The organism is Antrihabitans stalagmiti, assembly GCF_016482825.1.
GTDB classification, from domain to species: Bacteria; Actinomycetota; Actinomycetes; order Mycobacteriales; family Mycobacteriaceae; genus Antrihabitans; species Antrihabitans stalagmiti.
The window spans coordinates 171114-632486 of record NZ_JAEMNV010000002.1 but is presented as its reverse complement, the minus strand read 5'-3'; the positions used below and the strand labels follow the sequence as shown (position 1 = coordinate 632486).

Here is a 461373-nt window from a genome sequence, read left to right as displayed (position 1 = left end):
GAACAAGGCAAAGCGCCTTCGTCCGTACGCCGAGAAGATCGTGACCCACGCCAAGTCGGGCACGCTCGCGCATCGTCGCGAGGTGCTCAAGGTGATCCGCAACAAGGATGTCGTACACACCTTGTTCGCCGAGATCGGTCCGTCGTTCGCGGATCGTGAAGGTGGATACACCCGCATCATCAAGACCGTTCCCCGCAAGGGCGACAACGCGCCGATGGCGATCATCGAGCTCGTTCGCGAGAAGACGGCATCCAACGAGGCAAGCCGCGCAACCCGCGCAGCCGCTTCGAAGAAGAAGTCGGCCGAGCAGGCTGCAAGTGCAGAACCCGCGAACGTCGTTGCGGCCGTCGAGGCCGACGCGACCGACGCGGAGGTTGCCAACGCAGACGCTGTTGCAGCAGGCGTGACCGACGAGTCGTCTGCTGTCGCAGCGACCGACGCCACTCCAGAGGGCAGCCATGCGCCTCTCGAGGACGGTTCCGAGCCGGAAGGTTTCCCGATCAAGGGCAACGCCGACTCGAAGCTGTACCACCTGCCAGGAACGCGCTTCTTCAACTCGACTGTTGCGGAGATCTGGTTCGCAACCGCCGAGGCTGCCGAAGCCGCCGGCTACCAGTTGCCGCCGTCGCAGCGGGAAAAGGCCGACGAGGCCTGAGTTGTCTCTCACCGATCAGCCCGTCGTTCCCGTTGGGGACGGCGGGCTGACTCCGTTACTACCGTCGACGCGTATTCGTCTCGATGTGTCCTACGACGGTACCGATTTCAAGGGCTGGGCTCGTCAGCCCGGACTGCGGACCGTGTGCGGTGTGCTCGAGGAGTCGCTGAGCACTGTCTTGCGGCAGCCGATCGTGTTGACCGTGGCAGGCCGGACCGATGCGGGCGTCCATGCCGAGGGCCAGGTGGCGCACGTCGATGTCGTCGACCCGCCTACCGACCTCGACAAGCTGGTCCATCGGATGTCCAAGTTTCTTCCCGCCGACGTGCGGATCAAACGAATCAGCTTGGCGCCCAAGGATTTCGATGCCCGGTTCTCGGCGATCCGGCGCCACTACGTCTACCGACTCACTACTGCCGCCTACGGTGTCGATCCGCTCGAGTCCCGCAGCGTCGTCGCCTGGCGTCGCGGCTTGGACGTCGGCGCGATGCAGGCAGCATCCGATCGTCTGCTCGGCCTGCACGATTTTGCCGCGTTCTGCAAGCGTCGTGAGGGTGCGACGACCGTGCGTGAGTTGCAGCGTTTCGATTGGGTCGAGCGGGGCGACCGACTGGACGCCTACGTCAGCGCGGATGCGTTCTGCTGGTCGATGGTCCGCAGCCTGGTCGGTGCCGTGCTGTTCGTCGGTGAAGGCAAGCGCACTGTGCAGTGGGTAGGAGAACTCGTCGACGAGCGCGATCGTTCGCCGATGATCACCGTGGCTCCTGCACGTGGTTTGAGCCTTGTCGCCGTCGACTATCCCGAACCGGAGGGTCTCGCCGCTCGCAATCTGGCCACGCGCGAAATGCGGGCACCGCTATCGGAGGCAACCGGGTGCTGTGGGGACTGACGCTGAGGTCCGCCCGATCCACGTCCGGGCTTTCCTACGCTACTTGCGTCACGCTAGTGTTCAATAATCACCTTGCCGATCTTCCACCCTCGCAAGATTCGGTAAGGCGGCCTTGTATGCGTCGGTACCGTACTTTCACGTGCACATCGGGCCCTCATAATGGTGGGAAGTGAGCTGAGATGGGGAGAACTACCGAGTCGCGACCGAAATGGTGGAACCTCGAGCAATGGAGTCTCCGCTGGAAGGTGACTGCTGTCGTCGCAGTTCCGCTGGCCGCCGCCATGATTCTCGGCGCGATCCGCGTGGTGTCCGACTTCGACGAAGCCGCTGAACTACAGACCGCCGCCGATCGCGTCGCCGCAGTTCCGCTGATCGTGGATCTCTCCGTCGCCGTCACCGTGCTCGCCGGCCAACAGACTGTCGGCCAGGCCCCGCCGGAACGAATCACCGAATTACAGGATGCAATCGGCCGCACGAACGAAGCTCTTGCCGAGGACAATCTGGATTCCGATGTTGCCGACGCACTTCGCGCGATGGTCGGTGCCGGTGACAGGCTGGTCGAGCTCGGCAAGGGTTCGCCGCTGCAGATTCCGAAGATTCAAGCCGCACGCGACGACAGTTCGGTCGCTGCGGTGCAAGCGGTCGAGCAGATCGTCGAGCCGATTCAGGACGCCGACGTCATTGCGGCGAAGGCCAAATTGCTGGATTCCTGGGCAGCGGGCCGGAAGCTGTTCGAATGGACGATCGCCGGTGCCCGGGCACTGATCAACTCGGCTGACGTCGGTCTAGGCGTCGCTGCAGCGTCCGGTGGTGTCTACACCACGCTCGACACCCTCGACAATTCCTATCCCGAAGCCGCAGACCGGATTGCGAAGCTGCGCGCCAACGCCGATGTGGCGGATGCAGCTGTCGCCGAATTTCGCACGACGCGAGATGCTGCGGCCGCGACGGCAAAGCTCACCCCCGTGCTGCTGGACAGCCGCGAGATCTACGTCGGCATGTACAAGGAGTCGGCCGCGGAGATCAGCTCGATCGTGAACGATCGCGCGGAGGCCGCGCGGTCGGCGACGATCCGCAACGGCATCATCGTTCTCGCCTTCCTGCTTGCTGCGTTGGTGCTCGCCGTGTTGGTAGCACGCTCGCTCATCGTCCCGATCCGTCGGCTGCGGACCGGCACCCTGAAGGTCGCGCACAGTGACCTCGCCAACGAGATCGACAGAATCAACACGGGCGAACACATCGACGACATCGCTGTAGAGCCGGTCCCGGTACGGACAACCGAGGAATTCGGTCAGCTGGCTCGCGCAGTCGACGACATGCACAACCAGGCTCTGCGCCTCGCCGGTGAGCAGGCTCGGCTGCGTCTGCAGGTCAACGACATGTTCGAGACGATGGCCCGACGCAGCAAGTCGCTGATCGATCGGCAGCTCGGCATGATCGAGGCGCTCGAGTACGACGAGAAGGATCCGAGTCGGCTCGACAGCCTCTTCCGGCTCGACCACCTCGCCGCGAGAATGCGTCGCAACAGTGACAACCTCCTCGTTCTTGCAGGTACGCGGACGCGCAAGACCGAAACGGGGACCGTCCAGCTCGGCGACATCCTCCGCGCCTCGATGTCGGAGGTCGAGGACTATCAACGGGTGAAGCTCGGCGCTGCTCCCGACGGTGCTGTCAGTGCCGCCGCGGCGACCGATATCGTGCACCTCTTCGCCGAATTGCTCGAAAACGCACTGCGCGCGTCGCCGCCGGAGCAGGACGTCGTGCTCGGCTACGGCAGATCCGTCGACGGTGGATTGCTGGTCGAGATCGCGGACCACGGGATCGGCATTCCGCCGGACAAGTTGGCGGCCATCAACGAGCGGCTGGCGTCGGCTGCGACGGTGACCGTCGAGACGACCCGTCGAATGGGTCTGTTCGTGGTCGGTCGGCTGGCGGAACGCTACGGCGTCACTGTCCGTCTGCGCGCGACCGAGGAAGGCGAGCGCAACGCCGGTGTCACCGCGAGCGTCCATCTGCCGTCGGCTCTGGTGGCGCCCGCACCGTCCAGCATTCGCCAGCCGACGGGTCGCCGCGATGACCGTCCGGTGCAGAGTGCCAATCCCGTCGGGGAGCTGCAACAGCCTGCGCAAGAAGGCATGTCTACCGGTCTGCCGCGCCGTACTCCGGGCAGCACCGCGCTGCCGAGTGGACCGCCGCACCCGGCTGCGCAGCCGCAGCGTGACGCACCGCAGCGTGAGCTACCGCAACAACCGTTGCCGACGCGGTCGCAGCCGAGCGGTCTGCCGCAACGTGGCGCACCCGGCCTTCCGACCCGGAGACCTGCCGGAGATATCCCGCCGGCCCCGTCGCCCGCATTCGGCGCCGAGCCCGCTGCCCGACCTCAGCAACCCACGTCCCCGTCGTTGCCGACCCGGCGACCGAGTGCGGTTCCGCCGCCGACAGCTGCCGAGCCGACCGCAGCGCCACTGCCGGTCCGGGGGGAGCAGCAGGTCCGCCCCGAGCAGCCGGTTCGCGCCGAGCAGTCGTCGCCACCGGTGTCCTACGACACCGGCAGCCATCGCAGTCAGGAACCCGCAGAACCGGCGGAGACAGCCGAATCGGAACGGCGCCATCGTTATCGGTCCGCTCGGACGGCGTCGTTCTTCCAGTCACGCCTCGAGGAATCGCAGCAGGCCCCCGAGGCCGATACGCCGATCTTCGCCGACATGGTGTCTGCGTGGCTGACAGAATCGAACGCGCCGGAGTGGTCCGCGCCGCGGGACTGGAACTCACCTGCCGACGAGGGCTGGTCGGCCGCGGACCGTGCGGTGGCCGCAGGCGTCGAGTCGCGAACCGATTCCGGATTGCCCATGCGCCAGCCCGGTGACCGACTCGTCCCAGGCGCGCTGTCATCGGCTGCTGGTAAGCCGCGGCGACGAGCACGAGACCCGGAGACTGTCCGCGAGAGTCTGAATCGGCACCAACGTGGTGTTCGAGACGGACGTGCGGTTCGCACGACAAACACTGATCGCACCGAAGGAGAACGATGAACGCCGGTTACGAACAAGGGGACGGTCGTTCGCTCGACTGGTTGGTGTCCAATTTCGCGCACGAAGTACCCGGCGTCTCGCATGCGGTCCTTGTGTCCACCGATGGACTGTTGATGGCGGCGAGTGACCATCTGCCGCAGGATCGGGCCGAACAGTTGTCGGCGGTGACGTCGGGTCTCGCGAGTTTGTCGGTCGGAGCGTCGAATTTGTTCGACGGCGGCGGCGTCCTGCAGTCGGTCGTCGAGATGCAGCGCGGATACCTGTTGCTGATGAACGTCGGCGACGGTTCGATTCTGTCCGTGCTCACCGGACCGTCCTGCGATATCGGACAGGTCGGTTACGAGATGGCGATCCTCGTCGATCGAGTCGGCGAAGCCGTGCAGGCCAGTCCTCGCGTCAACTTGGGTTCATGATGGACGAGGTGCACGATGGCCGATCACAGCAGCGATGATTCCGGTACCGAACCGAGCCTGGTTCGGCCGTACTCGCTGACGTCCGGAAGGACCCGACCTGCCGTCGAATTGGCTATCGAGGCGCTCATCCAGGCATTGCCGGAGGCCGGAAACAGGCACTGGGAGTTGGGCGACATCGAGGCGACGATCTTTGCGTTGAGCAAGCAATCGCCGTCGGTCGCCGAGATCGCCGCACGGGTCGGCGTACCTATCGGCGTGGCGCGTGTGCTTGTAGCCGACCTCGTCGAGAGTGGACATGTGCAGATACTCGCCACGCTCGGTGAAGATTCGAGCGTCGACGAGCGTCGCGAACTGATCGAAAGGGTGCTCAGTGGACTACACAAGATCTGATCCGCCTGCTCCCCGTCGGTCCAGTCGGGCAACCTCGACGAAGATCGTCGTCGCAGGCGGATTCGGTGTCGGCAAGACAACTCTCGTCGGCGCGGTCTCGGAGATAGTGCCGCTGCGGACCGAAGCTCTCGTTACGAATGCGAGCGCCGAGGTGGACAACCTGTCGGCGACGCCCAACAAGACGACGACGACTGTTGCGATGGACTTCGGCCGTATCACCCTGTCCGAGGACTTGGTGTTGTACCTGTTCGGCACACCTGGTCAGAACCGATTCTGGTTCATGTGGGACGACCTCATCCGTGGCGCGATCGGTGCCGTCGTCCTGATCGATACGCGCAGACTGGAAGACAGTTTTGCCGCGGTCGACTTCTTCGAAGCGCGCAGTCTGCCGTTCCTCGTGGCGATCAACGAGTTCGACGGTGCGCCGTCGTATCCGTCGGAAGACATCCGTCAAGCGCTTGCGATATCTGCCGATGTGCCGATCATGTCGATCGACGCGCGGGTGCGGGATTCGGCGAAGCAGGCGTTGATCGCCTTGACGCAGTTCGCATTGCAACGGCTGAGTCAGCCGACCCGCTGAGCCGGCCTTGCTACATGGCAGCTTCGTCCAGATCCATGATGGCGCTGTCGATGTCGCTGAGAATCGCCCGGGTCGCGGTGAGTTCAGGTAGTACGTTGCGCGCGAAGAACTGCGCAACGGCGATCTTTCCCTCGTAGAACGACGTGTCCGCCGCTGACGGCTGACCGTCGAGGGCTGCGACGGCAATTTCTGCGTGGTGCAGCAACTGCCAGCCGATGAGCAGGTCGCCGACGGCAAGCAGGAACCGGACCGAGCCGAGGCCGACGCGATACAGCTCGGTCGGGCGTTGCTGGGCACCCATGAGGTAGCCGGTGAGCGTTGCCGCGATCGTCTGAACGTCTTCCAGTGCGGTTGCGAGCAGCGCGCGGTCGCCCTTGAAGCGGTCGTCGGCGGACTCCTTGCCTATGAACTCGGTGATCTGGCCGGCGATGTGGCCGAGTGCGACGCCACGATCACGCGCGATCTTGCGGAAGTAGAAGTCCTGCGCCTGAATTGCGGTCGTGCCCTCGTAGAGACTGTCGATCTTCGAGTCGCGAATGTACTGCTCGATCGGGTAGTCCTGCAGGTATCCGGACCCGCCGAGGGTTTGCAGCGACTCGGCGAGATAGCGGTAGGCGCGTTCGGAGCCGACACCCTTGACGACGGGCAGCAGCAGGTCGTTGACGCGGTATGCGACGTCCTCGTCGGCGCCGGAGACGAGTTGGGCGAGGTCGAGGTTCTGATGGGCCGCGGTGTAGAGGTACACAGCGCGCAGGCCTTCGGTGTAGGCCTTCTGCATCATCAGCGAACGGCGGACATCCGGGTGCGCGATGATCGTGACCTTGGGTGCGGTCTTGTCGGCGATCTGGGTGAGGTCGGAACCTTGCACCCGCTGCTTCGCGTATTCGAGGGCATTGAGGTAGCCGGTCGACAGCGTCGCAATAGCTTTGGTGCCCACCAGCATTCGGGCGTATTCGATGACGTCGAACATCTGCGCGATGCCGTCGTGCACGTCGCCGACAAGCCAGCCGACCGCAGGGACGTCGTGCCCACCGAAGGTGAGCTCGCACGTCGCTGAACCTTTCAGGCCCATCTTGTGTTCGACGTTGGTCACGAAAACGCCGTTGCGTTCGAGTAGGTCGCCGGTTGTCTTGTCGAAATGGAACTTCGGGACGAAGAACAGGCTGAGGCCCTTGGTGCCGGGCCCGGCACCTTCAGGACGGGCGAGGACCAGATGGAAGATGTTCTCGTAAAGGTCGCCGGAGTCACCCGAGGTGATGAACCGCTTCACGCCCTCGAGATGCCAGGAACCGTCACCCTGGTCGATCGCTTTCGTCCGGCCGGCGCCGACGTCGGAACCCGCGTCCGGTTCGGTGAGCACCATCGTGGCGCCCCAGTTGCGGTCGGCAGCGAGCACGGCCCACTTCTTCTGCTCGGGGGTCGCGTTGCGGAAGAAGATGTTGGCCAGCGTTGCGCCGGCCCAGTACACGTGTGCGGCAGGGTTCGCGCCGAGGAACATCTCGACCATCGCCCAGTACAGCGCTTTCGGTGCAGGTGTGCCGCCGACTTCCGGTTCGAGCCCGAGGCGATCCCAGCCACCTTCGAAAGCCTTCCGAAGCGACTTGGTCAACGACTCAGGCAGGGTGACCTCGTGTGTCTCGGGGTCGAAGGTCGGCGGATTGCGGTCGGCATCGGCGAAGGAGTCTGCATAGGGCCCCTCTGCCAGGCGTCGCACCTCGTCGAGAATGTCGCGTGCTGTTGCCACGTCGAGATCACCGTAGGCACCGGTCTCGAGCACTCTCTGAATCTGCAGTGCCTCGAACAGGTTGAATTCCAGATCGCGGACATTGCTCTTGTAGTGGCCCAATTGAAACTGCTCCTCGAGACGACGATTGAACGAGCGACGGCAACGTTTGTGAGACGGCGATCACTTCCGAAGCTCCAGCATGCAGGAAAATCCTGATACTCACAATCACATGTACATCGACGGTAGATGTGTCAACCAGAGGGTGCGTCGACCGAGCCCGAACCTGCTCCTCGTCGCGGCTCAGGTCGCCGCATAGCCTCGAGGTATGAGCATCCTGCTGATCTCGGGCAGTACCCGCGCGTCCTCGACGAATACAGCGGCGCTGCGGACTGTCGCGCAGCTCGCCGACGACGCACATCTCTACGAGGGGCTGGCGGGATTGCCGGCGTTCAATCCCGACGACGACGGCGACATTGTGCCGGAACCTGTTGCCGCGCTTCGTCATGCGATCGAAGGATCGGATGCCGTACTGATCTGCACGCCCGAGTACGCCGGATCCATGCCTGGCAGCATCAAAAATCTGCTCGATTGGCTGGTCGGTTCCACCGTGATGACCGACAAGCCGACCGCGTGGATTCACGTCGCCGCGCCCGGTCGTGGCGACGGAGCACACGACCAACTGCGGACCGTACTGACCTACATCCAGGCAAGCGTTGTCGAGGCCGCATGCATTCGTATGCCGGTCTCGCGAACGGACGTCGGTGACGACGGACTGCTGTCGTCCGCCGACCTCAGGGCGCAACTGGCAGCTGCGCTCGCGGCCATGTAGCTCGGCTCCGCCGACACGCTGCGGCGCCTACGCCGACCTGGTCAGCTCGATCAGCTTGCGGACCGATCCGGCGAACTGCTCGATCGAGACCTGCGGGGTCGCGTTGTCACGGCGGCTCCGCAACAGCCACGACGTCAGATGCTCGACCAATTCGCGGATTTCCAGCAATGCCTGCGCGCGTTGTCCCTCATCGACCTCGCGTTGCACGCAATCGAGCCACACCGCGTCGAGATCGAGGATCCCGCGTACGGCGGCGTACGCCAGTGCCACCTGGGCTGTGCTGACCCCGAGCCGTTCCTGCATCCGGAAGATCGTGCCCGGACCGACTCGGTTGAGCAGTTCGTCGGCGATCGCGGTGGCAACGATCTCGCGCCGCAGCGGGTGGGCCGCGATCAGATCGGGTGCCGCTTCGGCGACGGGTGTCGGGAAGTAGGCCGTCAACCGGTCGGCGAACAGTTCGTCGTCGGGGACGGTCGAGGCGAGCAGTTCCTGCGACACCAGGTTCTTCGACTGGGCGAGCAAGATTGCAATCTCCGGTCGGGTGAGCCCGCGACCCGATTCGGCCCGTTTCTTCAATTCCGCCTTCGACGGCAGTCCCTCGACGGTCGGGTCGATGCCACCCTCAGCGGTCAGGTTGCCGATCAGACGGATGTGCCGTTCCAAGAGGTAGCTTGCCTGTGCCGCCGCGAGGCTGATCGCGAGAATCTGATTGGAACTGTCCTCGAGTACCCGCCGCGCGACGTCGTCGGAGACCCCTTCGAGCAGAGCATTGCGGCTCGCCTTCGTAAACGCGCCCGACCGCACTCCGGTATCGAGGGCGATCTTGAGGTTGACCTCCAGATCGGAGGTTGCGACGCCGGCGGCGTTGTCGATGAAGTCGGCATTGATGCGGCCGCCACCGAGTGCGTAGTCGACCCGCGCCTGCTGGGTGAGGCCGAGGTTGCCGCCCTCACCGATTACGCCACAACGCAATTCGGCTGCGCTGACCCGTACGCGATCGTTTGCCGGGTCCTGTGCGTCGATATCGGATTCGGTCGCCGCGCGGATGTAGGTGCCGATGCCGCCGTTCCACAGCAGGTCGACCGGAGCACGCAGGAGCGCCCGGATCAACTCGTCCGGACTGCACTGCGAAGCAGTGATCCCGAGTCGCGTACGGACCTCGTCGGTCAGGACGATCGACTTGGCCGAGCGCGAGAACACGCCACCGCCGCTCGAGATCTTGGCTGCGTCGTAGTCGCCCCACGAGGAGGTCGGCAGCGCGAACAACCGCATCCGCTCGCCGAAGGACACTTCGGCATCGGGGTTCGGGTCGAGGAAGATGTGCCGATGGTCGAACGCACCGACCAGGTTGATCTTGCGCGACAACAACATTCCGTTGCCGAACACGTCTCCGGACATATCACCGATGCCGACGACCGTGAAGTCGTCGGTATCGACGTTGCGTCCTGACTCCGCGAAATGTCTGCGGACCGAGAGCCAGGCGCCGCGGGCGGTGATGCCCATGGCCTTGTGGTCGTAACCCGCGGACCCGCCCGACGCGAATCCGTCGCCGAGCCAGAAGTTGTATTCGGCGGCAATCGAATTGGCGAGGTCGGAGAACTTCGCAGTGCCCTTGTCAGCGGCGACGACGAGGTAGGCATCGTCGCCGTCGCGGCACACGGTGTCGCGAGGATGAACGACCGAGCCGTCGACGATGTTGTCGGTCACGTCGAGCAGGCCCTGAATGAAGACGCGGTAGCCGTCGGCCGCCGACGTGTCCGCTGACCTGAGGACGAACGCACCCTTGGCACCCATCGGCACGATGGGAGCGTTCTTGACCGACTGGGTCTTCATCAACCCGAGAACTTCGGTGCGGTAGTCGTCTGCCCGATCCGACCACCGCAGACCGCCGCGGGCGACCGCACCGCTACGCAGGTGGACGCCTTCCACGATGTCGGAGTGGACGAAGATCTCGCGGTACGGGACGACCGCGTCACGGGCTGTCAGCTGTGCCGAGTCGATCTTGAAGGAGGCGTACGACTTCGGTCGACCTGCGGCATCGGTCTGAAACCAGTTGGTGCGCAACACGGACAGGACGAATGCCGCAAGGGCGCGACGGATTCTGTCCTCGTCGAGAGTTGCCGCCTGCTCGACCAGGGTCGCCACGGCCGACCGTGCAACGGAGTCGTCCGTCAATGCGGTCGCTGGATCCAACCTGGCATGGAACAGGGCGATGATCGCCCTGACGAATTCAGGATTTCGGACCAGGGATTCGATGACGTACGCCTGCGAAAGCCCCAGCTTCGTCTGTTCGAGGAAACGGCATGCCGCACGGACGAGAAGAGCGTCACGCCAACCGATTCCGGCTGTGGCAACGAGTCGAGCGTACTGGTCGATGCGCCACCGGCCGGCCGCGCTTGCGGCGCAGGCGTCGGCGATGAGGTCGAGGACCGGTGCGGGCACGGTGAGGATGCCGAAGTCGAATTCGTGTGCCTGACCCGTCTCCGACGTGGTCTCCAGCTTTCGATGTGCAGCGAGCCGCAGTCCGAAACTCTCGAACATCGCGCATACGTCGGCAAGCAGCATCGGTTCGCCCGGCCACACGAACACCGCGCGGGTGCCGAAACTGTCTGTGGTGAACCACATCTGCGGTGCGATGCCTGCGAGGGCGGCGGCGATCCGCTCGTCGTCGCGAGTGGCGAGCGCGGTCGAGGTCCCGAGGGAGGTCATGACTTTCTTCTCGATTCTTGTGTTTCTGTAATAGCAGTGACTTCTACGAATGCGGGTTACTGGAAGGCGATGTACTTGATTTCGAGATATTCCTCGATGCCTTCGCTGCCGCTTTCGCGTCCGATCCCGGACTCTTTGACGCCGCCGAACGGTGCGGCCACGTCGGAGATGATGCCGCGGTTCACGCCGACCATCCCTGACTCCAAGGCTTCGGCGACGCGGAAGGCGCGGTCGAGGTCTTTCGTGTAGATGTATGCGGCCAAACCGAATTCGGTGTTGTTGGCTGCTGCGATACCTTCGTCTTCGCCGTCGAATCCGGTGATCGCGGCCACCGGCCCGAATACTTCTTCGGCCAGGATGCGGGCATCGGCGGTGACGTCGGCCAACACCGTCGGCTCGTAGAAGTAACCTTCGCCTGCGCCGTTGTTGCCACCGGTGGTGACGACGGCGCCCTTCTCGGCTGCGTCGCGGACCAGGTCTGCGACCGACGACCGCTGCTTCTCGGTGATCAGCGGACCGACCTGCGTGCCCTCGAGATGGCCAGGCCCGACCTTCAGCGCCTGCATACGTGCGGTCAGCTTCGCTGTGAACTCCGTGCGTACCGCGTTGTCCACGTGGATACGGTTCGCAGCCGTGCACGCTTCGCCGGTGTTGCGCATCTTCGCGGCCATCGCACCGTCCACCGCAGCGTCGAGGTCGGCGTCGTCGAATACGACGAAGGGAGCGTTGCCGCCCAACTCCATCGACGTCCGCAACACCCGCGTAGCTGCTTGTGCGAGAAGAACTTTGCCGACTCCGGTCGATCCGGTGAACGTGATTTTCCGCAAGCGGGCATCGTCGAACATCGGATCGGTGAGTGCGGCGGCCTGCGACGTCGGCAGGATCGAGAGCACACCTGCAGGCAATCCCGCGTCGGCGAACACCTGACCGAGCAGGAGCATCGTCAGCGGGGTCTCCGCTGCCGGCTTGACCACCATCGTGCAGCCGGCTGCGAACGCAGGCGCGATCTTGCGGGTCCCCATGGCGAGCGGGAAGTTCCACGGCGTGATCGCGAGCGTCGGCCCGACCGGCTGCTTGGTGACGAGGATCCGGCCGTTGCCCGAAGGAGACGGGGTGTACCTGCCGTTGATCCGCACCGCTTCTTCGGAGAACCACCGCAGGAATTCGCCGCCGTAGTTCACTTCGCCCTGCGCCTCGGCGAGGGGCTTGCCCATCTCCAGCGTCATCAACAGCGCGAAATCGTCGCGCCGCTCGATGACGAGTTCCCATGCCTTGCGCAGGATCTCGGCACGCTCGCGGGCTGGTGTCGCCGCCCAGGAGCCCTGCGCGGCTGCGGCAGCGTCCATTGCCCGAGCGCCGTCCTCGGGGGAGGCGTCGGCGACCTCGACGAGGACCTCGCCGGTTGCGGGGTTGTGAACTGCGAACGTCCGACCATTGCTGGCTGGGACCTGTTCGCCTCCGATCCACAGTCCGGTCGGGACGGTAGCGAGCAGTGCGGCGATGTCTTGCATGGTGTTCGGTCTCCTCGAGTTCTTGGTGCAGCTACGCCGACAGCGTGCGAACAGCCTGTTCGATGACGGTCAGGGCTTCGTCGAGCAGTTCGTCGCTGATGACGAGTGGGGGGAGCAATCGGACGACGTTGCCGTGGGTGCCACACGTCAGCAGTACGACACCCTGCTTGAAGGCTTCTGCCGCAACAGCTTTGGTGATGGCTGCGTCGGGATCGGTCGTGCCTGGCGTGACCAGCTCGATGGCGAGCATCGCGCCCCGGCCGCGGACGTCGCCGATGACGCCGGTCTCGTCGGCGAGCGCCTGTAGGCGCGGCTTCACGATCGCTTCGATCTCGCGTGCCCGGGCAGGCAGATCGAGTTCGACCATCGTGTCCAGCGTGGCGAGTGCCGCTGCACAGGCAACGGGGTTGCCGCCGTAGGTGCCGCCGAGGCCACCTGCGTGTACCGAATCGAGCAGGTCGGCGCGGCCGGTGATGGCGGCGAGGGGCATACCGCCCGCGATGCCCTTTGCCATCGTGATGATGTCGGGAACGATGCCCTCGTCATCACTTGCGAACCACGCGCCGGTCCGAGCGAAACCGGTCTGGACCTCGTCGGCGATGAAGACGACGTTGTTTGCCTTGCACCAATCGACAAGTGTCGGAAGGAAACCGGCGGCAGGAACGACGAATCCGCCTTCGCCCTGGATCGGTTCGATGATGACGGCCGCGACGGTGTCGGCGCCGATCTGCTTCTCGATCTGTGTGATGACCGTCTTGGCTGCCTGCTCGCCGGTGAGGCCGGCGGCATCCCGGAACGGATAGGACGTCGGCATCCGGTAGATCTCGGGTGCGAACGGTCCGAAGTTCGACTTGTACGGCATCGACTTCGCGGTCAGAGCCATCGTCAGGTTGGTGCGACCGTGGTAGGCGTGGTCGAACGCGACGACTGCGGTCTTGCCGGTCGCCAAGCGTGCGACCTTGATCGCGTTCTCGACCGCTTCGGCACCGGAATTGAAGAGGACGGTGCGCTTCTCGTGGTCTCCGGGGGTCATGGCGTTGAGCCGCTCGGCGACGGCGACGTACCCCTCGTAGGGCGTCACCATGAAGCAGGTGTGGGTGAAGTGAGCGGCCTGCTCGGCGACAGCTGCGGCAACCGCTGCGTTGGACGCGCCGACACCGGTGACTGCGATACCCGACCCGAGATCGATCAGCGAGTTACCGTCGATGTCGACGATGACGCCGCCGTCGGCGTCCGCCGCGTACACCGGCACGGACGAACCGACACCGGCAGCAACAGCACCCTTCCTGCGTGCGGCCAACTCGACCGAACGTGGGCCCGGCAGGGCGGTGACGATGTTGCGTTTCTGTGCCAGTCGATAGGTGAACTCGGTCATCGATAGCTCCCGTCTGAGGTGTTTGTCTTGCTACCGAGTCTTTGCGGAACGGGGCCGGCGCACCAGCGCCATTTCGTCGTTTGCGGCTGCCTGAGGACGCCATTTCGGCAGGTGTGAGGCGGCAGTGGCGCAACCCACACTTGTAACCACAAGAACGCCCCGACCAGCAGGAGATGCCCATCATGACCGAAGCCACTCGTCGTTCCGTTGCACCGCGGAAGCGGACGAGCACGGCAACGCAGGCCACGTCCACGCCTACATCGGCAGTCGTCGAAGCGCCCGTCGCCGTAGCCGAGGTCGGCATCGTGGACACAGCGCCCGAGACACGCGAAGTCAGCGTCGCGACTGACGCCGCATTCGCGTCGTCGCCGTCGGCAGCGCCGAAGCGTCGACCGCTGCGCAACGTGTCCGAGGTCCGGCACTTCTTCCGCACCAACGATGTCCCGGTGTACTTCATCGGCGCGACGCCCTTCAACCTGCTCGGCATCGATCGGTGGGTCCGCAACTTCTCCTACATCACCTACTACGACGCCTGGGACGGCGTGCATCCCCGTGTCTTCACCCCGACGCACAAGCCCTACCAGGAGTTCGAGAGCGGCGAAGAGATCAACAACTGGCTGCTGAAGAACCCGGAGGTCCGCGCGTACATGAGCCGCGGCATCCCGCGTGGTGTCCGGCCGAAGATCGCGATGGTGTTCTTCAACGAGGAGACCGAGGGCATCTGCGCCGAGCTCGGCTACGACCTGATCCTGCCGCCGGCGAGCCTGCGTGAGCACCTCGACTCGAAGATCGTCACGACTCGACTCGGCAACGAAGCGGGTGCGCCGAGTGTGCCGAACGTGCTGACCCGCGTTGCGGACTGGGACGAACTGCAAGCCGAAGCGGAGGAGGCCGGCCTCGGCGCGGAACTCGTCGTCCAGACGCCGTACGGCGACTCGGGCAAGACGACGTTCTTCATTTCGTCGGAGGCGGATTGGCGCAAGCACAGCGCCGACATCATCGGCCAGGACGTCAAGATCATGCGACGGATCAACAATCGTCCCGTCGCGGTCGAGGCTGTCCTGACCCGCTGCGGCACCGTCGTCGGACCGTTTATGACGGAACTGACCGGCTACTCGAAGCTGACTCCCTACCAGGGCGGTTGGTGTGGCAACGAGATGCACCGTGACGTGTTGAACTCCGAACGCCGTTCCAAAGCAACGGAATTGGTGCGTCGTCTCGGTGATCGGCTGAGCGACGAGGGTTACCGTGGCTTCTTCGAGATCGACGTTCTCGTCGACACCGACACCGACGAGGTCTACCTCGGCGAACTCAACCCGCGCATCAGCGGCGCCTCGGCGATCACCAACGTGACCGCCGGTGCCTACGCCGACGTGCCGCTGTTCCTGTTCCACCTGCTCGAGTACATGGATGTCGATTTCGATCTCGACGTCGACGAGATCAACGAGCGGTGGGAGGAACTGGCGTCCGCCGACGTGTGGAGCCAGATGATCATCAAGGAGACGTCGAACGTCGTCGAGCGGTTGGAGACGACGCCGCGCACGGGTCAGTACTCCCTCGACGACAACGGCGCGCTCGTCTTCCGTCGCGCGGCGCTGGACTGGCATCAACTGCAGGACGAGTCCGAAGCGTTCTTCCTGCGGATCTACGGGAACGGCGACTATCGGTGGAAAGGCGCTGACCTCGGAGTGCTCGTCACGAAGGGCAGGCTGCAGATCGATTCGGCACAGGGCGGATCCGCGTTGACGATCCGCGCGCGTCATCTCATCGACTCGGTGCGTGCGCACTACTCCGGTACGCCGCTGGCAGAACCGTCTGCCGTGAAGGAGACGGTCGGGTTCAAATCTCTATGATGAGGCGATCGCGTCGCAACGAGGCGGAACGAGACAAACGAACAGGAGTCCCCGTGATCGGCGGTGATCCGGGGCGCGTCCCGGTCGGCGTGACCCTCGACAACTGGCAATCGTCGTCGCAGCTGCATTGGACCTTCCAGCACGTCGCGGACTTCCTTCCAACCGCAGTCATCTCGCGTGGCGGCGGTCCGGTGGCGAAGTTGCCGGTGGCCGGGTCCGTGTCGGCTGCGGACCTCAACGATGTCGCGACGACCCGTTCCGACGGCATGCCGACCACGGTCGGCGATGTGATGGGAACGACGGCGACCGACGGCTGGGCCGTCGCGCATCGGGGCACCCTGCTCGTCGAGGAGTACTTCGGCGGCATGGTTCCCGAGACGTCGCATCTGCTGATGTCGGTCAGCAAGTCGTTGGTCGCGGCGGTTGTCGGTGCTTTACGTGATTCGGGTGCGATCGATGTCGACGCACTGCTGACCGCGTACGTCCCCGTGCTGGCCAACTCCGGTTATGCCGGTGCGACGGTCCGAAATCTGCTCGATATGCGTTCCGGCATCACGTTTTCCGAGAACTACCTCGATCCGCTTGCCGAGGTGCGGCTGTTGGAGGAAGCGATCGGCTGGGCTCCGCGAGTGCACCCTGATGTCCCGTCGACGATGTACGACTTCCTGCTCACGTTGCCGCAGAAGTCGATTCACGGTGGCGCGTTCGAATACCGCTCGTGCGAAACGGATGTGCTCGGCTGGATCTGCGAGGCGGCAAGCGGAATTCGGATGCCGGAGTTGATGTCGCAACTCGTGTGGAGCAAGATCGGCGCTCGCCACGATGCGACCATCGGCATCGATTCGACCGGCGCGGGCATGTTCGACGGCGGGATCAATGCAACGCTGACCGACCTGATCCGGTTCGGGAGTCTGTATCTGCGCGACGGGGTTTCGCTGACCGGCGAGCAGGTGTTTTCTGCCGGTTGGCTCGCCGACACCGTCGACGGCGGGTTCGATTCCCGTGAGGCGTTCGCCAACAGCCCCGACGATCTGCGGATGCCGGGCGGCATGTATCGCAACCAGTGCTGGTTCCCGTACGAGGGCAACAATGTGTTGCTGTGCTTGGGAATTCACGGACAGATGATCTACGTCAACCGGTCGGCGGGTGTCGTCGCAGCCAAGTTGTCGAGTTGGCCGGTGCCGCAGGATGCGCAGATGTTGTTCTCGACGATTCGGGCCTTCGACGCGGTCTCGGCAGCGTTGAACGCGTCGACTGCATAGCTGTACAGGCGGAATCGAGAGATTCTGCCTGTACTTCCATGCACTCGATGCGTCAGGTGAGTGTGCCCGCTTCGAGCTCGTCGAGGTAGAGAAAGTTCGGCGCCTGCACGCCTGCTTCGGTACGAATACGGACCAGTTCTGGCGATTCGAAGAAGGCGCGTGCCGCCGCCAAGGATGTCCATTTCGAGAAGTGCACGATGTTTGTCGCATTCGAACTATCCGCCAGCACTTGATAACTCAGCTCGCCTGCGTCTCGCCGGATTGTTGCTGCGGCGTCGAACACGGACTTCCACGCGTCGTAGTTTTCGACCTCGTGAACGATCAACACATAGGGCAATAGGGCCTTCGGCCTCGTGAGTCCTTTCGGAGGGCCCGACCACCAAAAGGACTCACGAGGCGCGAAGCGCCCTACAGGAATTCCGCCGCCCGATCCGCGAGGTCGAGGACCGGCTGCGGCACAATTCCGAGCACAACGGTGACGATTGCGCTCACTCCGATGACGGCGGTCGTCAGGACGCTCGGTACGACGATGGTCGGTGGATCGCTCGGCGGTTCGGAGAAGAACATCAGCACGATCACACGGACGTAGAAGAATGCGGCGATCGCGCTGCAGATGACGCCGACGATGACGAGCGGCGCCGCGCCACCTTCGGCAGCGGCAGAGAACACCGCGAACTTGCTGACGAACCCACTCGTCAACGGGATGCCCGCAAAGGCGAGCAGGAACATCGCGAAGGTGATGCCAAGCAGCGGTGAGCGCCTACCGAGTCCTGCCCACCGCGACATGTCGGTCGCTTCGACGGAGTCGGGGAGGTTGTCGCGAACGAGGCTGACCACCGCGAACGCGCCGACCGTGCTGAACCCGTACGCGAGCAGATAGAACATCGACGACGCGAGTCCGGTTTTGTTCAGCGCGACCAGCCCGGTGAGGATGAAGCCGGTGTGCGCGACGGACGAGTACGCGAGCATCCGCTTCACGTCGGTTTGTGTCACGGCCAGAATCGCGCCGAACGCCATTGTGAGGATGGCGACGCCCCACAGCATCGGTCGCCAGTCGTCGTGCAGATCCGGCAACGCGACGTAGAAGATTCGCAGCAGCGCACCGAACGCCGCGATCTTCGTCGCTGCTGCCATAAATGCCGTCACCGGCGTCGGGGCACCCTGATACACGTCGGGGATCCACGAATGGAACGGCACGGCACCGACTTTGAACAGCAGCCCGACGGCGACCAATGCGGTGCCGATCAGCACCAGACCGCGACTGCCCTCGTCCGCAGCAATGGCGTCTGCGATACCCGACAGCCGGACGGTCCCTGCGTAGCCGTAGAGCAGCGCGACGCCGTAGAGGAAGAACGCCGACGAGAACGCGCCGAGCAGGAAGTACTTCATCGCCGCTTCTTGCGACATCAGCCGCCGTCGACGCGCCAACGCGCAGAGCAGATACAGCGGCAGTGAAAACACTTCGAGTGCGACGAACATCGTCAGCAAGTCGTTCGACGCGGGGAACAGGAGCATCCCACCGACCGCGAACATGGTGAGCGGGAAGACTTCGGTCAGGGTGGCGCCAGCCTTGGTTGCCTCCAACTCCGCGACACTGCCGGGCACCGCCGAAGCCTGAGAGGTGAAGGCGTCTGCCGACTTCGGTTCGCCGTGTGCGTCGACGGCAATATCGACCTTGCGTTCGGCCATGAACACGATCGCGAGCACCGATACAAGCAGAATCGTGCCCTGCAGGAACAGCGTCGGACCGTCGACCGCGACGGCTCCCAGCACCGCGTCGGCGTGAGTGCCTGCGAGCAGTACAACGGCGACGAACGCGGCAATCAAGCCACCGAGACTGAGCACGAGATGCAGACCGTAGCGGACGCGATTCGGCAGGAACGCCTCGACGAGAACTCCGACGATCGCAACGCCGAACACGATCAGCATCGGCGACAGTCGGCCGTACTCGATATCCGGCGCTGGCAGTGCCGAACTGGCAAGCACCGTCTCGACGGGACTCATTTGTGCGTACCTCCGTCGGTGACAGCCACGGTGGGTGCCGGATCTTGTTTGTCGATGGTGACGAGGATGTGGCCGACAGCCGGATCGACGACGTCCAAGATGGGCTTGGGGTACACGCCGAGCACGATCAATGCGACGAGAAGCGGTGTGACGACGACCAATTCGCGTGGAACGAGGTCGCGGATCTTCTCGTTGTCCGCGGCGGCGGGTCCGGTCATCACCCGCTGATACAGCCACAGAATGTAGATCGCGGCGAGAACCAGTGCGCTGGTGGCGATCACGGCCGCGACGGGGTAGCGCGTGTAGGTGCCGATCAGCACGAGGAACTCACTGATGAACGGGGCAAGGCCGGGCAGCGACAGCGTCGCGAGACCTGCGACGAGGAATGTTCCAGCGAGCACGGGAGCGACCTTCTGGACGCCACCGTAGGCCGCGATGGCACGAGTTCCCCTGCGCGAGACCAGGAATCCGGCAACGAGGAACAGTGCCGCTGTCGAGAGGCCGTGGTTGACCATGTAGAGCGTCGAACCTGTCTGGCCCTGGCTTGTCATCGCGAAGATGCCGAGAATGATGAACCCGAAGTGCGAAATCGAGGTGTACGCGATCAAGCGCATCACGTCGGTCTGGCCGATCGCGAGAACAGCGCCGTAGACGATACCGATCACCGCGAGCGTGACGATGTACGGCGCGAAGGTGGACGACGCCTCCGGGAACAGCTGCAGGCAGTACCTCAGCATCGCGAACGTGCCGACCTTGTCGACGATCGCCATCATCAAAACCGCTGTAGCGGGCGTGGATTCGACCGCCGCATTCGGCAGCCACGTGTGGAACGGCCACAGTGGCGCCTTGACTGCGAAGGCGAACATAAACCCGAGGAACAGTGCATTCAGGAGCGCCGGATCTGCGCCGAGCTCACCGGCCGAGGCCGCTGCGACGATGGCACGGAAATCGAAGGTGCCCGCCGAGAACACGTCACCCTGTCGCGCGGTGACGGCATACAGACCGATCACCGCGGCGAGCATGATGAGCCCGCCGACGAGGTTGTACAGCAAGAACTTCACCGCCGCCGCCGACCGCTTCGCACCGCCGAACCCACCGATGAGGAAGTACATCGGGATCAGCATCGCCTCGAAGAAGACGTAGAACAGCAGCACGTCGAGTGCGACGAACGAGACGATCACCATCGCTTCGACGAGCAGGAACAGCGCGAAGTAGGTGTTGGTTTCGCGTCGAGCGCGGTCGTCGGCGTCGTGCCAACCGGCGATCAGAAGCAACGGAACGAGGACCGCGGTCAGAAGCACCAACGCGAGCGCGATGCCGTCGAGGCCGAGGATGTAGCCGGCACCGAACGCCGGAATCCACTCGTGCGACTCGACGAACTGGTATTGCTCACCGCCACTGTCGAATTGGACCGCGACGGCAATCGCGAGGACGAGCACGACAAGTGCGGCTCCCAGCGCCGTCGCCTTCGCGGGTTGCTGCGAACGCGTCGGCAAGATCATCACGATGCCTGCGGCGACGAGCGGCACCAGCCACAGCGCTGTCAACCACGGGAAGTTGTCCATGCTCACCACACCCTCGTCGCGAGCATCGCGGCGACGACAAGTGCCGCGCCACCGAACATGGCCAGTGCGTAGGAGCGCACGAATCCGGTTTGCAGCTGTCTGAATCGCGCGGATGCCCCACCGACCATCGCAGCCAGACCGTCGACGGCACCGTCGACTCCGCGACCGTCGAGGAACACCAGCGACCTCGTCACTTGCTTGCCCGGCCGCATCAACGCGGCCTCGTTGAGCGCGTCGCCGTAAAGGTCTCGTCGCGCAGCCAGCGTCAGCGCGGACACGTCGTCGGGTGCAACGGTCGGAACGTCCTTCGTCGCGTACGCGCGATAGGCGACGCCGACTCCGGCGAGGACGACTGCAAGGGTCATGGCGGTCGTCACCCAGACCGGGATCGTCGGTTCGACGTGATGCGACCCGACGACGGGTTCGAGCCAATGGACAAGCGACGAGCCGATGGCGAGCAGACCACCGGCACCGACCGACCCGACCGCAAGAATGATCATCGGTGCGGTCATCGTCGACGGCGACTCGTGCGGATGAACGTCCTTGTGCCAGCGCCGCTTACCGAAGAAGGTCAGCAGCATCACTCGCGTCATGTAGAACGCGGTGAGTCCGGCGCCGAGCAACGCCGCGGCACCGAGGATGATGCCTTTCGCGCCACCGGCATCGAAAGCGACTTCGATGATCTTGTCCTTCGAGAAGAAGCCTGCGAACGGTGGTAGACCGATGATCGCGAGATAGCCGAGGCCGAACGTGACGAACGTGATGGGCATCAGTGTGCGCAGCCCGCCGTAGCGTCGCATGTCGGTCTCGTCGTTCATCCCGTGCATCACCGAACCGGCACCGAGGAACAGGCCGGCTTTGAAGAAGCCGTGGGTGAGCAGGTGCATGATCGCAAACGCGTAGCCCGCGGGACCGAGGCCTGCGGCGAGCACCATGTAGCCGATCTGGCTCATGGTCGACGCGGCGAGCGCTTTCTTGATGTCGTCTTTCGCGCAGCCGATGACGGCGCCGAACAGCAGGGTCACGGCACCGACGATCACAACGGCCAGTTGCGCATTCGGCGCGAGATCGAAGATCGAATTGGAACGTGTGATCAAGTAGACGCCTGCGGTGACCATCGTGGCCGCGTGGATGAGGGCCGAGACCGGCGTCGGACCTTCCATCGCGTCGCCGAGCCAGGACTGCAGCGGCACCTGCGCGGACTTACCGCACGCGGCGAGGAGCAGCATGAACCCGATTGCCGTCAAGACACCTTCGCTCGCACCCTCAGCGCTACCGAAGACGTCGGCGAATTCGACGGACCCGAAGGTTGCGAACATGATCATCATCGCGACGGCCAACCCGATGTCGCCGACGCGGTTGACGACGAACGCCTTCTTGGCCGCCGTCGCTGCCGAGGGCTTGTGCTGCCAGAAACCGATCAGCAGGTACGACGCGAGACCGACGCCCTCCCACCCGACGTAGAGGCCGAGGAAGTTGTCCGCGAGCACCAGCAGCAGCATCGCAGCGAGGAACAGATTGAGGTAGGCGAAGAACCGTCGCCGCTCGGGGTCGTGCTGCATGTACCCGATCGAGTAGATGTGGATCAGCGATCCGACCCCCGTGATCAGCAATACGAAGCACATCGACAGTTGGTCGAGTTGCAGACCGAAGTCGACCTGCAAACCACCAGCGGGTACCCAGCTGAAAATGTGTTGGTGCTCGAGCCGGTCCGCTGCATCACGACCCGCCATACCGACGAACAGCACGATCGCTACGACGAACGACGCCAATGCCGTTGCGGTACCGAGCAAATGGCCCCACGCATTGCTGCGCTTACCGGCCAGCAGCAGTACGACGGCGCCCAGCAACGGCAGGACCGGCAGCAGCCAGACCGTGTTCAATGCTCGGCTCCTTTACGTTTCATTTTCGTCAATGCTTCAGCAGGTTCGCGTCGTCGACCGAGGCCGACCGGCGGGCACGGAAAATGGTGACGATGATCGCGAGTCCGACAACCACTTCGGCCGCGGCCACGACCATCGTGAAGAACGCGAAGATCTGCCCGTCGAGGTTGCCGTGCATACGCGCAAAGGTCACGAAGGCGAGGTTCGTCGCATTGAGCATCAACTCGATGCACATGAACACCACGATGGCGTTGCGGCGCAACAGAACTCCGGCACCGCCGATCGTGAAGAGCAGTGCGGACAGATAGAGGTAGTTGTCGGGGTTCACCGCGTACCGTCCTCGCCTGACGGAGTGTCCGGGCGCTCGGGGATGTCGAGCAGCGTCCCGTCACCTGCCCGACCGTGATGGGCGAGGATGCGACTGATCGATTGCTGCGCGTAGGAACCGTCCGGCAACGTCGCGAGCATGTCGACGGCGTTGTGGCGTGCATAGACGCCGGGGGTCGGCAGCGGGGTCGGTCGGCCGCCGTGCAGAAACCGTTCCTCCGACAGCGTGCGCTGACCTTTGCGCGCCGTGAATCGCTCGCGATGTGCAAGCACCATCGCCCCGATGGTCGCGGTGATCAGCAGGGCACCGGTCAGTTCGAAGGCCCACACGTATTCGATGAAGATGAGCTCGGCAAGGCCTTCGACATTGCCCGCAGCGTTGGCCGCGTCGAGTCCGGCGTAACCGCCGACGGAGGCGTTGCCGATGCCTGCGATGAGCAGGATCCCGAAGCCGAGGCCTGCTGCGATCGCCGCGATCCGCTGCCCCTTCAACGTCTCGACGAGGGAGTCGGACGAGTCGACGCCGACGAGCATCAGCACGAAAAGGAACAGCATCATCACCGCGCCGGTGTAGACGACGATCTGCACTACACCGAGAAACGCAGCGTCCTGGGCGATGTAGAAGAACGCCAGAATGATCATCGTCATCGCGAGAAAAATGGCGGAGTAGACGGCTTTGCTCGCGCCGACGACGCCGAGCGCGCCGATCACGGCGATCGTGCCGAGAATCCAGAACTGCACCCCTTCGCCCGTCGAGGTCCGGGTGATCTGGTCCGCCGCGAGCATGGCGTCGGGGGTGATCATGGCTTCTCCTCGGCCGCGACCACGTTGCCGCGGTAGTAGTCCTCCGCGGTTTTGCCGTCCGCCATCGGGTGCGGCGCTTCTTCCATGCCCGGTTCGAGTGGCGCGAGCAAACGGTCCTTGGTGTAGATGAGGTCGGCCCTGTTGTCGTCGGCGAGTTCGTAGTCGTTGGTCATGGTCAGCGCCCGCGTCGGGCACGCCTCGATGCACAGACCGCAGCCGATGCAGCGCAGATAGTTGATCTGATAGACGCTGCCGTAGCGCTCGCCCGGCGAGAACCGTTCGGTGTCGGTGTTGTCGGCCCCTTCGACATAGATGGCATCGGCAGGGCAGGCCCAGGCGCAGAGTTCGCAGCCGATGCACTTCTCCAGACCGTCCGGATGGCGGTTGAGTTGATGCCTGCCGTGGTAGCGAGGAGCGGTCGGGGTCTTCACCTCCGGATAGAACTCGGTGTTCGGCTTCTTGAACATCGTCGAGAACGTGACACCGAAACCTGCTACGGGGCCGAGGAATTCAGGCATCGCTACCCTCCTGGTCGGTTGGTGCGCTGACCGATGCAACCGGCCTGCGGGTGAAGGTCGGCATCGTCTGTCCTGGCATCGGCGGGACGGGAAAGCCCCCGGCGAGCGGGTCGAACGGCTTGGTCGCTGTCGACCGATCCGGTGGTTCGTGCTTGGCCTCGGCGCGATGGCGCACCGTGTTCCATACGAAGTACGCGACGACCGCTGCGACGACGATCCCCGCCGTGACGAGGACGATGGACTGGTACTCGTAGCCTTCGTTGCGGAACGCGCGGACCGTCGCGACGACCATCACCCAGCCGAGGGAGATGGGAATCAGGACCTTCCACCCGAGGTTCATGAACTGGTCGTAGCGCAGGCGGGGGAGCGTGCCGCGCAGCCAGACGAAGAAGAACAGGAAACCCCAGACCTTCATCGTGAACCACAGGAACGGCCACCAACCGGTGTTCGCGCCGTCCCAGATGCTGAGCGGCCATGGTGCCCGCCAACCACCGAAGAACAGGGTCGTCGCCAACGCCGAGACCGTCGCCATGTTCACGTACTCGGCCAGCATGAACATCGCGAACTTCAACGACGAGTACTCGGTGTGGAAGCCGCCGACCAGTTCGCCCTCGGCTTCGGGCAGATCGAAAGGCGCACGGTTCGTTTCGCCGACCATCGACACCAGATAGATCAGAAACGACGGCAGTAGCAGGAAGACGTACCAGGTCTTTTCCTGGGCGCCAACGATTCCCGAGGTTGCCATCGTGCCCGCATAGAGGAAGACCGCCGCGAACGACAACGCCATCGCGATCTCGTAGGAGATCACCTGCGCGGTCGAGCGCAGACCGCCGAGCAGCGGGTAGGTCGAGCCGGATGCCCAGCCGGCCAACACGATTCCATAGACGCCGATCGACGTGACCGCAAGGATGTACAGGACGGCGACAGGTAGATCGGTGAGTTGCAGTGCGGTCCGGTGCCCGAAGACGGAGACTTCCGGCCCGAACGGAATGACCGCGAATGCCATAAACGCAGGCGCTGCAGCAATTACGGGCGCAAGCAGGTAGACCGGCTTGTCGACACCGGCAGGGATCAGTCCCTCTTTCAACGCCATCTTGATGCCGTCGGCGAGGCTCTGCAACATCCCCCACGGCCCGACGCGGTTGGGCCCGACACGCATCTGCATCCACGCGACAACTTTGCGTTCTGCATACACCGCGACGAGCGGTGTCAGCATCAGGAAGACGAACACGGCGAGTGCCTTGGCGACGACGAGCCACCAGGGGTCGTGGCCGAAAAGCGTTGGGTCGTAGCCGGCGCCGAGGGTCATGACGCGGCCTCCTCGCTCGCGGCGCGGATACCGACGAGGCTGCCGACCGCGGTTGCCAACTCTCTGTGCACCGCCGAGCCAGGTGAATTCTGCGGAAGCCACACGACACGGTCGGGGAGTTCGGTGACGGCCAACGGCAACGTGATCGCGCCGAGTGCCGAGCTGACCGTGACGAGCTCGCCGTCCGTGACACCGATTTCGGCCGCAGTCGTCGCCGACAGCCGAACGACGGGTGTACGCGCGGTCCCGGCGAGGTTCGGTTCGCCGTCCTGGAGTCGGCCCGAGTCGATGAGCATGCGCCAGGTTGCCAGCACGGCCTGTCCGGAACTGGGAGCCGCGGTCGAGCCGGCGTCGACTGCCGGACCCTCGGGATGGCCGCCGACCCACGCGCCCAATTGCGCGATCTCGTTCCGCGCGGCGGCCGCATCGGGCAGGGCCAGGTCTATGCCCATCTCGTCGGCAAGGGCGTGCAGCACTCGTTGATCCGGCATGGCTTCGGAGTTGCGTATCGCGGTATCGAACGGCCGCGCGCGGCCCTCCCAGTCGACGAACGTGCCCGGCTTTTCCACGACCGGAGCGACGGGGAACACGACGTCCGCTAGGTCGGTCACCGCGCTGTGGCGGAGTTCGAGGCTCACCACGAAGCTTGCGGCTTCGAGGGCCGCGGTGGCGGCATGTGGATCGGGGAGGTCGTCGAGTTCGACGCCGCCGATCACCAGAGCGCCCAGTGTTTTGGCCGCTGCCAACATTCCCGCGGTGTCGCGGCCCTGTGTTGTCGGAATGGTTGCGTGCCAGACGGATTCGACGTCGTGACGCGCATCGGCGTCGTCGATCGGTCGCCCGCCGGGCAGGAGATGGGGGAGCGCGCCCGCTTCCAGTGCGCCACGTTCGCCTGCTCGACGAGGAATCCAGGCCAGTCGTGCGCCTGTTTGCTCGGCGAGTTTCAGGGCCGCCGACAACCCGCCGCCGATCGCGCCGAGACGCTCGCCGACCAGGACGATCGAACCGGGCTCGCGCAGGGCTTCGCCGATCTCACCGTCGGCAAGTTCTGCAATAGCTACGCCTTCGGATCCGGGAATGCAGGCAACGAGGGTGCCGTTCATTTTCGTCAATCCGTCGCTGGCGTACGGCGCGATCGAGTACACCTGCAATCCTTTTGCGCGCGCGGCCTTTCGCAGACGCAGGTAGACGATCGGCGATTCTTCCTCCGGCTCGAATCCGACGAGGAGGACGGTTTTCGCTTGCTCGAGATCCGCGTAGGTGACGGTAGGGGCGTTCGACTGACTGCCTGCCATCCCCATAACTCGGCCCGCCACCCGTGCCGCCAAGAACTGGGCCTCTTCGGCCGAATGGTCGCGGTTGCGGAAGTCGATATCGTTGGTGCCCAACGCAATCCTGGCGAACTTGGAATACGCGTAGGCGTCTTCCCAGGTCGCTCGTCCGCCGACCAGCACGCCGACGTTGGCGTGGGCCGCCATCAAACCACGCGCCGCGGTTGTCAACGCCTCGGGCCACGACGCGGGTTGCAGCGTGCCGTCCGCGTCACGAACCAGTGGCGTGGTGATGCGGTCGCGCTCGGTCGCGTAGGCGAATGCCCATCGGCCCTTGTCGCAGTTCCACTCGTCGTTGACCGCAGGGTCGTCGCCCGCCATTCGCCGGAGAACTTTGCCACGTCGGTGGTCGGTGCGTTGCGCACATCCACTCGCACAGTGTTCGCAGACACTCGGGCTGGAGACGAGATCGAAAGGGCGAGCACGGAATCGGTAGGCGGTACTCGTCAACGCACCGACCGGACAGATCTGCACCGTATTGCCGGAGAAGTAGGACTCGAACGGCTCGTTAGCGTAGATGCCGACCTGCTGGTCTGCGCCGCGTTCCAGTAATTCGATGAACGGGTCGCCCGCGATCTGCTGCGAGAAGCGCGTGCACCTGGCGCATTGCACACAGCGTTCGCGGTCGAGCAGTACCTCCGTCGACAACGGAATCGGCTTGGGGAACGTCCGTTTCGTCTCGCCGAACCTCGATTCGACTCTGCCCGTGGACATTGCCTGGTTCTGCAACGGACACTCGCCGCCCTTGTCGCATACCGGGCAGTCGAGCGGATGGTTGATGAGCAGCAGCTCCATCACGCCCCGCTGTGCCTTCTCTGCAACGGGAGACGTGTACTGACTATGGACGACCATCCCCTCTGTGACGGTCGTCGTACAGGATGCGAGCGGCTTGCGCTGGCCTTCCACATCGACGAGGCACTGTCGGCAGGCACCGACCGGCTCGAGCAGAGGGTGGTCGCAGAAGCGGGGAATCTGGATGCCGATCAACTCCGCCGCGCGGATGACGAGCGTCCCCTTCGGCACGCTCACCTCGACGCCGTCGATGGTGAGGGTGAGCAGCGCCTCCTGCGCGACGCGTGTCCCTTCGACCTGATCCGTCATGCCGGCACTCCTGCGAACAGCGTCGCGAGCTGCGGGTCGAACGGACAACCGTCGCGTTCGAAATGCGCGAGGTATTCGTCGCGAAAGTACTTGATAGAGGACAGGATCGGACTCGCTGCGCCGTCGCCGAGAGCGCAGAACGACTTGCCGAAGATGCTGTCCGAGATGTCGAGTAGCTTCTCCACGTCCGTCTCGTTCCCTCCGCCTTGCTCCAGCCTCCGCAGGATCTGCACGAGCCAGTACGTGCCCTCACGGCACGGCGTGCACTTGCCGCAGGATTCGTGCGCGTAGAACTCGGTCCAGCGCAGCACCGCGCGCACCACACAGGTGGTCTCGTCGAAAATCTGCAACGCCTTGGTGCCGAGCATCGAACCTGCAGCGCCGACGCCCTCGTAGTCGAGCGGTACATCGAGGTGCGCGTCGGTGAACATCGGCGTCGACGAACCGCCCGGAGTCCAGAACTTCAGCTTGTGACCCGCGCGCACACCACCGGCGTACTCCAGCAGCTCACGAAGTGTGATGCCGAGCGGCGCTTCGTACTGACCGGGTTTGGTCACGTGGCCGGACAACGAATACAGCGTGAAGCCAGGCGACTTCTCGCTGCCCATCGAACGGAACCATTCGACGCCGTTGCGGATGATCGGCGGCACGCTTGCAATGGATTCGACGTTGTTGACGACGGTCGGGCAGGCGTACAGCCCGGCAACCGCGGGAAACGGCGGGCGCAGTCGCGGCTGCCCGCGACGACCTTCCAGCGAATCGAGCAGCGCCGTCTCTTCGCCGCAGATGTAGGCGCCCGCTCCTGCGTGCACGATCAGTTCCAAGTCGTAGCCGCTGCCGAGGATGTTCTTCCCCAAGTAGCCGGCCGCGTACGCCTCTGCGACGGCCGCCTGCAGACGCCGAAGCACGGGAACGACCTCGCCGCGGAGGTAGATGAACGCATGGCTGGATCGAATTGCGTACGCGGCGATGATGACACCCTCGACGAGAGCGTGCGGAGTGGCGAGCATCAGCGGAATGTCTTTGCACGTACCAGGTTCCGACTCGTCGGCGTTCACAACCAGATAGTGCGGTTTGCCGTCGCCCTGTGGGATGAACGACCACTTCATACCCGTCGGGAAGCCGGCACCGCCGCGGCCACGCAGCCCTGCGTCCTTGACGGTCGAAATGACCTCGTCCGGTGCCATCTGCAGCGCCGTGGCAAGCGCGTCGTAGCCGTCATGACGCCGATAGGTATCGAGCGTCCACGACTCCGGATCGTCCCAGTAGCGACTCAACACCGGAGTAAGCGGCATGTCACTCACCTCCCTTCGACGACTTCGGTGGCACCGTCGCCGAGGGCGCAGGTGCGGGCATCTCCCGCGCCGAATCCTTGGCGAGGGTCTCGGCGTCCGGGTGAGTGGCGCTCGAGTTCGCCGACGCACTCGAAGGTGGTGCAGCCATACCCAACTCACGCGCGACACGAAGACCGACCGTTGTCGGTTCACCGCCACTGCCGCCGGCTGCAAGTGCACCCGGCCGTTCGTCCGGGAAGCCTGCGAGGATGCGGGCGGTCTCGCGGAACGTACACAACGGCGCACCGCGAGTCGGTGTGACCTGCTCGCCGGAACGCAACGAATCCACGAGGGTCCGCGCCGACTCGGGCGTCTGATTGTCGAAGAACTCCCAATTCACCATCACAACCGGAGCGAAATCGCACGCCGCGTTGCATTCGATGTGTTCGAGCGTGACCTTCCCGTCCGGGGTGGTCCCGCCGTGCTCGACACCGAGATGCTCTTCCAGTGCAGCGAGGATCGCATCGCCACCCATGATGGCGCACAACGTATTCGTGCACACCCCGACGTGATAATCGCCAGTCGCCGCGCGGCGGTACATCGAATAGAACGTCGCGACCGCCGTCACCTCGGCGCCCGTGAGACCGAGCAACGCACTGCAGAAATCGATACCCGCAGGGGAGATGTAACCATCCTCCGCCTGCACAAGATGCAACAGCGACAGCAGCGCCGAACGCGAATTCGGATAGCGCGCAACAACTGTCGCGGCATCCGCGGACAGGCGATCAAGCACGTCGGCCGGATAGTCGGCCCGCGCACCCGGCCGGACCAACTGCCCCTTCTCGCTCGGACGCGGCCCGAACTGAATGAAGACAGGTTCGGATGGGCCAGCTTCGAAGGTTGTCATCGGTCGACACCGCCCATCACAGGATCGATACTCGCAACTGCCGCAATAACATCGGCGACCATGCCGCCCTCACACATCGCGGCAACAGCCTGCAGATTGGTAAACGACGGATCGCGGTAGTGCACCCGAAACGGACGAGTACTGCCATCGCTCACCATATGGACACCGAGCTCGCCACGCGGCGACTCCACAGCCACGTACACCTGCCCCGCAGGCACCCGGAAACCCTCCGTCACCAACTTGAAATGGTGAATCAAGCCCTCCATCGACGAGTTCATGATCGAGCGGACATGCTCCTTCGAGTTGCCCTGGCCGTCGTCACCGATAGTGAGATCGGCGGGCCACGCAAACTTCTTGTCCTCGATCATCACCGGCCCCGGCTGCAGCCGGTCCAAGCACTGCTCGACGATCTTCAGCGACTCGCCCATTTCCTTGACCCGGATCAAATACCGCCCGTAACAATCACTTCCGGCATCGGTCACCACGTCGAATTCGTAATTCTCGTACCCGCAATACGGCTGCGTCTTCCGAAGGTCGTGCGGCAACCCCGTCGACCGCAACACCGGACCCGTGACGCCAAGCGCCATACAACCCGTCAAATCCAGATACCCGATCCCGACAGTGCGCGCCCGCCAAATCGGATTCTCGTTCAACAACAACTCGAGATCGTGCAACCGCTTCGGCATCAACTCCAACAGATCCCGAATCTTGCCAACCGCATCCGACGGCAAATCCTGCACCAACCCACCCGGCCGCACATACGCATGATTCATCCGCAGACCCGTGATGTTCTCGAAAATCTCGAGAATCAACTCACGCTCCCGGAAACCGAACAACATCGCCGTCAACGCACCGAGCTCCATGCCGCCCGTCGCAAGAGCCACGAGATGCGACGAAATACGATTCAACTCCATCAACATCACACGAATCACGTTGGCCCGCTCCGGAACCTGATCCGTGATGTCGAGCAACTTCTCCACACCGAGGCAATACGCCGTCTCGTTGAAAAACGGCGACAAATAATCCATCCGCGTCACGAACGTGACACCCTGCGTCCAATTTCGGAACTCGAGATTCTTCTCGATCCCCGTATGCAAATAACCTATGCCACAACGAATCTCGGTGACCGTCTCACCCTCGATCTCCAAGATCAACCGCAACACCCCATGCGTCGACGGATGCTGCGGACCCATATTCACGACAATGCGCTCATCACCCGTCTGACCGACCGACGAGACGATATCGTCCCAATCCTGACCCGTAACCGTGTAATTGCCAGTGCCACCAGGCTTCACATTCGAATCAACCATCAGCGGTACGACCTCCGCTCATCAGGCGGCGGAATCTGAGCGCCCTTGTACTCCACCGGAATACCACCCAACGGATAATCCTTCCGCTGCGGATGACCAACCCAATCATCAGGCATCTCGATCCGCGTCAACGACGGATGCCCATCGAACACAATTCCAAAGAAGTCGTACGTCTCACGCTCGTGCCAATCCACCGTCGGATACACCGAAAACAACGACGGCACATGCGGATCCGAATCCGCCACCGACACCTCGACCCGAACCCGACGATTATGCGTAATCGACATCAACGCATACACCGCATGCAACTCACGACCCACATCCGCCGGGTAATGCACCCCACTCACCCCCAAACACAACTCGAACCGCAAATCCGGCTCATCCCGCAACCGCTGCGCCACCTCCGGCAAAAACTCCCGCCGCACATGCAACGTCAACTCACCCCGAAACACCACGACCAACTCCACCGCATCCTCGAACCGCACACCCACATCCGACAACGCAGCCGACAAACTATCCGCCACCTCATCGAAATACCCACCGAACGGACGAGACGCACCAGCCGCCAACACAACCGGACGAACCAAACGCCCATACCCCGACGTATCGCCGGTCCCAATAGCTCCAAACATGCCGGTGTGAGATTGGCTCGCTCCGCGCTGTGTTGTCTGGCTCGCTCCGCTCGCTGGCGCCGATTGGGCTTCGTCGCGTGAGCTTCCCTCCTCACTCACTCGCTTCGCTCCTGTGTTGGATTGGCTCGCTTCGCTCGCCGGCGCCGATTGGGCCTTGTCGCGTGAGCTTCCCTCCTCACTCACTCGCTTCGCTCCCTCGTTCGTCAGTCCAGCTCACGCGGCCCAATCGGCGCGGATCTGCTGGTTTGGTCATTTCAGGAGGCCCTTCATTGCGAAGGTCGGGGTCGAGGCCAGCGCCGCCTTCTCCGCCTCCCTCACCGCCTCTTCTCTGTTCACTCCGAGGGGCATCTGCTGGATCTTCTCGTGCAGCTTCAAAATCGCATTCAGCAACATCTCCGGTCTCGGCGGACAACCCGGCAAATAAATATCCACCGGCACCACGTGGTCGACACCCTGGACGATCGCGTAGTTGTTGAACATCCCTCCCGACGACGCGCACACACCCATCGCGAGCACCCACTTCGGCTCCGCCATCTGGTCGTAGACCTGCCGCAGCACCGGCGCCATCTTCTGGCTCACCCGGCCCGCCACGATCATCAGATCCGCCTGCCGCGGCGACGCCCGAAACGCCTCCATGCCGAATCGTGCGATATCGAATTTTCCGGCACCCGTCGCCATCATCTCGATCGCGCAGCACGCAAGCCCGAACGTCACAGGCCACAACGAGCCCTTACGCGCGAAACCCGCCAACCCCTCGACAGTGCTCAGCAGAAAACCACTCGGCAGATTCTCTTCGAGACCCATGTCGACTTCTCTCCCTGACTCCTAGATCGGCCTTGCAACAGCCCGAGCGACCCACGCAGCTAGTCCCAACTGAGACCACCTCGCCGCCACTCGTACGCATACGCCACCGAGACGTTGAAAATGAACAAGCCCATCGCGAACAGACCGAAGAAGCCGAGCGCATCGAAGTGCACAGCCCACGGATACAGAAAGACGATCTCGATATCGAAAATGATGAAAAGCATTGCGGTCAAGTAATATTTGACCGGATAGCGACCGAAACCCATCGGCTGAGCAGCAGGCTCGATGCCGCACTCGTACGCCTCTAATTTGGCGCGGTTGTACCGCTTCGGACCAACGATGAGAGCCATGATCACCGAAAAACCGGCAAACCCCACGGCAATTGCGCCGAGGACCAGAATCGGAACGTAGGCGTTCATTGCAGACACCGCCCGTCGGACGACGCCAGGAAAGACCGGACGGTCGTTCTTCGGGTGTACGCAGAGAAAATTGCCGGGTGACTACCTAGTCCGAAATGCCAGACTCGGCCCATACGGCGCTCCTGCTCCGACGCTGTTCGAGCAAACTCCTCATGGCCCGAAAACTTCTCGCGCCCTGTCTATGTGAGCTATCACACAGCCTAGCGTTGATCCCCGTCAGCGCGTGTTCGTTTACCTAAACTATCGACTTTCGGGTGGGTCGCAGCAGCCCGACCACCGCACCTGCGAGCCTGATCGGATCGATCGGATGCGGAACCGCTGCCTCGGCCCGCGACCACGACGCAAGCCAGGCATCATCGGCTCTACCAGTCAGAACGAGGATCGGCGGGCAGTTGTCGATCTCGTCTTTGAGTTGCTTCGCGATCCCCATGCCGCCGACTGGGACGGCCTCGCCATCGAGAATCGCAAGGTCGATTCCACCCGCATCCATGTTGGCTATGACGACGGCGGCAGTTGCCACTTCGATGTATTCGAGTTGTGGAACGTCGGGGTGCGGGCGCTTTCCGAGTGCGCGCATCACCTGTTGGCGGGTGCTGGAATCGTCGCTGTAAACGAGGATCCGCACCCGCGCCGAGGTGTCGGTTTCAGCGGTCGAGTCGGTCACATCAGCGATGCTACCGGCGATGTGACGGCCGTCACGATCGCGTACCGTTTGCGGCGTGATCGAACTGAAGGAATTGCTGACGAAGGCGACGAATTCCCTCTCCGCTGGGCGAGCATTCGGTCCGGCCTACGAGAAGGACGACGTGCTCGTGATCCCCGTCGCGTGGATTGCCGGTGGCGGTGGCGCGGGTGGTGGCGGATCCGACCCAGCCGCGACCGAAGAAGCCACGTCATCGGGCGAGGGCGCCGGCGCAGGCTTCGGTGGAGTGGTGTGGCCGCTCGGCGTCTACGCGGTGCACGACGGCGACGTCCGGTGGATTCCGGCTATCGACGTGACACGAATCGTCATGCTGGTCGCGGGCGTTGCCCATGTTGCGTTCGCGCTTCGGCAGCGCCGATCCGCGAAAGGGCTTTCACAGTAGTAATTTCCGCATCCCGCTGCACGTCGCCAATGGGTTACCGACCTCACATACCTGATCAGGTATGTGAGGTTCGGAATCGGCGAGCGAGGTGGCGGCGGATGCAATGACCAGCACCCCAAGAATCAGCACTGCTTCGGCAACGATTCCCGCGGCCATTGCAGTCGCCATAAGTCCGTCGAGTGCGACCATCGGCGTGTGGCCGGTCGCGTTCGAATGCTGATGTCCGCCAAGCGAACCGCTCGGGCTCGTTGCCATCATCGCAACGTGCAGTCCGATCATCCCGACTCCGCCGAGGGCCGCTCGCCGCCACACCTGCGGTGTCCCATCGCGCCACAGATGTAGGCCACAATGCAGGCACCAGCCTGCCATCGCGCCGAGAAGCACTGCTGCGAAGAATGATTCGCCGAGATAGAGCACGGCAAGCACAAGGTGCGCACCCGCCCCCACTATCGTGAGGGCGGCAGCGACACGGCTGAACACCGAACTCACCGGACGACGGCACTCGGTTGATGCTGGGTGATGCAATGGATTCCGCCACCGCGCGCGAACAGTGCACGTGCGTCGACCGTCACCACCTTTCGCCCCGGGTAGACGTCCGAGAGAATCCCGGCAGCGACGTCGTCGTTCGGATCGCCGAAGCTGCAGGCGATCACGCCGCCGTTGACGACGAGGTGGTTGATGTAGCTGTAGTCGACGTAGCCCTCTTCGTCACGCAATTCTTTCGGTGCCGGCACTCGCACGATGTCCCACTCGTTGCCCGCTGCGTCGGTCGACGCGGCGAGTGTGTCCGCAATGTGGTGTCCACGTGCGTGATCGGGATGGCTGGCGTCCAGTTGGTCGTGGACGAGAACCACGCCGGGTGACGGGATCGCGGCGACGATGTCCACGTGCCCGCGGGTTCCGAACCGTTCCTGGTCGCGCGCCAATCCGTACGGTAGCCAGATCACCTTCTTCGCGCCGATCGTGCGTGCCAACTCGGCCTCGACGTCGGCCTTGGACAGGTTCGGGTTGCGGCCGGGATCGAGCTGAACCGTCTCGGTGACCAAAACGGTCCCGGCCCCGTCGACCTGAATTCCACCGCCCTCGTTGACGAGTGGGGACGTGATCGCAACAGCACCGGACGCCTCGGTGACGAACGCGCCGATCTTCGAGTCGAGATCCCACTGCGCCCAATCCTGCGCGCCCCACCCGTTGAACACCCAGTCGACGGCGCCGCGCGTGGAAACTGTGCCGTCGTCCGACAAAACGAACGTCGGTCCGATGTCGCGCATCCACGCGTCGTTGAGTGGCGCCTCGATCGTGTCGACGCTGCTCGACAGATAGCGGGCGGCGAAATCGACCTCTGCCGGATCGACGACAACGGTCACCGGTTCGAACTCCGCGATCGCGTGTGCGACTGCGGCCCAGGTGCTTCGGGCCTCGTGCTGCTCCTCGGCCGTGTCGCCGAGTGAGTAGCCCGTCGACGGGAACGCCATCCAGGTGCGGTCGTGTGGTTCGCCTTCGGCAGGCATCCGCCAGTTCATGACTGCGCGCCGATCGGTGCGTCGGTGTCGACGGGTGCGGTGAGCGCGGCGTAGGTGTCGGGGCGCCGAGTCATCAGGAACGGGAACAGCGTCAGCCAATCCTTTCGCTGTGCCAGGTCGAGATCTGCTACCAGTACGGCAGATTCGTCACGGGGTGCCTGAACGAGGATGCGGCCGTAGGGATCCGAGATGAACGACGAGCCGTAGAAGGTGATCAGCCCTTCGGAACCATGGCGGTTGGGCGCGACCATAAACGTGCCGTTGGCGATCCCGTTGCCGACGATCACCTGCTGCCAGAGCGGCTGACTGTCGAAGTCGGGATGGTCGGGTTCGGACCCGATAGCCGTTGGATAGACCAGGATCTCCGCGCCTGCGAGCGAGTACATCCGGGCGACCTCGGGGAACCATTCGTCCCAGCAGGTCGGCATGCCGATCCTGGCACCGTCGAGTTGAGCGGGGGTGTGCACGGGGTACGCGTCGGTCGCAGGACCACCACGGAAGTAGGTGTCCTCGTAGTATCCCGCGGTCACCGGGATGTGCAGCTTCCTAGTGCGCGCCAACAGTTCTCCGGTGGGGGAGACGAGAATCGCCGTGTTGAAGCCGAGGCCGTCCTCGGCATCGGCACGCTCGTAGAGCGAGGTGTGGACGACGATGTTGTGCGTCGCCGCGGCTTTCGCTGCGAAGGTGAACGTGGGGCCGGTCAGCAGATCCTCGGCAGTCGCGCTGGCGTTCGGGCCACCCGGGACGTCGGCCGGGTAGCGGCTCAAGGTGATCTCGGAGAGGAAGACCACCTTCGCGCCCAGCTTCGCAGCCTCGCCGATCGCGTCGGTCAATTCGGCCGCGAGCAGCTCGGCATCGTCGTGCCAGAGGTGCTGTACGACGCCGACTCGCAATGGCACCCGGTCGGTCTCCGTCACGCGAGTGAGGGACGCGGGCGGGGTCAGGGCGGTGATGGTCTGCATGGTGTGTTCCTTGGACGATCCGGGTGTCGGATAAAACGAATGTGATTCGTTAAGTATGGTGTGCGAAGGCTCACAACGCAAGACCCAACCTTGAACGACCTGGAGGTTTCCGATGCCGCGGCCATCGCAGCCGATACTCTCGGCGGGCATCATCACCGACGCCGCATTGCGGGCGGTGGACAGCACTGGCGACTTCACGATGCCGGGCATCGCCGCGAAGCTCAGCGTGCGCCCGTCTTCGCTGTACAACCACGTCAGTGGCCGAGCCGAGATCATCGAGCTGATGCGATCGCGCGCGATGGCCGAGATCACGGTGGCGAGCGAGGAAGACGAGAATTGGAGCGACACCGTCGCGCGCCTGGCACGGGAGTACCGCCGCAGCTACGCCAAACATCCGCGTCTCATTCCGATCCTCACGTCGCAGACCGTCAGAACCGGCGTTGCCTTCGCGATGTACAACGCACTGGCACAAGCGTTTTCCGACGGCGGCTTCGCGCCGGCGCAGGTGCTGGCGGCCATCACTACGCTCGACAGCTTCGTCCTCGGATCCGCACTGGATCTCGCGGCGCCCGAAGAGGTGTGGGCTGACGTGCCCGATGCCAACGACGCGATGCGCGCGGCATTGGCGACCTCGACACCGAACCCTGAACGTGCGGATGCCGCCTTCGAATTCGGGCTCCGAACGCTCGTCGCGGGCTGGCTTGCGCAGTCGTGCGAGGCCGGCTGACCCTTACCGCTTGGCCACCGACTCCGGGGCAACATCTTCCACCAGCGGCGGCGTGTCGCGGGTCAGCGTCCGACCGAGGAAGAAGTCGGGGCTGCGGAACCGCATCACGACCATCAGAACTGCACCGAGCAACAGGATGCCGAAGCCCATGTAGAACACAAGGCCGATGCCGCCGATCTCTGCGCCGCTGCCGTTCTCGGGATCCATGCTCTCGCGAACCGAGATGACGAACACCGAGCCGAGCATGATGCCGCCGAGCAGCGGGAACAAGAACTTGAACACGATGTTGCGAGCGCTGGTGAACAACTCCCTGCGGAAGAACCAGACACACGCGAAGGCGGTGATCCCGTAGTACCAGCAGATCATGATGCCAAGTGCCGCAATGGTATCGAGCAACGTGCGCTCGGAAAGCAGCGTGACGAGGGTGTAGAAGGTCGCGGTGACGACACCGGCGACGATGGTGCTGAACGTCGGGACCAGGAAGCGGGGACTGACCTCGGCGAACTTCTTCGGGAAGGCACCATAGGCACCCATGGCAAGCATCGTCCGTGCCGCAGGCAGGAACGTCGTCTGCAGGCTTGCGACCGACGACGCGAGCACGGCGAGGAACAACAGCGGACCCGCCCAACGACCGAGCACCGGATCCGCCAGCGCACCGAAGACGTTGTCGGCGTTCTCCTCGTTACCGAGCCCGAGGTCGGTTTCGCCAACACCGGCGTACATCATCACGGCGACCGCGATCAGCAAGTAGGTCAACAGGATCGACAGCACGCACAGCAGTCCTGCACGGCCGGGCACCTTCTTCGGGTCCTTCGATTCCTCGCCCAGCGTGAGACAGGTGTCCCAGCCCCAGAACGCGAAGATCGATCCGGTCACGCCGATCACGAAGGCGCTCAGTGCAAGTCCGGTGAACGGATTGAACCAGTCGAGATCGAAGCTCAGGTCCGCCGGTGCATCACCGATTCCGACGTGGACGAACGCCGTGACCGCGAAGGCGAGCAGGATGATCATCTGGAATCCGACGAGGATGTACTGGACGCGTTCGCTCGTGGTGATGCCGCGGCTCGCAACCAGCGTCGCAATCGCGATGAACACCAACGTGGTTGCGATGTTGATGCCCTTGTTGTCGGCAAGGTCCGCGATATCGGTGTTGTCGAAGATACGAGCGAAGAACAGGTAGAAGAACTCCACGGCGATCGCCGCGAGGTTGGACAGCACGATGATCGTCGCCATCACCATGCCCCAACCGCACATCCAGCCGATGTAGGAGCCGAATGCCTTGGTGGACCACGTGAACGACGCACCGCAGTCGGGTGCACGGGAATTCAGCTCACGATAGGCATAGGCGGTGAGGAACATCGGAATGAATCCCGCGATCAGGATCGCAGGCATCTTCAGACCGACCGCCGCGACGATCAAGCCGATGCTTGCCGTCAGGGTGTAACCGGGGGCAACCGACGAAATTCCAAGCACGGCACCGGAAAAGGTGCCGATCTTGCCAGGCGCGAGACCTTTGGAAACGAGGCCCTCCGCCGCAGGCGCCGCTGTAGGTGTGGTCGAACCGCTGTTGTCGATCATTTGAGCTCCTCTTTCGGAACCACGACCATCGGGACCTGCAGGACGCGCAGCATCTTCGCCGCGGTGGAGCCGAGGAACAGGCGGCGGGGTTGAGCGAGTCGGCTGGAGCCGACCATGATCAGGTCACCGTCGTGCCATTCGAGCTTGTTGACGGCTGCCTCGACCGTCGGACCGTCTGTGATGACCGATGTCACCGGGAAGTCCTCCGGCAGGTAGGACTTCGCGATCTTGAGGTTCTCGTGTGCGTGCACCACGGCGCGCTCGCGGAAGGTATCGGCGGTGTCGTCGCTGCGACGGACCCCTTCGAGGGGGTCCAACGCGATCAACGACACCAGTCGAAGCGGGGTGCCGCTCGCCTCACTGGCTTGCAGCGCGGTGTCGAGCAGTAGGTCGGCACCCGGCCGACTGCCGATCGCACACGTGACCTCGCGGATACCCGCAACTTTCGAATGCCGTTCCCCGCGCGGGGCGAGGGCGAGTGGCACGTTCGCCGAGTGCAGTAGATCGCTTGTCACCGAACCGATCGAGTGGCGGCCGATCAGTCCGTCACCGGCAGCACCGACCACGATCGCAGCGGCCTCGATCTTGTTCGCCTCTTCGAGCAGGCCTTCGGCGAACGACTCGTTGAAGATGAGGTGCGACGTCGCCTCGATGCCGTCCGGCACCGACTCCACCGCAGCTGCGAGCCATTTGTGTGCTTGCTCGGCGAGCATGTCGTCGTAGCTGGCGTTGGATTGAATGAGTTCCGCCAGCGGTCTGTCTGGTGGCAGCACCATGCAGATATCCAACGCGGCGTTCAGAGTTCGGGCCAGCCGGACACCGAGCGCGAGTCCGTCTTCGCCGCTGGGGGTGGCGAGATAAGCGACTACTAACCTCATGAGCTTTTCGATTCTGCAGCAGGGTTGAGGGGTAGGAGTGAAGGTGAACGGCGTCAGGTGTCAGTGGTGGTGGTGATGGTCACCGTCCGGCCCCTCTGCATGGCAGGCCTTCGGAGGCGTCGGGGCGACGTCTATCGATGGATTGCGATCGAAGAAGCCGACGGGCTTGAGCCAGAAGTTCACCGTGTCGACCGGCATGATGGGCCAGTCTTCGGGTCGGGTGATGTGATGGATCCCGAATACGTACCAGAGCACCACGTCGGTGTTCTCGATCGAGCGGTTGGCTTCGGTCCACTCGGGCAGACCGTGGTCGACCTTGCTCTGATTCACGAATTCGCCTGCGGGCCAACGTTCGTCGGGTGAGTTCGGCGTAACCCACAGGGTGTGCTCGATCGCACGGCAGCGCGCGAGGACCGGAGACTGCGGGTCGAACATGGCTGGTATCGCGGCGCCGGGGACCAACTTGTACGCAGGTGAGGTACCGATGCCGTTCTTGGTGTTGTCGTTGACGACCTTCCAGGCCCGCTGGCTGTTCCAGTCGAAGTCCTGTTTTCCTTCGGCTTCGGTCCGCAGGGGAGTGTTCTTCTGCCGCAGCGACAATCCGTACGGATTGTCCGGACCCATCGGCACGATTTCGGTTTCCGTTGCGTACACGGTGTTTTCGGTGCCGTCGACGTCGAGATCCATCCGTGCGACCAGGAAGTGCTGGTGGTACGGCGCGTAGGTGCGGTTGTCGACCAGCGTGCCGTGCGGATGTGTGCCACCTTCGTCGAAATGGCTGACGACCATGATTCCTGTTGCGCGGACCTCACATTCGATGTTGCCGTCCTGATAGAAGCGCCAGTACGTGAGGTACTCGTAGTTCGCGACGGTGACGTGGAACGAGACGGTGAGCCGGCGCATCCGCCGCACCTCGGCACCGGCGTGGTGGTCGACGTGCTTCCACAGGACCGCGTTGTCCTCCTCGTGAATGCAGATCGCGTTCTTGATCGTGTACGGCTCACCCTTGCTGTTGTGCAGTACGGCGTCGAGGTAGCGAATCTCGCCGAGGCAGTCGCAGCCGAGTTCGAGCGAAGTGGTCATGAAGCCGATGCCCCACTCGCCGATGTCGAAAGCTGTTCTGCGGTAGTGGTCGTCGCAGTGGTCACGGTAGGGGACCATCATCTCGGCGAACGAGAGTCGGTTGGCAATCGGCCGAACCCGGCCGTTGTCGTTGTAGGAAATCGCGTGCAGGGTCATACCTTCGCGGTAGTTGAACCCGACGCGTAGCGACCAGTTCTGCCACTCGAGCTTGTTCCCCTCCAGCGTGAACGACGGACCTTCGGGTTGGGTGATTTCCAGCGGCTGCAACGGTTCCCGGGTACTGGCATTGCGAATTCGTTCGGGGATGTGGCGGGGAACGTACTCGCCCATGATCTCCGGCTTGTCGACGGTGAACGTGTCTTCTATCTCGAGCAGTTCCATGGTGTTGACGTCGATGACGCAGTGGAATCCGTTGACCGGACCCGCGTAGGGGTTGGCACCGTCGGCAGCCTTCACCCAGGTGTCGGACCAGCCGAGTCTGCGGCCCTTGTACTTCTCCGGCATGACGACGTCGCCGTAGGTCCAGGTGTCCATGAACACCATGCTCATGTCGGTGACGCCACGCTTCGCCAGTGCCGCGATAACATCGGGGTGATTGCGTAGAGCTTCGTCGCACTCGACCCATTCGTCGACCGTGAAGTTGGCCTGTTCACCAGGAATGTGATTCCACTCGAGTACCGAACCGCTGGTGAGCGAAACGAGCGCCTTGTAGGTCTTGTTCTCGGCGCGTTCGAAGCAGACGACGACGGCTCGGCGGTCCGGCACGGTGCTGTCGCGATCGAACGCTGCAACATCGGCTTTCGGCGGTTCAACGAGTTCGATCGAGGCATAGCGCCATCCGGGACCGACGCCATGCGCATCGTTGAGCAGACTTGCTGTCCTGCTGAACTCCTCGGATGTAAGTGGATCGAGCGGATGGAATGTGTCTGCCACGGGAGGCTCCCTGCCGGAGAAGTGTTGTGCGAATGGATATTCGAAAGGTCGAGCTTTCGTCAGTCGTGCGAGCTCATGACGTGCTTGAGTCGGGTGTAGTCCTCGACACCGTATGCCGAAAGGTCTTTGCCGTAGCCGGAATACTTGAAGCCGCCGTGTGGCATTTCTGCCACGAGCGGGATATGGCAGTTGATCCACACGCAGCCGAAATCGAGTGCGCGCGTGAGCCGCTCGGCAGTCGCGTGGTCCTTGGTCCAGACACTCGACGCGAGACCGAACCGAACGTCGTTCGCGTACTCGATCGCCTGCGCCTCGTCGGTGAAGGGTTGGACCGTCAACACCGGTCCGAACGTCTCCTCCTGGACGATGTCGTCCTTCTGCTCGACACCGGTGATGATGGTCGGCTCGAAGAAGAAACCCTTGTCGCGCGCGCGTTTTCCGCCGGTGACGATGGTGGCGTGCGCTGGGATCGCGCCGACCTTCTTGGTGACTTCGGTGAAGTGGTTGATGTTGTTGAGCGGGCCGTAGAACGAGTCGGGGTCGTCGGGTAGTCCGGGCTGCAACGTCTTCGACTTCTCGACGAGTGCGTCGACGAGCTGATCGTGAATCGATTCGTGAACGAGCACACGGGTGGCCGCGGTGCAGTCCTGGCCGCCGTTGAAGAACGCGGCCTCCGCGATTCCGCTTGCGGCCTTGGCGATGTCGGCGTCGGCGAAGACAACGGCTGGTGCCTTGCCGCCGAGTTCGAGGTGCGCGCGCTTGAGTTGCTGTGCGGCAGAGACGGCGACGGCGATGCCTGCGCGGACGGAGCCGGTGATCGACACAAGACCGAGTGCCGGATGGCCGACGAGCGCGGCGCCCGTGCCGCCGTTGCCGAGCACGACGTTGAAGACCCCGTCGGGGAGGATTCCCTTCGTGAGTCTCGCGAGCACGAGTGTGCTTTCGGGTGTGGTGTCACTGGGTTTGAGAACGATCGTGTTGCCCGCTGCCAGCGCTGGACCGATCTTCCAGATGGCCATCATAAACGGGTAGTTCCACGGAGTGACCTGGCCGACGATGCCTATCGGTTCGCGGCGAACGTAGGAGGTGAAGCCCTCCATGTATTCGCCAGCCGACTTGCCCTCGACGATCCGCGCAGCGCCGGCGAAGAAGCGGACCTGGTCCGCGCTGACGGCGATCTCTTCTGCCGCGATCACGGACTTCGGCTGACCGGTATTGCGGCACTGAGCTTCTACCAGTTCGTCGGTGTGCGCGTCGATCGCATCGGCGAGTTTGAGCAACGCCTTCTGGCGCTCGTTCGGAGTCGTTCGGCTCCAGGACTCGAAGGCCCGCTGCGCGGCGTCGACCGCTGCTTTCACGTCGGCTTCGTTCGATATCGGAGCGCGCCCGACGACGGACTCGTCGACGGGGTTGATCAGGTCGAGGGTTTCGGTGGCGGTTGAGGCCACAAATTCGCCGTTGATGTAGTTCTCGAGCACAGCGGTCGGCATGATGCACCGTTCATCTCGCAGGGACGTGTTGTTGTCTGGAACCGTTCTGGACTCAGTGTGCTCTGTGTCACTTACATGATCACTTGACAAGATGGACAAACTTTCAATCGATCTTCGACAATATGTACACTTCGGATGGTGAACGTTCCTGTCGCCTGGGTGCTCGGCCAGTCCGATCTTGCGCTGGCACTCAAAGGCGGTTCGGCAGGTGTCGAACGCGAGATAAACCTGGCGCTCGCGACCGAACTGCCCAACCCGTTCCGCTGGCTGTCCGGCGGAGAGTTGTTGCTCACCACTGGAATTCGATTGGCCGACACCTCCGAGGAGCGCGTTGCCTACCTCCGCGGACTCGACGCGTGCAACGTCGCGGCGGTCGGGTTCGGGACCGGTCTGACCCACCCGACCGTCCCAGACGATCTGGTGCGGGCAGCCGATGAGATAGGCCTGCCGCTGTTCGAGGTGCCGCTACGGACGCCGTTCGCGGCAGTGGTGAAGCGGGTGACCGCGCGCCTTGCCGAGCAGCAGTACGACGCGGTGTTGCGGGCCTCGCGCGCGCAGCCGCGGATGACCCGTGCGGTGGTGTTCGGCGGCGCGCAAGCCATCGTTCGGGAACTGGCGCGATCGTTGGCGTCGAAGGTGCTTGTGCTCGACCCGTCGGGCCGGGTTGTCGAGAGCCATCCGAAGTCGCTGGATGCGGCGTTGCTCGCCGAGATCAAGGAGGCGCTCGCGAGCGATACCTCGACGGCGTCGAGCAGTGTGTCGCTGGACAAGACGGGCGCCGCGATCACACATCAGCGCATCAGCGTCGGCAGTGACGACCACGGCGACTTGGTTGTGGTGAGCAAATTGCCGCTCAGCCACATCGATCAAATCCTGCTCGGGCATGCCAACTCGTTGCTCGCGCTCGATTTCGAGAAGCCTGCCAGGCTGCAGGCAGCGCAGAACAAACTGAACAGCCACGCGCTCGGTCTGCTGCTGAGCACCGAAGCCGACCTTGCCCCAGCGTGGGTCCAACTTGCGGCGGCGGCAGACTCGCGCAACAACATTCGGGTTCTCGCTGCGTCGTGCGAGACCGCGTCGGCGACAAAAGTCGTTGCTGCGGCTCTGGAGGAGGCGATGAACCGCGCGGGACACTCGTTGTTCATGCAATCCCACGACCGGCAGGTGATCGTGGTGCTGCCGGGTAGCGAGGATGCCACGTTTGCCCGGCGGGTGTCGACGGGAATCGCGAGTTCGGTGCGCAAATTGATCAGGGTCGGGGTCAGCGGTGTTCATCCCGTCGACCAGGTCGTCGCTGCGGTCGACAACGCCAAGCTTGCGGCGTCCGCGGCCGAACGCGGTGGACTACCGCTGGAGTTCTCTGCTCTGACGGGGCAGGCCCTGCTGTCGTTCGATGCGAGTCGGCGCATCCTCAACGCGGTCGCTGACACGATGCTGACGCCCGTCGAGGACTACGACCGCAGCAACGGCACCGAACTGCTGGCGTCGCTGCGCGCCTTCCTCGAGGCCAACGGGCACTGGGAATCCGCCGCCGCAGCAACAGGAGTCCATCGGCACACATTGCGCAAACGCATCTCGCAGACCGAGGCGCTGCTCGGCTGCAATCTCGACATCGCGCGCGTGCGGGCCGAGTTGCTGCTCGCGATCATGGCGAGAGGGAGCTGAACCGGCGTCGCAATTCCTCCCGCTTGCCGTGTCGGCAGGTGCACAATCGGTGACGTGGCCGAATACTCTGTCAATACAGCTGCGGTGGCGCACGCCGAGCGGCTGATCGATGCGCGGCAATACGTTCTCGAAAGCGACTGGGGCGAAGTTCAGCCGAATGCCAAGGCGCAGAACGACTTTCTCGAATCGCACTCGTGGGACGATTACGCCGAATGGCATCTCGGCCTCACCGAAGGCGCGACCGAGGAGACCAAAGCGCGCTACGCGTTCGTGTTCGGTGACTTCCGCAGAGTGCACCGCACGGCGTTGATCGCGTGCGTGTACCGAGCAGCCGAATGGCGGCACAAAGACGTCGAACTCGCGGCGCACGAGCTACTGCAGCGACTGGACAAGATCAGCGGGGCTTGACGCGGCCGGCCTGGTAGCTGGGTAGGCGTGGGTACTATTCGAGCAATCGTAGATGCAGATGTCGGTTGGAGGTCGAATGGCGGTGTCTGGACACAAGGATCGTGATCCCGATCCGTCCACAGCTGTCGGCCTACGAATCCGTGCCGTACGCAAGGCGCAACGGATGACGATCGAATCTCTCGCCGAGGCAAGCGGACTCACCAAGAGCTTCCTGTCGAAGGTCGAGCGAGGCAAGTCGACTGCGTCGGTCGCTGCATTGCTCAGAATCAGCGAAGCGCTCACGATTCCGCTGTCGAATCTGTTCGAGACTTCCGCGACGCGCAGTGTCGTACGCGCGGGGGAGTATCCGGCGATCGGGTTCGGCGGTCACGACATCGCCGAGTTCCTGCTGACGCCGCAATCCGAACGGCGTGTTCAGGTACTGCTGTCCAAGATCGAACCCGGCGGAGGTAGCGGCGCAGAACCGTATCCGCTACCCGGTGAGGTCGAGTTCGTGTTCGTTGTCGGTGGTCGTCTGGAGGTCAGCTTCTCCGACGGTGTCGTCGTACTCGGTCAGGGTGATGCGCTGACCTTCGATCCAGCATCGCCGCGCGCGTTCTCGGTGCCGAAGGGCGAACCGATGACGACCGTGCTGTGGATGATCTGCCCGGCGCTGCCACATTCGGGATACCGGGCCTAGGCCCGATTGGCCGCCAGTATCGAAATCAGTTCGTACGCAACGTGTGACGCCGCGACGCCGGTGATCTCCGCGTGGTCGTACACGGGTGCGACCTCGACGATGTCGGCACCGACGACGTTGAGACCCTTCAGGCCGCGCAACGTGTTGAGCAGTTCGCGACTCGTCAATCCGCCGGCCTCGGGGGTTCCGGTGCCGGGGGCATGGGCCGGATCGAGGACGTCGATGTCGATCGAGACGTAGACGGGTCCGTCGCCGAGGCGCGCGCGCATCCGATCGACCGCGCCGCGAACCCCGTCGACCTCGTAGTCGTCGGCCCGGACGATCTGGAATCCGAGCGCGGTGTCGTCCTCCAGATCCGCCGCGGAGTACAGCGGTCCGCGAATGCCCATGTGCTGGCAGTGTTCGAGGTCGAGCAGGCCTTCTTCGCTCGCACGACGGAACGGAGTGCCGTGGGTGTAGGGCGCGCCGAAGTAGGTGTCCCAGGTGTCGAGGTGAGCATCGAAGTGCAACACCGAGATCGGGCCGTGCATCCGGTGCAGTGTGCGCAGTAGTGGAAGTGCGATCGTGTGGTCGCCGCCGAGCGTTACGAGCGTCGATCCGTCGGCCTGCAGCGCCTCGGACTCGCTGGCGATCGTCGAGATCGCCTCGTTCAGATCGAACGGATTGACCGCGATATCGCCTGCGTCGGCGACCTGCTGAACGCCGAACGGGTGGACGTCCTGCGCTGGGTTGTACGGCCGCAGCAGTTTCGACGATGCACGAATGTGGCTCGGACCGAAGCGCGCACCCGGTCGATAGCTGACGCCCGAGTCGAAGGGAATGCCGACGACGAGAACGTCAGGGCGCGAAACTTCGTCGGCGCGGGGGAGTCGCGCGAAGGTCTCGGGTCCGCAGTAGCGAGGAACTCGCGATGCATCGACCGGACCGATGAAGTTGCGTTGCTGGTCGGCTGACATGGTGCCACCCTTTCGATGGTCGGTGCGCGTGAAGTTGTGCATTAGTCAACTCTTGTGTCCTGGATGTGGCAAGGCTTTTCGCGCAGGTCGTCCCTACTCGTGAGTAGTTTCAGACCTCCGTGTGGCCTCATAGGACACAAGGGTTGACAGGAGGTGTCGTAGGCTCTCAAGATAGACGTCAATCACATCGTGACCGGCCTGATCGTCGCTATCGACGGTCGAAAGCAGGGAGTAAGTGCGTCCATCACCCGCCCATCGTCGACGGGCAGCGCAGTGATGCGCGCGGCCCTGTATCAGGGGCCCGACGCGCCCGGCGACGTCGAGGCAAATGTTGCAGCGATTGCCGCCGCCGCGGCCCGAGCTGCTGCGGCCGGCGCCGACATTCTGGTGACACCGGAGATGTCGGCCACCGGCTATAACATCGGCGAACTGTCCGCCCAACGAGCCGAACCCGCCGACGGACCCATGTTCGACGCTATCGCCGAGATCGCCCGAAAGCATTCCATCGCAATCGTTTACGGCTATCCGGAGACTGTCGAGGCAGGCAACTACAACACGGTCGCCGTTGTCGGTCCCGATGGAGCGCTCGTAGCGCGGCATCGCAAGACCCATCTCTACGGCGACCTCGACCGCGGGCTGTTCGTCCAGGGTGACACCTTGGTCACGCAGTTTCGGCTGGGTGATCTCACCTGCGGGCTCGCGATCTGTTACGACATCGAATTCCCCGAGGTGGCGCGTGCTCATGCCGACGCCGGAACCGATGTGTTGCTTGTACCAACGGGTTTGATGGCGCCGTTCGAGGTCGTCAGCCGGATCCTGGTGCCTGCCCGGGCCTACGAGAACCAATTGTTCGTCGCCTACGTCAACCGGTGCGATGTCGAGAACGAACTCAGCTACTGCGGGCTCAGTTGCGCGATCAGCCCGGACGGCGCCGACCTGGTGCGCGCCGACGCCGCCGAGGAATTGCTGATTGCCGAATTCGACCCCGCCGCACTGACATCGGGGCGCACCATCAATACGCATCTGCCCGATCGGCGGAGCGACCTGTACGGACCTCTCGCGTCATCGCGCGGGCACGATGAAACTAGGAGCAACGGATGACCATCCCGATCGGACCAGAGGGCTTACACGACAACAGCGAGTTGCCGCCCCTCACGATGTTCGGGCCGGACTTCCCGTTTGCCTACGACGACTACGTGAAGAACCCGGCGGGCATCGGCTCGGTGCCTCAGGAGGCGTTCGGCACCCGGGTCGCTGTGATCGGCGGTGGGTTGTCGGGAACGCTCGTCGCGCGCGAATTGCTGCGAATGGGACTGCGTCCCGTGCTGTACGAGGCGGATCAGATCGGCGGCCGGATGCGGTCGGTCGAGTTCGAGGGCCACCCCGGCGTCACTGCCGAGATGGGATCGATGCGCTTCCCACCGTCGTCGACGACCCTGTTTCACTACCTCGACGAAATGGGTCTGTCGACGACTCCGTTTCCGAACCCACTTGCCGACGCGACGTCGAGCACCGTCGTCGACCTCAAGGGCGACAAGCACTTTGCCAGGACCATCGACGACCTCCCCGACATCTATCGTGAAGTTGCCGACGCGTGGGCCCGGACCCTCGACGAGCATGCCGAAGCGCAGGCGCTCACAGACGCGATCCGTAAGCGCGATGTGCCTGCGATCAAGGCGATCTGGGGCGATCTCGTCAAGCGCTACGACGACGTCACGTTCTACGGATTCCTCTGCCAGTCCGACGCATTCGCTCGTTTCGCGCTCCGCGAGATCTTCGGTCAGGTCGGGTTCGGTACCGGCGGCTGGGACACCGACTTCCCGAACTCGATACTCGAAATCCTGCGGGTGACCTGTACCGCGGCCGACGACCATCACCGCGGTATCGACGGTGGCTCGCAACAACTTCCGGTGCGGCTGTGGAGCACTCCCGTCGAGGGTGCCGCACATTGGCCTGCCGGTACGTCGGTGCAGTCGCTGCACGACGGCGGTGTGCCGCGCCCGCGCGTCATGGATCTGCGACGGACCCACCCGGACAACTTCACCGTCACCGACAAGTCCGGACGGATCGACACGTTCCCGTCGGTCGTGTTCACAGGCCAGGGCTGGATGTTGCTCAACACGATCCGGTCCGACGAGCGCCTTATTCCGATCGACCACTGGACGGCCATCGAGCGCACCCACTACATGGGATCGTCCAAGGTGTTCGTGCTCGTCGATCGGCCGTTCTGGAAGGACATCGATCCGGAAACCGGCCGCGAGGTGATGAGCATGACGCTCACCGACCGGATGAATCGTGGCACCTACCTGCTCGATTTCGGCGACGACAAGCCAGGGCTCATCTGCCTGTCGTACACGTGGGCGGACGATTCGTTGAAGCTGCTGCCACTCGATGCGACCGAGCGGATGGATCTGATGCTGAAGTCGCTCGCGGAGATCTATCCGAACGTCGACATCCGCAGCCACGTCATCGCCTCACCGGTGACGTTGTCGTGGGAGACCGAGCGCGATTTCATGGGAGCGTTCAAGGCGAATCTGCCTGGGCACTACCGCTATCAGCAGCGCCTCTACGGGCACTTCATGCAAGATCGGCTACCGCCCGAGTTCCGTGGGTTCTTCATGGCGGGCGACGACGTGTCGTGGACCGCGGGGTGGGCCGAAGGTGCCGTGCAGACGGCGTTGAACGCGGTGTGGGGAGTGATGAACCACTTCGGTGGGCGTACCCCGGAAGGTAATCCGGGCCCCGGCGACGTGTACGACGACATCGCGCCGATCGAGTTGGAACCGTGACAGCGACTGACGTGGCCGATGTCGTTGTGGTCGGCGCGGGCGTCATCGGATTGACGTCGGCGCTTGCGTTGGCGCAGTCGGGTTTGCGAGTCGCCGTCGTCGCCGACAGGTTGCCCGCCGATACGGTGTCCGCGATCGCCGCCGCGATCTGGGAGCCCTACGACGCGTATCCGAAGGACCTCGTCCTGCGCTGGTCGGTGGAATCGCTCGCCAGGTTCACCGAGTTGGCGGCCGATCCCGACACGGGCGTCGCGCAGCGGGAAGGCGTTGTGCTGCAACGGGTGCCGGGTCGGACGGCATGGTGGGCCGGGGATGTGGTGGCTGCCCGTGCTGCGCGGCCCGACGAACTCGTCGACGGCGCCGTCTCCGGTGAGGTCTGCACTGTTCCGGTGATCGTGATGCCGATCTATCTCGAATGGCTGTTGGCCTCCTGCGTCCGCGAGGGTGTCGTGTTCGAGTGGCGATCGCTGAAGTCGTTGGACGACGTCGGGCATGGGGATTGCCCGATCGTCGTCGCAGCAGGCCTTGTGGCAGGCGAACTGACCGGCGACACCCGCTTGGTACCTGTACGCGGCCAGATCGTTCGCGTCGCCAATCCCGGGCTGACGCGGTGGTATATCGACGAGGACAACGCGCGGGGGTGCACGTACGTGATTCCGCGCGCCGACGACGTGATCTGCGGCGGCACGAACGAACCCGGGGTGACGGATCGGACGCCGGATTCCGCTGTTGCGCAGTCGATTCTGGCTGCCGCAAGCAAGCTCGAACCGAGGCTCGTCGACGCTGCCGTCCTTGCCGACGTGGTTGGACTGCGTCCCGGTCGTGATGAGGTCCGTCTCGACGTCGGTGAGCATGCAGGGCGTCGTGTGGTGCACAGCTACGGGCACGGCGGCGCCGGTGTCACTACGTCGTGGGGTGTTGCTGGAGACGTCGTTCGGCTTGTCTCCGAGGGTCGTGCCGGAGTTACCGAACGGTAGGTTCGCGCGGCGAATTCGCCTCGTAACACACCGCTTTGGGAATTTTACGAGTTTCTTTCCCGAGCCCATTGTGTCGCGGGACACAAGCGTGCATCCTTAGGACACTTAGGTTTCATCAGGGCAAAATCCGAGGAGTACGGCGATGTCGTCGCTATTACAACAAGCACTGCGCCGCAAGCCGGTCCAACTGATACAGGACGAGACCGGTGCCGATACAGGCAAGGGTGATCTTGCCAGGACCATCGGACTCGCGCAGCTGTCGATGTTCGGTATCGGTGCCACGATCGGCACCGGCATCTTCATCATCCTGTCGCAGGCCGTCCCCGTCGCCGGACCCGCGACGCTGATCTCGTTCGTGGTGGCGGGCATCGTGGCAGGTCTTACCGCCATCTGTTACGCCGAACTCGCCGGCGCGGTCCCCGTCTCGGGCTCGTCGTATTCCTACACTTACGCGACGCTCGGCGAGATGCCCGCAATCGCGGTCGGGGCGTGCTTGTTGCTGGAGTACGGCGTCTCGGCGGCAGCCGTATCGGTCGGTTGGTCGCAGTACCTCAACCAGCTGCTCGACAATCTGTTCAGCATCCGCATTCCCGACGCTCTGTCGCAGGCGCCGGAGCAGGGCGGCATCATCAATCTCCCCGCCGTCGTTCTCGTCTGCCTCTGCGGTGTCCTGCTTGTCCGCGGTGCGAGCGAGTCGGCCAAGATCAACGCGATCATGGTCGGCATCAAGCTCGGCATCCTCGCTCTGTTCGTCGTCGTCGGCATCGCAGGCTGGAACACCGATCACTTCGCCGACTTCGCTCCGTTCGGATTCAGCGGCATCATGTCGGCCGCCGGCATCATCTTCTTCTCCTACATCGGTCTCGACGCCGTCTCCACCGCCGGTGAAGAAGTCAAGAATCCGCGCCGCAACCTGCCGTTGGCAATCCTGATCTCGCTCGTCGCCGTCACCGGCGTCTATATCGCGGTGGTCGCCGTCGCAATCGGTGCGCAGCCTGCAGATCAGTTCCAGGACCAGGAAGCGGGACTCGCCGCGATCCTCGAAAACGTCACGGGCTCGTCGTGGCCGGGAACAGTCTTGGCCGCTGGTGCCGTCGTCTCGATCTTCAGCGTCACCCTCGTCGTGATCTACGGTCAGACCCGCATCCTGTTCGCGATGTCGCGCGACGGGATGATCCCGAAGGTGTTCCACAAGGTCAATCCGCGGACGCTGACCCCGATTCCCAACACGATCATCGTGTGTGCGGTGATCGGTGTGCTCGCCGGCTTCATCCCGATCAACTTCCTTGCCGAGATGACGAGCATCGGCACTCTCGTCGCATTCCTTGTGGTGTCGATCGGCGTGATGGTGCTGCGGCGTATTGCACCCGATCTCAAACGGAGCTTCAAGGTACCCGGCTATCCGGTGACGCCCATCTTGTCGATCATCGGTTGCATCTGGATCATCAAAGATCTTCGCCCCGTGACCATCTACGTGTTCCTCGTCTGGGTGGCGATCGCGCTCGGGTGGTATCTCGCGTACGGCAGGTCGCATTCCTACCTCGACAAGGCGGATGCCGCAGGGACGAACGCGAAGGACGAGCTATGACGCTGATCGTCGGCTACTCGCCGGATGGCAAGAGCAAGGCCATCATTCATTTGGCCGCCATGCTCGCGCGGTCGGCCGGTGAGGATGTCGTTGTCTGCTCGGTGACTCCCGCGGCGCCGCTGCCGAGTGCTGCGCGTGTCGACGAGGAGTACCGGCGCTACGCGCACGGTGAGGCGAGTGCGGCGCTGGACGCTGCGCGAAAGATCATGCCTGCCGATATCGAAGCCGAATACGTTGTGCACGACGCACGTTCGACATCGTCCGGCCTGCTCGAGCTGTCGCAGGAGCGGTCGGCGTCCATGATCGTGCTCGGTTCGTCGTCGGCGGGTGTGTTCGGACACGTCGCGCTCGGCAGCGTCACGTCCCGGCTGCTCTACAGCTCGCATGTGCCTGTTGCGTTGGCACCACGAGGATTTCGGGTCCGCGGCGCGGCGAGGGTCGAGCGGGTGACCGCGGCATACAACGGGTCGCCCGATCAGGACGAGATGGTGCTGGCCGCGGCAGCAGTTGCCGCACGGGTCGGTGCGACCTTGCGGCTCGCGGCGTTCGCCGTGCGTGGCCCGACGCCGTACTCGACGAGTCTCGGGTCCGAGGGGGACTCGCCCGTCGTATCGGAATGGGCGGAGGCCGTGCAACGTGACTCCGATGCGGCGTTGCGCAGGGTAGCTGCGCTGCCCGAGGTGCCCGACACGGCGGAATCCGTTGTGGGACATGGCAGAACCTGGGCAGAAGCGCTCGACGACGTGGACTGGGTCGACGGCGATGTGCTGACGATCGGGTCAAGCAAGTCGGGCCCGATCAAGCTGGTGTTCCTCGGCTCGCGCGCCGCGAAGATAGTGCGGCATTCGCCGGTCCCGGTGGTCGTCGTTCCGAGATAGGGCGCTTCGCGCCTCGTGAGTCCTTTCGGAGGGTCCGCCCTCCGAAAGGACTCACGAGCGGCGTAGCCGCCTAGGCGTTTCCGGCGTACCAGGAAATGAACTCGTAGGCGAGATGTGACGCTGCGACACTGGTGATTTCGGCATGGTCGTAGGCCGGCGCGACCTCGACGACGTCGGCGCCGACTAGGTTCAGCTTCCGCAGACCGCGCAGGATTTCGAGGAGTTCACGGCTCGTCATACCGCCGGCCTCGGGAGTTCCTGTACCCGGCGCATGTGCGGGGTCGAGGACGTCGATGTCGATCGAGACATACAGCGGTCGGTTGCCGATGCGGTCGCGCAATGCGTCGACGATCTCGTCGACGCCGCGACGGAACACGTCGGCGGAGGTGTAGATGCCGAACCCGAACCTGCGGTCGTCCTCGAGGTCCTTCTTGCCGTACAGCGGTCCGCGGGTGCCGACGTGCGCGAGTGCTTCCGTGTCGACGATGCCTTCTTCGACTGCGCGACGGAAAGGTGTGCCGTGGGTGTACTCGGCGCCGAAGTAGGTGTCCCAGGTGTCGAGGTGAGCGTCGAAGTGCAGCAACGCAACCGGTCCGTGGACCGACGCTACCGACCGCAGCAGTGGCAGTGCGATGGTGTGATCGCCGCCGATGCAGACGAGCTTCGTGTTGTCTTGGGCGAATACCCCGGACGCGCCTTCGAGGGTCTCGATGGCTTCGTTGATGTTGAACGGATTGAGCGCGACGTCGCCGGCATCGGCGACCTGCAGCGCTGCGAACGGCGACACGTCGACGGCCGGGTTGTACGGCCGCAGTAGACGACTGGCCTCCCGAATGGCAGACGGACCGAACCGTGCGCCGGGACGGTAGGACACACCACTGTCGAACGGGACGCCGAGGACCGCGACGTCGGTCTTGCCGATCTCGGCAAGCGTTGGTAGCCGGGCGAACGTTGCGGGACCGCAGAACCGAGGTACCAACGACGAGTCGACGGGGCCTACGCGGCCGCCCTCGGTGATCCTCGGAACCTCGTACGATGCACGGCTGTTGGTCATGCTTGCTTCCGCCTTCTTGCCACTCGACAGTGTGAAATCTCTTACAGCAGACACTAGCATGTATTTAAATCAGTTGATATATTTAAAGACGAAAAGCTTTCCAGCTCAGTTACAACGCCTGCAAGGAGATCCGCACATGACCGCATCGACGCTCGAAACCGTGAAGACCGAGGCGGAGCTTCGACGCGAGCTAGCGGCGGTCTACCGGCTGCTCGCGCACTTCAAGATGACCGACCTCATCTTCACCCATGTGTCGGTTCGGATCCCGGGGCCTGAGCATCACTTCCTGATCAACCCGTACGGGCTGCTGTTCGAAGAGATCACGGCCTCCAACCTCGTCAAGATCGGTCTCGACGGTGAACTTGTCGAGCCGTCCGAATATCGTGTCAACCCTGCGGGATTCGTCATTCACGGCGCCATCCACGAGGCACGCGAGGACGCCCACTGCGTATTGCACACCCATACCAAAGCGGGCTGTGCTGTTGCCGCGCAGGAAGCGGGTTTGCTTCCGCTGAACCAGATTTCGATGGAGTTCTACAACCGGGTCGCCTACCACGACTACGAGGGCATCGCACTCAACACCGCCGAGCGGGAACGCCTCGTCGCGGACCTCGGCACCCACCCAGCTCTGATCCTGCGCAACCACGGAATGCTGACCGTCGGTACAACACCGTCGGAGGCATTCCTTCGAATGTTCTACCTGGAGAAGGCATGCGACATTCAGATCGCCGCGCAGGCCGGCGGTGAACTGCGGGTGCCGAGCCACGAGATCGCCGAGTACACCGCCAAGCAGTTCGCAGGTGAGGTGACCGACGACTTCACCGACGATCATGCCTACGACATGGCATGGGCGGCACTGCTGCGGCTGCTCGATCGCACGCAGCCCGACTACAAGGACTGATGCTGTGTGATTCCTCCCGGATTCCGGGAGGAATCACACTTTTTTCGTTAACCCACAACGCCTTTAGGGGTACGTCCCTCTAGTACGGTGAGCAAGTTTTCCGCCGATTGACGGGCTAGCCGCGACGCGACGTCGGGGGAGTACCACGCAGCATGTGGGGTGATGACGAGGTTGGGGATCGCCAGAACGGGATCGCCGGGGTCCGGCGGCTCGGTCGGCAGCACATCTATTGCGGCCCCAGCCAACTGCCCGTCACGAAGAGCAGCGCCGAGTGCGTCGTGATCGATCAATCCGCCTCGCGAGACGTTGATCAGGTAAGAACCGCGTCGCATCCGTTCCAGCGCAGCTGCATCGACGATTCCGGCCGTGTCGTCCGTCAGCGGAACATGCAGGCTCAGGACGTCGGAACGCTGTAGCAGCTCGTCCCATTCGACGACCTCCACCCACTCGGGAACTCGGCCGGCCAACGATCGTCCACTCGCAAGTACCGTCATCCCGAGCGCGTGGGCACGCAGCGCAAACGCATGGCCGATGAGCCCGAACCCGAACAGCCCCAACACAGTTCCCGCGATTCGTCGCGGTGGCGCTGCCACCACATCCCAGTCGCCCCGGTGGACAGCGGCGTCCAGCTTCGCCGTCGAACGTAACAGGCCCACGGTGAGTGCCAGGGCATGGTCGGCGACCTCGTCGGTGCAATAGTCGACCGCCCGCGTCACGCGAATCCCGCGCCCGACGGCGGCGTCGACCGGTAGGTGGTCGTAGCCTGCCGACGTAGCTGCGAGCAGGCGAAGGTCGGGCAGAGCCGCAAGGTGCCGATCGTCGAGGCCGACCGTCTCCGGACCGACCAACAGAGCGACGACGCCCGGGCCGGAGGGGATTTCGGTCGCGGCGACAACCTCGACGTCGAGTCCGCCGACCTCGAGTGCCGCGGACAGGTCGGCGGCGGGTATGAAGCTGTCGAGAACAACGACGCTTTGACGCATGGAAGTCCGATCAGGTTGGGACGGTTGCACGCTGCAACGCGGTGTCGACAATGCGGGCGACCGCGTCCTTTGCTCCGATCGCCCTCATCGCGACCGGGTCCAGGATCGATTGCATCGCCAAACCGTCTGTGAGAGCTACGAGTTGGATGGTGACGGTGTCTGCGTCGACGTCGTCGGTCAGTGCGCCCTCCACCTGCGCAGCGCGCACGGTTTCGCCGACGACGTCACGCCATCGCGTCATAAATCCTGCGATTTCGGTGCGTGCAGACTCCGCTGCTGCACCTTCGGCGTAGAAGAACAGGAACACCCGCGTCATCGCGAGCCTGCGCTTGTCGAGCGGCAGCACGCTTGCGGTGATCCTGCGCAGCTTTTCGATCGACTCGACGTCGGGTGCGTCGAGTATCGAACGGTAGAGCTCGCCCTGGGTGTCGGCAGCGCGACGCAGTGCCGCGAGTAGCAGATCGTGCCGAGAGTTGAAGTAGTGGTTCAAGACTCCGGTCGACCAACCGCTTTCCTCGGCAACGGCGCGGGTTGTCACAGCACCGATGCCGTCCCGGGCGATGAGCGCCAGGACGGCATCGGCGAGTGCCAGTCTGCGCTCGTCGTGATCGACGATCTTCGGCACTGTCTACCTCCACTTGTGGACTGGGCGGCTACGCCGCTCGTGAGTCCTTTCGGAGGTCAGGCCCTCCGAAAGGACTCACGAGGCCGTAGGCCCTCAGGCTATCGGGGAGAGCTCACGTTCCGGCTCGGACTCCGCTTTGCCCGACGAGCGGGCGATCCAGATCGCCATCACATGTGCCGGGGTGGGCTTGGTCAAGAGGCTGACCGCGACGAACACGATCGCTGCACTGATCAGGCCGACGTACACCGGTTCGTTGGCAAGCACATCGCCGACGACCCACATCGTGACCAGTGTCCCGATCGTGCCGACCGCCATTGCGGCCATCGCGCCCGCGCCGGTTGCGCGCTTCCAGAGCAGGCCGCCCAGGATCGGTACCAGCAATCCGCCGACGAGGATGTCGTAGGCGATGGTGAGTGCGGAGACGATGTCGTTGATCAGCGCGGCGAGGACGATGCTGACGAGTCCGATCGCGATCACGTAGAGGCGGTTGCCGCGCACATCGGCTTCGGGGTCGCTGGTGTCGAGTTCGGGACGGGTGCGACCGAACATCTTGGCTAGCAGCGGCAGAACATCTTGGCGCGCAACGGTTGCCGTTGCGATCAGGGCGCCGGATGCGGTGGACATCATGGCGGCGACTGCGGCGGCGAGGACGACTCCGCTGAGGCCGATGGGCAGTACGTGCAGGGCGACGTCGGCGTAGACGTCGTCACTGGATCCGATGTTCGGGATCAATGCCGACGCTGCGAGGCCGATCAGTGCGCCTGCCACGCCGTAGAGCAGGCAGTAGACACCGGCTGCGACGCCACCCCACCGGGCGACCTCGGGGGACTTGGCCGTGAAGACGCGCTGCCAGATGTCCTGTCCGATGAGCAGGCCGAGTGTGTAGACGACGAAGAAGGTGATGATCGTTCCGGTGCCGATGGTGCCGAGGCTGAACGCGGAATCACCGACGCGCTCCTTGATGCCGTCGTAGCCGCCTGCCTTGGACCAGGTGAACGGGAGCAACAGGAAGAAGATGCCGATGGTCTTGATGACGAACTGGACGACGTCGGTGAGCGTGATCGACCACATGCCGCCCATTGCCGAATACGCGACGACGATCAGACCGCCGAGGATGACCGACAGTGTGCGATCGAAACCGAAGAGGACGTTGAAGATCGTGGCGTACGCGATCGTCGAGGTGACGGTGAGCATCAGCGTGTAGGCCATCATGACGATGCCGGATGCGCCCGTGGCGTCGATTCCGTAGCGCAACTTGAGCATTCCCGAGACCGTGTAGACCTTGAGACGCTGAATGCGTGACGCGAACAGCACGCTCAACAGCAGGACGCCGGACGCGATCGCGACGACCAACCACATGCCGGAGATGCCGTACTTGTAGCCGAGGCCGACGCCACCGACCGTGGACGCTCCGCCGATGACGACTGCGGCCATCGTCGAGGTGTACAGGACGCCACCGAGGCGCCGGCCCGCGACGAGGTATTCGCTCGAGTTGCTGGCTCTGCGTTTGCCCCACCAGCCGAAGATCAACATTGCGGCTAGGTAGATCAAGATGATCGAGATGTCCATGGTGGTCCTCCGGTAGATCGCTCGCTAGTGATTAAGACCATAGGAGACAATTGCCGTGTTTTAAATCACGTGATATAAATAATCACATCAGATTTTTCTGATGTATCGCCCTCGAACCCTGCCGACGGGAACGCCATGCGGAACTCGCTGCCCGATCTCAAACTGCTGCAGATCTTCGACGGTGTGGTGCGGCATCAGGGCTTCGCGCCCGCGCAGCAGGAGCTCGGCCTCTCGGCATCCGCGATCAGCACATACATGAGCCAGCTCGAACGTCAGCTCGGCATCGTGCTGTGTCATCGCGGGCGAAGCGGGTTCAGCCTGACCAGCAAGGGCGAGCTCTACCACGCGGAATGCCTGCGCATTCTCGGCGAACTCGAAGGTTTCGCTCGGTACGGCACTGCACTGCAGGGCGAGCTCCGCGGCACTTTGACCATCGGCGTTCTCGATTCGACCGTCACCGACTCGACGCTGCCTCTTGCCGACGTCATCGGCGAATTCAGCAGGGAACATCCCGGCGTCTACCTCGACCTGAAGATCCAGACGCCCCACGAACTGCAGGTCGGCGTGCTCGACGACCGCATCGACGTCGCGATCGGCGCTTTCGCATCGCCCATGAACGGGCTGCTGTCGCATGCGTTGCATCGTGAACAGCACTGGCTCTACTGCAGCGACAAGCATCCGCTCTTCGACAACAAACGCATCCCGCCGGACGTGATCACCCAGCAACGAATGGTGACGCGCGGCTATTGGAGCGAGGCCGAACTCGCCCGCCAGGGCTTCACACAACGGTCGGCGACGGTCGAGAACATGGAAGCGCAGCTGATGCTCGTGCTGTCGGGCGGCTATATCGGCTACCTCCCCGAGCACTACGCGAACTACTGGGTCGACCGCGATCGTCTACGCCCGCTGCTGCCCGCGTCGTTCGGCTACCAAGCGCCCTTCTCGCTTATCTACCGACGCGGCCGCGCGCGGGAACCGCTGGTCCTGACGTTCCGGGAGCTCGTCCGAACGAGTGTCGACGGATAGTTGCAGTGCTATAGCCATCCAAGATCACCGCTCGCTCCGAACCCCAGATGCGCCCGGTCAGCTAACTGGTCGCAAATGCGAAGGAACGAGCTGATGGGTGAACAGGACGAGGCGTTCTTCAGTTGGACCGCGCGGCGAGTAGTGCTTGCACCGTTGGATGCCGCAGTACCCGACCGGTGCGTGCTCGACGTCCGGATGATGCTCGGGGACCGCGACGCCCGCCTGATCACGCGCGTCGACCCGACCGACGATCTGGACTACACCGCACTCTTCGTAGGCCGTGTTGCAGGCACCCACGATGTTCCGATCCGTGTGGTCGAGGACGAGACGCTGCTCCTCGTCGGCAGCCACAGCTCCAGTCCAGCCGAAATCCTGGTTTGTGCAGGCGACGTGCCGGACCTCGGCGGCCACCTCACTGCGTCGCAGGTCGACCGGGATCTGCAACTCGGCGGACCCGTCAGCGAACTCGTTCGGATGTCGCGCGCTGCCTCGGTTCTGCTCGACTGGTGCGAATCGGGACAGCCGATGGTCGAACCGTCTCGCGGTATGGAACCATCGGGTAGTCGGCGCAGTCCAGGGATCGTCCGAACGCTCCGGTGTGGGCTCCGACGCAAGCCGAGAACCCGAGTCGTGTTGAACCAGAAGGGGTAACGATGATTTTCATCGTCGTGAAGTTCAAGACGAAGCCGGATTGGGCAGATCGTTGGCTCGACCTGGTCGCCGAATTCACAGCTGCAACGCGGTCCGAGCCGGGAAACCTGTGGTTCGAATGGTCGCAAAGTGTCGACGATCCAACCGAATTCGTCCTTGTCGAAGCATTCGTCGACGGTGACGCCGGTGGTGCACACGTGCAGAGCGCACATTTCGCGGCGGCGATGACGCAACTCCCGCCCGCGCTCGAATCGACGCCGAAGATCATCAGCCAGACGATCGATGCAACGGGATGGTCCGAGATGGGCGAGATGTCGGTGTGACCGGTCCCGGCAGGCTTCGACTCGAAGTCATCATCGGCAGCGTCAGAGCAGGACGGAAAGGCCCGAAGGTCGCCGAGTGGTTTCTGCGGCAGACAAGCGAGGCAACCGAATTCGACGTCGGTGTGCTCGATCTCGCAACAGTCGACCTACCCGATAGCCTCGTGGTCGATTCCAATGTCGAAGCCTTCCGGCAACGCCTCGACGCCGCGGACGCCTTCGTCGTCGTCACACCCGAGTACAACCACGGCTACCCGGGTGCGTTGAAGACCGCGTTCGACAACGCGAAATTCGAATGGCGAGCCAAGCCGGTCGGTTTCGTGTCCTACGGCGGAATGTCCGGCGGTCTGCGCGCGACCGAGCAACTACGCCTCGTTGTTGCCGAATTGCACATGGTGTCGATCCGCGACACCGTCAGCCTGCATCAGGTCCGTAAGGCCTTCGATGCGGACGGAGAACTCATCGACGGTGCCGCGTTCGACGCAGCTGCCCGGTTGCTCGCGCAATTGGCTTGGTGGGCAACGATGTTGCGTGCCGCTCGAACGGTGGAGCCCTACCCGGGCTGATTCGCGAAATGCGTCGTGCGTGGCCTTCCGATGAATGCGGTCTCGCGGGCGATCGAAACCAGGGACAGTTCGACACTTGTGCTGCCGGTCTCGAGTACAACCACCGAACCGCTGCTCCCTGGCTGAACGATGAGAACGTCGGCATCGGTGTCCGGCAGCCCACGACGATGATCGGCCAGATAGATCGTGGTCACGCCGGCGTGTGGAGCGGGCGCGACGTCGCCGTCCACGACGGTCGCTGTGTAGCCGGCGTTGGAGTGATTCGGCTCGCCCGCGATCGACAGCCGGTCTGGGTTGGCTATCGCCCCGACGAGGTTCTCCCAGGCATGTGGTCGGTCTGTGCGGACGAGCACACTCGCCCCGACCGCGAGCGCGCGGAACACGAGCTGCTGCGCAAGATAGAGCTCTCCCGCGACGTGCACGGTCGAGATGCCGGAACCGACGACCCGCGTCGCGACGCCCTGACCTTGGCTGTCCGACCCGATCAGCTGCCCACATCCCGACGACGGAAGATGCAGCCTGTCGACGTCCTCGACAGGGAACTCCGCGACGTCGATGGCATCGTCGAGACCGGAGACGGCGATCGGCAGATGCGACAGCAGACCCTCGCGATGGCGGCCGTTCATCGACACCGAGCCGCGGAACCTGACCTGGTCTCCGAGTGCGCGCGAGGTCAGTCGCCAGCCCGCGCCGACCGCAACAGTCCCAGGGGCCGAGCCGGGCCGTAGCCGGACGGCGACCGTTGTGCCTCGCGACGGAGTGACCCACAGCTTTGCCAGCAGGTCGGAGCCGAGTCGGTTCGGATCGATCGCGGAACCGATGTTGACGTCCGATCCCACACGCGCGAACTTCCAACTGTCCCGCAAGGCCGCAGGATCAGCTCCCGCCGTCACCTTCAGCACCGCTTCCCGAATCTCCGGAGCGGTGAGTATGCGTGATCGGCAGCCCGCGTCGTCGAGTGCGCGAACGATTCGCTGCGTCGCCGTTGTCACTGCGCGTGATGCGCCTTCGGTTCCCCCGCCGCGTCGTGCGACAGCAGCTGCGCTCTTCTCCGCGTCGAGCCTGACCGCCAACCACACATTGCGAACGGCGACGGCGGGTAGTGGGCCGATCAGCTGCTCGTACACCCCGCCCGCCGGTGTTCCCGATCTGGTGCGGTGGCCGTGGCTGATCACGTCGATACCGTCGAGGGTGATGTCGTGTTGCGAAAGGCATTGGGCCAGTTCGGAAATGGGAAGCCGATGGGTCGAGACGAAGGCGTCCTTCGTGATCGTCGTCAGTCCACCTCGCTGCGGAAGGACCGCAACGACGGCGACGACCTTCGTGCCGTCCCAATAGAGCCCGAGTGATCGGCCGGACGGAGCTCGATAGTCGACGGTCCGGCCGATCGTGCAATCGGCGCCGATCATCCGCCGCCCCAGTGTCGACGCCCACTGCACCAACGAGCGGCCCGCGACGCGAACGAGCAGAACCGCGGTTACCCCCACCGCCACTGCGATCGCATACAGAATCGGCGTTCCGAACGGCACCGTGAGCACGCCGACAACTAGGCCGACACCCTGTGCGACGAGAAGATCGCCGAGTCCGACCTTGCCGAGAAATGGACCTGGTACGGCCCCCGATAGATCCAACATTGCTCCCCCGAGGAGTTCGTATCGGTGCTGACGACCGGTATGGAGACGGGCGCCGTCAGCACAACGCTGCGAACATGCTTTGGCGAAACTGTACTGTGTCACGCGAAGGTGGGGACGGCTCGGGGGAGGAAAGATGCCGGCACAGCCGACTACGCGTCTGCAGGTCAGCGGCTATAGATTTTTGGTTCGGCGGATGGAGCACGCACTCGTCCGCCGTGATGTTCGGATGTTGGGCGATCCGATGCGCTCCCAAACCAGGGCGATGGTGGTGGGTGCAATCGTCACGACGATCGGTCTCGCTGCGTGTCTTGTGCTTGCACTGATCCGACCGCAGGACAAGATCGCCGACAACAAGATCATCGTCGGGAAAGATTCCGGAGCGATGTTCGTCGTCATCGACGACACTGTGCATCCCGTTCTCAATCTCGCGTCCGCGCGGCTGATCTCCGGCGAGCCGGCCAAGCCCGCAATCGTGAAGGAAGCAGAGCTCGGCAAGAAGCCACGCGGACCGCTGGTCGGCATCCCCGGCGCGCCGTCGGCCCTTCCTTTCGATTCCGATGCCGCTGGCCGGGCCTGGACCGTATGCGATTCGATCGCATCGGACGGGTCGAGTTCGATCACGACATCGGTGCTGATCGGCGACCCGGAGCTGGGCGACAAGAGCGCTGACCTCGCACCTGGAGATGCACTGCTGCTGCGAGCCGCAAACGTCACCTATCTGGTCTACGACGGTAAGCGCGCCCGGATCGATCCGGCCGATCGTGCCGTCGTCGCAGCACTCGCACTGGATGGTGCGACCCCGAGACCGGTCAGCCCGGGCTTGCTCAACGCGATACCCGAGGTCGACGAGATCGCGCCGCCGATGATCGACGGCGCGGGCGGTGTGCCGAACTACCCTTTTCCGGTAGCCAAGGTCGGCGCCGTCGTCCAGTCCGCGCGCAGCGAGGGCAATCAGTACTACGTCGTCCTGCGCGACGGTCTACAGGCGATCGGGTCGGCGACGAAAGACCTTATCCGCTATACGGATTCACAGGGTATGGCCGATATCGAGAAGATCGCACCCGACAAGATCACCGCTGCGCCGCAGGTCGCGAGCCTCGACGTCGCAAGCTTCCCGGACGCTGCCCGCGGCATCGCCGACATCGGAGAAACTCCCGTCACCTGTTTGTCGTGGCAACCGATCACAAGTTCCGACGACGAGGCATCGGCCGCGGAGATCACTGTGCTGACCGGTCGCGGACTTCCGATGTCCGACGACGCGAGGCTCGTCGAGCTCGCCCAAGCCGATGGGTCGGGCGACAAGGCCGATGCCGTCTACGTCAGACCCGGTGCAGGGGCGTTCGTCCAGACGACGGGTATCGCTGCGGACAGCCAACGTAGGGACAGTAAGTTCTACGTCGCTGACACCGGCGTTCGATATGGCATTGTCGACGACGATGCGGCCAAGGCGCTCGGCTTCACTCGTCCGGAGTCCGCTCCGTGGCCGATCGTGGCCCTGCTGGCGCCGGGCCCTGCGCTAGGCAAGGAGGAAGCGCTGCTTGCTCACGACGGCGTTGCTCCGGATCCGGCACCAGCGTTGGTGTCCGACAAGTGAAGTCGCCTACGGATCGGGAACGACGCGAGGATCGCGAGCACAAGCACACCACCGATTGCCGCGGCGCCGATCAGCGCGATGTTTCGTGGACGATCGTCGCGAGGTGCTGCGGCACCCGGTAGCGGCAAAGCCTTCGCCGCCATGGTCGGACGGGCAACGGTGTTCGTTCCGCCGTCGGCGGTCACGGCCGCATACGGATCGATGACGCCGAACCCCACCAGGGGATTCCACCCTTCCGCAGGCGCGTGCGCGGTTGCCTTCAGCCGATCGATCACCTGCCGTGCGGACAGTTGTGGAAATCTCGCCCGGACGAGAGCGGCTGTTCCGCTCACGTACGGAACGGCAAAGCTGGTCCCGCGCAACACACCTTGGCGGCCTTTGTCGTCGATCGTGCCGGTTGTCAGGCCGGAACGTCGCGGGTCGAGGGACGTGATGTTCTCGCCGGGCGCTGCGACGTCGAGCCACGGACCGGCGACCGTGAATTGCGATGGCGCGCCGTTCGAGTCGACCGATCCGACGGCGATGACGTAGTCGTCGTACCAGGCCGGCGACACGATCGTCGAGACCTGGTCCCACGGGTCTGCCGTCGGACGTAGCGGATCGAGGCCGGGATTGCTCGCGCAGTTCTCGTCGGTGTTGCCCGCTGCTGCGACGATCACGACGTCCTTGGCCACCGCGGCGTACTCCACTGCGGCGCCGAGTACGCGATCGTCCAAACTTCCGGTTGCGCAGGCTACTTCGGAAATATTGATCACTCGCGCGCCCATGTCGGCGGCGCGAACCACGGCCGCGGCAAGAGTGCGGATGTCGCCGTATCCGTCGGCGGTCTGGCCTTCGCGTTGCTGTTCGGCTCGACCGGCAACTTGAAACGCCCTGCTGGACTGCCGAATCGACAGAATCGTTGCCTCGGGCGCGACACCGACGAAGCCCTGACCGTCGACGGCGGCCGCGGCGATGATTCCTGCGACGACGGTTCCGTGAACGTCGCAGTCGTCGGTGCCGTCCGTCGTGCCCACGTAGTCGCCGCCGGGGACGAGGCCGGGCAGACGCGGATGACGTGCGACGCCGGTATCGATGACCGCGACCAGTTGACCTGCGCCCCTGGTGAATTGCCACGCGGAGGTGAAGCCGAGATCGCGCTGGCCGACGGGTACCGTCGGCCCGTCGCCGCCGGGTGCGGTTTCAGCGCAGCGCAACTTCTGCTCGGTCTTCTCGAACGGTGCCGGCGTCGCTCCGGACGGCAACCGGCCGGGGTCGATCGGTGGCGGTCGGTTGGCGGCGGCGGAACCCTGGCCGAGTGACGCAGAGAGCGCGAGCAGCGCTGCGACCGCGATCGGTCGCCACGCGCGGCTCATATTCCGCGCAACAGCGCGAACAGACCAGCGACCCAGCACACCAGCGGCAGAACTGCAGCGACACAGGCATATTCGAGGAGTTCCACGGATCGGCGCACGGGTGGCGAGAACGTCCGCACCGGAGCGAGGATGCCGAGCACCAGCGCGGCGACGGCCAAGGCCATCGCCGCGCCGAAGATCGCCAGCGGCGCGTCGACCGATACTGCTGCATCGATCAGTAGCGCAACGAGAATCGTTGCGCCGCCGGCGATCAGGGCACTCGCCTGCTCGGCGCTGGCGTAGGTGCGTCCCCGGAACATCAGGACCGCGGCGCACACGAGAGCCAATGCCGTTCCTTGCCAATAGATGTCGTCGACGCCGGCGATGTCGGTCGCGAGTAGCGCGCCACCGATCGTGACGAGACTTGTCGCTCCGATCAGCCCTGACAGATAGCGACGAGCCCGCTCCGTCTTCGCGGTGAGCGCGGCGAACGTCGGCAACGCCTGATCGTCGGAAGGGTCGTCCTCGGCCGGATCGACCGAGGTCCCCGGCGCGGGAACGTTGGGTAGCGGCAGCTTGGCCAGCAGCATGGAAACCCTTGGTGCAAATGCCAATCCGATGAGCGCCGCGGCGGCAGCGACCGCACCGACCGTGCGAAGCGAGGCATCGGTCGTGAGCGCAACGAGCGCAGCGGGTGCAACGAAGGCTGCCGCGACGGCGACGCCGGTGAAGAGCGTCAGGCCGACGCCGCCCACCCGAAGTGCCAATACGGCAATCGCGCCGACCAGCGTTGCGCCGAGCAAGACGTGCGCCGACGAGGTTTCGCCCGGCACGAACAGCACGCCGGCAGCGAAAGCGGTCGGCAGCGAACACCCGGCCAACACCAGGGCGCTCTGCGCGTCGAAGTAGATCCGCGCAGTCACCGTGCCTGCGATCAGCAGCAACAGCGAGGCGAAAAGGGCGCACACACCGCCGATCACGTCCTCTTCGCCCGCACCGGACCACAGCAAAGCAAAACAGCCGACGATTGTCGCGACGGCGGCGAGAACCGATCCGAGCAGTCGTGCGCTCGTGTTGGTCCATCGGTTGTAGCGGTCGGCGTCGACCATCGCGACGTTGTACATGATGTCGTCGAAGAGCGGCGTTGGAGCGGCGGCGGCTGGGCTCTCCAGCAGCAGCAGGTCACCGTCTCGGATCCCGTGTTCGCTCAGGCTCAGCGTGGACGACAGCGGTGGTTGACCGACTTTCGCGAGCACCCATTCCTGCGGTCCGTCGGCATCTTGCGCCGATGCGACGGGTGGATCGACGTCGCCGGTGTTGGCATGAGTGCTGATCATGTCGACGATCCCGGGGATCAGCAGGGCCAGCGAGACGTCGGCAGGCACGGCGAGGTCTACCTGAGTACGTCGCGCCAGGATCGTCAGTCGGCACAGGTCGGGCGCGCGCACCCGCGCAGAGTTGGTCTCGTGTGCGGGTTCGCTGATACGCGCAGCAGTCATGATGGTCCCCCCTGGCCATGAGTGTGCTCCGACGAACTGTACGACATGTCGGAGCAGCCCTTTACTATTAGCCCGGCAGCCTCACCGGGGACAGGGGCTCGTTCGGGGTCTTGTTGCCGATGATGCAGCACGGGGTGATCGAAATCGGGGGGAGTTCTCTATGAGTACGGTGCGGTTCCAACGCAGAACTCGGCGTGAAGTGCCGAGGGCTCCTGGCGGTGAAGTTGCCCTGCAGCCACCACCGGAAATCCCACGCGTCACCCCGGGCAACCTGATGATGAAGCTGCTTCCGGTCGTGATGGTCGTCGCAATGGTCGGCATGATGGCGTTGCTCTTCACCTCGGGAGGCATCGGGTCCAACCCGTACAGCCTGCTCTTTCCGGTCATGATGTTGTTCTCGATGGTCGGTATGTTCGCAGGTCAGGGTGGTCGCGGTGGGGGAGCAAAGACCGCGGAGGCCAACGAGGATCGCAAGGATTACCTGCGCTACCTCGAACAGCTTCGACGAGACGTCTACGAGACCGGCGACGCGCAACGCATCGCGCTCACCTGGAGTCATCCCGATCCGCAGCTGCTCTGGACTCTTGCGGGCTCGTCGCGCATGTGGGAGCGACGGGTGACCGATGCCGACTACTGCCACGCTCGCGTCGGCCGTGGCAGCCAGCGCCTCGCCACGCGACTTGTTGCGCCCGAGACCGGTCCCGTCGAAGAGCTGGAACCCGTCGCCGCTGTCTCGCTGCGCCGCTTCGTGCGAGCCCATTCTGTTGTTCCCGACCTACCTACCGCTGTCTCGCTCCGCGGGTTCGCGTCCATCGCTCTCGACGGTGACCGTGACGCTGCTCGGGCGATGGTGCGGTCCATGCTTGCCCAGCTCTGCACCTTCCACAGCCCGGATCAACTGCAGGTGGCGGTCGTGTGCGGCCCGGACACCGCGCGCGAGTGGGAATGGGTGAAATGGCTGCCGCATTCGCAACATCCCGATGCGGTCGACGGTGTCGGAAGTCAGCGGATGGTCTACGGCTCGATCATCGAACTGAACGCCGCGATCGGCTCGCAACTCGTGCTGCGCAGTAAGTTCTCGCGCAGTGCGCCGCCGCAGGCAGGGGTCGCGCAGATCGTCGTCGTTGTCGACGGCGGGTTGCTCGAATCCGACGTCGAGACCGACCACATCGTCGACGGCGGCGTCGATTCGGTCACCGTGATCGATCTCAGTGCATACGCACCGCGGCTTGCCGCAACGCGCGGGCTGCAACTTGTCGTCGAAAACGGCACGATCGGAGCGCGCAGCGGAGCTGGGATCGAGCCGTTCGCAGCCGTCGATCAGCTGAGCGCAGAGCAAGCTCAAACCGTCGCCCGGCGCCTTGCGCCCTACCGCGCACCGTCGCGACGAGCCGACACAGCGGAGGAGGGTGAGTCGATCTCGTCGTGGAGTCAGCTCCTCGGTCTCGGCGATGTCGGCCTGCTCAATCCGAATCACGCGTGGCGCACCCGCAGCGGCCGAGACCGGTTGCGAGTTCCGATCGGCGTCGCTGCAGACGGCACCGCGGTCGAGCTCGACCTCAAAGAGGCCGCCGAGAACGGGATGGGTCCGCACGGGTTGTGCATCGGCGCAACAGGTTCCGGTAAGTCGGAGTTTCTGCGAACGTTGGTCGTCGGGTTGATCGCCACACATTCACCCGACCAGCTGAACCTGGTTCTCGTCGACTTCAAGGGCGGCGCGACCTTCCTCGGCCTCGACAGCGCGCCGCATGTCGCGGCCGTCATCACCAACCTCGAAGAGGAATCCGCGCTCGTCGATCGGATGAAGGACGCGCTTGCGGGTGAGATGAACAGGCGGCAGGAGTTACTGCGGTCGGCGGGCAACTTCGCGAACGTTTCCGATTACGAGAAGGCTCGTGCGGCAGGCGCTGATCTCGATCCGCTGCCTGCCTTGTTCGTCGTGATCGACGAGTTCTCCGAATTGCTTTCCCAGCAGCCGGAGTTTGCCGATCTGTTCGTCGCGATCGGGCGACTCGGCCGGTCGCTGCACATGCATCTCTTGCTTGCGAGTCAACGTCTCGACGAGGGCAAGCTCCGCGGACTCGACAGCCACCTTTCCTACCGCATCGGCTTGAAGACCTTCTCCGCCAACGAATCCCGTACCGTGCTCGGCGTACCGGACGCCTATCACCTGCCTGCGAATCCGGGTGCGGGTTACCTGCGTTCGGACGCATCGGAGATCGTCAGATTCCAGGGTGCGTACGTGTCCGGTACCTACATCGGGCGGGGCACACGTGAATCCGCCGTGCAGGGGCCTGGCTCGGTCGACGTCGAGTCGAGGGTCTTCACCGCCGCTCCGGTCGCCGCGCTGCAGGTCGAACCGAGTGCCGCACCGGTACTGCAAGCAGAGCCCGTCGACGACGGCGACGGCCCGACGGTGTTGCAGACGGTCGTCGACCGGGTTCGCGGTAGGGGCACACCCGCACACGAGATCTGGCTACCGCCACTCGACGAGCCAGCGACGTTGGATCAGCTGATTCCGCGGTCGGTACTGGTCGAGCCGACACCGCGGCAGGCAACGTTGCGCACTCCGATCGGACTCATCGACCGGCCGTTCGACCAGCGGCGCGATCCGCTGATTGTCGACCTGTCCGGCGCCAAGGGGCATGTGGCCATCGTCGGCGGTCCGCAGTCGGGCAAGTCGACCGCGCTTCGGTCGTTGATCGTGTCGATGGCGATGACACACTCCGCGGAGCAGGTGCAGTTCTACTGTCTCGATTTCGGAGGCGGCACACTGGCCGGTCTGGACGGTTTGCCCCATGTCGGCTCGGTGGCGAACCGGCTCGACGAGGACAGGGTGCGTCGAACCGTTGCCGAGATGTCGACGTTGGTACGTCAGCGCGAAAAACGCTTCCGGCAACTCGGCGTCGAGTCGATGGCGGAGTTCCGTCGACTGCGTGCCGCCGAACCCGCTCACGCCGCTGGGGTTGCGGGTGTGGCCGACGATCCCTTCGGAGATGCCTTTCTCGTCATCGACGGCTACGGCAGCATCCGCCAAGATTTCGAACCGCTCGAGCAGCAGATCACCAATCTCGCAGTTCAGGGCCTGTCCTACGGCGTGCACGTCGTGCTCTCCGCCGCGCGGTGGGGCGAAGTCAGGCCGGCGTTGAAGGATCAGTTGGGTACGCGCATCGAATTGCGACTCGGCGATCCTGCCGACTCCGAACTCGGCCGCCGGATCGGACTTCTGGTTCCCGAAGGTCGACCTGGCCGTGGCATCACGCGGGATTCGTTGCATCTGTTGACCGCGCTGCCGCGAGTGGACGGCATCGGCGACGCGAACGATCTTCGTTCCGGCGTCGCGGACGCGGTCTCCGCCATCGCGGCGGCAACGACGAGCAGGCATGCTCCGCCGGTGCGGATGCTGCCAGATCGCCTCACCAGAGCCGAACTCGTCCACGCGACGTCGGGTTGGCCCGACTACAACGACCCCGCGACGAAGTGCCTGCAGGTGCCGATCGGCCTCGACGAAGCCGAACTTGCGCCGGTCTTCGTCAACTTCGCCGAGCAGACGCACTTCATGATCTTCGGCGATATCGAGTGCGGCAAGACGGCGTTGCTGCGGGGTATCTGCGAGGGGTTGATCGCGTCCAACACCCCCGAGCAGGTCAAGATCGTCATCGGCGACACCCGACGAACGATGTTGGGAGCCTTCGAGTCGAGCCATATCGGTGGATACGCGCCGGTGGTGTCGACGCTGGCGCAGATGATGGTCGAACTCGCCGCCATCCTGGCGCGTCGCATGCCGCCCCAGGACGTCAATCAGCAGCAACTCCGCGATCGCTCGTGGTGGTCGGGGCCGGAGATCTACGTCGTGATCGACGACTACGACCTGGTCTCGACCTCGTCGGGCAATCCGTTGACGCCCCTGCTCGAATATCTTCCGCTGGCAAAGGATCTCGGCTTTCATCTCGTGATCGCGCGACGGTCCGGCGGGGCCGCCCGCGCCCTGTACGAACCGGTGATCGCGCGGATGCGAGACGTGTCGACCGGCGGCCTGGTGATGAGTGGCAGTCGTGACGAAGGCAATCTGATCGGCGCCGTTCGGCCGAGCGAGATGCCGCCCGGCCGCGGCACTCTCGTGACCCGTGCCGGTAGTGGACTGATTCAGACAGCTTGGATGCCGCCGCTGTGACCGCCCACGTCGCGCTCCACCTGACCGACTCGCGTGTGTGGGTTCGGTACGGCCGGGAGGAGTGGGACGGACCGGTCGCGATGGACGATGCAGCGCAGGTGCAGATGGCACCCGCCTGGTTCGTCGACAGCGGCTACTGCGCAACACCCGACCGCGCTGTCCCGATTGCGGAGTCACTCGGACGAATTCTGCGTGACGCGATCGGCGAGGTCGGCTGCCGACCACCAGCGGAGCTGGTCGTCGCGACCTATCCGACGAACTGGGGAACTGCTCGTCTGAACGTGCTTGCGACAGCGGTGCGTTCGTTCGCGAACGAGGCGGAGTTCGTTCCGATCGCGGTCGCAGCCGCGCGGGCAGCAGCCGCTCGTGCAAAGCGAGCACAGAACGCGAACACAGTCGTACTCGAGATCGGTGCCATGACGACCGTGGCGAGCTGCGTGGGACAGGTGTCGGAGCACGGTCGCGTCGTTGCCTGTGAGCTGATCACCGACATCGGACTCGCCGCCTGCAGCGTCCGTCGTGACGAACTGGTCGAGGTGGTCGACACCGTGATCGGATCGCGGCGGGTGGACGCTCTTGTGATCGTCGGCGACCTGGTCGCCACGGATATCGACGCCCTCACCGACGCGCTGTCCAGTCGAACCCCTGTCGAATTCTTGGCAGCGCGGGATCTCGTTCGCCATGTGGGTCGCCCGACTGTGAGCGAGCGGCAGGTCGCTCGGCCAGAGCCCGTTCGCAACATCGACTGGGTCGCTGCCGCGCCGGCAGACCGCGCTGCGGCTAGTGGGTCGCCTCGTTCGGCACGTCGGGTCCGAATGTTGGCAGCCGCGGCGTTGGTCGCGGTGGTCGCCGTCGGTGCGGGAGTCGCGTTCGCGGCGTCGCGAGAAGACCGGCACCTCGACACCGCGGATCCGGCCGCCACGCCGACCACGGATACCGATGTCGGCGAACTCACGCTCGGCAGGATCCGTGTGACGATCCCCGACGGCTGGCGAATTCAATCATCCGAGCCTCAGCAGCCCGGCCAGCTGCCGCGCCTGGAAATTGTGCCGATCGCTGGCCCGGAGCGACGAATCACAGTCACTCAGTACGTAATTCGCTCCGACCTCGATTTGGAGGGGATTGCGAACGTGCTGCGGCGAAAGGTCGACGAAAGCCCGAACGAGGCAAATTACGAGGGCATCGAGGCGGACGTCGTGTTCGCGGGGCGACACGGTGTCACGTTCCGCGAGAACCCCGATGGGCGTTCGCAAGTCAGGTGGCACGTGATGGTGGATCGGGATACGCAGGTCGGTGTCGGCTGCCAGGGGTTGTTCGGTGAGTGGGATGCCCTGTCGAGTGACTGTGAGCGAGTTGTCAGCAGCGTCGTGATCTCGCCGTGAAAGGGCGATTTCCCAGTTTTCGAACAGATGGAACCGATTGGACACGATCGACGTCCAACCAGATGTAGGGCACGAATCGGCAGTCCAGCGGGGGGTGCCGACCCGGACGGTATGACAAGGAGTTCGTGATGGCAGGTGTGATTACCGATGTCGGCGCGATGGAAGCAGCGGCAGGACATGTCGAGACGGTCAACGGGCAGATGCAGCGATACATCGCCGATGTCAGGGCGCAGGCCGAGTCCTCCGGCGCAGCGTGGAAGGGCGACGCTGGCACCGCGTTCCGCCTCTTGATGACGCAGTACGACGAGGCCTCGGTGAAGATCCAGCGGAGCCTGCAGACCATCGCCGATCGGATTCGCGAGAACGGCAAGGGCTACGACGTAGCCGAGCAGGCGAACCAGGAGCAGATCCACAGCACCGGAGCTTCTTCGCAGCTGCTCGACATCAAAGCCTGACGTCCACACCTACACGCCAAAGGAGTTATACCGAAATGCTGGATTACAAATTCGGTGAGATCGATGCCATGTCGGACAGCTTGCGTTCGCGGTCGGTGGCACTCAACGAAACTCACGACGAGCTGAAGGGCTACGTCGCTGCGCTTGCCGCTACCTGGGAAGGGCAAGCGCAGGCTAACTATCAGTCGGTGCAGCGCGATTGGGATCAAGCGCATCAGCAGCTGGTCGAGGTGCTCAACAAGATCGCGACCGTCGTCCGCGACGGCAACTCGGGTATGCAGGCAACAGAGGGTCGCGAAGCCATGAAGTGGGCCTGACGGTCCGCATGAGTGAGCACGGCGCCCGGCAGCTGGATCCGCTGCCGGGCGCATCGCTGTCTCGGTAGCCGATGGCTATGGCCGCCACCGGATGTCGGCGGATCCAGGTATCCGAGTGCTCCTGCGCCTGCGAACTCTGCTGGTTGTCGACGTCGACCAACTCGGTCGTGGGTATCGGTCGGCCTCGGAACCACCCGGGGGCAATGCGGGCCGAGTAGCATCGCCGAAATGCGAGGGGATCTCAATCAGACACTGATAGACACCGATGTCTGGACCGACGATCTGGTGGTCCAGGCAGGGATTCCGATCGTCGACGTACCGTTCGTGACGGTGGGCAGCGGGATCGGCTCGTTCGTCACCTTCGACACGCTGCGGATCTACGGCGTTCCGGCCGAGGCGATGGCAGTTCTTGGACCCCAGCAGGTGCCGTGGTCGAGCTATGAGTATCTGACCAAGGTGTCGCAGATCCCGCGGGCCGAACGGCTACGTTCGGACTCGCAGTCGATGCCGGACAATATTTGGGGATTTCCGTCCTACGCGGTGCGGGAAGCGTTGTCGGCGAACAGTGTCGGCGGTTTCTTCAAGCCGCTGACCCAAGTGTTCCTCGAGCCGATTTTTGCCGACTACTACACGCCGCGCGCGGGGCAGGCGTTCGAGTCGATGGAGAAGGAATTCCACCGGGTCGGGTACGGGCAGTCGCTGCGCAACGGCATCGTTCGTATGATTCGCCGGCGCGTCGGCGGCGGATACTTCACCATCCTCACACCACCCGCGGGTTCGGCACCGACCAAACGAATCGCGTTCCGCAGCTTGTACGTTCACGTCGCGATCGGATATCCGGGGCTGAAGTTGCTAGACGATCTGCAGGAGTACCGCGAGAAGTACCGCGACCCGACGCGTGTCGTCAACGCCTACGAGCCGCACGAGCACATGTATCAGGCGCTGCAACGTCGCCCCGGGACCGTGATGATCAGGGGGAGCGGCATCGTCGCGTCACGGGTGCTGCAGCGGCTGATCGACGATCGTGACCGTCTCGGACTGCAGACCAACATTCTGCATCTGTTCCGCACCTACGTGAACGCGCCGCATGGACCGAGTGTGTTCAAACGTCGAAAAGGTAAGGACGGCTGGGCCTATCAGGGGTTCAACTACCCGAAGTCGGTGTGGGGTGGTCAGCTGAAGGCGAAGATGCGGAACCTGGAGGGTGAGGAACGCGCCCGCGCATACAAGGAGATGGGCGGCACGAACACGCCGGTCCGCAAGAATTGGCAGGAGCAGTTGCGCCGTGGCCGCGCGCAAGGCTGGTACCAGGTGATGGCAGGGACCGCCCGCGACTTGCGTCCCGCCCCGAACGGGCAGGGTGTCATCTCGACGATCGTGCCGGACCCGCAGGCGCCGTTGCCGTTTCCGCCTCCGACGCAGCCGTTCGATACGCCGGTCGACTATGTCGTGGACTGCACCGGCCTGGAAGCCGACATCCGGGAGCACCGCGTGCTCGCTGATCTTCTCGATCATTCGGGTGCGGGTCGAAATCCGGTCGGGCGCCTCGACGTTGCGCGGACCTTCGAACTCGTCGGGACGCGAAGCGGCACCGGCCGCATCTACGCGTCGGGTACAGCGACGCTCGGCGGGTATTTTCCCGGTGTGGATACGTTCCTGGGACTGCAGATCGCCGCGCAGGAAATCGCGGACGACCTCGCAGCCAACGGTTTCGTCAATCGAATGGGACCGCTGCGGTCGACCCATCAATGGTGGCTGTGGGCCAGAAACAAGAGGATCTGAGGCAATGCTGCCAACCCTGAACGGACGCATTCAAACTCGCGTCCTCGGCCTCGGAATCATCGGCTTCTTCGTCGCAATGCTCATTACCCCGATCCTGCCGACGGGCGACCTCGGCATAGGGCAGGCCTACCGGGTGACGCTGAGCGTCTTGCTCACCGTGGTTCTGGTCGGCGTCCTGTGGGAACTGCTGTACCACTTTCTGATGCAGTTCCGGTGGGAGAAAGACTGGCCGACGCTGTTCGGACTGCTCACCATGATCAACGAGGGCATTCTCGTTTGGCTACTCGTTCGCTACACGACGATCGTGGTTCCGGAACATCTACGGCCGTCGTTGACAGCCTTTCTGATCCAGTTCATCGTCACCTGGCTCGTGTTCTGGATAATCGTGAACGGACCGATGCGACTTGTCTTCCATCGGTGGCGGTTCTCTGGAGGAAGGTTCCTGTGAGTACAGGGCAGGTCGAAATTGTCCCGGGTCGGCATCTTGTTGCGTCGACGGCGGGAGTCGTTGTCGTCGTTGCACATCGCGACTCGTCGGCACTGACCGCAGGCTCCTCTGCGGCGCAGACCTGGCAGGCCCTGCACGATCTGGTGCAGCAAGCAGCGTCCATGGACGCGCGTAAACCCGGTCGCGCATTTGCCAGGCTCGCGACGAGATGGGTTGTGGACCAGGACGACGACGTCGAGTTCGGAGTGCTGTCGCCTGCGGGCAACGGACTTGCCGTGTTTTTGCACGGGGGCGTCACGGTCGTGGTCGGTACCGGTAGCGGCGAGCAGGAAACGATCCGCGGGAACGACGCGGCATTCACCGTCGACCGCATCGTCGATGCGCCGACCATCGCAGGCATCTTCGTCGACGAATCCGGCACGCCACCCACACTTCCCGTCGAGCGTGGGATCAGTGCGCTGACCGAGGGCGTCGCGCCCGGTGTCGGTGCTGTGCTGTGGCTGACCGAGCCGACGACGGAAACGAAGCGGCCACCGGGTTTGCTGAAGCGGATTCTCCGGCCGGATCCTGCCGACGACCTGCCCGACACCGCGATGATGTCGAAGGTCGATGCGTTGGCGGACGACGACCTGCCGAGTACAGCGATGATGCCGAAGTTCGATCCGTTCGCCGATGACGACGACGATGACGACGACGACACAGAAGGCACAAACGACCCGCAGGACGACCACGCGCACGGTCATGGTCACGTCCACCCGGAACCGGCGACGGTGCCACGGCTGCCAAGTGCGCCCGAGCCGGGGCTTGCAGAGACGGTTGTGCCTGCCCGGGTCAACGCGCTGTTGAAACCACCCGCTCTCTCGGCACGTATCGACATAACCGACGAACCGGAGCCGCGCAGGCAACCGCTGCCGGACGGCAGTACAAGCAGGCGAGACAGGTCGCGGGAACAGACCGAGCTCGGCGTCGTCGGCGTCAAGGTCCGCGGATTCAAGTGCGCGCGAGCACATCTCAACGATCCCCGCGTTGCGTTCTGCCGGGTTTGCGGTCTGCGCATGGATCAGTTGACCGGAATTCTGACCGAAGACACCCGGCCACCGCTCGGCTTGTTGGTCGTCGACGACGGCACCACGTTCATCCTCGACGGTGATTGCGTGCTCGGCCGCGAGCCGGAGACGTCGGATGCGGCGCGGGCGGGGTTCACTCCGATTCGGCTGTCCGACTCCTCGGGTGGGATGTCGAGGGCGCACGCCGAGTTCCGCCTGATCGAGTGGGACGTCGCCATAGTCGACCGCGGTTCGACGAACGGCACACATGTCCGCGTCGCAGGTGCTTTGGATTGGCACCGACTGCCACCGCGGCAGCCGTTTCTGCTTACGCCTGGATCGGAAGTGATGATCGGCGGACGGACCGTGACGTTCGATTCGCCGCACGGTCAGTTGTAAAGCTGCTGATCAGAGGCGTTGCGCGCGGCGCGCGGCACTGTTCGCCCGGCGACGCTGAGGTCAGCTATGCGAAGATGGTCGGCAATACTTGTCGAAGTAGGTAACAACCGGAGGGGTCCGACATGGGGGAAGTAGTCGACGTCAAGCCGCAGCAACTGGCGCGCGCCGCGAATCAGCTGGATGCGGCAGGAGACAGGTTGCAGGACATCATCTCGGATTTGCGTAGTTCGCTGGCAGGCGAAGGCGCTGCTTGGGGTGACGACAAGATCGGCAGCGCGTTCGCGGACGGTGAGAGTGGTTATGTGTCTGCGGCGGACCATCTGGACGAGGGTTTGACGAACAAAGCCGCTCTTGTTCAGGAATACGGCAAAGGTATGTCGGATACCGCCGAGTTGTTCGCCAACACCGACGACTCGGCGACGCAAACTTTCCGCTGATTCGTAGGTTGGTACTTTCGCGTAGGTGGCGTTGGGTGATGCCGCCTCGACAGGGGGACGCTGCAGTATGACCACTCCGCCGAGCGGTACTCCCGACGACGAGTTCATGAAAGCGTTTCGGGAGAGCTTCGAGAAGACCAACGACGACCCGGATATCGGGTTCTCGCTTGTCCATCACGACACTCCGCCACCTCCACCTGCCGCGTCCGCGCAAGCCGATGCCGAGGTTCGGGCGACGGCGAAAGAACTGTCGCACCAGATCGCCCGCGAGCTTGCTGCAGTGGGTCCCGCAGGATGGGAACGACTCGACGCGGTGTTCGCGCTCACGACGACAGGTGAGGTCGTCCAGGTTTTCTACACCGTCGACGGCGCGTCGGTTCGGGTCAATCCGCCTGCAACGGCGCTCGCAGCAGCGCGCCAGCACAGAGATGTCTCGTCGAAGCTCGGTGACGGCCCGTGGTGGCGAATGCTGCTGGAATTGACCAATACCGGCGCGATCAAGGTCGAGTACGACTACGGCGACGAGCCGTTTCCCGAAGACCAACTGTTCACACCCGAGACCTATCTGGCGGACCTCCAGCAGTACCCGCGTCGACGGCTTCCCGTGTGGCTCGCGGCATACGTCGGACACCAGGGTCGGCAGCTTCGTACACCGCAGCAGGCGGCCGAGCAGGCGCGAGCAGATCGTGCGGCAAACGTCCACGGTGTTGTGTCGGTCGACGACTTCCCTGCTTTTCCTCAGATGTGGGCGCGGTGGGCAACGATTTCGGCAGCCTTTGTTGCGATCAGGTCCGAGTGGGGTCCTCGCGTTCTGCCCTCGCTCGGCTGGTTCGAAGGCAAGGATCGCACAGGTTCGACGCTGTACGTTCTGCCCGGCGGTCGGGCTGTCATCTCGGGTGGTGTGTGGGATCCACCGGCGCTCGACGCGACTTACAACGACGGCGCTCCGATGCCGAAATTCTATGCGGGCGCACCTGATTGGATTGCCAACCCTGTTCTCAACACCAGGGCGGGCAACGGACTGCTCTCGTTCTGCTACTGGTGGGACGGTGGACGCTGGTATCGCGGCGAGTCGCCGCCGGCGAAGGACTTCCCATCGGCAGTCCCCGGCGTGTGGACCGCTGATCTGGTGAACGACATTGTGGCGCGGCTCATTTCGGCCGACCCGAGTCCGGAATTGAAGGGTGCGGTCGCCAACCTGCTTTCGGCTGCCGAAGCCGGCGTCGTCACGCGAGGCACGCTGACGAATGTCTTCCGCGAGGACGAGTTCGACGTCGACGGTGCGATGTATCAACTGTCGATCGCCGGCGTTGTCGCAGTGCTGCCGGAGCCCCTGTCGCAAGCCGACGCGATCACCCGGGTCCGCACGTTCATTCTCAATTCCGGCATGGACACAAGCAACTACCCACTCGAACAGCTTAGGGCGCAACGGATTACGGTCGGCTGGATGGTGTACGTCCCGACCCGGCCGGACGAGATCTCGATCGGCCGCGCGATCTTCTACATCGCGGATGACGGCCATATCGAGAGGTCGTCTTCGTCTGTAGCGCCCAGCGTCTTCGCCGCAGGCTTCGAACAGCGATACCAGCAGCGCATCGGCTCACGAGAATAGGCACGCGGTGCGGTCGTTGTGGTTCATACCCCATGAGAATCGGTGGATTCCTGCCGAAGAGTCGACGGGTTATCGGGGTGGGTGGGTGTCGACGGTCCATCCGTTGAGTTCGAAGCAGGGTGCAGCTGTTGCGGCGAGGGGGAGGCGGCGTGCTCGGGAACTGGTCTCTCTGGTCGAGGGGATGGGTTTCGTCTCGGGAATAACCGGCTCTTCGGCTCGGGACCTGGAGCGTTGGTCGTACGGGAACGCTGCCGGCGAAGGTTCGAATCCTTTCGATAGATCACCGTCGAATGGGTTGAGCCACTTGATTTTCTGTCACTGGACGTACCCGGACAGTGGCGTTGGGGCGGCCGATATTCTTGCTCGATTCGCGGCGATGCCGGCTGATGTTGTTGCGAGGACTGGTGGCAGCATCGTCGGATTTGCGGGCGGTTTGCAAGAAACGTTGCTTGTTCGGGACGACCGCAGCGGGCCGTGCACCGCTGAATTGTCGTTGTCCAGTGGGCGTGCGTATTTCGTGCGGTGGCGTTCTCGCGGGCTGCTGACCGACGAAGACATTCGCGCAAAGTTCGGCTTCAAGGTCCGCGAATTTCCCGTTCACGGAATAAGCGATGCGGCTATCTCGGAGGATGAGGCCGTCGCTCGTGTGCGGTTGTACTTCATTGGCGCGGGCGTGGATGTGTCTGGCGTCGAGTATGCGGCGCGGCGTAGTGATCAAGGGTGGGTTGTGTCGATATCTGTTGGCGCTCTTGACTCTTCACGGCAGGTGTTCATCGGTGACGACGGTGTGATCGGGGAATCGCGATGATGCTTCCGTTCACGTTGCGGATCGGTTGAGGGGGAGGACGCTGTGCGGTCGTCATGGTTCTTACCCCACGGGAATCGGTGGATTCCTGCCGAGGAGTCGACGGGCTATCGGGGTGGGTGGGTTTCGACACTGCATCCGCTCAGCTTGAAGCAGGCGAAAGCTGTTGCAGCGCACAATGCTCGACGCGCCAGGGAGTTGGTGTCTCTGTTGGAAGGCGCGGGGTTCGTGCCGCGGGAAGGCGGGGGCAGCAAGGAGTATTGGTCGGGAGGCAACGCCGTGGGCGAGGGTAAGAATTTGTTTGATCGCCGGCCCTCGAACGGCTTTTCGCATGTAATCGTTTCGTATTGGAGTTACACGGGTGCACTGACCCGGGCGACGGATCTTCTTGCAACGTTCGAGGCCATGCCTGCCGATGTGGTCAGCGCAATTGATCCGACCTATGTGTCTTTTGCCGGAGAGCCAGACGCTTCCCTGCTTATCGAAGATTCCGCGGGTGGCTCGTGTTCCGCGGTGTTGGCTGTCGATAGCGGCAAGCCGTATTTCGTTCAGTGGTGGGGGCGCGGAATGTTAGTAGACGAGGAAGTAGAGGATCGACTGGGTTTCCACCGGCGTATTTGGCCTACTCACGCCGTTTCGCGCCGGGGTATGTCGGAGGATGAAGCGATCTCACGGGTTCGTCTGTATCTAGTCGGCGCGGGCGTGGATGTATCCGCCATCGATTTTGCGGCACGGCGCGTGGAGTCGGGATGGACTGTGTCGTCGAATGGCGACGGCGGTCGCATCCCAGCAGTGCTTATTGGCGACGACGGCGTTATTCAGGCCGTCTCTGATCGAGAAACGTAGAGGAAATCTGATGTCGAACGAGGCTGCGAAAGAAGAACTTGCTGAGCTTCTAAGTTTCGTTGAGAAGCAAATGCACGACGTGACTGCGGCGCAGCAGAAGCGCGCGCGACTAACTGCGAGGGCGTCTGCGGAAGATAAGCGCGTGATGGTTACCGTCAATGCAGAGGGCGTCGTGATCGAAACCGAGTTCGCCTCCGATGTCGACGATTTGAGTTACGACGAAATCGCCGCTGCCGTTACGCGTGCTGCTCAAGAGGCCGCGCGGGAGGTCGCGCGTTTGAGCCAAGAGCTGTTGGAACCACTTGCGGCGCAGCGGGCTCGATTGCCGAGCCTGTCCGAGGTAGTGCCGGGTATGCCTGACCTGCGCGATTTAGCTCCGAAGCCTCCTGTTGTCTCGACGGCGCCACCGGGATCACGCGATCGAGAGGCCGCTGTCGACGACAGCGCGATGGAGTTCACCGATGTGGAAGAGATCGACCACACCGGCCGCGCAGGCAAGGGGCCAGGTATCACCGACTCCAGTTGGTAACCTCCCTCGGGACTGGGGTGGGAGTTCGTCGCGTGTCGTTCTGTAGGTCGAAGGGGGGTGTGGCATGGGCATCGAGATTCCGGGTTACCTGCAATGGGTTTCCTACGCTGCAGGGTCGGAGTGGCCGCAAGGCGATGAGACCGCCATGTTTCGAATCGCCGAACACTGGATTCAAGCAGCCGAGCGTTTGCAGGAGCTTGTTCCTGACCTGGCGACCGCAAAACAGAACACCCGAGAATCGATTACCAGTGACGGTGCAACACAAATAGATCAGGAACTCGAAAAGCTCCTGAACGGTGAGCATTCACTCGACAAAATCGCAGAATATATGGGTCTGATATCAGAATCGGTCAGTGAGACCGGAACGCAGATCGAGTACACCAAGATTCAAATTCTGACCACACTTGCTCTTCTGGCTGCTGAAATTATTTGGGCGCTTGCAACTGTTTATGGTTCGCCCTCCATTCCTGTATTTCAGGCTGCCGCACAGGTCGCGGTGCGGACGGTTGTCCGCCGATTATTGAGTCATATCGCAGAGAGTGCAGGCAAACGAGCGCTTATCAAGACGCTGGAATTCCTTATCAAGCATATCGCCTTGGACACCATTATCGGTGTCGGCCAAGAAGTTGGAATCCAGGCGTACCAGAAGGAAGTAGGACATCGCGACAACATCGATTGGGGTCAAGTCGGCGTCACAGCGGCGTCATCGGCGGCGGGGGCGCTCGCCGCGGCGCCAGTCGGCGCGGGATTGGGTCGTCTGGCACCGCGTGCGACGGCTCCAGGTCGGGTGGCGCAAGGTGCGATCAACGGTGCGCTCGCGGGAGCGGCCGGGGGTCTTGGTGGCTGGCTCGGTGCCGCGGTGCTCACGCAAGACTTCACCTTCGATCCTCTGAGTGTCGTCGGTGGCTCGATCAGCGGCGCGCTCCCGGGTGCTGCACATGGTTTGGGCCAGCGCAGTGAGGCGCCAGGTCAGACCCCGCCGGGACGCAGCACGCCTCCACCCGGCGGCAACGACGGTACCGGCGATTCGTCCAACGGTGCCAACTCGAACAATGGTGCCCACTCGACCGATGGTGCCAACTCGAACAACGGTGCCAACTCGAACAGCAGCGCAAATTCGAACAACGGCGCTGATTCCGGCAATCCTCGTGCCTCGGAATCTCAGCAACCGGCCGGCCGTCAAGATCCGAATGTCAATGCGGCACAACAAGACAGCGCCGCGCCGCAGAATCAGTCGAGCGAACGCCCGCCCGCCGATACTCAGCAGCAACCGAGTCAGCAGAGTGACACTCAGACACGGGATAAATCCGACAACGCACAACCACGGGATACCGAAGCCAACCCGGCGCCACACGAGAGCCCGAATCCGAATCCGAGCAACCCTGCGCCGGACGCGTCCCATGGTGCACAGTCGCACGATCCACAATCTCAAAACACACAGCCGCAAGCGCAATCGCCACGCGAAACCTCCGAAACGAACACTCAACCGCAACACTCGCCGCAGTCCGATAGACCGGTAGCGCCCACCAACCGTGACGCGAATACAGCAGCACCGGTGCATGATTCGTCGTCGACGCGGCTTGGCACCGAGGTCGAGCAGGTCAATCCAGCTCCACAGCAAACGTCCGACCCTCTGGCAACAGCGCCACCGGTGGCGAATGCTGCACAGCCGGTGCAAGCGGGCGCGGACGTGCGCCCCACAGTCCCGCCGCAGGCACCACCACCTCAAACTGCTCCTCCCGCGCAAACATCCACACCTGCACGTGCGGATTCGCCGACACAGACACCGGCCACGGAGGCCAGGCCGAGCACCCCCGATCGGCCCGTAGCTGGGCCTGCGCCCACACGTCCGGCCGGTGCAGACGGCATTCAGGCGACACCGCACGCCCGCGCAGCCGACGCGGAAGCGCGGTCCGATCGTGATGCAAGCGATCCCGACGGCACACAGTCGCGCGACCCGTCAGAGGGTGTGCTATTCCTCCCCACGTCCGATAGTGGCTCGCCGCAACAACGTTCGGGCGATCGCCCATCCTCGAGAATCGGAGCGCGGCCGCCCGAGACATCGGGTGGGCCCGGTGACCGCAGTGGTCCTGCTGATCGCAACGGTCCTGGCGATCGCAATCCGCCCGACGGTCCGGACCGGGCCTCGAGTGACGATGGCCGCGATCGTCCTGATGACAACAGTCGCGAACAGCCCAGTCGCGTCCTCCCCGAAGATTCACCGGTCACCGATCGCGAGCGGCAACAAGCGCACGATGCGCTGTCCCGCCTGTCGCCCGACGCCGACCCGAATCGTTTGCAGCACGGCTCACACCCCGATGATGTTGTCGCACATGCCCGGGAGCGAGCGCAGGCGAACGCGCAATGGTGGCACTCGCTCGATTCGACTCAACAAGCTGCTGTCGTTCGGGCGCATCCGCACCAGGTCGGCAATGCCGATGGCGTGCCCGCGCACGTTCGCGATCAGGCGAACAGACTGTCGATCACTCGAGACCTCAATGCGTTGCGATCACAGGTCCCCGAAGGGCGATTCGGGCGTTGGCTGGATACGCACACGAACCGGGCGCTCAGCTCGGATCAGTATCGGCAACTGCGGAATCTCGAGTCGACTGTCGACCAGCTCACGACCGCAGACGAGCAGAGAAACTTGGTCGAGGCCCGCAGTAACGGCGAGCCGATCGATCTGCATGTCATCTCGTACGACTCGACAACCTTCAACGGCGACGGACGCGCAGTAGTCAGTTTCGGCAACATCGATACAGCAAGTTCGGTTTCGTGGCACGTTCCGGGAATCACGACGACCGTACAAAGCCTCAACACGAACCTCAACAATGCTCTCGGCCACTATCGGTCCACAACCCAGGAGGGTGGGACATCGGTCGCGTCGATTGCCTGGATCGGTTACGACGCACCCAGCGGCCGTGCGATTCTGCCCCAGACACTGACGCCGGCCTTCGCGGATGCGGGTGGAGCGCTTCTCGCACGAGACATCGCGGCCTTCAACGAGACTCGCAACTTCAACGCTGAGCGTGGCGGTCCTGATATTCCGACCAACCACATCTTCGGTCACAGCTACGGGTCGACGACTACGAGCTACGCGGCGTCGAACGGCCGGTTGGCAACGGAGGTCGGGACGATCACCTTGCTCGGATCGCCGGGCGCTGGTCCGGTGCTCCACGCCTCCGAGTACGGCATCGGCACCGACAATGTGTTCATTGCGAGTTCGTCACGCGATCCAGTGACATTCTTCGGAGCCAATACGCCGGGTGAGCCAGGACGGTTTGCCCATCGTGGGCTTGGAGTCGACCCGTCGATCGAAGCGTTCGGCGCGCAACGTATAGCTGCGCAGCTACCAGGGGAAGGCCTGGTTGCATTGAGCGGCGTCAGTTCGCACACGCAGTACTACAACTACGTCGACGGCGGAGATCCACGCATTCGGCCGGCAGAGGACGGCACTCTACGTTCGGAGTCGCTCGCCAACTTCGGACGTATCGCTGCTGATAATGCTGACTCCGTCACCCTCGAACAGCATCGCCCAGGAATCGAAGATCCGAGTCTTCGTCAGAGATATTTAAGCTCCTCGGTGAATGATCCGGCGGCCGGTCGAGCGCCGGCCATCGACACTGGTCCGGCGACGCGTCCGCACGAGAGCCCTGACGCAACTAACACCGCTGATGGCAGCCACACCCGGGATTCGGGAGCGAATGACGCTACTTCGCAACGCGATCGAGCAGACGACACCCAGCAGGTTCGCGATCGTGCCGACGACCCGCAACAGTCGACCGATCGCGCGAACGACCCATCGCAACCCACTCGCGATGTTCGACCCAACAACGCTTCCGACCAGCGTGATCCGTGGTGTGCGCCCGATGCGGTGGATGCGCTCAACAATTTGCATGGCCGCGAGGTTGGTACGCCGATCTCACGCGAATCGACACCAGAGGGCGTGACGGCCGACGACTTGGAATCTGCAGTCGGTGGCCTAATGCGGAGGGCAGACAGTCTCGACGACCTCGCGCAGCAGTTGTCGGCGGCCGACAACGGTTCTTCTGCCGTCGTCGTCGAGGACTATCGCGGTCCCGTCGACTCGGACGGCGTAGGCGCGCATGCATTCTTGATGTACAACGACAACGGCACCATCATGGTTCAAGACGGGCCACCGGGAACTCCGCCACATCGGTACGAGGATCACGTCGCGTCGACGAATGTTCGGGGCGTGTATGGGATTTCATTGGACTCCAGTGGCGTTCCGATACACCCGACGCGGACTGGCACCGATGGAACACCCACGCGCGGCGACCGCAACACTGGCCCGGATTCGAGAATCGGCAGAGATCAGAGCGAGTCGAATCCGCCGCCCGCCCGACAATTCGATTCCGGTGAGCAGTCCGATCCGGGACGACAAGCGCCAGTGGAAAATGCCCGTGAGTCGCAGCGTACGACGGACGACGCGCAGGGTTCGCGTAGATCGATCGACGATCCGCAGAGTCTGCGAAGGACCACGGAAGCTGCCCAAACGCCACGGCAGAACCAAGTCCCCGCTCCCGAAGGTTCAACTACGACGCGGCCGGCGGACACGGTTCCGACGAATGCGTCGACCCGCCCGCAGGATTTGTCTCCTGCCGTGGATCGAGCCGCCGACACGACGCAGCGCGCCGATGCACAAGACCGAACGAACCAGCAGAATTCGTCGGACAATGCGCGTAGCGAGCGGGAAAAGTTCGAGAACAACGACGACAAGCCGCAGCGAAAGCGCCCGCAGCCGGAACGCCTGCAACCAGAGAACTTGACGACGGACCCGCCTGCCCAGTTCCTCGACAATTCCAGACTGGCGACACAGGATGAGATCAGGCGTTTTTCGTCGCAGGACAATGTGCATCCACTTCCTCAACTCGGCGACGGTATCCGCACCGTAACGGAGGATGGAACTGTCATCACGAGGTATCCCGACGGCTCTGAGCTACGAGAATGGCCGCCGAGGATGGTGACGTATCCAACCAAGGATGGCGGCGTCACCGAAGTATTCCGAAACGAATCGGTACTTGTACAGGTGCAGACCGACGGCTCGCCGATTACATACGCCAGGTCGCAAGTTGGCGAGAATGTCGTACGCAATGTGTTGCGCGATGGGCTCGTACAGGAGACGCGAATCCGCGTCAACGAAGACCTCGTGGCGAAATATGGAATTGATGAAGCCGGTGAACAAGTTCCCGGCCATAATGTTGATCGGACGCACGATTCTGCCGAGGAAAAGGCGGTCGGTCACGTAGGTAAGCGCGTCTACATGAGTGGCGATTCCGGCGGTCATGCTTCGGCATATCGGTTCACGCTGGATCAAGGGTATCGGAACCTATTTCCGCAGGATGGCAACTTTAATGTCAGTGGTTACAAGGCTTTCGAGAATATGCTGTCGAATTGGGGGTCGAGGGCCGGAGCTGCAGGCGATGTAGGAGTCGTCTTTCAATATCCAGATGGTAACTTAAATCGACCGGAACAGGTGGATGCGCGCTATGCGCTTCTGTATAATGAAGTTGCTGTGGCCGAAGACATGGAAATGTTCGATAATTCGCCGAATCAAAAATTTAATAGTCCGGACTTGGACGACCTCTACAGGAGAGCATCTCGATGAGTATGGAAATGCTGGGCGGTCAGAACTCGATGGTGATGGATGCAGGGAATTACCTGAGGGAAATTACCGTTGCTCGCGTGGGCGACGAATGGGATTCGGCCTCTTCGTTGTTCGTCGCTGGAGATCGAACAAAGAACATGACTCGAATATTGTATCCGACCCCGACGACCTGGCGAGTATATCCAGGCGACCTGATGGATAAATATCACGAAGATAAAAAATTGCAAGAATTTTTTGAGGGCCTGCGCAACTTGATGCAATCAGACTCCGGCCGATTGTGGTACGGCTGCATTCTGTCTGTGATCCGCGAACCATACGATGTGGTGGTCCGATTCGAATATGACCCAGCCAGAGCGGCAGCTCTGTTCGCGTTCGACGTCAACGCGATTGATTCCTTCACCGATCGTGCCGAGCGTTTGCGTGTGCAGCGTTAGTTGCTTTGATTTGAAGCACGTGGCCTTGGTGGGACCCATGCTCGGAGGGGAGTTGTAATGGCTGAGTCGAGATCTGGATTCGACCGTTTGGCGAGCTTTGCCGAGCGCTGGGGCGGGTTTGCAGCGCCAGTTGGTGCAGATAGGTTCGTCGAGTTCGAAGCCTCGTTCGGTTTTACGTTTCCAGAGGATCTGGCCTGGCTGTACGGACTTGGCGATGGTGGGCCGATGGCTGGGGATGTGTGGCTGCGCTTGGACGACGTCTTCGTGATCAAGGCGAAGTGGGATCGCGATCTGGCATCTGTCGGTGATCCTTGTGTCCTGGATTATGGGATCGTTTCGGTGGATGGGCGGGTGCAGGCATCGTTCTGGCGGCGTGGCTGGATCCCGTTCGTAAGTAGTAATGGGATGTTGGCTGGGCTTGCAGTCGATTGCGATCCCGGACCAGGCGGTCGCGTAGGTCAGGTGATTACCTTCGGAGACCAGGATGATACGAAGTACGTTGTCGCAGAATCTGTTCCGACGTTGATCGATGCCGTTGCCGGGCTGGTCGACAAGTACGGCGACGCTGCAGTAGATCCGCACGACGGATACCCCCTTGTGGTCGATGGGGACTCTGTTCCGTTGCGGTCGGCGTTGAGGCGGTACGGGTAGGCGTCGCGCGGTTTGTCTGTCTGTACCGATGCGAACCGTTCGGGTGGTTCGGCCCTCGCACGGCTGTTTTCCGTCATCGGGCGATATTGTTTCGGTGCAGATGACGGGGTGTAACTCAGGGGGAACTGCTGGACGGTGGGGGGCGCGCGCGTTGTTTGCGGCCAGTGATTGCTCTGTTCGCGGCTGGCTGTTCGCCGGCGATTGAGGGTGCCGCCGACGGATAACTCGGCGCGGTTGTCGAGTGTGGTGGGTCCGGAGGGGACCGCTGTGGTGCCGGGGAAAGAGTCTCCGGTGCGTGACGATGAGTTGTTCGATCCGTGTACGTTGCCGGATTCGATTCCAGCTTCGGTCGGTTTAGATCCGGTGACGGAAGCATGCAGTTCGATCCACCGGTTCCGAGATGGACGTCTTGCAGTTGGATCCAGACGAAGTCGAGTGGCGGCATCTCGGGGTCAGTTTTGTTGAGCGCGTACATATTTGAAGAGTTGCTAGACAATCCGACGAAAGGACCTTTGCGCCGACCACGGTGGGTGGGCGACCTGCGGCGTATTTCACGGATGGAGTCTTGCCGGATCCGAGTACCTGCAAAATCGCGTGGAGAACGCAGACCGGCGTGGTGATTGTAAGAATTTCTCAGGCGGCGCTGGTGGAGTTGCGCGTTGATCCGTGTCCCCAGGTCCAGCAATGGGCCGAGTCGATTTCTCCGCTCATGCCTCTGTAATCCCAATCCTGCTGCCAACCGGCGAGTAAGCCGTCGGTCCCTACTGCATCTCGTATTTCGGTTTGTCTTCCTTGATACGCCGCACGAGTTTTGCGACGCGTTCGTTCGCGGCGTTCTCGAATCCCTTCGCATCTACAGCTACCGCGACGGGGTGGTCCCGCGGTTCTACGAGGTAGCGGCCGTCGTCCGCGACGTCACGCCAGCGCATGAGATAACCGGACCGCTCCCGGAGCCAGTGCATGGATTCGCCTGGGAGAACTTCGAATTCACCGAACTGTGTCGATTTCGCCCGTAGGAATCGGGCCGACTTTTGCTCGGGAGACTCGGCGAAGCTGTCACGAACGGCGGATTGCCCGTGGCTGTAGTCGAGGTCGCGTCCCTGACCGCGCATGATCGGAACCTCGCCCATCGATCCTTTCGACACCTGGGGGAGCTTGTCGATGACGCTTCTGGCGAGGCCGACGACTGACGTCTCCGTTATCTCGATGTCGCCGCCTTCTTCGAACTTCGAGCCCGGCGCCTGGCTGAGTACGTACGCCCTGTTTTCCCGCCGGACACCGTATATGCGTCGGGCAGCGCTCAGGTTGTTCTCGTTGTGCTCGTCCCAGCCAATTGCTGCAATTTTGATGTCAGGTCGCGAAACAGTCTGTATGGCGTCCACCGATTCCCGCGTCAGCCTCGGCTGCAGCTCCTCCAGAATCTGTTCTTTCTGGCGGATGTAGTCCTTGAGTAGTGGAGGGGTGTTCGTGCAAACGATTGGAAACGGCAGGGTGTCGTTTCCGGATATTTCCCACAAGACGAGAAATTCCATCGGCTTTATACGCCAAGTGTTCGCCACTACTTCTCCACGACGGGTCGGACTGCGGCAGGGGCGTCACCGATCGCTTCTTCGAGGTGTTCCTTGCTGTCGAGATACTTGGCCCTCTTGTGCTCTTTATCGGAGTCGGAACCTGCACCTCGTGCACCTGCACCCATGGCGCCGGGCGAGCCGGGTTGGCCCGCTATCGGCCCTGCGGCACGCATGGCGGTCGCAGCATTGACCGCGGTCGCGCGTGGAAACTTCGACGCTTGCGCGAGGGACTTTGCGGGGTCCAACTTGGCCGGTCCGCCAGCTTTCGGCCCACCGGCACCTCCCGGTCCGCCTGATTTCACGCCGCTCGGCGTTGTAGCCTTCGCCGCCGTTTTGGCTGGCGTGGTGGCGGTCGGCTTGGGACCGACTGGCGCGACAGGTTTCGTCGCGTCCTTCGCAGCATTCTTTGCCGCGTCGGTGAGGCCGGTCAACCCGCTGGTCAAGTTGCTCAGCGGGCTGGTTAGCGAGTCGGTCAACGAGGAAGGATCTGGGGTCGTCAATTCAGGAAGGTCGGTGGGTGCCGTTAGCGAACTGGGCGACGGGCCTCCCGAGGGTCCGCCGCTGGGCCCTCCTGTCGGGCCGCCACCCGGACCACCCGGCGAGACGGGGGCGGGCGCAGTTGATGTCACCGCTTGGGCAACACGGAAAACCGGCATGTCTTCATTCGATTTGCGACCGCCCGGAACGAACACGTCGTTCATAACTTTGTTCGCATGGTCTTTGAATTCTTGCTCGTTCCGTCGCTGGGCTTCGGCGTTGGAATAGAAGTCACTCCCGACCCATCCGACGATGGCATCCCCGGTGGTTAGGCCGCCGCTTTTGTCGGGAATCTGTTTCCTCGTCTGTTCCAAGACACTGTCTGCGACGTAGTTCAAGTTATTCGCAATTGCTTGCAGGACTGGAGGAACTTCCTTCAACTGCTCTGAGTACGCTTGAGTCGCGGCTAGCGCCGCACCGCCACCGCCTGACTCCCATGAGCTTTGAATATCGTATTTGACGGTGTTGTTGAAGGTGTTGATTGCCGCGGTCAAGCTGGCTATTGGCACATTCCATGCAGATGCCAGATCTGTAATTTGATTAGTTCGAATCGAATCGCGGTAGTCTATAAGGCTCTGATGGTCACGGTTGAAATGCTCCCAAGCGATACCGTCTGCCTCGGTGTCTACCGCGATGTCACCGTTGGGACGAGCGTCTTTGTTTAGTGGATCCACCTCGGAGAGTGTTCTCTGACCGGGCAGAATAGCATTGATTGCCGAGCCGAGCGGCGTGCCGTCGATAAAATTGGCTACCGATTCCCCGACATCTCCCATGATTGACTCCTTGAATGGATGGGCCACAAATTTCGTCACGTCGATGGCGAGGAATGTGGTTACGCGTGCTATCCAAATATGTGGCGCGCCTAGTTTGCAAATTAACTGTTTGATAGATCGCGTCGACGGGGAAGCGCTTCGCTGGCAGTTCACCGGCCTTAAGAATCTGACGGATATTTTTCGTTGAACGCGCTTAGAGCGTCGGCTGAGCCTTCCTCCGTCTGTAGGTACGCGCGGCCGGACTCGATGAAGGTCTGTTTCATCTCATTGACTATTTCGATGTGATTTTCCAAGGTCTTGTCGAGAGACCTGTCACCGCCCGTAGCGCGGTGCTGAAATCGAGTAGCTAGTTCAGCCGCATTGGCAACGCCATTACCGAACCCCTTGACCGAGCCTAAAGTGCCAATCTGATTCTGTATGGAAATCAGTTGATCGATAATTGCCTGGCATTCACTCGCGCATCGATCAGCTACGCCAGAATCGAGAGTAATATCGCCCGCTTGTGCAGACTCTGTGAAACCACTAAATGCTGAACTATCCTCAGCCATCTCGAATCCCTCCCTCTGTCTGTATTGTCCGCGCAACCGCGCTCATATATACCTAGGCTGGAATATAAGGAAACACTGTCTCAGCCCACCGCTGCACGAGCGGGCAAGGCTCTTCGCGAGGTCCCTTCGACACCCAATTTGCGGTTGAGTCCACGATTACTGACCCGGTCGATGTTCCCCACGCGAGTTTGCAGCGAATTGGGTCGTCCTCACCCTTTTCAGCAAAGTAGGTCGCATCGTGACCCCCGACTTTCGTTGGCGCAAACCTATCTTTTGTAGGGTTGTCCAGTAGTTCTTGAAACGTGTATGCAGTGACCAGGATCGTGACACCGAACCTCGCGTTTGCTCCGGTCTGCGACCAAAGACAGGACTTCCATCTAGAGAGCCCATTCGGAAAGACCGGCCTTTTTATCGCCGTCGCCAACCCAAAGTCGTCCGTGACGGTGTCCGGAATCGTGCACGGATCGAACAGTTCGTCGTCCGTGATCGGCGAGTCGTCGCCCGGCACAGTCGCAGTACCCGCAGCGCCGGTGATCTGAGCAACCTTGTCGCCGGTCGCATCGCCGGCCATCGGCTTGGAGCAGGCCATCAGAACAATGAGCGCGACGACGACAGATCCGAGAGACACCCCCGCAGAGACTCTCATAGTCGCGGCGCGACGCCGCGCAACATTCTCACCCCGCGTCAAATCGGAACCCTCCCCGTCCGTTGCATTCCCCATGCTCAGTGCTGCGTCGCGAGTTCCCGACCGCAGCGCACCGTCCACGGGGCATCGTACCAAGACGGCGATGTCGACGACGGGTCGTAGGCGCCGGGTTCGGTGTTGCCCGCATCTCGTCCAGATCAGGTCGGTGTCATCGAGCGATTGTCGCCTGACCGCGAACACTTCTTCTACCCGATCTGGCCCGGGAACAGGGCGCGAACGAGATGCAGCGCGATGGCCATAGTCGCCGACCGAAAGTTGTCTGACGAATTGGACACCACGATAAAAGTGGTGTCGTGCAGTGGTAGACGGAACATGGCCGACGATCCACCGACCAGCGCGCCATTGTGGCCGACCAAATCATTGAGAGTCATTATGCCGAGCCCGTACCCCAAGTTCATCGAGTGGCCATGAAACCTGTTGCTGCGTAGACGTTCTTGTTGCAGCTCACAGGACAGCAGGGTGCTGGTGGTCAGTTCGCGGCTCCAGGCGATCAGGTCGTCGATCGTCGACGTCATCGCGCCAGCGGTCCACACGACTGCCGGATTCACATTGTCGACAACGCGCAATGGTCGCGCCGGGTCGGGGTCAGGCGCATAGCCAACTGGGTGGGGAGCGGGGACGGTCTGCTCGGTGGGAAAGTTGGTCCGCGACAGCCCCGGAACGTTTGCCACCACCTCGGTGTTGATCACGTCGGCGGCCGGAAGACCTGTGACCGCTTCGAGAATCACACCGAGCAGTGCAAAGTTGCTGTGGCAGTACACGGTTCGAGTTCCGGGTTCGAAATCGGGCGGGTGCCTTCTCATGATCTCGACGGACTCTGCGGGCGTCCACGGCATCGCGGGATCGAGCTCGAACGCGGCCCTGGCTTCGGGGTCGGAAGGGTAGTCGAATACGCCGGACGTCATGCTCAGCAGGTTTCGCACCGTGATCCGCGAACCGTTGGGGATGCCGGGAACGAACTGATCGAGCACATCGTCGAGGTGGAGCTGGCCTCTGTCCACCAGTCTCAGAATCGCTGTTGCGGTGAAGGTCTTGGTGAGACTCGCGATCCGAAAGTGATCGTCGAGCCGAAATGGGCTCTTGGTTGCGATATCGGCGAAACCGAAAGCCTTCGACCAGGTTTGATTGGCGATCGTGACAGATATTCCGAGCCCGGGTAGCCCTGATCTGATGAACTGCGCGCCGGCGAGGTAATTCAATGTCTCGCGAGTGAGGTCGTCAAGAGACACATCGGAGTGGACGACGTGAGCCGAGGTGTAGGCGCTGGTCGTGTCACCCATGCCGGCTCGAAACGATAATGCATGGCCGCAAGTCGGTTTCGATTGTTCGCCGGCTCATGCGGGGATGTGTGGGTAGACCGCCTCCGCCCAGTCCGTCACGATTCTGCACGCGTCGACGCGCCTCCCCTCAGAGGCTTAGTCGGCAATGACCGAGACCAGCACTGATCCAGTCGCTGTGCCCCACGCGAGCTTGCACTCCTTCGGGTCAGCGCTGCGCTTCTCGGCGAAGAACGTCGCTTCACGACCAGCAACCGTTGTTCCGACAAATCTGTCTTTGGTCGGATTTCTAGCAGTTCTTGGTACGTGTAAGCAGTAATCAAGATCCCAGTACCGTACAGACCACCGTCGTGACTCTGAATCCATCGACACGATGTCCACCGGTGCAACGGCGGAACGAATGTGGGTATGCCCACTGGATCTAAGTCGAACTGGATCTTAACCGAATCCGGAATTGTGCACGGATCGAAGAGTTCTTCGTCGGTGATGGGGGAGGCATCGCCGGGGACGGTTGCTGTTCCCGCTGCTCCGGTGATTTGAGAGATTTTGTCGCCCTTCGGTTCTCCGGTCATTGGCTTGGAGCAGGCCAGTAGGACGAGATTAACGCGGAGGCTTTATTCGTCGTGGCGCGAATTGTGCTTGTGCAGCCTGTATTCACTGGCATCCCCCTGATCGACACGAGTTCACGAAGGAATGTGCGGGTAGACCGCTTCTGCCCAACGCTGAACGAGTGGGCGTGGTTCTTCGCGTGGTCCTTCTCGCACCACGAATGCGGTTGTGTCGACTATGACGGCACCTGTCGATGTACCCCAAGCGAGTTTGCAACGATTGGGGTCGTCTTCACCCTTTTCTGCGAAGTAGGTTGCGGCGTGACCTCCTTCGACTGTCGTCGGCACGAACCTGTCTTTGGTTGGATTGTCGAGGAGTTCTTGGAAGGTATACGCGGTGACCAGGATCGAGACGCCAAAGCGTGCGTTTGCTCCGGTTTGCGACCAGACGCAGGATCTCCATCGCGGCAATGGTGTCGGAAAGCCGTTCCTTTTTATCGCAGTGGCTAGGCCGAAGGCGTTCGTGACGTCATCTGGAATTGTGCACGGATCGAAGAGTTCTTCGTCGGTGATGGGGGAGGCATCGCCGGGGACGGTTGCTGTCCCCGCTGCTCCGGTGATCTGAGAAACTCTGTCGCCCTTCGGTTCTCCGGTCATCGGTGGGGAGCAGGCCAGTAATACGACGGCCGCGACTAGGACCGCTCCGAAGGACATCCAGGCCGAGGTGGTTTTTGTTGTAGTGAAAGCTGCGCGTGTGCGGACGGTATTCATTGGCATCCCCCAGATCGGTACGACATCACGAAGGAATGTGCGGGTAGACCGCTTCTGCCCAGCGCTGTACGAGTGGGCACGGTTCTTCACGGGAGCCACTCTGGACGGAGTACGAAGTCGCATCGAGAAGGACTGTGCCGGTAGAAGTTCCCCAAGCAATTTTGCATCGAAGCGGGTCGTCCTCGCCCTTCTCGGCAAAATACGTTGCATCGTGTCTGCCGACTTTGGTGGGAACGAATCGATCTTTGGTTGGATTGGCGAGAAGCTCCTGAAATGTATACGCAGTCGTCAGAATGCCCACGGCAAATCTCGCTTCGAACCCCATTTGACTCCACAAGCACGACTTCCAGCGGGTTAGCGGTGGATTGAAGACAGACTCTTCGAACGCAGTAGCCAAACCGAACTCGTCGGTCACCTCATCTGGAATCGTGCACGGATCGAAGAGTTCTTCGTCGGTGATGGGTGAGGCATCGCCAGGGACGGTTGCTGTCCCCGCCGCACCGGTGATTTGAGAGACTTTGTCGCCCTTCGCTTCTCCGGCTATCGGTGTGGAGCATGCCATCAAGACGACGGAAGCGACCACCACCGATCCGAAGGAAGTCCACGCCGAAAGCTTCCTGCCCGTCGCCATCCTCATCGGCCCGGTACGAAGGTGACGACGATCTGCGTCAAGCCTGCTTCGCGGAGTGCGCGTTCGCCCGCCGCGGCGGCGGCTTCCTCTGCGAAGACCCAGCGGATCGGCGCGCTCCCCGCAGCCTGGACTTGGTCGCGTCCACGCTTGACGAGCTGTTGCGTTCCCGGCCAGTTCGGGTCCAGCGCACCGTCGGGTCCGATGTGCGAACCGAAGCCTGCGCCCTGGACCTGTAGCAGTGTGCCGTCGGCAGCCCGACCGTCGAACGGAACGCCGTTGACGACGTAGCCGAAATCGGAAGGCCGACCGGTGTTTTGCTCGTGATAGCGACGATTGTCCGGACCGTTCTTTGCTGGCTGCTGTCGCCAGGTGCCGGGCCCGCGCAGCTCGTCGGGGGACGTGTCGCGCTTCTTCTGGCCGTCGACGATGTTGATGATCGCCTGAATGTCGGTCTCGGCGTAGGCGTGTGCAGTCACCTTTGCCCAGGCCTCGAGATTGTGTCGTTGCTCTGGATCGGCGAAGTAGGACGCATTGCAGAAGACGGACACCTGGCCATTGGCCGGCATCGTCGTATTTTCGTCACACGACTTGGTCGGAACGCCGTCTACGTTGAAATCCGTGCGCACATGCACGTTGATCGTCGACCTGTCGGCGCCTGTCAACGTATTGGTGACGACCGTCAATATCGAGCAGGATGTGTTGTTGCAGTTACCAAGTGAGGTGTTGGAATCCATCGAGAAGCTCATTGCAGCATCGGCGGCGTTCACAAGATCGCGCGTCACCTGCTCGATGAATTGGTACAGCCGCTCGACCTCGGCAGCATCGACAGGGTCGATCTCCGCGTCGATGTTGCCGCCCTTGGCATTCGGCGAATTGACCGGACCTTTCACACGGTTCGGAATCGAGCCCGCGCCGCCGACGTAGGTGGCGAACGGCCCGACCGACACCTCCGTGCCTTCGGGTGTCGATTCGCTTGCCGCGGTCGAACTGGTGAGCGGTTGCCGAGCGTTCGGCAACGCGTCGGGCCCGGCGACCACATCCCCGGCTGTGCGATCTTGCAGACCCTGGATCGACCACGCGAGGTTGGACGGCGCGAGCACGTTGCTCAGATCGACGCCGAAGAAGTCGTCCTGCAGGCGTGTCCACTTGTCGGTGAATTCGCCCGTGTAGTCGGTCGTGAGGATGCTGAACCAGAAGTCGTTGCTGGCTTTGACCAGGGTGTCGCCGTTGATGGTCACGATCTCGGCGGGGATGCCTTCCAGGACGATCGTGCCGTGCATGGTGCCCGAATTCGACACCGTCAGGTCTTCGAAATCGATCGGCGGCAGATCCTCGGTCGGCGTAAACGTGCCGGAATACTGTGCGCCTTCTGCCTGCGCCAATGCGAATGTCGCTTCGTTGAGTTCGGCCTGCGCCACCAACTCGGGAATCGGGTATGCAGTGCCCTTCGTGCTGCTCGGATTGGCCGTCACCCACACCCCGAGAAGCACTAGCAAAATCGCCACGGCGATTCCACCGAGAATTGGCACGCGTTTCATTGTTTTCCCCCGTATGGTGCGCTGATCAGCGGCCCGTTCTCCGACCGGGCGGCGCCTATTCGTTGCAGGCAATATAACGTGAACTCCATTGTCGCCCGAGAAGTTGGCACCTGTCGTACCCCTTCGCTAGACTCCGGCAGAGCTAGATACCGGGGTGGGGTCGAACGGGGGATCATGTCGACAGCTGTATCGAAGAGTGGTGCCATCTCGCTGCGCACCACCGAGCAGGGGCTGCCCATTTCCGTGGCAATCGAGCGGTCGGAGCTGCGTCGAGATCCGGTCGCGCTCGCCCAGGAGATCCTTCGGCTGTGTAAGCAATCTGCCAACAGGGCGGGGCTGCTGCGCAGAGAAGAGCTGGTCAGCGCTGGGATTGCCAAGGATGTGCTCGATCAGATGGGTTTGCCGAAGCCCGAGGATGTTGCCCTGGACGAAGCCGTCGACGAATGGGAAAACGACGTCGAGCCGCAGAGCTGGATGAGGTCGGTATGAGTGCAGCGATGGACGCGCTGGAAGACCGCGCTCGACGCCAACTCGACAGAATGCGCGAGCTCAACGAGCAGCTTGCAGTGATTCGAGTCCGCGAGACCTCGCCCGATGGCCAGATAACCGCAGAAGTCGATGGCCTCGGCACGTTGTTGGACCTCGAATTCACCCACGCAATATCCAAACTGTCACCCAAAGATTTCGAGACCTTGCTGGTTGCCACTGCGGGAATGGCCGCCCAGCGAGCGTTTGCACGACGCGCACAATTAGTTGAAAGTTTCAATGAAGAAGCTGCCGACCTGATCGCCAGCTCGCAACTGCATTAAGGTGTGTTCTCGGTCGTAGCAAGGGGATTTTAAGTCGACCGAAAGCGCAGCTCGGTACGTTCCAGTCAATCGCACTTCACCTGCATGGGGGTTCAAAATGAGTGACGTCGCAGCAGTACCGGACGCAATCCGCGCCTACGGCGATGTATCGGCCGGGATGGCCGCCGCGGTCGTCACCGCAGGCACGATCGACACCACCGCCACGGTAGCTGCCATGGTTCCGGTCTTCGGGCTCATCGGACAGGACTTCCTGGCGGCCTTCGCGGTCGCTCAAGGCAACCACATCTTCTCCATCGGGCAACTGGCTGCGGTGCACGCAGGAACAGCAGCCGCTGCCATCACAGGCGCCGCCGAGTACGAGACCGTCGATACCGCGGCAGGCGCCACGTTCGACTCCATAGGCAAGGGCGTATGACCCACAGCCTCTTCGGCGAGCCCGGCAGCTTCACGCCGGCTCCCGTGGATCAGGCTGCGCTGGATCTCATTCGTAACAGCCCAGTCGGACCGATGCTCGACATGCCGGTCAACGACATCCTCGGGAACCTCGGTCTGCCGCCGCTGCCGCAACTTCCCCCAATGCCACCCATGCCGGGCCTGCCGCCGCTGCCCGTCATCGACCTGACCTTGCTGTTGAAGCCGCTGACCGACCTGCTCGGCAGCTTCGGAACCGGCCAACTCGACGCCAGCGGGTTCGACCCGTCGCAGATTTTCACCGGCATCTCCAAAGCCCTCGACACGTCGATCTCCGTCGGTTCGGCAGGATTGCAAGCGCTCGACAAAGTGTGGTCGAGTTCGGCTTCGTTGGCGGCAGTCGCCAAAGGCACTGAAGCACAGGCAAATACCGCTGCGGTATCGACGCAGGGTGTCAACACGTCGATCAACATCCAGACCGCAGCGGCGATCGTCGCGCACGGAGTGGCACTGCTGCAGGCGATCATCGCGAAATTCATCGGCGTCGTCGTCGCAACCGGACCCTTCCTGGTTACGCCGCCCGGGCAAGCCGTCGTGCTGGCCGCCGCGACTGAAAGTCTCGCCGAAGGCACCATCGTCGTCGCCGAGACCCGCGCGCAGCTCTTCGGCCCGACCGGTGCCATGACCGCCAACGGTCAGCAGGTGCCGATCACCAACGCGCCCACCGGAACTTCGCCGTTCGCCATCGCATCCACGATCCTCGACAGTGTCGGCAAACCCGTCAGCTCGCTGGCCTCGACCGGACTGGACCAGGCCTCGACAGCCATCAAGTCTGCTCTGGCGCAACCGAAACCGGTCAGTCCAGCCGACCCGGCCAAGGCCGCCAACACAGCTGCAGCGATGAAACCAGGCGGCAAGTCGCCCGGCGGCCCCGGCGGCCCTGGTCTCGGATCGCCCGGTGTTCCGGCAACACCGCTGACACCGTGGAACAACGCCAAAACCGTGAGCGCAGGTCTGATGAACGCGAACGCGCCAGTCGGTCCGTCCGCGCCAGTACGTACTGCAGCCGAATTCGTCGGCGGCACCGGCGGCGGCATGATGCCGATGGGCGCTGCGGGTGCTGCCGCAGGCATGCAGCGTGGCGCGGAATCAGTTGGCGACGAAGGCATTCGCGGATACCTCGTCACCAGCGAACACGGCGACGAAGTTGTCGGCGAGATCGAAGGCATGGCACCGCCGGTAGTGGGCGAAGCCGAAAGTCGGGCCACCGAAGAAGTTCCCGATCGCGAACTAACCCTGTGAAGCACGGCGCGGGGGGATCGTCCGAAATGTCACACACCAAAGGGAGGGGCACGAAATGACCGGAATCGATTTCGACTCGGCTGCAACGCTCAAGTCGGCGCAACGGCTCGACGCAATGGCCGACAACCTCGAAGAGGGGCTTCGCAACAACAAGGACGCACTCGACGTGCTGCCCGCAGGCACCGACGAAGTGTCCGTGCGCGCAGCCGGCTCGTTCAACGAGGTCGCAGCATCGTTCGTCACCGCCATGAGCGACGGTGTTCTCGAATTGCGCAAGCTCGCAGCGGTATTGCGCACCCAAACCCACGGCCTCAACAAGGCCGAGGACGACAGCGCAGCCGCACTGGGCCCGAGGGTCTAGCGAGCACACGATGACTGAGCCCACCGGCGTCGGATTCACGGGTGTTATCTGGGAAGCCAGAGCAACCGAGCGTTTGGCGCACGACCTGACCGACGGCCCCGGGGCAATCCCGCTGGCCGACGCCGGCGCGGCCTACGCACGACTGGCCGCAGGGCTCGCCGAAAGTGCACTCGAATACCCACAGATCGTCGCGGCGATACAGCAGGCGTGGCAATCGAACGAAAGTGCAAACGCTGCAGCACAAATCGCCAAGTTTCAACAGTGGCTCGCAGACGCGGCCGCCGCAGCGGGAGCCAATGCGGTCAAAGCAGAGGCGCAAGCAGCCGCGCACCAGATTGCTCGTCTCGCCATGCCGAGTGCAGCGGAAGTCTCGCTCACCAAGGCCGCGAAAGACGGCATCGAAAAAGCGGGCGCTGCACTCGGTGCTCCGCTCGTTGCGGCGGCCGCAAAGGTCGAAGCCGATCAGCAGCAAGCCAAGGATCGTGCGTCGCGGGTTATGGAAACCTACGAAAAGGCCACCGAACCACTCTCCACCGCATGGGACCAGGCAAAGCCTCCGCAGATCGCGACGAGCGTCGCGCTCGACGCAGAACGAGCCGCGGAGCAGGCACCTACACCGAAACTCGATGCCGGCAACCTGCCGGGTGGCTTCTCCGGCGGCTTGCCGCTCGGGTTCCCGATCGCGATGGCGCGGCAGCAGACCAAGTTCTACGCCAACACCATCTCGCAATCCGCCGCGAAGCCGACAACGATCGTCACACCGGCGGCGACACCCATCGACACCGTTGCGCCGATGACACCGATGGCGCCGGGGATGGCAGCGGCTGCAGCCAACAACTGCAACGACGAGCACCACGCGAAGCCGACTCGCGCCGGTGCAGCGGAAGAGTCGAGCGGGGTCAACCTGCCAGAAGGTTGGCTCGGACTCGCGGAGCACACCGAGACGGCAACCGATCAACAGTCCGCAGACATCGACGAAGGTGTGTTCGCGGTCGGTTCCGTCACGGCGTCGCCTGCAGTGCTTGGGGAGGCGGCAGATCGATGACGATTTCCGAAACAGACCGCGCTGCAGCGACTCTCGACGAAGACCAGCTGCTGACTCTTGCCGGCAAGCTGAACATCGAGACGCTGCCCCTTGCACTCGACATTCGCAACCGGCACGAATCGCTCGCGAAGTTGCGAGCCGCACGCGATCACGCAACGAAGCGACTCGTCGAATTCGGCTACCTCGACGACGAAGGCGAAGTAGAGGACGACACCGCCGTGGCGCTCTACACACTCGCGCAGCCCGACAGTCAGATTGCGATGCGGTACTACACCGAATCGGGTGTTGTTCGAGTGTGCTTGGCCCGCAGAGGGTTCCAACACGCGGTAGCGACCAAATCCGACGACGGCATAGTCGTCCGCACAACATGGGCCGACGAAGACGGTCCTTCATTGGCTAAACCGTTCGTCGCCGCCCTCGCAACAATGGAGGCGGCCAACATTGCGAGTTTCAGCGCGCCCTCTCGAACGCTGCAGGAACGGCTCGATCCCGGTAGCGCGTCCAGCGACTATTCGCAAACGTTCTACGGATTGGGAATGGCCGAACGCGACGCCGTCGAATTCGGCCTGGCGATGGCGCAATGCCACGCCAAAGCTGAAATCGTCGCCTATTCTCACCACGACGGAATCACGACACAATCTTCCGGGGCAATCGCGATCTACGACACCGCAAAAGGTCGAATCGTCGCAAGCCCTGGTATATCTCCAGATCGCGAGGTCTGGTCCACATTTGCGCCGGGCACCGATTTCCGGATCGCGCAGGCAATGCTTGCGTTGGTCGAATCGCTGCCGGGGGGAAGGTGGATGCCATAGTTCTGTGGCGGGGAACAAATCGTGCTGGCAACGGCTCGGTTGTTGGAAAATGTCAAACACCACAAGTTGGCGCACGCGTCAATGACCGAATAATCGGAGGCAAGAAATGACGATCAATTTCGATGCGGCAACCGCGCGGAGCGGCGCCAGCGACATCGAGTCGGCGATTTCGCACATCAAGAAGACGATCAACGACATCACGTCGGCAGCGAACTCCGTCAGCTGGACCGGACCCGCCTTCACCGCATTCAACTCTGCTGCGGCCGAGTGGGAAGCAGAAGGCACCCGCCTGAACCAGGTTCTCAACGAGATGCAGGAAACCCTCACGGGTGGTGTCACGTCGCTCGGCAACACCGAAGAAGACAGCACCGCAGCCTTCCGCGTCTAACTCACCCCCGCACTCGAAAGGAATCTCATCATGGAGTTCAGCTACAACAAAGCCTCGATCGAAGCACTCGTTGCCGACCTGGCAGGCTTCCGCACCACCCTCACCTCGCAGGCCGACGAGGTCGGCGCCGCAGCAAAGGGCAAGATCGCCTCCGGGTTCGACACCCCCGAAGGTCTCACCGCATTCCTGCAGGTGCAGCAGAAGTGGGACACCGAGTTCTCCGACACACTCGTCATCCTGAACAAGCTCACCACCGCAGCGGGCGATGCGCTTACCAACGTGCTCGGCGCAGATCAGAACGTGCGCAAGGCATTCGGCGTCTAACCACGCTCGAAACGCAGATTCGGTCAGCACGATCGAACGAAAGGCCCCGTCCGGATGGACGGGGCCTTCTCGTGTCGAGCCGGAGACCTACACGCGCACCGGGCCGCGCTCACCAACATCGAGTGACCCACCGATATAGCGCATCTCGTCCGGGGTAGCGACCATCGTCGTCGCGACCGTACCCATATCGGTACGGACGCTCACCTGACTTGCCGCATAGCGAGCCTGCACCAACGTCACGTCCGCCTCCAAGAACCGCGTATCAGTACCCGGCGGATTGAGCCGCATGATCGTCGCATCCGAAACATGCCCCGACACATCGACACCGTCGTACACGACAACAGTCGCTGATTGCGCAGTGCCAGCCTGTTGAGACGCCGCATTCCACGTCGCCAGGTGCAAGGCCTCCGGAGAGTCGACTCTCGTCACCATCGACCGCCACGCCTCGTGCCGATTGGTGTGCACAAGTACGTTGGCGCCCAACGCGATTGCACGAAGAATCACCTGCTGGGCCAGATGCAGATTGCCGATCAACTCGACTCGACGGATTCGTGAACCGACGAGCGGAACAGCGACGCCGCGTCCGTACTGATCGGCACCGATCAGCTGGCCACATCCTGCCGCGGGCAACGCGAGTCCGGCCAGCGCCTCCGGTGGGCCGAAGTGCTCACGGGCGCCCGCCTGCTCCTCGTGGCCGCCGGTTGGCAGGCTGCTGAGCAACGCCTGGTGCTGCTTACCGTGCAATGGGCTCAGCCCATCGATCGGTACACCTTCGATCTCGCCCATCGTGTCGAAACGGACGTATGCACTCACCGCGATCTCGCCGTCGACGTGGCCGCGACGCAGACGCAGCGTGAGCGTTGTCGCGAGACTCGACATCGTCCAGATTTTGGTCAGACCCTGCGCGTCAAGCAGATCGACGCCAACTTCGAAACTCGTCATCCGGAACTCGCCGAACTCGTTGTCGCGCCACGTCTCCTCGACATCGTCGAGTGGGACACCGCCCGTGACCTGCTGTAACGCGTCGTTCATTTCGGCTGCTGACAGAACGGAGACCTGCAGGCCACGCTCGGCCAACCGATTGGCAATACGTCGTGCCGCGACGATCGCGGTCTTGAGCGCGCCGACCGATCCACCGCCGCGACGTTGTACAGCGGCAGCATTGGCGAGGGGATCGAGGCGCAGTACCAGCCACACCGTCCGCTGCGCGGTGGCCGGCAGCGGACCGAGGATCTGGTCGTAGATCCGCGCCACTTCGCTGTTGCTGTGTGCGCGAGAACCGTTGCTGATGACGTCGATCGAGTCGAGTGTGATGTCGAACTGGGTAAGACAGCGCGCGATTTCGGGTAGCGGGATCACTTCGTCGGTGATCAACGATCCGGGGCTGAGGAGTGTCATCGTCTGGGGGCGTGCCTCGATGCGCAACGTGACGATCAATTTGGAGCCGTCCCACCGCAGACCGTAGCGGCCGCCTTCGGGCAGTGGCACATCGAACGGCTGACCGCCGGGGTCGCGAGATTCTCGCCGCGACCTGTACCAGGCGAACCGGACCGGCCTCACAATCGCCCCCACCAAGGTGACGCCGTGTAGCCGGACGAGACCGACCGCCAAGACAACCACCGCGATACCAGCTGCTACCAGCGCGCTCGCACCGAAGAACACTGCGATCAACGCGGCGACGATCGCAACGATCGTCACAACAACGACGACGCGTAGCGGAAACAGTCGCTGAAGCCAGAATTCAGTAGAACGAAGCGTTGCCTGAGTCGGATCATTCGAATGAGCGCCCACAGTCCCCCTGCCCAATCCGTCGTGCAGATGTAGTAATTGGTTACGGTACCCTGCTGGGAGCATCGGAATTCGGGGGAGGTGTCGTGGCTTCACAGCTGACCACCAAAGCTCAGGTCAACGGCTATAGGTTTTTGCTGCGCCGCCTGGAGCACGCATTGGTACGTCGCGACGTTCGTATGTTGCACGATCCGATGCGGTCGCAAATGCGTTCGCTATCGGTCGGTCTGGTCCTGGGAATTCTCGGTCTGGCAGGCTGCGCGATTCTCGCGTTTCTGCGTCCGCAGGGCTCGATCGGGGACGCCGAAATTGTTTACGGTAAGGACAGCGGCGCGCTGTATGTGGTGACCGGGAAACAAATTCATCCCGTTCTGAATCTTGCCTCGGCACGTTTGATCACCTCGAGTTCCGAAAAGCCGACTTCGGTAAAAGATTCCAAGATCAATACGTTGCCTCGTGGCATGACGATAGGCATTCCGGGTGCGCCGCAAGCGTTGCCAGGATCGAATTCAGGTGCCATGTCCACGTGGACGGTCTGCGAGACGGTCAAGCTGTCCGAATCCGGTAGTGCTGCGAAATCGTCAGGCGTCACGACGACCGTCTTCTCGACGGATCCGGTACTCGGCGAGGGCTCACGGGCACTCGACGACAAGGAAGCCTTGTTGGCGCGACGCGGCGACAAGACCTATCTGCTCTACGGCGGAAACCGCGCCGAGATCGACACGGCCAACACTTCGATCGCCCGTACGCTCGAACTGTCGGGCATGGTGCCACGACCGATCGGTACCGGGTTGCTCAATTCGACGGTCGAGGTGCCACCGATCACGGCGCCGAAGATTCCCGACGCCGGGCAGCCCACCCAGTTTCGATTTTCCGGGGCCCAAATCGGTTCCGTCATCAAGGTTTCCGGGTTGGACGAGACCGACCTTTACGTCGTGCTGAAGGACGGCATTCAAAAGATCTCGCCGTTCACCGCGAGCGTCATCAGAAACTCTGACTCCCAGGGCATGACCGACGTCGTGGCCGTGACACCCGACGCGATCAATGGTGTCGCACAGGTGAATTCGCTTCCCGTCGACCACTTCCCGCGCGAGATCCCGACGGTCGTCACCGCTGAGAGCGATCCCGTCGGCTGCGTCGCATGGTCGCGCTCGACCGACGATCCCGAAGCGAAACTCACCATGCTGGCCGGCCGGAAAGAGCCGTTGTCCAAGTCCATGACACCACTCGAGATGGTCACCTCCGACGGCACAGGCGACCGCATCGACTACACCTACATTCCGCAGAACTCCGGCGAGTTCGTCCAGGTCACGGGTATCGAGCCCGACAGCACTCGACGGGAGAGCGTCTTCTATGTCGCCGACACCGGAGTGCGATACGGCATAGGTAGCCCCGAAGACGCGAAGACGCTCGGCCTTGGTGACAAGCCGCTGTTGGCGCCGTACCCGATCGTCTCGTTGCTGGTACCAGGGCCGACGTTGTCGAAATCGAACGCCTTGGTCGGGCACGACGGTGTGACGCCAGATCCTTTCGGCGTGGACGTGACGATCGAGGAAATTGGCACCAAGTAGAGCCGCGGAGCGGATCAGATCCGCTTCGCGTTGCCGCCTTCGGTGCGTATCTTCGTCGCACGGTTCTGGGTGGTGGCCACAATCGGCGCGTGCCGGACCGTCTGTGCGACCTCGACCCGGTTGTCTTCGGCAGCGCAGATCGACGCGAGCGCAGCAGCGTCTTCGGTCACGAAGTTGTACTCGCGCTTGATCATTGGGCGGTGCTCAGCATTCCGAGTACGCTCTCCAACGCGTTGCGCATGTCGACGGCCTCGATGCGCATCAGCGTGTGCTCGTCGAGTGTGGTGAGATCGATCGAATCGTCTGCGGTGAGCCTGTATTCGCGCTCTTCCTCCGCAGTCTCGACGACGTTACGGATGAAGCGACCGTTGCCTGCGAGGTCGATGCCACGCCTCGGTGCCCCACTTTGGTCGATTCGTTCCTGCGCGTACAACGGACGGCAGGCCTCGATGAGCAACGCGAGCGCGTCGTCAGATATATCCGAATCACGGGCCGTCGCTATGACTTTGCCGATCTGGCCTAGCTCCTCGGGAGCATAGGAGTCGAACCGGACGCGTTTCGCGAAACGCGACGCAAGACCGTCGTTGGCTGCGAGAAAACGATCGATCTCGCCGTCGTAACCAGCGATGATGACAACAAGACGGTCGCGGTCGTTCTCCATCCGTGCCAACAGGGTGTCGACCGCTTCACGACCGAACGCGTCGCCGCCGGACAGGCCGGTTTGAATGAGGGTGTATGCCTCGTCGATGAACAGCACGCCGTCCATCGCAGAATCGATCAGCTTGGCCGTCTTGATCGCGGTACTGCCAAGATGCTGGCCGACGAAGTCCTGCCGCTTCACCTCGACCACGTTGTCGGTCTTGAGCAGGCCGAGGCCGCAGTAGATCTTCGCGACCACGCGCGCGATCGTGGTCTTGCCGGTGCCGGGCGGCCCGGTGAAGGCGAGGTGCAAGCTGCGTGGACTGCTCGCCATTCCTTTGTCCGCGCGGACCTTGGCAAGCGTCGCCGAGGACTGCAACTTGGCAACCTGAGTCTTGACGCTTTCGAGGCCGATCTGCCGATCGAGTTCGGCACGCGCAGCAGCGAGAATCTCCGCGGCCTTTTCGCCGAGATCCTGACGATCGAGATCGTCCTGCGACGGCGTCGACGCCGGATCCCAGCGATCGGTACGTGCCTCGATCAGTTCCTTGGTGGTGACGACGAGCCGGAACTTCGGGTCGCGCAACGCTTTTGCGTTCGCCTCGAAGTTCGGCTCCTGAGAATACAACTGCTCGAACACCGAACGCGCGTCGTCTTCGTGGCCAGTCTCGCGAAGGGAAAGACCGCGACAGAACATCGCGTCGATGCGGGCCGAAGACAGTGGGCCCGCCTCCGCCAATTCCAGACGTCGGATGGCCTCGCCGAACAAGCCGAGCTGCGCGCACGCGGACCCGACCATCACATGCGCGCCGGTTGCCAAGTATTCGTCGTCCCACTCGGCAGAGCCGGCGAGATTCGACATGACGTCGGGCCAGCGTTGGGTCGTGAAATGCAACACACCGCGCACATAGGCGCAAATGCGGTCTTCCGCTTCACGATCGACACTCTGTACCGCGCCGGAGACACGATGATGAGCGAGCTCGTTCAACAGCTGCTCGGCTTCGTCGTATTCGCGTTCGGAGATCAGCTGCGCTGCCTGCGCCAGCCAGATCTGCGTGAAATCGGTCAACGGATAGTCGATGTAGAGCCCGGGGGAGAACCGGCCGCCGAGTTCACCTCGCTGCAGGCCCAAGCGGCGCTGCTCACGGAATAGGGTTGTCCGGCTCGTCTTGTGCAGGTTGAACAGCACTTCGCTGGTGACCTCGCCCGTCGCGGCGCGGCCGAGCCAGGCGTCGCACATCCCCGGATCCCACTCTGTCGCACGCAGAAACGCGAGTTTGGCGTAGGTGAGATCGCGCGGCGATTCCTGGCCGTCGATGGTCAGGCCCAGCGACAACACGCCTGCATCGAAGGCGCGTTGCGCTTGGCGAATGTCGGTCATCGAATAGTCCCCCCGGAGCCCCATACGTTGAGTTCCTGGGTAGCTTACCCAGCTTCAGCCGTCGCCGACGTCGACCGGGGAGGTGGTTCGGGTACCTCACACCCGTTGCCGAACCGAGGCGGAGAACGGCAGTCGGCTATATTTCTTGGTGTCTTCATCGAGGGGCTGTCGTATTCATCGGCAATGAAGCAATTTGGGGGTTGGGCTGTCGTGATGCCGCAAGTAGAGCCATCGGGTAGCGAACTCGGCGCAATTTCCGAGCCGGAACTGAGCCGGGTTTCCATTCTCGGCGGTAATACCCAGCTCGATATCGGCTTGCCGTCGTCCGTACCGATCGCCGTGTTCATGCCCGGTCTCGTGAGCCTCATCGAGTCGCGAAATCCAGACCTGTCAGAGCACGACGACGGCGTCGACGAGAAAGCTCAGCATTGGACGCTGGCACGGCTGGGCCAGGATGCCATCGCGCCCAACAAGACGCTGACCGACGCCGAAGTGTTCGACGGCGAACTCCTAGTTCTTCGCCCCGTCGCTGCCAAAGAAACGCCTGCGTTGTTCGACGACGTCATCGACGCGGTATCGCAGTTGAGCGCCAGCGCATTCCGGAGTTGGTCCCCGTCCTCGGCACGGTGGATGGGCTTCTTCGCCTCTGTGCTCGCTGTCGTCAGTGCTGGTGTCCTGCTCGGAACCGCAAAGTCGCAGAACGCCGGCGCTGCAGCGGCGGGTATCGCGTTGCTAGTCGCGATCGGCGCATTGATCGCCGCGACGATCGCCGCGCGCATGTACGCGGCGCCCCTCACCTCGACGGTCCTGTCGTTGTGTTCGGTGATTCTGATCTTCGTCGGCATCACACTGGTCGTGCCGAACGGAATCGGCAGTGCACACTTACTTTTGGGATTCACAGCAACCTTGCTCGCGGCGATTGTCGCCTATCGCATCACCGGTGTCGGCGCGACGATGGTCGCCGCGACGGCCACAGTCTCGGTGTTCGGCGCAATCGCGTCGTTCGTCGTCATGGTCGAAGGACCGGCGCTGCGCGGTGTCGGCGCTGCGATGATCGCCGTTGCGGTGCTGGTCATTTCGATGGCCCCTCGACTCGCGATCGCGTTGGCGCGGCTCCCGCTGCCGCCGGTCCCGACCGCCGGTGGCGCCATCGATCCACTCGATCACGAACAGCGTCCAACCGTTGAAGGTATCGGGGCGATCGGTGCAACCGCACTGCCGTCCGCCTCGAAGCTCGTGCACCGCGCACGTACCGCGAATCAGTTTCAGTCGGGCATCGTGATCGGTGCGATGCTCAACGTCGTCCTCGGCGCCGTCTTGGCCGCCGACCCGTTCGGTGTGTCTAGGTGGCAAGGCGTCACGTTGGCTGTCATCGCGGCCATCATCCTGTGCCTGCGAGGCCGGTCGTTCGCGGACCTCACGCAGGCGAGCACTCTCATCGGTGGCGGCTGCGTCGCGTTCGTCGCGCTGATCCTCGCGCTCACGCTCGGTGACCGACTCGACCTCGTACCCGCGGCGGTGCTCCTGCTCGTCTTTGCAACTGCCGCGATGCTTTTCGGTGTAGCCGCTCCGACTGCGGACGTCTCGCCAGTAGTCCGTCGCTTCGGCGAGATAACCGAATACATCTTGATCGCGATGATCGTCCCGCTGATGTTCTGGATCATGGACCTCTATTCGGTCATGCGGAACCTATGAGTCAGCGGTCGACCCGGCTGCGTCGAGCAGGCGGTCCGGCACGATTGGCGACAGTCGTGCTGCTCGTCGGCGTCAGCCAGTTGGCTTCGCCCGCAGGTGCTCAGGCCGTCGAACCACCGGTCATCGACCCGGGGGCCTTCGTCGCGGACGCGAAGGTCGGTCCGCTCGATGTCACCGAGAAGAAGACCTTCTGCGCGGAACCAGTGCTGTCCGGCGGAACCGACGTGAGTGAGCCTCCGCCAGGGCATCGACTCGTCGACATCTCCGCTGCCTGGCAGTTCAGTCGCGGCGCGGGCCAGAAGGTCGCTGTCATCGATACGGGGGTCAACAAGCACCCGCGCCTGCCCGGTCTACAGCCGGGCGGGGACTACGTCGCGTCGGACTCCGACGGCACCGTCGACTGCGACGGGCACGGCACCCTGGTCGCCGGCATCATCGCCGCGACCCCGAGTCCGGCAGACGGTTTCTCCGGCGTAGCACCAGAGGCCCAGATCCTCGCGATTCGCCAGTACAGCGCGGCTTACGAACCGAAAGACACGCAGAAGCCGATCCCCGGTGTGCTCGCGAGCGCAGGGTACGGAAACGCGCAAACCATGGCGTCGGCCGTAGTTCGAGCTGTCGAACTCGGCGCGACGGTGATCAACATTTCCGAAGTCGCGTGTGGCACGGCCGGTGCAGATCTGGGCGACGCCGCGTTGGGAGCAGCGGTGAAGTTCGCGTACGACCGTAACGTCGTCGTTGTCGCAGCGGCAGGCAACGTCGACAGCGACACCGCCTGTAAAGACCAGAATCCGCCGCCGCTCGGGTCCTTCGCCGGGGATCCCGATTGGCTGACAGTGCGGACAGTTGCCACACCCGCGTGGTTCTCGCCCTACGTCCTGTCGGTTGCCTCCGTCACCAAAGACGGCATGCCCGCGCCCTATTCGCTGAGCGGGCCGTGGGTTGGGATCGCAGCACCCGGTGAGGACGTCATCTCCCTCGACAGCAAACCCGGCGGAGTCGGCTTGATCAACGCTCAGCAGGGCGAGGGTGGTTCCACGGGTCCCTACTTCGGTACAAGCTTCGCCGCGCCCTATGTCTCCGGCCTCGCAGCGCTGGTCCGTTCGCGCTTCCCTGCGCTCGACGCGCAGCAGGTGATGGACCGCATCACGCGGACCGCGCATGGGCCCGGCGCAGGCAGGGACAACCAGATCGGAGCGGGTGTCATCGATCCGTTGGCCGCCCTCACCGCAGCCATTCCCGAAGAACCGGTGAGTGTCGGCGCCGACGACTCGCTCCAGATCGCAGCACCGGATTCCGGTCCATACGTCGATCCACGACCGAGACAGTGGGCCACGATCGGATCGCTGATCTGCCTCGGACTACTCGTCCTCGGCGTCGCGATCTCCATACCGTTCCGGCGTGAAGGAAAGCTCACCGAGGACACCGACTATTGACGGAGCTCGACGCTGATCAGTTGGTATGTCCAGATGAACGTCCGAAGATTTCGACCGAAAGACTCGACCGCGCGGGGGGCGACGAATGGCTACAGAGGGATTCGTTCGAAGGCCACGTATAGCGCCGCCTCGAGCACCCGGTGGCGAAGTCAACCTGAATCCGCCGCCGGAGATACCACGCCCGATTCCGGGCGGGCTGATGATGAAGTTGCTTCCCGTCGTGATGATCGTGGCGGTCGTCGGCATGATGGCGTTGTTCTTCTCGTCGGGGCGGCAAGCCTTCTCCAATCCGATCACGCTGATGTTCCCGATGATGATGCTGATGTCGATGGTCGGCATGTTCGCCGGCGGCGGCCGTGGCGGAGGGAAGAAGGCAGGCGAGCTCAACGAGGAACGCAAGGACTACTTCCGCTACCTCGACCAGGAACGTAAAGACGTTCGACGGACCGGCAAAGCGCAGCGGTCCGCACTCGAATGGAGTCACCCCGAACCCGCCGATCTGCAGTCGCTCATCGGTAGCAGGCGAATGTGGGAACGCCGGCCGAACGATCCCGATTTCGGTCACGTGCGACTCGGCGTCGGTAGTCACCGACTAGCGACCAGGCTCGCTCGTCCGGAGACCGGACCACTCGAAGACCTCGAGCCGGTGTCCACGGTTGCCCTGCGGCGTTTCGTTCGGACCCACTCGGTAGTGCACGGCCTACCGACCGCGATCTCGCTGCGTGCGTTTCCTGCGATCAACATCGAAGGTTCGCGCGATGCAGCGCGTATGTTGATGCGCTCGATGCTGATGGAACTGTGCACCTTTCACGGTCCCGACCACGTGTTGGTCGGCATCGTCACGGGTGATCCCGACAGCGAAGCGTGGTCATGGGCGAAGTGGTTGCCGCAGCTGCAGCACCCGAGTGCGCGCGACGGTATCGGGTCGGCGCGCATGCTGTACCAGTCGCTGAGCGAGTTCGAAGAGGCGATGTCGGCCGAACTGCTCGAGCGTGGGCGTTATTCACGAACTGCACCACCGACGCAGGGGAGGGTCCACCTCGTTGTTGTCATCGACGACGGATTTGTCAGTGGTACAGAGCGTTTGATCAGCGACGCCGGTCTGGATTCGGTGACGGTCATCGACCTCACGGCTCCGCAGACCGGACTGGCCGTCCGTCGCGGTTTGCAGCTCGTCATCGACGGCGACATGATCGCCGCTCGCAGTGCGTCCGGCATCGAGAAGTTCGCGACAGTGGACACGGTGACCGTTCCCGAGGCCGAATGCTTCGCGCGCGACATCGCGCGATTCCGCGTCGCGACCGCAGCGCAGATCGTCAGTCTCGGACACGTCAGCAAGACCGACCCCGGCCTGATGTCGTTGCTGCGCATCACCGATGCGGCACAGATCGAGCCGTCGATGGTGTGGCGGCCACGCAGTGCCCGTGAGCGCCTGCGTGTTCCGATCGGCGTAACCCCCGACGGGACGCCCGTCGAGATCGACATCAAGGAGTCCGCCGAGAACGGCATGGGTCCGCACGGCCTCTGCATCGGTGCGACGGGTTCGGGTAAATCGGAATTCCTCCGTACCCTCATTCTGTCGATGGCCACAACGCACTCACCCGATTCGTTGAACCTCGTGCTCGTCGACTTCAAGGGTGGCGCAACGTTTCTCGGGATGGACTCACTGCCGCACGTCGCTGCGGTGATCACCAACCTCGAAGAAGAGCTCTCGATGGTCGACCGCATGAAGGACGCACTGTCCGGTGAGATGAACCGGAGGCAGGAGCTGCTGCGGTCGGCAGGCAACTTCGCCAACGTCACCGACTACGAGCGTGCTCGCGCGAGTGGAGCTCCACTCGATCCACTGCCCGCACTGTTCATCGTCGTCGACGAGTTCTCCGAGCTGCTGTCCCAAAAGCCGGACTTCGCCGACCTTTTCGTCGCAATCGGCCGTCTCGGTCGCTCGCTGCACGTGCACTTGCTATTGGCATCGCAGCGTTTGGAGGAAGGCAAACTTCGCGGCCTCGACAGTCATCTCTCGTACCGAATCGGTCTGCGTACCTTCTCCGCATCGGAATCCCGTGCAGTACTTGGTATTCCGGATGCCTATCACTTGCCGAGTGTGCCCGGATCGGCGTACTTGAAGAGCGACGCGGCAGATCCCCTGCGCTTCAACGCAAGCTACGTATCCGGACCTTACGTCTCGCCGCGCGGATCGACTCGCGTCGGTGGGCGCTCTGTCGGCGGTGTGGAACCGACGTTTTTCACCGCCCAGCCTGTCGCGCAGCAGAATCCACATCGGCCAGCACCTGTCGACGACCTGCCGAGCTTCGAAGAACTGCTGAACGGCGGCCCGAGCGAACCGGAGGTGCTGGAAGGGCGGAATCCGTCAACGCTGCTCGACGTGGTGGTCCAGCGGCTCACCGGGCACGGTCGAGCAGCGCACGAGGTCTGGCTGCCACCGCTAGACGAATCACCGACGGTCGACATGTTGTTGCCCGACCCGGACTGGCAATCCGAGGTCAACGTGCACGGCCAGCTGTGGATGCCGATCGGCGTGATCGACAAGCCGTACGAGCAACGCCGCGACGTTCTGACGATCGAAGTGTCCGGCGCGAAAGGCAACGTTGCCGTCGTCGGCGGTCCGCAGTCGGGTAAGTCGACGGCGCTCCGCACGATGATCATGGCCGCGGCTGCTACGCACACCCCGGAACAGGTTCAGTTCTACTGCTTGGACTTCGGTGGCGGCACGCTCGCCCCGATGGCTGGAATACCGCACGTGGGTTCGGTTGCCAGCCGACTGGAAAGCGACCGGGTTCGACGCACGGTCGCCGAGGTGACGACGCTCATGCGGCAGCGAGAGGAACGTTTCCGCGAACTCGGTGTCGAATCGATGCGCGACTTCCGGCGTCGCAAAGCAACTTTGGCGATGCTCGCACCGCAGGATCGAATCAACGATCCGATTGCCAGCGATCCGTTCGGCGACGTCTTCCTCGTCATCGACGGCTGGCCGGTGATCCGCAGCGAGTTCGAATCGCTCGAGCCGCAGATCAATGCCATTGCCAGCCAGGGGCTTTCGTACGGCATTCACGTCATGGTTTCGGCGTCGCGCTGGGCGGAGATTCGGCCGGCGGTCAAAGACCTCATCGGCACCAGACTGGAACTACGGCTCGGTGACCCGACGGATTCGGAAATGGGTCGTAAGGCAGCGGTGCTCGTCCCAGTCGGTCGTCCCGGCCGCGGTCTCACACCCGAGCAGCTGCACATGCTGATGGCACTGCCCAGGCTCGACTCCGATTCGACGGCGGACACTCTGTCCGAGGGCATCACCGATGCGAAGGAAAAACTGATCGCGCTGTACGAGGGGCGATCGGCTCCTGCGGTGCGGATGTTGCCACTGCAGATCCCACGCGAAGACGTCATGGCAACAGCACGTCGGGCAGGCATCGAACTAACGTCGACACGTGTGGTCATCGGACTCGGCGAGGCCGAACTCGAACCGATGGTTCTCGACTTCGGAGCGCAGCCGCACTTCCTCGCATTCGCCGATGTGGAGTGTGGCAAAACAACATTGCTGCGCAATATCGTCGCCGGCGTGACCGAGAACGGTCGCCCAGAAGACGGCAAGGTAGTGCTGCTCGACTACCGCCGCACGATGCTCGGCACCGTTCCCGACGAATATCTCGCCGGGTACGCGACGTCGTCGCAGACCGCAGGCGGACTGATCCAGGGTGTTGCCAATTACATGAAGGAGCGGCTGCCCGGCGCCGATGTCACCCAGCAGGAGCTTCGCGATCGCAGTTGGTGGAGCGGTCCGGAAATCTTCGTCATCGTCGACGATTACGACATGGTCGCCACCGGTGCAAGCAATCCGCTGCAGCCGCTGCTCGAGTACCTACCGCAGGCTCGCGACATCGGCCTCCACCTCGTTGTCACCCGCCGCTCCGGCGGCGCAGCGCGGGCACTGTTCGATCCGATACTCGGCAGGATGAAGGAACTGTCCGTCGACTCGATGATCATGAGTGGCCCACGCGACGAGGGTGTACTGCTCGGCAATGTCCGACCCTCGAAGATGCCACCCGGTCGCGGCACGTTCATATCGCGAAGCAGGGACCAGGAGTTGGTTCAGGTTTCGTATCTGCCGCCGCTGTAGACCTGGCAATCGTGAAGAGTCGCACCCCCTGCGGGGCGTGCGACTCTTCACGATCTACGAACGGGGCGGTTGCTGCCGATCGAAATCGTCGGAGATGGTCGCCGCGATTTCGACGAACGATCGGCTCGTCGCCTTGTGAAGACTTGCCAAATCTACTTCGGCACCCTCTGCCAAATGATCGTCGAACTGCATCACGTGGACCGCGCGGCACCTCGCGAGAAAGTGCTGGCTCAGTTGCTGGATATCGACGTTCGGCGCACCCGGGCGAGCCGAATTGAGGACGACCACAGCGTTTCTCACCAGATTGTCGTACCCGTGCAGGGTCAGCCAGTCCAGCGTTGCTGAGGCACTGCGCGCGCCGTCGATCGCGGTCGAGCTGACCAGGACCAACGTGTGGGTCAAGTCCAATACCCCGGACATCGCCGAGTGCATCAGTCCGGTACCGCAATCGGTCAGGATGATGTTGTAGAAGCGATGCAGAATCTTGGTGACGCCGCGATAGTCCTCCTCGCTGAAGGCTTCCGACTTTGCTGGATCCCGTTCACTCGCAAGAACTTCCAGCCTGCTCGGCGCCTGCGACGTATGCGCGCGAACATCGGAGTACCGGAAGATCGACGGATCTTGGAGAAGATCGCGGACGGTCGATCGTGTCTGCAGTGGAACACGCTGTGCCAACGTGCCGAAGTCGGGATTGGCGTCCACGGCGATCACTCTGTCGCCGCGCAGTGACGCGAACGTCGAGCCGAGCCCGATCGTCGTTGTGGTCTTGCCGACGCCGCCTTTGAGCGATAACACAGCAATTCGGTAGTCGCCGCGGACAGGCTGCCTGATCCGGTCCACGAGTGCGCGGTAATACAGGTCGTCCGATGAATGGCTCGGGTTGATCGCACCGCCCGACATCTGGTGCAGCGCTCGTCGCCACCCGGCGTGTGACTGCCTTCTGGCGGTCCGAAGCATCCGGACCTCGTCGATCGACGGCGCTTGTTGCGGCGCGCTGTTGTACATCCCGGGCGCCGGCCTGCCGTACTGCTGCGGCGGCTGCTGATAGTTCGGTGGCGCTGACCATTGCTGGTTCTGCGGTTGCTGCTGTGATGCCGCAGGAGGTGGCGCCCATTGTTGGGGTTGCTGGGGCGGCGGCGGCGACCATTGCTGCGTGCGTTGGAGCTCCGGTGGCGGTGGTTGCTGCGCGAAAGGTGGCTGCTGCGGAGCCTGCGGAAGCTGTTGCGGCGGGGGAGCCCACTGCGGCTGAGGCGGCGCAGCGGTGTTCGGCGGCGCCGATGGAACCGCAGGCTCGACCGCTCGAATATCGGCCTCGGGCGCCGCCAACGCGTGACGTGGGCGTTGCTCGAGTGGTGCGTTGTGCGGTTCTGCGGGCGCGACGGGTACGGGTACGGGTGGCGATGGCGACAGCGACGGTAGGCTATCGGGCATCGATTGGGGCGGTGGGCTAGGTGCTGCGGCCGCGCGACCGTACACGAACGGACCGGCTTGCTGCTGCGCAGACGTGGGTGCCTGTTCGGGAACGCGTGGTGCGCCCATCTCGTTGCTCTGGGCGGCTTCGGGTTGCGGTATCTGTCGATACGCCGGTGGCTGCAACTCTTGGCCGGACGGTCCTTGCAGGTCAGAAGCGTAGCGACCGCCAGTCGCTTGCGGTTCGTCGAACGAGGAGAACGTTCCAACCGGCAGCGGATCGTCGCCCGCGTCATCGTGTGCCACTGGCGTCAACCATGGCGGCAGCACCGGCAGATCTCTCTTGTCGCTGCTCAAATCTCCCCCCAACCGTCGACAATAGATCCATACGACTCGAGTCAGTTTACGCGGAACGGGCGCGTCGTTCGCACGTCGACCGCCGATGGGACGCCCTGAGACCCCTGCGGCAGGCCCGAAAAGTTGACCAACGGGCACAATCGATGTCATGCCTAGTGATGCCTCGACGTCGACGCCGACCCTCGCCGTCATCGGGGGCAGTGGGTTCTACGATTTTTTCGGTGCCGGCGCGCGTGAAGTGGTGGTCGAGACGCCGTACGGGCCGCCGAGTGCGCCGATCACGATCGGTCGGGTAGCGGAACGCGCCGTCGCCTTTCTGCCGAGGCATGGTCGGTCGCACGAGTACGCACCGCACACTGTCCCGTATCGGGCGAACCTGTGGGCATTGCGGTCGTTGGGCGTGCGTCGGATCTTTGGGCCGTGTGCGGTCGGCAGCCTGACCCCCGACCTCGGTCCGGGCAGCATCGTTGTTCCCGATCAACTCGTGGACCGCACCTCGGGCAGGCCCCAGACCTTCTTCGACAAGGGCGCTGTCCATGTCTCGTTCGCCGATCCCTATTGCGCGGAATTACGTTCTGCGCTTGCGCAACCCGGCGTCGGCGACGGTGCAACCATGGTGGTCGTCGAGGGTCCGCGATTCTCCACACGTGCCGAAAGCCGTTGGTTCGCTGCTCAGGGTTGGGAACTGGTGAACATGACCGGCCATCCCGAGGCGGTCCTCGCCCGCGAACTCGAAATGTGTTACGCCGCTGTGGCATTGGTGACCGACCTCGATGCCGGCGTCGAGGTGGGAGGCGGCGTCCACGCTACCGACGTCTTCGCGGAGTTCGAGCGCAACATCGGCCCGTTCAAGCAACTTCTCGCCGACGCGATCGCACGTGTCGAGGGCGACGACACGTGCGCGCAATGTCGAGTACACGATGGTGTCGTCCTTCCGTTCGAACTGCCGTGATGCGGATACTGCTGACCGGCGCCGCCGGATTCATCGGAGCTCACGTGGCGACGGAGTTGCGTGCCGCGCAGCACGAGGTGATCGAGGTCGATGCGCTGCTGCCGTCCGCCCATCCGGCGGGAAGCGCCCCGGATGGGTTGCATCGCATCGATGTTCGCGACGCCGATGGTCTCGCCGAGGTACTGGTCGGCGTCGACGTGGTGTGTCATCAGGCGGCTGTGGTCGGCTCCGGCATCGGACCCGACGATGCGCCCGCCTACGCAAGTCACAACGACTTCGGCACGGCGGTGTTACTCGCCGCGATGCATCGGGCAGGGTGTGCGCGACTCGTACTGGCCTCGTCGATGGTCGTGTACGGCGAAGGTCGGTACCGGTGTGACACGTGCGGAATTGTCGACCCGCTACCACGAACGCCAGACGATCTCGACGCAGGTCGCTTCGACAACAGGTGTCCGATCTCGGGGGATGCGACCAGTTGGGAACTGGTGCCGGAGGACGCTGCTCTGCGTCCCCGAAGCACCTATGCCGCAAGCAAAGTGGCGCAGGAGCACTACGCTTCGGCGTGGGCTGCGGCGACCGGTGGCAGCGTGACGGCATTGCGCTATCACAACGTCTACGGCGACCTGATGCCCTCGGACACACCGTATTCCGGCGTAGCGGCGATGTTTCGGTCGTCGGTCGCCGCGGGAAGGGCACCCGCCGTCTTCGAAGACGGAGCGCAAACGCGTGATTTCGTGCACGTCCACGATGTCGCTGTAGCGAACCGGCTTGCGATCGAAGCAGCACTCAGCGGGTTCGATGCGCTGAATGTGTGTTCGGGACAACCCATTACGATCGGCACGGTTGCCGACATCCTGGCAAAGACCAAAGCCGGACCCGCCCCCGTCGTGACGGGGCAGTACCGTCCCGGCGACGTGCGGCACGTGGTTGCCGACCCCGCGCGCGCCTACGACCGGCTCGGTTTTCGTGCGACAACTCGTCCTGCCGATGGGCTCGCCGCCTTCGCCGATGCACCGTTGCGAGCGCGTGCGGCCGAGTCGATCCCTTCGGTGTAACTGCGGAGCAGGGTGACTACGACGCAGGCTCCTATCGCGTCGCGATATGTGCGTCGACGATCGCGGTGATCTCTTCGCGGACACTGACTTCGGACCCGCCGAGCCGGTCGATGACACGTGCGGCCGCGACGATCGCGTCGCCTTCGGGTGCCGACCACTCGGTCGCGGACACCACCTCGACGGAGGTGTCCAACGACTCGAGCGGTTCGAGGGCATAGGTGAGTTTGCGGCGCGCCTTCGACCCGGCGTCGGTCGCGATAGCCGTCAACGCCGTTCGGCTGTTCGTCGCGGCGCGGGTTGCGACAAGGACGGCTCGTCTGCCGTCGGCCGATCCGTCGTCGCGCACGAATGCCGTGCCGTTCGAAACGGCCACTGCCGCTTCGCTACCCGACACGAACCAGATCTGCGGCAGTTCCGACGACATCACCAACACGGTCGTGCGATCGAGTGCGTCGAAGGCCTCCTTGTTCCGCCGGGTCCACTCGGCGCTGAGGACGACGACCTCTGCCTCCGATGTTGTGAGCTGGCGAAGAAGATCGGTGCCGGGAGCCGAGCTGAACCTGCACAGCACGCGTACCCGCGCGCCGCCGACACTGGTACGTGCCGCGAAGGTTTCGAGTTCCTCGACGGCCTGAGCCATCCCGGCGAGGTCGGGTAGTCCGGCACCGATCTCCAGCCCCGAGTTGTCGGCTGCAGGCAGGAATCGGGAGATCAGAATCTCGGCGTGACGGCCTGCTGCGGCAGCGTTGGCGAGGTGCAGCATCCGTTCGGTCGTGACGCCGGGCGGACCGTCGACGACGACCAGCACCCGGTAGAGCTGCTCGTCGCCGAGAGCAGCCTTCGCGGCGGCTTCGATGTCTCGCTGAATAGCTTTCTCCGGATATGCGATTCGCAGTAGCGGTTCCGCGAGCGCGGTCGTCACCAGAGCCATGATCACCATCATCGTGAACAGTTCGGTGTCGAGGACGCCGAGTTCCTTGCCGATCGACAGGATCACCAATTCGGTGAGCCCGCGGGTGTTCATCAGAATCGCGATCGCGGAACTTTGCTGCCCAGGCATGCGCTGGGACCGGGCGCCGACGTAGGCGCCGATGAACTTGCCACCGATCGCTACGGCGAGGATCAGCAGCAGTTGCCACGCAGCGCCCGCGGTCAGCCCGACGATGTTCACGCCGAATCCGGTGACGACGAAGAAGATCGGCAGCAAAAGCAGGACGCTGATCTGTTCGAGCTTTTCGAGCACTTCCCGCGTCATCTCGTGCGCGTTGTCGCGCGGCATGATGGCGCCGAAGACGAAGGCACCGAAGATCGCGTGGATGCCGATCTCCTCGGTGATCCATGCGGACAGGAGTACTCCGACGAGGACGACTGCCAACATGTCGGGAGTGACCCGGCCTGCCTTGTTGTACCAATCGACAAGGCGGGCGAGGAGCGGGCGGACAACGCCGAACATGACGGCGGCGAACAACGCAGACAGGGCGACGATGCGGACGACCTCGAAGGGGCTGCCGCCCTTGACGATCGCGACGACGAAAGCCAGCAGCGTCCACGCGAGTATGTCGTCGATCGCTGCCGAGGCCAGAGCAAGCACGCCGACCGTGGTGCGGTGCATCTTGCGATCGGCGAGGATGCGCGCAAGGACGGGGAATGCGGTGATCGACATGGCGACGCCCATGAAGAGGGCGAGCGCGAGCAGAGAGACCTCTTGGGTCTTGTCGTCTTCGAGCGTCACGGTGTCGTGCAGCGGATGCAGCAGCAGCGTTGCCGCGGCGCCGAGCGCGAACGGCACGACGATCGATGCGATCGAGATGCTGCCCGCGGTTCGCTCGCGACCACGTATCAGTTTGACGTCGAGTTCGAGACCCACGATGAACATGAACAAGACCAAGCCGAGCTGGGCAAGTATCTTGAGTGAGGGAACGACGTCAGGGGGAAAGAGGTGGGTGTCGAGATTGCCGGGCAGTGCGCCGAGCAGACTCGGTCCGAGCGCGATGCCGGCAACGATCTCGCCGACCACAGCCGGTTGGCGTACGGCGCGGGCAAGTCGGCCGAAGAGTCTGGCGATCACGATGATCACCGAGACATCCAGAAGTACGTAACCGAAAATCTCCGCCGCGCTATGTTCCACGCACAAGAGTTCACCATGACGAGCGTTCCGAATCCATTCCAGGCTTCCGGTTCTCGACGGAAATCCGGACCCATACACGATCCGAGGTATCGCTAATGCCGGTCGACGCGGCAATACCAGCAGCAATTGCGGACTATCGCATTCTCGGGTTGCTCGGCGAGGGCAACCACGGCCGCTTCTATCTCGCGGAAGCGCCTGAGCGGCTTGGCCTTTCGGACGGCCGCGTGGCGCTGAAGGTCTTCGCGGGCCAAGTGAGCGAGGACGCCTACCGCCGTGGCGTTCGTGAACTGCGCGCCTTTGCCGCGGTGCGCTCGCCCTACCTCGTCCGAATCTACGACGCTGTCCTCGAAGACAACTTCCTCTACGCGATGGAGTACTTCCCACTCGGCTCGCTGGCCGCGCCGACACACCAGCTGACTCGTGATCAGATTCTGCGCGCACTCGTCGACGCCTCTCGAGCTGTGCACGAACTGCACGAGGCAGGCATGGTGCACGGCGATATCAAGCCCGGCAACGTGATGGTCGACGAAAACGGCGGCAAGCTCTCCGACCTCGGTTTGGTGCGGGTACTCAACTCGTCGAACACGGTGACGAGCATGGCGCCTGCGACCTCGGTCGAGTACCTCGATCCCGGCCTGCTCTACGGCGATACGCCGTCGCGGGCATCGGATATCTGGGCGATCGGCGCAACCCTCAATCGTGCGCTCAGCGGCGAAGGGCTTTACGGCGAACTTCCTGTCGGGCAGCCGATGCTCGCGATCCGCGCTGTGCATTCCGGCAAGTCCCGAATCTCGGCGAAGCTACGTCCTGAGGAAGCCGAGTTCGTTGCGTCCTGTCTGGCCAAGCCGGGCATGCGGCCGCGAACCGCCGCCGAAGTTGCGGATCGAATTGCGGCACTGATCCGCTGAGGGCGGGCTGTTCGACCTCAGCTACGCGTACCGCCCGCACGCCTCTTCGCCGCCGAGTACGCCGGTACGAAATGCGTCGACACGTGAGAATCCGCTCGGTACCGTGTCGCCGTTGACATCGCTGGCGGCAATGCCGTCGGTCAGCAGCCCCGAGACAGCTTCGTCGAGATCTCCCGGCGACAGCCGGAACGTGTCTGCGGTTGGATTGTCGGTCGGTGATCCAAGGACAGCCGTCACGTGTCCTGACAGGCAGGCCGCACGCAGGGCCGTTTTCGGGTCGGTGAGCGAGTCACCGTCTTCCTTCTGCTTCGCGAGTGTGTAGCGAGAGGCGAAGACGACGTAGGCGTTGTAATCACCGGTGACCGTGACGGGCAAGCCGAGGCCGTCGCCGGAGTCCATCGTCATCGGCGTTCCGCGCTTCTTCAGTGACGGCAGGTCGACGCCCAACGTGTTCGACTCCGGGCAGTAGGACACCGGGTCGGTAGCCTTCGCATCCGAGCAGCCGATATCGGAGCCGGAGAAATCGACTTCGGGAGTCGTCGCGACCGGCAGAATCAATTCCAGTGCCTTGGTGAAGGATTCGAGAGTGTCCTCGGTCGGAGGTAGCTCGCCGGACTCGTCCTGCTCGAACATCTGCGGCAGATCTTCACGACGCATCTCCAGCTCGCTGAGGTCGATCTTTCCGCAAGCCGATGGTCCGTCGGTGAAGCCGATCTGAACGGCGGTCACCCGTTCGAACGCCGAACCGTGCACAGCCGAGCGAGAGTTCGGATCGCTGTCACGAATCGAAACAGTCGCAGCGAGAACGGAGTTCAAGCCGTCGGAGGTGTTCATCGTGAAATGTGCCGCACGACCTTCAGCGACATGGCGCATGAAGGCGCCACCGAAGCAGTCCGCCTGTTGCTCGGCGACGATGATTTCGTCGCGCCTGTTGCCGACCAGGTTGGCCTGGTCCTGGATCGCATGACCGTACTCGTGGGCAAGCACCATCACGACGGCAATATCGGAGAACTGCTCCTCGATCGCGGGCAGCAATACCCCTCTGTCCCAGGCGATCTTGCGATCGAGCGGGCAATAGGCTGCGTTCGCAACGCCTCTCGTCGATTCTTCGCAGAACTCCTCGCGGTTGTTGCGATCGCTCGCGTCCCAGGAGAGGTAGCCGTCCACCGGCTCGAACTGGTCGCCGAAGTACTTGGGGTACTCCTCTTTCCAATAAGCTTCGATGTCTTCGAGCGCGCTGAGCGCCAGCGTGTCGATGGCGCCGTCGTCGGCGTTGTCGGCAGTGAGCGTCGGTGCGGGCGCGCCGGGCCTGAGTCCGTTCGGGCCCGATGTCGTCGGAAGCCCCGCAACGCGGAACGGGTCCGCGTAGATGGAGACGGGGGTTCCGTCGAGTGTGCTTGCGCAGCTCACGACGACCGCGGCGGTGAGGCCGAGCAGCGCGCATCTGATGGAGCGACCGAGGTTCACGGGAAGGGAGTTTATGTTAACCAGTCGTGTTCTGTCAGGGGTGCGCGGCGGCGGCATCGAATAGGATCCGCAACTATGAGTACACCCGCGATTGCCACCATCACGATCCGCGTCGACGGCGTGGACCGGGTGTGCGATTCGCGCAAGGCGGTGACCATCGGCCGTGCGCCGGAAGTCACAGTGTTCGTGGACAATCCGCTCGTATCGCGGGTCCACGCGGTGTTGACCTGGCAGGGCGGCTGGGTGCTGACCGACCGTGGGAGTACCAACGGAGTCTTCGTCGACTCGCATCGTCTGACGCAACCGCTTCGGATCGATCGGCCCATCCAGATTCGGCTCGGTGACGCGACGACCGGACCGCTGATCGCTCTGGTTCCGCATGCGCCGGGTGCCGGACGTCGGCCGACGCCGCAACCGCCGCAGCCGCACGTGCAGATGACGATGCGGGCAAGTACACAGGCGTTGCCGCCGGTTCGGCAATCTCGAACCGATCTGCCGGTCAGCCTGCCGAGTCGCATCCCGGCGGGCGGTCTCACGATCGGGCGGACCGCGGAGAACTCGATCGTCGTCGACGACGTGCTGGCATCTCGGCGCCACGCACGGCTCGTATCGACACCTCAGGGTCTCGGGATCGAAGACGTCGGCAGCGTCAACGGCACCTTCGTCAACGGCGCCAGAACGCAGAGAGCCATTCTGCGCGAAGGCGATACGGTCACCATCGGCAACATCGACTTCGTCGTCGACGGTGGCACCCTCCGGCAACGCGCGCGGGGCGCCGCCGAATCGGGTCTGGGTCTGCACGGACTCGGATTCGTCGTCGAAGGAAACAAGCAACTGCTCGTCGACGTATCGATGTCGGCGGCGCCGGGATCGCTAACGGCCATGATCGGCCCGTCCGGCGCAGGAAAGTCGACGCTGGCGAAGATCATCGCCGGGATCAATCGCCCGTCGGGTGGTGTCGTCAACTTCGAAGGCCGGAATCTGCACGCCGAATACGAAGCGCTGCGCAGTCGCATCGGCATGGTGCCGCAGGACGACGTGCTGCACCGCCAACTCACCGTTCGACAGGCGTTGCGATACGCCGCGGAGTTGCGGTTGCCGCCGGACACGACCTCCGACGACCGAGCGCGTGTGATCGACGGCGTCCTGCGTGAACTCTCGCTCACCGAGCACGCGGACACACGCGTCGATCGGCTGTCCGGTGGACAACGCAAACGAGCATCGGTCGCACTCGAACTGCTGACCAGTCCGTCACTGCTGATCTTGGACGAACCGACATCGGGCCTCGACCCTGCACTCGACCGGCAGGTCATGGTGATGCTGCGCCAACTCGCCGATGCGGGTCGCGTCGTTCTCGTTGTCACCCACTCGCTGACCCACCTCGATATGTGCGACCAGGTTCTGCTGCTGGCGCCCGGTGGGAAGACGGCCTACTGCGGACATCCGAAAGGGGTCGGCGCTGCGCTCGGTAGCTCGGACTGGGCCGAGATCTTCACCAGGGTCACCAACGATCCGGATGGAGTGTTCGCGGCCTACCGCGCGCGGAACCCGCATCTGACCCCACCGCCACCGCCGCGGTACGGCCCGCCGGGACAACCCGCGCACACCAGTACGAGCAAACAGATCTCGACGGTGGTGCGACGCCAGTTCCGGCTGATCCTTGCCGACCGTGGCTATCTCGCATTTCTGGTGGTCATGCCGTTCGTTCTCGGTGTGTTGTCGCTGGTCGTTCCCGGAAAGAACGGCTTCACCCGATCCGACCCCGAAACGTTGACCGAACCTCAGCAGATCATGACGCTGCTGATTCTCGGCGCGTGCTTCATGGGCTCAGCCCTGTCGGTGCGTGACCTGGTCGGCGAACGCACGATCTATCAGCGCGAGCGTGCGGTCGGATTGCTGCCCTCGGCATACCTTTTCGCGAAGATCATCGTGTTCTGTATCGCCGCGTTCGTGCAATCGATCGTTCTCGTCGGCATCGTGCTCGCCGGTAAGAAGGCGCCCGGCCCCGGATCGGTTCTTCCGTCCGGAAGCCTCGAATTGTTCATCGACATCGCGTTGACCGCCTGCTGCTGTGTGATGGTCGGCCTGCTGCTGTCCGCGCTGGCCCGCTCGAGCGAGCAGGTCATGCCGTTGCTCGTCGTGACGATCATGGCTCAACTGGTGATGTGCGGCGGTCTGATTCCTGTGACCGGTCGCGTTGTGCTCGATCAGTTGTCGTGGCTGTTCCCGGCGCGCTGGGGCTTCGCTGCAGGCGCGTCGACGATCGACTTGAAGAACCTGCAGATCGATCCGAGCAAGACGCTCCCGGATGGCTCGACCGTGTCGGTGGCTAAGCCGGATTCGTTGTGGGAGCACGGTGCCGGGATCTGGTTCCTCGACGTGTGGATGCTCGTTGTGCTCGGCTGTCTGCTTGCGGCTCTCACCTTGGCGCGATTGAAAGCGAAATCGTGACGGCAAGCGTCAGCCGTTCTTGCCGAACTTCTCTGCAGCTGCCTTCCACACCGCCGTCGCGTCGGCAGTGTCGAGATCCCCGGAATTGGTGAAAACCAGTACCAACGCAAGAGAATTGGCGCGCCCGACGACCGTGAGACCGGACGTCGTCTGCTGCCCTCGAGTACGTACCTCGGAGAAGCCGATCACCTCGTCGAAGCCGGCCTGTTCCAGGGCTGACGTCCGCGCGAGAATCGACTTGGCCCGACCCGAGGACGTCTCGAATTCTGTTTGCGCGCAAGCGGACAGATACTGCGTCAGGTCGTCGGTCTGCGCTGGATTGCTGGCGTGAACGGACACCGTGAACGCTTGGCCGTTCGGCCCCGACCCCTGCGCGCCGGTCCAGCGGGAGCCACCGTAGATCACGTCGTCGGCGGCGCGGGTGCTCGTTGCGTCCACAGCACAGTCCTTCGGCGAGATGTCGCGAATGTCGGCGTGCCGGTCCTCGCGCGTCGGTTGCCTTGCGGCGTCGACGATTTCCCAGTTGTCGAACACCGGTAGCGGAAGATCGAGCTGATCGATCAACCGTTCGCGATAGGGCCCGTCGGGTGCCTGACTCGCCGTTCCAGGGATCGGCGCGGACGTGCAACCGCAGGCAACGGCGGCAAGAGCCAACGCACCGGCCGTGAGGACGGTTGCGCGGGTCGGAGCAGGTCGATGCATCGAGTCCTCGATCGCGGACGGGTACGGGTGCGGAATCGGCTGCCGCAACTATAGGTCGACGCCGTCGGTATTCGTCGTAACAGTCGGGGTGTGCATGGTCCTGCTCGATCGGGCAAGATACGGAGCGGGGTAGCCCTTCGATCAGGGTGTCGGGGAAACAGGGGGAACTTTGTCCGAAAGCGTTGGCGCGGTCCATCTCGGGTGGGATGTAGTCACCGTCGCCGCAGGCGGTGGCGGTAAACCCACTACCTTGCTCATGGTCGACGGACAGGCGACACCCACTGCACAACTGCTGGCCGATGCGTCAGGACAACTGCACACCAGCGGTGTCGATGGCGGCCGAAGCGATATCGGCCCTGCGATCGCCGATGTGCGCGACATCCTCGGGCACAGCCGCATCGTCGTTGCGGGTGCGACCTGGCCCGTCGACGCGGTGTTCGGCGCCCGGTTCCACAATCCCGTCGCGGCAATACGGGCTTACCTCGGCGGCACCCCCGATGTGCTCGCGTTGCCGTACCCCGACAGCTGGTCCGAGCAGTTGGTCGACTCCTACGCCGAGGTCGTCGAATCGATCGGTATTGCCGTCGAACCGATCCCCGAATCGGTAGCCCTCGCAGGCTACGTCCGCGAACGAGCGATCGTGGACAACGAGATCGGTGCAACCATCGTCTATTCGGACGGTCGGTCGCTGCTGGTCGTCGCCGTACACGCAGACGGGGCGCGCCCGACCGCATCCGTCGATGTAACTCTTCCTCGCGACGCGCACAACGACTCGCGCGCAGCCGATTCCGTTGTCGAGGACGTAGTTGCCGCTGCGCGGGACATCGACGCCGATTCGCGGCAAATCGTGCTGATCGGCAACATCGTCGACAACGAACGGCTCCGGTTCGCATTCCAGAATCACTTCGGTCGGCGCCTCGTCGTTGCCGCGGAACCGTTGCACGCCATCGCAATCGGTGCCGCCGCGCTGGTCGCCGGGGCGAGTGAAGAGAGCGAGGAGAGGATCGGCCCGCCCGCGAACGACGACCTCACAGTTCGGCACGCCGTTGTGATGCCGGAACCGTCGCGTGCCTTCGGCGCACCGTCGCCCGCCGACCATGGTGCGACCGTTCGCCACGTCGCGGCGTCGCATCGTCAGCCGAGCATGTGGGACGACAGCGGTCCGGCGCGGCTGGTCGAACCGGTAGTCAACGGAGTGCGCGCGCATGCGATCACGTTAATCCTCGCCGGTGCTGCCCTGGTTGCCCTGATCGTGGCGTTTCTGGCGTTCCGCTGGTTCACCGAACCCGAACCGCTGTCTGCCGAGGACACGCGCGCGGCAGTTGTTGCCGCGATGCTGCCGTCCGACGAATTCGACGGTATGACCGCCAGAGAAATCGAGGACGGCATCGTCGCTGTCACAACCGGCACCGAACTCACGTCGATGGCCTGCGGATCGATACCGCTCACCGCCAAGGAAGCGACCGGCGCGCGAGCGTCCGCCGAGCAGTCGTTCGAGGCGCCGCAGAACAGCCCCGCTGACGGCGACGGCTACCGCGCGGGCGACGCACTCTCACTGCGCGCGATGTACTACGACCCGGACACTGCCGACAGCGTGATGTCGGCAATCCTCGGCCGGGTGCAGGACTGCCCGAACGGCGCAGCGAACGACCTGCGCTACGTCGTCGCGGTGCCCTCGAACGGTGAGGATCCAGGTCCACCGCTGCAGGCAGGCTCGACGCCAGAACGGCAGAAGCCCTCCTTGGACGCACACGGTGGCGACCGTCTTGCCTGGCGCGGATTGTTGCCGAGGGCGGATTCGACGATCGGCAGGGTCCAGCACGTGACCTGCCTGGCCGATCGCACCGGCGACATCGTGCTGCGTGCGTGTGGCACGAGCCTCGAGACGCGACGGGCGGACGAGCTCGCCGAGTTGGGAATCAGCAGGTTGCTCGAACGCAACCGCTGAGGTCGGCGGCGTGAGGGGAGCACTCACTCCGGTGGACGGGTGCAGGGGCGCCCTCGCGTTGGTGCCGGCGACGGTTTTGACCTGCTCGGACGATCGCGTACCCTGGCTTGTTGGCGTACGGTACGCCGGGTTGTTCGATGCCCGGTGTAAACCGAGCCCCGGGTCTCAGTTGGCCGCCGGGGGTACAACTCGACCGCTCGTCTGGCTGGCACCACCTACGAACAGACAGGGATTATCTGTGCCTACGTACAGCCCCAAGGCCGGTGACGTCACACGCACGTGGCACGTCATCGATGCCACTGACGTAGTGCTCGGCCGTCTTGCCGTTCAAGCAGCGAACTTGCTGCGCGGTAAGCACAAGCCGACCTACGCAGCAAACGTCGACGGCGGCGATTTCGTCGTCATCATCAACGCCGAGAAGGTTGCCATCAGCGGCAACAAGCTCACCGGCAAATTCCTGCACCACCACTCGGGTCACCCGGGCGGTCTCAAGTCCCGCTCTGTCGGCGAGGTGCTGGCCAACAACCCGGCTCGTCTCGTGGAGAAGGCCGTTTTCGGCATGATCCCGAAGAACAAGCTCGGCAGCGTCATCGGCAGCAAGCTGAAGGTGTACGCAGGTCCGGACCATCCGCACAAGGCTCAGAAGCCGGTTCCCTTCGAGATCAAGCAGGTGGCCCAGTGACCGCACCGGAAGAGCAGATCGTGTCCGAAGCTGCAGACGACGTCGCTGTCGAGGTTGCTGCTGACGAGTACACCGAGGTCGAGCACGTCGAAGCCGAGCGTCCCGCGCTGGCTCCGATCGTCATCGACCGTCCGGTGCAGACCGTCGGTCGCCGTAAGGAAGCGGTTGTCCGGGTTCGCCTGACCCCGGGCACCGGTCAGTTCACGCTGAACGGCCGCACGCTCGAGAACTACTTCCCGAACAAGGTTCACCAGCAGCTCATCAAGTCGCCGCTGGTGCTTGTCGAGCGCGCAGAAGCCTTCGACGTAGTGGTGCTGCTGCACGGTGGCGGACCGTCGGGACAGGCAGGCGCATTGCGTCTCGCCATCGCCCGCGCCCTCATCGAGGTCACCCCGGACGACCGTCCCGCGCTCAAGCGCGCCGGTTTCCTCACGCGTGACCCGCGTGCAGTCGAGCGCAAGAAGTACGGCCTGAAGAAGGCACGCAAGGCGCCTCAGTACTCGAAGCGCTGATCTTCAGCCACACAGCATGTCCAAGAGCGGGCGTCCCTTACGGGGCGCCCGCTTTTGTGTGCTCGGTCCGTGTGTGTTCAGAGGGAAACGTCGCCGACGATCTTGTAGGACCGGATGCGGTCGTCGAGGGAATGCATCATCGTCGACACCATGATTTCGTCCGCGTCGGTCAGCGCGAGCAGCTCCTGGAGTTCGGTCTGGACGGTGTCGGGTCCACCGACGATGTAGCCGGCAGCGGACGGCCGCACGATCGCCTCCTGCTCCGGCGTGAGCGGATTGGCTGCAGCTTCTTCGGGGCTCGGAAAGCGGCCCGGTTTTCCGGCCCGCAGCCGAGCCATCGTCAGTTTGAGGGGCGCAGCGAGATAGTGCGCACGTTCGTCGGACTCGGCGGCGACGACCGACACCGTGACCATCGCATAGGGCTCGTCGAGGACTTCAGATGGGCGGAATGCCTCACGGTAGGTCCGCAGCGCGGGCATCGTCTGCGCAGGTGAGAAGTGCCGTGCGAAGGCAAACGGCAGGCCGAGCAGGCCTGCGACCTGGGCGCTGTAGGTACTCGACCCGAGTAGCCACACCGCAAACTTGGCTCCGAGACCCGGCGTCGCGGTGATCGCCCGGTAGGGATGGTCGTCGGGAAAACTGTTGTCGACGAACGCACGCAGGTGCAGCAGTTGCTGCGGGAATTCGTCCTCGTTCAATTGGTCGGCCTGGCGGCGCAACGCATGGGCGGTCACCTGATCGGTGCCGGGAGCGCGGCCGATTCCGAGGTCGATGCGATCGGGGAACAATGCATCCAACGTTCCGAACTGTTCGGCGACCACAAGCGGCGCGTGATTCGGCAGCATCACACCGCCCGACCCGACCCTGATTCGCTCGGTTGCCGCCGCGACCTGGCCGATCATGATCGAAGGCGCCGCGCTGGCGATGCCGGGCATCGAATGGTGTTCGGCCAGCCAGAAGCGGTGATAGCCCAGCGCCTCGACCTCCTTGGCCAACGTGATGGTGCCGCGCAGGGCGTCACCCACGGTGGACCCTTGCGCAACGGGGGACAGATCGAGGACAGAGAGTGGGACAGTCACCTCTGTGGCAACGCTGAGTCGACGCGTCGTGTTCCGTGGCGGGCTTCCAGGCGAGCGCCGTTGTTGGTGACATAACCGACAGACATCGCGAATCGATGCATGGCCTCGGGTGCGGGCGCGATACGGTCTGCGCTGGAAGAAGTACGCAAGCGATACGAGGAGTTGCAGATGGCGCGGTTGTTCGGCACCGACGGGGTTCGCGGGCTGGCCAACGAGACGCTGACCGCGGCGTTGGCCCTACGGATAGCGGGCGCCGCCGCGCAAGTGCTTGCCGCAGACCCGCAACGTGGCGCGCGGCCCGCCGCGGTTGTCGGGCGTGACGGCCGTGCCAGTGGTGAAATGCTGTCCGCTGCCGTCTCGGCAGGTCTTACGGCTGCCGGTGTCGACGTGATCGATATCGGGGTGGTTCCCACCCCCGCCGTCGCCTACCTCACCAACGAATACGCGGCGTGTCTCGGCGTGATGATCTCCGCCTCGCACAATCCGATGCCCGACAACGGCATCAAGATCTTCGCAGCGGGTGGGCACAAACTCGACGACGATGCAGAAGACAGGATCGAGAGCGTCATCGAAAGCGGTCAGATTCGACATCCGACCGGTGCCGAGATCGGACGCATCCATGTGATCGCAGACGCGGGCGACAAGTACGTCGAGCATCTCGGCGTCGCCAGCCCGGTGAGTCTGAAAGGCCTCAAGATCGTCGTCGATTGTGCGCACGGCGCCGCCTCTGTTGTCGGTCCGGCCGCGTACGCGGCAGCGGGCGCCGACGTGATCGCGATCAACGCCGCACCGGACGGACTGAACATCAACGACGGCTGCGGATCGACGCACATGGACGATCTGCAGAAAGCGGTCGTCGCGCACGGTGCCGATGCAGGCATCGCCCACGACGGCGACGCCGATCGCTGCCTTGCCGTCGATGCAACCGGTGCGATCGTCGACGGCGACGCCATCATGGCAGTGCTTGCCGTCGCGATGAGCGAATCCGGCGAACTCGCCCAGAACACCCTCGTCGCCACCGTCATGAGCAATCTCGGCCTGCATATCGCGATGAACGAGGCGGGAATCACCCTCAAGACCACCGGGGTCGGTGATCGGTACGTGCTCGAAGAATTGCGAAAAGGTCAGTACACACTCGGTGGTGAACAGTCCGGACACGTTGTGCTGCCGAAGTTTTCGACGACAGGCGACGGTGTGCTGACAGCTTTGCGCTTGCTCGGCCGGATGGCGGACACCGGCAAGTCGCTCGCTGAGCTCGCTTCGGTGATGACGACGCTGCCGCAGGTGCTCGTCAATGTTCGAGTCACAGACAAGGCTGCCGTCGCAGTCGCACCGAAGGTCCTCGACGCGGTCGCCGCGGTCGAACGCGAACTCGGCGACAGAGGCCGAGTGTTGTTGCGGCCCAGCGGAACCGAGCAACTCGTCAGAGTGATGGTGGAAGCGACCGATATCGAACGCGCACAGCGCCTCGCAGACGAGCTCGCCGAACTGGTCGGCGCGGTCTGAATTCGAGTGGAACCGGTGGGGTCCGGGACGCGTCTTAGTTCGTAGTTGGGTTTGTCCGGATCCGGCGCGGATCGGCTGACGGGTGGGGGGTTCGAGGCATGGCGATGGACCTTGCTGCCGTTCGCGGCGTTGTCGAAGCCATGATGCGATCCGCTGACACCGTCGCGCACGCGAGTCGCGGAATCGGATCGTGCAGTCTCGGGTCGGAAGCGACCGGCCGAAACTATCGACCCGAAGGTGCCGCGCTGTTTGCAGGCTACGAGCGACTACAGCGAGCTATCGACGGCTGGTCGGTCGCGATTGCGGCGGCTGCACGCGGCGTCGAGGAGACGGTAGACAGCTACGAATCGATGGACAGTTCGACCAGCACCGAACTCGGTGGCCTGCACCCGTGACCGGGGAGGTCGACGGCATCCTCGCCGAAGGGGTCCCCGGTGTCGCTCACCTGCGCCGATTGGTCGACCTGGCTCGGCGGTGCAGTACGCGCCACTGGCCCGACGACACCTTCTTCGACGCCTACGACCAGCAGCGTGGCATTCAGCTCGACCGGCTTCGCGTCGACATCGAGCAGGTGGATGCCGTGCTCGCGACGCTGGCGACCGAACGCGATTCCGCGCAAGCGCACATTCTTCGACTCGAATCGGCGTGGAACGACGACCCCGGAGCCGACGGCGCGAGGGCCAACCTTCGGTCGGTACTCGAACGCGCGACCAACGACAGTGTCGCGCTCGCCGATGTGCAGGGTGCGCTCACTGCCGCCGCACGTGCGATTCCCGCAGTGCTGCAAGGCAAAGCGGACCTGACCCTCGCCCTGGCAGCCGATGTGGACGGCAAGTCGATCAGCGCGATAGACGTCGTGATCGGAACATCGACAAGCGACACGACTCTGCCGCTCGGCTTGCGTCGGGTCGTCGAGTTGGGAGTTGCCTTTCCGGAGCTTCCTCTGGTGACACTCCTGGCGCAGGCGCCGTTCTCCGCGACAGCAACACAGCGGGTGATCGATCATTGCAAGTCGTGGTGCGACGAGGTTTTCGTTCCTACGGTGCTGGCTCGGCTACGGGTCTTCGAGCAGTCGAACATATTCGCAGACAACGCAATCCGAACAATCTACGCGACGGTCACCAAGGCGATGAACGCCGTCGACGACGCGCCGTACCCGTCGCCGGCTTCGCTGCAATCCGATCCTCGACCCGGCGACCGAACAACCTCCGAAGTCGGCACACCACCCAGCGCGCCGAATGCGGTTGCCCCATCGGCGTCGGTGGCGACTTCGAATGTGGCAGCACCGAATTCGGCAGTTCCCGCAGCGACACCGTCGGCACCGATTCCGTCGGTGCACAGCAACGTCGACGGTCCTGTTCCCAATGTGGTCCAGTATCCCGAAGCGGCCGTCGAGTCCGGACCACGCGTCGATCAAGTACAGGTCGGCGCGTTGCTGACAGGGTTGATCACGGCGGCGGGTGAGGTCGTCGAAGGCCTCGTCGAGGCAGTACTGCCCGCCGTGCTGTCCGTCGTCGAACAAGCAGCAGTGGAGGAACCCGCGGAACAGCCCGTCGCGTTCGACCTCGGCGCCGACAGGATCGTCATCGACAAGCCTGCCGACGACACTCACCTCGATCTCGTCACGACCGATCAGGACGGTCGGTCGCAGTCGTTCCAGCTTGCGATCGACGACACCGGAACGCCCGTTGTGACAGATGTGGACGGAACGGAGCCTGGAGCTGTAGTTCGGAACACCGAGGCAACGCCGGCCGAGCCATCCGCGACGCCGCCGACCGAGGCGGACGAACCCGTGGCGCCTGCGCCCGACCCGCACACCGAGGGTCCGGTAGTACGCGCACCGAACAATCCGGTCCGCGAAGACGGCGGTGCCCAACGAGAATTTCAACCGAGAGTCATCGAACCGCGAGCCGAGCAACAGGTCGAGATACAACCGAGCGGACCTGATCCTGTCCTCGACACGATGGTGAGCGACTCGGCGGGTGCAGCGCTACCCGAGGCGGGCGACCTGTGACGGCAGCCGACGAGATCGATCAGGTTGTGGCCGGGCACCGCCGGGCGATGGCCGGGCTACGTGAAGAACTCGACTCGGCAGGTGAACGCGCTGCAATGCGGTCGCGACGAATGGTGGTCCCTTCGATCGGCGACGACTCCCGGTCGGTACCCGTCCAGGAGGACATTGCCGAACCGCAGGTCGAACCCCAGCTCGAACCGGACGACTACTTGCCGCGCAGCTGGCTGATCTGACCCAGCGGCGATTTCTTCTTGGCCACCTCTTCGACCGCAAAGGGGTCGACGAGCTGGGTCTTGGGGATAGACGAGTCTGCTTCGGCGAAGTCGGAGTACTTCTTGTCGCCGGTGAGTGTGTACAGCAGGAAGCCGGTGAGGATTGCGCGAGCCGTCTTCTGCGTTGTCTTCTCGGCTTTGCCGACGCCGAGGGCCCCCAGCACACGACGGCCTTCGAGTAGCCCGTTGCCCGACGCTTTGTCGATGCTGCGAAGCACCGCCTCGCCACCCCACGCTGCTGCGAGGTCTTTCGCATTGGAGTCGATCGCGCTGATGTCGGTTGCGCCGGCAAGGATCAGTGCTGGAGCTGTGATCTTGGGCGCAATTGCTTCGGACTTCGGTGCCGTCGGCGCCGGGAACAAGGCTGCCACCGCGGCGACCGGTCGTTGCGCCGCGGCGATGACGGCGACGCCCGCGCCCATGCCGTGGCCGGCGAAAGCGAGCTTGTCGGGATGCACGCTGATGTCGCCGTGGCCGAGTCGGATGCCGGTGCAGATGTCGAGTGTGGTCTGCAGGTCGGTCGCAAGTGCCAGGTGTGACGGGAAGGGTCCGCGCTCGGTATTCGGCGCTGCGGCGACGATTCCCCATGATGCAAGGTGCTGCAGCAGCGAGAGGTAGTTGTCTACGCCGCTCATCCAACCGTGTGCGAAGGCGACCGCGGGCAAACCCAAACCCTCGGATGGTGTGAACACAGCACCTGGCTGGCCGGCGAGCGCCAAATCGCCACGCTGCACTCGGTGTGGTCCACGACTGGCAAGTTCGGACACGAGGGATTTCACAGAAGGCGCCACAGTGGTGACGTTATCCGATGTCAGGCACCGTGCGCGGGCGGACAGCGCCGGTGCGGCCGGAAAGGCTTGCTCACCACAGTGGCCTTGCAGCCAGTTTCAACCCAGTATCCTGGTGAACCATGTGTGGAATCGTTGGGTATGTCGGACACCGTGATGCGCTCGGTGTTGTGGTCGAGGCCCTCCGACGAATGGAGTATCGCGGCTACGACTCGGCGGGAATCGCAATCCTGGACGGTGCCGGTGGCGTCGCCGTCGAACGTAAAGCGGGCCGACTTGCCAACCTGGAAGCCGAGCTGGCCGAGGTCGGTGCCGAGAACTTCACCGGCTCCGCAGGTATGGGCCATACCCGTTGGGCGACCCACGGCGGACCGACGGATCGCAACGCGCACCCGCATCGGGATGCGACCGGCAAGGTAGCCGTCGTGCACAACGGCATCATCGAGAACTTTTCGCCGTTGCGTGCCGAGTTGGAGAAGGACGGCGTCGAGTTCCGCAGCGATACCGACACCGAAGCCGCGGTTCACCTGGTCTCGCGCGCGTACGCCGAAGGCCCGACGGCGGGTGATTTCGTGGCCAGCGCGCTGGCTGCTCTTCGTCGGTTGGAAGGGCACTTCACGCTGGTGTTCACGCACGCCGATCATCCGGGCACGATCGTTGCTGCCCGCCGATCCACACCACTGGTCGTCGGTGTCGGCGACGGTGAAATGTTCGTCGGCTCCGATGTGGCGGCCTTCATCGAACACACTCGTGACGCCGTCGAGCTCGGCCAGGATCAGGTTGTCGTCATCACGGCGGACAGCTACACGATCAGCGATTTCGACGGCAACACCGACGTCGTGTCGCGGCCGTTCCGTATCGACTGGGATCTCGCGGCCGCCGAAAAGGGTGGTCACGACTACTTCATGCTCAAGGAGATCCAGGAGCAGCCTGCCGCCGTCGGCGACACGCTGATCGGGCATTTCCAGAAGGGTCGCATCGTTCTCGACGAGCAGCGGCTCTCGGATCAGGAGCTGCGCGAGATCGACAAGGTGTTCGTCGTCGCCTGTGGCAGCGCGTATCACTCCGGGCTGGTTGCGAAGTACGCCATCGAGCACTGGACGAGGCTTCCCGTCGAGGTCGAGCTCGCCAGCGAATTCCGTTACCGCGACCCGGTTCTCGACCGCTCGACCCTCGTCGTCGCGATCTCCCAGTCCGGCGAGACCGCAGACACCCTCGAGGCGGTCCGCCACGCGAAGGACCAGAAAGCCCGGGTTCTCGCGGTGTGCAACACCAACGGTTCGCAGATTCCGCGTGAGGCCGACGCGGTGCTCTACACGCGGGCGGGACCGGAGATCGGTGTCGCGTCGACCAAGGCGTTCCTCGCGCAGGTCACGGCGAACTACCTCGTCGGGTTGGCGTTGGCGCAGGCGCGAGGCACCAAGTATCCCGACGAGGTCGCTCGCGAGTTCGCCGACTTGGAAGCGATGCCCGATCTCGTCCAGCGTGTGCTCGAGACCGTGGAACCGGTTCGGGCGCTTGCCCGTGAGCTGGCGCATTCGCCGACCGTTCTGTTCCTCGGTCGCCATGTGGGTTACCCGGTGGCGCTCGAAGGTGCGTTGAAGCTCAAAGAGCTCGCCTACATGCATGCCGAAGGTTTTGCCGCGGGTGAGTTGAAGCACGGCCCGATCGCACTGATCGAGGAGGGTCTGCCCGTCATCGTCGTCATGCCGTCGCCGAAGGGGCGCGCGGTGTTGCATTCGAAGCTGCTCAGCAACATTCGCGAGATCCAGGCGCGCGGCGCCCGGACCATCGTCATTGCCGAAGAGGGTGACGAGACGGTCAGGCCGTTTGCGGACAATTTGATCGAGATCCCGGTTGCGCCGACGCTGTTGCAGCCGTTGCTGTCGACGATTCCGCTGCAGGTGTTCGCGGCGGAGGTGGCGCAGGCCCGCGGGTACGACGTCGACAAGCCGCGAAATCTCGCGAAATCGGTCACGGTCGAATAGGCGGCTCCGCCGCTCGTGAGTCTTTTCGGCGGGCCCGCCCTCCGAAAAGACTCACGAGCCGCTTGCGGCCTATTCGACGACGATTGTTCCCGTCATCTCCTGATGTAGGGCGCAGATGTAGTCGTAGGTGCCCGGCTTGTCGAAGGTGACGCTGTACTCGCCCTCTTTCATGATCGGGCTGTTGATGATCAGCCCGATGTCGCGCAGACCCGTCACGTTGTGGGCCTTGCCGTCGTCGTCGAATTCCCACCTGACCGTCTGACCGGCCTCGATGGTGATCGACTGCGGCGAGAACTTCATGTCCGACACATCGATCGTCGTCACGGGGTCCGGTGCCGGAGTTGTCGTCGTCGGCGCAGGGGCTCCAGGAACGGCGATCGTCGACGATGCCGCAGCATCGTCCGCCGGATCCTGTTGTGCGCAACCTGCGCTGAAGACGACGAGTGAGATCGCCGCTACGGCGATGGCTGCCACACGCGCGCGGCGTGAGGCGTTACGAAACTGTCCGGTCATGGTTTCCCAGCGTAGCCTCGCGACTGAGAAACCAACTCGGACACGGGACGAGGCGTATGCGCGGGTATTACACGGCCGACGAAGTACGGACCGCAGAGGCGGGGTTGTTCGACGAGGTTGCCGACGGGGTCCCGATGCGTCGTGCGGCGTACGGACTCGCGACGGTTGTCGCCGCCGAACTGCGTGCCGCGACAGGGGGTGTGGCCGGGCGCTCGGTGACACTGCTCGTCGGTTCGGGCGACAACGGCGGCGACGCGCTGTGGGCGGGTTCGATGCTGCGCCGTCGCGGTGTCGCGGTTCGCGCGGTGTTGCTCGATCCTGACCGCGCGCATGTGAAAGGTCTTGCCGCATTTCGCAAATCGGGCGGACGGATCGAAACGGACATCGGCACACCGGATGTGGTGATCGATGGAATCGTCGGCATCTCCGGATCTGGTCCGCTGCGACCGGCCGCGGCTCGGCTGGTCGAGACGATAGCTGCGCCGATTGTTGCCGCCGATCTGCCGAGCGGCGTCGACGCGAACACCGGGGCCGTCGACGGACCCGCCGTCACCGCGACAGTCACCGTCGCTTTCGGAGCGCTCAAGCCGGTGCACGCGCTGGCAGCGGCGCGCTGCGGCCGAATCGAGTTGATACCCATAGGTTTACGGCTGCCCGATGCGCGATTGCAGGCTCTGGAACCCGCCGAGGTCGGCGCACTCTGGCCGGTGCCCGGACCGTTCGACGACAAGTACAGCCAAGGAGTCGTCGGCATTCGGGCCGGCAGTGCGACATATCCGGGTGCGGCTGTGTTGTGCACCGGAGCGGCGGTCGCTGCCACGTCCGGGATGGTCCGCTATGTCGGGTCGGCGACCGATCAAGTCCTCGCGCACTGTCCCGAAGTGGTTGCCGCGCAAACAATTCGGGATGCGGGCCGCGTCCAGTCCTGGGTTGTCGGGCCCGGCGGCGGAACCGACGAGGCCGCATTGCAAGCACTGCAGGACATTCTCGCGACCGACCTGCCGGTCGTCGTCGATGCCGATGCGCTCACCTTGGTCGCCGCCGATCCCGACCTGGTGCGCAATCGGAGCGCGCCGACCGTCCTGACTCCACATGCCGGCGAATTCGCGCGACTGACCGGGAGCCCGATCGGTCTCGACCGGCTCGGCGCAGTCCGTGACCTCGCGGCGAAATGGGGTGTCACAGTGCTGCTGAAGGGACGGTCGACCCTCGTCGCTGGCTCGGGCCGCACCCTCGTCAACGACGCGGGCGGCTCGTGGGCGGCGACGGCCGGTGCAGGCGACGTCTTGTCCGGCATCGTCGGCGCGCTGCTTGCGAGCGGACTCGACGCGGACCGAAGTGCCGCGGCCGCCGCTCGCGTGCATGCCCTCGCTGCCAATCTCGCCGCGACCAGGTCGGGGAACGTGGGTGCGCCGATCTCGGCGAGTCCGCTGCTGGCACAGGTGGGAGCTGCGATTCGGGTGCTTCGTGGGCAGTCCCTCAGTCCGTGAGCAATCTCGTACGCGTGGTGATGGCAAAATCGTCGCTGTGACACCGGACAGCTCGCCTCTCGCACGCTCACCTCAGGTCGAGGCGATAGTCGATCTCGACGCGATTGCCCACAACGTCGGGATTCTGCGAACCCACGCGGGAAGTGCCGATGTGCTGGTCGTGGTCAAGGCCGACGCCTACAACCACGGCGCCTACGAGGTCGCGAAGACCGCGCTTGCCGCCGGTGCGACAGCGATCGGCGTGACGACGGTCGCCGAAGCAGTTGCGTTGCGCGAGGCCGGGATCGGTGCGCCGATACTGTGCTGGCTCAACACGCCGGACGCCGACTTCACCTCGGCTGTAAGCGCCGACATCGAGATCGGTGTGGCGTCGACCGAACATCTCCGTGCTGTCGCCGCTGCCGCCAGGGCAGTTGGCGAGGCTGCAACGGTCTCGGTCAAGGTCGACACGGGCCTCAACCGCAACGGCGCATCGCCGAACGAGTATCCGCACCTGCTCGACGAACTCGTGACGCTCGCTCGCCATGGCACAGTTCGCCTCCGCGCGATCTTTTCCCACCTCGCTGTCGCGGACGAGCCGCACAACCCGACCAACGACCTGCAGCGCGACCGCTTCATCGAGGCCGTCGACGCTGCGAAGGCCCGCGGACTGACGCCGGATTTGGTGCATCTCGCGAACTCCGCGGCCACGCTGACCCGCCCCGACCTGCACTTCGATCTGGTCCGGCCAGGCATCGCGGTGTACGGGCTCACTCCGGTGCCCGACATCGGCGACTTCGGGCTGATTCCTGCGATGACCGTGCGCGCACGGGTCGCGTTGGTCAAGGAGGTCGCCGCGGGCGAGGGTGTGTCCTACGGCCACGAGTGGACCGCCGAACGCGACACGACGGTCGCCCTGCTCCCGATCGGGTACGCGGACGGGCTGCCACGTGCGCTCGGCGGCAAATTCGAGGTACTGCTCGGCGGCGCGCGGCGGCCGAGTATCGGCCGCGTCTGCATGGATCAGGTTGTCGTCGACCTCGGTCCCGATGCTGCCGGGGTCGCCGCCGGCGACGAGGCGGTGCTGTTCGGAAGCGGCAAGAACGGCGAGCCGACGGCACAGGACTGGGCAACGACGCTCAACACCATTCACTACGAAGTGGTGACCGGCATTCGCGGTCGTGCGGTCCGCAACTACGTTGGCGGAGCTGTCGAGTGAAGCGGCGCCGGGCGGGACAGATCGGCGGCGCGGCCAGCGCGGCGGCCCTCGGCTTGGTCGCGGGCGGTCGAGCGGTTCGCCGCGCAGCGCGACGTAAGAACAACGACGTCTACGCCGACGAGAACTTCGCACTGATCGACGAGGACCGCGCAAGCGTCGTCAGCGCCGACGACGGTATCGAACTGGCCGTCAGAGAATTCGGTCCACCCGACGCTCCGGTGACGGCGATCTTCATCCACGGCTTCAGCAATCGGATGACCTCGTTTCATCTGCAGCGTCGGCTGCTGAGCCAGCGGTGGGGAACCGACGTTCGAATGGTCTTCTTCGACCTTCGTGGACACGGGCTCTCGGGTCAGCCGCCCGACGAGCACTGCAGCATCGACCAACTCGGTGCGGATCTGGTCAGCGTCGTCCGCGCGACGGCTCCGCGAGGCCCGCTGCTGCTCGTCGGGCACTCGATGGGTGGGATGACGGTGCTTGCCGCAGCCCGACTACAGCCGGACCTCTTCCGCGACCGGGTAATCGGTGTCGGCCTGCTCTCGACGACGGCAGCGGGTCTTTCGCAGGTCGGTCTCGGGCGCAATCTGCGCAGCCCGGCGATAGACGGTTTCAGGCTGGCGGTCCGTGCCTCGCCGGGCGTGGTGCAGTTCGGCCGCATGGCTGCGCGTGCGCTGGTGTGGCCGGTGCTGCATGCGGCGTCGTTCCGCACCGAAGTGAGCCCGAGTCTTGCGAGGTTCGCTTACGAGATGATCGACGAGACGTCGGTCGTGACGATCGTGAAGTTCCTCCGCGCACTCGAATTGCACGACGAATCCGACGCGTTGCCCGTGCTCGCTTCGTTACCGACGTTGGTCCTTTCCGGCGACGCCGACCTAGTCATTCCCACGTCGGGAGCCCGCCGGCTCGCTGCTGCGCTACCGCACAGCGAACTTGTCGTCGTGCACCGTGCGGGCCATATGGTGCACCTCGAATTCCCGGACCTCGTCAACGACGCCATCGAACGTCTGTTGGACCGAGCCCTCGAATTTCACGAATCGGACCCGACCCATGCCCGCTGAGCGAACGCTGCCGACCACGGCGGACACCGAAGAGTTCGGTCGGATGCTCGCAGGCGAACTTGCAGCAGGTGATCTGGTCGTGCTCGACGGTCCGCTCGGTGCTGGCAAGACCGCGTTGACGCGCGGGATAGCGGCAGGTCTCGGCGTGGTCGGCAGGGTGAGTTCGCCGACCTTCATCATCGCGAGGCAGCACCGCGCGGGTCCGCACGACGGCGCGGTCGCGCTGGTACACGTCGACGCCTACCGGCTCGGTGGCGGCGACCACCTGCTCGACGACCTCGATGCACTCGATCTGGACACCGAACTCGAGCATGCTGTCGTGGTCGTCGAATGGGGTGCGGGGGTCGTCGAACATCTCGCCGAACGGCACCTGCTCGTCGCGTTGCGCCGCGAACCCGAATCGGAAGTGCGCACGGTCACCTGGGAGTGGAAGACGAGCTGATCTACGTCCGCGTATCGTTGGCGCATCATGCTCGTTCTTGCCGTCGACACCGCGACCCCGGCCGTGACGGCCGGTCTGGTGGACCTTTCCCCAACTCCGACCCTGCTCGCGAGTCGCGTGACAGTCGATCCGCGCGCTCATGCCGAGGTCCTGACACCGAGCATCCTCGAATGCCTGCACGAAGCCGGGTTCACGCCGGCCGACCTGAACGCGATCGTGGTCGGAGTCGGCCCGGGGCCGTTCACGGGCCTTCGCGTCGGGATGGCAACAGCGGCCGCGTTCGGTGATGCGCTCGGTATTCCCGTGTACGGCGTCTGCAGCCTCGACGCAATTGCCGTCGACGTCGGAGCGGCGGCGCAGGATCGGGAACTTCTTGTCGTCACCGATGCTCGACGCCGGGAGATCTATTGGGCGCGTTACCGTTCTGGTGAGCGGATCGCCGGGCCCGGTGTGTGCAAACCGGCAGATCTGGAGTTCGAATCGGCCAGGCTCATCGCCGGGTCCGCGCAACACGTCGACTACTTCGACCTCCGTGTCGAGCCTGTCGAAAGTCCGTCGCCGTTGGGGCTGGTCGGTGCGGTCGCCGACCTCGTACGGTCCGGAGCTGTGCCGGAAACCCTTGTACCGCTGTATCTTCGACGTCCGGACGCAGTCGAGACCGCCGCACGGGTGGCACGCGCGACATGACGATCGAATTGGATGTGCTTACCCCGGACGACGCCGATCGCTGCGCGGAGTTGGAGAAGTTGTTGTTTCCCGGCGACGATCCGTGGAGCGCGGGTGCGTTTCGGGCCGAACTCGCAGCGAAGCACAACAGATACTTCGCGGTGCGAACCACGCTCGAATCCGGCGTGACGTTGATGGTCGGTTATGCGGGAGTGTCGTTGCTCGGCAATCGTTTCAGTCCCGAATCGGAGGTCCACACGATCGGCGTCGACCCGTCCTATCAGCGGCGAGGCGTCGGGACACTGCTGCTCGATCGTTTGCTTGTCGAGGCCGAAAAGCACGGTGGTCCAGTGTTTCTGGAGGTCCGCACCGACAACGAGCCTGCGATCGCGCTGTATCGGAGGTACGGGTTCGACACGGTCGGCACGCGGCGCAACTACTACCAACCCAGTGGGGCCGATGCGTTCACGATGCGTCGTCCCGCAGGCGGGGGAGCACCCTCATGATCGTGATGGGCATCGAAAGTTCCTGTGACGAAACAGGAGTGGGCATTGTCGAGTTGCGTGACGACGGTACCTGCGTCCAACTCGCCGACGAGGTCGCCTCCAGCGTCGACCAACACGCCCGCTTCGGTGGTGTCGTTCCCGAGGTTGCATCACGTGCGCACCTCGAGGCGATCGTTCCGACGATGCGCCGCGCGCTTGCTGCCGCAGGCGTTGCCAAACCCGACGCGCTGGCCGTCACGATCGGTCCGGGTCTTGCCGGTGCGCTACTCGTCGGCGTTGCTGCCGCGAAGGCGTACGCCGCGGCATGGGACGTGCCGTTCTACGCGCTCAACCATCTCGGTGGCCACGTCGCCGTCGACACCCTCGAACACGGTCCGATGCCGCCCTGCGTCGCCCTGTTGGTGTCGGGTGGGCACACCCACCTGCTGCGGGTATCGGAGTTGTCGGCGCCGATCGTCGAACTCGGCAGCACGGTCGACGACGCTGCAGGTGAAGCTTTCGACAAGGTCGCTCGCCTCCTCGGTCTCGGCTTTCCCGGCGGGCCTGCGCTCGATGCAGCCGCGCAGGACGGCAATCCGTCTGCGATCGCGTTTCCGCGTGGCATGACCGGACCGCGCGATTCGCGCAACGACTTCTCGTTCTCCGGGCTTAAAACGGCGGTTGCCAGGTATGTGGAAGCACAGGAGCGCGCAGGAGCCGCGCTGTCGATACCGGACATCGCGGCGAGCTTCCAGGAGGCGGTTGCCGACGTGCTGACCATGAAGGCGGTCCGGGCTGCACACGACGCAGGAATCGACACCCTGGTGCTGGGTGGGGGTGCCACGGCCAACTCGCGGATCCGATCGATGGCGGAACAGCGTTGTGCCGATGCGGGTTTGACGTTGCGGATCCCCAAGCCACGGCTGTGCACGGACAACGGCGTGATGATCGCCGCATTGGGTGCGCACGTCGTCGCGGGTGGCGCAGGACCGTCGCAGCTGACCGCGGCTACCGATCCTGGCTTGTCGGTGTCGACGAGCCAGGTGTTCGCCTAAGCGTTGAAGCTCGGCTTGCGACCGCCTAGCCCGCTGAACCGCTGCCGAGCCGTGCGGGCGGTGGCACCGGCGCATCGCTCGGTGTCGTTGTGACGACTGGCGGATTCGGTTCGCTGTTTTCCCGCGGCGCGTAGGTCTGCGCTTCCGGCTGCGTCGGTGCAGGCACCTGCGAATCGGTGTTCGGTGCTTCCTCGGTGCTCGGCTCCGTGACGCTTGCCGGTGGGGGACCCTCGGGCGGACGTGGTAGCCACTGCTCGATCTCGGGCCACGGAATCAACGGCAGATCCGGCGCGGGTCGCAGCGTCGGCGCAGGCGTCCGAGTCGTTGTCGTCGTCGTGGTTGTCGACGATTCTGCGGGACGGCTCGACACCGGCTGCTGTTCGTAGGTGTACCCGCGCTCGGTACCGGTTGCCACCGCGGCGGGTCCTTGCGATTCGTAGGTGGGAAATGTTGCGCCGGTCTCGGTTTCGATCGGCATCGCGATGCTCGGACCAGCCGTCGCCTCCGGCGTGGTGGTCTGGGCGTTGCTGGTGCCGGCGGGAGAGACCCCACTGACGTCGTCGGGAGTCGGCGTCAGGGCCTGCACGCCGTAACCGATGACGAGCCCGACGACGACGAACGCGCCGACGAGTGCACCGACGACCTTGGTGAACGTTCCGATAGGCGCGTCCGATCCCATGCTGACGATGGGATAGCTCAGTGGGCCCGACGAATCGGCAAGAAGCGCTGCCCCTTTGGCGATGACGGCTTCGGGTTCGTCGATCGCGAGGACCGGAATGCCGAGTTTGTCTCCCAGCCCGGTACGGACGATCGGGATGTTGGCACCGCCGCCGACGACCGCGATGATCTCGGGTTGGTGTGCTGCCTCGGCGAATACTCCGCCTGCGAAGGCCGCAGCCTCGTGCAGGAGGATGCCGATGAGTTTCTCGAAGTCGGCGCGGGTCAGCTCGAGGGGCAGACCGTCCACATGGTCGACGGTCACAGCGTCGTTGGTGGACAGATGCTCTTTTGCTGCTCTTGCCCTGGCAGTCAGTGAGGCTCGGCTCGGCCGTTCGCCGTGTGCGTAGTGCTCGGACACCAGGTGGCCCGCGACCAGTTCGTCGATCGCGTTGCCGCTGATGTCGGTGGTGCGCTGCGATTCGAGCACGGTGCCGTCGACCTGATCGAGCACGGTGACGGTGAGGCCGGACGCGCCGAGATCGAACACGGCGATCGTCTTGTGCTGGGCGACCTCGCCGGTGCTGCGCAGGTAGGTCAACGCTGCGGCCGATTCGGGAACGAGTTGGAGATCGCGTCGGCGGGTACCGACCGCTGACCTGATCGCGTGCGTTTGTTCGCGTGACCGGTAGGCGACGGCGATGCCGCGTGGTGCGACCTTGTCCTGCAGGACCTGCGTCGTCATCAGTTCGATAGAGGACGCGACGAGATCGCCCAGGTCGGTATTGGCCTGGTCGTCGGCGGAGATGACGCGGTATTCGATGGTCTGTGCGCCGTTCGGCGTGGTGGTGAGCAAGGCAGAGCAGACCACTTCGCTGCCGGCTGAAACTCCCAGCGACGTTCGCATTTCTCACCTCCCGCGAAGGTTGGTCATGGTTCGGCGCAAACGCGCCGCAAACAAAGCTCTTGGAACGTTACCCTCCGCACCCGTTATCTGAACGTTACAGAAATGAAGATCACAAAGGAAATCGATGCGGGCGTTTCGGCGCGTTTGATTCCGCTGACGGACGAATAAGCAGAGTCCACCCTTGAGCGCTGGCACTCGCATGTATAGAGTGCTAGGTGACGCTGAGCTTGGTCCCGGCACCCGCGACGACGGGATCACGCGAAGGGTCATCAACGTCAGAAATTCCGAAGGTCCGAGGAACAGCTTCGGGCCGTATACCCACTGAAAGTGGAGGGTTCATCGTGGCGAGCGTGAACATCAAGCCGCTCGAGGACAAGATCCTCGTCCAGGCCAACGAGGCCGAGACGACGACTGCCTCCGGCCTGGTCATCCCCGACACGGCCAAGGAGAAGCCCCAGGAGGGCACGGTCATCGCTGTAGGCGAAGGCCGCGTCTCCGAGAAGGGCGACCGAATCCCGGTCGACGTCAAAGAAGGCGACACCGTCATCTACAGCAAGTACGGCGGCACCGAGATCAAGTACGGCGGTGCCGAATACTTGATTCTTTCGGCGCGTGACGTGCTGGCAGTCGTTACCAAGTAAGCAGCGTTCTTACCCAGAACAAGCTCGCATCCGCCCCGGCGCCGAACTTCGGAACCGGGGCGGTGTGCGTTCACAATGCCTGATCGAACAACGCCTGATCGAAAACAGGAGTAACGAAGCACAATGTCCAAAATCATCGAGTTCGACGAGAACGCTCGGCGTGCTCTCGAACGGGGTGTCGACCAGCTCGCCGACGCCGTCAAAGTGACCCTCGGGCCGCGCGGTCGCCACGTCGTCCTCGCGAAGTCGTTCGGCGGACCGACGGTCACCAACGACGGCGTCACCATCGCCCGCGAGATCGACCTCTCCGATCCATTCGAAAATCTTGGTGCGCAGCTCGTCAAGAGCGTCGCGACGAAGACCAACGACGTTGCCGGCGACGGCACGACGACCGCGACCGTGCTTGCGCAGGCCCTCGTTCGCGCAGGTCTGAAGAACATCGCAGCCGGCGCGAACCCGATTGCAGTCGGATCGGGCATCGCCAAGGCTGCCGATCAGGTCTCCGAGGCACTCCTTGCCGCGGCAACTCCGGTCGACGGCGAGCTTGCCATTGCCCAGGTAGCGACCGTCTCCTCGCGCGACGAGGAAATCGGCGCCATGGTCGGCAAGGCTCTGACAACGGTCGGCAAGGACGGCGTAGTCACCATCGAGGAGTCGAGCACGGTGTCCACCGAGCTCGTCGTCACCGAGGGCGTGCAGTTCGACAAGGGATTCCTGTCGCCGTACTTCGTCACCGACGTCGACACCCAGCAGGCTGTGCTCGAAGATGCTCTCGTGCTGCTGCACCGCGAGAAGATCAGCTCGCTGCCCGATTTCCTGCCTTTGCTGGAGAAGATCGCGGCCAGCGGCAAGTCGGTCCTCATCATCGCCGAGGACATCGAAGGCGAAGCGCTGTCGACCCTCGTCGTCAACGCGATCCGCAAGACCATCAAGGCCGTCGCCGTGAAGGCACCGTTCTTCGGTGATCGCCGCAAGGCGTTCCTCGACGATCTCGCAGTCGTCACCGGCGGCACGGTCATCACCTCGGACGTCGGCATCGCGCTTCGTGAAGCCGATCTCGACCTCCTCGGGTCGGCACGGCGTGTCGTCGTCAGCAAGGACGACACCGTCCTCGTCGACGGTGGCGGATCAGCCGAGGCGATCGAGTCCCGCGTCGGTCAGTTGCGTCGCGAGATCGAGAACACCGACTCCGAGTGGGACCGGGAGAAGCTCGAAGAGCGTCTTGCGAAGCTCGCGGGCGGTGTCGCGGTCATCAAGGTCGGCGCAGCCACCGAGACCGCACTCAAGGAGCGCAAGTACCGCGTCGAAGACGCTGTCAGCGCGGCCAAGGCCGCTGTCGCTGAAGGCATCGTCCCCGGCGGCGGTTCGGCACTGATTCATGCGGCCAAAGAGCTTGCCACGCTGCAGGATTCGTTGTCGGGCGACGAAGCGCTCGGTGTCGCCGTCGTGCGCAAGGCACTCTCGGCTCCGCTGTTCTGGATCGCGACCAACGCCGGCGCCGAAGGCTCCGTCGTGATCAGCAAGGTCGCAGAGGGGTCGGGCAGCTTCGGCTTCAACGCCGCGACGCTCACCTACGGCGATCTGCTGGCAGACGGCGTTGTCGACCCGGTTCGGGTCACCCGATCCGCCGTCGTCAACGCGGCTTCCGTCGCACGCATGATTCTCACGACAGAGAGTGCGATCGTCGAGAAGCCGGAAGATCACGAAGAAGACGCGGGCCACGGCCACAGCCACGGTCACTGAGCTCGCGCTGGACACACATCGAGCCGCAACCCCTTCAGTTCGGGGGTTGCGGCTCGATCTGTGTCGAAACGGCGGTCAGGCGAGTGCGATCTTCGCGAACGGCGGAGTCGTCGGCTGTGCGGATCCGCCTGCCGGCTCGACCGTGAATGCCAAGGTCGACGCCGACCCGACGTCCGGGACGACTGCGGTGATCGAATCGGTCGCGCGGTCCGGATCGACGATCCCCGCCGACGTCGCATTCCCATCCGTCAGCAGCCACAGCTGATATACCGATTCGGGCGCGGGAGGTCCGACATTGTTCAGCAGCACGATCGCCGCGTTCTCGTCGCGCGAATAGACCACCGTCGCGGCTCCACCGACAGGCAGTGCCACGTTCGCCGACCGTGCATCGCTCGCCGCCAGTACCGATTCCGTCGTCGACGGCGGCTCGGTACCGCGTAGCTGAGTTCCGATGGCGGCTCCGCCGACAACCAGGGCGACGGCAGCGGCCGCGGCTCCGACGGCGTATCGCCACCGCAGCGTGCCTGTGCGACGTGACGCAAGATCTATGGGCGCTGCGAGCGGCACCTGGCCGCGTGGCTCCTCGGCAATCTTCGCCATGATCCGGTCCCGCAGAGCGGGCGGTGGCGTTGCCAGCGTGACGAACGCGACCAACGCGAACATCTCGCGTGCCTGCCGCACCGCACTGGTGAACTCGAACCGACTGTCGGGCTCGGCGTGGATACGTGCAAGTGCTTCGCGCTCGTCGTCGTCGAGAATGCCGAGAGCGACGGCGTTCGCTAGATCGAGGTTTTCCTCGTTCATTCAGATCACTCCCAAACATGCTCTGAGTCTTATCAATCCATCCCGTATGCGGGATTTCACTGTGGGCAGTGCCACGCCTAGCGAAACGGCTGTTTCGCGGTAAGAAAGGCCGCCGTAGTAAGCGAGCGCTACGGCTTCACGTTGAGCGTCGGTCAGTCGGTCCAGGCAATCGAGCACTGCCTGCTGTTCGATGCGCCGCCAGACTTCTTCTGTCACCTGGTCGAACTCGTCGCGGTGGTTGTTGACTTCGTAGGTAACTTCACGATCGCTGTTCGACTGCTCGGTTCGAACTCGATCTATTGCCCGACGTTGGGCAAGCACCATCAGCCATGACACTGCCGATCCCTTCGTCGGGTCGAACTTGTCCGCGGTCCGCCACACCTGAAGGAAAACTTCCTGCGTAGTTTCTTCGGCGAAACCCGAGTCCCGGATGACTCGGAGAACCATGCCGTACACCCGGGAACTCGTTTTGTCGTACAACTCTGCGAACGCTGCGGTGTCACCCTCCGCTGTGCGAGCGAGCAGCCCAGTCAGGTCGGCAGCTTCGGCATCTCTCGCCGACCGGACGATTCCGCTGTCCGTCGGGCAACCCGAATCACTCGAGCCGCGCGAATGCGCACCTCGTCGGCGTTGCTGTCCAGGGGCGGTCGCGAACGACCGGCCACCTTCTTCGAGAAACAACCTTGTTTGCCTTCCTGCTGGGCTCCTCGGGCCCACTGACGATCACACTGGACGGGCGGAGACTACTGCGGCATCAGGACCGAATCGACAAGGTAGACAGTTGCGTTCGCGGTCGAAACGCCTCCGCAGATGACACCTGCCGCATTGACCTTCAGGTCGTTGCCCGAGCCGGTCACGTTCACCGATCCGCCTTCGACCGTCGTGTGTTCGCCTGCGATGTCGCTCGGCGCGATGCGGCCGGGAACAACGTGGTAGGTGAGGATCTTGGTGAGCAAGGCATCGTCGGTCTTCAGTGTTTCGATGGTTGCCGGATCGATTTTGGCGAAGGCGTCGTCGACCGGCGCGAAGACCGTGAACTCACCGCCATTGAGGGTGTCGACCAGGTTGACCTTGGGGTTGAGCTGGCCGGACACGGCAGCGACGAGTGTCTTGAGCAGCGGGTTGTTGGATGCTGCTGTCGCGACCGGATCCTGCGCCATCCCCGACACGGAGCCGGCGCCCGACGGAACGCTCTCCGCGTACGCGGCGCATCCGGGCCCGACGAGATCGGCGGCGGGATCGGCCGCACCACTCGTCGTCGCTGCGCTCGTCATGGCGGCAGCACTGCTCGTCGTTTCCGACGTAGCCGAACTGTCGTCGGAACTACAGGCCGACACCGTCAGCAACGCAGCCGCGGCTGCGACGATCACGGCGGTCCGGGATGTGCTGAGCCTCATAAAGTCCTCCTGAAAAGTATTGCTGTCCTGAGTTATTCGGAGCACCGATGAGGTCGGATCGGTGGATCTTTCGAGGTCGGACGCCCGGGGGTCGTTGGCGGACCTGGCTCAGCTCGTCGGGCCGGATTCGCGTGCCCTCGCGTAGTGCCGCGCAGCACGTGCGCGATTGCCGCAGCCAGGCGAACACCATTCGCGGCGCGGTCGATCCTTGAGGAAGAAGAGCACGCAGCCTGGGCCTGCGCAGGCCCGCAGCTCGGTGCGCAACGGCCCGCCGAACAGTTCGATTGCGTCGGTTGCGATCCGGGAAAGCACTGCTGCAGAATGTGTTCCGTCAGTACGAGGCACGACGTGAAGGTCGGGTCGGAGTTGTAGCTCGCGCCACTGTCGCGTGCTGACCGCACATAAGTTGAGGATGGCGACCGCCGCATCGTCGGGTTGGTCGCCGCGAACGATGGCCGCTGCGATGGTTCGGATCGCGTCGCGAAGTCGGCGTGCTGTCGCAAGGTCGGCCGTGGTCGGGGTGGTTCGCATCTCGCTCGATGCAACCTCGCCCGATGCAACCTCGCCCAGCCACGCCGCGAGGTGGGCGGTCGTTTGCAAACCGTCTCGTGGTTGCCCGCGCACCGCGTAGGCCGTGTTGGCCAGTTCGATCGGGAGCGGTTCGCCGAGTAGGGGCGCCCCACCTGCAACATCCATACTTCTAATGGTATCGGACGGTTGACACCATTAGAAGCATTGGCTACCGTTTCTAACGGTAGTTGGAGCATTCGGCGTTAGAGCAGGGGTCACCGATGAGCAGGTCGGAACACATCGGCGAGCAGACCGTGCAGGCGCGCGTCGGGGTTCGAATCGCAGACTGGGGCTCGGCGCGTACCTCGCCTGTCATCTCACCTGCCGCCGCGGATTTTCTCTCGGAGCGGTCGTTCGTCGTGTTGGGTGCAGCGGCGAACGATGGCTCGATGTGGGCGACCATGCTTGCCGGCCGACCGGGATTCGTCGGGGCGACGGGGGAGCGGACCTTGGTGATCGATCGTCTGCCCGAAGCGCCGGATCCGCTTGCTGGGCTGTTCGAGGACGAACGTGACATCGGCATGGTTGCGATCGACCTCGAAACCAGACGGCGCATACGCGTGAACGGCATCGCCGTACGCGAAGAATCGGGTCTGACCGTGCGGACCGAGCAGGTATACGGCAACTGCCCGAAGTACATTCAGGTTCGCGAGTCGACCGAGGTGGTGTCGGGTCGACGACAGGTCCGGCACAGCAGGGTTCTCACCGACGCGCACCGCGCGCAGATCCGCAAAGCGGACACGTTCTTCATCGCGACGCGTGCGGACGGCGTAGGCGCAGACGTCTCGCACCGCGGCGGAAACCCTGGATTCGTTACCGCCACCGCTGGACAGCGGTTGTCGTGGCCCGACTATTCGGGCAATTTTATGTACATGACGCTCGGGAACCTCGAGCTCGACCCGCGCTGCGGACTTCTCTTCCTCGATTGGGAAAGCGGTGGGGCGCTGCATATTTCAGGACGAGCCGCCGTCGACTGGGATCCTGCACGTGCGGCAGCGACACCTGGAGCGCAGCGCATGATCGATTTCGACGTCGAGCAGGTCGTCGATATCGACGCGGCCGTCGGGCTGCGGTGGACCTTAGGCGACTATTCGCGATTCAACCCGGCGTGATCTCCGCGACGTCACCTGCAGGCTAGCTCCAGAAGACCGTCGACGGCCGCCGACTCGGCCAGGTCGCGAAGGCGCGCATCGTCCATACCGTCGATCAAACCGAGTATGTCGGGCCACAACTCTTCGTCGAGTGCGGCCGCGAGAATGCCCGACAGTGTTTCGTCCGATAGTCGGCGGGCTACCTCGGCGATCGAACTGCGGTCTTCGACGACGAGTGCGATTCGGGCCAGGTTGGCCGCATCGACGACGGACAGCGCCGCAACGACGGCCTCGAGGTCGAGGCAGCCGACGAACCGTCCCATCGCGACGATCTCGCCGCGAGCTACCAGTGCCTCGGCGACGGCGGCGACGACGTCGTGCGGCAATCGATCGATGATGCCTGCTTCGCGTCGGGGATCGAGCTCGACCGATATGGCGGCAAGGAATCGGGGGGACAGATGTCGTGCCAGGGCGGCGGCATGCCGGTTGTCCAGATGCGGCACCAGCCGTGCGCAGATCAGTGGATCGAAACTGCGTTCCGCAATCCGTGCAGCCATACCGACGGGCAACAATCTCCCCAGTCGCGCCAGGCGGCGCAACGAGGGGTGCTGGTCGACGATCAATACGTCGGTCGCGCTGTCTCGTAGTTCGCGCAGAGTTGTCGCGTCCGTCCGCTCGAGGTAGGCGAGGTCCCACTCGTCGCAGCCGAGCAGGCGCGCAAGCTTGGTGATCTCCGCTCGTTTGGCCAGTAGCTCGCTCATCGGACGAGGCCTACGACCGCACGAAACGGCGCGCGCAACGACCAGGGCAACGTGGTCAGCGCTCGCCTGTTCGCTCGGTTGACGGCCGCACGTTCACGTCGCTTGGCGCGGCTGATTCGCTCGGAGAGTTGCTGAAGTTCGGCGTCGGTCAGCGCTGCCAGACCGTCGGGGACCCGGCCGCCGAGTTCGAGACCGAGTTGGTCCATGGCCGACCGTGCAGCTGCGATTGTCATGCTGTTCCCCGAGTGTCGATGCGGTGGTTCGCGATCATGCCGAGCCCGCTGCGCTGAAGATCATGCGGCCGACGAGCTTGGCAAGATCGTTGGGTGTCCAGTCGTCGCCGTATTTCATGAGGGCTCGTACCGCGGCCTCGCCGGTCGCGACGAAGATTTCGACCAGCACGGGGACCTTCCGCTCGACGTCGTTCGTTCCAGCGGAGGTCAGCGCTGATCGGACGAGCCCGGTTGCTTGGTCGGTGACGAGCGCGCGGGCGCGCCCGATCCGATCGGCCAATGCTGGATCGGTATCCGTCGCAAAGACGATCTTCCATGAATCGCTATGTGCCGCAGCGGTTCCGAGAAGCACGTCGAATCCTTGGACGATCAGTTGCTCGGGATCGTCGAAGTTGGGCTTGTCGGGAAACGCCGAGACGATGCCTTCGAACAACAGCCGTTCCTCGCGATCGAGGAGTGCGGTCAGCAGGGCCTTGCGGCCGTCGTAGCAGGCGTAGACGACCGGTCGGGTGACTCCTAGGCGGTCGGCGATGGCGGCCATCGACACTTCGGCGATGCCGTGTTCGACGGCGATCTCGCGCGCAGCGTCGAGTACCTGAGGTCGGCGCCGCTCGGGGCCGAGGTGTGCCGCACGTGGACTTCGTGCACGGCCAATTCCTACACGCATGAAAGAAAAAACTACCAGGTGTAGGAAAAACTTGAAAGTGGGTGCTAACTTATGGCATCGGTTGCCGACGCTGTCAGCTGTCTTTCGACCGATCAGCCTGACGCTGAAAGAAGGCCAGGGGAGGCTGACGTGCTGCACCAGTACAACTCGCTATTGCTCGAACTGATCACGGTCCCGCTGTTCACCGGCGTCATCGGCTACATCACCAACTGGACCGGCGTTCTGATGCTGTTTCGGCCACTCGAGTTCCACGGCATCCGGGTTCCGGGACTTCGGATGGTGTTCCGCTACCTCCCGAAGCGTGTGCAGGTCCTTCCACTGTTTCGGGAGGACGGCCGTCTCGGCTGGCAGGGCATCATTCCGTCGCGGGCGGACAAGATGGCAAGTCTCGCCGTGGACAAGGGGCTGTCGAAGCTCGGCAACGTATCCGACTTCTACCGGCAGATGGAACCGGAGAAGCTCGCGGCACACATGACCGTCATCGCGCAGAGCGAGATTCGGGCGATCGTGGAGACGTTGATCGAACGCGAGAATCCGCAGCTGTGGCGCAATCTGCCTTCGCAGGTCAAGGAAGCCGTCCACGCGAGGGTCCGACAGCAGCTACCGGAAATCGTCGAAGAGATGACGGACGCGTTCGGCGACAACATCGATCAATTGCTCGACGTGAAGCTGATGGTCATCAAACATTTCACCGCGAACCCGCAGTTGCTGAACGACCTGTTCATGATCATGGGAAAACGCGAACTCCGCTTCATGGTCAACTTCGGGTTCTATTTCGGATTCCCAATGGGATTCTTGACCGTCGCATTTCTGGAGCTCGTAGCGCGCGAATGGTACGTACTCCCCATCGGCGGAATCATCATCGGCTGGGTCGTCAACTACATCGGTATCTCGATGATCTTCGAGCCCGTTTTCCCGAAGTGGTACTGCCCATGGCGCCAAGGGCTGCTGCTCAAACGCCAACCCGAGATCACCGTCCTCTACGCGGCGATGGTCGCCGAGAAGGTGATGACCCTGGAGAACATCGGACACGAGCTACTGCACGGCGCCAATGCAGATCGCACGAAAGCGCTGTTGGAGACCACGTTGCGGCCGGCTGTCGATAAATCCATGGGTCCTGCGAGGGTCGCCGTGAAATTCGCGATGGGGTCGTCCAGCTACGACCGGCTCAAGGATTCGATGGCGAGCGAGGTCAGCGCTTTCGTCCCGATGATGTACGCCGACGAAGAATTCGGCATACATCAGGCTGGCAACATCAAGACGTTCATCGCCAAACAGATGTCCGCGATGGGACCCGACGACTTCGTCGAGCTACTTCGGTCGGCAATCAAGCAGGACGAATGGCTACTCTTTCTGCACGGCGGGGTGCTCGGGGCGTTCGCCGGACTGCTCCACCTGGCGATCTTCGGGGTGTAGGACAGCTCAGGCGAGCGGCAGCGCGGCAAACGGCGTCGAGGTCGGCTGATCGGATCCGCCGCTCGGCTCGATCGTGAAAGCAAGGGTCGTCGCGGTACCGATGTCACGGACCACCTGAGTTCTCGTTCCGACCGCCTCGGGCGCAATGACACCGGCCGACTTCGCGTTCGTTCCCTCGACCAGCCACATCTGATAGGCGGCGTTGGGTGCAGGCTTCTGCAGGTCGTCGAGCAGAACGACGGCCGCGTTGTTCTCCTTCGAGTAGACGACGGTTGCGGTACCACCGACGGTCAACGCGACGCTCGCCGAGTAGGCGTCCGATGCAGCGAGCACGTCCTCGGTCGTCGACGGGGTCTGATCCGATCCGCGCAACGTGTAACCGGCCACCGCACCACCGACGAGCAGGGCGACAGCTGCGGCGGCAGCAACGGCGATAGTGCGCCAGCGCGATGTATCAGTGCGCCGGTGCCGAGCGAGCGGCATCGCAACGACATTGGTGTCGGAGTCGGTCTGCGGGGTCGACTCGGATGGTTGGGATGGCTCGGACGGCCGGGGCGGCTGGGGCGGCGCTGAAGTGACGGCATCGGCCGCGACGAGGTCGAGCAATCGCGAACGTAGCTCTGCCGGGGGCGCGGTTGCCGTTGTCGAGCTGATCGATGCCAGCGTCTCGCGGGTTTGCCTGACAGTTGCCTCGAACTCCGAGCGTAGGTCCGATGCCGGGCCGCTCAGCAGTTCTGCGACAGCGGCGTGTTCTTCGGTGTCGAGGCTGTCGAGCGCATAGGCGTGCGCAAGGTCGATGAACCTGTCGTCCATCATCCGACCCCCAGACATCCTCTGAGTCGAATCAACCCGTCGCGGATTCGAGATTTGATTGTTGGCACGGCTACCCCGAGGTGAGCAGCCACCTCGCGATACGTACGTCCACCGTAATACGCAAGCGCGACAGATTCACGCTGCATTGTCGTGAGCGTGTCGAGGCACTGCAGGACGGCCTGCTGCTCGATGCGATCTAGCACCGCTTCGGTCACCTGATCGAACTCGTCGGACTGGTTGCGGGTCTCGTAGACGAGCTCGCGGTCCGTACTCGACTGCTCCGATCTGACTCGATCGACCGCGCGTCGGTGCGCGAGCGTCATCAACCACGACAGTGCGGAACCCTTTGCTGGATCGAAGCTGCTTGCCGTTCGCCAGACCTGCAGGTAGACCTCCTGCGTCGTCTCCTCGGAAAAGCCCGAGTCCCGCAGAACGCGCAGAGTCATCCCGTAGATGCGTGCGCTCGTCCGGTCGTAGAGCTCGGCGAACGCAGCTTGGTCTTTCGCTGCGGTCCGCACCAGCAGAGTACCGAGGGCGGCTGCTTCGGCTTCACGCGCCGAGACAACCTTTCCGAGGTCCGTTGCGCACGCGGCGCCGGAGTTCGATTCCACGCGCTGACCTGGGCGCTGGCTCACAGTGATCCGATCGACATCATTGAGGTCTACGTTAGCGCCCTGGCGGCAGTGCGTTTACAGCAATCGCCGTTCGATCGGTTCCGGATAGAAAAAAGGTTGACGCGACAGGCGTCAGCCGGCCATCCGGCGCCGGACCCGGCGGGCATGCAGCTCGCGCTCGGTCTCCGACATTCCGCCCCAGATTCCGTACGGCTCGGCGACGTTGAGCGCGTGACTACGGCACTGTGCGAGAACCGGGCACTGCTTGCAGATCTCTTTGGCACGCATTTCACGCTGCGACCGAGCGCGGCCACGTTCGCCGTCCGGATGGAAAAATACCGATGAATCGACTCCGCGGCAGAGTCCGCGCATCTGCCAATCCCAGATGTCTGCGTTCGGGCCGGGTAGGTGCGTCGGCTGTGGCACGTGAACTCCTTGTGTGAGCTCGTCGGAGTCGTCGAGCGTTCGGCGAGACTCGGGTTCGACCCGAGACCATTCGATGCGTCACCGACCTGATCCACATCGTCGTGGTGGAATCCGGTGACGTTCCGCAAACGTTAGGGCCAGGCGCGAAATTACGTCAATAGTTCTGCGTGGTGGGAATTTCCATATACCGATAGTCGAGAATTAACCTGAAAACGGTTTACATCGGCGCACTTCCGTGGTTGCCGAAAGCCTCTCCGCGCTGCCGACCGCCTGCTGCTGCGGCCTATCTCGACGGCCGTAGCCGATGCGTCAGTTCCCGTATAGGCCCAGCTCAGGGCGTTTTGCGAAGGCATGAACGGCGTTGCGAGCCGAGCTGCCGACGGCAACTTCCTGGCTACGTCGGCAAGCGTGTTGTGCGCGCTCCGCGCCGTTGCTCGCTCGCGCGAAACCGACAATTCGGTTGCACTTCCGTGCCACGGCGAGTTTCTGCAACAAACGGTCGGGGTCGAGTTTAACGAGAACGAAACAATTCTCGATGATTGGAAATATTGCGCCGAGCGATCTGCAACCAGGCGGACCGGACCGAGTCGCGTCGGCCGGTGCGCAACCTGGGCGGGGAACCTCCCGGTGGGGCCGAACCGTCGGCGCGACCCCCTGCACGCGCTTCGTAATTCGTTCGCAGCCCATTGCTCACCTGTCGTGCGAATGGTGGATAGCTGGGTGAACCGTTCGGGTGAAAGATCGATTTCATGGGAAATAGCGACCACGAAGTAACCGAGGGGGAATTGCGTTGAGTACAAATCGTAAAACTGAAACCGGAATACGAAGAATGGCTGCAGTTGCCGCAATACTGGCGACGGCCGCACTCTTTTCGCCCGCCGTTGCGGCGGCGGAACCGGTAGGAGACGCGGCTCCGATCGGCGACACCGGCAGCGCTGTGATCGATGGCGGCAGCAGCATAATCAACGGTTGCGTGCAGGACGTCGGAAGCTGCTTCGGCAGACTCCTCGACGGCGGCAGCAGCGTCCTCGGTACCGGAAGCGGCATCCTTTCCGGCGGCAGCAGCAGTGGTCCAGGAGCGACGCAGTCGTGCAACCAGTCCACCAAATCGGGCGAAGAGGGCGTCACGACGACGACGCACACGATCGGACGAACCGGGCCGACGTCATTCGACCTGTCCTGGGATACCGAAGACATTCCGGACGAAATAGTTGTGCTCTACCAGGGTGTGCCGATCGCCAACACGGGATACGTCGGCGGACAGAAGGGCACGCAGTACGGCTCGATCAGAGTCGATGTTCCGGCAGGCAGCGCCTCGTCGGTAGCGGTGCGGGTAACCGGACCGAGCGGAACAGTGTGGACCTACACGGTCCACTGCCCCGTCTAGTCGGCAATTCCGGCCAGCGAATACAGGTGAGGCGAAGCGTCGCGGCAGTAGCTGCCGCGGCGTTTCGTCGTCTGCCTCTAGGGTGGTTCGGTGCCAGCCGACAGCGCCGCAGACGGTGCCATTTTCGACCCGTTGCGCGACGCTGCGTTCGGCGCGAATCCGGGCCTGGCACATCTACGTCCGGCTCGCAGCGGTCGCGACAGGTGGCACAGGGCGGTCGTTCTCGGCGGGCAGGGGCACTTCGCCCGCGCACGCGCCGAGCTGGATCTGCTCGGCCGGTCGGAGCGGCCGAACAGCGCACTCCGATCGTTCGCGGCGAGTACGGAGGCCTCGCTGCTACGTCAACTCGGTTGGCATGCGCGTGCTGCCGCATTCGACGGTGCCGCGCTCGCCGCTGCAGGCGACGGGACCTCGATCGACGCGGTCGCCGCCCGATGCGATGCGTTGACCGGCCTAGCAGCAGACGCGCTCGGAGTAGGCAGGCTTGCGCTCGGTCATTCGTTGCTTCGGCGTTGCGAGACGTTGCTCACCGCAGCGACCGGCGCGACCGAAGCGACCGGGGTGGCCGCTCCGCAAGCACTGTGGCGCCAGCACATCCGCTTGAACTGGGTGCGCGCCGAGCTGGCACTCGCTGCAGGTGACGCATCTACCGCGCGCACAGCTGCCGACCTTGCCTTCGCGGCGGCACAGGTGAGTGCGTCGGTACGCCACGTCGTGAAGTCCCGCTTGATCCTTGCGGCGGCGCTGTGTTGCGACGACGACCTAACGGCCGCGCAGGCACTTTCCGCTGCGGTGGTGTCGGACTGCCGCGACAACGGACTACTGCCTCTGCTGTGGGCGGCAGCGATGCTGCGCTCTGCAATCGCAGACGACACCGCGGCCGCTGTTTTGGTAATCGAAACTGCGCAGACAATAGAACTGCGGGGTGGAAGGTTTCGCAAGACCTGACTTCTACCGGCAGTGTTGTTGGCAGCGGCCGACCTTCCGGTAGCTATTGTTAATAGTGTTCTGCCTTTCAGCGGAAGCACGACCGGTCGGGAAATGTGCCCTCCGAAAAGTGCCACTGTAACGCCGGGAAAATCTCTGACGATGACTAATACGGGTGAGGAGTTGGACTCCGCCGTAGCTGCCGCAGGGCAGGGCGACAGATCAGCTCTAGCTCAGGTCCTAGAGATTGTTCGACCCCTCGTTGTGCGCTACTGCAGAGCGAGAGTCGGATCTGCGGAGCGCGGACAGCTCTCTGCAGATGACGTGGCGCAGGAGGTATGCCTCGCCGTGATGACAGCTTTGCCGAGGTATCAAGACCAGGGCAGGCCCTTCATGGCGTTCGTATACGGAATTGCGTCGCACAAGGTCGCCGACGCACACCGGAACGCTTCGCGTAACAAAGCGGACCCGATGGCCGAGGTACCGGATGTAATTTCCACCGACCAAGGCCCGGAGCAGCAGGCTCTCGATTCCGAAGCTAGTCGGCAGATGAACACTCTGCTGGCAACACTTCCGGACAAGCACAGAGAGATCCTGATTCTCCGGCTCGTTGTAGGACTTTCGGCAGAAGAAACGGCCGCCGCCGTGGGCAGTACGGCAGGGGCTGTGCGTGTCGCTCAGCACCGAGCGATAGCAAAACTGAAGACTCAAGTGGCAAAGGCAGGTGAGATGTATGGCTAGGGATAGCAGGCGCGGCCGCTTCGGCGCGGGTTCGCAGCACGGCAATCCCGGCGACGGTTCCGTCGCAGACACCGGGCCTATCGACATCGCAGCGGTCCGGCGCGACGACGAACTGATCGACGCAATTGCCAGTGACGGGCCCGTTGCCACGGACAGCCCGGACGAATACGAGATTGCCACGTTGCTCGCGAGTTGGCGAGCCGAGATCACCAGCCCCCCACTTCCCGCGGCCCCCGATCTCGACGAAGTTTTCGCAGCTGTCAATCAGGAGATCGGTGCTCGCAACGCGCGGGTCAACGCCAGCGGCCGGCTCAGGTTGGTCCGCCCGATCATCGGTGCCGCAGCGGCGATTGCCCTGGTAGTCGGCGGTATGACGGCCATGTCCTACAACGCGGAGCCCGGCGATCCACTGTGGAAAGTCAAGGAAGTTGTATTCAGCGATCAGGCCGATTCGACCGTCGCCAACATCGATACGACGTCCGACCTGCAAGAGGCGCAGCGTTACATCGCCGAAGGCAATCCGCAGGAGGCCAAGGCTCGGTTGGATCGTGCAGTGGATCGAGCCGACGACGTCGACGATTCGGCCAAGCGCGACGATCTCATCGCGATGTGGGAAAAACTGACCAAAGAGGTCGAGAAATTGCTCCCGGTGACTCCGCCGTCGACGACTTCGAGTGCTCCCACCACCGATACGCCGTCGAGCCCTGACCCGACGTCGCAGGTCCTGATCCCGGACCCGCAGGTGAGCCCCGACACTAGTGCGCCGACGACGACCGATCCGACGATCCTGGATACGACTACCGATCCGGTCACCGAGCCTCCGGTTACCGAACCGCCGGTCACCGAGCCGCCGGTGACGGAGCCCCCTGTTACGGAACCGCCGGTGACGGAACCGCCGGTCATTGAGCCGCCGGTGACGCAGCCGCCCGTTGTCGAACCGCCCGCTACGCAACAGCCCGTCGAGACGACAACGGCGACCGAACCGCGATAGCTCGCGTACTGGAACAGTGCTCGTAACAAGACGAAGGCCCGGCGAGAATCTCGCCGGGCCTTTGCGTTGTGCGTATGTGGTTGGGTGCGTCAGGTATCGAAGCCGCCATCGCCGTGCAGCGCCTCGTTCATGGATGCGTCCGCGTAGCCGCGGCAGTAGTCCCAGGTGACGTAGGACTCCGGCATGGGGTCGTAGGCGGGTTCGTGTGGCCGCACAGTGCCGTCGACCAGCAGCTGGAGCAGGTTGGCTCGCAACATGTCCCAGTCGTGATAGTGATCCTGTTTACAGTCCTCGCAGCACACGACGAGGCCGCGGATACCGCGGTGGCCGAGCAGCGCCTCGTACACAGCGAGGTCGGCTAGGTCCTCCTCGACAGCGAGGCGCTCGGCGGGATCGAGCGGTTGGCCGGGCTCGATTTCGTCGAGTGCAGCCGAGGGATCAGCAGGGTCACCCGCGAACGGGTCCGGCGGCAGGCCTGGAGGCAGTTGGTCTCGCACAACACAACGGTACGCAGAACCTGCGGGTCTGCGCCAGCCGTCGGGTGGACGCGTCGCATCCGTAGAGCCGATACCATGGCAGAACAACCTGGGGAATAATCTTCTACACCCAGACCTTGAACCCCAAACCCCGCACAGTCGATGCGCTCGAACCTCGAGCCGAAACGGTCCGAAGCACGCGCTGTGCCGTCGCACTACCCAGCCCAGGAGGGCCAGATTCGAATGACAAGTCCGGTAGGTGGAGCGCAGGTTCGCACGGGTGGCGACGATCCGAACAAGATCGCGATGCTCGGCCTGACCTTCGACGACGTGCTCCTGCTGCCGGCAGCATCGGATCTCATTCCGAGCGCGGTCGATACGTCCAGCCAGCTGACCAGGGAAATCACGCTGCGAGTTCCGCTCGTGAGCTCGGCGATGGACACTGTCACCGAGGCGCGAATGGCGATCGCCATGGCGCGAGCCGGTGGCATGGGTGTTCTGCATCGCAACCTTTCGGTTCGCGATCAGGCGTCGCAGGCCGAGACCGTCAAGCGGTCCGAAGCCGGCATGGTCACCGATCCGGTCACCTGCAAGCCGAACGACACACTCGCCGAAGTCGACGCGCTGTGCGCCCGCTTTCGTATCTCGGGACTGCCGGTCACGGACGAGACGGGCAGCCTTGTGGGGATTATCACCAATCGCGACATGCGATTCGAAGTCGACCAGAGTCGCCAGGTCGCCGAGGTCATGACCAAGGCACCGCTGATCACCGCGCGTGAGGGTGTCACCGCGGAAGCCGCGCTCGGCCTGCTGCGTCGACACAAGATCGAGAAGCTTCCGATCGTCGACGGCAAAGGCCATCTGACCGGACTCATCACCGTGAAGGATTTCGTCAAGACAGAGCAGCATCCGTACGCGACGAAAGACCGGGACGGGCGTCTACTCGTCGGTGCCGCGGTCGGTGTCGGGGAAGATTCCTGGTCGCGTGCGATGACCTTGGTCGACGCGGGGGTCGACGTCATCGTCGTCGACACCGCACACGGCCATCAGGTGCAGGTCCTCGAAATGGTCAGCAAGGTCAAGGCCGAGGTCGGCGATCGCGTCCAGATCATCGGCGGCAACGTTGCAACGCGTGCGGGTGCACTAGCCCTCGTCGAAGCTGGAGCCGACGCGGTGAAGGTCGGCGTCGGGCCGGGTTCCATCTGCACGACGCGTGTCGTTGCCGGTGTCGGCGCCCCGCAGATCACGGCAATTCTCGAAGCGGTCGCCGCGTGCAAACCCGCGGGCGTTCCGGTGATCGCGGACGGTGGTCTGCAGTTCTCCGGCGACATCGCGAAGGCGCTCGCCGCAGGTGCGTCGACGGCCATGCTGGGATCCTTGCTCGCCGGGACCGCCGAGTCGCCAGGTGAGCTGATCCTGGTCGGCGGCAAGCAGTACAAGAGCTACCGCGGAATGGGCTCGCTCGGCGCGATGCAGGGACGCGGCCAGGGCGGCCAGGCCAAGTCGTACTCTAAGGATCGTTATTTCCAGGACGACGTACTCGCCGAGGACAAGCTCGTCCCCGAAGGCATCGAAGGCCGGGTTCCTTTCCGCGGACCGCTCACCCAGGTCATCCATCAGCTGACCGGTGGCCTGCGCGCAGCCATGGGCTACACGGGTTCGACGACCATCGCCGACCTGCAGAATGCCCAGTTCGTGCAGATCACAGCGGCAGGGCTGAAGGAAAGTCATCCACACGACATCACGATGACCGTCGAAGCGCCCAATTACTCAGCTCGCTAGCGCTAACTTCAATTCAACTATTTCCACCCCATATTCCTCATGGAAGGGACGCGTGTGCGCGACCTCGTCGAGATCGGCATGGGCAGAACAGCCCGTCGTACCTACGAATTGGATGACGTAGACATCGTTCCGTCGCGACGGACGCGGTCGTCCAAGCAGGCGTCGACGGCGTGGCAGCTCGACGCCTACCGATTCGAAATCCCGATTCTTGCGCATCCGACCGATGCGTTGATGTCGCCTGCGAGCGCCATTGCGCTCGGCAAGCTCGGTGGTCTCGGCATCCTCAACGGTGAAGGCCTGTGGGCGCGGCACGCGGATGTCGACGCCAAGCTGGAAGAGCTGATCCACGTCGCCGAGTCCGACGACGACGTCGATGCGTCGATCACACTGCTGCAGAAGCTGCACAGTGCGCCCTTGCAGCCCGACCTGCTCGCGGCTGCCATCGCGCAGGTTCGTGAAGCAGGCGTGACGACAGCGGTTCGGGTCAGCCCGCAGAACGCCCGTGCGCTGACCCCCGCGCTGATCAAAGCCGGTATCGATCTGCTCGTCGTGCACGGCACGATCATCTCTGCCGAGCACGTCGGACCCGGTGGCGACGAGCCGCTCAACCTCAAGACCTTCATCGCCGAACTCGACGTTCCGGTTGTTGCAGGCGGCGTCAGCGACCACCGCACGGCGTTGCATCTGATGCGAACCGGTGCCGCAGGTGTGATCGTCGGCTACGGCTCGTTCGAAGGTGCGACCACAACCGGCGAGGTGCTCGGTATCGGGGTCCCGATGGCGACCGCTATCGCCGATGCTGCTGCCGCTCGTCGCGATTACCTGGACGAGACCGGTGGTCGATACGTCCATGTGATCGCCGACGGTGACATCGCGACGTCGGGTCAGCTCGCGAAAGCGATCGCCTGTGGCGCGGATGCTGCGATGCTCGGTGTTCCGCTCGCTGTTGCGGCGGAATCGCCTGGCGCGGGCTGGTATTGGCCGTCTGCCGCCGCCCACCCCTCGATGCCGCGTGGCGCGTTGCTGCCCGTCGCGTCCTCGGTCCAGCGGCCGAGCCTGGAGACAGTGCTGGTCGGACCCTCCAACGATCCGTTCGGATCGCTGAACCTGGTCGGCGGACTGCGTCGCGCGCTGGCGAAGACCGGCTACTCCGATCTCAAGGAGTTCCAGAAGGTCGGCCTGACCGTTCGCGCGTAATTGCGCGAACGACCTTCGTACCGCCTAGAGCCAGCCGACACGGCGGAAAATGCCCCACAACCCAAGGCAGGTTCCCAGCATCATCAGCAGCGCCATGGGGTAACCCCACTCCCAGTTCAGTTCGGGCATATCGTCGAAGTTCATTCCATAGACGGTGCCGATCAGGGTCGGGGCAAACAAGATCGCGGCCCACGCCGAGACTTTCTTGATCTCCTCGTTCTGGTCGTAGCTGGCGCGGGTGAGGTGCCGGATTTCCTCGTTCTGGACCTGGGCGACCAGGGTGGCATTGACTGTGAGGATGCGGTCGAGCAGTTGACGGAAGCTGTCTGCATGCTCGACGACGCCGGCAACGTGGTCGCCGATATCACGTAGGTATCGCTGCGACTCCAGGTCGGTGCCGTACTTGGCGAACCCTGCCGACAGCGCGTCGAGCATCTTCGGCAATGGACGAGCTGCACGCTGGAACTCGATCACCTCGCGGGACAGTTCATAGATTCGACGTGAGACGTCCGGGTCACCCCGAAACACTTCGGTTTCGATTTCGTCGATGTCGTTCTCCAGGCCGGCAACCACGGGTGCGTAGCCGTCGACGACGGTGTCGAGAATGGCGTACAGCACTGCCTCCGGTCCCCGGCTCAGCAATGCAGGGTCGCTTTCCATTCGGCGACGAACAGCCGATAGGTCCGGGCTCGGCCCGTGGCGGACGGTCACGACGAACCCCGGACCGACGAAAAGATGCAGTTCTCCGAACTCGACTTCTTCCGTGTCGTCGACGTAGCGCGCCGCGCGTAGCACCACGAAGAGGGTGTGCCCGTAGCGTTCGAGCTTCGGGCGCTGGTGGGCTTGGATCGCATCTTCGACCGCGAGTTCGTGCAGCCCGAACTGTTCGGCCGCGGCGCGTAGGTGCGCCTCGGAGGGCCGGTGCAGCCCGATCCAAGCCATGGTTCCTGGCTGCGGCTCGGTTGGCATCGCCGCCAGCGTCGCAGCGAGGGTGGGTTGGGACGACATCTTCACGCCGTCGCGGTAAACCGCGCAGTTGACAACGCTGTCGTCCGTGGTCTCGCATGGCGCAAGACCGACTGTTTTCACATCCGGAAGAATTGGCGAATCTACTTCGGTGGCAACTGATTTGGGAAGGATTTGGCGAATTGGTCGCATTGCGAACACCGCTTTCATGAAGGTCGCACGAAACTCGTCGAAGGACTGGATAGGCACACGTAAAGACACGAATCGAACGTGTGAGAGAGGACGACGCGACCTGCCTGATGAAACCGGTGCGCCGTCAGCAGGTACTCGGAGGCTGGCTACTCATCGTGGCCACACCTCCTTTCCTCCGAATTTTCGTCTACTCCGACATGCCAAACGCAGCGAATGTACCTCCGGACAATCGGCGCGGCAACTTCTGTGCGCCAGGTCACCGGGCTAGCTTGCTGCCACCACCGGCAACGTCAGCACCTGGTCGGGACCCGATGCAATGGACACCCGGTAGGAGACCAACCCGCCGCGGTAGTTGAGGTCGCCGCCTGCGATGTCGAGTGCAAGCCGATGGCCCGTGTCGAAGCGGTGCACTATCGCAGGCATCGTGATGGCGATGGGTTTGCTCGGATCGACGATGCGTGCAGGCGCGACGAGATCGCCGATCAGGTCGGCGACACCGTTCGGCGCGATGTCGTAGAGCTTCGCGAAGACGACGAGAGAGTCGTCCAACGATCCGTTAGGAGGTCTGTCGGTCGATACCACGATGTCCAGTTTCGGTGCGCCGACGACGTCCATCGGCTCGGTCTGCGGTGCCCCGGTCCAGCGCGCGAACGTGCCGGGTATCGACATGTCGGGCAGCGCGATTCTCGACAGTGGATCGGGAGGACGACTGCTGGTCGGCAGTCCGGCCGGACCCGTTGCGAACGTCTGCAGACCAGGTGCCGCCGCGTCGGCCTGCGTCGTGAGACCGGCGCCGGAGAGGTGGAACGACTGCGGTGTGCCGACGTCGGGATCCGACGCGGAAGCGTATGCGGGATAAGCATTTCCGGCGTAGTTGACCCAGCCGCGGAAGTAGGCGAACTCGGGTCCCGTCGATACGGCGCTGTCCTTCAGATGGTGATCGAACCAGTCGAGAATCCGAGAATTCTCGTAGTTGTTCCGCGGGTCGACGGCGCTGTATTCCCCCGGAGCTGGGACTGTGTCGCTGTGTCCCCACGACTGCCAGATCATCTTGACCTCGGTGCCCTGGCGTTTCAGCGCGTCGTAGGTGGCCCGCGCTTCGTTCAAGTCGAACAGACTGTCCTTCTGGCCCTGCACGAGAAGCACCGGAGCGCGGATCTTGTCGATGTAGGTCGTCACCGAGTTGTTGCGCAGATAGCCGATATCGGTGGCAGACGGGTAGCCGGCAATTCCTGCCGAGATCATCGCGCACAGTTCGGTCGGGAGGTTCGGGCAGCCGAGCGCGCGGCTCGGTTCCTCGGCGTAGCCCGCAGGGCCGGGATTGATCGCGCCGAGAACGCCGAGGCCAGCGGCCCACGTCAGCTTCATCGCGCCGGGGATCGTGGTCGACACTCCGGTCGAGGGTCCGGCGTTGTTCGGTGCGAGTGAGTAGGACTGATCGTTCCAGGTGATCATCGGGACGATCGCGTCGATCCGTGGATCGAGCGCTGCCGCTGCGAACTGCACCTGGCCGCCGTAGGAACTGCCGATCATTCCGACTCGCGGATCGTTGGCGTGTTTGATGCCGTCCACGGCGGTGCTGTCGCGTGCGACGACGTCGAGCGCGGGAAAGGGTTCGCGATAGGCATTGTCGCGGAACGCAATTCCCGGTGCACCGCCGAGAAAGCTCACCAGCTGGCTGGCTGCCTTGCCGTCGAAATCGGGGTCGTCCATGGTGACCTTGCAGCCGGACCCGCCGAATCCGAGCGGCGAATAGGCCAGCACGGCATAACCTTCGCGGACGAGCGGTTCGGCGGTATCGACCAGATCGTTCTTCGACTTGGCGAACCCGCTCGTCGTCAACACCGCGGGGACCCTGCTGGTTGCGGAGGCGCCGTCGGGCAGATAGAGATCGCCGACGATATTGCACGCGACGTTGTCGTCAGGCCCGATGAACACGGCAAAGTTCAGCGTCTGTTTCGTGAACCCTGGCGCTGCGCTCGCGAGCCCCGGATACACCGGCGCGGCCGCAAGCGTGGCTGCGACAGCGAGCACGGCGATTCTTGTTCGACGGATCATTCGGTGATCGGTCACTTTCGTCTCTGGCACGAGGTGGAGCACACCATTTATACCCGACGGTCTGTTGTCCGATCCGCATTGCGGTGACCGTCGGGCAGCAGCACATGCAGTCCACATCGCTCTCGAACTGCGGTCGTGAGTGCGGGCCGATTCGCCGTCGCAGGTATCGTCGCGCCTCGGAGGCAAGGAGGCCTTATGTTCGATCGTCGGTCGGTGAGTCGCACGGTGAATCGTGCACTCCCGCTCAGGGCGTTGCGTGGCGCAGCGGCGGCGGATTCTGGTGGCCCGGCGGATCATCCGCCCATCGTGATGAGCACAGGCACCGGGCCGGTCCAGACCAACTTCTACGCTGCCGAGCTCTACGCGAATCTTCACCCGGGCGTGATGCCGGCGGGCACCAACGACCCGAATCGCCGGCCTTCCGTTGCGCGTCCCCGACCGGTGCTGTTGTTTCCGGGTTGGGTGCAGTCGGCGTACGGCACGTTCTCCATGATGGCGGACCAGCTTCAAGCCGACGGAGCATGTGTCTACACCCTGCAGACCGCGCAGCAGTACGCGCCATTGCCCATCTGGCAGTCGGGTGATCCGTTCGCCTACGCCGATACCATGCAGCGCGCGGTTGCGCAGGTGCGCGCAGTCACTGGTGCTCGGCAGGTAGATGTCGTGGCGTTCTCCCAGGCAATCACGATCGGTCTCTACTACGTGAAGTTCCTCGGCGGCCATCAGGACGTAAACACCTTCGTCGCCTATTCGGGCACCCCCCACGGGTTCGACGCCTTCGGCCTGATCGGTGCGGCTGAAGCCCTGACCGGCCGGACACTAGCGCCCCTCTACGGCTTGATTCCGCCCCTTCGCGGCTATGACCCGGGTGGGCCGATGGTGACAAAGCTGTACGACAGCGTCGGCCCCACCGTCCCCGAGGTCCAGTACGTCGCGATGAACAACGCCGTCACTCGGATCGTCCCGGACGGCGGCGAACTCCCGCCGGCCGCCAACGTGCGCAACATCCGGACCACTGACTTATGTCCGGCCGCGTTTTCCTCCCACCTCGGTTACCCCTACGATCCGTACGCGCTGCGGGTGCTGCGCAATGTTCTCGACCCCGCGAACAGCGTCGAACCGGTATGCCGGTTGGTTTTGCCGCAACTCCCGTTCTGATCGATGGACACCTGATCATCGGACATCCGTGTGCCGAGTCGTGTGGAGTGGGCATGTCAGCGAACGAATCGGCACCGTTTAGGTCACCCTTTGTGACCCTACTCACCGGTAAGCGCGCCATACTGGAAGCACTCATCGTCGAGGAGGTATGCACATGGCCGGCAAGAGCACGAAAGATTTCGACGTGTTGATCGTCGGGTCCGGTTTCGGCGGCAGCGTCACAGCGTTGCGTCTGGTCGAAAAGGGTTACCGCGTAGGCATTTTGGAGGCCGGCCAACGCTACGCCGACAAGGACTTCGCCAAGAACAGTTGGCACCTTCGCCAGTTCCTGTGGGCGCCCAAGCTCGGCTGCTACGGCATTCAGCGAGTGCATCTACTGCGCGACTGTCTTGTCCTCGCCGGTGCTGGGGTCGGTGGTGGTTCGTTGAACTACGCGAACACCCTCTACAAACCACCGCAACCGTTCTTCGCCGACAAGCAGTGGGCGCACATCACCGATTGGCACGACGAGCTGAGCCCGCACTACGAGCAGGCCCGCAAGATGCTCGGTGTGGTGCAGTTCCCGCACATGACGCCCGCCGACGAAATCATCAAGTCCGTTGCCGAAGACATGGGCGTGGGGGATACGTTCGTACACACCCCGGTCGGCGTGTTCATGGGGGAGCCCGGCAAGACGGTGTCCGATCCGTACTTCGGTGGCGTCGGCCCCGACCGCACGGGCTGCATCGAGTGCGGCGAGTGCATGACCGGCTGCAGGCACGGTGCGAAGAACACTCTGCTGAAGAATTACCTTGCTCTCGCCGAGCGAGCGGGCGCCGAAATCATTCCGATGACAACTGTCACCGAGGTCAAGCCGTTGCCCGACGGTTCGTGGGACGTGTCGACGGAGCGCACCGGTGCCTGGGTTCGCAAGAAGCCGCACACCTACACGGCCGACCGTGTCGTGCTTGCCGCAGGCACCTGGGGAACGCAGCGGCTGCTGTTCGACATGAAGGACAAGGGTGTGCTGCCCGAACTGTCGGATCAGCTTGGGGTTCTCACTCGCACCAACTCCGAAGCGATCCTCGGCGCAGCGAAGCTGAAGGTCGACCCGAACCTGAATCTGACCGAGGGCGTTGCCATCACGTCGTCGTTCCATCCGACGGCCGACACCCATATCGAACCAGTGCGCTACGGCAAGGGCTCGAATTCGATGGGCATGTTGCAGACGTTGATGACCGACGGCGGCGGGCGAATTCCGCGTTGGCTCAAGCTGCTCATCTTCATGATCACCCATCCGTTGCTGACGGTTCGGATGTTGTCGGTGAAGAACTGGAGCGAGCGCACGATCATTGCGCTCGTGATGCAGAACCTCGACAACTCGATCACGACGTACACGAAGAAGGGCGTCTTCGGTCGCAAGTTCACCAGCAAGCAAGGCCATGGTGAACCCAACCCGACGTGGATTCCGGTCGGCAACGACGCGACCCGGCGCATCGCCGAGAAGATCGACGGTATTGCAGGCGGCTCGTGGGGTGAAGTCTTCAATGTGCCGTTGACGGCGCACTTTCTCGGTGGTTGTGCAATCGGTTCGGACGCTCAGCACGGCGTCATCGATCCGTACCATCGCGTCTACGGGTACCCGACCATGAGCGTCGTCGACGGTGCGTCGGTGTCGGCGAACCTCGGTGTGAACCCGTCGCTCACGATCAGCGCGCAGGCCGAAAGGGCAGCGTCGTTGTGGCCCAACAAGGGTGAGCAGGACCTGCGGCCCGGACAGGGTGAAGGGTATCGACGCATCGCGGCTGTCGCCCCGGTGAATCCGGTGGTGCCCGCACATGCGCCTGCTGCGTTGGTGCTTCCCATCGTCGAAATCAGGAATACTGCGGCGAGTTCGGAACTGCAGGCAGGTTAGCCTTGCCTAACTGAGGCGTGGCGGCTACGTTCGGTGCCATGCCGAAACGCGAGACCACGCCGATAACCGTGCTCGGCGGCGCCAAGCGGCGTCCGGAGCGGCGGTTCACCAGAAAGAAGCAGCTCGGCGATCTGGAAAAGCTCGTCATGGACTACCTGTGGTCGGTCAACACCCCGACCACGGTCCGCCAAGTGCACGAGGCGATCTCGCTGCACCGAAGCCTCGCCTACACGACGGTGATGACCGTGATGAATCGTCTTGCACGCAAGGATCTGCTCACCCAACACCGCGACAGTCGCGCGCACAGATTCTCGCCGACCCAGGCGCAATCGGAGCTGGTCGCGAACATGATGGTCGACGCACTGCACGAAGCACCCGAACCCAACGGCCGCTCGACCGCGTTGATGCGCTTCGTCGGCAAGGTCGGGGTCGACGAACTCGCAACCCTGCGCCGGACCTTGGCCGAGTTGGACGACGCAACACTGCGCGGGCGTAGCGCGTAGGGGAGAACTGGCGTGGCTACCCTGCCAACTAGACTGAATCGGTGTCAGATACGAATCAGACCAGGCCGGTTCTCGTCGTCGACTTCGGTGCGCAGTACGCGCAGCTGATCGCGCGCAGGGTCAGGGAGGCGAATGTCTACTCGGAGGTCGTTCCGCACACTACGACCGTCGACGAGATTGCCGCGAAGAATCCTGCGGCGGTAGTCCTTTCCGGCGGTCCGTCGAGCGTGTACGCCGAGGGTGCACCGCAGCTCGACCCACGTCTGTTCGATCTCGACGTGCCGGTTTTCGGTATCTGCTACGGCTTCCAGGCGATGGCGCAGGCACTCGGCGGTACGGTCGCGCACACCGGAACCCGCGAATACGGGCGTACCGAACTCAGCGTCGACGGCGGCATCTTGCACGGCGGTCTGCCGACGCTGCAGCCGGTCTGGATGAGTCACGGCGATGCCGTCACCGATGCACCTGCCGGGTTCGAGGTGACGGGTACGAGTGCCGGTGCGCCGGTCGCCGCATTCGAAAACCGCGAACGCAAACTTGCCGGCGTCCAGTACCACCCGGAGGTGCTGCACTCTCCCCACGGGCAGCAGGTGCTGAGCCGATTCCTGCACGACATCGCAGGTATCGGTCCAACGTGGACCGCCGCGAATATCGCCGAGTCACTGATCGGGAAGGTGCGCGACCAGATCGGCGACGGGCACGCAATCTGTGGTCTGTCGGGTGGGGTCGACAGCGCAGTCGCCGCGGCGCTGGTGCAGCGAGCGATCGGGGATCGCCTGACCTGCGTCTTCGTCGACCACGGACTCCTGCGAGCGGGGGAGCGCGAGCAGGTTCAGCAGGATTTCGTCTCCGCGACCGGCGCCAAACTCGTCACCGCCGATGCTGTCGAGGTCTTTCTCCGCGAATTGGAAGGTGTGTCGGACCCCGAGGAGAAGCGCAAGATCATCGGCCGCGAGTTCATTCGTAGCTTCGAGGGTGCCGCCGCCCAGGTGGTCGCAGAGAACGGTGCCGGCGTCGATTTCCTCGTACAGGGCACGCTGTACCCGGACGTCGTCGAATCCGGCGGCGGCGCGGGCACCGCGAACATCAAGAGTCACCACAATGTCGGTGGGCTACCCGACGACCTCGAGTTCGAGTTGGTCGAACCGTTGCGACTGCTGTTCAAAGACGAGGTGCGTGCGGTCGGGCGTGAGCTCGGCTTGCCCGAGGAGATCGTCGGTCGGCAGCCGTTCCCCGGTCCCGGTCTTGCCATCCGCATCGTCGGCGAAGTCAATCAGCACCGGCTCGACCTGCTGCGGCAAGCCGACGCGATCGCGCGTGAAGAACTGACCTCGGCAGGTCTCGACAAGCAGATCTGGCAGTGCCCGGTTGTGCTGCTCGCAGATGTGCGCAGTGTCGGCGTGCAGGGCGACGGCCGGACCTACGGTCACCCGATCGTGCTGCGTCCGGTGTCCAGCGAAGACGCGATGACCGCTGACTGGACCCGTTTGCCTTACGAAGTGCTGGAACGCATTTCGACCCGGATCACCAACGAGGTTGCCGAGGTGAACCGGGTCGTGCTCGATGTGACCAGCAAGCCGCCGGGCACGATCGAATGGGAGTAGGGCGCTTCGCGCCTCGTGAGTCCTTTCGGAGGGTCCGACCTCCGAAAGGACTCACGAGCGGCGTAGCCGCCTATCGCCTGCTCGGTGCGACGACCAGTACGAGACCGACGACTATCGCGATGAGGACGACGATCCAGCCGAACTGAACATCGGCGACGTTCTCCCAGGTGTCTGGGCCGATCAGCCCGTACGCGCTGACTGCAAGCGCCGCCAGGCCGGCGAACAGCAGCAGCGCCGACGGCCGCTTCTTCGTACCGTCTCCGGTCCCGGTCCGATCAGCCACGATGCACCTCCACACTTGCGAAACGGCTGTTGATATCGAGGGTGAGCACTGGTCCATCGGTGCCGTCAGCGCCGCCGTCCAAGCCGTCCGGCATTCCCGTCACCTCACCGCTGAACATCGTGCTGTTCTTCTGGACGTTCAGGTCTTCCGGCAGGATCACCTCGACGGTACCGAGTTTGACGTTGATGTCGACAGTGGTGTTCTTCGTCAGATCCAACGAGCGCAGATCGAGCTTTCCTGCGCCGAGAACGACCGAGTACTCCGGCTTCAGATCTGTGAGAGTTGTTGGACTCCATCTACTTTCGCCAAAGGTGGCGTTCTCGAAGTCGATCGGTCCGATCATCGATGCCAGTACCGTGAACCCGATCAGCGGTCCGGTGATGACCAGCAGTCCGTAGCCGCGCCGCAGAAATGCGCCGATGACGAGGCCGACGCCGACGACGGCGAGCGCTATCGCGGATATGCGACCCGGGGTCAGCCATTCCGTGTCGGCGACCGCGGCCGCGCCTGCCCCTGCGGCAGCGAGGATGGCAAGTCCGAGAACGAGTGACGTCAGTCTGGACCGCCGACGTTCGACCTGCACTGCAACCGGAGACGCACTGGTCGGCTCGGGGAGATCCCAGGCGAACGGTGCGACGCCGAGCGGGTCCCATGACGGCGGCATGCCGGGTATCGGAATGACGTTGGTCTGATCGGCATCGGTCGCCGACCTGGATTCGGCGCGCTCGAACGCGGCGGTGGCCGTGTTCTCACCGGTGGCGGGCGGTGTGTCCTTCCGCAACGACGGTCCCTGCGTTGTCGGTTCGGCAGGTGTGGGTGACTGCTCGACCGGCGGATCGGGAACGTAGCTGTCCGGCAGTCGGGTGTAGGGACTGTAGAGGTCGGTCGGTGCGGCGCCGGGAAAGAAAGCCCCGGTCGGGAAGCCGGTTCCCGGATAGCCGGTGACCGAGGACGGGAAGCCGTAGCCCCCGTCCGGCAGCGGCGGTGGGATCGGCTGGCGCTGATGCAGCAGCCACAGCCCGCCGAGCATCAGCAGCGTGCTGATCAAGCCGGACCCGCCGAGCCCGACCCCGACCGGACCCATTGTGGAGACGGCGATTGCGAGGCCGACGACGAGCACGATCGATTTGGTGCGTGACTCGGAACTGGCGCCCTTGCCGAACAGCGATTCGGCCGGCGACGCGGCGTCGCCCGACTGGCTGAGTAGCAACCAGCCTGCGAGATAAAGCACGATGCCGGCGCCGCCGAAGATCGTGGAGACAACGAAGGCGACGCGGATGAGCACAGGGTCGACGCCGTAGCGGTAGCCGATGCCCGCTGCGACGCCTGCCACCGGACCCCTGTTCGGTAATCGAGTGGGTCGTGTTCGCCACATGTCGTGGAGCTGATCGGAGAAGGTCGTGTTCCTCATGAGAACTATCGTGGCGATCGGCACTGGTTCCGCACATCGGGGATTGCCCTGATCTTTGCCGCGGTGCAGGCGAGAAATCCCTGATAGATCAGGGCAATCCCCGATGCCGACGCGGCGCCTATGGGGCACTATCGAAGTGTGCCACCACCCGTATACGACTATGCGCTGACGCAATCCGACACCGGCCGCCTCTTTCGGCGATCGGGTGGACGGATCGTCGGCGGTGTCGCGGGCGGTGTTGCCGATCATCTCGGTATCGACGTGCTCAAGGTGCGGGTCGCGTTCGTCTTTCTCGCAGCGATGGCCGGAGCAGGCATCGTCGCCTACGGCATGCTGTGGATCTTCACGCCTGGCGGTCCAGACACGACGCGGCCGTCGCCTGCAGAACGCAAGCAGGCCTACGGTTTCGCGATCATCGGGCTCGGGCTGTCTGCCGGTGTGTCGTGGTTGTTCAGCGGTACCGCTGCGCAGATCATCGTGCCGATCATCGTCGTCGCAGTCGGTGCTGCACTCGTCTGGCGCGAGTTCGATTCCGAAGGCCCGCGGTCGATCATCGGTTTGCCGCAGCGGCCGACGGTGCTTACCTGGACCCGAATCGTCGGTGGCGCAACGCTTATCTTCGTCGGCCTCGGTGTGGTCGTACTCGCACGGATCGATCTCAGCTCACTCGGATCGTCGTTGCTCGCGGTGTTCGTAACCCTCTTCGGCGCCGCACTGTTGACTGTTCCGCTCTGGCTGCGGATGTGGCGTGCGCTCAATGCCGAACGCGCAGCACGGATTCGAAACGAAGAACGAGACGAGATCGCCTCACACCTGCACGACTCCGTGTTGCAGACCTTGGCACTGATTCAACGGCAAGCCGAAAGTCCGCAGGAAGTGGTGCGGCTGGCGCGCGGCCAGGAACGCGAACTGCGCAAGTGGTTGTTCAGCGGTGCGGAGACGCCACACTCTTCTCTTGCCTCGGCGTTGCGGACGATCGCAGGCGAGGTCGAGGATCAGCACGGTGTCAAGGTAACGCCGGTGACCGTCGGCGACGTACCGATGATCGTCGAACGCGTCGACGGCGACGCGGCAGGCGGCTCGTCCGGTGGCTTGTCGAAAGAACATTTCACCGCGCTACTCGGGGCAACCCGCGAGGCGTTGGTCAACGCGGCCAAGCATTCCGGGGCCAACGACATCGATCTGTTCGCCGAAGCGGAGGCAGAGCGGGTCAGTGTGTTCGTCCGCGATCGGGGTGTCGGCTTCGATGTCGGCGAGGTATCCGACGACAGGCAAGGGCTCAGCCGCTCGATACGCGCTCGAATCGAACGGCGTGGTGGTGAGGTGAAGATCCGCTCCACGGTCGGCAAAGGCACGGAAATTCGTATTCGGATGCCGCGCAACGCGTCCGGCTCGGCGAGCGCGGCTCATGAGCCCGCTTCGGTACGCTTCACCCGCCAGCACGAGAACCGGAATCACGAGGAACAGGCAGGGTGAGCTCAACTGTGACGACGTCGAACGGCAAGAGCTGCAGGGTTTTTCTCGTCGACGATCACGCGGTGTTTCGTTCGGGAGTTCGGGCGGAACTCGGTCGCGAGGCCGACATCGAGGTTGTCGGTGAAGCAGGCGGCGTTGCCGAAGCGATTGCCGGTATCAATACGACCAAGCCGGACGTCGTACTGCTCGACGTACACATGCCCGACGGCGGTGGGGTGTCGGTCCTCAACGGTATCCACAGCGGGCCTGTGTGTTTGGCGTTGAGTGTGTCCGATGCAGCCGAAGACGTCATCGCCGTGATCCGGGCGGGTGCGCGCGGCTACGTGACGAAGACGATCTCGGGTTCCGAACTCGCCGACGGCGTACGTCGCGTTGCCGGCGGTGACGCGGTGTTCAGTCCACGATTGGCCGGTTTCGTTCTCGACTCGTTCACCGGTCGGTCGACTGTTCCCGAGCCGCCGCTCGATCCCGAGCTCGATTCGCTGACGCCACGCGAGTTGGAGGTGCTACGTCTGCTCGCCCGCGGGTACACCTATCGCGAAATTGCGGAGGACCTGTTCATCTCCGTGAAAACCGTTGAGACGCATGCCTCCAACGTGCTGCGCAAGACCCAGCAGTCCAATCGCAACGCGCTGACGCGGTGGGCGCATCGGCGTCGGATCGACTGATTTCGCTCGCGCCTGTCAGGTCGTCAGCAGCACGACGATCAGTGCGATGGCTGCAAGCACTGCGATCAGCAGTAGGGCGGCGACCACCAAAGGCTTTGCCGTAGAGGTGGTTCTGGTTCTGGTTGTGGTCCCGAGTCGAGCGGTCTGGGGTGTCGCTGTCGATCTCGGTCCCGAACTTCGCTGCGCGGCAGCGGGCTCGGCCTTCCACGGTACGACTGGTTCGGCGTGGGTGATAGGTGAATTCTGTTGCCGCGCTGCGGAATCTTCGCTCTTGATGCGATGTGCTCGGCTGGTTCGCGATTCGGTGTAGGTGGTGGTGCGGTGCGCCCACATCGGGACGGTCCCCTCGGCGGAGCGAACCGGCACACCGAGCAGGTACGCCACGTTGCCACCGGGTCCGATGATGGTCGCGGCGAGCTCGTCGCGGACCTCGGCCATCCCGGGACGATTCGCCGGATTCGGCTCGAGCATACGCAACAGGGTGTCGGTGATCTGCTCGCTGCGCTGCGGTGGAGTGATCTGGGCGCGCGCGATCTTTTCGAGAAAGCGCACAGAATCGGTGTTGAAGCCGAACGGCGGTTGCCCTTCGGTCGCCGTGTACAGCGTTGCGCCGAGGGAGAATACGTCGCTCGCCTCGCTGTGGTCGTCGCCTCGTGCGACCTCGGGTGCGAGGAAAGCCGGTGTTCCGGTGATGACATCGGCTTCGGATCTGCTCTCGCCTTTGGCGCGGGAGATGCCGAAGTCGCTGATCTTCACCATTCCGAGTGCTCGTCCCCGGTCGGCGACGAGGATGTTGCCCGGCTTGATATCGCGATGAATGATGCCCGCGGCGTGCGCTTCCGCGAGCGCGTCCGCCACCTGAGCGCCGATCTGGGCAACCTCGAACGGCGGCAACGTGTTGGCGAGGGTGAGGGCATGAGCGAGGCTGCGAGACGGCAGGTGTTCCATCACAAGCCACGGCTCACCGGAGTGAACGGCGACGTCGTACATGGCAATCGCGTGCAGGTGCGACAGCTGTGCGGCGATCCTGCCTTCGTGGATGGTGCTGCTGCGGAGCGCTTCGGCGGTGTCCGCGTCGAGCCCGATCGTCGTAGCAACCTGCTTGACGGCCACCTCACGGTCGAGCAGCTTGTCGTGGGCGAGCCAGACCGCTCCCATGCCGCCACCGCCGATTTTCGCCCGGAGGCGATAGCGGCCGGCTACGAGATAGTCCGGGCCGATCCCCGGTCCTGAGCGTTGCGTCACCTGAGCGAGCGTATCGCGTCTTGTCGGACTGCCGAATCGATGCGGGCCTATGTTGTGCTCCCGTGCCGCAGTTGTTGCAAAAAACGTCTCTACCTGCGCGCTTGACGTGAGTTGAGAATGCAGCTTTACTTGAATCTGTTCGAATATTTGTTCGAAGAATCCACGACTTCCCCGTGGTTCGGGAACGCTGCCGACGCCGAAAAACGGCTGCTGGTGCACCAGAGCATGGGGGTTTCGAGGTTGAGTATTTCAGTTGCCGGCACAGTCCAATCGCCCGGTTCCGAACTTGCCGGGTTGTCACGGCAGGAGCGGTTGGACCAGCTTCGACGGCAGATAGCTGCCGTTCCGGTCCGCGGCGAAGCGGTGATCGAGCAGTGCCCGACGGAATCCGGTGCTGCCGCTGCGGAGATCCTGCAAGTCCCGAGCGCGCTTGCCGGCTTGCTTCCACGCGGTGGTCTGGCTCGCGGCTCGGTGGTGTCGTATTCGGGCGCGAGTTCGCTGCTGCTCGGGTTGCTTGCCTCGGTCACCGCAGACGGCGGCCACGCGGTCGTGATCGGTCGGCCTCGGTTGGGTCTGCTCGCGGCGGCCGAGATGGGCGCGCACCTCGGCCGTATCGCTTTGATACCCGAACCGGGACCCGATCCTGTCGAAGTGGCTGCTGTGCTGCTCGACGGTATGGATCTTGTCGTACTCGGCTTGAGCGGTGCCGCTGTGTCGCCGTCACGGGCACGGGCCGTCGTCGCACGTGCCCGAAGCAAGGGCTCCACCCTGCTTGTGACCGATGGCGATTGGGGAGGTGCCGAGTTGCGACTCGATGCAAAGGTTGTCGGTTACGGCGGGCTCGGCAAGGGCACGGGTCGCCTGTGTTCGTTGCAATTGGCAGTACGCGCTCAGGGCAAGGCCTTCGGTACGACGACCGCCCGGCTCGATCTACAGCCGGCCCGCGGTGGTGTGGAGTGGGTTGCGCAGGCAGGCGCACCTGTCATCTCGTTCACCCGGCTGCCCGAAGCTGTATCGCAATGACCCGCGACTCGTCGTCTCGGGTGCTTGCACTCTGGTGCCCGGATTGGCCCGCGATCGCCGCCGCCGTCGCGACGGACGTCTCACCCGTTGCCGCGGTTGCGGTCACTCTCGCCAACAGGGTCGTCGCCTGTACGGCAACCGCGAGGGCCGAGGGCGTCACACGTGGCCTGCGACGTCGCGAGGCACAGGGGCGCTGCCCGGAACTGCACGTCGTCGGTGCGGACCCCGACCGGGATGCCAGGCTGTTCGAGCCGGTCGCCGCGGCGGTGGCTGCAGTCGCTCCCGGTGTCGAAGTGCTCAGGCCTGGACTGCTTGTGTTGTCGGCGCGAGGGGTCGCCAGGTACTTCGGTTCCGAACAGGCAGCAGCCGAACGGCTCGTCGACGAAGTATCCGCTGTCGGTGTCGAGAGTCAGATCGGTGTTGCCGACGAACTGTCCACCGCGGTGATTGCGGCTCGCAGAGCAGCGCTCGTTCCACGTGGCGGTGGTGCGAGCTTTCTCGCTCCCCTTGCCGTGAAGGAGTTGGCGGCAGAGCCTTCCCTTGCTGCTGCCGAACGATCCGAACTCGTAGATCTGTTGCATCGCTTGGGTTTACGTACTATCGGCGACTTCGCTGCGTTGTCGACCGTCGATGTCGCTTCCCGTTTCGGGACCGATGCCGTCCTTGCGCATCGCAGTGCGCGTGGCGAACCCGAACGTCCGCCGTCGGCTCGGGTGCTGCCACCGGATCTCGACGTCGAGCAGCAGTGCGATCCACCGATCGATCGAGTGGACGCTGCCGCGTTCGCCGGCCGCTCGCTCGCCGAGCAGTTGCACGTCAAATTGGCCGCGGCAGCCGTGGCGTGCACCAGATTGCTCGTGCAGGCAAGCACCGGAAACGGTGAGCACCTGTCGCGGACATGGCGCTGTGCAGAACCTTTGACACCGGAGGGCACCGCGGATCGAGTGCGTTGGCAGCTGGACGGCTGGCTGACCGGTCGTAGCGAGGCGAAGCCGACGGCAGGCATCACGATCTTGCGGTTGGAACCGGTCGAAGTCGTTGCCGCAGGCGCACTCCAGCTCGGACTCTGGGGTGGGGTCGGCGAAGACGACGAGCGCGCTCGTCGAGCGTTGGTCCGCGTGCAAGGTCTGCTCGGTGGCGAGGCGGTACAGATCGGGGTGCTCAGCGGTGGACGAGGGCCGAGCGAGCGGATCACCATGGTCCCGCTCGGCGACGAACTGGTCCCCGAAGCGGATCCGAATGCGCCGTGGCCCGGCCGATTACCGCAGCCTGCACCCGCGGCAGTGCTTGGCAGCAGGCCCGAAGTCGCGCTGGAAGACAGCTCCGGTGCCTCCGTATACGTGACAGAGCGTGGTGTTTTCAGTTCCGTCCCATACCGATTGCGTTGGGGCACGAGGACATGGCAGTTGCAAGGCTGGGCGGGTCCGTGGTCGGTCGACGAGCGCTGGTGGGATCGCGCAACAGGACACGATGCTGCTCGGGCGCAGGTTCTGCTCGGGGGAGGCAGCGCGGAACAGAAGGCTTTGCTGCTGGTGTGCCACGACCGGAGTTGGAGCGTGGAGGGGGTTTACGAATAGCACCTTCGAGCGTCGATAGGCTCGACGGGTGGAGCTGACACGAACGAAGGTGACGTTGGACGGTGTGAACATCGCCTATCGGGATTCAGCGACATCGGGATCGATCGATCCTGTGCCGGTAATGCTCGTGCACGGCATGGGCGGTGACGGTCATACCTGGGATCAGTTCGCCCAAGCACTGCTCGAGCGTGGTCGACGTGTGATCATTCCGGACCTTCGCGGCCATGGCCGCAGCGCGCACACGCCGTCCTATCTGTTCGACGAGTTCGGCGACGATCTCCGCCGGCTGTGCGACGACCTCGATGTGACACGAATCGACCTGGTCGGACACTCGCTCGGCGGATACGCCTGCTCGCGGGTCGCGCAGGACCGGCCGGAACTGGTCCGTCGTCTGGTCGTCGAAGAGTCGCCGCTACCGCTGCGTCCAGGTGACCCGCCGATGTCGCTGACCGGGCGCTTCCCGACGCTGCCAGAGCTGTGGCACGCCGGAACAAGCGTCATTCGGCATCCGCGTGCGGTGCTGGCTTTCGACAGATCGATGACATCGACTGCCCTCGCGCAGTTCAGAAAGCCGAATCCGGTGTGGTGGGAGCGGCTGTCCGGCATCGAAGCGAGGACGTTGGTGCTGGTCGGCGGCCCCGGTGGCATGGTCGACCCCGTCAAGTTGACGGCGTTCGCCGAGCTGCTCCCGGATTCTCGCGTCGTCAGATACAAAACTGGGCACAGCATTCACCGCGACAACTACCGACAGTTCGAAGCCGATGTCCTGCCCTTCCTGATGGCCGAGTAGGGGTTCAGCCCCGCGGCACCCAGTTGCCCGTTTCGCGGACGTAGGTCGCGGGTGGTGTGCCGACCGCTGCGGTCCACGCTCGAATGAGATGGGCCTGATCGCTGAAGCCGAGCTGATCGGCGAGCTCAGCCCACACCACCGGACCGCTGTGCGCACGTTCGGAAGCATCGAGCAGTCGGCGGCGCTGGATCACCCATTTCGGAGCGACGCCGACGTAGTCGATGAACAGCCGTTGTAGTGTGCGAGCACTGGTGCCTGCCAGCGCCGCGACCTGATCGACTCGATGGATGCTCGTGTCGGTCTCGATTCTCGACACGATCGCATCGACCTCGTCGACCATCGGATCCGGTTCCGGCGCAATCAGTTCCAGATAGTCTTCGACCCCTTTCGTCATCGCCTCGCGATCCTCTTCGGCAAGACCCCGGGCGGCGACGGGGGCGTCGTCGTGCGGCCAGAGTTCGCCTGCCGGAACAACTTTGCCTTCCAGCGCCCCGACGCTCGACCCGAGTAGTGGACGAAAACCGCCGGCGCGGAAAGCAACTCCGATCACCTGACCCGATGTGGTGAACGTCCGATAGAACGGCTCGCGGCTCACCCCCTGTACGCGGAGCCGACCGGCTTCGGCAGCGAGGTGAATCTTGGGTTGCGGCAGCACCTGCTGCCGGTGCACATCGGAGATCGTCCAGCGAACGATCCAGAGGTAGTCGACGAACGGGGCGAGCGACTCCCTCGGATGGTGACGGGTCAGATCGAGCAGCGGCGCGGCAAGATCGGGTCGCAGAATGGCACTGGGTTCCCCACGTGGATCAGCACCTGACACCGCTGCATTGGACACATCGTCACGAGCCATTTCGCAGATTCTAGAGTGGAGCCATGACACAACCGGAGAAGACGATCGAGTTCTTCACCGACCAGGCTGCCTTTCGGGATTGGCTGGCGCGCAATCACACCCTGCAGAAGGGGATCTGGATCAAGTTCGCCAAGAAGGGCACCGGGTACGCGTCGTTGAACTACGACGGTGCTCTCGATGTCGCGTTGTGTTTCGGCTGGATCGACGGCCAGGTCAAACGGATCGACGACGAGTTCTACATGCAGAGTTTCACACCTCGCCGGGCTCGCAGTCCTTGGTCGAAACGCAACTGCGGCAAGGTCGAGGAATTGATCGCACAGGGGCTGATGCAACCGCCAGGGCAGGCAGAGATCGATCGCGCGAAGGCAGACGGCCGCTGGGACCGCGCCTACGAGGGTCAGGCTGCTGCGGAGCTACCGAAGGACTTTCTCGACGAACTTGCGAAAAACCCTGCCGCACAAGCTTTTTTCGACACCCTGAACAAGCAGAACCAGTACGCGGTGCACTTTCGTCTGCACGATGCGACCGTCCCCGCCACGCGCGCCCGCAGAATTGCGAAGTACGTCGAGATGTTCGCCAACGGCGAGAAGTTTCACTAGTGACTGCCGAAACTACGGGCGCGGATGCTGTTGCGGCACTGACTTGTTCGGCCGCCTCCGCGATCGACGAACCACTTCCCGGCACCGCTGCCACCGTCACGACGTGGTTGTGTGTCGAGCAGCCGGGAGCGTGGGGTCGCGATGTGCTCGGTGACGCTGTACTCGGCACCGAGTTGTCGGCCGAGTTGGCTCGTGCGACCACCGCGGCGAAGGTGCGACTGATGCTCGTCCGAAGACCAGGCAGAACGGCACGTCGCGACACCCGAACCGTGCTGCTCGTCAACTCCGGGCCGGAGAATCCCTGGTGTGAACAACTGGAGATCGCCGACCTCGACGAACTTCTGAACCTGGACCTGGCAGCTCTGAGCGGGCCTGCACCGGGGATCGGAACGGCAGTCGCCAACCCGGTCGTCCTCGTCTGCGCGCATGCCAAACGCGATCAGTGTTGCGCGCTGTACGGCCGCCCGATCGCAGCACAACTCGGCAAGCTGTATCCCGATGCGGTGTGGGAGTGCTCGCACACCGGCGGGCATCGCTTCGCGCCCTCGATGATCATGTTGCCGACCGGCTACACCTACGGTCGACTCGATACCACTGCAAGTGCGGCCGTAGTTGCCGCAGCCTTCGCCGGGGTCGTCGCGATCGACGGCCTTCGCGGCCGAAGTGTCTACTCGCCTGCCGCGCAGGCTGCCGAAATTGCGGTCCGGGAACGCATCGAGGCAGGTCCGGCGGAGCTCTCGGTGCTAGAGGCGGACGGGACGATCATCGTCTCGCACATCGACGGTCGTAGTTGGCGAGTGGCCACGGCATCCCGATCCTTGCCCGCTCGACCCGCAAGTTGCGGCGCGGCGCCGAAACCCGTCGAGGCCGTTTCGGTGGTCTCGTTGACCGAGCTGCCGGTCGCGAAAGAAAGTTGAAAAAGGTTGTAACGCTTTCACGGGGTCGGCCGAATACATAGATAGCCTCGCCGGCAGACCCCCGACCCGCCGGCGGGGCTTCCTAATGCCCGGACCCTGATGTCCGGACCCGTTTCTTGCGTGGTCCCAGTTCGGAAGCTTTTGTCGCTATGTTCCAGGCATTAGACGAATCAGCCGCCGAGCCCCTTTCGCTGCGAGCCGACTGGATCGAGTCGAGTTCGTCCGCCGTACGTGCGACTTTGCCTCGGGGTCCTTTGCCTCGGTGTCCTTCGCTTCCACGACCAGGCCTTTCGCCGCGGGGGAGTCGGGGTAACGCCGATAGAACTGGTGCATCGCGCGCTCTTTGAGCCGGGGGGTGATGAGCGAGCCGATCTGAGCCAGAGTGCCGAACGGAACATCGATGCGCTTGGGCTTGCTGACCAGCGCCCGGACCACAGTTGCGGCCGCCCACTCGATACTCGCCGGTGGTACAGCGTTGCGTGATCCGCTCGGGGCGATCATCGGCGTATCGACGAGTGGCATGTGGATGGTGGTGAAGGTGATCCTGTCGGCAAGGGTTTCGGATGCGGTGATCTCGGTGAACATGTCGAGCGCGGCTTTGCTGGACAGGTATGCCGCAAAGCGTGGCGTGCTGAACTGCACTCCCGCGCTGCTGATGTTGACGATGTGCCCGGATTTTCGTTCGCGCATGTGGGGTAGTAGCGCAAGAACCATACGCACAGCGCCGAAGTAGTTGACCGCCATCGTGCGTTCGAAGTCGTGCAGGCGATCGGTCGAGCGGTAGACGGATCGTCGGATCGAGCGACCCGCGTTGTTGACGAGCATGTCGACGTGGCCGTGCTCGCTGAGAATCGCAGCAACGGTGGTGTCGACCGCGACGGAATCGGTGACATCGCAGCGGTAGGCGAATGCGCGCCCGCCGGTTGCCTCGATCTCGGATACGACGACGTCGAGTTCTTCTGCTCGGCGTGCGAGGAGGAAGACGGTTGCGCCCTCTGCGGCGACGGCCGCGGCCGAGGCTCTACCGATGCCCGATGAGGCTCCTGTGATGATGACGTGCCGGTCGGCCAGTGCTGACATGTGGAGGCTCCTAGGATCGGCTCGAGTCGACGGTGACCCGAACTTACTCAACAGTAAGTTCCGAACCCCGCAGTCGTCAATGCTCCAGTCCGACGCGGCGACGCAGACCTATCATTCAGCGCGCCGCAGACTTGTCGGTGGTCGAATGTACGTTCGAGGAATGTTCTTCGAAACGACCAGCTGATGGGCTGGAATCACGGATCGGGCTGGAACTCCGGTCCACCGACCTGGTCGGAATTGGAACGAGTGCTGTCCGGCAGGCCAGGCAGGACCAACCCGGAGGCGATGTATCCGGGCGACGGCGGCGACAGTCCGGCGTGGTCGCGCAAGCGCGGCGAGTATCAGGGGGCGCCGATCGATTCGGTCGCCGGACCCACGGTGCCGTACGCGGAGCTGCACGCGCATTCGGCGTACAGCTTCCTCGACGGCGCCAGCCATCCCGAGGAACTTGTCGAGGAGGCTGTTCGACTCGGTCTGGAAGCTATCGCGATCACCGATCACGACGGCTTCTACGGGGTCGTCCGGTTTGCCGAAGCGGCCAAAGAGCTGAATATGAAGACGGTGTTCGGGTCCGAACTGTCGTTGGATACCACCGACGCCCGTACCGGTTCGCCGGATCCCGACGGCACACACCTGCTTGTGCTCGCCCGCGGCCAAGAAGGTTATCGACGCCTCTCTCGTGCAATCGCAACCGCACATCTGGCGGGTGGTGAGAAAGGGAAGTTGCACTACGACTACGACGCGCTGACGGAGGCGGCCGGTGGGCACTGGCAAATCTTGACCGGCTGCCGAAAAGGTCATGTCCGCAAGGCTTTGACGCAAGGAGGAGCCGAAGCGGCAGGCGCTGCGCTTTTCGATCTCGTCGAACGGTTCGGCAAGGATCGTGTGGTCGTCGAATTGACCCATCACGGCATACCCGAGGACGACGAACGCAATGCCGTTCTCGCAACCATTGCCAGGCAACAGCAGCTGCAGGTGATCGCTACAACGGGAGCGCATTTCGCCGCGCCACGCAGTCGCAGGCTTGCCATGGCGATGGCCGCGGTGCGGGCGAGGCAGAGCTTGGACGAGGCAGCCGGCTGGCTCGCGCCGACCGGCGGCGCGCATCTGCGATCAGGTGCCGAGATGGCCAGGCTGCTGCATGCCCATCCCGAAGCGGTCGGCAATGCGGCAGACCTCGGACGTGAGTGTGCATTCGACCTGAAGCTGATCGCCCCGCAGCTGCCACCGTTCGACGTCCCGGCCGGCCATACCGAGAACAGCTGGCTACGCGAATTGGCGATGACGGGTGCCCGTAGGCGCTACGGCACCCCGGAGCGACAACCGAAGGCCTATCGGCAGATCGAGCACGAGTTGAAAACCATCGGCGAGCTGAACTTTCCCGGTTACTTCCTTGTCGTGCACGACATCGTGTCGTTCTGCAAGAACAACGACATCCTGTGTCAGGGGCGAGGTTCGGCCGCCAACTCGGCCGTCTGCTACGCGATCGGGATCACCAATGTCGATCCGGTCAACAACGAACTGCTCTTCGAACGGTTCCTTTCGCAGGAGCGAGACGGTCCACCGGACATCGATGTCGACATCGAATCGGACCGGCGGGAAGAGGCAATTCAGCACGTCTACAACAAGTACGGCCGCGCGTATGCGGCACAGGTAGCCAATGTCATCACCTATCGAGGTAAGTCGTCGGTTCGGGATATGGCTCGCGCGCTTGGTTTTTCGCAAGGCCAACAGGACGCGTGGAGCAAACAGGTGAACCGTTGGAGTGGCATAGGCAAGGAGGTCGACACGGATATCCCCGCCGCGGTCCTCGAACTGGCGGAACAGATCGAAGGATTCCCTCGACATCTCGGTATCCATTCGGGCGGCATGGTGATCTGTGACCGCCCGATCGCAGACGTCTGCCCGGTCGAATGGGCGCGGATGGCGAATCGAAGTGTCCTGCAGTGGGACAAAGACGACTGTGCCGCAGTGGGATTGGTCAAATTCGACATGCTCGGCCTCGGCATGCTCTCGGCGTTGCACTACATGATCGACCTTGTCGCCGAGTTCAAGGGCATCGAGGTGGATCTGTCCAGGCTCGATCTCACCGAAGCGGCCGTCTACGAGATGCTGCAACGTGCCGACTCGGTCGGTGTGTTCCAGGTCGAATCTCGCGCACAGATGGCGACCCTGCCCCGGCTCAAACCGCGAACGTTCTACGACCTCGTCGTCGAGGTGGCTCTGATTCGGCCAGGGCCGATCCAGGGCGGCTCGGTGCACCCGTACATCCGCAGGCACAACGGTCTGGAACCGGTGACCTACGACCACCCTGCGTTGAAGAACTCGCTCGAACGAACGAAAGGTGTTCCGCTCTTCCAGGAGCAGCTGATGCAGATGGCCATTGACGTCGCGGGATTCTCCCCAGCCGAAGCCGATCAACTCCGACGCGCGATGGGATCCAAGCGGTCACCGGAAAAGATGGAGCAGCTCAGAGGCAGGTTGTTCGACGGTATGCGGGAATTGCACGGCATCACAGGCAATGTCGCCGACCGGATCTACGAGAAGCTCTACGCGTTCGCCAATTTCGGCTTCCCGGAAAGTCATTCGCAGAGTTTCGCCTCGCTGGTGTTCTATTCCTCGTGGTTCAAGCTGCACCACCCTGCGGCGTTCTGCGCGGGTCTGTTGCGAGCGCAACCGATGGGCTTCTATTCCCCGCAATCGCTTGTCGCGGATGCTCGTCGCCACGGTGTGGTCGTGCACGGTCCCGATATCAATGCCAGTCGCGCCGAGGCGACCCTCGAGGAGAAAGGCATGGTGGTGCGGCTCGGTCTCGCTGCAGTTCGCCATATCGGCACCGAACTCGCAGAACGGATCGTCGCTGCTCGCGAATCGGGTCCGTACTCGTCGTTTCTCGACCTCACCGGCCGAGTCGAGCTGAGTACCGCGCAAGCCGAAGCGCTGGCAACCGGCGGCGCACTCGGCAGCCTCGGCATCACTCGCCGAGAGGCGCTGTGGGCGGCGGGTGCCGCAGCCGGCGAGCGACCCGATCGGCTGCCGGGTATCGGCGCATCGACACACTCCCCGGCACTGCCAGGCATGAGTGATCTGGAACTGTCCGCGGCCGATGTGTGGGCGACAGGGGTATCGCCAGGCAAGTACCCGACCGAGTTTCTACGGCCGCAGTTGGACGCCCTCGGAGTCGTCACAGCCGATCGGCTACTGGCCGTTCCCGACGGCGATCGTGTGTTGGTCGGGGGAGCGGTGACGCACCGGCAACGTCCTGCGACGGCTGCGGGAGTCACCTTCATCAATCTCGAAGACGAGACGGGGATGGTCAACGTCGTCTGCTCGGTCGGGCTGTGGGCGAAGTATCGGAAGCTGGCGCAGTTGGCTCCTGCGCTGCTGGTCCGCGGGAAGGTGCAGAACGCAGAGGGGGCTGTGACCGTGGTAGCCGACCGATTACAACGGATGGATCTGCGAATAGCCGCTAAGTCTCGGGACTTTCGATGATTCCGCTACCCTGCGTTCATGAAGCGCCTATTGCTCGCGATGTTCGTCGCGATGAGCTTTCTGCTGCTTGCCTGTGGGGACGACTCCAAGAGCGACTCCTCGAACGATACCGACGCCTCATCGCCCGGTGCGCTGATGGATTCGGCGCCGCCGCTCGCCGCGCCCGCCAACCCCGCCGAGAGCAGCATGGAAACCCAGATGAAGGCGCCGCCAGGTGCCGACCAGGCAACGCGGAAGGAAATCACAACGGGCAGTGTGAATGTCACCGCCTCGGATCCGATCGATGCCGCCCGCAAAGTCGCCGACCGCGTGACGTCGCTGGATGGGCGAATCGACGACCGAACCGAGCAGCCAGGTACCGACAACTACACGAAACCGCGTGCGACGCTTACGGTTCGAGTTCCCTCGGACAAGACGGATCAACTGATCGACGATCTGCAGGACTTCGGCAAGGTCACGAGCATCTCGGTCAGCAAAAGCGATGTCACGCTGCAATACGAAGATGTCGACGCCCGGATCAAGGCACTACAGACCTCGGTCGACCGGCTGCGCGCGCTGATCGCCGGCGCGACCAACACCGCCGACCTGATCGAAGCCGAGAACGCGCTGTCGAACCGTCAGGCCGAGTTGGACGGTCTGACCGCACAGAAGCGCGCTCTCGACGACCAGATCGAACTATCGACGCTCACAATCGAATTCGCGACAGAAGATGCACCGCCACCCGGAGAGGACCCAGGTCCGGACAACTTCTGGGACGGTATCGTCGCAGGCTGGAATTCCCTCCTGGACGCGATCGGTGCGGTCGTGGTCTTCATCGGCAAGGCGATCCCGTGGCTCGGCTTCCTCGCGGTCGTCGGGGCTGTGATCTGGATCGGCTGGCGGGTGCTCGGGCGCACCCGTCGATCCGGGCGGCAGCAACCACAGCCACACCCCGAGCCGACCCGCGAGCACGAGGAAGTCCCTGCTGCAGACAAGTGACCTGTGCGCTAGACCCCACCGCCGAAGTCGTTCTGGCGCCACGCCTCGTACAGGGCGACCGACGCTGCGTTCGCAAGATTGAGCGAGCGTCGCCCCGCCAGCATCGGAATCCGCAGCTGCTCGGTGACGTGTGGGTCGTTGAGGACCTCGTCCGACAGCCCGGTCGGCTCGGGACCGAACAGCAGAACGTCGCCGGGCAGGTAGGCGATATCGGCGTAGGACGTCGTCGCATGGGCCGTGAAGGCGTACACCCGTTCAGGTTGTAGCGCTGCCCACGCCGACGGCAGGTCCTCGTGCACGGTCACCGACGCGAGGTCGTGGTAGTCGAGCCCGGCGCGGCGCAGCTTGGGCTCGGACATGTCGAAGCCGAGCGGACCTACCAGATGCAGTTCGCACCCGGTGCCTGCACTCAAGCGAATGGCGTTACCGGTGTTGGGTGGGATGCGGGGCTCGTGGAACATCAGTCGAAACACCCGACCAGCCTGTCAGAGGCGGAAAATGGAGTTATGGCTAGCGTCGATTTCGAGGAGTTCGTCGACGAGGACTATTCCGAAGCGCAGTTGTCGGAGCAGCGACTGTCCGATCGGCACTACACCCGCTGCTCCTTTCGCGACGCCGACCTGTCCGGACTGACAACCGAACGTGTCGTGTTCACCGAGTGCGACTTCACCGGCGCGGACCTCGGTAGTTCCGTCCACGTCGCATCGGCGTTCAGATCGTGCACGTTCACGGGAACCACACTGTGGCACGGCACGTTTCGTGGCTGCTCGATGCTGGGATCGGTGTTCGAGCGGTGTCGAATGCGGCCGATCGTGCTCGAGGAGGTCGACTTCTCGCTGGCATCGCTCGGCGGCGCCGATCTACGGAAAGTGGACCTCAGCGATTGCCGGTTTCGCGAGGCGAGCCTGGTGCAGGCGGACTTTCGCGGCGCATCCCTGCACTCGGTCGATCTGACCGGCGCCCGCACGATCGGTCTGAAGTTGGACAACGCCGATCTGCGTGGAGCTCGGATGGATGCACAACTGTGGATGTCGGCCAAGGTCGACGGTGCACGAATCGAACTGACGCAAGCGGTCGCCTACGCGCGTGCGAACGGCCTGATCGTCGAGTAGCGCGGGATCCGCAACGCGAGTCTGAAACAATGGCGTTGTGATTCTCCTTGACGGCAAAGCGACCCGTGACGAAATCTTCGAGGACCTGACCAAACGAGTTGCATTGCTGCGGGAGCGTGGAATCACGCCCGGCCTCGGCACGGTGCTGGTCGGCGACGATCCTGGCTCGGCAACGTACGTACGTCTCAAGCACAGCGACTGCGCGAAGGTCGGCATCAATTCGATCCGCCGCGACCTGCCTGCCGACGTGAGCCAGGCGCAACTCGACGACACCATCGACGAACTGAACGCAGATCCGGCCTGCACGGGCTACATCGTCCAGGTTCCGCTGCCGAAGCACCTCGACGAGAACGCCGCGTTGGAACGGATCGATCCCGACAAGGACGCCGACGGCCTGCATCCGGTCAACCTCGGCCGTCTGGTGCTCGGCAAGGAGTCGGCGTTGCCATGCACTCCGCGCGGTGTGCTGCACCTGCTGCGGCGCTACGACGTGCCGATCGCCGGAGCGAACGTTGTGATCGTCGGTCGCGGCATCACCGTCGGTCGTCCGTTGGGCCTGCTGCTGACCAGACGATCCGAGAACGCGACAGTGACGCTGTGCCACACCGGAACTCGTGATCTCGCTGCCGAAGTACGTCGTGCCGACATCGTGGTTGCGGCAGCGGGCGTACCGGGATTGATCACCAAGGACATGGTCCGGCCGGGCGCTGCGGTCATCGACGTCGGCGCGACCCGTGGTCCCGACGGAAGGGTTGGCGATCTCGCGGTCGACGTCGCCGACGTTGCGGGATTCCTTTCACCGAACCCGGGTGGTGTCGGACCGCTCACCCGCGCATTCCTGCTGTCCAACGTCGTCGAGCGGGCCGAACAGGAATGACGAGCAAGTGACGAGCCGGACTGGCCGCAGCCGCATCGTGCTGTACGTCCGCTGCCACCTCCCGATGGTGGTGGTCGTCGCGGTCGTCACACTTGCCGTCGTGTTCATCCTGTCCGAACGGTGGCGGCGCGGAGCATTGGTGTTCGGCTCAGCGACCCTGCTCGGCGCTGCGTTTCGGCTGTGCCTACCGACCGATCGGGTCGGGCTGCTCGCAGTCAGGGGTCGATGGTTCGATGTCGGCGCAATGACAGCGGTTGGCGCGGCAATCGTGCTGCTTGCTGCATCGATCGATCCGCTCGGCACGGGCTAACGACGAAAACCTAACCTCGGCGCGCGAGTTCCATCGTCTCGTCGAGCAACGTCGCGACTGCTGTGGCTTCGGTGAGGAAGCCGTCGTGACCGTCCTTCGAATGCACGATCTCCAGCCCACGACAACCCGGTAGAAGATCTGCGAGTTCCTGCTGCGTCCGCAGCGGGTACAGGCGATCGGAGTCGACACCGCCGACCACACACGGCACGTGTGTCGCACGAAGTGCTGCTTCGACGCCACCTCGGTTGCGACCGACGTCGTGTCGGTTCATCGCCTCGGTCAACAAGACGTAGGTCGCGGGATCGAACCGTGCGATCAGCTTCTCGGCCTGATGCTCTAGGTAACTTTCGACCGCGTAACGCCCACCCTCCCAGGGGTTTTCGCCCTCCTGCGAGAAGTTCTCGAAACGATGGTCGAGTTCGAACTCGGTCCGGTAGGTCAGATGTGCGATGCGGCGGGCGATGCCGATGCCCGTCGTCGGAGTGCGGCCGGTGCCGTGATAGTCGCCGCCCTGCCAGTCCGGGTCGGCCTGAATCGCTGCGATCTGGGTCGTCTGTGTGCCGATCTGGTCGGCAGTCGCGCGAGCCCCGACGGCAAGCACAAGCGCGGAGGACACGCGGTCGGGCGCGCCGACCATCCACTCCAACACACGCATGCCGCCCATGGATCCGCCGACGACCGATGCGAGCCGGTCGACACCGAACGCATCGGCAAGAGCGATTTCGGCGGTGACCTGATCGCGGATCGAGATTTCGGGGAAACGGGAACCCCACACCTTGCCGTCCGGTGCGATCGAACCCGGGCCCGTGGTGCCGCGGCAGCCGCCGAGCACGTTGGTTGCAACGACGCACCATTCGTCGGTGTCGATCGGTGCGCCTGGCCCGACCATGCCGTTCCACCAACCGGGTGAAGGATGCTCGGAGTTCGCGGGACCGGTGATGTGTGAATCACCGGTCAGCGCGTGCTCGACGAGCACGATGTTGTCCTTGTTCGGAGACAGCGCGCCCCAGCGTTGGACCGCGAGGGTGACCTCGGGAATCACTGCGCCGCTTTCGAGTACGACCTCGCCGATCGACACGCTGCCGAGCCGCCCGTCCGGAGGCGGCAGAACCGCCTCCGGACGTGCTGCTCGAGATTTACTCACTGTCAAGATGCTGCCGCCGTCAGCCCAACCTCGAGGTCGGCAAGAATGTCGGCGATACCTTCGATGCCGACTGCCAGACGGACGAGACCAGGGGTGACGCCCGATGCGAGCTGTTCCTCGGGAGTCAGCTGCGAGTGGGTCGTCGAAGCCGGGTGGATCACCAGTGAACGCACGTCACCGATGTTAGCGACATGGCTGTGCAGCGTGAGCGCGTTGACGAAACGCTTGCCCGCGTCGACGCCACCGGCCACCTCGAATGCCACGATCGCGCCTGCGCCCTTCGGCGCGAGCTTCTGTCCGAGCTCGTACCACGGCGACGACGGCAGGCCCGCGTAGGCAACGGACGTCACCTCAGGACGGGCTTCGAGGAACTCGGCGACCGCCTTGGCGTTCTGCACATGACGCTCTACCCGCAGGCTCAAGGTCTCGATACCCTGGCTGATCAGGAAGGCGTTGAACGGCGATATTGCCGCACCGAGGTCGCGGAGCAACTGGACGCGGGCTTTCAAAGCAAAGGCCGGCGCGCCGAGATCGGCGAACACGACACCGTGGTAGCTGGGATCGGGTGTCGTGAAGCCGGGGAAGCGACCCTGAGTCCAGTCGAACGTGCCGCCGTCGACGATGACCCCGCCGATGGCCGTGCCGTGACCGCCGAGGTACTTCGTCGCGGAGTGCACGACGATGTCGGCGCCGTGCTTCAGCGGCTGGATCAGGTACGGCGTCGCGACGGTGTTGTCGACGATGAGCGGGATACCCGACTCGTGCGCGACAGCCGAGACACCGGGGATGTCGAAGATGTCGTTCTTCGGGTTCGAGATCGTTTCACCGAAGAAGGCCTTCGTGTTCGGGCGGATGGCGGCGCGCCACTGCTCGAGGTCGTCCGGATCTTCGACGAACGACACCTCGATGCCGAGCTTGGGCAGCGAGTAGTGGAAGAGGTTGTAGGTGCCGCCGTAGAGGCGAGGGCTCGACACGATGTGGTCGCCGGCACCTGCGATGTTCAGGATCGAGTAGGTCTCGGCGGCCTGACCCGATGCGACGAGCAGTGCTGCGACGCCGCCTTCGAGTGCCGCGACGCGCTGTTCGACGGCATCCTGAGTCGGGTTCATGATGCGGGTGTAGATGTTGCCCGGCTCGGCAAGTCCGAAGAGGGCTGCGGCGTGGTCGGTGTTGTTGAACGTGTACGACGTGGTCTGGTAGATCGGCAGTGCGCGCGCGTTGGTCGTGCCGTCGGGGACCTGGCCGACGTGAACTTGCTTGGTCTCGAAAGACCATTCGGGCGCAACGGATTCAGTCATGGGAACTCCAGAGAAAGGTAATGGGAATGCGGGGCGGGGATGGGGTCTATCCGCTACAGCAACACATTTTGAAACCTCCTACGGCGCGCTTGCTCTCGACTGTCGAGGGCCTTGTCATCACCCGGGGCACCCCGCCGCGAAGGAGGGTTGCCGACCAGCGAGCCGGGGCTTGTCGCTGATGCTCGTGACCTGGCGAACATCGTATATGTCCGCTCCGAAGAATCGAACTACCGGGGTTGGCAGATTGTGTTCCAACGCGGACGGCCGTCATGTTTAGCATTGATCGACACGCTGACAGGCGCAGCCGTATACGTTGACTGTTGATGCCGCGAACGCACTCACAAGGTGCGTTCGCGGCCGCAGCACCGAGGGAAGACCTTCTCAGGAGGACGCGAAACACCCATGTCGAAGATCAAGGTAGAAGGCACCGTCGTCGAACTCGACGGCGACGAGATGACGCGGATCATCTGGCAGTTCATCAAAGAAAAGCTGATCCATCCTTATCTCGACGTGAACCTCGAGTACTACGACCTCGGCATCGAACATCGAGACGAGACCGACGATCAGGTGACGGTCGACGCCGCCAACGCCATCAAGAAGCACGGTGTCGGCGTCAAGTGCGCGACCATCACTCCCGACGAAGACCGGGTCGAGGAATTCGGCCTCAAGAAGATGTGGCGTTCACCCAACGGCACAATTCGAAATATTCTGGGCGGCACAATCTTCCGTGCGCCGATCATCATCTCCAACGTGCCGCGGTTGGTCCCTGGCTGGACGAAGCCGATCATCATCGGTCGCCACGCTTTCGGCGACCAATACCGGGCGACCGACTTCAAAGTCCCGGGCCCCGGCACGGTCACCATCACCTACACACCCGACAACGGCGACGAACCGATCCAGCACGAGCTGGTGCACTTCACAGAGGAAAGCCTCGGCGGAGTCGTGCAGGGGCAGTACAACTTCAATCAGTCGATCATCGACTTCGCGCGGGCCTCGCTGAATTACGGCCTGCAGCAGAACTATCCGGTGTATCTGTCCACGAAGAACACGATCCTCAAGGCGTACGACGGCCAGTTCAAGGACACGTTCCAGGACATCTACGAAAAAGAGTTCAAGGCCGAATTCGACGCCGCCGGACTGACTTACGAACACCGTCTCATCGACGACATGGTTGCGTCGTCGATGAAGTGGGAGGGCGGCTACGTCTGGGCTTGTAAGAACTACGACGGCGACGTGCAGTCCGATACGGTCGCCCAGGGCTTCGGCTCGCTCGGTCTGATGACTTCGGTGCTGCTGACCCCGGACGGCAAGACCTGCGAGGCCGAAGCGGCGCACGGTACGGTCACGCGGCACTATCGGCAGCATCAGGCCGGCAAGCCCACTTCGACGAATCCGATCGCATCGATCTTCGCGTGGACCCGTGGACTGGAGCACCGCGGCAAACTCGACGGCACGCCCGACGTGATCGGCTTCGCGCAGGCGCTGGAAGACGTTGTCATCACCACCGTCGAGGGCGGTCAGATGACGAAGGACCTCGCACTGCTCGTCGGCGGCGATCAGGGTTATCTGACGACAGAGGAGTTCCTCGGCGCCCTCGACGAGAACCTGCAGAAGGCTTTGCGCTGATCGGCCAGTGACCGACTTCACCGCCCCGGCGGGATGATTTCCGCCCGTGGCGACGGTTGTACGCAAGCGTGCCTACTTCGACCGCGCCTCGTGCTGATTCCGATCGCACCAGCTCGCCCCACCCGGCTACCCGCCGCTGGGCGATGCTCGCCCTCGCCATGGGTGGGTTCGGTATCGGCACCACCGAGTTCGTGGCAATGGGCCTACTTCCCGACATCGCGTCGGGCATCGGCGTATCCGAGCCGACTGCCGGCCACGTCATTTCCGCGTACGCGCTCGGTGTTGTCGTCGGCGCACCGCTCCTCGCAGCCGCCACGGCACGGCTCCCGCGAAAAATGGTCCTCATCGGCTTGATGGTCGCCTTCACCATCGGCAACGCCGCCACCGTGTTCGCGCCGAGCTACGAGTGGCTGATGGTCTCGCGCTTCGTCGCAGGCTTGCCACACGGTGCGTATTTCGGCGTCGCATCCCTTGCCGCCGCGTCACTCGTTCCCGCTGGACAGCGAGCCAAGGCTGTCGCGACGGTGATGCTCGGCCTCAGCGTCGCGAACGTCGTCGGGGTCCCGGCCGCCGCGGCTTTGGGTCAGCATTTCGGCTGGCGCAGCGCCTTTACGATCGTCACCGTCATCGGCGTTGCCACGGTCGGCGCGCTGCTGCGTTGGGTTCCCGACCTGCACGGGGTCGCGGTGACGAATCCGATCACCGAACTCGGCGCGCTGCGTCGCTCCCAGGTGTGGTTGACCCTTGCAGTCGGCACGGTCGGCTTCGGTGGCATGTTCGCGGTCTACACCTACGTCAGCACCACGCTGACCGATGTGGCCGGCTTGCCGATCGCCTGGGTCCCGGTGGTTCTGATGGTCTACGGCGTCGGGATGGTCGTCGGCAACATCGTCGGCGGCATCCTTGCCGACAAAGCGTTGATTCCCAGCCTCTTCGCGTTGCTGGCAACGATGGCCATCGTGCTCGCACTGTTCGTCGCTGCAGCGCACAACCCGTACACCGCAGTTGTCGGCGTGTTCGCCATCGGTGCGGCGGGAGCCGCCTTGGTCCCCGGGCTGCAAACCCGACTGATGGACGTGGCGGCAGATGCACAATCACTGGCCGCCGCGCTCAACCACGCCGCGCTCAACATCGCCAACGCAGCGGGCGCGTGGCTCGGCGGCATCGTCATCGCCGCGGGTCTCGGCTATACCGCGCCGGCAGCAGTCGGAGCGATGCTTGCCATCGCTGGATTGTTCGTACTCGGCGTCTCGGTTCTTGCACAGCGCCGGACGGCCGCCTGAGCTGCTAGACCGCTCGCAGGTGCGGCCGATAGGCCGCGACATGTTCCGAGATCAGCGCGGCCACCTTCTCCGGTGCCTCCAACTGAGGGCAGTGACCGACGCCTTTCATCGTGACTCGGTCGGCGACCGGCGGGAGTTCGTCGATGAACATGCTCCCGTAGCGGCGCATGGGGATGATGCGGTCGTACTCGCACAGCAGTAGCCGGGTCGGCACCTTCACATCGGCAAGTCCGGTAACTCCGCCACCCTTCAGGCCGGACCACAGCACGGGCAGAAATGCTCTGCAGTTCGACGCGGCGAGAATCATCGCTTCGGCGTCCCGCGGTTCGACGGTCTTCGCCTCTTTGCTCACCAGGGGCAGGAAAGCGCGGTGTACGAGGCGATTTCGGGCCGCGAAGCCGCCGACGAGTTTGCCGATCCCGACGAGCGGACCGAGTGAAAGAAACTTGAGACCGACCAGGATGGCGTCCGGGCTCAGATGACGCCAGCCGCCAGCTGGAGCCACAGCGGTCAGGGTGCGCGCGCGACCACGACGTTCGAGTTCGAAACCGACCCAACCGCCGAGCGAGTTGCCGACGATATGGCAGGTGCTCCAGCCGAGTTCGTCGAGTTGGTTCTCAACGGCGTCGGCGATGGCGGAGGCGCTGGCATCCCAGCCGTTGAGGCGAGGCCCACCCCAGTGACCCGCGAAGGCAGGTGCGAAGACCTCGTAGGACTCGGCCAATCGCTCGGCGACACCGCGCCAGACATGAGGGGAGAGCATAAAGGGCTGCAGGAGCAGGACCGGCTCACCGGATCCCAGGTGGAGCGCTGCGGTCGGCTGAGTCACGCGGGAGGACCTTTCCTCGACGTCATTGTCCGGAAAAAGCTGTCTCTTCGAAGCTGGGTTATACGTTACTGAGGCTCACACACGGTGTTGGGTGAGCGCAAGTACCCGGTCAGGCTGACGGAACTTCGAACATCTTCATAAATCCCGCGGCGAAGCCGATCGAGCCGCTCACTTTGACCTTGCCGCGAACGAACATCATCTTGGCACCTGCGTTGCCGGTCGCCAGTTTGAGCAGGTTCGCCGGGCTGAGCGTGATCGTCGTCTTCGCATCGGGTGCGAGTGACTTCTCGACGCTGCACTTTCGATCCGCGATGGTGACTGCGTAGTCGTCGGTTTCCTTGCCGCCGTTGCCTTTCCCGCTGACCCGGAACTGCATGACGACCCGGCCGTCGCGAGCTCTCTCGGGCAGGAAGTGGGCGTCCATCCGCCGGAACAGTTCGTCCAGGACTCGGGTGCGCAACGCGGGATCCGCTGTTGCAGCTTTGAGTTGATCGTCGGACGCCCGAGCGATCAACTTCGCGAAGTTCGTTGCGTCCATCTTTGCCAGGTCGACGTCGGCACCTGCGTCAGCGAGGCGCGCGAGGTTGCTCAGCAACGACGCGAATTCCTCGTTCTTCAGCTTCTTCGGATCGACGAGGCGGCCGACGACGTCGACGTCGAGATCACCTATCGCCGGATCGTCGGCTTGCAAACGTCCTAGTAGCGCTACGAGTTCGCTGGACTTCAGCTTCGAGAGTGCGGCCTCGCCGAGGTCGGTTTGCGTCATGGTCTAAACCGTAAACCGTGCGCTGGTGGTGCTGTGCGGAGGGTTCGCTGCGCCAGGGTCCGCTACCGTGCTCACGTGGCTCACATCATCTCTTCCGTCAACGTCAACGGTGTTCGTGCCGCAGCTCGGAAAGGTTTGCTCGAATGGTTGGCGGCAACCGAGGCAGACGCTGTGTGCCTGCAGGAAACTCGGGCGACCGACGATGAATTGCAGATCGCGCTCGGTCCGGCGCTGGCGTCCGGTTGGCATCTCGCCACAGCGGAACCCACGGCCGCAAAGGGTCGAAGCGGAGTCGCGATCCTGTCCCGCAGGCCGGCCGACAAGGTTCGCGTCGCCTTCGGTTCGGACGAGTTCGCCGAATCCGGTCGCTACGTCGAAGCGGACTTCGGTGACTTGACCGTCGCGAGTGTGTACGTCCCGTCAGGTGGCGTCGGAACGCCGCGTCAAGACGAGAAGGACCGTTTTCTCGATGCCTTCGGCCGCTACCTCCGAGCCGCCGCGCTGGCGACGACGGAGGCGAACAAGAATCTGGTTGTGAGCGGCGACTGGAACATCGCCCACACCGACCTCGATCTGAAGGCCTGGAAGGCCAATCGGAAGTCGTCGGGATGTCTTCCGTACGAACGTGTTTGGATCGATTCGCTGCTAGCGGCGGGGCTGGCCGACGTCGCTCGCCGACTGAACCCGGAGGTGGCCGGGCCCTACACCTGGTGGTCCTACCGAGGTCGCGCGTTCGACAACGACGCAGGCTGGCGGATCGACTATCAACTGGCGACCGCGGAGCTTGCCGAACGAGCGAAGCAGGTGACCGTCGAGCGAGCGCAGACCTACGACACGCGCTGGTCCGATCACGCACCCGTGACGGTGCAGTACCGATGAACAGGTCCAGACTGATCGGCGCGGGTGCCGCCGCAGTGTTGGTGGTCGTCGTCGCGCTGTTGCTGCTCTCCTCGCGTGGCGAAGACAATGCGCCGAGCGCCGGGTCCCCGACGACCGGTGACGGACGGTCGATTTCGGCGCAGGTGTCGGGTGTACCGGCGGCGGCGACGGCGACTCTGCAGAAGATCGACGCGGGCTCGTGGCCCGAATCCGCCAACGCTCCGGGAACAAAGGGCGGCGAGACCTGGCGCAATCGTGACCGCCAGTTGCCGGTGAAAGATGCTGCCGGCAAAGCGATCACCTACAAGGAGTGGGACGTCAATCCGAAGCGCCGCGGCCAGACCCGTGATGCGGAGCGAATCGTCACCGGCAGCGACGGCTCCGCCTGGTACACCGGCGATCACTACAAGACCTTCACGAGGATGCGTTGATGTCGGATATCGAGAAGATCCTGACCGGGTCGCCAGTCTTCGGCCGTGTTGTCGCCGCACGTGACGACGGTTCGATCAGTTTTCGAGCGACCGAACTCGGCTACCTCGTCCGTACGGTTCGTGGTGACAAGATGCCGACCGTGCAGCGACTGTTCGACGAGTTCGCGGCCGCTTTCCAGTTCCCCGACTACTTCGGCGAAAACAAGGATGCATTCGACGAATGTATGCGCGATCTCGACGAATTCGTCGGCGCTGCACCCGGTTACGTCGTCGTCGTGCGAGCTGCCGATCAGTTGCTCAGTCGGGAACCCGAAGAAAAGCGGTGGTTCGTCGAAGCGATGGACTTCTATGCGCAGGAGTGGGCGAAGAAGCCTGATCCGGTGCTGTTCAAAGTTGTCGAGATCAGTAGGGCGCTGCGCGCCTCGTGAGTCCTTCCGGAGGGCCGGACCACCGAAAAGACTCACGAGGCGCGTAGCCTCCTAGACCATGTCCAGCACCGCCCCGACTTCGTTGCCACGTGTCCTCTCCGGGATCCAGCCGACCGCAGATTCTTTCCATCTCGGCAATTATCTGGGCGCGCTGAAGGATTGGGTCGGGCTGCAGGACGGCCACGACGCGTTGTACTTCATCCCGGACCTGCATGCGATCACGATGCCGCAGGATCCGAAGCTGCTTGCCAAGCGAACCCGAGTATCGGTCGCGCAGTTGTTGGCGATCGGCATCGACCCGAACAAGTCGACATTGTTCGTGCAGAGCCAGGTACCCCAGCACGCCGAGCTGGCCTGGGTATTGAACTGCCTCACCGGGTTCGGTGAGGCGTCGCGGATGACGCAGTTCAAGGACAAGTCCGCACGCGAAGGGAACGAGCAGGCGAGTGTCGGACTTTTCACCTATCCGATCCTGCAGGCTGCCGACATCCTGCTCTACCGGGCGCAACTCGTTCCCGTCGGTGAGGATCAGCGCCAGCACCTCGAACTCACCCGTGACCTCGCACAACGATTCAACACTCGTTACAAGAAGACTTTCGTCGTACCCGACGCGCACATCATCAAGGGCACGGCGAAGATTTTCGACCTGCAGAACCCGACGGCGAAGATGAGCAAGTCCGCCGCATCCGACACCGGCATCATCAACCTTCTCGACGATCCGAAGATTTCGGCCAAAAGGATCAAGTCGGCCGTCACCGATACCGAGCGCGAGATCAGGTTCGATCCCGCCACGAAGCCCGGCGTGAGCAACCTTCTGGTGATTCTCGGTGCGCTGACGGGTGAGCCGATTGAGACCCTCGAAACTGGGTATGAGGGGAAGGGTTACGGCGACCTCAAGGGCGACGTTGCCGATGCTCTGGTCGAATTCGTCACCCCGATTCAGGCGCAAGTGACAGAATTTCTGGCGGACCCGGCCGAGCTGGACCGGATTTTGACGATCGGTGCCGAGCGAGCACGTGCGATTGCCTCCGTGACCCTGCGGCAGGTGTACGAACGAGTGGGGTTCCTGACCCCGAAAGGGTGAGTGCCATCCCTGACGTCAAGGCAATCCTGAAGCAACAACGCGAAGAGCGACCCTGGCTCGATCACCTGATTCGCGCCGCCGGACGATTCCAGCAACAACGCGGCGACTACTACGCCGCCGGCATCACCTACTTCACCGTGCTGGCGCTGTTCCCGTTGCTGATGGTCGGTTTCTCGGCGGCGGGCTTCGTCCTCGTCGGCAATCCCGATCTACTCGACACCGTTCGCGAGAAGGTGACCGAGAATGTCGACGGGTCGATGGGCGATCAGCTCAAAAGCTTGATCGATCAGGCGATCGATTCGCGTACCGGCGTTGGTGTCATCGGCTTGCTCGGCGCGCTGTACGCCGGGCTCGGCTGGATGGCAAACCTGCGTGCCGCGTTGACCGAGCAGTGGGATCAGAAGCACGAGCCGGACAACTTCGTGAAGACCAAGATCGTCGACCTCGGTGCTCTCGTCGGACTCGCACTTGCCCTTGTCGTCTCGCTCGGTCTCTCGGCTATCAGTTCGGGCGCGGTCGGCAAACGACTCCTCGCCTTGGTCAACCTCGACGAGGTGCCCGGCGTCGGAATTGTGCTGCGCGTGGTGTCGATCGCGCTGGCACTCTTGGCGTCGTGGGCGGTATTCGTGTGGGTGATCGCCCGACTGCCACGCGAACCGGTCACCATCAAGAGCGCGATGCGTGCGGCCCTGCTGGCTGCGGTCTTCTTCGAGATCTTCAAGCAGATTGCGACGTTCTATCTGAAGTCCGTCCTCGGCAGCCCGGCCGGCGCTGCGTTCGGTCCGATCATCGGCATCATGGTGTTCAGCTTCTTCACGGCGCGAATCATTCTGTTCGCGACGGCGTGGGCAGCGACCGCCGACGAGAACCTCGCAATGGTCGCAGTACTCCCACCGGATCCTGCGGTCATCTCGCCGCGGGTCGAGGTCCGCACCGGACCGTCCGTTGCGGGCGGGATTGCCCTCGTCGGCGCGGGAGCTCTTGCCGCGCTTGGCATTTCGGGAGCTCGCAAACGGCGCTAGGCGGTTCGCCGAACCTGGCGAACCATGCTGCCTTCACCAGCGGCTCCGATCGTGCGACGGGATCAGTGTCGGTTGCGCCGACGATTGAGCGAGTCGGCCCAGTAGAGCAAAGCAAGCACAACGAGCACACCCAAGAGTACGAAAACCAGAGGCCCAGCCCAGCCGAAGTCGTCGTCGGTCGACTTCGGAAGTCGAGACGCCGTTGCGTCGACCGGCGGCGCAGCCAGTGTGACGCCACTGCTCTGCTGCCGACGTGACGTGGTCGTCGTGACTGGTGTGCCCTCCGGTTCGACGAGTGTGCCGACCGAAGCGTCGCGATCGAGAGAAAAGCCGTAATCGAGCAGACGCGCCGCCTGCTCCCACGGTCTGATCGGAAGCACATCGGCCTTGAGCAGCGTGATGCCGAGTCGGCGACCGTTGCGCTCTGCCCCAGCGACGAAGGTCTGCCTGGCGTCGTCCGTGTAACCGGTCTTGCCGCCGAGTGCACCGTCGTAGTTGTAGAGCAGTTGGTTGTCGTTGCCGATCGTGAACGCCGGGTGATCCTTGTCGTCGGGGATGCGGGGGTCTGGCGGAAAGCCGGGAAACTGAACCTGCTCGGTGCGGATCAACTCTGCGAACTTCGGAATTCGCATCGCTTCGCGGAAGAAGAGAGCAAGGTCGTAGGCGGAGCTCGACATGCCGGGACCGTCGAGGCCCGATGGTGTTGCGGCGCGAGTGTCCATGCCGCCCAACGACTTCGCGAGGTCGTTCATCTTGCGGACCGCAGCCTCGTCGCCGCCGAGTTGGGCAGAGATCGCGTGTGCGGCGTCGTTGCCTGACGCCATGACCAGTGCTTGCATCAGTTGTAGATTCGTATAGCGCCCACCGGGCCCGATTCCGACCCGCGTGCCGTCGACCTCCGAATCGGCGATCGTCCCCGTGACCACGCGACCCAGGTCGAGCTCGCGCAATGCCACGATCGCAAGCAGAATTTTGATCGTGCTTGCGGGGCGGTAGCGACCGTGCGGGTCTTTCGCGGCGAGAACGGCGCCGGAGTCGAGGTCCGACAGCACCCACGCTGTCGCGGAGATCTCCTTCGGCAGGGCAGGCGCACTGTCGGGAGTCACCGAACCACAATCGCCCAATTCGTCACCGCCTACCGGCTCGTCCGGTATCGGCAATGGCTGCGGCGTCGGATCGCCGGGGGCGGGCACCTCCGAGAGGTCGATCGCCTTCGGCGGGCTCGAGCTGTTGGGGCAATTGTCGGTATTCGGTGTTGTGAAGGGTGTCGTCGTCGGGGTCGTCGTCGAGGTGGACGTCGACGGATCGTCGGCTGGATCGGCTACAGCGGTCCCACCCGAAATCCCGATCAGGACCGCTGCGACGACCGCGACCGAACTTGTGAATCGCGCTCTCATGGTGGGGGCAGCCTAGGGCAGCCGACCGCGCGCTTCAAAAGGAACTAGATAGCTGAAATGACACTTATAATTGTCATTTGAATCTCCGTCGCGCTAGGTTGGAGCCGTGCCCGCTGACGCCGAGATCGTATTCGCCGACCACGTTGGCCGCTTCTACGCTCGGCAGTACGGATTTCCGCCCATGGCGGGGCGGCTGCTCGGGTACCTGTTCGTGTGCGAACCGGCGGCGCAAACGATCGACGAACTCAGCGACGCCCTGCTTGCGAGTCGCAGCGCTATCACCGGTGCCGTGAAAATGCTCGAGAGCTTTCACATCGTCAGGCGTGACCGGGCGGCGGGGGAGCGCGTCGACCGAGTGACTATCGACCCCGAAAGTCGCCAACCTCAGAACTTCGACTCCGCAATTCACGAAGAGCACGCAGCACTCTTTCGTGAAGGTCTTGCGCTGCTGAGTGACTCCTCTGCGGAACGCCGCGCGCCGCTGGAAGAGACGATCGCGTTGGCCGAATTCCTCGGCGAGCGGCTACCCGAATTGCGCGACGAATGGCTGGTTCGTCGTGAAAACCTCCGGCGCACAGGCGCATTGCCGACGCCGACAACGACGAAAGGCACATGATAGTGGACCAAGAGCTTATCGACCTCAGGCGGCAGGCAGCCGAAGGCAGTCAGGATGCCGTTGACCAACTCGTCGAATTGGCAGGCGAGCGTGGCGATTTCGACGAACTACGCCGCCTCGCCGCCGACGGTAGTCAGGATGCTGTCGACCAACTCGTCGAGCTGGCCGAAGAACGAGGTGACGTCGCGGAGCTGCAACGACTCGCCGATGCAGGCAGCCAAGATGCAGCCGACATACTCGGCGAGCTCTAGTTATCGGATCGCCCGAGTGGGCTACAGGACGCCGTAGCCGACGATCCCGGCATCGCTGAGATCGACTGTGCTGACGCGAATCTCATCGCCTTCGTTGCCGCCGACGGTGGTCAGCGTCCCGGCATCGTTGGCGACGACGACGTTGGTGTGCTGACCGAACTTGCTGTCGTCGCTGTAGAGCACCGTGTCGCCGATCTTCGGCTGATAACCGGTGCCGTGTGCGACGAATCGACCGTTAGCGGTGTAGAACTCCTGCAATGTGTAGACGCCGGGGATACGCCAGGATCCCGAGTTCGGATTTGCTAAAGGCATTTCTGCCTCGCGCATGATCCAGCTGACGAAGTCGGCACACCAGGGTTCGTCGACGCCTTCGGAATACTTCTCGCCAGGCGGTGCAGCGTCGAACTCGGTGTGCAGCAGTTCGACGATCTTGGCTTGGCGTGGGTCGAGGCCGGCGGTCGACACCGCTGGGAATGCTTGCGGCCCAGCAGCATCGAATACGCCGAACTTGGCGACCGCGATCCCTAACGCGATGGCGACGACACCGAGCAGGGCAAACCCGCCGAGTATTGCCCGCGTTGTTCGAGGCGCCGATGTTTCCCTCGCCGATGTTTCCCCCATGGCATCGAGAATAGCGGCAGGTCGGCTATCTTTCAGATAGGCAGACGCACGTCCCACAGTCGCATTCCCGGTTCCAGCAACCATTGCCGCGCCGCCATCAATCGAATTATTCGCAACGTGCCGCTGATGAGTACGAATGCGACGGGCAATTCGAGAATCAGTGCGGTCGCCACCGCGATCCAGACGTCGTCCGCTTGGGCGGTCATGATGTCGAACCACGCGTCGCAGAGCAGCAGGATTCCGGTCGCGAACGCTGTCAGCACGAGCAGTTGTCTGCGTTTCCAGCCGAGCACTGCGGTCGTCGCCATCATGACGACGAGCAGTCCGTCGAACCCGACCCAGGTGAGTGTCCAGTTGTTGGCAACGTAGTCGTCCGGCAACGTCAACAGCAGGTAGACGATCCAGGGGATCAGCGCAATCGAGCCGAAGATCATCATGCCGAGCCGCGCACGGCGGATCCGCTCGATGTGCTCGGGCGGAGGGAACAGTTCTGCGATCGGGCGCTGTAACCGCGCGATCAACTCACGACGCTGCATCGGCGTCATCGTGTCGATCTGATCGTCGGTCAAGAAGTGGTCGGTCATCTCACCGCCTGTCATGTCGGGACGTCTGCACCTCAGTGTCCGCTGGGGGTGGCGCCTCGGAATCGGAGATGCCAATACGAGGTATTGACAGCCTGCCTTAAATGGTGGTTACTATCAAAATAGATAAACATCCACTTGATAGGAGATGTCATGACCAAAGTCGATTCGCGTCGCCGGTGGCTGGCACTCGGTGCTCTTGCAGTCGCGATGCTGACGATCGGACTCGACGTCACAGTGCTGACCGTTGCCTTGCCGACCCTTGCGACGGACCTCGACGCGAGCAGTTCTCAGCTGCAGTGGTTCAGCTCGGCGTACACGCTTGTGCTCGCCGCCGCGATGCTGCCCGCAGGCGCACTGGGGGACCGCTACGGGCGCAAGAAGTTTCTGCTCGGAGCCCTGCTGCTCTTCGGCGCCGCCTCGCTGGCTTGCAGCTACGCCGCGACGTCCGGGCAACTTGTCGCAGGTCGGGCCGTACTCGGACTCGGCGCCGCGATCATGATGCCGCTATCGATGTCGGTGCTGCCGATCCTGTTTCCCGACTCGAAAGAGCGGGCGCGGGCTTTGACGATCTGGGTGACGTCGACAGCGATCGGCCTTCCGCTCGGCCCGATTCTCGGTGGCTGGCTACTCGAGCACTACTGGTGGGGGTCGGTCTTCCTCATCAACGTCCCGCTCGTCCTCGTCGGCGCTGTGGCGGTCGCCGTGCTCGTGCCCGAATCGCGTAGCGCGCAACGCACTCCCATCGACGTTCCAGGTGCCGTCGCTTCCTCGCTCGGCCTCCTGAGCCTCACCTACGGCTTCATTCGAGCCGGCGAGAACGGCTGGAGTGACATCGTCGTCGGGGCCTCGATCGCTGCGGGCATTGCCATACTCGCGGTCTTCGCGTGGTGGGAAAGCCGAACCGAACATCCGCTGATCGACCTCTCGCTGTTCGCGAGTGCAGGGTTTCGGTGGGGCACGATCTTCGCGACCCTGGTCAACTTCGGCATGTTCGGGCTGTTCTTCACCGCACCACAGTATTTTCAGGCAGTCCTCGGCACCGATGCCCTCGGTAGTGGTCTGCGCTTGCTGCCGCTGATCGGCGGACTTGTCGTCGGCACGCGACTGGGTGACCGATTGCTCCAACGTGCGGGTGCGCGGTCGGTGATCGTCGTCGGCTTCGTTTTGCTGACGGCAGGACTTGCAACCGGCGCACTGACCTCCGTCGAATCCGGCTACGGATTCACCGCAATCTGGATCACCGTTGTCGGTGCGGGGATGGGCTTCGTGATGCCCGCAGCGATGGGTGTCGCAATGGACGCATTGTCGGCCGAGCGATCCGGGTCGGGCTCGGCACTGATTCAGGCACTTCGGCAGGCTGGTGGCACGATCGGGGTGGCTATCCTCGGTACCGTGCTCGCCACGCGCTACCGCTCCGAACTCGGCGACCTCGATACCGCGCCGATCAGCGACGGCGTCAACGCCGTTGTCGCAGTGGCGAAGTCGACCGGCGACTCCGGATTGCTCGAGCACGTACAGGCGTCGTTTGTGTCCGGCATGGGCGTCATGCTGTGGGTCTGTGCGGCAACCTGCGCGGTCGCAGTTGTCCTTGCGGCACGCTTTCGCCCGCAGGCGACGAACCCGACAACCCCGGATGCGACGCCACCGTCGGTGGATAAGTCAGAATCAGTGCATGCCGGCTGACACGACCGTTCCATCGATCGGGCTCAGGGAACGAAAAAAGGCGCGCACTCGGGCCACCATTCGGTCCGAGGCGTTCCGCCTGTTCGAGGAGCAAGGGTACGCGGAGACGACGATCGAGCAGATCGCGGAAGCCGCAGACGTTTCGCCGAGCACGTTCTTCCGGTATTTCCCCACGAAGGAACAGTTGGTGCTCGCCGACGATCTCGATCCCGCGATGATCCAGGCGGTCGCCGCTCAGCCATCCGACGTACCGATGTTCGCCGCGATCCGACTCGCTGCAGAGGCGCTGTTCAACGATTTGACGCCGGAGGACGTCGAATTCGAGAGGCGCCGCACCCGCCTGCTCTACTCGGTACCCGAATTGAAACGGGCTGTGACGCAAGAAATGATGCGCACCATCGACATGCTCGCTGAGATGATGGCCGAGCGCACCGGTCGATCCGCCGACGACACCGAAGTGCGCGCACATGCCGGCGCAATGGTCGGTGCCATCGTCGCGACGATGAACGAAAATACGAACAGCCCGACCGACGCGCTCCGAGCGGTTCGCTATCTGGAAGACGGCTTACCGCTCGGGCGCTGATCCGTAGAAAGTAGGTCAGCGTGCAAACAGCAACGCGCGCTTGACTTCCTGAATTGCCTTCGTCACTTCGATGCCACGCGGGCACGCGTCGGTGCAGTTGAACGTCGTGCGGCAACGCCACACACCTTCGACGTCGTTGAGGATGTCGAGACGCTCGCGCGCACCTTCGTCACGGCTGTCGAAAATGAACCGGTGCGCATTGACGATCGCGGCGGGACCGAAGTAGCTGCCGTCACTCCAGTACACCGGGCACGACGTGGTGCAGCACGCACACAGAATGCACTTCGTGGTGTCGTCGAAGCGGTGACGATCGGCCGCCGACTGGATGCGCTCCCGTGTCGGCTCGTTGCCCGTGGTGATCAGGTACGGCTTGACCGCACGGAACGCATCGAAGAACGGTTCCATGTCGACGATCAGATCCTTCTCGACCGGCAAGCCACGGATCGGCTCGACCGAGATGGTCAGCGTCTTGCTGGAGTCCTTCGGCAACATGTCACGCATCAGCACCTTGCAGGCAAGACGGTTGACGCCGTTGATCCGCATAGCGTCCGAACCGCACACGCCGTGCGCGCACGAGCGCCGGAACGTGAGTGTGCCGTCCAGGTAGTTCTTGATGTAGAGCAGCAGGTTCAACAGCCGGTCGGTCGGCAGGCAGGGAACCTGGAAGCTCTCCCAATGCGCACCGAGATCGTTCTCCGGGTTGAAGCGCGCGATCTTCATGGTGACCATGACCGATCCCTCGGGGACCGGCGCCGCCTTCTCTGGGGCTGGTGCTTCGGTGGTCGTCATCAGTACTTACGCTCCATCGGCTCGTAGCGGGTCTGCACTACCGGCTTGAAGTCGAGGCGAATGTCGGACAGCAGATCGCTGCCCTCCTTGTACGCCATCGTGTGCCGCATGAAGTTGACGTCGTCGCGGTTCGGATAGTCCTCGCGAGCGTGTCCACCGCGGGTTTCCTTGCGGTTGAGGGCACCGACGACGGTGACTTCGGCCAACTCGAGCAGGAAGCCGAGTTCGAGCGCTTCGAGCAGATCGCTGTTGTAGCGCTTTCCCTTGTCGTGCACTGTGATTCGGTTGTAGCGCTCTTTGAGATTCTGGATGTCGCCCAACGCCTGCTTGAGTGTGTCCTCCGTGCGGAAGACGGATGCGTTGTTGTCCATCGTCTTCTGCATTTCGGTCCGGATGTCGGCCGCGCGCTCGTGTCCGTCGCCGGAGAGAATGCGGGCCAGCCACTGCTCGACCATGTGCTCGGGCTTGTCGGGCATCGGGACGAAGTCGGCGTGCCGCTCCGCGTAGTCGGCTGCCGCCATACCTGCACGACGACCGAACACGTTGATGTCGAGCAGCGAGTTGGTGCCGAGGCGATTGGCGCCGTGCACCGACACGCAGGCGCATTCGCCGGCGGCGTAGAGGCCGTAGACGATGTCCTTGTTGTTGCGCAGCACCTCGCCACGGATCCGTGTCGGGATTCCGCCCATGACGTAGTGGCAGGTCGGGAACACGGGAACGAGTTCGGTCACCGGGTCGACACCGAGGTAGGTGCGCGAGAATTCGGTGATGTCGGGGAGTTTCTCCTCCAGCACCTCTGCGCCGAGGTGGGTCACGTCGATGTAGACGTAGTCCTTGTCGGGTCCGGCGCCGCGGCCTTCGAGGACCTCGAGCACCATCGACCGCGCGACGATGTCACGAGGTGCGAGGTCCTTGATCGTCGGCGCATAACGCTCCATAAAGCGTTCGCCGTCGACGTTGCGCAGAATGCCACCCTCGCCGCGGACGGCTTCGGAGATGAGGATGCCCAGCCCTGCGAGTCCGGTCGGATGGAACTGGTGGAACTCCATGTCCTCCAAGGGAAGTCCCTTGCGGAACACGATCGCCATACCGTCGCCGGTCAGGGTGTGCGCGTTGGATGTCGTCTTGTACATACGGCCCGAACCGCCGGTCGCGAAGACGATCGACTTCGCATGGAACACGTGCAGTTCGCCGGTCGCCAGCTCGTAGGCGATGACGCCCGTGGCGGTCGGTCCGCGGTCGGTCTCGGTGATCGCGATGTCGAGCACGTAGAACTCGTTGAAGAACTGCACGTCGTGCTTGACGCAGTTCTGGTAGAGCGTCTGCAGGATCATGTGACCGGTGCGGTCGGCGGCGTAACAGGCCCGGCGGACCGGAGCCTTGCCGTGGTCACGCGTATGTCCACCGAAGCGGCGTTGATCGATCTTGCCCTCGGGCGTCCGGTTGAACGGCAGACCCATCTTCTCGAGGTCGAGAACGGCGTCGATCGCTTCCTTCGCCATGATCTCGGCGGCGTCCTGGTCGACCAGGTAGTCGCCGCCCTTCACGGTGTCGAAGGTGTGCCATTCCCAGTTGTCTTCTTCGACGTTCGCAAGGGCCGCGCACATGCCGCCCTGCGCGGCGCCGGTGTGGCTACGAGTCGGATAGAGCTTGGTCAGTACCGCTGTCCGAACGCGGGGGCCCGCTTCGATAGCGGCGCGCATACCCGCGCCGCCTGCTCCAACGATGACGACGTCATAGCGATGTTCCTGCATGTTTGTCTCAGTTCCCCTAGCTGGCCTTGATATTGGGGTCGAAAGTGAAGATGACGTAGGTGCCGAGTCCCATGATGAGGATCATCGACAGCACCAGGAGGGTGTTCAACCAGAACCGTGTCGAATCCTTGCGCGAGTAGTCGGCGATGACGGTCCGAAGTCCGTTGCCGCCGTGCAGCTGCGCCAGCCACAACATCGTCAGATCCCAGAACTGCCAGAACGGGCTGGCCCAACGTCCTGCGACGAACGCGAAGTTGATGCGATGCACACCTTCGTCGACCATCAGCATGATGATCAAGTGGCCGAACACGAGCACGATCAGTGCCAGTCCGGAGAACCGCATGAAGAGCCACGCGTACAACTCGAAGTTGCTCTTGGATGCCTTGCGCGGCGAGCGCGGGTTGTCCAGGCTCGCCGGCCGGTCGTATGAGGTACCGAGCGATTTGGCTTCGGTCGTCGTCATGTCAGTGCCCCGCAAACATGTTGTAGAAGATGCGCCCGGCTGCGGGAATCATGACTACGAACCAGATGCCGAGAATGATCCACAACATCAGTCGCTGGTTCCGCGGGCCCTTGCCCCAGAAGTCGACGAGCATGACGCGAACGCCGTTGAGGCCGTGGTAGAGGACGAGCGCGACGAGCGCCAGTTCCATCAACCCGACCAACGGGTTCTTGTAGGTGTCGACGACTTCGTTGTAGCTGTCCTGGCTCACGCGCACGAGGGCTGTGTCGAGAACGTGGACGAAGAGGAAGAAGAAGAGGGTGACGCCGCTGATGCGGTGCATGACCCAGGACCACATCCCGGGATCACCTCGGTAGAGCGACCGCTTCGGCGCCTTTTCAGGTGCCGCGGTCTCAGTGGTGGTACTCATCGAGTGCTTTGCCTCCAACGTCTTTGATGGACGCGTCGAGCCCCTTCGCTCGACGAGAACCTGAGCCGACTTGTGATCAACTCTAATCCTCTTCGAAACTGGGAACTAACCGAACTAGCGAAACGTTTCGGCGCGAGCGTCGTTGTTAGGTTTGCCTTTCCAATGCTGGAGCGGCAGTTGAATGTGTAATTCGGTAACGTGTTGTCGAGTGAAACGAGGTGGATCACGATGGTCGAAATCGACTGGAATATCTTGCGTGACAACGCTTATCGGACCATGCGAAACGCCTACGCGCCGTACTCTCGGTTTCCCGTCGGCGCCGCTGCCTTAGCAGATGACGGCCGAGTCGTTGTCGGTTGCAATGTGGAGAATGTCTCATATGGACTGGGCCTTTGCGCCGAGTGTGCCGTGATTTGCAACCTCCATTCCAGCGGTGGCGGTCGCTTGATCGCCGTATCCGTTTGCGATGCACGTGGCGAAATTCTCATGCCGTGCGGACGATGCCGACAATTACTGCTCGAACACGGCGGCCCAGGATTGGCGGTCGACTTCCGAACCGGCCCCGTTTCACTCGACACGTTGTTGCCCAACGCATTCGGGCCGGACGATCTCGATGCCGTCAACACCGACAGCAACCGAGGAGCGTCCGATGCCTGACGCCATATCGATCATCATGGCCAAGCGAGACGGCCACGTACTGTCCGAAGACCAGATCGACTGGGTGGTCGACGGCTTCACCCGCGGCATCGTCGCCGACGAACAGATGTCTGCGTTGGCGATGGCAATCCTCCTGCGCGGTATGACACGAGCCGAAACGAGTCGTTGGACGGCCGCGATGATCGCGTCCGGTCAACGACTCGACTTCACAGATTTACCCGCGCCCGCTGTCGACAAACATTCGACGGGCGGCGTCGGAGACAAGATCACGTTGCCGCTCGCACCGCTCGTCGCGGCATGCGGTGCCGCAGTTCCACAACTGTCGGGTCGTGGACTCGGCCACACCGGCGGCACGCTCGACAAGCTGGAGTCCATCCCCGGCTGGCGTGCAGACCTCTCCACCGCCGACATGCGCAGAATCCTCTCCGATCCCGACGTCGGTGCCGTGATCTGCGCGGCCGGCGCAGATCTCGCACCCGCAGACAAGAAGCTTTATGCACTGCGTGACGTCACCGGCACCGTCGAATCGATACCGCTACTTGCGAGCTCGATCATGAGCAAGAAGATCGCCGAAGGCACGGGCTCGCTGGTGCTCGATGTGAAATTCGGCGCAGGCGCATTTATGAAGACCCGCGAGGGCGCGCACGAGTTGGCGACGGCGATGGTCGAACTCGGCCGCGACGCGGGTCTGCCGACCGTCGCGTTGCTCACGGCAATGCAGACCCCACTCGGCCTGACTGCGGGCAACGCACTCGAGGTCGCTGAGTCCATCGACGTGCTGCAGGGCGGCGGACCTGCCGATGTCGTCGAACTGACGCTGGTTCTCGCACGAGAAATGTTGGAGCTCGCGGGTATTCGCGATGTCGATCCTGCCGACCGCCTTGCTGACGGCTCTGCGATGGACCGCTGGCGCGCGATGATCGCAGCACAGGGCGGCGACCCGAACGCGTCCCTACCCCGTGCGAAGCACACCGAGGTTGTCACGGCACCGGAGTCGGGTGTGCTGACGGAGCTGGATGCGATGGCAGTCGGTATCGCTGTGCGGCAGCTCGGCGCCGGACGTGCGCGCCAGGGCGACGCCGTCCAATTCGGGGCCGGTATCGAGCTGGCGGCCAAACCCGGCGACAAGGTACGGCGTGGGCAGGTGCTCTTCACGCTGCACACCGACACTCCCGACACCTTCGCGGGCGCGGTTGAGACGCTGGCTTCGGGCTGGACGATCGGATCCGACGCCCCCGCGCCGTCGCCGCTGGTTGTGGACAGGGTCAGCTGACGCCATCGCTCGGCTTACAGCGCGTTCAACCGCTACGGTCATCGCATGGGTGCAGATTCACTGCGTGGGCCGCAACCGCTCGATCTGGCGTCGATACGCCGTGCCCCGAAAGCGTTGTTGCACGACCACCTCGACGGGGGACTGCGACCGGCGACGATCATCTCTCTAGCCGAGGCGTGCGGCTACGACAAGCTGCCCGCCGACGACCCGGTCGCACTCGGTACCTGGTTCCGCGAATCCGCGTACAGCGGTTCGTTGGTGCGCTATCTCGAAACCTTCGCTCACACAGTGGCAGTCATGCAGACACCTGATGGGCTGACACGGGTTGCCCGTGAATGTGTCGAGGACCTCGCCGACGACGGCGTTGTCTACGCCGAGATCAGGTTCGCGCCCGAGCAGCACCTGGAAGCAGGTCTGTCGCTCGACGAGGTCGTCGAGCACACGCTCGCGGGCTTCGCCGAAGGCGAGTCGGCCGTTGCCGCGTCCGGCAGGACGATTCGTGTCGTGTGCCTGCTCACGGCGATGCGGCACGCTGCGCGCTCGCTCGAAATCGCGGAGCTGGCACTACGTTTCCGTGATCGTGGTGTCGTCGGTTTCGACATTGCAGGGGCGGAGGCAGGCTATCCGCCGAGCCGCCATCTCGATGCGTTCGAACACATGCGAGCGAACAACGCACGCTTCACCATTCACGCGGGCGAGGCCTTCGGACTGCCCTCGATCCACGAGGCGATCGCCTTCTGCGGGGCCGACAGACTAGGTCACGGCGTTCGGATCATCGACGACATCGACCGCACCGGCAGCGAACCGACGCTCGGTCGCGTCGCCAATTACGTTCGCGACAAACGTATTCCGCTCGAACTGTGCCCGACATCCAATGTGCAGACCGGAGCGGTCGAATCGCTGGCCGAGCATCCTTTCGCCCTACTCGCAGAGCTCAGGTTCCGCGTCACGGTGAACACCGACAACCGGCTGCTCGGCGATACGACGATGAGCAACGAAATGCTGGAGCTGGTCAACGCTTTCGGCTACGGCTGGAGCGACCTGGAGCGCTTCACGATCAACGCCATGAAGTCCGCGTTCATCCCCTTCGCGGAACGACTGCGACTCATCGACCACGTCATCAAACCTGGGTTCGCGGTCCTGATCGGGTAACCCGACCAGGACCGATCGGATCAGGCTTTGTTGAGCCGCGTTTCGAATTCCCGCTCGAGAGTCAGCCACGCCTGCGCTTCCGCAGCGAACGGCGGGCTCGGAGCGAGCCGCGACGGATCGGGATTGAGCAGATACGACACGTACCACCCGAGCGGAGTCGACGGTGCGAGCGCCTTCTCGACCGAGTCGTCGCCCGCGTAATCCGCTGCATCGGAGAACAATTCCACGATCAGGTCGAGCTGTTCGGCGTCGACGATTTCCGGGCCTTCGCCGAGGTCGTCGGCAAGTCCGGTGAGAACGTAGACGTTCTCGTCGGTGACCTCGATCTCGAGCGACCCGTCGACCGCTGCGGTCTCGACCTCGGAGTACGTGCTCACCTTGGCGAGATCGTGATCGCTGTTGTCTGCGAGATGCCGAGCGAGCTGACGCTCGGAGGTGAAGACCGTGATGTCACCCTTGGTGCCGAGGAAGATCGGCTCGTCATCCAGATAGCAACGCAGGGTGAAGAAGTCGCCCTCGGAGGTGATGATCTTCACCGGGTCGATCCCGACGGTGTCCCAGAAGGAATCCTCGCCGTCGTCCTCTGGCTCTTCTTCGAAATCGACTGTTTCGAACTCGTCTTCGTCGGCGGATTCGCTGACAGTGTCGTCGGCGTCGACGGTGTTCTCTGCAGCGATCAGCAGTTCGGCTTCGGCAACCTCGACGGCGGCGGCATCTACCTCGGGTGTCGAGACAACCTTGTCGATCGCATCGAGTACCGCGTCCCAGCCCTTGGCGACCGCCGCACCGACCTTGTCCCACAGTGCTTCTCCGTCACGGCCGGCGAAGGCTCGGACGCCGCCAGGCAGCGCGCCCAGAATCGGGTTGGCGCTGAAGAACTTGATGACGACGTCGAGTTCGCACACCTCGCCGATGGTCCGGACCATCTCGAGTGTGTCTTCGAGCTCGGTGACGATCTCGGCGTCGGGCTCGCTCGCGGCCAGTTCGGGAACGGCGACGAGGTCGTAGCAGAAGTTCTCCTCCGGCTCCAGCTCTGCTGCAGACAGTGCCGAGACGACCGACCAGGCCGGATGCTCGACGAGATCGTTGTCCTTGTTCGTGCGAATGAACGCTGCAAGCTCCGCAACGGACGCGAAGCCGTAGAGGTCGTCGTCGTGTCCGAGGAACGCCTCCCATTCGTCATCGCCCTCGCGCCAGCGCGGCGCCCAAAGAGTTACGAGATCGCCATCGGTGAGCCCGAGTTCGATCGGGACGATGTCTCCTACTGCCATGGGCGGAAGCCTATCGACATCGTCGCGCGCGCACTATTGCGGCCCGTCGACTCCGAACGCGTTATTGAGTCGATCGATGACCTGAGCTCGGCGTTCACCGGCGATCCGTGCTGCCTCGTGTGCCGCCGAAGTGATCGAAGGGCCGACCTCGTTCGCAGGTTTGGCTGTTATCGACTCTTCCAGCCAGAGGCCGGTCAGCGTGCCGTTGCCGTCGACCTCCGCCGTTACACAGCCGTCGTCGGACGTGTAGCGAGCGCGAATGCTGCTCAATCCGGCCAGTGCCTCTTCGAGGGACTCCAGCTTGGCGGTCGCTCGATCGACCAGGTTGTCCATTTCTGCTGCCGTCGAGGCGCTCATACCGGCCGCAACCACGATGTCGGAGCGGTTTCGCGCTCTTCGAAATGCGTTTCCTGCGTGACGACCTGGTCGCGAGTCGGCAGACCCAGCCGATCGAGCACGTCGGTGGCAATCCCTGCCTCGGCGAGTTCTTCGCGGCGCAGCGCACCTGCTTCGAGGGTCGCCTGCCTGCAGAGGCGCATGATCTCGTCGGCGAGCGCCGCGGCGCCGTATCGCAGTTCCTGCCTGTCGACGCGAATCTCGACGGGTAAGCCCTGGTCGGTGGCGCAGACTGCGATCGTCGCTCTTCGATTGGACCGCGTGACCGTTGTCACGGGAGGAATTGTTGTCTCGGTACTCATATGATTCTCATTCGGTCGGCCGGTAGAAGCCATGGAAAGCCATACCGATGTTGTCGGTGCGGACGGCGGACACCTGGACGGGATCGCCGGCTTCGACCATCATTCCGTTGCCGACGACCATCGCGACGTGGCCGTCCCAGACGGCAAGATCGCCTGGCATGAGGTCGCCAGGACCCACGGAGGATCCGATCGCCTGCTGGTCGGCGAGGCGAGGTAGGTCGACCCCGGCGTCGCCGTATGCCCACTTGGTCAGGCCGCTGCAGTCGAGTCCCGAGCCCGGCGAATTGCCACCCCACACATAGGGCGTGCCCTGCGCGCTGAGCGCGTTGCGAACCGCTCGAGCAGCTTCTTCGTTGGGTGCCATCGCAGTGCTGCCATCGGGGAGCGTGACCATGACTCCGGTGCCGTCCGAGGGCCGCATTCCCGGTCTGGTTCCCTTGTCGCCGGTCAGTTTGCTCGGCGGTCCGCCTCCGTTGCTTCTGCTCGGCGCTCCGCCGGTGAAAAGTCCAGGCGGCGCCGCGGGTGCTGCGGCGCTCTGGGTCAGCCCGCTGACAAACTTTGCCGCGTCGGAGGGCCCCTGCACAGATGCTGGTGTCGTCGCGGCGGCCGGTGCGGTCGGAGTTGGCACCGGCGCAACGAATTCGAGCATCTTGGCGGTGTGCACCGCGAGCTGGGCGCGTACTTTCGCCACCACCGCGAGTGCGCGACCGAGGTGTTCCACCGCCGCAGCGACGACCATCGCCTGCGCGGGCGGGGTCGCGAGCAGGGGAGCGGCAGCGGAGACGATGGCTACGAACGACTGCAGGATCGCCTCCAACTCGACGACTCCCGCAGCCACGTCGGAGCTCGCGGTCGCCACGACCGCAGCGATATCGGTGCCGCGATCGGAGATGTTGGCATACGAGTCCTGCGTGAGGCCGGCTTTGGTGACCGCATTGAGAGCTGTTGCGCCAGACCAGGACGAGTCGAGCAGGTCGATCGCATCGCGCCCGATCGCGTGGACGGAATCGATGGTTGCCGACGACACTGCCAACGCATCGGCGGGGCCACCGGTGGGAACGAAGCCAGGACCGAAACTCGAGAAGAGATCGATGATGGGTTTGGCGAGGCCGTCGACGTCGATCATCGTCACACCCGCGCGTTTACGTCGGTGCTGCCGAGACCTGCGGCCGTCGCCGAATCGACACCGACGTAACCGGCTGCGGTGGATACCGCAGCTGTGCCCATCGTGGCGACAACGCCGGTGAGTTCGGCGATGGTGGCGAGGTGAGTTGCGTGAGCGGCTGCGAATGCGGCGACGAACTCCCCACCGATCAAGCCGAGCGCGGGACCGAGCAGGGCGGGCCCGGCCGCCGCGGTTTCCGTACCTGCGGCCGCCAGTCCGATCGCCATGACGTCGGCGACGGCACCGTAGCCGTGTATCGCCCCCGTCTCGGCCGATAGATCACTCACGCGCGATTCCCCCCGGGTGTCGGTGTGCCTTCACAGTGTTCGACGCGCGCAATGGCCAAACGGTTCCATGGGTTTCTCGGGATTCTTGCGATTGCTCGCAGCCTCTCGGCCACTAGGGTTTCACCCATGCGCACTCAGGTCGTCGATCATCCGCTGGCATCCGCATTGCTCACCACGATGCGCGACGAACGCACCGACAACGCCGCTTTCCGGGCTGCCCTTCGCGAGCTGACGCAGATGCTGATCTACGAGGCCATCCGCGATGCTCCAACGGAGGAATTCGACGTGCAGACGCCCGTCGCGCGGACCCGCGGTGTCCGGTTGGCCAACCCGCCACTGCTCGTACCGGTCCTGCGCGCAGGGTTGGGCATGGTCGATCAGGCCAGCGCGTCGATACCTCAGGCTCGTGTCGGGTTCGTCGGGATGGCCCGCGACGAGGAGACTCACGAACCTGTCTCGTACCTCGAGTCACTGCCGGACAGTCTTGCGGGCATCCCCGTCTACGTCCTCGATCCGATGTTGGCCACCGGCGGATCGATGCGCTGCACGATCGAATTGCTCGTCGCCCGTGGAGCGACCGACATCACCGCCGTCTGCGTCGTCGCGGCGCCGGAAGGCATTGCGGCCTTGGAGAAATCGGGCTTCCCGGTTCGATTGGTGACAGCGAGCATCGACGACGGTCTCAACGGCGCGGCATTCATCGTCCCCGGTCTCGGCGACGCGGGGGACAGGCAGTTCGGGCCACGTTAGCCGGTGAATGCGCGCAGTTCCGCCAACCTGCTTTGCGCCTGAGCGCGCGCCCGTGGGAGATCGTCGCGCGTGGCGACGGGTTCGACGACTTCGAGATAGAACTTGAGTTTCGGTTCCGTACCGGACGGACGCACAACGACTCTCGCAGTTGCAGTTTCGTAGATCAACGTGTCAGAACGCAGCTGCCCACGCCGTTCGAGTAGATCGATCGTCGAGACTGATTCGTCTGCAAGGGTTTTCGGTGGTTCGGCGCGGAGTCGGGCCATCGTCGCTGCGATGTCGGCAACTGCAGCGAACCGTTGCGACACACCGACGCCTGCGTGCAGCCCGAATTCCAGTGCGTAATCGTCGAGGACGTCGAGCACGCTGCGGCCCTGTGCGGCAAGTGCCGCGACGAGGTCAGCTATGACGATCGCAGCGGTGATGCCGTCCTTGTCGCGCACCGCATTCGGGTCGACGCAGTGCCCGATGGCCTCCTCGTAGGCATAGACAAGGCCCGACCCGGCGCGGACCAGCCATTTGAAGCCTGTGAGAGTCTCGGCGTGCCGTGCACCTCGTGCGGCGGCGATCTTGGCAAGCAACCGCGACGAGACAACCGTGCTCGCAACTAGGGCATCGGCTTTCGCGCCCGCCAGCACGTAATCGCCGAGCAGCGCCCCTGTTTCGTCGCCGGTGAGCATCCGCCAGCCAGCGGGTCCGGGTACTCCGACCGCGCAACGGTCGGCGTCGGGGTCGAGCGCTATCGCGACGTCGGCGCCGACCTCCTCGGCGAGTTCGAGCAGCAGGTCGGCTGCACCAGGTTCTTCGGGATTCGGAAATGCAACGGTGGGAAAGTCGGGGTCTGGATCGAATTGTGCTGCGACGGTGTGGATATCGGTGAATCCAGCAGCTTGCAGCGCGGCTACCGCTGTCTCGCCACCGACGCCGTGCATCGCGGTGAGCGCGATCCGAACGGTGCGTTCGGGTGAGCGGGGCAGTGTTGCCGCCCGAGCGAGATATCGACGCAGCAGCGCGTCGTCGACAGGTGCGACGTCGGTGCGGTCGACGCCCGCCGCCTCGCCGACCTGTGCGATCGCCGCCTCGATCTCGGTGTCTGCAGGCGCGAGCAGTTGCGCGCCGCCAGAGACGTAGACCTTGTAGCCGTTGTCGCTTGCGGGGTTGTGTGACGCGGTGATCTGGACACCTGCGACGGCGTCGAGTGCACGGACAGCGAATGCGGTGACCGGCGTCGGGAGCGGTTTCGGAAGGGCCTTGACGGCGAATCCTGCCGCCGCGAGGACTTCGGCTGTCGCCGTTGCGAATTCGGCCGAGTTGTGCCGCGCGTCGTGGCCGACAACGACCACACCGCCACCGAGACACCGATCGCGCAGCCAGGAAGCGAGGCCTGCCGTCGTGCGAACGACGACGTCGAGGTTCATACCGTCCGGACCGTCGACCATGGGTCCGCGCAGGCCGGCTGTCCCGAATTGGAGCGGACTCACAGCGCTGCAACCACATCGCGAAGGAGTTTGCCGATCCGCGGCGCCGCAGCCAAGCCCTCGGCGAGTACTTCGGTGTGATTCAACGGTTCTCCCGTGACACCGGCGGCAAGATTCGTCACGAGCGAGACGCCGAGCACACGAGCGCCGAGGGACCGTGCCGCAATCGTTTCCAACACCGTCGACATGCCGACGAGGTCGGCTCCGAGGGTGCGCAGCATGCGAATTTCGGCCGGTGTCTCGTACTGCGGTCCGGTCAGTCCGGCGTAGACGCCGTCGCGCAGGGTCGGATCGACGGTGCGGGCAAGTGCGCGCAACCCGGGATCGTAAGCATCGACCAGGTCGACGAATTCGGCACCGACCAGCGGCGATCGACCGGTCAGGTTGAGGTGATCTCCGATCAGGACGGGTTCGCCGACCCGAAGTCCGTCCCGGATCCCACCGGCAGCATTCGTGAGGATCAGAGTTTCGGCGCCGGCAGCGCATGCCGTGCGAATCGGGTGGGCAACGTCGGCTGGTTCGCAGCCTTCGTACAGATGGCTGCGACCGAGTAACAGCAGGACCGGCGTCCCCGAGACGTCCACCGACAGCACCCGCCCGACGTGTCCTGCCGCCGAGGGCAACACGAAACCGGGTATCGCATCCATCGGTATCGATGCGTTGGGAACACCGAACTCCGCTGCAGCTGCCTGCCAACCCGATCCGAGCACAACCGCGACACGATGTTCGGCGATACCGGTACGCGCTGCGATGACGGCAGCGGCATGGGTGGCGTTCATATGAGCGAGCCATTCATAGGAGCGAGCGTAGTGGCGGCAGGCACTCGCTATCCTTCCTCCCATGCCATATCTGAAGCGCGACGGTGACGTCTTCGTCCTCTACCTCGGCAACGAGGGTCAGACCGACAGCGAAAATCGCTTCCATCCCGACTGGATCGACGAGCTGCACGCGACACTCGACGAGGTCGCGGCAAGCGAAGGCCCCGCGGCACTCGTCACGACGGCGACCGGCAAGTTCTATTCGAACGGGCTCGACACCGACTGGTTGTTCGGCAACCTGGACAAGATCCACTGGTACCTCGATCGTGTACACACCGTTTTCAGTCGCTTGCTCACGTTTCCCATGGCAACGGTCGCGGCCGTCAACGGACACGCCTTCGGCGCAGGTGCGATGACGGCGACGTCACACGACTTCCGGGTGATGCGCTCCGACCGCGGCTACTACAGCCTGCCAGAGGTGCTGCTCAACATGCCGTTCACCGTCGGCATGAATTCGCTGGTCACGACCAGACTCGGCAACCAGGTCGCGGTGTCGACCATGACGACGGGGCGACGCGTCGGCGGCGCGGAAGCCTTGGCGTCGGGGATCGTCGACGGGACTGCCGAGGGTGACGCGGTGTTGGCGGAAGCGGTCCGTCGTGCCGCCGAGTTGACCCGCACCCGCGGCGCGAATCTCGGAACGATCAAGGCCAGTCTGCACGCCCCGGTCCTCGAGGCGCTCGCCGTACAGACGAGCGAGGCAAACCTGCAGTTCGGCAAGTGAGAGACTGATCGGCATGGCTCTCGGTGTTGACTCGGCGCGGACCGAGACAGTTGTCTCGGCTGCTGCCGGCGATTTGATCGCTTTGTCGCATTCGATCCACGCCGAACCAGAACTTGCGTTCACCGAATACAAAAGCGCCGCCAAGATCGTCGAACTGCTTGCGCAGCACGGATTCGAGATCGAATCGGGCATCGCAGGAATGGCAACCGCCTTTACCGCGACCTACGGCAGCGGCGACCTGGTCGTTGCGTTGTGTGCCGAGTACGACGCGTTGCCCGAGATCGGGCATGCCTGCGGGCACAACATCATCGCGGCATCCGCAGTCGGTGCTGCGGTGGCGTTGGCTGCCGTGGCGGACGAGGTCGGTATCACCGTCACCGTTGTCGGAACTCCTGCCGAGGAGAGTGGCGGAGGCAAGGTGATCCTGCTCGAGGCGGGTGTATTCGACACTGCCGCAATGGCTTTGATGGTGCATCCCGGCCCGTTCGATATTGTTGGGGCAAGTTCGCTCGCCCTCGCCGATATCGCAGTCGAATTCACTGGCCGTGCCGCGCATGCCTCGGCCGCACCTGAGTACGGGCGGAATGCCGCGGATGCGATCACCGTGGCGCAGGTGGGGCTCGGTCTGCTGCGGCAGCATCTGGCACCGGGGCAGCAGCTGCACGGAATCGTCAGTGCTGGTGGCACCGCGCCGAACATCGTTCCCGCGCACACCGAACTGCTGTACTACCTGCGGGCCACGTCCGCTGCGGCATTGGTGGAGTTGCAGGAGCGTGCGTATGCGTGTTTCGCAGCGGGCGCGCTTGCAACCGGGTGTACTCACACGATCCGTACGGTCTCGCCGACGTACACGGAGCTGACACCGGATCGCGAGTTGGCGCAGGCATATCGTGAAGTAATAGTGGCGATGGGGCGCGACCCGATCGCGCCGGAACTGGAAGGATCGCGGCCCCTCGGCAGCACAGACATGGGCAATGTGACGAACGTTCTACCGGGCATTCACCCGGTCATCGGAATCGACTCCGAGGGGTCGGTTACCCATCAACCTGCATTCGCTGCGGCGAGTGTGAACGCATCGGCGGACCGCGCCGTCCTCGACGGTGCAGTCGCGTTGGCGCGAACCACGATCGAGATGGTGACCGATCCTGTCCAGCGGGCTCGCCTGCTCGATCTGCAGGCGCGCCGCACCAAGATCGGGTCGAGCCGATGAACGACTTCGTCGAGCCGTGGCTCGAACGTCATACGGCAGACCTTGTCAAGTGGCGCAGGCACATTCATGCGAATCCGGAGTTGGCGCGCAACGAGTACGCGACGACAGCGTTCGTCGTATCGAAGCTGACCGAGGCGGGCCTGACCCCGAAGGTGCTCCCCGGCGGCACCGGCCTGATCTGCGACATCGGGCCTGACGGTCCACGCGTCGCGTTGCGTGCCGACATGGATGCCCTACCGCTGCAGGAGTTCACGGGCGCGACATACGCGTCGACGGTCCCCGGTGTCTCGCACGCCTGCGGTCACGATGCGCACACGACGATTCTGCTCGGTGCTGCGCTTGCCTTGAACACGGCGAAGTCGCTGCCGGTCGGGGTTCGGCTCGTTTTCCAGCCCGCCGAAGAGGTATTTCCCGGTGGCGCGCTCGAGGTGGTCGCGACCGGCGCCATGAGCGGGGTGTCGCGAATGTATGCGCTGCACTGCGATCCGCGGTTGGAGGTCGGTCGCGTCGGCATCCGCGTCGGTGCCATCACATCCGCCGCCGACGTCGTCGAGTTGGTGCTCGATTCGCCGGGTGGCCACACGTCACGTCCGCATCTGACGACCGATCTCGTCTACGCGATCGGCACGGTCATCACCGGACTACCCGGCATCCTCAGCAGGCGTATCGATCCGCGGACCAGCACAGTCATGGTCTGGGGTGCGGTGAGTGCGGGTAAGGCGCTCAACGCGATACCGCAGACCGGAATGCTCGCCGGAACAGTGCGTACGGGCGATCACGACACCTGGGTTCTGCTGGAACCGATGGTCCGCGAGATCGTCAACGGATTGCTCGCGCCGACCGGGGTGCGTTACGAACTGAACTACCGCCGGGGTGTGCCACCGGTGGTGAACGACGAGCATGCGACGCGCATTTTCGAGAACGCCATCCGACGGGTGGGCCCGGATGCGCTTGCCGACACACAGCAGTCGGGCGGCGGTGAAGATTTCTCCTGGTACCTGGAAGAGGTTCCGGGCGCGATGGCTCGACTCGGCGTCTGGTCGGGGGAGGGTCCGCAGCACGATCTTCACCAGCCGACATTCGACCTCGACGAACGTGCTCTCGCGGTCGGCGTCCGAGTCCTGACGAACCTGGTGCTCGAGTCGGCCTGAGGCTGGTTGCTGGCGTCGTCGCGACGTCGAGAGGTATCGGTCGGACCGGGTTCGGGCGTCCCCGCGGGGACGCGTGGGCTGGGTTCCGACGTCCCCGCGGGGACGTTTCGGCGATCCGTTTCTGTCGGTGGCCCGCGGTGGTTTGTCGAACATCAGTTCTATCGAAACGGGGAGATTCGATGAACACCACAGAACTGCCGACAACTCACTGGGCGGAACGGCCGATCGAGGAGATCGAAACCGAAATCTGTTCTCTCGCCGGACAGATCGCCGCCGCCACCGCACGGTTCCTGGTCCTGCTCGCCGAATTCGACGCCCGCCGCGGCTGGGCCGGCTGGCAACTGCACTCCGCTGCCCACTGGCTGTCCTGGAAAGCTGGCGTCAGCCTGCACACCGCCCGTGAACAGGTCCGCGTCGCGAACGCCGTCACCGTATTACCGCGGATCGCGCAGGCGTTCGCCGAGGGCCGGGTGTCCTATTCCAAAGTTCGTGCTCTCACCCGGGTCGCGACACCCCACACCGAAGAATCGTTGCTGCGCATCGCCCTGCCATCACCCGCCGCGCATCTGGACCGACTCGTCCGCGGCCTGGTCCGACAAACCCGCACCCCCGATGACACAGATACCGACCGTGCCGGTGGGCGGTGGTTCTACGACGACGACGGCTACCTGGTTCTGATGGCCCGATTCCGTCCCGATGATGGGGCCCGATTCCTCGCCGCCCTCACCCGCGCCGAGTGTGAACGGACCCGCACCGACGACAACGAGCCGGACCTGACCGCACCGGCACCCTCGAATCCGGTTCCGGCGATGGTGGCGATGGCCGAGACCCTGTGCACCGCCGAGTCTCCGGTCGTGTCGCCGGCCGCCGATGTGCTGGTCCACCTGGGTCCGGACGGGACAGCACTGGACGCTCCGCATGCTCATCTCGACGACGGAGCCGGTCTCGACTCGCAGACTCTGGAAACAGTGCTGTGCACCGCGTCGGTGCGGCTGATCCGGCACGGGCGTCTCGGACCGACCATCGCCTGGGACAGGTCTCGACGTCGGCCGAGTCGAACCCTGCTGCGGCAGTTGCTGATCCGGGATCGATGCTGCACAGTTCCGGGCTGTGGCCGCACCCGGTTTCTGCATGCGCATCACGTTGTCTACTATTCGCGGGGCGGTCCGACTGATCTCGACAATCTGACCCTGCTGTGCGGTGAACATCATCGCGCATTGCACGACGGACAGTTCACCATCACCGCCGACGGCAATCAGCACTTCACCTTCGCAGACCTCGACGGACGCAGAATCGACTACGCGCCACTGCTGTCCGGCGACGTCGACGACCTCAGTCGCCGCTACCACTACGTCGATCCCGATGCTGTCACTGCTGATTGGTCCGGTGAGCCGCTCGATGCCAGCTTCGCCACCGACGTCCTGCTCCGCAACTGGGACCTCGAGAAGCGCCGCCGCGACACCGACCTCGCGACGGCGGCCTAGACGGCCGGCCGACGCTGACGCAGTGTTACTGCTCGAGCCCGGTTACTGCTCGAACCCGCCGAAGGTGCCGGGGCCGACATTGCGGCTGTTGCGGGTGCGTAGGTCGTGAACGTATTCCTCCGGTGCGCCTGCCTTCTCGGCGGCGTCCGCCATCACGCCGATGTAGCGCGCGGACGGTAGCCCACCCTCGTATGCGTCCATTACGTAGAGCCAGGCGAGCACGGGCCGATCGGCCGTTGCGACGCGCAGGCGGATCTTGCGGTGGATACCGAGTTCGGAGCCCTCCCAGCGGTCCAGCCGCTGTTCGTCCTCGTCGGAGACGTCGTAGAGCACGACGAATACTCGTGATCCCGGTTCCTCGACGACCGTTGCCAGTGCGCCTTCCCAGCCGATGTCTCCACCGCTGAAAGTCAGCCGCCAGCCTTCCAACCAGCCCGTACCCGCCATCGGCGAGTGCGGGCAGCGTTCCAGCATCTGCTCGGGATCCATGTTCGACCCGTACGCGGCATAAATCGGCACGGCGGCCAGCCTATCGCGACGTACCTACGGTAGTGAACGTCGGCGCGCCTTTGCAGTGCACGGGTCGGTGGCCTCGAATAGCGTTAGGCCTATGACTCGGATCGTGATCATCGGTGGCGGACCAGCTGGATACGAGGCGGCGCTGGTCGCCGCACAACATGGGGCGTCGGTGTCACTCATCGATTCGGATGGCGTCGGCGGCGCGTGTGTGCTGTACGACTGCGTGCCGTCGAAGACGTTCATCGCGTCGACGGGGGTGCGGACCGATCTCCGGCGCGCCAACGATCTCGGTATCAACCTCGATCCGGAGCAGGCGCTGATTTCGCTGCCGCAGATTCATTCTCGTGTGAAAAGTCTGCCCTTCGCGCAGTCGAGCGACATTCGTGCCCGTTTGCTGACTGTCGGTGTGACGCTGTTGTCCGGGCGTGGCGAGATCATCGATCCGCGGGTTGGGCTCGCCGCGCACCAGGTGCGCGCGATCCTGGCAGACGGCACCGAGCAGATCCTCGACACCGATGTGGTGTTGATCGCCACCGGTGCGAGTCCGCGGGTGCTTGCCGGCGCGGAACCGGACGGTGAGCGGATCCTGAACTGGCGCCAGCTCTACGACCTCGAGGAACTCCCGACGCATCTTGTCGTCGTCGGCTCGGGCGTGACGGGTGCCGAGTTCGTATCTGCGTACACCGAGATGGGTGTTCAGGTGACGTCGGTGTCGAGCCGCAACCGCGTGTTGCCGCACGAAGACGAGGACGCTGCGTTGGTGTTGGAGGACGCGCTCGCCGAACGCGGTGTGAAGCTGGTGAAGCAGGCCCGCGCCGAGTCCGTGACACGGACGGCCGACGGGATTCTGGTGACCCTGTCGGACGGTCGCACGGTCGAAGGTTCGCACGCACTGATGACCGTTGGTTCGGTCCCCAACACCGATGGGCTCGGTCTGGACAAGGTCGGAATCGAGCTCGACAAGGGTGGCTTCCTGCGGGTCGATCGGGTTTCGCGGACAACGGTTTCCGGCATCTACGCGGCGGGCGACTGCACGGGTCTGTTGCCGTTGGCTTCGGTCGCGGCGATGCAGGGCAGAATCGCGATGTATCACGCGCTCGGCGAGGGCGTCAGCCCGATCAAGTTGAAGACCGTCGCATCTGCGGTGTTCACCCGACCGGAAATTGCGACCGTCGGCGTGAGCCAGGCGTCGATCGACAGTGGCGAGGTGCCCGCTCGCACGGTCATGCTGCCGCTCAACACCAACCCGCGGGCCAAGATGTCCGGCCTGCGCCGCGGTTTCGTCAAGATCTTCTGTCGGCCTGCAACGGGTGTCGTCATCGGCGGCGTCGTCGTCGCACCCGTCGCTTCGGAGCTGATCCTGCCGATTGCGATCGCTGTGCAGAACAATCTGTCGGTGAACGATCTTGCGCAGACGTTCTCGGTGTACCCGTCGCTGTCGGGCTCGGTTATCGAGGCCGCCAGGCAGCTCATGCGGCACGACGACTTGGACTAGTCTCATAATGTGAGACGGCCATTTCATATGCTGGCACAGGCGTGAGAAAATCGTGCATGCATCCCGCGCCACAACTAGCTCGACGACTGGACAGTTTGCGCAGCTCCGCGATTCGCGACCTGCTGACCGTGACTGCACGCGCCGACATCATCAGCCTTGCAGGCGGTCTACCCGACCCGGAGTTGGTACCGCGGGCCCGTATTGCAGCGGCAGCGGTCGACGCTCTCGGTGGGCTCAGCGCGGTGCAGTACACCGAGACGCCGGGTTGGGCGGGGCTGCGCGAGGTGCTTGCCGCGCGCAACTCTGTGCAGTGTGGCCGTCCGGTCGGGGTGAACGAAATCTTCACGACGCACGGTTCGCAGCAGGCGCTGAGCCTGCTTGCCCAGGTGCTGATCGATCCCGGCGCGGTCGTCGTTGTCGAAAACCCTGCGTATATCGGTGCGCTGCAATCCTTTCGGGCTGTCGACGCGAAGATCGAAGCGCTGCCGATGGACGCGGACGGACTATCGGTCGATGCGTTGGAAGAACTCCTCGCGACGGGTGTGCGTCCGACCGTCGTTCACACGGTCAGCAACTTTCACAACCCCGCAAGTCGTTCGTTGAGTACTGACCGTCGCATCCGGTTGGCCGCGCTTGCAGAGCAATTCGGCTTCTGGGTGATCGAGGACGACCCGTACGGCGAGATCTGGTTCGACGAACCGTCGCCGAGACCCGTTGCGGCGTATTCGGATCGGGTCATCAGACTGTCGAGCGCGTCCAAGATCATCGCTCCCGCCCTGCGGACCGGATGGTTGCAGGCGCCCGAGCACGTCTGTCGTGCAGTCGAATTGGTGCGCCAAGGTGCCGACCTCTGTGGTTCGGCGTTGACGCAGCAGATCGTCGCGGAGCTCATCGCCGACGACCGCTGGCTCGAACACCACATCGACGGGGTGCGGGCCGCGTACCGGGAACGGGCCGAGATTCTCTGCGCGGCAGTCGATCAGGAGTTCGGCGACGTCATCGAGCGCACCGACGTCACCGGTGGCATGTTCTGCTGGATCGACTTTCTCGACGGCACCGACACTCAGAAACTGTTGCCGCTTGCGCTGCAGGCGGGCGTCGCTTTCGTTCCTGGCTCGGCTTTCGCAGTAGGTGACGGCTACCAGAACTCGATGCGTCTGTGCTTCACCACCTCCGACGGGCCGGTGCTGGAGGCAGCGGTGACGAGGCTTGCGCGCGCCCACGAGGAACTTGCGCTCGCCTGACTCACCGGTGACGGCTTATCGTTCGTCTCAGGCACCAAAGCTACTAGCCTGGGTTTCGACCCGTCGCCAATTGACAGGAGCTCACGTTGACGAAGCAGCCAGGAGCGCAGTTTCTGGGTCCCCAGCAACGTGACCTCGCGTGGGAGCAACTTCAGAAGGAACAGTTCGACATCGTGGTCATCGGCGGTGGCGTGGTCGGCGCCGGAACTGCCCTCGACGCTGCGACCCGCGGCCTCAAGGTCGCGCTCGTCGAGGCACGAGATTTTGCGTCCGGCACGTCGAGTCGGTCGTCGAAGATGTTCCACGGTGGGCTCAGGTATCTCGAGCAGCTCGAATTCGGGTTGGTGCGCGAGGCGTTGCGTGAACGCGAACTGTCGCTGACGACGCTCGCACCGCACCTGGTGAAGCCCCTGCCGTTCCTGTTCCCGCTGACCCATCGAGGCTGGGAGCGGCCCTATGTGGCCGCCGGAATGCTGCTCTACGACCAGCTGGGCGGCGCGAAGTCGGTTCCGGCGCAGAAACATCTGACTCGGTCGGGCGCGCTGCGCCTGGCACCGGGCCTCAAGCGAAACTCCCTCGTCGGCGGAATTCGGTTCTACGACACCGTTGTCGACGACGCACGGCACACGATGACAGTGGCGCGGACTGCGGCGTACTACGGCGCGGTCGTCCGAACATCGACCCAGGTTGTCGGCTTTCTGCGCGAAGCGGATCGGGTTTCCGGTGTGCGCGTGCATGATTCGGAAGACGGTCGCTCGGCGGAGATTCGCGCCCACGTCGTCGTCAACGCCACCGGGGTGTGGACCGACGAGATCCAGGCCCTGTCGCGGCAGAAGGGCCGTTTTCGGGTTCGGGCATCGAAGGGAGTGCACATCGTCGTGCCGCGGGATCGCATCGTCAGCGAGGCGGCGATCATTCTGCGTACCCCGACATCGGTGCTGTTTCTGATTCCGTGGGGCACACATTGGATCATCGGCACGACCGACACCGATTGGAACCTGGATCTCGCGCATCCTGCCGCGACGAAGGCAGATATCGACTACATCCTCACCCGCGTCAATCAAGTGCTTGTGACTCCGCTGACCCATGCCGACATCGACGGTGTCTATGCCGGGCTGCGTCCGTTGCTCGCGGGCGAGAGCGACGAGACGTCGAAGCTGTCACGTGAACACGCTGTCGCCAGGGTTGCGCCGGGGTTGATCGCCATTGCCGGCGGCAAGTACACGACCTATCGCGTCATGGCCGAGGACGCGGTCGAGGCTGCGGCCGAAGACATTCCGGCCCGGGTGTCACCGTCGATCACGCAGAAGGTGCCGCTGATGGGCGCCGACGGCTACTTCGCGTTGGTGAATCAGACGCTGCACCTCGGCGAGATCTACGGTCTGCATCCGTATCGGGTCAAGCACCTGCTCGACCGCTACGGCTCGTTGCTCGACGAGGTCATGGAGCTGGCGAAGGCACAGCCGGAACTCCTTGCACCGCTGACCGATGCCCCGTCGTACCTGCAGGTGGAGATCGTCTATGCGGCAGCAGCCGAGGGTGCTCTACATCTGGAAGACATTCTTGCTCGGCGAACCCGCATCGCCATCGAGTACCCGCATCGCGGCAAGAACTGTGCCGAGCAGGTGGCGCGGCTGGTTGCGCCCGTGCTCGGGTGGGACGCCGCGGACATCGACCGTGAGTTGGAGACGTACCTGGCGCGTGTCGATGCCGAAGTTCGGTCACAGGCGCAGCCCGACGACGAGTCCGCGGACGCGCTACGCGCCGCGGCTCCCGAAGCGCGCGGTCAGCTGCTCGAACCGGTGCCGATCGGACGCTGAACCCTGCCGACCGGGCATTCCGCCCGGTACGGGTTGTAGTGGCGCGGCGAGTCCCATTCGTCGACCGGTGGTGCGAACATCCGCGGAGTTTGCGGCAGCGGCGCGTCGGCGGGGATCTTGCCTCGTGCGCGATCGAGCGCGGCCATGGCGCGCGGGTGCAGCATCATGCGCTCGGGGAGGTAGCGAGTCACGATGCCGGACGTCATCGATGATGCTGCTGCGACGCCTTTGAATGCGATGCGGTCGGCGAGGGTCCAGCGGTAGCCCATGCGCTTGCGGACTGGTTCATCGAACATGCCGACGGTGAGCCAGGTGTAGACCGTCGCGACGACGGGGCGAAGGGCCGGCCACACCGCCTCGGGAATCGGTAGGAAGAACGGATGATCGAGGCTGCCCAAGTCCAGTACGTCGCGCGTTGCTTTGTTGTCTTCCAACACGTTTCGGCACATGTCGTCCCAGTAGTCCTGGAAGTCTTCCCAGCTCCTCGGCACCGGCCGCATGCTGACGCCGTACATCCGATACCAGTCGACGTGCTCGTCGTACAGTTGCTGTTTGTCCGCCTCGGTCAGCCCGCCCGCGAAGTGCTCGGCGAAATTGACGATCCCCATGAAAAACGTTGCATGTGCCCAGTAGAAGACGTCGGGATCCAGGGCGTGATAGCGACGGCCGTGCTTGTCGACGCCTTTGATGTCGCGGTGATAGTCGCGCACCTCGGCGCCTGTCTGCGGCGCGCGATCGCCGTCGTAGACGACGCCTTCGATCGGGTAGGTCGACCGGTTGAGGCGTTGCCACCGCTCGTCGAAGAATCGGGAGTGCTCCTCGACCGCTGCGCCGAGTTTCGGATGCATGTTCTGCATCGCACCACTCCACGGGGCGGTCAGGAAGATTCGGTTGTCGCCGAAATACTTCCAGGTGAGTGAATCGGGACCGAGTGGGAACAATTCTTCCGGAGCGACGCTGCTCTGACTACTCATGTTGTCAGACTATGTGTGACAACGAGTGTAGTCAACTGCTGGGTATGGGACGATTCGAGTCGTGGCCACCGAGAACGGAACACGCAGCTGGGCGGGCGTCGACATCGCGCAGCGTCAGCGCATACGGCGCGCGGACCTGCTGCAGGCAGGCATCGAGTTGCTCGGGTCCGCCGCTGGTCCCGCCGTCAGCGTGCGGGCAGTGTGCAAGGCGGCCGGGATGACCGAACGCTACTTCTACGCGAGCTTCGCCGACCGGGACCAGTTCGTCCTCGAGGTGTACGAGCATGTGGCGGGTTTGGCTCGTGATGCGCTCGTCGAAGCAATAGCGCAGACGCCGGTGAAGCGCGAACTGCCGAAAGTGGCTATCGAAGCGTTCGTCGGATTGATCGTCGATCGACCGGAGATGGGCCGGGTCTTGCTGGTGGGACCGCTCACGGAACCGGGTCTCGGAGGGCGGGGAATGCAACTGGCGCCCGGATTCGGCGCGTTGATCGAGGCGCAACTGACCGGGATCGCCGACGAGGACGATCGGAAGATGGAATCGATCGGCCTGATCGGCGCACTCACAACGCTGTTCACCGCATACCTCGACGGCACGATCACCCCCGGACGCGACCGCCTCGTCGCCCATTGCGTCGGTATGTTGGAAAAGGCGAATCGGCCGGTCACGGCAATGTCGAATGCTGAAATGGGGTTGCACAGGTGAGACGAGTATTCGGTGTACTGGCAGCAGGTGCGGTGGTTCTCGCCGCCGGCTGCGGTGGCGAGATCTCGGGGAGTCCTGTCGTCGGGGCCGAGGCGGGCACCGATGCGTTCGTTCCCAGCGAAGACAATCAGGATCCGTCGCTTGCGATATCGGGAATCGAGACCGAAGACTTTCCGCCGGGCAAGCATGTTCCATCGACTGCGCGGGTGGCATACGACGAGAGTCCGCCGTTCGGAGGAACCCACGATCAGGTGTGGGCGACCTGCACCGGCATCGTGTATCCGACCGCGGTACGAACCGAAAACATGGTGCATTCGCTCGAACACGGTGCCGTGTGGATTGCATACAACCCCGACGACATCTCGGGCTCCGATCGCGACGCGCTTGCCGAGCGAGTCGAGGGGATGCCCTATCTGATGATGTCGCCGTATCCCGATCTGGACCAACCGATCTCGCTGCAATCGTGGGGTCACCGGCTCAAACTCGACGATGCCGACGACCCGAGAATCGACCAGTTCATCGAGGCGCTACGCGTCAACGAATACACGACGCCCGAGGTCGGCGCGACGTGTGCGACCGTGGTCGGTTCGTTCGATCCGGACGATCCGCCGCCTTTCGACGAGAGTGAGCCGCCCGCCGGGTCGTCGCCGCCACGTTAGGTCGGCGCTGGTTGGCATTTCGGGCAGATGAACACGTATCGCTCTGCTGACGGACTGTCGCTTTGGTCGAGCTTCCTGATCGTCGTTCGACAACGGGGACAAGGCAATCGGGCTCGGCCGTAGACGTACGACCGATGCCGCTGGGTTCGAATCGACTGCGTGAGCAGTATGCGCGCGTGTTCGATCAGGGCGTGCAGGTCGGCGACGTCGCCGACAGCGGTTCGCGGATCGACGCGGGCCATGAAGCACGCCTCGCTGCGGAAGATGTTCCCGATTCCGGCGAGGTTGCGTTGGTCGAGGAGCGCGAGCCCTACGGGCCGTAGCGGGTCACTGCGTAGACGTGCCACTGCTTCGTCGGGGTCCCAGTCCGCACCGAGGAGGTCGGGACCGAGATGGCCGATGACGCGGTCCTCTTCGGAGCGGGCGAGAATTTCGGTGATTCCGAGCGAAAATCCAACGACGACTGCATCTTTCGTCGACAGCACGATTCTCGCGCGGTAGGCGGGTCGACGCCACCGCGCGCCCGGCGGGTAGATGTGCCATTCGCCTTCCATCTTCAGATGGGTGTGAATGGTCGCGTCGCCGACGCGCATCAGCAGATGTTTTCCGCGCGTGACGATTTCGTCGACGGTCCGCCCCGACAGGTCGACCGTCGCAAAGCGTGGCACGCGAACGTCGCAGCCAGTGAGCTGCTTGCCTTCCAGCGCGGGTCGGAGGCGTTTTGCTGCGCGCCAGACGCTGTCGCCCTCAGGCACCGGCGCGCAGCCTCAATCCGCTCGGTGTCGGCGCAAACCCCGCGCCGACGAGTATGTGGGCGAGGGTGCTGCCGTGGATGGATTCGCCGTCGGCCTTGTCGATCACAAGCTTGGCGACGCGGCGATGCTTGACGAGGTCGGCCAATGCGGTCGCTGCGGCATCGAGCCGGTCGGCGCGGTCGGTGAAGGTGAGGATCGTCTTGCCGCCACGCTCGACGTACATCGTCAGTTCGCCGTCGACGAGTACGACGAGCGCACCCGCCTTTCGGCCGGGCCGGTGGCCTTCGTCGGAACTCGGCCACGGAAGCGCGGCACCGTAGGGGTTGGCAGGATCGGTCGCGGCGAGTGCGAGGGCGGTCCCTACGGCGTCGGGGTCGTCGTTGTTGCCGGCGTACTCACGCAGTCGGTCGACGACGTCGGAGGTCGAGAACTGAGCGCCACCAAGGGTATTGACGAAGTAGCCGCGTCGACACCGGCCGGAGTCCTCGAAGTTCGTGAGCACCTTGTACATCAGCGCAAAGCCGCCGGGTGTGCCTTCGTTGACGACCGAACCGCGGGTGACGACGCCGTAGCGTTCCAGAATGATGTCGGCGCTGGTGTGCGCGCGGATCGTCGGGTCGGGCTCGGGTTGCGGCAGTAGCGACCAGCGCCCCGCTGCGGTCGGTGGACCCGACCGTGTCGGCATCGTCGGCCGAGGAACGCTGCGTAGTGCACGTGAGCGCGGCATCCGCCGCGGCGCTCGGTGGCTCGTGTTCGTTCTCGCTGTCCCTGACATCAGGGACCGAACCGGAGCGAACGTATCGCCGCTGATGTAGCCCGCCCACACAAGTTCCCACATCGCTTTGACCAGGGCTGTGTCGTCGACGGTGCCTATCGCGGCGCCCACGGTGTCGGACAACTGCCGGAAGAAGAAGGCACCGCCACTGCTCAGCGTTGCGAGGACCTGCACCTGCAGATCGGAAAGGTCGATCTCGCTCGCCGGTGGGACTGTAAACGGTGCTTGGTCGGCAAGCTGCAGACACACCCAGCCGTCTTTGGCGGTGATCGAACCGTTGCCCGACCACACCACCTCACCTGTCGAGGTCAGTTCGTCCAACATCGCAGGCGAATAGTCCGCGACGCGGGACGGAAGGACGAGAGACTCCCACGCCGACGCCGGAATCGGCACGCCCGCAAGCTGTTCGATGACTGTCGCGACACCGTCGACGCCGCGCAAAGTGCCGTTCACGTGTTGCCATGCGGGCAGGAATCGACCGAGCGCTTCGGTCGGGACGGGTTCGACTTCCTGTCGCAGCGCCGCGAGCGACCGGCGCCGAAGTCGCCGCAGGACCCCGGCGTCACACCATTCGCTACCGGTGGTTCCTGGCCTGAATTCGCCTTCCACAACTCGTTTTTCGAGTGACAGCCGGCGCAAGACCGCTGCGGCGACCGCCACGCCGACCGAGAAACGTTGTGCGACTTGGGCTGTTGTGAAGGGTCCGTGTGTGCGCGCGTAGCGGGCGATGAGGTCGCCGAGCGGGTCGGGTACAGGTTCGATGAAGGCGGTAGGCACGCCGATCGGTAGCGCGACACCGAGTGCGTCCCGCATGCGGCTCGCGTCCTCGATCGCGATCCACCAGACCTTGCCTGCAAACGAGACTTCGAGGGCACGCCGAGCATCGGCTAGCGCCGTGACGGCTTCGAGCGCGGGGGTGTCGGAGCGGGCGGCCAACTCGTCGATCGTCGTCGGCCCGAGCAACCTGAGCAGGTCGGCGATACCTTCGACGTCGCGAGCCTTGCGATCGGGTGCGAGACGCTGCAGCTCGAGTTCGATCTCGTCGATGACCTTGGCGTCCAGCAGTTCTCGTAGCTCGACGCGGCCCAGCAATTCTGCGAGCAGCGTCGAATCGAGCGAAAGCGCGGCTGCGCGTCGTTCGGCAAGCGGGCTGTCGCCCTCGTACATAAACGCGCCGACATAGTCGAACAGCAGTGCCTTCGCGAATGGTGACGGCGATTGAGTTTCGACTTCGATGATCCGGATCTGGCGACGGGCCAGCCGAACGAGAAGATCGCGGAGTGCGGGCAGGTCGTAGACGTCCTGCAGGCATTCGCGGACCGTCTCGAGCAGGATCGGAAAGGTCGGGAACTTGCGCGCCACATCGAGCAGTTGCGCCGACCGCTGCCGCTGTTGCCACAGCGGCGCTCTCTTGCCGGGGTCGCGACGCGGCAGAAGTAGCGCTCGCGCAGCGCATTCGCGGAACCTGGAGGCGAAAAGCGCCGAGCCACCGACCTGCTCGGTGACCAGGTCGTCTATTTCGTCGTGCTCGAACGCGAACAGTTCGGCGCCAGGTGGGTTGTCGTCGGTGTCGGGGAGCCGGACGATGATGCCGTCGTCGGAGGCGGTGGGGGAGACGTCGATGTCGAATTTCGCTTGCAAGCGTGCGCCGATTGCAAGCGCCCACGGCGCGTGCACCGGTAGCCCGTACGGTGAATGCAGTACGAGCCGCCAGTCGCCGAGTTCGTCGCGGAACCGCTCGACCACCAACGTGCGGTCCGTCGGCACGGTGCCCGTCGCGTTGCGTTGCTCGTCGATCAGTGCGAACAGGTTGTCGACCGCGAAATCGTTCAAACCTGCTGCGCGACATTGCGCGACGACTTCCTCGCGATCTTTCGATGTCGCTGTACGCAGGAAGCCGCCGAGTGCCTCGCCGAGTTCGGCGGGTCTGCCGAGGCCGTCGCCGTGCCAGAACGGGAGGCGGCCGGGTATGCCGTAGGCGGGGCTGACCAACACCCGGTCGAAGGTGATCTCTTCGATGCGCCAGCTGGTTGCGCCGAGGGCGAAGACGTCGCCGACGCGGGATTCGTAGACCATCTCCTCGTCGAGTTCACCTACGCGCGAAGCCTTTTCGCCGACCATGTACACCGCGAACATGCCACGGTCCGGTATCGCGCCACCGGAGGTGACGGCAAGACGTTGCGAACCCGGCCGACCGGTGAGGGTGCCTGCGTCGCGGTCCCAGACCAATCGCGGACGGAGTTCGGCGAATTCGTCGGACGGGTAGCGTCCGGACAGGAGGTCGAGCGTGGATTCGTAGGCAGACTTGGGCAGGGTCGCGAAGCTACCGGTACGGCGTACGGCATCGAACCAGTCCGCGGCGTCGATCGGTTCCAACGCGCAGGCGGCGACCGTTTGCTGGGCGAGGATGTCGAGCGGATTCGGGGTCACCTTCATCGCTTCGATCTGACCCGCCGTCATGCGCATGGCCGTGACGGTGCAATGGATGAGGTCGGTGCGGTGCTTCGGAAACAGCACACCCTTGGAGATTTCGCCGACCTGGTGACCTGCTCGCCCGACCCGCTGCAAGCCGCTCGACACCGACGGCGGTGCTTCGACCTGCACGACGAGATCGACTGCGCCCATGTCGATGCCGAGCTCCAGGCTGCTCGTTGCGACGACGCAGCGGAGGCGGCCGGATTTGAGATCGTCCTCGATGAGCGCGCGCTGATCCTTGCTGACCGAGCCGTGGTGCGCACGTGCCAGCAGTGGAGCCGCACCGTGGTTCACTTCGGACGGCGAGCCGATCATCGAAGCGGGTTTGTGCTCGGTCTCTACCTCGGCGCCGATCCGTCCGGCATAGATCTCGTTGAGTCGTGCCGTCAGCCGTTCCGACAGCCTCCGGGAGTTGGCGAACACGATCGACGACCGATGCTCGAGAACGAGGTCGACGATCTGCTCCTCGACGTGCGGCCAGATCGAACCGCCCGACTCCTCGTCGCCGGACGGTGACACCCCGAGCTCGGTCATGTCCGCGAGCGGAACACGAACCGACAGATCGAAGGTCTTCGGCGAAGGCGGGGCGACGATGTTGATCGGCGCGCTACCGGTGAGGAAACGCCCGACTTCCTCGTGTGGGCGCACGGTCGCCGAAAGTCCGATGCGTTGCGCCGGCTTGTCGAGCAGCCAATCGAGCCGTTCGAGCGAGAGGGCCAGGTGAGCGCCGCGTTTGGTCGCGGCGACGGCGTGCACCTCGTCGACGATCACCGTGTCGACCTCGCTCAACGTCTCCCGAGCGGCCGACGTCAGCATCAGAAAAAGCGACTCGGGTGTTGTGATCAGAATGTCGGGAGGTTTGGTGATGAGCCTGCGGCGGTCGGCGGGGGTCGTATCGCCGGACCGTACACCGACCGAGATCTCCGGTGGCGACATGCCGAGCCGCTTGGCGGTCTGTGTGATGCCGATCAGCGGTGAGCGGAGGTTGCGCTCGACGTCGACGGCAAGCGCCTTGAGTGGGGAAACGTAGAGGACCTTGGTTTTGGCCGCGCCCTTATCGGCCTCTCGGATCGCCAACTGATCGATGGCCCACAGGAACGCGGACAGGGTTTTGCCAGAGCCGGTGGGCGCGACGACCAGGGTGTGACGTCCGGCAGCGATCGATTCCCAAGCCCCAAGCTGCGCAGCCGTCGGCGCTGGGAAGGCGCCGTCGAACCACGTCTGGGTGGGGGCAGAGAATTGCATGCCTCCATCCTGCCCTCACCCACCGACATAGTTCGCCGAAGCGCTGAGTCGAGCGGAGTCGGGGCGCCCCTGACATCGCTGGACGAAGGCTGGGGACCCCTGATCCCGTGCGATACTCGGAAACTGTGACCTCCGCTGACCCCCGCGTATTGCGGATTGCACTGGTCAGCCACGGTGCCACCGACGCGCTACGGACCGCACGATTTCCCGTCGATGAGCCGCTCAATGCAGTCGGCCTCCGAGATTGCGCTCGCGCAGAACCGATGTCCGCGCCCCGGATCAGGATTGCGCCCGAACTGCGGGCAACCCAAACAGCGGAAGCACTCGGACTCAGCGGCGAACTCGACGCCACGCTGACCGACCTCGACTACGGCTCCTGGCGCGGCCTCACCATGGAGGATCTTGCGCCCGAAGACCTGATGGCATGGCTCACTGACCCCGAATATCAACCGCCCCATGGCGAATCGATCGTCGAACTGATCGACCGCGTCGCCGGATGGTTACGCGATACGGTTGCGGCGCAACAGAACACGCTTGCGATCACACATCCAGCGATCGCAAGGGCGGCCGTTCTCATCGCACTCGATGCACCGCCGAAGTCGTTCTGGCGCATCGATATACCGCCGCTGAGCGTGACCCGGTTGCACCATCGCGGCAGCAGCTTCACCCTGCGATCGACGGGCTACGACTACCCGAAGTCGACGCCCTGAGCGAGTGGTAACCGGTCGGAGTAGTTGATGGTGTTGGTCGCGCGCCGCATATAGGCCTGCCACGAATCCGATCCGGACTCCCTGCCGCCGCCGGTCTCCTTCTCGCCACCGAAAGCACCGCCGATCTCGGCGCCCGACGTACCGATGTTGACGTTCGCAATCCCGCAGTCGGACCCGTCCGCAGCGAGGAAGCGTTCGGCCTCACGTTGATCGTTTGTGAAGATTGCCGACGAAAGGCCTTGCGGCACAGCGTTGTGCAATGCGACGGCCTCATCCAACGTCTCGTACGTCAGCACGTACAGAATCGGCGCAAACGTCTCCTCCTCGACGACCGACGTCTGTGCAGGCATTCGGACAATGGCGGGTGTGACGTAGTACGCGTCCCCGTCCCCGTCCCCGTCCGACCCGCCTACCCGTCCTCCTCCGAAAACAACTGTGCCGCCGTCGGATTGCGCCTTCTCGAGAGCTGTCTGCATCGTGTCGAAAGCATTGGCGTTGATCAGCGGACCGACCAGAACTCCGTCCTCGAACGGATTGCCAACGCGCAGTTGGGCGTACGCGGCGGACACGCGATCGACCAGCTCGTCGAGAATCGAGGTGTGCGCAATGACCCGACGCAAACTTGTGCACCGCTGCCCAGCGGTGCCTGCCGCAGAGAAGACGATGCCGCGGACGGCGAGATCGAGGTCGGCCGACGGTGCGACGATCGCCGCGTTGTTTCCGCCGAGCTCGAGCAGGCACCTGCCGAATCGTGCAGCGACCCTCGGTGCGATGGCCCGGCCCATCCGGACCGACCCCGTCGCGCTCACGAGTGCTACCCGTGGATCGTCGGTGAGTTGCTCGCCGACGGCCACCGAACCCTGAACGAGCTGGTGGATCGCAGGATCGGCGCCGACGTCGACGCAGGCGCGACGCAGCAGCGCAGCGCACGCGACGGCGGTGAGGGGAGTGGCGTCGGACGGCTTCCACACCACGGTGTCCCCGCACACCAGAGCGAGCGCCGTGTTCCACGACCACACCGCGACCGGAAAGTTGAACGCGGAGATCACACCGACAACGCCCAGCGGGTGCCACGTCTCCATCAGCCGATGGCCCGGACGCTCGGATGCCATTGTCTTGCCGTACAACTGGCGCGACAACCCGACTGCGAACTCGCAGATGTCGATCATCTCCTGAACCTCGCCACGGGCTTCGGAGGTGATCTTGCCCGCCTCGAGGGTCACGAGTTCGGCGAGATCGTCCTTGTGTTCGGTCAGCAGCGCGCCGAGCCTCCTGACCACGCCCGCACGTACCGGTGCGGGCACAACACGCCACGCGTCGAAGGCTTTGCGAGCATCGGCGATTGCGCGGTCCACGTCGTCGGATGAGCTGCTCGCCAGCGTCCGCAGTACTTCTCCGGTGATGGGGGAGCGTGAAACGACAACGTCGGAGGTATCACCGCTCTCGACGTGTGCCGACATCCGGGTGAGCGCGGCGTCGGCTCTTGCCTCGAGAGTTGCCATCGTTATGCCTTTCGACTCGAGCTGGTAGAAGTGACTTGCGTGTGTTCCAGTTTGTGCGAATCCGAATGTCGGAGAGCAGGTTCCGCGTTGACATGACAAGCAAGGTCGATGCGAGTTTGGTGCGCAGGTACCGAGTTTCGGCCATGGACCGGCACTACTGCGTTAGCCTTCGCTGATGGCAGAGACACCGAGGCCAGGTTCGCCCGGCACATTGGTTCCGCGTCCACCCGTCGGGCGTGCGGAGCCAGCGAAGATCGCGATCGACGAAATCGACAGACTTTTGATCCGAGAGTTGGTCGCAGACGGTCGTGCGACTTTGTCGAATCTTGCCGAGAAAGCGAGCCTTTCGGTGTCTGCAGTGCAGTCGCGTGTGCGCAGACTCGAAGCGCGAGGTGTGATCCGGGGCTATACGGCAACCGTTGATCCAGAGGCCTTGGGACAGATGTTGTCTGCATTTGTCGCCATCACTCCTCTCGATCCGTCTCAGCCCGACGACGCGCCGGCGAGATTGCAGCACATGCCCTCCATCGAGTCGTGCCACTCGGTAGCGGGCGAAGAGAGCTACGTCCTGATGGTGCGAGTCGGGTCGCCGCGTCATCTGGAGCAAGTCCTCCACGAAATCAGGGCAACGGCGAACGTCAATACCCGCAGCACCATCATCCTCCAAACATTTTACGACAAGTAGGCCAGTTGCAGTAAATGTTATGGCAATAGCGTAAGCATTCCGACAATATTGTCGTATCCTCGGGGGTATGACCGCACTTCTGCAGCCGGATACCACCGCCGACTCGGTCCACAGCACGCTCACGAAGCACATGCTGGTGGACGGGTTCGATCTTGTACTCGACCTCACGAGGTCGAACCGAACGCGTCTGGTCGACCAACGAGACGGCACCGTCTACCTCGACATGTTCAGCTTTTTCGCATCGTCGGCGCTCGGGATGAATCACCCGTCCCTGACCGGTGACCGTGACTTCATGCGCGAGATCGCCGAAGTTGCGGTGAACAAACCGAGCAACTCCGATATCTACACGGTTCCGATGGCTCGGTTCGTCGCTGCGTTCGCTCGAGTCCTCGGTGATCCGTCGCTGCCACACCTGTTCTTCGTCGACGGTGGTGCGCTCGCCGTCGAGAATGCACTCAAGGTTGCCTTCGACTGGAAGTCACGGTTGAACGAGTCGCGCGGCCTCGACCCCGCGCTCGGAACGAAGGTCATGCATCTGACCGGAGCGTTCCACGGTCGCAGCGGATACACGATGTCGCTGACCAACACCGACCCGAACAAGGTCGCTCGCTTCCCTAAATTCGATTGGCCTCGCATCGATTCGCCCTACCTCGCCGAAGGCCGCGACGTCGCGGCAGCAGAAGCGGAGGCGCTCGCTCAGGCAAAACGGGCGTTTGCCGAAAACCCCAACGACATAGCGTGTTTCATCGCCGAGCCGATTCAGGGCGAGGGCGGCGACCGCCACATCCGTGCCGAGTTCTTCCACGCGATGGCCGAGCTGTGCCGCGCGAACGACGCGCTGTTCGTCCTCGACGAGGTACAGACGGGCGTCGGGATGACGGGAACGGCGTGGGCCTACCAGCAACTCGGATTGCGCCCGGACGTCGTCGCTTTCGGAAAGAAGACGCAGGTGTGCGGAATCATGGCAGGCGGTCGTGTGGACGAGGTGGCGGACAACGTATTTCACGTCGGCTCTCGCATCAACTCCACATGGGGCGGCAACCTCACCGACATGGTCCGCGCACGGCGAATACTCGAAGTGATCGAGCAGGACGGTCTGATCGACACCGCGCGCGACCTCGGCCTGCAGTTGCTGAACCTGCTCGAGCATCTTGCTGTCAAGCACCCGACGGTCACCGATCCACGCGGACGTGGGCTTATGTGTGCTGTGACCTTGCCGTCAGCGGAACTCCGCGACCGGGTGGTTGCGGCCCTGCGTGACGACGAACGCGTCCTCGTCCTCGGCACAGGCGAACGAGGCATTCGGTTCAGACCACCGTTGACGGTGACCCGGTCCGACCTCGACGCAGCAGTCGGCGCGCTCGACCGGGTGTTGACCCGGCTGGAAGGGTAGCTGCGTCGGTGGCCCCTACAGACTTGCCGACCACTCGACCTGCCGCGCGACGCGCAGGCCGGTAGCCTTCGAGGACTACCGCGGCGGAAGGCAATATCGAATGGGAATCAAAGTCGCCCTGGAGCACCGAACAAGCTACGAGTTCGACCGGATGGTCGAGATCTATCCTCATGTCGTTCGGCTGCGCCCGGCGCCGCACTCGCGTACGCCCATCGAGGCCTTCTCGCTCGTCATCGAGCCCGCGGACCATTTCCTCAACTGGCAGCAGGACGCGTTCGGAAACTTCCTCGCGCGCATAGTCTTTCCGGAGCGTACGAAGTCGCTCTCGATCACGGTCGGTCTCGTCGCCGACATGGAATCGATCAATCCGCTCGACTTCTTCATCGAAGACTTCGCCGAGTACTTCGGCTTCGAGTATCCGAAGGCTCTTGCCGTCGACCTCGAGCCGTACCTTCGTCCTGTCGACGAGGCGGGTGACGGGTCCGGTCCGGGTGCGGGGCTCCGTGACTGGGTTAAGAACGTCGAGATCCCCGAAGGCATCCGCACCATCGATTTCCTTGTCGCGCTCAACAACGCTGTCCTCGCGGACGTCGCGTACACGGTTCGGCTCGAAGCAGGCGTTCAGACGCCGGACCACACGCTCACCACCGGGATCGGCTCGTGCCGCGACAGCGCGTGGCTGCTGGTATCGGTGCTGCGCGAGTTCGGTCTGGCAGCGCGTTTCGTGTCCGGCTACCTCATTCAGCTGACCTCCGACATCGCTGCCCTCGACGGACCGTCGGGCCCCGCGGCCGACTTCACCGATCTCCACGCGTGGACCGAGGTGTACCTGCCGGGGGCCGGGTGGGTCGGGCTCGACCCGACGTCGGGACTGTTCGCAGGCGAGGGCCACATACCCCTCTCGGCGACTCCGCATCCGGCGTCTGCTGCACCGATTTCCGGAGCGACCGGCAGGTGCGAGGCAACCCTCGACTTCTCGAACACGGTCAAGCGCATCCACGAGGATCCTCGGGTTACGTTGCCCTACAACGAGAAGCAGTGGTCGGCGATCACCGCGCTCGGCGCCGAGGTCGACCAGCGTCTCGAGGCGGCAGACGTGCGACTCACCATGGGTGGTGAACCGACGTTCGTGTCCATCGACGACCAGGAATCCGCCGAGTGGACGACCGCCGCGGATGGCCCGCACAAGCGCGAGCGCGCAAGTGCGCTCGCCGAGCGGCTCAGGGGGATCTACGCCCCGACCGGTTTCGTGCAACGTAGCCAGGGCAAGTGGTATCCCGGAGAACCGTTGCCGCGGTGGCAGATCGGACTCTTCTGGCGTACCGACGGGGAAGCCTTGTGGACCGATCCCGCATTGCTCGCAGACCCGTGGGGTGCCGTCAAACCTCCGCCTGCGCGTAACCACGATGCCCAGGAATTGATCGAATCCGTTGCGGCGCAGTTCGGTTTGCCGTTGACCCAGGCTCGACCGGCCTACGAGGACTCGATCGGCAGGTTGCACACCAAACTGCGGATGCCGGCCGGCAGCCCGATCGATACCACCTCGACACCCGACCTGGAACCCGAAAACGATTCCACCGCAGCACGAGCCGCTCTGCTCGACCGCCTCGACGACCCCGTCGTCGAACCGGCCGCGTTCGTCCTCCCACTCAACCGAAGCGAAGACGGCGCCTCGTGGGAGAGTGCCGACTGGCGACTGCGGCGCGGTCGAATCGTGTTGCTGGACGGCGATTCTCCCGCTGGTCTGCGCTTGCCGCTCGAATCGATCTCGTGGGATCCGCCTGACCCGCAACCGGAGTCGGATCCGACCGCCGACACGGGACCGCTGCCGCTTGCCGCCAGGGCGGTGCCCGCAGGTTCGCCCGCAGCGGTGTCGGAACCGAAGAACTTCGTTCCGACAACAGCTTTGGTCGCCGAAGTTCGCGACGGTGTGCTCTACGTGTTCATGCCGCCGTTGGCCGAACTCGAACACTTCGCGGAACTGCTCGGCCAGATCGAACTGGCCGCCGCCGACTCCGGTGTGCCCGTCGTCATCGAGGGGTACGGTCCGCCGTCGGATCCGCGGCTGCAAACGCTCACCGTCACACCCGATCCCGGTGTGATCGAGGTGAACGTACAACCGACGGCATCGTTCGCCGAACAGTCCGAACTGCTTGCGACACTCTACGAGCAGGCCCGACTGTCGCGGTTGAGTACCGAGTCGTTCGACCACGACGGCACCCACGGCGGCACCGGCGGCGGCAATCACATCACCCTCGGTGGTGCGACGCCGAAGGATTCGCCCATGTTGCGGCGCCCGGATCTGCTCGTCTCGCTGCTGACCTACTGGCAACGGCACCCGTCGCTGTCCTATCTCTTCTCGGGCCGCTTCATCGGGCCGACCTCGCAGGCGCCCCGGGTCGACGAGGGACGGATCGAGTCGCTCTACGAGCTGGAGATCGCATTCGGCGAAATAGCCCGCTGCAGCAAGGAATTGGACGCTGCCGAAGTAGCCGCCGAGGCCGACGACAAGACCGCCGAGACTGCCAAGCCATGGCTCGTCGATCGCGCGCTGCGGCACCTACTGACAGACCTCACCGGCAACACACACCGAGCCGAGTTCTGCATCGACAAGATGTACAGCCCCGATTCCGCGCGTGGTCGCCTCGGCCTGCTCGAACTGCGCGGATTCGAGATGCCGCCGCATCACCAGATGGCGATGGTGCAGTCGCTGCTCGTCCGTTCGCTGGTCGCGCGGTTCTGGGACAAGCCGCTGCAGGCACCGCTCATCCAGCACGGCGCAAACCTGCACGGGCGCTACCTGTTGCCGCACTACGTGATCAGCGATATCGCCGAGGTCGCCGAAGACCTGCGGCACCACGGCATCGAGTTCGACACCAGCTGGCTCGAACCGTTCACGGAGTTCCGTTTCCCGCGGATCGGCACCGTCGTACACAACGGCGTCGAGATCGAGCTGCGCTCGGCGATCGAACCGTGGAACGTGCTCGGTGAGGAGTCCTCGCTCACCGGAACCGCACGCTACGTCGATTCGTCCGTCGAACGGCTGCAGGTCCGGGTCGTCGGTGCCGATCGCGGTCGGCACGCCCTGACCGTCAACGGCATTCCTGTACCACTGCAGGCCACCGACAAGGCCGACGTTCAGGTCGCCGGAATTCGGTACCGCGCATGGCAGCCGCCGAGTGCCCTGCACCCGACGATCGAGGTGCAGAGCCCGCTCGTCTTCGACCTCGTCGACATCGCATCGGCACGCTCGCGTGGCGGTTGCGTCTACCACGTCGTCCACCCGGGTGGGCGCGCCTACGACGGTCCGCCGGTCAATGCGGTTGCTGCGGAATCGCGCCGCAACAGGCGATTCGAGGAAATCGGCTTCTCGGCGGGTGAGATCGACGTCGCTGCGTTGCACGAAATGCAGGCCCGAATCGCAACAGATGGCAGTGCCCCTGGCATCCTTGACCTCCGAAGGGTGAATTCGGTTCTGCGTTGACGGGAGGAAGACACCCCACAGGGGGTTTCGACACAGTTGTGGACAGCGTTCTTTTCGATGTCATCGGCACACGAATTGTCGGAGGAGAGCTGTCCGGGTACAACGAGCTACTCGACAGCAACGGTGAGGTCCGGCAGCAGTGGCGGGAACTCTCGACGAACGTTCTCGATCGTGGCGGCCGAGCGCTCGAATCGTTGCGCGACCGAATTCACAACCTCGTCGACAACGACGGCATCACCTACAACGAGATCACCGGCACCGACAACGGTAAGACGCTCACGTCACCGTCGGCCTGGATGCTCGACGGTCTACCTCTGGTGTTCTCCGCTGCCGACTGGGCGCCACTGGAAGCCGGTCTGCTGCAGCGATCACGACTGCTCGACGCAATCCTCGCCGACATCTACGGTCCGATGCAGATGGTTCGCGACGGGTTCCTCCCGCCCGAACTGATCTTCGCCGATCCTCGCTATATCCGCGCCGCGCACGGTATTTCGGTACCGGCCCGCCATCAGCTCTTTATGCACGCCGCCGACATCTCGCGAGGCCGTGACGGCTCGTTCCGGGTCATCGCTGATCGCACCCAGGCGCCGTCGGGTGTCGGATACTCACTCGCCGACCGTCGCGTGATCTCGCGCGCCCTGCCGACCGTGTTCCAGGATGTGTCGCCGCGGCCGCTGTCCGGTTTCGCGCAGGCGATGCGGGTCGCGTTGATCGACGCGGCACCCGCAGCAGCCGAAGACCCTGTTGTCGTCGTGCTCAGCCCAGGCGCGCATTCGGAAACGGCGTTCGACCAGGCGCACCTTGCGACGGTGCTCGGATTTCCGCTCGTCGAGAGCGCGGACCTCGTGGTTCGGGACGGCCAGCTCTGGATGCGGTCGCTCGGTACGTTGAAACGCGTCGACGTCGTCCTTCGTCGCGTCGACGCCGCCTTCTCCGATCCGCTCGATCTGCGAACCGATTCCCGACTCGGCGTGGTCGGGCTCGTCGAGGTGATGCGCCGGGGCCGCGTGACCGTCGTCAACACACTCGGTAGCGGGATACTCGAAGCTCCCGGTCTGCCTCGTCTGCTCCCGGACCTGTGCCGGCGACTGCTCGACGAGGACCTGTTGCTCGAATCCGTTCCGCGGTATTGGGCCGGCGAACCCGCGGAGCGCTCACACCTGTTGGCGCGTATGGACGATCTGGTTTTCGAGCACGTTCGCCGCGGTACCGCCGTACTCGGTGCCGCACTGACGGCCGAGGAGAAGGACGACCTGCGTTCGCAGATCGAGGCGGCGCCGACGAATTGGGTCGGTGTCGAACTTCCCGCCTACTCGAGTGCGCCGATCGATTCCGCGCACGGCATCGCATCGGCTCCGGTGCAGTTCCGTATGTTCTCCGTTGCTCAACGTGGTGGATACGCGGCGCTCAACGGCGGTTTGGGTGCCGTCGTGCTACATGTCGGCAGGGACGGGAGCGTCGTATCCTCTGCAGCAAAGGACATCTGGCTCAGGTCCGCGGAGATCGCCACTCCCGCCGAAGCCGGTTCGCCGAGCGCTCTGACCCTGCCGGAGGTCTTGCCGGACCTGGAAGGTGCTGCAGCAGAGGCGATCACGTCGCCGCGTGTCCTCGACGACCTCTACTGGATCGGCCGCTACGCCGAGCGCGCGGAGCATACGTCGCGGCTCCTCATCGCGGTTCGTGACAAGGTCGCCGATTATCGCCACCGCCCGTGGATGGACGGAAGTGATTGCCTGCCTGTGTTGTTCGCGGCGGTCACCGCATCGGCAGGGTCCGGACCGGTCGAATTCGGCGCCGACGACGCCGATGCACAGTTGCGGTCGTTGACGGTCGATGCGGCGCGCCCCGGCTCGCTCGCGCAATCGGTCGGCCGCCTGCAGCAAGCGTGTCGCGCTGTGCGAGATCAGCTTTCGAACGATACGTGGTCCGTGCTGAGCGGGCTGCAACGTGCTCTCACGCGTGCTGGCTCGGACGGGTCCAACGATTCGGTGCTGCTCAGGGACGCCCAGGGCACCATTCGTGACGGAATGTTGGCTCTGTCGGGTCTGTCGGCGGAGTCGATGGTGCACGACGCGGGTTGGTACGTCACCGACACCGGCAAGCGAATCGAACGTGGCCTGCAACTGACGAAGCTGCTTTCGGCGACGCTGACAAGCGCGCAGAACCCGAGCACCGAGCGAGCGATCATCGACTCGGTTCTTGCCACGACCGAATCGTCGGTCACCTACCGGCGCCGCAACCGCGGCCAGGTTCGGGTGGCCGCTGTCGCTTTGCTGCTGTTGTTCGACGAGGGAAACCCGCGCTCGCTGGTGTACCAACTCGAACGCATCCGTGCCAACCTGCGCGCGTTGCCCGACGCATCCGGATCCAGCCGCGCGGAACGGCTCGTCGAGGATATCGGCGCTCGGCTGCGCCGCGCCGACCCTGTCGACCTCGAGATCGCCGACGCCGACGGTGTTCGTACCGAACTTCGCGAGCTCTCCGACGGCGTCCACGAATCGCTGCGCGAACTCTCGGGTGTGCTCACCGACAAGATGGCAGTCCCGACCGGCATGCAGCCGCTGTGGGGCGACGCGATGGGCCGGTACATGCCATGAGGCGATATCGAATCACCCACCGAACGACCTACGGTTACTCGGATTCCGTGTCGTCCTCCTACGGGCGGGGCTACCTGACGCCGCGGGAACTGCCGGGCCAGCGGGTGCTGGAGACCGGTGTGACAGTCACACCCCAGCCGACGGATCAGTCCTCGGGCCACGACGTCTACGGCAACGACAACATCTTCTTTCACGTCACGACAGCGCACAAAGAGTTGGTGGTCACCGGCGAATCGACCGTCGAGGTCGACGCGCCGACACCCCCTGCGGACCTGCTGTCGGCGCCGTGGGAATCGATCCGGCCGACCGCGAGCAGCCCCGACGGCGCCATCGCCTACGAATTTTCCCTCGACCTCCACCCTCCTGAGATCACTGCGGCGGTCAGGGAGTACGCGGACTCGATCTTCGTGGGAGGCCGATCGGTCGACGAGGTGATCACCGACCTCACCCACCGGATCTACACCGACTTCACCTACAAGTCGGGTTCGACGACGGTTTCGACCCGCGTCGACGAGGTGCTGCGTGATCGCACCGGTGTGTGTCAGGACTTCGCAAGGATGGCGATCGCGTGCCTGCGTAGCCGCGGATTGGCGGCCCGTTACGTGTCGGGATACCTGGCGACCGATCCGCCGCCAGGAAAAGAACGTATGGTCGGAGTCGATGCCACCCATGCCTGGGCTGCGGTGTGGTTGACGGGGGACACGTGGTTGGCGTTCGATCCAACCAACGATCAGCGCGCCGACGAGCGTTACATAACGGTCGCATGGGGTAGAGACTATGCAGATGTTCCTCCGCTTCGCGGGGTCATCTACACGGATTCGAAAAAGAGCACAATCGCGGTGTCCGTCGACGTGGCGCCACTGATCAACCGATAGACAACGACGGAGGACAGAATCCGATGCGGGATTTCGCGTGCCCGAAATGCGGTCAGCAGCTCACCTTCGAGAACTCGCTGTGCCTGAAATGCCGTAGCCGACTTGGATTTTCGTTGGAGCAACGTGCGCTCGTCGTCATCGGAACACCCGACGGTGACGAGTCCTCCTCCGGCATCGTCGACAAGAGCCAGTACAAGCTGTGCGCGAACATGCACCTCGCTCGGTGCAACTGGGTCGTCGACCGCGACGATATCGAGGGCTTGTGCCGGTCGTGCAAACTCACGCGGACTCGGCCCGCCGACTCCGATGTCGACGCGCTGCCTGCCTTCGCAGACGCTGAGGCCGCCAAGCGCAGACTTGTCTTCGAGCTCACCGAAATCGGCCTGCCGATCACCGACCGCGACGACGACCCGGATCGTGGACTCGCCTTCGACCTACTCTCCAGCGCGCACGAGCGGGTGATGACGGGACACTTCAACGGTGTCGTCACGCTCGATCTGGCCGAGAGCGACGACGTACATCGCGAGCAGTTGAGAATCGAGATGGCGGAGCCTTATCGAACGCTGCTCGGCCACTTCCGCCACGAGGTCGGGCATTACTACTTCGGGGTGCTCGTCACCAGTCCCGACGACCGCGCCGAGTTCGAGGCGCTGTTCGGCGACCCCGACGCCGACTATCAGGCCGCGCTGGATCGCCACTATCAGCAGGGGACACCGAGCGGCTGGGAGCGTACGCACGTGTCGTCCTACGCCACGATGCACGCGGCAGAGGACTGGGCCGAAACGTTCGCCCACTATCTGCACATCCGGGACACCCTCGACACCGCAGCGGCGTTCGGGTTCGCGCGGGCAGGGGTCGCGTTGGACCATCAGCTGCTCGGAGCGTCGGGCTTCGATCGCATCATCGAGGAATGGCTGCCGCTGTCGTGGGCGCTCAACCAGCTGAACCGGTCGATGGGTCACCCCGACCTCTACCCGTTCGTGTTGCCGAGGACTGTGCTCGACAAGATGCGGTTCGTCTACCGACTCGTCACGTAGCGACCAGCGTCACGGAAAGGCCCAAACCGCCCTCCGCGAAGCGCTTGACAGCATCGAGTCCTGTTGTCAGCGCGTCGTCGTGGCCTGCCCGTGCCCAACCGGTGAGGTCGGCATCGGTGCCGTCGCCGGGGGTCAGTCCGATTTCGGCGAGCAGCTCCCCGGTGTTCGGTTGGCACACGGCCCACGAGAAATGGGTTTCCTCGGCCCACTGCGTCGTCCTGGTTCCGACATAGTCGGGGTCGTCGATGCCGCCGTCTGCCAGCGCGGGTCGGTCGTCGACACGTTCGTCGGCCCGTAGCGCCCGCAGGTACCACGCGCCCGCGTTGACCTCGATCGGTTCCATCAGTTCTCGACCACCTAGTTCTTGACCACCTAGTTCTTGACCACGCGGCGACCACCCTCGATGAGAGCAGGGACCGCAGGGACGAGCAAGAACCAGTACCAGCTGTCGAACACGAAGAACAGCACGACCGCGAGGATCGGCGTCACCGCGACGATGGCACCGAGCCAATCCCAACGGCTCTGTGTCGCGGGCGATCCGGCGGTCGCGGGCACCGCGGACGGCAGGTCCGCAAAGACGCCTTCGAGCTCGCCTTTCGTACGTGCCGCGGTGACGACAGCACTGCGCTCGTCGAATTCGGCAACGCTGAGCCGGCCGGCGCTGAAGTGCTCGCTCAGCCGACTCAAAGCGTCTTCTCGCTCGGCGGTACCGACTCTGATCTCCGGTTCGTCGCCCATGATCGAGGAGGTTACTTCAATTCTGCGAGGACGGTGCCCTGGGTGATCGCAGCACCTGGTTCGACCGAGAGACCCGTGACGACGCCCGCCTTGTGAGCGTTGACGGGGTTCTCCATCTTCATCGCTTCGAGGACGACGATCAGGTCGCCCGCAGCGACCTCCTGCCCTTCGGTCACGGCGACCTTCACGACGGTGCCCTGCATCGGTGCGGTGACAGCGTCACCCGATGCCGCTCCGCCTGCGCCGCCACCACGCTTGCGCGGCTTCGGCTTCTTGCGGACGACACCGTTGGCGGCACCGCCACCACCGCCGCCGATCGAGAACTGGCCGGGCAGCGAAACCTCGACGCGGCGACCGCCGACCTCGACGACAACCTTCTGCCGCGGCAGCGCCTCGTCACCGTCCTCGTCGAGCGGTGCACCGCCGGTGAACGGCTCGATCGTGTTCTCCCAGTCGGTTTCGATCCACTTGGTGTACACGTCGAACTTCTCGCCGTCTCCGATGAATGCCGGATTGGAGACGATGTGGCGGTGGAACGGGATGACAGTTGCGAGGCCCTCGACGTTGAATTCGGCGAGCGCGCGACGCGACCGTTCCAGCGCTTCGTCACGGGTAGCGCCGGTGACGATCAGCTTGGCGAGCATCGAGTCGAACTGGCCGCCGATGACGCTGCCGGACTCGACACCCGAATCGACGCGGATGCCAGGACCCTGCGGGGGCTCGAACTTGGTGACCGGACCCGGTGCAGGAAGGAAGCCGCGGCCGGCGTCCTCACCGTTGATGCGGAACTCGAACGAGTGCCCGCGCGGCGTCGGATCTTCTGTGATGTCGAGCTTCTCGCCGTTGGCGATACGGAACTGCTGACGAACGAGGTCGATGCCGGACGTTTCTTCGGTGACCGGATGCTCGACCTGCAGCCGGGTGTTGACCTCGAGGAACGAGACGGTGTCGCCCTGAACGAGGTACTCGACCGTGCCTGCGCCGTAGTAGCCGGCTTCCTTGCAGATCGCCTTCGCGGATGCGTGGATGCGCGCGCGCTGGTCGTCGGTGAGGAACGGGGCAGGAGCTTCTTCTACCAACTTCTGGAAGCGGCGCTGCAGCGAGCAGTCGCGGGTGCCCGCGACGATGACGTTGCCGTGCTGGTCTGCGATGACCTGAGCTTCGACGTGGCGTGCCTTGTCGAGGTACTGCTCGACGAAGCACTCACCGCGGCCGAACGCTGCGACGGCCTCACGGGTCGCCGAATCGAAAAGCTCGGGAATCTCTTCGATGGTCTGGGCGACCTTCATGCCGCGTCCACCGCCACCGAACGCAGCCTTGATCGCGACCGGAACGCCGTACTCCTTGGCGAATGCGACGATCTCGTCCGCATTCTTGACCGGGTCCTTGGTGCCTGCGGCCATCGGAGCCTGTGCGCGCTCGGCGATGTGGCGAGCGGTGACTTTGTCGCCGAGGTCGCGGATCGACTGCGGCGACGGCCCGATCCAGATCAGCCCAGCGTCGATGACGGCTTGCGCGAAGTCTGCGTTCTCCGAGAGGAATCCGTAGCCGGGGTGGATTGCGTCGGCGCCGGACTTCTTGGCAGCGTCCAGGATCTTGTCGAACACGAGGTACGACTCGGCAGACGTCTGCCCACCGAGTGCGAAGGCCTCGTCTGCAAGCCGCACGAAGGGCGCATCGGCGTCGGGCTCGGCGTAGACGGCAACGCTGGTGAGGCCGGCATCTTTTGCTGCTCGGATCACGCGAACCGCGATTTCGCCGCGGTTTGCTACGAGCACCTTGGTGATGTGCGCGCTGGCATGACTTGGCACTGAGCCTCCTGGGTCGCCTGAACTTCTGTGTTCGTTCCTGGTGTATCGCGGGTCTTTTGCGCGGCGTACTGCCCGCGCACCACATCGGAGTGTAGGCCACGCTTGAGCAGCCCTCGAGCACGCTCCGACCTACTGCTCAGTAGGTTTTTTATAGTGTCCGAATTGCCGCAGGTGGACCCCGCAACGGTCTTTGTTCGAACCCCTACCTCAGGTGCCGCTTCACCCTGGCGAGCATCGCGGACATCCCTCGAAGGCGCAGCGGACTCACGACGTCGCCGAGGCCGAGCGCGAGGTAGAAGTCGTCCGGCGTTTCGAGGATTGCCGTTGCGGACTGCCCGTCCAAGCCCTGATGCAGGATCGACGCGAACCCTCGTGTCGTCGGCGCTTCGGGCGGCGCGCTGAAGAACAGGCGAACACGATCGGTGTCGCTCGCATCGACCGAGAGGAACAGCGGCGATTGGCACTCGGGTACGGGTTCCATCGCCGCAGCGTCCAGTTCCGGTGGCAGATCGGGCAATTCGCGACTGAACTCGAGCAGCAACTGCAGTTTGTCCTGACCGTCGACGGCTCCGAAGTCGTCGACGATCTCGGCCAACGCCGCAGGCAGAGCGCTCACGCTGCGCCAGGTGCGGTACCCGGCTCCTCGCCCTTTGCGATGGGAACCCGGACCGCGTTGCCCCATTCGGTCCACGAACCGTCGTAGTTGCGGACGGTGGTGAAGCCGAGGAGGTAGGTGAGAACGAACCAGGTGTGGCTCGAACGCTCGCCGATGCGGCAGTAGGTGACGACATCGTCGTCCGGCTTGAAGGCGCCGTAGATCTCCTGCAATTCGGGACGGGAGCGGAAGCGGCCGTCCGATGCCGCAGCTTTTGCCCACGGAATGCTGATCGCCGTCGGAATATGGCCGCCGCGCAACGCGCCTTCCTCGGGGTAGTCGGGCATGTGGGTGCGCTCGCCCGTGTACTCGAGCGGCGAGCGGACATCGATGAGCGGTCCCTTGCCGAGGTGGCCGAGTACGTCGTCCTTGAATGCTCGGATCGGCGGATCGAGGCGGTCGACGACGGGGTAGTCGGTCGGGGGATAGGACGGTACGTCGAAGCTCGTCTCGCGCTCCTCGGCGAACCACGCGTCCCGGCCGCCGTCGAGGAGTCGCACGTCTTCGTGGCCGAAGAGCGTGAAGACCCACAGTGCGTAGGCAGCCCACCAGTTGCTCTTGTCGCCGTAGATCACGACGGTGTCTTCACGTCGAATTCCCTTGCGGCTCATCAGATCTGCGAACTGCTTGCCGTCGATGTAGTCGCGCGTCACCGGGTCGTTCAGGTCGAGATGCCAGTCGATCTTCATCGCGCCCGGGATGTGTCCGATGTCGTAGAGCAAGACGTCTTCGTCCGATTCGACGATTTTGACGTCCGGATTGCCGCTCTGGGCCGACAGCCATTGCGTCGATACGAGCCGCTCGGGGTGGGCGTAGGTCTCGAACGCGCGGTTGGGATCTTTCGGGACAGCCACTGGTCTCCTTGGTTAAAGCATCTGGGGCGAACGGGGGATTGTGGACGAGGATCGTGACGAGTGTGCGACTGAAACCGCTGCAATACGGGTACAGCACTACTCACGCGAACTTCGATCGTAACCGCAAGGCTGAGTCGTAACGTGTTGCCAACCTGTTACCAGGTGGGCATGAATTTAGCGAACGGTGATCCGATAAAGTCACCTGCGAAAGGGGGCCCACCGTGTCGGACTCATGGCCGCGGCGACGTCTGCTCGCGATACTACGACGGGCAAGCGAGCCGATGGATGCGCGGGAGTTGGCGGTCGAGACTGGTCAGCACGTCACGACCGTGCGATTCCATCTCGATGTCCTCACCCGTGAATCGCTGGTGTGCCAGGTGCAGCAGCCACCACGCGGCCGGGGGCGACCGCGGATCGGCTACACCGCCGTGCAGCGAACGGTCGGCTACCAGGAGTTAGCTCAGGTGCTTGCCGATCAGCTCGGAGCCGACCCCAAACGCCGGCTCGATGCGTCGGTGACCGCGGGCAGAGCGTGGGCGGCGAAGATGGACGATGGCGATCGAACGGTCGAGACACTCGACGACGCGAGGGAAGTTGCGACGTCGCTGCTCGCCGAGTTGGGTTTTGCACCCGACCGCGCTGCGGACGTCACGTCGTCGCAGGACACTGCAACGATCAGGCTCACCGCCTGTCCGCTGCGCGAACTTGCGCGGACGCATTCCGAAGTTGTGTGTGGGGTCCACCTCGGGCTGATGCGCGAGGTGCTCGATCGCGCCGGTCAGCCGGGTGCGTTCACGGCGAGCCTGCACCCGTTCGTCGAGCCGGATCTGTGCCTTGCGCGGTTGGCGCCGTCGATTGCGCTTTCGCGCGCCTGAGCTGGACGTTCGGTCGGGGTCAGCGCCGGTCCCAGAGATCGCTGATGCTCACGCCGACCTCGGAGAGCAAGCGCCGCACCAACGGCAGGCCGATACCGATCACACTCGACGGGTCGCCGTCGATCTTCTCGACGAACCACCCGCCGAGGCCGTCGAGCGTGAATGCTCCCGCAACCTGCAGCGGTTCACCCGACGCGAGGTAGGCGGTCAGGTCGGCGTCGGTGGGTGAGCCGAAATGGACGGTCGTCGTCGTGCACCCCGACGCTGCGGCAACGACCTTGCCGTCGCGCAGTCGCAGGACGCAGTGACCGGTGAGCAGCTCGCCGCTACGCCCGGCCATCGTGGCCCAGCGTTGCCGTGCCACCTCGACGGTCAGCGGTTTGCCCTGCAGTTCGCTCGCGATGTGCAACATCGAATCGCAGCCGACGAGGACGCTGTCGAAGGCGTCCGCACCGTCGAGCCAGCAGACACCGTCGAGACCGGCGCTCAGCTCGGCTGCGACGGTCCTCGCTTTCGCCTGTGCGAGGGCGACGACGACGCCTTCCGGCGTTGTTCCCGCGGGCAAAGCTGCGGCGACCGCGTCTTCGTCCACATCGGACACGCGCACGACTGGCTCCAGGCCGGCGGCGCGCAACACCTTCAGTCGCGCAGGCGAAGCCGAGGCAAGGATGAACGTGGTCAAGCGAAGGCGATCAGTCGCGCAGATGTGACAGCTGCGGATACGCGTACGGCGAGAACGGCGAAACGCCACGATGCAGCGAGGTCGGGTGACCCCATAGCTCGATCGGCCGCGTCGACTCCGGCGCTCCAGAGGTGTTGGCCGCTGCCGCGCTGAGCACGGCGACGAGAGCTGCGATTTCGGCATCGCTCGGGTTGCCCTTGAGCACCTTGATCAGTTGCTCGTTCGCGGGCGCGTCGACCGTCGGTTCGACAGTCGACTCCGAACCGTTCGCCAACTCGTCGATGTCGCCACTCCCCAAGTTTGTGGATCTCGTTTCCAGATCCCGAAGCACCTCGTTCTCGGTTACGAGAGTCACAGTATCGAATCCTGTTCGTTCACAATCCACATCGCGGTGAAAGGGGTGGCGGTCACAGCGGAATGTTGCCGTGCTTCTTGGCCGGCAAGCTCACCATCTTGCGCTCGAGCAACCGTAGCGCCGACACGATCTGCCCACGCGTGTGCGACGGCGGAATCACGGCGTCCACGTAGCCGCGCTCGGCAGCGACGTACGGGTTGACGAGGGTGTCCTCGTACTCGTTCTGCAATTCCAAACGCAATGCGTCGACGTCTTCACCGTTCTTCGCGGCCTCGAGCAGTCGCTTGCGGTAGACGAATCCGACAGCGCCGGATGCGCCCATCACGGCGATCTGCGCGGTCGGCCACGCCAGGTTGACGTCGGCGCCCATGTGCTTGGAACCCATGACGTCGTACGCGCCGCCGTACGCCTTGCGGGTGATGATGGTGATCTTGCCGACCGTCGCTTCGCCGTAGGCGTACAGCAGCTTCGCGCCGCGGCGGATGATGCCGTTGTACTCCTGGCCGGTGCCGGGCAGGAAGCCGGGCACGTCGACGAGCGTGATGATCGGAACGTTGAACGCGTCGCAGGTCCTAACGAAACGAGCGGCCTTCTCCGATGCGTCGATGTCGAGGCAGCCTGCGAACTGGGTCGGCTGGTTGGCGACGATGCCGACGCTTCGGCCGTCCACTCTTCCGAAGCCGACGATGATGTTCATCGCACGCTCGGCCTGGACCTCGAGGAACTCGTCGTCGTCGAGGATGCGACGAATGACCTCGTGCATGTCGTACGGCTGGTTCGGGGAATCGGGGATCAGCGTGTCGAGCTCGATGTCCTCGGCGGTGAGGGAATCGTCGATCGAGCCGACGATCGGGTCGGACGCCGGGAAGCGGGGAGCCTCGCCACGGTTGTTGCTCGGCAGATAGCTGAGCAGATCCTTCACGTAATCGAGCGCGTCCTGCTCACCGGAGGCAACGTAGTGCGCGACACCGGATTTGACCATATGGGTGTGTGCGCCGCCGAGGTCTTCCATCGTGACCTCTTCGCCGGTGACCGACTTGATGACGTCGGGGCCCGTCACGAACATCTGGCTGGTCTGATCGACCATCACGACGAAGTCGGTGAGTGCGGGGGAGTACACGTGACCGCCCGCGGCCGCGCCCATGATGAGCGAGATCTGCGGGATGACACCGGATGCCTGCACGTTGCGATGGAAGATCTCGCCGTAGAGCCCGAGCGAGACGACACCTTCCTGAATACGCGCGCCCGCACCCTCGTTGATGCCGATCAGCGGCCGACCCGTCTTGATTGCAAGGTCCATGACCTTGACGATCTTCTCGCCGTAGACCTCACCGAGGCTGCCGCCGAACACGGTGACGTCCTGACTGAAGATGCAGATGTCGCGGCCGTCGATGGTGCCGAATCCGGTCACGACGCCGTCGCCGAGCGGCCGGTTGTCCGCTTGTCCGAAGTTGACGCTGCGATGGCGAGCGAGCGCGTCCATCTCGACGAACGAACCCTCGTCGAGCAATGCGGTGATCCGCTCGCGGGCCGTCAGCTTGCCCTTCGCGTGTACACGATCGACCGCAGCCTCGCCGCTGGGGATTTTCGCCTCTTCCAAGCGATTGCGCAGGTCGGTGAGCTTTCCCGCCGTCGTGTGGATATCGGGCGCGGGTGCCGCGTCGGCCTCGGGCTGCTGCTGGACACTGGTCATGGGCAGTCAGCTTAACGAGGGTTCTGACCGCGTAAAAATCGAGCCTGTGCTACCGACGAGTAGATAGTGCGCGAGGTCGTAGGGTCGTTCGTATGTACTCGAACCTGGACCGTCCGCCGCTCAACGTCACCGAACTGCGCCGCGGGCTCGATCCGTTCTTCTCGCAGCTCGATGTCGTCGCCGAAACCGGCTCGACCAACGCCGATCTGCTCGCTCGCGCCGCCGACGCCGAGGCAGACCGCAGTGTGCTCGTCGCGGAGTTTCAGACGAGCGGTCGAGGCCGCCATCAGCGCACCTGGGTGAGTCCGGCGCAGGCGCAGGTCGCGTTGTCGGTTCTGGTTCGGCTACCCGGCATCGCGCCCGCCGACCTGGGTTGGCTACCGCTGCTGACCGGCGTCGCGGTCGCGGACGCTGTCCGTTCGGTCGCGAAGGTGCCTGCCGAATTGAAGTGGCCGAACGACGTTCTCGTCGAGGGTCGCAAGTTGTGCGGCATCCTCGCCGAGGTCGGCACCACGGGCAAGAACCCGACCGTTGTGGTCGGCATCGGTCTCAACGTGTCGCTCACCGAGGACGAACTACCCGTCCCCGAGGCGACGTCGCTGGTTCTCGCGGGTGCGGAGGTCAGCGATCGGACCACTCTCGTCCGCTCGTTGTTGCGAGATTTTGCAAGCAGATTCACCGCGTGGGAGTCGGCGGGATGGGCGACGAGCGAGTTGGCGGATGTCTACCGCGAGCGTTGCGCGACGATCGGTGCGCAGGTGCGTGCCGAACTTCCCGGCGGCGACCGGATCGAAGGCACCGCAACGGATGTCGACGCCAACGGCCGGTTGATCATCGACGGGCGTGCGGTGTCTGCCGGTGATGTGACGCATCTGCGTCCCCTCGAGTAATGTCCCGGCCATGGGATATCCCGATGATGCGCTTGCGGGGGACGAGCAACTCCTGCTCCACCGCCATCCGCACTGGAAGATGCTGTTCCTTCCTGCGCTGACCTTCATCGTCGCGACTGCGCTCGCGGGCTTCCTGCTCGGCCTCGTCCAGAACGAACTGACCGGCACCGCGCAGACGGCGGCCTTGATCGCGATCGCGGTGGCGTGGGTCGGTATCCTTTGCTGGCGTACCCTCCCGCCGCTGTTGCGTTGGCGTACAACACATTTCATCGTCACCGATCGACGTGTGCTGATTCGGCACGGCATCCTCACCCACACCGGTATCGACATCCCGATGGGCCGAATCTCCAACGTGCAGTTCCGCCACGGACTCTTCGACCGCATGCTCGGTACCGGAACGCTGATCATCGGGTCGGCCTCGGAGGATCCACTCGAATTCGACGACATCCCCAAGGTCGAGAGCGTGCACTCGCTGCTCTACCACCAGGTTTTCGACGCTTCGAACAGCTATCGAGGATCGGACCGGGGCAACGATCGCGACCGCTCTCGCGACTTCGACGACGATCCGGGCCGAGAATTCGGCGACGATCGCGACGATCGGCGCCGCCGGTAGCGATGCGCCGTACTCTGGTCGGGTGACTGCAGTTCTTTTGGCCGAAGACGACGAGGCTATCGCCGCGCCGCTCTCCCGCGCGCTCGGTCGCGAGGGGTACACGGTCACCGTTGCCGCAACCGGTCCCGAGATACTCGAGCTTGCTCTCGAAGGCTCTCACGATCTCCTGATCCTCGATCTCGGCCTGCCCGGTATGGACGGTCTCGAAGTGTGCCGCCAGGTTCGGATCCGCGGCTCCGACCTTGCGGTGCTTATGCTCACCGCACGAACCGACGAGGTCGACTTCGTCGTCGGTCTCGATGCCGGTGCCGACGACTACGTCGGCAAGCCGTTCCGCCTCGCCGAACTTATGGCCCGTGTGCGCGCGCTGCTGCGACGCAGTGGCGGGATCGAGGACGCGGTCGTCGAGGTCGGTGGCATCCGACTGGAACCCGCCGCGCGCCGCGTGCTGTGCAACGGTGCCGAGATCGCACTCGCCAACAAGGAGTACGAGCTACTCAAGGTCCTGCTCGACCGCGCGGGTCAGGTGGTCTCCCGCGACACCATCCTCCGTGAAGTCTGGGGTGACGTCGATCTGCGTGGTTCGAAAACGCTCGACATGCACATGTCCTGGTTGCGCCGAAAGATCGGCGACGAGGGTCCGGTTGCCGAACGCAGAATTGCGACGGTCCGCGGGGTCGGGTTCCGGCTGAACACGGACTGACGTGCGGCGCCGAATACTGCTGTCGATCCTCGCTGTGGTGACATTCACCACGCTCGTCCTCGGCATTCCGCTGATGTACACGGCCTGGCTCTGGGTCGAAGACATCACCCGCAACGACCTGCAGTCGCGGCTGGACCGGATCGCGGCCGAGATCATCGCCCAGGAGGGCGAGGCAGGCATGGTCAACGGTCCGCTCGACACCAGTTCGGTGCGGTTGCTCGTTCCCGACGGCGGGCTACTGGTCATCGTGTATCCGACCCCGCAGGACAGCGCATCGCGCGCCGACATCGGCGCCCGAACCGTCGAACACGCGCTGGTCGAATCGTTGTCGATGGGCACGTCCGGCTCGTTGCGACTCGAGGTGCCCTCCGACGAGATGCGGGAACGGCAGAAGCAGGCGGTCGGGGCGGTCGGACTCGTCGTCATCGCCTCGATGGCCGCGGGCACTGCTGTTGCCGTGATCACCGCGAGGCGTCTCGCCGATCCGCTGCGCGACGTTGCAGCGCGGGCCGCTCGACTTGCCGAAGGGGATTTCCGGCCCGACCCACGCCGGCACGGCATTCCGGAGCTCGACCGGGTGTCCGACGTGCTCGACTCGGCAACAGTCGAAATCGCGATTCGGCTGCAACGTGAACGCGCTCTCGTGGCAGACGTGTCGCACCAGCTGCGGAGCCGGCTGACAGCGGTCCGGCTGCGGCTCGACGAACTCTCCGTGCACCCCGATCCTGCCGTCGTCGACGAGGCGGAAGAGGCGATGGCCCAGGTGGACCGCCTGACAATCGCGATAGACGACCTGGTCAGGGCGTCGCGAGTCGAGGGAGCTGTCAGCGGCGTCGCGTTGTCGGTCGTTGACGAACTGTCGACGGTCATCGCCGAATGGCAGCGACCGTTCGAGGATGCAGGACGCTCGCTGCGGCTCGGCGGTGACGCGGCGTTGCGCGCGCCGGTGACGGGTTCGAGGCTGCGCGAGGCGGTCTCCGTGCTCGTCGACAACGCACTGGTGCACGGGGGCGGGGTGTGCACGGTCTCGGTCCGGATGGTGCGAGGCGTCGGGGACAGGGAACCGAGCGTGTGTGTCGAAGTCGCCGACGAAGGACGTGGTGTTAGCAACGACCTGGCGCCGCACATCTTCGACCGTGGATTCTCAGGCGCTGGATCGACCGGAGTAGGCCTCGCGTTGGCACGTGCACTGGTCGAGGCGGACGGCGGCAGATTGGAACTGCAGCGTCGTAGCCCTGCCTTGTTCGCGTTGTTCCTCGCCGCCGTCGAGAACGTCGTGGAGCCGCAGCGAGAGCCCGTCGGCGAACCGCGTTAGACCCGACTCGCTAGGAGTGGCCCAACTCTTCTTCGGCTATTTCCTCGGGAGTCGGTTCGACGTCGGTCGATCCTGCGACGCCGCCTCGTGCGAACTCGTCGGGGAAGACGAACCGTCGCATCGCCCAGAACCGGAATGCCATCTGCATCAGGTTGCCGATGATGTACGCACTGACGAAGTCGGCGATGTTCTCCACCGTCAAACTGACGTCTGGAACTCGCAGGTCGAACACATAGCTCGAGATGTAGAGCGGGATGAACGCAAGCACCACACCGACGCCGCTGACCAGGAAGAACAGTAGGGCTTCGTGGTGTTTCTCGCGGCCACCGCGGTTCTTGAACGACCATTCGCGATTGAGAATGTAGGACGCAATCACCGCAATGACACCGGAGATGATCTTGGCGGTGACCGGCTTCTCCTCGAGCACCGTCAACTTCAGCGTGTAGAAGATGCCGGAGTCGATCACGAAAGTCGTACCGCCGACGATCGCGAACTTGATCAGCTCGTTGTGACGGAGCGCTATGTCCCGATACGGCTGTGGTATTCGCCTGACCACGTCATCTATTAGGGACACAACGAAGCAGTGTACGAAAAGCAACCAACTACTGACCAATCAACGCGCCAATCATCAGCATTGTCACAGGCCGCCGGTGCGGCATGACAAACTTGGAAGCCGTGACTGCATCACCCCCTCGTTCCGACAGTCCGCGCGATCAGAGCGGCGCGCTGCCGGTTGTGACGATCGTCGGAGGTGGCCAGCTTGCGCGTATGACGCACCAGGCTGCGATCGCCCTCGGCCAGTGTCTTCGAGTGTTGTCCGAAGGCCCTAACGATCCCGCCGCGCAGGTCAGCCCCGACGTCGTGATCGGTAGCCACACCGATCTCGCAGCGCTGCGCAAGGCCGCGATCGGGTCGAGCGCGCTGACGTTCGATCACGAACACGTTCCGACCGAACATCTCGAGATCCTCGTCGCGGAAGGCGTCAACGTCGCGCCGCCGCCGGAGGCGTTGATCTTCGCGCAGGACAAGCTCGCGATGCGTCGTCGGCTCGTCGAACTCGGAGTTCCGGTCCCTGCGTTCGCCGAGGTCGCGTCACCCGCAGATGTCGACGCGTTCGGCAGCGAGAACGGTTGGCCAGTGGTGGTCAAGGCCATTCGTGGCGGGTACGACGGCCGCGGGGTCTGGATGCCGGCGAACGCAGAGGATGCCGCCGCGATCGTGACCGCACAACTCGACAACGGGGTCGCGTTGCTCGTCGAGGCCAAGGTGCCGTTGCAACGCGAACTTTCGGCGATGGTCGCACGGTCACCGTTCGGTCAGGGTGCGACCTGGCCGGTCGTCGAGACCGTGCAGCGCGACGGCCAGTGCGCCGTTGTGATTGCCCCTGCACCGCGATTGTCGGACGACCTCGCGACCGAGGCCGAGGAACTTGCGCTCCGTCTTGCGTCCGAGCTTGGCGTCGTCGGCGCGATGGCGGTCGAACTGTTCGAGACGACCGACGGCACGATCCTCGTCAACGAACTGGCGATGCGCGCACACAACTCGGGGCACTGGGGAATGGACGGTTCGCGGACCTCGCAGTTCGAGCAGCATCTGCGCGCGGTCCTCGACTATCCGCTCGGTGACACCTCGCCGATCGCTCCCGTGACCGTGATGGCGAATGTGCTCGGCGCCGAAACCGCACCGCACATGAGCATGGACGAGCGCCTGCATCACCTGTTCGCACGCTTCCCCGACGTGAAGGTCCACCTGTACGGGAAGGGTGAGCGATTCGCCCGCAAGATCGGTCACGTGAACGTGCTCGGCGCAGCGAACGGGTCGCTCGACGATGCCAAGTACGTCGCGGCGGTCCGCAACCGTGCCGAACTTGCCGCGCATTTCCTTTCACACGCCGAATGGAACGATGGATGGGAACTTCATGACTGAACGCCCGCAAGGTCCAGCAGTCGGCCTGATCATGGGCAGCGATTCCGATTGGCCGACGATGGAAGCCGCGGCGGAAGCGTTGGGCGAGTTCGGTGTTCGCTTCGAGGTCGGCGTCGTGTCCGCGCACCGGACCCCGCAGCGAATGCTCGACTACGCGCGTGACGCCGCCGGGCGTGGACTCCAGGTGATCATCGCGGGAGCGGGCGGTGCCGCGCACCTGCCAGGCATGGTCGCCTCCGCGACGCCGCTGCCCGTCATCGGCGTTCCGGTGCCGCTGAATTACCTCGACGGCATGGACTCGTTGCTCTCGATCGTGCAGATGCCTGCCGGAGTTCCCGTTGCGACGGTGTCGATCGGCGGCGCACGCAATGCCGGTCTGCTCGCCGTGCGCATCCTCGGCGCGTCGGATCCCGCACTCCGCGAGCGCATGGAACAGTTCCAGGTGGGGTTGGCAGAGATGGTTGCCGACAAAGACGAGGCGTTGCGTCGGAAACTGTTGGGGTGAATGCAGATGGTCGGCTGAGAAGATGCACACCGACGATCCAGCACGGTTTCGGCTTTCGGTTGTCGCCGAGGCTTTGAGACTGTTCTCCGAACAGGGTTACGAAGCGACGACCGTCGACGAGATTGCGCAGGCCGCAGGAATATCGCGGCGAACCTTCTTCCGACAGTTCAGGGCCAAAGAGGACGTCGTCTTCGCCGACCACGAAATTCTCTTCGCCCGTGCTTCCGATTTCCTGGCAGGCGAGCGCGGCGATCCGTGGGATGCGGTCTGTGATGCCGCGCTGCTCGTTTTCGACGGGTTCTCGCATTGGCGTGACATGGCACGGCGTCGCTACACCGTCGTGCAGGGAGTGCCCGCGCTGCGCGATCGCGAAATCGTGACCGTGTTCGCCTACGAGCGTTTGTTCGTCGAACACCTGCGGCGCGAACTGCCCGATGCCCCGGATCTGCAGGTCGTGCAGTTCGCCGCTGCTGTCACCGCGACCCACAACTACCTGCTGCGTCGGATGGTCCGCGACGGGGCGATGACGACGAACGACGAACTGCGCGATGCGCTCGCCGGGATCCGCAATCTGTTCGGAGCGCGGGCGACCGATGCCGACGAGGTCGTGATTGCGGTATTTCCCCGCGGAACGGCACCGCGGCGGGTCGCGGATCTGCTGCAGCGTCGACTGAATCGCGACGGCGTCGACATCGAGCCCTCTGGCACCTAGTGCCTTTGGTTGGCACGGATAGTCGCAGCAACGGTCGATTTGGTGCGGTATATTAAGTCTGTTGCTGGCACTGAGTGCCGCCCGCTCTGATCAATGCCGAAACAAACACCAACTTTGCCGAGGAGCACTTTCATGGCTGGTAACCCGGACTTCGACCTGTTCAAGCTGAGCGAAGAACACGACGAACTGCGCGCAGCCATTCGCGCGCTGTCGGAGAAGGAAATCCTTCCGTACGCAGCAGAATGCGACGAAGACGAGCGTTTCCCGCAGGAAGCCCTCGACGCGCTCGTGAAGTCGGGTCTCAACGCCATCCACGTCCCCGACGCCTACGGCGGTCAGGGCGCGGACTCGGTCGCGGCATGCATCGTTATCGAAGAGGTGGCTCGCGTCTGCTGTTCGTCGTCGCTGATTCCCGCGGTCAACAAGCTCGGCACGATGGGCTTGATCCTCAAGGGCTCCGAAGAACTGAAGCAGAAGGTGCTTCCCGATATCGCCAACGGCGCAATGGCGTCCTACGCGCTGTCCGAGCGTGAAGCCGGCTCCGATGCGGCAAGCATGAAGACCCGTGCGAAGGCCGACGGCGACGACTGGATCATCAACGGCACCAAGTGCTGGATCACCAACGGCGGCAAGTCCACCTGGTACACCGTCATGGCCGTGACCGACCCCGAGAAGGGCGCCAACGGCATCTCCGCGTTTATGGTCCACAAGGACGACGAAGGTTTCACCGTCGGCCCGAAGGAAAAGAAGATGGGCATCAAGGGTTCGCCGACCGCGGAACTCTACTTCGAGAACTGCCGAATCCCGGGCGACCGCATCATCGGCGAGCCCGGCACCGGCTTCAAGACCGCACTCGAGACGCTCGACCACACCCGCCCGACCGTCGGCGCGCAGGCCGTCGGCGTTGCGCAGGGTGCGCTCGACGCGGCAATCGCCTACACCAAGGACCGCAAGCAATTCGGTAAGTCCATCGCCAGCTTCCAGGCAGTTCAGTTCGAGCTCGCCGACATGGCGATGAAGGTCGAAGCGGCACGCCTGATGATCTACACGGCCGCAGCTCGCGCAGAGCGTGGCGAGCCGGGCCTCGGCTTCATCTCCGCGGCATCGAAGTGCTTCGCATCCGACACCGCAATGGATGTCACCGAATCAGCGGTTCAGCTCTTCGGTGGCGCGGGCTACACGCGCGACTTCCCGGTCGAGCGCATGATGCGCGACGCCAAGATCACCCAGATCTACGAGGGCACCAACCAGATCCAGCGCGTCGTCATGTCGCGTGCGATCTTGAAGTAGCTTTTGCTCTGCGGCGGCGGCGCACGACATCGGCAACTTCGTCGGCGATCTCGTCGAGGTGGTTGTAGACGTCGTACGCCGCGTACCGAAGTACCAGCCAGCCTTCGAGCAGCAGCCAGTTCTGGCGGCGGCGGTCGTTGCGGAAAACTGCTGCCTCACTATGGAACTCGCGGCCGTCGATCTCGACGACCAGTTTCGAGCGGTCGTCGACGAAGTCGCACAGGTATGGGCCGACCGATCGGTTGGCCGGCAGTGGGCAGTGTCGAGCAGTGAGTGCACGTGCGAACATTCGTTCAGGCTCCGATGCTGCCCATTGTGCTGCCTCCGTGAGTTGACGGCGAACCTCCGGCGCGCCGGTGAGGCCACCATCGAGTTCGCACAGCTCGAGCAGCCGGCTCGCATCGACCTTGCTGCCGAGTTGTTCGTCGATGAGTCGATCGGCAGCTTCTTTCGGCAGTACCGTCACGCAATCGAAGAGGGCGCGAGCAGGTTCGACGGTCGGCATGGCCCACGACTCACCGATCAATTCGGGGCGAAGTTGGCGGCGATAGATGCTGAGCCAATTCGGCGTCGGGCGTTTGAACGACAGCGGCAATGTCGCCTCGAAGACGGTCGGCTCACCGAGCATCCCCCACATCCAGGCCGCAGTTCGGTGGCTGAGTACGGCCTCGGGTGCCCACGAAACGATCGCAGCGCAGCGGGCCAGGCCGGTCGGTTCACCGAGGCAGTAGGTCTGCGGCAACAACCGGTGGTAGACGCCTTGACGCACACGATTGTCGATCGTGCTGCTCGCGACTCCTTCACGCAGTAGGTCCTCGCGCGTGCGGACGCCGAACGGATTCACGTCCGAAGCTTGCAACACTTCCTTGCAGCAAACTTCGCGAAATGGACCGCCTGTGGATAAGTGGAGGCCTGTGGAAAGTGGGCCTGAGCACCCAAGATTCGACGATTTCGGCGGGATCCCGCGTATTTGGACGAATGTTGGGCGCCTAGGCCCATTACGCTGATCGCCGTGCGCACAGTCACCGGTGTTCGTCTGAAGTCAGCCTCCCGCGGCAGTTGGCAGGCCAGGGTCGTCACCCTCGTCGCACTGGCCTGGGCGAAGTTGTGGCGCGCGAAGATCACCTACAACGACGAGTTCGATCTGTTCGTGTGTTCGCAGATGGGTGCCGGATTCGGCCGTGCTGGAACGACACTCGGTGCTGCCTACCTGACGAAAGATCACACTCGGACAAAGACGCTGCGGCACGAGGCCGTGCATGCCGAACAATGGTCGCGGTACGGGTTCTCGTTTATGGCGCGCTACCTGTTCGAGGAAGCACGCCACCCGAAGACGAAGAACAGGTTCGAGATCGAGGCCGGTCTTGCGGACGGCGGCTACGTCAGAGACGTGTAGCTGTCACACGCTCGGATTCCACACGCCGCTCCAGTGCTGCGGAATCGAGATTGGCGACCTGAACCAGCGATGCGCCGACCGAGAACACCGACACGAATCCTTCGATCAGTTCGGTAGGAGTGGTCCACGCCGTGGTCGAGAGGACTCGATCCGCCGACGTGAAGCCCTGTTCGGTCGCGGAAAGCTTTGCCGCAGCAGCCACTTCGGTGACCGACCAACCGTCGAGTGCGGCACCGGCACCCGCGGGATGAAATTGGTCGCCGTGAATTCGAACCGAGGTTGCGTAGTCGGTGACGCCGATCGGTAGGTCGGGTACCGGTCGACCGAATGCATCGAGCGAAAGTGCCGCGACCTCGGGGAGGTCCGCAACCTCGTCGAGTCGATCGGGCGTGACCAGTGCGAGTTCGGCGTCGGGGTCCGGCTCGAGCACGACCTCCGTTCCCGCCCACCACGCGCCGAGCAGCACGGCCGCTGTCTGCCAGTGTGCGGGCAGCAATACTGCGACGCGTGCGCCGGGGGTGAGGCCGAACTCGTCGCGAATCAGGTTGGCGGTCTTGGCCGCCCAGTTCGCGAGGGTGATCGCGGACAGTTCGATTCGCGCGCCGGTTGCGTCGTCGTAGAACGTGACGCGGGGGCCCGCCGGATCGCGATCGAGGATCGGGTCCAGCAGCCTCTCGGTGAGAGTTGTTGCTAATTCACGCATTTGGGTCCGTCCTGACCTGCGTCTATCGGTGGGGCCGGCGGGACCGGCGTGGCGCCGGACTCTGCCGTGGAGTTTGTGGAGGTTGTGCTCGTAGCTGTCGATCCAGCCGATCCCGGACCGGTGTAGTCGCCTGCCAGCACGACACGAATCTTGCCCTTCGCTACCGACGAGTCCTCGTCGACCGTTACGCCGCCCAGCGACTCGGCGACAGCCTTCGCGGCGTCGTCGTCGGGATCGGCGGTCAGGACTCTGGTGCCGTCGACGGGGGTCCCCGTGTTGTTGCCGACCGTCCCGGTCTTGTAACCGAGTCCGGTCAGCGCCTCGGCGACTTGTGCGGCGAGCCCGTCGACGCCGCTGTCGTTGGCGACATCCACGGTGATCGACGACTTGTCGACCGTTGTGGTCGGCGTTTCGGACTCGGGCGCGTCCTCCCCGGCAAGGCTTGCGACGTAACGTTTTACGGCGGTCGGGTCGACGCGGACGACCGATTCGCCCTCGTCGGTCGTGCCGTTGAGGTCGGTCACCGGAATCGTCTCGAACCGCACTTTGCCGCCTGCGAGATCTTGCAGCTGACTGGCGAATTTGAGGATGTCCCAGTCGGAATCGAGAACGACGGATCGCGTGATGGCATCGCTGAGTTCGCCGAGTTTCGCCGGGCTGCTCAAAATCTTCGCGCTCAAGGCCTTCCGCACGAGTTCGGCCATGAAGACCTGCTGGCGCACGATTCGGTCGAGGTCGCCGCGAGGTAGGTCGTGGCGCTGCCGGACGAAGCTCAAAGCATTGGAACCGTCGAGTATTTGGCGTCCGGCCGGGAAATTTGCACCCGACATCCATTCGTCGACGGGGCCGTTCAAGCAGACCTCCACGCCGCCGACCGCATTGGTGAGCAGGACGAATCCCAGCAGGCCGACCTCGGCGTAGTGGTCGACGGTGACCCCGGTGAGCTGCGCGACCGTTTTGATCAGCGCTTGCCGACCTGCCTTGGTCGACTCCTCGTCGGCGGTCTCGTCGGATTCGCCGCTGTTGACCAGTTCGAGGCGTTTGCCTTCCTTGGTCGCGCCGTATGCGCCGTTGATCTTGGTCATTCCGATGCCTGGCACGTCGACGTAGGAGTCGCGGGGGATCGAGATGGCCGTTGCCGAGCTACCGTCGTTGGGCACCCGGATCAGCACGATCGTGTCGGTGTTGGACGCGACCTCTTCGCCTGCGCGCAGTGACGCAAGTTCTTCTTCCGACAGCGGGTTTCCGTGCGCGTCTGTGCGGCTGTCCGTGCCGACCATCAGGATGTCTACGGCACCGTCCTTGCCGCCGCCGAGGCCGAGACCGTCGACGGTTGCGAGGTTGGATCGGAGCGAATCGATACTGCGCCAAGCGAATCCGGTCACGATCAACACGAGGACCGAGATAGCTGCGACGACAAGCTGAGCGGGCCGTGCGCGAGGGGTCTGTGCGGACCGAGGTGACCGAGTACGCGCGGAACGGCCCTGCGCAGGCCGTGCGGGACGACCCTGCGCGGGCCGCGTGGATCGTCGATGCGCGGACGCGGCGGGTCTTTCTTGCGCCACTCGAAGACCCTTTCCGTTGCGAAACATTTGCTGCCCGACGTTTCCAGGCTACTTGGCGGAGGTCTCCGTCTGGCTGAAGCGGAGGGTCGGGCGTGCCAGACTACGGACATGCAGGCAACGATCGTGACCGGTGCGGGTGGGCAACTCGGGCGGCAGCTACTTCGTAGAGCCGAGTTACGTGGGGTTTCGCCGGTTGGTCTCGGATCGCGCGAGTTGGACATCACCGATGTCGACGCCGTGCGCGGCGCTGTTCGGCCTGGCGACGTGGTGCTCAACTGCGCCGGCTACACGGCGGTGGACAACGCGGAGTCGGACGAAGCAGCTGCCGTTCGCATCAACGTCGACGGACCTCGCATTCTCGCGACGATCTGTGCGGAGGTTGGTGCGCGGCTGATCCACGTGTCCACGGACTACGTTTTCGCAGGCGACGCCGATCGGCCGTACGAGGTCACCGACGTTCCCGACCCCGCGACGGCGTACGGCAGAACGAAGCTTGCGGGGGAGCAGGCCGTGCACGCGGTGCTGCCGTCCGCCCAGGTCGTTCGAACAGCGTGGGTCTATACGGGTGCGGGCACCGATTTCGTCGCGACGATGCTGCGGTTGGAACGCGAACGCGACGTAATCGACGTCGTCGACGACCAACTGGGAAGCCCGACCTATTCCGCCGACCTCGCCGATGGGCTGCTGGAGCTCGCGACCAAACCCAGCGCACCGCCGCTGCTGCACCTGACCAACGCCGGTGCCGCGACTTGGTATGAGCTAGCTCGCACCGTGTTCGCGTCGGTCGGAGCGGATCCGGAGAGGGTGCGGCCGTGCTCTAGCGCCCAATTCGTCCGCCCGGCCCCCCGACCTGCATATTCGGTGTTGTCGAACAGTGCGTGGACCGACGCTGGGCTCGCCCCACTGCGGGATTGGCGGGCTGGATTGGCAGCGGCACTCGACGATCTGACGTCGAAGACGCAGGGACCGGCACATTAGGCTGACCGTCGTGAGTCCGCAGCTGGCCGTCGTAACGGTGACCTATTCTCCCGGCGAGCATCTGGATCGTTTCGTAACTTCACTCGCTTCGTCCCTCGCCGGCGCCACCGACGAGTCGGTAGAGATCATCCTCGCCGACAACGGTTCGACCGACGGTTCACCCGAGCGCGCGGCGCAGACCTACGACAACGTGCGACTCCTCGACACCGGCGCGAACATCGGTTACGGCGGTGCGGTCAACCGCGCGGTCGCGGAGTTGGACCCCTCGATCGAGTTCGTCATCGTCGCCAATCCGGATGTCGAATGGCAGCCTGGCGCTGTCGCGGAGCTGCTCGCGGCCGCGCAGCGCTGGCCACGTGCGGGCTCGCTCGGACCCGTTGTCCGTGAATTGGACGGCAGCGTGTACCCCTCGGCGCGGTCGGTGCCCGGATTGCTTTCGGGTGCAGGCCATGCGCTGCTCGGGACGGTGTGGCCGTCGAATCCGTGGACGCAGAGCTACCGACAGGAGAACGAAGCACTCAGCGAACGACCCGTCGGCTGGTTGTCGGGATCGTGTCTGCTGCTGCGGCGTTCGGCATTCGACTCCGTGAACGGCTTCGATTCCCGATACTTCATGTACATGGAGGACGTCGACCTCGGGGATCGGCTGACGAAGGCAGGGTGGCACAACATCTACGTACCGACCGCGGAGGTTGTGCACGCGAAGGGCCATGCGGCAGGACGTCATCCCGAGTTGATGCTCCCTGCCCACCACGAAAGCGCCTATCGCTTTCAGGCCGATCGGCATCCCGAGTGGTGGCAGGCGCCGCTGCGGCTCGCATTGAAGGCGGGGCTCGCGACCAGATCTCGAATTGCGGTTCGTTCAGCGTTGCGCGACCGCGCTACATCAGAAGACGCACGAGGAAAAGGAAGCAACGACGATGGCAGATAGCTCCGGCACAGATGCCGTGATTCTGGTCGGCGGTCTCGGCACCAGGCTGCGCCCGCTGACCTTGTCTGCACCGAAGCCGATGCTGCCGACGGCAGGACAGCCGTTTCTCGCGCATCTGCTCGCCCGCATCGCCGAGGCGGGCATCACCCATGTGATTCTCGGTACGTCGTTCAAGGCAGAGGTTTTCGAAGAGCATTTCGGTGACGGCTCGGAGTTGGGTCTGGAGATCGAATACGTCACCGAGACCAAGCCGCTCGGCACCGGTGGCGGTATTCGCAACGTGATGCCGAAGCTGCGTGCGGACAACGTGATGGTCTTCAACGGCGACGTCCTTGGCGGTACCGATCTCGGAGCCATCCTCGATACCCACGAGTCGACCAACGCCGATGTCACGCTGCACCTGGTTCGGGTCGGCGATCCGCGCGCGTTCGGTTGTGTGCCGACCGACGACGACGGACGTGTGACGGCATTCCTCGAGAAGACACAGGACCCGCCGACCGATCAGATCAACGCCGGTTGTTACGTGTTCCGGCGCGAAGTCATCGAGAAGATTCCGTCGGGTCGGCCGGTATCGGTCGAGCGTGAGGTGTTTCCCGCGCTGCTCACCGAGGGCGCACGGATCTATGCACACGTCGATTCGTCGTACTGGCGTGACATGGGAACGCCCGACGATTTCATCCAGGGATCGGCTGACCTGGTTCGTGGCATCGCGCCGTCGCCTGCCCTGCCAGGTCAACGTGGCGAATCACTCGTCCATCCAGGCGCCGGCATCGCTCCGGGTGCCCTGCTGATCGGCGGCACCGTCGTCGGTCGCGGTGCCGAGGTCGGGGCCGGTGCACGGCTCGACGGTGCGATCCTGTTCGACGGTGCGAAGGTCGAGGCCGGCGCACGGGTCGTCAGGTCGATCGTCGGGTTCGGTGCCAGGGTCGGTCCGCGCGCCCTCGTTCGCGATGCCGTCATCGGTGACGGGGCGAACGTCGGCGCACGTTGCGAGCTCATTCAGGGCGCGCGGGTCTGGCCAGGCGTCGACATTCCGGACGGCGGCATTCGGTTCTCCACCGACGTCTGACGGTCAGGAGGCTTCACGCATCGTCAGACCTTCGAGCGCGATGACGTATTCGTCGGCCACGTCGTCGTATCGGATGGTGTACCTCGTGGGGAAGTAGCCGGATTTCTGATACGCGCTCGGCTGCTTGATGTCCTGGGAGAGTGTGGGATTCGCCAGCAGATATTCGCGGGTGATCATCGGCTCGATGAACGTGTACCGACCGTCCCACACGCCGTTGATCAAGGTCTGCGTGAAGTCGTAGACGCCTGGCGTGAAATTGTCCGGCGAGTCGACCAGGTGCACGCCCATGCCCGGCACCGCTTGCTCGGCCACGGGCGGGCCTGGCAGCGGTCCGAAGTCCGTCGGAATGTATTTGGGATCGGGTAGTCGAGCGGCTTTCGCCGCATAGTCCGGATCGGCGGGATCGATCGAGGTTGCCGCCGACATGTCCGTCATATAGAAGTGCACGTCGAAATGTGGTTTCCCGAAAAGCGGCGGCGGTGCGTGGCCTTGACTGTTCCAGTTCATCATCACGTGGTCGAACACCGTTGCCGCTGCCTGGTCGGGAAAGTCGAGCATCAGCATCTTCGGCGGCACCTCGTCGGTGGTCGGTAGACCGTCCATCGTGCCTTTCGACAGTCGGACTCCGACCACCGTCGGATTGCCGTCGTCGTCGACGGTGGTGAAGGTTCGGGCCGTACCGTTGCCGATGTCGGCGGAGGGACCGTAGAACGTGTCGCTCGCGACCTCGGGGTCGTTGCTGCAGGCAGCGACCGAAATACACGTGCATGCAGCGAAAACAAGCCCCGCAACGCGGAGCAATCGTCGGGATGTCATGGTGTGCCACCTGGGAGGAGTGCCATTACTGCGGACCGCAGTTGTGCAATCAACGGTAAATCCCGATTGCGCGAATCGGAATCCCATAGAGGTGGCAAATTCGGTCTGTTCTCGGCCCTTTTTCAGGCAGTCGGCAGGCCGCGCTCGCGGGCGAGTCCGACGAGGTGGGCAATGCCGTCCGACCGAGCTGTTTCGGGCAACCTGTCGACCGGCCACCAGCGCAGATCGTCGGACTCGTCGCTCGCGACCGGTACGGCACCTGCGGGCGCACGAATCAGGAATCTGAGGTCGAGGTGTCGGGTCGGCACGCCGAGCGAGCAGGTGATCGGGTGGGTGTGGGCCGAAAGCAGTACCGGGTCGATGACAAGGCCCGTCATTCCGGATTCTTCGGTGGCCTCGCGCATCGCCGCGTCGAGAAGCGTGTCGTCCGATTCCTCGCAGTGACCACCTAGTTGGATCCAGCGCCCGACGCGCGGATGCAGTGTCAGCAACACATTGGCACCTGCGTCGTCCATGACGACCGCAGAGGCGGTGATATGGCCGGGCACGTGCTCGCGTAGACAACCGCGCGGAGCCGAGCCGAGGAACGCCAGCAGCGTATGTCGCAGCGACTCGTCCGCCGCTGACGAGGGTTGCCAGGACTCGAGGGTCGCGGTTGCGGTTGCGTGCAGCGACTCCGCGGTCACAGTTCGACCAAACTCGAGCCGGACGCACCGGGGGAGCGTGGTGTCGCAGGCTCGGTGCCGTACCCGACGGCGATTGCGCCTAGCGGTGCCCAATCGCCGGGAACCGCCAGTTCGGCGCGGACGACCTCGGGTGCGAAGATCGTCGACCCGATCCAGCAGCTGCCGATTCCCTTGGTAGCCAACGAAACAAGGAGACCCTGCACGGCCGCGCCGACGGCGACGGTGAACATCGTCTGCTCGGCTGCCTGCCTGCGTTGGTCGGGATAGGAGTGCGCGCCGTCGGGAACGCAGAACGGTACGACGATCTCCGGTGCGTGTAAGAGTATGTCGCCGCGGGCAATTCGACGCTCGATACGGTCGGCATCGAGTCCGTCGGCGGTGAGGTCGGCGCGCCATGCCGACCGCATCGCAGTCAACAACCGCGTTCTGACCTCCGGTGTGCGAATCCAGACGAAGCGAACCGGGCGTGTGTGGTGCGGTGCCGGTGCGGTGAGTGCCTCGGCGATCGCCGTTCGTAGCAGGTCGGGTGGAACGGGGTCGGTCGCGAAGGTGCGTACCGAGCGGCGCAGCAGGAGTGCCTCGTTGCGACCTTGTGCAAGAGCCTCTTCCGTGCCGAGCCAGAAGAGATCGTCGGGCCCGCGACGCAGCAGGGCGGCGGCGTTGGAGCCGTCGTCCTCGGTCCGCAGCCCGCGCAGCACGGCGACCGGTGTGGCACCGAGTTTGCCTTTGACGAGATCGGCGGCGGCGGCGATCTCGTCTGCGATGGCAACCTCTGTCACCTGAAGTTCGTTGCCCTGCCCGTCCTTTGCGCCGGCGTAGGCGTGCAGTACGGCAAGTCCGGACGAGCCGATCGCGGCGTCGGTCTGGCCGTTTCGCCAGGCGCGTCCCATCGTGTCGGTGATGACGACGGCGACGTCGACGCCGGTTCGAGTTCTGATGTCGGCTCGCAGCCGTGCCGCGCTGGAATCCGGATCGACTGGTAGCAAAGCAAGTTCGTTGGACTCGACGTTGGAGCCGTCGATGCCGGATGCGGCTTGCACGATACCGAGCCGATTCTCGGTGATGAGGGTTCGTCCTTTTCGCGCGAGAACGCGAACGGCTTCCTGGTCGACGAGTTTGCGCCGCGCAGCGTCACGTTCGTCGGGATCGGTCGGCGATTCGACGATGCGACCCTCGCATTTCGAGACGATTTTGCTCGTCACGACGAGGATGTCACCATCGACGAGCCAAGGAGCTTGGCGCGCAAGGTGTTCGGCAAGGTCGTCGCCGGGGCGGAATTCGGGGAGACCGCGGATGGGCAGGATGCGGATCTCGTCGGCCGAGCCGTGGTCGCGTTCGATGTCGTTGCCGGGTTCTGCGGTCACAGCGCTATCCCAGCCAAGTCCATTGCCGCGCGGACCATCTCGGCGGTGGTCGGCGGATCCGTCATCAGCAGCGGGACGCTACGGACCTCGACGCCGGGGACGTCGGCCGTGTCCGTCGAATGCACGAGCCAACCGTCGAGGATGCCGGTTGCGCTGCGCGCGCCGTAGTGTCGGCCGATCGCCTCCGCGGACGTTTCGACGCCGATCACGTCGAGGCATTCGTCGGCCATGCCGCGCAACGGCTTTCCGCCGATCACCGGTGACAACCCGACGACCTTCGCCGAGGTGGTGCGTAGCGCGCCTCTGATACCGGGCACCGAGAGGATGGCGCCGACGCTGACGACGGGGTTGGAAGGTGCGACGAACACCACATCGGAATTCTCTATGGCGTCGATCACACCGGGGCCTGGTTTGGCCTGTTCTGCCCCGACGTTGACGAAACCGTGGGTCTCGACCTTCGCGCGATACCGCACCCACCACTCCTGAAAATGGATCGCGCGCCGATTGTCGCCATCGTCGGGATCGGTGACGACCACGTGGGTTTCGTTGCGTTCGTCGGTTGCGGGCAGGAGTGCGACGCCGGGCTGCCACCGGTCGCACAACGCCTCGGTGACGGCGGAGAGGGGGTAGCCGGCACGCAGCATCTGGCTGCGGATCAAATGCGTTGCAAGATCGCGGTCGCCGAGTCCGAACCAATCGGGAACGGCCTTGTACGCCGCCAATTCCTCTTTGGCATGCCAGGTTTCGCCGATTCGTCCCCAGCCACGTTCGGTGTCGATGCCGCCGCCGAGGGTGTACATGCAGGTGTCGAGATCGGGGCAGATACGCATGCCGTGCATCCACACGTCGTCACCGACGTTCACTATCGCTGTGATTGCACCGGCGTCGCCGAGCAGGGCGCGGACGCCTTGCAAGAAACGGGCACCACCGACGCCGCCGACCAGAACGCTGACGCGGATGGGGCGGGTTGTATTCGTTTCCTCCGTCACGTCTGCAAAGCCTATGCGGCAGGCGTCGTGCCGTCGGACGCAGGGATCGGAGAAATCTCGAAACCGACAGATAGTAATGGAATTTCGCCGATAGCTTGACCATGACGGCGCGCGGCGTGTCTAATCACAAGTATGTCATTCAGCGCCTATGCAGCCGAAAGGCTTGTACCGCGCGAACATTCGAACAAACGTTCCAATAGGGGTGGCTGCAACAACCGGAACGTGGTTTCTTCCAGCAACGCTGTGGCTAATTACAACCTTGTGGTTAACTGCAGTAGGGCGGGGAAACCAACGAATCACACTTCCATCGGAGCCGATCCGGCGTCGATGGTGTCAATTATTCTGCGCTATTACAGGTGAGGAGGCGCAGCGATGGCCAACCAGCTGGGAGAGTTCGAAACTCCCTCTAGCAACGACGGCGACGCACCGCAAACCGATTCCGAAGCGGGCGCAGCACTTAGCGTCTGCGACGACGGCGGTTACGAGGTGGAGCAGGGCAGGCCCCAGCTCAGCCTCGTCGTCGACGGATTCGAAGAGCTGTACGAAGCTGCCGAAGACGATCAGTGGCAGGAGCGCGCCCTCTGCGCGCAGACCGATCCAGAGGCGTTCTTCCCCGAAAAGGGTGGTTCGACTCGAGAGGCCAAGCGAATTTGCCTGGGTTGCGAAGTACGGGACGAGTGCCTGGACTACGCGTTGGCCCACGACGAACGCTTCGGCATCTGGGGCGGTCTGTCGGAGCGGGAACGCCGACGCCTCAAACGCGGTATCGGTTAACGCGGTATCCGTTCAGGAGCGGTCTGCACGACGTGTGTCGCCGGAATTCGTTCGGGCGACACACCATGGCGGCTCACTCCGGTTCGGTGAGTCCTGGGTCGATGATGTCCGGCTCGACACCCAGGTAGGTCGCAACCTGCTGTACGAGAATGTCGTGCAGCAGGTCGACGAGATTTTCCGGATGTTTGGCGCGCAACTCCAGTGGCCTGCGAAACAGCACGACACGCGCCCTGGTTGCACTTCCTCGCCTGTCAACTCCGGCGGGAATCAAGCGAGACAACGGAACCGGACCATCGGCGACAACTTCGTCCGGCCAGGTCACCGACTCCATATCGAGCGGGCGAATCTTGGGGACATCGTCGACCGCGATGTCGAGTTTGGTCAGTCGCTCGTGCCAACGGGCATCGACCGGCGCGAAAGCCTCCAGCACCAACATGTCGAACTTCTCACCGCGGGTTCGCCACGCGGGAACCGAATTGGGAAGCACGGGACCACGCACACCGCGACCCCGTCGAGTGACGGACCGCGATGTCGTCGGTCGTCGTCGGATGCGCCCGCGTGCCATAACCGTGACACTACGGCCCTTGTTCACCGGTGTGTCCTGGCAGGGCAGCGGTCGGTCGGCGGCTAGTCTCACTAACTGTGAGAGCACTTCGTCGATGCTGCAGGCCTGGGTGTAAACACCCCGCCGTTGCGACGTTGACATACGTCTATTCCGACTCCACCGCAGTGGTCGGCCCGTTGGCGACCGTTGCCGAACCGCACTCATGGGATCTGTGCGAGATCCACGCGTCGCGGACCAGCGCCCCGAAGGGCTGGGAGATGGTTCGCCACGAGGGCGGCTACTCGACGTCGACGCCCGACGAAGACGATCTCGTCGCACTTGCCGAAGCCGTGCGCGAAGCGGGACTGCCACGCCATCTCGGCTCCGGCGATCATCTGCTCCGTGGCCGCACCGAGTTCACGTCGATCGATCCCCCCACGTCGGCTACGCCGCCGATCGCGCGCACGGGACGACGCGGACATCTTCGCGTTCTGCCCGACCCGAACTGAGCATCCTCCTCTGCTACTAGGCTGTCGGCGGTGACAATTGCGTCGCCGTGCTCGACCATCAGTCCATCGACAGCAGGAGCCTCATCCAGTGGCACGTTCCGCCGAATCCGTGAACGCCGTGATCAAGGCCTACGACGTCCGTGGCGTCATCGGTGAACAGATCGACGCCGATTTCGTCCGTGACGTCGGCGCGGCGTTCGCGCGCCTGATTCGCTCGGACGCCACGCGCGTCGTGATCGGGGGAGACATGCGTGATTCCTCTCCCGAACTGGCGGCAGCATTTGCGGCCGGTGTCGAAGCACAGGGCGTGGATGTCGTCCATATCGGACTTGCATCGACCGACCAGCTGTACTTCGCATCCGGGCACCTCGACTGCCCCGGCGCCATGTTCACAGCGAGCCACAACCCCGCGAAATACAACGGCATCAAGTTGTGTCGAGCCGGCGCGAAACCGGTCGGTCAAGCGACCGGTCTGGCCACCATCGCGCAGGAAGTCATCGACGGCGTGCCGACCTACGACGGTCCGGCGGGCTCGAGTACAACGCAGGATGTTCTCGAGGACTACGCGCAGTTCTTGCGCAAGCTCGTCGATCTGAGCGCGTTGCGGCCGTTGACGGTTGCGGTCGACGCAGGCAACGGGATGGGTGGTCACACGGTTCCGTCCGTCCTCGGGCCGCTGCCGCTGACGATCGAACCGCTGTTCTTCGAACTCGACGGCAATTTCCCGAATCACGAAGCCAATCCGCTCGATCCGAAGAATCTCGTCGACCTGCAATCCCACGTTCGCGAGACCGGCGCCGACATCGGACTTGCCTTCGACGGTGATGCCGACAGGTGCTTCGTCGTCGACGAGCGTGGCGAACCGGTGTCGCCGTCCGCGGTCACCGCTCTCGTCGCCGCGCGTGAGCTCGCGAAAGAGCCGGGCGCAACGATCATCCACAACCTCATCACCTCGCGTGCAGTGCCGGAGCTTGTGACGAAACTCGGCGGCAAGCCGGTGCGCACCCGCGTCGGGCACTCGTTCATCAAGCAGCAGATGGCCGACACCGGCGCAATTTTCGGTGGCGAGCACTCTGCGCACTACTACTTCCGTGACTTCTGGTGCGCAGACTCGGGCATGCTTGCCGCGTTGCACGTCCTTGCCGCACTTGGTGAGCAGGATCGGCCGCTGTCGGAACTGATGGCTGCCTACGAGACGTATTCGGCGTCCGGTGAGATCAATTCGACGGTTGCCGACGCTGCCGACCGCACCCGCGCGGTGGTCTCCGCGTTCACCGACCGGACCGCATCGGTGGACGAACTCGACGGCGTCACGGTGTCGCTGCAGGACGGTTCGTGGTTCAACCTGCGCGCGTCGAATACCGAACCGCTCCTTCGCCTCAACGTCGAAGCCGCGTCTGCCGACGAAGTAGACGCACTCGTGACCGAGATACTGACCATCGTTCGCGCGTAGCTGGAATAGTGGATCCAAGCAACTATTTCGACAACAAATCGACGTCGTCGTCTGCCCGTGAAAGGACGGTGTGCAACTTCTTATGACCGCTCCCTCACCGGTCTTCGATCTCGACGACGTCGATTCCCTCCTGGCGGCCGACGTCGGCGGCGCACTGCGGTCGGCCGCGCTCGGTGGCGCGCAGGTTCGTGCGACCGCAGCCGCAGTGAGCGAAGATTCGCTGATTCGGTTGACGGATCTCCGACCTCGGAGCGTTCTCTTCGTCACCGGCGCGGGTCGGGCGGCACGTGCCGCGGGCCTTGTCGTGGCTGCGCTCGGTGGCAGTGCGGGCCTGCCGGTCCTGCACGTCGACGAGACGCCACCGTGGGTCGGTCCACTCGATGTTGTCCTTGTCGCCGGTGACGATGCGGGCGATCCCAGGCTCGTCGAATCCGTTGACAAGGCATTGCGGCGTGGCGCCGAAGTTGTGATCGTCGCACCCGACGAGGGGCCGCTGCGCGCGGCCGGCGCGGGTCGAGCCTCGACCTTGCCACCGCGTGTTCCCGTCCTCGAACACAACACCCTCCTTCGCTACATTGCCGCTGGCATCGCGGTGCTCGCGATCGTCGACAAGGCGCGGTCGGCACCGTTTCTGCCGGACCTCGCCAGCCTTGCCGACCTACTCGATGCCGAAGCGGCGCACGATCATCCGAGCAACGAGGTGTTTCACAACCCGGCGAAAGCGCTTGCCTCTCGGATGCGCAACTGTGAAATCGTGCTCGCGGGCGACGACACCGCGCCTGCCGAATTGGCGCGGCATGCTTCCGAGGTGCTGCTGCGGTGCGCGGGAACGATAGCGGCGGCAGGCGATCTCTCCGACGTCGTCGGCGCGGCCGCGATGCTCGCGCAGGGTGATTCGGGTGGGGGCGCGGATTTCGACCCCTTCTTTCACGACGAGCAGCTCGACGGTCCGCCGCCGCGTAATCGAGTGCGGGTGTTCGTCGTCAGCACGGAGCCGGAACGTCGGATCGCCGAACGTCGGATCGCCGTCTTCGCCGATGCTCAACTCGTCGCCGTCGATCCTGAAGAAGCTGCGCGTGCCGATGGTGGAGTGCCGCCGCCGAGTCGGTCGGGCAGAGAGCTCGAACACCTTGCGATACTGGCGGTTCGGCTGGAAATGGCTGCCGCGTACGTGCAGTTGATGTCCGGCGCGGCACGCAGTTTCGGCGGAGGTCACTAGTGCACTTGTTGCGAGGTGCGCTGCGTAATTACGCGTGGGGATCGCGAACTGCACTCGCCGAACTGTGCGGTCGACCGGTGCCGTCGGTCCACCCGGAGGCCGAGATGTGGTTCGGAGCTCATCCAGCCGACCCCGCGCGACTGCTGATCGGTGACGACGCGGTGTCGCTGCTCGACGCCGTCGCAGCCGACCCCGTCCGCGAACTCGGCTCCGACGTTGCACCACGGTTCGGCAACAGGCTGCCGTTTCTGCTGAAATTGCTTGCGGCCGAGGAGCCCTTGTCGCTGCAGGCCCATCCGAGTGCGATCCAAGCGCGGGACGGTTTTGCGCGGGAGAACCGCGCTCGTGTGCCGATCGATGCTCCCACGCGCAACTATCGCGACGACAGCCCGAAGCCGGAACTTGTCGTAGCGCTCGACAGGTTCGAGGCGCTCGCTGGTTTCCGTGACCCGCACGCAACCATCGCTCTGTTCGCCGCGCTGGAGGTGCCCGCCCTGGCGAAATACAGCGCTCTGCTTGCAGGGCAACCTGATTCGTCCGGATTGCGGGCGCTGTTCACCACGTGGATCACCCTGCCAGAGCGGGCGTTGGCGACGTTGCTTCCCGAAGTGCTCGACGGCTGTGTCGCCTATCTGTCGGCGAGTCACGGTAGGGGGCAGTTCGGCAAAGAGGTCCGCACCGCGATAGAGCTTGCCGACACCTACCCCGGCGATGCAGGTGTGCTGTGTTCGCTGCTGCTCAATCGAATCACTCTGCAGCCGGGCGAAGGTCTCTACCTCGACGCCGGAAATCTGCATGCGTACCTGCGCGGTGTCGCGGTCGAAATCATGGCGAACTCCGACAACGTGTTGCGCGGTGGATTGACGCCCAAACACGTCGATGTCCCGGAACTGCTGCGGGTACTCGACTTCGAGCCGGTCGAGGTGCCGATCCTGCATCCGGGCGGCGCGGGCGGGGCTCGTCGGTATCCGACGCCCGCCGCCGAATTCGCGCTGTCGAGAATCGATCTCGACGCGACGAACCCAACGGCCGACGTCACTGTCGATGGACCGAACATCCTGCTGTGCACCAAGGGTTCGGTGCAGTTGCGTAGCGGCGATACAGTTCTGGAGCTTCGGCGCGGCGCTGCCGCGTGGGTGTCGGCGGCAGACGCGCACGTGTCGGTCACGACGTCGGAGGGCAATGCGCAGATGTTCTGCGCATCAGTCGGTCGAGCAGGCTAGCGTGATGCTCGCGCTGCACGACCGAAATGTCTGTGTAGCCGTTAGGCCTGAGTAGTCCGAGCCCGATCGACCAGCAGGAGGAGCGTCATGTCCGCAGGCGGTAGCAAGAAGGCGATCGTCGCGGCACTGACCGCGAACGCGGGTATCGCGGTGGCCAAGTTCGTCGGCTGGGCGATCACGGGATCGTCGTCGATGCTTGCCGAGGCCGTGCACTCCGTCGCGGACACGTCCAACCAGGGGCTGCTCCTACTCGGTCAGAAGCGCGCCGAGCGTGAAGCAGACAAGTTGCACCCGTTCGGTTACGGCCGCAGCAGGTACTTCTACTCCTTCGTTGTCGCGCTCGTGTTGTTCACTCTCGGTTCGATGTTCGCGATCTACGAGGGCATTCACAAGATTCAGCATCCGGAGGAGCTCACCAGCCCGGCTGTCGCGATCGGCATCCTCGTGATCGCCATCGGCCTCGAGACGTACAGCTTCATGACGGCCTACAAGGAGTCGAAGCCACTCAAGGGCAATGCGACCTGGTGGCAGTTCATCCGAAATTCGCGCAGCCCGGAACTGCCGGTGGTGCTGCTGGAAGACACCGGAGCGCTCGTCGGTCTGTTCCTCGCGTTGTTCGGTGTCAGCTTGACCGTCATCACCGACGAGCCCGTCTGGGACGGTGTCGGCACCCTCGCGATCGGGCTACTGCTCGGCGTCATCGCGGTGATCCTGATCATCGAGATGCACAGCCTCCTGATCGGAGAAGGTGCGACAGCCGACGAGGAGAGGCGCATTCTCGCGGGTCTCGCCGACGGCGAGGGGATCGAGCGCGTCATCCACCTCAAGACCCAGTACCTCGGTCCCGAAGAGATGTTGGTCGCAGCGAAGCTAGCCTTCGTACCCGGTCTCGACATCGCCGCCGTTGCGGCGGCGATCGACGAGGCCGAGGCCAGGGTGCGCAGTGAAGTCCCCTCGGTTCGGGCGATGTACCTCGAACCGGATCTCTATCGCACCGCGAAATAACTTCGGTCCCCACTTTCGTTCTGCGCAAGCGCCCTTGGCCATAGGCTCGGGGTTCAACACCGAGCAAGGAGGCCCGCTGTGGCGATCGACGACTCCGAAAAGTCTCCGTCGAAGCATTCGCTGTTCCGGACGAAGTCGGTAGAGCAGTCGATCGCCGACACCGACGAGCCGGATTCGAAACTCCGAAAAGACTTGACCGCTTGGGATCTCACGGTGTTCGGCGTCGCTGTCGTCATCGGAGCCGGCATCTTCACGCTCACCGCGCGGACCGCAGGTAACGTCGCGGGACCATCCGTATCGCTCGCGTTCGTGCTCGCGTCCATCGCCTGTGCGCTCGCCGCGCTGTGTTACGCGGAATTCGCGTCGACGGTGCCGGTGGCGGGCAGCGCGTACACGTTCTCCTATGCCACCTTCGGCGAGTTCGTCGCCTGGATCATCGGGTGGGACCTGATGTTGGAGTTCGCGCTCGCCGCATCGGTGGTCGCAAAAGGCTGGTCGCTTTATCTCGCCGAGGTGATCGGCACCTCCGCGCCGACGTTGTTCATCGGCAACCACGAGTTCGACTGGGGTGCCGTCCTGATCCTGCTTGTGCTCACAGGCTTGCTCGCGACGGGTACCAAGCTGTCCTCGCGGGTATCGGCGGTCATCACCGCTATCAAGATCGCGGTTGTCCTGCTCGTGATCGTCGTCGGTATCGGCTACATCAAGGCCGAGAACTACTCGCCCTACATTCCGCCGTCGCAGGGTGGCTCTGGCAAAGAAGGTATTCACCAGTCGCTGTTCTCCTACCTGACTGGTGCGGGGGACAGCACGTTCGGTCCCTACGGGCTGCTCGCGGCCGCAAGCTTGGTGTTCTTCGCTTTCATCGGCTTCGACATCGTCGCCACGACGGCCGAGGAGACCAAGGACCCGCAGCGCGCCCTACCACGCGGCATCCTAGCCTCGCTCGCGATCGTCACCGTGCTGTACGTCGCGGTCACGTTGGTCTTAACCGGGATGGTGCCCTACACCGATCTCGGCGGAGACAAGTCGACTCTCGCGACGGCTTTCTCGCTCAATGGCGTCGAATGGGCGAGCGACGTGATCTCGTTCGGTGCGCTGGCCGGCCTGACAACCGTGGTCATGGTGCTACTGCTCGGCCAGACGCGGGTCCTGTTCGCAATGTCGAGGGACGGTTTGCTGCCGCGTGGGCTCGCGCGCACGGGCAAACGCGGAACCCCGGTGCGAATCACGCTCATCGTCGGTGTCGTCTGCGCCGTTCTCGCAGGGATCGTTCCGATCGGCAAGCTCGAAGAGATGGTCAATATCGGCACGCTGTTCGCATTTGTGCTCGTATCGATCGGGGTGCTTGTGTTGCGCCGCACCCGGCCGGATCTATCCCGTGGCTTTCGAGTGCCGTGGGTCCCAGTGGTGCCGATCCTCGCGGTGCTTGCGTGCCTGTGGCTGATGCTGAACCTGAGTGTCGAGACGTGGTTGCGATTCCTGCTGTGGATGGCGCTCGGGTTCGCGGTGTACTTCCTCTACGGCTACAGACACTCCACACTGCGGAGAAGGTCGCATGACCAGTAAGTCTTTACAAAACCATCGGTTTGTCTAGACAGGGGACAACGCAACCTCTATTGTCAACGGTAGAAGTGTTCGACTTCACAACTGCGAGAACACGCCCGCTTGACTAGGAGACATCGATGTCTACGCATGTAGATCCGGCAACCGCCGACGCGCCCGCCACCGATTGGCGCGATACCAAGCGATACATGTGGCTATGGGGCCTCTTCGCCCCAGCCGGACTCTTCATCATCGGCTTACCGCTGATCATCGGCCTGAACGCGCTCGGCTGGCACGAGGTCGCACAGCTTCCGGTCTGGCTCGGCCCGATCCTCGTCTACGTCGTCATTCCCATCGCGGATATCTTCTTCGGACCCGACGGCAACAACCCGCCCGACGAAGTGATGGAGTACCTGGAAAACGACAGGTACTACCGCTACCTCACCTACCTGTACCTGCCGTTCCAGTACGCATCGCTGATCTTCGGCAGCTACCTGATCATGTCGGACAACCTCAGCTGGCTCGGCTTCGAAGGCCACGGTCTGCATGTGGCCAACAAGATCGGTCTCGCCATCACGATCGGCATGATTGCCGGCGTCGGTATCAACACCGCGCACGAACTCGGCCACAAGAAGGTCGACATGGAGCGCTGGCTCGCCCGTATCGCCCTTGCCCCGTCCTTCTACGGGCACTTCTACATCGAGCACAACCGTGGCCACCACGTCCGCGTCGCAACCCCTGAGGATCCGGCAAGCTCGCGTTTCGGCGAAAGCTTCTGGGCCTTCTGGCCGCGCACGGTCTCGGGTAGCTTCAAGTCCGGCTGGAAGCTCGAGAAGACTCGGCTTGCCCGCCTGAACAAGAGCCCGTGGAGCCTGCAGAACGAAGTCCTCACGTCCTGGCTGATGTCGGTCGTGTTGTTCGCGGCACTCACCGCAATCTTCGGTATCGGACTGCTGCCCTACCTGATTCTGTCGGCGATCATCGGGTTCAGCCTGCTGGAGTCGGTCAACTACCTCGAGCACTACGGACTGGTCCGGCAGAAGACCGCGAGTGGCCGCTACGAGCGTCCGGCGCCCGAGCACAGCTGGAACAGCGACCACATCGTCACCAACATCTTCCTGTACCACCTGCAGCGCCACAGCGACCATCACGCCTACCCGACCCGTCGCTACCAGACGCTGCGGAGCTGGGACGGTGCGCCGAACCTGCCGAGTGGCTACGCGAGCCTGATTCTGCTTGCCTACTTCCCGCCGCTGTGGCGCAAGGTCATGGATCCCCGCGTCCTCGCGCATTACGACGGCGACATCACCCGCGCCAACATCCACCCGCCGAAGCGCGAAAAGATTCTGGCTCGCTACGGGGTGGTCGAGGATCCGCAGGCGGCCGACAAATGAGCGCCTACAAGTGCCCGGTCTGTGACTATGTCTACGACGAAGCCAAAGGTGTGCCGCGGGAGGGCTTTCCGGCGGGCACCTCGTGGGATTCGATTCCGGACGACTGGTTTTGCCCCGATTGCGGCGTGCGTGACAAGGTCGACTTCGAGCCCGTCGGCGTAAGCCAGCCGAGCAACTCGTAGGAAAGGTTCTCGTTGTGAACGACTACAAGCTCTACCAGTGCGTCCAGTGCGGTTTCGAGTACGACGAAGCAGTTGGTTGGCCCGACGACGGTATCGAACCGGGTACCCGCTGGGACGACATCCCGGACGATTGGAGCTGCCCCGACTGTGGTGCGGCAAAGTCCGACTTCTTCATGGTCGAAATCGAACGCTCGTAACACGAGTCGGGTGATGTCAGTGCCCCCACGATTCACGCCTGCGACGATGTTGCGGGCGTGGATCGTTTCTTATCCGGGGTCGTCCGGGCACGGTGTCGTTGGTGGGCCTGCTGTGCGATCGAGTCGACGATGCGGTCTGGGCGAACTTCGACGATCCCCGGACCAGCGGGGTGAGTTGACTACGAGAACTGCCCATGAAACCGTCGCGGCATGTCGAACAGCGTGTCGAGAGTGCCCTATCAGGAAGCAGCGCGCTCGCTGCTACGTGATTCGGTCCTCGATTCGATGCGCGAGCTGCTCGGCGAACGCGACTGGAACAAGATCACCCTGTCCGATATCTCGAAGCGCGCGGGGGTCAGCAGGCAGACGCTCTACAACGAGTTCAATTCTCGGCTCGGGTTGACGCAGGCCTACGCGTTGCGACTCGCGGATCAGTTCGTCGATCACGTCGAGGGCGCCATCCGGTCCAACGAAGGTAATGTCCGCGCGGCCATCGCCGAGGGTCTGCAGGGCTTCTTCATGGACAGCGCATCGGAACCGTTGATCCTGTCGTTGCTCTCCGGTGACGTGAAGCCCGACCTGTTGCGGCTCATCACCCTCGATGCGGGTCCGTTGATCGTGCACGCCCGGACCCGGCTGGCCGATACGTTCCAGAACAGCTGGATCGATACCTCCCGCGCCAACGGCGAACGGCTGGCGACCGCGCTCGTGCGACTTGCGCTGAGCTACATCGGAATACCGCCGGAATCGTTCGTCGACGTGGCAGCCGACCTCGCCGCTCTCTTCGGTCCCTACGTCGACGAGGTCAGCGCAGCAGGCTGAGCGGCGCAGCACTGTTTAGCCGGGTGCGCTCCCCGCCTCCGCGACTTCTGCCGCTAGCCTTGCAAAGTACCGCCCTACCAGGAGAGGCAGATGACGACTTCAGTGGAAGCAACAACCCTGCAAGCCGACAGCCGCAACGGCATCGACTACAAGGTGGCCGATCTCGGTCTGGCCGAGTTCGGCCGCAAAGAGATTCGGCTCGCCGAACACGAAATGCCCGGCTTGATGGCGCTGCGCCGCGAATACGCGGAGGTGGCACCGCTGAAGGGCGCCCGGATCTCCGGATCGCTGCACATGACCATTCAGACCGCGGTTCTCATCGAAACGCTGGTCTCGCTCGGTGCCGAAGTTCGCTGGGCATCGTGCAACATCTTCTCGACCCAGGATCACGCGGCAGCTGCTGTCGTCGTCGGTCCGACAGGCACCGAGGAAGCCCCCGCGGGTACGCCCGTTTTCGCGTGGAAGGGCGAATCGCTCGAAGAGTACTGGTGGGCCGCCGAGCAGATGCTGACGTGGCCGGGTGAACCCGCCAACATGATCCTCGACGACGGTGGCGACGCCACGATGCTCGTCCTGCGCGGGGCACAGTTCGAGAAGGCAGGCGTCGTGCCGCCGAACGAAGACGATCATTCGGCCGAGTACAAGGTGTTCCTCAACTTGATCCGCAGCCGTTTCGAAACGGACAAGGGTAAGTGGACCGCGATCGCCGAAAGCGTTCAGGGTGTCACCGAAGAAACGACGACGGGCGTACTGCGGCTGTACCAGTTCGCCGCGTCCGGTGAACTCGTGTTCCCGGCGATCAACGTCAACGACTCCGTCACCAAGAGCAAGTTCGACAACAAGTACGGCACTCGGCACTCGCTGATCGACGGCATCAACCGTGGCACCGACGTTCTCATCGGTGGCAAGAAGGTGCTCGTCTGCGGTTACGGAGACGTCGGCAAGGGTTGTGCGGAATCGCTTGCGGGCCAGGGTGCACGCGTGCAGGTCACCGAGGTCGACCCCATCAACGCGCTACAGGCATTGATGGACGGCTACGACGTCGTCACGGTCGAGCAGGCGATCGGCGCTGCCGACATCGTCATCACTTCGACGGGTAACCAGGGCATCATCACCTTCGACCACATGAAGCAGATGAAGCACCAGGCGATCCTCGGCAACATCGGCCACTTCGACGACGAGATCGACATGGCGGGCCTCGAGCGCTCGCCCGACGTCACGCGCCTCAACATCAAGCCGCAGGTCGACCAGTGGACCTTCGCAGACGGCCATTCGATCATCGTGCTGTCCGAGGGCCGCCTGCTCAATCTCGGCAACGCCACCGGGCACCCGTCCTTCGTCATGAGCAACAGCTTCTCCAACCAGGTGATCGCGCAGATCGAACTGTGGACGAAGCCGGAGGAGTACGACAACGAGGTGTACCGCCTGCCCAAGGTGCTCGACGAGAAGGTCGCGCGCATTCACGTCGAGGCACTCGGTGGCACGCTCACCAAGCTGACCAAGGAGCAGGCCGAGTACATCGGTGTCGACGTCGAAGGCCCGTACAAGCCCGAGCACTACCGCTATTAGCGTTTAGTTGACGGGGCAGACCTTCCATCTCCCGTTCTCCCTTGTCAGGTTCTCGACGTCGGTCGACGTCCCGTCGTCGGCGCCGAGACCTGAGATCGTGGTGGTGACATCCGCCGTCGCGGTGGGTCCGTCGATCTCGATGTTCTCGATGCCGTCGACGGTGATCTCGTAGGAGTCGGCGTCGGGTTCGTCGACGAAGTCGCCGTTGTCGATCTGCTCTTGGTAGCGAGTGCGTGCATCGGTGCAGAACGACGTGATCGACGCAGCGAATCCGTCGTCGTCGACCTTCTGGTAGGCGGCGCGGATCGCGGCCTCGATCTGCTCGGCGTCCGTCGCGGCCTCGGTTGTCGGCGTTCCGCCGCCCGAGTCGTTGTCGTTCGCGATGACGGCGCCGACGATCCCGACGACGACCAGCAGCGCGAGGACGGCAACCACCGCCGCGATGATGCGGCCGTTGCCACGTCCTTGCGCCGGCCGACTCGGGCCAGGAGGTCCGGTCGGACCCGGCGGCCCGACGAACGGTCGCGGCGGGACGTTGTGAGGCGGGACGTTGTGGGGCGGGTTATTGTGCGGCACCGAGTGGTGTGGCGACGAGAGTGGTTGCTGTGGTTGCACATACGTAGGCTGTGAGATGGGGCGCCGCTGCGGCGCGACCGCGGTGGGCGGTGGGGTCGGCTGTGGGGTCGAGATGCGGTGTTGCGAATTCGGATCGGTTGGAACCTGCCGGATCACGGTCGGCGCGGTTCTGCCGGACAACGCCGCCGCTGCGGCGGCACCGAGTTCGCGGCACGATTGGAACCGGTCGGCTGGGTCTTTCGCCATCGCCCGGGCAATCACGGCGTCGAACGCGGGCGGCATCGCACGGTTGTATTCGGACGGATGCGGCGCAGGAGCCGTGACGTGGGCGTGCATCATCGCGACCGGGTTCGCTCGCACGAAAGGCACAGAGCCGGTGAGCATTTCGAACAACGTGCAGCCGAGCGCATAGACGTCGATCCGATGATCGATCGACCTGCCCTCGATCAGTTCGGGTGCGGCGTAGGCGATCGTCGCGAGAAACGAGCCGGTCGAGGTCAACGCCGTCGTGTCGTCGAGGGATCGCGCGATACCGAAATCGGTGACGAACACCTTGTCCGTGTCCTCGTCCGTCGAAATCAGCAGGTTCGCAGGTTTGACGTCACGGTGCAGCAGGCCGTTGCGGTGTGCGAAGTCGAGCCCCTTCGCCGCCTCGGCTGCGATGTGAACGGACCTGGCGAAAGGCAACGCCGACGGACCCTGTTCGATCAGTTGCGAGGCATCGACACCGTCCACGAACTGCATGGAGATCCACAGCCGATCGCCTTCGAGCCCGCGGTCGTGAATCGAGACGATGTTCTGGTGATCGAGCCGCGAGGTCAGTTCGGCTTCACGCTCGAACCGGGCGCGGAAGCTCTTGTCTGCCCCGAGCCCGGCGTCGAGGATCTTGAGTGCGTCCCGCCGCGGTAGCCGCGGGTGCTTGGCCAGATAGACCGCGCCCATTCCGCCTGTGCCAAGGCGCCGTTCGATCCGGTAACCGGCAAACGTCGATCCCGGCTCGAGGGCCACCATCCACCTCCATGTCGCATTCTGCTCGTACTTTCAGCATTCCGTGAGCAGATTCGTTGTGTTAACAGTCCCGGCCGACATCACTCGTTCGGGTCGTCGCACACCTTCCACTTGCCGCCCTCTTTGGCGAGGTACTCCTCGGTCATGTCGTCGAGGCTGGCATCGCTCTGACCGTCGAAGGTGACGGTTCCGGTCACGTCGGCGGTCGCGAGATCGCCGTCGATCCGAATGTTCTCGACCTTCTGGATGTCGAATTCCGCAGTGTCGAGCTGCTTTTCGGTGTCGGCGTCGACTTCTTTATCCGGGTCGTTGCGTGCCGCCGTGCAGGCGAGTTTCACGGCAGCGTTGTAACCCTTGCTCTCCCACGTGCTGTAGAAGGTCTTGATCGCCGACTCGATCTGTTCTTCGTCGCTTCCGGTCGTGTCGCCGGTTGCCGAGCTATCGCTGTCGTCGCCGGTGAGGAGCACGATGCCGACGACGGTGCCGATGACGAGCACGGCGGCGACGATCAGGCCGACGATCAGGCCGGTCTTGCTCTTGCGTGCAGGTGGTGGAAAGCCCTGCTGGCCGTATCCCGGCTGCTGACCCCAGGCTTGGGGACCCGGTTGCGGTTGCCCCCACGCCTGCGGACCCGGCTGCGGTTGTCCCCACGCCTGCGGAGCCGGCTGCTGACCCCACTGTTGCTGTGGATTGCCCGGCTGGTTGTACGGCTGTCCATCGCCCGGGCCGTTCGGTGGGTAGGTCACAGGTGTCCTTTACATTCGAGAGAGCATTTCTTGGTCAGCAGTATGACAACTGCCAGGCCGTTTCGCGCAGCAGGCTCGGGTCGCGACCAGTGCAGCCGTCCAGTTGTCCGTCGATCGCGTATCGTCTCGCCGAACAGACGTATCGACCTCCGGGGGAGTTGTGACGTATCCACCAAACGGTCCAGGTCAGGGGCCGTACAACCAAGGTCCGGGACAATTCGGGCCCGGACCGTACGGACCGAACGGGCCTGGGCAGTTCGGCCAGGGGCCAGGGCAGCAGTGGGGCGGACAACCAGGGCCGCAGGGTCCAGGTCAGCCGTATTTCGGGCAGGGCACTGCACCGCCGCCACGGAAACGCACCGGCTTCGTCGTCGGCGGAATTCTTGCCGCAGTCGTGCTGATCGGCGCCGTTGTTGCCGCCCTCGTGATTTTCACCGGCGGTGACGACAGCGACGACAGTGGCGGCACGACGACCACGAGCGCCAAGAGTGACGAGGAGCAGATCGAGGAAGTCCTCACAGCAGTGCTCGAGGCGCCCCGCGACGCCGAGTTGAACAAACTGTGCCGCGACCTCAAGCGCGAGATCGAGGACGAGCTCGAAGAATCGACGCGGTCGAGCGAACCTGACCCCGACGTGCAGGTCACCGGCGTCACCAATATCGAGATAGACGGCAACGACGCGACCGCCGACGTGATGGCAACCGTGAAGGGCGACGAAGAGGAACAGAACTTCTCGCTGAAGAAGGAAGGCGGCAAGTGGAAGTTCTGCGGCTGATCGCCCGGTCGCGGATCGCACAACCTATACGATTCGACACGTGCCCATGCTGATCACGATCGAGGGCGTCGACGGTGCTGGTAAACACACTTTGGCGCGTGGGCTCTGCGATGCCTGGACGGACTCGGGACTCGAAGTCCTCTCCATGGGTTTCCCGCGATACGGAGAGTCGATGCACGCCGACCTCGCAGCCGAAGCGTTGCAGGGCGAGCACGGCGATCTCGCGAGCAGCGTGTACGGCATGGCCGCGATGTTCGCCCTGGATCGCCACGATGCCGCGCGGGATCTACGCCGACTGATCAACCGCACCGACATCGTGCTGCTCGACCGATACGCCGCGTCGAACGCCGCCTACAGTGCCGCTCGTTTGCACGAGTCCGCGCAGGGCAAGGTGGTGGAGTGGGTCAAGGCACTCGAGTTCGAACGGTTCGCGATACCTGTTCCCGACGTCCAGCTGCTGCTGAACATTCCGGTCGCCGTCGCTGCAGCACGGGCGAAGAGCCGCGAACAGCTGGACGCGACCCGGCGGCGCGACTCCTACGAACTCGACGGCGACCTGCAGCAGCGGACTGCCGACGTCTACTCCGCGCTCGCCGCTGCCAACTGGGTGTCGCCGTGGCGGGTCGTCGACGGTGACGTCGATACGACTCAACTCGCCGCCCAGCTGGTCAATAAGCCGAGTGACCAGGTGGAAGTGACACCATAGAGAAATGAAGCCACGGATTCTGGTTGTCGACGACGATACGGCTCTCGCGGAAATGCTGACGATCGTCCTGCGCGGTGAGGGTTTCGAGCCCTTCGTCGTCGGGGACGGTACGCAAGCCCTTGCCGCGGTTCGCGAAACGAGACCCGATCTGGTCCTGCTCGACCTGATGCTTCCCGGTATGAACGGCATCGACGTGTGCCGCGTTCTGCGCGCCGATTCGGGTGTGCCGATCGTGATGCTCACGGCGAAGACCGACACGGTCGACGTGGTGCTCGGGTTGGAATCGGGCGCGGACGACTACATCATGAAGCCCTTCAAGCCGAAGGAGCTGGTCGCTCGCGTCCGCGCGCGGCTGCGTCGCACCGAGGAAGAACCGGCCGAGCTGCTCAGCATCGCCGACATCGTGATCGACGTTCCTGCGCACAAGGTCAGCCGCGGCGATCAGTTGATTTCGCTGACGCCGCTGGAATTCGATCTGCTCGTTGCTTTGGCGCGAAAGCCGCGACAGGTGTTCACTCGTGAGGTGTTGCTGGAACAGGTGTGGGGTTACCGGCACGCTGCCGATACCCGGCTCGTCAATGTCCACGTTCAGCGCCTGCGCGCCAAGGTCGAAAAGGATCCCGAGGTGCCCGAAGTTGTGTTGACTGTCAGGGGGGTCGGCTACAAGGCCGGACCGCCGTGATCAGTCTTTCCAGAATGCAGCGGCGGATCGACAGAACACTCGCTCCACTGCTGCGTTGGTTTCAACGTCTGAGCAATTCGCTCGGACACGCCTGGCGGCGTTCCCTGCAGCTGCGGGTCGTCGTCTCGACACTGACCTTGTCGCTGATCGTCATCACCATCCTCGGTGTCGTTCTCACCAGTCAGATCACCGATCGTCTGCTCGAAGCGAAGATCACTGCCGCGATCGAGGAAATGGATCGCGCGCGCAACACCGTTCAGGCTCAGCTTGCCGGCGCCGACGAGGGCAATACCCTGCGCAGCCGGCTCGACGACGCGAGTTCGGCGCTGACCAGCCGCGAGAACGACGCGGGTCAAGCTGCCGGTGCCGCAGGCACTTTCGACTCGGTCCTCATCGTGCCCGGCGACGGTGCACGACCGCAGACCGCTATCGGCCCCGACGATCAAATTCCGGGCACCTTGCGCCGTTTCGTGCAGCAGGGCCAGGTCAGCTACCAATTCTCGACTGTCTCCGATCCCGACGGCTACCGTGGCCCCGCGTTGATCGTCGGCAGTCCGACCGCATCCGACATCTCGACACTCGAGCTGTACCTGGTCTTCCCGCTCGCGAGTGAGGACCGCAGCCTGCAACTGATGCGTGGCACGTTGCTCATCGGCGGCGCCGTTCTACTCGTGCTGCTCGGCGCGATATCGATGCTCGTCGCCCGGCAGGTCGTCCTGCCGATCCGGTCGGCGTCCCGGATCGCCGTCAGATTCGCCGACGGCAGGCTCAAGGAACGAATGCCGGTGCGTGGTGAGGACGACATGGCTCGACTCGCCATGTCGTTCAACGAGATGGCCGAGAGCCTGTCGAAGCAGATCACGCAGCTCGAAGAGTTCGGAAATCTGCAGAAACGATTCACCTCCGACGTCAGTCACGAACTGCGAACCCCGCTGACCACGGTCCGAATGGCAGCGGACCTGATTCACGACGGCAGCGACGAACTGGATCCGGCGTTGCGGCGGTCCTCCGAGCTGCTCGTCACCGAGCTGGACCGGTTCGAAGCGCTACTCAACGACCTGCTCGAGATCAGCCGCCACGATGCCGGCGTCGCCGAGTTGTCGGGTGAGGCGCTCGATCTGCGGATGTGTGCACGAGCCGCGGTGTCGACGGTCCGCCATCTGGCTCGCGAGTCGTCGACCGAACTGATCCTCGACATGCCGGAGGAGCCGGTGATCGCCGAGGTCGATCCGCGCCGTGTCGAGCGAATCCTGAGAAATCTGCTCGCCAACGCGATCGATCACGGCGAGGGTCGCCCGGTGCTCGTGCGGTTACGCGCCAACGACGATGCCGCGGCGATCATCGTCCGAGATCAGGGCATCGGATTGCGTGCCGGTGAGGAGAAGCTCGTCTTCAACCGGTTCTGGCGGTCGGATCCCTCGCGTGTTCGGCGGTCCGGCGGAACCGGGCTCGGTCTTGCGATCAGCGTCGAAGACGCACATCTGCACGACGGCAAACTCGAAGCGTGGGGCGAACCCGGCCTCGGCTCCTGCTTCCGCCTTACGGTCCCACTCGTGCGTGGGCGCAAGGTGACGGGCAGTCCGCTCCCGCTCCGACCGGGAACGCGAAAGCATTTGCAAGGCAGGGGAATCGAAGGTCAGAGTGGCAGTTCGGTGCCATCGCTGGTCTCCGTTCCCGACCTCCCGAAGGCCGGTCCGTCGACCATGAGCGACACGTGATCGAACGCGGACTCGCAGCAACGTCCACAGGAAAGGTCGCGTTCAGGTTTCCGATGATGTCGACGTCACGATCGGCCTGCCTGGCCGCGGTACTGCTCACCCTCGTCTTCGTCGTGTCCGGCTGCGCAAGCCTGCCCGACACGTCGACGCCGGAGGCGATCGGAACGATCGGTCAGGAGCCTGCGGAACAGACGGCGCCACCACCTGCACCCGGTGCGGAACCGAGTCTGCTGTTGCGCAAGTTTTTCGAAGCGAGCACCGATCCGACCGACCGGCACGCAACCGCTAGGCAGTACCTGACCGGCGAACGAGCGCGGACCTGGGACGACGCAGCGTCGACGGTGATCGTCGACAAGGTCGACTTCCTGATCGAATCCCGCGACGACGACGTCGCCAACTACACCGTTCGGACCAACCGGGTCGGCGAGCTGCAGTCGGGCGGCAACTACGAGGCGCAGGAAGGCTCGTTCGAATTCAAGGTCCGTTTCGACCGGGTCGACGGTGAATGGCGAATCGCGGACATCCCCGACGGGGTGATGCTGGACCGACCGCTCTTCTTCAAGTCCTACAAAAATGTCGCGCTGTACTTCCTCGATCCGAGTGGCACGACGACCGTGCCCGACCTGCGCTGGATTCCGAGTCGCCAGGATCAGGTCGCCGCGCAGTTGATCGGTCTGCTGCTCGGCGGGCCGAAGCCTGCATTGGTTCCAGCCGTGCGCACCCAACTCGGTGAGAACGTGTCGCTGATCGGGCAGATCACAAAGGCCGACGGCCGGACCAGTTCGGTCGGCGTCGGTCCGGGCGGGGTGCGGATCGACCTGCAGGGCGTCTCGGAGTTGGATTCGACGAATCGGGTTCTCCTTGCGTCACAAGTGATCTGGTCGCTCGCGAATGCGGAGATATCGGGTCCGTACGTATTGCTCGCCGATGGCAAACCACTCGACGATCGGTACGCGAACGGGTGGACCACCGCCGACGTGGCAGACCTGAACCCGCTGTCGAAGTCGGGGTCCGACGTCGGGTTGCACGCATTGCGGGACGGGTCGCTCGTTGCCGTCCGCGACACCGGGGTCGTCGCAACTCCCGGTTACTTCGGTTCGGTGCGCAACGTGCGTTCCATCGCACTGTCGAACGACGGCAGCCTCGTCGCCGCGGTCGTCGATACCGGCAGACCCGCACCCGAACCAACCAACGCACTGATGGTCGGCACCTACGACGGCGGCGCCTTTCCCGTTGCCGAAGGTGGCACGATCTCCCGACCGTCGTGGGCGCCGCGGGACGGTTCGGCGTGGGCTGTCGTCGACGGTGTGCGAGTGACGCGTGCCGTCCGTGACCGGCAGACGAGTCAGGTTTCGGTCGTCGATGTCGAGGCCGATGCGGTGACCTCGCTCGGCCGGATCTCCGAACTTCGGTTGTCGCGTGACGGCGTTCGTGCGGCGATGATCATCGACGGCAAGGTGTACTTCGCGGTTGTCGTCGCACTTCAGAACGGGAACTATTCGTTGACGAGTCCGCGTCTGGTTCCGATCGGCGCTGGCAGCACGGCGACGTCGCTGGATTGGAGCAGTGGCGAGAACGTCGTCATCGCGCGGGCCTCGTCGGATGTGCCGGTCGTCCTCGTGACCGTCGACGGCGCGCGGTTGGAGATGTTGCCGAACCGGAACCTGACCGCACCCGTCGTCGCGGTGGATGCGACGCCGACCACCGAATATGTGGCCGATTCGCGATCGGTGTTCCAGTTGAACAACACGGACCCACCTGCGGAACGTTATTGGCGTGAGGTTCCTGGGCTCTCGGGAATCAAGGCGATTCCGGTTCTGCCTGGCTGAGGGCGCTTCGCGCCTCGTGAGTCTTTTCGGTGGTCGGGCCCGCCGAAAAGACTCACGAGCGGCGGAGCCGCCTTCCCCTGTCGGACCCCGCGGGCACACTCCCGCCCATGCGAACCCTGCTCGATCTGATCCTTCCGCTCGAATGCGGTGGCTGTGCCGCGCCCGGGTCGAAGTGGTGTACGCAATGTCGGGAGGCACTGTCGGTTCCGCCGACCCCGCTGCGGCCGCGGATCGACCCCGGCGTGCCGTGCTGGGCGATCGGTACCTACTCGGGTCCGCGCAGGCTCGCCGTCATCGCAGCGAAGGAACGCGGTCGGCGCGACCTCGCCGAGCCGCTCGGTGCGGCCATTGCTCACACGCTCGGCTGGTTACGCGACGCCGGAGAACTCGACCCGCCGGAGTTGGCGCCGACGGTGTTGATCCCGGCGCCGACGAGAGCGCGTGCGGCTCGCGTTCGCGGCGGCGATCCGGTGACGGCCATGGCGACGGCCGCTGCTCGACGCGGACGAGGAGTTGCGGTCGCACCACTGCTGTCGCTACGTGGCCGAGTACGCGATTCCGTCGGTCTGACAGCGGATCTGAGGCAGCGCAACCTTGCCGGACGGGTTCGAGTGCGGACCGACCGCGGAGTGGACGCAGCGGCCAACGTGGTGCTTGTCGACGACGTGATCACAACTGGATCGACGGCGAGTGAGTCCGTGCGTTCGCTCGCACGTGCCGGAATCGAGATCACCGCAGTGGTTGTGGTTGCAGCTGCGTAACGCCACGCCGCGCCGACAGGCGAATTGTGCGTGAACACTGGCACAGCGCACAGAGACGTACTACCGTCGCGAAGACACCCGAAGACACAGGTGGGAGGTGGTGCCTCGGATCCTGGTGCCGAGCGGTTCCCCTCTCGGCACGTCAAGTTCGCCGTGACCAGCCTTCTGGCGCGGCCATATTCGGGAGGTACGCGTGACGACCGCTTCACAATCCTCGGTTTTCGAAGAAGACACCACTCAACCAGCCGAAAAACATGCCGACATCGTGGTCAAGGGCCGCAATGTAGAAGTACCCGAGCATTTCCGAATCTATGTCTCCGAGAAGCTTTCTCGGCTCGAACGATTCGATCCGTCGATCTATCTGTTCGACGTCGAACTCTTCCACGAACGTAATCGTCGCCAACGCAAGAACTGCCAGCGCGTCGAAATCACCGCACGAGGCAAAGGTCCTGTCGTACGCGCAGAAGCATGCGCCGACAGCTTCTACGCCGCGCTCGAATCCGTCACCGCGAAGCTCGAAAATCGTCTGCGCCGAACCAAGGATCGAAGGAAAGTCCACTACGGCGACAAGACTCCCGTATCGGTCGCACAGGCGACTGCCGCACTCGTCGAGGTCGACGAGATATCCAAGAAAATCGAGTCGCCGAGCGCCGAATTCGAAGCGCCCGACCTACCTGACAACAGTCCCGGCCGCATAGTCCGCACCAAGGTGCACTCCGCGGCGCCGATGTCCGTCGACGACGCCCTCTACGAGATGGAACTCGTCGGACACGATTTCTTCCTGTTCCATGACCAAGCAACCGACAGGCCTTCGGTCGTCTACCGCCGACATGCCTTCGACTACGGCCTGATCAGGCTCGCGTAACACCCGTCCCTGACCGCTGTACTTTCAGCGCATCGAACGAAGGACCAGTCCCGACAATTGGGACTGGTCCTTCGTTCGTGTCGTGGTTTTTCCAGCGCTGGGAAGGGCCAGGCCTACTCGGCGGGTTCGACGAGCGCATACCATGGTCGGCACAGGGGGCCGAAAACTCGCGCCCGCTCTGCTCCCATGTTCGGGAGCCGATACTTGCCGCCGAAGATTGAGGACGAAACAGATCGTGCCGACACTGACATTCTCGAAGTTGCTCCGGCTCGGTGAAGGCCGCATGGTCAAGCGGTTGGGGCACCTTGCCAACGAGGTGTCCAATCTGGCGCCCGACGTGGAGAAGCTCACCGACGACGAACTGCGCGCCAAGACGGGCGAGTTCCGCAAGCGGCACGCGAACGGCGAAACGCTCGACGAGTTGCTGCTCGAAGCGTTCGCCGTCGCCCGCGAAGCGTCGAGCAGGGTGCTCTCGCAGCGACACTTCGACGTTCAGGTGATGGGCGGCGCGGCGCTGCACATCGGCAACGTCGCCGAGATGAAGACCGGTGAAGGCAAGACGCTGACCTGTGTCCTGCCCGCCTACCTGAACGCCATCGGCGGCGACGGCGTGCACGTGGTCACCGTCAACGACTACCTCGCCAAGCGCGACTCCGAGTGGATGGGCCGCGTCCACCGCTACCTCGGGCTCGAGGTCGGCGTCATCCTCGGCGGCATGTCGCCGTCGGAGCGTCGCACCGCCTACCAGTCGGACATCACCTACGGAACGAACAACGAGTTCGGCTTCGACTACCTGCGTGACAACATGACGCACTCGCTGGAGGACCTCGTTCAGCGCGGCCACAACTTCGCGATCGTCGACGAGGTCGACTCGATCCTCATCGACGAAGCCCGTACCCCGCTGATCATTTCGGGCCCCGCTGATGCGTCGTCGAAGTGGTACGGCGAGTTCGCGCGAATCGCACCGCTGCTCAAGCGCGATGTGCACTACGAGGTCGACATCAAGAAGCGCACGATCGGTGTGCACGAGGCAGGCGTCGAGTTCGTCGAGGATCAACTCGGCATCGACAACCTCTACGAGGCGGCGAACTCGCCGCTGGTCAGCTACCTCAACAACTCGATCAAGGTCAAAGAGCTCTACCAGCGCGACAAGGACTACATCGTGCGCGACGGTGAGGTCATCATCGTCGACGAGTTCACCGGTCGAATCCTGGTCGGTCGGCGCTACAACGAGGGTCTGCACCAGGCGATCGAGGCAAAGGAGAAGGTCGAGATCAAGGCCGAGAACCAGACGCTCGCCACGATCACGCTGCAGAACTACTTCAGGCTCTACGACAAGTTGTCGGGTATGACGGGTACCGCTCAGACCGAGGCGTCGGAACTGCACGAAATCTACGGTCTCGGCGTCGTTCCGATCCCGACGAACAAGCCGATGGTCCGCGTCGATCAGTCGGACCTGATCTACAAGACCGAAGAAGCCAAGTTCGACGCCGTCGTCGACGACATCCAGGAGAAGCACGAGAAGGGTCAGCCGGTCCTCATCGGCACGACGAGCGTCGAGCGGTCGGAGTACCTGTCCAAGCAGCTGACCAAGCGTGGCATCGCCCACAATGTGCTCAACGCCAAGTTCCACGAGCAGGAGGCGACGATCATCGCCGAGGCGGGTCGCGCCAAAGCGGTCACCGTCGCCACCAACATGGCTGGTCGTGGTACCGACGTCGTGCTCGGCGGAAACCCGGACATCATCGCCGACCTGGCGTTGCGTAAGCAGGGGCTCGATCCGATCGAGACCGCCGACGAGTACCAGGCCGCGTGGGAGCCGACCCTCGAGACCGTCAAGGGTGAGGTTGCCTCCGACGCGAAGAAGGTGCGTGACGCGGGCGGTCTGTACGTGCTCGGCACCGAGCGGCACGAGTCGCGTCGCATCGACGATCAGCTTCGTGGTCGTTCGGGCCGCCAGGGCGATCCGGGCGAGTCGCGGTTCTATCTGTCGCTCGGCGACGAATTGATGCGTCGATTCAACGGTGCTGCGCTCGAGTCGATCATGACTCGACTCAACCTGCCCGACGATGTGCCGATCGAAGCCAAGATGGTGTCGAAGGCGATCAAGAGTGCGCAGACGCAGGTCGAGCAGCAGAACTTCGAGATCCGCAAGAACGTCCTCAAGTACGACGAGGTGATGAACCAGCAGCGCAAGGTCATCTACGCCGAGCGCAGGCAGATCCTCGAGGGTGAGGACATGGAAGGCCAGGTCGAAGGCATGATCACCGACGTGGTCACCGCTTACGTGGACGGCGCGACCGCCGAGGGGTACGTCGAGGACTGGGATCTCGACCAGTTGTGGACCGCACTCAAGACGCTCTACCCGATCGGTCTGAAGCATGAGGACCTGACCGGTGAGACCGAGGTCGGCGAGGCAGGCGAGCTCACTCGCGACGATCTGCGCGCGACCCTGCTGAAGGATGCGCACGACGCATACGCCAAGCGCGAGAAGGAGATCGACGCAATCGCCGGCGAGGGCGGGATGCGCAATCTGGAGCGTCAGGTCCTGATGTCGGTACTCGACCGGAAGTGGCGCGAACACCTCTACGAGATGGACTACCTCAAGGAGGGCATCGGTCTGCGTGCCATGGCCCAGCGCGATCCGCTCGTCGAATATCAGCGCGAGGGTTACGACATGTTCATCGCGATGCTGGACGGCCTGAAGGAGGAATCTGTCGGGTTCCTGTTCAACCTCCAGGTCGAGGCGACGCCTGTCGAGCAGCCCGCAGTGCAGCCGGGTCTGCGGTCGCCGGTCGGTGCCGGTGCCGCAGCCGCAACCAAGGCAGCAGCCCCGACGCTGCGTAAGCCTTTGCCGACCGAAGAAGCCGCGGCTCAGAACAAGGTTGCGGAAAAGAAGGTCGCCGCGCCGAGCGCGTTGCGTGCCAAGGGCTTGAACGAAGCCGAGCCGAAGGGCCTGACGTACTCGGGTCCGGCGGAGGACGGCAGCGCGTCGGTCCGCAAGTCGTCGCCCCAGGCCGAGGAGACCGCGGACGGCAAGTCGCGTCGCGAGCGTCGTGAGGCTGCGCGTCAGCAGGGTAAGGCGCCGACGCGGGCCCCGAAGTCGAAGCGTCGCAGGTAGGCGGCTACGCCGCTCGTGAGTCCTTTCGGAGGGCGGAACCTCCGAAAAGACTCACGAGCGGCGGAGCCGCACTACAGGCGCAGCGATGTCACGCGCCAGGCCGCTGGGTTGCCGCTCGAGGTGACGCGACCCGCAACCGCGAACACCCGCGGTCCTCTGGAGTAGGTGCCGAAGATTTCGGCGTTGGCCTCGTCGACCATCCGGACATGGACAGGCCCCAGCGCTGCTGCGCCGAGTGCCCGACCTCGGACCGACGTCTGCGCGAGCACCCGAACCATGTCGATCAGCGATGGTTCGAGTGCTCCGCGGAGCGTGACGGCGGACCGGCGTCGATCGACGACCTCCAACGTCGCGCGTAGGGCGACATCGGCGAAACGTCGTGCGGCAGCAACGGTTCGGTCGTTGTCGGCTGCAATTTCCGGGTTCGCTGCCTGGCGGTTCGAAGCCGAGCGACCGCTGTGCGCCGACCGTCGGACACTGTGCGTTGCAGGCGTCGTGCAGACAGGCGCCGTCCGGTCGTCGGCCCCCAACTCGGGTTCGCAGCGCGGTGGCCGCGACAGGTACAACCGAGCTCTGTTCATGATTCCCCCCGTGCTTTCCGGATGCCCCACGCGACCGGAACGTGCGTCCTGAAACGATCTCGGAGACCGTGGACGTGGCAAGCATCGCATGTTCGCGGCCGCCATGGGAGACCATAGCGCTTCCGCCTGCACACCGGTCGGGTGTGGCATCGAGTTCAGCTATACGGCCTCGCACGCTTAGGGTTATGTCTGCACGAACCTGCAGCGGATGGGAGTGTTGGCGCCATGGTTACCCGGCTGACGCCACAGGACGCGTCGTTCTATGCGTCCGAGTCGAGTAGCTCACCGATGCATATCGGTTCACTGGCGATCGTGCAGAACGCCGACGGCACGCTCGATTACGAGAAGCTGCTCGAGATCGTCGACCGCAGGCTCTTCCTCGTTCCCCGCTATCGGCAGAAGGTTCGCGAGGTGCCTCTCGGGCTTGCGCGCCCGGTCTGGGTCGACGCGAGCGATTTCGACATCACCTATCACATTCGCAGGTCTGCGCTGCCGAAGCCGGGTTCGGACGAGCAACTGCACGAGCTGGTTGCCCGACTTATGTCGAGGCCGCTCGACCGAACGCTGCCGCTCTGGGAGATGTACCTGGTCGAGGGCTTGTCGGACAATCGTTGCGCCATCTTCACGAAGTCGCACTCGGCGCTCGTCGACGGCGAGGAGGCGCTCGAGATCGGGCATGTGATCCTCGATTCGAGCAACACGCCGCGTGAGGTAGCCGACGACCTGTGGCACCCGGGCGCCGAGCCGAGCGACGCGGGTCTGGCTATTCGCGCGGTCGGCGAACTGGTGTCAAGGCCCGGCGACGGCGTCGATATCGCCAAGCGTGCGGTCGGTAGCGTCGCGGGAGCGGCGACGTCGGTTGCCGGGTCGTTCGGCAGATTCGCCGCGGGTCTGCATCCGTCTGCGAGCACAGCGCCGCCGAGCCCGCTGAATGCGACGATCTCGCGAAACCGGCGCCTCGACGTGGCAAAGACCGACCTGGAGGACTACCGGCGGATCCGCGCCCATTTCGGCTGTTCGATCAACGACGCGGTGCTCGGCGTGGTGACCGGCGCCCTACGCAACTGGCTGCTCTCGCGTGGCGAACCCATCACCGGCTACACCGCAATTCGCGCGTTCGTTCCGATGTCGGTCTACGGCACCGAACCCGGTATGGGCGATCTGCTCGGCAGCCGGTTGTCGTCGTTTCTGATCGACCTACCCGTCGGCGAGCCGAACCCCTCGATTCGGTTGTCGCACATAGCGCATGCGACCGAAGCGCACGGGCGGGACAGTCGGAGCGTGACGGCACGGACACTCGTTCGGCTGTCCGGTTTCGCGCCGGCGAGTCTGCACGCGATGAGTGTGCGTGCGGCGAGCGGTTACGGCCAGCGAACGTTCAATCTCCTGATCACCAATGCGCCAGGTCCGCAGGTTCCGATGTACATCGGGGGAGCGCGGATGCTCGAGATGTATCCCGTGTCGCCGCTGCTGAAGGATCAGGCGCTCAGTATCGGGCTGACCTCCTACGATGGCCGGGTCTACTACGGTCTGAACGCGGACCGGGATCTGATGTCGGACGTCGATGTGATCACGTCCCTGCTGTACGAGTCGATGGAGGAACTGCTCGATGTGTGTGCGTGAACCCGGCTGTGTCCCCGATTGTGTGCGCCGATGAGGGTGTACGTCCCCGCTACCGTTCGGATGCTGCGGCAGCTGGTCGCCGACAGCGAGTTGCGTGCCGTCAACGGCACGGCTTTCGCGATCACGCCCGCATTGCGCGAGGCCTATTCTTCCGGCGACGACGACGAGTTGGGTGAGGTCGCGATGGCGGAGGCCGCTCGTGCGTCGCTGCGGTTGCTCGCCTCCGAGCACGCCGAGGACGAGGGCCCGTTCGATGCCGACAGCGCGCCCATCCGTAGGCGCGCGGTGATCGCGGCCGATGTCGACGACGTGAAGTTGCGCCCCGATCTGGACGACGCCGTCGTTCGGTTGTCGGCGCCGATCACGATGGCTCAGGTGGCGTCGGCGCACGTCGATCTTGCCGAGGCCGAGCCGACTGTGCAGAAGGCGATCGAGGTCGTCGATCAGGCCGATCTGGGTGATACCGATGCCGAGTTCGTTGTCGGCGACGCCGAGGATCACGAGCTGGCGTGGTACGCGACCCAGGAGTTGCCGTTCCTGCTCGAACTGCTTTAGCCACCCCCTGCGCGGCCGGCGATTACGTTTCCTGCAAACTTGTAATCGATACATGCCGCTGAAGGTGTCGCAGAAGCTGAGGATATGCATATGACCACTCGCCGAGCCGTCGTCGTTTCCGGTGCGCGGACCCCGTTCGTCCGAGCCTTCGGTGACTACACCCGCATGGACAGCATCGCGCTTGCCGGAACTGCCGTACGTGGCGTTTTGGAGCAGACGGGTCTGCCGTTCGGCGATGTTCAGGCGATCGTGTGGGGCGGGGTGATCCTGCCGAGCGCGGCTCCGAACATCGCTCGCGAGGTCGCGCTCGATCTGCAGCTCGATCACGGCTGCGAGGGCTACACCGTCACGCGTGCGTGCGCGTCGGGTCTGCAGGCGGTGACGTCGGCCGCTGCGGCTATCGAGCGCGGCGAATACGACATCATGATCGCCGGTGGCAGCGACTCGACGAGCAATGCCGAGATCAAACTTCCCCAGAAGATCGTGCATTCGATGGCGCCGATCGCGCTCGGTAAGCCGAAGCCGAAGGACTACCTCAGCGCAGTCGCGCAACTCGCGCCGTTCACGGATCTGTTCCCGACGCGACCGAAGATCGCCGAGCGTACGACGGGCGAGGTGATGGGGGAGTCCGCGGAGAAGATGGCGAAGATCCACGGCATCACCCGCGCCGACCAGGACGAATTCGCGGCCAGATCGCATCGGCGAGCCAACGCGGCGATCACCTCGGGACGTTTCGACGCGGAAGTGCTGTCCGTCACGACCCCGCAGGGCAAGACCATCACGCGCGACGGACTCGTCCGCGGCGATTCGACGGTGGAGAAGCTGGCGAAGCTGGCACCGGTGTTCGAACGCAACGGCACCGTGACGGCAGGCAACGCGAGCCCGCTGACCGACGGCGCTTCCGCGGTGTTGCTGATGAGCGAGGAGAAGGCGCGCGAGCTGGGCTTCCTCCCGCTCGCGGCGTTCAAGTCGTGGAGCTACGTCAGTGTCGATCCCAAGGATCAGGTGCTGATCGGTCCGGCCATCTCGATGCCGCGGGCGCTCGACAAGGCCGGCCTTTCCCTCGCCGACATCGATTTCGTCGATATCCACGAAGCCTTTGCGGCACAGACGCTTTCGGTGGTATCGGCGCTGGGTAGCCACGAGTGGGCGAAGCAGCGACTCGGCCGCGACGAGGCTGTCGGCGACATCGACGTCGACAAGTTGAACGTGCACGGCGGTTCGGTGTCGCTCGGGCATCCGTTCGGTGCGACGGGCGCGCGCATGGTGACGACGATGGCGAACGAAATTTCCCGCGCGGGCGGCGGCACGGCGCTGCTCGGAATTTGCGCAGCCGGCGGCATCGGTGCGTCGGCGGTGCTGGAGGGCGTGTAAATCCCTCGTCGGTTACCCAGCGGTAACTTACGATCCCGTAACCTGGTCGGGTATTCTGAGGTCACCGACGAGATTTGCATGGGATCGATCGCATGGGTTTGAAGAACTGGCTGGAAGCGCCGGCCGCGGATGTTGCCGCGCCGCGGCGGCCGCGACTGAACGTCCTTCGTGGTGCCGTTGCACGGATCACCACACCGCTGCTGCCCGACGACTACCTGCATTTGGCGAACCCGCTGTGGTCGGCCCGTGAGCTTCGCGGCCAGATCGTCGAGGTCCGCAAAGAGACTGCAGATTCTGCGACGCTGGTCATCAAGCCGGGGTGGGGATTCGACTTCGACTACAAGCCGGGCCAGTACATCGGGATCGGGCTGCACGTCGACGGCCGCTGGCATTGGCGTTCGTATTCGTTGACGTCGCCGCCCAATTGGGAAGCGGGCCATCGCGGCGGTCGGAAAGTCATCACGATCGCGGTGAAGGCGATGCCGGAAGGCTTCCTCTCGACCCATATCGTCGGCGGTGTGCCGTCCGGAACGATCGTCCGGCTCGCAGCGCCGCAGGGCGAGTTCGCACTGCCCGATCCGCCGCCCGCAAAGATCCTCTTTCTGACTGCAGGCAGCGGCATCACGCCGGTCATGGCGATGCTGCGAACGATGGACCGTCGTGGTCAACTGCCCGACGTCGCGCACGTACATTCCGCACCGACGTCGGATGCGGTGATGTTCGGGTCCGAACTCGAACGAATGGCAGCCGAACACGCGACGTTCGTCACCCATATCCAGCTCACGAAGTCCGACGGCAAGTTCAGCCTCGCGTCGCTGGATTCGATGTATCCCGATTGGCGGGAACGGCAGACCTGGGCATGTGGACCGCTGAAGATGTTGGACGAGATCGAACGCCTCTGGCGTGACGAGCGCATCTCCGATCGGCTCCACCTCGAACGGTTCGAGATCGCCCGCGCTGACATGTCCGGGCAGGGTGGAACGGTCACGTTCGCGAAATCGGGCCGCAAGGTCGAGGTCGACGGTGCGACCAGCCTGTTGCAGGCGGGCGAGCAGGTCGGCGTGCAGATGCCGTTCGGTTGCCGGATGGGGATCTGTCAGACGTGCGTCGCCCCGCTCCTCGCGGGCCACACTCGTGATCTTCGATCCGGTGACGAGCGGCGCGAAGGCGATCGAGTCCAGACCTGCATTTCGGCAGCAGCAGGCGACTGCACGCTGGATTTGTAATATTTGGGTACTTCACATTTCAGGTACTACCGATCTACAATGCCAATGACAACGGAGGCCCGGTGGCGATCACCGATATCAAACAATTCGCGCATCTGACCGAAGCTGACATCGAGTCGCTCGGCCGGGAGCTCGATGCGATTCGCCGTGACGTCGAGGAGTCGCGCGGAGCAGCAGATGCGCGCTACATCCGTCGCACGATCAGGCTGCAGCGCTCGCTCGAGGTCGCCGCGCGGCTGACGTTGTTCGCCAGCAAGTACCGTCCGGCGTGGATCGCGGGAACGGCCATGCTTGCGGTCTCCAAGATGATCGAGAACATGGAACTCGGCCACAACGTGAGCCATGGCCAGTGGGATTGGATGAACGATCCGGAGATCCACTCGACGTCGTGGGAGTGGGACCAGGTCGGTCCGTCGCGGCAATGGAAGCGCGCGCACAACTACAGCCATCACACGTACACGAACATCGTCGGCATGGACGACGACATCGGCTTCGGCATCCTGCGGATGACGCGTGACGAAGAGTGGAAGCCGATCAACCTGATCCAGCCGCTCGCGAACGTGCTTCTCGCTGCGACGTTCGAGTGGGGGATCGCGCTGCACGATCTGGACAAGCAGAAGGAGCTCGAAGGCGTCGACCCGAAGCAGCTGCTCTCCGCCCCGAACAAAGCATTCTTCGGCAAGGTTGCTCGCCAGGTCACGCGCGACTTCGTCATCCATCCGGCGGTGACGGGCCCGGCGTGGAAGAGCACCCTCACCGCGAACGCAACGGCCAACCTTGCGCGCAACCTGTGGGCGTACGCGGTGATCTTCTGCGGACATTTCCCTGACGGTGCGGAGAAGTTCACCGTCGAGCAGTTCGAGGACGAGACGCACGCCGAGTGGTACCTGCGGCAGATGCTCGGTAGCGCGAACTTCGAAGCAGGCCCGGTCATGGCGTTTATGAGTGGCAACCTGAGCTACCAGATCGAACACCACCTCTTTCCCGACCTGCCGAGCAACCGGTACGCAGAGATCTCCGTCCGTGTCCGCGCGCTCTGTGACAAGTACGACCTGCCGTACACGACGGGTTCACTCGCCAAGCAGTACCTGCTGGCCTTCCGGACGATCCACAAGTTGGCGTTGCCGGACCGTTTCCTCAAGCGCACCGCGGACGATGCACCCGAGACGTCGTCGGAGCGCAGGTTCCACGGTCTGACGGACACGATGACGGCTATGCGTATCGACCCCGCCACGGGTGAGCATCGTGGTCTTCGGTCTGCGATGAACGAAGCCAAGTTGGCGCTCAACCTCAAGAAGGCAGAGGCCAAGGCGTCGCTGAAGGTACACAAAGCGGAGGCCAAAGCAGCGCTGAAGGTCAAGAAGCTGGAGGCCCGTGCTGCGCTCGACGAGCAGAAGGCGAAGGGCATTCGGCGTCGGCGTTAACTAGCTCACACTTGTCGGCGACGGAATCTACGGTTCCGTAACCTACGGTACCGTAGGTCCATGGCGATTTCGGATATCAAGGAATACGCGCATCTCACCGAGGCCGATGTCGAAGCGCTCGGAATCGAACTGGATGCGATTCGTCGCGACATCGAATCCTCGCGCGGCGAGAGCGATGCGCGCTACATTCGCAATGCCATCCGACTGCAGCGCGCCCTTGAAATAGGCGGCCGCGCAACGCTTTTCGCGAGCCTGTTCCCGCCGGCCTGGCTCGCGGGGACCGCCATGCTCGGCGTTGCGAAGATCATCGAGAACATGGAGATCGGCCACAACGTCATGCACGGCCAGTGGGACTGGATGAACGATCCGGAGATCCACTCGGTGTCGTGGGAGTGGGACAACACCGGACCGTCGGCGCACTGGAAGCAGACCCACAACTACCTGCATCACAAGTACACGAACGTGCTCGGGATGGACGACGACGTCGGCTACGGCCTGCTGCGCGTCACCCGCGATCAGCGTTGGAAGCCGTTCAACATCGGCAACCCGGTTTACAACCTGCTACTGCAGCTGTTCTTCGAATACGGCGTTGCGATCCAGCACCTCGAGCTCGGCAAGGTTGTCGCCGGACGGGTCGAGCAGGCCGAATTCGAGCGCAAGCGTCGCGAGGTACTCGAGAAGGTCGGGCGCCAGATCGCGAAGGACTACCTCCTCTTTCCCGCCCTCACCGGCCCCGCGTTCCTGACGACGTTGACCGCCAACCTCACGGCCAACATGATCCGCAACGTCTGGACCAACATGGTGATCTTCTGCGGTCACTTCCCTGACGGTGCCGAGAAGTTCACCAAAGCGGATCTGGAGAACGAGACGCAGGGCCAGTGGTATCTGCGGCAGATGCTCGGTAGCGCGAACTTCGAAGCAGGCCCGGTGCTCGAATTCATGAGTGGCAACCTTTGCTACCAGATCGAGCATCATCTGTTCCCCGACCTGCCCAGCAATCGTTTGCGGGAGATCTCCGTTCGCGTGCAGGCACTCGCGGAGAAGTACGACCTGCCGTACACGACCGGCTCGATCGCGGTGCAGTACTGGAAGTCGTGGCGAACCATCGCCAAGCTCGCGCTGCCGAACAAGTACCTGAAGGCGACCGCCGACGATGCTCCCGAGACCGCTTCCGAGCGCAAGTTCGCCGATCCGACACCCAAGTTCGATCCTGCGACCGGCAGGAGACGTGGACTGCTGACCGCGCTGCGGTTGGCTCGCTAGCTCTCTCGCGCAGCCCAGGTGTCGTTCGACCGCACCGCTGTGAGAAGTAGTCGAACAGCGGCAACGCGACGCGCTGATTTGCCTTCCAGGGCGTCGAGAGCGCATTCGGGGTCAGCGGGTGGTCCCAGGTGCGTACAGCCGCGTGGGCAGTCCTGAGCGGCCGCTGCGAGGTCTGCAAACGCGGCGACGACGTCGGCGGGCGAGATGTGCGCGAGCCCGAACGATCTGATGCCGGGGGTGTCGATCACCCAGCCCGCCCCTCCCGGAAGTGGGAGGGCGATCGACTGGGTGGATGTGTGGCGACCTTTGCCGACGCCGGACACGACGCCGACAGCGCGGTAGGCGTCGGGGACGAGCCGATTCACCAGCGTCGACTTGCCGACCCCGGAGTGACCGATCAGCGCGGTCAGTTTGCCGTTCAGCAGTTCGGTGATCTCGTCGATGGGTTCGGTCGTGCCGCCGAGGACGACCTGCAGTTCGAGGTCGGCGAACGAGGCTGCGAACTCCTCGTAGCCTGCGAGATCGCTTTTGGTCAGACACAGAATCGGTTGCAGCCCACCGGCATAGGCGGCGATCAAGGTGCGTTCGACGAACCCCGTCCGCGGCGGTGGGTCGGCAAGCGCGACGACGATCATCAACTGCTCGGCATTCGCGACGACGATGCGCTCGTACGGGTCGGTGTCGTCGGCTGTTCTGCGCAGCACCGACTTTCGCTCCTCGACGCGAATGATGCGGGCCAACGTGTCCGGCTTGCCCGACGTGTCACCGACGATGCCGACGCGGTCGCCGACGACGATCGGCGTCTTGCCGAGTTCGCGCGCTCGCATGGTGACGACGGGACGTTCGGGGTCGCCGCCGAGAACACAGCCCCACCGGCCGCGGTCGACCGCTACGACCATCCCGGATTCCGCATCCTCGTGCTGCGGACGGGTTTTGGTGCGCGGACGCGAAGCCCTGCCCGGGCGCACCCGGACATCGGACTCGTCGTATTCGCGCCGCTTCAGCTCGAGCCGTCCAACATGTGTGACCACAGTCCGACGAAGTCGGGCAGCGTCTTCGCGGTTGTACCGATGTCTTCGATCTCGATGCCGTCGACGCGCAGGCCGAGTATCGCTCCGGCCGTTGCCATCCGGTGGTCGGCGTAGGAGTGCCATTGCCCACCGTGCAGCGGTGCCGGAGTGATCTCCAGCCCGTCGTCTGTCTCCGTCACCTGTCCGCCGAGTCGATTGATTTCGGTGGAAAGTGCTGCAAGACGGTCGGTTTCGTGGCCGCGCAGGTGCGCGATGCCACGTAGCCACGAGGGGCCCTCGGCGAGGGCGGCAAGTGCGGCGACCGTCGGCGTCAGCTCGCCGATGTCGTGCAGGTCGATGTCGATGCCGTGCAACTGCTTCGGTCCGCGCACGGTCAGAGTCGACTCGGCCAGTACGACGTCGGCGCCCATTCGGACAAGGATTTCGCGGATCGCGTCGCCGGGCTGGGTCGTCGTCTGCGGCCAGAACGGGACGCTCACTTCACCTTCCGTGACGGCGGCGGCGGCGAGGAAGGCAGTGGCGTTGGACAGATCCGGCTCGATCGCCCAATTTACCGGACGGATCGGCCCGGGCGCCACGACCCAGGTGTCGGCTTCGGTGCTGTCGGAAGGAGATTCGACGCGAACGCCTGCTGCCCGCAGCATCTCGATCGTCATCTCGATGTGTGGCATCGACGGCACCGGCTTGCCGCTGTGATGAATCGTGATGCCCTCGTCGAACCGCGCCGCAGAGAGCAGGAGCCCGGATACGAACTGCGACGACCCTGACGCGTCGATGGTGACCGTGCCGCCACGAACCGCGCCGTGCCCGTGTACGACGAACGGCAACGCGCTGCCGTCGACGTCGGCACCCGCGGCGCGCAACCCGTCGAGAATCGTGTCGAGCGGGCGCGTGCGTGCCTGTTCGTCGCCGTCGAACTCGACGTCACCGTCTGCGAGCGCTGCGACGGGAGGCAGGAAGCGCATGACCGTGCCTGCGAGGCCGCAGTCGACGGCAGCACCCGTCAACGCTGCCGCCGGGGTGATCGTGAGTGTTGTATCGAGTCCCTCGATCCCGATTCCGAGCGCGCGCAGTGCGTCGATCATCAGGTTCGTGTCGCGGCTGCGCAGCGCTCCGGTAACCGTCGACGGACCCTCCGCCAACGCGGCGAGGACCAGCGCGCGATTGGTGATCGATTTCGAGCCGGGCAGTGGCACCGACGCACGGACCGGCCCAACGGCGTAGGGGGCACTCCAAAAAGTCACAGGCCCCATCTTTGCGTATCGGTCGCGAACGAAGGTAACGGTCGTGTCGGTGCGTCGTGTCAGCATGGAGCTATGTGTGGGAGATACGCGACGACGGTCAACCCCGGGTTGCTCGCCGCTGAGTTGGATGCCTATGACGAGACCGATCCGTTGGAAGACCTCACGCCAGAGGAGGAGGGTCCGAATTTCAACGTCGCTCCGACGACGAAGGTCGTCGCTGTCGTCAAACGGCACGATCGCGCCGATCCGGATGCTGGCGCCGCACTTCGGATCCGGCGGATGCGCTGGGGTCTGATTCCACGCTGGACCAAGCCTGCCGAACCAGGTGTCCCGGCAAAAGGAAAACCGCTGTTCAATGCGCGGGCGGACACCGCGACGACAACACCTGCGTTTCGTGACGCAGTGAAGACCAAGCGTTGCCTGGTGCCGATGGACGGTTGGTACGAGTGGCTCACCGAACCGGGCCCCGATGGCAAACCTGCCAAGGTCCCGTTCTTTATGACGCCCGCCGACGGCTCCCGCCTGTACATGGCGGGCCTGTGGTCGGTCTGGCGAGACGGCGATCGGCCGCCACTGCTCAGCTGCACGATCCTGACAACCGATTCGGTCGGCGAGCTGGCGCGGATCCACAACCGGATGCCACTGATCATGCCGTCGGACGCGTGGGACCGCTGGCTCGATCCCGATCATGCTGATGTGGCAGGTCTGCTGGAGTCGCCGAGCGAAGATCAGGTCGCCCAGCTCGAGATCCGGCAGGTGTCACCGAAGGTCAACAGCGTCAAGAACAATTCGGCCGACCTCGTCGATCGATTCGAGCCCGCGGAGCAGCCGGAGCAGATCAGCCTGCTGTGATCTCGGCGAGCACGGCGGCGGTGCACCGAACGAGGTCGCTCGGTGCCAGTTCGATCTCCATGCCGCGGCGGCCGGCGCTGCAGAACACCCGCTCCCACGTCATCGCCGACGCATCCACCACGGTCGGCAGCACACGCCGCTGTCCGAGCGGTGAGATACCCCCGACGACGTAGCCCGTCACCTTCTGGGCCTTCGCAGGGTCGGCCATCGCGGCCCTCGCGACGCCGAGCGCTGCGGCAACGGCTTTGAGCGAAAGCTTCGAAGGCACCGGCAGGACCGCGACGCCCAGTTTGCCGTCCGGCAGTTCGACGACGAGCGTCTTGAACACCTGACCCGCGGGAACGCCCATCGCCTCGACGGCTTCGACGCCGAATCGCTGCGAGCGTGGGTCGTGGGAATACCGATGCACCTCGTGCGGCACCTTCTCGGCGAGCAATGTCTTGGTTGCTGGTGTGGCATTCGCGGCCATCGGCACAGCGTAGAGAGCGACCGCAGGTCGGCGCGAATACCGTGGGAACACCGACGCAGGGCGTGGTGTTGAACCGGACGTACTTGTCATCCTCAGCGGAACGGAGTCGCCAGTGCCTGTGCTCTGCGCGGAACGCCCGATCTATCTAGCGGTAGATTCAGGGCTTACGGCAATCGAAGGGACAAGTGTGCGCGGCGACGACAGCCAGGCGGACGATACGGTCCGTACCGATCCGAACCAGACCGACACGGAGTTGGCCGAACGGTTCGAGCGAGACGCACTTCCGCTGCTCGACCAGCTCTACGGCGCTGCCCTGCGAATGACTCGCAATCCCGCGGATGCCGAGGATCTGGTTCAGGAGACGTACGTCAAGGCGTTTTCGGCGTTCAGGTCGTTCCGCGAGGGCACCAACCTGCGTGCCTGGCTCTACCGGATTCTGACCAACACCTACATCAACTCCTACCGCAAGAAACAGCGGCAGCCGGCCCAGTATCCGACCGACGAGATCACGGACTGGCAGTTGGCCGCGACGGCCGAGCACACCTCGCAGGGCCTGCGTTCTGCCGAGGTGGAGGCCCTGGACGCACTGCCGGACGACGACATCAAGTCGGCGCTGCAGTCGCTGCCCGAGGAGTTCCGGATGGCTGTCTACTACGCCGATGTCGAAGGTTTCCCCTACAAGGAGATCGCCGACATCATGGGAACGCCCATCGGCACCGTGATGTCGCGGCTGCACCGAGGACGGAAGCAATTGCGAGGCCTGCTTGCCGAGGTCGCGCGTGAACGTGGATTCAACCGCAACGGCGCTGTAGATGCAGTGGATCCGTCGGGGCAGGAGGTCTCATCATGAGCGAGCAAGACGACTACAAGCTCGATTGCACGGCGGTGATCGCCGACGTGTGGCTCATGCTGGACAACGAGTGCGATCAAGCGACCCGTGAGCGGTTGCAGTATCACCTCGATACCTGCGGCACCTGCCTCGAGCAGTACGGCATCGAAGAGCAGATCAAGGGTCTGCTCAGCCGCAAATGCGGCGGTGAGCGCGCGCCGGAGGGCTTGCGCCAACGGCTGTCGTTCGAGATTCGCCGAACTGTCGTGATTCGGACCGAATCGGAGTAGTCACAGACACCAATTACGTCGAACAGAAAGGGCCGGGAAGCAGTCGCTTCCCGGCCCTTTTGTGATCAGCGTTCGTGATCAGCTGTTTGGACGCTTGCCGTGATTGGCCTTGTTGTTCTTGCGGTCACGCTTCTTACGGCCACGCTTACCCATTTGATAAGTCTCCCTTCTTTGGGTGTCAGTCTAATGCCCGCCGATGCGCCGCCCGACCGCCCCGCAGGTTCGCTGGTTAGGCTGTAGCTTCGCAAGGCTCGACACCGAGGAGCTCGAATGGCAGAAGATGTTCGCGCCGAGATGGTCTCGACCGTCTTTCAAGTAGTTGTGAGCACGGGCGACACCGTCGTCGAGGGCGACACACTGGTCATCCTGGAGTCGATGAAGATGGAGATCCCGGTGCTCGCCGAGGTCGACGGCACGGTCTCCTCGGTCGACGTCAAGGTCGGCGACGTGATCCAGCAGGGCGACCTCATCGCAGTGATCTCCTGATCGGCGGATTCCGATGTCGACGCTGAGCGAACTGCTCGCAGACCACACCGACCTACCCGGCGCTGCTGTCGACCATCTGCAGCGGGTGGTGGGGGACTGGCAACTCCTTGCGGATCTGTCGTTTGCCGACCTGCTGTTGTGGGTCGGCAGCGGTCCGATCACCGAGGGCAGCGAGGTCGTCTGCGTCGCGCAATGCCGGCCGACAACTGCTCCGACCGTCATCGCCTACGACCTCGTCGGCAAGCTCGCGTCCGAAACCGAGCATCCCCAGGTGCTTCGGGCGTTGATCGACGGAAAGATCGTGCGGGACAGCGACTCCGGGGGAGACGACCCGCCACCGCTGTCGCTTCGCGAAGCGATTCCCGTGCGGTGTGGCGAGGACGTGATCGCCGTGCTGAGTCGCGATACCGACTTCGCGCGCAGCCAGATTCGCAGCACCCTCGAAACCGCGTACACGACGTGCGCCGACGACCTGTGCGAAATGATCAGCGACGGAACGTATCCCACGCCCGAGGATCGCGCTGCGACACATTCGAGTCCGCGTGCCGGTGATGGTTTCGTCCGCCTCGATACCGAGGGCAAGGTCGTCTACGCCAGCCCGAACGCTCAATCCGCTTATCACCGTATGGGTTTGACGAGCGAGCTGTCCGGCCACGACCTCGCCGCCACGACACGTTCGCTCATCACCGACCCGTTCGACGCGCAGGAAGTTGTCAACGACATTCGGGCCGCGCTTGCGGGAAGGACGGGTCGGCGGATGGAGGTCGACGCGCACGGCGCAACCGTGCTGCTTCGCACCCTCGTCCTACGTCCACACGGCGAGTTGGCCGGTGCTGCTGTGCTCGTACGTGACGTCACCGAAGTGAAGCGCCGCGACCGCGCGCTGCTCAGCAAGGACGCCACGATCCGCGAGATTCACCATCGGGTGAAGAACAATCTGCAGACCGTTGCCGCGTTGCTGCGCCTACAGGCTCGTCGGACCGAAAACGAGGAGGCGCGGGTTGCGCTCACCGAGTCGGTCCGTCGTGTCACCTCGATCGCTGCGGTCCACGAGATGTTGTCGATGTCTGTCGACGAAGAGGTCGATCTCGACGACGTGGTCGATCGTCTTGTGCCGATGATGGCCGACGTCGCGACCGTCAGTACCCCCGTGAAGATCCGACGTGAAGGCAAACTCGGCGTTTTCTCCGCTGAGCGGGCGACGCCGCTGGTTATGGTCCTGACCGAGTTGGTCCAGAACGCCATCGAGCACGCCTTCGATCCCGGTGCCGTCGGCACGGTGTCGATGAAGGCGGAACGGTCGGCACGCTGGCTCGATGTCGTTGTTCACGACGATGGCAGGGGGCTGCCGCCAGGCTTCAGTTTGGAACGCTCCGACCGCTTGGGTCTGCAGATCGTCCGGACTCTCGTCACCGCCGAACTGGGCGGTTCGATAGGCCTGCACCCCGGCACGGGAGGGGGCACCGATGCGGTCCTGCGTGTGCCCCTGGGCCGCAGGGGTGGCCGGGGCTAGGTCGGCTCCGCCATCGTGGCACGAGGGTGCCGCTCACCTCGCTCGGTGGAGTCAGGGGCGCCTTCACGCCGCTCGCACGCGCAAAAAAGCCCGGCACCACTGTCGGTGCCGGGCCTGCAAGATGTCGTAGCTCAGACCGAGGTACGTGCTCGGGTCCGTGCATTGCGTCGCTTGAGTGCGCGTCGCTCGTCTTCGCTCATTCCACCCCATACGCCTGCGTCCTGACCGGACTTGAGTGCCCATGACAGGCATTCCGCAGTGACCGGGCAGCGATTGCAGACGATTTTGGCATCAGCGATCTGCGCGAGTGCCGGACCGCTGTTCCCTACGGGGAAGAACAGTTCGGGATCCTCGTCGCGACAGATTGCGTTGTGGCGCCAGTCCATCCTCTGCTCCTTAGCCGGGTGCATCGAAGCACCGTCTCGTTTGCTTACGTTTACTTGTGCGTCTCGAATGTTTCCGCACGGTTGCTTGTGAATGCTTTCACGAACTGAAGATATGTCAATAGGAATGCCGCGCACCGTGGGGAAACTCACTCTGTTAGCCTCACCTATCGAAGTCCGCGTTCCTTTGTACTCCGTCTGCGGTGTTTTCGCACTATAACCGCAGGATTTGGGGCAAAGCAGCGCTACTGAGGCGTGAGCGGGGCCACGACCTCGATCGCGGCGGGCACCGAAAAGAACTCGACTTCTTCCCGCATGCCGAGGTAGTCGCCGTCCATCTGAAATCCGATCGGCTCGGCGGCGGTGATTCGGACGCGCGGCACGTCGTCGACGCGAAAGAGCTTGCTGGACTTGGGTTCTGCGCCTTCGGCAAGCAGTTGTCGCGACACCCGCAGGCCGGAGGCGACGCCCATCGAGCGCATCGCGAATACCCCGAGACCGGTGTCGAAGGACGTATTGGGATTCGTGTGAACCGGACGTGTACCCATGTAGGTCCACGGACTCGAGTTCGAAACGAATGCGTAATGAACACCGTCGACGGGTTCGCGATCGGGGCACTCGATCGTCAAGGTCGGGTCGTTGCCGATGGACTTGAAAAACTCGGTAATCGCCGCGCGGACGTACCGCGACGGGCTCACGATGTGACCGTTGTTACGGCTGTTGTCGATCGACTCGCAGACGCGTGCGTCGATGCCGAGTCCGGAGTTGAACGTGAACCACCGCTTGTCGGCGTACCCGAGGCCGATCCGTCGTCGCACACCGGCACCGATCAGGTCGATCAGTTGATTCGTGGCGTCGACGGGATCGGCAGCGATGCCGAGCGATCGGGCGAATACGTTGGCAGACCCGCCTGGTAGCACCGCGATCTGCGGAGTCCAACCGACCGGAGCCGCACCGCGCGTCGGAGGTGCGAGGAAGCCGTTGATCGCTTCGTTGACCGTGCCGTCACCGCCGTGGACGACGATCAGATCGATGCCGTCTGCCGCGGCCTGCTCTGCCAACTCGGCGGCATGGCCACGATGGCTGGTATGGGCTACGACGAGGGAAACCCTGCTCTCCAAGGCGTGCGCGAGCAGGTCTCGCGCCGCAGGCGTGGTCGACGTGGCATTCGGGTTGACGATCAGCAGGGCGCGCACGGGACATCAGCCTATCCGGCGTTCGGCGTCCTTTGCCGCCGCAACGGCTGCAACCGCATTCGAATAGGCTGGTCGGGTGCCGAAGGAGACAGCAAGGAGTGCCACACCCAAGCCGATTCGTTGGGCGGGCTCTCTCGTCGCGCTGCAGGGCGGCGCCGCGGCGGTCGTTGCGATCGTCCTTGTGGTCCGCGGCCTGACGGGTAGCGGCGATCAGAGTCAGGCCAGTGGCTACGGCACGGCGTTGTGGTTCCTCAGTCTCGGCGGAGCCGTGCTCGCCGGTGGCATCGCATTGATTCTCGGGCACCGATGGGGTCGGACGATCGCCGTTGTCGCGCAAGTGCTGCTGCTGCCCGTCGCATGGGCATTGTTGACCGATTCGCATCAGCCGGTCTTCGGCGTCCTCCTCGGCGTCATGGTGGTCGCGACGCTCGCGTTGCTCTTCTCGCCGCCGGCGTCGCGCTGGATGGCCGAGGAGTACGGATAGGCGAGATGCCGCCGACCGTAGTTCGCTCGTCCGTCGCCGACCTGTGATTGGGTAGGGCCTATGCCGCCAGCAGCTGAACCGATCGACAACCCGGCGTCGCTAACGGTGGCGATGACCGATGTCGTTCGCGAGTACCGCGTCGGCGGTCAAACCGTCCGCGCTCTCGACGGCGTCACACTGTCCCTCGCAGGCGGAAATTTCATCTCCATCGTCGGTCCGTCCGGCGCTGGCAAAAGCACGTTTCTGCATCTGCTCGGCGCCCTCGATGCACCGGATTCCGGGTCGATCCGCTTCGGCGACAAAGAGATCGCTCAGCTGACCGACGAGCAGCAGTCGGAGTTTCGGCGACATCAGGTCGGGTTCATCTTTCAGTTCTTCAACCTCCTGCCGACCATGTCCGCGTGGGAGAACGTCGCAATACCGAAGTTGCTCGACGGCGTCGGCCTACGAAAGGCGAAGCCGGACGCGCTTGCGCTGCTCGACAAGGTCGGCCTCGCCAAACGTGCGAACCATCGGCCTGCGGAGATGTCCGGCGGTGAGATGCAGCGAGTTGCGGTCGCCCGCGCACTGATGATGGATCCACCGCTGATCCTCGCGGACGAGCCGACCGGCAACCTCGATTCCAAGACCGGCGCCTCGATACTCGAGTTGCTTGCCGAGGTCGCGCACGACAAAGGCTCAGGGCGCGCGGTCGTGATGGTGACCCACAATCAGGACGCTGCAGCCTCGACCGATCGCGTTGTCACGTTGCAGGACGGGCGTTTACGGTCCGACGAATTCACCGGTGCCGCAAGGAAAATCGGTATCGACTGATGCTCGCGACGTTGGATCGGTTGCGGCTGTTCAATGTTCGCGAGTTCGTAGCTCACCTGGGCCGCACCTCGATGGCGGTTGCGGTCACCGCTGTTTCGGCGGCTTTGCTCGTCGCTGTCATCGGAATTTCCGGCTCGATCACAGGGTCGGTCGACCAACTCGGTAGCAGCATCGCGGGCAACGCCGAGTACGAGGTTTCGGGCGTCACCGACGCCGGATTCGAGCAGTCATTGCAGCCCGAAGTGGCTCGGGTGCCGGGTGTACAGGCGGCCGTGCCGATGATCAGGGCGTCGATCGGATCGCCGAACGGCAACCTCCTACTCATCGGTTTCGATCCGCTGGCAGGACAGGGCTGGCGCAGCGACGTTCAGCAGGCCGTTCTTGACCAGACAGGTGGCGGCACCGAGCTGCTGACCGTTCGCAACGGTGTACTCGTCGGTAACGGCACAGGTTGGTCGAAGGGGCAGAAGGTCATACTCGGCGACACCGAGGTGACCGTCGCCGCAGTGGTGGACGGCGATGCTGTCGAGCGGATCAACGACGGCAACTTCGTGATGACCACGCTCGGCTTGGCGCAACAACTGGTGAATCGCGCCGGTTCGATCGATTCGATGCTGCTGGTCACCGACCCTGGCGCCGACCTCGACGAGGTTCGCACGGCGGTCGACGACACTGTCGCGGGTCGTGCTGTGGTCGCTGACCCCACCTTCCGCGCGGCGCAGGCGGGCGGCGTCATCGCCGTGCTGCAGTCGACGACGTTGATGGCTGCGGCGTTGGGTCTCGTCGTCGCGGGCTTCCTGATCTACAACGCCATGAGCATGGCAATCAACCAGCGCCGCAACGTGATCTCCATAGTCCGGGCGATCGGCGGAAACAAGCGGGCGATCTTCCGTGACCTGCTCGCAGAGGCCGCGATCCTCAGCGCGATCGGTGCCGTGATCGGCGTCGGCATCGGAATGTTGATGGGCCGCTGGACGATCGGATTGCTACCCGCGACGTTCATGCAGTCGCTGCAGATGGACATCGCCTACTCGCTGCCCTGGTTCACAGTCCCGGTCGTCGTCGCAGCGTGTGTTGTTTCGGGCGTCGGTGCCGCGGCCGTCGCGGCGCGAGCGGTGTACAAGGTGGCCCCGATCGAGGCCCTGGCACCCGTCGGTGTCTCGTCCGCAGACAAGGTCGGCCTGCCGTTGCGCCTTGTCGCGGGAGTATTGGGTGCGGCTGCGATCGTGCTGTCGATCGCTGCGGCGTGGATCGACCTCGGCTTGTGGTCGATCGTGTCGGTGGCCATGTTTCTCAACGGCGCTGTATTTGTCTGTTTCGCCTTCTTTCACGAATTGGTCGCGGCAACAGCCGCGGTGGCGCGGCTGTTCGGAACGCCGGGTGCGGTCGCGGCGGCAACGATCGCGCGCGCGCCGCGGCGGATCTGGGTGACCGTGATCTCGGTCCTCATCGCCGTGTCCATGATGGTGTCGATCACCGGCTCGAACACGAACGGCGTCGACTCGGCGGCGGCCGCGTTCAGCCCCGCCGCAGCCGTGGACATCTGGGTGCAACCGACGTCGAGTCAGGTTTTTCCCACCGGTCCGCTGCTGCCGCGCGATATCGAGCAGACGATCGGGGCACTGCCTGGCGTGGCCGCCGTGGTGCCAGGCCAGTTGGCGTATGCCTCCATCGGTGGATCGAAAGTGGTCGTGCAGGGACTTGCGTCGGGTACGCAGCACCCCCTGTACGAGGCGATCAGCGAGCCGTCACGTGTGAAAGTGCTGGCGGGCGAAGGTGTGGTCGTCTCGCGTGACATCGCTCGGGTGCTCGACGTCGAGGCGGGTAGCACTCTGACGGTGCCGACGCCGAACGGGTTCGAAAACGTCCAGGTGCTGGAGGTATTTCCGTACTTCTCGGCCCTCACCGGTTTCGTCGGGATGAGTTTGCCGCTGATGCAGCAGTGGTTCGATCGACCCGGTTCGACGCTGCTCGAGGTGACGGTCGATTCGGGGGCAGATCGCGCCGCGGTGCAGGCGGCGATCGAGGGCGTAGTGCCGTCGTCGGTCAACGTGTATTCGGGACGAGAAGTGCTCGACGGAATGACCGCCAGCCTGCAGCAGGCCACGGTTCTGATCAGCGCGATCACGTGGATCGTGGTGTTCGTCGCAGCCGTTGCCCTGGTGAACACGATGATGTTGTCGGTGCTGGAACGACGTCGCGAGCTTGGTGTACTGCGTGCGATGGGGTCTTCGCGCAGGTTCACGATGCGTACGGTCCTCGTGGAGGCAGCGGCGATCGGGATTGTCGGTGGACTTTGTGGGCTTGTCGTCGGTGTGCTCAACCAGTACGTGAACACCATTGCGTTTTCGCATGTGCTCGGATTGGACATCGCGTTCCAGCTGACGCCGCCGACCGTGGTGTTCGGCCTCGCCGCGTTGCTGTTGAGTCTCCTCGGTGCAATTCCGCCTGGTCTACATGCGGCTCGGCTGAACGTCATCGACGCGGTGAGTGTCGACTGATCTTGAACGGCCTGCAGTAGCGGTACGGTCGAACCAATCCGAAAGTCTCGCCGGCCCGAATCAGTGTCGGCTGTCTAGTGAAAAGGCGCTTGCTGCAATCATTTTCGTGATACTGCGGCCGGCTGGTCGGGTATCGGATCGCTCCGGTTTCACCGTCCTGGCACGGATAGCCATCTGTGTGGATATGATCCGATTGGGGGCGACGTCTGCGGGCGACAGCACGGCAAGCAACGCTTCCGGGTTGGTCGGCGATCGTCGTCGACGCGCAATTGCAGCCCGGACGATGGAGGTCGATCACCCTGCCTGATGTGGGACGTACGACTCGGTCGCGTCGTGACGCAAGCTGCGGACCCGAGTCATGTCGACACGTTCCGACGAACGGCGAATGACGGCATGTCTAACGAGGACAAGCTCAGGGAATACCTGAAGCGGACGCTTGGTGAGGCTCGCGAGGCGCGCAGCGAGGTCGGTCGGCTGCGTGCCGAGCGCACGGAGCCGATCGCGGTGATCGGGATGGCCTGCCGCTTGCCAGGTGGTGTGACGACGCCGGACGAGCTGTGGGAGCTGGTTGCGGACGAACGTGATGCCATCGGTGCGTTCGCTCGCGATCGGGATTGGGATACCGACGCGCTTTTCGATTCCGACCCCGACGCGGCAGGACGCACGTACGTCCGCGAGGGTGGGTTTCTCGACGGGGCTACCGAATTCGACGCCGAGTTCTTCGGCATCTCGCCCCGTGAGGCAATGGCCATGGACCCGCAGCAGCGGCTCCTGCTCGAGACCTCCTGGGAGGCCGTCGAACACGCGGACATCGATCCGAGGTCGTTGCGCGGCAGCCGAACCGGTGTCTTCGCCGGCGCGAGTGCAAACGATTACGGAGCGCGACTGCTCAACACCGAAGGCTGGGCCCAAATCGAGGGCCATTCGCTGACGGGAAACACGATCAGCGTCGTATCCGGCCGCATCGCCTATCACCTCGGCCTGCACGGTCCGGCGCTCTCCATCGACACGGCGTGCTCGTCGTCGCTCGTGGCGCTGCACGAGGCCGCCCAGTCCTTGCGGTCACGTGAGTGCGACCTCGCGCTCGCCGGCGGTGTGACGATCATGGCGACACCGGGAATGTTTCAGTACTTCTCGCGCCAGCGCGGACTCGCAGCAGACGGGCGCTGCAAGTCTTTCTCCGACGCGGCGGACGGTGTCGGCTGGTCCGAAGGGGTCGGCGTCCTCCTGCTCGAACGGTTGTCGGATGCGCAGCGCAACGGACGCAACATCTTGGCAGTCGTTCGCGGAAGTGCGATCAACCACGACGGCGCGAGCAACGGACTCACCGCTCCGAACGGACTGTCGCAGCAGCGGGTGATTCGAGCCGCGCTGGACGCGGCCGGGTTGGGGGTCGACGACATCGACGTCGTCGAGGCGCACGGCACCGGTACACCACTCGGCGATCCGATCGAGGCCCACGCGCTGCTCGCCACGTACGGGCAACGCGAAACCGACCGACCGGTGCTGCTCGGATCACTCAAATCGAACATCGGCCACACACAGGCCGCGGCAGGCGTCGCCGGAGTGATCAAAATGATTGTCGCCATGGAGCATGGTGTGGTGCCGAGGTCGCTGCACATCGACGAGCCGAGTCACCAGATCGACTGGACGGCAGGCACACTCGACCTCCTCGACTCGGCCCGACCGTGGGAGGTCGGCGATCGGCCACGGCGTGCGGCAGTCTCGTCGTTCGGCATCAGCGGAACCAATGCGCATCTCGTTCTCGAAGCCGCGCCGACACCGCAGCCGTCTGTCCAGGGCGTCGAGCCCGGGAATCCGGTTGTGCCGTGGGTGCTTACGGCTCGTGACGACGACGGTCTGGTACGTCAGGCGGCTCGTCTGGCGCGGTGGCTGCACACCAGGAACGACCTTTCCACACTGGACGTCGCCTGGTCGCTCGCAAATCGGTCGAGCCACGGGTGCAGTGCGGTTGTGGTGGCTACCGACCGCACGGATCTGCTCGCCGGACTGGACGCGATCGCGGCGCGCCGCACCTCGCCGACTGTGATCGGTGGCAGCGCGATCGCCGGGCGAACCGCATTCGTCTTTCCCGGCCAGGGTGCGCAGTTCGTCGGAATGGGTCAGGACCTGTACACCGAGTTCCCGGTTTTCGCAGCGGCATTCGATGCGGCGGCAGCCGTTCTCGACCTGGAGTCCGCCCAACCGCTGCGGGACGTCGTATGGGGACGTGACCGGGAGTTGCTCGACCGCACCGACTTTGCACAGGCCGCACTGTTCGCGATCGGTGTCGCCTCGTACCGGCTTGTCGAATCCTGGGGTATAACACCGGAATTCGTCGCCGGACATTCGATCGGAGAAATTGCCGCCGCTCACGTCGCCGGCGTGTTGTCCCTCGCTGACGCCGCCCGCCTCGTGGCAGCACGTGGGAAATTGATGGCGGCGCTCCCCGGCGGCGGCGCGATGGTCGCCGTGCAGGCATCCGAGGCGCAGGTCAGGTCGGCGCTTGTCGCGGGTACCGAAATTGCCGCAGTCAACGGACCCACATCGGTAGTGGTTTCCGGCGCTGCCGATCCCGTCGCCGCTCTGGTCGATGTGCTCGAGCAGAGCGGCTACCGGTGCAGCCGCCTGCCGGTGTCGCACGCGTTCCATTCCGCGCTTGTCGAGCCGATGTTGGCCGAGTTCGCACAGGTTGCCGAAAGCATCTCCTACACAACACCATCGATCCCGATGATTTCCACCGTTGCGGCCGACCTCGACCTGGCGACAGCGGAGTACTGGGTTCGTCAGGTGCGTGAGCCGGTCGGATTCGCCGATGCGATCCGTTCGCTCGACGAGGCAGGAGTGGTCCGTTTCGTCGTACTCGGCCCGGACGGAGGCCTGACGAACCTGCTGCACGAGTCGATTTCGATCGACGATGTCTGCGCGGTCCCGCTGCTGCGTAAGGATCGCGGTGGTGTGGTTTCGACGATCACCGCGGCAGCAACCCTGGCTTGTAGTGGTATCGCGGTGACATTGCGTGCGATGCTCGGCGGAAAAGGCGCGACGTACGTGCCCCTGCCTCCGTATGCCTTTGCCCCCGTTCGGTACTGGGCGAGCGCAGGAGCCGCTGCCGTCGACGCAGCCGGATTGCGGGCGACTGGCCATCCGCTGGTGAATGCTATTGTCGCGAACCCGGATTCGGGTGGTGTCGTAGTTACCGGCGTGCTGTCCCCGATGGCGCAGCCGTGGCTGGCGGACCACCGGATCGGCAACAGCATCGTCGTTGCCGGAACGGTTTTCGTCGAACTTGCCGTCCGTGCCGGCGACGAAGTGGGTTGCCGTTCGATTCGCGAACTGTCGATCACCGCACCGATGCGACTCTCCGCTGACGGCGCTGCGGTCGTGCACGTGATTGTCGGTGGAGCAGACGAATCGGGTACGCGAACCGTGTCCATATACGCGCGGGACGAGACGGTATCCGCTGGTTCGAGCGTGGACGAATGGACCCTGCACGCGAGTGGCAAGCTCTCGCCCGCAATTGATACGCCCGCTGTCGATCTTGCTGCCTGGCCTCCTCTCGGGTCCGACGCGGTCGAGCTAGGTGATCTCTACGGTCGCCTCGCGACGAGCGGCTATCACTACGGCAGCGCCTTCCGTGGTCTGACCGCGCTGTGGCGCCGTGGCGACGAACTGTTCGTCGAAGCTGCACTGCCGGATTCGACGGACGCAAGCGGTTTCGGGTTGCATCCCGCTCTGCTCGATTCGATTCTGCACGCACAGTTGGCGATGCGCTCCGCGGACGGTGTCCTCCTGCCGTTCGTGTGGGAAGGCGTGACGCTGCAGGCATCGGGTGCAACAGCGGTCCGTGCGCGGATCACGGTGACTGCGCCAGACACGATGGCATTGGTCGTTGTGGATTCGCAAGGCCGCCCGGTCCTATCGGTTGCCGAAGTGACAGCGCGTGCGATCGCGGTCGACGACAACGAGTCCGACACCTCGTCGTTGCTCCGAGTCGAGTGGCAACCGGTGCACTGCCCGCCCGCGTCGGTGTCGTACGCCGAGTGGAGCGCTGTCGTCGACTCAGCCGTAGCAGTTGTGCCTGCCGATGTCGTTGTGGATGTGCGCTCGGCCCACGCGCGGACCGATGTGGTTGCCAACGTGCACACGATGTCTCAGACGGTTGTGGCTGTGCTGCAGCAGTTTCTGCAAGACGCGAGGTTCGATGCGAGCACCCTCACCGTGCTCACCCGGGGTGGCGTGACGGTCCACGAAAACGACACGGTCGACCTCGGTGCGGGCGCTGTCTGGGGATTGGTCCGGTCGATTCAGGTAGAGGAACCGGACCGGGTGCGGCTGGTTGATATTGACGGTGTCCATGTCGACGTGGCTGAGATCCTCTCTGCGACATCAGCATCCACCGAGCCACAACTTGCGCTGCGTGGAGCGCAGGTGTTCGTCCCACGATTGGTACGCGGTGCTGCGCCGACGCTGACACCGCCGCCCGAGCTGTCGGCCGGAACCGTGTTGATCACGGGTGGAACCGGTGGGCTCGGGGCGATTCTCGCTCGACATCTGGTCCGCCGATATGGAGTTCGGCATTTGCTCCTCGTGAGTCGCCGTGGTGCGTCGACACCGGGGGCGGAGCAACTGCGGGCGGAACTGGTGGAACAGGGTGCCGACGTGCGGGTTGTCGCCTGCGACGTCGCCGATCTCGGCGCAGTGCGTGAACTCGTAGCGTCGATCGACGCGGAGGTTCCGCTCGTCGGTGTTGTGCATGCCGCGGGTGTCGTCGAGGACGGCGTGCTCTGCACGCTCGATCCGGACCGACTGAGGAGAGTACTGCGGCCCAAGGTCGACGGCGCGTGGTACCTCCACACCGCCACGGTTGACCACGATCTGTCGATGTTCGTGTTGTTCTCTTCTGCCGCAGGGGTTGTCGGGTCACCTGCACAGGCGAACTACGCGGCAGCGAACGCATTTTTGGACGCGCTCGCGCGGGAGCGGCACGCGGCCGGTTCCGTCGCGACCTCGATCGCCTGGGGTCCGTGGAGGGCGGATGGCGGTATGACGGCCGTACTGAGCGACACCGACACTGCCAGGCTCGGTCGCGCCGGATTGACCCCGCTGCCGACCGAGGACGCGCTGACGCTCTTCGACGAGGCAATTCGTTCCCTGCGCCCGGACGTGGTTGCCGCGACAGTCGACTCGCGAACCTTGCGGGCACGTGCCGGGCTGGGTACGCCGATGTGGGGTGTCATTGCGCCGAAGCCGCGCCCGTCGGCGCACACTGTCGGACGATCGCATACTTTTGTCGATCGAATGGCGAATATCGCTCCACAAGAACAGCTTTCAGTGGTGCTCGACACTGTGCGCGCGGAGATAGCGGTGGCACTCGGGCACACCGCCCCGGACGCCATCGACCCGGACAGAAATTTCCAGGATCTCGGCTTCGACTCACTGCTGGCGCTGGAAGTCCGCAACCGTCTGAAAGCAGCTACGGGACTGCCGCTTCCTGCAACCGCGGTCTTCGATTACCCTACGCCGACGGCGCTCGCCGCCTACCTGGTCGAACAGTCGAGCGGCGCATCGCGCGTGTCAGCTCAACCGGCGCGTATCGCCGAGTCGGCAGAGCCTATTGCCATCGTGGGTGTGGGCTGTCGATATCCGGGGGGAGTTGGATCCCGAGACGATCTGTGGCAGTTGGTATCCGACGGTTTGGATGTCATCGGCGAGTTTCCCGACGACCGCGGATGGGACGACAATCTTTACGATCCGGATCCCGACGCGGAGGGTAAGTCATATACGAACTCCGGTGGGTTTCTCTACGACGCAGGCGATTTCGATGCGGCGTTCTTCGGCATCTCGCCGCGTGAAGCACTAGCAACCAACCCGCAGCAACGCATACTGCTCGAGGTGGCGTGGGAGGCGCTCGAAGACGCAGGGATCGATCCGGTGTCGTTGCGCGGCACCGACACCGGAGTGTTCGCAGGCGTGATGTATCACGACTACGGATCGCATACACCCGGCGGTTCGCTGGTAACGGGTCGAGTTGCGTACTCGCTCGGGTTGTTGGGCCCGGCTGTCTCGGTGGACACGGCGTGTTCGTCGTCCTTGGTTGCAATGCATCAAGCTTCTGCGGCATTGCGATCGGGGGAGTGCAGTCTGGCGTTGGCCGGCGGTGTGACGGTGATGGGAACACCGACCGTCTTCGTCGACTTCAGTCGGCAGCGGGGTTTGGCTCCGGATGGTCGGTGTAAGTCGTTTTCTGATTCGGCTGATGGGGTTGGGTGGGGTGAGGGTGCGGGTTTGGTTGTGTTGGAGCGGTTGTCGGATGCGCGGTTGAAGGGTCATCGGGTGTTGGGGGTGGTGCGGGGTTCTGCGGTGAATCAGGATGGTGCGTCGAATGGGTTGACGGCGCCGAATGGTCCGTCGCAGGAGCGGGTGATTCGGTCGGCGTTGGCGTCGGCGGGGTTGGTGTCGGCTGATGTGGATGTGGTGGAGGGGCATGGGACGGGGACGGCGTTGGGGGATCCGATCGAGGCGCAGGCGTTGTTGGCGACGTATGGCCAGAATCGGGAAAACGGTCCGGTGTGGTTGGGGTCGGTGAAGTCGAATATGGGTCATACGCAGGCGGCGGCGGGTGTCGCGGGTGTGATCAAGGTGGTGGAGGCGATGCGGCGGGGGGTGATGCCGGCGTCGTTGTTTGGGGGTGTGCCGTCGTCGCATGTGGATTGGTCGGTGGGTGCGGTGCGTCTTTTGAGTGAGGCGCGGGTGTGGGAGTCGAAGGGTCGGCCGCGGCGGGCGGGGGTGTCGTCGTTCGGGATCAGTGGGACGAATGCGCATGTGATTGTGGAGGAAGCCCCGTCGGTCGAGGGTGTGGCGCTGTCGGATGGTGGCGTGGGGAAATCGATTTCGCTCCCGGTGGTGCCGTGGGTGGTGTCGGGTCGGTCGGCGGATGCTGTTGTTGCACAGTCGCTTCGGCTGCGGCGGTGGCTGGACGTGCATCCAGACGTGTCCGCGGTGGATGTCGGAGTGTCGTTGGCGGGTAGGGCGCAGTTGCCGTGGCGGGTGGCGGTGGTTGATCCGGCTGGGCTCGAGGCTGTGGTTCCGGTGAAGGTTGTTGCGGGGAAGACGGTGTTCGTGTTCTCGGGGCAGGGTGCGCAGTCGTCGGGGATGGGTCGGGAGTTGTTCGAGGCGTTTCCGGTGTTCGCGGAAGCAATCACACAGGTGTGTGATCCGGGGTGGTTGTTCGACAGTGGAACGGATCTGGATCGGACGGACAACACCCAGCTGGCCTTGTTTGCGGTCGAGGTGGCTCTCTGTCGCCTTCTCGAGTCGTGGGGTGTGATTCCGGATGTGGTGGTGGGGCATTCGATCGGGGAGATCGCGGCGGCGCATGTGGCGGGGGTGTTGGATCTGGCGGATGCGGTGCGGTTGGTGACGGCGCGGGGTGCGTTGATGGCGGCGTTGCCTGCGGGTGGGGCGATGCTGGCGGTGGAAATCGCTGAGGCTGACATTGCGGATCTACCTGTGGGGGTGTCGATCGCGGGGATCAACAGTCGTTCGTCGGTGACGGTGTCGGGTCCGGTGGCGGCGATCGAGGAACTGGAAGCGCGGTGGTCGGGTCGGCGCACGAAACGGCTCACTGTGAGTCATGCGTTTCATTCGGAGTTGATGGATCCGATGGTGGCGGAGTTCGCGGCGGTGGCACAGCAACTCACGTGGCATCTGCCGCGTGTTGCGTTGGTGTCGAACGTGACCGGGCAACTGGAGTCGGAGTTGTTCACTGATCCGGGGTATTGGGTGCGGCAGGTGCGGGAGCCGGTCCGCTTCGCTGATGGGATCAGTGCGGCGAAGGTTGCGGGTGGCAGCCGGTTCGTTGAGGTCGGTCCGGATGCGCAGTTGTCGGCGGTGATCGGTGCCGATGCTGTGGTTGCGACGCAGCGGCGGGGGCGTCCGCAGGTGCAGATGCTGGTGCGGGCGGTGGCGGATGCGCATTGCCATGGCGTCGCGGTGGATTGGGTGCAGTTCTTTGCGGGGCAGGGTGCGCAGCGGGTGGATTTGCCGTCGTATGCGTTTCAACGCCAACGCTATTGGCTGCATGCCGATTCTCCAGCCGAGTCGAGCAGCCTTGGTCAGACACGCGTCGATCATCCGGTCCTACGAACAATGGTTGGTGTGCCCGGTGGCGACCTGGTGTTCACCGGCCGGATGTCGATCGGCTCACTGCCCTGGTTGGCAGACCACACGGTCCTTGGTTCGGTCTTGGTGCCCGCAGCGGCGTTGGCGGAGTTGGTGATTCGCGCGGGCAGCGAAGTCGAATGCGGTCATATCGAGGAACTGATGTTGCGAGAGCCGTTGGTGCTGCCCGATTCAGGTGGTGTTGCGGTTCAGGTCGCGATGCGCGACTCGGCTGTGTCGGTCTATTCACGAGGTGACCAGCCGGACGCAGAGTGGGTACTGCACGCCGAGGCGGTCGTGAGTGCGGCCGATCCATCAGGCGTGCAGGTCTATTCCGGCCCGTGGCCACCCGAGCGTGCGACCGAGCTCGACGTCGCCGAAAGATATGCCCGCCTGGCCGAGGCCGGGTACGGCTACGGACCCACATTTATCGGCGTGCAACGGCTGTGGCGCGACGCAGACGTGCTCTTCGCTGACGTCGCGCTGCCGGATGCGGTGACCAACGATGCGGCGGACAACGCAGCATTCGGAATCCATCCCGCGTTGCTCGACGCGCTTGTTCATGCTGGAGTACTCGGGTCGTTCGAACCGGGCACCGACAACGCGGTTCTGGTGCCGTTCGTGTGGCAGGGCGTCTCGTTGCTTGCCACCGGCGCGCGTCGACTCCGCGCACGGATCGTGGTGAGCGGCGGTGCCGCAGGCTCGTTCGAAGCATTCGATGACGCTGGGCGTGCTGTCGTTTCGGTGGATCGAATAGCCGCACGACCCTTGCCAGTGAATTGGCAGCCACGAGCAGCGGTACGCAATTCTCTCGTCTTGCACGAGGTGCAGTGGACAGAGCTGCAGAAGCCCGCACGTTCCGGCGTTGCGGGTCGGCTCCTGAGTGTGGCAGAGGCGATCGCCCTCGTCACAGGGGCTGATCCTGCTCCCGACGTCATCGTCGTCGAATGTGTTGCTGCAGTCGACGATTCATCCCCTTCGGAGCCGTCGAGTGTGCCAGGCGTGCACGGCGGACTCGACCACACACTCGCGCTTGTCCAGGCCTTCCTCGGCGATCGACGGTACGCCGATTCACATCTGGTGGCCATCACACGCGGTCTCTCGGGGGGTGCTGTCCGGGGTCTGCTGCGTTCCGCGCAGGCCGAAGAGCCGGGGCGAATCACCCTGGTGGACATCGAGGGTGCTGCAACCGACGTCGACTTCGCGCATCTACCGATGCTGGGAGAGCCGGAATTGGCGCTTCGCGACGGTGCGGTCTCCGCACCGCGCGTGGCCCCTGTCGATCCGCATACCCTGCCTGCGGCCGACTGGAAGCTGGCCGTGGTGAATCCAGGTGTGCTGGACGGCGTCGGGATCGTCGAGGCTTCGGATCGCCAACCGACACTCGGCGAGGGCATGCTTCGAATCGCGGTGCGGGCGATGGGCGTCAACTTCCGGGACGTGCTGGTGTGCCTGGGTGTCGTATCGGCCGATGCGGTCGGTGTGGTGTCCGACGTAGCCGGGGTTGTGGTCGAGGTCGGTCCGGACGTGCGCGAGTTTGCGGTAGGTGACCGGGTGATGGGACTCGCGCCGGGTGGCGGGTCGACGGTTGTGACGAATCAGCAACTGGTGACAAGGATTCCGGCGGGCTGGTCGTTCGGGGAGGCCGCGGGTGTCCCGACGGTCTACCTGACCGCATGGCTGGCGTTGTCGGACATCGCCGACATCAGGGCAGGCCAGCGGTTGCTTGTCCATGCAGCTGCCGGTGGCGTCGGTATGGCGGCCGTGGCGCTCGCTCGGTTGTGGGGCGTCGAGGTGTACGCGACGGCCAGCCGCGGAAAATGGTCGACAGTGCGCGGTTTGGGTGTCGCGCCGGATCGGATCGCAGATTCGCGGACCCTCGAATTCGAGAAGTTCTTCTCGGCCGCGACAGACGACGCAGGTATGGACGTCGTCTTGGATTCCCTGGCAGGCGAATTCGTCGACGCAGGCCTGCGACTGCTGCCACGCGGCGGTTGGTTCATCGAGATGGGCAAGACCGACATCCGCGATCCGGCACAGGTCGCGAGCGTTCACGACGGAGTGCGGTACCGCGCCGTCGACCTGACCAAGGTCGATAGCGACCACATCGGCCGACTACTCGGCGAGTTGTCGACACTGTTCGAGTCGGGCAGGCTTGCCCCGCTACCGATATCGGCGTGGGATGTCCGCAACGCACCGGACGCGTTTCGATACTTCGGCCAGGCGCGCCATGTCGGAAAGATCGTCCTGACCGTCCCGCAGCCGCTCGATCCGAACGGCACCGTGCTGATCACCGGTGGGACAGGTGGACTCGGCGCGGTACTTGCGCGGCACCTTGTCGTCGAGCACGGCGTTCGGCATCTTGTCCTGGCAAGTCGGCGTGGACTTTCGGCGCCTGGCGCCGAGCTGTTGCTCGCCTCGCTCACCGACCTCGGTGCACAGGTACGGATCGCGGAATGTGATGTTGCCGACCGTGCTGCATGCCGTGACCTTGTCGAGCAACTGCCGAAGGAACACCCGCTCACCGGCATCGTCCATACGGCGGGCGTGCTTGACGATGGCGTTCTCGCCGCGCTGAACCCGAAGCGACTGCGTGCCGTACTGGCACCGAAGGTCGATGCTGCATGGCACCTGCACGAACTGACGCGCGATCACGACCTCGCGTGGTTCGTCATGTTCTCCTCTGTTGCAGGTGTTTTCGGATCTCCCGGGCAGGCGAACTATGCAGCGGCCAACGGCTTTCTCGACGAGCTTGCGGTGCATCGACGGGCGCTCGGCTTGCCGGCTGTGGCGATCGACTGGGGTCTGTGGGCAGCCGACGCGGGCATGGGAGCGACACTCGGCACAGCGAACACCGCGCGAATCGGTCGGGGCGGCCTGCGCCCCTTGGTAACCGACGTCGGGGTCAGGTTGTTCGACGACGCGGTAGCTCAGCCCGGAGCCGTTGTGATCGCTGCCGACTTCGATCTGGCCGCGCTCCGTGCGGCGGCGCACAGGCCGCCGATCCTCCACGACCTCGTCGGCGGCCGACGTACAGTCGATCCTGCGCCGATCGCAACTGCGGCACTGGATCTCGGCGGGTTGTCCGCGGAGCAGCAGGCCAAGCGGTTGCTGGATACGGTCCGCGCGCAGATCGCGATCGTACTCGGACACCGTCGGGGCGAGCAGGTAGATCCGGAAGCGAACTTCCGCGACCTCGGCTTCGACTCGCTCACCGCGGTGGAGCTCCGCAACCGACTCAATACTGTTACCGGACTGCAGCTCTCGGCGACAACGGTATTCGATCATCCGACCCCGCTCGCGATTGCAACATACCTGCAGCAGCAGGTTCTTGGTGATGCCGCCGACGGTGTCCTCGGTGAGCTGGATCGGCTCGAGCGCGCGCTCACTCAGCTGGAGCCGGGAGGGGCCGTGCTGACACAGGTCTCGGATCGGTTGGAGGCGCTTGTCCGGACCGTCCGAGACATCGGCGCGCGGCGCGAGCAGACACCGGTCGACAGCGGCGATCTGGAGTCGGCGAGTGCCGATGAACTGCTCGACATGATCCAACGCGAATTCGGAAAGTCATGATCGTGCCAGCGAGGACCAGGACGAGGAAGGGGAGCTACCTGTAATGGCCGACGACAAGGAACTCCTCGACAACCTCCGCTGGGTTACAGCCGAGCTGAGGAAGTCTCGCCAGCGGGAGCGGGAGCTGCTCGACGCTGCCCGTGAGCCGATCGCCATCGTCGGTGTCGGATGTCGCTTTCCCGGCGGCGTGACGTCGCGGAACGAGTTGTGGGACATGGTGTCCGAGGGCCGTGACGTAGTGGGTGAGTTCCCGCTCGATCGTGGCTGGGACGAGGGGCTTTACGACGCCGATCCGGAGGCACGCGGCAAGTCGTACACGCGGACCGGCGGGTTTCTCTACGGTGCGGCCGAGTTCGATGCCGCGTTCTTCGGCATCAGTCCACGCGAGGCGGCCGCAATGGACCCGCAGCAGCGGGTGCTGCTCGAAGTGGCATGGGAGGCGCTCGAGGACGCAGGCATCGATCCGGTGTCGTTGCGAGGCAGCGCAACCGGGGTGTTCGCAGGCGTGATGCAGCACGACTACGGTTTCGCAGCGCTGCAGAGCGAACGCCGTGACGAGGTCGAAGGATATTTGACAGTCGGGGCAACGGCGAGTGTTGTGTCCGGTCGGGTCGCCTACGCGCTCGGGCTCGTCGGCCCGGCAGTATCGGTGGACACTGCGTGCTCGTCATCGCTTGTCGCACTGCATCAAGCGGGTCAGGCACTTCGTTCCGGCGACTGCGACCTGGCGTTGGCCGGTGGCGTCACGGTGATGGCCATGGCCGAACCGATGTTCGTCGAGTTCAGCAGGCAGGGCGCGCTTTCTGCCGATGGGCGATGTAAGTCGTTCTCGGACAGTGCCGATGGGGTCGCGTGGGGTGAGGGCGCGGGTCTGCTTGTGCTGGAGCGTATTTCCGACGCTCAGGCGAAGGGTCATCGAATTCTCGGTGTGATCCGTGGTTCTGCGGTCAATCAGGACGGGGCGAGCAACGGACTGACGGCGCCGAACGGACCGTCGCAGGAACGGGTGATCAGGTCGGCGTTGGCACATGCCGGGCTGTCGGCGGCGGATGTGGATGTGATCGAAGCCCATGGGACGGGGACTCGACTGGGCGATCCGATCGAGGCGCAGGCGTTGCTCGCAACCTACGGCCGCGATCGCGTCGGTCCGGTGTGGCTGGGTTCGGTGAAGTCGAATATGGCCCATACCCAGGCAGCGGCCGGTGTCGCAGGGGTTATCAAGGTCGTCGAGGCGATGCGTCGCGGCGTGATGCCGGCAACCTTGCATGTGAATGAGCCGTCGTCGCATGTGAATTGGACGTCCGGCGACGTTCGGTTGCTGACGGAGTCGAGAGCATGGGAATCGAAGGCGGGTAGACCACGGCGGGCAGGGGTGTCGTCGTTCGGGATCAGTGGAACGAATGCGCATGTGATTGTCGAGGAAGCGCCGGCGCAGGACGCCGTGGCGGCAGCGACGTCCGTGCTTCCCGTCGTTCCTTGGGTTGTGTCCGGTCGCACTGCGGAAGCGGTTGCGGCACAGATCGATCGACTGCGCGACTGGACCGCAGCGCATCCGACCGCGACACCGTTGGACGTCGGTGTCTCGCTGGCCCGCCGGACGAGCTTCGAACACCGCGCGATCGCAATCGGTGCCGATCGGGAGGAGTTGTTGGCTGGTCTGGCCGATCCGATCGGGATGCGTGGTGTGTCCGGTGAGACCGTCTTCGTCTTCCCCGGCCAGGGCTCGCAGTGGGCCGGTATGGGACGACAACTCGCGGAGACGTTTCCGGTGTTCTCGGCCGGGTTCGACGAGGCGTTGGCGGCGGCCGAGCCTTTCGTCGGCGCTGTCGATGTGCGGAACGTGCTGTGGGACAACGATGAGAAGGCAGTTGCTGCGACGATAGTCGCGCAGTGCGGACTGTTCGCGGTAGGTGTGGGGTTGAGCCGCCTGCTGGAGTCCTGGGGCGTGGTGCCCGACGTTGCCATCGGGCACTCGGTAGGTGAGATCGTCGCCGCTCACGTCGCGGGCGTGTTGTCACTGGCCGACGCCGCACGGGTGGTCGGCGTCCGTGCCCGATTGATGGCGGCGCTGCCGGCCGGGGGCGCAATGGCGTCGATCGCCGGCACGGTCGACGAGAGCGGCGAACTGCCGGACGGTGTCTCGATCGCTGCGGTGAATTCGCCAGGCTCGGTTGTGGTCTCGGGGCCGGAGGCAGGAATAGCGGAGTGCGAGAAACGGTGGGCGGACCGTAGTTTCCGCAGGCTTCGGGTGTCGCACTCTTTCCACTCGATGTCGATGGCACCCATGCTTGCCGATTTCGCCGCGGAGATTGCCGGCATCGAGCCGAGTGCACCACGTATTCCCTTGGTGTCGAATGTGACAGGGGCGCTTGCGGGTCCCGGCTACGGCACGGTCGAGTACTGGGTGAGGCACGTTCGCGAGACAGTACGTTTCGCCGATGGGGTCGACGCAGCGGTCGCTGCAGGTGGAGTTCGCTTCGTCGAATTGGGTCCGGGAAGTTCGTCGTCGGCGATGATTGCCGAGACCGCGGATCCAGACGCAGTGACTGTGGCGCTGATCCGGCGGGAACAGCCCGAGGTGCGGTCGTTGCTGACCGGTGTCGGTCGGTTGTGCACTGCCGGAGCCGATGTCGACTGGCCGAGAGTGTTCGCCGGCGCGGGTGGACAGCGCGCCGATCTACCGACGTATGCGTTCCAGCGCCAACACTATTGGCTGCCGTCCGGGGAAATTGTCAGGGACGTGGGCAGCTTGGGCTTGGATCAGGTCGATCATGCCGTGCTGCGGGCAGTTGTTCGGGTACCTGGTGGTGACACCGTGTACACGGGACGCCTCTCGTCGGCAGCGCAGCCATGGCTAGCCGATCACCGCATTCTCGGACGGATGCTGTTCCCCGCCACAGGTTTCGTCGAGTTCGCTTTGCACGCTGGCGACGAGATCGGTTGTCCAGTACTGCGTGAGCTGACGTTGCATGCGCCGCTGCTCGTACCGGACTCCGGCGGCGTCGCAGTCCAGGTCGTGGTCGGCGCGGATGCCGATTCGGGAGTTCGGTCGGTTGCGATCTACTCGCGAGTCGACTACGGCACGCAAGGCGCTACCGATTGGGTGCTGCACGCCGATGGTGCCATCGAGCGAGCGTCTGTGTCGGAAAGCGGCGTGGGGTCGGCTGTGTGGCCGCCCGAAGATGCTGTCGAGATAGCTGTGGCCGATCGGTACGAGAAGTTGGCCGACCTGGGCTACGGGTACGGCTCGTCGTTCGTTGGCGTACAACGACTATGGCGGGCAGGCGAGGACTTGTTCGCCGAGGTGGCCTTGCCGGACTCGGTCGACAGTGCGGGATTCGGTATTCATCCAGCGTTGCTCGACGCGGTGTTGCACGTCGGATTGCTCGGCGCCGACGGCGACGGCGCAGGCTTGGTGGTGCCGTACGTATGGGAGGGCGCGGTGTTGTCCGCGTCGGGCGCCCACCGCCTGCGTGTTCGGACGACGATGTCGGGCGACAACGAGGGCGGGTTGGCGGGTGGGTTGGTTGCCTTCGACGATGCCGGGCGTGTTGTGGTCTCGGTTCGGCGAATGATCGCGCGCGCTCTGACTGCGGATCAATTGGCCGACAGCGGTTTCCGAGAAACGCCGGTCTTGCACCAGGTGCGCTGGTCCGAACTGGGCGACTGGCGCCACGACGGCGAAGTCGGCACCGTCCTGACGACTCGTGTGACCCAATGGGCCGATGCGCTCGACGGTGCCGCTGCTGTTCCCGATGTTCTGGTTGTCGATTGTGCTGCAGCGGAGGATCATCGCGGCCTACCGGCGAGAGTATCTGCGGTAACGGAGCTGGTGCTGACGCTGCTCCAGGGGTTCATGGCAAGCGAGCCCCTCAGCGGTTCGCATCTGGTCGTGGTGGTAGAGCGCGGCGTCGTCGGCGGTGCTGTGCGGGGTCTGGTGCGATCGGCTCAGGCCGAGGACCCTGGTCGAATCACGTTGGTGGTCAGGGACGGCGACCATCAGGAGGTGACCTACGCCGGGCTGCCGACATTGGGCGAGCCAGAAATTGCCGTGCGAAACGATGTCCTCTCGGTGCCTCGACTCGTCACCGCGGACACCGCTGCCGACCTGCCCGAGAGTGGTTGGCGGCTGGAGGTTGTCAACCGCGGCATGCTGGACGGTGTTGGGATCGTGCCCATTTCAGCCGAGATCAGCGACCTCGAGCCTGGGATGGTCAGGGTCGACGTCCGGGCGATGGGTGTGAACTTCAAGGATGTGATGGTGTGTTTGGGCGTCGTTGCGCCCGACCGGGTGACGGTGGTTTCCGACATCTCGGGCGTCGTGACGGCGACGGGTCCGGGTGTGACCGACCTTGCCGTCGGTGACTCGGTGATGGGCCTTGCGCCCGAGGGTGGTTCGGCTGTGGTGACCGATCACCGCCTGCTCACGCGCCTACCGGCGGGCTGGTCCTTCGCGCAGGCGGCTGGTGTGCCGACGGTATACCTCACTGCATTGTTCGCGTTGGCGGATACCGCGGGAGTCACCGCTGGGCAACGATTGCTCGTGCATGCCGCAGCAGGCGGGGTCGGCATGGCAGCGGTTGCGTTGGCGCGGCTGTGGGGCCTGGAGGTCTATGCCACGGCAAGTCGCGGAAAGTGGTCCACCGTAGAAGGTTTGGGCATTGCCGCTGACCGCATCGCCGATTCACGCACACTCGAGTTCGAGGAGCAGTTCCTCGCCGCGACCGACGGTGCGGGAATGGACGTGGTGCTCGATTCGCTGGCGGGCGACTTTGTCGATGCGGGTCTGCGGTTGCTGCCGCGCGGCGGTTGGTTCGTCGAGATGGGCAAGACCGATATCCGCGACTCGACTGAGATCGGGAGCAGCCACGGCGGCGTGCGTTATCGCGCAATCGATCTCGCCGACGTGGATCGGGACCGGATCGGCGCGATGCTCAGTGACCTGACTGCTCTGTTCGACGCTGGAAAGTTGGCGCCCCTTCCGGTGTCGGGATGGGATGTCCGGCAAGCACCCGACGCTTTCCGCTACTTCGGCCAGGCGCGCCATGTCGGCAAGATCGTGCTCACCGTGCCGCAGCAGCTGAATCCGAACGGCACGGTTCTGATCACCGGCGGGACGGGTGGACTCGGCTCCGAACTGGCGCGACATCTCGTGATCGAGCACGGCGTGCGACACCTGGTGTTGGCGAGTCGAAGTGGTCCTGCGGCACCAGGTGCGGATCGACTGTACGAGGAGCTCGACGAACTGGGCGCTAGCGTCGAGTTGGTCGCTTGTGACGTATCCGATCGCGCGGAATGTGCGGCACTCGTCGCCGGAATATCCGAGCAGCATCCGCTGACCGCGGTGATCCATGCTGCCGGTGTACTGGACGATGGGACTGTCGCGGCGTTGACACCGCAGCGGATGCGAACCGCGTTGGCACCGAAAGCCGATGCAGCGTGGTACCTGCACGAGTCGACCGCCGATCGTGCACTTGCGTGGTTCGTGCTGTTCTCCTCGGTCGCGGGTGTCTTCGGGGCGCCGGGGCAAGCCAATTACGCTGCGGCGAATGCGTTTCTGGACGATTTGGCCGAGCATCGGCGATCGATGGGCCTAACGGCCGTCTCGATCGACTGGGGTCTGTGGTCGGCCGAGGTCGGCATGGGCGGAACGCTCGACAGCTCCGATACGACTCGGATGGCGCGGGGTGGAATGTATCCATTGGCGACCGAGGCCGGGTTGGGCCTCTTCGATGCCGCCGTTGCACACGTTGCCCCCGCCGTGGTCGCGGCGCGCTTCGATATCGCGGGTCTCCGTTCAGCAGCGCGGGAGTCGCCCGTACCGCCGATCTTGCGCGAAATCGTCGGTGGTCGCCCCGAGGCAGCGAACGGGCGACCCGCCGACGCTGCTCTGCAACTGGACGGCTTGACCGCCGAGCAGCAAGCGAAACGACTGTTGGAGACAGTCCGGTCCCAGATCGCCACTGTGCTCGGTCACCGCAAGCCTGAGCAGGTCGACCCGGAAGCGAACTTTCACGATCTCGGCTTCGACTCACTGACCTCGGTCGAACTACGCAACCGACTCAAAGCAGTCACAGGTCTACAACTTCCGGCGACGACCGTTTTCGACCACCCCACACCGGCAGCCATCGCCGCCTATCTGCTGCAGCGGCTCGGTCCCTCCGCCGCGGAGGGTGAGCTGGACGTTCTGACGATGCTCGATCGCGCATTGGCCATGGTGAATCAGAGCCCCGCCGATGCCGACGTACGCAAAGCGATCTCGACGAAGCTGCTGCGCGCACTGACCGAACTGGACGGCGGCGTTGTGCGCGAGAGTGGAGTCCCTGCGGTTACAGCCGATTCGATCGCCCAGGCCGACCTCGACGAGATGTTCGACCTCATCGACGAGGAGCTGAAATAGTGCACCGCGACGAGAAGACACTCGACTACCTCAAACGCTTGACCCTCGAACTCCAAGGCGCACGGAAGCGTCTCACGCGGTTCGAGTCGCTGAACGGACCGGTCGCCGTCGTCGGAGTCGGCTGTCGTTTTCCAGGCGGCGTGTCGTCGCGGAACGAGTTGTGGGACTTGGTTTCCACAGGTCGCGACGTTGTCAGCGACTTTCCGTCCGATCGTGGCTGGGACGATGCGCTCTACGATCCCGATCCGGACGCGCCCGGTAGGTCCTACGTGCGAACCGGCGGATTCCTATACGGCGCCGCCGATTTCGATGCTGCGTTCTTCGGAATAGGTCCGCGTGAGGCGACGGCGATGGATCCACAGCAGCGGGTTCTGCTGGAAGTGGCATGGGAGGCGCTGGAAGACGCGGGCATCGATCCGGTGTCGTTGCGGGGCAGCGATACCGGAGTATTCGCGGGCGTCGGTGGATGTGTCTACGGTGTCGACAACCAGGACGACACTGTCGACGGCTATCGCGTCAGTGGCATGCTCGCGAGTGTCGTGTCCGGTCGTATTGCCTATTCCCTTGGATTGGTCGGCCAAGCCGTGTCGGTGGACACCGCGTGCTCGTCCTCGCTTGTCGCGATCCATCAGGCCTGCGCTGCATTGCGATCCGCTGAATGCGGCCTCGCGCTGGCAGGTGGGGTCACTGTGCTGACGATCCCGACGATGTTCACGGAGTTCAGTCGGCAGCGTGGGCTGGCGCCGGACGGTCGGTGTAAGTCGTTCTCCGACAGCGCTGATGGTGTGGCGTGGGGTGAGGGTGCAGGAATACTTGTGCTCGAACGGCTGGCGGATGCGCAGTCGAACGGCCACCGGGTGCTCGGGGTAATCCGTGGCTCAGCAGTGAATCAGGATGGTGCCAGTAACGGTCTGACCGCGCCGAACGGTCCGTCGCAGGAGCGGGTCATTCGCTCGGCATTGGCCAGTGCGGGGTTGCGGACGCAGGACGTCGACCTGGTCGAAGCGCACGGCACCGGCACACCGCTCGGCGATCCGATCGAGGCACAGGCGTTGCTCGCCACCTACGGACGTGACCGGGACGGAGCCGGTCCCCTCTGGTTGGGTTCGGTGAAGTCGAACATGGCCCACACCCAGGCGGCCGCGGGTGTTGCCGGCGTGATCAAGGTGATCGAGGCGATGCGGCACGCTGAGATGCCCGCGACGTTGCATGTGGATTCGCCTTCGTCGCATGTGGATTGGGCCGCAGGTGAGGTCCGGTTGCTGACCGAGGCGCGGACCTGGGAGTCGCCGGACGGTAGAGTTCGTCGGGCAGGCGTGTCGTCTTTCGGGATCAGTGGGACCAATGCACATGTGATCGTCGAGCAAGCACCGCCGGCTGCGGCAACTGTGGCTGCCGAGGTAGCACTTCCTGTCGTGCCGTGGGTTGTGTCCGGTCGGTCGGCGGAAGCCGTTGCTGCACAGTCGGAACGCCTGCGGAGCTGGCTGACTCGTCGTCCGCATACGTCGACGTTGGACGTTGGCGTATCGCTCGCGGCTCGGGCACGCCTCGAGTATCGGGCGGTGGCGGTGGGTGCCGATCGGGAAGAGTCGATGGCAGGGTTGGCTGAACTGGTTGGCGTGCGGGGTGTTTCGGGTGAGACGGTGTTCGTCTTTCCGGGCCAGGGTGCGCAGTGGGCAGGTATGGGCAAGCAACTGTTCGACACGTTCGGTGTATTCGCGAACGCGGTACGCGAGATCTGCGACCCGGCGTGGTTGTTCGATCCGGAGACCGATCTCGATCAAACGGAGCACACCCAGCGCGGACTGTTCGCCGTCGAGGTCGCCTTGGCTCGACTGCTCGAATCGTGGGGCGTCGTACCGGATCTGCTGATCGGGCATTCGATCGGCGAAATCACCGCTGCACACGTTGCAGGCGTGTTGTCGGTCGACGATGCCGTGCGACTGGTGACTGCGCGCGGAGAGTTGATGGCTGCACTACCGCCGGGTGGTGCGATGGTGGCGGTCGAGGTTGGCGAGGACGAAGTCGGGGTACTCCCGATCGGTGTATCGGTTGCGGCGGTGAACGCACCGGGTTCGGTAGTGCTGTCGGGTCCGGAGCTCGGCATCGCGGAGTTCGAGCGCCGCTCGGCGGATCGGCGGACGCGGCGTCTTGCGGTATCGCATGCGTTTCACTCCGAGTCGATGGTGCCGATGCTGGCCTCCTTCGGTGCCCTGGTGGAGAAGTTGACGTTACGTCCACCACGAATTCCTCTGGTGTCGAATGTGACCGGACAGCTCGAATCCGATTTGTTCACCGATCCGAAGTACTGGGTGCGCCATGTGCGTGAGACCGTGCGATTTGCGGACGGCGTCGCGGCAGCGGTTGCTTCGGGGGGCACGCGGTTCGTCGAGGTCGGACCGGGACGTTCGGCGTCGGCAATGGTCGCGGCGACTGTCGGCGCCGATGTGGTGACTGTGGCATCGATGCGACGGGAGCAGCCTGAAGTGCGGTCGCTGCTGACCGGGGTCGGGCAGTTGTTCACGTCGGGAGCCGACGTGGACTGGGCACAGGTGTTTGCCGGCGCGGGTGGGCACCGGGTCGACCTGCCGACCTATGCCTTTCAACGGCAACACTATTGGCTCTCGTCCGCGCGTCGTGACGTGTCGGGTTCGGGATTGGTCGGATGGTCTCATCCGGTCCTGCGTGCGGGGCTCGACGAACCGGATTCGGGTGGAGTGCGGGTGAGCGGCTGGTTGTCGTCGGCCGATCAGCCGTGGCTGTCCGATCATCTGGTCCACGGGCACATCGTCTTTCCGGCAACGGGATTCGTCGACCTTGCGCTGGCGGTCGGCACTTCGTGTGGCCGTCCGGTCGTACAGGAGTTGACACTGCGAGCCCCGCTGGTGATTCCGGCCACCGGAGGTGTGGCGGTGCAGGTGGCGGTGCGTGGCGACGAGGAGGACATCGATCGGACGTTCGCGATCTACTCGAAACGCGACGATGTGCACGACGGTTGGACCTGTCACGCCGAAGGTGTTCTTGCCGAAAGCGTTGTCGCAGAGCATCGACCGAGTGACACGGTCGACACCGTTGCGGTGTGGCCACCCGCCGACGCGGTCGAGCTCGCGATCGACGACCTGTACCACCGACTCGGCGCCGCCGGGCTCGAATACGGTCCGACGTTCCGCGCGTTGCGGCGGGTGTGGCAACACCGCGACGCGCTGCTGGTGGAGGCCGTTGTCGACGAGAACGAGGTCACCACAAGCGCATTCGCGTTCGATCCCCGGCTGCTCGATTCGGTACTGCACGCGCAAGCAGTTGGTCGCGGTGCAGACGACCTCGAGACCATGGTGCCGTTCGCCTGGGAGGGTATCGCGATCCACGCACCCTGCCCCGGTGCTGTTCGCGCGCGCATCGCAACAACCGGCACCAACGGCACAACGATCGACATCGCCGACGCCGCAGGACTACCCGTGTTGTCGGTGCGGTCGATGACCATGCGCGCGGTATCGACCGATGCGATCGCGCAGCACGACCGAACGTCCTACGTCGTCGACTGGGTGCCGGTTTCCGAGTCTGCGACACCTCCGGTGGACTGGGCGTGGTGGCGCGACGTTGCGGCCGGTGAATCGCAAGTGCCGGGTGTCGTCGTCGTCGATTGCAGGAGAGTTGTTCTGGCGCAGGCGAACCCGCACGATGTAGGAACAGCATGCTTGAACACCTTGACGGCGGTGCAAGAGTGGATCAGTGATCCGCGGTTCACCGACGCGCGCCTTCTGGTTGTGACCTCGGGTGCAGTCGGGAAGGAAGACGGTGACGTCACCGACCTGGCAGGCTCCGCCGTGTGGGGACTGCTCCGCTCCGCGCAGGCGGAGGAGCCGGATCGGTTCGTACTCCTCGACGTCGACGCTCACACCGAGATCGGCGGGCCGCTCATCGAACGTGTGTCGGCGTCCGGAGAACCGCAGCTGCTGTTACGGGACAACGAAATTCGGGCGGCTCGCTTGGTCAGGTCGGTTCGCGCTGTACCGACGACTCCCATCGCCGCTGGGGCAGTACTCGTGACCGGCGGGACCGGCGTCGTCGGTGCTGCGCTCGCCCGACACCTCGTCGATGTTCATGGAGTGCGCGACGTCGTGCTGGCGAGCCGGCGTGGCGACGCGGGTGTAATCGCGGAGGAACTACGGTCGGCAGGCGCGCGTGTACAGACCGAGCAATGTGACGTTGCCGATCGCACCGCGCTGCAGCGCTTGGTAGCCGGGATCGTCGCCGAGCGTCCGCTGGTCGGCGTAGTCCATGCGGCGGGCGTGCTGGACGACGGTGTCATCGCCTCGCTGACCGCTGAGCGACTGTCCACTGTTGCCGCTCCGAAGGTCTCGGGTGCGTGGCACCTGCACGAGGCAACCGAGGGCCTTGACCTTTCGTTCTTTGTGCTTGTCTCGTCGGTCGCGGGTGTGCTCGGCTCTGCTGGTCAGGGCAACTATGCCGCAGCCAACGCGTATCTCGACGGTCTCGCGTCCTACCGTCGGGCCCGCGGACAGGCTGCCGTGGCCCTGGCTTACGGGCCATGGGCTGGACCGGATGGCATGGCAGGCAGGGCGGACGAGGTCACCCGTAACCGTGCTGCCCGCAGCGGTATTCGCACTATCGCGCCGGCGGCCGCGCTGTCGGCGTTGGACGATGCGCTCGGATCGCCGCACGCAGTGCTGATTCCGGTTCGGTTGGAACTCGGTTCGGTGGATCCCGCCTCTGTACTGCCCCCGATCTTCGATGCGGTCGCGCCGAGCCGTCGCCGTGGGGCGGTGTCCGGCTCGTCTGCGGTCGTAGTCGATCTGGCTGCGCTCGCACCGGGCAAACGGCACGCAGTAGTCGTCGAGTTGATTCGCAAGCATGCCGCGGCCGTCCTCGGACACACAGGCGCGGCAGCCATCGAGCCGGACAGGCCCTTCCAGGAAATAGGATTCGACTCCCTCGCGGCCGTCGAGTTTCGCAACCGGCTCAAGTCCGCGACGGGTGTAAATCTGCCGGCAACCGCTGTATTCGACTATCCGACACCGACCGCGATCGCAAACTACATCGCAGCTCGGCTCGCCGACCCGGAAGCCGATTTGACAGCGCCCGACGACGGCCGGATCCGTGCACTGCTTGCGACGATCCCACCCGAACGACTGCGCAGAGCGGGTCTGCTCGACGCGATCCTGGCGCTTGCCGACGGTGGCGATGCACCCGATGCACCTGATTCGTCGAATGGTAGTCGGGCAGAAGAGATCCGGGACATGGACGAGGAAAGCCTGATCCGTCTGGTACTCGGCGACCCCGATGAGCGGGATCGGTCGTCATGAGCAACTCGGACAACAGGCTTGTCGAAGCCCTCCGGCGATCGGTGCTGGAGATCGACGAACTGCGCACGAAGAACAAACAATTGGCGACTGCGCGCACCGAACCCATCGCGATCGTCGGCGCTTCGTGCAGGTTGCCCGGTGGTGTGGCGTCGCGCGATCAGTTGTGGGACATGGTCGCAGACGGGCGCGACGCCATCGGAGGTTTCCCGACGGATCGGGGTTGGAGCGCCGACCTTTACGATCCCGAGCCTGGCAGAGCTGGACGATCGTACGTCCGCAACGGCGGATTCCTCTACGACGCAGGCGATTTCGACGCCGCATTCTTCGGGATCAGTCCACGCGACGCGCTTGCCACCGATCCACAGCAACGGCTGCTGCTCGAGACGTCGTGGGAAGCGCTCGAAGATGCCCGGATCGACCCGGTCTCGTTGCGCGGCAGCGATACCGGCGTATTCACAGGCGTGATGTACCACGACTACGGGCACACGAACCAGTTGGGCTCGGTTGTGTCCGGGCGGATCGCGTACTCGTTCGGCCTGACGGGGCCTGCGGTCACTCTCGACACAGCGTGTTCGTCCTCGTTGGTTGCGATGCATCAGGCAGCGGCGGCGTTGCGTGCGGGCGAATGCGGTCTTGCACTCGTCGGCGGTGTGTCGGTCATGGCGACGCCGAGTGTCTTCGTCGAGATGTCGCGGCAGCGCGGACTCTCTCCCGACGGGCGATGCAAGTCCTTTGCCGCAGCGGCAGACGGTGTCGGGTGGGCCGAAGGTGCGGCCATGGTTGTGCTGGAACGGCTTTCGGCGGCCAAGCGGAATGGTCGGCGAATACTGGCGGTGATGCGTGGTTCAGCGGTCAATCAGGACGGCACAAGCAACGGCCTGACGGCGCCGAACGGTCCCGCGCAGGAGCGAGTCATCCGTGCGGCACTGGCAAACGCGGGGCTCGGCACGGACGATGTGGACATCATCGAGGGCCACGGCACAGGAACCACACTCGGCGATCCGATCGAGGCCGGAGCAATCGTCGCCACCTACGGCAGCGACCGCTCGCGACCCATCTGGCTTGGCTCGATCAAGTCGAACATCGGTCATACGCAAGCCGCGGCCGGTGTAACCGGCGTGATCAAGATGGCCATGGCGATGCGCCACGGAGTTATGCCCGCAACCTTGCATGTCGATGCTCCGAGCCCACATGTCGACTGGCCTGCGGAGGCTGTCCGACTGCTCACCGAGGCGCAGCCGTGGAACACTGCCGGGCGCCCACGACGAGCCGGTATCTCGTCGTTCGGGATCAGCGGAACGAACGCACACATCATCCTCGAAGAGCCGCCTGCCCAGGTGCCGACCGAGAAGCAGACCCCGCAGCAGGCCCCGACGGCGGCGCCAGTGCCCTGGGTGTTCTCAGGGAAGACCCCGGAAGCCGTTCTCGCGCAGGTTTCTCGAACGCGAGATTGGGCATCGACGACGCGGGAAGCCTCGGTAGCGGATATCGGTGTTTCCCTCGCGGCCCGTGCCCGCATGCAGCACCGCACAGTCGTATTCGGTTCCGACCGCGACGAACTGCTTGCTGCGCTGTCGGATTCGGCCATTGGGCAGGCGCTCGCAGGCAAGACGGTGTTCGCGTACCCGGGTCAGGGATCCCAGCGCCTCGGGATGGGGCAGCGCCTGCACGCGACGTTCCCGGTGTTTCGCACGGCTTTCGACGAAGCCCTTGCCGCCGTCGAGGCGCACACGGGTACGTCGTTGCGGTCGGTGGTCTGGGGCGACGACGCACCGGCATTGGCACAGACGTCGGTCGCCCAGACCGGCTTGTTCGTCGTCGAGGTTGCGCTCACCAGGTTGCTCGAGTCGTGGGGCGCCGGTCCCGATCTCGTGTTCGGTCATTCGGTCGGCGAAATCACCGCCGCCCACGTAGCCGGGGTGCTGTCGCTCGACAACGCTGCGCTGGTTGTGGCAGCGCGTGCTCGTTCGATGCAGGCTCTCCCGTCCGGTGGCGGAATGTTGGCGGTGGCCGGTTCCGTCGCCGACCTGACTCCGCTCTTGCCGTCCGGCGTCGAGATCGCTGCGGTGAACGGCCCGAATGCAGTTGTGCTCTCCGGGACATCGGAGATGTTGGCAGAGATCGCCGCGGAGGTAGGTCGGCGAGGACGGAAGTCGACCACGTTGTCCGTCTCGCACGCGTTCCACTCCGCGTCGATGGATCCGATCCTCGACGACTTCATGGCGGCGATCGCGGAGACAGAGGTCTTGCCACAGCGGATCCCTGTTGTCTCGAATCTCTCGGGCGATCTCGCCGCCGACGATTTCGGGACGCCACGATACTGGCGAGATCACATTCGCAGACCTGTGTTGTTCGCCGCCGGCGCCGCTGCCGCAATCGCTGACGGCGCAACGCGATTCGTCGAAGTGGGTCCAGGTACCGCACTGGCAACGATGCTCTCGGCAGACGACGACAGCGCGACCGTTGCGGTGCCGCTGCTGCGTGGCGACGGTGACGAAGTCGACGCCCTCCTCACCGGGCTCGGACGTTTCCATGCGGCGGGCGGTGTTGTCGACTGGTCTCGATATTTTGCGGGAACGGGCGCACGTCAGGTTGATCTACCGCTGTATCCATTTCAGCGGCAACGTTTCTGGCTTACCAAGGTAGGCGGTGCCGTCGCGGACGTCGGTCTCGGGTCGACCGGCCACCCGCTCGTCGCAGCCATGGTCGAGTCGCCAACGTCGGGTGGTGTGATCATGACGGGCCGGTTGTCGCTGCAATCGCACCCCTGGCTGTCCGACCACCGAATCTTCGGCCACGCTTTGCTTCCAGGCGCGGCTTTCGTCGAACTTCTACTGCGCGCCGGCGACGAGGTCGGCGCTACTGCTCTGCGGGAGATGACGATTCGCGCAGCACTGCCGCTGCCTGAAACCGGCGGAGTTGCGATCCAGGTGGTCGCCGAGTCGGATCAGGGTGACGGGCACGCTGTTGCGGTGTATTCGCGGGGCGACCGCGCACACGAATGGACACTGCACGCGGAGGGAACGCTGGCCGAAGCAACGTCGGTGCCCGCGGACGATCGGTCGGTCTGGCCTCCCGTTGGCGCGACCTCGCTCGACGTGTCGAAGGGCTACGAGAACCTGGCCGATCACGGCTACGGGTACGGCAACGCTTTCCGTGGGGTGCAGCAACTCTGGCAGGCTGATGGAGCCGTACTCGCCGACGTCGTGGTGCCGTCCGGTGTCGACACCGACGGCTTCGGCATACACCCCGCCCTGCTCGACGCAATCCTGCACGCGGGTTTGGTTGCCTCGCGGAGGGACACCGCCGCACTACCTTTCGCCTGGCAGGACGTCGAACTGCACGCAACTGGCGCGACTGCCGTCAGGGTCCGCATCACGCCGTCCGGCCCCGACGCTGTATCCGTAGTGGTCAGCGACCGAACCGGTCGCCCCGTGTTCTCCGCGCAGCGGATCGTCGCGAGGCCGGTCGCGTTGGAGCAGCTGAATATTGCTGCACCGGAACATGATTTGCTGTTCCGCATCGACTGGCAGCCGATCGAACCGCCTGCCGCTGTCGCCGTCGTCTCGACCACGTGGGAGGACATCGCTGCGGGCGGAGAGGTGGCGCCGGTCATCGTCGCTCGGTGCATACACTCCGGTGTCGGTTCCCCAACGGCGGCTCGAGCGAGCACGAGCCGCATACTCGTTGTCTTGCAGGCATTTTTGGGTGACGAACGGTTCGCTGACAGCCACCTGGTTGTTGTCACCAGCGGTGCGGTGGCACTGCCGGGGAGCGATGTATCCGATCTCGCTGTAGCGCCGATTTGGGGACTCGTGCGAGCCGCGCAAGCAGAGCAACCGGGACGGATCATCCTCGTCGACGTCGACGCGACCGCTGCCCTCGAGATCGGTGTACTTGTCGGGACCGCAGAGCCGGAGTTCGCCGTCCGCAACGGCCAGTATCTCGTGCCACGACTCGCGCCGGTCGAGCAGGCGCGCAGGACGGATGTCCTCGATCCGAACTGTTCCGCTGGAACGATATTGGTCACGGGTGGCACGGGTGTGCTCGGCGCGCATGTCGCAGCACACCTCGTACGTGAACACGGCGCGCGCCGTCTTGTACTTGCGAGCAGGCGCGGTCCGGACGCTCCGGGTGCTGCCGACGTCCGTGCACGTCTAGTCGAACTCGGCGCGCGCGTCGACGTCGTTGCGTGCGACATCGCCGATCGAGAGGCATTGCGCCGCTTGCTGAACGACATCTCCGAGACCGGTCAACTCACGGGTGTGGTGCACACGGCCGGCATTCTGGACGACGGTGTCATCGCGTCGCTTACCGACGAACGACTCGACAACGTCTTCGCTGCGAAGGTCGACGGCGCCTGGAATCTGCACGAACTGACGATGGATTGCAAGCTCGGACTGTTCGCCCTGTATTCCTCGGTCGGCGGAATGGTTCTGCCGATCGGCCAGGGCGGGTACGCGGCGGCAAACGTGTACCTCGATGCGCTCGCCGCGTATCGACGCGGACTCGGACTCGCGGCAACGTCATTGGCCTGGGGTCCGTGGGATGGTGCGCGAATGGGCCTGGAAGTCACCGACTTGCAGATGCAGCGAATTCGGCGCAGTGGCATCATGCCGTTGGACCCCGCCACTGCAATGCGGCTGTTCGACAGCGCGATCTCGGGACCCGACGCGATCGTGCTGCCCGCTCACATCGATCGCACCGCCTTACGCACTGCAGGAGGGGAGTTGCCTGCGCTGCTGCGTGGTCTCGTGCCGAGCGGCGCACGGAGTCGGGCGGAAGCCGGTGACGAGTCTGCGGCGAACCTCGCGAAACTTGCTGCGCTACCGGGCGATCGACGCCGTGAGTACGTAGTCGAACTGCTGCGCCGGATTGTCGCTGAGATCCTCGGCCACGGGTCGGCATCGGAGATCGAACCTGACATCGCCTTCAGTGAACTCGGATTCGATTCACTCGCTGCCATCGAAATGCGCAACAAGCTCAGGTCGGCGACGGGCCTCAACGCCGGTGTGGCGGTGGTCTTCGATTACCCGACTGTGACAAAGCTGTCCGATTGGTTGCTGGAAAGGCTCGGCTATACCGACGAGTCGACGTCGGACCGCGCGACCGATGCCGACCTCCGGCGCCGACTCGCGAGTATTCCGCTCGGGGCGCTGCGCACGAGCGGCATGCTCGAACCACTGCTGCGACTGGCTGTTACAAGCGGAACGAACGACGATTCGGTTGTGGCTGATCCAATCGGGGCGGCCGGACCGAACACAAACGGACCAACGATCGACGACATGGATTCCAGTGAACTGATCCGGCACGTCCTCGCCTCGCAGCAACGACCGGAATGGGAGCAGTGATGACCTCGACCGATGAGGTGCTGAACGCTCTGCGCGTCGCGGCAAAAGAAAACTCGTACCTGCAGAACGAGATTGCCACGCTGCGCCGGCGGGGTTCGGAACCGATCGCGATCGTCGGCGTCGGTTGCCGCTACCCCGGTGGTGTCGATTCACGGGAATCGTTCTGGGACTTGGTGGCTAACGACCGTGACGTCGTCGGAGCCTTTCCGAACGACCGCGGGTGGAACCCGGAGGTCTACAACTCGCCGAGCAACGACGACGGCAAGTCCTCCACCCGGTCCGGCGGATTCCTCTATGACGCTGCCGATTTCGATGCGGGCTTCTTCGGAATATCGCCGAGGGAAGCGTTGGCGTCGGATCCGCAGCAGCGGGTGTTGCTCGAGGTGGCGTGGGAGGCACTCGAGGATGCGGGTATCGATCCGACATCGCTGCGCGGCAGCGCAACCGGTGTGTTCGCCGGGGTCATGCACCACGACTATGCCGGAGTCGGTGGAACGGGATCACTGGTGTCGGGCCGAATCTCCTATGTCTTCGGCCTGGAGGGACCCGCGGTGTCGGTGGACACGGCGTGTTCGTCGTCGTTGGTCGCGGTGCATCAGGCGGTGCAGTCGTTGCGGTCCGGCGAGTGCGATTTGGCCCTTGCTGGTGGTGTGACCGTGCTGGCGACACCGTGGCTGTTCGTCGAATTCACCAGGCAGAGAGCCCTATCCGCAGACGGTCGGTGTAAGTCGTTTTCTGATTCGGCTGATGGGGTTGGGTGGGGTGAGGGTGCGGGTTTGGTTGTGTTGGAGCGGTTGTCGGATGCGGTGGCGTGTGGTCGTCGGGTGTTGGGGGTGGTGCGGGGTTCTGCGGTGAATCAGGATGGTGCGTCGAATGGGTTGACGGCGCCTAATGGTCCGTCGCAGGAGCGGGTGATTCGGTCGGCGTTGGCGTCGGCGGGGTTGGTGTCGGGTGATGTGGATGTGGTGGAGGGGCATGGGACGGGGACGGCGTTGGGGGATCCGATCGAGGCGCAGGCGTTGTTGGCGACGTATGGCCAGAATCGGGAAAACGGTCCGGTGTGGTTGGGGTCGGTGAAGTCGAATATGGGTCATACGCAGGCGGCGGCGGGTGTGGCGGGTGTGATCAAGGTGGTGGAGGCGATGCGGCGGGGGGTGATGCCGGCGTCGTTGTTTGGGGGTGTGCCGTCGTCGCATGTGGATTGGTCGGTGGGTGCGGTGCGGTTGTTGGGTGAGGCGCGGGTGTGGGAGTCGAAGGGTCGGCCGCGGCGGGCGGGGGTGTCGTCGTTCGGGATCAGTGGGACGAATGCGCATGTGATTGTGGAGGAAGCGCCTCCCGTGCTGGTTGCGGCTGATCCGGTGGTGACGGCGTCTGTGTCGGTGGTGCCGTGGGTGGTGTCGGGTCGGTCGGCGGATGCTGTTGTTGCACAGTCGCTTCGGCTGCGGCGGTGGCTGGACGTGCATCCTGACGTGTCTGCGGTGGATGTCGGAGTGTCGTTGGCGGGTAGGGCGCAGTTGCCGTGGCGGGCGGCGGTGGTCGATCCGGCTGGGCTCGAGGCTGTGGTTCCGGTGAAGGTTGTTGCGGGGAAGACGGTGTTCGTGTTCTCGGGGCAGGGTGCGCAGTCTGCTGCGATGGGTAGAGAGTTGTTCGAGGCGTTTCCGGTGTTCGCGGATGCAATCACACAGGTGTGTGATCCGGGATGGTTGTTCGACAGTGGAACGGATCTGGATCGGACGGACAACACCCAGCTCGCGTTGTTTGCGGTGGAGGTGGCTCTCTGTCGCCTTCTCGAGTCGTGGGGTGTGATTCCGGATGTGGTGGTGGGGCATTCGATCGGGGAGATCGCGGCGGCGCATGTGGCGGGGGTGTTGGATCTGGCGGATGCGGTGCGGTTGGTGACGGCGCGGGGTGCGTTGATGGCGGCGTTGCCTGCGGGTGGGGCGATGCTGGCGGTGGAAATCGCTGAGGCTGACATTGCGGATCTACCTGTGGGGGTGTCGATCGCGGGGATCAACAGTCGTTCGTCGGTGACGGTGTCGGGTCCGGTGGCGGGGATCGAGGAACTGGAAGCAAGGTGGTCGGATCGGCGCACGAAACGACTGGCGGTCAGTCATGCGTTCCACTCGGCACTGATGGATCCGATGCTGGCGGAGTTCGCGGCGGTGGCACAGACACTGACCTGGAACCTGCCTCGTATTGCGTTGGTGTCGACTGTGACCGGGCAGTTGGAAACGGAGTTGTTCATTGATCCGGGGTATTGGGTGCGGCAGGTGCGGGAGCCGGTCCGGTTCGCTGATGGGATCAGTGCGGCGAAGGCGGTGGGTGGCAGCCGGTTCGTTGAGGTCGGTCCGGATGCGCAGTTGTCGGCGGTGATCGATGCCGATGCTGTGGTTGCTGTGCAGCGTCGTGGTCGGTCGCAGGTGCAGACGCTGGTGCGGGCGGTGGCGGATGCGCATTGTCACGGTGTGTCAGTGGAGTGGGCACGCTTCTTTGCGGGTGTGGGTGGGCAGCGGGTGGATTTGCCGTCGTATGCGTTTCAACGCCAACGCTATTGGCAGGTTGCGCCCTCAGCCGAACCGACGCCCCGTGGATTCGAGAACATGACGCATCCGTTCCTCGGTGCAGCAGTGGCGCTCGCCGCGTCCGGCGAACGTGTTGTAACCGGGCGGTTGTCGACGGCGTCGCAGCCATGGCTAGCCGATCACGTGGTGTTCGGTTCGGTGCTGCTACCGGGATCTGCCCTGGTGGAGTTGGCTTGTGCAGCAGGCGGTCTAGCGGGGTGTGCCAGGATCGAGGAATTGGTGCTGGAGTCGCCGGTGGTGTTCGAGCCGGGCGACGCTGTTGCAGTGCAGGTGAGCATCGCTGCGCCGGACGCGAAAGGTCATCGCACTGTGGTGATCTACTCGAGCCTCGAGAGCGACGGTGAGCCGGCGGCGTGGGTTCGAAATGCTGCTGGATCCTTGTCGCCTGCAACTGCGGACGACATCGGCAACCGCACATCGATGAACGGCGACGTTTGGCCACCCGACGACGCGACACCGGTGTCGACAGCGGATCTCTACGCCAAGCTGAACAAGCTCGGCTACGAGTACGGCCCCACATTCCAATGCACGCGATCAGTGTGGCGACGTGGCGACGCCGAACTCTGGGCGGAGGTCGAACTCGTCGGTGGCGCATCAGGTTTCGGGATACATCCCGCGATCCTCGACGCGGCCTTCCATGCGGCGACCGCCGCGGCAAGCGATCGACTGAAGCCGGGACAGGTGTTGCTGCCCTTTGTATTCAGGGAAGTGCAGGTGTATCGGCCGGATGTGACAGCGGTACGCGTTGCGATGCAGGTCGAAGCGGACGGAGTCAGAGCTGTGGTGGCAACTGACGCCGCAGGCCTGCCGGTCTGGTCGATTTCCGCACTCGACGCGCGAGGTGTGACCGCGAAGTCGCTACGTAGCGACGAGAGGTTGTTTGCAGTCGACTGGCTCCCGGTCGTCGGTGCAGCCGAGTTGCCCGTCGGAGGACCGGTGTGGGGGATCGGCGACCCAGTGGAGCTGGGTGTCGTGGTGCGATGGTTCGCGGATGTGGCCGCTGTGGTCGAAGCGCGTGACTTGCCCGCATCGAAGGAGCACGAGCCGCCACCTGTGGCCGTCGTGCTGCCCTGCGCCGGACATACGGGTTCAGCCGAAATCGCTACGCACGTAGACGAAATGACTAATGCGGCGTTGCTGACACTGCAGGATTGGCTTGCCGCTGACATGTCGGTGCCACTTCTTGTGGTTACGAATGGTGCGGTTGCGATGCGAGCCGGCCCCACTCAAGCGCCGCTGGCGCAGGCTGCGGTGTGGGGATTGGTGCGCTCGGCTCAGTTGGAGTTCCCAGGGCGATTCGTCCTGATCGATGTAGATGCCGACGCCGACTTCGAGAAGACTTGGCCGACTGCCGTATCGGGGCTCGAGTCGCAACTGCTGCTGCGGGACGGGCGGTTGTCTGCGCCGCGCTTGGTGCCTATCGAACCGGTCCCTGCTGCTGCCGGGTTGGGTTGGGACGCAGATGGTTCGGTACTGATCACCGGTGGCGGTGGAGCGTTGGGTGCGGTGGTAGCTCGGCATCTGGCGTCCGAGCACGGGATCAAGCATCTGGTCTTGGCAAGTAGGCGTGGTGCCGGAGCGACGGGGGACTACCGCCGCGGTGCCGAAGAACTGACGGCGGAGTTGACAGCACTCGGTGCGCAGGTGCGGTGGGTCGCGTGTGATGTGTCCGATCGAGAGTCCGTCGCGTCGATGCTCGCAGGTATCGATCCCGAGCATCCCCTCACTGCCGTCGTGCACACAGCCGGCGTGCTCGACGACGGTGTGCTGTCGGCATTGACACCGGACCGCATGCGAGAGGTGCTGGCACCGAAAGCTGTCGGGGCTTGGCATCTGCATGAACTCACTCGCCACCTTGACCTCGCGGGTTTTGTGCTGTTCTCCTCGGTCGCCGGTACGGTGGGCGCTCCGGGACAGGCGAACTACGCGGCGGCGAATGCCTATCTCGACGCCCTCGCCGAGTACCGCCGCTCGCAAGGGCTGCAGGCGATATCGGTGGCGTGGGGACTGTGGGATTTGACGGCAGGTATGGCGGGGTCCCTCGACCGTAACGACCGCGCACGGATGAATCGAAACGGATTGGTAGCGATGTCGTCGAACGAGGCGCTCGAGTTGTTCGAGCTGGCGCTGACGTCGGACCGGAGCACAGTCGTTGCGGCTCGATTCGATCGTGCCGGGGTGCAGGCGCAGGTGACAGCGTTCGGGTCGGTGCCGCCCATGTTACGCGGGTTCGTGCGTTCGTCTGCTCGTGCTGCAGACGGGGAGGAGACGGCAGCGGCAAAGGCGGCGTTGGTAATTCGTCTTTCGAGGCTGTCGGAAGACGAGCGGTCCGGGGTGTTGTCCGACCTGGTGCGAGGTCATGTCGCTGCGGTACTCGGTCATCCGAGCCCGGATGCCGTCGATCCTGATCTTGCGTTCCAGGATCTGGGTTTCGACTCCTTGGCGGCGGTCGAGTTCCGTAACCGTCTGGCGAACGCTACCGGCGTCACACTTGCTGCGACGGTGGCTTTCGACCATCCCACGCCGAAGGCCCTCGCCACCCATCTGATTTCGGTACTGTCGACCGAACAGGGTCCTGATCCTCTCGATAACGCTCTCGAAGCTCTTGCGGCACAGCTTGATACACGTGCTCTCGGTGTCGAGGAAACGCGGCAGGTAGTGACCCGCCTGCGGCGGATCCTCGCCAGGATCGACGATGGCGACCCCGACAGGAGTGGCGTGTACGACGACGACATCCGAGGGGCGACCGAGGACGAACTCTTCGATCTGCTCGACGGGGAACTCGGATGACGCCCGCCACGAACGACGACAAGCACCTCGACTACCTCAAGCGGGCGGCCCTGGAGGTGCGCAGCCTCCGCAGACGTCTACACGAAGTCGAGAGCCAAGCGCATGAACCGATCGCGATCGTCGGGGTGGGGTGCCGTTTCCCCGGCGGTGTGACATCGCGAGATGCGTTGTGGGAGATGGTGGCCGATGGACGCGATGTGATCGGAGACTTTCCGGCCGATCGGGGCTGGGATGTCGCTGGCTTGTTCGATCCTGACCCGGACGCCCGCGGGAAGTCGTATGCGCAATCGGGTGGGTTCCTCTACGAGGCCGGTGATTTCGACGCCGGCTTCTTCGGCATCGGACCACGTGAGGCGCTCGCGATGGATCCGCAGCAGCGGGTGCTGCTCGAGGTTGCGTGGGAGGCGCTCGAGGATGCGGGCATCGATCCGTTGTCGTTGCGAGGCAGCGACACCGGTGTGTTCGCCGGAGTGATGTACCAGGACTACCTCTTTGCCGCGGCGACGAGCGATCGAAGCGACGAGGTGGAGGGCTACCTCAGTGCAGGTGGCGGTGGGAGCGTCGTGTCGGGGCGGATCTCGTATTCGCTCGGCTTGGTCGGCCCTGCGGTGTCGGTCGATACGGCGTGTTCGTCGTCGCTCGTGACGCTGCATCAGGCGTGTGCGGCACTACGCACGGGTGAATGCGGGATGGCGCTGGCTGGCGGCGTCACGATCTTGGCAACACCGGCGATGTTCGTCGAATTCAGTAGGCAGCGCGGTCTGGCACCAGACGGTCGTTGTAAGTCGTTCTCCGACAGTGCAGATGGTGTCGCGTGGGGTGAGGGAGCCGGGATTCTTGTGCTCGAACGGCTGTCGGAAGCCCAGGCGAAAGGGCGTCGAATTCTCGGAATCGTCCGTGGGTCGGCGGTGAACCAGGACGGATCGTCGAACGGTTTGACCGCCCCCAACGGTCCGTCGCAGGAGCGGGTCATTCGATCGGCATTGGCGAATGCAGGCTTGACCGAGGCGGACGTCGACGTCGTCGAAGCGCACGGAACGGGAACCCCGCTCGGCGACCCCATCGAGGCGCAAGCGTTGCTGGCCACGTACGGCCAGAATCGTGAAAACGGTCCGGTGTGGCTGGGCTCGGTGAAGTCGAATATGGGTCACACCCAGGCTGCTGCCGGTGTTGCCGGGGTGATCAAAATGGTGGAGTCGATGCGCCGCGGGGTAATGCCTGCGACGTTGCATGTGAATTCGCCGTCCTCGCATGTGAATTGGAATGTGGGACAGGTGCGCCTGCTGACGGAGGCGCGGCCGTGGGAATCGGAAGCTGGTCGGCCGCGGCGGGCGGGCGTGTCGTCGTTCGGGATCAGCGGTACGAATGCGCATGTGATCGTGGAGGAAGCGCCGCCACGCGACGTTGCGGCAGCGCTGACGACTGTGTCGTTGCCGGTGGTGCCATGGTTGGTGTCAGGCCGGTCTGCGGATGCTGTTGGAGCGCAGGTACGCCGGTTGCAACGGTGGTTGGACGCCGACCCCGACGTGTCGACGGTGGATGTTGCTGTGTCGTTGGCGGGTCGGGCGCAGTTGCCATGGCGTATAGCGGTTCTCGATCCGGCGGACCTGGGTGCAGCGGTACCGGTTCGGGCGAGCACAGGCAAGACGGTGTTCGTGTTCTCGGGTCAGGGTGCGCAATTGCCGGGTATGGGCAGAGAGCTGTTCGAGTCCTTTCCCGTGTTCGCTGCTGCAATCCGCGAGGTCTGCGATCCGCAGTGGTTGTTCGATCCGGCAACGGATTTGAATCGGACGGACAACACCCAGCTAGCCCTGTTCAGCGTCGAGGTCGGTCTGTTCCGCCTGTTGGAGTCGTGGGGCGTGACAGCGGATCTTCTGGTCGGGCATTCGATCGGCGAGATCACTGCTGCGTATGTGGCGGGGGTGCTTTCGCTCGACGATGCGGTGCGTCTTGTCACGGCGCGGGGAAAGTTGATGGCCGCATTGCCGTCCGGTGGAGCGATGTTGGCGGTCGAAGCAGCAGAGGGCGAGTTGGCGGAGCTACCTGTCGGAGTGTCGATTGCGGGAGTCAACAGTCCGACCTCGGTAACGGTATCGGGACCGGTCAGTGGCATCGAGGAACTCGAACGGCGTTGGACGGATCGGCGGACCAAGCGTCTGGACGTCAGCCACGCCTTCCACTCGGAGCTGATGGAACCGATGCTCGCCGAGTTCGGTGCGGTCGCCAAGCAGATCGCGTGGAAGAGGCCGCGTATCCCGTTGGCGTCCAACGTCACCGGGAAGCTCGAGTCGGAGTTGTTCACCGATCCGCGGTACTGGGTGCGGCAGGTCCGCGAGTCGGTGCGCTTCGCCGACGACGTCGCGGCAGTGCGCGAGGCGGGTGGCACACGCTTTGTGGAGATCGGTCCGGATGCGGTGCTGTCGGGTGCGATCGGGGCACAGACGGTGATCGCAACACAGCGTCGCGGGCGCCCGGAAGTGGAGACTCTCCTTCGTGCGGTTGCCGACGCGCACTGTTGTGGGATTGCGGTGGACTGGTCGAAGTTCTTCGCTGGTGCGGGCGGTCGGCGGATCGATCTGCCGTCGTACGCATTTGCGCGCCAGCGGTATTGGTTGTCGCCCGCAGCGTCGGTCGCGGATGTCGGCAGCCTCGGAATGACCGCCGTCGAACATCCCCTGCTGTCGGCGTCGATCGGACTGGCGGGGTCGGGCGAACGGGTTGTCACCGGGCAGCTATCGGTTGCATCGCAGCCCTGGCTTGCCGACCACGTCGTCTTCGGCTCCGTGTTGCTGCCGGGGACCGGGCTCGTCGAACTTGCCTCAGCAGCAGGACGTTACGTCGACTGCGCACGAGTCGAGGAGTTGATACTGGAATCGCCTCTGGTCTTCGACGCAGGCGTATCCGTCGACGTTCAAGTAAGCATTGCGCCGCCGGACACCCGGGGTCACTGCGAAATCACGATCTACTCGCGTCCGAACATCGACAGCGAGGTGACGTCCTGGGTCCGGCACGCGGCGGGGACTGTTGCTCCTGTCGTGCCAAGCGCCGCAGTGGCGGAGGCGGTGTGGCCACCGGTCGATGCGACACCGGTGCCGGTCGCGGATCTCTACGCGCGACTTGGTGATCTCGGCTACGAATACGGTCCCGCGTTTCGGGGCGTCCGGTCGGCATGGCGACGCGGCGACGACAAGGTCTACGCGGCCGACGTGTACGTCGAGGTCGAGCTTCCGAGTGACGCGCATGTGGAAACGGCTGGGTTCGGCGTACATCCCGCGTTGTTCGATGCGGCATTCCATGTGGCGATCGCAGCGGCGGGAGATCAGTTCGAGCCGGGGCATGTGCTGTTGCCGTTTGTATTCCGCGGCGTGCAGGTGCACCGCGACGGTGCAGCAGCGGTGCGTGTAACGATGCGAATCGATGCCGACGGCATCCGAGATCTGCTTGCCGTCGATGCCGCAGGGCTGCCGGTGTGGTCCATGGCTGCGCTGGATTCCCGGCCTGCTGATGCGGCCGCATTGCGGTCGGCGGGCGCGGGCGATGCACTGTTGACGACGGTGTGGGAGCCGATTTCGCTGACGCCGGGGAACGGATCACCGATCGTCGCCGTGTTGGGCGAGGTGCCTACGCACGTCCTCGGAGGAGCCGAGGTGAGCGGACGATATGCCGATCCCGCCGAACTTGCAGCCGCCGTCGACGCCGGATCGCCATGGCCAGCGGTGACGGTGTGCGCTCTCGCGCGCGGTGAACTGCAGGCGGACGCTGCGGCGGTGCGCCGCGGAACAGCAGACATGTTAGGTCTGCTGCAGCAGTGGTTTGCCGAGCCGCGTTCGCAGAGTTCACGTCTGGTGGTGGCGACGTCCGAAGCGGTTGGCGTCGACGGTACGGAAGCGGCCGATCTAGTTGGAGCCGCGGTGTCGGGATTGCTGCGCAGCGCGCAGGCCGAACGCCCGGGCGAAGTACTGACCGTTGATCTGGCGGGAGGCGAAAGTCCAGACTGGGCGGCGTTGTTGAGCGCCGCCGAGCCGCGGTTGGCCGTGCGCGGTGACACGGTGTATGCCCAACGACTGAAGGCGACCATCGCTGGTTCCAGCACTCTGGAGTTCGGCACGGGCACAGTGCTGATCACGGGTGGTACGGGCGGATTGGGTGCCCTGGTGGCGCGACATCTCGTAGCGACTTGTGGTGTCGACGATGTGGTGCTGGTGTCGAGACGCGGTGCAGCAGCCGAAGGTGCTGCCGAACTGCGCGCGGATCTCGAAAGGAACGGTGCCACAGTCGATATCGTTGCAGCCGACGTCACCGACCGGGGCGCTGTCGACAACCTCGTCGCCGCACACCCGGGCCTCACCGGTGTCGTTCACACAGCGGGTGTCCTCGACGACGCCACGGTCGACAATCTCACGCCTGAGCAACTCGATCGGGTCATGAGGCCCAAAGTTGATGCGGCTCTTCATCTTCACGAGGCCACTCGACACTTGGCGCTCTCCGCATTCGTTCTTTTCTCGTCGGCGGCGCCGTTGCTCGGCGGTGCCGGGCAGGGCAATTACGCGGCCGCGAATGCTGTGCTCGACGAGCTTGCGCGCGCTCGCCACACCCAGGGACTGCCCGCAGTCTCCATGGCATGGGGTCTGTGGGACCGCACGGTCGGCATGGCGGGAGCCGCTGATCCGGCGGAGTTCACGCGGATCGCGAGGGTGATCAAAGACCGGCTCGGTATGCATGCCTTGACAGTGTCCGAAGGGCTGGCGATGTTCGACGCCGCGCTGACCACCGGAAATTCTGTAGTCGTCCCGGTCAAGCTGGACTTTCCCGGTCTCAGGGCGACCGCTCGTGCAGGGCGACTACATCCCATGCTGCACAGCCTGATCGGGGTGTCGACCACCGCAGCGGACGACGAACTCGCGAGGGCAGCGTTGGCGACTGAACTAGCCGGACTCACCGAAGCGCAGCGGGACAGCTTCCTTCTCGACCTGGTGCGGACACGTACCGCGGCAGCGCTCGGACATCCCGGCGCCGACGCAGTCGATCCCGATCTGGCATTCCAGGACCTCGGCTTCGACTCGCTCGCAGGTATCGAACTCCGTAACAGTCTCGCCCACGCGACCGGCGTCACTCTCCCTGCCACAGCGGTATTCGACTATCCGACACCCACGGCGATCGCGACCTACCTCCGGCAGCAGGTGATCATCGACCCGGCACCACTGGCCGCGACCATGACCGACGACGAACTGCGGCACGCGCTGAAAACGATTCCGCTGGAACGTATGCGGCAGGCTGGGATCGTCGAGTTGCTCGCCGCGCTGACGACAGGGAGCGCAGTGGCCGAAGACAATCGAGCAGCCCACGAAGCGCCGCCGGCAGGCGCCGACGCGATCGCCGATATGGATGCGGCACAACTGATGGAACTCGCCTCCAGGTACGACACATGATCTCCACGACCGAGACGACGAATCGAATCGATTCGCGGACAAGGGGAACCGATGGCTGACTCGCAGGATCCGATGCTCGACGCGCTGCGGCGGTCGATCACCGAAGCGGAACGCCTACGCGCGGAGAACCGGAAACTCACGTTGGAGCGCTCCGAACCGGTGGCGATCGTGGGTGTCGGATGCCGCTACCCGGGTGACGTCACCTCGCGGGATACGTTCTGGGACATGCTGATCGAAGGTCGAGATGTCGTCGGTGAGTTTCCGGAGGATCGTGGCTGGGATGTCGACGGGCTGTTCGATCCGGACCCGGAGGCGCGCGGCAAGTCTTACACGCGGCGGGGTGCGTTCCTCAGCGATGCCGGTGATTTCGATGCAGGGTTCTTCGGGATATCGCCGCGGGAAGCCTTGGCATCGGATCCGCAGCAGCGGGTATTGCTCGAGGTCGCATGGGAGGCGCTGGAGGACGCAGGGATCGATCCGACGTCGCTGCGCGGCAGCGCAACCGGCGTGTTCGCCGGTGTGATGTACCACGACTACGGCTTCGCGGCAGCGATGAGTACACACCGAGACGAATTGGAGGGCTACCTGAGTTCGGGCGGAATGGCGAGCGTCGTCTCGGGTCGCGTCGCGTACTCACTCGGATTGGTAGGCCCGGCGGTGTCGGTGGATACCGCATGTTCGTCGTCGTTGGTCGCGGTGCATCAGGCGGTGCAGTCGTTGCGATCGGGGGAATGCAGCCTCGCACTAGCAGGTGGCGTGACCGTGCTGGCAACGCCCGCAGCGTTTGTCGAGTTCAGTCGGCAGCGGGGTTTGGCTCCGGATGGTCGGTGTAAGTCGTTCTCGGACAGTGCTGATGGGGTTGGGTGGGGTGAGGGTGCGGGTTTGGTTGTGTTGGAGCGGTTGTCCGATGCGCGGTTGAAGGGTCATCGGGTGTTGGGTGTGGTGCGGGGTTCTGCGGTGAATCAGGATGGTGCGTCGAATGGGTTGACGGCGCCGAATGGTCCGTCGCAGGAGCGGGTGATTCGGTCGGCGTTGGCGTCGGCTGGGTTGTCTGGGGTGGATGTGGATGTGGTGGAGGGGCATGGGACGGGGACGGCGTTGGGGGATCCGATCGAGGCGCAGGCGTTGTTGGCGACGTATGGGCAGGGTCGGGGTGAGTGTGGTCCGGTGTGGTTGGGGTCGGTGAAGTCGAATATGGGTCATACGCAGGCGGCGGCGGGTGTGGCGGGTGTGATCAAGGTGGTGGAGGCGATGCGGCGGGGGGTGATGCCGAGGTCGTTGCATGTGGATTCGCCGTCGTCGCATGTGGATTGGTCGGTGGGTGCGGTGCGGTTGTTGGGTGAGGCGCGGGTGTGGGAGTCGAAGGGTCGGCCGCGGCGGGCGGGGGTGTCGTCGTTCGGGATCAGTGGGACGAATGCGCATGTGATTGTGGAGGAAGCGCCGTCGGTCGAGGGTGTAGCGCTGTCGGATGGTGGCGTGGGGGAATCGATTTCGCTCCCGGTGGTGCCGTGGGTGGTGTCGGGTCGGTCGGCGGATGCTGTTGTTGCACAGTCGCTTCGGCTGCGGCGGTGGCTGGACGTGCATCCTGACGTGTCTGCGGTGGATGTCGGAGTGTCGTTGGCGGGTAGGGCGCAGTTGCCGTGGCGGGTGGCGGTGACGGACGTTGCTGGGCTGGAGTCTGTGGTTCCGGTGAAGGTTGTTGCGGGGAAGACGGTGTTCGTGTTGTCGGGGCAGGGTGCGCAGTCGGCGGGGATGGGTCGGGAGTTGTTCGAGGCGTTTCCGGTGTTCGCGGAAGCAATCACACAGATTTGTGATCCGGGGTGGTTGTTCGACGGTGGAACGGATGTGGATCGGACGGACAACACGCAGCTCGCGTTGTTTGCGGTCGAGGTGGCGTTGTTCCGACTTCTCGAGTCGTGGGGTGTGATTCCGGATGTGGTGGTGGGGCATTCGATCGGGGAGGTCGCGGCGGCGCATGTGGCGGGGGTGTTGTCTCTGGCGGATGCGGTGCGGTTGGTGACGGCGCGGGGTGCGTTGATGGCGGCGTTGCCGTCGGGTGGGGCGATGCTCGCGGTGGAGGCTGCTGAATCCGATGTCACGGATCTACCTACTGGGGTGTCGATTGCGGGGATCAACAGTCGTTCGTCGGTGACGGTGTCGGGGCCGGTGGCGGGGATCGAGGAACTGGAAGCGCGGTGGTCGGGTCGGCGCACGAAACGCCTCTCGGTGAGTCATGCGTTTCATTCGGAGTTGATGGATCCGATGGTGGCGGAGTTCGCGGCGGTGGCGCAGGCTCTGACCTGGCATCTGCCTCGTATTGCGTTGGTGTCGACTGTGACCGGGCAGTTGGAAACGGAGTTGTTCACTGATCCGGGGTATTGGGTGCGGCAGGTGCGGGAGCCGGTCCGCTTCGCTGATGGGATCAGTGCGGCGCAGGCGGTGGGTGGCAGCCGGTTCGTTGAGGTCGGTCCTGATGCGCAGTTGTCGGCGGTGATCGATGCCGATGCTGTGGTTGCTGTGCAGCGTCGGGGTCGGTCGCAGGTGAAGATGCTGGTGCGGGCGGTGGCGGATGCGCATTGCCATGGCGTCGCGGTGGATTGGGTGCAGTTCTTTGCGGGGCAGGGTGCGCAGCGGGTGGATTTGCCGTCGTATGCGTTTCAACGCCAACGCTATTGGCTGTCGCCTGCAGTGTCGGCAGGTGATGTAGGCAGCCTCGGTGTGACCGCAGTGGAGCATCCGTTGCTTCGCGCGCTGGTTGCAGTTCCCGGAGGGGAGGTCGTGTTCACAGGGCGGTTGTCGACCTCGTCGCAGCGTTGGCTTTCCGATCACGTCGTCTTCGGGACGATGTTGCTGCCCGGCACCGGCCTCGTCGAGTTGGTTTCTGCAGCAGCCCGATTGCTCGGCTACGACCGCGTGGACGAACTTGTACTCGAGGATCCGCTGGTACTTGCCGAGCACGATGTGGTTGTACGCGTGGTTGTCAGCGCAGGCGACTCAGGGCATCGTCCGGTGGCAGTGCACTCCCGTCCGGACAGCGATGACGCATCCGAGGCAGATTCGGCGGCGTGGGTGCGGCACGCGTCCGGCTCGATATCAGCATCGCTATCAGCACCGATGTCCGAGCAATCGACTGTCTGGCCGCCCGAGGACGCAATTGCAGTCGACGTTGCTGCCGGCTACACGCGGCTAGCAGAGATCGGCTACGGCTACGGACCGGCGTTCCGAGGTGTGCGCCAACTGTGGCGACGTGGGGACGAAGTGTTCGCCGACATCGAAACCGATGGCAGCGCAGCCTCCGGGTACGGAGTGCATCCGGCCGCGTTCGATGCAGCCGTGCACGCGTGGGCGGTCGCGGAAGCCGCTGCACCGCAGTCGGATACGGACCTCGGTGGCGGCAGAGTGTGGTTGCCGTTTTCGTTCCAAGGCGTGTCCGTCGGTGGAGCGGATTCGGCTCGGTTGCGAGTTAGCCTGCGGCGCAATGGCGATCGGCTGGAGCTGACGGCGGTCGATCCGGCGGGGCGTCCCGTCGTGAGCGTCGATGCAGTCGTCTTGGTCTCCGTGTCCAGGCAGCAGCTGGCTGCGGCTGGTGGCCGGCAATCCCTCTATGGCGTCAATTGGGTTGGGGTGCAGGTTGGTTCGGGACTATCCGGGCCACTATGGGGAATTGGGGATCCAGCCGAGGTGGGTATCGGTGTGCGTTGGTTCGCCGATATCGCAGGGGTGGTCGAGGCGCTCGGCGAAGGAGCGCGGCCACCCGTTGCTGTGGTGCTGCCCTGCGCTGGGCTCGCCACGGGTCCGGTCCCGGATGCTGCGCAGGAACTGACGGTCCGGGTATTGGAGCTGCTGCAGGCCTGGAGTCACACGGCCGAGGTCGCGAAAATTCCATTGCTTGTCGTGACCGAGGGTGCAATCGCCGCTGCTGCAGGCGATGTGGTCGAGGGTGTCGCGCAGGCGCCACTGTGGGGCTTGGTTCGTAGCGCGCAGATGGAGTATCCAGGGCGATTCGTCCTCGTGGATCTGGACGGTCACTCGGAAAGCGGACCGATACCGTCCGCTATATGGGCGGCGGCGGTCGCGGGCGCCGAATCCCAGCTTGCTGTCCGACAAGGTCGGATATCGGCACCGCGGCTCGCGCCGGTGGCGGTATCCGGCGAACGAAACGAACTCGGTTGGGATGCCGAGGGAACGGTGTTGATCACCGGTGGCGCAGGAGCATTGGGCATCGTCGTCGCGCGACATCTGGTGTCCGAGTGCGGCATCCGACATGTCGTGATGGCGGGCCGCCGTGGCGGTGCGGTGGCCGGTGCAGCTGAGGTCAGCACGGAACTTGCCGAACTCGGTGCCACGGTTCGGTGGGTGGCCTGCGATGTGGCAGAACGAGATTCGGTGGCAGCCTTGGTGTCGGGTATCGATCCAGCACACCCGTTGACCGCCGTAGTGCACGCTGCCGGTGTCCTCGACGACGGCATGCTGGCCTCGCTGGATGCGCAGCGTGTGTCGACCGTGTTGGCGCCGAAAGTGATGGGTGCGTGGCACCTTCACGATCTGACGAAGGACCTCGACGTGGCTGGTTTTGTTCTCTTCTCCTCCGTCGCGGGCACCATCGGTGCGCCAGGGCAGGCAAGTTACGCGGCGGCCAACGTATTCCTGGATGCGCTGGCGGATCACCGCACGGCGCTCGGACTGTCAGGGTGTTCGATCGCGTGGGGTCTGTGGGACCTGGCGGGTGGCATGGCCGCGGAACTCGACGACACAGGTCGGGCCCGCATGCGTCGCGGGGGACTCGTTGCCATGACGGAGCCCGAAGCGCTTGGACTGTTGGACGCGGCCATAGGCAGCGGTCGAGCTGCCGTCGCTGCGGCACGACTGGATCGGCAGGGGATGGAGGCGCAGGTGGCTGCCCTCGGCGCCGTGCCGCCGATGCTGCGCGGGTTGGTGCGATCACCCGTCACGGCTGGTGACGGCGCGCACGCCGCCGAAGCCGCGGCGGAACTCGCCGCAAGCCTGGTAGGTCTGTCGGACGAAGAGCAACTCCGCGTCCTTTCGGATCTCGTCCGTACTCACGTCGCCGGTGTGCTCGGCCATCCCGGACCCGATGCTGTCGATCCCGAGACGGCCTTCCTCGACCTGGGCTTCGATTCGCTGGCTGCGATCGAACTACGGAACCGACTCTCGCGAGTAACAGGAATCACCCTGCCCGCGACCATCGCCTTCGACCATCCCACCCCGATATCGGTGGCGAAACACATACAGCTGTCGTTGCCGACGTCCGATGGCCCAGACTCGAACCTAGCCCGGCAGATCGACGACATCGAAACCGCACTGACCAATCTGGACGGCGGAAGCCGCGAGCACACGGAGGCGATCCGGCGTCTGCGGCAATTGACATCACGATTCGATGTCTCACACTCGGCGATCGTGCCGTCGAGCGACGACGAGCTGTTCGACTTCATCGACAGTGACCTCGGGCTTGCTGACGCTGGCGACGAATTCTGATGCTGCGCATAACCGAACGGCGTGAATTGCCCGCTCGTCCTATCTCGAGACTTCGCAACACACGGGCGGAACGATCACCTAGATTCAAAAGGATGCTCCGTCGATCGGGTGCACCGAAAGGACAATCATGACTGCGAGCGAGGAGCGACTGCGGCACTACCTCAGGAAAGTCACGCTGGACCTGCAGGAGTCTCGTCGGCGTCTCGCCGAGTTCGAAGAGCGATCTCACGAGCCGATCGCGATCGTGGCGATGGCATGCCGCTATCCAGGCGGAATTCGGACCCCGGAAGACCTGTGGGAATTGGTCAATTCCGGTGTCGATGCCATCGGCCCCTACCCGAGCGATCGAGGGTGGGACTCGATGCGAGAGGTCATCGCGACGAAGTCCAGCAGCCTGGAGAGTGGCTTCGCCCAGGCAGGCGGCTTTCTGTCCGACATCGCGGGTTTCGATTCACAGTTCTTCGGCATCTCGCCGCGCGAGGCGATGTTGATGGACCCTCAGCAACGCATGCTGCTCGAAGTGACGTGGGAGGCGATCGAGCGTGCCGGCATCGCTGCGACCACACTTCGGGGCACCCCGACCGGTGTGTTCATGGGAGCGACGGGCTTGGACTACCTGGCGTCGATCGTGCAGACGGACAACGAGTACCTGACCAGTGACGTGGCAGAGGCACCAGCGCCGGACGACGACCTATCGCATATTCACGGCGACGACGAAGCAGCGCCGCGCTACATTCCCGACGACGGCGATGCGACGCACATGATGACCGGCAGTATGTCGAGCGTGCTGTCCGGCCGGCTGGCGTATGCATTCGGCTTCGAAGGCCCGGCGATTACTGTCGATACGGCATGCTCTTCATCGCTGGTGGCAATCCATCAAGCCTGCCGATCGTTGCGCAGCGGCGAAACGAATCTTGCTGTCGCAGGCGGCACGATGATCATGTCCACTCCGATGCTGCTCGGGATGACGAGGCTTGCGGCTGCACCCGATGGCCGCTGCAAGGCGTTCGCCGACACCGCGGATGGCACCGGGTGGGGCGAGGGCGTCGGCATCGTGCTGCTCGAGCGCCTGTCCGATGCTCGTCGCAACGGCCATCCGGTCGCTGCCGTGATCCGGGGCAGCGCCATCAATCAGGACGGTGCGTCCAACGGTATGGCGGCGCCGAACGGCCTTGCACAGCAGCAGGTGGTCAGGGCGGCGCTTGCGAGCGCGCAACTCACCGGCGCCGACGTCGATGTCGTCGAAGCGCACGGGACAGGAACATCGGTCGGCGACCCGATCGAAGCGGGCGCGCTGCTTGCGGCCTACGGTGGGAATCGAGACGCGAACCGGCCGCTCTGGCTCGGGTCGATCAAGTCGAACATCGGCCACTCGGGGCCCGCGGCGGGCGTTGCCGGCGTGATCAAGCTTGTTATGGCGATGCGCAACGGGGTCCTACCGCAGACGTTGCATGCCGAGGTCCCGTCGTCGCAGATCGATTGGTCGTCGGGTGCGATGCGATTGCTCACGAAACCTGTTGCGTGGAGCGAGGATCGGGCACGGACCGGTGGTGTCTCGTCGTTCGGTGTCAGCGGAACGAACGCTCACGTTCTCGTGTCGTCGCCGCCTCCCGCCGATGTTTCGGATGTTTCCGAGAGCGCGCGCCGCAGCGTCGGACTTGTCCCGTGGGTGGTGTCGGCGCGAACGAAGTCGGCGCTGGAGGCGCAGGCGACGCGGTTGCAGGATTGGCTGTCGGCAACGAAAGCCGACCCGGTCGACATCGGGTATTCACTGGCATCGCGAGTGCCGTTCAAGCACCGCGCTGTGGTGATCGGAACGACGAGTGACGAGTTGTCGGACGGCTTGGACGCGATCCGCGGTACCGGTGCGAATCCGAATGTGTCGGTGGGGGTTTCCCGAAATCCAGGACCTCCGGTATTCATCTTTCCCGGGCAGGGCGGCCAATGGGTCGGCATGGGTAGGCAACTGCTCGCCGAGTCGGACGTCTTCGCACGTGCGATCGCCGACTGTGAGCAAGCGCTCGAGCCGTGGACCGGCTGGTCGCTCGGTGCGGTGCTGCGCCAAGATGCCGGTGCGCCCGCGTTGGAGACGGTCGACATCGTGCAGCCGACCCTGTTCGCGGTGATGGTTTCGCTCACCGAATTGTGGAAGTCGTACGGGGTGATTCCCGCTGCCGTGGTAGGCCATTCGCAGGGTGAGGTGGCTGCCGCGTGTGTTGCCGGTGCCTTGTCCCTCGAGGATGCGGCGAAGATCGTCGGCATTCGCAGCAAGCTGCTAGCGACCCTGACCAATGGCACTATGGCGTCGGTCCTCGGACTCTCCGGCGAGCAGATCGAGGGTGCCATCGCACACTTCGACGGTACGGTGTCGATCGCTGCCATGAATTCCCCTGAATCTCATACTATTTCGGGTCCTCCCGATCTCCTTTCCGAGGCAGCCGCCGATCTCACCGCGCTCGGCGGGAAGGTTCGTTACGTTCGCGGAGCCACGGGCGCGGGACATTCGAGTGCTATCGACCAGTTCCGCGATCAGGTGCTGGAATCCTTCGCGGGGACGGTGCCGCAGGCGGCGAAGGTGCCGTTCTTCTCGACGGTGGTCGGCGACGAACTCGACACGACCGGGCTCGATGCCGCGTACTGGTTCCGGAACATGCGCAACACCGTGCGGTTCGATTCGGCGATGCGATCCGCGATTCGCGCCGGCTGGCGGACTTTCGTCGAGCCCGGCCCGCATCCCGTGCTGCTGCCGGCCGTCGAACAGATTGCAGGTGATATGTCGATCCGCGTGCTGACCGGTGGCACGTTGCAACGCGAACAGGGCGACCTTGCGCGGTTCTACACCTCCGCCGCCGAACTGTACGTCGAAGGTGTGCAGGTCGATTGGCGCGCATCGTACGCGGGTGGGGACGGAAAGTACCGACCCGATCTGCCGACCTATCCGTTCCAGCATCAAAGGTACTGGCTGCCAGACGAATTCGGAGCAGGCGACCAGCGACCGGATGCGCGCGACAGTGGGTTCTGGCAGCTTGTCGACCGCGGGGACGCCCGTGGGTTGGCGAATCTGCTCGGTAGTACCGACACCGAATCCCTTGCCGTGGTGCTGCCGCAGCTTGCTACGTGGCGTAACCGCTCCACCCGTGCGGCTGCTGTCGACAAGTGTTGCTACCGAACAACGTTCGACCGCGTCGCTCGTCGACCGGTCGCCCCGAAACGAGGTATCTGGTACGTCGCCGTCGCTGCTGGTCAGGACCACGAACGGGTGGCCAGGATTGCGGACGCCGTTGGCGAACATCTCGGCGATGCCCGGATCATCGACCTTGCGCCCGACGCGAAAAGAGCCGATCTCGTTGCGCAGCTGCGTGATACGACAACCGGCGGTCGACCTGCAGGAATCCTGTCGCTGCTCGGAGTCGGTGGCGAAGGCCCGTCGGCCGTCCTTCTCACGCAGGCACTCGACGACCTGAGTATCGAGGCTCCGCTCTGGTGCGCAACGACCTCGGCCGTCTCCGTCGGACCGGATGACGCAGCGCCGGACCCGGAGCACGCGCTCCTGTGGGGTGTCGGTCGGGTCGCCGCAACCGAACTTCCGCAGCGGTGGGGAGGTCTGGTCGATCTACCGGAAGCCTTGACGACGAGTGTGCTCGACTCGTTGTGCGCAGTCATCAGTCAGGGCGACGACGATCAGGTCGCCATCCGTGCCGACGGTGTCTTCGCGCGCAGAATCCACCGCGCTCAGCAGGCGGGTACCAAGGCGCCGCAGGCCTGGCAGCCGACGGGGACCGTGCTCGTCACGGGAACAGGTTCGGCAGCCGTCGACGTTGCCCGTTGGCTCGCCGGCGCTGGTGCCGATCAGGTCGTGCTTGCCGGATCCGATGTCACCGACATTGCCGATGTGCCTGCTGCAGTGACGGTGCGCGAGTGCGATCTCGGCAACGCCGACGCAGTCGCCGGACTTGTCACCGGCATCGACGAGAAGTTCTCGCTCACTGCGGTACTGCATATCGTCGAGCCGGAAGCGTATGTAGCACTGCTGGATTCCGACTCGAACGGGCTGCTCGACACGACCGTCGGCGCGAGAAATCTGGACGACGTCGTGGGCGACCGCGAGCTCGATGCGTTCGTTCTGATGTCGCCGGGGTTCGGCGTGTGGGGTGCCGCGGGTCGGTCGAAAGGCGCTGCAATCAACGCATACTTCACCGCGTTGGCCCAGCGACGCCGGGCACGCGGGCTGGTCGCGACATCGATCGGTTGGGACACCGGGGACGACGTGATCGTCGGCATGAAGCCGATGAACCCTGCCGTCGCCGTCGCGGCCGTACAGCAGCTGGTCACATCGGGCGCCACAGAGGTGCTGATTGCCGACATCGATTGGGAGCAGCCCGAATCCGTACTGACGCGGACGCGGGCGGGTGCGTTTTTCACCGACTTGCCCGAGTACCGGCGGCTGCGCTCACATCATGATCAAGCTGAGAAGGACAACAGCTCGCTACTCGTCGAACTCGCTGCCATGTCGACCGACGAGCGCGAGCGAACACTCGTCGAGTTGATCAGAAACGAGATCGCCAGTGTGCTCAGATACGACTCCGTGGACGACATCGAGCCGACGGGACAGTTTCTGGAGCTCGGTATGGACTCGATCTCCGGGCTGCAGATTCGCAAACGTCTCGCCGCTGCGACCGGTGTCGAGCTACCGATTCGGATGATCCTCGAACACCCGACGCCGGTCGAGCTGGCAGGTCACCTGCTGGAAAAGCTTGCCGAACAAGCCAACTGACGGCACTGGTGTAAACAACGGCAATGGAGGTAGGAGTGCAGGAACGCTACGAGATCGGCGAGGTTCCTCCGATCGGGGAGGTACCGAAATATATGTACGCCTCCGTGATCCGACGCGAGCGCTTCGGCGATCCGAAGCACGCCTTCGCAACCGAAGTTGTCGAGACGCCCGCCGTCGGTCGGGGTCAGGTTCTGGTGTGGGTGATGGCAGCAGGCATCAACTACAACAACGTGTGGGCATCGCTCGGCTATCCGGTCGACGTCATCTCGGCGCGGCAGAAGGCCGGCCAACCCGAAGATTTTCATATCGGCGGGTCCGAGGGTTCGGGCGTCGTGTGGGCTGTCGGTGACGGCGTCACCAGCGTCGCGGTCGGCGACCACGTTGTGCTTGCGGGTGCGCAGTGGGACGAACAGGCCGACGACGTGCGCGCGGGTCTGGACCACCCGATCTCGACCAGCATGCGAGCCTGGGGATACGAGACGACTACGGGTCTTTCGCACAATTCTGTCTGGTGTCCGACTTCCAGTGCCATCCCAAGCCCAAGCGGCTGACGTGGGCCGAGGCGGCCTGCTTTATGGTCACCGGCCCAACCGCCTACCGGCAGCTCTTCGGGTGGCCGGGCAACGTGGTCAAGCCGGGGGAGGTCGTCCTCATCTGGGGTGGCGCAGGCGGACTCGGGTCGATGGCGATCCAGCTGACGCGGATAGCCGGTGCGATCCCGATCGCGGTGGCGTCGACGGACGAACGTGCGAAATTCTGCCTCGAACTCGGCGCCGAGGGTGTGGTCGACCGGACCAAGTTCGATCATTGGGGCAGGCTCCCCGACACGACCGACGAAGCGGGCATGAACCACTTCCACAAGGGCGCGCGGGCGTTCGGGAAGGCGATCTGGGAGATCCTCGGCACCCGGCAACTGCCGAAAGTCGTTCTCGAACACAGTGGTCAGGACACGCTGCCCACCTCGATGTATGTGTGCGACAACGGCGGCATGGTCGTCATCTGCGGCGGATCGACGGGCTACAACGGCGACGTCGACCTTCGGCATCTCTGGATGCGCTCCAAACGCCTACAAGGCTCGCACGCGTCGAACTTCCGCGAGTACCGAGAAGTGATCAAGCTGATCGACGCCGGCCTCCTGCAGCCATGCCTGTCGGCGTGCGGCACCATCGAAGACGTCGGGCTCTATCACCAACTGCTGCACGAGAATCTGCATCCGAGTGGAAACATGGCCGTGCACATCAACGCCACCGAATCCGGATCGACAGAACTTGCCTGAGACATCAGCTCACAATCCGTTGTGGTGTCCGAAGCCGCTTCCGGATGCTGCCGTGCGTTTGGTCTGCTTTCCGCATGCGGGTGGCGGTCCCAGCACGTTTCGCGCCTGGTCGGCGGCGTTGGCACCGACGATCGAGGTCTCCGTTGTGACCTTGGCCGGCCGCGCCAATCGTGCGCGTGAGCCTTTTGCGCCGTCTATGGACGACGCCGTCGCAGCCCTGCTCGATGCGCTCGAAAGTCCCGGCGACAACCGGGTTTTGGCATTGTTCGGGCACAGCCTCGGCGCGATCGTGGCCTACGAAACAGCACACGAGCTGACCGCCCGCGGCAACCGCGAGGTCGCGCACCTCTTCGTGTCGGGGAGTCGGTCACCGAACGACCTGGACGAGGATCGTTTTCGACCTCCGGACGACAACGAGACGCTGATCGCAGAGGTCGAACGCCGTTACGGTGCGATACCGGCAGCGGTACGCAGTGAACCCGAGCTTCTCGCTCGATTTCTCCCCGTACTGCGCGCGGACCTCAAGCTGTTGGCGGAGTACACGTGGAGCGCACGCGAGCCGTCGCACATCCCGGTGACAGCGTTCGCAGGCACACACGACAAAGCCGGACCACCACAGGCGGCTTCACATTGGCAGACGACCACGCGTGGTGGGTTTGCTGAGCTGCAGCTTCCCGGTGATCACTTCTTCGTACACAGCGCACTGCCGCGTGTTGCCGGACAGATACGCCGGACTCTCGGCGTCGGCTGACGGCGGCACAGGCACGGACTCGGACACACTGCAGCGACGAGGATTTGGAGGTGAGCTCGATGGGTGAGATCTTCGACAAGATTGCGATCGTCGGCATCGCCTGCCGCTTCCCGGGTGCGCACGGCCCGAACGCGTTGTTTTCGCTGTTGCGAGACGGTGTCGAGGCCGTCGGCCCCGTTCCGCCCGATCGTCCATCCGGTCTGCCCGGTGGTGGATTCGTCGACGGCGCAGACCTTTTCGATCCTGCGTTTTTCGGTATCTCGCCGAAAGAGGCGACAGCGATGGACCCGCAGCAGCGCCTGGCGCTGGAATTGGGTTGGGAGGCTTTGGAAGACGCGCGGATCACGCCGGCCTCGGCGCCCGACCGCACCGGTGTCTTCGTCGGCGTGATGGGCGGCGACTACGCCGATCTGGTTGCCAGACAGGGATCGGACGCCGTCACCAGACACACCTTCGCCGGCCTCGGGAGGTCGGTGATCGCGAACCGGATATCGCAGACGTTCGGTTTCAGCGCGCCGAGCCTTGCCGTCGACAGCGGGCAGTCGTCGTCGCTGACAGCGGTCCACCTCGCCTGTCAGAGCCTCGCGAGCGGGGAATCGCAGCTGGCATTGGTCGGCGGCGTCAATCTCATTCTTTCGGAGTTCAGCAATTCGATGGCGGCCGAATTCGGTGCCTTGTCGCCCGACGGCCGGTGTTACGCCTTCGATTCCCGCGCGAACGGGCATGTGCGCGGCGAAGGCGGCGCGGTCGTGGTCCTCGAGCGGCTCGACGACGCAATTGCCAACGGACGCAGAATCTATGCTGTCGTGCGCGGTACCGCAGTCAACACCGGCAGCGGGGAGTCAGGTCTCACGGCGCCGAGCAGCGACAGTCAAGCCGACGTCATCCGTCGCGCGTTGACCCGATCCGGACTCGCTCCTGACGACATCGACTATGTCGAATTGCACGGCACCGGTACAGCTGTCGGTGATCCGGTGGAGGCCGCGGCGCTCGGCGCCGTGTACGGCGGGCATGACCCTAGGCTCGGCGTCGGATCGATAAAGACGAACATCGGCCACCTCGAAGGTGCCGCAGGCATCGCAGGCCTTGTGAAGACCGCGATCTGCCTCGATCGCGGGCTGTTGGTGCCGAGCCTCAACTTCGTTACAGCCAACCCGCGAATTCCTTTGGCGGATCTCGGTCTTCGGGTCGTCGATCGAACCGAACCCTGGTCGGGCAGGGCCGGAATGCGCCGTGCCGGGGTGTCGTCGTTCGGCATGGGCGGCTCGAACGTGCATGTGATCGTGGAGCAGGCGCCTCTCGTCGTTGCACCGGCACGGCAAGCGTCGGCGCCGAACGGAGGGGTGCTGCCCTTCGTTCTTTCGGCCGTCGGTGTCGAAGGCAGGGCTGGTCAGGCTGCCAGGCTGCATTCCTGGCTCGATGCGAATCCTGCTGTAGAGCTTGCAGATATCGGCTTCTCGTTGGCGACGACTCGTGATGCGCTGCCCGACCGGGCTGTCGTTCTCGCCGACGATCGTGCGTCGTTGCTCGCGGGACTGGACGCTGTCGCGGCGAACGAGCCGGGTCCGGTGTACGGCCGAGCAGGGACCGGCAGAACCGTATTCGTGTTCCCCGGGCAAGGCGGCCAGTGGGTCGGTATGGGTGCCGAACTATGGGAATCGTTGCCGGCGTTCTGCAGGTCGATGGACGAATGCGCCGCTGCGCTCGAAGCGATCGACGGGGTTGACTGGTCGCTCCGCGAAGCACTTACGGACGAGGCACTGCTGGCGCGGGTAGATGTGGTGCAGCCCGCGCTGTGGGCGGTGATGGTGTCGCTCGCGGCCGTATGGCGATCGTTCGGTGTGACGCCCGATGCGGTGGTCGGACATTCGCAGGGCGAGATTGCCGCCGCGACAGTTGCGGGAGCGCTCACCGTTGCCGATGCGGCACGTATCGTCGTGCTTCGGTCGCGCGCGGTGGCAGAGGTCCTGGCTGGGCACGGTGCGATGGCCGCTATCGCTATGGGGGAGAACGACATCGCGTCACGTCTCCGTACGGGTGTCGTCGTTGCTGCGGTGAATGCGCCAGGCTCCGTGGTGATCTCGGGAACGCCCGCGGACGTGCAGGCCATGGTGGACGAATGCGAGCAAGGTGGAATCTGGGCGCGGCGGATACCGGTCGACTATGCATCGCACTCGCCCCAGGTAGACGACCTGCGAACCCGGTTGGAAGGCGACCTGGCAGGAATCGTTGGGCAGCAGAGCCGAATCGAGATGGTCTCGACGGTGACCGGGGCGCCCATCGATACGGGCAGATTGGACAGCGCCTACTGGTATCGCGGTCTGCGCGAGCCGGTCAGGTTTGCCGATGCTGTTGCGGGCCTGGTGGCCACGGGCGCAGGGGCATTTGTGGAGGTTTCGCCGAATCCTGGCTTGGTCGTGGCGTTGCAGCAGCTCGCCGAGGGTTCTGCTGTGGCCGTGCTGGATACGCTGCGCCGCGACGACGGCAGCGTCGACCGGATCACCACCGCGCTGGCCACCGCACACGCGCACGGGCTGTCGATCGACTGGTCGCTTTGGTGGCGTCCCCACGACCCGAGAGCGATCGACCTGCCGACCTACGCATTTCAACGGTCACGCTATTGGCTGAACACGCCCCTTCGCATCGCGGCATCGGCAGGTGTTCGTTCGGCCGACAGTGCAACGCCGGAGTTGCGGAACACTGTGGTGCGCAAGCGCTCCGATGTCGATGTTGCGGCCGTTGTAGCCGAGCAGGCCGCCGCAGTGCTCGGGTATACGGACACGGACGAGCTGGATATGCGCCGCTCGTTCAGGGATCTCGGTCTCGACTCGGCCGGCGGGATGGAGTTCCGGAGCAGGCTCGCACATGCAACAGGTCTCACGTTGCCGGCGACGCTGGTGTTCGACCATCCAACGCTCGCCGCCGTCACGACCTTCGTGCAGGAGTTGGCAGACGGCGTTGTGCCGCGTCAGGCTTCCATTCGCGCTGCGACGTATGCCGACGAGCCCGTTGCGATCGTTGGTGTCGGCTGTCGATTCCCGGGTGGTGTCGCGTCACGAGAAGCTTTGTGGGAATTGGTGTTCGGGGAAGTCGATGCCGTTTCCGGATGGCCGACCGACCGGGGTTGGGACCTCGGGCGGTTGCTGGATACGGACCGTGACAAGCAGGGGACTGTGTATTCGGCCGGTGGAGGCTTTCTCGACGACGTCGCCGGGTTCGATGCGGGGTTCTTCGGAATCGGACCGGGTGAGGCCGCGGCGATGGATCCCCAGCAGCGGCTGCTGCTCGAGGTTGCATGGGACGCGATGCAGGACGCAGGTGTCGACCCGGAATCGTTGCGGGGCAGTGATATCGGAGCCTTCGTCGGCGCCAGCGATTCCGACTATCAAGGCAACAACTCGGCGGCGGAGGGACTGCGATTGACCGGACGTCATTCGAGTGTGATCTCCGGCCGGTTGGCTTACGTGTTCGGGTTCGAGGGGCCCGCGATGACGGTGGATACGGCGTGTTCGTCGTCTCTGGTGGCGTTGCACTTGGCGTGTCAGGCAATTCGGTCGGGGGAGTGCTCGACGGCGTTGGCCGGTGGGGTCTCTGTCTTGGCGTCGCCTTTCCTTTTCGTCGAGTTCGCCCGTCAGCAGGGGTTGGCGCCGGATGGGCGGTGCAAGTCCTTCAGCGCCGAGGCGGACGGTGTCGCCTGGGCCGAGGGTGCGGGTTTGGTTGTGTTGGAGCGGTTGTCGGATGCGGTGGCGCGGGGGCATCGGGTGTTGGGTGTGGTGCGGGGTTCTGCGGTGAATCAGGATGGTGCGAGCAATGGGTTGACGGCGCCGAATGGTCCGTCGCAGGAGCGGGTGGTGCGGTCGGCGTTGGCTAGTGCTGGGTTGGTGTCGGCTGATGTGGATGTGGTGGAGGCGCATGGGACGGGGACTCGGTTGGGGGATCCGATCGAGGCTGGTGCGTTGTTGGCGACGTATGGGCAGGATCGGGATTCTCCGGTGTGGTTGGGGTCGGTGAAGTCGAATATCGGTCATACGGTGGGTGCGGCGGGTATTGCGGGTGTGATCAAGATGGTGCAGGCGATGCGGTGTGGGGTGATGCCGCGGTCGTTGCATGTGGATGTGGTGTCGCCGCAGGTGGATTGGTCGGTTGGTGCGGTGCGGGTGTTGACCGAATCGCGGGAGTGGCCGTCTGAGGGTGGTCGGCCGCGGCGGGCGGGGGTGTCGTCGTTCGGGATCAGTGGGACGAATGCGCATGTGATCGTGGAGGAAGCGCCGGCACAGGCGGAGAGCGCTGCGACGTGGTCGTTGCCGGTGGTGCCGTGGGTGGTGTCGGCGCGGTCCGAACGTGCGTTGCACGCGGCCCTTCAGGGTTTGCGTGACGTCGATGGTCACCGCGCGGTGGATGTGGGTTTCGAGTTGGCGACGGCGCGTGCGCATTTGGAGTGGCGGGCGGCGGTGCTGGATTCGTCGGAGCTGGCGTCGGTCACTGCGGTTCGGATGGTGGCGGGCAAGACGGTGTTCGTGTTTTCGGGGCAGGGTGCGCAGTCGACGGGGATGGGCAAAGAACTGTTCGACGCGTTCCCGGTGTTCGCAGATGCGGTGCGCGAGGTGTGTGATCCGGGGTGGTTGTTCGACAGCGCAACGGATCTGAATCGCACGGACAACACGCAGCTGGCCTTGTTTGCGGTCGAGGTCGGGTTGTTCCGACTTCTCGAGTCGTGGGGTGTGATTCCGGATGTGGTGGTGGGGCATTCGATCGGGGAGGTCGCGGCGGCGCATGTGGCGGGGGTGTTGGATCTGGCGGATGCGGTCACGTTGGTGACGGCGCGGGGTGCGTTGATGGCGGCGTTGCCGGTGGGTGGGGCGATGCTGGCGGTGGAAATGGGCGAGGACGAGGTGGGTGCGCTTCCTGCCGGGGTGTCGATTGCGGGGATCAACAGTCGTTCGTCGGTGACGGTGTCGGGGCCGGTGGCGGGGATCGAGGAACTGGAAGCGCGGTGGTCGGATCGGCGCACGAAACGGCTCACTGTGAGTCATGCGTTCCATTCGGAGTTGATGGATCCGATGTTGGCGGAGTTCGCGGCGGTGGCACAGGCACTGACATGGCATCTGCCTCGTATTGCGTTGGTGTCGACTGTGACCGGGCAGTTGGAAACGGAGTTGTTCGCCGATCCGGGGTATTGGGTGCGGCAGGTGCGGGAGCCGGTCCGCTTCGCTGATGGGATCAGGGCGGCGAAGTCCGCGGGTGGGTCGCGGTTCGTTGAGGTGGGTCCGGATGCGCAGTTGTCGGCGCTGATCGACGCCGATGCTGTGGTTGCGGTGCAGCGGCGGGGTCGTTCGCAGGTGGGGACGGTGGTGCGGGCGGTGGCGGATGCGCATTGTTATGGCGTGCATGTGGATTGGGCCAGGTTCTTTGCTGGGCGGGGTGCGCAGCGGGTGGATCTGCCGGGTTATCCCTTCCAGCACCAACGCTTTTGGCTCGACGCAGCTCCGACCGCTGTCGACAGTCCTCTCGGCCACCCAGTCCTCGATCAGGCTGTATCGCTTGCCAGAGAGGGCGAATGGCTGTTCACCGGCCGCGTCGCTCTGGCAACACATCCTTGGATCGGCGACCACCTCTCCTTCGGCGCACCCGTACTGCCCGGCACCGCAACCATCGAGCTCCTTTCGCGCGCGGCAATCGAGATAGGTTGCGGCGCTGTCGAAGAGCTGACCCATCAGGCGCCGATCGTGCCGCCGGACGCCGTTGCGGTCGAGTTGCAACTGCTTGTCGAGGGAGCCGACGACACCGGGCGGCGGGCATTCACCGTCGCATTCCGATTCGGTGAGGACGACGAGTGGACGCAGTCCGGAAGCGGCACGTACACAGGCGATCCGGGCGCGGCCGCCGCGGATGACCTACTCCAGCAATTCGACGCGGACGCATCGTGGCCACCGGCCGATGCCGACATCGTGGCCGCGGAGTCGATACTCGATCGGATCACCGAGGCGTCAGGACTTGTCTACGGCCCAGCGTTTCTCGGCATCGACGGGGTCTGGCGTCGTAAAGGTGAGATCTTCTCCGAGGTCACGCTCGATGCTGAATTTGCAGGAGACGCAGACGCTTACACGCTCCATCCCGCCTTGTTCGATCTTGCGTTGCACGCAGGCTTCGCGCAGTACGCGCTCGCCGAGGACCTGCCGCCCGGAAAGGGCAGGTTGCTGTTCAGTTGGGCAGGCGTCCGCAGCTACAACCGTGGCGCCACGCGACTGCGGGTGCGCTCGACCCCGTCCGGTGCCGACGGATTCTCGATCGCGGCAGTCGACGAGACCGGTCGACCAGTGCTGTCGATCGACAGAATTATCTTCCGCACGTTCGAGATACACAGCAGCGAGCGGTCGAAGCAATCTGGAACAGTCGGCTCGCTCTTCGAGTTGGGTTGGGTGCCTGTCGATCTGAGGGATGGCGATGCGCAGCCGTTCGAGCGGTTCGATGGTGGCGTGGGTGTGGCGGGTGTGTTGGAGCATGTGCAGCGGGTGTTGTCGGGGGAGTCGGATTCTCGGTTGGTGGTGACTACATCGGGTTTCGAGTTCGATCCGGTGGCGGCGGGTGTGTGGGGTTTGGTGCGGTCGGCGCAGGCGGAGCATCCGGGTCGGTTTGTGTTGGTCGATGCCGATGATTCCGACGATGTGGATCTTGATGCCGTTGTGGCATCGGGGTATTCGCAGGTGCGGATCCGTTCCGGTGTCGTCGAGGTCCCACGTTTGGTCCGTGCCGCGGTGGAGGCGCCGGCACCGATCGAGTGGGCGGCCGGAACTGTGCTGATCACGGGCGGCACCGGTGGTGTGGGAGCGGTCGTCGCGCGGCATCTCGCAGCGACACGCGGTGTGCGTCGACTGGTGTTGATAAGTCGTCGCGGTGGGGACGCCCCAGGTGCGGCCGAGTTGGTCGCGGAGCTCTCCGAGTTGGGTTGTGCCGCCACGGTATCGGCGTGTGATGTGACGGATCGGGTGGCGGTAGCCGCGGTGTTGGCAGAGGTTCCGGAACGACTGACTGCGGTGATTCATGCTGCGGGTGTACTGGAGGACGCGACGGTCGGGTCGTCTACGCCTGCGCAGTTGGACCGGGTGTGGGCGCCAAAGGTTGTGGGTGCGGTGGTGTTGGACGAGTTGACGCGGGATCTGAATCTGTCGGCGTTTGTGCTGTTTTCGTCGATTGCAGGGGTGTTGGGTACTGCGGGGCAGGGTGGGTACGCGGCCGCGAATGCTGCGTTGGACGCGGTCGCGCGGAGTCGTCGTCGGGCCGGGTTTGTGGCGACGTCGTTGGCATGGGGACCGTGGGCGGCGGAGTCCGGAATGGCAGGCAAGTTGGCTGCGACCGACCTTGCGCGGTGGGTGCGCACAGGAATTGTTCCGTTGGATACGGACTCTGCACTTGCCCTGTTCGACAACGCGATCGGCGTCGACGAGGTTGTGGTGGTACCCGCGCGAATCGATGAACACAAACCTCGAGTCGGTGCTGTGCACGAACTGCTCGGTGGACTGCTGCCGCAGGTATCGCGGCGACACACCGGATTCGGTGCCCGCCTCGACGGACTCGACGAGAGCGAACGCAACACTGCTGTACTGGATCTTGTCCTCGAGCATGTCGGCGTGGTCACGAACAGGCCTGGCGGCGTCGATCCAACGAGCACTTTCACCGATCTCGGCTTGGATTCACTTGGTGCGGTCGAACTACGTAATCGCATTGCGTCTGCCACTGGTGCACGGCTGTCATCCACCCTCGTATTCGACTACCCGACGCCCGAAGCTATGGCGCGTTACCTGTTGGGGAGCAGAGGAAATGGTGCCGCCACTAGTGCGCCGACCACGAAGCGGACAGCGAGCAAAGCCGATGAGCCGATAGCAATCGTCGGTATCGGTTGTCGTTTTCCGGGTGGTGTCAATTCGCGGAACGACCTGTGGGACCTCGTATTCGCGGGTACGGATGCAGTGTCCGGCTTTCCCGACGACCGGGGCTGGGACCTGGATCGCCTGTACGACTCCGACCCGGAGATGCCCGGCACCGTCTATGTCCGCGAGGGCGGCTTCCTCGATGACGCCGCCGGGTTCGATGCGGGGTTCTTCGGGATCGGGGCGGGCGAGGCCGCGGCGATGGATCCGCAGCAGCGTGTGCTGCTCGAGGTTGCCTGGGACGCTTTGCAGGATGCCGGTCTAGATCCGAAATCGTTGCGCGGCAGCGATGTCGGTGTCTTCGCAGGCGCAAGTAGTTCGGATTACAACACCCACGTGACCGGCGAGCTGGAGGGCTTTCGGCTGACGGGCACGACGTTGAGTGTGCTGTCGGGCCGGGTTGCCTATGTGTTCGGCTTCGAGGGCCCCGCGATGACGGTGGATACGGCCTGTTCGTCGTCGCTCGTCGCTCTGCACCTCGCCTCTCAGTCCTTACGCGCCGGCGACTGTTCCATCGCACTCGCCGGTGGTGTGTCGGTGTGGGGTTCGCCGTATTTGTTCGTTGATTTTGCGAGGCAGCGTGGGTTGTCGCCGGATGGTCGGTGTAAGTCGTTCGGTGCTGCTGCGGATGGGGTGGGGTTTTCCGAGGGTGCGGGTTTGGTTGTGTTGGAGCGGTTGTCGGATGCGGTGGCGCGGGGGCATCGGGTGTTGGGTGTGGTGCGGGGTTCTGCGGTGAATCAGGATGGTGCGAGCAATGGGTTGACGGCGCCGAATGGTCCGTCGCAGGAGCGGGTGGTGCGGTCGGCGTTGGCGTCGGCGGGTTTGGTGTCGGCGGATGTGGATGTGGTGGAGGCGCATGGGACGGGGACTCGGTTGGGGGATCCGATCGAGGCTGGTGCGTTGTTGGCGACCTACGGCCAAGACCGAGATGGGGCTGGTCCGGTGTGGTTGGGGTCGGTGAAGTCGAATATCGGTCATACGGTGGGTGCGGCGGGTATTGCGGGTGTGATCAAGATGGTGCAGGCGATGCGGTGTGGGGTGATGCCGCGGTCGTTGCATGTGGATGTGGTGTCGCCGCAGGTGGATTGGTCTGCGGGTGCGGTGCGGGTGTTGACGCAGGCGCGGGAGTGGCCGTCTGAGGGTGGTCGGCCGCGGCGGGCGGGGGTGTCGTCGTTCGGGATCAGTGGGACGAATGCGCATGTGATCGTGGAGGAAGCGTCGGCACAGGTGGAGAGCGCTGCGACGTGGTCGTTGCCGGTGGTGCCGTGGGTGGTGTCGGCGCGGTCCGAACGTGCGTTGCACGCGGCCCTTCAGGGTTTGCGTGACGTCGATGGTCACCGCGCGGTGGATGTGGGTTTCGAGTTGGCGACGGCGCGTGCGCATTTGGAGTGGCGGGCGGCGGTGCTGGATTCGTCGGAGCTGGCGTCGGTCACTGCGGTTCGGATGGTGGCGGGCAAGACGGTGTTCGTGTTTTCGGGGCAGGGTGCGCAGTCGAGGGGGATGGGTCGGGAGTTGTTCGAACAGTTCCCCGTCTTCGCGGAAGCAATCACACAGGTGTGTGATCCGGGGTGGTTGTTCGACAGCGCAACGGATCTGGATCGCACGGACAACACGCAGCTCGCCTTGTTTGCGGTCGAGGTCGGGTTGTTCCGACTTCTCGAGTCGTGGGGTGTGATTCCGGATGTGGTGGTGGGGCATTCGATCGGGGAGGTCGCGGCGGCGCATGTGGCGGGGGTGTTGTCGCTGGCGGATGCGGTGCGGTTGGTGACGGCGCGGGGTGCGTTGATGGCGGCGTTGCCGGTGGGTGGGGCGATGCTGGCGGTGGAAATGGGCGAGGACGAGGTGGGTGCGCTTCCTGCCGGGGTGTCGATTGCGGGGATCAACAGTCGTTCGTCGGTGACGGTGTCGGGTCCGGTGGCGGGGATCGAGGAACTGGAACGACGCTGGTCGGGTCGGCGCACGAAACGACTGGCGGTGAGTCATGCGTTTCATTCGGCACTGATGGATCCGATGGTGGCGGAGTTCGCGGCGGTGGCGCAGAATCTGACCTGGAACTTGCCTCGTGTTGCGTTGGTGTCGACTGTGACCGGTCGGGTGGAGACGGAGTTGTTCGCTGATCCGGGGTATTGGGTGCGGCAGGTGCGGGAGCCGGTCCGCTTCGCTGACGGGATCAGGGCCGCGCAGGCGGTGGGTGGTTCGCGGTTCGTTGAGGTGGGTCCGGATGCGGTGCTATCGGGTGTGATCGATGCCGATGCGGTGGTTGCGACGCAGCGTCGAGGCAGGTCGCAGGTGCAGACGCTGGTGCGGGCGGTGACAACAGCGCATTGCCATGGCGTGCATGTGGACTGGGCCAGGTTCTTTGCTGGACAGGGTGCGCAGCGAGTGGATCTGCCGGGCTATCCCTTCCAGCACCAACGCTTTTGGCTCGCCGCTCCGCAGGCCGAGAGCACACTCGATCATCCGATCCTGGACAGCGACGTCTCGGTGGCGGGACGAGGCGAGCGAATCTTCGGCGGTCGCCTGTCCGTCGACACCCATCCGTGGATCGCCGACCATGTGTTGCTCGGTGTGATCGTCGTGCCGGGAACAGCGTTTGTCGAGATGGTTATGCGCGCCGGTGAGCAAATCGGGTGCGATTACGTCGACGAACTCACACTCGAAGTCCCGCTCACGTTCGACGCTGCAGAGGTTGTGCGGATCCAGGTGACAGTCGCTGCCGCCGACGACGTCGGTGCACGCTCGGTTGCGGTCTATTCACGTCCCGATGCGGCTGATGCGGCCGAAGCGGAATGGACACGTCACGCTTCCGGAACCATTGCGCCGACCGCAGACGCGGGACTGGAGACGTTTGCCGACCTCACCGGCGGGGTCTGGCCGCCGGTCGGAGCCGAGCCTGTGGGTGTCGACGAGATCTACGCCCAATTATCCTCGGCCGGTTTCGATTACGGCCCGACCTTCCGTGACATCAGGGCAGCATGGCGCGTCGATGATGCCCTGTATGTGGAGGCCTCGCTCGACGACGATCAACTCGGCGCGGCATACGGATTGCACCCGGGACTCTTCGATGCGGCCGTCCACGGTGGTGCGATGGTGTCGCTCGACGGCACTGGCAGTGGGCGAATGCTGTTCAGCTGGAACGGTGTCCGCCGATTCAAGACCGGTGTCACGGCGCTACGTGTGCGTGTCGGTGTCGGCGGCGACTCGGCATGGACGATCGCAGCGGTGGACTCCTTCGGCGCTCCCGTCGTCGCGATCGACAAGTTGGTATACCGTCCGGTCGAGCTGGCACAGCTGACCGACCACCACTGGATTCGCAACGACGGACTTTATGAATTGAACTGGGTGCCAGTGCAGTTGGACGACCAGACCACCCAAGAACCCCATACGCAGACACTGCGCATCGACGGTGCCGGCGACCTTGCGTCGGTGCTGGCGGAACTGCAGAAATTCCTCGCCGAAGCCTCCGACGATTCACGCATGGTCGTGTTGACGACCGAATCGATTGCGGGTGTGTGGGGTTTGGTCCGCTCGGCGCAATCGGAGCATCCGGGCCGGTTCGTGCTTGTGGATACCGACGATCCGGACGGCACCGACTTTGCTGCGATCTTGGCGTCGCCACATTCGCAGGTGCGTTGCCGTGCAGGCGTTGTCGAGGTACCCCGATTGGTCCGCCTCGCGGTCGAAACGCGCGCGCCGATGGGATGGGCTGGGACCGTGTTGATCACCGGCGGCACCGGTGGGTTGGGTGGGGCGTTGGCGCGGCACCTCGTCGTGACGCACGGAGTACGGCGCTTGGTATTGGTGAGCCGTCGTGGTCGAGCAGCGCAGGGGTCGAACGAGCTGATCGCGGAACTCACCGAGTTGGGTTGTGCAGTAACGGTATCGGCGTGCGATGTCACCGATCGAACCGCGCTGCAATCGGTCGTGGCGGCGATACCGACCGAACAACCACTTTCTGTGGTGATCCACGCGGCCGGGGTCCTCGACGACGCCACGATCGAGTCGATGACACCTACGCAACTGGATCGGGTGTGGGCACCGAAGGTAGACGGTGCGCTGGCGCTGGATGAGTTGACACGAAGTCTGAATCTGTCGGCCTTTGTTGTGTTCTCGTCGATTGCGGGGCTGCTTGGTACTGCGGGACAAGGCAATTACGCTGCGGCGAACGCCGCACTCGATGCACTGGCACGCGATCGACGAGCTGCCGGTTATCCGGCGACGTCGTTGGCTTGGGGGCCCTGGAGCATCGATGGGACGACCGACGGCGGAATGTCCGCGAAACTCACCGCGACCGACCTCGCCCGTTGGCAACGGCTCGGTCTCGTCCCGCTCACGCGCGACGCGGGCCTCGAACTGTTCGATGCCGCGCTGTCGACAGACAAGGCCGTGCTGGCAGCGCTGCGGACCGACCCGCAGGCACGTCGCGCCGGGCAAGAACACGAACTGCTCGGCGGCCTGGCACCACGATCCGCCCCACACCATTCCGGAGTCTCGGCGCAGTTGGCAGCCATGGCCGGCGCGGACCGTGCGAAGGCAGTCCTGGACCTGGTGCGCGAACATGTTGCGGTGGTTGCGAACACCCAAATTGTCGATCCGGCAACGACGTTCGCCGACCTGGGCCTCGATTCGCTTGCCGCGGTCGAATTGCGTAACCGGCTGGCACGCGCGACCGGTTTCAGACTGCCGTCGACCCTCGTCTTCGACTACCCGACGCCGCGTGCGGTCGCGGATTTCGTGACGTCGGCACTGGGTACCCGGTCGGCTCCGTCGTCGCTCGAACGGATCAGCGGTGCGCTGCGCCAGATAGAAACTCTGCTGACATCGCTGACCGACGAGGACGATCGAGAGTCGGCACGCGCGACGTTGAGTCGCTTCGAGGCAGAGATGCGGGCGCAGCTCGGATCGAAACAAAAAGAGGCGACGGCGCTCGACTCGGTGACAGACGACGAACTGTTCGACCTGGTGGACGAGGAATTCGGATCGTTCTGATCAGCCGACGTCGGCCCGGGCGTCGACCGTGTCCGCTTGAGTGCATTCTGGAATCCGCCACGCGTCGAGGCTGCGACCACCGGAGCGTCGAAGAGCCGAGAACACGCGCCGATCCAGCAGGGTCCGCGCGGACGCGCTTCGGGCAATGACCGGCCAGAATCGTTGCGCGACATAGGGATCTGCCGCAACGGTCGCGAGCAACTTTCGCACAGGTGGCGGTGGTGCGGCCTGGCGGCTGTTCCGGTTGAACATCGCCTGCTGCGGCAGCAACTGCCTGCGATGCTTGCGCTGGTAACGCTTCAAGCCGGCATCGATCGCCTGTGGATCGCCCTCGGCCAGGGCGTCGGAGATGGCGTCGGCGAGCCACTCGGCACCTTCGAGCGCCCAACCGCACCCGACACCGCGCAGCGGATCGGCCGCAAGCGCCGCATCACCGACGAGCGCTAAACCTGGGCGAACAACCCGGAACCGCGTCATATTCGGTCGGTCTTTCGTTCCGACGATGTCGGAAACACGATGTGCCTGAGACAGATCCGGTGCATCGGGAAGCTCGGCGAAGCGTCGCCGAAGGTAGTCTTCGCCGCCTTCGAGCAGTTCCGGTACCCGTGACTTGTCGATCAACATCGAGACGAGGGTGACGCCGTCGTCCGAGCCGATCAGGCCGAGCGCATCGGGTGGCATCAACCAAACCCGGAAGTTGCCTTCGGGAATCGGCACGTTGCGGAAGTACGCGAAATAACTGGCGCGGCGGTTCGGTGACAGCTTCGCAGGTAGCGCTGCGGCGTCGGCGATTCGCGAGTTGGCGCCGTCGGCGCCGACAACCAGCCGTGCGCGCAACGTGTGCTCGGCGCCGTCGATGCGTGTCACCACACCGTCGATTCGGCCGTTGCCGTCGCGGTGGAGATCGCGCACCTTCGCGCCGAGCAACATGTCGACGCCAGGCGTCGCGGTGGCCATCTCACGAATCACGGGGTCGAGCACCGACCGCCGAAGGATGTAGCCGTGGCGGTCCATTTCGCCTGCGTCGCGTTCGTGCGCCCAGCCGACGGGCGTCCAGAACGAGGCGTGCATCTTGACTCCGCCGGCTGCCTCGATTGCGGTGTCGAGCTCGAGGCGCTGCAACGTCGGCAGCGCCGTCGGTTGGATCAGGTGGGTACACACACGCTTGTAGAAGTCGGGATCGCGATGCGCTTCCAGCACGCCGACGCGAAAACCTTTGCGACCGAGATTGATTGCCGTTGCGCAGCCCGCCAGGCTGCCACCGGCGACCAGCACGTCGTACTCGTCGTTCACGATGGAGTCCTCTCGGTCCGATTCGCCGCGTCCTGGCGGGCCTATTCTCCCACCGTAGCGTCGAGTCGGTCCAGACGGTGACGAGATTTCCAATCCCGTGATGCCGACTCGGCGTAGCATCGCCCAAGCGCAGTCTCGTGCCGGAGCAAGCTGGGCCAAGGAGAGGACACATTCGTCATGGCGGTTACGGTCACAATTCCGACGGTGCTTCGTCGCCACACCGGCGGGGTGAAGCTGGTCGAGGCGTCCGGATCCACGGTAGCTGCGGTGCTTGCCGACCTCGAGTCTCGGTACGCCAGCCTCGAAGGCCGGATCGCGTCCGACGGCAAGCTGCACCGGTTCGTCAACGTCTACGTCGACGACAACGACGTTCGCAACGAGCAAGGCTTGGACACCGAGGTGAAGGAAGGCTCGGCGATCACCATCCTGTCGGCGATGGCGGGCGGCGCCTGAGTCAGGCCGTCGCCGCGATCACGTCGACGGCAAGCATCAGGCCGAGTGCTGTCGCCATCACCAGCGACGTGATCAGGAACGTTCGCCGCACGGCCGGCATTTCTGCGGGCAGCGCGAAGATTCGACGCGGCCACACCCACCACGACTGGTAGGCGAAGGCGCTGCACGCGACGACGTACAGCGCCAGCTTGACGCACATCAAGACGACCCACGTATCGCTCGGACCGGGGTCAGCGGTGGCACGGCTGATCGCGAGACCGGTCCCGGACACACCGATCAGGAAAGCCAGTCGCAGGATCCGTCTGCGGGAGCCGCTCGCCATCAACTGACCGACGTCTTCGTAGGATTCCGGATCGGCCACCCGTAGCTGGAACTGCTGTACGACGACGATCGAATAGACCATCGCACCGAACCATGCGGCGAGCACGACGGTCTGAAAAACGGCGAAGGTATTCGTCAGGGCCATTGGGCACCTTTCACGGATAATCCGAAACAGTTGTCCTGCGGTCTGGGGAGGTGCTCGTAACCGCTCGCCCACCGTACTCGGCGGTGTCGGGCGCTCGTGCTGTTCTTCGAACGTCGGCCAAACCTATGTGGGCATCGAGCCGAGTCGAGTAAGCGCCTCGCCGTTGAGCCTGTAGGTCGTCCACTCGTCCTGTGGGCGGGCGCCGAGTGCTTCGTAGAACGCGATCGACGGCGCATTCCAGTCGAGAACCGCCCAGCTGAGCCTGCTGTAGCCCTGCTCGGTGCATTCGCGCGCCAGCGCGGCCAGCAGAGCCTTGCCGTGCCCGGCGCCCCGCTGCTGTGGGGTGACGTAGAGGTCCTCGAGGTAGATGCCGTGTACCCCGTCCCACGTCGAGAAATTGAGAAACCAGACAGCCGTTCCGACGATGGTTTCGTCGACTTCGACGACGTGTGCGAACAGCGCAGGAGAAGGACCGAACAACGCGACGTCGAGTTGCTCGACGGTCAGGGTGCACTCGTGGCGCGCCTTCTCGTACTCGGCCAACTCGTAGACGAGTTCGGCGATCGCGGGTACGTCGTCCCGGGTGGCGCGGCGGATCATGCAACTCCCTCTGTTACTCCTCGTGGAAACACGTTGTGAAGGTAGATCTGCTGGCAGCCGTGCTCGTATCCGAGGACCGAATGGGATGCGGCCGCCATCCCGAATCGGCGACCTTCCGACACGGGCAATTGGGTCCAGCGCGCGATCAGGGCGCGGGTGAAGTGGCCGTGTCCGAACAGCAGCACATCTCGTTCCTCGAGTTGCGGCGTCACGACGGACAGCACGGTATCGGCCCGGCTTTGCACCGACTCGGCGGACTCGCCGCCGGGACAGGGGTGGGTCCACACGGTCCAATGCGGAACGGTCTCGCGGATCTCGGGGGTGGTGAGGCCTTCGTAGTCGCCGTAGTCCCACTCGACGAGGTCGTCCCACACTCGATCGACGGTCACTCCCGCCGACTCTGCTGTGCGAAGAGCTCGGGTTCGCGGACTGGAAAGCACAAGCGGGTTGTCCAACTCGAGCAGTGCCAGCTCGGCACCGGCAGCACGGGCCTGAGCCTCGCCGAGGTCGGTGAGCGGGAGGTCGGTCTGTCCGGTGTGTTTACCGGATCTCGACCATTCGGTTTCGCCGTGACGCATCACTATCAGGCGGCCGATCGGGGCAATCATGGTCCAATCATGCCTCGCGCTGGACCGCATTCGGGCGGGTATCAGGTGTCGCGCGTTCCAATGCGACCACGACGGGGTATACCTCTACCGACGCGGCTCGTGGCGAGGGTGTCCAAACGTGGCCGTGCCGACGCTGATAGTGCTCGCAGAGTGCTAGCTACCAGCAAATAGTCGCCGGATTCATGAAACTACGGAAGGATCGGTGCGGTGACTACGGTTCTCGCGGTGGCGAATCAAAAGGGTGGGGTAGCCAAGACGACGACGGTGGCCTCACTGGGTGCAGCGCTCGCGGCCCGTGACCAGCGAGTCCTCGTGGTTGATCTTGATCCCCAAGGGTGTCTTACGTTTTCGCTCGGGCACAATCCCGATCGACTGGAGGCCTCGATCTACGACGTGCTCACCGACGGTGTGCACGCGAAAGAAGTTTTGCTCGATACGGTCGACGGTGTTTCGCTGCTTCCTGCGACCATCGATCTCGCGGGCGCTGATGCTGTGCTGTTGATGAAGCCAGGTCGCGAATTTGCGCTCAAGCGGGCGCTGGCTCCGCTGCGCGACGAGTTCGATGTGATCATCATCGATTGCCCGCCATCGCTCGGCATCATGACGCTGAACGGTCTGACTGCCGCTGATTCGGTATTGATTCCACTGCAGTGCGAGACCCTCGCCCACCGCGGCGTCGGCCAACTGCTTCGGACCGTGTCCGAGGTCAAAGAGATCACGAATCCGAATCTGGAACTGCTCGGCGCGTTGCCGACCCTCTACGACTCACGGACGACGCACGCTCGCGACGTGTTGGCGGACGTGTCGGATCGCTACGGCCTTCCGGTGCTTGCGCCCGCCATTCCGCGTACGGTGCGTTTCGCCGAAGCATCGGCGTCAGGTGCGTCGGTTATGGCAGGCAAACGCAGCAAGGGCGCCGACGCGTACCGCGAATTGGCCGGGTCGCTGTGCGACTACTGGTGGGGTGGCAAGGATCTGCAGACGTTCGCCTGAGTGAACCGGTGGTTCGACACGGTCAACCGAGCGCGACGAGCTGGCTTCCCCGCTGTTCGAAGACGTAGTTGCCGAGCACCGCTGTCGTGATGGGTCCTGACGCGGAATCGTTGCGTGCAAAGGTGATTCGCGATTGCTGCTGCCCGGTGATCGGATCGACGACGGCTATACCGTCGGCGACGGGAATCAACGTTCGACCCGCCATAGCACCACCCGGGCCGAGTGCACCGTCGAACGTCCAGAGCGGTGCCAGATCCGTCGAACTCAGCGCGACGACCTGCGAACCCGTCCAGATGTTGTACCCCGTGCCAACTTTCGATACTTTCGCGTCGGGGGAGAGCAACGCTGGAAGCGGGTACTGCGCAATAGCTTTCGCGTTGCCGTCGAACACGCCGATCCGCGGTTTCGAGGCTCCGCCGTCGCCGGGCAGGTAGAGAGCGGTCTTGTCTCCTGCCGTTGCAAGGATCCGCACGCCGCTGGTGCCGGGCGAAAGTTCCTCCAGCACAACAGAACCTGACTCCTCCGGCTTCTGTGCATCTTTCGGAGCGGGGTTCTGAACGGTCAGCCGGTCGGTTGGCTCACCGGGACAGCGTTCCAGCACAGCAAGTTTGGATGAACTCGACGCCGCGGAGTCGATCGTGCACCCCGACCGCGGTTGGCTGTTCGGATTGACGGGCGCATCGATCCTGCCGTATTCGACGGTGCGGACCAGGTCGGATCGCCACAACTCGATCCTCGTCGCTCCCTGCGAACGCACGTACGTTCCGTCGAAGCCGAGGTTCACAGCATCGTCGGCGTCACTCGTTCTGTTGCCTTGCCGCAGACCGTCGGAGCCGCGCAGCGCAGTCACCTGACTGCAGCCTCGCCGATCGCGATAGACCGCGACGACGTCGCCCCATGCACTGATGACGTCGCACAGTGGCATGTTCCGCTGGTAGCGCCAGATTTCGTCGCCCGTCGCCGGATCACGACCGATCACGGCGTCGCCGTCCGCGGTGACGACCGCGCCCTCTGCAACGAGAGGTAGATCGGTGACACCGCTGTCCGCGCGCCACCGCTCGCCGAGGTTCTCAGGAACTGACAGTGCGGTTTCCGGCTGGACGGCCGGAAATTCGGCGGTGATGGATGTGGTGCCGCGAGCATCGCTGCGCAACCAGACGACGGTTGCTGCAGCGATGACGAACACCACGATCAGGGCAGCCGCGATCAGGTCGCCGCGGCTGCGTCGCTCAGGTGCAAGCACGGGTGGAGGTTACTCCGCGCCTGCCGAAACGGCGTCGGCTGCCTGCGTGGTCGAGCCTGTGTCGGACGGACGGCGACGCCTGCGGCGGCGCTTTGCAGGCGCGTCGGAGGTCGACTCGGTGGCAGTCTCGGTTTTGGCCGCTGTTGCCTGCTCGGAGTTCGGCTGCGTCGAGGCTTCCTTGGTCGATCCGGATTGCTCGACGTCACCGGTGATCGGAGTTCCCGACCTGGTACGACGACGATTTCGCTTACGACGTTCTCCTGCGGGCTTCTCGGCCGCCGGCGCGTTGTCGTCTCGACTGCGAGCCTCGCGTGCCGGTTCGGCGGCTGGCCGCGCCTTGCGGATCGTGCCTTTTGCCTCGGTCGGGATGTCGAGTTCGGCGAAGAAGTGCGGTGAACTCGAGTAGGTTTCGACCGGCTCCGGCTTGTCCAAACCGAGCGCTTTGTCGATCAGTTGCCAGCGTGGCATGTCGTCCCAGTCGACCAACGTCACGGCGATGCCGGTGCGTCCGGCGCGACCGGTCCTGCCGATTCTGTGGACGTAGGTCTTCTCGTCCTCCGGGCACTGGTAGTTGATGACGTGCGTGACGTCGTCGATGTCGATGCCGCGCGCAGCGACATCGGTCGCGACCAGCACGTCGATCTTGCCCTTGCGGAATGCGTTGAGCGCCTTTTCGCGAGCCACCTGACCGAGGTCACCGTGGACGGCGCCGACTTCGAACCCGCGCTCGGCGAGGTCGTCGGACACCTTCTGCGCTGTGCGTTTGGTGCGCGTGAAGATCATGGTGGCGCCGCGGCCGCGAGCCTGCAGCACGCGAGCGATCATTTCTGCCTTGTCCAGCGCATGTGCTCGATAGATGACCTGCGTCGTGCTCTCGTGCACAGAGGACGAATGCGCCTCTTCCGCACGGATATGCGTCGGCCGGTTGAGGAACGTGCGGGCCAGGGTGATGATCGGGCCCGGCATGGTCGCCGAGAACAGCATCGTCTGGCGCTGGTCGGGGACCATGCTCATCAGCCGCTCGATGTCGGGCAGGAAGCCGAGGTCGAGCATCTCGTCGGCCTCGTCAAGGACGAGCACTGCGATCTTGCCGAGGATGAGATGACCCTGATTTGCGAGATCGAGCAGGCGCCCCGGCGTGCCGACGACAACGTCGACGCCGTTGCGAAGCGCATCGATCTGCGTCTCGTACGGACGGCCGCCGTAGATGGCGAGCACCTTCAGTCTGCGGTCGTTGGCTTGCAGATGCTTGCCGGCGTTTTCGAGGTCCTTGGTGACCTGGATGCAGAGTTCACGGGTCGGAACGATGATCAGCGCGCGCGGTGTTCCGTCGAGTACGGCAGTACCGGTATCGGCGCTCGCGATGCGATGCAGCAGCGGGACGCCGAATCCGAACGTTTTGCCCATACCCGTTCGAGCCTGGCCGATGAGGTCTTCACCGCTCAGTGCGAGTGGGAGGGTGAGTTCCTGGATTGCGAAGGTTCGGTCGATGCCGATTTCGCCGAGGGCGCGGACGATTTCGTCGCGAACGCCCAGCTCAGCGAAGGTTGGGGGAGTGTGTGAATCGTCGATGGTTGCGTCGATCAACGTCTCGGCTACGCCGGGTTCGTCGTCGATGGTGATCTTGCTCAGGGGTCTGGCCTTCCTCGTTCAGCACGCGCGCACGAGGTGTGGGGCCGGGCCGAGTTGTCAGCCGGTGTCTGTATTCGGTAACAGACTGCCATCGAATCCGGTGTGATTTCGCTGCCGGCCTCAGCGCAGAATATGGAGAAATTCGGCGAAGCTCGGTTGCGACGCGGATCAGGTGCGCGCACATTATCTGTGGGAATCCGCGGTGAAGATTCGGGTTGCAGTGTCGATAGGTCGGTGTTCTCGAAGACCCTCGAAACCTACGACTGCTGCGGTAACTATCGGATGCCCAACCCAATGGTAACTTGTCCAGTCCAAATGCTGGAATCGAACGGGCGAGCGTCGCACGAATAGGCTGCGCACGCCAGCCGCGGCGGAACCGCGCAACGGCTACGCTTGGCACCTATGGGAGCCAATTCGTCCGCGTCAGTGACCCCGCAAATCGCGCCGGATCAGCCGGGGATCTCGGATCTGTTCGCCGTCCTGGCCTACGGCGAAATATCTGCCTTCTACCGTCTCGTCGAAGAGGCGCAGCTGTCGCCGAGCCTGCGCGGCAAGGTCGCGGTCGCGAAAATGGCAGCCTCCGAGATGAATCACTTCACGACACTGGAACGCGCTCTGTCGGAACGCGACGTCGACGTTTTCGATGCAATGGCGCCCTATGTCCGAGCGCTCGACGCCTATCACGCCTCGACGAACCCGTCGACCTGGTTGGAATCGATGGTCAAGTTCTACGTCGGCGACGGAATCGCCGCAGACTTCTATCGTGAAATCGCCGGAGCATTGCCGCCGGAAATCGCCGATGTCGTCCGCGACGTGCTGGCCGAAACCGGGCATTCGGAGTTCGTCGTCGACGAGGTTCGAAGTGCTGTCGCCGCAAACCGCCAGGAGAAGGACCGACTGACACTGTGGGGACGCCGACTGCTCGGTGAGGCAATCACTCAGGCGCAATTCGTCATGGCTCAGCGCGAAGAGCTCGCCGATCTGTTGATCACCGCGACGGGGACCTTGAACGGCATCGTCGCGCTGTTCGACCGCATGCAGGAAAGCCATTCCCAACGGATGCAGGTCCTCGGCCTCATGTAGGCACCGACCGCCTGCCGTGCAGTGCCCGCGTCGCTGTTCGCTGACAGCACAGCTGCGCCGCGTTCGGTGACTGCTCGGCTGCACTAGCCTGACCAGTGACAAGTGATTTCGAAACGTTCGGAGGTTGGCCGTGGAGGTCAAGATCGGTATCTCGGATAGCCCGCGCGAGCTGGTTATCGCCAGCGAACAGACGCCGGCAGAGGTCGAGGCTGTGGTGACCGAGGCGCTCGCGGGTGGCAACAGCGGCGTCGTCGCACTGACCGACGAAAAGGGACGCAAGTACCTCGTCCAGGCCGCAAAGATCGCCTACGTGGAACTTGGACCGACCGTCGGTGCTCGGGTCGGATTCACGTCTCGCTAGTGAAGTTCGCTTCAGCCGTGTTGCAGCGGCACGTGCGATAGGCCGCCCCACGCGAGGGCGACCGTCGTATCGACTGCATCTTCCTTGGGGATCGGGCGATCGGCGTCGAGCCAGTAGCGAGCAGTCACCTGGCTTGCGCCGACCAGCCCGACCGCAAGAATTCGAGCGCGGTAGGGGTCCAACCCCGAATCATGGCTGACCAGATCGAAGACCGCGTCGACACAAGCCTCGGTTGCTTCCTCGACGCGACGCTGGACCTGCGGCTCACCCATCAGGTCGGATTCGTAGATCAGGCGAAAGCCCTGCTGTTCGTGGTCGACGAATTCGTAGAACGCTGCCACAGCGGCGCGGACGCGCTGCCGGTTGTCCGTCGTCGAACGCAGTGCCTGCCGAACCCCTGAGATCAGACTGTCGACATAACTCTGCAGCACGGCGCAATAGAGGTCGAGTTTGCTCGGGAAGTGTTGGTACAGAACCGGTTTGCTGACGCCGGCACATTCGGAAATCTCGTCCATGCCGGACGCGTGATAACCGCGCGTCACGAAGACCTCGCTCGCCGCAGCGAGAAGCTGCTGGCGGCGCTCGATCTTGGGCAACCTGCTACCGCGTTTGGCCGGCGCACGACCCATCGACGACATCGGGTCGGCGATTTCGGTCATTTCGGTTCCCATCGTTTCGGACGTTTTGATTCTGGTCTGAATCGTCACGTGTGCAGTCTGTTTTGCTTGGGCGCGGTTGTGTGCGCCTGATCTTGCAGGATACCGCGAAGTGGACGCGAAACATTCAGGGCCGTTTCGTCGGACAGAACTCGGCAATCGCAAGGGAGCGATGTCGGCGCACATTTTCACCGTGTGCGAACCCGGCGGGGCAATTCGCACCGCGACGGGACTGTGACATTCTGAAACAGTGACCGAGCAAGGCGGACCGCGGCTGCGTGGCTCCATGCCCAGTGGAGCCCGTTCTCCGTCCCCTTTCGAGGCGAAAGGCGGCGGCTACGGGCCTGCGCGGTCGCATCAACCGCTTCGCGCGCAATGGGATCCGACGACACGCGACGAAGGTCGCGCCCGTCAGCCACGACCGGAACGTCGAACCAAAAGGCAGAGTCGGATCGGGCGATTCGCAGCCAATTACGGCTGGCGCGCATATGCAATTCCAATTCTTCTCGCGGTGACCGCCTTCGTCGTCGTCGATGCTGTTCGGAGCGTGGATACCGCCGTAGCGGCAGACCCGGACCGCAATCCGGGTTTCGGCGAGCTGTCTCATGATTCCGACGGAACCGGCGTCGTCGGTGTGCCGCCGCGAGGAGACGGTTCGTTCGACCAGAATGTTCCGACCGGCGTTCTTCCACCCGGCGGTAACTTTTCGCCACAGGGAGCGGGCGAATGGCACGTCGTCGCAGGCACGACGCCTCAGATCGGCGCGGGGACGGAGCGGGTGTTCACCTACACGGTCGAGGTCGAGAACGGGGTGGACACCGCGAGCTACGGCGGTGATCAATCGTTCGCCGTCATGGTCGATCAGACCCTCGCCAATCCGAAGAGCTGGACTCAGGACCCACGTTTCGGATTTCGTCGGATCGACCAGGGAGAGCCCGACTTTCGGGTGTCGCTGACTTCGACGATGACGACACGCGACGTCTGTGGTTACGACATTCCGCTCGATACGTCGTGCAACAACCTCAACACCGACCGCGTTGTTCTCAACGAGGCCCGCTGGGTGCGGGGTGCGGTGTCCTACCAGGGCGACGTCGGCTCCTACCGCCAATATTTGATCAACCACGAGGTCGGTCATGCCATCGGCTACGAACAGCATCAGCCGTGCGAAACCGACGGTGGCTTGGCGCCGGTGATGATGCAACAGTCGTTCGGAACCGCCAACAACGACATCGCCACGCTCGACCCCGAAGGTGTGGTCCCGATGGACGGCAAGGTGTGTCGATTCAATCCCTGGCCCTACCCACGCGGCTGACGCGTTTTCGAGAGGGATGATGTTCGCGGGGGATGATTGCGAGCGACGGTGGTGTTGTAGCCGTTGAACTGTTTCGGATGTGAGGAGTGGACGTGGCGTCATTGCCCCCGCTGGTCGAGCCGGCCGCGGAACTGACCAGAGACGAAGTCGCGCGGTACAGCAGGCATCTGATCATTCCCGACCTCGGTGTCGACGGACAGAAGCGCCTCAAGAACGCGAAGGTGCTGGTCATCGGCGCGGGCGGGCTCGGATCGCCTGCACTGCTCTATCTGGCGGCAGCCGGTGTCGGCACGATCGGAATCGTCGAGTTCGACGAAGTCGATTCGTCCAACCTGCAGCGGCAGATCATCCACGGCGAGTCCGACATCGGTCGGCCGAAGGGGGAGAGTGCCCGCGACTCGATTCGTGAAGCGAACTCCTATGTGAACGTCCAGCTGCATCAGCTGCGGTTGGAGCCCGAGAACGCGATCGAGCTGTTCAAGCAGTACGACCTCATCCTCGACGGCACCGACAACTTCGCGACGCGCTATCTGGTGAACGACGCCGCCGTGCTCGCAGGCAAGCCGTACGTCTGGGGTTCGATCTACCGCTTCGAGGGTCAGGTGTCGGTCTTCTGGGAGGACGCACCGGACGGCTTGGGCCTGAACTACCGCGACCTCTATCCCGAAGCGCCGCCGCCGGGAATGGTGCCGTCGTGCGCCGAAGGTGGCGTGCTCGGCGTGCTCTGCGCGTCGATCGGATCGGTCATGGTCACCGAGGCGATCAAGCTGATCACCGGGATCGGGGATTCGCTACTCGGTCGGCTGATGGTCTACGACGCGCTCGACATGAACTACCGGACGATCAAGTTGCGCCGCGACCCCGCACGTATGCCGATCACGGAACTGATCGACTACGAGGCCTTCTGCGGCGTCGTGTCCGACGAAGGTCAGGCGGCTGCTGTCGGCTCGACCATCACAGCGCAGGAACTGCACGACATGCTCGAAGCGGGCAAGGACCTGGCGATCATCGACGTCCGCGAACCGGTCGAGTGGGACATCGTGCACCTTCCGGGTGCGACCTTGATCCCGAAGGATCGGATTCTGTCGGGCGATGCGCTCGCCGAACTGCCACAGAACAAGCCGATCGTGTTGCACTGCAAGACCGGAATTCGTTCCGCCGAAGCACTTGCCGCGTTGAAGGCGGCCGGTTTCTCCGACGCGACGCACCTGCAGGGCGGCGTCATCGCATGGGCAAGGCAGGTCGATACGAGCCTGCCCGTCTATTAGTCCGCTATGCGGCTCGTGAGTCCTTTCGGCGGTCCTGCACGCCGAAAAGACGCACGATCGCGCAGCGCCTCCCCGGTGCTGCGGGTTTGCGGCGGTAACCTGCGGTCGTGAGCACACCAGAACCCCCTGAACACGTGCGCTCGACCTTCGGTCTGCGCGAGGTGACTCCGGTAGCACTCGGCCCCGACTGGGACGGTGGCTGGCGTTGCGGTGACGTCGTGCTGTCGCCGGTCGCCGACCATGCGCGCGCAGCGTGGTCCGCCAAGGTGCGGGAGACGCTGACGGTCGACGGCGTGCGTTTGGCGCGACCTGTTCGGGGGACGGACGGGCGTTACGTCGTCTCCGGCTGGCGTGCCGACACGTTCATCGAGGGCGCTCCCGAGCCGCGCCACGACGAGGTCGTCTCGGTCGGTCTGCGGTTGCACGCCGCGACGGCAACGTTGGAGCGTCCGCGGTTCCTCGCACAGCCGCCGGTAGCGCCGTGGGTCGACGTCGACGTATTCGTTGCGGCCGATCGGGCGGCGTGGGAAACAGTGCCGTTGCGCAGCATTCGTGGAGCGGGTCCGCCGCAATCCACGTCGCCCGACGGGCAGCGCAGTATCGAGTTGATCGGACAGCTGGCGAGTCTGCGAAAGCCGGTCGAGACGCCATCGCAACTCGTACACGGAGACCTGTTCGGCACAGTCCTGTTCGCGGGCAACGCGGCACCGGGTTTGGCCGACATCACGCCCTACTGGCGCCCCGCACCGTGGGCAGCCGGGGTCGCCGTCGTCGACGCCATCTCGTGGGGCGGTGCCGACGACGGACTGCTCGCCCGCTGGGACGACCACCCGGAGTGGCCGCAGATGTTGTTGCGTGCCTTGGTTTTCCGTCTCGCGGTCCATGCGCTGCACCCGCGCTCGACGGCAGAGGCGTTTCCCGGCCTGGCACGGACTGCGGAGCTCGTCAGGATGATGCTCTAACCGGTCGGCACGGACAGCTTTCCTGCCAGCCGCTCCAGATAGGCCACAACTTCGGGTTCCGAACGGTCCGGCATGCCGTACACCACATCGGTGACGCCGATCTGCGACCAGTGCGCGAGTTTCGCCGGGTCGGGTTTGCCGTCGAGGATGACGATGCGGGGTGAGCCGCTGCGGCCGGCGTCGAACCACATCTGCTGAAGGCGAAGGACCCGATCACTGATGTCCTCCTCGCGCGGCGTGCTGATCCAGCCGTCCGCGGACCGGATGATCCAGTTGAAGTTCTTGTCCGTGCCCGCCGCGCCGACAAGCACTGGAATCTTCGAGCGGGCGGGTTTCGGCCATGCCCAGCTCGGTCCGAACTTCACGAACTCGCCGTCGAAACTTGCCTCGTCCTGCGACCAGAGTGCGTGCATCGCTTCCAGGTATTCGCGGAGGGCGGTTCGGCGTCGTCCCGCGGGCACGCCGTGATCTGCGAGTTCGTCTGTGTTCCAGCCGAATCCGACGCCGAGTGTGACGCGACCGCCGGATAGATGGTCGAGCGAGGCGATCGTCTTGGCGAGGGTGATCGGGTCGTGCTGGACGGGCAGTGCAACGGCGGTCGCCAGTTCGATGCGCTCGGTAACGGCAGCAGCCATCGCGAGTGAGACCCAGGGATCGAGCGTGCGCATGTAGCGATCGTCGGGCAGGCTCGCGTCGCCGGTCAGTGGGTGCGCAGCGGTTCGCTTCACGGGGATGTGGGTGTGCTCCGGGACGAAGAACGATTCGAATCCGTTGGCCTCGACCGCGCGAGCGGCTGCTGCGGGTGTGATCCCACGGTCGCTGGTGAACAACACGATTCCGAATTTCATAACCGCACTCCTCCGGTCGGGCAGTGCGCTCAGTGTAGAACACGTTCTAGTTGTTGGGGCTGGCGAGTTGCGACGATCGGTCGAGCGTTGCTTTAATTGACTGGTCACTTTAATATTGCGGAATGCGAACCGTCGATCCAGAAGCGAACGAGTCACGTCGTCGCGCAATCCTCGACGCAGCGGCACAGTGCTTCGCGGCGGCAGGGTTTCGGGCCACACGCACCGCCGATATCTGTGCAGCAGCGGGTATGAGCGCGGGCAACATGTTTCACTACTTTCCGACCAAACACGCCGTCCTGTGTGCGCTCGTCGAGCGCGAAGGCGACCAGGCCGCCGTCTGGCTCGAGGAGTTACGCAGCGCCGACGACCCCTTCCTCGCGCTGACGGCATTTCTCGCGACCATCTGCGAACTTGCCGCCGATCCGATGGTCGCGGGGTTGGCGCTCGAATCGTCCGCAATCGCACATCGGGACGAGGTCGTCGCGGAGTTGTTGCGTGCTAACGACGCTGCGCTGCGAGACGGCGTCGCAGATCTGGTTGCACGAGCGCGGGATGCAGGGCAGATCAGCCCCCCGATGTCCGCGCAATCGGCAGCTACCTGGATCGCGGCCCTCGTCGATGGCGTCTTCGCTCGACGTGCGGTCCAGCCCGAGTTCATGCCGGCAGCCGAAGCGCAGGCGTTGCTGACGATCGTCTCGCGCGTACTCGGCAGGACGGAAACCCGATGATCACGTCGACTCCCGCGTCCACCGCGTCCTCGTCGCGACTGATGAACGTCGACGCGCTGCGAGGATTCGCGCTGTTCGGAATCCTCGCCGTGAACATCTGTGTGTTCGCCGACGGCTACTACGGCAGTGGAGTCGCGAATCCCCACTTCGACTCGTGGCTCGACCACACTGCGCGCTTCGCCGTGACGATGCTGTTCGAAACGAAGTTCTATCTGCTGTTCTCGTTCCTGTTCGGCTACAGCTTCACGCTGCAGATGGCGTCGGCCGAGAGGGCAGGGCGCTCGTTCCGGCCACGTATGTTGCGGCGTCTCGGTGGCCTGTTCGTCATCGGTCTGCTGCACGGGGCACTGCTCTATCACGGCGAAATCCTCTCGACCTACGCCGTGCTCGGATTGATCTTGCTTGCTGCGAGGCGGATCTCACCGCGCGCTGCGATCGTGGCGGCCGCGTCGCTGATCGGCCTCGCAGGGGCACTCTGGATTGCGCTCGGTACGGCAGCAATCGCCTCGGGTGGCTCGGCGGATCCTGTTGCCGCAGCCGACAACGCGAGTCGCATGAGCGATGCCTACAACGGCAGCATCGGCACCGTGGCGGGCTATCACCTCGGCGAGTTGCCGGTTGCGATCGTTGCCATCATCGGCCTGCAGGGAGCGGGCGCGCTCGCGATGTTCCTGCTCGGGCTTGCAGCGGGCAAAGTCGAATTCTTCGCCGATGTCGACAGGTATCGACTCCTGCTGGCGCGCATCCTGCGCTTCGGACTGCCCATCGGGCTCGGTGGCGCAGCGATCTACGCCTACTCCGCGACGGTGCGACCCGGAACCGGCTGGGAATGGCTGGGTTTCGGAATAAGCGAAGTCACGGGTCCGCTGTTGACGGCGTCCTACGTCGCGCTCGGTCTTGCCTTGTTTCGTACGGGTATCGGTGCGGCGGTGGTGCGTGGGTTCGCTCCAGCAGGCCGGATGGCGCTGAGCAACTACATCGGCCAATCGCTGGTCCTCGGAATTGTGTTCACTGCCTATGGTTTTCGGCTGACCGGTGACGTGGGCCCATTGGGCACCATCGGGATAGCCGTCGTCGTCTTCTGTGCGCAACTCTGGCTGAGTGGGTGGTGGCTGCGGTCGCACAGCTACGGTCCGGCGGAATGGGTGTTGCGTGCAATCACCATCGCCGGGCGGCCGGCGTGGCGGCGGTGACGCTGAGCGCCCATTCCTGAGGTTTTGGGACGGGATCCCGTCCCAAAAGTCGTCGAGTGGTCTCTCAGCGTCGCGTCATCGGAGAGCCCTAGTCGGGATAGATCGCCAGCAGTTCGTTGAAGAAGCAACGCGCCGATTGCGCGGCTCGCTCGGCGTCGCCGTCGATCACGGCGTGAACCAATGCGGCGTGCTCTTCGTGAAAAGACTCGCCGGACTTGGCTGTTCGCTGGCGGATGCCTTGTTCGATGACGCTGAGCAGCGAGTCGTAGAACTCGAGGTATACGGCATTGTGGCTGGCGACGACGATCGCGCGGTGCAATTGGACGTCTGCTTCGATCGCTCCGGGATGGGCGTCGTCCCACGATTTACGGCGGGCGTCGAGCAGCTGCAGCAGGTTGGCGATGTCGGTGTCGTCGCGGCGGCGGGCCGCCAATGCGGCTGCTGTGGTGTCGAGTGCCTGCCGCAGCTCGAGAACATCGCGCTCGTGTGCATCGGCGAAGTATTTGCCGAGTGTGCTTCCAAGGTCGGAGTTGGCGACGACGAACGTGCCGGACCCCTGTCTGCGTTCGAGCATGCCGGCGTGCACAAGTGCTTGGACGGCTTCGCGGACGGTGTTTCTGCCGACGCCTGCGAGCTCGGTCAGCTCGGGTTCGGTGGGAATCTTCGAGCCGACCGCCCACCGACCATCGCGGATCTCGGTGCGCAGTAGGTCGGTGACCTGCGCGATCAGACTGGTGCGCTGAACAGGCTGCATGTGAAGGAGGATACAGCTATTTGCTCATGTCATCCGGTCATCCTATGATTTGACGATGACCGTGACCGCCGAACCCGAACGCGTGCTGTCCCAACGAGTCGCCACCCGGCGCGGCCTCGTCGAACGACGCATTCTGGTATTCGTCGCAATCTTGATCTCTGCACTCACGTTGCGTGTCGCTGTCACAGCATTCACTCCGCTCGCGCTGCGAATCAGCGACGAGATCGGGTTCTCGCATTCCATCGTCGGCATCTTCGGCATGGTCCCGCCTGCGATGTTCGCGGTGTTCGGCCTGCTCACCCCGACAATTGCGCGGCGCCTCGGGCTCGAGCGCACGGCCCTGCTCGCCATGGCGCTGGCCGGTTTCGGCATGTTGGCGCGTGCTGTCGTTTCCGACGTGTGGTCGCTGCTGTTTCTGTCCGCGCTCGCGCTCGGCGGGATGGGAATCGGCAACGTCGTCGTCCCGCCGCTGGTCAAGCGCTACTTCTCGGACCGGCTCGCGGTGATGAGCACGATTTACATCACGATGGTTCAGCTCGGCACCGTCGCGCCTGCACTGGTCGCAGTTCCGGTGGCCGAAGCGAACGGGTGGCGCATCTCGATAGGTATGTGGGCGCTGCTCGGCCTCACCGCGATGTTGCCGTGGCTGCTGATCTTGCGTAACCGCCGCGACGACGGACTCGAGCACGTCACCAAGGCGGCCGAGCCACGCGGCAAGATCTGGCGTTCGCCGGTCGCATGGGGTCTGGCTGGCATGTTCGGCATGACCTCGCTGATCACCTACACGATGTTCACCTGGATTCCCGCGATCCTCACCGACGCGGGTGCGAGTGCAGCGTTCGGCGGCAGCATGGTCGGGCTGTTCGCATTGATCGGTCTGGTGTCGGCGTTCGGCGCGCCGACGCTCGTCGCGCGCGTGAGCAATCCGTTCCCCGTGGTCGTCGGATGCGCGGTCGCCTACCTGATCGCGTTCACGGGGTTGTTGATCGCACCGATGTCCGCGCCGATCGTGTGGGTTCTGATCCTCGGACTCGGCCCGAGCACGTTCCCGATGGCATTGACGCTGATCAACCTGCGCACCCGCACACAGATCGGTTCCGCGTCGCTGTCGGGCTTCACACAGGGGCTCGGATACGCGATTGCCTGCCTCGGACCGCTGCTGTTCGGCGTGCTGCACGACGCCACGTCGGACTGGGTCGTTCCGTTCGCCTTCCTGACCGTCGCTGTTGTGATCGTCGTCATAGCAGGGTGGTTCGCATGCAAACCAAGGATGCTGGAAGACACTTGGTGACGCGTCGAGCGACTAGTTGAAACGGGCGCGAAATGTGTTGGTAACCCTCACCGAGCAAAGTCCGAGAAGGTGAGCAGCAGTTGACGCCGAGGACATTTCGCGCAGCAAGTCGGCAATAGGAGTTCCATACCGTTGTGTCACCTAATAAATCAGGAGGCCTCGGTGGCAACAACGTCACGCAAGCACTGGATCGACGACTGGGATTCCGAAGACGTCGCCGCGTGGGAAGCCGGCGGCAAGAAGGTAGCCAAGCGGAACCTGATCTGGTCGATCTTCGCAGAGCACGTCGGCTTCTCGGTGTGGTCGATCTGGTCGGTGATGGTTCTCTTCATGCCGCAGAACGTCTATCACATAGACCCCGCCGGCAAGTTCTTTCTTGTCGCGGTACCGACGCTGGTCGGGTCGCTGCTTCGCATTCCGTACACCGTTGCGACCGCGAAATTCGGTGGCCGTAACTGGACCATCTTCAGCGCCCTCGCGCTGCTGATTCCGACTCTGCTGACGCTGTACTTCATCCAGCACCCGGAAACGTCGTACACGACCTACCTCGTCGTGGCTGCGTTCGCAGGCTTCGGTGGAGGCAACTTCGCGTCGTCGATGACGAACATCAATGCCTTCTATCCACAGCGGCTCAAAGGTTGGGCGCTCGGTCTCAATGCTGGTGGCGGCAACATCGGTGTCCCGGCCATGCAGATCATCGGATTGATCGTCATCGCGACCCTCGGCAACACCGCACCGGAGTTGGTCTGCGCGATCTACCTGGTGCTGTGTGGTCTCGCGGCTGTCGGTGCGGCGCTGTTCATGGACAACCTCGGCAATCAGCAGGCCAACCTCGGCTACATGAAGAAGATCCTGAAGTTTTCCGATTCCTGGACGATGAGCTTCCTTTACATCGGTACGTTCGGATCGTTCATCGGCTTCAGCTTCGCCTTCGGCCAGGTTCTCAACATCAACTACCTCGCTGCAGGTCAGACGATCCCGCAGGCAGCCTTGCACGCGGCGCAGATCGCCTGGATCGGTCCGCTGCTCGGCTCGATCTTCCGTCCGCTCGGCGGCAAACTCGCCGACCGTATCGGTGGCGGCAAGATCACGCTGTACACCTTCGTCGCGATGATGGTTGCCGCCGGAGTGCTCGTCACCGCTGGTGTTCTCGACGACAACGACGGCCGCAAGGGCGCCAGCGGCGGCATCATGCTCACCTACGTTCTCGCGTTCATCGCACTGTTCATCCTGTCCGGCATCGGCAACGGGTCGACCTACAAGATGATCCCGTCGATCTTCGAGGCCAAGTCGAAGAGCGTCGAGGGCTCCCGGGTCGAGCAGCAGGCATGGTCGCGAAACATGGCAGGTGCACTGATCGGCTTCGCAGGGGCGGTAGGTGCACTCGGAGGCGTGTTCATCAACCTGGTGCTCCGTGCCTCCTACCAGGGTGAAGCGAAGTCCGCGACCAACGCGTTCTGGGTCTTCCTCGCCTTCTACATCGCATGCGCACTCGTCACCTGGGCAGTGTTCCTGCGGCGGCCGTCGAACAAGGCACACGACCGAACCCCCGCAGCCGCGTCGGTAGACGACTCCGGCGACGAGAAGGTGTCCGTCTCGGTTTGACCGGCTTCCCGCGTCGCATCCGCACTGGACGCGACGCGGGACCAGACCGGTTTCTCGGCACCACACATCACCCCGACGCACCGAATATCCACCTGCGTCGGCAGAAAGGACGAGCAAGCGATGACCGCGAACACAGTGACCGCCAAGACGGTGGCCCTCATCGGCCACGGCATGGTCGGACACCGCTTTGTCGAGGCCCTGCGAGCCAGGGACGACGCAGGCGCATGGAAGGTCACGGTCCTGTGCGAGGAGCCGTTGCCCGCCTACGACCGGGTCGGCCTGTCTTCCTACGTCGGCGCGTGGGACCCGAAGGAACTGGCGCTGGGCGGCAACGAATACACCGGTGACGAGTCGGTCGATCTGCGGATCGGGGAGGGCGCACAGTCGATCGACCGACAGGCACGCAAGATCACGACGACCTCGGGTGAAGTGCTCGGCTACGACGCACTTGTGCTTGCCACGGGCTCGTACCCGTTCGTGCCGCCGATTCCCGGTCACGACCTGTCCAAATGCTTCGTCTACCGCACGCTCGCCGACCTCGACGGCATCCGCGCAGTTGCAGAGGCTGCACAGCCCGGTGCGGTCGGTGTCGTGGTCGGCGGTGGTCTGCTCGGCCTCGAAGCGGCGAACGCGTTGAAGCTTCTCGGTATGACGCCGCACGTCGTCGAGTTCGCACCGCGTCTGATGCCGTTGCAGGTCGACGAGGGTGGCGGAGCGATCCTCGAAAAGCTGGTGACCAAGCTGGGTCTCACAGTCCACACGGGCGTCGGTACCTCGGCAATCGCCGAGGGACCAGACGGGCTGCGGGTGGAACTGTCGGACGGTTCGGTGATCGACGCTGCGCTGCTTGTGTTTTCGGCCGGCGTTCGCCCGCAGGACCAACTTGCCCGCGACGGTGGCCTCGAGGTCGGTCCGCGTGGTGGCATCATCACCGACCTCGGCTGCCGGACGTCGGATCCGGCGATCTACGCGATCGGCGAATGTGCTGCCGTCGAAGGAACCTGTTACGGCCTCGTGGCTCCCGGCTACACGACCGCGGAGATCGTCGCCGACCGATTGCTCGGCGGCGCAGCCGAATTCCCTGGCGCCGACCTGTCGACAAAGCTCAAGTTGCTCGGCGTCGACGTTGCCAGTTTCGGTGACGCACACGCGGCGACCGAAGGTGCGCTCGAAGTCGTCCTGAACGATGCGGCCAAAGGTACGTACGCGAAACTCGTCGTCTCCGACGATGCGAAGACGTTGCTCGGCGGCATTCTGATCGGCGACGCGTCCGCCTATGCCACACTGCGTCCGCTCGTCGGTCGAGAGCTGCCGGGGGATCCTGCCGCGCTGATCTCACCGACCGGTGAGAAGGTCGGCGCTGCAGCACTACCCGACGACGCCGAGGTCTGCTCGTGCAACGGTGTGACCAAGGGCGCGATCTGCGGAGCCATCGCGAGTGGCGCCTGCGACATCGCGGCGGTCAAGGGCTGCACCAACGCTGGAACCACCTGCGGCGGTTGCCTTCCGACGATCAAGCAACTGCTCGCATCGTCCGGTGTCGTCATGTCGAAGGCACTGTGCGAACACTTCGAACAGTCGCGAGCCGAACTCTTCGAGATCGTCCGTGCTACCGAGACCCGCACGTTCTCTTCGCTCATTGCGAAGTACGGCAGGGGAGCCGGCTGCGACATCTGCAAACCCGTTGTCGCCTCGATCCTCGCATCGACCGATTCCGACCACATCCTGCATCGCAATCAGGCAGGTCTGCAGGACACCAACGACCACTTCCTCGCCAACATCCAGAAGAACGGCACCTATTCGGTGGTGCCGCGGATGCCTGGTGGGGAGTGCACAGCAGAGCAGTTGATCGTGATCGGTGAGGTCGCGCGCGACTTCGGTCTGTACACGAAGGTGACCGGCGGGCAGCGCATCGATCTCTTCGGCGCCCGTGTCGACCAGCTGCCCGCGATCTGGAAGCGTCTCGTCGACGCCGGAATGGAGTCGGGGCAGGCGTACGGCAAGTCGCTGCGGACCGTCAAGAGCTGCGTCGGGTCGACCTGGTGCCGTTACGGCGTGCAGGACTCCGTCGGTATGGCTGTCGACCTGGAGAACCGGTACCGCGGTCTGCGGTCGCCGCACAAGCTGAAGTTCGGCGTCTCGGGCTGTGCACGCGAGTGCGCCGAGGCACGCGGCAAGGACGTCGGTGTCATCGCGACCGAGAACGGGTGGAACCTCTACGTCGGCGGCAACGGCGGGCAGACACCTAAGCACGCGCAACTGCTTGCCGGCGGACTGGACGACGCCACTTTGGTGAGTTACATCGATCGCTACCTGATGTTCTACATCCGGACCGCGGACCGGCTGCAACGCACAGCGCCGTGGCTCGAAGCGCTCGAAGGAGGGCTCGACCACCTCAAAGCCGTCGTGTGTGACGACAGTCTCGGCATCGCCGCGGAATTGGAAGCAGCGATGAGCAAGCACGTCGAAGGCTACCGAGACGAATGGGCAGGGGTACTCGACGATCCCGAAAAGCTCTCGCGCTTCGTCTCTTTCGTGAACGCGCCCGAAGAAGCCGATCCGACGATCGCGTTCGACGAGAGCGGTGTCCGAAAGGTGCCGGTGTTGATGGGTATGCCGAAGCTGCCAGAGGTGTGAGCGCCTTACGTCCAGGGCATCGGCCCTTAACGTCGAAGTAACACCGCAACCGTAGAAATGACTCCAGGAGGAGTACCAGCCATGACCTCGGTAGACACAAAGCTTCCAACCATGAGTGAAACCCGGCGAAATACCGTCAGCGACGGTCGCCTCGAATGGACTTCGGCGTGCCCGCTGCGGCAGCTGATACCCGGGCTCGGCGTTGCCGTACTGCTCCGCGGTGGCGAGCAGGTCGCGGTGTTTCTGCTCGACGACGGCAACCTCTACGCCGTCGGCAACATCGATCCGTTCGGTCGGGCAGCGGTTATGTCCCGTGGTTTGGTCGGCGACCGCGGTGGCGAACCGACCGTGGCATCACCGCTGCTCAAGCAGGTCTTCTCACTCGTCGACGGTCGTTGCCTCGACGACGATGCGGTTCGGCTACCGGTCTACGACGTGCGAGTCTGGGGTGGCATGGTGCAGGTCCACAGCATCGTCGAACGCGAAGAATGCCCGAGCCCGTGAGCGAGGCAGGCCGGCCAGGGGCTGACAGCACGGAACCGTTGAAAGGCTTCACCATCGGGGTGACAGCCGCACGCCGGGCCGACGAGTTCGCGACGTTGCTGACCAGACGCGGTGCAAACGTGCTGCACGCACCCGCGATCAGGATCATTCCGCTTTCCGACGACACCGAGCTCGAGCGGGTGACGCGCGAAATCGTCGCGGACCCGCCGGACATCAGTGTCGCGACAACGGGTATCGGCTTCCGCGGCTGGGTGGAGGCAGCGGACGGCTGGGGTCTGGCGGAAGAGTTGACCGCAGCCCTTCGAACGACTCGAATGCTCGCTCGCGGCCCGAAGGCCAAGGGTGCGATACGTGCTGCCGATCTACGTGAAGAATGGTCGCCCGCATCGGAGTCCTCGGCCGAGGTGCTCGATCATCTGCTTGCCGAGGGTGTCGAAGGGGTGCGGATCGCAGTCCAATTGCACGGTGCGACAACGGAATGGGAGCCCATCCCCGACTTCTGCGAGGTCTTGCGATGTGCAGGTGCCGAGGTGATAGCGGTGCCCGTCTATCGGTGGACCCCACCTGCCGATCAGACCGCGATGGACCGCATGATCGATCTGACGATCTCGGGTGGCCTTGACTGCGTCAGCTTCACCAGCGCTCCGGCTGTTGCGTCGATGTTGATGCGCGCCAAGGAAACAGGCCACATCGAGCCGTTGCTCTACGCGCTGCGAGGGCGCGTACTGGCAGCGTGCGTCGGACCCATCACGGCGGCGCCACTCGAGGAACTCAGCGTTGCTACGTCGATGCCGGGACGTGCGCGGCTCGGTGCGCTCGCACGACACATTGCGGACGAATTGCCAAGGCGTGCAAACAGAATTCACGCCGATGGGCACAACCTCAGCGTCCGTGGGTCGTGTGTCGTCGTCGACGGTGAGGTGAAGCAGTTGCCACCCGCGTCGATGGCCCTGATGCGCGCGCTGGCGAGGCAGCCGGGCCGGGTCGTGTCGCGCGAGAATCTGCTTGCGGCACTACCTGGTTGCGGCGACGACACCCATGCCGTCGAGACCGCTATCGCACGGTTGCGGTCCTCGCTCGGCACACCGAAGGCGATCCAGACGGTCGTCAAGCGCGGGTACCGACTTGCGCTCGATCCGGCCGAATGTGTCGACAACGCAGGAGACCGACCATGACCCGCGAACACGGCGAAACAGATTCCGGCGTAGCCGATCCCGCGATGGTTCTCGTCGCACACGGAACTCGCAACCCGCGTGGCGTCGAGATGATTGCCGCTCTCGCAGAGGCTGTTTCGGAACGCGTAGCGACGGTGCGGGTTGCCTTCGTCGACGTTCTCGGCCCATCGCCATCGGAGGTATTGGCGTCGATGGACGGCGAAGCCGTTGTGGTACCTGCATTTCTGGCCTCGGGATATCACGTCCATACCGACGTTCCACGAGAGGTCGCAGGTTTCGACGGTGTCGAAGTGACCTCGGCAATGGGCCCCGATCCGGCCTTGGCGCGGGTTCTCGCACTGCGGCTTCGTGAAGCAGGGTGGCAACCGGGTGACGCGGTTGTGCTTGCAGCGGCGGGGTCGTCGGATGCGCGTGCGCTGCACGACGTTCGGCGTGCGGCGGGGCTGCTCGCCGATCGAGTCGGTAGCCGCGTGTCTATCGGATACGTTGCGACCGGTGAGCCACGGGTAGCAGACGTCGTGACGCAGTTGCGGGCGGCGGGGGAGCAGCGTGTGTTCGTGGCGTCGTATCTGTTGGCGCATGGACTGTTTCACGAGCGACTCGCTCACGCGGGAGCGGATGGCGTGGCTGCGCCGCTGGGCTTGCACACTGAGATCGTGGATCTGCTCGTGTCGCGCTATCACGCGGGTGCGAGCCGACTCGCTCGCGTACGGGCTGCGTGAAGTGAACCGGAACTCCCCGCTCACCGTTGTCTTTACCGGTGAGGTTTCGAAAATTCACACCTATGGTGGGAATTTCGCACTCCCATGAACGGCGTCTGCCTCTTATGCTCGTCACGGGCACTCAACAAGAGTGCGTGAAACTAGAACCGAGGCAGGGCGATGACCGACGATCCGCTAGACCTTTCCAAGCAAGGCGGCCAGCCGTACCAGGCGCCCCCGCAGTACGGCCAGGCGCCACCGCCGCAGTACGGCCAGGCACCCCAGTACGGCCAGGCACCCCAGTACGGCCAGGCTCCTCAGTACGGTCAGGCTCCGCAGTACGGTCAGCCGGGTCCCGCCGGTTACCAGGCTCCCGTGTCCGCGAGCGACGCGAAGATGTGGGCGCTCTTCGCCCACCTCGGCGGCATCTTCTTCGGCTTCATTCCGCCGTTGGTCATCTTCTTGATGTACAAGGACCGTGACCCGTTCGTACGTGGACATTCGGTGCAGGCACTGAACTTCCAGATCTTGCTGATGATCGTGTACTTCGTGTCCTTCATCCTGATGATCATCCTCATCGGCTTCCTGACGTTCTTTGCCGCGTGGATCGCAGCGATCGTCTTCGGAATCATGGGATCGATCGCCGCCAACAGGGGTGAGCCGTACAAGTACCCGGTCAACGTGAGTTTTGTGAAGTAGACATCTCGCAGTAGCGAAAGGCCCTTGGTTGTCGATCACCAGGGGCCTTTCGCGTTGTCATGGGAAAAGGATCAGCTCGATCAGATCGCCGTCTGCTGCCGCCGGTGGAACTATCGCGAGGCCGTCGCGACCGACGAGACCGGCCAGATGTGCTGTCCTGGTAGCAACATCGGCTGTCCACGTGCCGTCCGGCGTGCGGGTGACGGGGACGATTCTGGTGACCGGGCCACTGCAGGCGGATGCATTGGCGAGGGAGCCGACGATCGGTGGCCGTGCTGTTCGTGCGGTCAAGCCATCGACGATCGCGGGCGCGGTGACAAGCAATGTCGAGATCGCGGCGAACGGATTGCCTGGCAAGCCGAGAACGGTACGGCCGTCGACCAATTCGGCGGTCAGCTGCGATCCGCCAGGGCGACACCGGACTCGCTCGACGAGTATTTTGGCCCCCGCTCGATCGAGCGCGGCCCGCAGTTGATCGGCGGCACCACCGCCTGTGGCGCCGACGATGACGATGAGGTCGCAGTCGATTGCCGAGGCGAACAGGGTGTCGAAGCCGTCCGCTGTGTCGCGGAGGTGTGTCGCGCCGGCAGCGTCGATGCCACACCATGCCAGGAAATGCGATACGACCGGACCGACGGAGTCGCGGGTCTGTCCTTGTCGCAGTGGACCTTCGCTGCGAATTTCGTCTCCGGTGACGACGACGTGCGCTCGCACCGGTCCACGAACGAGGGCCTCGAATACCTCGCCGCTCGCTGCCGCGGATGCCACCATCGGAGTCACCGCTGCGCCCGCGGGGAGCAGTTCGTGACCCGTCGGCCAGTCTTCACCGGCACGTCGAATGTCTTCTCGGACAGGGGTTTGCGGTCGACGCGTGAGTTCGCCACCGGTCACGTCTGCGAATTCGTCGCGGAGAACGGCAGTCGATCCATCGGGCAGGTGGGCGCCGGTCGCGATGCGGACCGCCTCCCCGGGATGTAGCAACGCCGGTCGTTCCCCGCCCGCGTAGCCGACCTCGGCGCGCAGTTGCCAAGGCCCAGGCCCGGCTACGGCGTAGCCGTCCATCGCCGAGATGTCGAAGCGCGGCAACGCCACTGCGCTTCGCACCGGTTCGGCGAGGGTGGCTCCGATGGCGTCGCGTAACTGTCTTGGCCGAGATGGCAAGGCAGACAACTCGTTACGAAGCAGCGCCCGCGCAACGGTCAGCTCGAGGGCGGGGCCAGGTGTGACAGACGCCCGTGCCTGCGCGATATCAGACTCGGTGTCGCAATCCGAAATACCCTGCAGCGCAATGGTACCCATGCGGCTAGGGAGGAGCGCCTTCATTGCGAGATTGTCGAGAGATCCCAGCGAGCGCAGGCGTTCGTCGAGATAGTCGCGACGCCAGGCGCCGACGAGATACTGCGAGCGACCCGACTCGTCGACCGCGAACACCGCATCGGACCCGGTTCGCCGGCACTCCTCGGCGACAGCCGCAATTGCCTCGGCCCCGATGAACGGTATGTCGGCAGCGACGACGACGATCAGGTCAGCGCCTTCGTCGAGCACACGAAGGGCAGCGCCGATCGCGGCGACCGGGCCACCTCCACGTGGAACCTCTTGCGTCTGAATAATATTCGCGGCCATGTCGGCGCGGTGTGGTCCGACGACAACTATGCGATCACAGGCCGCGACCGCCTCGAGTGCCGCATCGAGCATCGTGCGGCCGCCGATCTCGATTGCCGGTTTGTCGACACCGCCCATTCGACTCGCGCGACCTCCCGCGAGGATGACGGCGTCGGCGTGCATGTGCGCAATGCTGTCACACGTACGCATGCGGTCACTGGGGTAGTGGCAGGTTCTGCAGCCGGACCTGACCTCGGGCGATGGCCTTGCCTGTGCTCGTCTCGGTGACTGTGACCAGCCACAACTGTTGCGTCCTACCCTGCTGGAGCGGCTCGGCGACGACGTCGACGCGGCCGGATTTTGTGGCGCGAATGAAGTCGGTTGCATTGTGCACGCCCACCGCGAAGTGTTTGCGCTCGGCGACGGCGAGACTCGCTCCGAGGCTCGCAGCCGTCTCCACCGCAGTTGTATACACGCCGCCGTGCACAACGCCCCACGGAGTGTGATGGTTGGTGTCGAGGTCGATGTGCCCCACAACACGCGTTCCTGTCGCTTCGGTGATGTCGAGGCCCGATGCCTTGACGAAGGTACTGAATTCGGTCGGATCCATAGTTTCCATACGCCGATGCTAACTGTTGTTTCAGAAGGTAGCTAGGATGGACCTATGGAGTGGTTGGAAACGAGTACCGCGAACTGTTCCGTGCAGCGAACACTCGACGTCATCGGAGAGAAATGGACGCTGCTCGTTCTGCGTGAAGCCTTCAACGGCGTCAGACGCTTCGACGACATGCGCCGACACATCGGGGTATCCGAGCCGATTCTCGCGGACAGGCTACGCACACTCGTCGCGGTCGGAGTGCTGCGCACCGAGCCCTACCAGGTCGCAGGCATGCGCGCGCGCAAGCAGTACCGACTCACCGAGAAGGGCCTCGACCTGTTTCCCGTGCTGATCTCGTTGTTGCAGTGGGGCGATCGGTACTGCGCCGACGACGATGGACCTGCCCTGATCGTGACCGAACGGGCGACAGGATCGGCCGTCGAGGCGGTCGTCACGCCGGTCGGGTCCACCCGCGCGCTGACCGCCTACGACACGGTCGCCTCGATCGGTCCGGGTGCTCGGCCCGCTCGGTCGGATTGAAATCAGAGCTTGATTTAGGAACAGAACTGTCCGCAATTGCTCGTAGTGTTTTTCCTATGACGAACATGACGCTCACGACCGAACGCACCGACCTGCTGGCGATGCTCGCCGACCAGCGCAACCTGTTCCGCATCGCGGTGAGCGGGATCAGCGACGACAATGCGCGCCGGCGCACGACCGCAAGCGAACTCACCCTCGGCGGTCTGCTTCGACACGTGTTGAACTGCGAAAAGCACTGGGTGCGTGTGATTGTCGAGCGCGACGAAACCGCCGAGATCGATCTGGCCGCGATCGGTGACGAGTATTCGATGGGGGCCGACGTCACCGTCGAAGGGCTGCTTTCCGAGTGGGAGGCAATAGTCGCCCGGACCGAGGCGATCATCGGTTCGGTACCGAACCTCGACGACCTGGTCCCCCTGCCGACCGCTCCGTGGAGTCCCGAACGGGAATGGTGGACCGTACGCCGGATCGTGTTGCACATCTTCCGGGAGATCGCCCACCACAGCGGTCATGCCGACATCATCCGTGAATCCCTCGACGGCGCCAACACGACCTACAAGCGGGCAGGCATCGACTCCGACGACGTCGCAGGCTGGGCGTGAAAACTATTCCGGCAGAGCGAATCTGGCACGGCGGACGTCGACTCGCCCGTCGTTGATCGGAACCCCTTCGGCGTCGAGCTTGGCGAGCTGACTGTTCGTCAGATGTGGCGCAGGCCGTCCGCTGGCGCCGATCACGCGGTGCCACGGCAGATCGGCCGAGTCGGTCCGCATGATCCAGCCGACGGTGCGGGCGCTCGACAGACCGGCTGCGGCGGCGAGGTCGCCGTAGGTCACGACGCTGCCTGCGGGAACGGAGGCGACGAGCTCCCGCACCCGTTCGATCTGTGCGTCGGTTGTCGCCACGCTCATTCCGTTCGAAGCAGCGTGCGAACGATATCGGCGACGTCGGCGCCTCTCGCGAGCGGAACCATGTGATCGCAGTCGAATTCGTGGACTGTCAGCGCCGCGCCGAGTCTGTCGACGAGAGCCGATCGGAAAGCTGCCGTCACATAGGGCGGTTGCACCCGCATCGCTTGGACGAGAACGGTCGGCAATCCGGAAGGGGGCAGCACGAAGTCGCGTGTCAGTTCGCTCCAGTAGGTGACCATGGCCGGCGTGCACAGCCGCCACTCGACTCTGCCGTCTCCGGCAGGCACCAGGTGTTCGGCCAGTTCCGCGTCCAGCAGCGCTGGATCGAGCTCGCCCCAGGCCTCGTGAAGCTTCTCCGACCGCGCTTCTGCGGCGTCGGTGTAGTCGGGATATGCGGCCGCGGCACCGGCGTTCGCCAGCGCGAGGTCGGGGTCGAGCCCAATCGCCGGGTCGAGTAGAACGAGCCCAGTGACCAACTCCGGACGGCGCGCGGCAAGGTGCGTCGCGACGGCGCCGCCGAACGAGTGACCGACGACGATCGCGGGACCTGCGGCATCGAGCAGCGCGGCAGCATCGTCGACCAGGTGCTCGAAGGTCCACGGTGGTTGCCACGGCGAGCGGCCGTGCCCACGGAGATCGGGTGCGATGACCTGTGCCTCGGGCAGGTGCTCGGTCGCGAAGTTCGCCCATCGTTTTCCGTGACCGGTGAGACCGTGCAGTGCGAGTACGACGGGACCGTCGTCGGGTCCCCAGTTGTAGACATGCGATTGCGGCACCGGACCAGTTTGCCGCACCACCGCCCGACGCGCTCGTGTCGGACCCCCGTGCTGAAATCGTCACATGGCACAGACAGCGCGAGCGAGCAGACAGACCGTCCGGCTCACCCGTCGCGCGCCCTCCCAGGTGCCCGATCGCACCTGGGAGTTCGACGAACAACGGTTGCTCACTGCGAACACCGCAGATCGAGGCTGGAATCCGTGGCAGGTACTCGGTGGACCGGGCACCGGTAAGACGGCGCTGCTCACCGACATCGCTGTCCGGCAGATCTCTGCGGGTGTCGATCCCGAGTCGATCCTTGTATTGACGCAGTCTCGTCGCGCTGCGACGGAGGTTCGGTCGGCGATCACGAACGGTTTGCTCGGGCACTCCGAGCAACTGCGGCCGAGCGCGACGCGGGAGCCGCTGGTGCGAACGGTGCACTCGTACGCATTCGCGGTGCTACGGCTGCAAGCCGCAGCACATGGCAACCAACCGCCGCGGTTGATGACCAGCGCCGAACAGGACGCCGTGCTTCGGGAAATGCTCCAGGGCGATCTGGAAGATCTCGCGTCGGGCTACGGTCACGACGCGCAGTCGTGGCCGGAGCGGTTGCGTCCGGCGCTTGCCATGGCCGGTTTCGCCGCGGAGTTGCGTGACCTGATGCTGCGGGCGGCCGAACGTGGGCTCGGTCCCGAAGATCTGGTTCGACTCGGCCGCAAGCATTCTCGTCCGGAATGGGTGGCCGCCGGCAAGTTCGCCGCCCGGTACGAACAGGCGACCCTGCTCCGGTGGTCGGTCGGGGTCGAGGCTCCCGAGGCCACCGCACCGGCGCTCGACGCGGCGGAGTTGGTCGGTGCCGCCTTGTCGGCGTTCGCCTCCGACCCGGAATTGCTTGCCAAGGAGCGCTCCCGGATCAGGTACCTGCTGGTCGACGACGCGCATCATCTCGATCCCCAAGCAGCGCAGCTGGTTCGGCTGATCGGCACGGCGACCGAGGTGAGTGCGGTCGCAGGTGATCCCGACCAGGCGATCTTTGCATTTCGCGGAGCGGACTCCACATTTCTGGTCGACCTCGTCGACAAATCGTCCGACCGGCAGATCGTGCTCGGTATCAACCACCGCAGCTCGGCCCCGATCGCCGAGTTGGTGTCGGCCATTGCCGGAAGGCTGCCAGGTCTGCCGCCGCATCGAGGCGCTGGAGCGGCTCCCGACAGACCGGTCGGCGCAGCGTCCGTGCGAATCCTGGGCACAGTCGCGAAAGAGGCCACGCTTATCGCCGACACGTTTCGTCGAGCGCATCTCGGCGACGGTGTCCCGTGGTCCAAGATGGCGATCATCGTTCGGTCGGTGCCGCTGTCGGTCGCCCCGCTGCGTCGCGCTCTGTCGGCGGCCGGGGTTCCGGTTACGACCGCCGCGTCGGAATTGCCCTTGGCGCGCCAACGTGGCGCCGCGTGGCTGCTGCTCGCGCTGCGTGCGCTGACCTCGAACGACTTCACCGGCGACGACGCAGCGGCGCTGGTATCGAGTCCGGTCGGTGGCGCCGACCCCGTCAGCTTGCGACGATTGCGCAGAGGTCTGCGCCGCGCCGAACTCGAACGCGACGGCGACCGCGAATCGACCGAGTTGCTGCGGGTCCTGATGACGGGAGCGACCGAACATCTGTGGCTGCTCGATCAACTCACCGATGTCGAAGCAGCGCCGTTGCGGCGGGTACTGAAGATATTGGCTCGCGCTCGCAGCGTTGCCGCCAACAGCCGCAGTGTCGAAGAGGTCGCATGGGCGGCGTGGCAGGCAAGTGGTCTCGAACGTAAATGGACGACCGCATCGTCTCGCGGCGGCGCTGTCGGTGCTCAGGCGGACCGCGACCTCGATGCGGTGGTTGCGCTCTTCGATGCCGCGGCGAACTACGTCGACAGATTGCCTCGCGCTACGCTGGCCGGCTTTGTCGAATATGTTGTGCAGCAGCAAATTCCGGTCGACAGTCGAACTCGGTCGGGGGTGGTTCCCGAGGCCGTGACGATCGTCAGCGCGCACTCGGCAGCGGGCCGCGAATGGGATGTGGTTGCTGTCGCAGGAGTCCAGGAGGGGCTGTGGCCGAGTCTGCGGGCGCGTGGAAGTTTGCTCGGAACCGACGCATTGGTCGAGCTGACATCCGGTATCGGAAGCGCCGGGATCGGGGCTGCGGGCAAACACCTATCCCGCACGGCACCGCTACTGGCCGAAGAACGTCGCCTGCTGCTTGTCGCCTGCAGCCGTGCGCGCCTGACATTGCTCGTGACTGCGGTCGAATCCGCCTCCGGTGACCGAGATCTGACGCCCTCCCGGTTCGTCGACGAACTCGCCGACAGCGGATTCGGCAGCACCGCATCGGCAGACGACGGATCACGCGCCGAAGAGTCCTCGGGCAGGCTCCTCGCACTACCCGCCCTCGTCGCCGAATTGCGCAGCGTCGTATGCGATCCCGACGTCGCCGCGCACGACCCCGACAAGCACGCACGGGCAGCAACACAGCTCGCCAGACTCGCCGAGGCCGGCGTGAAATTCGCGGACCCCCAACACTGGTACGGCGTCGCCGAACCGACAACGGATCAAGCCTTGTGGTCGCTCGACGACGGACCTGTTTCGCTGTCGCCCTCGACGGTCGAACTACTGCGCGCCTGCCCGTTGCGGTGGGCGCTCGAACGGCACGGCGGCACCGACGGCGAGAACACACGCGCGATCGCAGGCACGCTGGTACACACACTCGTGCAGGCCGTCGCAGGCAAAATTCCGCCCGAAGACGTGCAGCGCGCCCTCGAAAAGGCATGGCAGTCGCTGGATCTCGGATCGGACTGGTACTCGCGGCAGGAACTGCGCCGAACCTCGCAGATGTTGGAAAACTTCTCCGCCTGGTTGGCTAATTCACGGCTCGAACTCACCGAGGCTGCCGTGGAGGTCGGGGTCGATTGTGTGCTGCCGCCGCGCGATGACGACGATCCAGCGGTCCGCCTAAGGGGCCGGATCGACCGACTCGAACACGATCCCGACGGACGTCCGGTCATCATCGACGTCAAGACCGGAAAGGTGCCGGTCAGTAAGCACGAAGCACAACGGCACGCACAGCTTGCGACGTATCAGGTCGCCGCAGCCGAAGGTGGCATCGAAGGCGAACCAGCGGCAGAACCCGGTGGCGGGCGACTGGTTTTCGTCGCTAAGTCGCACAACAAGGACGGTGCGGCACAACGGTTGCAGCCCGCACTCGATCAGGAGGCACTCGACCAATGGCGCGACACCATTCATGACGCTGCAGCGGCGACCAAGGGACCCGAATTTCTCGCGATCGTCAACGACGGCTGTCGACATTGCCCGGTCTCGACGAGTTGCCCCGCCCAAGACGGCGGTCGGGCGGTGACCGGCTGATGGCGACTCGCAAGATGTCGAACCTGGTGAGTCCGGAGGTCGTTGCCGACGCACTTGGACTGCCTAGGCCGACAGCCGAACAGTCCGCCGTCATCTCGGCACCGTTGGGACCGACGCTCGTCATCGCCGGTGCGGGCGCGGGCAAGACCGAAACGATGGCCGCTCGGGTCGTGTGGATGGTCGCAAATCGGTTGGTCGCTCCGGATCAGGTGCTCGGGCTCACGTTCACCAGAAAGGCCGCTCAGCAGCTGACGAGTCGAATCCGAACCCGTCTGCTGCGGCTCGCCGGTGCGCCCCTACTACGGGAATTGGACCCGTCCGGTGAATTGCGGACGACGATTCTCAGCGGCGATCCGGAGGTGAGCACGTACCACTCCTACGCTGGGCGATTGCTTGCCGAACACGGCCTGCTGCTGCCGATCGAGCCGTCGGCGACCCTGCTGACCCAGACGCAGTATTGGCAGCTCGCCTACCGCGCGGTCTGTGCGTGGGACGGCGAACTCGACACCGATCGCGGACCCGCCGGCGTGACCGAGGCCGTCCTCGCCCTGTCCGGGCAGCTTGCCGAGCACATGGTGGAGGCCGACGACCTGCGCGAGGCACACACCGAACTCGAAAAGCTGGTTCACACGCTGCCCGCAGGTCCGCGCCAGCGTGGCGGGCCGTCACGCGAGCTGCTCGGCATACTCGAAACGCAGGAGGAGCGAACCGAATTGCTGCCGCTCGTCGAGCGGGTCGCAGCCGAGCTACGTCGTCGTGGCGCACTCGATTTCGGCGCGCAGATGGCACTTGCCGCCAGGGTCGCGGCGGAGCACCCCGATGTCGGGCGGTCGGAACGGCAGCGCTTCAGATTGGTGCTGCTCGACGAGTATCAGGACACCGGTCATTCGCAACGAGTGTTGTTGTCTGCGTTGTTCGGCGGCGGTGAGGACCGCAGCCTTGCGGTAACGGCGGTCGGCGATCCGATGCAGTCGATCTACGGTTGGCGAGGTGCCTCGGCGGCGAATCTGCCGCGCTTCGCGACCGACTTTCCGCGCGCACCAGGCAAACCCGCGCGCACCCTGCCCCTGTCGACGAGTTGGCGCAACCCACCGGAGGCGCTCGGCATTGCAAATCTTGTCGCGGAGCCGTTGCGCTACAAGGGAGTTCCGGTTGCGGAGTTACGCGCGCGACCCAATGCGGGTGCAGGTGATATCAGGCTCGCGCTGACGGACACCGTCGAATCGGAGCGGGTCTGGATTGCCGAGCAGATTGCACGCGAGTACACGAACGCGCTCGAGGCCGGTGTTGCTCCGCCGACCGCCGCCGTCCTTGTTCGACGCAACGCGGATACGGCACCTCTCGCGGAAGCGTTGCGAGACAAAGGCCTTCCCGTCGAGATCGTCGGACTCGGCGGTCTGCTGTCGACACCCGAAGTAGCGGACGTCGTTGCGATGCTTCGGCTGATCGCCGAACCGTCGGCGGGTAGCGCGGCTGTGCGAATCCTCACGGGAGCGCGGTGGCGCCTCGGCGTCGCGGACCTGCGCGCGCTGTATCGCCGTGCAGGCGAACTGTCCATCCGCCACGGGAGAGCAGGCTCGACCGTCACGGACACGGCCGAACTGCACGACGCGCTCGGTGCGACGCTGCCGGGTGAACAGGCCGACGACGCCGGACTCGCCGATGCCATCTCCGATCCGGGCAGGCCGGAACGTTACTCGCAGGCGGGCTTCGACCGGATCAGCTCCCTGGCAAAGGAATTGGCGTCGCTACGCGAGCGGATCGGGCAACCGATACCCGAGCTCGTCGCCGAAACCGAACGTGTGATCGGTATCGGGGTCGAGGCACAGGCCCGCCGGAGCGCACACGGCGTCGGGGTAGGTCGCGAACACCTGGATGCATTCGCCGACGTCGTGTCCGGTTACTCGAACGATCCGACGGCCACAGTCGGCGGTCTCCTGACCTTCTTGGCTGCCGCAGAGTCGGTCGAGAACGGTTTGGAGCCCGGCGAAGTCGAGGTCGCGCCCGACCGCGTGCAAATTCTGACCGTGCATTCGGCCAAGGGTCTCGAATGGGAAGTTGTTGCCGTGCCACACGTCGTCGCCCGGGTGTTCCCGTCGTCGACGGCGTCGGGCACGTGGCTCGGCGCTGTGGGGGAGTTGCCTCCTGCATTGCGTGGGGATAGAGCAATGGACGGCGAAGGCGCCGACGGCGTACCCGTTCTCGACCTCGACGACGTCAACGATCGAGCCGCACTGGAGCAGGCGATCAAACGGCACAAGGAGGCCCTCGCTCGACGCAAGCTGGAGGAGGATCGTCGACTGTTCTACGTAGCGGTGACGAGAACCGAACGGGCACTGTATGTCTCAGGGCACCACTGGGCGCAGACCGGTACCGAGCCGAAGGGTCCTTCGGAGTTCCTCAACGAGCTGGCCGCGGCGGTCGGCGGCAACGGCTACGGCACGATCGACCGCTGGGATCCGGCTCCGGACGCGGGCAGTTCCAACCCACTGACCGACAAGCCGACGTCGGCAGGGTGGCCACGAGATCCGCTCGGTGCCCGTCGCGCCGCGGTACTCGGCGGTCGAGATGCCGTGCGAGCAGCGCGCATTCACCTGGAAGCGACCCGCAACGAGGTCGTCGAAGCACCCGATTCCGACACCGACGTGGCTGGCAACGAATCGCCGATCGCTACGACATTCGACCCCGAGAACTGGGCCGCCGACGTCGACGCTTTGCTCGCCGAGCGGGCCAGCGGATCCGGGGAAGCGGAAGTGGCTCTACCCGTACAGCTTTCGGTGAGCCAGTTGGTCGAGCTGAAGGCAGATCCCGACGAGCTCGCCGCTCGTCTGCGACGTCCGTTGCCCTTCCCGCCGAATCCGCTGGCCAGACGCGGTACCGCTTTCCATGCCTGGGTGGAGCGCAGATTCGGTGCGACACGGCTCCTCGATCTCGACGAGCTCCCCGGTGCCGCGGATACCGGTGCGAGCGCCGATTCCGAACTCGCCAGGCTTCAGGAGAAGTTCCTCGCTTCGGTGTGGGCGGACCGCAGCCCGATCGAGGTGGAGGTGCCGTTCGAGATATCGGTCGCGGGAACGGTCGTTCGGGGTCGAATCGACGCGATCTTCGGTGACAGGGACGGCGGCTGGACCGTCGTCGACTGGAAGACCGGAGCCGAGCCGTCGGTTGCGGAGGAGGCCACGGTCGCAGTTCAGCTGGCTGCGTACCGATTGGCTTGGGCACGTTTGGTTTCCGCACGATCAGGCGAATCGGAGGCGCAGGTGCTGCAGAAGGTTCGTGCTGCGTTCCACTACGTCCGTGCGAATCGGACCATCGCGCCGCGCGACCTGCCGGACGCGAACGACCTGCACCAGCTCATCGAGTCGGCAGGCCGCTCGGGTCAGGAGGTCGATCGCGACATTGCCTGACCCGACACCCGGGACCCGGTTCTCCGACTCGATCGGATGACTCCGCGCCTAAGCCTCTCGGCGTGCCTTCAAGGACTGGGTCACGAGGGGTATCTGAAGAGGGAGCCGCGCGATTGCGCCGAGTTTCAAGGGAAGCGGGATCTTCTCGTTGCGCCACCAGTCGACGGCCATCTGCACGTTCGCGGGAAAGACGGCGATGAACAGCAATGCGGCCAAACCGCTGGCAAGACGCCGAGTTCGGGGAACCACGACGCCGACGCCGAGAGCGATCTCGGCGACACCGGACACGTAGGTGTACGTGCGAGCCTCGCCTGGTAGCACCGGGGGAACCATGACGTCGTAGAACTTCGGAAGGACGAAGTGTGTTGTGCCCGCGCCGAGGAGAATCACGGCGAGTCGCGTTGCCGCCGCTTGGCTGCGGCGCGCAGGCGCGGCGTGTGCTGCTGAGGTCATCTGCCCACAATGCCTGACCGCTGCTTGCACTGCGCGCGCTGACCCCGGCTGGTGGCAATTTGACGGCCACCGACTCGCGAGGGCGAATTCGAGGCTAGGCTGCCAGCCGATGTCGATCTTCGCCGACACGACGACAGACGAAGGGTGTGAACGATGCCGAGCAGACTGCGGTTGCGCGCGCCCGAAGCATTGACCGATCGGCCCGACTTTGCGTTGGTGGGAATTCTGCGGATCCCTGAGGGCGCAACGAGTCCCTGGGTTGCCATCGGTCGACGCGTTGTGCTCGCTTTCGGCCTGCTGTTCCTCGCGGCAACCATCGTGTATCTGGATCGCGACGGCTATCGCGACTCGCAAGAGGATGGGTTGTCCTACCTCGACGCCCTCTATTACGCGACCGTATCGTTGTCGACCACCGGTTACGGCGACATCACTCCGCTCACTCCGTCCGCGCGCCTGATCAACATCCTGGTCATCACCCCGCTGCGGATCTTCTTCCTGATCTTGCTGGTCGGCACGACGCTCGCCGTGCTCACCGAAAGATCCCGCCAAGCTTTCAAGATTCAACGATGGAGGCGCAGCGTGCGCAATCACACAGTCGTCATCGGGTACGGCACGAAAGGTCGAACTGCCGTCGACGCGATGCTCGGCGACGGTGTCTCCCCGTCCGACATCGTTGTCGTCGATACCGATGCCGGAATGCTGGAGGCAGCGTCCGGTCTGGGACTTGTGACCGTGCACGGTTCGGCAACGAAGTCGGATGTACTCCGGTTGGCGGGTGCACAACATGCTTCGTCGATCGTCGTAGCTGCGAACCGCGACGATACCGCTGTCCTCGTCACGCTCACCGCTCGCGAGATCTCGCCGAAGGCAAAGATCGTCGTGGCCATTCGCGAGGCGGAAAACACACACCTGGTGCGTCAGTCCGGCGCCGATTCGGTGGTCGTCTCGTCGGAAACTGCGGGCCGTCTGCTCGGTATCGCAACAACCACACCGAGCGTCGTAGAGATGATCGAAGACCTGCTGACCCCAGAAGAAGGATTCGCGATTGCCGAGCGCGACGTCGAACCGCAGGAGATCGGCGGCTCGCCACGGCATCTCGGCGACATCGTGCTCGGTGTGGTGCGCGGCGGCCAACTCGTTCGAGTCGGCGAAGAAGAGGTCGATGCGCTCGAGGACGGCGACAAACTGCTCTACGTTCGACGTGTGAAGGGCTGAGCCCGGCTCGACGTTCGCGGCTCGGCAGCTGACGCTAGGCTCGGTGGAGTGGCCAACTTCGAGCTGTCCGACATTCCACTACTGTCCCGTTCGACACTCGATCGCGCCGAGCACTTACGGTCCGATGCACAGGCGCTGACGCAGGGCTGGTCGGATGCAGCGCTGCTGCGCGTCACCCGCGGCGGTCAGGTTCGAGTCGTCGACAAGCAGCTTGTGCTCGACGAGGCTCTGGATCTCGGTACGGAACCGACCGCAGACGCCGTTTTCCTCGGTGTGGACAGCGGCAGACACGTGTGGGCCGTCTACACGAAAGAGCTGGTCGGCGAGCTCGCGGACCTGCGGATGGTCGGTGCAATCCTCGACGACACGAGCGCAGGCATACTGACGACCGCCGTCGCATTGCTCAACTGGCACAACAAGGCTCGGTTCAGCTCGATCGACGGCAGCCCGACGAAGCCCGCCAACGCCGGCTGGTCACGCGTCAGCGAATCGAGCGGACACGAAGAGTTCCCACGGTCGGACCCGGCGGTCATCTGCTTGGTCCACGATGGTGCCGACCGCGTTCTGCTTGCTCGTCAAACCGTGTGGCCGTCGACGATGTTCTCGATCCTTGCCGGGTTCGTCGAGGCGGGGGAGTCACTGGAGACGTGTGTCGTGCGGGAGATTCGGGAAGAGGTCGGCCTCGACGTCACCGATGTCCGGTATCTCGGTAGCCAGCCGTGGCCGTTCCCGCGCTCGTTGATGATCGGATTCACAGCGATCGGCGATCCCGATCAGCCGCTTGCCTTCTCCGACGGCGAGATTGCCGAGGCCCACTGGTTCACGCGCGCCGAGGTAAGAGAAGCGCTCGCCGCAGGCGATTGGACGTCGTCGGCGGGCGTACGTCTCTTGCTACCGGGATCGATTTCGATAGCGCGCGGCATCGTCACCGCGTGGGCGGCGAGCGACTAGCTCGATCACGCCAGAGCTGAGATTGCCTGCTTGACCGTTGCGAGCGACGGGTTGGTTGCCGTGCTGCCGTCAGCGAACTTGACGGTGGGGACCACGTGGTTGCCCCCGTTGACACTGCCGACGAAATCGGCGGCTTCTCGATCCTGCTCGATGTCGACCTCGACATAGCTGATGCCCGCTTCTTTCAGCTGGGTCTTCAGGCGGCGGCAGTACCCACACCAGGTGGTGGAGTACATCGTCAATTCAGGCGCGGTAGCAGTCACGGCCCGTACAACGTCGGGTCGGTCTTCGATGTTCCCGATCGACAGGCAGAGGTTTCTGCCGCGCAGCCGGGACGGCACACATGTCGGACGGTCCTGCAATGATGGTCGCCATGCCGAGAGAAGCGATCGTTGCCGGGCTCGATCCGGAGCAGTCGGCTGCCGTTCTCGCCCCTCGCGGACCTGTATGTGTACTTGCGGGTGCAGGCACCGGCAAGACTCGGACGATCACGCACCGCATCTCACATCTTGTTTCGACCGGTCATGTCTCCGCGGGCCAGGTGCTAGCGGTCACGTTCACGGCCCGAGCGGCCGGGGAGATGCGCGGCAGGCTTCGTGCGCTCGGTATCGGAGGCGCAGCGACGCAGGTGCAGGCGAGGACTTTTCACGCTGCCGCACTACGGCAGTTGCGCTACTTCTGGCCGCAGGTCGTCGGCGATGTCCAGTGGCAGTTGCTCGATCGCAAGTTCGGTTTGGTCGGGCAGGCGGCCAATCGGGTCGGAGTGTCGACCTCGACCGAAAGCGTGCGAGATCTCGCAGGCGAAATCGAATGGGCAAAGGCGTCGTTGATCGCGCCCGAGGACTACCCGACAGCGGTCGCTCGATTACGTCGCGAGATACCGACCGACGCTGCGAAAATCGCCGCGGTCTACGAGGGTTACGAGTCGTCGAAAGTCAGCAACGACGGTGTGATGCTCGATTTCGACGATCTACTACTGCACACAGCAGCGGCGCTGGAGGAGAACGCGGCCGTCGCAGACGAGTTCCGCGATCGGTATCGCTGCTTCGTCGTCGACGAGTATCAGGACGTCACGCCGCTGCAGCAGCGCGTGCTCGATGCCTGGCTCGGCGACCGCGACGACCTCACCGTCGTCGGCGACGCCAACCAGACGATCTATTCCTTCACGGGTGCGACACCGAAGTACCTGCTCGATTTCTCGCGCCGCTTCCCCGAATCGACGGTTGTACGGCTGGAACGGGACTACCGGTCGACGCCGGAGGTCGTGTCGCTGGCGAACAGGGTGATCGGCGCCGCGCGCGGTCGAATCGCTGGTACTCGATTGCAACTGATCGGCCAGCGCCCACCGGGTCCCGATCCGGCTTTCGCCGAGTTCGACGACGAACCTGCCGAGGCCGCAGGTGTCGCACGCTCGATCAAGAAGTTGATCGCCAAGGGTGTGCCCCCTGCCGAAATCGCTGTGCTGTACCGGATCAATGCCCAATCCGAGGTGCACGAGCAAGCACTGACCGAGCTGGACATCGCGTTTCAGGTGCGCGGTGGCGAAGGCTTCTTCACCCGTTCCGAGGTGCGCCAGGCGGTGAGTGCACTGAGGCAGGCCGCCGGTCGTGACGACTTGCCGGCCGAGGCGTTCGGTACCGCCTTGGTCTCGGTCGTGCGCGCGGTGCTTGCACCGCTCGGTCTCACCGCTGCCGAGCCGACCGGTGCGCAAGCGCGCGAACGATGGACATCGCTGACTGCCCTTGTGCAGCTCACGGAAGAACTGACTGCCCACGACGACCAACTCGACCTCGCCGGCCTGCTGCGTGAGCTCACCGCGCGCGCTGAAGCACGGCACCCACCGTCGGTACAGGGCGTGACGCTTGCGTCGCTGCATGCGGCGAAGGGGCTGGAATGGACGGCGGTATTCCTTGTCGGGCTGTGTGACGGCACGCTACCGATCGCTCACGTCCTCGGCGATGGTGGCGCTGCAGACGACGAAGCCGCACTGGAAGAGGAGCGGCGCCTGCTCTACGTCGGAGTGACGCGCGCTCGCGAGCACCTGCAACTGTCGTGGGCGCTCGCTCGCAACGAGGGTGGACGCAAGTCTCGTCGTCGCTCCCGCTTCCTGAACGGCTTGATTCCGGACGACTCGCCTGCCGCCCGCATCGCTCCGCAAGCGTCGTCGCACAACAAGAAACGACCGCGTTGCCGAGTGTGCGGTAAACCGCTCGCCGGAGCGGGCGCGACGATGCTCGGCCGGTGCGACGAGTGCCCGTCGAACATCGACATGGAGTTGCTCGACGCACTCAAGGCATGGCGTCTGGACAAGTCCCGCGAGCTCAGTGTTCCGGCCTTCGTCGTCTTCACCGACAACACGCTGACGGCGATCGCGGAGCAGCAGCCGCAGGACAACAGGGCGCTCGTCGCGATACCGGGAATCGGCGCCAAGAAGTTGGAACGGTTCGGTCCCGATGTCCTTGCGGTGGTGCGAGGAGAGAAGCCCATGCCGGCAGAAGTCACATAACCGCAGGTCAAAAATAAGTTGTGCAATCTTGGAAGCATTGTTTACTGTAGTAATCACACCTGAGCACGACGCTCGTGTGCGCACGGTATTGCAAGGACTATCCCGAAGGAGGTGGCGAGGACAATGGGTAATTCACATCTCAGCGTGACGAAAACCGCTGGAATGCAACATGCATTGCTCGCCGCTCGGGGGACAGATCTGTGCACCGACGCTATCGAATCCATCGTCAGCTGGCCCGCTACAAACAGCGGAGCAGCAGCTATGGCAGCGGCAGCACAGAACGCAGCAGCACCGCAGGCATTCCGCCCTCGCTACGCAACACGCGCATCCGTGATCAGAGGCTCGATCCGAAGTCCACTTCGGTAGAAGCTTCAGCGCACTTCTCGGCCACGGATCGCACACGCGAATCGTGGCCTTTTTCTTAGGACATCCAGGTCCTTGGCTCTCGGCACCGGTTCGCATCTCGAGACAGAACTTCGAACCCAGCATCCACAAATGCCGCACGAGAGCTAAGGAGAACGACGTGTCTACCGCGACAATCCGGACGACATGCCGAGTAGAAATCGAAAGCCGTGTCGTCACAAGCGAATACGCAGCCTTCGGTGCGAACGACGTTGCGGCCCAACCTCGCTTGGACGAGCTGCCGTGTCGGGTAGCCGACCCGGACCTCTGGTTCGCTGACAGCCCCGCACAGCTCGAGCAGGCGAAGGCGCTCTGCGTCGACTGCCCGATTCGGAAGCAGTGCCTGAGCGCAGCTCTCGACCGCGCCGAGCCGTGGGGTGTGTGGGGCGGCGAGATCTTCGATCAGGGTGCCGTCATCGCACGTAAGCGGCCGCGTGGCCGCCCTCGCAAGATTGCGTGACGATCCGAAAGAGCTCTACCCGCCTGCGGGTAGGGCTCTTTCGTCGTCTTCGGTGAATCCGGGAAGCCAATCAGCCAGGATCCGCATGTACGGGGCTTCGGCATCGAGTTGCGCGCCGATTCCGACACCGCCGAGCAGAACGCGGAAGATCATCAGGTACTCGGGCGGGAGATTCAGTGAACGTGCGGTCTTGAACTGTGAACCGTTGAAATCCGCCGCCGTGCCCGCAACCTTCTGCAGCCACGAGCGCGTGAAATGAAACGATTCGGTCTTGATGGGATCCGTGAAAGGCCGTAGATACTCATCGATTTCGCGATCGGTGACCTTGCGGCCAGGGATGACGAAATTGTTGTCGTACAGCAGCTGAGTCAGTTCGTCGAACCGTTCCTCCGATGCGAGACGAACCATCCGGCCGAGCGCGAACGGCAAACCCTTTGGCAGCGGCGCGCACGCTCCGAAGTCGATCACACCGAGACGGCCGTCGTCGCGCAACATGAAGTTGCCCGGGTGCGGATCGCAGTGGAGCAGTCCGACCCGAGTCGGTGAGGAGAATGCGAAGAGTGCGAACAATTCGCCAGCGCGATTACGTTGTTCGACAGTGCCTTTCGAGATGATCGTCGACAGTGGGGTTGCGGTCATCCATTCGGTCACGACGACCTTCGGCGCACTTGCGACAACCTTGGGGATTGCGAAATCGGAATCGCCGTCGAACTCTTTGGCAAACGCGCGCTGATTGGAAGCCTCGATGCGGTAGTCGAGTTCCTCCTCCATACGCTCGGTGAGTTCGGCGAGCACAGGCTTGACGTCGGTGCCGGGCATCATCGACGCCATCATCGATGCGAAACGCGACAGTGTCTTGAGGTCTGCGCGCAGTGCCTCGTCGGCTCCCGGGTACTGAACCTTGACGGCGACGTCGCGTCCGTCTGCCCAGACGGCGCGATGGACCTGTCCGATGCTCGCCGATGCGGTCGGGGTGTCGTCGAACGATACGAACCGCTCGCGCCACTTCGTGCCGAGCTGTTGATCGAGGACGCGATGCACCGACTTCGCTGGCAACGGTGGTGCCGCCGCTTGCAGTTTGGTGAGTGCTTCGCGGTAGGGCTCGGCGTACTCGTCCGGGATCGCAGCTTCCATGACGCTCAGGGCCTGCCCGAACTTCATCGCGCCGCCCTTGAGCTCGCCCAGAACTTTGAACAACTGATCGGCAGCCTTGGCAGAAAGCTCGGCATTTATTTCGCCACGATCGCCGCCCGCGAGCTTCTTGCCGTACCCCACGGCGGCGCGACCCGCGATGCCTAGAGGGATGCTGGCGAGCCTTCGGGTGCGCGTCGAACTCTTGCGCGGAATGTCGGACACCTTCCCATCATGGCTGACCAAGCGCCCGCTCGGCCACCGGGTGTGCCGTTTGCCAGCATTCGCACAGATTGTGACGAGGCCAACGCCGGATGTTTGCCTGATGTGTCGCGAGGTCGAGTTCCAGCGTGGCGTCGATGCTTGCAGGCAGTTCGCGCGGTTGATTCGTCAGAATTGCCTCCAGCTGACCGAGTGCAACCGCTGCTGTTGCGAGCACTGCTGCCGTGCTTGCTCTGCCTACTCGGCCGAGCATCTGTGCCGACAGGTGCGGCCATTCGTTGTCTCGGGCGCAGCGAATGAGGTCCGCGCAGCGCAGGCAGCTCGTCTGCCCGGGCACGACAAGAGGGCCGACGATGCCTTTGCCATCGCGAATGCGGACCTGAAGGTGCGGAATGCGGTTGTCGACGAGATTGCTCACCAGCTGAGGATCTGCAACAAGGTCGTCGGCGAGAACGACGAAATCGACCCGCCACTTTGCGACGTCGTAGCTGACCGTGTTGCCCGACCGGCTCACTCGGACAGCGTTGCCACTCAAGCTGTCGTACAGCGCGTCGGACAGCGGACCCCGACCGTGTATCCGAATCGCTCTGACAACCGTTGCAGCCGTCTCGGTCTCGTCGAGCAGGCCGACGTCGTCGAGCTCGGCGAGGATTGCCGACATGTCGGCAGGAGGGATGCCGTTCTCGCACGCGCGCCACATGAACTGAGGTCGGGTCACCGTGCCGTCCAGGGCGCGAAGCAGCGCGGCGAGGGTCGCCGGGGTGACACCGTCGGGCGGGGTCAACAACAGCGCGGACTCGGGATCCCAGCCGAGCTGCACGCTCGTCCGACGTTGCAGGATTGTCAATCGCGGATCGAGTACAAGGTTGCCGCGGCGGTGTAGTGCCCGGCGCTGCGCGGAATCGGAAACCTCAGGAGACGGCATGGGAGCGAGTATGCGGTGGCGGTGTGCTCCGGGAGCCCTCGCAGCGCGCAGTTATCCCCAGGCGCGGTAGTTATCCACAGGCCCGATTCGCTGCGCGACTATGCCGAATCGTCCTTCGGCTGCTCGCCTTTCTCGGCGCGTTCGCGCGCTTCGGTCTCCTCGAGCTGCGCCATCGGATCGTCGAATGCGGTTGCTTCACCGCCGGTCAGGCGCTCGATGAAGCCGGTCGGGTTGTCGACATCCGCAGAGTCGGGCAGTAGATCGGGGTGGGCCCACACGCCGTCGCGAACGTCGGCACCGGCTTCGTCGGTGAGTCGACGCCACAGCGTCGCTGCTTCGCGCACCTTGCGTGGTCGCAATTCGAGCCCGACCAGGGTGGCGAAGGTCTGTTCGGCGGGTCCGCCTGTTGCGCGACGTCGGCGCAGTGTCTCGCTGAGCGCAGCCGCACCGGGCAAGCGGTCGCCGACCGCGTCTGCGACCACCGTCTCCACCCAGCCTTCGATCAAGGCGAGCAGGGTTTCCAGACGTTCGAGAGCCTGCTTCTGCTCCGGCGTCGTCTGCGGTTCGAAAGCGCCCTGCTGCAGGATCTCTTCGATCTTCGACGGATCCATCAGTGCCGCCGGATCGATGCCCGCGGCAGCCTGTTCGATCGCGGAGAAGTCCATCCGGATTCCCCGTGCGTAGTCCTCGACGGTTCCGAGGACCCGTTGCCGCAGCCAGGACACGTGATGGAACAGTCGTTGGTGAGCGGCTTCACGAGCCGCGAGGAAGACGAGAATTTCCTGTTCGGGCTGCTCGAGACCTTCGCTGAATGCCGCGATGGCCTCCGGCAGGAGTGCAGCGGTCCCGGTGGGGCCCAAGGGAAGTCCGATGTCGGTCGACGTCAGAACTTCCTTGGCGAGCTGACCGAGCGCCTGACCCAACTGCGACCCGAAGGCCAGGCCGCCCATCTGGCCGAGCATCCCGATCATCGGCCCGACGACCTGCTGCGCCTCAGGAGGCAGGCTTGCGGTCCACATGCCCGAGATCTGCTGCGCGACCGGATCGCACAGCCGCTTCCAGGTGTCGAGGGTGTTTTCAAGCCAATCGTTGGGTGTCCAGCCGACCGTCTTGGCAGCGCCCGCAGGCAGCGTTGTCGCTCCGTCGAGCCATAGTTCGGCGAGGTGTGCCGCGTCTGCGACGGCCTTGGTGGTGCCGGCCGACACCGGTTTGAAGTTCCCGAGTTGCTGGCGGGCGAGTTGCTTCGCCACGTCGTAGTTGACGGGACCAGCGGACGCGCCCGGACCCCCGCCGGCTCCCATGTTGCTCAGCATCGCGCCGAACTGGGACAGCATCTGACCGAGCTGCGCGGGATCGAAACCTTCGAAGCCGAAACCGAACGGGTCCGACGCGCCTTGACCGCCGTCGGAACCCTCCCTGCCTTCTTTTCGGTTCCTATCTTTGTCCGGGTCGTTTGGATTCGAAAAGCCGAACGGCACATCGCTCATATCTCAACGGTACAAGGCGGCGCATCCACATTGCGACGTTGCGATGCGCTGAGGGCGAACAGGCTGTGATCCTGCACTCTGGTTACTCTGGCCAGGTGAATCGACGGATGCTCACCCTCCTTGTGGCTTTGGTGCCTGTGATCGCGCTGGGTGTCCTCGGCAGTGTCCTGAAGGTGCCGTACGCAGCACTCGGACCCGGCCCGACCTTCAACACCCTCGGTGAGGTCGAGCCGGACAAGCCGATCGTCGACGTCGAAGGCGTACCGCTCGATCCCACGTCCGGCAACCTGAACATGACGACGGTCTCGGTGCGGGACAACCTCACGATCTTCGAGGCGTTCGCGTATTGGGCAAGCGGTCGCCAAGGTCTCGTACCCCGCTCCGAGATCTACCCGCCGGACAAGACGAAGGAAGAAACCGAGGCCGCCAACAAGGCCGACTTCGAACAGTCCGAGGACAGCGCCGAGCTCGCGGCGCTGCAATACCTGAAGTACCCGATGAAGTTGTCGATCGGGGGAGTCGGCACCGACGGCCCCGCCAAAGACGCGCTGCGGGAGGGCGACGAGCTGATCAGCATCAACGGCGTCGACGTCGCCTCGGTGTGCGGAGTCCAGAAGGCGGTGTCGGGTTCCGGTCCCGACAGCGACGCAACCATTCGCTTTCGTCGCGACGGCGTTGATACCTCGGCTGTGGTGAAACTCGGTGCTCGGCCGGGCGACCCGGAGAAGGGCTACCTCGGCATCACCCCTGTCGAGAAGCCGGACGGCCCGGTCGAGGTGACGTTCAACCTCGCAGACGTCGGCGGTCCGTCGGCTGGCTTGATGTTCAGCCTCGCTGTGATCGACAAGATGAGTCCGCTCGAGCTGAGCGGCGGGACGTTCATCGCAGGCACAGGCACCATCGATTCGTGTGGCGCGGTCGGCCCGATCGGTGGCATTCCCTACAAGATGATCGCCGCGCAGGAGGCGGGTGCAAAGACGTTCCTCGTGCCTGCCGAGAACTGCGACGAGGCCAAGCAGCGGGCACCGGACGGTCTGCGGTTGGTGAAGGTGACGACCTTGGACGACGCGGTCGGTTCGCTCGAGGCGATCCGCGATGGTCGGGACGCCCCTGGCTGTTAGGCGGCTTCGCCGCTCGTGAGTCTTTTCGGAGGTTGCGCCCTCCGAAAGGACTCACGAGGCGCGCAGCGCCCTACTCGCTTTCGAGCGTCGCGTGCAATGCCTCGACGATGTTGGGAGCGAGGTCGGGATAGGTCAGCAGCTCCAGGTCACCGTAGGATTCGTCCTCCTCGTCGGGCCGAAGCTGCAGCAACGCCAACGACTGACCGTCCCGCAGGACCGCCGCGAACAACCTGCCTGCTCGCCGCTCCGGATGTGCTTCGGCAGCAGCGCGCGCGGCCTCGTCGGCGGCGTCGCGATCCGCAAGCAGCGGCGCGAGTGCCTCGTCGAGGTCGGTTTCGGCTTCTGGTGGAAGCACGACTATCTCCTGAGCGAGCACACACCCGACGACGGCAGGCGGCCACGTCGTCGTTGCGAGGAACTCGTCGAGAGCTCGGCTGCCGCCGTCGATGTCGTGTGGCATCGCTTCCTGCTCGATCGGTGTGATCGACGGTCCGTCGGCCAATTGATCGTGCAGCGCCGGTTCGGCCGCGATGAGGTCGGCCGTCGGTACGAGGGCGAACAAATGGGGTGGTTGGTCCCAACCTCGCGCGTCGACGTGCTCGGCGACCTCGCGGAGGCAGCGGGCCAAATCATCTTCCGTTGGGCCGAATTGGGTCACGGACGCATCATTTCATTGACGCCGATGCCGCCGTGCGGGTGGCTCCGCGCTGTGCCGATAGCGAACACCGCACCGTGGGCAGTTGCCGCCGCTCGCCAGCTACGCACTCTTCCGTAGAGTGGGGCGAAACGGTCACGGGAACCCGCGACCGGTAGCGAACGATCGCGACGCGCACTGTGCGTCGCCGAGCACTCTGGAGCGTGGCACGTGGGCATGCGGCCTCCCACCGGTTTACCTTCGTTGTCGCGGCGTAGCCGGGTACTTCTGGTGGTTGCCCTGGTGATAGCGGGACTGTTTCTGATCGGTCCCCGAATTGTGGACACCTATACGAACTGGCTGTGGTTCGGCGAAGTCGACTACCGCAGCGTGTACGTGAAGGTGATCGTCACCCGAATCATCTTGTTCCTGGTCGTCGGACTCCTCGTCGGCCTGATCGTCTTCGCGGCATTGGTCCTGGCCTACCGCACTCGGCCGGTATTCGTGCCGGTCGCCGGTCCGAACGACCCGATCGCGCGCTACCGGACCACCGTGATGTCGCGTCTGCGGCTCTTCGGGCTCGGTATCCCGCTGGTCATCGGTGTGTTGTCCGGGCTTGTCGCACAGTCGAATTGGGTTGTCGTACAGCTCTTCCTCAACGGCACCGAGTTCGGGACAAGGGATCCCCAATTCAACCTCGACGTCAGCTTCTACGCCTTCGATCTGCCCTTCTACCGCATGGTGTTGAACTGGTTGTTCGTCGCGGTCGTCGTCGCGTTCCTCGCAAACCTGGTGACGCAGTACGTGTTCGGCGGTTTGCGGCTGAGTGGGCGTGAAGGTGCGCTGACGCGGTCGGCGCGAATCCAGCTCGCGGTGTTGGCGGGAACGTTCATCCTGCTCAAGGCGATCGCGTACTGGTTCGACCGCTATTCGTTGCTCTCCAGTGACCGTAAGGAACCGACGTTCACAGGTTTGAGTTACACGGACGACAACGCTGTACTGCCCGCGAAGTTGATCCTGCTTTCGATCGCAGTTATCTGCGCCCTTGCATTCTTTGCCGCGATCTTCCTGCGGGACCTGCGTATCCCGGCAATGGCAACCGCGTTGCTCGTCTTGTCGTCGATCCTGGTCGGTGCGGTGTGGCCGCTCGTCGTCGAGCAGTTCTCGGTACGCCCGAACGCCGCGGACAAAGAGCGAACGTATATCGAGCGAAATATTCAAGCGACTCGACTTGCGTACGGGATCACCGACGACAAAGTCACCTACGAGGACTATTCGGGCGTCGCATCGAAGAACCCCGCAACCGTTCCCGCGGATATCACGACGATCGCCAACACCCGTCTGCTCGACCCGAACGTGCTCTCGCGCACCTTCACCCAGTTCCAGAACCTGAAGAACGTCTTCGGCTTCCCGGCGACGCTCGACATCGACCGCTACAACATCGACGGCAAGTTGCAGGACTACGTGGTCGCCGCGCGTGAACTGTCGCCGAAGAACTTCCAGGACAACCAGAAGGACTGGATCAACCAGCACACCGTCTTCACACACGGCAACGGCTTCATCGCGGCGCCGGCCAACAGGGTCAACGCCGCGCCGACGTCGGATGCGAGTGCGAACAACGACAGCGGCTACCCGATCTTCACGGTCAGTGACCTCGCGACGCAGAAGGCCGGCGATCAGATCATCAAGGTCGACCAGCCTCGCATCTACTACGGCGAAGTCATCGCAGAGAACGATCCCGATTACTCCATCGTGGGCAATTCCGAGGGATCGCAGCCTCGTGAATACGACAGCGACACCGAAAGCTCGACCTACGCCGGTTCGGGTGGTGTCCCACTTGGCAATTGGATCAACCGTCTCGCGTTCGCGGCGAAGTACACCGAGCGCAACATCCTGTTCTCGGGTGTGATCGGACCTGAGTCCAAGATCATCTTCAACCGCGATCCGCGGGAGCGGGTGCAGGCCGTCGCGCCGTGGCTGACCACGGACGGCGATTCCTACCCAGCCGTCGTCGACGGCAAGATCGTCTGGATCGTCGACGCTTACACCACACTGGACGCATATCCGTATGCGCAGCGCAGTTCGCTGGAAGGCCTGGTGGAAGACAGCATCGATCAGAACACCGGACGGCTGCTGCCTCGAAAAGAGGTGTCCTACATCCGCAACTCGGTGAAGGCGACCGTCGACGCATACGACGGCACCATCAAGCTCTACGAGGTGGACAAAAACGATCCCGTCCTCAAGGCGTGGATGGGAGTCTTCCCGGACGCCGTCACACCGGAAAGCGAGATCAGTCCCGAACTGCGGGCGCACTTCCGCTACCCGGAAGACCTGTTCAAGGTGCAGCGCGAAATGCTTGCCAAGTACCACGTCGACGATCCGCGAGAGTTCTTCACCAACAACGCTTTCTGGTCGGTGCCGAGCGATCCGACGATCGACTCGGGCGGTGCGGGCAATCAGCCGCCTTACTACGTGTTGCTCGGTGACCCGGAGACGGGCGAGCCTTCCTTCAATCTGACCAGTGCGATGGTCGGTTACAACCGCGACTTCCTGTCGGCCTACATATCGGTGAAATCGGACCCCGACGGGTATGGGCAGTTCACCGTCAGACAGTTGCCGACCGAGTCCCAGACGCAAGGGCCCGGTCAGGCGCACAACTCGATGACCACCAACACCGACGTGTCGACCGAACGCACTCAGATCGTCGGATCGAACCGGATTCTCTACGGCAATCTCCTGACACTGCCGATCGGAGAAGGCGGAATCCTCTACGTGGAACCGCTGTACACCGAACGGTTGGCCCAGGGAGGAAACGCGGCGACGTTCCCGCAGTTGTCCAGGGTCCTGGTGAGTTATCGAGACCAGGGGATCATCAAGATCGGCTACAAGCCGACCTTGAAGGCAGCATTGGACGTCGTGTTCGGTGAAGGCATCGGTGGGGCGGCGACCACTCCGGGTGGTGATGCGAGCAGCGAGCCGCCGGCCGTCGGTGTTCCGCCGGTGGTTCCTCCGACGACACCCGAAGGTGGGACACCACCACCGGCAGGCACACCGCCGCCGGCGGGGAACCTCCAAGACGCTGTCGTCGCGCTCGATTCGGCGCTGGAGAACGTCCGCAACGCTCAACGCAGCGGTAACTTCTCCGACCTCGGTTCGGCCTTCGACAGGCTGCAGCAGGCGATCGACGCCTACGAGGCCGCGGGAGGCTAGTCCAGTACGACGCACGCGCTGTCAGCCACTTCGGCTGGCAGCGCGTTTGTCGTTACGTGCCCAGGGGACGTCGAGCGCATAGATGCGCAGGCAAACAAGCGGCCCCAGACCTGCACAACCATGCACTCGATGCGGCTCGAGTTTCGCTGTCAGTGAAACGAAAGGCTCTGTTCCGCAATCGATTTGCCTTTGCGCTCCACCTGCCTGTAACGTTGGGTTTACCGACGCGGGGTGGAGCAGCTCGGTAGCTCGCTGGGCTCATAACCCAGAGGTCGCAGGTTCAAATCCTGTCCCCGCTACTACAGATCAGGCCAGGTGACACTCGTCACCTGGCCTGATTTTTGTTCGTCATCCGCTGTAGCGCTCGGCAAGTCCGACACCTGTCTGCACTTCCGGGGGCGATTTGCATATGCATCCGAACTCGCTGTACCGTTCGGTCTCACCACCGCGGGGTGGAGCAGCTCGGTAGCTCGCTGGGCTCATAACCCAGAGGTCGCAGGTTCAAATCCTGTCCCCGCTACTAAAAGGAAACGGCTCCGGAAGACTTTGTCTCCCGGGGCCGTTTTCGTTGTGCACCCGACACTGCAGCAACCAGCGCCCTCGACCCGGCAAATGCCGCAAACTTGACTGTGCCGTAGCGGCATACTTCAGACTGGCAGTCGATGCTGCGCACCCTGCGCAGTCGACCGCAGGGGAGGAGTGGCTGCCGTGGGCTGGAGTACCCGTCAGCTCGCCGATCTCGCCGGAACGACACTGCGGACCGTTCGGCACTATCATGAGGTCGGGCTGCTCCCCGAGCCGGAACGAGCACCGAACGGGTACAAAAGCTACGGCGTCGCACATCTCGTCCGGTTGTTGCGCATCAGACGACTCGTGGACCTCGGCTTCTCGTTGCCCCGCATCGCTGACTTGGGCGCTGCCGATGAGCATCCCGACCAGGCGTTGCGAGCCTTGGATGCCGAACTGGCCGCGACCATCGAGCGGTTGCAGCGCGCACGTGTCGAGGTTGCCCAGTTGTTGGGCGCCTCGGCGCCGACCGACCTACCTCCGGAGTTGGCGATGGCGACGGCCGGTGCCGATCTCACCGACGCCGACCGCACGTTCGTCGTTGTCATGTCACGGGTGCTGAGCCCGGCTGCGCTCGATGCCTATACGCGGATGCTGCAAGCACCCGAAGTCGTTCCTGCCGGTCGCGAACTCGACAACCTGCCAGCAGACGCGGACGAACGGACCCGACGTGAATTGGCCGCTCGGCTGCTGCCTCAGATCCGCGATCTCTACACCGAGTATCCGGACCTACTGGACGCGGGCGCCGTGGCAAACGCGTCGACGGCCGCACATGCGGTCGACGTGGCAATCACCGACCTCTACAACTCCGCCCAGCGCGACGTCATGCGCCGCGTCGCTCAGGAGCTTCGCGACGGCGCTCTGTCGTGACCAATCCATCCCAGAAAGCTAGGAGTCGCACAACAATGAGTTCGTCGACGGCAGTCCGACGTGGCTACAAGCCGACGTCATCCCTGGCCGCGGCTGTTCTGCTGGTGCTCGGTCTCGCTGCATGCAGCGACGGCGAGTCTGCAGACAAGACCGCGGACCTGCAGCGTTTCTATGATCAGAAATTGGCGTTCGGCTCATGTGAGGGCTACGCGACGACCGCTGCCGACGCGCAAGCGTTCGCCGTCAGCCCTACGGCCAAGTGTGCGCGACTGGAAGTGCCGCTCGACTACGACGACGCTGCGGGCCGGACCGCGCAGATCGCCGTGCTCAAAGTGCCCGCTCGAGGCGAACCGATCGGGTCGCTGCTGATGAATCCTGGCGGACCCGGCGGGCCGGGTATGAGCATGGCCGCAGCGGCAACGAAGACTCTCGCCGACAGCGCTGTCACCGAGAAGTTCGACCTGATCGGGTTCGATCCGCGCGGGGTCGGCGCCTCCACGCCGGCAATCGACTGTTTCACCGACGCTGAGATCGATGCAGGCGATGCCACGACCTCGGTGATGGTAGGCGCTGGAAGACTGACCGAAGAGGACACCCGCCGCATCGTCGACCGGTGCGCCGAGGGGTCCGGCGGCAGGGACGTGCTCGCCCATGTCGGTACCCGGGATGCTGTGCGAGACATGGACATTCTGCGTGCGGTGCTCGGCGACGACAAGCTGAGCTACCTGGGTCAGAGCTACGGCACACGACTCGGCGCGGTGTACGCGGAGACGTTTCCGCAGAACGTGCGAGCTCTGGTCCTCGACGGTGCCATCGATCCGCACGCAGGCACCGACGACCGTCGAATCTCGCAGTGGACCGCCTTTCAGCGGTCCTTCGACGCAATGGCCGCGGACTGCGCGACCCGGCCGGATTGCCCGTTGGGTACCGATCCGAGCAAGGCGACCGAGAAGTTTCAGAGCATCGTCAGGCCGCTGGCCGAGCGGCCGATAGTCAACGCCGACGGAACGAAACTCGACTTCAACGCCGCGTACGGCGCGGTTACCGCAGGGCTGTACACGTCCGCGGTCTGGCCGAAGATCATCGAAGGTATCGCCGAGATCGAAACGGGCCGAGGCGACACACTGCTTGCGTTGGGCGCCGCCTTCGCGGGCCGCGATGCCGACGGGCGCTACGCCAACTTCAGCGAAGCCGTCTTTGCGATCAACTGTCTGGACGAGCAGCGTCATACCCCCGCAGAGGAGACCGACCTCAAACGCCGCATCCAGGAAGTCGCGCCCTACACTGACTCGGGGCAGGGTCCTGACGGTGCGCGGGATCCGTGTGAGTTCTGGCCGGCCGAACCGACTCTCGGCTACCCGTACGCGACGGACATCGAGGGCTTGCCCGAGACGTTGACGATCTCGATCACCGGTGATCCGTCCACGCCGTACGCGGGCGGGCTCAGCCTGGCCGAGACTCTCGGCGGTTCGGTACTGACCGTCGACGGCGAACAGCACACGATCGCCTTTGCCGGCACGGACAAGTGTGTGAACGACATCGTGGCCGACTACCTGATCAATCTGAAAACGCCTCCGGAGGATGCCCGGTGCTCGTTGTGAGTACACGCGACACGTAGACGGCCTGACCGATCACCAAGCAGGTTGCGAACGGTTCGTGAATGGGCGGCACGTCGTCGACCGTCGTGGGTGAGGTCTTCGGTACCAGCTGTGCCAGATCAGCTCCGGTACGCGCGACCACTCGACGCGCGGCGGATGCGTAGGTGGCGGCTGTATCTGCCCCGTCGCTGACGTTGTGCAGGTGGTCGACAAGCCGTGCCATGGCCTCGTCGTCACCTGCGGCGGCGTCGATCAGAGCCAGGCCGGCGTCGACGGCGGTGGCAGGCAGTCGACGGACGGAGTCGAGACAGCTGAACCACACCTCGTCGCCGGACGGCGCGACCGTGCGCTGCGTGAGGTGCCGCAGGACGGTCCCGTGTTCGACGAGCAGCCCGAGCCACGCCCGGGCGAGCACCCGCGCCGTCGTCGGATTCCAGGACGCGCTGCGAGACGGAAGGTGGTAAACCGGATCGCCTGCAGCGGTCGTCGAGACAACTGCACGAGCAGCGTGCGTCGAATCCAGCATGGCGACGGCGCGGATCGCCCGCTCACCAGCTGTGCGATCGGAGTCGACGGCGACGTCCTGCACAGCTTGCTGCAGTATCGAGGTCGCCAGAAATTGCTCGCTCGGTGCGAGAAAGCCGACGTGCTGCAGCACCTTCTCGGCGATTCTGCTGTCGATGCCGATTCCTGGATCGACGGCCGTCGTCGACGTGATCTCGTGGCGATCGTCGTCGATCGCCCGAGGCGTCGACAGTCGCCCCCCGATCAGTGTCGGCTTTCTGGTGGGGCCGAATCTGCCACGGGCCGAGGGATTTCCGCCGAGGAGCAGAAGTTGGTCCGACAGCAGCAACGGCATCCCGCGAGCTGCCTGCAACGACGAGATCAGGTCGTCGGAGTTGTCGTGTCGATCGAATTCGAGGACACGCGATCGGCTGCGAGGATGCCGAAAACCGATCCGCGCCAACGCAGCTACTCGCTGCGCAGCGTGCAGCGGGTGCCGCCGGATCGACTCGTGTGCCATCGCTGTCCTTCGGTCGACTGTGCCGTCAACCTAGCGACCGCCGATGCCGTGCCGTGAACCAACTCGAGATCGACGAGGAAACAGCATCCGAACGGCCGGCGTCGTACCTGCGGGTCACACAGTGCAGAGTGGCCGAATGTCGGTGGCTCCGCCTGGCGTCGGTGCAGTGAGAACGAGGCACGAGTTGTAGCCGCGGTCTTCTACGACCGCTCGAATCTTCTGCCATTGCGCGGCGTCTACAGCCGGCGACCGCGACAGGACGAAACCTGCGGAGCGGCCCGGGTTACCGACCAGTGCCCACGAGTAGTCGTCGGCGATGTAGGTGACGATGTAGTTGGGCGGTCCGTCGGCGGAATTTTGCAGCGGTATCTGCGGAAAGCTCACGTGCAGTTGTGCATTGGTGATCGGGTCGGTGACGCGCGCGTTGCCGACGATGCGATTGGTCTGCCCGGTCCACGTGGTGCAGGTGTTCTCTACCCGAACGTTGGTCGGATCGATGAGTTGGTAGTTGGCTTTCGTGTCGCGGGCACACACCAGGTTGAACGGCTGGGGGACGGCGGCTACCTGATTCCAATCACCAAGGTAGCGTTCGACATTCAACGATGCTATCGGCGCAAGTGGTTGCCCCGCTGCCGTTCCCGGCGCTGCGGAGGCGGTCGGGGCGGCAGCGAGCGCGGCACCGACCAGTACGGCACCGGCCACGGCCAGCCCTCGGACGCGCCGAAACCGTTGTGCTGAATCGACTTTCGATGACTGGTTCACGTTGCTCGAACTCCTTCTCGTTGTGTTGGAACGGGACCGATCGAATTCGGCCACCAGATGCGGGGACCGATGAGGGTGAAGAGGGCAGGAACCACGACGGTTCGAACGACGAACGTGTCGAGCAGAATGCCAAGGCCGACAACGATGCCCAGCTGGGTGAGGGTTATGAGCGGGAGTACGCCGAGCACGCAGAACACCGCCGCCAGCACAATTCCCGCGCTTGTGATCACCGCGCCGGTCGATGCGACAGCCCGCACGATTCCTGTCCTGGTGCCATGGGTCGGTGTTTCTTCGCGAGCGCGGGTCACCAGGAAGATCGTGTAGTCGACGCCTAGTGCGACCAGGAACAGGAAGGCGAACAGCGGGACGTTGGTGTCGAGTGCCGGAAATCCGAAGACGTTGGCGCTGACCCAGCTACCGATACCGAGCGCGGCCAACGCGCTGAGCACCGTGGTGCCGACCAGGACCAAAGGCGCTGCGAGAGCACGCAAGAGCAGGACGAGAACGGCGAGCACCTCGAGGAGGATGAGAGGTATCACCACGCTGCGGTCTCTACCGGCGGCGTCACGAGTGTCCAATGCTTTGGCGTCGCTACCACCAACGAGTGCGTCGGCGTCCGGAATGTTCGTGAGTTCCGACCGCATCGCTGTCACGACGTCGAACGCGGATTCGGACGCTGGTGGCGCTGTGGTGACGACGGACCATCGGGTGAGGCCGGTGTCGGAACGCCCGACCTCGGTGGCGGAGACGACGCCTGCGGTCGAGTCGAGCGCGCGCTGCACGTCCGCCGCCGCCGACGTTCGGGCGACGACAACCGCCGGATCGGAGCGGCCGGCGGGAAAGTGCGCCGCGAGAGTGTCCAAGCCATCGACCGATTCGGCGGTGACGCGGAACTGGTCGCTCTGCGAAAGCCCGATCTGTGTGCCGAGCAGGGCCACAGCGCACACCGCGAGAGCGCCGATCGATGCGACCGCAACTGTTGCCGGGCGCCGCGCAACGCCTGTAGCGACGCGGAACCACACGCCGTCGGTCGTCGTGTCGCGGTCGCCGATGTGAGGAACGTACGGCCAGAACAGCTTCTTTCCGCACAGTGCGAGCGCAGGTGGAAGCGCGAACAGCACGAATACCGCAGCGACGATCAGTCCGGCGGCCGCACATGCTCCGAGGCTGCGAGTGCTCGGTACCGAGGCGAGCAGCAGGATGAGAAGTGCGAGAACCACGGTGGCATTGCTTGCGACGATCGCCGGCCCAGCGCGGCGCACGGCATGGCGTAGCGCGATTCGATGGTCGGCTTCATGCCGCAGTTCTTCGCGATAGCGGGACACAAGGAGGAGCGCATAGTTGGTCCCCGCGCCGAAGACCAGCACGCTCGTGATGCCCGATGTCGAGCCGTCGAAACTGAGTCCGGTGAGCTGCGCAAGGCCGGTGCCGATGCTGGATGCGAGGCGATCGGCGACCCCGACGACGATCAGGGGGACCAGCCAGAGAATCGGCGAACGGTAGGTGGCGATCAGTAGCGCCGCCACGACAAGAGCGGTCACGCCTAGCAATGTCACGTTGGCACCGGAGAACGAGTTCGCGATATCTGCGCCGAACGCGGGTCCGCCGGTGACCTGCATGATCAGATCGGTTGGTTGATTTTCTGTTGCCGCAGAACGAAGTTCGGTGACCAGGTCGCTGAGGTCGAAGCCGGACAGCTCGGCATCGATCAGGACGGGTGTGATCGCGGCGCGCTTGTCGGGCGCGCTCTCCAGCGGGACCGCAGCGGTGTCCAATGCAGGGTCGACCGATCGATCGACGGCGCGCATGCGATCGCGGGCCGCGGCGGCGGAGGCAAGATCCGGCTCGGTGAGTTCGCCGCCGTCGGTACGGCTGACAACAAGAACGACAGGTGCGACGGCCGAATTCGGGAACTGTTCGAGCGCGTCGTCGACGAAGGCGGAATCGGCCGAGGTCGGCAGTGACGTCGGCGACTGACCCGCGGAGTCGTTGGCGCCGATCCCGCCGATGAGCGCGCCGGTCAGCACGAGAAGCGCGATCAGTATCGCCCAGGACCTGCGTCCGGTCACTGCTGCCGCTACTACGTCCCAGGGGGAGGTGCGATTGCCCATGGCAGAAAGAATCTCATTTACTTAAATATTAAGCAAATTAATCATCATGTGAGACCGTAAGCGGTGCAGGCGCTAGTCTTGCGCGTGAAACAGGAGGGACGGTGACGCAGTGCGCGAATCGCTGGTGACGGATATTTCAGCCGACGTTCGTGCCATGGCGGCGGTGTCCGAACAGATAGGCCAGGTCTTCGCCGCCCAACACGATTTGCGTGCCAACGACTTTCGGGCCCTGCTGCACATCATGGTCGCCGATGTGGAGGGCGCGCCTCTCACGGCGGGCGACCTTGCACGGCTGCTCGGAATGTCCTCTGCCGCGATGACCTATCTGGTCGAACGCATGATCACCTCGGGTCACATTCGTCGCGAAGCAGACGCATCGGACAGAAGAAAAGTGATCCTCCGGTACGACGATCACGGCATGGAGGTTGCGCGGGGGTTCTTCACGCCACTCGGTGTGCGTACCCGCATGGCTCTGGCGGACCTGCCCGATGCCGACCTTGCAACCGCGCATCGCGTTTTTGTGGCACTCATCGAATCCATGCGGGCGCACTACGAAGAACTGGGTGGCGCTGCGCCTCGCAAGACCTGAGCGCACGTGGTCGGCGAGAGAGCTACACAGATCGACTAGCTCGGAACCTCGGCGGCGGCCGCCAGCGCTGCAAGCGAATTCTCGAACGCCTGTCGCGCTCGTTCGACCGGAGGATCGAGCTCGCGGTCGGCGTGGAACCCGAAGTACACGGTGCCGTCGTAGGAGAACGCGCCGACGTTGAGTCCCTGATCGGATGGGTTGAGCGGCACGATCGGATACATCTCGAGGACGCGAGAACCGTTGAGGTACAGGGGAGCGGTTGGACCGGGCACGTTCGAGACGACCAGGTTTTGGGACGGAAAGTCGATACCGACGCTGAGCACGGTGGTCAGCGCAGGTGACAACAATGGCGGCGCCATACCGCCTGCGACGACGAAGATCGCACCGGCCATGACGCCGCTCGCACTCTTCAACTCGTCCATTCGTCCCGAGATCATGGCGATGCGCCGCAACGGATCCGGCTCACTCACCGGCAGTTCGACTATCACCACCGATATCCGATTGCCGCCGACATCACCTTCGCGGCGGATGCTCACCGGAACCAGGGTCGTCGGTTCGCGTTCCAGCGAAGCAGGGTCGATGCCTGCTGCATCGAGGTATTCCGCGACCATTCCCGACACGATCGTCAACAACACGTCGTTGATCGTATGTCCGGTCGCCGAGCTGATCGCCTTGAGCAAATCCAAAGGCGCCGAGGTGCATTCGTAGGATCGGTTGGCGCTGATCGTGTGATTGAACGGCGTTGCGACTGCAGGCTCGCGACTTCTGAGCAATTCCCGCAACACCTGGCCGGCCTCGCGCAGATCGGCCGCCGCCGTAATCGGTGATGTCTCCAGCACGCGTGACGTGCCTTCGACGACGAGTGCCTGAGCCTTCGACAGTGGTTTGAGAGTGAACCGCCGCGCCTGCCTCGCGAGCAGACCGGGTCGCTCCTCCTCGGTGGTCGGGACCGGTTCCACCGCTTCGGCTTCCGGGCCGAGGTCGAGGACGACCATCCCGATGCCGAGGGCCGAGCTACCGTCGACGAGCGCGTGATGCATCTTGATCAGCAACGCCAACCGCCCGTCGGCCGACCCTTCGATCAGATGCAGTTCCCAGAGCGGGCGGGATCGGTCGAGGCGGCGCGACATCTCGTTGCCGACCTGTCGCAAAAGTTCGGCACGGCCGCCCGGAGCGGGAAGCGCAGACGACCTGATGTGCCATTCGACGTCGAAATTTTCGTCGTCCACCCACACGGCATTGGACAGTCCGGTCCGACCTTCGTCGAGGCGCTGCCTGCAGCGCGGAACGAGATGTATTCGCTCGCGGAACCTTTGGCAGATCGCGTCGTAGTCGACGCCGGACCCGCGCTCGATGAACACCAGGCTGCCGATCGTCATGTTGACCGGCCCTGCCTCGCCGACCAGCGACGATCTGTCCATGGGTGACAACGCATCCGACATCGGCGCCTCCTGGTGCGAGAAGTCGAACGTATCGTCGCACGAAGGCGCGGGTCCCGGACCAAGATCACAGGAGCCGGGGGTGCAAGGCAGCGGCCTTGCTCGATTGTGCCCGCTCAGTACAGCGGATCGTGACGAATGTTCTCCGTCGGAGTTCCGCCTGCCATCAATCTGAATTTCGTCGTTTGGATCATCGACGGCGATCCGGCGATCTGGATGTCACGGTCTTCCCAAGAACCAAGGCTGGCAACGACTTTGCCGATCTGGCCGGTCAAGCGAGTCGACATGCCCGCCGGCGCGTTTCGAAAATCGTCGACGTGCCACCACGGGTTGTCTTCGCTCTCGGTGACGGGTGTGACTGTGAGCCAAGGGTTGTCGAGTTGTAGTTCCCACAGCGCTTCGAGGTCGTACAGGTCGCAGGGGTGGTGGCCGCCGACGAACAGGTGCACCCTTCGGCTCGTCGTCCATTCGGCCAGCTCGAGAACCTGGGCGCGGAGGGGAGCGATTCCGGTTCCGCAACCGATCATCAGCAGGTCGCGGGCCGGATTCGCCGGTACGCCGAGTGCGCCGAGCGGTGAACCGAGCAGCCATTGCTCGCCCACACTCGTGTGGCCGACCATCGACGGGCTTACCCAGCCGCCGGTGACCCCACGCACATGGAATTCGACGATGCCGTCGCGGTTGGCGGGATTGGCAGGCGACATGTAGCGCCACATCCGGGGCCGTGACGGGATCTGCACACTGACGTACTGACCGGCGCGGTAGTCCATCGGTTGGTTGAGCTTCAGCCTGATGACGGACAGATTGCGGAGCACCCTGCGGTTCTCGATCACCGTTCCACCCCAGACCGCGGGGTTGGTGTCGTCGTCCGCGGCACCGATCATGGTCGACGCGATGACGCCGATCGCGTCGTTCCACGCCTTGTCGACGTCGTCGGTCCAGATCTCTGCGCCCGCGAAGTTCCTGAGCGCCTTGATCAGCGAGAGCCCGACCGCGGTGTAGTGCGCGGCCTGGGTGCCGTACTTACGGTGATCGCGTCCGAGTTGGGCGAGGAACGGCAGCAGCGTGTCCGGATCTTCCAAGCGATCGACCACGTAGGCGAGCGCGCGAAGGAGACGGTCGCGCTGAGTCTCCATGGCTGCGGGAAAGAAGTCGCGCGCCTCGGGGTAGTCGGTGAAGAGTGTCGCGTAGAACGAGCTGGTCAGCCGTTCGGGGCCGCCGTCGACCGCCGCGACAGCTTTGAAAGTCGTCCGGACCAGAGAGATAGTTTGCGAGTCCATTGTTAACCCCGTTCCGCGCTCGATCACCCACATGGGCGGTGTGGGTGGCGCGATCCCCCGGACGTCCACCGTTACTCGACCCGCGGGAGTGGCCTATGCCACACCCAAATAAGAGTGTGACACATTCGTGACCTTTTCGATACTCGGTCGGAGTAACAAACCAATCAGTCCGATGGCCTCGAACGGCTAGAGATGGTCGGCGCCCGCCATCCACAATTGCTCCGTGATGTCGTGAAACACCACCAGCGAGAGCGGGTCGTCCTTCCGCATCAACACCGACTCGCTCGCCACCGCGCGCACAGCCGATCCGTCGACGTGCCGCAACGTGATGACGCGCCCACGGTGGCCGCACATAAGGCTGCTCGTCGCGGTCCGAGGTGTGTCCGCAGTCTCCATGACGGTCTCGATCGGTTGGTCGTGCAACACCGTTGTCTCGTAGCCGAGCATCTCTTCGAATGCGGGATTGGCATGCACGATCACACCGTCGTAGCTGACGGCAAGCAGAGGGACTGGGAGTCTGTCGAGCAGGACGAGTGCGGGCAGCTGCGCGAGGTAGCCCTGCGGTGTATCCGGATGTGGTCCTCTACGCTCGCGCACGATGTCGGGTCCTTGCTGCGATGGTGCATTCGGCCGCGAGACTCGCCGCGTACTGCACGATTGAACACGTTCGGTGTCCAGCTCCTTTATGTGGTCGACTGTACAACTTGTTACGTCACCCATGACTGGAAGAAACAGGTCCGAAAGGAATGCGAAGAATGATTCGGACTGGTCGGAGGTTGGCGGACGGACGTGAGATTCTCTATTTCGACGCGGTCCAACACACGCGCCCCGATTCGATCGATGTCAGGCAATTGCCGGATCGCAATGTCAATTCCGAAATACGATTCGATCGCCTTCTCGGGGAATGGGTCGTAATCGCCGCACACCGCCAAACCCGAACACAACTGCCGGACCGGACACAATGTCCCCTGTGCCCGTCGCGCCCGGGCAGTCCGACGGAAATTCCGGCGTCCGACTACGAGGTTGTCGTTTTCGAAAACCGCTTTGCTGCCCTCCCCGGCGTATCTACCCACTCGTCCGCCCTCGCCGACCACGTCGCTGGTTCGGCGCCAACCAGCCCGACAGAAAAGTCCGGCAGGTCCGAGGTGGTGTGCTTCTCGAGCGAACACGACACGACCTCCGCGCAACTCGGCGTCGAGCGCACCCGCATGGTGATCGACGTGCTCGCGGAACGGACGACGGCGCTGCGGGCGATGCCCGCGGTATCGCAGGTGTTCTGTTTCGAAAACTTCGGCGCAGAGATCGGGGTGACCTTGTCGCACCCGCACGGACAAATTTATGCGCTTCCGTTCACCAGTCCACGTGCGGCAAAGATCGAAGCCAACGCACGGCGTTATCGCGACGAGCACAACCGCAATCTGTTCGGCGATATGTTCGCGGCCGAGCGGGACTCCGGTGTTCGAGTTGTGTGCGCGAACGACGAATGGACGGCATTCGTGCCGACCGCTGCGCGCTGGCCGTACGAGGTGTTGTTGTTTCCGAATCGCCGCGTCGCAGACATTCCTGAACTCGACGACCACGCGCGCACCCGTTTCGCCGAGTTGTATCTCGACGTACTTGGTCGATTCGAGCGGCGTTTCGACGAGCCGATGCCGTATATCGCTGCGTGGAATCAGGCTCCGAAAGGTGCCGAGGACTTCTGGTGGCTGCATCTGCAGATCTTCTCGATTCGCCGGGCACCGGGAAAGCTCAAATATCTGGCAGGCGCAGAATCGGGTATGGGCGTTTTCATCAGCGACACGACACCGGAGAACGTCGCAGCCGAACTTCGCGCGGTGACGCCATGACCTCCGACCCCGCCGCCGCCGCTGCCTTCGCGGCTGCGTTCGGCGGCAGTGCCGATGGCAGGTGGGACGCTCCCGGCCGGGTGAATCTGATCGGCGAGCACACCGACTACAACCGCGGTTACGCACTTCCTATCGCACTGCCCCAAGTTGTGCGCTGCTACGCCGCGGTTCGTGCAGGCGACCGGGTACGCGTGGCATCGCAGCAGTATCCGGGTGAGGTCCTCGGTGTATCGATCGTCGAACTCGGCAGCGCGAACGTCGACGGCTGGGCGCGGTATCCGCTCGGCGTCGTCAACGAGTTCCTTCGTCGCGGTCACTCGATCGGAGGTATCGACCTACTGCTCGACAGCGAGCTGCCGATCGGGGCGGGCGTCTCGTCTTCGGCTGCAGTCGAATGCTCTGTCGCGCTTGCCGTCTCGGATCTGTTCTCCCTCGGGGTCACGCGCGACGAACTCGTCGACATCGCGCACACGGCCGAGAACTTCTACGTCGGTGCACCGACCGGAAAGCTCGACCAGTCCGCGGCGATGCACTGCACGACGGGCCACGCGATGCTTCTCGACTTCGCCGACGATCACCGCACGCAGGTGCCGTTCGATCTTGCCGAGCGAGGACTTGCACTGTTGATCATCGACACCACGACCAAACACGAACTCGCCGCGGGCGCCTACGCAGAGCGCCGATCGGAATGCGAACGGGCCGCGGCGCTGCTCGGCGTCGGATCGCTGCGGGAGGTGAACAACACCGACGATCTGGCCGGACTGCCAACCCTGCTCGAGCGCAGAGCACGACACGTCGTCACCGAAAATGCTCGGGTGCTTGCAATCGCGGATGCGCTGGCAACAAGCGCGGACCCTCGCATCATCGGGCCGATGCTCGCTGCGGGGCACGCCTCGCTCCGTGACGATTTCGAAGTCTCCACGCCCGAACTCGACACAGCGGTCGACGTGGCGACCGCAGCGGGCGCGTACGGTGCCCGCCTGGTCGGAGGTGGTTTCGGAGGTAGCGTCATCGCGCTGGTCGAGGTGGCCGACGTCGCTGCGATCGACCACGCTGTCACAGCGGCATTCCGATCCGCCGGGTTTGCCGATCCGCGAACACTCGTGGCAGAGGCAGCGGCGGCCGCCCGTCGTGTTCGGTAGCGACCGGGGTGGGGTATGGCGGGGGGTGGGGGTCACTGGCAATATTCACGAGGCGTGCGTCACACACACCGAGGAGCCTTAATCGATGATCAGCACAATGCAGGACGAGCCGCTGTCTCTGGCGACACTGCTGAAGTACGGCACTACCTTTCACAGCGATTCCGAAGTCTCCACGTGGACGGGTACCGACCTGCGACGGATGACGTTCGGTGAACTCGGCGTCGAGGCTGCCAAACTCGCCAACGGCCTGCGAGGACTCGGCGTCGGCGAGGGCGATCGCGTCGCCACCTTCATGTGGAACAACAACGAGCACATGGCTGCCTACGGTGCCGTTCCGGCGATGGGCGCCGTTCTCCACACACTGAACATTCGGCTGTTCCCCGAACAGCTGATCTTCGTGGCAAACCACGCGGAGGACAAGGTCGTCATCGTCGACGGCACCCTGATACCGCTGCTCGGCAAATATCTGCCGTCGTTGAAAACGGTTCAGCACGTGATCGTTGCCAACGGCGACGCGAGTGCGCTCGAGGCACCGGCCGGTGTCGAGGTGCACTCCTACACCGACCTGCTCGCGGCACAGCCGGACACCTTCGAGTGGCCGGAGATCGACGAAAGAGCCCCTGCGGCAGCGTGTTACACATCAGGGACGACCGGCGATCCCAAGGGCGTCGTCTACTCGCACCGGTCGATGTACCTGCATTCGATGCAGGTCTGCACGTCCAACGGCATGGCGCTTTCCGACGCGGACAAGACCCTCGCAATCGTTCCGATGTTCCACGCTATGTCGTGGGGTCTGCCGCATGCGGCGCTGATGGTCGGTGCATCGCTCGTCATGCCCGACCGCTTTCTGCAGCCCGGCCCCATCGCTCAGATCCTCGCCGCCGAGAAGCCGACGTTCGCCGCTGCGGTTCCGACCGTATGGCTCGGTCTGCTGCAACACCTGGATGCGAACCCACAGGACATCACCCATCTGCGCAACGTGGTCGTCGGCGGCTCGGCAGTTCCGCCGTCGCTGATGCATGCCTTCAAGGAAAAGCACGGCGTCGACATCCTGCACGCGTGGGGAATGACCGAGACCTCGCCGCTCGGTAGCGTCGCGTGGCCGCCCGCGGGACTGTCCGACGAGGAAGCGTGGCCCTACCGCTACACCCAGGGCCGCTTCCCGTCCAACGTCCAGGCGCGTCTCGTCGACGACGACGGCACGGTCGTCGCCAACGACGGTGAGGCACTCGGTGAGCTGCAGGTCCGCGGTCCGTGGATCACCGCGTCCTACTACTCACCCGACGGTGCGACGATCGATCCCGACAAGTTCGACGACGGGTGGCTGCGCACCGGCGATGTCGGCAAGATCAGCGCCAAGGGATTCCTCACCCTGGTCGACCGCTCGAAGGACGTCATCAAGTCGGGCGGCGAGTGGATCTCCTCCGTCGACCTCGAGAACGCGGTGATGTCCCATCCCGCCGTTGCCGAAGCCGCTGTGATCGGGGTGCCGGACGAGAAGTGGGACGAGCGGCCGCTGGTGAGCGTCGTACTGTCGCCCGGGCAAGCCGCAACCGCGGAAGAGTTGCGCGACTTCCTCTCCGACAAGGTCGCCAAGTGGCAGTTGCCCGAACGCTGGACCTTCATCGAAGAGGTTCCGAAGACCAGCGTCGGCAAATTCGACAAGAAGCGACTGCGCGCCCAGTACGGCGAGGGCGAACTGGATATCACCTCGCTGGTTTGATCGTGCTGCGCTGAGCCTTCGGACTCGACCGAAGCACAACGACCGCGCACCCGCCCTCATCCAGCGGGTGCGCGGTCGTGTGTTCTTCGCCCGTGCTACGCCGATGCCGCCCACTTGTAGGCCGACACTGTGAGGTCGACGAACAGGAACGAAAGCAGCCCGAGGCCGAGCAGAGGTACGAAATAGCCGACGCCGAGACCGACGACGACGATCGCAGCGATACCGAGTGGGGGAATCTTGCGAATCGAGCCGCGGGTGGGAACTCTGCCGACGGCGAGCGTCGAACCGCGGGTCGGGCGGCGCCGCCACCACATGACGTAGCCCCGAATCACCACGCTGACCAGGGCGACGATCACCGCGAGCAGCAACAGCTGGTTAGCCACACCGAACATCATGCCCATGTGCAACTGGATGCCCCACGAGGACAGCTTCGCGGCGAGTGGCCATTCGGCAAATCGCAGTTCGTCGGTGATCTGTCCGGTAGCGCCGTCGACTGCAACCGAATCGATTGCGAAGACGCCGGACAGCCGCTGTTCCTTCACGACGAACGCGGTGTCCGCGATGGCGGGAATGCTGACCTCCACCGGTCCGTCGATACCGTTGGCTCTGGCAACGCGAAGCACCGAGTCGAGCTGCGCAACAGTGGTTTCCGACGGACCGGTGCCGGTTGCCGTCGCACCGCCGTGGTCACCGTGTGCCGGTGGCGCGCTGGTTGCGGTGCTCAAACTGGAATCAACGACGGGTGTCTTCCAGTTGAGCGCGGCCCGCATCTCGTCGACGTTCGCGCCCGCGTAGGTCGACCAGGTGAGGCCGGTCGCCGAGAGGAACAGCACCGGCAGCAGAATCCAGACACCGACCGCACCATGCCAATTGACGGTCCGAGAGTGCCCCTTGCCGCCGCGTCCGGGGGTCAGCAACCTGGCCTCTGCAGCGTTGGCGACGCGCCGCCGGCGGTAGCGAACGACCCACAGGAAAAGCCCTGCCAGCGCGATCACCCACATCCACGACGCCGCGAATTCGCTGTACAGCCTGCCAGGCTCACCGAGGTGCAGATGTCTGTGCAGTTGGCCGACCCACGCCCGGAAAGGTAGTGCGCCGGAACTGCCGTACACGGTCGATTCGCCGACCGGATTCGCTGTCGTCGGATCGACGAACACCGCGTGCCGTTCGGATTCGCCGAGTGTGGGGTCCGCGAAGAGGACTCGCGTGGTGGCACCCGATTCGGTCGCGGGCTGGACCGCGACGAGTTCGAGGTCGGGTCGCAATTGTTCGGCCGCGCGCACCTGCTGATCGACGGGAACGTCAGGTCCGGTCGAGTCGACGTGCAGGTAGTCGCGGTAGGCGATGTTCTCGATCGTCGGAGCGATCGCGTAGAGGCCGCCGCTCAGCGCGGCGATCAGAATGAACGGTGCGACAACAATTCCCGCGTAGAAATGCAAGCGGTAGATCAGGCCGCGCCAGGCGGGAAGGGTGGATCTGGATCCGGTCGTGGATTTCGGGGTTCGTGGAGGTGCGGAAGGTTGCTCGACCGGTACGTCCCGGTCGAGTTCAGGGGTCGTCACAACATGCTCGATTCAGCTGTGTGCGCGCAGCGCTGTGCGCTCGTTCGCGCAGGGAAGAGTTACCTCGAAGCGAGGTGAATGGACTTCGATCTGGTCAGCCGAGGGCGGGCGGTGCCCGGGTGCGCAGCGTAGGTGCGACGAGTAGGCGCGCGATGATGTGATCGCGGTAATCGGTGTCGAACCCGCGGGCCGGGCCCGCGATCGGTCCAGGTGCCACGAGCCGGGGCACGATCCGGGCGAGCGTATTGGCCGCAACCCGGTAGCCCTGTTCGGCGTAGCGGATGACGACGGCGATTGCCGCAACGGCTGCCGCGTGGGCGCCGAGCATGGCCGGTGTCAGCGACGGACCGTGGTGATGGTCGGACGCGACCGACAGCGTGAGGTGACCGAGCGCCTGACCGAGGACAAGTGCTCCGACCAGCGCTCCAGAGCTCTCCAGCAACGATCGGTGTCTCTTCGACGCGGCGGCCACAAGAGCACCGAGACCCGCACTCACGGCGAGCAACAACGTGATTGCGCCCTCGGGTGGCGCCTCGCTGGACGCAGCAGCGTGTGCCGCGAGGGAAAACGATCCCGAAACGGCACCGACGGACGCGCCACGAACACGCGTCACGCCGGTTGCCGAATTCACGGAGAGGACTTTACCGGCAGTTTGCTGTTCGCAACGACGCCGGGACCTGCAGATCAGTCGGTCGAAACGTCCATGTCGACGAGGACTTTGCGCAGCAGTTTGCCGGTGGCGTTGCGCGGCAGTTCGTCGAGGAAGACAACTTCGCGAGGGACCTTGTAGCGCGCGAGGTTGTTCTTCACGTACTCCTTGATCTCCTTCTCGTCGCGCTTTGCGTCCGGCGAAGGAACGATGAAGGCGCGCAAGCGCTTTCCGAACTCGCGATCGTCGACGCCGACAACGGCGGCGTCGTGGACGTCGGCGCGATCGGCGAGCAGGTTCTCGACCTCGAGCGGGAAGACGTTCTCGCCACCGGAGACGATCATGTCGTCGTCACGGCCGTCGACGAACCAGAGGCCGTTCTCGTCGAAATGGCCGACATCGCCGCTCGACAACATTCCGTCGACGATCTCTTTGTTGCGGCCGTCGGTGTACCCGGCGAAGCTCAGGCCGCTCGAAACGAAGATCGTGCCGATGGTGTGCGGCGTGCTGACCTTGTTGCGATCCGCGTCGTAGAGCTGAACGCGGCACCCGACCGGCGGCTTGCCGACGGTGCCGGGGGCGGTGCGCAGGTCCTGCGGAGTTGCGACGGTTGCGACGGCAACTTCGGTGGAGCCGTAGAGGTTGTAGAGAACGTCACCGAAGATCTCGCTGGTTCGCTTGCAGAGGTCGGGCGACAGCGACGAGCCTGCTGCGAAGATGACCTTCAGCGACGACGTGTCGTACTTGGCGAGGATCGCGGGATCGAGGTCGATGATGCGCTGCAGCATGGTCGGTACTACGACGAGCGCGGTCGCCTTGCTCTCGGCGATGCCGCGCACGGTCGCTTCCGGGTTGAACCGGCGTTGGAACACGATGCGGTTGCCGAGGGAGAGGCCGAGCAGAAACTGCGAGAGGCCGGTGCCGTGGAAGATCGGCGCGGCCATGAACATGGTCTCGTTCTGGGGGAGCGGGACACGATCGAGGAACTGTGCCGACTGCAACGGCGAAACCTTGTCGCGCGGGGCGCCTTTCGGCGTTCCGGTGGTTCCACTGGTCAGGATCACCATGCCGCCGGGCTTGGCAGGAGCCGCGATGCCGTCCGTCGAGCGACCCACCGTGAGGTCTTCGATCGTCTTCGAGTCGGCAGGAAGTTCGTGTTGTTCGTCGACCCACGTGAGCACACGCGGGATCTCGGTCGGGATGGCGCTGAGCAGGTCGATGAACTCGCTGTCGTGCAGCACGGCCTTGACGTTTTCGCGCTTGCTGACGTCCGCGAACTGTGGCTTGGCGAAGCCGGTGTTCATCAGCACCAGGCGTGCGCCGATCTTGCCCGCGGCAAGCATGGTCAGGACGAGGCCACGGTGGTCGCGAGCCAGAACGGCGACGACGTCACCCTCCTTGACACCGGCGGCCTGCAAACCGCGGCCGAGCGCGTTGGACTGCTTGTCGAGCTGACCGAAACTGACCGAGCCACGCTCGTCGACGATGGCCGGTGCGGCGGCATGGCGACGGACGCCGTGCATCACGACTCCGGCAGTCGGGCCGAATTTCAGCGCGTCGCGAGTCGACTTGAGTGCCTCGTCGGGACGGAGAGGATTGAACATTCCGCGGCGTCGCAGGACGCCGACGCCCTGAACGAGGTCGCCGACCGTGCGAAGTTTCGCTAACGGTGAGGGCAAAGATCCAGTCACGTCGGTACCTCCGGCGGACCTCGAATTCTCGAGGATGACCGCGTTGTCATGAGAATGTGAGCAAACGCAGACTAGCAAAGGCCGCGGTCAGGGGTTTTCGTTCATCTCCACAAGCACTCGCCGTAGGAGTTTGCCGGTGGTGTTGCGTGGCAGTTCGTCGAGAAAGACCACGTCACGCGGTACTTTGTAGCGCGCGAGGTGTGCCTTCACGTGATCTTTGAGGCCTTGCGGATCGGGCTCGAAGCCGGGGGCGACGACGACGAAGGCGCGCAGCCGCTGACCGAACTCCGGGTCGGGGACGCCGATGACACACACGTCGAGCACGTCCGTGCGGTCGGCGAGCAGGTTCTCGATCTCGATCGGATAGACGTTTTCGCCACCGGAGACGATCATGTCGTCGTCGCGGCCCTCGATGAACAGCATGCCGTTGTCGTCGAAATGGCCGAGGTCGCCGGTCGAAAGCAGACCGTCGATCCGTTCCTTGTCGCGCCCGTCGGTATAGCCCGCGAAACTCGCGCCGTTGGCGGCGAAGATCCTGCCGACCGTTCCGCGTTCGGTGATTTTGGTTCCGGCGTCGTCGTAGAGAGCAACACGGCAGGTCACCGGTGCCAGCCCGGCTGTTCCCGGTGAGCGTTTGAGGTCGGCCGGGGTTGCGACCGTCACGACGGCGCACTCGGTCGAGCCGTAGAGGTTGTAGAGGACTTCACCCAGGTATTCCGACGTCTTACGACTCAGATCGGGGGAGATGGACGAACCCGCTGCGAACACGACCTTCAGTGCGGACGTGTCGTATTCGGCGATCACATCGGGACCGAGGTCGACGATTCGCTGCAGCATGGTCGGAATGACAATCACAGTGTCGCAACGGTTCTCGGCGATGATGCGGAGTGCATCGCGAGCCTCGAAGCGGCGGGTCAACACGATCGTGTTGCGAAGCGCGAAGCCCATCACCATCAGGCCGAGCCCGGTGGCGTGAAATACCGGTGCCGCCGCGAACATCGTCTGCTCGGTGCGCAACGGGATGCGGTCGAGGATCTGAGCCGAGGCAAGCGGTGACACCACCGCTCGCGGAACACCTTTCGGCGTACCGGTGGTGCCGCTGGTGAGCTGAGTGGCGACGCCGGCCTTGGCGGGCGGAGGTAGCGGATTCGTGGGCTGGCCTGCAATGAGGTGCTCCAACGACGGGTCGTCCGTCGGGTCCTCGACCCACGCGACATATTTGGTCGTCGTCGCAGGTAGCGCTGCTGCGAGGGCCGCGAATTCGGCGTCGTAGACGAATACGCCGACCCCCTCGCGCTCCGCGACAGCGGCAAGTTGCGGCGCGGCGAACCCTGTGTTCATCAGGACGAGTCGAGCGCCGAGCTTCGCGGACGCCAAACCGACGAGGACGAACCACCGTGAGTTTCTGCAGATCGACGCGATGACCGAGGTGTCGTCGAACCCGGCTTCCTGCCAGGCGCGCGCGAGTGCGTTCGATTGCTGGTCGAGTTCGGGATAGGTGAGTGACCCGAGATCGTCGATCAGGGCAACGCGGTCGATCCCGTTGATCGCGTGGGCATGGATCGGGCCTGCGAGCGGTCCGTATGCGCGCGCCGCCTTTGCCGTGACGGCGGCGTGGCCGAGCTTGCCGAACGACACCAACCCGGCTCGCCGCATCGCGCCGAGGGCACCGACCGTTTCGGACAATTGCGCCGCGACGCGCTGAAGAGCCATCGCGTCAGAATGCACGAAATCGGGTCAGGCCGCACCCAATTGGATGCAACCTGACCCGATTGGGTGCAGCGTGTCCGGCGAAGACTGTTACTTGAGCTGCGCCGACGACTTTCCGAGGATGCGACGAGCCACGATCAGCTGCTGAATCTGCTGTGTGCCCTCGAAGATGTCGAGAATCTTCGAGTCGCGGCCCCACTTCTCGAGCAACGTGCGCTGCGAGTAGCCGATAGCGCCCGCAAGCTCGACGGCCTTGAGCGTGACGTCGGTGCCGGTGCGGCCTGCCTTGGCCTTCGACATCGAGGCCTCCAGCGAGTTCGGCTTCTTGTTGTCCGCCATCCACGCTGCACGCAGCGACAGGAGGTAGGACGACTCGTAGTCGGCTTCGAGACGCAGGTACTCGGCTGCCGCCGCGTGCTGGGTGTAGGCGGGTGCGTCGTAGTCGATCTCGACGCCGGCATCGGTGAGGACCTTGCGAAGCTCCTCCAGCGCTGCGCGTGCGACACCGACAGCCATGGCTGCCACGAGCGGACGGGTGTTGTCGAAGGTCTGCATGACCCCGGCAAAGCCCTTCTCCACGTTGACTTCCGGGCTACCGAGGATGTTGTCCGCCGGAATGCGGCAGTCCTGCAGCAGCAGCACCGCGGTGTCGGACGCCTTGATGCCGAGCTTGTGCTCCAACCGTGCGACCGAGAGGCCAGAAGCATCACGCGGTACGACGAACGACTTGATCGCCGCGCGGCCGAGGCTCTTGTCGACCGACGCCCAGACGACGATGTGTGTCGAGCGCTCACCGGCGGTGACGAAGATCTTTTCACCGTTGAGGACCCACTCGTCGCCGTCGCGCACCGCAGTGGTGCTGACAGCTGCCGAGTCGGAGCCGAAGCTCGGCTCGGTGATGGCCATCGAGGCCCACACCTTGCCGAAGCGGCCGAGCTGCTCGTCGGTGGCAACCGCTGCGATCGCGGCGTTGCCGAGGCCCTGGTAGGGGATCGACAGCATCAGGCCGACGTCGCCCCACGAGGTTTCGAGTGCGTTCAGCAGTGCAGACATGTTGCCGCCGTTGGAGTTGCCGAGCAGCTCCGTCGCGTGCTTCTTGTCTTCGGCGGTCTCGTCGCTGCGGCCACCGGCGGCGCCGCCGATGTCTTGCGTGCCGGAGTCGCCGAGGCCTTCGATCATGGCGGCCATCGTGTCGAGCTCGACCGGGTAGTCGTGTTCTCCGAGGTCGTACTTGCGGGAAATGGGGCGGAAGATCTCGGTCGCGACCTGATGGGCCTGGTTGGCCGAGAACTTCAGCTTCTTGGGGATTTCGAGATTGATCATGTTTGGGGTTCCTTAGTAGGCAAGCAGCAGCGACGGCGTCAGATCAGGACAACGCCCTCGGCGATGCCGATGGCTCGAAGGTCGCGGTACCAGCGCTCGACCGGGTGTTCCTTGGTGAAGCCGTGGCCGCCGAGCAGCTGGACGCCGTCCAAGCCGATCTGCATGCCCTTTTCGGATGCGAGACGACGCGCGAGCGCCGCTTCACGTGCGAACGACAGGCCTTGCTCCGCGCGGGAAGCGCCACGCAGCGTGACCAGACGCATACCGTCGAGTTCGATGGCGATGTTGGCCACCATGAATGCGACAGCCTGACGATGGCTGATCGGCTCGCCGAACGCTTCGCGCTCGTTGACGTAGGGAATGACGTAGTCGAGCACGGCCTGGCCGGTGCCGACCGCCATCGACGCCCAACCCAGCCGGGAAAGCCGGATCGCGTCGGCGTATTCGTGCGCACGCTCGTCGGCATCGCTGTCACCGAGGATCGCGGATTCGGAGACGGCGACGTCGGTGAGGATCAGGCGACCGAGGCCTGCTGCTCGCAAGCCCATGCTCGGATCTGCTTCGATGACAACGCCTTTGGACTTCGCCTCGACGATGAAGAAGGTCGGGCGACCGTCGAGTGCTGCCGCGACGATGAACAGTTCCGCATCGCCCGCAGCGGGAACGAGGCTCTTGACGCCGTTGATCTTGTAGCCGCTCGGCGAGCGAACGGCCTTGGTCTGCAACGCGAACGGGTCGAACAGTGCACGCGGCTCCGACACGACGACCGCTGCTGCTGGGACGTTCTCGCCGGTGAAGGCGGGGAGGTAGGTCTTCTGCTGCGTCTCCGAACCCCACTGGGTCAGCGCGACGGCAACACCGCTCGGTGCGAGGATCGGCAGTGCGAGACCCATGTCGCCATGCGCAAGTGCTTCTGCGACAAGGGAGTTCGTGACTGCGCCACGTTCGCTGGCTGCACCTTCGAGCTCTTCGGGAACGTTGATGAGCGTGATGCCGAGTTCGGCGGCGCGCTCGAGCAGGTCTTTCGGGGCTGTTGCCGCTGCGTCCGCGTCGTGCGCGGCGGGACGCAGGATCTCGGCGGCGAACTCCTTGACCGTCTCGACGATCATCTTCTGATCTTCGTCAGGGGTGATGTCGAAGTAGTCGGCGCCCTTGGTTGCCGACGCGGGGAGGCGGTTCGGCTTGCCGTTTCCTGCGACCTTCTCGAATGCGCGAGTCGCGGCACCGAGGGTGCGGAAGCCGGTCTTCGTGCCTTCGTAGGTGACGCGGTTGATCGGATCGCTCAGCTTGTACTTCTGAGCCAGTTCCGATCCGGTGATGGTTGTCAGGGCGCGCATTGCCGCACCCATCCAATCCCGCTTCGTAGGGGTGAGGCCAACCGCAGACGTGTCGCGGGGCCTGCGCTTCGTCGCGCTTTTCTGCTTACTCATGATCACCATTTCTCGG

At 64.1% G+C, this 461373-nt stretch carries 373 protein-coding genes, 2 tRNA genes, 4 pseudogenes and 1 riboswitch (1 of these 380 cut by a window edge); of the genes and pseudogenes, 224 read left to right on the top strand and 155 right to left on the bottom strand.

From position 1 onward, the window contains the following. The 6 genes from rplQ to JGU71_RS07200 form a co-directional block, all read left to right on the top strand. Positions 1-655 carry the 3' portion of a 50S ribosomal protein L17, sunset domain variant gene (gene rplQ / locus JGU71_RS07225; RefSeq protein ID WP_199703335.1) on the top strand. 113 nt of this gene lie to the left of the window's left edge, so 655 of the gene's 768 nt are visible here — the last part of the coding sequence; the start codon falls outside the window, past its left edge; its stop codon occupies positions 653-655. 1 nt (position 656) lies between these two features. After that, the gene (truA, locus tag JGU71_RS07220) at positions 657-1544 is read left to right on the top strand and encodes a tRNA pseudouridine(38-40) synthase TruA (protein ID WP_372433118.1); all 888 of its coding nucleotides are present in this window, start codon (positions 657-659) and stop codon (positions 1542-1544) included. 179 nt (positions 1545-1723) lie between these two features. After that, a complete protein-coding gene (locus tag JGU71_RS07215; RefSeq protein ID WP_199703334.1) occupies positions 1724-4573 on the top strand; it encodes an ATP-binding protein in 2850 nt (949 codons plus the stop codon). Further along, complete coding sequence (locus JGU71_RS07210; protein ID WP_199703333.1) at positions 4570-4986, top strand: roadblock/LC7 domain-containing protein; 417 nt, start codon at positions 4570-4572, stop codon at positions 4984-4986. Before JGU71_RS07215 ends, JGU71_RS07210 begins: the two co-directional genes overlap by 4 nt. A gap of 15 nt (positions 4987-5001) precedes the next feature. After that, the gene (locus JGU71_RS07205; RefSeq protein WP_199703332.1) at positions 5002-5376 is read left to right on the top strand and encodes a DUF742 domain-containing protein; all 375 of its coding nucleotides are present in this window, start codon (positions 5002-5004) and stop codon (positions 5374-5376) included. Then, a complete protein-coding gene (locus JGU71_RS07200) occupies positions 5357-5956 on the top strand; it encodes a GTP-binding protein (protein ID WP_199703331.1) in 600 nt (199 codons plus the stop codon). The genes JGU71_RS07205 and JGU71_RS07200 overlap by 20 nt, the downstream gene beginning before the upstream one ends. Before the next feature lie 10 nt (positions 5957-5966). On the opposite strand, the gene JGU71_RS07195 is transcribed toward JGU71_RS07200, so the two are convergent. After that, on the bottom strand, positions 5967-7802 hold the full coding sequence (locus JGU71_RS07195) for an acyl-CoA dehydrogenase (protein WP_199703330.1): 1836 nt from the start codon (positions 7800-7802) through the stop codon (positions 5967-5969). 205 nt (positions 7803-8007) lie between these two features. On the opposite strand from JGU71_RS07195, the gene JGU71_RS07190 reads away from it, so the two are divergent. Further along, positions 8008-8511, top strand: a complete 504-nt coding sequence (locus JGU71_RS07190) for an NADPH-dependent FMN reductase (RefSeq protein ID WP_199703329.1) — start codon at positions 8008-8010, stop codon at positions 8509-8511. A gap of 27 nt (positions 8512-8538) precedes the next feature. On the opposite strand, the gene JGU71_RS07185 is transcribed toward JGU71_RS07190, so the two are convergent. Genes JGU71_RS07185 through gabT form a run of 3 tightly spaced genes read right to left on the bottom strand, consistent with a single transcriptional unit; the run spans position 8539 to position 14106 of the window. Continuing rightward, positions 8539-11220 (bottom strand): NAD-glutamate dehydrogenase domain-containing protein, encoded by a 2682-nt coding sequence (locus JGU71_RS07185; protein ID WP_199703328.1) that lies wholly within the window; start codon positions 11218-11220, stop codon positions 8539-8541. Positions 11221-11276: 56 nt separating this feature from the next. Then, the gene (locus JGU71_RS07180; RefSeq protein WP_199703327.1) at positions 11277-12731 is read right to left on the bottom strand and encodes an NAD-dependent succinate-semialdehyde dehydrogenase; all 1455 of its coding nucleotides are present in this window, start codon (positions 12729-12731) and stop codon (positions 11277-11279) included. 31 nt (positions 12732-12762) lie between these two features. Continuing rightward, complete coding sequence (gene gabT, locus JGU71_RS07175) at positions 12763-14106, bottom strand: 4-aminobutyrate--2-oxoglutarate transaminase (protein WP_199703326.1); 1344 nt, start codon at positions 14104-14106, stop codon at positions 12763-12765. A gap of 182 nt (positions 14107-14288) precedes the next feature. Here gabT and JGU71_RS07170 point away from each other — a divergent pair, with 182 nt between their 5' ends. Both JGU71_RS07170 and JGU71_RS07165 read left to right on the top strand, forming a co-directional pair. Next, positions 14289-15959 carry a biotin carboxylase gene (locus tag JGU71_RS07170; protein ID WP_233528817.1) on the top strand — a complete coding sequence of 557 codons (1671 nt, stop codon included), beginning with the start codon at positions 14289-14291 and terminating at the stop codon, positions 15957-15959. 53 nt (positions 15960-16012) lie between these two features. Beyond that, a complete protein-coding gene (locus JGU71_RS07165) occupies positions 16013-17221 on the top strand; it encodes a serine hydrolase domain-containing protein (protein ID WP_307829541.1) in 1209 nt (402 codons plus the stop codon). Between the two features lie 52 nt (positions 17222-17273). Here the strand turns inward: JGU71_RS07165 and JGU71_RS07160 are convergent, their stop codons facing one another. From JGU71_RS07160 to JGU71_RS07085, 16 genes are all read right to left on the bottom strand, one after another. Next, positions 17274-17549 (bottom strand): antibiotic biosynthesis monooxygenase, encoded by a 276-nt coding sequence (locus tag JGU71_RS07160; protein ID WP_199703324.1) that lies wholly within the window; start codon positions 17547-17549, stop codon positions 17274-17276. 80 nt (positions 17550-17629) lie between these two features. Next, a complete protein-coding gene (gene nuoN / locus JGU71_RS07155) occupies positions 17630-19225 on the bottom strand; it encodes an NADH-quinone oxidoreductase subunit NuoN (protein ID WP_199703323.1) in 1596 nt (531 codons plus the stop codon). Next, complete coding sequence (locus JGU71_RS07150; RefSeq protein WP_199703625.1) at positions 19222-20790, bottom strand: NADH-quinone oxidoreductase subunit M; 1569 nt, start codon at positions 20788-20790, stop codon at positions 19222-19224. The genes nuoN and JGU71_RS07150 overlap by 4 nt, the downstream gene beginning before the upstream one ends. A 2-nt stretch (positions 20791-20792) precedes the next feature. Further along, on the bottom strand, positions 20793-22673 hold the full coding sequence (gene nuoL, locus JGU71_RS07145; RefSeq protein WP_199703322.1) for an NADH-quinone oxidoreductase subunit L: 1881 nt from the start codon (positions 22671-22673) through the stop codon (positions 20793-20795). A gap of 28 nt (positions 22674-22701) precedes the next feature. Continuing rightward, complete coding sequence (gene nuoK / locus JGU71_RS07140) at positions 22702-23001, bottom strand: NADH-quinone oxidoreductase subunit NuoK (RefSeq protein ID WP_199703321.1); 300 nt, start codon at positions 22999-23001, stop codon at positions 22702-22704. After that, on the bottom strand, positions 22998-23804 hold the full coding sequence (locus JGU71_RS07135; RefSeq protein WP_199703320.1) for an NADH-quinone oxidoreductase subunit J: 807 nt from the start codon (positions 23802-23804) through the stop codon (positions 22998-23000). Before JGU71_RS07135 ends, nuoK begins: the two co-directional genes overlap by 4 nt. Further along, on the bottom strand, positions 23801-24322 hold the full coding sequence (nuoI, locus tag JGU71_RS07130; RefSeq protein WP_199703319.1) for an NADH-quinone oxidoreductase subunit NuoI: 522 nt from the start codon (positions 24320-24322) through the stop codon (positions 23801-23803). The genes JGU71_RS07135 and nuoI overlap by 4 nt, the downstream gene beginning before the upstream one ends. After that, entirely contained in the window at positions 24315-25631 is a 1317-nt protein-coding gene (gene nuoH, locus JGU71_RS07125) for an NADH-quinone oxidoreductase subunit NuoH (protein ID WP_199703318.1), read from the bottom strand. Before nuoH ends, nuoI begins: the two co-directional genes overlap by 8 nt. After that, positions 25628-28063: an NADH-quinone oxidoreductase subunit G gene (locus JGU71_RS07120; RefSeq protein ID WP_199703317.1), complete on the bottom strand. Its 2436-nt coding sequence runs from the start codon at positions 28061-28063 to the stop codon at positions 25628-25630. The genes nuoH and JGU71_RS07120 overlap by 4 nt, the downstream gene beginning before the upstream one ends. Beyond that, the gene (gene nuoF / locus JGU71_RS07115; RefSeq protein ID WP_199703316.1) at positions 28060-29358 is read right to left on the bottom strand and encodes an NADH-quinone oxidoreductase subunit NuoF; all 1299 of its coding nucleotides are present in this window, start codon (positions 29356-29358) and stop codon (positions 28060-28062) included. Before nuoF ends, JGU71_RS07120 begins: the two co-directional genes overlap by 4 nt. A 1-nt stretch (position 29359) precedes the next feature. Further along, the gene (gene nuoE / locus JGU71_RS07110; RefSeq protein ID WP_199703315.1) at positions 29360-30244 is read right to left on the bottom strand and encodes an NADH-quinone oxidoreductase subunit NuoE; all 885 of its coding nucleotides are present in this window, start codon (positions 30242-30244) and stop codon (positions 29360-29362) included. Then, positions 30241-31554: an NADH dehydrogenase (quinone) subunit D gene (gene nuoD, locus JGU71_RS07105; RefSeq protein ID WP_199703314.1), complete on the bottom strand. Its 1314-nt coding sequence runs from the start codon at positions 31552-31554 to the stop codon at positions 30241-30243. Before nuoD ends, nuoE begins: the two co-directional genes overlap by 4 nt. Continuing rightward, positions 31554-32285, bottom strand: a complete 732-nt coding sequence (locus JGU71_RS07100) for an NADH-quinone oxidoreductase subunit C (protein WP_199703624.1) — start codon at positions 32283-32285, stop codon at positions 31554-31556. Before JGU71_RS07100 ends, nuoD begins: the two co-directional genes overlap by 1 nt. A 150-nt stretch (positions 32286-32435) precedes the next feature. After that, a complete protein-coding gene (locus JGU71_RS07095; RefSeq protein WP_199703313.1) occupies positions 32436-32990 on the bottom strand; it encodes a NuoB/complex I 20 kDa subunit family protein in 555 nt (184 codons plus the stop codon). A 59-nt stretch (positions 32991-33049) separates the two neighbouring features. Continuing rightward, positions 33050-33409, bottom strand: coding sequence for an NADH-quinone oxidoreductase subunit A (locus JGU71_RS07090; protein ID WP_199703312.1), 360 nt, complete (start codon positions 33407-33409; stop codon positions 33050-33052). A 235-nt stretch (positions 33410-33644) separates the two neighbouring features. After that, positions 33645-34073, bottom strand: coding sequence for an Rv3143 family two-component system response regulator (locus JGU71_RS07085; protein WP_199703311.1), 429 nt, complete (start codon positions 34071-34073; stop codon positions 33645-33647). A 55-nt stretch (positions 34074-34128) separates the two neighbouring features. Between JGU71_RS07085 and JGU71_RS07080 the strand changes: the two genes are divergently transcribed. After that, the gene (locus JGU71_RS07080) at positions 34129-34494 is read left to right on the top strand and encodes a spore germination protein GerW family protein (protein WP_199703310.1); all 366 of its coding nucleotides are present in this window, start codon (positions 34129-34131) and stop codon (positions 34492-34494) included. On the opposite strand, the gene JGU71_RS07075 is transcribed toward JGU71_RS07080, so the two are convergent. The 3 genes from JGU71_RS07075 to JGU71_RS07065 are packed head-to-tail and all read right to left on the bottom strand — an operon-like array spanning position 34486 to position 36979. Continuing rightward, the gene (locus JGU71_RS07075; protein ID WP_199703309.1) at positions 34486-34983 is read right to left on the bottom strand and encodes a hypothetical protein; all 498 of its coding nucleotides are present in this window, start codon (positions 34981-34983) and stop codon (positions 34486-34488) included. The genes JGU71_RS07080 and JGU71_RS07075 overlap by 9 nt on opposite strands. Further along, complete coding sequence (locus JGU71_RS07070) at positions 34980-36017, bottom strand: agmatine deiminase family protein (RefSeq protein ID WP_199703308.1); 1038 nt, start codon at positions 36015-36017, stop codon at positions 34980-34982. The genes JGU71_RS07075 and JGU71_RS07070 overlap by 4 nt, the downstream gene beginning before the upstream one ends. Continuing rightward, positions 36014-36979 carry a nitrilase-related carbon-nitrogen hydrolase gene (locus JGU71_RS07065; RefSeq protein WP_199703307.1) on the bottom strand — a complete coding sequence of 322 codons (966 nt, stop codon included), beginning with the start codon at positions 36977-36979 and terminating at the stop codon, positions 36014-36016. The genes JGU71_RS07070 and JGU71_RS07065 overlap by 4 nt, the downstream gene beginning before the upstream one ends. Before the next feature lie 112 nt (positions 36980-37091). Here JGU71_RS07065 and JGU71_RS07060 point away from each other — a divergent pair, with 112 nt between their 5' ends. Then, entirely contained in the window at positions 37092-37706 is a 615-nt protein-coding gene (locus tag JGU71_RS07060) for a TetR/AcrR family transcriptional regulator C-terminal domain-containing protein (protein ID WP_199703306.1), read from the top strand. A gap of 3 nt (positions 37707-37709) precedes the next feature. Here JGU71_RS07060 and JGU71_RS07055 read toward each other — a convergent pair whose 3' ends face one another. From JGU71_RS07055 to JGU71_RS07040, 4 genes are read right to left on the bottom strand one after another with little or no spacing between them, the layout of a single operon-like run. After that, complete coding sequence (locus JGU71_RS07055; protein ID WP_199703305.1) at positions 37710-39284, bottom strand: APC family permease; 1575 nt, start codon at positions 39282-39284, stop codon at positions 37710-37712. Further along, positions 39281-40162 carry a universal stress protein gene (locus tag JGU71_RS07050; protein WP_199703304.1) on the bottom strand — a complete coding sequence of 294 codons (882 nt, stop codon included), beginning with the start codon at positions 40160-40162 and terminating at the stop codon, positions 39281-39283. The genes JGU71_RS07055 and JGU71_RS07050 overlap by 4 nt, the downstream gene beginning before the upstream one ends. A gap of 60 nt (positions 40163-40222) precedes the next feature. Then, a complete protein-coding gene (locus JGU71_RS07045) occupies positions 40223-42178 on the bottom strand; it encodes a primary-amine oxidase (RefSeq protein ID WP_199703303.1) in 1956 nt (651 codons plus the stop codon). A 59-nt stretch (positions 42179-42237) separates the two neighbouring features. Next, positions 42238-43668, bottom strand: a complete 1431-nt coding sequence (locus JGU71_RS07040) for a gamma-aminobutyraldehyde dehydrogenase (RefSeq protein ID WP_199703302.1) — start codon at positions 43666-43668, stop codon at positions 42238-42240. A gap of 138 nt (positions 43669-43806) precedes the next feature. On the opposite strand from JGU71_RS07040, the gene JGU71_RS07035 reads away from it, so the two are divergent. From JGU71_RS07035 to JGU71_RS07025, 3 genes are all read left to right on the top strand, one after another. Further along, positions 43807-45333, top strand: coding sequence for a PucR family transcriptional regulator (locus JGU71_RS07035; RefSeq protein WP_307829540.1), 1527 nt, complete (start codon positions 43807-43809; stop codon positions 45331-45333). A 54-nt stretch (positions 45334-45387) separates the two neighbouring features. Then, positions 45388-45741 carry a hypothetical protein gene (locus JGU71_RS07030; RefSeq protein WP_199703300.1) on the top strand — a complete coding sequence of 118 codons (354 nt, stop codon included), beginning with the start codon at positions 45388-45390 and terminating at the stop codon, positions 45739-45741. A gap of 76 nt (positions 45742-45817) precedes the next feature. After that, complete coding sequence (locus JGU71_RS07025; RefSeq protein ID WP_199703299.1) at positions 45818-46420, top strand: helix-turn-helix domain-containing protein; 603 nt, start codon at positions 45818-45820, stop codon at positions 46418-46420. Here the strand turns inward: JGU71_RS07025 and speB (JGU71_RS07020) are convergent. Further along, the gene (gene speB / locus JGU71_RS07020; RefSeq protein WP_199703298.1) at positions 46417-47376 is read right to left on the bottom strand and encodes an agmatinase; all 960 of its coding nucleotides are present in this window, start codon (positions 47374-47376) and stop codon (positions 46417-46419) included. The two genes, JGU71_RS07025 and speB (JGU71_RS07020), sit on opposite strands and share 4 nt — an antisense overlap. Before the next feature lie 276 nt (positions 47377-47652). Between speB (JGU71_RS07020) and JGU71_RS07015 the strand changes: the two genes are divergently transcribed. From JGU71_RS07015 to JGU71_RS06995, 5 genes are all read left to right on the top strand, one after another. Further along, entirely contained in the window at positions 47653-48477 is an 825-nt protein-coding gene (locus tag JGU71_RS07015) for a carbon-nitrogen hydrolase family protein (RefSeq protein ID WP_199703623.1), read from the top strand. Further along, complete coding sequence (locus tag JGU71_RS07010) at positions 48474-50165, top strand: flavin monoamine oxidase family protein (protein ID WP_199703297.1); 1692 nt, start codon at positions 48474-48476, stop codon at positions 50163-50165. Before JGU71_RS07015 ends, JGU71_RS07010 begins: the two co-directional genes overlap by 4 nt. Next, positions 50162-51142 (top strand): FAD-dependent oxidoreductase, encoded by a 981-nt coding sequence (locus tag JGU71_RS07005; protein WP_199703296.1) that lies wholly within the window; start codon positions 50162-50164, stop codon positions 51140-51142. Before JGU71_RS07010 ends, JGU71_RS07005 begins: the two co-directional genes overlap by 4 nt. A gap of 142 nt (positions 51143-51284) precedes the next feature. Then, complete coding sequence (locus tag JGU71_RS07000) at positions 51285-52730, top strand: amino acid permease (RefSeq protein ID WP_199703295.1); 1446 nt, start codon at positions 51285-51287, stop codon at positions 52728-52730. Then, on the top strand, positions 52727-53608 hold the full coding sequence (locus JGU71_RS06995; protein ID WP_199703294.1) for a universal stress protein: 882 nt from the start codon (positions 52727-52729) through the stop codon (positions 53606-53608). The genes JGU71_RS07000 and JGU71_RS06995 overlap by 4 nt, the downstream gene beginning before the upstream one ends. A 70-nt stretch (positions 53609-53678) precedes the next feature. On the opposite strand, the gene speB (JGU71_RS06990) is transcribed toward JGU71_RS06995, so the two are convergent. After that, positions 53679-54662: an agmatinase gene (gene speB / locus JGU71_RS06990; RefSeq protein ID WP_199703293.1), complete on the bottom strand. Its 984-nt coding sequence runs from the start codon at positions 54660-54662 to the stop codon at positions 53679-53681. A 136-nt stretch (positions 54663-54798) separates the two neighbouring features. Between speB (JGU71_RS06990) and JGU71_RS06985 the strand changes: the two genes are divergently transcribed. Then, entirely contained in the window at positions 54799-55563 is a 765-nt protein-coding gene (locus tag JGU71_RS06985; RefSeq protein ID WP_199703292.1) for a class II aldolase/adducin family protein, read from the top strand. 47 nt (positions 55564-55610) lie between these two features. Here JGU71_RS06985 and JGU71_RS06980 read toward each other — a convergent pair whose 3' ends face one another. The 3 genes from JGU71_RS06980 to JGU71_RS06970 form a co-directional block, all read right to left on the bottom strand. Next, on the bottom strand, positions 55611-56546 hold the full coding sequence (locus JGU71_RS06980; protein WP_199703291.1) for a C-terminal binding protein: 936 nt from the start codon (positions 56544-56546) through the stop codon (positions 55611-55613). A gap of 10 nt (positions 56547-56556) precedes the next feature. Then, a complete protein-coding gene (locus JGU71_RS06975) occupies positions 56557-57171 on the bottom strand; it encodes a TetR/AcrR family transcriptional regulator (protein ID WP_199703290.1) in 615 nt (204 codons plus the stop codon). Positions 57172-57264: 93 nt separating this feature from the next. Next, positions 57265-58740, bottom strand: a complete 1476-nt coding sequence (locus JGU71_RS06970) for a sodium:solute symporter family protein (RefSeq protein ID WP_199703289.1) — start codon at positions 58738-58740, stop codon at positions 57265-57267. Between the two features lie 135 nt (positions 58741-58875). Between JGU71_RS06970 and JGU71_RS06965 the strand changes: the two genes are divergently transcribed. The 4 genes from JGU71_RS06965 (at position 58876) to JGU71_RS06950 (ending at position 61303) form a co-directional block, all read left to right on the top strand. Next, positions 58876-59766, top strand: a complete 891-nt coding sequence (locus JGU71_RS06965) for a LysR family transcriptional regulator (protein ID WP_199703288.1) — start codon at positions 58876-58878, stop codon at positions 59764-59766. Positions 59767-59859: 93 nt separating this feature from the next. After that, positions 59860-60417, top strand: coding sequence for a hypothetical protein (locus tag JGU71_RS06960; RefSeq protein WP_199703287.1), 558 nt, complete (start codon positions 59860-59862; stop codon positions 60415-60417). A gap of 2 nt (positions 60418-60419) precedes the next feature. Beyond that, positions 60420-60740: a putative quinol monooxygenase gene (locus tag JGU71_RS06955; protein WP_199703286.1), complete on the top strand. Its 321-nt coding sequence runs from the start codon at positions 60420-60422 to the stop codon at positions 60738-60740. Further along, positions 60737-61303 (top strand): NADPH-dependent FMN reductase, encoded by a 567-nt coding sequence (locus JGU71_RS06950; RefSeq protein ID WP_307829538.1) that lies wholly within the window; start codon positions 60737-60739, stop codon positions 61301-61303. Before JGU71_RS06955 ends, JGU71_RS06950 begins: the two co-directional genes overlap by 4 nt. On the opposite strand, the gene eccE (JGU71_RS06945) is transcribed toward JGU71_RS06950, so the two are convergent. Further along, complete coding sequence (eccE, locus tag JGU71_RS06945) at positions 61291-62937, bottom strand: type VII secretion protein EccE (RefSeq protein ID WP_199703284.1); 1647 nt, start codon at positions 62935-62937, stop codon at positions 61291-61293. The genes JGU71_RS06950 and eccE (JGU71_RS06945) overlap by 13 nt on opposite strands. Before the next feature lie 133 nt (positions 62938-63070). Between eccE (JGU71_RS06945) and eccB (JGU71_RS06940) the strand changes: the two genes are divergently transcribed. After that, the gene (eccB, locus tag JGU71_RS06940) at positions 63071-64531 is read left to right on the top strand and encodes a type VII secretion protein EccB (protein ID WP_199703283.1); all 1461 of its coding nucleotides are present in this window, start codon (positions 63071-63073) and stop codon (positions 64529-64531) included. On the opposite strand, the gene mycP (JGU71_RS06935) is transcribed toward eccB (JGU71_RS06940), so the two are convergent. Together mycP (JGU71_RS06935) and eccD (JGU71_RS06930) are read right to left on the bottom strand one after the other, a co-directional pair. Then, on the bottom strand, positions 64480-65886 hold the full coding sequence (mycP, locus tag JGU71_RS06935; protein WP_199703282.1) for a type VII secretion-associated serine protease mycosin: 1407 nt from the start codon (positions 65884-65886) through the stop codon (positions 64480-64482). The two genes, eccB (JGU71_RS06940) and mycP (JGU71_RS06935), sit on opposite strands and share 52 nt — an antisense overlap. After that, entirely contained in the window at positions 65883-67364 is a 1482-nt protein-coding gene (eccD, locus tag JGU71_RS06930; RefSeq protein WP_199703281.1) for a type VII secretion integral membrane protein EccD, read from the bottom strand. Before eccD (JGU71_RS06930) ends, mycP (JGU71_RS06935) begins: the two co-directional genes overlap by 4 nt. Positions 67365-67524: 160 nt before the next feature. Here eccD (JGU71_RS06930) and eccCa (JGU71_RS06925) point away from each other — a divergent pair, with 160 nt between their 5' ends. The 13 genes and pseudogenes from eccCa (JGU71_RS06925) to JGU71_RS30690 form a co-directional block, all read left to right on the top strand. Beyond that, on the top strand, positions 67525-71538 hold the full coding sequence (gene eccCa, locus JGU71_RS06925) for a type VII secretion protein EccCa (protein ID WP_199703280.1): 4014 nt from the start codon (positions 67525-67527) through the stop codon (positions 71536-71538). Continuing rightward, complete coding sequence (locus JGU71_RS30350; protein WP_199703279.1) at positions 71535-72920, top strand: type VII secretion-associated protein; 1386 nt, start codon at positions 71535-71537, stop codon at positions 72918-72920. The genes eccCa (JGU71_RS06925) and JGU71_RS30350 overlap by 4 nt, the downstream gene beginning before the upstream one ends. A 128-nt stretch (positions 72921-73048) precedes the next feature. Further along, on the top strand, positions 73049-73375 hold the full coding sequence (locus tag JGU71_RS06915; RefSeq protein WP_199703278.1) for a WXG100 family type VII secretion target: 327 nt from the start codon (positions 73049-73051) through the stop codon (positions 73373-73375). Positions 73376-73410: 35 nt separating this feature from the next. Then, positions 73411-73692, top strand: coding sequence for a WXG100 family type VII secretion target (locus JGU71_RS06910; protein WP_199703277.1), 282 nt, complete (start codon positions 73411-73413; stop codon positions 73690-73692). Between the two features lie 228 nt (positions 73693-73920). After that, positions 73921-75474, top strand: coding sequence for an FAD/NAD(P)-binding protein (locus JGU71_RS06905; RefSeq protein ID WP_199703276.1), 1554 nt, complete (start codon positions 73921-73923; stop codon positions 75472-75474). Positions 75475-75478: 4 nt separating this feature from the next. Then, entirely contained in the window at positions 75479-75922 is a 444-nt protein-coding gene (locus JGU71_RS06900; RefSeq protein WP_199703275.1) for a hypothetical protein, read from the top strand. Next, on the top strand, positions 75919-77367 hold the full coding sequence (locus JGU71_RS06895) for an FHA domain-containing protein (protein WP_307829537.1): 1449 nt from the start codon (positions 75919-75921) through the stop codon (positions 77365-77367). Before JGU71_RS06900 ends, JGU71_RS06895 begins: the two co-directional genes overlap by 4 nt. Before the next feature lie 122 nt (positions 77368-77489). After that, positions 77490-77804, top strand: a complete 315-nt coding sequence (locus JGU71_RS06890; RefSeq protein ID WP_199703274.1) for a WXG100 family type VII secretion target — start codon at positions 77490-77492, stop codon at positions 77802-77804. Between the two features lie 67 nt (positions 77805-77871). Next, positions 77872-79416 carry a hypothetical protein gene (locus JGU71_RS06885; protein ID WP_307829536.1) on the top strand — a complete coding sequence of 515 codons (1545 nt, stop codon included), beginning with the start codon at positions 77872-77874 and terminating at the stop codon, positions 79414-79416. Between the two features lie 295 nt (positions 79417-79711). After that, entirely contained in the window at positions 79712-80224 is a 513-nt protein-coding gene (locus JGU71_RS06880) for a hypothetical protein (protein WP_199703273.1), read from the top strand. Between the two features lie 276 nt (positions 80225-80500). Next, positions 80501-81067 (top strand): hypothetical protein, encoded by a 567-nt coding sequence (locus JGU71_RS06875; protein WP_199703272.1) that lies wholly within the window; start codon positions 80501-80503, stop codon positions 81065-81067. Continuing rightward, a complete protein-coding gene (locus JGU71_RS06870; protein ID WP_233528816.1) occupies positions 80988-81596 on the top strand; it encodes a YbaB/EbfC family nucleoid-associated protein in 609 nt (202 codons plus the stop codon). Before JGU71_RS06875 ends, JGU71_RS06870 begins: the two co-directional genes overlap by 80 nt. 64 nt (positions 81597-81660) lie before the next feature. Beyond that, positions 81661-82101, top strand: a pseudogene (locus JGU71_RS30690) (WXG100-like domain-containing protein); the annotation flags it as partial. Between the two features lie 464 nt (positions 82102-82565). On the opposite strand, the gene JGU71_RS29725 reads toward JGU71_RS30690, so the two are convergent. Continuing rightward, complete coding sequence (locus JGU71_RS29725) at positions 82566-82739, bottom strand: hypothetical protein (RefSeq protein WP_233528815.1); 174 nt, start codon at positions 82737-82739, stop codon at positions 82566-82568. Positions 82740-84105: 1366 nt separating this feature from the next. Beyond that, positions 84106-84285 (bottom strand): hypothetical protein, encoded by a 180-nt coding sequence (locus tag JGU71_RS29720; RefSeq protein WP_233528814.1) that lies wholly within the window; start codon positions 84283-84285, stop codon positions 84106-84108. Between JGU71_RS29720 and JGU71_RS30550 the strand changes: the two are divergent. The 4 genes and pseudogenes from JGU71_RS30550 to JGU71_RS06855 form a co-directional block, all read left to right on the top strand. Further along, positions 84244-84780 (top strand): annotated as a pseudogene (locus JGU71_RS30550) (alpha/beta hydrolase); the annotation flags it as partial. The gene JGU71_RS29720 and the pseudogene JGU71_RS30550 overlap by 42 nt on opposite strands. 54 nt (positions 84781-84834) lie before the next feature. After that, positions 84835-87225, top strand: a complete 2391-nt coding sequence (locus tag JGU71_RS29715) for a toxin glutamine deamidase domain-containing protein (RefSeq protein WP_233528813.1) — start codon at positions 84835-84837, stop codon at positions 87223-87225. Beyond that, positions 87222-87659, top strand: a complete 438-nt coding sequence (locus tag JGU71_RS06860) for a hypothetical protein (protein ID WP_199703270.1) — start codon at positions 87222-87224, stop codon at positions 87657-87659. The genes JGU71_RS29715 and JGU71_RS06860 overlap by 4 nt, the downstream gene beginning before the upstream one ends. Positions 87660-87716: 57 nt before the next feature. Next, on the top strand, positions 87717-88310 hold the full coding sequence (locus JGU71_RS06855; RefSeq protein ID WP_199703269.1) for an SMI1/KNR4 family protein: 594 nt from the start codon (positions 87717-87719) through the stop codon (positions 88308-88310). 761 nt (positions 88311-89071) lie between these two features. On the opposite strand, the gene JGU71_RS06850 is transcribed toward JGU71_RS06855, so the two are convergent. The 8 genes from JGU71_RS06850 to JGU71_RS06815 form a co-directional block, all read right to left on the bottom strand. Next, positions 89072-89869 (bottom strand): ESX secretion-associated protein EspG, encoded by a 798-nt coding sequence (locus JGU71_RS06850; RefSeq protein ID WP_199703268.1) that lies wholly within the window; start codon positions 89867-89869, stop codon positions 89072-89074. Next, positions 89869-91191 carry a hypothetical protein gene (locus tag JGU71_RS06845; RefSeq protein WP_199703267.1) on the bottom strand — a complete coding sequence of 441 codons (1323 nt, stop codon included), beginning with the start codon at positions 91189-91191 and terminating at the stop codon, positions 89869-89871. The genes JGU71_RS06850 and JGU71_RS06845 overlap by 1 nt, the downstream gene beginning before the upstream one ends. 158 nt (positions 91192-91349) lie before the next feature. Further along, positions 91350-91739, bottom strand: a complete 390-nt coding sequence (locus tag JGU71_RS06840; protein WP_199703266.1) for a hypothetical protein — start codon at positions 91737-91739, stop codon at positions 91350-91352. A 52-nt stretch (positions 91740-91791) separates the two neighbouring features. Beyond that, positions 91792-92367, bottom strand: coding sequence for a DUF3558 domain-containing protein (locus JGU71_RS06835; protein WP_199703265.1), 576 nt, complete (start codon positions 92365-92367; stop codon positions 91792-91794). Between the two features lie 263 nt (positions 92368-92630). Continuing rightward, a complete protein-coding gene (locus JGU71_RS06830; protein WP_199703264.1) occupies positions 92631-93725 on the bottom strand; it encodes a serine hydrolase domain-containing protein in 1095 nt (364 codons plus the stop codon). Positions 93726-94405: 680 nt separating this feature from the next. Further along, entirely contained in the window at positions 94406-94984 is a 579-nt protein-coding gene (locus JGU71_RS30545; RefSeq protein WP_372433130.1) for a DUF3558 domain-containing protein, read from the bottom strand. 82 nt (positions 94985-95066) lie between these two features. Next, positions 95067-95624, bottom strand: a complete 558-nt coding sequence (locus tag JGU71_RS06820; RefSeq protein WP_199703262.1) for a DUF3558 domain-containing protein — start codon at positions 95622-95624, stop codon at positions 95067-95069. Positions 95625-95674: 50 nt separating this feature from the next. Then, the gene (locus tag JGU71_RS06815; protein WP_199703261.1) at positions 95675-97210 is read right to left on the bottom strand and encodes a hypothetical protein; all 1536 of its coding nucleotides are present in this window, start codon (positions 97208-97210) and stop codon (positions 95675-95677) included. A 174-nt stretch (positions 97211-97384) separates the two neighbouring features. Here JGU71_RS06815 and JGU71_RS06810 point away from each other — a divergent pair, with 174 nt between their 5' ends. From JGU71_RS06810 to JGU71_RS06770, 9 genes are all read left to right on the top strand, one after another. Then, positions 97385-97699 (top strand): hypothetical protein, encoded by a 315-nt coding sequence (locus tag JGU71_RS06810; protein ID WP_199703260.1) that lies wholly within the window; start codon positions 97385-97387, stop codon positions 97697-97699. Positions 97700-97707: 8 nt separating this feature from the next. Continuing rightward, complete coding sequence (locus tag JGU71_RS06805; RefSeq protein WP_233528812.1) at positions 97708-98019, top strand: YbaB/EbfC family nucleoid-associated protein; 312 nt, start codon at positions 97708-97710, stop codon at positions 98017-98019. A 97-nt stretch (positions 98020-98116) separates the two neighbouring features. Further along, positions 98117-98434, top strand: a complete 318-nt coding sequence (locus JGU71_RS06800; protein ID WP_199703258.1) for a type VII secretion target — start codon at positions 98117-98119, stop codon at positions 98432-98434. Continuing rightward, positions 98431-99732, top strand: a complete 1302-nt coding sequence (locus JGU71_RS06795; protein WP_199703257.1) for a hypothetical protein — start codon at positions 98431-98433, stop codon at positions 99730-99732. The genes JGU71_RS06800 and JGU71_RS06795 overlap by 4 nt, the downstream gene beginning before the upstream one ends. Before the next feature lie 55 nt (positions 99733-99787). Then, a complete protein-coding gene (locus tag JGU71_RS06790; protein ID WP_199703256.1) occupies positions 99788-100093 on the top strand; it encodes a PE family protein in 306 nt (101 codons plus the stop codon). 10 nt (positions 100094-100103) lie between these two features. Then, positions 100104-101138 (top strand): PPE domain-containing protein, encoded by a 1035-nt coding sequence (locus JGU71_RS06785; RefSeq protein ID WP_199703255.1) that lies wholly within the window; start codon positions 100104-100106, stop codon positions 101136-101138. Further along, a complete protein-coding gene (locus tag JGU71_RS06780; RefSeq protein WP_199703254.1) occupies positions 101135-101950 on the top strand; it encodes an ESX secretion-associated protein EspG in 816 nt (271 codons plus the stop codon). The genes JGU71_RS06785 and JGU71_RS06780 overlap by 4 nt, the downstream gene beginning before the upstream one ends. 106 nt (positions 101951-102056) lie before the next feature. Then, a complete protein-coding gene (locus JGU71_RS06775; RefSeq protein ID WP_199703253.1) occupies positions 102057-102338 on the top strand; it encodes a WXG100 family type VII secretion target in 282 nt (93 codons plus the stop codon). Between the two features lie 30 nt (positions 102339-102368). Then, on the top strand, positions 102369-102662 hold the full coding sequence (locus tag JGU71_RS06770) for a hypothetical protein (RefSeq protein WP_199703252.1): 294 nt from the start codon (positions 102369-102371) through the stop codon (positions 102660-102662). A gap of 87 nt (positions 102663-102749) precedes the next feature. Here the strand turns inward: JGU71_RS06770 and eccE (JGU71_RS06765) are convergent, their stop codons facing one another. Further along, positions 102750-104453: a type VII secretion protein EccE gene (gene eccE / locus JGU71_RS06765; protein ID WP_307829535.1), complete on the bottom strand. Its 1704-nt coding sequence runs from the start codon at positions 104451-104453 to the stop codon at positions 102750-102752. 83 nt (positions 104454-104536) lie between these two features. Between eccE (JGU71_RS06765) and eccB (JGU71_RS06760) the strand changes: the two genes are divergently transcribed. Then, positions 104537-106021 (top strand): type VII secretion protein EccB, encoded by a 1485-nt coding sequence (eccB, locus tag JGU71_RS06760; protein WP_199703251.1) that lies wholly within the window; start codon positions 104537-104539, stop codon positions 106019-106021. 14 nt (positions 106022-106035) lie between these two features. Here the strand turns inward: eccB (JGU71_RS06760) and JGU71_RS06755 are convergent, their stop codons facing one another. Both JGU71_RS06755 and eccA read right to left on the bottom strand, forming a co-directional pair. Further along, positions 106036-106215 carry a hypothetical protein gene (locus JGU71_RS06755; RefSeq protein WP_199703250.1) on the bottom strand — a complete coding sequence of 60 codons (180 nt, stop codon included), beginning with the start codon at positions 106213-106215 and terminating at the stop codon, positions 106036-106038. Next, a complete protein-coding gene (gene eccA / locus JGU71_RS06750; RefSeq protein ID WP_199703249.1) occupies positions 106212-108041 on the bottom strand; it encodes a type VII secretion AAA-ATPase EccA in 1830 nt (609 codons plus the stop codon). Before eccA ends, JGU71_RS06755 begins: the two co-directional genes overlap by 4 nt. A gap of 183 nt (positions 108042-108224) precedes the next feature. Between eccA and eccD (JGU71_RS06745) the strand changes: the two genes are divergently transcribed. From eccD (JGU71_RS06745) to eccCa (JGU71_RS06735), 3 genes are all read left to right on the top strand, one after another. After that, entirely contained in the window at positions 108225-109736 is a 1512-nt protein-coding gene (eccD, locus tag JGU71_RS06745; RefSeq protein WP_233528811.1) for a type VII secretion integral membrane protein EccD, read from the top strand. Continuing rightward, positions 109733-111172 (top strand): type VII secretion-associated serine protease mycosin, encoded by a 1440-nt coding sequence (mycP, locus tag JGU71_RS06740; RefSeq protein WP_199703248.1) that lies wholly within the window; start codon positions 109733-109735, stop codon positions 111170-111172. Before eccD (JGU71_RS06745) ends, mycP (JGU71_RS06740) begins: the two co-directional genes overlap by 4 nt. 85 nt (positions 111173-111257) lie before the next feature. After that, the gene (gene eccCa, locus JGU71_RS06735; protein WP_199703247.1) at positions 111258-115307 is read left to right on the top strand and encodes a type VII secretion protein EccCa; all 4050 of its coding nucleotides are present in this window, start codon (positions 111258-111260) and stop codon (positions 115305-115307) included. 54 nt (positions 115308-115361) lie between these two features. On the opposite strand, the gene JGU71_RS06730 is transcribed toward eccCa (JGU71_RS06735), so the two are convergent. After that, on the bottom strand, positions 115362-116738 hold the full coding sequence (locus tag JGU71_RS06730; RefSeq protein ID WP_443623735.1) for a MinD/ParA family ATP-binding protein: 1377 nt from the start codon (positions 116736-116738) through the stop codon (positions 115362-115364). A gap of 484 nt (positions 116739-117222) precedes the next feature. Between JGU71_RS06730 and JGU71_RS06725 the strand changes: the two genes are divergently transcribed. Continuing rightward, positions 117223-118026, top strand: a complete 804-nt coding sequence (locus tag JGU71_RS06725) for an S-methyl-5'-thioadenosine phosphorylase (protein WP_199703245.1) — start codon at positions 117223-117225, stop codon at positions 118024-118026. Beyond that, positions 118026-119081 (top strand): NAD-dependent epimerase/dehydratase family protein, encoded by a 1056-nt coding sequence (locus JGU71_RS06720; RefSeq protein WP_199703244.1) that lies wholly within the window; start codon positions 118026-118028, stop codon positions 119079-119081. Before JGU71_RS06725 ends, JGU71_RS06720 begins: the two co-directional genes overlap by 1 nt. Before the next feature lie 31 nt (positions 119082-119112). On the opposite strand, the gene JGU71_RS06715 is transcribed toward JGU71_RS06720, so the two are convergent. After that, the gene (locus JGU71_RS06715) at positions 119113-121209 is read right to left on the bottom strand and encodes a cation:proton antiporter (protein ID WP_199703243.1); all 2097 of its coding nucleotides are present in this window, start codon (positions 121207-121209) and stop codon (positions 119113-119115) included. 95 nt (positions 121210-121304) lie between these two features. Here JGU71_RS06715 and JGU71_RS06710 point away from each other — a divergent pair, with 95 nt between their 5' ends. Further along, positions 121305-122117 (top strand): serine/threonine-protein kinase, encoded by an 813-nt coding sequence (locus JGU71_RS06710; protein ID WP_199703242.1) that lies wholly within the window; start codon positions 121305-121307, stop codon positions 122115-122117. A 21-nt stretch (positions 122118-122138) separates the two neighbouring features. On the opposite strand, the gene JGU71_RS06705 is transcribed toward JGU71_RS06710, so the two are convergent. Next, positions 122139-123584 (bottom strand): neutral zinc metallopeptidase, encoded by a 1446-nt coding sequence (locus JGU71_RS06705; RefSeq protein ID WP_372433115.1) that lies wholly within the window; start codon positions 123582-123584, stop codon positions 122139-122141. Positions 123585-123659: 75 nt separating this feature from the next. Between JGU71_RS06705 and JGU71_RS06700 the strand changes: the two genes are divergently transcribed. Beyond that, positions 123660-126035 carry an FHA domain-containing protein gene (locus JGU71_RS06700; protein ID WP_199703241.1) on the top strand — a complete coding sequence of 792 codons (2376 nt, stop codon included), beginning with the start codon at positions 123660-123662 and terminating at the stop codon, positions 126033-126035. Positions 126036-126044: 9 nt separating this feature from the next. On the opposite strand, the gene JGU71_RS06695 is transcribed toward JGU71_RS06700, so the two are convergent. Continuing rightward, positions 126045-126737, bottom strand: a complete 693-nt coding sequence (locus JGU71_RS06695) for a hypothetical protein (RefSeq protein ID WP_199703240.1) — start codon at positions 126735-126737, stop codon at positions 126045-126047. Between the two features lie 169 nt (positions 126738-126906). On the opposite strand from JGU71_RS06695, the gene JGU71_RS06690 reads away from it, so the two are divergent. The 3 genes from JGU71_RS06690 to rpsI all read left to right on the top strand — a co-directional run bounded on the left by JGU71_RS06690 (position 126907) and on the right by rpsI (position 129879). Continuing rightward, entirely contained in the window at positions 126907-128685 is a 1779-nt protein-coding gene (locus JGU71_RS06690) for a hypothetical protein (protein ID WP_199703239.1), read from the top strand. A 238-nt stretch (positions 128686-128923) separates the two neighbouring features. Further along, a complete protein-coding gene (gene rplM / locus JGU71_RS06685; protein ID WP_199703238.1) occupies positions 128924-129367 on the top strand; it encodes a 50S ribosomal protein L13 in 444 nt (147 codons plus the stop codon). Beyond that, a complete protein-coding gene (gene rpsI, locus JGU71_RS06680) occupies positions 129364-129879 on the top strand; it encodes a 30S ribosomal protein S9 (RefSeq protein ID WP_199703237.1) in 516 nt (171 codons plus the stop codon). Before rplM ends, rpsI begins: the two co-directional genes overlap by 4 nt. A 77-nt stretch (positions 129880-129956) precedes the next feature. On the opposite strand, the gene JGU71_RS06675 is transcribed toward rpsI, so the two are convergent. Continuing rightward, positions 129957-130958, bottom strand: coding sequence for an LLM class flavin-dependent oxidoreductase (locus tag JGU71_RS06675; RefSeq protein ID WP_199703236.1), 1002 nt, complete (start codon positions 130956-130958; stop codon positions 129957-129959). Positions 130959-131126: 168 nt separating this feature from the next. Between JGU71_RS06675 and glmM the strand changes: the two genes are divergently transcribed. The 4 genes from glmM (at position 131127) to JGU71_RS06655 (ending at position 134711) form a co-directional block, all read left to right on the top strand. Next, entirely contained in the window at positions 131127-132464 is a 1338-nt protein-coding gene (gene glmM / locus JGU71_RS06670; RefSeq protein ID WP_199703616.1) for a phosphoglucosamine mutase, read from the top strand. Positions 132465-132562: 98 nt separating this feature from the next. After that, positions 132563-132859 carry a hypothetical protein gene (locus JGU71_RS06665; RefSeq protein WP_199703235.1) on the top strand — a complete coding sequence of 99 codons (297 nt, stop codon included), beginning with the start codon at positions 132563-132565 and terminating at the stop codon, positions 132857-132859. Continuing rightward, positions 132856-134478: a hypothetical protein gene (locus JGU71_RS06660; protein WP_199703234.1), complete on the top strand. Its 1623-nt coding sequence runs from the start codon at positions 132856-132858 to the stop codon at positions 134476-134478. Before JGU71_RS06665 ends, JGU71_RS06660 begins: the two co-directional genes overlap by 4 nt. Next, on the top strand, positions 134475-134711 hold the full coding sequence (locus JGU71_RS06655; RefSeq protein WP_199703233.1) for a hypothetical protein: 237 nt from the start codon (positions 134475-134477) through the stop codon (positions 134709-134711). Before JGU71_RS06660 ends, JGU71_RS06655 begins: the two co-directional genes overlap by 4 nt. Here JGU71_RS06655 and JGU71_RS06650 read toward each other — a convergent pair. After that, the gene (locus JGU71_RS06650; RefSeq protein ID WP_199703232.1) at positions 134684-135541 is read right to left on the bottom strand and encodes a dienelactone hydrolase family protein; all 858 of its coding nucleotides are present in this window, start codon (positions 135539-135541) and stop codon (positions 134684-134686) included. The two genes, JGU71_RS06655 and JGU71_RS06650, sit on opposite strands and share 28 nt — an antisense overlap. Before the next feature lie 119 nt (positions 135542-135660). Between JGU71_RS06650 and glmS the strand changes: the two genes are divergently transcribed. Next, positions 135661-137526, top strand: a complete 1866-nt coding sequence (gene glmS / locus JGU71_RS06645; protein WP_199703231.1) for a glutamine--fructose-6-phosphate transaminase (isomerizing) — start codon at positions 135661-135663, stop codon at positions 137524-137526. A gap of 69 nt (positions 137527-137595) precedes the next feature. Here glmS and JGU71_RS06640 read toward each other — a convergent pair whose 3' ends face one another. After that, a complete protein-coding gene (locus tag JGU71_RS06640; RefSeq protein ID WP_199703230.1) occupies positions 137596-138039 on the bottom strand; it encodes a cupredoxin domain-containing protein in 444 nt (147 codons plus the stop codon). Positions 138040-138095: 56 nt separating this feature from the next. Here JGU71_RS06640 and JGU71_RS06635 point away from each other — a divergent pair, with 56 nt between their 5' ends. The 7 genes from JGU71_RS06635 to tsaD are packed head-to-tail and all read left to right on the top strand — an operon-like array spanning position 138096 to position 144433. After that, a complete protein-coding gene (locus tag JGU71_RS06635) occupies positions 138096-139529 on the top strand; it encodes an NAD(P)H-hydrate dehydratase (RefSeq protein WP_199703229.1) in 1434 nt (477 codons plus the stop codon). 37 nt (positions 139530-139566) lie between these two features. After that, positions 139567-140727: an alanine racemase gene (gene alr, locus JGU71_RS06630; protein WP_307829533.1), complete on the top strand. Its 1161-nt coding sequence runs from the start codon at positions 139567-139569 to the stop codon at positions 140725-140727. Next, positions 140724-141785: an alpha/beta fold hydrolase gene (locus JGU71_RS06625; RefSeq protein ID WP_199703228.1), complete on the top strand. Its 1062-nt coding sequence runs from the start codon at positions 140724-140726 to the stop codon at positions 141783-141785. The genes alr and JGU71_RS06625 overlap by 4 nt, the downstream gene beginning before the upstream one ends. Then, complete coding sequence (gene tsaE / locus JGU71_RS06620) at positions 141775-142227, top strand: tRNA (adenosine(37)-N6)-threonylcarbamoyltransferase complex ATPase subunit type 1 TsaE (protein WP_199703227.1); 453 nt, start codon at positions 141775-141777, stop codon at positions 142225-142227. The genes JGU71_RS06625 and tsaE overlap by 11 nt, the downstream gene beginning before the upstream one ends. Positions 142228-142254: 27 nt before the next feature. After that, the gene (gene tsaB / locus JGU71_RS06615; RefSeq protein WP_199703226.1) at positions 142255-142914 is read left to right on the top strand and encodes a tRNA (adenosine(37)-N6)-threonylcarbamoyltransferase complex dimerization subunit type 1 TsaB; all 660 of its coding nucleotides are present in this window, start codon (positions 142255-142257) and stop codon (positions 142912-142914) included. Then, positions 142911-143399, top strand: a complete 489-nt coding sequence (rimI, locus tag JGU71_RS06610; RefSeq protein ID WP_199703225.1) for a ribosomal protein S18-alanine N-acetyltransferase — start codon at positions 142911-142913, stop codon at positions 143397-143399. Before tsaB ends, rimI begins: the two co-directional genes overlap by 4 nt. Next, on the top strand, positions 143396-144433 hold the full coding sequence (gene tsaD / locus JGU71_RS06605) for a tRNA (adenosine(37)-N6)-threonylcarbamoyltransferase complex transferase subunit TsaD (protein WP_199703224.1): 1038 nt from the start codon (positions 143396-143398) through the stop codon (positions 144431-144433). The genes rimI and tsaD overlap by 4 nt, the downstream gene beginning before the upstream one ends. Positions 144434-144458: 25 nt before the next feature. On the opposite strand, the gene JGU71_RS06600 is transcribed toward tsaD, so the two are convergent. Next, positions 144459-145997 (bottom strand): Hsp70 family protein, encoded by a 1539-nt coding sequence (locus JGU71_RS06600; RefSeq protein ID WP_199703223.1) that lies wholly within the window; start codon positions 145995-145997, stop codon positions 144459-144461. A 341-nt stretch (positions 145998-146338) separates the two neighbouring features. Between JGU71_RS06600 and groES the strand changes: the two genes are divergently transcribed. Together groES and groL are read left to right on the top strand one after the other, a co-directional pair. Then, on the top strand, positions 146339-146638 hold the full coding sequence (gene groES, locus JGU71_RS06595; protein WP_199703222.1) for a co-chaperone GroES: 300 nt from the start codon (positions 146339-146341) through the stop codon (positions 146636-146638). A gap of 123 nt (positions 146639-146761) precedes the next feature. Then, entirely contained in the window at positions 146762-148381 is a 1620-nt protein-coding gene (groL, locus tag JGU71_RS06590; protein WP_199703221.1) for a chaperonin GroEL, read from the top strand. Positions 148382-148456: 75 nt separating this feature from the next. Here groL and JGU71_RS06585 read toward each other — a convergent pair whose 3' ends face one another. The 4 genes from JGU71_RS06585 to JGU71_RS06570 all read right to left on the bottom strand — a co-directional run bounded on the left by JGU71_RS06585 (position 148457) and on the right by JGU71_RS06570 (position 151278). Then, entirely contained in the window at positions 148457-149185 is a 729-nt protein-coding gene (locus JGU71_RS06585; protein WP_199703220.1) for an anti-sigma factor, read from the bottom strand. Next, positions 149186-149755 (bottom strand): ECF RNA polymerase sigma factor SigK, encoded by a 570-nt coding sequence (gene sigK, locus JGU71_RS06580; RefSeq protein ID WP_199703614.1) that lies wholly within the window; start codon positions 149753-149755, stop codon positions 149186-149188. Positions 149756-149928: 173 nt separating this feature from the next. Further along, positions 149929-150582 carry a fasciclin domain-containing protein gene (locus JGU71_RS06575; RefSeq protein WP_199703219.1) on the bottom strand — a complete coding sequence of 218 codons (654 nt, stop codon included), beginning with the start codon at positions 150580-150582 and terminating at the stop codon, positions 149929-149931. A gap of 108 nt (positions 150583-150690) precedes the next feature. Continuing rightward, positions 150691-151278 carry a CGNR zinc finger domain-containing protein gene (locus JGU71_RS06570; protein ID WP_199703218.1) on the bottom strand — a complete coding sequence of 196 codons (588 nt, stop codon included), beginning with the start codon at positions 151276-151278 and terminating at the stop codon, positions 150691-150693. A 95-nt stretch (positions 151279-151373) separates the two neighbouring features. Between JGU71_RS06570 and JGU71_RS06565 the strand changes: the two genes are divergently transcribed. After that, positions 151374-152264 (top strand): pyridoxamine 5'-phosphate oxidase family protein, encoded by an 891-nt coding sequence (locus JGU71_RS06565; RefSeq protein ID WP_199703217.1) that lies wholly within the window; start codon positions 151374-151376, stop codon positions 152262-152264. A gap of 11 nt (positions 152265-152275) precedes the next feature. Here JGU71_RS06565 and JGU71_RS06560 read toward each other — a convergent pair whose 3' ends face one another. Genes JGU71_RS06560 through JGU71_RS06550 form a run of 3 tightly spaced genes read right to left on the bottom strand, consistent with a single transcriptional unit; the run spans position 152276 to position 153904 of the window. Further along, the gene (locus JGU71_RS06560) at positions 152276-153004 is read right to left on the bottom strand and encodes a hypothetical protein (RefSeq protein WP_199703216.1); all 729 of its coding nucleotides are present in this window, start codon (positions 153002-153004) and stop codon (positions 152276-152278) included. After that, on the bottom strand, positions 153001-153237 hold the full coding sequence (locus tag JGU71_RS06555; protein ID WP_199703215.1) for a hypothetical protein: 237 nt from the start codon (positions 153235-153237) through the stop codon (positions 153001-153003). Before JGU71_RS06555 ends, JGU71_RS06560 begins: the two co-directional genes overlap by 4 nt. Before the next feature lie 34 nt (positions 153238-153271). Then, positions 153272-153904, bottom strand: a complete 633-nt coding sequence (locus tag JGU71_RS06550; RefSeq protein ID WP_199703214.1) for a TetR/AcrR family transcriptional regulator — start codon at positions 153902-153904, stop codon at positions 153272-153274. Between the two features lie 51 nt (positions 153905-153955). Here JGU71_RS06550 and JGU71_RS06545 point away from each other — a divergent pair, with 51 nt between their 5' ends. Then, positions 153956-155320, top strand: coding sequence for a DUF445 domain-containing protein (locus tag JGU71_RS06545; protein ID WP_233528809.1), 1365 nt, complete (start codon positions 153956-153958; stop codon positions 155318-155320). Positions 155321-155326: 6 nt separating this feature from the next. Here the strand turns inward: JGU71_RS06545 and JGU71_RS06540 are convergent, their stop codons facing one another. From JGU71_RS06540 to JGU71_RS06530, 3 genes are all read right to left on the bottom strand, one after another. Next, positions 155327-156136, bottom strand: coding sequence for an anti-sigma factor (locus tag JGU71_RS06540; protein WP_199703213.1), 810 nt, complete (start codon positions 156134-156136; stop codon positions 155327-155329). Further along, positions 156133-156744, bottom strand: a complete 612-nt coding sequence (locus tag JGU71_RS06535; protein ID WP_199703212.1) for a sigma-70 family RNA polymerase sigma factor — start codon at positions 156742-156744, stop codon at positions 156133-156135. Before JGU71_RS06535 ends, JGU71_RS06540 begins: the two co-directional genes overlap by 4 nt. Before the next feature lie 135 nt (positions 156745-156879). Beyond that, a complete protein-coding gene (locus JGU71_RS06530; protein WP_199703211.1) occupies positions 156880-157173 on the bottom strand; it encodes a WhiB family transcriptional regulator in 294 nt (97 codons plus the stop codon). A gap of 829 nt (positions 157174-158002) precedes the next feature. Between JGU71_RS06530 and JGU71_RS06525 the strand changes: the two genes are divergently transcribed. From JGU71_RS06525 to JGU71_RS06510, 4 genes are all read left to right on the top strand, one after another. Then, on the top strand, positions 158003-158560 hold the full coding sequence (locus JGU71_RS06525) for a hypothetical protein (protein WP_199703210.1): 558 nt from the start codon (positions 158003-158005) through the stop codon (positions 158558-158560). A 90-nt stretch (positions 158561-158650) separates the two neighbouring features. Further along, positions 158651-159508 (top strand): hypothetical protein, encoded by an 858-nt coding sequence (locus JGU71_RS06520; RefSeq protein WP_199703209.1) that lies wholly within the window; start codon positions 158651-158653, stop codon positions 159506-159508. Positions 159509-159649: 141 nt separating this feature from the next. Continuing rightward, on the top strand, positions 159650-160228 hold the full coding sequence (locus tag JGU71_RS06515; protein ID WP_199703208.1) for a sigma-70 family RNA polymerase sigma factor: 579 nt from the start codon (positions 159650-159652) through the stop codon (positions 160226-160228). Next, positions 160221-161219, top strand: a complete 999-nt coding sequence (locus tag JGU71_RS06510; RefSeq protein ID WP_199703207.1) for an anti-sigma-D factor RsdA — start codon at positions 160221-160223, stop codon at positions 161217-161219. The genes JGU71_RS06515 and JGU71_RS06510 overlap by 8 nt, the downstream gene beginning before the upstream one ends. 89 nt (positions 161220-161308) lie before the next feature. On the opposite strand, the gene JGU71_RS06505 is transcribed toward JGU71_RS06510, so the two are convergent. Further along, a complete protein-coding gene (locus JGU71_RS06505; protein WP_199703206.1) occupies positions 161309-161716 on the bottom strand; it encodes a DUF5319 domain-containing protein in 408 nt (135 codons plus the stop codon). A gap of 222 nt (positions 161717-161938) precedes the next feature. Here JGU71_RS06505 and guaB point away from each other — a divergent pair, with 222 nt between their 5' ends. Together guaB and JGU71_RS06495 are read left to right on the top strand one after the other, a co-directional pair. Continuing rightward, entirely contained in the window at positions 161939-163477 is a 1539-nt protein-coding gene (gene guaB / locus JGU71_RS06500; RefSeq protein ID WP_199703205.1) for an IMP dehydrogenase, read from the top strand. 54 nt (positions 163478-163531) lie between these two features. Then, positions 163532-164674, top strand: a complete 1143-nt coding sequence (locus tag JGU71_RS06495; protein WP_199703204.1) for a GuaB3 family IMP dehydrogenase-related protein — start codon at positions 163532-163534, stop codon at positions 164672-164674. 24 nt (positions 164675-164698) lie between these two features. Here JGU71_RS06495 and JGU71_RS06490 read toward each other — a convergent pair whose 3' ends face one another. Both JGU71_RS06490 and JGU71_RS06485 read right to left on the bottom strand, forming a co-directional pair. Next, on the bottom strand, positions 164699-165841 hold the full coding sequence (locus tag JGU71_RS06490; RefSeq protein WP_372433129.1) for a magnesium and cobalt transport protein CorA: 1143 nt from the start codon (positions 165839-165841) through the stop codon (positions 164699-164701). Between the two features lie 255 nt (positions 165842-166096). Next, the gene (locus JGU71_RS06485; protein ID WP_199703202.1) at positions 166097-167890 is read right to left on the bottom strand and encodes an alpha/beta fold hydrolase; all 1794 of its coding nucleotides are present in this window, start codon (positions 167888-167890) and stop codon (positions 166097-166099) included. Between the two features lie 195 nt (positions 167891-168085). Here JGU71_RS06485 and JGU71_RS06480 point away from each other — a divergent pair, with 195 nt between their 5' ends. From JGU71_RS06480 to guaA, 4 genes are all read left to right on the top strand, one after another. Then, positions 168086-169048: an esterase/lipase family protein gene (locus JGU71_RS06480; RefSeq protein WP_199703201.1), complete on the top strand. Its 963-nt coding sequence runs from the start codon at positions 168086-168088 to the stop codon at positions 169046-169048. Between the two features lie 154 nt (positions 169049-169202). Continuing rightward, positions 169203-170942 carry an FAD-dependent oxidoreductase gene (locus JGU71_RS06475; RefSeq protein ID WP_233528808.1) on the top strand — a complete coding sequence of 580 codons (1740 nt, stop codon included), beginning with the start codon at positions 169203-169205 and terminating at the stop codon, positions 170940-170942. Between the two features lie 38 nt (positions 170943-170980). Beyond that, positions 170981-171445, top strand: a complete 465-nt coding sequence (locus tag JGU71_RS06470) for a BlaI/MecI/CopY family transcriptional regulator (RefSeq protein WP_199703199.1) — start codon at positions 170981-170983, stop codon at positions 171443-171445. A gap of 41 nt (positions 171446-171486) precedes the next feature. After that, a complete protein-coding gene (guaA, locus tag JGU71_RS06465; protein WP_199703198.1) occupies positions 171487-173049 on the top strand; it encodes a glutamine-hydrolyzing GMP synthase in 1563 nt (520 codons plus the stop codon). Between the two features lie 70 nt (positions 173050-173119). Here guaA and JGU71_RS06460 read toward each other — a convergent pair whose 3' ends face one another. Both JGU71_RS06460 and JGU71_RS06455 read right to left on the bottom strand, forming a co-directional pair. Beyond that, positions 173120-173332 (bottom strand): hypothetical protein, encoded by a 213-nt coding sequence (locus JGU71_RS06460; protein WP_233528990.1) that lies wholly within the window; start codon positions 173330-173332, stop codon positions 173120-173122. Continuing rightward, positions 173325-174743, bottom strand: coding sequence for a PspC domain-containing protein (locus JGU71_RS06455; protein ID WP_199703197.1), 1419 nt, complete (start codon positions 174741-174743; stop codon positions 173325-173327). Before JGU71_RS06455 ends, JGU71_RS06460 begins: the two co-directional genes overlap by 8 nt. A gap of 138 nt (positions 174744-174881) precedes the next feature. On the opposite strand from JGU71_RS06455, the gene JGU71_RS06450 reads away from it, so the two are divergent. Together JGU71_RS06450 and JGU71_RS06445 are read left to right on the top strand one after the other, a co-directional pair. Next, positions 174882-176219 (top strand): ATP-binding protein, encoded by a 1338-nt coding sequence (locus JGU71_RS06450; protein WP_307829531.1) that lies wholly within the window; start codon positions 174882-174884, stop codon positions 176217-176219. After that, positions 176216-176887 (top strand): response regulator, encoded by a 672-nt coding sequence (locus JGU71_RS06445; RefSeq protein WP_307829530.1) that lies wholly within the window; start codon positions 176216-176218, stop codon positions 176885-176887. The genes JGU71_RS06450 and JGU71_RS06445 overlap by 4 nt, the downstream gene beginning before the upstream one ends. Before the next feature lie 15 nt (positions 176888-176902). Here JGU71_RS06445 and JGU71_RS06440 read toward each other — a convergent pair whose 3' ends face one another. After that, positions 176903-178132 carry a serine/threonine-protein kinase gene (locus JGU71_RS06440; RefSeq protein WP_199703195.1) on the bottom strand — a complete coding sequence of 410 codons (1230 nt, stop codon included), beginning with the start codon at positions 178130-178132 and terminating at the stop codon, positions 176903-176905. A gap of 240 nt (positions 178133-178372) precedes the next feature. On the opposite strand from JGU71_RS06440, the gene imuA' reads away from it, so the two are divergent. From imuA' to JGU71_RS06425, 3 genes are read left to right on the top strand one after another with little or no spacing between them, the layout of a single operon-like run. Continuing rightward, positions 178373-179155 carry a DnaE2-dependent mutagenesis accessory factor ImuA' gene (gene imuA' / locus JGU71_RS06435; RefSeq protein WP_233528807.1) on the top strand — a complete coding sequence of 261 codons (783 nt, stop codon included), beginning with the start codon at positions 178373-178375 and terminating at the stop codon, positions 179153-179155. After that, positions 179152-180732, top strand: coding sequence for a DNA polymerase Y family protein (locus tag JGU71_RS06430; protein WP_199703194.1), 1581 nt, complete (start codon positions 179152-179154; stop codon positions 180730-180732). Before imuA' ends, JGU71_RS06430 begins: the two co-directional genes overlap by 4 nt. A 28-nt stretch (positions 180733-180760) precedes the next feature. Next, a complete protein-coding gene (locus JGU71_RS06425) occupies positions 180761-181522 on the top strand; it encodes an alpha/beta fold hydrolase (RefSeq protein ID WP_199703193.1) in 762 nt (253 codons plus the stop codon). A 4-nt stretch (positions 181523-181526) separates the two neighbouring features. On the opposite strand, the gene JGU71_RS06420 is transcribed toward JGU71_RS06425, so the two are convergent. Next, positions 181527-182372 carry a helix-turn-helix domain-containing protein gene (locus JGU71_RS06420; protein WP_199703192.1) on the bottom strand — a complete coding sequence of 282 codons (846 nt, stop codon included), beginning with the start codon at positions 182370-182372 and terminating at the stop codon, positions 181527-181529. 23 nt (positions 182373-182395) lie between these two features. Here JGU71_RS06420 and JGU71_RS06415 point away from each other — a divergent pair, with 23 nt between their 5' ends. Together JGU71_RS06415 and JGU71_RS06410 are read left to right on the top strand one after the other, a co-directional pair. Beyond that, positions 182396-182971 (top strand): YdeI/OmpD-associated family protein, encoded by a 576-nt coding sequence (locus JGU71_RS06415; RefSeq protein ID WP_199703191.1) that lies wholly within the window; start codon positions 182396-182398, stop codon positions 182969-182971. Beyond that, positions 182971-183888 carry a ferredoxin family protein gene (locus tag JGU71_RS06410; protein ID WP_307829529.1) on the top strand — a complete coding sequence of 306 codons (918 nt, stop codon included), beginning with the start codon at positions 182971-182973 and terminating at the stop codon, positions 183886-183888. The genes JGU71_RS06415 and JGU71_RS06410 overlap by 1 nt, the downstream gene beginning before the upstream one ends. A 147-nt stretch (positions 183889-184035) precedes the next feature. Here the strand turns inward: JGU71_RS06410 and JGU71_RS06405 are convergent. Continuing rightward, positions 184036-184959, bottom strand: a pseudogene (locus JGU71_RS06405) (SDR family NAD(P)-dependent oxidoreductase); the annotation flags it as partial. A 192-nt stretch (positions 184960-185151) separates the two neighbouring features. Between JGU71_RS06405 and JGU71_RS06400 the strand changes: the two are divergent. Next, positions 185152-188460, top strand: coding sequence for an error-prone DNA polymerase (locus JGU71_RS06400; protein ID WP_199703189.1), 3309 nt, complete (start codon positions 185152-185154; stop codon positions 188458-188460). Between the two features lie 18 nt (positions 188461-188478). Next, on the top strand, positions 188479-189438 hold the full coding sequence (locus JGU71_RS06395; protein ID WP_233528806.1) for a DUF4349 domain-containing protein: 960 nt from the start codon (positions 188479-188481) through the stop codon (positions 189436-189438). An 8-nt stretch (positions 189439-189446) separates the two neighbouring features. On the opposite strand, the gene JGU71_RS06390 is transcribed toward JGU71_RS06395, so the two are convergent. After that, positions 189447-189911 carry a tRNA (cytidine(34)-2'-O)-methyltransferase gene (locus tag JGU71_RS06390; RefSeq protein WP_199703188.1) on the bottom strand — a complete coding sequence of 155 codons (465 nt, stop codon included), beginning with the start codon at positions 189909-189911 and terminating at the stop codon, positions 189447-189449. A gap of 33 nt (positions 189912-189944) precedes the next feature. On the opposite strand from JGU71_RS06390, the gene JGU71_RS06385 reads away from it, so the two are divergent. The 3 genes from JGU71_RS06385 (at position 189945) to JGU71_RS06375 (ending at position 191737) form a co-directional block, all read left to right on the top strand. Next, positions 189945-190550, top strand: a complete 606-nt coding sequence (locus JGU71_RS06385; RefSeq protein WP_199703187.1) for a pentapeptide repeat-containing protein — start codon at positions 189945-189947, stop codon at positions 190548-190550. 37 nt (positions 190551-190587) lie between these two features. After that, a complete protein-coding gene (locus JGU71_RS06380; RefSeq protein ID WP_199703186.1) occupies positions 190588-191427 on the top strand; it encodes a bifunctional methylenetetrahydrofolate dehydrogenase/methenyltetrahydrofolate cyclohydrolase in 840 nt (279 codons plus the stop codon). A 64-nt stretch (positions 191428-191491) separates the two neighbouring features. After that, positions 191492-191737, top strand: coding sequence for a DUF3017 domain-containing protein (locus JGU71_RS06375; RefSeq protein WP_199703607.1), 246 nt, complete (start codon positions 191492-191494; stop codon positions 191735-191737). Between the two features lie 10 nt (positions 191738-191747). On the opposite strand, the gene metX is transcribed toward JGU71_RS06375, so the two are convergent. Continuing rightward, positions 191748-192881, bottom strand: coding sequence for a homoserine O-acetyltransferase MetX (gene metX / locus JGU71_RS06370; protein WP_199703185.1), 1134 nt, complete (start codon positions 192879-192881; stop codon positions 191748-191750). A 2-nt stretch (positions 192882-192883) separates the two neighbouring features. Beyond that, positions 192884-194179: a bifunctional o-acetylhomoserine/o-acetylserine sulfhydrylase gene (locus JGU71_RS06365; protein ID WP_199703184.1), complete on the bottom strand. Its 1296-nt coding sequence runs from the start codon at positions 194177-194179 to the stop codon at positions 192884-192886. Positions 194180-194259: 80 nt separating this feature from the next. Next, positions 194260-194369, bottom strand: a riboswitch (SAM riboswitch). 212 nt (positions 194370-194581) lie between these two features. On the opposite strand from JGU71_RS06365, the gene JGU71_RS06360 reads away from it, so the two are divergent. Together JGU71_RS06360 and JGU71_RS06355 are read left to right on the top strand one after the other, a co-directional pair. After that, complete coding sequence (locus JGU71_RS06360; RefSeq protein ID WP_199703183.1) at positions 194582-195805, top strand: NADP-dependent isocitrate dehydrogenase; 1224 nt, start codon at positions 194582-194584, stop codon at positions 195803-195805. 68 nt (positions 195806-195873) lie between these two features. Next, positions 195874-197088, top strand: a complete 1215-nt coding sequence (locus JGU71_RS06355) for an MFS transporter (protein WP_372433113.1) — start codon at positions 195874-195876, stop codon at positions 197086-197088. Positions 197089-197092: 4 nt separating this feature from the next. On the opposite strand, the gene ephH is transcribed toward JGU71_RS06355, so the two are convergent. Both ephH and JGU71_RS06345 read right to left on the bottom strand, forming a co-directional pair. Next, positions 197093-197917 (bottom strand): epoxide hydrolase EphH, encoded by an 825-nt coding sequence (gene ephH, locus JGU71_RS06350; RefSeq protein WP_307829528.1) that lies wholly within the window; start codon positions 197915-197917, stop codon positions 197093-197095. 109 nt (positions 197918-198026) lie between these two features. Continuing rightward, positions 198027-198683, bottom strand: a complete 657-nt coding sequence (locus tag JGU71_RS06345) for an SCP2 sterol-binding domain-containing protein (protein WP_199703182.1) — start codon at positions 198681-198683, stop codon at positions 198027-198029. Positions 198684-198758: 75 nt separating this feature from the next. Between JGU71_RS06345 and JGU71_RS06340 the strand changes: the two genes are divergently transcribed. From JGU71_RS06340 to yhjD, 5 genes are read left to right on the top strand one after another with little or no spacing between them, the layout of a single operon-like run. Then, a complete protein-coding gene (locus JGU71_RS06340; RefSeq protein WP_199703181.1) occupies positions 198759-199562 on the top strand; it encodes an exodeoxyribonuclease III in 804 nt (267 codons plus the stop codon). Next, positions 199559-199993, top strand: coding sequence for a guanyl-specific ribonuclease (locus JGU71_RS06335; protein WP_199703180.1), 435 nt, complete (start codon positions 199559-199561; stop codon positions 199991-199993). Before JGU71_RS06340 ends, JGU71_RS06335 begins: the two co-directional genes overlap by 4 nt. Continuing rightward, positions 199993-200421, top strand: coding sequence for a barstar family protein (locus JGU71_RS06330; protein ID WP_199703179.1), 429 nt, complete (start codon positions 199993-199995; stop codon positions 200419-200421). The genes JGU71_RS06335 and JGU71_RS06330 overlap by 1 nt, the downstream gene beginning before the upstream one ends. Positions 200422-200479: 58 nt before the next feature. Further along, positions 200480-201505: a tryptophan--tRNA ligase gene (gene trpS, locus JGU71_RS06325; RefSeq protein WP_199703178.1), complete on the top strand. Its 1026-nt coding sequence runs from the start codon at positions 200480-200482 to the stop codon at positions 201503-201505. Next, positions 201502-202527 carry an inner membrane protein YhjD gene (gene yhjD, locus JGU71_RS06320; protein ID WP_199703177.1) on the top strand — a complete coding sequence of 342 codons (1026 nt, stop codon included), beginning with the start codon at positions 201502-201504 and terminating at the stop codon, positions 202525-202527. Before trpS ends, yhjD begins: the two co-directional genes overlap by 4 nt. A 62-nt stretch (positions 202528-202589) precedes the next feature. Here yhjD and JGU71_RS06315 read toward each other — a convergent pair whose 3' ends face one another. Continuing rightward, on the bottom strand, positions 202590-203924 hold the full coding sequence (locus tag JGU71_RS06315; RefSeq protein ID WP_199703176.1) for a D-alanyl-D-alanine carboxypeptidase family protein: 1335 nt from the start codon (positions 203922-203924) through the stop codon (positions 202590-202592). A gap of 106 nt (positions 203925-204030) precedes the next feature. On the opposite strand from JGU71_RS06315, the gene JGU71_RS06310 reads away from it, so the two are divergent. Both JGU71_RS06310 and JGU71_RS06305 read left to right on the top strand, forming a co-directional pair. Continuing rightward, entirely contained in the window at positions 204031-204540 is a 510-nt protein-coding gene (locus JGU71_RS06310) for a GbsR/MarR family transcriptional regulator (protein ID WP_199703175.1), read from the top strand. Further along, positions 204537-204791, top strand: coding sequence for a hypothetical protein (locus JGU71_RS06305; protein WP_233528805.1), 255 nt, complete (start codon positions 204537-204539; stop codon positions 204789-204791). Before JGU71_RS06310 ends, JGU71_RS06305 begins: the two co-directional genes overlap by 4 nt. 21 nt (positions 204792-204812) lie before the next feature. On the opposite strand, the gene JGU71_RS06300 is transcribed toward JGU71_RS06305, so the two are convergent. Together JGU71_RS06300 and JGU71_RS06295 are read right to left on the bottom strand one after the other, a co-directional pair. After that, entirely contained in the window at positions 204813-205412 is a 600-nt protein-coding gene (locus tag JGU71_RS06300; protein ID WP_199703174.1) for a CHAP domain-containing protein, read from the bottom strand. 32 nt (positions 205413-205444) lie between these two features. After that, positions 205445-205996: a hypothetical protein gene (locus tag JGU71_RS06295; protein ID WP_199703173.1), complete on the bottom strand. Its 552-nt coding sequence runs from the start codon at positions 205994-205996 to the stop codon at positions 205445-205447. 150 nt (positions 205997-206146) lie between these two features. On the opposite strand from JGU71_RS06295, the gene JGU71_RS06290 reads away from it, so the two are divergent. Together JGU71_RS06290 and JGU71_RS06285 are read left to right on the top strand one after the other, a co-directional pair. Further along, a complete protein-coding gene (locus JGU71_RS06290; RefSeq protein WP_199703172.1) occupies positions 206147-207679 on the top strand; it encodes an MFS transporter in 1533 nt (510 codons plus the stop codon). Next, a complete protein-coding gene (locus JGU71_RS06285) occupies positions 207669-208262 on the top strand; it encodes an acyl-CoA-like ligand-binding transcription factor (protein ID WP_199703171.1) in 594 nt (197 codons plus the stop codon). The genes JGU71_RS06290 and JGU71_RS06285 overlap by 11 nt, the downstream gene beginning before the upstream one ends. 15 nt (positions 208263-208277) lie before the next feature. Here JGU71_RS06285 and JGU71_RS06280 read toward each other — a convergent pair whose 3' ends face one another. The 4 genes from JGU71_RS06280 to sdhC are packed head-to-tail and all read right to left on the bottom strand — an operon-like array spanning position 208278 to position 211677. Beyond that, positions 208278-209051, bottom strand: a complete 774-nt coding sequence (locus JGU71_RS06280; protein WP_199703170.1) for a succinate dehydrogenase iron-sulfur subunit — start codon at positions 209049-209051, stop codon at positions 208278-208280. Further along, positions 209051-210805: a succinate dehydrogenase flavoprotein subunit gene (gene sdhA / locus JGU71_RS06275; RefSeq protein ID WP_199703169.1), complete on the bottom strand. Its 1755-nt coding sequence runs from the start codon at positions 210803-210805 to the stop codon at positions 209051-209053. Before sdhA ends, JGU71_RS06280 begins: the two co-directional genes overlap by 1 nt. A 16-nt stretch (positions 210806-210821) precedes the next feature. Further along, entirely contained in the window at positions 210822-211268 is a 447-nt protein-coding gene (locus tag JGU71_RS06270) for a succinate dehydrogenase hydrophobic membrane anchor subunit (protein WP_199703168.1), read from the bottom strand. 1 nt (position 211269) lies between these two features. Beyond that, positions 211270-211677, bottom strand: a complete 408-nt coding sequence (gene sdhC, locus JGU71_RS06265) for a succinate dehydrogenase, cytochrome b556 subunit (protein ID WP_199703167.1) — start codon at positions 211675-211677, stop codon at positions 211270-211272. A 228-nt stretch (positions 211678-211905) separates the two neighbouring features. Between sdhC and JGU71_RS06260 the strand changes: the two genes are divergently transcribed. From JGU71_RS06260 to JGU71_RS06250, 3 genes are read left to right on the top strand one after another with little or no spacing between them, the layout of a single operon-like run. Then, on the top strand, positions 211906-212334 hold the full coding sequence (locus JGU71_RS06260) for a cytidine deaminase (protein ID WP_199703166.1): 429 nt from the start codon (positions 211906-211908) through the stop codon (positions 212332-212334). Next, positions 212327-213607 carry a thymidine phosphorylase gene (locus tag JGU71_RS06255; protein WP_199703165.1) on the top strand — a complete coding sequence of 427 codons (1281 nt, stop codon included), beginning with the start codon at positions 212327-212329 and terminating at the stop codon, positions 213605-213607. The genes JGU71_RS06260 and JGU71_RS06255 overlap by 8 nt, the downstream gene beginning before the upstream one ends. A 45-nt stretch (positions 213608-213652) precedes the next feature. Then, positions 213653-214759 (top strand): adenosine deaminase, encoded by a 1107-nt coding sequence (locus tag JGU71_RS06250; protein WP_199703164.1) that lies wholly within the window; start codon positions 213653-213655, stop codon positions 214757-214759. A 20-nt stretch (positions 214760-214779) separates the two neighbouring features. Here JGU71_RS06250 and JGU71_RS06245 read toward each other — a convergent pair whose 3' ends face one another. From JGU71_RS06245 to JGU71_RS06225, 5 genes are read right to left on the bottom strand one after another with little or no spacing between them, the layout of a single operon-like run. Then, entirely contained in the window at positions 214780-216030 is a 1251-nt protein-coding gene (locus tag JGU71_RS06245; RefSeq protein WP_199703163.1) for a SatS C-terminal domain-containing protein, read from the bottom strand. 33 nt (positions 216031-216063) lie between these two features. Next, positions 216064-216387 (bottom strand): YbaB/EbfC family nucleoid-associated protein, encoded by a 324-nt coding sequence (locus tag JGU71_RS06240; RefSeq protein ID WP_199703162.1) that lies wholly within the window; start codon positions 216385-216387, stop codon positions 216064-216066. Then, positions 216384-216701 (bottom strand): hypothetical protein, encoded by a 318-nt coding sequence (locus tag JGU71_RS06235; RefSeq protein ID WP_307829526.1) that lies wholly within the window; start codon positions 216699-216701, stop codon positions 216384-216386. The genes JGU71_RS06240 and JGU71_RS06235 overlap by 4 nt, the downstream gene beginning before the upstream one ends. A gap of 34 nt (positions 216702-216735) precedes the next feature. Continuing rightward, on the bottom strand, positions 216736-217854 hold the full coding sequence (locus tag JGU71_RS06230) for a C40 family peptidase (RefSeq protein ID WP_199703603.1): 1119 nt from the start codon (positions 217852-217854) through the stop codon (positions 216736-216738). A gap of 2 nt (positions 217855-217856) precedes the next feature. Further along, complete coding sequence (locus JGU71_RS06225; protein ID WP_199703160.1) at positions 217857-218180, bottom strand: type VII secretion target; 324 nt, start codon at positions 218178-218180, stop codon at positions 217857-217859. Between the two features lie 126 nt (positions 218181-218306). Between JGU71_RS06225 and upp the strand changes: the two genes are divergently transcribed. Beyond that, positions 218307-218930, top strand: a complete 624-nt coding sequence (gene upp, locus JGU71_RS06220; protein WP_199703159.1) for a uracil phosphoribosyltransferase — start codon at positions 218307-218309, stop codon at positions 218928-218930. Here the strand turns inward: upp and JGU71_RS06215 are convergent. Both JGU71_RS06215 and JGU71_RS06210 read right to left on the bottom strand, forming a co-directional pair. Further along, the gene (locus JGU71_RS06215; RefSeq protein ID WP_307829525.1) at positions 218927-220411 is read right to left on the bottom strand and encodes a phospho-sugar mutase; all 1485 of its coding nucleotides are present in this window, start codon (positions 220409-220411) and stop codon (positions 218927-218929) included. The two genes, upp and JGU71_RS06215, sit on opposite strands and share 4 nt — an antisense overlap. After that, entirely contained in the window at positions 220408-221187 is a 780-nt protein-coding gene (locus JGU71_RS06210; protein ID WP_199703158.1) for a purine-nucleoside phosphorylase, read from the bottom strand. The genes JGU71_RS06215 and JGU71_RS06210 overlap by 4 nt, the downstream gene beginning before the upstream one ends. A gap of 61 nt (positions 221188-221248) precedes the next feature. Here JGU71_RS06210 and JGU71_RS06205 point away from each other — a divergent pair, with 61 nt between their 5' ends. The 4 genes from JGU71_RS06205 (at position 221249) to JGU71_RS06190 (ending at position 225795) form a co-directional block, all read left to right on the top strand. Further along, the gene (locus tag JGU71_RS06205; protein WP_199703157.1) at positions 221249-221950 is read left to right on the top strand and encodes an enoyl-CoA hydratase-related protein; all 702 of its coding nucleotides are present in this window, start codon (positions 221249-221251) and stop codon (positions 221948-221950) included. Between the two features lie 13 nt (positions 221951-221963). Further along, positions 221964-223160, top strand: a complete 1197-nt coding sequence (locus tag JGU71_RS06200) for a M20 family metallopeptidase (protein WP_199703156.1) — start codon at positions 221964-221966, stop codon at positions 223158-223160. Continuing rightward, on the top strand, positions 223157-224311 hold the full coding sequence (locus JGU71_RS06195; protein ID WP_199703155.1) for a M20 family metallopeptidase: 1155 nt from the start codon (positions 223157-223159) through the stop codon (positions 224309-224311). The genes JGU71_RS06200 and JGU71_RS06195 overlap by 4 nt, the downstream gene beginning before the upstream one ends. Before the next feature lie 179 nt (positions 224312-224490). Continuing rightward, entirely contained in the window at positions 224491-225795 is a 1305-nt protein-coding gene (locus JGU71_RS06190; protein ID WP_199703154.1) for an HNH endonuclease, read from the top strand. A 42-nt stretch (positions 225796-225837) separates the two neighbouring features. Here the strand turns inward: JGU71_RS06190 and JGU71_RS06185 are convergent, their stop codons facing one another. After that, entirely contained in the window at positions 225838-226314 is a 477-nt protein-coding gene (locus JGU71_RS06185; protein ID WP_199703153.1) for a gamma-glutamylcyclotransferase family protein, read from the bottom strand. 91 nt (positions 226315-226405) lie between these two features. On the opposite strand from JGU71_RS06185, the gene JGU71_RS06180 reads away from it, so the two are divergent. The 3 genes from JGU71_RS06180 (at position 226406) to JGU71_RS06170 (ending at position 230873) form a co-directional block, all read left to right on the top strand. Next, positions 226406-227809, top strand: a complete 1404-nt coding sequence (locus JGU71_RS06180) for an NAD(P)H-quinone dehydrogenase (protein ID WP_199703152.1) — start codon at positions 226406-226408, stop codon at positions 227807-227809. Between the two features lie 56 nt (positions 227810-227865). Beyond that, positions 227866-229053, top strand: coding sequence for an aminotransferase-like domain-containing protein (locus tag JGU71_RS06175; RefSeq protein WP_199703151.1), 1188 nt, complete (start codon positions 227866-227868; stop codon positions 229051-229053). An 86-nt stretch (positions 229054-229139) separates the two neighbouring features. Next, entirely contained in the window at positions 229140-230873 is a 1734-nt protein-coding gene (locus JGU71_RS06170; protein WP_199703150.1) for a glycerol-3-phosphate dehydrogenase/oxidase, read from the top strand. On the opposite strand, the gene JGU71_RS06165 is transcribed toward JGU71_RS06170, so the two are convergent. Further along, entirely contained in the window at positions 230840-231847 is a 1008-nt protein-coding gene (locus JGU71_RS06165; protein ID WP_199703149.1) for an oxygenase MpaB family protein, read from the bottom strand. The genes JGU71_RS06170 and JGU71_RS06165 overlap by 34 nt on opposite strands. A 61-nt stretch (positions 231848-231908) precedes the next feature. On the opposite strand from JGU71_RS06165, the gene JGU71_RS06160 reads away from it, so the two are divergent. Together JGU71_RS06160 and JGU71_RS06155 are read left to right on the top strand one after the other, a co-directional pair. Continuing rightward, the gene (locus JGU71_RS06160) at positions 231909-232553 is read left to right on the top strand and encodes a TetR/AcrR family transcriptional regulator (RefSeq protein WP_199703148.1); all 645 of its coding nucleotides are present in this window, start codon (positions 231909-231911) and stop codon (positions 232551-232553) included. After that, positions 232550-233212, top strand: coding sequence for a thioredoxin-like domain-containing protein (locus JGU71_RS06155; RefSeq protein WP_199703147.1), 663 nt, complete (start codon positions 232550-232552; stop codon positions 233210-233212). The genes JGU71_RS06160 and JGU71_RS06155 overlap by 4 nt, the downstream gene beginning before the upstream one ends. Here the strand turns inward: JGU71_RS06155 and JGU71_RS06150 are convergent. Both JGU71_RS06150 and JGU71_RS06145 read right to left on the bottom strand, forming a co-directional pair. Then, positions 233209-233967, bottom strand: coding sequence for an Fpg/Nei family DNA glycosylase (locus JGU71_RS06150; RefSeq protein WP_199703146.1), 759 nt, complete (start codon positions 233965-233967; stop codon positions 233209-233211). The two genes, JGU71_RS06155 and JGU71_RS06150, sit on opposite strands and share 4 nt — an antisense overlap. Further along, complete coding sequence (locus tag JGU71_RS06145) at positions 233960-238462, bottom strand: ATP-dependent helicase (RefSeq protein ID WP_199703145.1); 4503 nt, start codon at positions 238460-238462, stop codon at positions 233960-233962. Before JGU71_RS06145 ends, JGU71_RS06150 begins: the two co-directional genes overlap by 8 nt. Before the next feature lie 125 nt (positions 238463-238587). Between JGU71_RS06145 and JGU71_RS06140 the strand changes: the two genes are divergently transcribed. Further along, positions 238588-239172, top strand: coding sequence for a histidine phosphatase family protein (locus JGU71_RS06140; protein ID WP_199703144.1), 585 nt, complete (start codon positions 238588-238590; stop codon positions 239170-239172). Here JGU71_RS06140 and amaB read toward each other — a convergent pair. Further along, positions 239151-240674 (bottom strand): L-piperidine-6-carboxylate dehydrogenase, encoded by a 1524-nt coding sequence (gene amaB / locus JGU71_RS06135; protein WP_199703143.1) that lies wholly within the window; start codon positions 240672-240674, stop codon positions 239151-239153. The two genes, JGU71_RS06140 and amaB, sit on opposite strands and share 22 nt — an antisense overlap. Before the next feature lie 175 nt (positions 240675-240849). Between amaB and JGU71_RS06130 the strand changes: the two genes are divergently transcribed. From JGU71_RS06130 to JGU71_RS06105, 6 genes are all read left to right on the top strand, one after another. Further along, positions 240850-241359 carry an Lrp/AsnC family transcriptional regulator gene (locus tag JGU71_RS06130; protein ID WP_199703142.1) on the top strand — a complete coding sequence of 170 codons (510 nt, stop codon included), beginning with the start codon at positions 240850-240852 and terminating at the stop codon, positions 241357-241359. Positions 241360-241426: 67 nt separating this feature from the next. After that, positions 241427-242752 carry an L-lysine 6-transaminase gene (gene lat, locus JGU71_RS06125; protein ID WP_199703141.1) on the top strand — a complete coding sequence of 442 codons (1326 nt, stop codon included), beginning with the start codon at positions 241427-241429 and terminating at the stop codon, positions 242750-242752. Between the two features lie 100 nt (positions 242753-242852). After that, entirely contained in the window at positions 242853-246236 is a 3384-nt protein-coding gene (locus JGU71_RS06120) for a transglutaminase family protein (protein WP_199703140.1), read from the top strand. Positions 246237-246274: 38 nt separating this feature from the next. Beyond that, positions 246275-248833 (top strand): circularly permuted type 2 ATP-grasp protein, encoded by a 2559-nt coding sequence (locus JGU71_RS06115; RefSeq protein WP_307829524.1) that lies wholly within the window; start codon positions 246275-246277, stop codon positions 248831-248833. After that, positions 248830-249708, top strand: coding sequence for a transglutaminase family protein (locus JGU71_RS06110; RefSeq protein ID WP_199703138.1), 879 nt, complete (start codon positions 248830-248832; stop codon positions 249706-249708). Before JGU71_RS06115 ends, JGU71_RS06110 begins: the two co-directional genes overlap by 4 nt. A gap of 23 nt (positions 249709-249731) precedes the next feature. Then, a complete protein-coding gene (locus JGU71_RS06105) occupies positions 249732-250745 on the top strand; it encodes a zinc-binding metallopeptidase family protein (RefSeq protein WP_199703137.1) in 1014 nt (337 codons plus the stop codon). On the opposite strand, the gene JGU71_RS06100 is transcribed toward JGU71_RS06105, so the two are convergent. From JGU71_RS06100 to JGU71_RS06080, 5 genes are all read right to left on the bottom strand, one after another. Next, positions 250738-251088 carry a hypothetical protein gene (locus JGU71_RS06100; protein ID WP_199703136.1) on the bottom strand — a complete coding sequence of 117 codons (351 nt, stop codon included), beginning with the start codon at positions 251086-251088 and terminating at the stop codon, positions 250738-250740. The genes JGU71_RS06105 and JGU71_RS06100 overlap by 8 nt on opposite strands. Positions 251089-251117: 29 nt before the next feature. Next, entirely contained in the window at positions 251118-251483 is a 366-nt protein-coding gene (locus JGU71_RS06095; RefSeq protein WP_199703135.1) for a DUF1707 SHOCT-like domain-containing protein, read from the bottom strand. 11 nt (positions 251484-251494) lie between these two features. Next, entirely contained in the window at positions 251495-253294 is a 1800-nt protein-coding gene (locus tag JGU71_RS06090) for an acetyl/propionyl/methylcrotonyl-CoA carboxylase subunit alpha (RefSeq protein ID WP_199703134.1), read from the bottom strand. A 202-nt stretch (positions 253295-253496) separates the two neighbouring features. Further along, positions 253497-253910, bottom strand: a complete 414-nt coding sequence (locus JGU71_RS06085; protein ID WP_307829523.1) for a SufE family protein — start codon at positions 253908-253910, stop codon at positions 253497-253499. Further along, complete coding sequence (locus JGU71_RS06080; RefSeq protein ID WP_199703132.1) at positions 253907-254803, bottom strand: sulfurtransferase; 897 nt, start codon at positions 254801-254803, stop codon at positions 253907-253909. Before JGU71_RS06080 ends, JGU71_RS06085 begins: the two co-directional genes overlap by 4 nt. Before the next feature lie 221 nt (positions 254804-255024). Here JGU71_RS06080 and JGU71_RS06075 point away from each other — a divergent pair, with 221 nt between their 5' ends. After that, the gene (locus tag JGU71_RS06075; protein WP_307829522.1) at positions 255025-255678 is read left to right on the top strand and encodes a helix-turn-helix transcriptional regulator; all 654 of its coding nucleotides are present in this window, start codon (positions 255025-255027) and stop codon (positions 255676-255678) included. Between the two features lie 19 nt (positions 255679-255697). Here JGU71_RS06075 and JGU71_RS06070 read toward each other — a convergent pair whose 3' ends face one another. From JGU71_RS06070 to JGU71_RS06060, 3 genes are read right to left on the bottom strand one after another with little or no spacing between them, the layout of a single operon-like run. Beyond that, the gene (locus tag JGU71_RS06070; protein ID WP_199703131.1) at positions 255698-256360 is read right to left on the bottom strand and encodes a Maf family protein; all 663 of its coding nucleotides are present in this window, start codon (positions 256358-256360) and stop codon (positions 255698-255700) included. A gap of 10 nt (positions 256361-256370) precedes the next feature. Further along, positions 256371-256715, bottom strand: coding sequence for an acyl-CoA carboxylase subunit epsilon (locus tag JGU71_RS06065; protein WP_307829521.1), 345 nt, complete (start codon positions 256713-256715; stop codon positions 256371-256373). Positions 256716-256767: 52 nt separating this feature from the next. Then, positions 256768-258408: an acyl-CoA carboxylase subunit beta gene (locus JGU71_RS06060; RefSeq protein ID WP_199703130.1), complete on the bottom strand. Its 1641-nt coding sequence runs from the start codon at positions 258406-258408 to the stop codon at positions 256768-256770. Positions 258409-258500: 92 nt separating this feature from the next. Between JGU71_RS06060 and JGU71_RS06055 the strand changes: the two genes are divergently transcribed. The 4 genes from JGU71_RS06055 to JGU71_RS06040 are packed head-to-tail and all read left to right on the top strand — an operon-like array spanning position 258501 to position 261929. Then, positions 258501-259298: a biotin--[acetyl-CoA-carboxylase] ligase gene (locus JGU71_RS06055; protein ID WP_199703129.1), complete on the top strand. Its 798-nt coding sequence runs from the start codon at positions 258501-258503 to the stop codon at positions 259296-259298. 10 nt (positions 259299-259308) lie between these two features. Then, positions 259309-259911, top strand: coding sequence for a PH domain-containing protein (locus JGU71_RS06050; RefSeq protein WP_199703128.1), 603 nt, complete (start codon positions 259309-259311; stop codon positions 259909-259911). Positions 259912-259933: 22 nt separating this feature from the next. Next, entirely contained in the window at positions 259934-260614 is a 681-nt protein-coding gene (locus tag JGU71_RS06045; protein WP_199703127.1) for a response regulator transcription factor, read from the top strand. A gap of 1 nt (position 260615) precedes the next feature. Continuing rightward, positions 260616-261929, top strand: coding sequence for a sensor histidine kinase (locus JGU71_RS06040; protein ID WP_199703126.1), 1314 nt, complete (start codon positions 260616-260618; stop codon positions 261927-261929). Between the two features lie 10 nt (positions 261930-261939). Here JGU71_RS06040 and JGU71_RS06035 read toward each other — a convergent pair whose 3' ends face one another. Next, positions 261940-262503: a GtrA family protein gene (locus JGU71_RS06035; RefSeq protein WP_199703125.1), complete on the bottom strand. Its 564-nt coding sequence runs from the start codon at positions 262501-262503 to the stop codon at positions 261940-261942. 83 nt (positions 262504-262586) lie between these two features. Between JGU71_RS06035 and JGU71_RS06030 the strand changes: the two genes are divergently transcribed. From JGU71_RS06030 to JGU71_RS06015, 4 genes are all read left to right on the top strand, one after another. Next, positions 262587-263855: a 5-(carboxyamino)imidazole ribonucleotide synthase gene (locus JGU71_RS06030; RefSeq protein WP_199703124.1), complete on the top strand. Its 1269-nt coding sequence runs from the start codon at positions 262587-262589 to the stop codon at positions 263853-263855. Beyond that, positions 263848-264360 (top strand): 5-(carboxyamino)imidazole ribonucleotide mutase, encoded by a 513-nt coding sequence (purE, locus tag JGU71_RS06025; protein WP_199703123.1) that lies wholly within the window; start codon positions 263848-263850, stop codon positions 264358-264360. Before JGU71_RS06030 ends, purE begins: the two co-directional genes overlap by 8 nt. 22 nt (positions 264361-264382) lie before the next feature. Beyond that, entirely contained in the window at positions 264383-265072 is a 690-nt protein-coding gene (locus JGU71_RS06020; RefSeq protein ID WP_199703122.1) for a TetR family transcriptional regulator, read from the top strand. A 132-nt stretch (positions 265073-265204) separates the two neighbouring features. Continuing rightward, positions 265205-266362 carry an acyl-CoA dehydrogenase gene (locus JGU71_RS06015; RefSeq protein WP_199703121.1) on the top strand — a complete coding sequence of 386 codons (1158 nt, stop codon included), beginning with the start codon at positions 265205-265207 and terminating at the stop codon, positions 266360-266362. Here the strand turns inward: JGU71_RS06015 and JGU71_RS06010 are convergent. Beyond that, positions 266337-267206: a DUF559 domain-containing protein gene (locus tag JGU71_RS06010; RefSeq protein ID WP_307829520.1), complete on the bottom strand. Its 870-nt coding sequence runs from the start codon at positions 267204-267206 to the stop codon at positions 266337-266339. The two genes, JGU71_RS06015 and JGU71_RS06010, sit on opposite strands and share 26 nt — an antisense overlap. Before the next feature lie 168 nt (positions 267207-267374). Between JGU71_RS06010 and JGU71_RS06005 the strand changes: the two genes are divergently transcribed. Then, complete coding sequence (locus tag JGU71_RS06005) at positions 267375-267758, top strand: hypothetical protein (protein WP_199703120.1); 384 nt, start codon at positions 267375-267377, stop codon at positions 267756-267758. On the opposite strand, the gene JGU71_RS06000 is transcribed toward JGU71_RS06005, so the two are convergent. Together JGU71_RS06000 and JGU71_RS05995 are read right to left on the bottom strand one after the other, a co-directional pair. After that, on the bottom strand, positions 267745-268461 hold the full coding sequence (locus JGU71_RS06000) for a TIGR03089 family protein (protein ID WP_199703119.1): 717 nt from the start codon (positions 268459-268461) through the stop codon (positions 267745-267747). The genes JGU71_RS06005 and JGU71_RS06000 overlap by 14 nt on opposite strands. After that, a complete protein-coding gene (locus tag JGU71_RS05995) occupies positions 268449-270053 on the bottom strand; it encodes an LCP family protein (protein ID WP_199703118.1) in 1605 nt (534 codons plus the stop codon). Before JGU71_RS05995 ends, JGU71_RS06000 begins: the two co-directional genes overlap by 13 nt. 81 nt (positions 270054-270134) lie before the next feature. Here JGU71_RS05995 and rfbD point away from each other — a divergent pair, with 81 nt between their 5' ends. From rfbD to manB, 3 genes are read left to right on the top strand one after another with little or no spacing between them, the layout of a single operon-like run. Next, positions 270135-271004 (top strand): dTDP-4-dehydrorhamnose reductase, encoded by an 870-nt coding sequence (gene rfbD / locus JGU71_RS05990; protein ID WP_199703117.1) that lies wholly within the window; start codon positions 270135-270137, stop codon positions 271002-271004. A 10-nt stretch (positions 271005-271014) separates the two neighbouring features. Further along, entirely contained in the window at positions 271015-271935 is a 921-nt protein-coding gene (locus tag JGU71_RS05985; RefSeq protein WP_199703116.1) for a glycosyltransferase family 2 protein, read from the top strand. Beyond that, positions 271925-273004 carry a mannose-1-phosphate guanylyltransferase gene (gene manB / locus JGU71_RS05980; RefSeq protein WP_199703115.1) on the top strand — a complete coding sequence of 360 codons (1080 nt, stop codon included), beginning with the start codon at positions 271925-271927 and terminating at the stop codon, positions 273002-273004. The genes JGU71_RS05985 and manB overlap by 11 nt, the downstream gene beginning before the upstream one ends. Positions 273005-273007: 3 nt before the next feature. Here manB and JGU71_RS05975 read toward each other — a convergent pair whose 3' ends face one another. The 4 genes from JGU71_RS05975 to cofD form a co-directional block, all read right to left on the bottom strand. Further along, the gene (locus tag JGU71_RS05975; RefSeq protein ID WP_199703114.1) at positions 273008-273820 is read right to left on the bottom strand and encodes a DUF5602 domain-containing protein; all 813 of its coding nucleotides are present in this window, start codon (positions 273818-273820) and stop codon (positions 273008-273010) included. A 122-nt stretch (positions 273821-273942) separates the two neighbouring features. Continuing rightward, positions 273943-274506, bottom strand: a complete 564-nt coding sequence (locus JGU71_RS05970) for an NUDIX hydrolase (protein ID WP_199703113.1) — start codon at positions 274504-274506, stop codon at positions 273943-273945. Beyond that, on the bottom strand, positions 274503-275870 hold the full coding sequence (locus JGU71_RS05965; protein WP_199703112.1) for a coenzyme F420-0:L-glutamate ligase: 1368 nt from the start codon (positions 275868-275870) through the stop codon (positions 274503-274505). Before JGU71_RS05965 ends, JGU71_RS05970 begins: the two co-directional genes overlap by 4 nt. Continuing rightward, entirely contained in the window at positions 275867-276829 is a 963-nt protein-coding gene (gene cofD, locus JGU71_RS05960) for a 2-phospho-L-lactate transferase (RefSeq protein ID WP_199703599.1), read from the bottom strand. Before cofD ends, JGU71_RS05965 begins: the two co-directional genes overlap by 4 nt. A 567-nt stretch (positions 276830-277396) precedes the next feature. Between cofD and JGU71_RS05955 the strand changes: the two genes are divergently transcribed. Further along, a complete protein-coding gene (locus JGU71_RS05955) occupies positions 277397-277633 on the top strand; it encodes a WhiB family transcriptional regulator (protein WP_199703598.1) in 237 nt (78 codons plus the stop codon). Between the two features lie 73 nt (positions 277634-277706). Here JGU71_RS05955 and JGU71_RS05950 read toward each other — a convergent pair whose 3' ends face one another. Then, positions 277707-278198: a metallopeptidase family protein gene (locus tag JGU71_RS05950; protein ID WP_199703111.1), complete on the bottom strand. Its 492-nt coding sequence runs from the start codon at positions 278196-278198 to the stop codon at positions 277707-277709. A 77-nt stretch (positions 278199-278275) separates the two neighbouring features. Between JGU71_RS05950 and JGU71_RS05945 the strand changes: the two genes are divergently transcribed. The 11 genes from JGU71_RS05945 (at position 278276) to ahcY (ending at position 289295) form a co-directional block, all read left to right on the top strand. Continuing rightward, positions 278276-278686, top strand: coding sequence for a DUF3499 domain-containing protein (locus JGU71_RS05945; protein ID WP_199703110.1), 411 nt, complete (start codon positions 278276-278278; stop codon positions 278684-278686). 88 nt (positions 278687-278774) lie between these two features. Further along, a complete protein-coding gene (locus JGU71_RS05940) occupies positions 278775-280139 on the top strand; it encodes a phosphomannomutase/phosphoglucomutase (RefSeq protein ID WP_199703109.1) in 1365 nt (454 codons plus the stop codon). Positions 280140-280221: 82 nt separating this feature from the next. Further along, the gene (locus JGU71_RS05935; RefSeq protein WP_199703108.1) at positions 280222-281358 is read left to right on the top strand and encodes a tobH protein; all 1137 of its coding nucleotides are present in this window, start codon (positions 280222-280224) and stop codon (positions 281356-281358) included. After that, on the top strand, positions 281358-282581 hold the full coding sequence (gene manA, locus JGU71_RS05930) for a mannose-6-phosphate isomerase, class I (protein WP_199703107.1): 1224 nt from the start codon (positions 281358-281360) through the stop codon (positions 282579-282581). The genes JGU71_RS05935 and manA overlap by 1 nt, the downstream gene beginning before the upstream one ends. Before the next feature lie 87 nt (positions 282582-282668). After that, complete coding sequence (locus JGU71_RS05925; protein ID WP_199703106.1) at positions 282669-283586, top strand: cation diffusion facilitator family transporter; 918 nt, start codon at positions 282669-282671, stop codon at positions 283584-283586. Between the two features lie 78 nt (positions 283587-283664). Continuing rightward, on the top strand, positions 283665-285155 hold the full coding sequence (locus JGU71_RS05920) for an amino acid permease (RefSeq protein ID WP_199703105.1): 1491 nt from the start codon (positions 283665-283667) through the stop codon (positions 285153-285155). 116 nt (positions 285156-285271) lie between these two features. After that, positions 285272-286525: an alkane 1-monooxygenase gene (locus JGU71_RS05915; RefSeq protein ID WP_199703104.1), complete on the top strand. Its 1254-nt coding sequence runs from the start codon at positions 285272-285274 to the stop codon at positions 286523-286525. Beyond that, on the top strand, positions 286522-286707 hold the full coding sequence (locus JGU71_RS05910; protein WP_199703103.1) for a rubredoxin: 186 nt from the start codon (positions 286522-286524) through the stop codon (positions 286705-286707). The genes JGU71_RS05915 and JGU71_RS05910 overlap by 4 nt, the downstream gene beginning before the upstream one ends. A 14-nt stretch (positions 286708-286721) precedes the next feature. Further along, positions 286722-286904: a rubredoxin gene (locus tag JGU71_RS05905; RefSeq protein ID WP_199703102.1), complete on the top strand. Its 183-nt coding sequence runs from the start codon at positions 286722-286724 to the stop codon at positions 286902-286904. Positions 286905-287114: 210 nt separating this feature from the next. Next, positions 287115-287726 carry a TetR/AcrR family transcriptional regulator gene (locus JGU71_RS05900; protein WP_199703101.1) on the top strand — a complete coding sequence of 204 codons (612 nt, stop codon included), beginning with the start codon at positions 287115-287117 and terminating at the stop codon, positions 287724-287726. A 90-nt stretch (positions 287727-287816) separates the two neighbouring features. Further along, positions 287817-289295 (top strand): adenosylhomocysteinase, encoded by a 1479-nt coding sequence (gene ahcY / locus JGU71_RS05895; RefSeq protein ID WP_199703100.1) that lies wholly within the window; start codon positions 287817-287819, stop codon positions 289293-289295. 3 nt (positions 289296-289298) lie between these two features. Here the strand turns inward: ahcY and JGU71_RS05890 are convergent, their stop codons facing one another. After that, complete coding sequence (locus JGU71_RS05890; protein ID WP_199703099.1) at positions 289299-290882, bottom strand: serine/threonine-protein kinase; 1584 nt, start codon at positions 290880-290882, stop codon at positions 289299-289301. A gap of 77 nt (positions 290883-290959) precedes the next feature. Further along, on the bottom strand, positions 290960-291625 hold the full coding sequence (locus tag JGU71_RS05885; RefSeq protein WP_199703098.1) for an Rv0361 family membrane protein: 666 nt from the start codon (positions 291623-291625) through the stop codon (positions 290960-290962). 160 nt (positions 291626-291785) lie between these two features. Here JGU71_RS05885 and JGU71_RS05880 point away from each other — a divergent pair, with 160 nt between their 5' ends. From JGU71_RS05880 to secA, 8 genes are all read left to right on the top strand, one after another. Next, positions 291786-292400 (top strand): Rv0361 family membrane protein, encoded by a 615-nt coding sequence (locus JGU71_RS05880; RefSeq protein WP_199703097.1) that lies wholly within the window; start codon positions 291786-291788, stop codon positions 292398-292400. A gap of 46 nt (positions 292401-292446) precedes the next feature. After that, positions 292447-293106 (top strand): dTMP kinase, encoded by a 660-nt coding sequence (locus tag JGU71_RS05875; RefSeq protein ID WP_199703597.1) that lies wholly within the window; start codon positions 292447-292449, stop codon positions 293104-293106. A 4-nt stretch (positions 293107-293110) separates the two neighbouring features. After that, complete coding sequence (gene mtrA, locus JGU71_RS05870; RefSeq protein WP_199703096.1) at positions 293111-293788, top strand: MtrAB system response regulator MtrA; 678 nt, start codon at positions 293111-293113, stop codon at positions 293786-293788. Positions 293789-293802: 14 nt separating this feature from the next. Continuing rightward, entirely contained in the window at positions 293803-295506 is a 1704-nt protein-coding gene (gene mtrB, locus JGU71_RS05865; protein WP_199703095.1) for an MtrAB system histidine kinase MtrB, read from the top strand. Positions 295507-295562: 56 nt separating this feature from the next. Continuing rightward, positions 295563-297335: an MtrAB system accessory lipoprotein LpqB gene (gene lpqB / locus JGU71_RS05860; RefSeq protein WP_199703596.1), complete on the top strand. Its 1773-nt coding sequence runs from the start codon at positions 295563-295565 to the stop codon at positions 297333-297335. Between the two features lie 107 nt (positions 297336-297442). Further along, positions 297443-298096: a ComF family protein gene (locus JGU71_RS05855; RefSeq protein ID WP_199703094.1), complete on the top strand. Its 654-nt coding sequence runs from the start codon at positions 297443-297445 to the stop codon at positions 298094-298096. 193 nt (positions 298097-298289) lie between these two features. Next, positions 298290-298961 carry a ribosome hibernation-promoting factor, HPF/YfiA family gene (hpf, locus tag JGU71_RS05850; RefSeq protein WP_199703093.1) on the top strand — a complete coding sequence of 224 codons (672 nt, stop codon included), beginning with the start codon at positions 298290-298292 and terminating at the stop codon, positions 298959-298961. A 235-nt stretch (positions 298962-299196) separates the two neighbouring features. Further along, the gene (gene secA, locus JGU71_RS05845; protein ID WP_199703092.1) at positions 299197-302082 is read left to right on the top strand and encodes a preprotein translocase subunit SecA; all 2886 of its coding nucleotides are present in this window, start codon (positions 299197-299199) and stop codon (positions 302080-302082) included. Positions 302083-302153: 71 nt separating this feature from the next. Here the strand turns inward: secA and JGU71_RS05840 are convergent, their stop codons facing one another. Continuing rightward, the gene (locus tag JGU71_RS05840; protein ID WP_233528801.1) at positions 302154-302663 is read right to left on the bottom strand and encodes an Rv3235 family protein; all 510 of its coding nucleotides are present in this window, start codon (positions 302661-302663) and stop codon (positions 302154-302156) included. Positions 302664-302888: 225 nt separating this feature from the next. On the opposite strand from JGU71_RS05840, the gene JGU71_RS05835 reads away from it, so the two are divergent. From JGU71_RS05835 to JGU71_RS05810, 6 genes are all read left to right on the top strand, one after another. Further along, positions 302889-304286 (top strand): WS/DGAT/MGAT family O-acyltransferase, encoded by a 1398-nt coding sequence (locus JGU71_RS05835; protein WP_199703091.1) that lies wholly within the window; start codon positions 302889-302891, stop codon positions 304284-304286. Positions 304287-304316: 30 nt separating this feature from the next. Next, positions 304317-304841, top strand: a complete 525-nt coding sequence (locus tag JGU71_RS05830; RefSeq protein ID WP_199703090.1) for a DUF6912 family protein — start codon at positions 304317-304319, stop codon at positions 304839-304841. A 90-nt stretch (positions 304842-304931) separates the two neighbouring features. Further along, the gene (locus JGU71_RS05825) at positions 304932-306215 is read left to right on the top strand and encodes an acetyl-CoA C-acyltransferase (protein ID WP_199703089.1); all 1284 of its coding nucleotides are present in this window, start codon (positions 304932-304934) and stop codon (positions 306213-306215) included. Positions 306216-306307: 92 nt separating this feature from the next. Further along, the gene (locus JGU71_RS05820) at positions 306308-307441 is read left to right on the top strand and encodes a ferredoxin reductase (RefSeq protein WP_199703088.1); all 1134 of its coding nucleotides are present in this window, start codon (positions 306308-306310) and stop codon (positions 307439-307441) included. A 62-nt stretch (positions 307442-307503) separates the two neighbouring features. Further along, positions 307504-308865 (top strand): fatty acid desaturase family protein, encoded by a 1362-nt coding sequence (locus tag JGU71_RS05815; protein WP_199703087.1) that lies wholly within the window; start codon positions 307504-307506, stop codon positions 308863-308865. Between the two features lie 60 nt (positions 308866-308925). After that, positions 308926-310128, top strand: a complete 1203-nt coding sequence (locus tag JGU71_RS05810; RefSeq protein ID WP_199703086.1) for a fatty acid desaturase family protein — start codon at positions 308926-308928, stop codon at positions 310126-310128. On the opposite strand, the gene rsgA is transcribed toward JGU71_RS05810, so the two are convergent. Together rsgA and aroA are read right to left on the bottom strand one after the other, a co-directional pair. Then, positions 310125-311159: a ribosome small subunit-dependent GTPase A gene (rsgA, locus tag JGU71_RS05805; RefSeq protein WP_307829517.1), complete on the bottom strand. Its 1035-nt coding sequence runs from the start codon at positions 311157-311159 to the stop codon at positions 310125-310127. The two genes, JGU71_RS05810 and rsgA, sit on opposite strands and share 4 nt — an antisense overlap. Next, positions 311129-312412 (bottom strand): 3-phosphoshikimate 1-carboxyvinyltransferase, encoded by a 1284-nt coding sequence (gene aroA / locus JGU71_RS05800; protein WP_233528883.1) that lies wholly within the window; start codon positions 312410-312412, stop codon positions 311129-311131. The genes rsgA and aroA overlap by 31 nt, the downstream gene beginning before the upstream one ends. Before the next feature lie 63 nt (positions 312413-312475). Here aroA and JGU71_RS05795 point away from each other — a divergent pair, with 63 nt between their 5' ends. Further along, on the top strand, positions 312476-313255 hold the full coding sequence (locus JGU71_RS05795) for an SOS response-associated peptidase (RefSeq protein WP_199703084.1): 780 nt from the start codon (positions 312476-312478) through the stop codon (positions 313253-313255). On the opposite strand, the gene ybaK is transcribed toward JGU71_RS05795, so the two are convergent. Then, positions 313242-313724: a Cys-tRNA(Pro) deacylase gene (ybaK, locus tag JGU71_RS05790; protein WP_199703083.1), complete on the bottom strand. Its 483-nt coding sequence runs from the start codon at positions 313722-313724 to the stop codon at positions 313242-313244. The genes JGU71_RS05795 and ybaK overlap by 14 nt on opposite strands. 112 nt (positions 313725-313836) lie before the next feature. Here ybaK and JGU71_RS05785 point away from each other — a divergent pair, with 112 nt between their 5' ends. Together JGU71_RS05785 and rsrA are read left to right on the top strand one after the other, a co-directional pair. Further along, positions 313837-314574, top strand: a complete 738-nt coding sequence (locus tag JGU71_RS05785; protein WP_372433108.1) for a sigma-70 family RNA polymerase sigma factor — start codon at positions 313837-313839, stop codon at positions 314572-314574. After that, positions 314571-314843 (top strand): mycothiol system anti-sigma-R factor, encoded by a 273-nt coding sequence (gene rsrA, locus JGU71_RS05780; protein ID WP_199703082.1) that lies wholly within the window; start codon positions 314571-314573, stop codon positions 314841-314843. Before JGU71_RS05785 ends, rsrA begins: the two co-directional genes overlap by 4 nt. 78 nt (positions 314844-314921) lie before the next feature. Here the strand turns inward: rsrA and JGU71_RS30540 are convergent, their stop codons facing one another. Next, entirely contained in the window at positions 314922-314996 is a 75-nt protein-coding gene (locus JGU71_RS30540; RefSeq protein WP_369299099.1) for a 50S ribosomal protein bL37, read from the bottom strand. 117 nt (positions 314997-315113) lie between these two features. Here JGU71_RS30540 and JGU71_RS05775 point away from each other — a divergent pair, with 117 nt between their 5' ends. After that, positions 315114-315329: a biotin/lipoyl-binding carrier protein gene (locus tag JGU71_RS05775; protein WP_199703081.1), complete on the top strand. Its 216-nt coding sequence runs from the start codon at positions 315114-315116 to the stop codon at positions 315327-315329. 13 nt (positions 315330-315342) lie between these two features. After that, positions 315343-316842 (top strand): sensor histidine kinase, encoded by a 1500-nt coding sequence (locus tag JGU71_RS05770; protein ID WP_199703080.1) that lies wholly within the window; start codon positions 315343-315345, stop codon positions 316840-316842. A 131-nt stretch (positions 316843-316973) separates the two neighbouring features. On the opposite strand, the gene JGU71_RS05765 is transcribed toward JGU71_RS05770, so the two are convergent. Then, the gene (locus JGU71_RS05765; protein WP_169587535.1) at positions 316974-317228 is read right to left on the bottom strand and encodes a WhiB family transcriptional regulator; all 255 of its coding nucleotides are present in this window, start codon (positions 317226-317228) and stop codon (positions 316974-316976) included. A gap of 242 nt (positions 317229-317470) precedes the next feature. Further along, positions 317471-318421, bottom strand: coding sequence for a diacylglycerol/lipid kinase family protein (locus tag JGU71_RS05760; protein WP_199703079.1), 951 nt, complete (start codon positions 318419-318421; stop codon positions 317471-317473). 76 nt (positions 318422-318497) lie between these two features. Here JGU71_RS05760 and JGU71_RS05755 point away from each other — a divergent pair, with 76 nt between their 5' ends. The 15 genes and pseudogenes from JGU71_RS05755 to JGU71_RS05685 all read left to right on the top strand — a co-directional run bounded on the left by JGU71_RS05755 (position 318498) and on the right by JGU71_RS05685 (position 387042). Beyond that, positions 318498-318905 carry a hypothetical protein gene (locus JGU71_RS05755; RefSeq protein WP_199703078.1) on the top strand — a complete coding sequence of 136 codons (408 nt, stop codon included), beginning with the start codon at positions 318498-318500 and terminating at the stop codon, positions 318903-318905. Positions 318906-319016: 111 nt separating this feature from the next. Then, complete coding sequence (locus tag JGU71_RS05750; RefSeq protein ID WP_199703593.1) at positions 319017-319718, top strand: ABC transporter ATP-binding protein; 702 nt, start codon at positions 319017-319019, stop codon at positions 319716-319718. Continuing rightward, on the top strand, positions 319718-322219 hold the full coding sequence (locus tag JGU71_RS05745) for an ABC transporter permease (RefSeq protein WP_199703077.1): 2502 nt from the start codon (positions 319718-319720) through the stop codon (positions 322217-322219). The genes JGU71_RS05750 and JGU71_RS05745 overlap by 1 nt, the downstream gene beginning before the upstream one ends. A gap of 393 nt (positions 322220-322612) precedes the next feature. Further along, entirely contained in the window at positions 322613-333952 is an 11340-nt protein-coding gene (locus JGU71_RS05740) for a type I polyketide synthase (RefSeq protein WP_199703076.1), read from the top strand. A gap of 43 nt (positions 333953-333995) precedes the next feature. Beyond that, entirely contained in the window at positions 333996-340352 is a 6357-nt protein-coding gene (locus tag JGU71_RS05735) for a type I polyketide synthase (RefSeq protein WP_199703075.1), read from the top strand. Between the two features lie 125 nt (positions 340353-340477). Continuing rightward, a pseudogene (locus JGU71_RS05730) lies at positions 340478-345676 on the top strand (type I polyketide synthase); the annotation flags it as partial. After that, positions 345673-351027 carry an SDR family NAD(P)-dependent oxidoreductase gene (locus JGU71_RS05725; protein ID WP_199703073.1) on the top strand — a complete coding sequence of 1785 codons (5355 nt, stop codon included), beginning with the start codon at positions 345673-345675 and terminating at the stop codon, positions 351025-351027. The pseudogene JGU71_RS05730 and the gene JGU71_RS05725, both read left to right, overlap by 4 nt. After that, entirely contained in the window at positions 351027-356399 is a 5373-nt protein-coding gene (locus tag JGU71_RS05720) for a type I polyketide synthase (RefSeq protein WP_233528799.1), read from the top strand. Before JGU71_RS05725 ends, JGU71_RS05720 begins: the two co-directional genes overlap by 1 nt. Further along, the gene (locus JGU71_RS05715; RefSeq protein ID WP_199703071.1) at positions 356396-361828 is read left to right on the top strand and encodes a type I polyketide synthase; all 5433 of its coding nucleotides are present in this window, start codon (positions 356396-356398) and stop codon (positions 361826-361828) included. The genes JGU71_RS05720 and JGU71_RS05715 overlap by 4 nt, the downstream gene beginning before the upstream one ends. 51 nt (positions 361829-361879) lie before the next feature. Beyond that, complete coding sequence (locus JGU71_RS05710) at positions 361880-367324, top strand: type I polyketide synthase (protein WP_199703070.1); 5445 nt, start codon at positions 361880-361882, stop codon at positions 367322-367324. Between the two features lie 127 nt (positions 367325-367451). Next, the gene (locus JGU71_RS05705; protein WP_199703069.1) at positions 367452-372098 is read left to right on the top strand and encodes a type I polyketide synthase; all 4647 of its coding nucleotides are present in this window, start codon (positions 367452-367454) and stop codon (positions 372096-372098) included. Positions 372099-372121: 23 nt separating this feature from the next. Then, positions 372122-372649, top strand: coding sequence for an alcohol dehydrogenase catalytic domain-containing protein (locus JGU71_RS05700; protein WP_199703068.1), 528 nt, complete (start codon positions 372122-372124; stop codon positions 372647-372649). Beyond that, on the top strand, positions 372610-373374 hold the full coding sequence (locus tag JGU71_RS05695; protein ID WP_199703067.1) for a zinc-binding dehydrogenase: 765 nt from the start codon (positions 372610-372612) through the stop codon (positions 373372-373374). The genes JGU71_RS05700 and JGU71_RS05695 overlap by 40 nt, the downstream gene beginning before the upstream one ends. Further along, on the top strand, positions 373367-374125 hold the full coding sequence (locus JGU71_RS05690) for a thioesterase II family protein (protein ID WP_199703066.1): 759 nt from the start codon (positions 373367-373369) through the stop codon (positions 374123-374125). The genes JGU71_RS05695 and JGU71_RS05690 overlap by 8 nt, the downstream gene beginning before the upstream one ends. Positions 374126-374184: 59 nt before the next feature. Next, positions 374185-387042: a type I polyketide synthase gene (locus JGU71_RS05685; RefSeq protein ID WP_199703065.1), complete on the top strand. Its 12858-nt coding sequence runs from the start codon at positions 374185-374187 to the stop codon at positions 387040-387042. Here JGU71_RS05685 and JGU71_RS05680 read toward each other — a convergent pair whose 3' ends face one another. Then, on the bottom strand, positions 387043-388335 hold the full coding sequence (locus JGU71_RS05680; protein ID WP_199703064.1) for an NAD(P)/FAD-dependent oxidoreductase: 1293 nt from the start codon (positions 388333-388335) through the stop codon (positions 387043-387045). 177 nt (positions 388336-388512) lie between these two features. On the opposite strand from JGU71_RS05680, the gene JGU71_RS05675 reads away from it, so the two are divergent. Then, a complete protein-coding gene (locus JGU71_RS05675) occupies positions 388513-388788 on the top strand; it encodes a MoaD/ThiS family protein (RefSeq protein ID WP_199703063.1) in 276 nt (91 codons plus the stop codon). Between the two features lies 1 nt (position 388789). Here the strand turns inward: JGU71_RS05675 and JGU71_RS05670 are convergent, their stop codons facing one another. The 3 genes from JGU71_RS05670 to JGU71_RS05660 all read right to left on the bottom strand — a co-directional run bounded on the left by JGU71_RS05670 (position 388790) and on the right by JGU71_RS05660 (position 390462). Further along, a complete protein-coding gene (locus JGU71_RS05670) occupies positions 388790-389254 on the bottom strand; it encodes a hypothetical protein (protein WP_199703062.1) in 465 nt (154 codons plus the stop codon). A 123-nt stretch (positions 389255-389377) separates the two neighbouring features. Next, positions 389378-389854: a GNAT family N-acetyltransferase gene (locus JGU71_RS05665; protein ID WP_199703061.1), complete on the bottom strand. Its 477-nt coding sequence runs from the start codon at positions 389852-389854 to the stop codon at positions 389378-389380. After that, positions 389851-390462 (bottom strand): acid phosphatase, encoded by a 612-nt coding sequence (locus tag JGU71_RS05660; protein ID WP_199703060.1) that lies wholly within the window; start codon positions 390460-390462, stop codon positions 389851-389853. The genes JGU71_RS05665 and JGU71_RS05660 overlap by 4 nt, the downstream gene beginning before the upstream one ends. 207 nt (positions 390463-390669) lie before the next feature. Between JGU71_RS05660 and JGU71_RS05655 the strand changes: the two genes are divergently transcribed. Beyond that, the gene (locus JGU71_RS05655) at positions 390670-391455 is read left to right on the top strand and encodes a ParA family protein (RefSeq protein WP_199703059.1); all 786 of its coding nucleotides are present in this window, start codon (positions 390670-390672) and stop codon (positions 391453-391455) included. Between the two features lie 22 nt (positions 391456-391477). Here the strand turns inward: JGU71_RS05655 and JGU71_RS05650 are convergent, their stop codons facing one another. Both JGU71_RS05650 and JGU71_RS05645 read right to left on the bottom strand, forming a co-directional pair. Next, positions 391478-392698 (bottom strand): Rv3212 family protein, encoded by a 1221-nt coding sequence (locus JGU71_RS05650; protein ID WP_199703058.1) that lies wholly within the window; start codon positions 392696-392698, stop codon positions 391478-391480. Between the two features lie 9 nt (positions 392699-392707). Beyond that, entirely contained in the window at positions 392708-394330 is a 1623-nt protein-coding gene (locus tag JGU71_RS05645; protein WP_233528876.1) for a DEAD/DEAH box helicase, read from the bottom strand. A gap of 402 nt (positions 394331-394732) precedes the next feature. On the opposite strand from JGU71_RS05645, the gene JGU71_RS05640 reads away from it, so the two are divergent. Then, entirely contained in the window at positions 394733-395413 is a 681-nt protein-coding gene (locus tag JGU71_RS05640; protein ID WP_199703057.1) for a ferritin-like fold-containing protein, read from the top strand. 130 nt (positions 395414-395543) lie between these two features. After that, complete coding sequence (locus JGU71_RS05635; protein ID WP_199703056.1) at positions 395544-395774, top strand: DUF3107 domain-containing protein; 231 nt, start codon at positions 395544-395546, stop codon at positions 395772-395774. A gap of 11 nt (positions 395775-395785) precedes the next feature. Here the strand turns inward: JGU71_RS05635 and fasR are convergent, their stop codons facing one another. After that, positions 395786-396433, bottom strand: a complete 648-nt coding sequence (gene fasR / locus JGU71_RS05630) for an HTH-type transcriptional activator FasR (protein ID WP_199703592.1) — start codon at positions 396431-396433, stop codon at positions 395786-395788. Between the two features lie 283 nt (positions 396434-396716). On the opposite strand from fasR, the gene JGU71_RS05625 reads away from it, so the two are divergent. The 3 genes from JGU71_RS05625 (at position 396717) to JGU71_RS05615 (ending at position 399972) form a co-directional block, all read left to right on the top strand. After that, positions 396717-397742 (top strand): DUF3152 domain-containing protein, encoded by a 1026-nt coding sequence (locus tag JGU71_RS05625; RefSeq protein ID WP_199703591.1) that lies wholly within the window; start codon positions 396717-396719, stop codon positions 397740-397742. A gap of 92 nt (positions 397743-397834) precedes the next feature. Next, on the top strand, positions 397835-399010 hold the full coding sequence (gene moeZ, locus JGU71_RS05620; protein WP_199703055.1) for an adenylyltransferase/sulfurtransferase MoeZ: 1176 nt from the start codon (positions 397835-397837) through the stop codon (positions 399008-399010). 107 nt (positions 399011-399117) lie between these two features. Further along, a complete protein-coding gene (locus tag JGU71_RS05615) occupies positions 399118-399972 on the top strand; it encodes a TIGR02569 family protein (RefSeq protein ID WP_199703054.1) in 855 nt (284 codons plus the stop codon). Here JGU71_RS05615 and JGU71_RS05610 read toward each other — a convergent pair. Continuing rightward, positions 399969-400820, bottom strand: a complete 852-nt coding sequence (locus tag JGU71_RS05610; RefSeq protein ID WP_199703053.1) for an LLM class F420-dependent oxidoreductase — start codon at positions 400818-400820, stop codon at positions 399969-399971. The two genes, JGU71_RS05615 and JGU71_RS05610, sit on opposite strands and share 4 nt — an antisense overlap. Positions 400821-400942: 122 nt before the next feature. On the opposite strand from JGU71_RS05610, the gene JGU71_RS05605 reads away from it, so the two are divergent. Both JGU71_RS05605 and JGU71_RS05600 read left to right on the top strand, forming a co-directional pair. Beyond that, positions 400943-401548 (top strand): TetR/AcrR family transcriptional regulator, encoded by a 606-nt coding sequence (locus JGU71_RS05605; RefSeq protein WP_199703052.1) that lies wholly within the window; start codon positions 400943-400945, stop codon positions 401546-401548. Continuing rightward, entirely contained in the window at positions 401545-402741 is a 1197-nt protein-coding gene (locus tag JGU71_RS05600; RefSeq protein ID WP_199703051.1) for a DUF418 domain-containing protein, read from the top strand. The genes JGU71_RS05605 and JGU71_RS05600 overlap by 4 nt, the downstream gene beginning before the upstream one ends. 88 nt (positions 402742-402829) lie before the next feature. Here JGU71_RS05600 and JGU71_RS05595 read toward each other — a convergent pair whose 3' ends face one another. Beyond that, positions 402830-403495: a FadR/GntR family transcriptional regulator gene (locus tag JGU71_RS05595; RefSeq protein WP_199703050.1), complete on the bottom strand. Its 666-nt coding sequence runs from the start codon at positions 403493-403495 to the stop codon at positions 402830-402832. A gap of 55 nt (positions 403496-403550) precedes the next feature. On the opposite strand from JGU71_RS05595, the gene JGU71_RS05590 reads away from it, so the two are divergent. The 7 genes from JGU71_RS05590 to JGU71_RS30180 all read left to right on the top strand — a co-directional run bounded on the left by JGU71_RS05590 (position 403551) and on the right by JGU71_RS30180 (position 412107). Continuing rightward, positions 403551-404786: an MFS transporter gene (locus tag JGU71_RS05590; protein WP_199703049.1), complete on the top strand. Its 1236-nt coding sequence runs from the start codon at positions 403551-403553 to the stop codon at positions 404784-404786. 162 nt (positions 404787-404948) lie between these two features. Beyond that, a complete protein-coding gene (locus JGU71_RS05585) occupies positions 404949-406391 on the top strand; it encodes a nitrate/nitrite transporter (protein ID WP_307829516.1) in 1443 nt (480 codons plus the stop codon). A 120-nt stretch (positions 406392-406511) separates the two neighbouring features. Then, on the top strand, positions 406512-409028 hold the full coding sequence (gene nirB / locus JGU71_RS05580; RefSeq protein ID WP_233528795.1) for a nitrite reductase large subunit NirB: 2517 nt from the start codon (positions 406512-406514) through the stop codon (positions 409026-409028). A gap of 111 nt (positions 409029-409139) precedes the next feature. After that, complete coding sequence (gene nirD / locus JGU71_RS05575) at positions 409140-409532, top strand: nitrite reductase small subunit NirD (protein ID WP_233528794.1); 393 nt, start codon at positions 409140-409142, stop codon at positions 409530-409532. After that, complete coding sequence (locus JGU71_RS05570; RefSeq protein ID WP_199703047.1) at positions 409517-410707, top strand: uroporphyrinogen-III synthase; 1191 nt, start codon at positions 409517-409519, stop codon at positions 410705-410707. Before nirD ends, JGU71_RS05570 begins: the two co-directional genes overlap by 16 nt. After that, positions 410704-411429 (top strand): sirohydrochlorin chelatase, encoded by a 726-nt coding sequence (locus tag JGU71_RS05565; RefSeq protein ID WP_199703046.1) that lies wholly within the window; start codon positions 410704-410706, stop codon positions 411427-411429. Before JGU71_RS05570 ends, JGU71_RS05565 begins: the two co-directional genes overlap by 4 nt. A 159-nt stretch (positions 411430-411588) precedes the next feature. Continuing rightward, on the top strand, positions 411589-412107 hold the full coding sequence (locus JGU71_RS30180; RefSeq protein ID WP_199703045.1) for a DUF4870 domain-containing protein: 519 nt from the start codon (positions 411589-411591) through the stop codon (positions 412105-412107). A 57-nt stretch (positions 412108-412164) separates the two neighbouring features. Here JGU71_RS30180 and JGU71_RS05555 read toward each other — a convergent pair whose 3' ends face one another. After that, positions 412165-413892 (bottom strand): NTP transferase domain-containing protein, encoded by a 1728-nt coding sequence (locus tag JGU71_RS05555; RefSeq protein WP_233528793.1) that lies wholly within the window; start codon positions 413890-413892, stop codon positions 412165-412167. A gap of 31 nt (positions 413893-413923) precedes the next feature. Further along, the gene (locus tag JGU71_RS05550; RefSeq protein WP_199703588.1) at positions 413924-414319 is read right to left on the bottom strand and encodes a PaaI family thioesterase; all 396 of its coding nucleotides are present in this window, start codon (positions 414317-414319) and stop codon (positions 413924-413926) included. A gap of 54 nt (positions 414320-414373) precedes the next feature. Between JGU71_RS05550 and JGU71_RS05545 the strand changes: the two genes are divergently transcribed. After that, positions 414374-414847 (top strand): winged helix-turn-helix transcriptional regulator, encoded by a 474-nt coding sequence (locus tag JGU71_RS05545; protein ID WP_199703043.1) that lies wholly within the window; start codon positions 414374-414376, stop codon positions 414845-414847. A 65-nt stretch (positions 414848-414912) separates the two neighbouring features. Beyond that, the gene (locus tag JGU71_RS05540; protein ID WP_199703587.1) at positions 414913-415449 is read left to right on the top strand and encodes a DinB family protein; all 537 of its coding nucleotides are present in this window, start codon (positions 414913-414915) and stop codon (positions 415447-415449) included. A 3-nt stretch (positions 415450-415452) separates the two neighbouring features. Here JGU71_RS05540 and JGU71_RS05535 read toward each other — a convergent pair whose 3' ends face one another. After that, on the bottom strand, positions 415453-415752 hold the full coding sequence (locus tag JGU71_RS05535; RefSeq protein ID WP_307829515.1) for an MGMT family protein: 300 nt from the start codon (positions 415750-415752) through the stop codon (positions 415453-415455). Between the two features lie 2 nt (positions 415753-415754). Further along, a complete protein-coding gene (locus JGU71_RS05530) occupies positions 415755-416534 on the bottom strand; it encodes an alpha/beta fold hydrolase (RefSeq protein ID WP_199703041.1) in 780 nt (259 codons plus the stop codon). A gap of 64 nt (positions 416535-416598) precedes the next feature. Here JGU71_RS05530 and JGU71_RS05525 point away from each other — a divergent pair, with 64 nt between their 5' ends. Beyond that, entirely contained in the window at positions 416599-419916 is a 3318-nt protein-coding gene (locus tag JGU71_RS05525; RefSeq protein ID WP_199703040.1) for an ATP-dependent helicase, read from the top strand. Positions 419917-419930: 14 nt separating this feature from the next. Next, positions 419931-423323, top strand: a complete 3393-nt coding sequence (locus tag JGU71_RS05520; RefSeq protein ID WP_199703586.1) for an ATP-dependent helicase — start codon at positions 419931-419933, stop codon at positions 423321-423323. A 48-nt stretch (positions 423324-423371) separates the two neighbouring features. On the opposite strand, the gene JGU71_RS05515 is transcribed toward JGU71_RS05520, so the two are convergent. Beyond that, a complete protein-coding gene (locus JGU71_RS05515; protein ID WP_199703039.1) occupies positions 423372-423776 on the bottom strand; it encodes a DoxX family protein in 405 nt (134 codons plus the stop codon). Between the two features lie 153 nt (positions 423777-423929). Between JGU71_RS05515 and JGU71_RS05510 the strand changes: the two genes are divergently transcribed. Together JGU71_RS05510 and nudC are read left to right on the top strand one after the other, a co-directional pair. Further along, a complete protein-coding gene (locus JGU71_RS05510; RefSeq protein ID WP_199703038.1) occupies positions 423930-424991 on the top strand; it encodes a potassium channel family protein in 1062 nt (353 codons plus the stop codon). Positions 424992-425039: 48 nt separating this feature from the next. Beyond that, positions 425040-425942 carry an NAD(+) diphosphatase gene (nudC, locus tag JGU71_RS05505; protein ID WP_199703037.1) on the top strand — a complete coding sequence of 301 codons (903 nt, stop codon included), beginning with the start codon at positions 425040-425042 and terminating at the stop codon, positions 425940-425942. 5 nt (positions 425943-425947) lie between these two features. On the opposite strand, the gene JGU71_RS05500 is transcribed toward nudC, so the two are convergent. Beyond that, positions 425948-426205, bottom strand: a complete 258-nt coding sequence (locus JGU71_RS05500) for a mycoredoxin (RefSeq protein WP_307829514.1) — start codon at positions 426203-426205, stop codon at positions 425948-425950. Between the two features lie 80 nt (positions 426206-426285). Here JGU71_RS05500 and JGU71_RS05495 point away from each other — a divergent pair, with 80 nt between their 5' ends. Then, positions 426286-428448 carry an ATP-dependent DNA helicase UvrD2 gene (locus JGU71_RS05495; RefSeq protein WP_372433107.1) on the top strand — a complete coding sequence of 721 codons (2163 nt, stop codon included), beginning with the start codon at positions 426286-426288 and terminating at the stop codon, positions 428446-428448. 562 nt (positions 428449-429010) lie between these two features. Then, complete coding sequence (locus tag JGU71_RS05490) at positions 429011-429310, top strand: WhiB family transcriptional regulator (protein ID WP_199703583.1); 300 nt, start codon at positions 429011-429013, stop codon at positions 429308-429310. Positions 429311-429325: 15 nt separating this feature from the next. On the opposite strand, the gene JGU71_RS05485 is transcribed toward JGU71_RS05490, so the two are convergent. The 3 genes from JGU71_RS05485 to JGU71_RS05475 all read right to left on the bottom strand — a co-directional run bounded on the left by JGU71_RS05485 (position 429326) and on the right by JGU71_RS05475 (position 433075). Then, positions 429326-430666: an ABC1 kinase family protein gene (locus JGU71_RS05485; RefSeq protein WP_199703036.1), complete on the bottom strand. Its 1341-nt coding sequence runs from the start codon at positions 430664-430666 to the stop codon at positions 429326-429328. A 7-nt stretch (positions 430667-430673) separates the two neighbouring features. Continuing rightward, positions 430674-431588 carry a hypothetical protein gene (locus tag JGU71_RS30710; protein WP_199703035.1) on the bottom strand — a complete coding sequence of 305 codons (915 nt, stop codon included), beginning with the start codon at positions 431586-431588 and terminating at the stop codon, positions 430674-430676. A gap of 98 nt (positions 431589-431686) precedes the next feature. Continuing rightward, positions 431687-433075 (bottom strand): zinc-dependent metalloprotease, encoded by a 1389-nt coding sequence (locus JGU71_RS05475; RefSeq protein ID WP_199703034.1) that lies wholly within the window; start codon positions 433073-433075, stop codon positions 431687-431689. Between the two features lie 95 nt (positions 433076-433170). Here JGU71_RS05475 and JGU71_RS05470 point away from each other — a divergent pair, with 95 nt between their 5' ends. Beyond that, complete coding sequence (locus JGU71_RS05470) at positions 433171-434196, top strand: YlbL family protein (RefSeq protein WP_199703033.1); 1026 nt, start codon at positions 433171-433173, stop codon at positions 434194-434196. Positions 434197-434266: 70 nt separating this feature from the next. Here JGU71_RS05470 and JGU71_RS05465 read toward each other — a convergent pair whose 3' ends face one another. Then, complete coding sequence (locus tag JGU71_RS05465; RefSeq protein WP_199703032.1) at positions 434267-434854, bottom strand: PPA1309 family protein; 588 nt, start codon at positions 434852-434854, stop codon at positions 434267-434269. A 207-nt stretch (positions 434855-435061) separates the two neighbouring features. Here JGU71_RS05465 and JGU71_RS05460 point away from each other — a divergent pair, with 207 nt between their 5' ends. The 5 genes from JGU71_RS05460 (at position 435062) to JGU71_RS05440 (ending at position 441078) form a co-directional block, all read left to right on the top strand. After that, on the top strand, positions 435062-438040 hold the full coding sequence (locus JGU71_RS05460) for a UPF0182 family protein (protein WP_199703031.1): 2979 nt from the start codon (positions 435062-435064) through the stop codon (positions 438038-438040). A gap of 225 nt (positions 438041-438265) precedes the next feature. After that, positions 438266-438339: transfer RNA gene (locus JGU71_RS05455), tRNA-Met, on the top strand. 147 nt (positions 438340-438486) lie between these two features. Beyond that, positions 438487-438560: transfer RNA gene (locus tag JGU71_RS05450), tRNA-Met, on the top strand. A 188-nt stretch (positions 438561-438748) separates the two neighbouring features. Continuing rightward, positions 438749-439477 (top strand): MerR family transcriptional regulator, encoded by a 729-nt coding sequence (locus JGU71_RS05445; RefSeq protein WP_199703030.1) that lies wholly within the window; start codon positions 438749-438751, stop codon positions 439475-439477. A 35-nt stretch (positions 439478-439512) separates the two neighbouring features. Beyond that, on the top strand, positions 439513-441078 hold the full coding sequence (locus JGU71_RS05440) for an alpha/beta hydrolase (protein WP_199703029.1): 1566 nt from the start codon (positions 439513-439515) through the stop codon (positions 441076-441078). Here the strand turns inward: JGU71_RS05440 and JGU71_RS05435 are convergent. The 3 genes from JGU71_RS05435 to JGU71_RS05425 form a co-directional block, all read right to left on the bottom strand. After that, positions 441035-442099, bottom strand: coding sequence for a hypothetical protein (locus tag JGU71_RS05435; RefSeq protein WP_199703028.1), 1065 nt, complete (start codon positions 442097-442099; stop codon positions 441035-441037). The genes JGU71_RS05440 and JGU71_RS05435 overlap by 44 nt on opposite strands. A 114-nt stretch (positions 442100-442213) precedes the next feature. Further along, positions 442214-442861 carry a lipocalin family protein gene (locus JGU71_RS05430; protein WP_372433105.1) on the bottom strand — a complete coding sequence of 216 codons (648 nt, stop codon included), beginning with the start codon at positions 442859-442861 and terminating at the stop codon, positions 442214-442216. Then, positions 442858-444972, bottom strand: coding sequence for an MMPL family transporter (locus JGU71_RS05425; RefSeq protein WP_199703027.1), 2115 nt, complete (start codon positions 444970-444972; stop codon positions 442858-442860). Before JGU71_RS05425 ends, JGU71_RS05430 begins: the two co-directional genes overlap by 4 nt. A 154-nt stretch (positions 444973-445126) precedes the next feature. Here JGU71_RS05425 and JGU71_RS05420 point away from each other — a divergent pair, with 154 nt between their 5' ends. Beyond that, the gene (locus tag JGU71_RS05420) at positions 445127-445561 is read left to right on the top strand and encodes a MarR family winged helix-turn-helix transcriptional regulator (RefSeq protein WP_199703581.1); all 435 of its coding nucleotides are present in this window, start codon (positions 445127-445129) and stop codon (positions 445559-445561) included. A gap of 35 nt (positions 445562-445596) precedes the next feature. On the opposite strand, the gene JGU71_RS05415 is transcribed toward JGU71_RS05420, so the two are convergent. The 3 genes from JGU71_RS05415 to JGU71_RS05405 form a co-directional block, all read right to left on the bottom strand. Then, positions 445597-447003 carry a wax ester/triacylglycerol synthase family O-acyltransferase gene (locus tag JGU71_RS05415; protein ID WP_199703026.1) on the bottom strand — a complete coding sequence of 469 codons (1407 nt, stop codon included), beginning with the start codon at positions 447001-447003 and terminating at the stop codon, positions 445597-445599. A 113-nt stretch (positions 447004-447116) separates the two neighbouring features. Beyond that, the gene (locus JGU71_RS05410; RefSeq protein WP_199703025.1) at positions 447117-448280 is read right to left on the bottom strand and encodes a globin domain-containing protein; all 1164 of its coding nucleotides are present in this window, start codon (positions 448278-448280) and stop codon (positions 447117-447119) included. Positions 448281-448466: 186 nt separating this feature from the next. Continuing rightward, on the bottom strand, positions 448467-448877 hold the full coding sequence (locus tag JGU71_RS05405) for a PAS domain S-box protein (RefSeq protein ID WP_307829512.1): 411 nt from the start codon (positions 448875-448877) through the stop codon (positions 448467-448469). Between the two features lie 179 nt (positions 448878-449056). Here JGU71_RS05405 and galT point away from each other — a divergent pair, with 179 nt between their 5' ends. The 3 genes from galT to JGU71_RS05390 all read left to right on the top strand — a co-directional run bounded on the left by galT (position 449057) and on the right by JGU71_RS05390 (position 452992). Further along, entirely contained in the window at positions 449057-450127 is a 1071-nt protein-coding gene (galT, locus tag JGU71_RS05400) for a galactose-1-phosphate uridylyltransferase (RefSeq protein ID WP_199703580.1), read from the top strand. Next, complete coding sequence (gene galK, locus JGU71_RS05395; protein WP_199703023.1) at positions 450124-451269, top strand: galactokinase; 1146 nt, start codon at positions 450124-450126, stop codon at positions 451267-451269. The genes galT and galK overlap by 4 nt, the downstream gene beginning before the upstream one ends. Before the next feature lie 85 nt (positions 451270-451354). Then, on the top strand, positions 451355-452992 hold the full coding sequence (locus tag JGU71_RS05390; protein ID WP_199703022.1) for a long-chain fatty acid--CoA ligase: 1638 nt from the start codon (positions 451355-451357) through the stop codon (positions 452990-452992). 95 nt (positions 452993-453087) lie between these two features. Here JGU71_RS05390 and JGU71_RS05385 read toward each other — a convergent pair whose 3' ends face one another. The 6 genes from JGU71_RS05385 to JGU71_RS05360 all read right to left on the bottom strand — a co-directional run bounded on the left by JGU71_RS05385 (position 453088) and on the right by JGU71_RS05360 (position 461363). After that, positions 453088-454554: a PepSY-associated TM helix domain-containing protein gene (locus JGU71_RS05385; RefSeq protein ID WP_199703021.1), complete on the bottom strand. Its 1467-nt coding sequence runs from the start codon at positions 454552-454554 to the stop codon at positions 453088-453090. A gap of 94 nt (positions 454555-454648) precedes the next feature. Further along, positions 454649-455185: a hypothetical protein gene (locus tag JGU71_RS05380; RefSeq protein WP_199703020.1), complete on the bottom strand. Its 537-nt coding sequence runs from the start codon at positions 455183-455185 to the stop codon at positions 454649-454651. A 53-nt stretch (positions 455186-455238) separates the two neighbouring features. Beyond that, entirely contained in the window at positions 455239-456894 is a 1656-nt protein-coding gene (locus JGU71_RS05375) for an acyl-CoA synthetase (RefSeq protein ID WP_199703019.1), read from the bottom strand. Between the two features lie 87 nt (positions 456895-456981). After that, positions 456982-458607: an AMP-binding protein gene (locus JGU71_RS05370; protein WP_199703018.1), complete on the bottom strand. Its 1626-nt coding sequence runs from the start codon at positions 458605-458607 to the stop codon at positions 456982-456984. A gap of 87 nt (positions 458608-458694) precedes the next feature. Further along, positions 458695-459927, bottom strand: coding sequence for an acyl-CoA dehydrogenase family protein (locus JGU71_RS05365; protein ID WP_199703017.1), 1233 nt, complete (start codon positions 459925-459927; stop codon positions 458695-458697). A gap of 38 nt (positions 459928-459965) precedes the next feature. After that, positions 459966-461363 (bottom strand): acyl-CoA dehydrogenase family protein, encoded by a 1398-nt coding sequence (locus JGU71_RS05360; protein ID WP_372433104.1) that lies wholly within the window; start codon positions 461361-461363, stop codon positions 459966-459968. Positions 461364-461373 lie beyond the last annotated feature (10 nt).

Excerpts from the sequence above, each read along its gene's own strand:
- JGU71_RS07000 (WP_199703295.1), top strand. The coding sequence starts at position 51,285 with ATGTCGTCGCTATTACAACAAGCACTGCGCCGCAAGCCGGTCCAACTG.
- JGU71_RS06375 (WP_199703607.1), top strand. The coding sequence starts at position 191,492 with ATGGTGGTGGTCGTCGCGGTCGTCACACTTGCCGTCGTGTTCATCCTG.
- purE (WP_199703123.1), top strand. The coding sequence starts at position 263,848 with ATGACTGAACGCCCGCAAGGTCCAGCAGTCGGCCTGATCATGGGCAGC.
- rsrA (WP_199703082.1), top strand. The coding sequence starts at position 314,571 with ATGAGCGAGCAAGACGACTACAAGCTCGATTGCACGGCGGTGATCGCC.
- JGU71_RS05935 (WP_199703108.1), top strand. The coding sequence starts at position 280,222 with ATGACCGCTCCCTCACCGGTCTTCGATCTCGACGACGTCGATTCCCTC.
- JGU71_RS05685 (WP_199703065.1), top strand. The coding sequence starts at position 374,185 with ATGGGTGAGATCTTCGACAAGATTGCGATCGTCGGCATCGCCTGCCGC.
- JGU71_RS06695 (WP_199703240.1), bottom strand. The coding sequence starts at position 126,737 with ATGCATCGACCTGCTCCGACCCGCGCAACCGTCCTCACGGCCGGTGCG.
- JGU71_RS05915 (WP_199703104.1), top strand. The coding sequence starts at position 285,272 with ATGTCTACGCATGTAGATCCGGCAACCGCCGACGCGCCCGCCACCGAT.
- JGU71_RS05720 (WP_233528799.1), top strand. The coding sequence starts at position 351,027 with ATGACCTCGACCGATGAGGTGCTGAACGCTCTGCGCGTCGCGGCAAAA.
- JGU71_RS06915 (WP_199703278.1), top strand. The coding sequence starts at position 73,049 with ATGGCAGGTGTGATTACCGATGTCGGCGCGATGGAAGCAGCGGCAGGA.
- eccCa (WP_199703280.1), top strand. The coding sequence starts at position 67,525 with ATGAGTACGGTGCGGTTCCAACGCAGAACTCGGCGTGAAGTGCCGAGG.
- JGU71_RS05875 (WP_199703597.1), top strand. The coding sequence starts at position 292,447 with ATGCTGATCACGATCGAGGGCGTCGACGGTGCTGGTAAACACACTTTG.
- JGU71_RS07120 (WP_199703317.1), bottom strand. The coding sequence starts at position 28,063 with ATGACGGATCAGGTCGAAGGGACACGCGTCGCGCAGGAGGCGCTGCTC.
- JGU71_RS05745 (WP_199703077.1), top strand. The coding sequence starts at position 319,718 with ATGCTCGCGACGTTGGATCGGTTGCGGCTGTTCAATGTTCGCGAGTTC.
- JGU71_RS05740 (WP_199703076.1), top strand. The coding sequence starts at position 322,613 with ATGTCTAACGAGGACAAGCTCAGGGAATACCTGAAGCGGACGCTTGGT.
- JGU71_RS05995 (WP_199703118.1), bottom strand. The coding sequence starts at position 270,053 with ATGTTTCGCAACGGAAAGGGTCTTCGAGTGGCGCAAGAAAGACCCGCC.
- JGU71_RS06575 (WP_199703219.1), bottom strand. The coding sequence starts at position 150,582 with ATGAGGCTCAGCACATCCCGGACCGCCGTGATCGTCGCAGCCGCGGCT.
- JGU71_RS05710 (WP_199703070.1), top strand. The coding sequence starts at position 361,880 with ATGGCTGACTCGCAGGATCCGATGCTCGACGCGCTGCGGCGGTCGATC.
- JGU71_RS06335 (WP_199703180.1), top strand. The coding sequence starts at position 199,559 with ATGAACAGGTCCAGACTGATCGGCGCGGGTGCCGCCGCAGTGTTGGTG.
- gabT (WP_199703326.1), bottom strand. The coding sequence starts at position 14,106 with ATGACCGAGTTCACCTATCGACTGGCACAGAAACGCAACATCGTCACC.
- JGU71_RS06560 (WP_199703216.1), bottom strand. The coding sequence starts at position 153,004 with ATGAGCGAGCTACTGGCCAAACGAGCGGAGATCACCAAGCTTGCGCGC.
- JGU71_RS05610 (WP_199703053.1), bottom strand. The coding sequence starts at position 400,820 with ATGAAATTCGGAATCGTGTTGTTCACCAGCGACCGTGGGATCACACCC.
- JGU71_RS06415 (WP_199703191.1), top strand. The coding sequence starts at position 182,396 with ATGACACAACCGGAGAAGACGATCGAGTTCTTCACCGACCAGGCTGCC.
- JGU71_RS06810 (WP_199703260.1), top strand. The coding sequence starts at position 97,385 with ATGTCGACAGCTGTATCGAAGAGTGGTGCCATCTCGCTGCGCACCACC.
- JGU71_RS06295 (WP_199703173.1), bottom strand. The coding sequence starts at position 205,996 with ATGACCGACCACTTCTTGACCGACGATCAGATCGACACGATGACGCCG.
- rimI (WP_199703225.1), top strand. The coding sequence starts at position 142,911 with ATGACGATCGAATTGGATGTGCTTACCCCGGACGACGCCGATCGCTGC.
- JGU71_RS06055 (WP_199703129.1), top strand. The coding sequence starts at position 258,501 with ATGTACTCGAACCTGGACCGTCCGCCGCTCAACGTCACCGAACTGCGC.
- JGU71_RS30710 (WP_199703035.1), bottom strand. The coding sequence starts at position 431,588 with ATGCCGTCTCCTGAGGTTTCCGATTCCGCGCAGCGCCGGGCACTACAC.
- JGU71_RS06640 (WP_199703230.1), bottom strand. The coding sequence starts at position 138,039 with ATGACCGGACAGTTTCGTAACGCCTCACGCCGCGCGCGTGTGGCAGCC.
- JGU71_RS07090 (WP_199703312.1), bottom strand. The coding sequence starts at position 33,409 with ATGAACGCCTACGTTCCGATTCTGGTCCTCGGCGCAATTGCCGTGGGG.
- JGU71_RS05715 (WP_199703071.1), top strand. The coding sequence starts at position 356,396 with ATGACGCCCGCCACGAACGACGACAAGCACCTCGACTACCTCAAGCGG.
- mtrB (WP_199703095.1), top strand. The coding sequence starts at position 293,803 with ATGCAGCGGCGGATCGACAGAACACTCGCTCCACTGCTGCGTTGGTTT.
- mycP (WP_199703248.1), top strand. The coding sequence starts at position 109,733 with ATGAGTCAGCGGTCGACCCGGCTGCGTCGAGCAGGCGGTCCGGCACGA.
- JGU71_RS06430 (WP_199703194.1), top strand. The coding sequence starts at position 179,152 with ATGACCCGCGACTCGTCGTCTCGGGTGCTTGCACTCTGGTGCCCGGAT.
- nuoN (WP_199703323.1), bottom strand. The coding sequence starts at position 19,225 with ATGAGTCCCGTCGAGACGGTGCTTGCCAGTTCGGCACTGCCAGCGCCG.
- JGU71_RS06020 (WP_199703122.1), top strand. The coding sequence starts at position 264,383 with ATGCACACCGACGATCCAGCACGGTTTCGGCTTTCGGTTGTCGCCGAG.
- JGU71_RS06400 (WP_199703189.1), top strand. The coding sequence starts at position 185,152 with ATGGGCTGGAATCACGGATCGGGCTGGAACTCCGGTCCACCGACCTGG.
- nuoH (WP_199703318.1), bottom strand. The coding sequence starts at position 25,631 with ATGACCCTCGGCGCCGGCTACGACCCAACGCTTTTCGGCCACGACCCC.
- JGU71_RS06210 (WP_199703158.1), bottom strand. The coding sequence starts at position 221,187 with ATGAACGCCACCCATGCCGCTGCCGTCATCGCAGCGCGTACCGGTATC.
- JGU71_RS06885 (WP_307829536.1), top strand. The coding sequence starts at position 77,872 with ATGACCACTCCGCCGAGCGGTACTCCCGACGACGAGTTCATGAAAGCG.
- JGU71_RS05625 (WP_199703591.1), top strand. The coding sequence starts at position 396,717 with ATGCCCAGTGGAGCCCGTTCTCCGTCCCCTTTCGAGGCGAAAGGCGGC.
- nuoD (WP_199703314.1), bottom strand. The coding sequence starts at position 31,554 with ATGGTTGATTCGAATGTGAAGCCTGGTGGCACTGGCAATTACACGGTT.
- aroA (WP_233528883.1), bottom strand. The coding sequence starts at position 312,412 with ATGGGGCCTGTGACTTTTTGGAGTGCCCCCTACGCCGTTGGGCCGGTC.
- JGU71_RS05545 (WP_199703043.1), top strand. The coding sequence starts at position 414,374 with ATGGAGTGGTTGGAAACGAGTACCGCGAACTGTTCCGTGCAGCGAACA.
- tsaB (WP_199703226.1), top strand. The coding sequence starts at position 142,255 with ATGCTCGTTCTTGCCGTCGACACCGCGACCCCGGCCGTGACGGCCGGT.
- nirB (WP_233528795.1), top strand. The coding sequence starts at position 406,512 with ATGACCGCGAACACAGTGACCGCCAAGACGGTGGCCCTCATCGGCCAC.
- JGU71_RS06200 (WP_199703156.1), top strand. The coding sequence starts at position 221,964 with ATGGCTCTCGGTGTTGACTCGGCGCGGACCGAGACAGTTGTCTCGGCT.
- JGU71_RS06475 (WP_233528808.1), top strand. The coding sequence starts at position 169,203 with ATGGCCGGCAAGAGCACGAAAGATTTCGACGTGTTGATCGTCGGGTCC.
- JGU71_RS06290 (WP_199703172.1), top strand. The coding sequence starts at position 206,147 with ATGACCAAAGTCGATTCGCGTCGCCGGTGGCTGGCACTCGGTGCTCTT.
- JGU71_RS06985 (WP_199703292.1), top strand. The coding sequence starts at position 54,799 with ATGACCGCATCGACGCTCGAAACCGTGAAGACCGAGGCGGAGCTTCGA.
- glmS (WP_199703231.1), top strand. The coding sequence starts at position 135,661 with ATGTGTGGAATCGTTGGGTATGTCGGACACCGTGATGCGCTCGGTGTT.
- JGU71_RS05440 (WP_199703029.1), top strand. The coding sequence starts at position 439,513 with ATGAGTTCGTCGACGGCAGTCCGACGTGGCTACAAGCCGACGTCATCC.
- JGU71_RS05820 (WP_199703088.1), top strand. The coding sequence starts at position 306,308 with ATGGGTTTGAAGAACTGGCTGGAAGCGCCGGCCGCGGATGTTGCCGCG.
- JGU71_RS06780 (WP_199703254.1), top strand. The coding sequence starts at position 101,135 with ATGACGATTTCCGAAACAGACCGCGCTGCAGCGACTCTCGACGAAGAC.
- JGU71_RS05435 (WP_199703028.1), bottom strand. The coding sequence starts at position 442,099 with ATGGCACACGAGTCGATCCGGCGGCACCCGCTGCACGCTGCGCAGCGA.
- JGU71_RS06995 (WP_199703294.1), top strand. The coding sequence starts at position 52,727 with ATGACGCTGATCGTCGGCTACTCGCCGGATGGCAAGAGCAAGGCCATC.
- JGU71_RS06910 (WP_199703277.1), top strand. The coding sequence starts at position 73,411 with ATGCTGGATTACAAATTCGGTGAGATCGATGCCATGTCGGACAGCTTG.
- JGU71_RS06795 (WP_199703257.1), top strand. The coding sequence starts at position 98,431 with ATGACCCACAGCCTCTTCGGCGAGCCCGGCAGCTTCACGCCGGCTCCC.
- galK (WP_199703023.1), top strand. The coding sequence starts at position 450,124 with ATGACCTCCGACCCCGCCGCCGCCGCTGCCTTCGCGGCTGCGTTCGGC.
- JGU71_RS05765 (WP_169587535.1), bottom strand. The coding sequence starts at position 317,228 with ATGGACTGGCGCCACAACGCAATCTGTCGCGACGAGGATCCCGAACTG.
- JGU71_RS07205 (WP_199703332.1), top strand. The coding sequence starts at position 5,002 with ATGGCCGATCACAGCAGCGATGATTCCGGTACCGAACCGAGCCTGGTT.
- JGU71_RS05840 (WP_233528801.1), bottom strand. The coding sequence starts at position 302,663 with ATGAACAGAGCTCGGTTGTACCTGTCGCGGCCACCGCGCTGCGAACCC.
- guaB (WP_199703205.1), top strand. The coding sequence starts at position 161,939 with ATGACAAGTCCGGTAGGTGGAGCGCAGGTTCGCACGGGTGGCGACGAT.
- JGU71_RS05390 (WP_199703022.1), top strand. The coding sequence starts at position 451,355 with ATGATCAGCACAATGCAGGACGAGCCGCTGTCTCTGGCGACACTGCTG.
- sdhA (WP_199703169.1), bottom strand. The coding sequence starts at position 210,805 with ATGCAGGAACATCGCTATGACGTCGTCATCGTTGGAGCAGGCGGCGCG.
- JGU71_RS06190 (WP_199703154.1), top strand. The coding sequence starts at position 224,491 with ATGAACACCACAGAACTGCCGACAACTCACTGGGCGGAACGGCCGATC.
- JGU71_RS07215 (WP_199703334.1), top strand. The coding sequence starts at position 1,724 with ATGGGGAGAACTACCGAGTCGCGACCGAAATGGTGGAACCTCGAGCAA.
- JGU71_RS06455 (WP_199703197.1), bottom strand. The coding sequence starts at position 174,743 with ATGAGGAACACGACCTTCTCCGATCAGCTCCACGACATGTGGCGAACA.
- JGU71_RS06860 (WP_199703270.1), top strand. The coding sequence starts at position 87,222 with ATGAGTATGGAAATGCTGGGCGGTCAGAACTCGATGGTGATGGATGCA.
- JGU71_RS07050 (WP_199703304.1), bottom strand. The coding sequence starts at position 40,162 with ATGAGGTTAGTAGTCGCTTATCTCGCCACCCCCAGCGGCGAAGACGGA.
- speB (WP_199703298.1), bottom strand. The coding sequence starts at position 47,376 with ATGTCAGCCGACCAGCAACGCAACTTCATCGGTCCGGTCGATGCATCG.
- JGU71_RS06110 (WP_199703138.1), top strand. The coding sequence starts at position 248,830 with ATGAGGCGATATCGAATCACCCACCGAACGACCTACGGTTACTCGGAT.
- JGU71_RS29720 (WP_233528814.1), bottom strand. The coding sequence starts at position 84,285 with ATGCAGATCGATCGGCTCGCCGTTACTGCGGGCCTCGACCAAGTTTCT.
- JGU71_RS05770 (WP_199703080.1), top strand. The coding sequence starts at position 315,343 with ATGTCGACGCTGAGCGAACTGCTCGCAGACCACACCGACCTACCCGGC.
- JGU71_RS05475 (WP_199703034.1), bottom strand. The coding sequence starts at position 433,075 with ATGAGCGATGTGCCGTTCGGCTTTTCGAATCCAAACGACCCGGACAAA.
- JGU71_RS06900 (WP_199703275.1), top strand. The coding sequence starts at position 75,479 with ATGCTGCCAACCCTGAACGGACGCATTCAAACTCGCGTCCTCGGCCTC.
- JGU71_RS06270 (WP_199703168.1), bottom strand. The coding sequence starts at position 211,268 with ATGACGACGACCGAAGCCAAATCGCTCGGTACCTCATACGACCGGCCG.
- JGU71_RS06815 (WP_199703261.1), bottom strand. The coding sequence starts at position 97,210 with ATGAAACGCGTGCCAATTCTCGGTGGAATCGCCGTGGCGATTTTGCTA.
- amaB (WP_199703143.1), bottom strand. The coding sequence starts at position 240,674 with ATGGCAACTCTCGAGGCAAGAGCCGACGCCGCGCTCACCCGGATGTCG.
- fasR (WP_199703592.1), bottom strand. The coding sequence starts at position 396,433 with ATGACCGAAATCGCCGACCCGATGTCGTCGATGGGTCGTGCGCCGGCC.
- JGU71_RS06845 (WP_199703267.1), bottom strand. The coding sequence starts at position 91,191 with ATGGGAGATGTCGGGGAATCGGTAGCCAATTTTATCGACGGCACGCCG.
- JGU71_RS06195 (WP_199703155.1), top strand. The coding sequence starts at position 223,157 with ATGAACGACTTCGTCGAGCCGTGGCTCGAACGTCATACGGCAGACCTT.
- JGU71_RS06030 (WP_199703124.1), top strand. The coding sequence starts at position 262,587 with ATGACAAACTTGGAAGCCGTGACTGCATCACCCCCTCGTTCCGACAGT.
- JGU71_RS07010 (WP_199703297.1), top strand. The coding sequence starts at position 48,474 with ATGACCATCCCGATCGGACCAGAGGGCTTACACGACAACAGCGAGTTG.
- tsaD (WP_199703224.1), top strand. The coding sequence starts at position 143,396 with ATGATCGTGATGGGCATCGAAAGTTCCTGTGACGAAACAGGAGTGGGC.
- rfbD (WP_199703117.1), top strand. The coding sequence starts at position 270,135 with ATGCAGGCAACGATCGTGACCGGTGCGGGTGGGCAACTCGGGCGGCAG.
- JGU71_RS07060 (WP_199703306.1), top strand. The coding sequence starts at position 37,092 with ATGCCGCGGCCATCGCAGCCGATACTCTCGGCGGGCATCATCACCGAC.
- JGU71_RS05515 (WP_199703039.1), bottom strand. The coding sequence starts at position 423,776 with ATGACCTCAGCAGCACACGCCGCGCCTGCGCGCCGCAGCCAAGCGGCG.
- JGU71_RS05420 (WP_199703581.1), top strand. The coding sequence starts at position 445,127 with ATGGCGGCGGTGTCCGAACAGATAGGCCAGGTCTTCGCCGCCCAACAC.
- JGU71_RS06510 (WP_199703207.1), top strand. The coding sequence starts at position 160,221 with ATGGCTAGGGATAGCAGGCGCGGCCGCTTCGGCGCGGGTTCGCAGCAC.
- JGU71_RS05890 (WP_199703099.1), bottom strand. The coding sequence starts at position 290,882 with ATGGTGGCCCTCGAGCCGGGATCGACGTTTGCCGGTTACCGGATCGAA.
- JGU71_RS06100 (WP_199703136.1), bottom strand. The coding sequence starts at position 251,088 with ATGGAACCGATCGAGGTCAACGCGGGCGCGTGGTACCTGCGGGCGCTA.
- JGU71_RS06720 (WP_199703244.1), top strand. The coding sequence starts at position 118,026 with ATGCGGATACTGCTGACCGGCGCCGCCGGATTCATCGGAGCTCACGTG.
- JGU71_RS05775 (WP_199703081.1), top strand. The coding sequence starts at position 315,114 with ATGGCAGAAGATGTTCGCGCCGAGATGGTCTCGACCGTCTTTCAAGTA.
- JGU71_RS05525 (WP_199703040.1), top strand. The coding sequence starts at position 416,599 with ATGGCACAGACAGCGCGAGCGAGCAGACAGACCGTCCGGCTCACCCGT.
- JGU71_RS06050 (WP_199703128.1), top strand. The coding sequence starts at position 259,309 with ATGGGATATCCCGATGATGCGCTTGCGGGGGACGAGCAACTCCTGCTC.
- JGU71_RS05510 (WP_199703038.1), top strand. The coding sequence starts at position 423,930 with ATGCCGAGCAGACTGCGGTTGCGCGCGCCCGAAGCATTGACCGATCGG.
- JGU71_RS05660 (WP_199703060.1), bottom strand. The coding sequence starts at position 390,462 with ATGATTGCCCCGATCGGCCGCCTGATAGTGATGCGTCACGGCGAAACC.
- JGU71_RS06145 (WP_199703145.1), bottom strand. The coding sequence starts at position 238,462 with ATGCAATTCTCTGCCCCCACCCAGACGTGGTTCGACGGCGCCTTCCCA.
- nuoE (WP_199703315.1), bottom strand. The coding sequence starts at position 30,244 with ATGACAACCTTCGAAGCTGGCCCATCCGAACCTGTCTTCATTCAGTTC.
- JGU71_RS06515 (WP_199703208.1), top strand. The coding sequence starts at position 159,650 with ATGACTAATACGGGTGAGGAGTTGGACTCCGCCGTAGCTGCCGCAGGG.
- JGU71_RS06585 (WP_199703220.1), bottom strand. The coding sequence starts at position 149,185 with ATGAACGAGGAAAACCTCGATCTAGCGAACGCCGTCGCTCTCGGCATT.
- JGU71_RS06105 (WP_199703137.1), top strand. The coding sequence starts at position 249,732 with ATGCGGGATTTCGCGTGCCCGAAATGCGGTCAGCAGCTCACCTTCGAG.
- JGU71_RS06305 (WP_233528805.1), top strand. The coding sequence starts at position 204,537 with ATGATAGTGGACCAAGAGCTTATCGACCTCAGGCGGCAGGCAGCCGAA.
- nirD (WP_233528794.1), top strand. The coding sequence starts at position 409,140 with ATGAGTGAAACCCGGCGAAATACCGTCAGCGACGGTCGCCTCGAATGG.
- JGU71_RS06095 (WP_199703135.1), bottom strand. The coding sequence starts at position 251,483 with ATGGGCGACGAACCGGAGATCAGAGTCGGTACCGCCGAGCGAGAAGAC.
- JGU71_RS05700 (WP_199703068.1), top strand. The coding sequence starts at position 372,122 with ATGGAGGTAGGAGTGCAGGAACGCTACGAGATCGGCGAGGTTCCTCCG.
- JGU71_RS05410 (WP_199703025.1), bottom strand. The coding sequence starts at position 448,280 with ATGGACTCGCAAACTATCTCTCTGGTCCGGACGACTTTCAAAGCTGTC.
- JGU71_RS06955 (WP_199703286.1), top strand. The coding sequence starts at position 60,420 with ATGATTTTCATCGTCGTGAAGTTCAAGACGAAGCCGGATTGGGCAGAT.
- JGU71_RS05550 (WP_199703588.1), bottom strand. The coding sequence starts at position 414,319 with ATGGATCCGACCGAATTCAGTACCTTCGTCAAGGCATCGGGCCTCGAC.
- JGU71_RS06395 (WP_233528806.1), top strand. The coding sequence starts at position 188,479 with ATGAAGCGCCTATTGCTCGCGATGTTCGTCGCGATGAGCTTTCTGCTG.
- JGU71_RS06175 (WP_199703151.1), top strand. The coding sequence starts at position 227,866 with ATGCATCCCGCGCCACAACTAGCTCGACGACTGGACAGTTTGCGCAGC.
- JGU71_RS06550 (WP_199703214.1), bottom strand. The coding sequence starts at position 153,904 with ATGCGTGTAGGAATTGGCCGTGCACGAAGTCCACGTGCGGCACACCTC.
- JGU71_RS05415 (WP_199703026.1), bottom strand. The coding sequence starts at position 447,003 with ATGTCGGATGCGTTGTCACCCATGGACAGATCGTCGCTGGTCGGCGAG.
- JGU71_RS05540 (WP_199703587.1), top strand. The coding sequence starts at position 414,913 with ATGACGCTCACGACCGAACGCACCGACCTGCTGGCGATGCTCGCCGAC.
- JGU71_RS05835 (WP_199703091.1), top strand. The coding sequence starts at position 302,889 with ATGGTTACCCGGCTGACGCCACAGGACGCGTCGTTCTATGCGTCCGAG.
- JGU71_RS06840 (WP_199703266.1), bottom strand. The coding sequence starts at position 91,739 with ATGGCTGAGGATAGTTCAGCATTTAGTGGTTTCACAGAGTCTGCACAA.
- JGU71_RS05640 (WP_199703057.1), top strand. The coding sequence starts at position 394,733 with ATGGGAGCCAATTCGTCCGCGTCAGTGACCCCGCAAATCGCGCCGGAT.
- eccB (WP_199703283.1), top strand. The coding sequence starts at position 63,071 with ATGCCGGCACAGCCGACTACGCGTCTGCAGGTCAGCGGCTATAGATTT.
- eccD (WP_199703281.1), bottom strand. The coding sequence starts at position 67,364 with ATGACTGCTGCGCGTATCAGCGAACCCGCACACGAGACCAACTCTGCG.
- manB (WP_199703115.1), top strand. The coding sequence starts at position 271,925 with ATGGCAGATAGCTCCGGCACAGATGCCGTGATTCTGGTCGGCGGTCTC.
- JGU71_RS06345 (WP_199703182.1), bottom strand. The coding sequence starts at position 198,683 with ATGACGCAAACCGACCTCGGCGAGGCCGCACTCTCGAAGCTGAAGTCC.
- JGU71_RS06330 (WP_199703179.1), top strand. The coding sequence starts at position 199,993 with ATGTCGGATATCGAGAAGATCCTGACCGGGTCGCCAGTCTTCGGCCGT.
- JGU71_RS05675 (WP_199703063.1), top strand. The coding sequence starts at position 388,513 with ATGGCGGTTACGGTCACAATTCCGACGGTGCTTCGTCGCCACACCGGC.
- eccD (WP_233528811.1), top strand. The coding sequence starts at position 108,225 with ATGAAGCAATTTGGGGGTTGGGCTGTCGTGATGCCGCAAGTAGAGCCA.
- JGU71_RS06365 (WP_199703184.1), bottom strand. The coding sequence starts at position 194,179 with ATGACTGAATCCGTTGCGCCCGAATGGTCTTTCGAGACCAAGCAAGTT.
- JGU71_RS07025 (WP_199703299.1), top strand. The coding sequence starts at position 45,818 with ATGGCGGTGTCTGGACACAAGGATCGTGATCCCGATCCGTCCACAGCT.
- JGU71_RS05425 (WP_199703027.1), bottom strand. The coding sequence starts at position 444,972 with ATGGGCAATCGCACCTCCCCCTGGGACGTAGTAGCGGCAGCAGTGACC.
- JGU71_RS06830 (WP_199703264.1), bottom strand. The coding sequence starts at position 93,725 with ATGGGTGACACGACCAGCGCCTACACCTCGGCTCACGTCGTCCACTCC.
- lpqB (WP_199703596.1), top strand. The coding sequence starts at position 295,563 with ATGTCGACGTCACGATCGGCCTGCCTGGCCGCGGTACTGCTCACCCTC.
- JGU71_RS05705 (WP_199703069.1), top strand. The coding sequence starts at position 367,452 with ATGACTGCGAGCGAGGAGCGACTGCGGCACTACCTCAGGAAAGTCACG.
- JGU71_RS06890 (WP_199703274.1), top strand. The coding sequence starts at position 77,490 with ATGGGGGAAGTAGTCGACGTCAAGCCGCAGCAACTGGCGCGCGCCGCG.
- JGU71_RS06665 (WP_199703235.1), top strand. The coding sequence starts at position 132,563 with ATGGCGATGGACCTTGCTGCCGTTCGCGGCGTTGTCGAAGCCATGATG.
- JGU71_RS06870 (WP_233528816.1), top strand. The coding sequence starts at position 80,988 with ATGGCGACGGCGGTCGCATCCCAGCAGTGCTTATTGGCGACGACGGCG.
- JGU71_RS06385 (WP_199703187.1), top strand. The coding sequence starts at position 189,945 with ATGGCTAGCGTCGATTTCGAGGAGTTCGTCGACGAGGACTATTCCGAA.
- JGU71_RS06000 (WP_199703119.1), bottom strand. The coding sequence starts at position 268,461 with ATGCGTGAATTAGCAACAACTCTCACCGAGAGGCTGCTGGACCCGATC.
- JGU71_RS06635 (WP_199703229.1), top strand. The coding sequence starts at position 138,096 with ATGCGCGGGTATTACACGGCCGACGAAGTACGGACCGCAGAGGCGGGG.
- JGU71_RS05555 (WP_233528793.1), bottom strand. The coding sequence starts at position 413,892 with ATGCACGCCGACGCCGTCATCCTCGCGGGAGGTCGCGCGAGTCGAATG.
- JGU71_RS06700 (WP_199703241.1), top strand. The coding sequence starts at position 123,660 with ATGAGTACACCCGCGATTGCCACCATCACGATCCGCGTCGACGGCGTG.
- JGU71_RS06205 (WP_199703157.1), top strand. The coding sequence starts at position 221,249 with ATGCCATATCTGAAGCGCGACGGTGACGTCTTCGTCCTCTACCTCGGC.
- JGU71_RS06120 (WP_199703140.1), top strand. The coding sequence starts at position 242,853 with ATGGGAATCAAAGTCGCCCTGGAGCACCGAACAAGCTACGAGTTCGAC.
- JGU71_RS30180 (WP_199703045.1), top strand. The coding sequence starts at position 411,589 with ATGACCGACGATCCGCTAGACCTTTCCAAGCAAGGCGGCCAGCCGTAC.
- JGU71_RS07210 (WP_199703333.1), top strand. The coding sequence starts at position 4,570 with ATGAACGCCGGTTACGAACAAGGGGACGGTCGTTCGCTCGACTGGTTG.
- mtrA (WP_199703096.1), top strand. The coding sequence starts at position 293,111 with ATGAAGCCACGGATTCTGGTTGTCGACGACGATACGGCTCTCGCGGAA.
- eccA (WP_199703249.1), bottom strand. The coding sequence starts at position 108,041 with ATGACCGACATTCGCCAAGCGCAACGCGCCTTCGATGCAGGCGTGTTG.
- JGU71_RS07065 (WP_199703307.1), bottom strand. The coding sequence starts at position 36,979 with ATGCAGACCATCACCGCCCTGACCCCGCCCGCGTCCCTCACTCGCGTG.
- JGU71_RS05595 (WP_199703050.1), bottom strand. The coding sequence starts at position 403,495 with ATGCAGCCTGTTCAGCGCACCAGTCTGATCGCGCAGGTCACCGACCTA.
- JGU71_RS06360 (WP_199703183.1), top strand. The coding sequence starts at position 194,582 with ATGTCGAAGATCAAGGTAGAAGGCACCGTCGTCGAACTCGACGGCGAC.
- JGU71_RS06165 (WP_199703149.1), bottom strand. The coding sequence starts at position 231,847 with ATGAGTAGTCAGAGCAGCGTCGCTCCGGAAGAATTGTTCCCACTCGGT.
- JGU71_RS07055 (WP_199703305.1), bottom strand. The coding sequence starts at position 39,284 with ATGATCGACAACAGCGGTTCGACCACACCTACAGCGGCGCCTGCGGCG.
- JGU71_RS07015 (WP_199703623.1), top strand. The coding sequence starts at position 47,653 with ATGCGCGCGGCCCTGTATCAGGGGCCCGACGCGCCCGGCGACGTCGAG.
- JGU71_RS06600 (WP_199703223.1), bottom strand. The coding sequence starts at position 145,997 with ATGCGAACGTCGCTGGGAGTTTCAGCCGGCAGCGAAGTGGTCTGCTCT.
- JGU71_RS06570 (WP_199703218.1), bottom strand. The coding sequence starts at position 151,278 with ATGGATGTTGCAGGTGGGGCGCCCCTACTCGGCGAACCGCTCCCGATC.
- JGU71_RS06525 (WP_199703210.1), top strand. The coding sequence starts at position 158,003 with ATGGCTGCAGTTGCCGCAATACTGGCGACGGCCGCACTCTTTTCGCCC.
- JGU71_RS05370 (WP_199703018.1), bottom strand. The coding sequence starts at position 458,607 with ATGGCTCTTCAGCGCGTCGCGGCGCAATTGTCCGAAACGGTCGGTGCC.
- JGU71_RS06470 (WP_199703199.1), top strand. The coding sequence starts at position 170,981 with ATGCCGAAACGCGAGACCACGCCGATAACCGTGCTCGGCGGCGCCAAG.
- JGU71_RS05735 (WP_199703075.1), top strand. The coding sequence starts at position 333,996 with ATGGCCGACGACAAGGAACTCCTCGACAACCTCCGCTGGGTTACAGCC.
- JGU71_RS05855 (WP_199703094.1), top strand. The coding sequence starts at position 297,443 with ATGCGAACCCTGCTCGATCTGATCCTTCCGCTCGAATGCGGTGGCTGT.
- JGU71_RS06480 (WP_199703201.1), top strand. The coding sequence starts at position 168,086 with ATGTTCGATCGTCGGTCGGTGAGTCGCACGGTGAATCGTGCACTCCCG.
- JGU71_RS06255 (WP_199703165.1), top strand. The coding sequence starts at position 212,327 with ATGCCTGACGCCATATCGATCATCATGGCCAAGCGAGACGGCCACGTA.
- tsaE (WP_199703227.1), top strand. The coding sequence starts at position 141,775 with ATGCCCGCTGAGCGAACGCTGCCGACCACGGCGGACACCGAAGAGTTC.
- JGU71_RS06130 (WP_199703142.1), top strand. The coding sequence starts at position 240,850 with ATGGCAGAGACACCGAGGCCAGGTTCGCCCGGCACATTGGTTCCGCGT.
- JGU71_RS05570 (WP_199703047.1), top strand. The coding sequence starts at position 409,517 with ATGCCCGAGCCCGTGAGCGAGGCAGGCCGGCCAGGGGCTGACAGCACG.
- ybaK (WP_199703083.1), bottom strand. The coding sequence starts at position 313,724 with ATGGCCGCGAATGCCACACCAGCAACCAAGACATTGCTCGCCGAGAAG.
- JGU71_RS07040 (WP_199703302.1), bottom strand. The coding sequence starts at position 43,668 with ATGCCGACCGCTGTGCTCGAGAACTACATCAACGGCGAATTTGTGGCC.
- JGU71_RS06710 (WP_199703242.1), top strand. The coding sequence starts at position 121,305 with ATGCCGGTCGACGCGGCAATACCAGCAGCAATTGCGGACTATCGCATT.
- JGU71_RS06565 (WP_199703217.1), top strand. The coding sequence starts at position 151,374 with ATGAGCAGGTCGGAACACATCGGCGAGCAGACCGTGCAGGCGCGCGTC.
- JGU71_RS05565 (WP_199703046.1), top strand. The coding sequence starts at position 410,704 with ATGACCCGCGAACACGGCGAAACAGATTCCGGCGTAGCCGATCCCGCG.
- JGU71_RS05670 (WP_199703062.1), bottom strand. The coding sequence starts at position 389,254 with ATGGCCCTGACGAATACCTTCGCCGTTTTTCAGACCGTCGTGCTCGCC.
- JGU71_RS05725 (WP_199703073.1), top strand. The coding sequence starts at position 345,673 with ATGAGCAACTCGGACAACAGGCTTGTCGAAGCCCTCCGGCGATCGGTG.
- JGU71_RS06260 (WP_199703166.1), top strand. The coding sequence starts at position 211,906 with ATGGTCGAAATCGACTGGAATATCTTGCGTGACAACGCTTATCGGACC.
- JGU71_RS06800 (WP_199703258.1), top strand. The coding sequence starts at position 98,117 with ATGAGTGACGTCGCAGCAGTACCGGACGCAATCCGCGCCTACGGCGAT.
- JGU71_RS06240 (WP_199703162.1), bottom strand. The coding sequence starts at position 216,387 with ATGAGCGCCTCGACGGCAGCAGAAATGGACAACCTGGTCGATCGAGCG.
- JGU71_RS05520 (WP_199703586.1), top strand. The coding sequence starts at position 419,931 with ATGTCGAACCTGGTGAGTCCGGAGGTCGTTGCCGACGCACTTGGACTG.
- JGU71_RS06855 (WP_199703269.1), top strand. The coding sequence starts at position 87,717 with ATGGCTGAGTCGAGATCTGGATTCGACCGTTTGGCGAGCTTTGCCGAG.
- JGU71_RS06725 (WP_199703245.1), top strand. The coding sequence starts at position 117,223 with ATGCCTAGTGATGCCTCGACGTCGACGCCGACCCTCGCCGTCATCGGG.
- JGU71_RS05495 (WP_372433107.1), top strand. The coding sequence starts at position 426,286 with ATGTCGGACGGTCCTGCAATGATGGTCGCCATGCCGAGAGAAGCGATC.
- JGU71_RS07095 (WP_199703313.1), bottom strand. The coding sequence starts at position 32,990 with ATGGGTCTCGAAGAGAATCTGCCGAGTGGTTTTCTGCTGAGCACTGTC.
- JGU71_RS06420 (WP_199703192.1), bottom strand. The coding sequence starts at position 182,372 with ATGGCTCGTGACGATGTGTCCAATGCAGCGGTGTCAGGTGCTGATCCA.
- JGU71_RS05975 (WP_199703114.1), bottom strand. The coding sequence starts at position 273,820 with ATGACATCCCGACGATTGCTCCGCGTTGCGGGGCTTGTTTTCGCTGCA.
- JGU71_RS05750 (WP_199703593.1), top strand. The coding sequence starts at position 319,017 with ATGACCGATGTCGTTCGCGAGTACCGCGTCGGCGGTCAAACCGTCCGC.
- JGU71_RS07150 (WP_199703625.1), bottom strand. The coding sequence starts at position 20,790 with ATGGACAACTTCCCGTGGTTGACAGCGCTGTGGCTGGTGCCGCTCGTC.
- JGU71_RS06180 (WP_199703152.1), top strand. The coding sequence starts at position 226,406 with ATGACTCGGATCGTGATCATCGGTGGCGGACCAGCTGGATACGAGGCG.
- trpS (WP_199703178.1), top strand. The coding sequence starts at position 200,480 with ATGTCCAGCACCGCCCCGACTTCGTTGCCACGTGTCCTCTCCGGGATC.
- eccCa (WP_199703247.1), top strand. The coding sequence starts at position 111,258 with ATGGCTACAGAGGGATTCGTTCGAAGGCCACGTATAGCGCCGCCTCGA.
- JGU71_RS05925 (WP_199703106.1), top strand. The coding sequence starts at position 282,669 with ATGTCCGCAGGCGGTAGCAAGAAGGCGATCGTCGCGGCACTGACCGCG.
- JGU71_RS05665 (WP_199703061.1), bottom strand. The coding sequence starts at position 389,854 with ATGATCCGCCGCGCCACCCGGGACGACGTACCCGCGATCGCCGAACTC.
- JGU71_RS06015 (WP_199703121.1), top strand. The coding sequence starts at position 265,205 with ATGGCTGGTAACCCGGACTTCGACCTGTTCAAGCTGAGCGAAGAACAC.
- JGU71_RS05810 (WP_199703086.1), top strand. The coding sequence starts at position 308,926 with ATGGCGATTTCGGATATCAAGGAATACGCGCATCTCACCGAGGCCGAT.
- sdhC (WP_199703167.1), bottom strand. The coding sequence starts at position 211,677 with ATGAGTACCACCACTGAGACCGCGGCACCTGAAAAGGCGCCGAAGCGG.
- groL (WP_199703221.1), top strand. The coding sequence starts at position 146,762 with ATGTCCAAAATCATCGAGTTCGACGAGAACGCTCGGCGTGCTCTCGAA.
- JGU71_RS05950 (WP_199703111.1), bottom strand. The coding sequence starts at position 278,198 with ATGGCACGCGGGCGCATCCGACGACGACCGACGACATCGCGGTCCGTC.
- lat (WP_199703141.1), top strand. The coding sequence starts at position 241,427 with ATGACCGCACTTCTGCAGCCGGATACCACCGCCGACTCGGTCCACAGC.
- JGU71_RS05795 (WP_199703084.1), top strand. The coding sequence starts at position 312,476 with ATGTGTGGGAGATACGCGACGACGGTCAACCCCGGGTTGCTCGCCGCT.
- JGU71_RS06770 (WP_199703252.1), top strand. The coding sequence starts at position 102,369 with ATGGAGTTCAGCTACAACAAAGCCTCGATCGAAGCACTCGTTGCCGAC.
- JGU71_RS06960 (WP_199703287.1), top strand. The coding sequence starts at position 59,860 with ATGGGTGAACAGGACGAGGCGTTCTTCAGTTGGACCGCGCGGCGAGTA.
- JGU71_RS06805 (WP_233528812.1), top strand. The coding sequence starts at position 97,708 with ATGGACGCGCTGGAAGACCGCGCTCGACGCCAACTCGACAGAATGCGC.
- JGU71_RS06555 (WP_199703215.1), bottom strand. The coding sequence starts at position 153,237 with ATGACAATCGCAGCTGCACGGTCGGCCATGGACCAACTCGGTCTCGAA.
- JGU71_RS07185 (WP_199703328.1), bottom strand. The coding sequence starts at position 11,220 with ATGACCTCCCTCGGGACCTCGACCGCGCTCGCCACTCGCGACGACGAG.
- eccE (WP_199703284.1), bottom strand. The coding sequence starts at position 62,937 with ATGTTGGATCTATCGGGGGCCGTACCAGGTCCATTTCTCGGCAAGGTC.
- JGU71_RS06285 (WP_199703171.1), top strand. The coding sequence starts at position 207,669 with ATGCCGGCTGACACGACCGTTCCATCGATCGGGCTCAGGGAACGAAAA.
- JGU71_RS06970 (WP_199703289.1), bottom strand. The coding sequence starts at position 58,740 with ATGGACATCTCGATCATCTTGATCTACCTAGCCGCAATGTTGATCTTC.
- JGU71_RS06790 (WP_199703256.1), top strand. The coding sequence starts at position 99,788 with ATGACCGGAATCGATTTCGACTCGGCTGCAACGCTCAAGTCGGCGCAA.
- JGU71_RS05600 (WP_199703051.1), top strand. The coding sequence starts at position 401,545 with ATGATCACGTCGACTCCCGCGTCCACCGCGTCCTCGTCGCGACTGATG.
- JGU71_RS05900 (WP_199703101.1), top strand. The coding sequence starts at position 287,115 with ATGTCGAACAGCGTGTCGAGAGTGCCCTATCAGGAAGCAGCGCGCTCG.
- glmM (WP_199703616.1), top strand. The coding sequence starts at position 131,127 with ATGGCGCGGTTGTTCGGCACCGACGGGGTTCGCGGGCTGGCCAACGAG.
- JGU71_RS06755 (WP_199703250.1), bottom strand. The coding sequence starts at position 106,215 with ATGATCAAGCGCGAGTACAACTTCGTGACCGAAGACGCTGCTGCGCTC.
- mycP (WP_199703282.1), bottom strand. The coding sequence starts at position 65,886 with ATGAGCCGCGCGTGGCGACCGATCGCGGTCGCAGCGCTGCTCGCGCTC.
- JGU71_RS07170 (WP_233528817.1), top strand. The coding sequence starts at position 14,289 with ATGACCGAAGCCACTCGTCGTTCCGTTGCACCGCGGAAGCGGACGAGC.
- JGU71_RS05605 (WP_199703052.1), top strand. The coding sequence starts at position 400,943 with ATGCGAACCGTCGATCCAGAAGCGAACGAGTCACGTCGTCGCGCAATC.
- JGU71_RS05910 (WP_199703103.1), top strand. The coding sequence starts at position 286,522 with ATGAGCGCCTACAAGTGCCCGGTCTGTGACTATGTCTACGACGAAGCC.
- JGU71_RS05830 (WP_199703090.1), top strand. The coding sequence starts at position 304,317 with ATGAGGGTGTACGTCCCCGCTACCGTTCGGATGCTGCGGCAGCTGGTC.
- JGU71_RS06300 (WP_199703174.1), bottom strand. The coding sequence starts at position 205,412 with ATGGGGGAAACATCGGCGAGGGAAACATCGGCGCCTCGAACAACGCGG.
- JGU71_RS06775 (WP_199703253.1), top strand. The coding sequence starts at position 102,057 with ATGACGATCAATTTCGATGCGGCAACCGCGCGGAGCGGCGCCAGCGAC.
- upp (WP_199703159.1), top strand. The coding sequence starts at position 218,307 with ATGCGCACTCAGGTCGTCGATCATCCGCTGGCATCCGCATTGCTCACC.
- JGU71_RS06905 (WP_199703276.1), top strand. The coding sequence starts at position 73,921 with ATGCGAGGGGATCTCAATCAGACACTGATAGACACCGATGTCTGGACC.
- ahcY (WP_199703100.1), top strand. The coding sequence starts at position 287,817 with ATGACGACTTCAGTGGAAGCAACAACCCTGCAAGCCGACAGCCGCAAC.
- nuoI (WP_199703319.1), bottom strand. The coding sequence starts at position 24,322 with ATGCCTGAATTCCTCGGCCCCGTAGCAGGTTTCGGTGTCACGTTCTCG.
- nuoF (WP_199703316.1), bottom strand. The coding sequence starts at position 29,358 with ATGCCGCTTACTCCGGTGTTGAGTCGCTACTGGGACGATCCGGAGTCG.
- JGU71_RS06730 (WP_443623735.1), bottom strand. The coding sequence starts at position 116,738 with ATGCCCGATAGCCTACCGTCGCTGTCGCCATCGCCACCCGTACCCGTA.
- speB (WP_199703293.1), bottom strand. The coding sequence starts at position 54,662 with ATGACCAACAGCCGTGCATCGTACGAGGTTCCGAGGATCACCGAGGGC.
- JGU71_RS05825 (WP_199703089.1), top strand. The coding sequence starts at position 304,932 with ATGACCACTCGCCGAGCCGTCGTCGTTTCCGGTGCGCGGACCCCGTTC.
- JGU71_RS06250 (WP_199703164.1), top strand. The coding sequence starts at position 213,653 with ATGGGTGCAGATTCACTGCGTGGGCCGCAACCGCTCGATCTGGCGTCG.
- JGU71_RS06980 (WP_199703291.1), bottom strand. The coding sequence starts at position 56,546 with ATGCGTCAAAGCGTCGTTGTTCTCGACAGCTTCATACCCGCCGCCGAC.
- JGU71_RS06060 (WP_199703130.1), bottom strand. The coding sequence starts at position 258,408 with ATGACCAGTGTCCAGCAGCAGCCCGAGGCCGACGCGGCACCCGCGCCC.
- JGU71_RS30545 (WP_372433130.1), bottom strand. The coding sequence starts at position 94,984 with ATGTCCTTCGGAGCGGTCCTAGTCGCGGCCGTCGTATTACTGGCCTGC.
- JGU71_RS05365 (WP_199703017.1), bottom strand. The coding sequence starts at position 459,927 with ATGATCAATCTCGAAATCCCCAAGAAGCTGAAGTTCTCGGCCAACCAG.
- JGU71_RS06965 (WP_199703288.1), top strand. The coding sequence starts at position 58,876 with ATGCGGAACTCGCTGCCCGATCTCAAACTGCTGCAGATCTTCGACGGT.
- JGU71_RS06545 (WP_233528809.1), top strand. The coding sequence starts at position 153,956 with ATGGCATCGGTTGCCGACGCTGTCAGCTGTCTTTCGACCGATCAGCCT.
- JGU71_RS06230 (WP_199703603.1), bottom strand. The coding sequence starts at position 217,854 with ATGATCGACGTCGACGGCCTCGCCAAACCCATCATCGATCTCTTCTCG.
- JGU71_RS07190 (WP_199703329.1), top strand. The coding sequence starts at position 8,008 with ATGAGCATCCTGCTGATCTCGGGCAGTACCCGCGCGTCCTCGACGAAT.
- JGU71_RS06785 (WP_199703255.1), top strand. The coding sequence starts at position 100,104 with ATGACTGAGCCCACCGGCGTCGGATTCACGGGTGTTATCTGGGAAGCC.
- JGU71_RS06245 (WP_199703163.1), bottom strand. The coding sequence starts at position 216,030 with ATGGCAGTAGGAGACATCGTCCCGATCGAACTCGGGCTCACCGATGGC.
- JGU71_RS07135 (WP_199703320.1), bottom strand. The coding sequence starts at position 23,804 with ATGATCACCCCCGACGCCATGCTCGCGGCGGACCAGATCACCCGGACC.
- JGU71_RS07070 (WP_199703308.1), bottom strand. The coding sequence starts at position 36,017 with ATGAACTGGCGGATGCCTGCCGAAGGCGAACCACACGACCGCACCTGG.
- JGU71_RS07180 (WP_199703327.1), bottom strand. The coding sequence starts at position 12,731 with ATGCAAGACATCGCCGCACTGCTCGCTACCGTCCCGACCGGACTGTGG.
- JGU71_RS06540 (WP_199703213.1), bottom strand. The coding sequence starts at position 156,136 with ATGATGGACGACAGGTTCATCGACCTTGCGCACGCCTATGCGCTCGAC.
- JGU71_RS05590 (WP_199703049.1), top strand. The coding sequence starts at position 403,551 with ATGACCGTGACCGCCGAACCCGAACGCGTGCTGTCCCAACGAGTCGCC.
- JGU71_RS06315 (WP_199703176.1), bottom strand. The coding sequence starts at position 203,924 with ATGAGAGCGCGATTCACAAGTTCGGTCGCGGTCGTCGCAGCGGTCCTG.
- JGU71_RS06280 (WP_199703170.1), bottom strand. The coding sequence starts at position 209,051 with ATGACGACCACCGAAGCACCAGCCCCAGAGAAGGCGGCGCCGGTCCCC.
- JGU71_RS06485 (WP_199703202.1), bottom strand. The coding sequence starts at position 167,890 with ATGATCCGTCGAACAAGAATCGCCGTGCTCGCTGTCGCAGCCACGCTT.